Origin of the sequence: Paraburkholderia sp. BL9I2N2, from assembly GCF_004339745.1 — a bacterium.
Lineage (GTDB): Bacteria > Pseudomonadota > Gammaproteobacteria > Burkholderiales > Burkholderiaceae > Paraburkholderia.
Genome location: NZ_SMGP01000002.1, coordinates 1,036,308 through 1,497,680 on the forward strand (window position 1 = coordinate 1,036,308; position 461,373 = coordinate 1,497,680).

At 62.0% G+C, this 461,373-nt stretch carries 390 protein-coding genes and 11 pseudogenes (2 of these 401 running past the window's edge); 145 read left to right on the forward strand and 256 right to left on the reverse strand.

All coding sequences use genetic code 11. The features are described from left to right. The 10 genes and pseudogenes from B0G74_RS26580 to B0G74_RS26625 form a co-directional block, all read right to left on the reverse strand. Positions 1–107: the 5' end (the start) of a MarR family winged helix-turn-helix transcriptional regulator gene (locus B0G74_RS26580; protein ID WP_132377900.1), read on the reverse strand. Its footprint begins 316 nt before the window's first position; 107 of the gene's 423 nt are visible here — the first part of the coding sequence; its start codon is at positions 105–107; its stop codon lies off the left edge, out of view. A gap of 81 nt (positions 108–188) precedes the next feature. After that, positions 189–611, reverse strand: coding sequence for a MarR family transcriptional regulator (locus tag B0G74_RS26585; RefSeq protein ID WP_132377902.1), 423 nt, complete (start codon positions 609–611; stop codon positions 189–191). 175 nt (positions 612–786) lie between these two features. Beyond that, positions 787–2,091, reverse strand: coding sequence for a TolC family outer membrane protein (locus B0G74_RS26590; protein ID WP_132377904.1), 1,305 nt, complete (start codon positions 2,089–2,091; stop codon positions 787–789). After that, positions 2,084–4,192: a peptidase domain-containing ABC transporter gene (locus tag B0G74_RS26595; RefSeq protein WP_132377906.1), complete on the reverse strand. Its 2,109-nt coding sequence runs from the start codon at positions 4,190–4,192 to the stop codon at positions 2,084–2,086. Before B0G74_RS26595 ends, B0G74_RS26590 begins: the two co-directional genes overlap by 8 nt. Before the next feature lie 11 nt (positions 4,193–4,203). Then, a complete protein-coding gene (locus tag B0G74_RS26600) occupies positions 4,204–5,409 on the reverse strand; it encodes an HlyD family efflux transporter periplasmic adaptor subunit (RefSeq protein ID WP_132377908.1) in 1,206 nt (401 codons plus the stop codon). A 60-nt stretch (positions 5,410–5,469) separates the two neighbouring features. Beyond that, entirely contained in the window at positions 5,470–6,423 is a 954-nt protein-coding gene (locus B0G74_RS26605; RefSeq protein WP_165923927.1) for a hypothetical protein, read from the reverse strand. 446 nt (positions 6,424–6,869) lie between these two features. Then, positions 6,870–8,972 carry a fimbria/pilus outer membrane usher protein gene (locus B0G74_RS26610; RefSeq protein ID WP_165923928.1) on the reverse strand — a complete coding sequence of 701 codons (2,103 nt, stop codon included), beginning with the start codon at positions 8,970–8,972 and terminating at the stop codon, positions 6,870–6,872. A gap of 382 nt (positions 8,973–9,354) precedes the next feature. Beyond that, positions 9,355–10,246: pseudogene (locus B0G74_RS26615) on the reverse strand (transglutaminase family protein). After that, on the reverse strand, positions 10,243–12,879 hold the full coding sequence (locus B0G74_RS26620; RefSeq protein WP_132377912.1) for a circularly permuted type 2 ATP-grasp protein: 2,637 nt from the start codon (positions 12,877–12,879) through the stop codon (positions 10,243–10,245). Before B0G74_RS26620 ends, B0G74_RS26615 begins: the two are co-directional and overlap by 4 nt. A gap of 29 nt (positions 12,880–12,908) precedes the next feature. Then, entirely contained in the window at positions 12,909–16,382 is a 3,474-nt protein-coding gene (locus B0G74_RS26625) for a transglutaminase family protein (protein WP_132377914.1), read from the reverse strand. Between the two features lie 335 nt (positions 16,383–16,717). On the opposite strand from B0G74_RS26625, the gene B0G74_RS26630 reads away from it, so the two are divergent. Continuing rightward, positions 16,718–17,992: a putative zinc-binding metallopeptidase gene (locus B0G74_RS26630; protein WP_132377916.1), complete on the forward strand. Its 1,275-nt coding sequence runs from the start codon at positions 16,718–16,720 to the stop codon at positions 17,990–17,992. Positions 17,993–18,167: 175 nt separating this feature from the next. On the opposite strand, the gene B0G74_RS26635 is transcribed toward B0G74_RS26630, so the two are convergent. The 3 genes from B0G74_RS26635 to B0G74_RS26645 form a co-directional block, all read right to left on the reverse strand. Beyond that, positions 18,168–19,445, reverse strand: coding sequence for a DUF3443 domain-containing protein (locus B0G74_RS26635; RefSeq protein WP_132377918.1), 1,278 nt, complete (start codon positions 19,443–19,445; stop codon positions 18,168–18,170). An 11-nt stretch (positions 19,446–19,456) separates the two neighbouring features. Further along, positions 19,457–19,906 carry a DUF2844 domain-containing protein gene (locus tag B0G74_RS26640; protein ID WP_132379383.1) on the reverse strand — a complete coding sequence of 150 codons (450 nt, stop codon included), beginning with the start codon at positions 19,904–19,906 and terminating at the stop codon, positions 19,457–19,459. 581 nt (positions 19,907–20,487) lie between these two features. Then, a complete protein-coding gene (locus B0G74_RS26645) occupies positions 20,488–20,913 on the reverse strand; it encodes a phasin family protein (RefSeq protein ID WP_132377920.1) in 426 nt (141 codons plus the stop codon). Between the two features lie 352 nt (positions 20,914–21,265). On the opposite strand from B0G74_RS26645, the gene B0G74_RS26650 reads away from it, so the two are divergent. Continuing rightward, positions 21,266–21,733: a hypothetical protein gene (locus B0G74_RS26650; protein ID WP_132377922.1), complete on the forward strand. Its 468-nt coding sequence runs from the start codon at positions 21,266–21,268 to the stop codon at positions 21,731–21,733. Positions 21,734–22,540: 807 nt separating this feature from the next. Continuing rightward, positions 22,541–23,308, forward strand: a complete 768-nt coding sequence (locus B0G74_RS26655; protein WP_132377924.1) for a DUF4410 domain-containing protein — start codon at positions 22,541–22,543, stop codon at positions 23,306–23,308. Positions 23,309–23,394: 86 nt separating this feature from the next. On the opposite strand, the gene B0G74_RS26660 is transcribed toward B0G74_RS26655, so the two are convergent. Both B0G74_RS26660 and B0G74_RS26665 read right to left on the reverse strand, forming a co-directional pair. Beyond that, positions 23,395–24,072, reverse strand: a complete 678-nt coding sequence (locus B0G74_RS26660) for a dihydrofolate reductase family protein (RefSeq protein ID WP_132377926.1) — start codon at positions 24,070–24,072, stop codon at positions 23,395–23,397. Positions 24,073–24,374: 302 nt separating this feature from the next. Further along, complete coding sequence (locus tag B0G74_RS26665) at positions 24,375–25,472, reverse strand: NADH:flavin oxidoreductase/NADH oxidase (RefSeq protein ID WP_132377928.1); 1,098 nt, start codon at positions 25,470–25,472, stop codon at positions 24,375–24,377. Positions 25,473–25,559: 87 nt separating this feature from the next. Between B0G74_RS26665 and B0G74_RS26670 the strand changes: the two genes are divergently transcribed. After that, positions 25,560–25,889, forward strand: a complete 330-nt coding sequence (locus B0G74_RS26670; protein ID WP_132377930.1) for a helix-turn-helix domain-containing protein — start codon at positions 25,560–25,562, stop codon at positions 25,887–25,889. A 53-nt stretch (positions 25,890–25,942) separates the two neighbouring features. Here B0G74_RS26670 and B0G74_RS26675 read toward each other — a convergent pair whose 3' ends face one another. Next, positions 25,943–26,374 (reverse strand): response regulator, encoded by a 432-nt coding sequence (locus B0G74_RS26675; RefSeq protein WP_207915701.1) that lies wholly within the window; start codon positions 26,372–26,374, stop codon positions 25,943–25,945. Positions 26,375–26,443: 69 nt separating this feature from the next. Next, positions 26,444–27,694, reverse strand: coding sequence for an MFS transporter (locus tag B0G74_RS26680; RefSeq protein WP_132377932.1), 1,251 nt, complete (start codon positions 27,692–27,694; stop codon positions 26,444–26,446). Between the two features lie 332 nt (positions 27,695–28,026). On the opposite strand from B0G74_RS26680, the gene B0G74_RS26685 reads away from it, so the two are divergent. The 4 genes from B0G74_RS26685 to B0G74_RS26700 all read left to right on the forward strand — a co-directional run bounded on the left by B0G74_RS26685 (position 28,027) and on the right by B0G74_RS26700 (position 32,411). Further along, complete coding sequence (locus tag B0G74_RS26685; RefSeq protein ID WP_132377934.1) at positions 28,027–29,574, forward strand: HAMP domain-containing sensor histidine kinase; 1,548 nt, start codon at positions 28,027–28,029, stop codon at positions 29,572–29,574. Continuing rightward, positions 29,559–30,923: a sigma-54 dependent transcriptional regulator gene (locus tag B0G74_RS26690; RefSeq protein WP_132377936.1), complete on the forward strand. Its 1,365-nt coding sequence runs from the start codon at positions 29,559–29,561 to the stop codon at positions 30,921–30,923. The genes B0G74_RS26685 and B0G74_RS26690 overlap by 16 nt, the downstream gene beginning before the upstream one ends. Positions 30,924–31,081: 158 nt before the next feature. After that, the gene (locus B0G74_RS26695; RefSeq protein ID WP_132377938.1) at positions 31,082–31,789 is read left to right on the forward strand and encodes a hypothetical protein; all 708 of its coding nucleotides are present in this window, start codon (positions 31,082–31,084) and stop codon (positions 31,787–31,789) included. Positions 31,790–31,823: 34 nt separating this feature from the next. Further along, entirely contained in the window at positions 31,824–32,411 is a 588-nt protein-coding gene (locus B0G74_RS26700; protein WP_132377940.1) for a hypothetical protein, read from the forward strand. A 190-nt stretch (positions 32,412–32,601) separates the two neighbouring features. Here B0G74_RS26700 and B0G74_RS26705 read toward each other — a convergent pair whose 3' ends face one another. Continuing rightward, on the reverse strand, positions 32,602–32,910 hold the full coding sequence (locus B0G74_RS26705; RefSeq protein WP_132377942.1) for a DUF4148 domain-containing protein: 309 nt from the start codon (positions 32,908–32,910) through the stop codon (positions 32,602–32,604). Between the two features lie 878 nt (positions 32,911–33,788). Between B0G74_RS26705 and B0G74_RS26710 the strand changes: the two genes are divergently transcribed. Beyond that, complete coding sequence (locus B0G74_RS26710) at positions 33,789–35,936, forward strand: hypothetical protein (protein ID WP_132377944.1); 2,148 nt, start codon at positions 33,789–33,791, stop codon at positions 35,934–35,936. A gap of 48 nt (positions 35,937–35,984) precedes the next feature. On the opposite strand, the gene B0G74_RS26715 is transcribed toward B0G74_RS26710, so the two are convergent. Continuing rightward, on the reverse strand, positions 35,985–36,212 hold the full coding sequence (locus tag B0G74_RS26715) for a hypothetical protein (protein WP_243658308.1): 228 nt from the start codon (positions 36,210–36,212) through the stop codon (positions 35,985–35,987). Positions 36,213–36,442: 230 nt separating this feature from the next. Between B0G74_RS26715 and B0G74_RS26720 the strand changes: the two genes are divergently transcribed. Continuing rightward, a complete protein-coding gene (locus B0G74_RS26720; RefSeq protein ID WP_132377946.1) occupies positions 36,443–36,718 on the forward strand; it encodes a DUF4148 domain-containing protein in 276 nt (91 codons plus the stop codon). A 78-nt stretch (positions 36,719–36,796) separates the two neighbouring features. Here B0G74_RS26720 and B0G74_RS26725 read toward each other — a convergent pair whose 3' ends face one another. From B0G74_RS26725 to B0G74_RS26745, 5 genes are all read right to left on the reverse strand, one after another. Then, on the reverse strand, positions 36,797–38,239 hold the full coding sequence (locus B0G74_RS26725; protein WP_132377948.1) for a heavy metal sensor histidine kinase: 1,443 nt from the start codon (positions 38,237–38,239) through the stop codon (positions 36,797–36,799). Beyond that, positions 38,236–38,916, reverse strand: a complete 681-nt coding sequence (gene irlR, locus B0G74_RS26730) for a heavy metal response regulator transcription factor IrlR (RefSeq protein WP_132377950.1) — start codon at positions 38,914–38,916, stop codon at positions 38,236–38,238. Before irlR ends, B0G74_RS26725 begins: the two co-directional genes overlap by 4 nt. Positions 38,917–38,921: 5 nt before the next feature. After that, positions 38,922–42,143, reverse strand: coding sequence for a CusA/CzcA family heavy metal efflux RND transporter (locus B0G74_RS26735; RefSeq protein ID WP_132377952.1), 3,222 nt, complete (start codon positions 42,141–42,143; stop codon positions 38,922–38,924). A gap of 89 nt (positions 42,144–42,232) precedes the next feature. Then, positions 42,233–43,708, reverse strand: a complete 1,476-nt coding sequence (locus B0G74_RS26740) for an efflux RND transporter periplasmic adaptor subunit (RefSeq protein WP_132377954.1) — start codon at positions 43,706–43,708, stop codon at positions 42,233–42,235. A gap of 9 nt (positions 43,709–43,717) precedes the next feature. Then, positions 43,718–45,025, reverse strand: coding sequence for a TolC family protein (locus B0G74_RS26745; RefSeq protein ID WP_132377956.1), 1,308 nt, complete (start codon positions 45,023–45,025; stop codon positions 43,718–43,720). A 202-nt stretch (positions 45,026–45,227) separates the two neighbouring features. Here B0G74_RS26745 and B0G74_RS26750 point away from each other — a divergent pair. Next, positions 45,228–46,144: pseudogene (locus B0G74_RS26750) on the forward strand (NAD(P)-dependent oxidoreductase). 78 nt (positions 46,145–46,222) lie between these two features. On the opposite strand, the gene B0G74_RS26755 reads toward B0G74_RS26750, so the two are convergent. The 3 genes from B0G74_RS26755 to B0G74_RS26765 all read right to left on the reverse strand — a co-directional run bounded on the left by B0G74_RS26755 (position 46,223) and on the right by B0G74_RS26765 (position 50,820). After that, positions 46,223–47,605, reverse strand: a complete 1,383-nt coding sequence (locus B0G74_RS26755; RefSeq protein WP_132377958.1) for an MFS transporter — start codon at positions 47,603–47,605, stop codon at positions 46,223–46,225. A gap of 117 nt (positions 47,606–47,722) precedes the next feature. Continuing rightward, entirely contained in the window at positions 47,723–49,378 is a 1,656-nt protein-coding gene (locus tag B0G74_RS26760) for an AMP-binding protein (RefSeq protein ID WP_132377960.1), read from the reverse strand. Then, positions 49,375–50,820 (reverse strand): aldehyde dehydrogenase family protein, encoded by a 1,446-nt coding sequence (locus B0G74_RS26765; RefSeq protein ID WP_132377962.1) that lies wholly within the window; start codon positions 50,818–50,820, stop codon positions 49,375–49,377. Before B0G74_RS26765 ends, B0G74_RS26760 begins: the two co-directional genes overlap by 4 nt. A gap of 204 nt (positions 50,821–51,024) precedes the next feature. Between B0G74_RS26765 and B0G74_RS26770 the strand changes: the two genes are divergently transcribed. Continuing rightward, a complete protein-coding gene (locus B0G74_RS26770) occupies positions 51,025–51,789 on the forward strand; it encodes an IclR family transcriptional regulator (RefSeq protein WP_132377965.1) in 765 nt (254 codons plus the stop codon). Positions 51,790–51,899: 110 nt separating this feature from the next. Here the strand turns inward: B0G74_RS26770 and B0G74_RS26775 are convergent, their stop codons facing one another. Together B0G74_RS26775 and B0G74_RS26780 are read right to left on the reverse strand one after the other, a co-directional pair. Continuing rightward, positions 51,900–53,210 (reverse strand): MFS transporter, encoded by a 1,311-nt coding sequence (locus tag B0G74_RS26775; RefSeq protein ID WP_132377967.1) that lies wholly within the window; start codon positions 53,208–53,210, stop codon positions 51,900–51,902. Positions 53,211–53,388: 178 nt separating this feature from the next. Further along, positions 53,389–55,044 carry a choline dehydrogenase gene (locus B0G74_RS26780; protein WP_132377970.1) on the reverse strand — a complete coding sequence of 552 codons (1,656 nt, stop codon included), beginning with the start codon at positions 55,042–55,044 and terminating at the stop codon, positions 53,389–53,391. Positions 55,045–55,249: 205 nt separating this feature from the next. Between B0G74_RS26780 and B0G74_RS26785 the strand changes: the two genes are divergently transcribed. Both B0G74_RS26785 and B0G74_RS26790 read left to right on the forward strand, forming a co-directional pair. Then, complete coding sequence (locus B0G74_RS26785) at positions 55,250–56,086, forward strand: IclR family transcriptional regulator (protein ID WP_132377972.1); 837 nt, start codon at positions 55,250–55,252, stop codon at positions 56,084–56,086. Between the two features lie 118 nt (positions 56,087–56,204). Further along, on the forward strand, positions 56,205–56,957 hold the full coding sequence (locus B0G74_RS26790) for an IclR family transcriptional regulator (protein WP_132379389.1): 753 nt from the start codon (positions 56,205–56,207) through the stop codon (positions 56,955–56,957). 26 nt (positions 56,958–56,983) lie between these two features. Here the strand turns inward: B0G74_RS26790 and B0G74_RS26795 are convergent, their stop codons facing one another. Next, positions 56,984–58,516: a PLP-dependent aminotransferase family protein gene (locus tag B0G74_RS26795; RefSeq protein WP_132377974.1), complete on the reverse strand. Its 1,533-nt coding sequence runs from the start codon at positions 58,514–58,516 to the stop codon at positions 56,984–56,986. 276 nt (positions 58,517–58,792) lie between these two features. On the opposite strand from B0G74_RS26795, the gene tauA reads away from it, so the two are divergent. The 7 genes from tauA (at position 58,793) to B0G74_RS26830 (ending at position 67,209) form a co-directional block, all read left to right on the forward strand. Beyond that, positions 58,793–59,851, forward strand: coding sequence for a taurine ABC transporter substrate-binding protein (gene tauA / locus B0G74_RS26800; RefSeq protein WP_132377976.1), 1,059 nt, complete (start codon positions 58,793–58,795; stop codon positions 59,849–59,851). A 32-nt stretch (positions 59,852–59,883) separates the two neighbouring features. Further along, positions 59,884–60,699, forward strand: coding sequence for a taurine ABC transporter ATP-binding protein (locus tag B0G74_RS26805; protein ID WP_132377978.1), 816 nt, complete (start codon positions 59,884–59,886; stop codon positions 60,697–60,699). Then, the gene (locus B0G74_RS26810) at positions 60,692–61,612 is read left to right on the forward strand and encodes an ABC transporter permease subunit (protein ID WP_132377980.1); all 921 of its coding nucleotides are present in this window, start codon (positions 60,692–60,694) and stop codon (positions 61,610–61,612) included. The genes B0G74_RS26805 and B0G74_RS26810 overlap by 8 nt, the downstream gene beginning before the upstream one ends. A 192-nt stretch (positions 61,613–61,804) precedes the next feature. Then, positions 61,805–63,262, forward strand: coding sequence for a phosphonoacetaldehyde dehydrogenase (gene phnY, locus B0G74_RS26815; protein ID WP_207915702.1), 1,458 nt, complete (start codon positions 61,805–61,807; stop codon positions 63,260–63,262). 167 nt (positions 63,263–63,429) lie between these two features. Then, a complete protein-coding gene (gene xsc, locus B0G74_RS26820; protein ID WP_207915703.1) occupies positions 63,430–65,262 on the forward strand; it encodes a sulfoacetaldehyde acetyltransferase in 1,833 nt (610 codons plus the stop codon). Between the two features lie 142 nt (positions 65,263–65,404). After that, positions 65,405–66,442, forward strand: coding sequence for a phosphate acetyltransferase (pta, locus tag B0G74_RS26825; RefSeq protein WP_132377982.1), 1,038 nt, complete (start codon positions 65,405–65,407; stop codon positions 66,440–66,442). Continuing rightward, the gene (locus B0G74_RS26830) at positions 66,439–67,209 is read left to right on the forward strand and encodes a sulfite exporter TauE/SafE family protein (protein ID WP_132377984.1); all 771 of its coding nucleotides are present in this window, start codon (positions 66,439–66,441) and stop codon (positions 67,207–67,209) included. Before pta ends, B0G74_RS26830 begins: the two co-directional genes overlap by 4 nt. Before the next feature lie 16 nt (positions 67,210–67,225). Here the strand turns inward: B0G74_RS26830 and B0G74_RS26835 are convergent, their stop codons facing one another. The 5 genes from B0G74_RS26835 to B0G74_RS26855 form a co-directional block, all read right to left on the reverse strand. Next, positions 67,226–68,950 (reverse strand): cobalt chelatase, encoded by a 1,725-nt coding sequence (locus B0G74_RS26835; protein WP_132377986.1) that lies wholly within the window; start codon positions 68,948–68,950, stop codon positions 67,226–67,228. Further along, the gene (locus B0G74_RS26840; RefSeq protein WP_132377988.1) at positions 68,947–69,936 is read right to left on the reverse strand and encodes an AAA family ATPase; all 990 of its coding nucleotides are present in this window, start codon (positions 69,934–69,936) and stop codon (positions 68,947–68,949) included. Before B0G74_RS26840 ends, B0G74_RS26835 begins: the two co-directional genes overlap by 4 nt. 139 nt (positions 69,937–70,075) lie before the next feature. After that, entirely contained in the window at positions 70,076–71,506 is a 1,431-nt protein-coding gene (locus B0G74_RS26845; protein WP_132377990.1) for an amino acid permease, read from the reverse strand. 238 nt (positions 71,507–71,744) lie between these two features. Continuing rightward, complete coding sequence (locus tag B0G74_RS26850) at positions 71,745–73,160, reverse strand: FAD-binding oxidoreductase (RefSeq protein WP_207915704.1); 1,416 nt, start codon at positions 73,158–73,160, stop codon at positions 71,745–71,747. A gap of 13 nt (positions 73,161–73,173) precedes the next feature. After that, positions 73,174–73,584, reverse strand: coding sequence for a nuclear transport factor 2 family protein (locus tag B0G74_RS26855; protein ID WP_132377992.1), 411 nt, complete (start codon positions 73,582–73,584; stop codon positions 73,174–73,176). Between the two features lie 343 nt (positions 73,585–73,927). Between B0G74_RS26855 and B0G74_RS26860 the strand changes: the two genes are divergently transcribed. The 4 genes from B0G74_RS26860 to B0G74_RS26875 are packed head-to-tail and all read left to right on the forward strand — an operon-like array spanning position 73,928 to position 78,152. After that, positions 73,928–74,137 (forward strand): DUF3311 domain-containing protein, encoded by a 210-nt coding sequence (locus tag B0G74_RS26860; RefSeq protein ID WP_106300676.1) that lies wholly within the window; start codon positions 73,928–73,930, stop codon positions 74,135–74,137. 12 nt (positions 74,138–74,149) lie between these two features. Beyond that, positions 74,150–75,535: a sodium:solute symporter family protein gene (locus B0G74_RS26865; RefSeq protein ID WP_132377994.1), complete on the forward strand. Its 1,386-nt coding sequence runs from the start codon at positions 74,150–74,152 to the stop codon at positions 75,533–75,535. Between the two features lie 32 nt (positions 75,536–75,567). Further along, positions 75,568–77,226 (forward strand): amidohydrolase, encoded by a 1,659-nt coding sequence (locus B0G74_RS26870; protein WP_132377996.1) that lies wholly within the window; start codon positions 75,568–75,570, stop codon positions 77,224–77,226. Next, complete coding sequence (locus B0G74_RS26875) at positions 77,223–78,152, forward strand: GTP-binding protein (RefSeq protein ID WP_132377998.1); 930 nt, start codon at positions 77,223–77,225, stop codon at positions 78,150–78,152. The genes B0G74_RS26870 and B0G74_RS26875 overlap by 4 nt, the downstream gene beginning before the upstream one ends. Before the next feature lie 30 nt (positions 78,153–78,182). On the opposite strand, the gene B0G74_RS26880 is transcribed toward B0G74_RS26875, so the two are convergent. Beyond that, entirely contained in the window at positions 78,183–79,004 is an 822-nt protein-coding gene (locus B0G74_RS26880) for a LysR substrate-binding domain-containing protein (protein ID WP_207915731.1), read from the reverse strand. Positions 79,005–79,130: 126 nt separating this feature from the next. On the opposite strand from B0G74_RS26880, the gene B0G74_RS26885 reads away from it, so the two are divergent. Then, entirely contained in the window at positions 79,131–79,982 is an 852-nt protein-coding gene (locus B0G74_RS26885; protein ID WP_132378000.1) for an alpha/beta hydrolase, read from the forward strand. Positions 79,983–80,040: 58 nt separating this feature from the next. On the opposite strand, the gene B0G74_RS26890 is transcribed toward B0G74_RS26885, so the two are convergent. Next, positions 80,041–80,442 (reverse strand): VOC family protein, encoded by a 402-nt coding sequence (locus B0G74_RS26890; protein ID WP_207915705.1) that lies wholly within the window; start codon positions 80,440–80,442, stop codon positions 80,041–80,043. 453 nt (positions 80,443–80,895) lie between these two features. Between B0G74_RS26890 and B0G74_RS26895 the strand changes: the two genes are divergently transcribed. Then, a complete protein-coding gene (locus B0G74_RS26895) occupies positions 80,896–81,321 on the forward strand; it encodes an organic hydroperoxide resistance protein (protein WP_132378002.1) in 426 nt (141 codons plus the stop codon). Between the two features lie 124 nt (positions 81,322–81,445). Here the strand turns inward: B0G74_RS26895 and B0G74_RS26900 are convergent, their stop codons facing one another. From B0G74_RS26900 to B0G74_RS26915, 4 genes are all read right to left on the reverse strand, one after another. Continuing rightward, the gene (locus B0G74_RS26900) at positions 81,446–82,468 is read right to left on the reverse strand and encodes an aldo/keto reductase (RefSeq protein ID WP_132378004.1); all 1,023 of its coding nucleotides are present in this window, start codon (positions 82,466–82,468) and stop codon (positions 81,446–81,448) included. A gap of 92 nt (positions 82,469–82,560) precedes the next feature. Then, the gene (locus B0G74_RS26905; RefSeq protein WP_132378006.1) at positions 82,561–83,427 is read right to left on the reverse strand and encodes an NmrA family NAD(P)-binding protein; all 867 of its coding nucleotides are present in this window, start codon (positions 83,425–83,427) and stop codon (positions 82,561–82,563) included. 49 nt (positions 83,428–83,476) lie between these two features. After that, positions 83,477–84,790 carry a serine hydrolase domain-containing protein gene (locus B0G74_RS26910; protein WP_132378008.1) on the reverse strand — a complete coding sequence of 438 codons (1,314 nt, stop codon included), beginning with the start codon at positions 84,788–84,790 and terminating at the stop codon, positions 83,477–83,479. A 50-nt stretch (positions 84,791–84,840) separates the two neighbouring features. Further along, positions 84,841–85,182 (reverse strand): DUF4148 domain-containing protein, encoded by a 342-nt coding sequence (locus tag B0G74_RS26915; protein ID WP_132378010.1) that lies wholly within the window; start codon positions 85,180–85,182, stop codon positions 84,841–84,843. A 221-nt stretch (positions 85,183–85,403) separates the two neighbouring features. On the opposite strand from B0G74_RS26915, the gene B0G74_RS26920 reads away from it, so the two are divergent. Then, a complete protein-coding gene (locus tag B0G74_RS26920) occupies positions 85,404–86,318 on the forward strand; it encodes a LysR family transcriptional regulator (protein ID WP_132378012.1) in 915 nt (304 codons plus the stop codon). Between the two features lie 169 nt (positions 86,319–86,487). Then, entirely contained in the window at positions 86,488–86,901 is a 414-nt protein-coding gene (locus B0G74_RS26925) for a DoxX family protein (RefSeq protein WP_132378014.1), read from the forward strand. Positions 86,902–86,946: 45 nt separating this feature from the next. Here the strand turns inward: B0G74_RS26925 and B0G74_RS26930 are convergent, their stop codons facing one another. Further along, a complete protein-coding gene (locus B0G74_RS26930) occupies positions 86,947–88,557 on the reverse strand; it encodes a Na+/H+ antiporter (protein ID WP_132378016.1) in 1,611 nt (536 codons plus the stop codon). A 194-nt stretch (positions 88,558–88,751) separates the two neighbouring features. Then, positions 88,752–89,990, reverse strand: coding sequence for a LysR family transcriptional regulator (locus B0G74_RS26935; protein WP_132378018.1), 1,239 nt, complete (start codon positions 89,988–89,990; stop codon positions 88,752–88,754). 143 nt (positions 89,991–90,133) lie between these two features. On the opposite strand from B0G74_RS26935, the gene B0G74_RS26940 reads away from it, so the two are divergent. The 6 genes from B0G74_RS26940 (at position 90,134) to ligK (B0G74_RS26965) (ending at position 96,355) form a co-directional block, all read left to right on the forward strand. Next, complete coding sequence (locus tag B0G74_RS26940; protein WP_132378020.1) at positions 90,134–90,985, forward strand: amidohydrolase family protein; 852 nt, start codon at positions 90,134–90,136, stop codon at positions 90,983–90,985. Between the two features lie 35 nt (positions 90,986–91,020). Next, entirely contained in the window at positions 91,021–91,944 is a 924-nt protein-coding gene (locus B0G74_RS26945; protein WP_132378022.1) for a hypothetical protein, read from the forward strand. Positions 91,945–92,012: 68 nt separating this feature from the next. After that, positions 92,013–93,371 (forward strand): C4-dicarboxylate transporter DctA, encoded by a 1,359-nt coding sequence (gene dctA, locus B0G74_RS26950; protein WP_132378024.1) that lies wholly within the window; start codon positions 92,013–92,015, stop codon positions 93,369–93,371. 167 nt (positions 93,372–93,538) lie between these two features. Continuing rightward, on the forward strand, positions 93,539–94,579 hold the full coding sequence (locus B0G74_RS26955) for a porin (RefSeq protein ID WP_132378026.1): 1,041 nt from the start codon (positions 93,539–93,541) through the stop codon (positions 94,577–94,579). Positions 94,580–94,643: 64 nt separating this feature from the next. Beyond that, a complete protein-coding gene (locus tag B0G74_RS26960; protein WP_132378028.1) occupies positions 94,644–95,669 on the forward strand; it encodes an amidohydrolase family protein in 1,026 nt (341 codons plus the stop codon). 2 nt (positions 95,670–95,671) lie between these two features. Continuing rightward, positions 95,672–96,355, forward strand: a complete 684-nt coding sequence (gene ligK / locus B0G74_RS26965) for a 4-carboxy-4-hydroxy-2-oxoadipate aldolase/oxaloacetate decarboxylase (protein ID WP_132378030.1) — start codon at positions 95,672–95,674, stop codon at positions 96,353–96,355. A gap of 311 nt (positions 96,356–96,666) precedes the next feature. Here the strand turns inward: ligK (B0G74_RS26965) and B0G74_RS26970 are convergent, their stop codons facing one another. After that, positions 96,667–97,329: a hypothetical protein gene (locus tag B0G74_RS26970; RefSeq protein ID WP_132378032.1), complete on the reverse strand. Its 663-nt coding sequence runs from the start codon at positions 97,327–97,329 to the stop codon at positions 96,667–96,669. Positions 97,330–97,554: 225 nt separating this feature from the next. After that, entirely contained in the window at positions 97,555–97,941 is a 387-nt protein-coding gene (locus B0G74_RS26975; protein WP_132378034.1) for a response regulator, read from the reverse strand. 226 nt (positions 97,942–98,167) lie between these two features. Between B0G74_RS26975 and B0G74_RS26980 the strand changes: the two genes are divergently transcribed. Beyond that, positions 98,168–98,410 carry a hypothetical protein gene (locus B0G74_RS26980; protein ID WP_132378036.1) on the forward strand — a complete coding sequence of 81 codons (243 nt, stop codon included), beginning with the start codon at positions 98,168–98,170 and terminating at the stop codon, positions 98,408–98,410. Between the two features lie 277 nt (positions 98,411–98,687). Here the strand turns inward: B0G74_RS26980 and B0G74_RS26985 are convergent, their stop codons facing one another. Then, positions 98,688–99,881 carry a GGDEF domain-containing protein gene (locus B0G74_RS26985; protein ID WP_132378038.1) on the reverse strand — a complete coding sequence of 398 codons (1,194 nt, stop codon included), beginning with the start codon at positions 99,879–99,881 and terminating at the stop codon, positions 98,688–98,690. A gap of 423 nt (positions 99,882–100,304) precedes the next feature. Here B0G74_RS26985 and B0G74_RS26990 point away from each other — a divergent pair, with 423 nt between their 5' ends. Both B0G74_RS26990 and chrA read left to right on the forward strand, forming a co-directional pair. Continuing rightward, positions 100,305–100,676, forward strand: a complete 372-nt coding sequence (locus B0G74_RS26990) for a YciI family protein (RefSeq protein WP_132378040.1) — start codon at positions 100,305–100,307, stop codon at positions 100,674–100,676. Between the two features lie 417 nt (positions 100,677–101,093). Continuing rightward, on the forward strand, positions 101,094–102,290 hold the full coding sequence (gene chrA / locus B0G74_RS26995) for a chromate efflux transporter (protein ID WP_243658309.1): 1,197 nt from the start codon (positions 101,094–101,096) through the stop codon (positions 102,288–102,290). A gap of 857 nt (positions 102,291–103,147) precedes the next feature. On the opposite strand, the gene B0G74_RS27000 is transcribed toward chrA, so the two are convergent. Then, positions 103,148–104,356 (reverse strand): acetyl-CoA C-acyltransferase, encoded by a 1,209-nt coding sequence (locus B0G74_RS27000; RefSeq protein WP_132378044.1) that lies wholly within the window; start codon positions 104,354–104,356, stop codon positions 103,148–103,150. Positions 104,357–104,508: 152 nt separating this feature from the next. Further along, positions 104,509–105,276: an SDR family NAD(P)-dependent oxidoreductase gene (locus B0G74_RS27005; RefSeq protein ID WP_132378046.1), complete on the reverse strand. Its 768-nt coding sequence runs from the start codon at positions 105,274–105,276 to the stop codon at positions 104,509–104,511. Positions 105,277–105,643: 367 nt separating this feature from the next. On the opposite strand from B0G74_RS27005, the gene B0G74_RS27010 reads away from it, so the two are divergent. The 6 genes from B0G74_RS27010 (at position 105,644) to B0G74_RS27045 (ending at position 114,055) form a co-directional block, all read left to right on the forward strand. Next, entirely contained in the window at positions 105,644–106,660 is a 1,017-nt protein-coding gene (locus B0G74_RS27010) for an AraC family transcriptional regulator (RefSeq protein ID WP_132378048.1), read from the forward strand. Positions 106,661–107,212: 552 nt separating this feature from the next. Then, positions 107,213–108,901, forward strand: a complete 1,689-nt coding sequence (locus B0G74_RS27015; RefSeq protein WP_132378050.1) for a tannase/feruloyl esterase family alpha/beta hydrolase — start codon at positions 107,213–107,215, stop codon at positions 108,899–108,901. 621 nt (positions 108,902–109,522) lie between these two features. Next, a complete protein-coding gene (locus B0G74_RS27020) occupies positions 109,523–110,881 on the forward strand; it encodes an aromatic acid/H+ symport family MFS transporter (protein WP_132378052.1) in 1,359 nt (452 codons plus the stop codon). Between the two features lie 120 nt (positions 110,882–111,001). After that, on the forward strand, positions 111,002–111,727 hold the full coding sequence (locus B0G74_RS27025) for a nitroreductase (RefSeq protein WP_243658310.1): 726 nt from the start codon (positions 111,002–111,004) through the stop codon (positions 111,725–111,727). A 14-nt stretch (positions 111,728–111,741) separates the two neighbouring features. Continuing rightward, positions 111,742–113,394 (forward strand): AMP-binding protein, encoded by a 1,653-nt coding sequence (locus B0G74_RS27030; protein WP_132378056.1) that lies wholly within the window; start codon positions 111,742–111,744, stop codon positions 113,392–113,394. 448 nt (positions 113,395–113,842) lie between these two features. Next, complete coding sequence (locus tag B0G74_RS27045; protein WP_132378058.1) at positions 113,843–114,055, forward strand: hypothetical protein; 213 nt, start codon at positions 113,843–113,845, stop codon at positions 114,053–114,055. A 16-nt stretch (positions 114,056–114,071) separates the two neighbouring features. Here B0G74_RS27045 and B0G74_RS27050 read toward each other — a convergent pair whose 3' ends face one another. From B0G74_RS27050 to B0G74_RS27090, 9 genes are all read right to left on the reverse strand, one after another. Continuing rightward, positions 114,072–114,338, reverse strand: a complete 267-nt coding sequence (locus B0G74_RS27050) for a transposase (RefSeq protein WP_132378060.1) — start codon at positions 114,336–114,338, stop codon at positions 114,072–114,074. 343 nt (positions 114,339–114,681) lie between these two features. Then, positions 114,682–116,124, reverse strand: coding sequence for an aldehyde dehydrogenase family protein (locus B0G74_RS27055; RefSeq protein WP_132378062.1), 1,443 nt, complete (start codon positions 116,122–116,124; stop codon positions 114,682–114,684). A 33-nt stretch (positions 116,125–116,157) separates the two neighbouring features. After that, positions 116,158–117,342: a fumarylacetoacetate hydrolase family protein gene (locus tag B0G74_RS27060; RefSeq protein WP_132379405.1), complete on the reverse strand. Its 1,185-nt coding sequence runs from the start codon at positions 117,340–117,342 to the stop codon at positions 116,158–116,160. Positions 117,343–117,404: 62 nt separating this feature from the next. After that, entirely contained in the window at positions 117,405–118,640 is a 1,236-nt protein-coding gene (locus B0G74_RS27065) for a porin (protein WP_132378064.1), read from the reverse strand. Between the two features lie 329 nt (positions 118,641–118,969). Then, positions 118,970–119,986 carry a Gfo/Idh/MocA family oxidoreductase gene (locus B0G74_RS27070; RefSeq protein WP_132378066.1) on the reverse strand — a complete coding sequence of 339 codons (1,017 nt, stop codon included), beginning with the start codon at positions 119,984–119,986 and terminating at the stop codon, positions 118,970–118,972. Between the two features lie 26 nt (positions 119,987–120,012). Continuing rightward, positions 120,013–120,933, reverse strand: coding sequence for a shikimate dehydrogenase (locus B0G74_RS27075; protein WP_243658311.1), 921 nt, complete (start codon positions 120,931–120,933; stop codon positions 120,013–120,015). A gap of 143 nt (positions 120,934–121,076) precedes the next feature. Then, positions 121,077–121,529 carry a cupin domain-containing protein gene (locus B0G74_RS27080; RefSeq protein WP_132378068.1) on the reverse strand — a complete coding sequence of 151 codons (453 nt, stop codon included), beginning with the start codon at positions 121,527–121,529 and terminating at the stop codon, positions 121,077–121,079. Positions 121,530–121,649: 120 nt separating this feature from the next. Then, positions 121,650–122,012 carry a hypothetical protein gene (locus B0G74_RS46780; RefSeq protein ID WP_279388621.1) on the reverse strand — a complete coding sequence of 121 codons (363 nt, stop codon included), beginning with the start codon at positions 122,010–122,012 and terminating at the stop codon, positions 121,650–121,652. A gap of 137 nt (positions 122,013–122,149) precedes the next feature. Then, complete coding sequence (locus B0G74_RS27090; protein ID WP_132378070.1) at positions 122,150–123,583, reverse strand: MFS transporter; 1,434 nt, start codon at positions 123,581–123,583, stop codon at positions 122,150–122,152. Positions 123,584–123,667: 84 nt separating this feature from the next. On the opposite strand from B0G74_RS27090, the gene B0G74_RS27095 reads away from it, so the two are divergent. From B0G74_RS27095 to B0G74_RS27115, 5 genes are all read left to right on the forward strand, one after another. Further along, a complete protein-coding gene (locus B0G74_RS27095) occupies positions 123,668–124,477 on the forward strand; it encodes an IclR family transcriptional regulator (protein ID WP_132378072.1) in 810 nt (269 codons plus the stop codon). Then, the gene (locus B0G74_RS27100; RefSeq protein ID WP_132378074.1) at positions 124,474–125,283 is read left to right on the forward strand and encodes a 2-keto-4-pentenoate hydratase; all 810 of its coding nucleotides are present in this window, start codon (positions 124,474–124,476) and stop codon (positions 125,281–125,283) included. The genes B0G74_RS27095 and B0G74_RS27100 overlap by 4 nt, the downstream gene beginning before the upstream one ends. 12 nt (positions 125,284–125,295) lie before the next feature. After that, positions 125,296–126,189 (forward strand): fumarylacetoacetate hydrolase family protein, encoded by an 894-nt coding sequence (locus tag B0G74_RS27105; protein ID WP_132378076.1) that lies wholly within the window; start codon positions 125,296–125,298, stop codon positions 126,187–126,189. 28 nt (positions 126,190–126,217) lie between these two features. Continuing rightward, positions 126,218–126,913, forward strand: a complete 696-nt coding sequence (locus B0G74_RS27110) for a hypothetical protein (RefSeq protein ID WP_132378078.1) — start codon at positions 126,218–126,220, stop codon at positions 126,911–126,913. A 79-nt stretch (positions 126,914–126,992) separates the two neighbouring features. Next, positions 126,993–128,564, forward strand: a complete 1,572-nt coding sequence (locus B0G74_RS27115; protein WP_132378080.1) for an altronate dehydratase family protein — start codon at positions 126,993–126,995, stop codon at positions 128,562–128,564. Positions 128,565–128,928: 364 nt separating this feature from the next. Here B0G74_RS27115 and B0G74_RS27120 read toward each other — a convergent pair whose 3' ends face one another. Beyond that, positions 128,929–129,840, reverse strand: a complete 912-nt coding sequence (locus B0G74_RS27120) for a LysR family transcriptional regulator (RefSeq protein ID WP_132378082.1) — start codon at positions 129,838–129,840, stop codon at positions 128,929–128,931. 164 nt (positions 129,841–130,004) lie between these two features. Here B0G74_RS27120 and B0G74_RS27125 point away from each other — a divergent pair, with 164 nt between their 5' ends. From B0G74_RS27125 to B0G74_RS27155, 7 genes are all read left to right on the forward strand, one after another. Next, positions 130,005–130,670 carry a glutathione S-transferase C-terminal domain-containing protein gene (locus B0G74_RS27125; protein ID WP_243658314.1) on the forward strand — a complete coding sequence of 222 codons (666 nt, stop codon included), beginning with the start codon at positions 130,005–130,007 and terminating at the stop codon, positions 130,668–130,670. A 35-nt stretch (positions 130,671–130,705) separates the two neighbouring features. After that, entirely contained in the window at positions 130,706–131,737 is a 1,032-nt protein-coding gene (locus B0G74_RS27130; RefSeq protein ID WP_243658315.1) for a helix-turn-helix transcriptional regulator, read from the forward strand. Positions 131,738–131,840: 103 nt separating this feature from the next. Further along, positions 131,841–132,158, forward strand: a complete 318-nt coding sequence (locus B0G74_RS27135; protein WP_207915707.1) for a DUF4148 domain-containing protein — start codon at positions 131,841–131,843, stop codon at positions 132,156–132,158. Positions 132,159–132,642: 484 nt separating this feature from the next. Further along, positions 132,643–134,058, forward strand: a complete 1,416-nt coding sequence (locus B0G74_RS27140; RefSeq protein WP_132378086.1) for an NAD-dependent succinate-semialdehyde dehydrogenase — start codon at positions 132,643–132,645, stop codon at positions 134,056–134,058. 51 nt (positions 134,059–134,109) lie between these two features. Then, positions 134,110–135,225: an alkene reductase gene (locus B0G74_RS27145; protein ID WP_132378088.1), complete on the forward strand. Its 1,116-nt coding sequence runs from the start codon at positions 134,110–134,112 to the stop codon at positions 135,223–135,225. A gap of 412 nt (positions 135,226–135,637) precedes the next feature. Then, entirely contained in the window at positions 135,638–135,913 is a 276-nt protein-coding gene (locus B0G74_RS27150) for a DUF883 family protein (protein ID WP_165923929.1), read from the forward strand. 895 nt (positions 135,914–136,808) lie between these two features. Continuing rightward, positions 136,809–137,357, forward strand: coding sequence for a hypothetical protein (locus B0G74_RS27155; RefSeq protein WP_132378092.1), 549 nt, complete (start codon positions 136,809–136,811; stop codon positions 137,355–137,357). A 423-nt stretch (positions 137,358–137,780) separates the two neighbouring features. On the opposite strand, the gene B0G74_RS27160 is transcribed toward B0G74_RS27155, so the two are convergent. The 5 genes from B0G74_RS27160 to B0G74_RS27190 all read right to left on the reverse strand — a co-directional run bounded on the left by B0G74_RS27160 (position 137,781) and on the right by B0G74_RS27190 (position 145,057). After that, a complete protein-coding gene (locus B0G74_RS27160; RefSeq protein WP_132379411.1) occupies positions 137,781–138,782 on the reverse strand; it encodes an NADP-dependent oxidoreductase in 1,002 nt (333 codons plus the stop codon). A 49-nt stretch (positions 138,783–138,831) separates the two neighbouring features. Next, the gene (locus tag B0G74_RS27165; protein ID WP_132378094.1) at positions 138,832–139,641 is read right to left on the reverse strand and encodes an oxidoreductase; all 810 of its coding nucleotides are present in this window, start codon (positions 139,639–139,641) and stop codon (positions 138,832–138,834) included. 116 nt (positions 139,642–139,757) lie between these two features. Continuing rightward, positions 139,758–140,369 carry a TetR/AcrR family transcriptional regulator gene (locus tag B0G74_RS27170; RefSeq protein ID WP_132378096.1) on the reverse strand — a complete coding sequence of 204 codons (612 nt, stop codon included), beginning with the start codon at positions 140,367–140,369 and terminating at the stop codon, positions 139,758–139,760. Between the two features lie 1,079 nt (positions 140,370–141,448). Then, a complete protein-coding gene (gene lpxA / locus B0G74_RS27180) occupies positions 141,449–142,234 on the reverse strand; it encodes an acyl-ACP--UDP-N-acetylglucosamine O-acyltransferase (RefSeq protein ID WP_207915733.1) in 786 nt (261 codons plus the stop codon). 966 nt (positions 142,235–143,200) lie between these two features. After that, positions 143,201–145,057, reverse strand: a complete 1,857-nt coding sequence (locus tag B0G74_RS27190) for a SagB/ThcOx family dehydrogenase (protein WP_165923930.1) — start codon at positions 145,055–145,057, stop codon at positions 143,201–143,203. A gap of 774 nt (positions 145,058–145,831) precedes the next feature. On the opposite strand from B0G74_RS27190, the gene B0G74_RS27195 reads away from it, so the two are divergent. After that, entirely contained in the window at positions 145,832–146,524 is a 693-nt protein-coding gene (locus tag B0G74_RS27195; RefSeq protein WP_132378106.1) for an alpha/beta family hydrolase, read from the forward strand. Positions 146,525–146,889: 365 nt separating this feature from the next. Here the strand turns inward: B0G74_RS27195 and B0G74_RS27200 are convergent, their stop codons facing one another. Together B0G74_RS27200 and B0G74_RS27210 are read right to left on the reverse strand one after the other, a co-directional pair. Next, on the reverse strand, positions 146,890–148,050 hold the full coding sequence (locus tag B0G74_RS27200) for an IS30 family transposase (protein WP_132377191.1): 1,161 nt from the start codon (positions 148,048–148,050) through the stop codon (positions 146,890–146,892). Between the two features lie 651 nt (positions 148,051–148,701). After that, positions 148,702–149,361, reverse strand: coding sequence for a DUF4397 domain-containing protein (locus B0G74_RS27210; protein WP_132378110.1), 660 nt, complete (start codon positions 149,359–149,361; stop codon positions 148,702–148,704). 346 nt (positions 149,362–149,707) lie between these two features. On the opposite strand from B0G74_RS27210, the gene B0G74_RS27215 reads away from it, so the two are divergent. From B0G74_RS27215 to B0G74_RS27230, 3 genes are all read left to right on the forward strand, one after another. After that, complete coding sequence (locus B0G74_RS27215) at positions 149,708–150,691, forward strand: MerR family transcriptional regulator (protein WP_132378112.1); 984 nt, start codon at positions 149,708–149,710, stop codon at positions 150,689–150,691. A gap of 1,134 nt (positions 150,692–151,825) precedes the next feature. After that, positions 151,826–153,898 (forward strand): carbon starvation CstA family protein, encoded by a 2,073-nt coding sequence (locus B0G74_RS27225; RefSeq protein WP_132378114.1) that lies wholly within the window; start codon positions 151,826–151,828, stop codon positions 153,896–153,898. 2 nt (positions 153,899–153,900) lie between these two features. Continuing rightward, positions 153,901–154,170, forward strand: a complete 270-nt coding sequence (locus tag B0G74_RS27230) for a YbdD/YjiX family protein (RefSeq protein WP_132378116.1) — start codon at positions 153,901–153,903, stop codon at positions 154,168–154,170. A 437-nt stretch (positions 154,171–154,607) separates the two neighbouring features. On the opposite strand, the pseudogene B0G74_RS27235 reads toward B0G74_RS27230, so the two are convergent. Then, positions 154,608–155,003, reverse strand: a pseudogene (locus B0G74_RS27235) (site-specific integrase); the annotation flags it as partial. A 1,487-nt stretch (positions 155,004–156,490) separates the two neighbouring features. Next, positions 156,491–156,826, reverse strand: a complete 336-nt coding sequence (locus tag B0G74_RS27245) for a YbjQ family protein (RefSeq protein WP_132379413.1) — start codon at positions 156,824–156,826, stop codon at positions 156,491–156,493. 1,350 nt (positions 156,827–158,176) lie between these two features. Here B0G74_RS27245 and B0G74_RS27255 point away from each other — a divergent pair. Beyond that, a complete protein-coding gene (locus tag B0G74_RS27255) occupies positions 158,177–160,618 on the forward strand; it encodes a PAS domain S-box protein (protein WP_132378120.1) in 2,442 nt (813 codons plus the stop codon). Positions 160,619–161,406: 788 nt separating this feature from the next. On the opposite strand, the gene B0G74_RS27265 is transcribed toward B0G74_RS27255, so the two are convergent. From B0G74_RS27265 to B0G74_RS27285, 5 genes are all read right to left on the reverse strand, one after another. Further along, on the reverse strand, positions 161,407–161,940 hold the full coding sequence (locus B0G74_RS27265; protein WP_132378122.1) for a MarR family transcriptional regulator: 534 nt from the start codon (positions 161,938–161,940) through the stop codon (positions 161,407–161,409). 169 nt (positions 161,941–162,109) lie between these two features. Then, positions 162,110–162,916 (reverse strand): oxidoreductase, encoded by an 807-nt coding sequence (locus B0G74_RS27270; protein WP_132378124.1) that lies wholly within the window; start codon positions 162,914–162,916, stop codon positions 162,110–162,112. 31 nt (positions 162,917–162,947) lie between these two features. Then, complete coding sequence (locus tag B0G74_RS27275) at positions 162,948–166,085, reverse strand: efflux RND transporter permease subunit (RefSeq protein WP_132378126.1); 3,138 nt, start codon at positions 166,083–166,085, stop codon at positions 162,948–162,950. After that, complete coding sequence (locus B0G74_RS27280; protein WP_132378127.1) at positions 166,082–167,197, reverse strand: efflux RND transporter periplasmic adaptor subunit; 1,116 nt, start codon at positions 167,195–167,197, stop codon at positions 166,082–166,084. Before B0G74_RS27280 ends, B0G74_RS27275 begins: the two co-directional genes overlap by 4 nt. A gap of 81 nt (positions 167,198–167,278) precedes the next feature. Next, positions 167,279–167,896: a TetR/AcrR family transcriptional regulator gene (locus B0G74_RS27285; protein ID WP_132378129.1), complete on the reverse strand. Its 618-nt coding sequence runs from the start codon at positions 167,894–167,896 to the stop codon at positions 167,279–167,281. 76 nt (positions 167,897–167,972) lie between these two features. Between B0G74_RS27285 and B0G74_RS27290 the strand changes: the two genes are divergently transcribed. Beyond that, entirely contained in the window at positions 167,973–169,433 is a 1,461-nt protein-coding gene (locus B0G74_RS27290; protein ID WP_132378131.1) for a TolC family protein, read from the forward strand. Positions 169,434–169,894: 461 nt separating this feature from the next. Here the strand turns inward: B0G74_RS27290 and B0G74_RS27295 are convergent, their stop codons facing one another. Both B0G74_RS27295 and B0G74_RS27300 read right to left on the reverse strand, forming a co-directional pair. Then, positions 169,895–170,665, reverse strand: a complete 771-nt coding sequence (locus B0G74_RS27295; RefSeq protein WP_132378133.1) for a 3-oxoacyl-ACP reductase family protein — start codon at positions 170,663–170,665, stop codon at positions 169,895–169,897. Positions 170,666–170,872: 207 nt separating this feature from the next. Further along, the gene (locus B0G74_RS27300; RefSeq protein ID WP_132378135.1) at positions 170,873–171,751 is read right to left on the reverse strand and encodes a LysR substrate-binding domain-containing protein; all 879 of its coding nucleotides are present in this window, start codon (positions 171,749–171,751) and stop codon (positions 170,873–170,875) included. Positions 171,752–171,953: 202 nt separating this feature from the next. On the opposite strand from B0G74_RS27300, the gene B0G74_RS27305 reads away from it, so the two are divergent. The 4 genes from B0G74_RS27305 to B0G74_RS27320 all read left to right on the forward strand — a co-directional run bounded on the left by B0G74_RS27305 (position 171,954) and on the right by B0G74_RS27320 (position 176,954). Then, positions 171,954–173,231, forward strand: a complete 1,278-nt coding sequence (locus tag B0G74_RS27305) for a ribulose-bisphosphate carboxylase large subunit family protein (protein WP_132378137.1) — start codon at positions 171,954–171,956, stop codon at positions 173,229–173,231. Between the two features lie 6 nt (positions 173,232–173,237). Beyond that, positions 173,238–174,647: a four-carbon acid sugar kinase family protein gene (locus B0G74_RS27310; protein ID WP_132378139.1), complete on the forward strand. Its 1,410-nt coding sequence runs from the start codon at positions 173,238–173,240 to the stop codon at positions 174,645–174,647. A gap of 330 nt (positions 174,648–174,977) precedes the next feature. Then, on the forward strand, positions 174,978–176,390 hold the full coding sequence (gene pyk, locus B0G74_RS27315; protein ID WP_132378141.1) for a pyruvate kinase: 1,413 nt from the start codon (positions 174,978–174,980) through the stop codon (positions 176,388–176,390). 48 nt (positions 176,391–176,438) lie between these two features. Beyond that, positions 176,439–176,954, forward strand: a complete 516-nt coding sequence (locus B0G74_RS27320) for a hypothetical protein (RefSeq protein ID WP_132378143.1) — start codon at positions 176,439–176,441, stop codon at positions 176,952–176,954. A gap of 305 nt (positions 176,955–177,259) precedes the next feature. Here B0G74_RS27320 and B0G74_RS27325 read toward each other — a convergent pair whose 3' ends face one another. The 3 genes from B0G74_RS27325 to B0G74_RS27340 all read right to left on the reverse strand — a co-directional run bounded on the left by B0G74_RS27325 (position 177,260) and on the right by B0G74_RS27340 (position 180,695). Then, positions 177,260–177,418 carry a hypothetical protein gene (locus B0G74_RS27325; protein WP_165923931.1) on the reverse strand — a complete coding sequence of 53 codons (159 nt, stop codon included), beginning with the start codon at positions 177,416–177,418 and terminating at the stop codon, positions 177,260–177,262. Positions 177,419–177,756: 338 nt separating this feature from the next. Further along, positions 177,757–179,586, reverse strand: a complete 1,830-nt coding sequence (locus tag B0G74_RS27335; protein WP_243658370.1) for a TRAP transporter large permease subunit — start codon at positions 179,584–179,586, stop codon at positions 177,757–177,759. A 77-nt stretch (positions 179,587–179,663) separates the two neighbouring features. Next, positions 179,664–180,695 carry a TRAP transporter substrate-binding protein gene (locus tag B0G74_RS27340; RefSeq protein ID WP_132378147.1) on the reverse strand — a complete coding sequence of 344 codons (1,032 nt, stop codon included), beginning with the start codon at positions 180,693–180,695 and terminating at the stop codon, positions 179,664–179,666. Between the two features lie 703 nt (positions 180,696–181,398). On the opposite strand from B0G74_RS27340, the pseudogene B0G74_RS27345 reads away from it, so the two are divergent. Next, a pseudogene (locus B0G74_RS27345) lies at positions 181,399–182,469 on the forward strand (IS1182 family transposase); the annotation flags it as partial. A 457-nt stretch (positions 182,470–182,926) separates the two neighbouring features. On the opposite strand, the gene B0G74_RS27350 reads toward B0G74_RS27345, so the two are convergent. Both B0G74_RS27350 and B0G74_RS46790 read right to left on the reverse strand, forming a co-directional pair. Then, on the reverse strand, positions 182,927–183,673 hold the full coding sequence (locus B0G74_RS27350) for a hypothetical protein (protein ID WP_132378149.1): 747 nt from the start codon (positions 183,671–183,673) through the stop codon (positions 182,927–182,929). Positions 183,674–184,251: 578 nt separating this feature from the next. Further along, a pseudogene (locus B0G74_RS46790) lies at positions 184,252–184,423 on the reverse strand (FAD-dependent oxidoreductase); the annotation flags it as partial. A gap of 451 nt (positions 184,424–184,874) precedes the next feature. On the opposite strand from B0G74_RS46790, the gene B0G74_RS27360 reads away from it, so the two are divergent. Together B0G74_RS27360 and B0G74_RS27365 are read left to right on the forward strand one after the other, a co-directional pair. Beyond that, complete coding sequence (locus B0G74_RS27360) at positions 184,875–185,897, forward strand: IS110 family transposase (protein ID WP_132378151.1); 1,023 nt, start codon at positions 184,875–184,877, stop codon at positions 185,895–185,897. Positions 185,898–186,640: 743 nt separating this feature from the next. After that, positions 186,641–187,264 (forward strand): LysE family translocator, encoded by a 624-nt coding sequence (locus B0G74_RS27365; protein ID WP_132378153.1) that lies wholly within the window; start codon positions 186,641–186,643, stop codon positions 187,262–187,264. 9 nt (positions 187,265–187,273) lie between these two features. On the opposite strand, the gene B0G74_RS27370 is transcribed toward B0G74_RS27365, so the two are convergent. Further along, complete coding sequence (locus B0G74_RS27370) at positions 187,274–188,689, reverse strand: PLP-dependent aminotransferase family protein (protein ID WP_132378155.1); 1,416 nt, start codon at positions 188,687–188,689, stop codon at positions 187,274–187,276. Positions 188,690–188,924: 235 nt separating this feature from the next. Here B0G74_RS27370 and B0G74_RS27375 point away from each other — a divergent pair, with 235 nt between their 5' ends. After that, positions 188,925–190,253 (forward strand): aspartate aminotransferase family protein, encoded by a 1,329-nt coding sequence (locus B0G74_RS27375; protein WP_132378157.1) that lies wholly within the window; start codon positions 188,925–188,927, stop codon positions 190,251–190,253. 215 nt (positions 190,254–190,468) lie between these two features. Here B0G74_RS27375 and B0G74_RS27380 read toward each other — a convergent pair whose 3' ends face one another. From B0G74_RS27380 to B0G74_RS27400, 5 genes are all read right to left on the reverse strand, one after another. Next, positions 190,469–190,987: a DUF6496 domain-containing protein gene (locus tag B0G74_RS27380; protein ID WP_132378159.1), complete on the reverse strand. Its 519-nt coding sequence runs from the start codon at positions 190,985–190,987 to the stop codon at positions 190,469–190,471. A 245-nt stretch (positions 190,988–191,232) separates the two neighbouring features. Beyond that, positions 191,233–191,949, reverse strand: coding sequence for a class I SAM-dependent methyltransferase (locus tag B0G74_RS27385; protein ID WP_132378161.1), 717 nt, complete (start codon positions 191,947–191,949; stop codon positions 191,233–191,235). A gap of 104 nt (positions 191,950–192,053) precedes the next feature. Then, positions 192,054–192,350, reverse strand: a complete 297-nt coding sequence (locus tag B0G74_RS27390; RefSeq protein WP_132378163.1) for a ferredoxin family protein — start codon at positions 192,348–192,350, stop codon at positions 192,054–192,056. A gap of 2 nt (positions 192,351–192,352) precedes the next feature. After that, positions 192,353–192,661: a hypothetical protein gene (locus tag B0G74_RS27395; RefSeq protein WP_132378165.1), complete on the reverse strand. Its 309-nt coding sequence runs from the start codon at positions 192,659–192,661 to the stop codon at positions 192,353–192,355. A gap of 12 nt (positions 192,662–192,673) precedes the next feature. Continuing rightward, complete coding sequence (locus B0G74_RS27400) at positions 192,674–193,255, reverse strand: sigma-70 family RNA polymerase sigma factor (protein ID WP_207915708.1); 582 nt, start codon at positions 193,253–193,255, stop codon at positions 192,674–192,676. 151 nt (positions 193,256–193,406) lie between these two features. Between B0G74_RS27400 and B0G74_RS27405 the strand changes: the two genes are divergently transcribed. Next, the gene (locus B0G74_RS27405) at positions 193,407–193,658 is read left to right on the forward strand and encodes a hypothetical protein (protein ID WP_007178046.1); all 252 of its coding nucleotides are present in this window, start codon (positions 193,407–193,409) and stop codon (positions 193,656–193,658) included. A 101-nt stretch (positions 193,659–193,759) separates the two neighbouring features. On the opposite strand, the gene B0G74_RS27410 is transcribed toward B0G74_RS27405, so the two are convergent. The 11 genes and pseudogenes from B0G74_RS27410 to B0G74_RS27460 all read right to left on the reverse strand — a co-directional run bounded on the left by B0G74_RS27410 (position 193,760) and on the right by B0G74_RS27460 (position 207,913). Further along, complete coding sequence (locus tag B0G74_RS27410; protein WP_132378167.1) at positions 193,760–194,968, reverse strand: ABC transporter substrate-binding protein; 1,209 nt, start codon at positions 194,966–194,968, stop codon at positions 193,760–193,762. A gap of 70 nt (positions 194,969–195,038) precedes the next feature. Then, on the reverse strand, positions 195,039–198,647 hold the full coding sequence (locus tag B0G74_RS27415; RefSeq protein ID WP_132378169.1) for a molybdopterin cofactor-binding domain-containing protein: 3,609 nt from the start codon (positions 198,645–198,647) through the stop codon (positions 195,039–195,041). Beyond that, positions 198,644–199,162 (reverse strand): (2Fe-2S)-binding protein, encoded by a 519-nt coding sequence (locus B0G74_RS27420; RefSeq protein ID WP_132378171.1) that lies wholly within the window; start codon positions 199,160–199,162, stop codon positions 198,644–198,646. The genes B0G74_RS27415 and B0G74_RS27420 overlap by 4 nt, the downstream gene beginning before the upstream one ends. Positions 199,163–199,193: 31 nt before the next feature. Then, complete coding sequence (locus B0G74_RS27425) at positions 199,194–200,393, reverse strand: amidohydrolase family protein (RefSeq protein WP_132378173.1); 1,200 nt, start codon at positions 200,391–200,393, stop codon at positions 199,194–199,196. 88 nt (positions 200,394–200,481) lie between these two features. Continuing rightward, positions 200,482–201,195, reverse strand: coding sequence for an ABC transporter ATP-binding protein (locus B0G74_RS27430; protein ID WP_132378175.1), 714 nt, complete (start codon positions 201,193–201,195; stop codon positions 200,482–200,484). After that, complete coding sequence (locus tag B0G74_RS27435; RefSeq protein WP_132378177.1) at positions 201,192–202,001, reverse strand: ABC transporter ATP-binding protein; 810 nt, start codon at positions 201,999–202,001, stop codon at positions 201,192–201,194. Before B0G74_RS27435 ends, B0G74_RS27430 begins: the two co-directional genes overlap by 4 nt. Beyond that, positions 201,998–203,939, reverse strand: a pseudogene (locus B0G74_RS27440) (ABC transporter permease). The gene B0G74_RS27435 and the pseudogene B0G74_RS27440 overlap by 4 nt, the downstream one beginning before the upstream one ends. Before the next feature lie 181 nt (positions 203,940–204,120). Further along, the gene (locus B0G74_RS27445) at positions 204,121–204,705 is read right to left on the reverse strand and encodes an amino acid synthesis family protein (protein WP_106276889.1); all 585 of its coding nucleotides are present in this window, start codon (positions 204,703–204,705) and stop codon (positions 204,121–204,123) included. A gap of 60 nt (positions 204,706–204,765) precedes the next feature. Continuing rightward, positions 204,766–205,357, reverse strand: a pseudogene (locus B0G74_RS27450) (amino acid synthesis family protein). Then, on the reverse strand, positions 205,333–206,271 hold the full coding sequence (locus tag B0G74_RS27455; RefSeq protein WP_132378179.1) for a UPF0280 family protein: 939 nt from the start codon (positions 206,269–206,271) through the stop codon (positions 205,333–205,335). The pseudogene B0G74_RS27450 and the gene B0G74_RS27455 overlap by 25 nt, the downstream one beginning before the upstream one ends. Positions 206,272–206,320: 49 nt before the next feature. Beyond that, a complete protein-coding gene (locus B0G74_RS27460) occupies positions 206,321–207,913 on the reverse strand; it encodes a 6-hydroxynicotinate reductase (protein ID WP_132378181.1) in 1,593 nt (530 codons plus the stop codon). Between the two features lie 375 nt (positions 207,914–208,288). Between B0G74_RS27460 and B0G74_RS27465 the strand changes: the two genes are divergently transcribed. Continuing rightward, on the forward strand, positions 208,289–209,011 hold the full coding sequence (locus B0G74_RS27465) for a TetR family transcriptional regulator (protein ID WP_132378183.1): 723 nt from the start codon (positions 208,289–208,291) through the stop codon (positions 209,009–209,011). A gap of 20 nt (positions 209,012–209,031) precedes the next feature. On the opposite strand, the gene wecB is transcribed toward B0G74_RS27465, so the two are convergent. The 10 genes from wecB to B0G74_RS27515 form a co-directional block, all read right to left on the reverse strand. After that, a complete protein-coding gene (gene wecB / locus B0G74_RS27470) occupies positions 209,032–210,135 on the reverse strand; it encodes a UDP-N-acetylglucosamine 2-epimerase (non-hydrolyzing) (RefSeq protein WP_132378185.1) in 1,104 nt (367 codons plus the stop codon). 55 nt (positions 210,136–210,190) lie between these two features. Beyond that, positions 210,191–211,504, reverse strand: coding sequence for a methyltransferase domain-containing protein (locus B0G74_RS27475; protein ID WP_243658317.1), 1,314 nt, complete (start codon positions 211,502–211,504; stop codon positions 210,191–210,193). Then, positions 211,453–214,155 (reverse strand): glycosyltransferase, encoded by a 2,703-nt coding sequence (locus B0G74_RS27480; protein ID WP_243658318.1) that lies wholly within the window; start codon positions 214,153–214,155, stop codon positions 211,453–211,455. The genes B0G74_RS27475 and B0G74_RS27480 overlap by 52 nt, the downstream gene beginning before the upstream one ends. A gap of 67 nt (positions 214,156–214,222) precedes the next feature. Next, positions 214,223–215,593 carry an ABC transporter ATP-binding protein gene (locus B0G74_RS27485; protein ID WP_132378189.1) on the reverse strand — a complete coding sequence of 457 codons (1,371 nt, stop codon included), beginning with the start codon at positions 215,591–215,593 and terminating at the stop codon, positions 214,223–214,225. Beyond that, the gene (locus B0G74_RS27490; protein WP_132378190.1) at positions 215,594–216,442 is read right to left on the reverse strand and encodes an ABC transporter permease; all 849 of its coding nucleotides are present in this window, start codon (positions 216,440–216,442) and stop codon (positions 215,594–215,596) included. Positions 216,443–216,984: 542 nt separating this feature from the next. Further along, positions 216,985–217,380, reverse strand: coding sequence for a 4-carboxymuconolactone decarboxylase (gene pcaC / locus B0G74_RS27495; RefSeq protein WP_132378192.1), 396 nt, complete (start codon positions 217,378–217,380; stop codon positions 216,985–216,987). After that, positions 217,377–218,168, reverse strand: a complete 792-nt coding sequence (gene pcaD, locus B0G74_RS27500; RefSeq protein ID WP_132378194.1) for a 3-oxoadipate enol-lactonase — start codon at positions 218,166–218,168, stop codon at positions 217,377–217,379. The genes pcaC and pcaD overlap by 4 nt, the downstream gene beginning before the upstream one ends. Before the next feature lie 5 nt (positions 218,169–218,173). Next, a complete protein-coding gene (locus tag B0G74_RS27505; protein ID WP_132378196.1) occupies positions 218,174–219,553 on the reverse strand; it encodes a 3-carboxy-cis,cis-muconate cycloisomerase in 1,380 nt (459 codons plus the stop codon). Positions 219,554–219,664: 111 nt separating this feature from the next. Beyond that, positions 219,665–220,324 (reverse strand): 3-oxoacid CoA-transferase subunit B, encoded by a 660-nt coding sequence (locus B0G74_RS27510; protein WP_132378198.1) that lies wholly within the window; start codon positions 220,322–220,324, stop codon positions 219,665–219,667. A gap of 13 nt (positions 220,325–220,337) precedes the next feature. After that, positions 220,338–221,045, reverse strand: coding sequence for a 3-oxoacid CoA-transferase subunit A (locus tag B0G74_RS27515; protein WP_132378200.1), 708 nt, complete (start codon positions 221,043–221,045; stop codon positions 220,338–220,340). A gap of 382 nt (positions 221,046–221,427) precedes the next feature. Between B0G74_RS27515 and B0G74_RS27520 the strand changes: the two genes are divergently transcribed. Both B0G74_RS27520 and folE read left to right on the forward strand, forming a co-directional pair. Continuing rightward, positions 221,428–222,357, forward strand: a complete 930-nt coding sequence (locus B0G74_RS27520) for a LysR family transcriptional regulator (RefSeq protein ID WP_132378202.1) — start codon at positions 221,428–221,430, stop codon at positions 222,355–222,357. 136 nt (positions 222,358–222,493) lie between these two features. After that, complete coding sequence (gene folE / locus B0G74_RS27525) at positions 222,494–223,132, forward strand: GTP cyclohydrolase I FolE (protein WP_132378204.1); 639 nt, start codon at positions 222,494–222,496, stop codon at positions 223,130–223,132. Positions 223,133–223,164: 32 nt separating this feature from the next. Here folE and B0G74_RS27530 read toward each other — a convergent pair whose 3' ends face one another. Further along, positions 223,165–224,070 (reverse strand): DMT family transporter, encoded by a 906-nt coding sequence (locus B0G74_RS27530; protein ID WP_132378206.1) that lies wholly within the window; start codon positions 224,068–224,070, stop codon positions 223,165–223,167. 283 nt (positions 224,071–224,353) lie between these two features. On the opposite strand from B0G74_RS27530, the gene B0G74_RS27535 reads away from it, so the two are divergent. Then, complete coding sequence (locus B0G74_RS27535) at positions 224,354–225,397, forward strand: VTT domain-containing protein (protein ID WP_132378208.1); 1,044 nt, start codon at positions 224,354–224,356, stop codon at positions 225,395–225,397. Between the two features lie 33 nt (positions 225,398–225,430). Here B0G74_RS27535 and B0G74_RS27540 read toward each other — a convergent pair whose 3' ends face one another. Both B0G74_RS27540 and B0G74_RS27545 read right to left on the reverse strand, forming a co-directional pair. Next, positions 225,431–227,005, reverse strand: coding sequence for a diguanylate cyclase (locus tag B0G74_RS27540; RefSeq protein ID WP_132378210.1), 1,575 nt, complete (start codon positions 227,003–227,005; stop codon positions 225,431–225,433). 125 nt (positions 227,006–227,130) lie between these two features. Next, on the reverse strand, positions 227,131–228,012 hold the full coding sequence (locus B0G74_RS27545; protein ID WP_132378212.1) for a CHAD domain-containing protein: 882 nt from the start codon (positions 228,010–228,012) through the stop codon (positions 227,131–227,133). A gap of 272 nt (positions 228,013–228,284) precedes the next feature. On the opposite strand from B0G74_RS27545, the gene B0G74_RS27550 reads away from it, so the two are divergent. Together B0G74_RS27550 and B0G74_RS27555 are read left to right on the forward strand one after the other, a co-directional pair. Continuing rightward, positions 228,285–228,878, forward strand: coding sequence for a short chain dehydrogenase (locus B0G74_RS27550; protein ID WP_132378214.1), 594 nt, complete (start codon positions 228,285–228,287; stop codon positions 228,876–228,878). A gap of 195 nt (positions 228,879–229,073) precedes the next feature. Continuing rightward, positions 229,074–230,660: an inorganic phosphate transporter gene (locus B0G74_RS27555; protein ID WP_132378216.1), complete on the forward strand. Its 1,587-nt coding sequence runs from the start codon at positions 229,074–229,076 to the stop codon at positions 230,658–230,660. Between the two features lie 109 nt (positions 230,661–230,769). Here B0G74_RS27555 and ppk2 read toward each other — a convergent pair whose 3' ends face one another. Continuing rightward, positions 230,770–231,696 carry a polyphosphate kinase 2 gene (gene ppk2 / locus B0G74_RS27560; RefSeq protein WP_132378218.1) on the reverse strand — a complete coding sequence of 309 codons (927 nt, stop codon included), beginning with the start codon at positions 231,694–231,696 and terminating at the stop codon, positions 230,770–230,772. A 163-nt stretch (positions 231,697–231,859) separates the two neighbouring features. Next, positions 231,860–232,261 (reverse strand): VOC family protein, encoded by a 402-nt coding sequence (locus B0G74_RS27565; RefSeq protein ID WP_132378220.1) that lies wholly within the window; start codon positions 232,259–232,261, stop codon positions 231,860–231,862. A gap of 197 nt (positions 232,262–232,458) precedes the next feature. Here B0G74_RS27565 and B0G74_RS27570 point away from each other — a divergent pair, with 197 nt between their 5' ends. Continuing rightward, on the forward strand, positions 232,459–233,502 hold the full coding sequence (locus B0G74_RS27570) for a trypsin-like peptidase domain-containing protein (RefSeq protein WP_132378222.1): 1,044 nt from the start codon (positions 232,459–232,461) through the stop codon (positions 233,500–233,502). Positions 233,503–233,629: 127 nt separating this feature from the next. Here the strand turns inward: B0G74_RS27570 and ggt are convergent, their stop codons facing one another. The 6 genes from ggt to B0G74_RS27600 form a co-directional block, all read right to left on the reverse strand. After that, the gene (gene ggt, locus B0G74_RS27575; protein ID WP_132378224.1) at positions 233,630–235,363 is read right to left on the reverse strand and encodes a gamma-glutamyltransferase; all 1,734 of its coding nucleotides are present in this window, start codon (positions 235,361–235,363) and stop codon (positions 233,630–233,632) included. 221 nt (positions 235,364–235,584) lie between these two features. Next, entirely contained in the window at positions 235,585–236,988 is a 1,404-nt protein-coding gene (locus B0G74_RS27580; protein ID WP_132378226.1) for an MFS transporter, read from the reverse strand. A 220-nt stretch (positions 236,989–237,208) separates the two neighbouring features. Then, positions 237,209–237,973 (reverse strand): phosphocholine cytidylyltransferase family protein, encoded by a 765-nt coding sequence (locus B0G74_RS27585; RefSeq protein WP_132378228.1) that lies wholly within the window; start codon positions 237,971–237,973, stop codon positions 237,209–237,211. Positions 237,974–238,000: 27 nt separating this feature from the next. Beyond that, complete coding sequence (locus B0G74_RS27590; protein WP_132378230.1) at positions 238,001–239,020, reverse strand: lysylphosphatidylglycerol synthase domain-containing protein; 1,020 nt, start codon at positions 239,018–239,020, stop codon at positions 238,001–238,003. Then, positions 239,017–239,829, reverse strand: coding sequence for a 2OG-Fe(II) oxygenase (locus B0G74_RS27595; RefSeq protein ID WP_132378231.1), 813 nt, complete (start codon positions 239,827–239,829; stop codon positions 239,017–239,019). The genes B0G74_RS27590 and B0G74_RS27595 overlap by 4 nt, the downstream gene beginning before the upstream one ends. Beyond that, positions 239,826–240,527, reverse strand: coding sequence for a CDP-alcohol phosphatidyltransferase family protein (locus tag B0G74_RS27600; RefSeq protein ID WP_132378233.1), 702 nt, complete (start codon positions 240,525–240,527; stop codon positions 239,826–239,828). The genes B0G74_RS27595 and B0G74_RS27600 overlap by 4 nt, the downstream gene beginning before the upstream one ends. Positions 240,528–240,768: 241 nt before the next feature. On the opposite strand from B0G74_RS27600, the gene B0G74_RS27605 reads away from it, so the two are divergent. Beyond that, positions 240,769–241,203 carry a hypothetical protein gene (locus B0G74_RS27605; protein WP_132378235.1) on the forward strand — a complete coding sequence of 145 codons (435 nt, stop codon included), beginning with the start codon at positions 240,769–240,771 and terminating at the stop codon, positions 241,201–241,203. Positions 241,204–241,334: 131 nt separating this feature from the next. Here B0G74_RS27605 and B0G74_RS27610 read toward each other — a convergent pair whose 3' ends face one another. After that, the gene (locus tag B0G74_RS27610; RefSeq protein WP_132378237.1) at positions 241,335–243,287 is read right to left on the reverse strand and encodes an alkaline phosphatase PhoX; all 1,953 of its coding nucleotides are present in this window, start codon (positions 243,285–243,287) and stop codon (positions 241,335–241,337) included. Between the two features lie 220 nt (positions 243,288–243,507). After that, the gene (locus tag B0G74_RS27615) at positions 243,508–244,044 is read right to left on the reverse strand and encodes a hypothetical protein (protein WP_132378239.1); all 537 of its coding nucleotides are present in this window, start codon (positions 244,042–244,044) and stop codon (positions 243,508–243,510) included. Positions 244,045–244,672: 628 nt separating this feature from the next. Between B0G74_RS27615 and B0G74_RS27620 the strand changes: the two genes are divergently transcribed. The 3 genes from B0G74_RS27620 (at position 244,673) to B0G74_RS27630 (ending at position 247,133) form a co-directional block, all read left to right on the forward strand. Then, on the forward strand, positions 244,673–245,824 hold the full coding sequence (locus B0G74_RS27620; protein ID WP_132378241.1) for a porin: 1,152 nt from the start codon (positions 244,673–244,675) through the stop codon (positions 245,822–245,824). A gap of 199 nt (positions 245,825–246,023) precedes the next feature. Continuing rightward, on the forward strand, positions 246,024–246,479 hold the full coding sequence (locus tag B0G74_RS27625; RefSeq protein ID WP_132379419.1) for a hypothetical protein: 456 nt from the start codon (positions 246,024–246,026) through the stop codon (positions 246,477–246,479). A 138-nt stretch (positions 246,480–246,617) separates the two neighbouring features. Further along, positions 246,618–247,133 (forward strand): metal-dependent hydrolase, encoded by a 516-nt coding sequence (locus tag B0G74_RS27630; protein ID WP_132378243.1) that lies wholly within the window; start codon positions 246,618–246,620, stop codon positions 247,131–247,133. Between the two features lie 3 nt (positions 247,134–247,136). On the opposite strand, the gene B0G74_RS27635 is transcribed toward B0G74_RS27630, so the two are convergent. From B0G74_RS27635 to B0G74_RS27645, 3 genes are all read right to left on the reverse strand, one after another. Next, the gene (locus B0G74_RS27635; protein ID WP_132378245.1) at positions 247,137–247,958 is read right to left on the reverse strand and encodes an AraC family transcriptional regulator; all 822 of its coding nucleotides are present in this window, start codon (positions 247,956–247,958) and stop codon (positions 247,137–247,139) included. Between the two features lie 71 nt (positions 247,959–248,029). Further along, positions 248,030–248,956 carry a serine O-acetyltransferase EpsC gene (epsC, locus tag B0G74_RS27640; RefSeq protein ID WP_132378247.1) on the reverse strand — a complete coding sequence of 309 codons (927 nt, stop codon included), beginning with the start codon at positions 248,954–248,956 and terminating at the stop codon, positions 248,030–248,032. A gap of 126 nt (positions 248,957–249,082) precedes the next feature. Beyond that, positions 249,083–249,316, reverse strand: coding sequence for a hypothetical protein (locus tag B0G74_RS27645; RefSeq protein ID WP_132378249.1), 234 nt, complete (start codon positions 249,314–249,316; stop codon positions 249,083–249,085). Between the two features lie 333 nt (positions 249,317–249,649). Here B0G74_RS27645 and B0G74_RS27650 point away from each other — a divergent pair, with 333 nt between their 5' ends. Beyond that, entirely contained in the window at positions 249,650–250,102 is a 453-nt protein-coding gene (locus tag B0G74_RS27650) for a DUF3005 domain-containing protein (protein ID WP_132379421.1), read from the forward strand. Between the two features lie 214 nt (positions 250,103–250,316). Beyond that, the gene (locus tag B0G74_RS27655) at positions 250,317–250,922 is read left to right on the forward strand and encodes a short chain dehydrogenase (RefSeq protein WP_132378251.1); all 606 of its coding nucleotides are present in this window, start codon (positions 250,317–250,319) and stop codon (positions 250,920–250,922) included. Between the two features lie 101 nt (positions 250,923–251,023). Here B0G74_RS27655 and araD read toward each other — a convergent pair whose 3' ends face one another. From araD to B0G74_RS27685, 6 genes are all read right to left on the reverse strand, one after another. After that, positions 251,024–252,775, reverse strand: coding sequence for an L-arabinonate dehydratase (gene araD, locus B0G74_RS27660; protein ID WP_132378253.1), 1,752 nt, complete (start codon positions 252,773–252,775; stop codon positions 251,024–251,026). 45 nt (positions 252,776–252,820) lie between these two features. Then, positions 252,821–253,759 (reverse strand): ABC transporter permease, encoded by a 939-nt coding sequence (locus B0G74_RS27665; protein WP_132378255.1) that lies wholly within the window; start codon positions 253,757–253,759, stop codon positions 252,821–252,823. Then, positions 253,759–254,637 (reverse strand): sugar ABC transporter permease, encoded by an 879-nt coding sequence (locus B0G74_RS27670; protein WP_132378257.1) that lies wholly within the window; start codon positions 254,635–254,637, stop codon positions 253,759–253,761. Before B0G74_RS27670 ends, B0G74_RS27665 begins: the two co-directional genes overlap by 1 nt. Next, positions 254,634–255,713, reverse strand: coding sequence for an ABC transporter ATP-binding protein (locus B0G74_RS27675; protein WP_132378259.1), 1,080 nt, complete (start codon positions 255,711–255,713; stop codon positions 254,634–254,636). Before B0G74_RS27675 ends, B0G74_RS27670 begins: the two co-directional genes overlap by 4 nt. Positions 255,714–255,797: 84 nt before the next feature. Beyond that, positions 255,798–256,967 (reverse strand): extracellular solute-binding protein, encoded by a 1,170-nt coding sequence (locus tag B0G74_RS27680; RefSeq protein WP_132378261.1) that lies wholly within the window; start codon positions 256,965–256,967, stop codon positions 255,798–255,800. Between the two features lie 239 nt (positions 256,968–257,206). Then, entirely contained in the window at positions 257,207–258,145 is a 939-nt protein-coding gene (locus B0G74_RS27685) for an SMP-30/gluconolactonase/LRE family protein (protein ID WP_132378263.1), read from the reverse strand. Between the two features lie 709 nt (positions 258,146–258,854). Here B0G74_RS27685 and B0G74_RS27690 point away from each other — a divergent pair. Next, the gene (locus B0G74_RS27690) at positions 258,855–259,559 is read left to right on the forward strand and encodes a LuxR family transcriptional regulator (RefSeq protein ID WP_132378265.1); all 705 of its coding nucleotides are present in this window, start codon (positions 258,855–258,857) and stop codon (positions 259,557–259,559) included. Here B0G74_RS27690 and B0G74_RS27695 read toward each other — a convergent pair. Next, a complete protein-coding gene (locus tag B0G74_RS27695) occupies positions 259,543–259,860 on the reverse strand; it encodes an XRE family transcriptional regulator (protein WP_132378267.1) in 318 nt (105 codons plus the stop codon). The two genes, B0G74_RS27690 and B0G74_RS27695, sit on opposite strands and share 17 nt — an antisense overlap. Positions 259,861–260,014: 154 nt before the next feature. Here B0G74_RS27695 and B0G74_RS27700 point away from each other — a divergent pair, with 154 nt between their 5' ends. Then, complete coding sequence (locus B0G74_RS27700) at positions 260,015–260,608, forward strand: acyl-homoserine-lactone synthase (protein WP_132378269.1); 594 nt, start codon at positions 260,015–260,017, stop codon at positions 260,606–260,608. A gap of 123 nt (positions 260,609–260,731) precedes the next feature. Here the strand turns inward: B0G74_RS27700 and B0G74_RS27705 are convergent, their stop codons facing one another. Then, entirely contained in the window at positions 260,732–261,421 is a 690-nt protein-coding gene (locus tag B0G74_RS27705) for a FadR/GntR family transcriptional regulator (RefSeq protein ID WP_132378271.1), read from the reverse strand. A 291-nt stretch (positions 261,422–261,712) separates the two neighbouring features. Between B0G74_RS27705 and B0G74_RS27710 the strand changes: the two genes are divergently transcribed. The 3 genes from B0G74_RS27710 to B0G74_RS27720 all read left to right on the forward strand — a co-directional run bounded on the left by B0G74_RS27710 (position 261,713) and on the right by B0G74_RS27720 (position 264,675). Continuing rightward, a complete protein-coding gene (locus B0G74_RS27710; RefSeq protein WP_132378273.1) occupies positions 261,713–262,180 on the forward strand; it encodes a universal stress protein in 468 nt (155 codons plus the stop codon). 397 nt (positions 262,181–262,577) lie between these two features. After that, positions 262,578–263,234, forward strand: a complete 657-nt coding sequence (locus B0G74_RS27715) for a helix-turn-helix domain-containing protein (RefSeq protein ID WP_132378275.1) — start codon at positions 262,578–262,580, stop codon at positions 263,232–263,234. Positions 263,235–263,364: 130 nt separating this feature from the next. Continuing rightward, positions 263,365–264,675: an SUMF1/EgtB/PvdO family nonheme iron enzyme gene (locus B0G74_RS27720; protein ID WP_132378277.1), complete on the forward strand. Its 1,311-nt coding sequence runs from the start codon at positions 263,365–263,367 to the stop codon at positions 264,673–264,675. 97 nt (positions 264,676–264,772) lie between these two features. On the opposite strand, the gene B0G74_RS27725 is transcribed toward B0G74_RS27720, so the two are convergent. From B0G74_RS27725 to B0G74_RS27755, 7 genes are all read right to left on the reverse strand, one after another. Next, positions 264,773–265,135 carry a DUF4387 domain-containing protein gene (locus B0G74_RS27725; RefSeq protein WP_132378279.1) on the reverse strand — a complete coding sequence of 121 codons (363 nt, stop codon included), beginning with the start codon at positions 265,133–265,135 and terminating at the stop codon, positions 264,773–264,775. Positions 265,136–265,139: 4 nt separating this feature from the next. After that, on the reverse strand, positions 265,140–266,498 hold the full coding sequence (locus tag B0G74_RS27730) for an acyclic terpene utilization AtuA family protein (RefSeq protein WP_132378281.1): 1,359 nt from the start codon (positions 266,496–266,498) through the stop codon (positions 265,140–265,142). Positions 266,499–266,547: 49 nt separating this feature from the next. Further along, a complete protein-coding gene (locus B0G74_RS27735) occupies positions 266,548–267,363 on the reverse strand; it encodes an N-acyl homoserine lactonase family protein (RefSeq protein ID WP_132378283.1) in 816 nt (271 codons plus the stop codon). Next, positions 267,364–268,749 carry an MFS transporter gene (locus B0G74_RS27740; RefSeq protein ID WP_132378285.1) on the reverse strand — a complete coding sequence of 462 codons (1,386 nt, stop codon included), beginning with the start codon at positions 268,747–268,749 and terminating at the stop codon, positions 267,364–267,366. A 68-nt stretch (positions 268,750–268,817) separates the two neighbouring features. After that, positions 268,818–269,819 carry a LysR family transcriptional regulator gene (locus B0G74_RS27745; RefSeq protein ID WP_342960625.1) on the reverse strand — a complete coding sequence of 334 codons (1,002 nt, stop codon included), beginning with the start codon at positions 269,817–269,819 and terminating at the stop codon, positions 268,818–268,820. Further along, on the reverse strand, positions 269,812–270,636 hold the full coding sequence (locus B0G74_RS27750; RefSeq protein WP_132378287.1) for a CoA ester lyase: 825 nt from the start codon (positions 270,634–270,636) through the stop codon (positions 269,812–269,814). Before B0G74_RS27750 ends, B0G74_RS27745 begins: the two co-directional genes overlap by 8 nt. Positions 270,637–270,666: 30 nt before the next feature. Further along, positions 270,667–271,857, reverse strand: a complete 1,191-nt coding sequence (locus tag B0G74_RS27755) for a CaiB/BaiF CoA-transferase family protein (RefSeq protein WP_132378289.1) — start codon at positions 271,855–271,857, stop codon at positions 270,667–270,669. 332 nt (positions 271,858–272,189) lie between these two features. Here B0G74_RS27755 and B0G74_RS27760 point away from each other — a divergent pair, with 332 nt between their 5' ends. Both B0G74_RS27760 and B0G74_RS27765 read left to right on the forward strand, forming a co-directional pair. Beyond that, a complete protein-coding gene (locus B0G74_RS27760; protein WP_132378291.1) occupies positions 272,190–272,963 on the forward strand; it encodes a carboxymuconolactone decarboxylase family protein in 774 nt (257 codons plus the stop codon). Positions 272,964–273,051: 88 nt separating this feature from the next. Continuing rightward, complete coding sequence (locus B0G74_RS27765) at positions 273,052–274,338, forward strand: MFS transporter (RefSeq protein WP_132378293.1); 1,287 nt, start codon at positions 273,052–273,054, stop codon at positions 274,336–274,338. 90 nt (positions 274,339–274,428) lie between these two features. Here B0G74_RS27765 and B0G74_RS27770 read toward each other — a convergent pair whose 3' ends face one another. The 16 genes from B0G74_RS27770 to B0G74_RS27845 all read right to left on the reverse strand — a co-directional run bounded on the left by B0G74_RS27770 (position 274,429) and on the right by B0G74_RS27845 (position 289,242). Then, positions 274,429–275,097, reverse strand: coding sequence for a GntR family transcriptional regulator (locus B0G74_RS27770; RefSeq protein ID WP_132378295.1), 669 nt, complete (start codon positions 275,095–275,097; stop codon positions 274,429–274,431). Positions 275,098–275,206: 109 nt separating this feature from the next. Beyond that, positions 275,207–275,929, reverse strand: a complete 723-nt coding sequence (locus tag B0G74_RS27775) for a 2,3-diphosphoglycerate-dependent phosphoglycerate mutase (protein WP_132378297.1) — start codon at positions 275,927–275,929, stop codon at positions 275,207–275,209. Positions 275,930–275,942: 13 nt separating this feature from the next. After that, entirely contained in the window at positions 275,943–276,158 is a 216-nt protein-coding gene (locus tag B0G74_RS27780; RefSeq protein WP_132378299.1) for a hypothetical protein, read from the reverse strand. Further along, positions 276,151–276,936 carry a carboxymuconolactone decarboxylase family protein gene (locus B0G74_RS27785; protein WP_132378301.1) on the reverse strand — a complete coding sequence of 262 codons (786 nt, stop codon included), beginning with the start codon at positions 276,934–276,936 and terminating at the stop codon, positions 276,151–276,153. The genes B0G74_RS27780 and B0G74_RS27785 overlap by 8 nt, the downstream gene beginning before the upstream one ends. A gap of 95 nt (positions 276,937–277,031) precedes the next feature. Continuing rightward, complete coding sequence (locus tag B0G74_RS27790; protein WP_132378303.1) at positions 277,032–277,424, reverse strand: cupin domain-containing protein; 393 nt, start codon at positions 277,422–277,424, stop codon at positions 277,032–277,034. After that, entirely contained in the window at positions 277,421–278,335 is a 915-nt protein-coding gene (locus B0G74_RS27795; protein WP_132378305.1) for an NAD(P)-dependent oxidoreductase, read from the reverse strand. The genes B0G74_RS27790 and B0G74_RS27795 overlap by 4 nt, the downstream gene beginning before the upstream one ends. 24 nt (positions 278,336–278,359) lie before the next feature. After that, complete coding sequence (locus tag B0G74_RS27800; RefSeq protein WP_132378306.1) at positions 278,360–279,709, reverse strand: MFS transporter; 1,350 nt, start codon at positions 279,707–279,709, stop codon at positions 278,360–278,362. A 92-nt stretch (positions 279,710–279,801) separates the two neighbouring features. Next, on the reverse strand, positions 279,802–280,197 hold the full coding sequence (locus tag B0G74_RS27805) for a carboxymuconolactone decarboxylase family protein (RefSeq protein ID WP_132378308.1): 396 nt from the start codon (positions 280,195–280,197) through the stop codon (positions 279,802–279,804). 157 nt (positions 280,198–280,354) lie between these two features. After that, positions 280,355–281,785 (reverse strand): aldehyde dehydrogenase family protein, encoded by a 1,431-nt coding sequence (locus B0G74_RS27810; RefSeq protein WP_132378310.1) that lies wholly within the window; start codon positions 281,783–281,785, stop codon positions 280,355–280,357. A 34-nt stretch (positions 281,786–281,819) separates the two neighbouring features. Further along, on the reverse strand, positions 281,820–282,719 hold the full coding sequence (locus B0G74_RS27815) for an NAD(P)-dependent oxidoreductase (protein WP_132378312.1): 900 nt from the start codon (positions 282,717–282,719) through the stop codon (positions 281,820–281,822). Positions 282,720–282,731: 12 nt separating this feature from the next. Next, positions 282,732–283,058: an NIPSNAP family protein gene (locus B0G74_RS27820; RefSeq protein WP_132378314.1), complete on the reverse strand. Its 327-nt coding sequence runs from the start codon at positions 283,056–283,058 to the stop codon at positions 282,732–282,734. A gap of 69 nt (positions 283,059–283,127) precedes the next feature. Then, the gene (locus tag B0G74_RS27825; RefSeq protein WP_132378316.1) at positions 283,128–284,051 is read right to left on the reverse strand and encodes an NAD(P)-dependent oxidoreductase; all 924 of its coding nucleotides are present in this window, start codon (positions 284,049–284,051) and stop codon (positions 283,128–283,130) included. 52 nt (positions 284,052–284,103) lie between these two features. Further along, a complete protein-coding gene (locus tag B0G74_RS27830; protein ID WP_132378318.1) occupies positions 284,104–285,519 on the reverse strand; it encodes an MmgE/PrpD family protein in 1,416 nt (471 codons plus the stop codon). A gap of 55 nt (positions 285,520–285,574) precedes the next feature. After that, positions 285,575–286,990 carry an MFS transporter gene (locus tag B0G74_RS27835; protein WP_132378320.1) on the reverse strand — a complete coding sequence of 472 codons (1,416 nt, stop codon included), beginning with the start codon at positions 286,988–286,990 and terminating at the stop codon, positions 285,575–285,577. 222 nt (positions 286,991–287,212) lie between these two features. Next, positions 287,213–287,992 (reverse strand): SDR family NAD(P)-dependent oxidoreductase, encoded by a 780-nt coding sequence (locus tag B0G74_RS27840; protein ID WP_132378322.1) that lies wholly within the window; start codon positions 287,990–287,992, stop codon positions 287,213–287,215. 227 nt (positions 287,993–288,219) lie between these two features. Continuing rightward, positions 288,220–289,242 (reverse strand): LacI family DNA-binding transcriptional regulator, encoded by a 1,023-nt coding sequence (locus B0G74_RS27845; RefSeq protein ID WP_243658319.1) that lies wholly within the window; start codon positions 289,240–289,242, stop codon positions 288,220–288,222. A 279-nt stretch (positions 289,243–289,521) separates the two neighbouring features. Here B0G74_RS27845 and B0G74_RS27850 point away from each other — a divergent pair, with 279 nt between their 5' ends. Continuing rightward, positions 289,522–290,322 carry an N-acyl homoserine lactonase family protein gene (locus B0G74_RS27850; protein ID WP_132378326.1) on the forward strand — a complete coding sequence of 267 codons (801 nt, stop codon included), beginning with the start codon at positions 289,522–289,524 and terminating at the stop codon, positions 290,320–290,322. Positions 290,323–290,660: 338 nt separating this feature from the next. On the opposite strand, the gene B0G74_RS27860 is transcribed toward B0G74_RS27850, so the two are convergent. Then, positions 290,661–291,584, reverse strand: a complete 924-nt coding sequence (locus B0G74_RS27860; RefSeq protein WP_132378328.1) for a LysR substrate-binding domain-containing protein — start codon at positions 291,582–291,584, stop codon at positions 290,661–290,663. Positions 291,585–291,692: 108 nt separating this feature from the next. On the opposite strand from B0G74_RS27860, the gene B0G74_RS27865 reads away from it, so the two are divergent. The 4 genes from B0G74_RS27865 to B0G74_RS27880 all read left to right on the forward strand — a co-directional run bounded on the left by B0G74_RS27865 (position 291,693) and on the right by B0G74_RS27880 (position 297,159). Then, on the forward strand, positions 291,693–292,787 hold the full coding sequence (locus tag B0G74_RS27865; RefSeq protein ID WP_132378330.1) for a tartrate dehydrogenase: 1,095 nt from the start codon (positions 291,693–291,695) through the stop codon (positions 292,785–292,787). Between the two features lie 233 nt (positions 292,788–293,020). Then, positions 293,021–294,280, forward strand: a complete 1,260-nt coding sequence (locus B0G74_RS27870; RefSeq protein ID WP_243658372.1) for a glycerate kinase — start codon at positions 293,021–293,023, stop codon at positions 294,278–294,280. 2 nt (positions 294,281–294,282) lie between these two features. Continuing rightward, positions 294,283–295,701, forward strand: a complete 1,419-nt coding sequence (pyk, locus tag B0G74_RS27875) for a pyruvate kinase (RefSeq protein WP_132378335.1) — start codon at positions 294,283–294,285, stop codon at positions 295,699–295,701. Between the two features lie 147 nt (positions 295,702–295,848). Beyond that, positions 295,849–297,159 carry an MFS transporter gene (locus B0G74_RS27880; RefSeq protein ID WP_132378337.1) on the forward strand — a complete coding sequence of 437 codons (1,311 nt, stop codon included), beginning with the start codon at positions 295,849–295,851 and terminating at the stop codon, positions 297,157–297,159. A gap of 9 nt (positions 297,160–297,168) precedes the next feature. Here B0G74_RS27880 and B0G74_RS27885 read toward each other — a convergent pair. Further along, a pseudogene (locus B0G74_RS27885) lies at positions 297,169–297,376 on the reverse strand (FCD domain-containing protein); the annotation flags it as partial. A gap of 161 nt (positions 297,377–297,537) precedes the next feature. Continuing rightward, on the reverse strand, positions 297,538–298,224 hold the full coding sequence (locus tag B0G74_RS27890; RefSeq protein ID WP_132378339.1) for a GntR family transcriptional regulator: 687 nt from the start codon (positions 298,222–298,224) through the stop codon (positions 297,538–297,540). 219 nt (positions 298,225–298,443) lie between these two features. Between B0G74_RS27890 and B0G74_RS27895 the strand changes: the two genes are divergently transcribed. Beyond that, the gene (locus tag B0G74_RS27895) at positions 298,444–298,986 is read left to right on the forward strand and encodes a DUF488 domain-containing protein (protein WP_132378341.1); all 543 of its coding nucleotides are present in this window, start codon (positions 298,444–298,446) and stop codon (positions 298,984–298,986) included. 45 nt (positions 298,987–299,031) lie between these two features. Then, positions 299,032–299,646 carry a uracil-DNA glycosylase family protein gene (locus tag B0G74_RS27900; protein ID WP_132378343.1) on the forward strand — a complete coding sequence of 205 codons (615 nt, stop codon included), beginning with the start codon at positions 299,032–299,034 and terminating at the stop codon, positions 299,644–299,646. A gap of 36 nt (positions 299,647–299,682) precedes the next feature. Here B0G74_RS27900 and B0G74_RS27905 read toward each other — a convergent pair whose 3' ends face one another. The 6 genes from B0G74_RS27905 to B0G74_RS27930 form a co-directional block, all read right to left on the reverse strand. After that, complete coding sequence (locus B0G74_RS27905) at positions 299,683–300,372, reverse strand: substrate-binding domain-containing protein (RefSeq protein WP_132378345.1); 690 nt, start codon at positions 300,370–300,372, stop codon at positions 299,683–299,685. A gap of 14 nt (positions 300,373–300,386) precedes the next feature. Beyond that, positions 300,387–301,070, reverse strand: a complete 684-nt coding sequence (ligK, locus tag B0G74_RS27910; RefSeq protein ID WP_132378347.1) for a 4-carboxy-4-hydroxy-2-oxoadipate aldolase/oxaloacetate decarboxylase — start codon at positions 301,068–301,070, stop codon at positions 300,387–300,389. A gap of 2 nt (positions 301,071–301,072) precedes the next feature. After that, the gene (locus B0G74_RS27915; RefSeq protein ID WP_132378349.1) at positions 301,073–302,098 is read right to left on the reverse strand and encodes an amidohydrolase family protein; all 1,026 of its coding nucleotides are present in this window, start codon (positions 302,096–302,098) and stop codon (positions 301,073–301,075) included. A gap of 107 nt (positions 302,099–302,205) precedes the next feature. Next, on the reverse strand, positions 302,206–303,294 hold the full coding sequence (locus B0G74_RS27920; protein WP_132378351.1) for a porin: 1,089 nt from the start codon (positions 303,292–303,294) through the stop codon (positions 302,206–302,208). Between the two features lie 115 nt (positions 303,295–303,409). Then, a complete protein-coding gene (locus tag B0G74_RS27925) occupies positions 303,410–304,711 on the reverse strand; it encodes a dicarboxylate/amino acid:cation symporter (RefSeq protein ID WP_132378353.1) in 1,302 nt (433 codons plus the stop codon). A 171-nt stretch (positions 304,712–304,882) separates the two neighbouring features. Continuing rightward, positions 304,883–305,746 carry an amidohydrolase family protein gene (locus tag B0G74_RS27930; RefSeq protein ID WP_132378355.1) on the reverse strand — a complete coding sequence of 288 codons (864 nt, stop codon included), beginning with the start codon at positions 305,744–305,746 and terminating at the stop codon, positions 304,883–304,885. Positions 305,747–305,878: 132 nt separating this feature from the next. On the opposite strand from B0G74_RS27930, the gene B0G74_RS27935 reads away from it, so the two are divergent. Then, the gene (locus B0G74_RS27935) at positions 305,879–306,802 is read left to right on the forward strand and encodes a LysR family transcriptional regulator (RefSeq protein ID WP_132378357.1); all 924 of its coding nucleotides are present in this window, start codon (positions 305,879–305,881) and stop codon (positions 306,800–306,802) included. 44 nt (positions 306,803–306,846) lie between these two features. Here B0G74_RS27935 and B0G74_RS27940 read toward each other — a convergent pair whose 3' ends face one another. Both B0G74_RS27940 and B0G74_RS27945 read right to left on the reverse strand, forming a co-directional pair. Continuing rightward, positions 306,847–308,358: a GMC family oxidoreductase gene (locus B0G74_RS27940; RefSeq protein WP_132378359.1), complete on the reverse strand. Its 1,512-nt coding sequence runs from the start codon at positions 308,356–308,358 to the stop codon at positions 306,847–306,849. Positions 308,359–308,413: 55 nt separating this feature from the next. Beyond that, the gene (locus B0G74_RS27945; protein WP_132378361.1) at positions 308,414–309,433 is read right to left on the reverse strand and encodes a Gfo/Idh/MocA family oxidoreductase; all 1,020 of its coding nucleotides are present in this window, start codon (positions 309,431–309,433) and stop codon (positions 308,414–308,416) included. Between the two features lie 175 nt (positions 309,434–309,608). Between B0G74_RS27945 and B0G74_RS27950 the strand changes: the two genes are divergently transcribed. The 3 genes from B0G74_RS27950 (at position 309,609) to B0G74_RS27960 (ending at position 312,164) form a co-directional block, all read left to right on the forward strand. Then, entirely contained in the window at positions 309,609–310,472 is an 864-nt protein-coding gene (locus B0G74_RS27950; RefSeq protein ID WP_132378363.1) for an AraC family transcriptional regulator, read from the forward strand. A 457-nt stretch (positions 310,473–310,929) separates the two neighbouring features. Next, complete coding sequence (locus B0G74_RS27955; RefSeq protein ID WP_132378365.1) at positions 310,930–311,670, forward strand: 3-oxoacyl-ACP reductase family protein; 741 nt, start codon at positions 310,930–310,932, stop codon at positions 311,668–311,670. Positions 311,671–311,978: 308 nt separating this feature from the next. Beyond that, positions 311,979–312,164 (forward strand): hypothetical protein, encoded by a 186-nt coding sequence (locus B0G74_RS27960; RefSeq protein ID WP_115101509.1) that lies wholly within the window; start codon positions 311,979–311,981, stop codon positions 312,162–312,164. 41 nt (positions 312,165–312,205) lie between these two features. Here the strand turns inward: B0G74_RS27960 and B0G74_RS27965 are convergent, their stop codons facing one another. Next, positions 312,206–313,237 (reverse strand): NAD(P)H-quinone oxidoreductase, encoded by a 1,032-nt coding sequence (locus B0G74_RS27965; protein WP_165923932.1) that lies wholly within the window; start codon positions 313,235–313,237, stop codon positions 312,206–312,208. Between the two features lie 151 nt (positions 313,238–313,388). Here B0G74_RS27965 and B0G74_RS27970 point away from each other — a divergent pair, with 151 nt between their 5' ends. After that, entirely contained in the window at positions 313,389–314,273 is an 885-nt protein-coding gene (locus B0G74_RS27970; RefSeq protein WP_132378367.1) for a LysR family transcriptional regulator, read from the forward strand. A gap of 1,084 nt (positions 314,274–315,357) precedes the next feature. Here B0G74_RS27970 and B0G74_RS27985 read toward each other — a convergent pair. Next, on the reverse strand, positions 315,358–316,242 hold the full coding sequence (locus tag B0G74_RS27985; RefSeq protein ID WP_132378369.1) for a bifunctional helix-turn-helix transcriptional regulator/GNAT family N-acetyltransferase: 885 nt from the start codon (positions 316,240–316,242) through the stop codon (positions 315,358–315,360). A 309-nt stretch (positions 316,243–316,551) separates the two neighbouring features. On the opposite strand from B0G74_RS27985, the gene B0G74_RS27990 reads away from it, so the two are divergent. Both B0G74_RS27990 and B0G74_RS27995 read left to right on the forward strand, forming a co-directional pair. Continuing rightward, positions 316,552–317,805: a D-amino acid dehydrogenase gene (locus B0G74_RS27990; protein ID WP_132378371.1), complete on the forward strand. Its 1,254-nt coding sequence runs from the start codon at positions 316,552–316,554 to the stop codon at positions 317,803–317,805. Positions 317,806–317,902: 97 nt separating this feature from the next. Continuing rightward, on the forward strand, positions 317,903–319,063 hold the full coding sequence (locus tag B0G74_RS27995; RefSeq protein ID WP_132377191.1) for an IS30 family transposase: 1,161 nt from the start codon (positions 317,903–317,905) through the stop codon (positions 319,061–319,063). 131 nt (positions 319,064–319,194) lie between these two features. Here the strand turns inward: B0G74_RS27995 and B0G74_RS28000 are convergent, their stop codons facing one another. The 12 genes and pseudogenes from B0G74_RS28000 to B0G74_RS28055 all read right to left on the reverse strand — a co-directional run bounded on the left by B0G74_RS28000 (position 319,195) and on the right by B0G74_RS28055 (position 331,694). Then, complete coding sequence (locus B0G74_RS28000; RefSeq protein WP_132378373.1) at positions 319,195–320,061, reverse strand: isocitrate lyase/phosphoenolpyruvate mutase family protein; 867 nt, start codon at positions 320,059–320,061, stop codon at positions 319,195–319,197. 73 nt (positions 320,062–320,134) lie between these two features. Then, positions 320,135–320,752 (reverse strand): isochorismatase family cysteine hydrolase, encoded by a 618-nt coding sequence (locus B0G74_RS28005; protein ID WP_132378375.1) that lies wholly within the window; start codon positions 320,750–320,752, stop codon positions 320,135–320,137. 10 nt (positions 320,753–320,762) lie between these two features. Further along, entirely contained in the window at positions 320,763–322,841 is a 2,079-nt protein-coding gene (locus B0G74_RS28010; protein WP_132378377.1) for a hydantoinase/oxoprolinase family protein, read from the reverse strand. Next, positions 322,838–324,508: a hydantoinase B/oxoprolinase family protein gene (locus B0G74_RS28015; protein ID WP_132378379.1), complete on the reverse strand. Its 1,671-nt coding sequence runs from the start codon at positions 324,506–324,508 to the stop codon at positions 322,838–322,840. Before B0G74_RS28015 ends, B0G74_RS28010 begins: the two co-directional genes overlap by 4 nt. Next, entirely contained in the window at positions 324,502–325,053 is a 552-nt protein-coding gene (locus B0G74_RS28020) for a 3-isopropylmalate dehydratase (protein ID WP_132378381.1), read from the reverse strand. Before B0G74_RS28020 ends, B0G74_RS28015 begins: the two co-directional genes overlap by 7 nt. After that, positions 325,050–326,318 (reverse strand): 3-isopropylmalate dehydratase large subunit, encoded by a 1,269-nt coding sequence (locus tag B0G74_RS28025; RefSeq protein ID WP_132378382.1) that lies wholly within the window; start codon positions 326,316–326,318, stop codon positions 325,050–325,052. The genes B0G74_RS28020 and B0G74_RS28025 overlap by 4 nt, the downstream gene beginning before the upstream one ends. A gap of 3 nt (positions 326,319–326,321) precedes the next feature. Continuing rightward, positions 326,322–327,032 carry an ABC transporter ATP-binding protein gene (locus B0G74_RS28030; protein WP_132378384.1) on the reverse strand — a complete coding sequence of 237 codons (711 nt, stop codon included), beginning with the start codon at positions 327,030–327,032 and terminating at the stop codon, positions 326,322–326,324. Further along, positions 327,029–327,784, reverse strand: a complete 756-nt coding sequence (locus tag B0G74_RS28035; protein WP_132378386.1) for an ABC transporter ATP-binding protein — start codon at positions 327,782–327,784, stop codon at positions 327,029–327,031. Before B0G74_RS28035 ends, B0G74_RS28030 begins: the two co-directional genes overlap by 4 nt. Beyond that, positions 327,777–328,775, reverse strand: a complete 999-nt coding sequence (locus tag B0G74_RS28040) for a branched-chain amino acid ABC transporter permease (protein ID WP_132378388.1) — start codon at positions 328,773–328,775, stop codon at positions 327,777–327,779. The genes B0G74_RS28035 and B0G74_RS28040 overlap by 8 nt, the downstream gene beginning before the upstream one ends. Before the next feature lie 3 nt (positions 328,776–328,778). Further along, positions 328,779–329,651 carry a branched-chain amino acid ABC transporter permease gene (locus B0G74_RS28045; protein WP_132378390.1) on the reverse strand — a complete coding sequence of 291 codons (873 nt, stop codon included), beginning with the start codon at positions 329,649–329,651 and terminating at the stop codon, positions 328,779–328,781. A gap of 8 nt (positions 329,652–329,659) precedes the next feature. Continuing rightward, positions 329,660–330,867, reverse strand: a pseudogene (locus B0G74_RS28050) (ABC transporter substrate-binding protein). A 20-nt stretch (positions 330,868–330,887) separates the two neighbouring features. Further along, complete coding sequence (locus B0G74_RS28055) at positions 330,888–331,694, reverse strand: GntR family transcriptional regulator (protein WP_132378392.1); 807 nt, start codon at positions 331,692–331,694, stop codon at positions 330,888–330,890. A 531-nt stretch (positions 331,695–332,225) separates the two neighbouring features. Here B0G74_RS28055 and B0G74_RS28060 point away from each other — a divergent pair. Continuing rightward, the gene (locus B0G74_RS28060) at positions 332,226–333,416 is read left to right on the forward strand and encodes a porin (RefSeq protein WP_132378394.1); all 1,191 of its coding nucleotides are present in this window, start codon (positions 332,226–332,228) and stop codon (positions 333,414–333,416) included. A 135-nt stretch (positions 333,417–333,551) separates the two neighbouring features. On the opposite strand, the gene B0G74_RS28065 is transcribed toward B0G74_RS28060, so the two are convergent. From B0G74_RS28065 to B0G74_RS28110, 10 genes are all read right to left on the reverse strand, one after another. Next, positions 333,552–334,571, reverse strand: coding sequence for an alpha/beta fold hydrolase (locus B0G74_RS28065; protein ID WP_132378396.1), 1,020 nt, complete (start codon positions 334,569–334,571; stop codon positions 333,552–333,554). A gap of 122 nt (positions 334,572–334,693) precedes the next feature. Continuing rightward, the gene (locus B0G74_RS28070) at positions 334,694–335,416 is read right to left on the reverse strand and encodes a substrate-binding domain-containing protein (RefSeq protein ID WP_132378398.1); all 723 of its coding nucleotides are present in this window, start codon (positions 335,414–335,416) and stop codon (positions 334,694–334,696) included. A 314-nt stretch (positions 335,417–335,730) separates the two neighbouring features. Then, the gene (locus B0G74_RS28075) at positions 335,731–336,900 is read right to left on the reverse strand and encodes a porin (protein ID WP_132378400.1); all 1,170 of its coding nucleotides are present in this window, start codon (positions 336,898–336,900) and stop codon (positions 335,731–335,733) included. 202 nt (positions 336,901–337,102) lie between these two features. Then, complete coding sequence (locus tag B0G74_RS28080; protein WP_132378402.1) at positions 337,103–337,798, reverse strand: substrate-binding domain-containing protein; 696 nt, start codon at positions 337,796–337,798, stop codon at positions 337,103–337,105. Between the two features lie 27 nt (positions 337,799–337,825). Beyond that, entirely contained in the window at positions 337,826–339,985 is a 2,160-nt protein-coding gene (locus B0G74_RS28085) for a molybdopterin cofactor-binding domain-containing protein (protein WP_207915710.1), read from the reverse strand. Next, complete coding sequence (locus B0G74_RS28090; protein ID WP_132378404.1) at positions 339,982–340,452, reverse strand: (2Fe-2S)-binding protein; 471 nt, start codon at positions 340,450–340,452, stop codon at positions 339,982–339,984. The genes B0G74_RS28085 and B0G74_RS28090 overlap by 4 nt, the downstream gene beginning before the upstream one ends. Before the next feature lie 2 nt (positions 340,453–340,454). Further along, positions 340,455–341,456 carry a tripartite tricarboxylate transporter substrate binding protein gene (locus B0G74_RS28095; protein ID WP_243658320.1) on the reverse strand — a complete coding sequence of 334 codons (1,002 nt, stop codon included), beginning with the start codon at positions 341,454–341,456 and terminating at the stop codon, positions 340,455–340,457. A gap of 116 nt (positions 341,457–341,572) precedes the next feature. Continuing rightward, positions 341,573–342,460 carry a fumarylacetoacetate hydrolase family protein gene (locus B0G74_RS28100; protein WP_132378406.1) on the reverse strand — a complete coding sequence of 296 codons (888 nt, stop codon included), beginning with the start codon at positions 342,458–342,460 and terminating at the stop codon, positions 341,573–341,575. 159 nt (positions 342,461–342,619) lie between these two features. Then, entirely contained in the window at positions 342,620–344,179 is a 1,560-nt protein-coding gene (locus B0G74_RS28105) for a tripartite tricarboxylate transporter permease (RefSeq protein WP_132378408.1), read from the reverse strand. 3 nt (positions 344,180–344,182) lie between these two features. Next, positions 344,183–344,599: a tripartite tricarboxylate transporter TctB family protein gene (locus B0G74_RS28110; RefSeq protein ID WP_132379432.1), complete on the reverse strand. Its 417-nt coding sequence runs from the start codon at positions 344,597–344,599 to the stop codon at positions 344,183–344,185. 638 nt (positions 344,600–345,237) lie between these two features. Here B0G74_RS28110 and B0G74_RS28115 point away from each other — a divergent pair. Beyond that, a complete protein-coding gene (locus B0G74_RS28115) occupies positions 345,238–345,963 on the forward strand; it encodes an FCD domain-containing protein (protein WP_243658321.1) in 726 nt (241 codons plus the stop codon). 83 nt (positions 345,964–346,046) lie between these two features. Beyond that, positions 346,047–346,253, forward strand: a complete 207-nt coding sequence (locus B0G74_RS28120) for a hypothetical protein (RefSeq protein ID WP_132378410.1) — start codon at positions 346,047–346,049, stop codon at positions 346,251–346,253. A gap of 268 nt (positions 346,254–346,521) precedes the next feature. Here B0G74_RS28120 and B0G74_RS28125 read toward each other — a convergent pair whose 3' ends face one another. From B0G74_RS28125 to B0G74_RS28155, 7 genes are all read right to left on the reverse strand, one after another. Then, positions 346,522–347,655, reverse strand: a complete 1,134-nt coding sequence (locus tag B0G74_RS28125; protein ID WP_132379436.1) for a porin — start codon at positions 347,653–347,655, stop codon at positions 346,522–346,524. Between the two features lie 391 nt (positions 347,656–348,046). Continuing rightward, positions 348,047–348,538, reverse strand: coding sequence for a hypothetical protein (locus B0G74_RS28130; protein WP_132378412.1), 492 nt, complete (start codon positions 348,536–348,538; stop codon positions 348,047–348,049). Positions 348,539–348,802: 264 nt separating this feature from the next. Next, the gene (gene bamA / locus B0G74_RS28135) at positions 348,803–351,115 is read right to left on the reverse strand and encodes an outer membrane protein assembly factor BamA (RefSeq protein WP_207915711.1); all 2,313 of its coding nucleotides are present in this window, start codon (positions 351,113–351,115) and stop codon (positions 348,803–348,805) included. Between the two features lie 92 nt (positions 351,116–351,207). Beyond that, on the reverse strand, positions 351,208–351,603 hold the full coding sequence (locus tag B0G74_RS28140) for a hypothetical protein (protein WP_132378416.1): 396 nt from the start codon (positions 351,601–351,603) through the stop codon (positions 351,208–351,210). A gap of 695 nt (positions 351,604–352,298) precedes the next feature. After that, positions 352,299–353,810, reverse strand: coding sequence for an aldehyde dehydrogenase (locus tag B0G74_RS28145; RefSeq protein ID WP_132378418.1), 1,512 nt, complete (start codon positions 353,808–353,810; stop codon positions 352,299–352,301). 17 nt (positions 353,811–353,827) lie between these two features. Further along, on the reverse strand, positions 353,828–355,228 hold the full coding sequence (locus B0G74_RS28150; protein ID WP_132378420.1) for an MFS transporter: 1,401 nt from the start codon (positions 355,226–355,228) through the stop codon (positions 353,828–353,830). Positions 355,229–355,404: 176 nt separating this feature from the next. Further along, positions 355,405–356,136 carry an enoyl-CoA hydratase/isomerase family protein gene (locus B0G74_RS28155; RefSeq protein WP_132378422.1) on the reverse strand — a complete coding sequence of 244 codons (732 nt, stop codon included), beginning with the start codon at positions 356,134–356,136 and terminating at the stop codon, positions 355,405–355,407. Positions 356,137–356,192: 56 nt separating this feature from the next. Between B0G74_RS28155 and B0G74_RS28160 the strand changes: the two genes are divergently transcribed. After that, a complete protein-coding gene (locus tag B0G74_RS28160) occupies positions 356,193–356,981 on the forward strand; it encodes a GntR family transcriptional regulator (protein WP_132378424.1) in 789 nt (262 codons plus the stop codon). A gap of 115 nt (positions 356,982–357,096) precedes the next feature. Here B0G74_RS28160 and B0G74_RS28165 read toward each other — a convergent pair whose 3' ends face one another. Then, a complete protein-coding gene (locus B0G74_RS28165) occupies positions 357,097–357,534 on the reverse strand; it encodes an SRPBCC family protein (protein ID WP_132378426.1) in 438 nt (145 codons plus the stop codon). Between the two features lies 1 nt (position 357,535). Then, a complete protein-coding gene (locus tag B0G74_RS28170) occupies positions 357,536–358,558 on the reverse strand; it encodes an aldo/keto reductase (protein WP_132378428.1) in 1,023 nt (340 codons plus the stop codon). Between the two features lie 98 nt (positions 358,559–358,656). Here B0G74_RS28170 and B0G74_RS28175 point away from each other — a divergent pair, with 98 nt between their 5' ends. The 3 genes from B0G74_RS28175 to B0G74_RS28185 all read left to right on the forward strand — a co-directional run bounded on the left by B0G74_RS28175 (position 358,657) and on the right by B0G74_RS28185 (position 361,110). Continuing rightward, the gene (locus tag B0G74_RS28175) at positions 358,657–359,577 is read left to right on the forward strand and encodes a LysR substrate-binding domain-containing protein (protein ID WP_132378430.1); all 921 of its coding nucleotides are present in this window, start codon (positions 358,657–358,659) and stop codon (positions 359,575–359,577) included. A gap of 334 nt (positions 359,578–359,911) precedes the next feature. Beyond that, positions 359,912–360,433, forward strand: a complete 522-nt coding sequence (locus tag B0G74_RS28180) for a phasin family protein (protein WP_243658322.1) — start codon at positions 359,912–359,914, stop codon at positions 360,431–360,433. 155 nt (positions 360,434–360,588) lie between these two features. After that, positions 360,589–361,110 carry a hypothetical protein gene (locus B0G74_RS28185; protein WP_132378432.1) on the forward strand — a complete coding sequence of 174 codons (522 nt, stop codon included), beginning with the start codon at positions 360,589–360,591 and terminating at the stop codon, positions 361,108–361,110. Positions 361,111–361,363: 253 nt separating this feature from the next. Here the strand turns inward: B0G74_RS28185 and B0G74_RS28190 are convergent, their stop codons facing one another. Further along, on the reverse strand, positions 361,364–361,615 hold the full coding sequence (locus B0G74_RS28190; RefSeq protein ID WP_132378434.1) for a hypothetical protein: 252 nt from the start codon (positions 361,613–361,615) through the stop codon (positions 361,364–361,366). 664 nt (positions 361,616–362,279) lie between these two features. Here B0G74_RS28190 and B0G74_RS28195 point away from each other — a divergent pair. Continuing rightward, positions 362,280–362,606 (forward strand): H-NS family nucleoid-associated regulatory protein, encoded by a 327-nt coding sequence (locus B0G74_RS28195; RefSeq protein ID WP_132378436.1) that lies wholly within the window; start codon positions 362,280–362,282, stop codon positions 362,604–362,606. A 248-nt stretch (positions 362,607–362,854) separates the two neighbouring features. Here B0G74_RS28195 and B0G74_RS28200 read toward each other — a convergent pair whose 3' ends face one another. Further along, complete coding sequence (locus B0G74_RS28200) at positions 362,855–363,403, reverse strand: hypothetical protein (protein WP_132378438.1); 549 nt, start codon at positions 363,401–363,403, stop codon at positions 362,855–362,857. Positions 363,404–363,675: 272 nt separating this feature from the next. On the opposite strand from B0G74_RS28200, the gene B0G74_RS28205 reads away from it, so the two are divergent. Beyond that, positions 363,676–364,404 (forward strand): haloacid dehalogenase type II, encoded by a 729-nt coding sequence (locus B0G74_RS28205; RefSeq protein WP_132378440.1) that lies wholly within the window; start codon positions 363,676–363,678, stop codon positions 364,402–364,404. 201 nt (positions 364,405–364,605) lie between these two features. After that, positions 364,606–365,079 carry a PRC-barrel domain-containing protein gene (locus tag B0G74_RS28210; RefSeq protein WP_132378442.1) on the forward strand — a complete coding sequence of 158 codons (474 nt, stop codon included), beginning with the start codon at positions 364,606–364,608 and terminating at the stop codon, positions 365,077–365,079. 112 nt (positions 365,080–365,191) lie between these two features. Here the strand turns inward: B0G74_RS28210 and B0G74_RS28215 are convergent. Further along, positions 365,192–365,398 (reverse strand): annotated as a pseudogene (locus tag B0G74_RS28215) (NAD(P)-dependent oxidoreductase); the annotation flags it as partial. Positions 365,399–365,587: 189 nt separating this feature from the next. On the opposite strand from B0G74_RS28215, the gene B0G74_RS28220 reads away from it, so the two are divergent. After that, positions 365,588–366,022: a YciI family protein gene (locus B0G74_RS28220; RefSeq protein ID WP_132378444.1), complete on the forward strand. Its 435-nt coding sequence runs from the start codon at positions 365,588–365,590 to the stop codon at positions 366,020–366,022. Positions 366,023–366,059: 37 nt separating this feature from the next. Here B0G74_RS28220 and B0G74_RS28225 read toward each other — a convergent pair whose 3' ends face one another. Continuing rightward, positions 366,060–366,347: a DUF1330 domain-containing protein gene (locus B0G74_RS28225; RefSeq protein WP_132378446.1), complete on the reverse strand. Its 288-nt coding sequence runs from the start codon at positions 366,345–366,347 to the stop codon at positions 366,060–366,062. 120 nt (positions 366,348–366,467) lie between these two features. Then, the gene (locus B0G74_RS28230; RefSeq protein WP_132378448.1) at positions 366,468–367,034 is read right to left on the reverse strand and encodes a VOC family protein; all 567 of its coding nucleotides are present in this window, start codon (positions 367,032–367,034) and stop codon (positions 366,468–366,470) included. A 69-nt stretch (positions 367,035–367,103) separates the two neighbouring features. Between B0G74_RS28230 and B0G74_RS45870 the strand changes: the two genes are divergently transcribed. From B0G74_RS45870 to B0G74_RS46800, 9 genes are all read left to right on the forward strand, one after another. After that, complete coding sequence (locus B0G74_RS45870; RefSeq protein WP_165923934.1) at positions 367,104–367,265, forward strand: hypothetical protein; 162 nt, start codon at positions 367,104–367,106, stop codon at positions 367,263–367,265. Positions 367,266–367,504: 239 nt separating this feature from the next. Next, positions 367,505–368,182 carry a type 1 glutamine amidotransferase domain-containing protein gene (locus B0G74_RS28235; protein ID WP_132378450.1) on the forward strand — a complete coding sequence of 226 codons (678 nt, stop codon included), beginning with the start codon at positions 367,505–367,507 and terminating at the stop codon, positions 368,180–368,182. A gap of 56 nt (positions 368,183–368,238) precedes the next feature. Then, entirely contained in the window at positions 368,239–369,075 is an 837-nt protein-coding gene (locus tag B0G74_RS28240; protein ID WP_132378452.1) for an enoyl-CoA hydratase/isomerase family protein, read from the forward strand. 259 nt (positions 369,076–369,334) lie between these two features. Beyond that, positions 369,335–370,282, forward strand: coding sequence for a phosphodiester glycosidase family protein (locus B0G74_RS28245; protein WP_165923935.1), 948 nt, complete (start codon positions 369,335–369,337; stop codon positions 370,280–370,282). Between the two features lie 421 nt (positions 370,283–370,703). Continuing rightward, on the forward strand, positions 370,704–371,162 hold the full coding sequence (locus tag B0G74_RS28250) for a 2Fe-2S iron-sulfur cluster-binding protein (protein WP_243658373.1): 459 nt from the start codon (positions 370,704–370,706) through the stop codon (positions 371,160–371,162). Between the two features lie 11 nt (positions 371,163–371,173). Beyond that, complete coding sequence (locus B0G74_RS28255) at positions 371,174–372,178, forward strand: xanthine dehydrogenase family protein subunit M (protein ID WP_132378458.1); 1,005 nt, start codon at positions 371,174–371,176, stop codon at positions 372,176–372,178. 24 nt (positions 372,179–372,202) lie between these two features. Further along, positions 372,203–374,440: a xanthine dehydrogenase family protein molybdopterin-binding subunit gene (locus B0G74_RS28260; protein ID WP_132378460.1), complete on the forward strand. Its 2,238-nt coding sequence runs from the start codon at positions 372,203–372,205 to the stop codon at positions 374,438–374,440. A 310-nt stretch (positions 374,441–374,750) separates the two neighbouring features. Continuing rightward, the gene (locus tag B0G74_RS28265) at positions 374,751–375,254 is read left to right on the forward strand and encodes a lipocalin-like domain-containing protein (RefSeq protein WP_243658323.1); all 504 of its coding nucleotides are present in this window, start codon (positions 374,751–374,753) and stop codon (positions 375,252–375,254) included. A 358-nt stretch (positions 375,255–375,612) separates the two neighbouring features. Further along, positions 375,613–378,660: an MFS transporter gene (locus tag B0G74_RS46800; protein ID WP_243658324.1), complete on the forward strand. Its 3,048-nt coding sequence runs from the start codon at positions 375,613–375,615 to the stop codon at positions 378,658–378,660. A 133-nt stretch (positions 378,661–378,793) separates the two neighbouring features. On the opposite strand, the gene B0G74_RS28280 is transcribed toward B0G74_RS46800, so the two are convergent. Both B0G74_RS28280 and B0G74_RS28285 read right to left on the reverse strand, forming a co-directional pair. Continuing rightward, the gene (locus B0G74_RS28280; protein ID WP_132378464.1) at positions 378,794–379,039 is read right to left on the reverse strand and encodes a hypothetical protein; all 246 of its coding nucleotides are present in this window, start codon (positions 379,037–379,039) and stop codon (positions 378,794–378,796) included. 161 nt (positions 379,040–379,200) lie between these two features. Then, on the reverse strand, positions 379,201–380,415 hold the full coding sequence (locus B0G74_RS28285; protein ID WP_132378466.1) for a phytanoyl-CoA dioxygenase family protein: 1,215 nt from the start codon (positions 380,413–380,415) through the stop codon (positions 379,201–379,203). Between the two features lie 95 nt (positions 380,416–380,510). On the opposite strand from B0G74_RS28285, the gene B0G74_RS28290 reads away from it, so the two are divergent. Continuing rightward, positions 380,511–380,678, forward strand: coding sequence for a LacI family DNA-binding transcriptional regulator (locus B0G74_RS28290; RefSeq protein ID WP_132378468.1), 168 nt, complete (start codon positions 380,511–380,513; stop codon positions 380,676–380,678). Positions 380,679–380,763: 85 nt separating this feature from the next. Here B0G74_RS28290 and B0G74_RS28295 read toward each other — a convergent pair whose 3' ends face one another. Continuing rightward, entirely contained in the window at positions 380,764–382,242 is a 1,479-nt protein-coding gene (locus B0G74_RS28295; RefSeq protein ID WP_132378470.1) for a catalase, read from the reverse strand. Positions 382,243–382,658: 416 nt separating this feature from the next. On the opposite strand from B0G74_RS28295, the gene hemH reads away from it, so the two are divergent. Continuing rightward, positions 382,659–383,729 carry a ferrochelatase gene (gene hemH, locus B0G74_RS28300; RefSeq protein ID WP_132378472.1) on the forward strand — a complete coding sequence of 357 codons (1,071 nt, stop codon included), beginning with the start codon at positions 382,659–382,661 and terminating at the stop codon, positions 383,727–383,729. Between the two features lie 48 nt (positions 383,730–383,777). Here the strand turns inward: hemH and B0G74_RS28305 are convergent, their stop codons facing one another. The 7 genes from B0G74_RS28305 to B0G74_RS28335 all read right to left on the reverse strand — a co-directional run bounded on the left by B0G74_RS28305 (position 383,778) and on the right by B0G74_RS28335 (position 393,686). After that, the gene (locus B0G74_RS28305) at positions 383,778–384,881 is read right to left on the reverse strand and encodes an ornithine cyclodeaminase family protein (RefSeq protein ID WP_132378474.1); all 1,104 of its coding nucleotides are present in this window, start codon (positions 384,879–384,881) and stop codon (positions 383,778–383,780) included. A gap of 37 nt (positions 384,882–384,918) precedes the next feature. After that, a complete protein-coding gene (gene tcuA, locus B0G74_RS28310) occupies positions 384,919–386,418 on the reverse strand; it encodes an FAD-dependent tricarballylate dehydrogenase TcuA (RefSeq protein WP_132378476.1) in 1,500 nt (499 codons plus the stop codon). Positions 386,419–386,445: 27 nt separating this feature from the next. Beyond that, the gene (locus B0G74_RS28315) at positions 386,446–387,837 is read right to left on the reverse strand and encodes an MFS transporter (protein ID WP_132378478.1); all 1,392 of its coding nucleotides are present in this window, start codon (positions 387,835–387,837) and stop codon (positions 386,446–386,448) included. A gap of 231 nt (positions 387,838–388,068) precedes the next feature. Further along, positions 388,069–389,436 (reverse strand): MmgE/PrpD family protein, encoded by a 1,368-nt coding sequence (locus B0G74_RS28320; RefSeq protein WP_132378480.1) that lies wholly within the window; start codon positions 389,434–389,436, stop codon positions 388,069–388,071. Beyond that, on the reverse strand, positions 389,436–390,896 hold the full coding sequence (locus B0G74_RS28325; RefSeq protein ID WP_132378482.1) for an MmgE/PrpD family protein: 1,461 nt from the start codon (positions 390,894–390,896) through the stop codon (positions 389,436–389,438). Before B0G74_RS28325 ends, B0G74_RS28320 begins: the two co-directional genes overlap by 1 nt. A gap of 25 nt (positions 390,897–390,921) precedes the next feature. Continuing rightward, positions 390,922–392,160: an MFS transporter gene (locus B0G74_RS28330; RefSeq protein WP_347814521.1), complete on the reverse strand. Its 1,239-nt coding sequence runs from the start codon at positions 392,158–392,160 to the stop codon at positions 390,922–390,924. A gap of 110 nt (positions 392,161–392,270) precedes the next feature. Next, entirely contained in the window at positions 392,271–393,686 is a 1,416-nt protein-coding gene (locus B0G74_RS28335; protein ID WP_132378484.1) for an MmgE/PrpD family protein, read from the reverse strand. Positions 393,687–393,831: 145 nt separating this feature from the next. Here B0G74_RS28335 and B0G74_RS28340 point away from each other — a divergent pair, with 145 nt between their 5' ends. Then, positions 393,832–394,761 carry a LysR family transcriptional regulator gene (locus B0G74_RS28340; protein WP_132378486.1) on the forward strand — a complete coding sequence of 310 codons (930 nt, stop codon included), beginning with the start codon at positions 393,832–393,834 and terminating at the stop codon, positions 394,759–394,761. A 27-nt stretch (positions 394,762–394,788) separates the two neighbouring features. On the opposite strand, the gene dctA (B0G74_RS28345) is transcribed toward B0G74_RS28340, so the two are convergent. Together dctA (B0G74_RS28345) and B0G74_RS28350 are read right to left on the reverse strand one after the other, a co-directional pair. Then, positions 394,789–396,147 (reverse strand): C4-dicarboxylate transporter DctA, encoded by a 1,359-nt coding sequence (gene dctA / locus B0G74_RS28345; RefSeq protein ID WP_132378488.1) that lies wholly within the window; start codon positions 396,145–396,147, stop codon positions 394,789–394,791. Positions 396,148–396,312: 165 nt separating this feature from the next. After that, entirely contained in the window at positions 396,313–397,479 is a 1,167-nt protein-coding gene (locus B0G74_RS28350; RefSeq protein ID WP_132378490.1) for a mandelate racemase/muconate lactonizing enzyme family protein, read from the reverse strand. 130 nt (positions 397,480–397,609) lie between these two features. On the opposite strand from B0G74_RS28350, the gene B0G74_RS28355 reads away from it, so the two are divergent. Continuing rightward, entirely contained in the window at positions 397,610–398,569 is a 960-nt protein-coding gene (locus B0G74_RS28355; RefSeq protein WP_132378492.1) for a LysR family transcriptional regulator, read from the forward strand. A gap of 122 nt (positions 398,570–398,691) precedes the next feature. Here B0G74_RS28355 and B0G74_RS28360 read toward each other — a convergent pair whose 3' ends face one another. The 9 genes from B0G74_RS28360 to B0G74_RS28400 form a co-directional block, all read right to left on the reverse strand. Then, complete coding sequence (locus B0G74_RS28360) at positions 398,692–400,512, reverse strand: ABC transporter transmembrane domain-containing protein (protein WP_132378494.1); 1,821 nt, start codon at positions 400,510–400,512, stop codon at positions 398,692–398,694. Between the two features lie 162 nt (positions 400,513–400,674). Beyond that, positions 400,675–401,115, reverse strand: coding sequence for an SET domain-containing protein-lysine N-methyltransferase (locus tag B0G74_RS28365; protein WP_132378496.1), 441 nt, complete (start codon positions 401,113–401,115; stop codon positions 400,675–400,677). Positions 401,116–401,235: 120 nt separating this feature from the next. After that, positions 401,236–402,357, reverse strand: a complete 1,122-nt coding sequence (locus tag B0G74_RS28370; protein WP_243658326.1) for a porin — start codon at positions 402,355–402,357, stop codon at positions 401,236–401,238. 137 nt (positions 402,358–402,494) lie between these two features. Further along, positions 402,495–403,733, reverse strand: a complete 1,239-nt coding sequence (locus B0G74_RS28375) for a dienelactone hydrolase family protein (RefSeq protein ID WP_132378498.1) — start codon at positions 403,731–403,733, stop codon at positions 402,495–402,497. A gap of 49 nt (positions 403,734–403,782) precedes the next feature. Then, the gene (locus B0G74_RS28380) at positions 403,783–404,532 is read right to left on the reverse strand and encodes an SDR family oxidoreductase (RefSeq protein WP_243658327.1); all 750 of its coding nucleotides are present in this window, start codon (positions 404,530–404,532) and stop codon (positions 403,783–403,785) included. A 28-nt stretch (positions 404,533–404,560) separates the two neighbouring features. Next, on the reverse strand, positions 404,561–404,863 hold the full coding sequence (locus B0G74_RS28385) for a zinc ribbon domain-containing protein (protein WP_132378500.1): 303 nt from the start codon (positions 404,861–404,863) through the stop codon (positions 404,561–404,563). Next, positions 404,860–406,026, reverse strand: a complete 1,167-nt coding sequence (locus B0G74_RS28390) for a thiolase family protein (protein ID WP_132378502.1) — start codon at positions 406,024–406,026, stop codon at positions 404,860–404,862. The genes B0G74_RS28385 and B0G74_RS28390 overlap by 4 nt, the downstream gene beginning before the upstream one ends. Positions 406,027–406,049: 23 nt before the next feature. Then, positions 406,050–407,393, reverse strand: a complete 1,344-nt coding sequence (locus B0G74_RS28395; protein WP_132378504.1) for an MFS transporter — start codon at positions 407,391–407,393, stop codon at positions 406,050–406,052. A 113-nt stretch (positions 407,394–407,506) separates the two neighbouring features. Further along, complete coding sequence (locus B0G74_RS28400) at positions 407,507–409,129, reverse strand: ATP-dependent acyl-CoA ligase (protein ID WP_132378506.1); 1,623 nt, start codon at positions 409,127–409,129, stop codon at positions 407,507–407,509. A gap of 87 nt (positions 409,130–409,216) precedes the next feature. Between B0G74_RS28400 and B0G74_RS28405 the strand changes: the two genes are divergently transcribed. Continuing rightward, positions 409,217–410,173 carry a LysR family transcriptional regulator gene (locus B0G74_RS28405; protein WP_132378508.1) on the forward strand — a complete coding sequence of 319 codons (957 nt, stop codon included), beginning with the start codon at positions 409,217–409,219 and terminating at the stop codon, positions 410,171–410,173. Between the two features lie 38 nt (positions 410,174–410,211). Here B0G74_RS28405 and B0G74_RS28410 read toward each other — a convergent pair whose 3' ends face one another. Then, a complete protein-coding gene (locus B0G74_RS28410; RefSeq protein WP_132378510.1) occupies positions 410,212–410,757 on the reverse strand; it encodes an SRPBCC family protein in 546 nt (181 codons plus the stop codon). A 458-nt stretch (positions 410,758–411,215) separates the two neighbouring features. Here B0G74_RS28410 and B0G74_RS28415 point away from each other — a divergent pair, with 458 nt between their 5' ends. The 5 genes from B0G74_RS28415 to B0G74_RS28440 all read left to right on the forward strand — a co-directional run bounded on the left by B0G74_RS28415 (position 411,216) and on the right by B0G74_RS28440 (position 418,156). Next, a complete protein-coding gene (locus B0G74_RS28415; RefSeq protein WP_132378512.1) occupies positions 411,216–412,337 on the forward strand; it encodes a hypothetical protein in 1,122 nt (373 codons plus the stop codon). 349 nt (positions 412,338–412,686) lie between these two features. Next, positions 412,687–414,354, forward strand: coding sequence for an alkaline phosphatase family protein (locus tag B0G74_RS28420; protein ID WP_132378514.1), 1,668 nt, complete (start codon positions 412,687–412,689; stop codon positions 414,352–414,354). A 1,142-nt stretch (positions 414,355–415,496) separates the two neighbouring features. Further along, positions 415,497–416,123, forward strand: a complete 627-nt coding sequence (locus B0G74_RS28430; protein WP_132378518.1) for a dihydrofolate reductase family protein — start codon at positions 415,497–415,499, stop codon at positions 416,121–416,123. Positions 416,124–416,400: 277 nt separating this feature from the next. Continuing rightward, positions 416,401–417,246 carry a DUF3667 domain-containing protein gene (locus B0G74_RS28435; RefSeq protein WP_132378520.1) on the forward strand — a complete coding sequence of 282 codons (846 nt, stop codon included), beginning with the start codon at positions 416,401–416,403 and terminating at the stop codon, positions 417,244–417,246. Between the two features lie 307 nt (positions 417,247–417,553). Then, positions 417,554–418,156, forward strand: a complete 603-nt coding sequence (locus B0G74_RS28440; protein WP_132379445.1) for an isochorismatase family cysteine hydrolase — start codon at positions 417,554–417,556, stop codon at positions 418,154–418,156. Positions 418,157–418,707: 551 nt separating this feature from the next. Here the strand turns inward: B0G74_RS28440 and B0G74_RS28445 are convergent. From B0G74_RS28445 to B0G74_RS28465, 5 genes are all read right to left on the reverse strand, one after another. Then, entirely contained in the window at positions 418,708–419,574 is an 867-nt protein-coding gene (locus B0G74_RS28445; RefSeq protein WP_243658328.1) for an SDR family oxidoreductase, read from the reverse strand. Positions 419,575–419,589: 15 nt separating this feature from the next. Beyond that, positions 419,590–420,231 carry an OmpW family outer membrane protein gene (locus tag B0G74_RS28450; protein WP_243658329.1) on the reverse strand — a complete coding sequence of 214 codons (642 nt, stop codon included), beginning with the start codon at positions 420,229–420,231 and terminating at the stop codon, positions 419,590–419,592. A 189-nt stretch (positions 420,232–420,420) separates the two neighbouring features. Next, complete coding sequence (locus B0G74_RS28455; RefSeq protein ID WP_132378524.1) at positions 420,421–422,211, reverse strand: acyl-CoA dehydrogenase C-terminal domain-containing protein; 1,791 nt, start codon at positions 422,209–422,211, stop codon at positions 420,421–420,423. A gap of 15 nt (positions 422,212–422,226) precedes the next feature. After that, a complete protein-coding gene (locus B0G74_RS28460; protein WP_132378526.1) occupies positions 422,227–423,174 on the reverse strand; it encodes an FAD-binding protein in 948 nt (315 codons plus the stop codon). Between the two features lie 18 nt (positions 423,175–423,192). Next, positions 423,193–423,942, reverse strand: a complete 750-nt coding sequence (locus B0G74_RS28465) for an electron transfer flavoprotein subunit beta/FixA family protein (RefSeq protein WP_132378528.1) — start codon at positions 423,940–423,942, stop codon at positions 423,193–423,195. A gap of 451 nt (positions 423,943–424,393) precedes the next feature. On the opposite strand from B0G74_RS28465, the gene B0G74_RS28470 reads away from it, so the two are divergent. Then, positions 424,394–427,123: a LuxR C-terminal-related transcriptional regulator gene (locus B0G74_RS28470; protein ID WP_132378530.1), complete on the forward strand. Its 2,730-nt coding sequence runs from the start codon at positions 424,394–424,396 to the stop codon at positions 427,121–427,123. Between the two features lie 43 nt (positions 427,124–427,166). Here the strand turns inward: B0G74_RS28470 and B0G74_RS28475 are convergent, their stop codons facing one another. The 6 genes from B0G74_RS28475 to B0G74_RS28500 form a co-directional block, all read right to left on the reverse strand. After that, on the reverse strand, positions 427,167–428,456 hold the full coding sequence (locus B0G74_RS28475) for a DUF445 domain-containing protein (protein ID WP_243658330.1): 1,290 nt from the start codon (positions 428,454–428,456) through the stop codon (positions 427,167–427,169). Next, complete coding sequence (gene phaZ, locus B0G74_RS28480; protein ID WP_132378532.1) at positions 428,453–429,286, reverse strand: poly(3-hydroxyalkanoate) depolymerase; 834 nt, start codon at positions 429,284–429,286, stop codon at positions 428,453–428,455. The genes B0G74_RS28475 and phaZ overlap by 4 nt, the downstream gene beginning before the upstream one ends. Positions 429,287–429,357: 71 nt before the next feature. Continuing rightward, entirely contained in the window at positions 429,358–429,777 is a 420-nt protein-coding gene (locus B0G74_RS28485) for a phasin family protein (RefSeq protein ID WP_132378534.1), read from the reverse strand. A gap of 67 nt (positions 429,778–429,844) precedes the next feature. Further along, a complete protein-coding gene (locus tag B0G74_RS28490) occupies positions 429,845–431,560 on the reverse strand; it encodes an alpha/beta fold hydrolase (RefSeq protein WP_132378536.1) in 1,716 nt (571 codons plus the stop codon). A 47-nt stretch (positions 431,561–431,607) separates the two neighbouring features. Then, positions 431,608–432,072 (reverse strand): MaoC family dehydratase, encoded by a 465-nt coding sequence (locus B0G74_RS28495; RefSeq protein WP_132378538.1) that lies wholly within the window; start codon positions 432,070–432,072, stop codon positions 431,608–431,610. Positions 432,073–432,094: 22 nt separating this feature from the next. Continuing rightward, positions 432,095–433,738, reverse strand: a complete 1,644-nt coding sequence (locus B0G74_RS28500; protein ID WP_132378540.1) for a fatty acid--CoA ligase — start codon at positions 433,736–433,738, stop codon at positions 432,095–432,097. A gap of 144 nt (positions 433,739–433,882) precedes the next feature. Here B0G74_RS28500 and B0G74_RS28505 point away from each other — a divergent pair, with 144 nt between their 5' ends. After that, positions 433,883–434,212: a hypothetical protein gene (locus tag B0G74_RS28505; protein WP_132378542.1), complete on the forward strand. Its 330-nt coding sequence runs from the start codon at positions 433,883–433,885 to the stop codon at positions 434,210–434,212. A 98-nt stretch (positions 434,213–434,310) separates the two neighbouring features. Here the strand turns inward: B0G74_RS28505 and B0G74_RS28510 are convergent, their stop codons facing one another. From B0G74_RS28510 to B0G74_RS28535, 6 genes are all read right to left on the reverse strand, one after another. Further along, positions 434,311–435,555 (reverse strand): acyl-CoA dehydrogenase family protein, encoded by a 1,245-nt coding sequence (locus B0G74_RS28510; protein WP_132378544.1) that lies wholly within the window; start codon positions 435,553–435,555, stop codon positions 434,311–434,313. Between the two features lie 67 nt (positions 435,556–435,622). Continuing rightward, entirely contained in the window at positions 435,623–436,387 is a 765-nt protein-coding gene (locus tag B0G74_RS28515) for an SDR family oxidoreductase (RefSeq protein ID WP_132379451.1), read from the reverse strand. Positions 436,388–436,433: 46 nt separating this feature from the next. Next, positions 436,434–437,450, reverse strand: a complete 1,017-nt coding sequence (locus B0G74_RS28520) for a phosphotransferase (protein WP_132378546.1) — start codon at positions 437,448–437,450, stop codon at positions 436,434–436,436. Between the two features lie 25 nt (positions 437,451–437,475). Further along, on the reverse strand, positions 437,476–438,150 hold the full coding sequence (locus B0G74_RS28525) for a histidine phosphatase family protein (RefSeq protein WP_132378548.1): 675 nt from the start codon (positions 438,148–438,150) through the stop codon (positions 437,476–437,478). A 136-nt stretch (positions 438,151–438,286) separates the two neighbouring features. Then, positions 438,287–439,186 (reverse strand): LysR family transcriptional regulator, encoded by a 900-nt coding sequence (locus B0G74_RS28530; RefSeq protein ID WP_132378550.1) that lies wholly within the window; start codon positions 439,184–439,186, stop codon positions 438,287–438,289. 78 nt (positions 439,187–439,264) lie between these two features. Next, positions 439,265–439,894 carry a TetR/AcrR family transcriptional regulator gene (locus B0G74_RS28535; protein ID WP_132378552.1) on the reverse strand — a complete coding sequence of 210 codons (630 nt, stop codon included), beginning with the start codon at positions 439,892–439,894 and terminating at the stop codon, positions 439,265–439,267. 56 nt (positions 439,895–439,950) lie between these two features. Between B0G74_RS28535 and B0G74_RS28540 the strand changes: the two genes are divergently transcribed. From B0G74_RS28540 to B0G74_RS28550, 3 genes are all read left to right on the forward strand, one after another. Beyond that, a complete protein-coding gene (locus B0G74_RS28540; protein ID WP_243658331.1) occupies positions 439,951–441,168 on the forward strand; it encodes an alkene reductase in 1,218 nt (405 codons plus the stop codon). A 37-nt stretch (positions 441,169–441,205) separates the two neighbouring features. Further along, positions 441,206–441,607: a nuclear transport factor 2 family protein gene (locus B0G74_RS28545; RefSeq protein WP_132378554.1), complete on the forward strand. Its 402-nt coding sequence runs from the start codon at positions 441,206–441,208 to the stop codon at positions 441,605–441,607. Positions 441,608–441,798: 191 nt separating this feature from the next. After that, a complete protein-coding gene (locus tag B0G74_RS28550) occupies positions 441,799–442,473 on the forward strand; it encodes a peroxiredoxin-like family protein (RefSeq protein ID WP_132378556.1) in 675 nt (224 codons plus the stop codon). Positions 442,474–442,542: 69 nt separating this feature from the next. On the opposite strand, the gene B0G74_RS28555 is transcribed toward B0G74_RS28550, so the two are convergent. The 5 genes from B0G74_RS28555 to B0G74_RS28575 all read right to left on the reverse strand — a co-directional run bounded on the left by B0G74_RS28555 (position 442,543) and on the right by B0G74_RS28575 (position 447,764). Beyond that, positions 442,543–443,442: a LysR family transcriptional regulator gene (locus B0G74_RS28555; RefSeq protein WP_132378558.1), complete on the reverse strand. Its 900-nt coding sequence runs from the start codon at positions 443,440–443,442 to the stop codon at positions 442,543–442,545. Between the two features lie 211 nt (positions 443,443–443,653). After that, the gene (locus B0G74_RS28560; protein ID WP_132378560.1) at positions 443,654–444,769 is read right to left on the reverse strand and encodes an alkene reductase; all 1,116 of its coding nucleotides are present in this window, start codon (positions 444,767–444,769) and stop codon (positions 443,654–443,656) included. Positions 444,770–444,946: 177 nt separating this feature from the next. Beyond that, a complete protein-coding gene (locus tag B0G74_RS28565; RefSeq protein WP_132378562.1) occupies positions 444,947–446,350 on the reverse strand; it encodes a mercuric reductase in 1,404 nt (467 codons plus the stop codon). An 83-nt stretch (positions 446,351–446,433) separates the two neighbouring features. Then, positions 446,434–446,973 (reverse strand): carboxymuconolactone decarboxylase family protein, encoded by a 540-nt coding sequence (locus B0G74_RS28570; RefSeq protein ID WP_132378564.1) that lies wholly within the window; start codon positions 446,971–446,973, stop codon positions 446,434–446,436. 41 nt (positions 446,974–447,014) lie between these two features. Continuing rightward, positions 447,015–447,764 carry a glucose 1-dehydrogenase gene (locus B0G74_RS28575; protein ID WP_132378566.1) on the reverse strand — a complete coding sequence of 250 codons (750 nt, stop codon included), beginning with the start codon at positions 447,762–447,764 and terminating at the stop codon, positions 447,015–447,017. 147 nt (positions 447,765–447,911) lie between these two features. On the opposite strand from B0G74_RS28575, the pseudogene B0G74_RS47510 reads away from it, so the two are divergent. Both B0G74_RS47510 and B0G74_RS47515 read left to right on the forward strand, forming a co-directional pair. Further along, positions 447,912–448,427: pseudogene (locus B0G74_RS47510) on the forward strand (LysR family transcriptional regulator); the annotation flags it as partial. 173 nt (positions 448,428–448,600) lie between these two features. Further along, a complete protein-coding gene (locus tag B0G74_RS47515) occupies positions 448,601–448,813 on the forward strand; it encodes a LysR substrate-binding domain-containing protein (protein ID WP_279388622.1) in 213 nt (70 codons plus the stop codon). An 89-nt stretch (positions 448,814–448,902) separates the two neighbouring features. Here the strand turns inward: B0G74_RS47515 and B0G74_RS28585 are convergent, their stop codons facing one another. Then, positions 448,903–449,652, reverse strand: coding sequence for an Asp/Glu racemase (locus B0G74_RS28585; protein ID WP_132378568.1), 750 nt, complete (start codon positions 449,650–449,652; stop codon positions 448,903–448,905). A gap of 85 nt (positions 449,653–449,737) precedes the next feature. Next, a complete protein-coding gene (locus B0G74_RS28590) occupies positions 449,738–451,090 on the reverse strand; it encodes an MFS transporter (protein WP_132378570.1) in 1,353 nt (450 codons plus the stop codon). A gap of 222 nt (positions 451,091–451,312) precedes the next feature. Between B0G74_RS28590 and B0G74_RS28595 the strand changes: the two genes are divergently transcribed. Next, a complete protein-coding gene (locus tag B0G74_RS28595; protein ID WP_243658332.1) occupies positions 451,313–452,341 on the forward strand; it encodes a LysR family transcriptional regulator in 1,029 nt (342 codons plus the stop codon). Between the two features lie 186 nt (positions 452,342–452,527). Then, a complete protein-coding gene (locus tag B0G74_RS28600) occupies positions 452,528–453,493 on the forward strand; it encodes a D-2-hydroxyacid dehydrogenase family protein (protein WP_132378572.1) in 966 nt (321 codons plus the stop codon). Between the two features lie 18 nt (positions 453,494–453,511). Here B0G74_RS28600 and B0G74_RS28605 read toward each other — a convergent pair whose 3' ends face one another. The 8 genes from B0G74_RS28605 to gcvA all read right to left on the reverse strand — a co-directional run bounded on the left by B0G74_RS28605 (position 453,512) and on the right by gcvA (position 461,114). After that, a complete protein-coding gene (locus B0G74_RS28605) occupies positions 453,512–453,928 on the reverse strand; it encodes a universal stress protein (protein ID WP_132378574.1) in 417 nt (138 codons plus the stop codon). A 119-nt stretch (positions 453,929–454,047) separates the two neighbouring features. Then, positions 454,048–454,392, reverse strand: coding sequence for a hypothetical protein (locus B0G74_RS28610; RefSeq protein ID WP_243658333.1), 345 nt, complete (start codon positions 454,390–454,392; stop codon positions 454,048–454,050). Positions 454,393–454,566: 174 nt separating this feature from the next. After that, positions 454,567–455,265 carry a response regulator gene (locus B0G74_RS28615; protein WP_132379459.1) on the reverse strand — a complete coding sequence of 233 codons (699 nt, stop codon included), beginning with the start codon at positions 455,263–455,265 and terminating at the stop codon, positions 454,567–454,569. Positions 455,266–455,285: 20 nt separating this feature from the next. Continuing rightward, entirely contained in the window at positions 455,286–455,867 is a 582-nt protein-coding gene (kdpC, locus tag B0G74_RS28620; RefSeq protein ID WP_132378576.1) for a potassium-transporting ATPase subunit KdpC, read from the reverse strand. Between the two features lie 19 nt (positions 455,868–455,886). Beyond that, on the reverse strand, positions 455,887–457,950 hold the full coding sequence (kdpB, locus tag B0G74_RS28625; RefSeq protein ID WP_132379460.1) for a potassium-transporting ATPase subunit KdpB: 2,064 nt from the start codon (positions 457,948–457,950) through the stop codon (positions 455,887–455,889). An 85-nt stretch (positions 457,951–458,035) separates the two neighbouring features. Beyond that, positions 458,036–459,844 (reverse strand): potassium-transporting ATPase subunit KdpA, encoded by a 1,809-nt coding sequence (gene kdpA / locus B0G74_RS28630; protein WP_132378577.1) that lies wholly within the window; start codon positions 459,842–459,844, stop codon positions 458,036–458,038. After that, the gene (gene kdpF, locus B0G74_RS28635; protein WP_028193906.1) at positions 459,841–459,936 is read right to left on the reverse strand and encodes a K(+)-transporting ATPase subunit F; all 96 of its coding nucleotides are present in this window, start codon (positions 459,934–459,936) and stop codon (positions 459,841–459,843) included. The genes kdpA and kdpF overlap by 4 nt, the downstream gene beginning before the upstream one ends. 287 nt (positions 459,937–460,223) lie before the next feature. Next, positions 460,224–461,114 (reverse strand): transcriptional regulator GcvA, encoded by an 891-nt coding sequence (gcvA, locus tag B0G74_RS28640; protein ID WP_132378578.1) that lies wholly within the window; start codon positions 461,112–461,114, stop codon positions 460,224–460,226. Positions 461,115–461,318: 204 nt separating this feature from the next. On the opposite strand from gcvA, the gene B0G74_RS28645 reads away from it, so the two are divergent. Continuing rightward, a protein-coding gene (locus B0G74_RS28645; RefSeq protein ID WP_132378580.1) for a DMT family transporter crosses the window boundary here: on the forward strand, positions 461,319–461,373 show its 5' portion. It continues 788 nt past the right edge of the window; 55 of the gene's 843 nt are visible here — the first part of the coding sequence; the start codon lies at positions 461,319–461,321; the stop codon falls past the right edge of the window.

Consider the following 461,373-nt stretch of genomic DNA (forward strand, 5'->3'; position numbering starts at 1 on the left):
TGCGTAATGGTCAGCCCGACATTCGCCAGGTGCCGGTCGTATATCTGCGAGACATAACGCGCGGCCTGGCGGATGGCAAAGCAGTCGTCGTCGAAGAGCCCTTCCATTGCTGCACTTCCTCGTTTGTGAGTGCGTATGCACATAAGCAGACGAACCGATGCTCGTCGGAACGAGCAGGTGCGCCTCAACTAGCCGGTGATGCTGAAGAGTTCGGCGCGCAGCGTTTTGGCGCGCGCATGGCCGAACTTCTTTTCAAACTCGTCCTGTGCGGCGCGCCACGCAATGGCCGCCTGATCGAACGTGGCTTCGCCCTTGTCCGTCAAGCTGAACAGAAGCGTGCGGCCGTCATGTTCCGCCGATTCGGCCACCACCAGCCCGTCGCGCTGCAGGGGCTTCATAGCGCGGACCAGCGTGGTGCGTTCCATCACCATGGCGTCGGCCAGATCCACCATGGGCAGATTCGGCATGCGCGCGAGCTTGGCGAGAATCGTGAACTGCGCAGCCGTCAAGCCTACTTCGCCGAGGTGGCGTTCGTAGATTTGCGTGACGTGCCGGGCCGCCTGGCGCAGCGCGAAGCAGTTGCATTCGTCGTAAGAGATGGGACGGTTCATGAGGTGGAGTCTATATGTGCATACGCACAGAGTCAAGTTTGGCTATTTTGAACACAGTGTTGCTGAATTTGGGCAACGGCCTCATCCATGTTGCTTCCCGCTACATGGGGTTACCCACGCGAAAGTGTTATTTTTTAGCACGTCTGCCATATCAACGGGCCAAATCACTGTCCCTTCAGTGCACCAGCACATTGTTGATCTGGACCACGTCGGCAATGCTCAGGGCGGCTGTGTCGCCCTTGAGTTGCATCAACGCGACGATGGCGTCATAACGAGCCGCCAGCAAATCGCGTTGCGCAGAATAGAGTGCGTCGATCGCTCTGAGCACGTCGCTGGCCGTCCGGCTGCCCACGCGGAAGCCGACTCGGGTGGCCGCCAGCACTTCTCGCGATGACGCCACCAGATGCGTGAGCAGGTCGATTCGCGTGCGCCCGTACTGATAGCGGCTGTAATCGTCGCGTGCCGCGGCTTCGGCGTCCCGCGTGGCGCCCGTGAAGCCCTCTTGCGCCTTGTCTTCCAGCGCCGATGACGCCTCCACCTTTGCCTGTGTCTCACCGCCGGAAAAAATCGGTATCGACACGGCGAGCATGCCCGTCGTGGTGGTTGTCGGACGCGAATAGCCGGATGCCGCGCCGGCCGGGGTATAGCTTCCGGTCAGGTAAACCGAGGGCAAGTGCGCCGATTGCGCCTTGCTCACTTCCATCCGGGCAATCTGCCAGTCCAGTTGTTTCAGTTGTACGTCAAACGCGTGATTCTTTGCCTGGGCGGCCCATGCCTCGACGTCCTCAGGTTGCAGGCGCGGCATGGGCAGCGAGTCAGGCAATCGCGCGAGCGTCTCGAACGGCACGCCAGTGGCTTGCTCGAACGCCCGGCGCTTTGCAAGCAAGGTGTTTTCAGCATCCATCCGCTCGAGCGCAACCTTTTCACGCGCGGTCTGGGCGTCGCGCAGATCGATCAGCGTTGCTTCACCCGCCGCTTTGCCCCGATTGATCAACTGCAGGTGCTGATCGACCGCGGCCGCGTATTCGCTCACGCGCCTCAATTCATCCTCGGCGACAAGCGCTTCGAAATAGACACGCACGGCGCGCAGAATCGCCGCCTGTTGCGCGGCATTCAGTTCGACAGCGCCGCGCGCTTCGACAAAATCCGCCTGCTTGTAATTGCTCCATTTCGTCCAGTCGAACAACGGCTGCGCGATATTGACGGTCCAGCCCGATTGCCAGTAGGTCGTGGTCGGAAAACCATCTGTCGCGAGGCGATTGTAGGTGCGCCCCCAGCCTGCGGAAATCTGCGGCAGTAATCCCGCACGCGCCAGCGGAACGGCCTGCTGCGCGGCCGCGTAGCCCGCACGTGTCTGCGCGAGGCTGGAGTCGCGGCCGAGCGTCTGCTGCGTGACGGTGAGGAGGTCAGCCGCAAATGCGGGACTCGCCATGGCGCAAAACAGGTGCACCGCAACGCGCGCGACACGGAACTTAAGCATGGATCGGCTCCGGCAGAGGATGTAAGTGCTCGGGCACCAGTGCACCGTCTACAAGGCGATACCGAACGTCGAACGCGGCTGCCAGTGACCGGTCGTGGGTGATCACGACAACCGTGCAGTTCAGCCGGCGCAGCAAGGCAGCCACGTGTTGCACCGAAGCCGGATCCAGATTGGACGTGGGCTCGTCGAGCAGCAGCAGACTTCGGCCCTGATAGAGCGCACGCGCCAACAGCAGGCGTTGCCGCTGGCCAGCGGAGATGTTCGCAATCGTGTCGCTAATCACGGTTCGGGTGCGCATCGGCAGACGCATGACGTCCTGCATCAATCCGACGTCTTCGAGCAGCGTGTGTACGCGGTCTTCGTCGATACTGGCTGCAAATAAGGTGACGTTTTCGGCAATCGAGCCGTGCAGAATCAGATCGCCCTGACGCATGTGGGCCGCATGCCGGCGGATTTCGTCGATAGTCAGATTGGGCCATGCGATGCCGTTGAGCATGATCTGACCTTCCTGAAGCGGTTCGGCAGCCGACAGCAGTTTGAATAACGTCGATTTCCCCGCGCCCGACGGACCCGTAATGGCGATCTTGTCGCCATGCCGGATATCGATGCTCACGTCCCGCAGAACCGGCTGGTCGGACACGCCGTAGCGAAACGTGACGTTGCGCACCTCGATACGCTCGAACATACGTATCTCCGTCACACGGTTGCGCTCGGCAAGCGGCGTATATCGCTCTTCCTCGCACTCGACGATATCCGCCACGCGCGCGGTCGGCACGCTCAGCATGAAATACGCGAACGCGCCATTGACGGCATGGGCAAAGCGCTCGGACATCAACGACTTGTAGATCAGAAACGAATAGAACACGCCCACGGAAACGCTGCCGGCCAGCATCAGCCGCGCGGCGAACCAGGTGATCGCAATCGTGTCCGCGTACTGGACCAGTTTGAGGATCGCGTCGCGCGCGCTGTTCAACCTGTTACTCGCCAGCAGTGCGCCCACATATTCCTTGTACTTGATCATGTAGAGCGCCGTACGGCGCGTCTCGCCCTGCGCGAGCTTGATCAGGCTCGCAGCCCGGATCGTTTCGATCAATGCGTCGTCGCATCGCGCCGACGTTTCCAGCACAAGCGCGTGGTTGTCCCGCATGCGCGCGAACATGCCCAGCGCGACGGCAAGATAGAGGATGAACATGGCCACGGCGACGGCCGTCAGCATGCGGCTCTGCACCAGCATCAGACCCAGCGCCAGAGATCCCACCGCGATGTCGATGCACATCGACGTGACGGTTCGGGTCGCATAGACGCTGATCTCGTCCTGCGCCTTGACGCGTGCGAAGACATCGCCGACATGACGCTTTTCGAACCACGACATCGGGTTGCGCAGGAGATGGCCGAGCAATCCCTCGGTCATGTTGACCTGCGTAAGCTGATGCAGCAGTTCGACAAGGCGCGACTCCACATACTGGCTCAGCGCCCCGACCGCGAAAATGCCGGCAAATGTCAGCACTAACACGCCCAGCAAATTCAGGTTGTCCGCGGAGACCACGTAGTCGAGCACGAGGTTGCCGAGATAAGGCATGGCGAGAATCGCAAACTGGCTTCCCAGTGCGACGAACATGACTTTCGCCAGTTGTCTGCGCAGTGCGGGATTCAATCCCCGCACGCGTGCAAGCGCACCGGGCACCGGCGATTTCGCGCGAATACGCGGCATGGAAGGCGTTGCCGAACATTCCAGCAGATAACCGGACACGCTCGCCATAAATGTACCCATCGAGACCCGCCGCCGCCCGTTGGCCGGATCGAGGACTTGAACGTAGCCATGCCCGCACTTCTCGAACACCACGAAATGCGCGCCGCCGAAGTGAAGAATCGAGCCTCGCTTGACCGAATGAAGATCCGCCATGTCGAACCGGTAGGCCTGTACGGCCAGGCCGAAGTCGGTCGCCACGTCGTAGAGATCCATCAAAGTCAGGCCATTTGCCGAGATTGGCCTGAACGCGGACAACTCGCGCACTTCAGTCGCGCGGCCGAGATGTGAAAGCACCATTGCCAGGCAGGCATAGCCGCATTCCGCGACTTCGTTCTGATAGATCGTTCGCACCGGGTCTCCTGTTAGCCTCTGATCATGCGGAAAAGCGGCGCCAGCACCCATTCGGCGATCGTCCTGCGCTCGACGACGATGCTCGCCGTTGCGCGCATCCCCGGCAAGATGTCGAAATGTTGCTTGCCGTAGTCGAACGTCTTGCCCCGCAGCGTTGCCCACGCCAGATAGTCGCCGTCTCCACCGCCTTGAGCGGCCAGCGAGGCTGGAACGCCAGGAGGCGCTGCGGAGGCCTGCATCGTCGTGTCGGAAATAGCGTCGATGCGGGCTTCGTAGCTGCCGAATTTCGCGTACGGAAACGCATCGAATTTAAGCCGCACGGTCTGACCTTTTTCGACGAACCCGCGACGCCGCGACGGAATGCGCAGCGCGGCCCGCAACGCGCCCTTCTCGTCCGTCGCGATGACGAGCGCGACGTCGGATGCCTCCAGCGTGTGACCCGGCACGAGTTTCGAAAACGTAACGACTCCCGCCCGCGGTGCCGAGATCGTTGCGTCGAGGCGCGATCGCTCGAAGCGCATCTGGATTTCCTGAATGCTTTGTTCGTGCCTGGCGTCGTTCTCTTTCAGTTGCGCATCAAGGTCGATCAGCGTGCCGCTTAACGTCGATATCTCGCCGCGCAACTGTTCGCGGCGCGCCCTGCCTTGAGCAAGGGAAACCTTGACCTGATGCTCGTCCGCGCTGGCCTGCTCGATCCGATCGGCTGGCACGTAGTCCGACACCGACTTGAGGCGCACGAGCTTCTGCTGCGATTCGTCCGCAAGCTGGCGGTTCTGGGCGATCTGTTCATCCAGCGCGCTGAGTTCCGCTCTCCGGCTCGCGCCGGTCAGCGATGAAGCATCGCGCTGCGCGGTGAGTTGCGCCTTGCGCTGCGTGTACTGCTCGTCTGCGACACGAATCTGCTCGTCGCGCATTTGCGAGTCGAACACATTGCGCTGGCGGCCGTCGCTCGATAACGATAGATCGCGCTGCAGTGTGAACAAGGGCGCACCCGACGCCACACGTTCCGACGGGTGCACGTACACCGACGTCACGAGTCCGCTCAAACCCCGCACCTTCACTTCAGACGGCGACACGATTTCGCACTGCACGTCCTGCTTGAGCTCGACTTCATGCAGAAAGCCGAAGCCAATCGCCACCACCACGATTGCCGACGCGGCATAGGCGATCCAGCGCCAGGAAATGTCCTTGAACTGCGGAATACTGGTTGGTTCCATTACCGTCCTGCCGCCTCTCTTCTGAGACGAGATGTGTCTTTCCAACGCTGCTCGTGTGGCTTATCTGGCCGGCGCAAATGCGTACATTGAAGGATGTCCGGCGGCCAGTGAGCGCGCATAGTTCTCTCTCAGCGCTTTCTCGATGCAGTCGGCGACACGTTGAGGTGCGTCGCTTTGCGCGAGCTCGATCGGCTCCAGCACGACGGCACTGAAACGCCCACGTTCGAAGCGCAGATAGAACGGCAGCAGTAGCGCGTCGAGCGGCGCGCCCATACGGAATACGCCGTTATGAATACGCGCCGAACGGCCGAACATGGACACGCCGACCGTCTCCATCGGATAGCCGCTCAACGCGAATGGCGGCGCGTCGGAAAACAGCACGACGACGCCGTTGCGTCTGAGCGAGCGCGCCGCGCGCAATCCCAATCCGCCGCGGTTCGTTTCGCTATAGGTGTGAAGGATGTCGATGTGCGGAATCATCGCCTCATCGCTTCCGTAGATGTCTTGCGGCACGCCCGATACGACACCGATGGACGCGAGACCGAGTTGCTTGCGCAGTTCGTCGATCAAATAAATGTTTGCGTATTGCGAGAGGTAGTGGAACGGCGAAACGATGACCGCCCGCTCCGGCGTCGCTGTTTTCACTTTCCTGATGATCTGCGCGAGGACGCCAGCCGCGCGTTGCAAATCCGGCCAGGCTTCCGCGCGATTGCGCTGGCGGCCGAAATGAAGCCGCTGATCGATCAGTTTCTCGAGCACCCTGCCCGACAGGACGCGATGGTCGTCAATCTGTTCGAGCTTCAACACGTCGCGCCCGACATCCCGCCGCTCAATACCGCTCCAGCGTAGCCGAGCGTTGAAACGACTCCCCACGTACCACGCGAAAATTGCAAGCGGTTCGATCGCACGCAGAGGTATGCGCGCGAGACAGGCGCCTTGCACCCAGGCGCGGCCGCGCCTCGCACCGCGCCTGACGGCAACGGGCAACGCGCGCAACGCTTTTAACAACCCCATGCTGGCTCCTTCGTCACGGTGACATAGCCGTTCCGCGGGAACGCCATCATTCGTCATCTGAACGCGAAGGCCGATCGCGAACGATCGGGCTTCGCGAGACTGCGGGCGGGTAATCAGCCCGCCCTTACACCCTTAACGCTGCTTAGTTACGCCCCCCGTGGCAATTCGGTGCCGGTGCCGGAGCCGGCTTCGCCGGTGCACAGTAGCCCTTGCAGCAGCCACCGGCGATTTTCGATTGAGCCAGCGCGTTACGATCGATCTTTTGCATTTTCTTGCCTTTTTTGTGAAATAAAGTTAGTACAGCTATAACTACAGACTACGACCTACAAAACATGGCTTTGCCTCCAGGGAGACTCGGCCAATTCTCGAATCTTTATCCATCTGGGCCACGCAGATTTTCGGACAGCCCCGAGTCGGGACATCGCGCGTGAGCGCCCCCGGCTATTTCAGTGATGCCCGTTCCCGCGCTCGACGTCCGACCACAAAACAACCGAATTACGTGCATACACTTTCATCGGCATGATGTTCGTGAACAGCATCAGACGCTCGGCGCCTTCCGTCTGGTCCGCAGTGGCGACATTCGCAGCGACGTTGTCGCCAACCGTCTCCTGCTTGATGACCCACTCATTCCATCGCGACGCAGTCTCCGGATCCGTCGGCTCGGCGCTGCCGTTGGCCAAGTCGCGCCGGACGCCGATGTCAATCGGATCCGTGCCGGCCGGCCCCAGATGCGGCACCGGCACATAACCGGGACTGCTCGCGTTCGGGCCAACAGAGTCCGGCGCGCTGACACTCATGCCGTTCTTCGGCAAAACAATGTCCGCTGCGACTCCAGGTTCGTTGCTCAGCGCGATGCCTCGCTGACGAACAAACACCGAACCCCGAATATTCGCCGACGCCTGCGAGTAGCCCGAACCGCCGCTCGCACTCCCACCGAAAGTCGCGTAGGCACTCTGGTACTGCGCATTGCCACCACCTATAGTCGACCGTTCCGAATGCGTTCCGTATATGCCGTAACGCAGTTCATCCGCGGTGCCGGCGGAGCCCGCGAGCATGGCCTGCTCGGACCAGCCGGCACGACTGTCATGCATCAGGCCCGCCGACAGCGACGAAGCGCGCTCTACCTTGCCTAGCGGCACCGAGACGCTTGCGAACACCTGATTGCTCATTGGCCCTGCCAACCCGTTTCGCTGACGGGAAACCGATACGGTGTAGTTCAGATTCGCTTCGGCCACACGTAATGCGCCGGTGTAGCCGATCTGAAACTGCGTATCGGAGCCCGAACGGTTCCAGGCATTCGATGTCGAGCCGACCACATAAAGCGAACCGTCACCGGCGCCGACGCGCTGGTTCAGGGTGATCTGCAACTGGTTGCGCCGGCGTTTGATGCCGTCTGCGCCAGAACCCGCTTGCATTGCGTCCCGCCCCAGCATCGCGTCGCGCAGCGTGAAGAAGCCACCGGATGAGTAGCCGTACGCCGCGACGGACACGTTCGTATCCGTCTGCTCGATGAACTCGCTATAGCCGATGCGCAGGCTTGTGCCGCGCATACTCCGTGCATGCGATACATCGGCCTGAGCCTCCGAGACATCGGCCGACAGTGCGCCGATCGGCGTACGGAGCGCTGCGCCGATCAGGCCGGACAGATAGCCGTCGGCGACGATCGCCCCGCCATAGCCCGTCATCACGCTGTTGATACCGTGCTGAACCGCGCCTTGCAGCAAAGCGCCGTGATGCCTGATCTGCGCGTCACGGGTCGCGCCACCGACGATGCTGAAGCGCGTCGAGCCTGGCCGCACAAGCGGTACGACAGATGTATACGGCACGGTGAAACTGTGCCGACTTCCATCCGCCTCCGTCACGGTAACGAGCAGATTGCCGCCGTACCCTGTTGGTGCAACGTCATCAATCTCAAACGGCCCTGGCGCAACTGTCGCTTCGTATAAACGGTTGCCGTTCTGCGTAACGGTGACCAGCGCATTGGACATCGCCACGCCGCGCACCACAGGTGCGTAACCGGGCAGCGACCCAGACACCGCGCTATCGACACTCTCCATCTTTACGCCACGCACGCCGATGCTGTCGAACACAGCGCCGTCCGTGAACTGGTCCCCCAGCACGAGCTGGCTCTTCAACGAGGGGATGTCACGCTGCAAATAAGCCGCGACATTCTGGTAGGACGTGCCCCGCCCCGTATTGGACTGCAACACACCCCGCTCGCGCACTCGCCAGTTGCCGATATTGACGCCGGCAGTTAAGCCAAGATAACTCTGTGTGTCCGCTGCTCCTTCGCTGGACGTATGGAACGTATTGAACGCGTAGCCGAGCGCCGCCGACGGACTCTCAGCGTACGGATTCACGACAGGTTCGCTTGTGGGCACAGGCACTTCAGGCACTGTTACCGAAGCATCGACGCGATCGTCGTTGCGCTGGCCGCTGAACACGCTACCAACGCCGGCAAGCGCCTGCGCGTGCCCGGACGCCGGCACGCAAGCGCCGAGCGCGCCGAACATCAGCGCATGGGTATGCCTGAACGCACGCCTATTCAATCCCCGCGCGAATTCGGACTGTCTTTTCCCCGCCATTTCAACCGTCAGTGTTCGTTATGCGTGTAGCGATGTGCACGTTGCTCTGCGTGGCCGCGTTTCTAACAAAAGTATCGGCGTTGGCGCTCGCGCCCGCTAGACGATTTCACTGAGAGAAGGCCGGAACTTTCCCAAACGGGCCGCAAGTTTTACGCGCGGCAAAAGCGTTGAGCGGCATTGCTGCATTGTCGAGTGCAGACGTCTGTCAGGGAGAGATCCGCGCATGCGGGAAAGGAAAAGGGAGGGTAACCGTGATCGTGGCAGCCTCGACACACGGGTCGCGGTCTGAACCTTATCCAGGCCGGGAAAGCAATGTGAAATAGATCGGGAATGCGCGGCGCGGCCCCTACAGCGCCAGCACCGTCACACCCACTTCCACCCGATGCGCGCCGCCGCCGAGAATCATCCCGCGCAGCAAGGACACGTCGCTGTAATCGCGGCCGATGGCGAGCGTCACGTGATCCATATCGGCCAGCACGTCATTGGTCGGATCGAGATCGATCCAGCCGCTGCCGGGGCAATACACCGACACCCACGCGTGCGACGCATCCGCACCGATCAGTCTCGGCTGTCCCGGCGGCGGATCGTTGCGCAGATAGCCGCTCACGTAACGCGCCGGCAAACCCAGCGAGCGCAAGCAGCCGATCATCACCTGCGCGAAGTCCTGGCACACGCCGCTCTTCAATTCGAAGGCGCGTTCGGCCGGCGTATCGAACATCGTCGCGGAAGGCTTATAGGCGAAGTCTTCGTGAATGCGGTGCATCAGATCGATCGCACCCGCGGCGATGGGCATGCCGGGCGGAAAACTCGGCAACGCATAGTCGCGCAAGGACGGACGCGGCACGATATTCGGCGACGCGAAACAGAACTCCACCTCGGGCCGGAACTGGCCGCCGACGCGAAAGCGCAGCGCATCGGCCACGTCGTCCCATTCGGGCGTCGCTTCCGGATCGAGATCGGTCCAACGCGGCATGAGCGCCACGGTCGTTTCGCTGACGAGTTGCAAAGCGCTCATGCGGCGCATCCAGCGCGAAATACAGCACGTCGTTGCCGAATGCGTCGATCCGGCTATTCAGATACGACGGTTCGGGTTCGATCTTTTCGCTGTGCGAGACCACCCGTTGCCACGAACAGGCAATCGGCCGGATTGTCGCGAGATGCTGCGCGGTCTCCACATACGTGGAGTAGCGATAGGTCGTGCGATGCGAGACGGACAGCACGGTCGGCGTGTGCTTCATGACCACACCTGCGAGGCGACCGTGCTGGCATGACTGAAATAGCGCGCGCTGATTTCATGCGCGGCCGCGCCGACGAAGCCGCCGATCTGATCGCACACCGCAATCAGATTGACGTACGTGCCGTTTTCGTCCACCTCGCACAGCGATTCGAGCGTCGGCAACAGATCGGTCGGCGCCATCATTTCAGCGAACGGACGATGCCGCGTGCTGCCCGCCGCCACGGCGATCTCGTCGAGCTTTTTGCGCAGGCGCTCGTACACGCCGTAGATGCCGCGCGGATTGGTCGGCTCGATGACCAGCAGGTCGAGCAAGGCCGGCACTTCGAAGCGGCCCGGATAGAGCGAGCGGTACGTCAGCGTGCTGTCGAACAACTGCAGCAGCAGATCGAAACCGGCGGGCGTAGAAAGCTGGCCTTTGTCGGCGACCACGCGCAGAAACGAGGTCATCGCCGATACGCGTTCGATGTGGCGGCCCACGAACAGCAAACGCCATGCTTCGTCGCGTGTCATGCGATCGCCCTGTGCGCCGCTGATCGCCGACAACTGCACCGACAGGTGTTCGAGCGCGTTCATCAGCGTCACGCGGTCGTACCGGTCGTAGCGTTCGCCGCGGCCGTTACCGTTACCTTGTGATGAAGATGAACCATTACCGTAACCCGGTGCAGGCATCAACATCTGCAACGCGTCGCGGAAGTCGTTGCGCGCCGCGAGAATCGTGCGCCAGTGATCGTTCGACAGACGCCCGCGCACTTCCCCGTTCGAGCGCGCCTGCGAGGTCAGGTTCTGGCCGATGCTCGCGGCGCCGGTGCTCTCGCTCAGATTGGCGACCAGCGCACGCTCGAAAGCTGGCGGCGAATGCGGCGCGAACATGTCGCCGGATTGCACGAGCCCGCAGTGCATGGCGAGTTCGACCAGAGTCGGAAACATCGCGTCGGCATCATTGCCTTCCAGCGAGCCGAGGATAAGACGCAACAGCCGCACGTTGTTTTCAGCGCGTTCGCCATAACGGCCTGCCCAGAACAGGTTTTCCGCCGCGCGGCTCGACACGGTGCGATGCTTGCGCGCGAGGTCGGCGGGCTGCATCGGCGAAGGCAGCAGCGTGAAGGTCGAGGTCGGCTGGCTCGACAGCACCCACGTATCGACGCTGCTGCCGCCGTACTGCATCGACACGGTGGCCTGGCGTTCGGCGGCCATGCGGGTGAAGCCGCCCGGCATCACATGCCAGCCGCCGTTGACGTCCGCAATCGCATAGACGCGCAGCACCGACGGACGGCGGCCAACGGTGCCTTCCTCGTAACGCGGCGTGCAGGAAAAGCGCTGCGCCTGCTGGATCGTGTAGGTGTCGGGCATGGCCTCGATCCGCTCGCGCCACGTCGATAAGCGCTGCCGGCCTTGCTCCACGCCGGGCGGCGCATCGCGTCCGGTGACCGGCCACGTCGGCACGACGAACGCTTCGTCGAGACGCGCGAACGCATGGTCGCGCGCCGCTTCTTCGCCGCACCACCACGTCGCCACGCTCGGCAACACGAGGTCTTCATCGAGCAGCACTTCGGCAATGCCGGGCAGAAAACCATGCAACGCCGGCGATTCGACGAAGCCCGAGCCCGGCACGTTCGAGACGATCACGTTGCCCGCGCGCATCACCTGCAACAAGCCGGGCACGCCGATGCTCGAATCGGCGCGCAGTTCGACCGGGTCGCAGAACGCATCGTCCAGACGCCGCAGCACCACATGCACGCGTTCGAGACCGGCGAGGGTCTTCAGATAGAGCTTGTCGTCGCGCACGGTCAGGTCCTTGCCCTCGACCAGCGTCACGCCGAGATAGCGCGCCAGAAACACGTGCTCGAAGTAGGTTTCGCTGAACGGCCCCGGCGTGAGCAAGGCAATATGCGGCGAATGCTCGGCGTCTTCGCTGTCGTGCCGCATCGTGGCCTGCGCCGCCTGCACGAGTGTCGCGATCAGTTGCGAGTAGGTCGGCGCGAGCCGGCTCACATGCATGGCGCGAAACGGATCGGCGAACAGCGTCGACACGATCAGGCGGTTTTCCAGCGCGTAACCGAGGCCGGAGGGCGCCTCGGTGCGATGCGCCATCACGGTCCAGTCGCCGTTGGGCGTGCGCGCCAGGTCGACCGCGACCACTTGCAGAAACTGGCCGCCCGGCGGCGCGTAGCCCTTCACCGAGCGCAGATAGCCCGGGTGGCCGAAGACCAGCGCGGGCGGCAATTGTCCGCGCTCCAGCAAGGTTTGCGGCCCGTAAATGTCCGCGACGATCGCGTTGAGCAGATGCGCGCGCTGCGTCACGCCATGCTCGATATGCGCCCACTCGTCCTCGCTGATCAGGAACGGCAGCAGGTCGAGCGCCCACGGCCTCGGCTCGCCGTTATCCGCGTAGACGTTGTAGCTGATGTCGTTGTCGCGAATCTGCTGCGCGACCGAGGCGAGGTGATCGTCGAGCCGCGCAATGCCGTCTTCGCCGAGCCGCTCGAAGAATTGCCGCCACGGTTCGCGCAACGCGCCCGAGGTGTCGCGTAACTCGTCCCAATGTCCCTCGTGGGCCGGCAGCAGGCGCAACAGGGACGAAGCGTCCGCGCGCGCCGCGGACGTTTCGAAGGGAAAAGTCGATTGAAAGGCCAAGGTCGTGTCGTTTTAAGAGTGTGCTGGTTTCACCAGTAGCGCAGATCCAGTGTGAACGGAAACTCCAGACTGCGATGCGGCGCATCGACCGTGAGCGGCCCCGGCGTATGTCCCGACGCGAAGAAGCGCGCGCGCCGCCGGCTTTCCGCCTCATAGGCGTTGACCGGAAAGGTCTGGTAATTGCGCCCGCCCGGATGAGCGACATGATACTGGCATCCGCCCACCGAGCGGCCAGCCCATGTGTCGACCAGATCGAAAGTCAGCGGCGCATCCACGCCGATGGTCGGATGCAACGCCGACGGCTGCGCCCACGCGCGAAAGCGCACGCCGGCCACATATTCGCTGACGCGGCCGGTCGGTTGCAAGGGCACCGGCACGCCGTTGACGGTCAGGACATGGCGGTTGTCGTTCAGACCGAGCGCGCGCACTTCGAGCCGCTCCACCGACGAATCCACGTAGCGCACCGTGCCGCCCGGCGAGCCCTCCTCGCCCATCACGTGCCACGGTTCGAGCGCGTTGCGGATGGTCAGCGAGACGCCGTTCACCGTGGTCTCGCCGACCAGCGGGAAGCGGAATTCGAAGTGCGGCGCGAACCAGCTGCTGTCGAAGGCGAAGCCCGCGCGGTTCAGTTCGCCGAGCACGTCGTCGAAATCCATCTTCACGAAGGTGCCGAGCAGGAAGCGGTCGTGCAGTTCGGTGCCCCAGCGCGTGAGCCGCTGTGTGTACGGCGTGTGCCAGAAACGCGCCACCAACGCACGCAGCAGCAGTTGCTGCACGAGACTCATGCGCGCGTGCGGCGGCATTTCAAAACCGCGCAATTCGAGCAGGCCGAGACGGCCGGTCGGACCATCGGGCGAATAGAGTTTGTCGATGCAGAACTCGGCGCGGTGCGTGTTGCCCGTCACGTCGATCAGGATATTGCGCAGCGAGCGGTCGATCATCCACGCCGGCAGGCTCGCGCTGTCGCGGCCGCCGAGCATGTCGATCTGCCGTTGCAATTCGCGGAACGCCACTTCGAGCTCGTAGACCTGATCGTTGCGCGCTTCGTCGATGCGTGGCGCCTGGCTGGTCGGCCCGATGAACAGCCCGGAAAACAGATACGACAGCGACGGGTGGTTGTGCCAGTACGCGATCAGGCTCGCCAGCAGATCGGGACGGCGCAGGAACGGACTGTCGGCGGGCGTCGCGCCGCCGAGCACGAAGTGATTGCCGCCGCCGGTGCCGGTGTGCCGGCCGTCCGTCATGAACTTTTCGCTGCTCAGATAGCTCTCAGCCGCCGACTGATACAGATACTCCGTGTGATCGACCAGTTGATCCCAGTTCGCCGCGGGATGAATGTTCACCTCGATCACGCCGGGGTCCGGCGTGACCTGCAGCACTTTCAGACGCGCGTCGCGTGGCGGCGGATAGCCTTCGAGCACCACCTGCATACGCAACTCGGCGGCCGTCGCTTCGACGGCGGCGAGCAGGTCGAGATAGTCGTCGAGTTCGGTGAGCGGCGGCATGAACACATGCAGCAGCGTGCGGCCGCTGCCGAACGCGTCCGTTTCGGCCTTCGGACCGGCCGCGCGTTTCGGGTCGCGCGCTTCGACGCAAATCGCCGTACGAATCGTTTCTTTCGACGACTGGCCGCGCGCCGGCGCCGCCTGGTCGCCGGGCTGACGCGCATAGGCCAGCACGCCGCCGGCTGGCATGCCGCTCAGCAACTCCGCCGCCGAGGACGACAACGCCGCCGCGCGCCGCGCGTCGGCGGGACTCATGGTGCGCTGCTCGCCGTCGTATTGCATGCGTAACTGCGCGGCTGAACGCAACGGCACGGGCGGCGCAAACGGATCGTGCGCGTGCTGGTACGGATAGTCGGTCTTCGACACCCACGGCAGCGAATCGAGCGGCAAGCGATAACCCATCGGCGAATCGCCCGGAATCAGGAACATGCGCTCGTCGCGGAAAAACCAGCGGCCGCTGACCCATTGCGGCGCCTCGCCGGGCACCTCGCGTTCGCGCGCGAGCGGCAGCACAAAGCCGGTCGCGCCGCCCAGCCCCGCGTCGAACACTCGGCGCAGGCGCACGCGCTCCAGTTCGTCGTCCAGCCGTGCGTCGAAGGGATCGACGTTGACCGGCAGACGGCGCTCGCGCCACAGGTAGTACCAGACGTCCTCGAAACCGGGCTGGATGCAGTCCGTGTCGAGCGAAAGCCTGGTCGCCAGATGCGCGAGGAAGCGTTGCGCGTCCGCGGCGGTGTAGGTGCCGGGCTCGCGTTCGTCCGCGAACAGCGCCGGGTCGTGCCAGCAAGGCTCGCCGTCGGCGCGCCAGTACAGCGACATCGCCCAGCGCGGCAATTGCTCGCCCGGATACCACTTGCCCTGGCCGATATGCAGGAAGCCGTTCGCGCCGTACCGCGAGCGCAGCTTGTCCATCAGCGCGACCGCGTAGCCGCGTTTGGTCGGGCCGAGCGCGTCGGTGTTCCATTCGGCGGCGTCGCGATCGCGCACCGAGACGAAGGTCGGCTCGCCGCCCATCGTCAGACGCACGTCCATGTCGGCGAGCTGCCCGTCGACCTGCGCGCCCATTTTCAGCACATCGGCCCATACCGCTTCGCTGAACGGCTTGGTGACGCGCGGCGTCTCCAAGACCCGTTCGATCGACATGGTGTGGTCGAACTCGACCTCGGACTCGTCGACGGCGCCGGAGATCGGCGCCGCGCTGCCCGGCTCGGGCGTGCAGGCGACGGGGATATGCCCTTCGCCCGCCAGCAGCCCGGAGGTCGGATCGAGGCCGATCCAGCCGGCACCCGGCAGATAGACCTCGCACCACGCGTGCAGGTCGGTGAAGTCGACTTCGGTGCCGCTCGGGCCGTCGATGGATTTGACGTCGGGCGCGAGTTGCAGCAGGTAGCCGGACACGAAGCGCGCCGCCAGCCCCAATTGCCGCAAGGTCTCCACCAGCAGCCAGCCTGAATCGCGGCACGAGCCGGCGGCGCTCACGAGCGTTTCCTCGGGCGTCTGCACGCCCGGCTCCATGCGGATCAGGTAGCGAATCTCGCGTTGCAGCCGCTGATTCAGGGCGACGAGGAAGTCGGCGGTGCCGGCCGGCGTGCGGTCGATACTCGCGACGAACTCGGCGAAGCGCGGCGTCATCGGCCGCTTGACGCGGTACGGCGCGAGTTCCAGCGCGAGGCCGGGCGAATAGTCGAAGGGAAACTGCTCGGCCGATGGCTCGAGAAAGAAGTCGAACGGGTTGTAGACGGCCATCTCGGCGACCAGATCGACGGTCACCTTGAATTCGCGCGTCTTCTCGGGGAAAACGAGCCGGGCCTGATAGTTGGCGAACGCGTCCTGCTGCCAGTTGATGAAGTGCTCGGCCGGCTCGACCCGCATCGAATACGACAGGATGGGGGTCCGGCAATGCGGCGCAGGCCTAAGACGCACGACCTGGGGCGACAGTGAAACCAGCCTGTCGTAACGGTAATGTGTGACATGATGCAACGCGACGCGTATGGACACACCGGACTCCTGGACGAAGGATGGCAGCCCGCCAAAAAGCAAGCTTCATGCCGTTTACTGAACGCTTGTTGAACAAGTGCGAAAAACTGCGTGAACTGCCTGTACTGCCCGGATCACCGCCTCTCGTGAAGTATGCCGCGCCTCGCCGACCGTCCGCTCGATCGAACCAAGCGCCCTTCCACCGCCGTTTTCAAGGCCGCGCACCAAAGCGGCGCAGCGCTCATGCACGATCATGCACGTAATGTGCGTTAAACCAGTGACGTCTGGCAAATGCGGCATGAAGATTGCGGCAGGTGTTCGCTTATGACTGCCCTCCTACCTCCCAAACTCGACCGATGAAAACCTTCCACTGCAATCACTGCTCGCACCTCGTGTTCTACGAAAACGTTCGTTGCGAACGTTGCGAGTCATTGCTCGGCTATGTGCCTGAACTGGCGGAAATCAGCGCGTTCGAAGATGCCGGCGAAGGCCGCTGGCGCAGCCTGCATCCGGGCGCCGAAGGCGCGCTGTTCCGTCAATGCCACAACTATGCCGTCGAAAACGTCTGCAACTGGATGATTCCCGCCGACTCGCCGGACGTGCTGTGCCGCGCCTGCCAGTTGACCCTCACGATTCCGAATCTGAGCGCGCCGGACAACCGGCTCTACTGGTACCGGCTGGAGATGGCCAAACGCCGTCTGCTGTACACGCTGGCCGAACTCGGCCTCGACGTGAAGTCGCGCCAGGCCGATCCCGAGCACGGCCTCGCCTTCGAATTCCTCGAGGACGGCGGCGACGGTTCGCGCGTCATGACTGGCCATGATAACGGGCTCATCACGCTGAACATCGCCGAGGCCGACGACGCGTATCGCGAGAAAGTCCGTACCGCGATGGGCGAGCCCTACCGCACCTTGCTCGGCCATTTCCGGCACGAGACCGGGCACTACTACTTCAGCCAACTGGTGGAGAACAACCCGCGCTGGCTCGAGCCGTTCCGCAAACTGTTCGGCGACGAGAGCGTCGATTATGGCGAGGCGCTGAAGGCTTACTATCGCGACGGCGCGCCGGCCGAGTGGCAGGCGTCGTATATCAGCGCGTATGCCACGATGCATCCCTGGGAAGATTGGGCCGAGACGTGGGCGCATTACATGCTGATCGTCGACGTGCTGGACACGTCGACCTCGTACGGTGTGGCGCTCCTTCCCGACGACCCGAGCGAGCCGACGCTGACCGACCGCACGCCGGTGGAAGACGCGAGCTTCGAGAATCTCATGAAGCGCTGGTTTCCGCTCACCTATGCGCTGAACAGCCTGAATCGCAGTCTCGGCATGCCGGACGGGTATCCGTTCACGCTGGCGGCGCCGGTGGTGGAGAAGCTGCGCTTCGTGCATCGCGTGATCGAAGGGGCTGGCGACAAGTCGCAGCCGAGAGAAGCGGCGACGCCGCCGGGTCAGGGTGCGGCGCAAACCGGCGCGCAGCCGGCGGCGCCGATCGAGGCTTCACCCGCGCCGCTGCAATCGGTGGACGTGACACCTGCGCCGCAGCAGCCCGTGGCGTCCGAGCCGCCGTTACAGCCCGCGCCTGTCGCCGCTCAGGCAGCCCCGGCGAAGCGGGCTACGAGGCGGCGCTAGCCGGGTGAGCTCGAAGCCATCGTGACGTGCAAGGCGATCGCTCATACCGCGCGCGTGCCGGTCAAATTCCATTTCATGACATGCTGGAGCGAAAGCATCGATCTTGCGTAAGTCAGAAAGTCGATTTACGCGACGCTGCCGGAATCGAATGTGGACGTCTATGGCTTCAACCGATTCAATACGCGACGTAAGGCCCCGTGCCGCCGGGCGTCGGCTGCTGCTCGACGGCGGCGTACACATTGCGGCCATAAAAAAACGGCAGCCCCCAATCGAAGATCGCGGACGTGACGAAAGCCGGTCCCGCCAGCAGCGGCAGCGCCGAATTGCCGCTATACATCTGCGCAATCGTCGTGGCATTGCCGACGCTGAAATTCACCGTGCTCGTGGCGCCGTTCACGCCCTGGATCAGCGCGCTCAGTTGCTCGGTCGACACCGGGCAGTAGTACGCACTGTTCGGGCTCGCGCAGACCGGCAACGCGCTGGTCTGGAAGAACAGGCCCGTCGAGCCGCTGTCCAGGATACTGCGCGAATACGTGGTGCCATTCTGCACGGTCGTGAAGGTGCCATTCGACGGATTCACGCCGATCACCAGCGCGCCGCCCAGCGAATTGTTGGTCTGCGTGCCGATGCCGAACACCAGTTGCCCGGTGACCGACTGCGCGGCGCCCGATACCGTCGGCAGGCTCAGCATCGAACCATTGTTGTCGGCGGCGAAGTACGGAATCGGATTAGCCACCTGCAGCTCTTCGGCGAGGGGAATCGACGTGCATGTCGTGCCGCTGCAGCCGTAGTACGTGCCTGCCAGCGCCTGCTGCACGCAGTTCGCGCCGCAATCGTGCTTGAACACGCCTATGCCGAGAATGCCGTTGGCCTGCAACGTGTCCGGCGTGTTGCGCGATGCGCCGAAGTTCGCGCAATCGGCGGGTAGCGTTGCGTAGTTCGGGTCGATGACCTGGATCGGCAGGGAGGCAGCTTTTTCATCGGCAATCTGCAGATCGGCGAGCTTGACCGGGCCCCACGTGTAGCCGTCGAAGAACTGCATGCATTCGGCAACCAGATGGCCCGATGCGTCTTTCTGTTGCGGCAGCGTCATCGAAGCGGGCAACTGGGATGCGAACAGGCGCAGGCCCCACGACCCGGTATCGACCAGCACGTGGTCGATGGTTTGACATTGCGTCGTGCCCGGCGTGCAGATCGTGAGGCTGACGAACGGCATGTTCGGCACATCGCTCACGCCGGAATCGACCGTCACGCTCACCGCGTTCGCGGCCAGCGTCTGCGACGACGGCGAGGTGCTGGCCACGGAGGGACCGGACGAAGTGCCGGTCGAACCATTGGTGCCGGCCGCGCTGCCCGAGCCGCTGGAGCTGCCGCCCCCGCCGCCGCACGCACTGACGAGCAACGCGAGCAGCGCTGCGCACAGCAAAGTCTTGAACGAAGACCTATGTCGCATGATCCGCTCCATTATTGAATGACGCCGACATCGACGCCCGCGGGCACCGCTCGTGGCAAATAGGCATAGCCGGAGAAAGCGCGTAGATGCCCGCCGGAGTACACGACCAGGTCGCTGCTGGAAACCGCGAGTGGCGTGCCGCGGCGCTTCGCGGTGGCGGCGACATACACGTCGAATGAAGACCCCAGTATGGATTTCAAGTTCGGCAGCGTCGGCCCTTCCCACGCGACGCCGAACACGATGCCGTTGCGCGCGACGTACTCGCGCACCAGCGTGCCGGACGGCAGCGTCATCAGGTGTACCGAATACGCGCTTTGCGTAGTGGACGTGTGAGCCACCGCGCGCAAGCGGGATTGATCGCCGTCGACGGTGCTGACGTTCTGGCCGAGCGTCGCGTGCGCGGCGAACGACAGCGCACAGCTTGCTCCGAGCATCGCGCTGGCAATGCTGGAATAGAGCATCGGTTTCAAGTGACTTCCTTCGAGGTGAAACGCTCGTGACCAGGCGCCGAGCCGATCACGGACGGAAACAAGGGGCGCACGCTTCGCCGGTGCTGCCGTGTCGTATTCACACTGGTTGAGCAGCGTGAATGCGTCTACGGAGTGGCGGCGTGAAACTTTAACCATCGCGGCGAGACGCTGCAATCGTTTGCAAAAGGATTTAAACCTTTCCGTCGCGCGGCGCCGTTTTAACGTATTCGATATTTCGGAATCAGATCACCAAGGGGCGGCGCTTTGACCCGGCATTTCCGCTTCACGGCTCGTTAAAAGCCAACAGCGAAGCAAACTGTCCAAGGTCCATGCAGAAAAAAATTAACGCGCGCAGCATTGCGCAGCCAATGTAAGTGGGTGCTGAAAAAGTCGAGCAAAATGCCTGTTTTCCTCTGACAATACGACGCCCCAAAAGGCTTTTCATGTGAAGAGAAAATCGATTCCGTGAGCCTGATTCGCGGAACAAAAAAATGCCACGGAGGACTGGAAAGTCATCCGCGGCATCGGTCATTCGAACGTAACGCGTCAGCGATTCGACGCGTCAGCGTCCGTTACTTTTTTTGCTGCTGCAAAAGCGACTTGAGCTCCTGCACGTTTTCTTCTACGCGTTTTGCGATCACCGCATACGACTCGGCTTGCGTTTGATACGCTGCTTGAGCCAGTTGCTGCATATCGGCAAGCGACTTGTGCAGACTCTGCTGGATCAACTCGGCAGCTTTGCCCGAAGGCGCGGCGCCACCGGCCGACAACTGGCCCGTCAGCGACTGCAATTCGCTCAGGGTCGAGCGCAACATGTCGGCCTGTTTCTGCGCAAGCGACTGCATCCCCTGGAAGGCCGTCTGATTCGCCTGAACCAGTGCTTCCATGTCCTTGCGTCGCGCTTCCATGATGGCGGGTACGTCGAAGCCGGGGAGCTTGAACTGCTCCAGCATTTTGGTGAAATCGCCAAACGGATTGGCGGCGTCAGGTCGGTCCATGCGAAATCCTCCTTAACGGTTGAATACTCGCCGGCGGTGCATCGCCGCGTGGTGTTTCCGTGACGCATGCACTGGCGGCGTCGCGTGCGCCGAGCGTCCGCTGGAACGAGCGGGTTCTGGGGTCGGACGGCACATCGCTCAATCATGCGCCATCCGGAAACAATCCGCCAGCGGGCACACCCTGGCTCGCGCGCCACCTGTCGACGGGACCAGGCGGCCATTGGCCGCGCGGCATGGAAGGCCCGGTAAGTTACAAGGCGGCTTCAGTAACCCTACGAACCGGCATGTCGACTATCGTTGCTCATGTGCCGGCGCGCTGTAGCGCCGGCCCTGTCTCGATGGGAGCGAGTTCATGAAAAAAGCAATCTTGAGCACGGCGCTGAGCGCCGTTCTGACTCTGGCCGCGACGGCCGCGTTTGCCCAGGAAGCGCCGCCGCCCGCGGCCTCTCAGGCGCATGGCGAGCCGCAGCGCGGCGACGGGCCACCGCCGCATTGCCGGATGGGTCCGATGGGTCCAATGGGTCCGATGGGTCCCGGCTTCGCGGTGATCAACGATCTGGAACAGTTGCGCCGCCTGTATGCGATGAGCGGACATCAAGGCGAAATCATCGCCGTGTATCACGACGTGCTGAACAAGACGCAAGATCCGATGCTGCGCCACTACGTGTATGACTCGCTGGCTCGCGAGCAGTTGAGGCCCGCCAATCCCGATCAGGCGATCGCGACGCTGCGCACCAGTCTGTCGGAAGACCTCGCCGCCGCGAACAAGGCGCCGCACGGCGCGCCGGGCGGGATGCCGCCGCCGGCTCTGGCGCAGTAAATTCTTGCCGTGGCGTCACGACGTCAGCTTCGCCGTGACGCCGCACATGAACCACGTGATCAGTCCATGCCGCGCTTCATCGCCAGGTGCCTCGCTAGCTGAGTGACCGTTCGACACGCACGCTAGTGCCCTGCGCACGCGGGCATTTTTCCTTCGATAAACAGCCGCACGGCAACTCAAGCGGTCGAAGCGCCCGCTTGGAAGCGCTCCCGCCTGTAGGCCGTCTAACCATTCAGCATGCTGCGTTAGCTTTCCCACATTGCCGCTTCACTGACCCCTTCTCATCTTCCGTCAGGTGATTAGGATATGAGCACTGCAACACTGGTGCCCTGGTGAAGAATGCGCTACCCGCTGAACTTGGCCGTCGCCGCCGTCCTACTGGTTTTTGTCCTTGGCTGCATCATCAAGCTCGCCTTGAACTGATGGCCGATACGCATGGCGCCGCACGCACGGTTGCACGCGTAGTTGTACAACTTCACGCCGCTTGCCGGCGCGGTCGATCCACATCCGCACAGCCTCTCTTTTCCCGCTGCGTCCGCTGACTTTCGTGACACGCGAAAGCCCCGCGCGACGCCTTCGGCGTGTCTGTCCGCGCCGTGACATAGGACGAAATAATTGTTGAATGGAGTTCGGGAAGTGACGCGACCATACTTCGTTTCGCTGCCGGTGCGTACGAAACAGAACGCATGAGATCAAGGGTGCTTCAAGAGCGAGACGTTTCGCCGACGATCAACGATCCTACGGTTGCCCGATCATCGAGAGAACCGTTCGAACATTCCGGCACCGCGTGCCGACGACAGGATCAACATGTTGACTTCAGTGAATTTCCTCAGAAAAAATGCCGCCCGTTTGGCCTGCGTGACGATGGTTTGCTGCAGCGCGCTGCTGACCGGTTGCGCCGGCAGCAGCATCAAGGATGCAAGCACGGCGAGCACGCCGGTCCAGGTGCGCCCGGACAACATCTATGTCTACACCTTCGACGCCAATTCGGATCAGGTCAAACTGGATGGCGGCATGATGCAGAAAGTGAAGACGCAACTCGAAGGTTCGTCCACTGCGCAAAAGCAAGCCGCCGAGTCCGCCGAAGTCCGCGAGCAGGTCGCCAACGAAATCGTGCATCAATTGCAGTCGATGGGTCTGCATGCGATCCGCTCGGACGTCCCCGCACCGGCCGATCAGAATGTGCTGCTCGTGCAAGGCAGCTTCGATACGATCGACTCGGGCAATCGCCGTCGCCGCATGTTGATCGGCCTCGGTGCGGGCAAGAGTCAGGTCAGCAGCTCGGTACAGATTCTGTATAAGCCCGCGGGCGGCACACCGCGTCTGGTGCAAACCTTCACCGCCAACGCCGACAGCGGCAAAGCGCCTGGCATGGTCGAGACCGCGGGCGTGGGCGCGGCGGCCGGCAGCATCGCGACTTCGGCGGCCGTGGGCGGAGGCTTGCACGCTGTATCCGAAACCAAACGTGCCGGCGTGTCAGCGGACGCGAAACGCCTCGCCGACGCGGTGGCCAAGCAGATTGGCGAGATCGGCGTAAGCGGTGGCTGGCTGTCGACGGAGCACACCAAAGGCTGATAACGCTTGGCCGATTTGTTGAACCGGAGTGATCGTGAACAGCGCTCGGCAGAGTCGGATTTCGGTCCCACTCTGCCGTTCACGTTTCAGGCCTTCGTATAGCGCAGCCACACCGAATCGTGGTCCTTCTTTTCGACGGATGTGAGCTTCAGATACGCGGGCGCTTGCCACTTCTCCATCGCCACTTCGAACGAGGAAGGATGTTCGCTGCGGCCATCCACCAGCGGCAAAATCAGCACGCTCACTTCGTCGACGAGACCGGCGTTCACGAACGCTCCGCTCACATGCGAACCACCCTCCACGATCAGCTTCTTCACGCCGAGCTCACGTGCCAATGTCTGCACGACCTTGCCGAGATCGATCTCGGTCTTGCCGCCGAACACGTATGACACGCCGATCGACTGCAGATACGCGAGGTAGTCGTCGGCAACCTGTTCGGTCAGCACTTCGATCACGTGCGACTTGAGCGCAGTGTTGGTCTTCCACGCCACGCGGCCCTGCGGATCGATCGAAATCGCGTATTGGTCCGCTTTGCGTTCGACGAAATGATCGGTGCGAGGCACCGCGCCCTTGGCGAGCCCTTTCGGATAATCCGTGCCGTGCGAAATCTCCTGCATGGTGACGCGCCCGCAGATCCAGCCGTCGGCTTCGAAAGTGGCAGCCGTGTCTTCATACAGGTCCGACGCGTAGTCGAGGTGCCAGCCGTCCGTCAGGCTGCGGCCGTCGAGCGAGGACATCATGTGAGCGACGATATAAGGGGTCATGCGTCAAGCCTCCGTGTCAGGTCAATGAAAAGACCTTGAAGCAAGGGCCGTTCCGCAAGCGCGTCGATTCCTTTTCCGCTAGTACACATGAGGTTGGTCGCGCGGCACGCGGGCAATTCATCCGTGACTGGCAGAGCGCTCGGACATGAGATGCTCCGGACGCTGCAGTCGGTCTAGCGCGTGGCAAGGCGCGGCGCCGGCCGCTCGCGTGGAGACAGAATGAGATGTGCCGCCTGCCCCGGCGCATGAATTGGCGCGACAAGCGGCACGATCAATCGATACAGGAAACTCGGGGCGGAAGCTTAGGCGACCTTATAGCGTTCCAGCCAATGCGCGTACGGCGCCGGCAACGTCCACGACGGACGCTCGATGCCGAGCTTCTTCGCCGCATGGTACGGCCAGTGCGGATCGGCCAGATGCGCGCGGCCGACCATCACCAGATCCAGTTGCCCGTCCTTCACCGAACGATCCGCCAGTTCCGGCGTATCGATGCCCCAGGCCGACGAAACCGGGATGCCGGCCTCGCGCCGCACGCGCTCGGCGATCGGCGCGAGAAACGCCGGCGCCCACGGAATCGCCGCCGTCGGCGTGGAGAAGCCGACGCTGACGCTCAGCATATCCAGCCCCTCGCGCTTAAAGTTCTTCGCCAGTTCGATCGATTCGAGCAAGGTTTCCTCGTCGCGTCCGTCGTACTCGATCACACCGAAACGCGCCGTCAACGGCAGATGCTCCGGCCACACCTTGCGCACCGCCGCCAGCGTTTCGAGCATGAAGCGGCTGCGGTTCTCGAGGCTGCCGCCGTAAGCGTCGTCGCGCTGGTTGGAGTGCGTCGAGAAGAAGCTCTGGCCGAGATAGCCATGCGCGAAATGCAGTTCGAGCCATTCGAAGCCCGCGTCACGCGCACGCCTCGCGGCGGCGACGAAATCTTCGCGGACGCGCGCTATGTCGTCGAGCGTCATGGCTTTCGGCACCTTCGGCAGATTGCCGCCGAACGCGATCGCCGACGGCGCGATGGTTTGCCAGCCGCGGCTGTCGTCGGCGGCGATGTGGTCGTCGCCTTCCCACGGACGGTTCGCGCTGGCTTTGCGGCCCGCGTGACCGATCTGGATGCCCGGCACCGAGCCGGCGGCCTTGATCGACGCCACGACCGGCGCGAAAGCCTGCGCCTGCTCGTCCGTCCAGATGCCCGCACAGCCCGGCGTAATACGGCCGTCAGGCGACACGGCCGTCGCCTCGACGATCACCAGCCCCGCGCCGCCGCGCGCCAGACCGGCCAGGTGGACACGATGCCAGTCGTTGATCACGCCGTCTTCGGCGGTGTACTGGCACATCGGCGGAATGGCGATCCGGTTGCGCAGGGAAACGTCTTTGAGCTTGTAGGGCTGGAACAATGCGGACATCAGGCTAAACTCCTCTGGACTTGCTTGTACGGTAGTTCGATAAACATCGAATAACGAAGTATCGCAGAAACCTTTATCATTTGCAGAATGCGTACTTATAACCACCCCGCCGCCGAGGATTTCGCGCTCGGGCGGCTCTTTCATGCCCTGAGCGACCCGGTCCGCCTGGAGATTGTCCGGCGCCTGGCGTCGGTCGACGAGGCCACCTGCGGCGAACTCGACGGCGGCCGCCCGAAGTCGAGCGTGTCCCATCACTTCCGGATCCTGCGTGAGGCGGGCCTCGTGCGCACGCGCGTGGCCGGCACCGTGCATCAGAATTCGCTACGGCGCGCGGAACTGGACGCCCGGTTTCCGGGGTTGATGGAGGCGATTCTCAAGCAGATCGTCGAGGAGCCGGTGGAGAGCGAATTGGCTTGAGCTTGGCGCCCGCTGCTGCGCCAACGTGACGCATGCAGCGCGATCTCACGCAGCTATTCCCGCCAAAGCTTGCGCATCAGCGCGAGCAGCGCCGTCGGGGCCGTGCCTTTTTGACAATAGCCGTCGAAATTGTGACGTGCTTTGCCGGTTTCCTTCACGTGATCCTCATCGAGCGACGTGAACGCGACAATGCCCAGACTCTGCGTCGGCAGATAGCTGCGCAGCGCGCTCGCGGTTTCATAGCCGTCGCGCTCCGGCATCATGATGTCGAGCACCACGACGTCCGGCACCCAGTCCCGCACGCAGCGCAGCGCCTGCTCGCAGCCATTGGCGGCACGGGCTTCCACGCCTTCGTAGGAGAGATAAGTGGCGAGTGCCTCGGCGGCGCCGGCGTTGTCGTCGACGACCAGCACGCGCGGCATTTCGTGCAGGACCCGGATCTCACGGGCACTCCACCTTTGGCAAGTAGCGGGGGTTCGGGGCATGTGTGACAGCTTGCGATAAAAACATCAGCGGGCAGCAAGCGGCGTACCAAGCGGCAGCGAAAACGGGTGTCACGACACTGGGAATGGCGCCTCGACCGCATCGCGGCCCGCTACGTCGCGTGCCGCGCACGCATGTCTGAGCGACGCCCCGAAGCCCAGCCACAACACCAGCGAACCCGTCGACACCGCGCCGAGCGCGATGAACGCGGCGGGATAACCGAAACGGTGCGCGAGGATTCCGCCCAACGCGGGGCTCAACGCCGCGCCAGCGCCCTGCACCGTCATCACGACGCCCTGCCCCACGTTCACCCGCCCACTGCCTTCCAGCAGCCGCACCACCAGTGCCGGCACCGCGACGCTTTGCAATCCCGCGCCGATGCCGTCGAGCGCTTGCACCGGCCACACACCCCACGCGTGAATCACCGACGCGGCGATCAGCCCGCGCATCGGCAGCGCGAGGAAAGTCAGCAGGATCACCCACCAGTAGCCGCGCCAGCGGATCAGCCGGGTCGCCAGCATCGCGGCCGCAACCATCACGAGTTGCGCAATGACGATGGTCTGCGCGGTGAACGCGCTCGGCTCGCCCTGATGGGCCGCGACGATCGCGAGCCCGTAGAGCGGCAGCATGGCCGCGTTGCCCAGATGAAACAGGCCAAGCGCCGCGGCGAGCAGTAGCAACGGACGGGATTGCAACAGCACCCGCAAGCCGCTCGCGGGTGCTTTGCCGCCTTCATCTGACGTGTCGGCGCCGGCGCCTCGCGCGGCATCGTGATCGATGGCGTCGCGCGGAATCGACGCCACGGCGGCAATCGACAACAAGCCGAACAGCGCGCTCAGGACGAACACCGCGCCGAACCCGTAACGCCAGCCCAGCCAACCCGACAGCGCCGCCGCAACCACATTGCCGCCATGATTGGCCACCTGATTGCGGCCGAACTGCCGGTCGAAACCCTGCTGCCTGACCATGCCCAGCGTCATGCCGGCCAAGGCCGGGCCGATTGCCGCGCCGGTGATCGCGGTCGCCACCTGGGACGCCGCCACCATCCAGTAGCTGTGCGAGATCCACAGCAAACCGGACGCGAGCATGGTCATCAGACCGGCGCACACGACGAGGCTGCGCTTATGGCGCGTCGCGTCGACCAGCGCGCCGGCCGGCGAAGTCGCGAGCATGCCGGCGATGCCGCCGATCGTCATGACCGTGCCGATCTGATCGGCACCCCAACCGCGCGCCTGCAGGAACACGCCGAGAAACGGTCCGATACCGGCTTGCACATCGGCCACGAAGAAATTCAGCGCCTCCAGCGCGCGTTGGGCTTTCACGATGCCCCCGGCGCGGCACAGCGGTCCCGCGTGCCGCGTGGCGAACAATTCGAGCGTATCGGCTTCAACATGCGGACGACCTCACTGGCGACGAGTGCCGGGACGGTGGCCAGCCTGACGCAACTCGTATGCCATTGGCGCGTGAACGCCGCGAGGGGAAGCGGCCAGCGGTGACGCGGAGCGCTGTCCGGTTCGTGGACAACGGTTGTCCAGCGGCGCAACAGCGAGCCGGCGCCTGTCCGCTTGCAGCGTCGTCGAACGCCTGGCGGTGACTCGCGCACCACGGGCCGGAATTTTGCTACTGTCTAGCTCCAAACCTTCCCCGCGCACTCATGGCCGCTGCTCCCCGACGTTTATCGTTCGCCAGTCAGTTGATCGTTTTCTGGCTGCTGGTCGCGGTGATGTGCGCGGTCCTGATCGGGCTCGTGTGGTTCATGGCGCAAGCGAATCTCGGACGGCAGATCAGCGTCGCGCGTCAGCAGGGGCTGGCCGGCTGCGAGACGATCGGGTCGCGCTACGACCTGTCGATCGACCGGACGGCGGAGCCGATCGCCGCGCCACGCGCCGGTCAACCCGCGGCCGCCGCGCCCGCCGCGCAACCGGCGTCGCCCAATGGACCGAACACGGATCTGATGCACGCGATCCTCGACGTCGTGCTCGCGCAAATGGACGGCGTGGAAGGCGGCTTCTGGCGGCCGGAAGGCGCGCCGCGCGGCAGTTTCGATGCGTACGCGTTTCCGACCTATCAGGGCAGCGGCATCAAGCGCGACATCCCCGATGCCGAGACGCCGCTGATTCTGCGCACCTTGCGCGCGACGTCCGCGACACGTGCGGCGGCATCCGAATTCGTCGAAGGCCAGCAGGATGCCGTGATCGTCACCGCCTGTCCGGTGCCGCATCGGGACGGCCTCTTTGCGTGGACACTGTCGCGCGTGCATCCGCCGCTCGGGCCGTCGGGCAAAGCGCTCGTGACCACCCTCGCGGTGTTGCTTGCAGTAATCGTCGGTATCGCCATCGCGCTCGGCGTGCTGCTGCGACGCTGGCGCGCCAATCTCGCGCGCGTCGAGGCCAGCCTGAGCCGGCCCGCCGACCTGTTCACGCCGATTGCGCCGACCGGCGAGCCCGACCTCGACAAGATCGTCCACGCGTTCAACGTCTACGGCGCGCGCGCCACGTCCTTGCAGCAGCAAGCCGGCGATCTGCATACGCAGCTCGCGGCCGCGGAACGCTTCGCGGCAATCGGCCGGTTCTCCGCGCAGATGGCGCACGAGATCCGCAACCCGATCGGCGCGATGCGGCTCAAGGCGGAAAATGCCCTGAACGGCGACACCGAACGCAAGCAGCGCGCACTCGGCGCGATCCTCGAACAGATTCAGCGGGTGGAACGGCAACTGTCGGGTCTGCTCGCGCTGACCCAGCCCGTGCGTATCGACGCCCATGCCGTCGATTTGCGCAGCTGGCTCGCCGAGCGCATGGAATGGCATCAGGACGCGGCCGCGCGGGCCGGCATCGCACTCGCATTGGAGTGCGCCGAAGGGCTTCCCGCGCAGGCGTGTTTCGACGCGGAGCAACTGGCGCGCGCCATCGATAATCTGATCCTCAACGCGCTGCGTCATACGCCATCCGGCGGCCACGTCACGCTGCGCGCGGCGCGCCCCGCCGCGGCACTGCGGATCGAAGTGACCGACGACGGTCCCGGCGTGCCGCACGCCGAGCGTGAGAGCATTTTCGAACCGTTCGTGACCGGCCACGCTGCCGGTTCGGGGCTTGGCCTCGCCGTGGTACGCGAGATCGCTGCCGCGCACGGCGGCCGTGCCTTTTATGAAGCGCGCGAGCGCGGTGCCTGTTTTGTGATCGAGATCCCATGGCGCACATCCTGATCGTCGACGACGACGACGCCTTCCGCGAAAGCCTAGCCGAAACGCTCGGCGACCTTGGCCATGTCATCGAGCAGGCAGGCAGCGGCCACGATGCGCTTGCGATGCTTGCCAGCGACACGCGCATCGACTGCATGTTTCTCGACATCAGGATGCCGGACCTGAGCGGCATCGACGTGCTCGAGCGTCTGCGCGCGATGCCGTCGCGCGCCGCGCTGCCGGTGGTCGTGCTGACCGCCTTCGCCACCAGCGACAACACCATTCACGCGATGCGGCTCGGCGCCTTCGAGCACCTGACCAAGCCGGTCGGGCGCGACGCGATCGCGTCCCTGCTGCGCAAGATCGAAGCGTCCAATGGCGGGGCGTCGAGCCCGCCGCTGCCGGCGTCGAACGAAGACGTCACCGACGGCACGCCTCGCCTGCTCGGCAACAGCGAAGCGCTGCGCGACGCGCAAAAGCAGATCGGCCGCGCCGCCGCCACGGATTCGACCGTGCTGATCACGGGCGAAACGGGCACCGGCAAAGAAGTTGCGGCGCGCGTCCTGCACGACGCGTCACGGCGCCGGCACGCGCCGTTCGTCGCGATCAACTGCGCGGCGATTCCCGCCGAACTTCTGGAGAGCGAACTATTCGGCCACACGCGCGGCGCCTTCACCGGCGCGGTGACGCAGCGCGCCGGCCGCATCGTCGAAGCGAACGGCGGCACGCTGTTTCTCGATGAAATCGGCGACCTGCCGTTGCCGATGCAAGCCAAGCTGCTGCGCGTGATTCAGGAGCGCACGCTGACGCCGGTCGGCAGCAACACGAGCATCGCCATCGACGTGCGCATCGTGGCCGCGACGCACCGCGACCTCACGGCGGAAGTCGCGGCACGCACGTTCCGCGAGGATCTGTTCTACCGGCTCAACGTGATTCCGGTTCATCTGCCGCCGTTGCGCGATCGTCCCGACGATATTCTTCCGCTGGCCGCGCACTTTCTCATCGCCGCCGCGAATCTGGCCGGACCCGCGCGGACCTTGAGCGGCGATGCCGAGCGGCGCCTGCTCGCGCACGCATGGCCCGGCAACGTCCGCGAGTTGAAGAACGCGATGGAGCGTGTCGCCGCGCTCGCACGCGGCCCGCTCGTGACCGCCGACGATCTGGCTTTTCTCACCGCGCCGCGCGCCGGCGTGAGCGAGATTCCCGCCGCGCTGCTCGATCTGCCGCTGCCGCAGGCGATCGAATGGCTGGAGCGCGCCGCAATCGAACGCGCGCTGCAGCAGAGCGCGGGCAATCGCGCGGAAGCGGCGCGCCGCCTCGGCATCAGCCGTCAATCGCTCTATACGAAGATCGCCGCGTACAAGCTCGGTTGATGCGCTTGCCGGTGTCCAACTGGGCGACACCCGCCGTCCAGCCAGACGACATCATCAACCGGACGCTACGGCGGAAAGCGTTACGCGACAACCCATAGCGGCATGGCATAGCGGTTGCGAAGACTTCTGCACGACATTGCAGTCGAAGGAGTCCGACAATGAACCGTTTCAACCCGATCGCACGCGCGGCGGCCGCGCTCGCCGTCATCGCCGCGACGGCAGCTTGCGCGGCGCAAACCATGCCGCCGCCCGCGCCGAGCGCCGGCGCACCGATGCCACCGCCGCCTTTCATCGCGGCTCCTCGTGATGGCGCTCCCGCAAGTGTGAGCGGCGTGGTCCAGCGCTATGTGATCAACCCGGAAGGCGATGTCGACGGCATGCTGCTCGCCGACAACACGTTAGTCCGGTTCCCGCCGCATATCGGCACTCAGGTGGCCGCCACCTTCGCGCCAGGCGCCACGGTCAACGTCAACGGCGTCGCGCAGCCCGGCGGGACGCTGCGCGCCAGCCAGATCGCCGACGCGAACAACGGGCGCAGCATCGTCGATCAACCGCCGCCGGCCGATGCCCAGCGTCTGCCGAAGTCGCTCGCCGGCGTCGGGCTCGTCAAGCTGGATGCCACGGGCCGCGTGCTGCGGGTCACCAGCGCACCGCGCGGCGAACCCGACGGCGTACTCCTCACTGACGGCACCGTGATCAAGCTGACGCCGCCCGCGGCCGCGCGCTTCGCGAACCTGTTGCAGCCAGGCGCGACGATCGCGGCGCAAGGCTACGGCACGCGTAATCGCTATGGCGAATCACTGCAAGCCACCGCCTTCGGTACACCCGGCAATCTCACGGTGCTCTACGACACCCCGCCCAGGTAGTCACGACTCATCACTCGAACAAAGGAGTTTCATCATGCATTGGATCGACCCCGCCTGCCTGCCGGAAACGCGCGGCAAAGTCGTGCTGTTCCTGCTCAATCCGCACGGCGACGCGGACGGCTTCATTCTTCAGCACGCCGACGGCACGCAGCAGCAGGTGCATTTCCCGCCGCATCTGGGCAAACAGATCGCGCGTCACATCGCGCCGGGCGATACGGTGCGCGTACGCGGCGTGAAACCGCGCGGCGCCGATCTGATCGCCGCCATTTCGCTGACGAGCCGGCAAGGCATCGAGATCGTCGACGAAGGCCCGCGGCCTCACGAACACGGCCCGAAGCATGAACACGGCCACGGCCATGAACACGACGGCAAGCCGATGGATGTGCAAGGCGAAGTCGTCATGCCGCTCTACGGTCCGAAGGGCGAATTGCGCGGCGCGTTGCTGGAAGACGGCACGTCGCTGCGCATGCCGCCGCATGCCGCGGCCGAACTCGTCGCGTATCTGACGCCAGGCGCGCATGTGCAGGCGTGGGGCCGCGGCGTGAGAAACCGGGTGGGTTGCACGGTGGACGTACATGACATCGCCGAACTGGTCGATGAGGAGGCCGGGTCGGAGGCTTGAACGCGTAGCGCCCGGCATTCGCGGTGCCGGGCGCGGCTATCGTCGAACGACGGACGAAGCGCTCACGCGCATGATGGCGTTGATCCGCAGCGGCTTGCTGAACCTCGATCACATCGACGTCACCACATGCCCGCTCGATAATGCCAATGACGCCGTCACGCACGCCGCTGAAAACGGCGTGCACCACTCATCACGGATGGTTGTACATCGCATTCCAATCCGCGCTGGAAACCGGCGCACGTCCCGCGTCCGATGAACCGCTCGCGGTGCCGCCAAAACCTGTCGCCGCGTGCCGTGCCGCGACCCGTGCTTCGGCGGCCTGAATATCAGCCGGATAGTTCGGATCTTCGCCGCGGGCCGGGTTATAGCCGGCCTGTTCGAGTTCGATCAACTCAGCACGCACTTGCGCACGGGTCACAGGCGAGTTCGATTGAGCGAACACGGCAACCGGCGCTGCAAGGGCAGCGGCAACCACAACGGCTTGAATAAGGGACTTCATGATGACGACCTCCAGACTTCGCTTTGCTCTGCTACGAACAGCCCTGTTCGTAATTCAGTGACGACAGTCTAGAAAGGTGGCCGCTTGAGAATAAGGGCCTTGTGTGGAGAGGATTGTTCTCGAATGTGCATAGACCGCGGATAGGCCCGCCATATCTCGACGCGGACCGGCAAGTTCGGCGAAGCACCGCGTCCGCGTGCAACGGCAAAGAACTTCAATGCACTCGCGAAGACACTCGCGTTCGCGTCGCCGACCTTGAATCGCGCATTCAACGACCAGCGAATCCGCGCAGATTTCTATTCCCCGCGCTATTGCCCTAGCCTTCAACCCGATGTCTATCGCCATTGCGCGCGGACGTGAAAAGGACACTTGGCGGCCAGCTATCTGCACGGCCTTCAGCGGCAAGGTCGGCACCGTCCCTTGCGGCCGTTTCACATGACACTTGCCATCTTGCTAGAGATATGATCTCCTACCACTTACCAAATATTTCAATGCTAGGTTGTTCATTGCCGCGCTCGGCGCGGCATGCTTCACTGTTGTCCGATTCGGCTGATATTCCACCCGCATACGTTTGCTAATGAGCGATAGCGGCATGCGACGGTGACCGCGTGGCGCAGGTGTCAGGTTGGCAGTGCTCGTTTGATTCACGTTGTCTGACGACCTATGACTGTTGTTTACGGTTGTCGCCGAAGTCAGCACCAGTCGTAGTGTCGCGTCAGATGCCAGGAAGAGTCACCACGGCCTTACCCGCAGGTGAATTGCGTCGAATCCGGCAATGAAAAATGCATTTGTTTTTACTTATCAAAGGAGAAGAAAAGGCAAGTAATAGGTAATCAAAAATGTGAATCACGCATCGATCAAATAAATCCGGAGACAACATGCTTTCACCAGGAAAAACCTCGTTTGCGTTTGCACTCAGTACGCTCACCGCTCTTCTCGTCACCGCTTGCGGTGGCAGCGTGAGCGACACCCCGAGCGATCCGTCGAAAGGCGCAGCCGTCTCTCTTCACGGCATTGTCTACGGCGCGTCGGACACCAGCGTGCCGTCGGGCGCCGGCGTTCCCATCACCATGATGGGACAGATGAGAGCGCTCTTCGACCTCATCAAGAAAGCGCCTGATTTCACCCAAGTGGTGATGGATCTTGGCGATGGCAGCCCCGTTCATGTGCTGGATACCAACACGGGGGATAAATTCCTGCCGGGTAAGCTGGCGCTCGGCCTGTCGTACATATTGATCGATATGAAAACGAAGGGCGATCCGAAATACGCGGACTATCTTGCGACGTACCAGAAAATAACGACCGCGATGATGACGCAGATGCACGGCGCCGATTACGTGTATGCGAATACCTCCTGGGGCGAGTACTACTATCTCGTTGCGCTGAACAATTTCAAGGCGCACGGCATGCTCAATGAAGTTTTCAGCGACGCCATGCTGACCACGCTGCAAAATCGGCTGAACTTCTGCGACATGTTCGGCGCGGACGCAAGCGGCAAAACGAATACGTGCCCGGCGGCAGGCGTGCCGATCGACGTTGCATCGCTCAATACCGCTCAAAACTACTACGCGGTTTCCTACGGCATTGCGGGCTTGCGGCAAAAACTCGGCTGGAGCAATCCGAGCTTCTCGTCCAAGACCGATCCAACCGTGGCAACGATGGGCGCGCGCGACGCGCTTCTGTACACGCTCACCAATCACATTCGAAACGATTCCTCCGGCGGCTTTTCCGACGAAGCGTCGAATACGCACACCACCTACTACGACCAGGCGCGCTTCGACCGATACAGCACGCTGCTGATCGGCGAAGTGACGGAGCGAACGCTGGAAATGGGTAACGAGGCCAATCTGACGCCGGAACTGAAATCGTATCTGCGCAAATCGGTCGATCTGATTCTTCCGCAACTCAATGCCGACGGCCAGGGTTTCAACTACGGCCGATCCATCGGGCCATACGGCGATTCGGCCTTCATGGAAGTCCTCACGGCTGCGGCCAATGCAGGCGTACTGACCGCGCAGGAAATGCAGGTCGCCTATTCGTTCATCTACAAGGCGGCCTATCGCTACGACACGTTCTGGTACGACCCGACGCTGCCCACGCCGTCCGTAAATATGTGGGTGAAAGGCCGCGGGACCGATACGTATCGTGGAAAACCGCGCGTCATGGGTGAGAATTTCAGCCTGCTGCATCAGTTTATGTACGTGAATGCGTGGTGGGACAAGCTGGGTTTCGGCAGCAAGGCGCCCATGTCCGACACTGATCTGCAAGCGTGGCTGGATGCAAGACCGCATTACACGTTGACCTGGTACAACTTGCCGGGCGATACGGCTCATCCGTACAGCGCGGCGCTCGTTACGGTGCGCGATGGCAAACGCGTCATCAATCTCAACCTGAGCCAGGCACCCGATTACAATTCGTACACGCCGTATTACCCGACACCGTTCTCCGACAAGCTGATCTACGGAACCACGGATCTGGGCTACGCGTTGTTGATTCCGCAGGTTACGTATAACGGGAAGACTTACATCCCGGTCACGTACTACAAGAATCTGAGTGTCCAGGAAAACAACGGCCAGGTTGTCGTATCGTTCGACACGGCCAAATTCCGGCAAGCCGCCAAGAATGCAACGTACGCCACCGACATCGACTTGCAAGTGCATACGGTGTTGACGTTCGATCATGGCTCGATGACCCGGACCGATACGCTGAGCTCCGCCACGCTGACCGGCAACATGGCGGTCGAGACGGATTTCACGTCGTTTGCGGACTTCCAGAACACCACGGCGAATAGCGACGGGTTTTCGGTCAAATACGCGAATAGCAATGCGACCAGCTATGGCACCACGGGTTTCGACAGCTGCGCGCTGTCCAACTTCGAGATGGCGGCCGGCGTCACCAATCCGTTGTCCACCACGCCAATTGGGCAGTTGCATTCAAAGTTCGCTTGTACGACGCTTCCGTTTGCGCTGACAGCGGGTAGTCAACGCACGTTGGGCTGGACGCTGAAGTACTCCGATCCGAGCTGATCTCGCGGACGTGCCGGCCTTCTTACGAGGGCCGGCAAATAGGCCACGCTATCGGCGCGGAAAGACACACAGATGCATCTTCACATACAGATTCGGATTGCCGCAGCGATGGCCGGCGTAGTCGATCTGCTCGCCTGGCGCGAGGTCCGTCGACGCCTTTTGCGTGGAAGCCGACGTATTAGCGGAAGCCGCTGCCTTGCCGCCGCTGCTTGCACATCCTGCGAGGCCGGCGGCCAGCATCATCAGCAAGGCAGATTTCTGCAGTAACGCGCGCATTCGCCGCCTCGTCATTCGTGGAAGAAGATGAGTCATCCTGCTCCGCGAAAGTCGCCGCCAGCATCACGCCAAGATGACAAAAATCTCATGCAAGCGGCGCTCGATGCCGTTTTGTCGATACCGCCTGTCCTGACATTTTTCTCATGTTGCGGTCACGATGGCACACCGCCTGCGATTCATACTGGACTCACGAATCGCCGACCGGCGGTCGCCACAAAGGAGATCTCGACATGAATGCTGCAAGACTCTTCACCCTGTCCGTCGTTGCCATAACGATGATCGGCGCACTCTCACCAGCCGCTCAGGCGCAAGGCAAGTCTCGCGAGCAGGTGAATCACGAACTCGTTCAAGCCCAGCATGACGGCGTGACGCCAACCAGCAAGACACAATACCCCCCGGATGCCAACACGATTGCCCGGAACAAGCAGACGCACGCGGTTACGCGGCATGCCGGTGAGAAGGCACCGTCAATGGATCAGCATGACAAACTCGTCGCGAACAAATAGCGGCGCATGCCGCCGGAAGCGAGCCTCTCCGGCGGCATACCTTTGCCCGTTGCGCGCGGACGCGCGCTCGCTCAATCTTTATGGGCGAGCGGCGTCGTCCGTCATGGACATGGTCAGGCCGTTGTTCGAACATTCGCGCCGGGGAAATTGCAGCCAGAAACGGGTGCTGACATGAGGCCGGCTTTCGCACCCGCACTGTCCTGCGTGGCCGTTCATGATCGACTTCACGATTGCAAGACCCAGCCCCGTGCCCGAGGCCGAACCGTGCCGCGACGGGTCGACACGATAGAACCGCTCGAATATGCGCTCGATATGTCGAGCGTCGATTCCCGCTCCCGAGTCCGACACGCTCAGCGTGGTCGAACCCGGCTCCTGCTTGCAGTCGATGGTAATGGCGCTGCCTTGCGGCGCCTGCACGAGCGCGTTCGACAGCAGATTGCTGAGCGCGCGTTGAAAGAGCAGCAGATCGGCCTGCACGGTACCCTCGCCCGTCACCTCGATCGTGACCTGCGCATCTTCGGCCATGGTCTCGTAGTAGCCGGCGACGCGTTCGGCCTCCGCAACCGCGTCGAGCGAACGCAAGGACAGCGGCGCGTCAGCCTGATCGGAGCGCGCGAGGAAAAGCATGTCTTCGATCATGCGCGACAGTCGCTGATACTCGTCCACGCTCGATTCGATCACGTCCCGATAGTCTTCCGCGCTCCGGCGCTGTGACAGCGCCACTTGAGCCGCGGCGAGCAGATTGGTGAGCGGCGTGCGCATGTCGTGGGCAAGATTGGAGGAGAACTGGCTCAGCCTGGTGAACGATTCGTCGAGCCGCGCCAGCATGCCGTTAAAGGCGTGCTCCAGTTCCTTCAACTCGCCCGACGCTTCCAGTTCTGGCAGAGGCAGCGCCAGGCGGCTTGTCGACATCTCCTCTGCCCGCGCCACCAGCCTGCGCAGCGGAAGCAGGCCCAGCATGGCGATACCGTACGCAAACGCGGCGGCGAGCACCACGCCTAATACTTCAATGACCACCGCGGTGTACGCATACGCGCGCAACAGAGCCTGATCACTGGTTCCATCGTACTGAACGGCGACGCGCACCAACGGCCCGATTCCGTCATTGAGCGGCACGCTTTCCACCAGGTATCGAAGATTCGAACCGGTGGGCGCGAGATTCACGGCCGCACCGCTCGCCCCGGTTGCGGGAATCGGCGCGTAGGGCCGAAACCCCAAGGTGCTCGACAGGCGCTGCCCCGTCGTATCGTAGATGGCGAGCGCCAGGTTCGGGTGCCCATGCAACAGGTCGATCCACGTCTCCGCATTGCCGGCAATGCCATCGGCATTCTGGATCCCCGCCAGATGCGTGCGCAACGCCGCCATCGTGCCGGCCATATGCTCGATCGAGGTCGACTCGAGGCGGCTGCGCAGCGCCTCATATAGCGCGAAGCCGCTCAACGCGAGGATCGCCGACGTCGACAGAATGATGAGAGCAGTGAGCCTCGCCCGCAGCGTTCGCGGCACCACGCGCCTGATCAATTGCCGCTGTCCCGGTTTTCCAGCACGTAGCCCATGCCTCTCACGGTGTGAATGAGCTTGGGTTCGTAGGCGTCGTCGACCTTGGAGCGCAACCGCCTGATTGCCGAATCCACCACGTTCGTGTCGCTATTGAAGTTCATGTCCCACACCTGCGAAGCGATCGTGGCGCGGGGCAGGATTTCGCCTTCCTTGCGCATGAGCAGCCACAGCAGCGTGAACTCCTTGGCCGTCAGCAGGATCACGTCGCCCTGACGGGTTGCCTTGCGCCGCGTCAGATCCAGCTCGAGATCCGCGACCTTCAGCGAGGTGGATTCACGTGGCTTGCCGCGCCGCAGGATCGACCGCACGCGCGCGATCAGCTCGACGAAGTCGAACGGTTTCGCGAGGTAGTCGTCGGCGCCGAGCTCCAGTCCCTTGACGCGATCCCCAACGTCGTCGCGCGCGGTGAGAAAGAGCACGGGCGTGAGCCGCGTGCGGCGAAGGTTTTGCAGCAACGTCCAACCGTCCTGTCCCGGCAGCATGACGTCGAGGATCAGCAGGTCGTAGTCTTCCGTCTCCGCCTGATGCTGGCCCGTGACGCCGTCTTCCGCCCAATCGACAACATATCCCGCCTCCGATAGCCCCTTGCGAAGATAGGCGCCGGTCTTCGGCTCGTCTTCCACTAACAAAATCCGCATTCACACTACCTCGAAAAAATGCCGAACCGGCGCAGTAGCTGGCCGGGCGAAGTTCTCGCCAGCCGGCTCAGGGCAGCAGCGCGCCATGACGACGAATGAGCGGCCCGGTACAGCACGGGCAAAACCAGCAGCGTCAGCGCCGTGGACGACAGGATGCCACCAATGACCACCGTTGCCAGCGGCCGCTGCACTTCCGAGCCCGTGCCGGTGGCGAATGCCATCGGCAAAAAGCCGAGCGACGCGACGAGCGCCGTCATCAGGACCGGCCGCAGCCGCGTCAGGGCGCCCTCACGGACAGCCGCGTCCAGTTCGGTGCCCTCATCGCGCAGATTTCGAATAAAGGAAATCATGACGAGCCCGTTCAGCACCGCGACACCCGACAGCGCAATGAAACCGATCGCCGCCGTAATGGAAAGCGGGATGTCCCTCAACCACAACGACAGCACGCCGCCGCTCAATGCGAACGGAATGCCCGTGAACACCAGCAAGCCATCCTTAGCATTATTAAACATGATGAACAGCAGGACAAACACCATGAAGAGCGACAGCGGCACGACCAGCTTCAGGCGCTCGGTCGCGCTTTGCAACTGCTCGAACTGTCCGCCCCACGACAACCAGTAACCCGAGGGCACCTGAACGTCCTGACGGATCTGCTCGCGCGCGTCCGCCACGAAAGAGCCGACATCGCGTCCGCGCACATTCGCGCTCACCACGACGCGCCGCTTGCCGTCTTCGCGGCTGATCTGGTTGGGACCAGGGGCGACGTCGACGGTGGCCAGTTCGGCGAGCGGCACATAAGGCGCCTGCGCGAGCGGCGCGCCGCCGCTCACCGGCGCGGGGAATGGCAACGCAATCGGCAGGCGCTTGATCGCTTCGATATCCGAGCGAAGTTCGTCCGGCAAGCGCACGACGATATCGAAGCGCCGGTCGCCCTGAAACAGCGTGCCGGTTTTCTGCCCGCCGACCGCCGCCGCGACCGTGTCCTGAATGTCACCGACCGTGACGCCGTAGCGCGCCAGCTTGTCCCGGTCCACGTTGATGGTGAGAACCGGCAAACCGCTGGTTTGTTCCATCTTCACTTCCGAAGCGCCCGGCACTTTCTGCAATGCCGCCGCGATCTTCTCGCCCGTGCCGCTGAGCACCGCCATGTCGTCGCCGAAGAGCTTCACCGCCACGTCGCTGCGTACGCCGGAGATCAATTCGTTGAAGCGCAGTTGAATCGGCTGGGAGAACTCGTAGCTATTGCCAGGCAGTTCAGCGAGCACCGCTTCGATTTCCTCGACGAGTTTCGCGCGCGACTTGTTCGGGTCCGGCCACGTGTCCGTCGGCTTGAGCATGATGTAGCCGTCGGACAGATTGGGCGGCATCGGGTCCGCGGCGATTTCCGCCGTCCCCGTGCGGGCAAACACGCGCTCGATCTCCGCGAACCGTTGCTTCAACGTTTTCTCAATAGACTTTTGCATGCTGACCGATTGGGACAGACTCGTGCCCGGAATACGCAATGCGGCCACCGCCAGGTCGCCCTCGTTCAGACTCGGGACGAACTCGCTGCCGAGTCGCGCCGCCAGACCGATGCTCAGCGTGACGATCAGCGCCGCGCCGGCGAACACGCGTTTCGGGCGCGTCATGAAAGCGGTGAGCAGCGGCTCATAGGCTTGCCTCGCCCAGCCCATCAAGCGGTTTTCCTTTTCCTCGACGCGCTTGCCGATGAACAGCGCCACCGCGGCGGGAATGAAGGTGACCGTCAACACCATCGCGGCAGCCAGCGCCATCACGACCGTGACCGCCATCGGGTGAAACATTTTTGCCTCGACGCCGGTGAGCGCGAGGATCGGCAGATAGACCACCATGATGATCAATTGACCGAATATCAGGGCGCGGCGCGCTTCCTGCGACGCGCCGAAGACTTCGGCGAAACGCTCCTCGCGGGTCAACGGCCGCCCGGCGAGCGTCTGTGCGTGAGCAAGGCGCCTCACGCAGTTTTCGACGATCACCACCGCGCCGTCGACGATGATCCCGAAGTCGAGTGCGCCCAGACTCATGAGGTTGGCGCTCACCTTCGCATTGACCATGCCGGTGAAGGTCATCAGCATCGACAGCGGAATGACGAGCGCCGTGATCAGCGCCGCGCGCATGTTGCCGAGAAAGAGGAACAGCACGACGATCACGAGCACCGCGCCTTCGAGCAGGTTCTTCTTCACTGTCTGCACGGCTTTCTCGACCAGCACGGTGCGGTCGTACACGGGAATCGCGCGCACACCTGGTGGCAAGGTACGGTTGACGTCTTCCATCTTGACGGAGACCGCCTTGGCGACCGTGCGGCTGTTCTCTCCGATCAGCATGAACACGGTGCCGAGCACGACCTCTTCGCCGTTCGACGTCGCGGCGCCCGTGCGCAATTCACGGCCCATGTCCACCTGTCCGACGTCCTTGATGCGAACCGGCACGCCGCCCACGTTGGTGAGCACGACATTGGCGATGTCTTCGACCGAGCGGGCCTGGCCTGGCACGCGCACGAGATACTGCTCGCCGCGTTTTTCGATGTAGCCCGCGCCGACATTCGCATTGTTGCGGTCGATCGCGCGCACCACGTCCGCGAGCGTCAGGCCGTATGACATGAGCTTGGCGGGATTCGGCGCGACCCGGAACTCCTTCACGAAGCCGCCGATGGAATTCACCTCAGTGACGCCCGGCACGTTGCGAAGCTGCGGCTTCACGACCCAGTCCTGGAGCTCGCGCAAATCCGCGGGCGTGTAGCGGGCTCCGTCCGGCTTGACGGCAGACGCGTCGGCCTCCACCGTCCACAGATAAATCTCGCCGAGCCCCGTGGAGGTCGGCCCCATCGCCGGCGTCGCGCCGGGCGGCAGCTTGTCCTTGGCTTCCTGAATCCGCTCGTTGACGAGCTGACGCGCGAAGTAGATGTCGGTGCCGTCCTTGAAGATCACCGTGACCTGAGAGAGCCCGTAGCGGGAGATGGAGCGCGTCTGCGCCAGATTGGGAAGACCGGCCATTGCGGTCTCCACCGGATAGGTGATGCGCTGCTCGGCTTCGAGCGGCGAATAACCCGGCGCCGAAGTGTTGATTTGCACCTGAACGTTGGTGATGTCGGGCACGGCGTCGATGGGCAGCTTCTGATAGCTGTACACGCCCCATCCCGCGACCGCGGCAACGGCCAGCATGACCAGCCAGCGGTGCGCGATGGCGAAGCGAATCAGTCTTTCAAACATGCGGAGGGTCCTTGGAAACCGAGGCTCGGGAAAGCGGTCTGCTTAGGGCAAGTCATCGCAGGTCATGACGCGTTCATGGCGTCGGGGCGTCAGTGTTCCTCGACACTGCCCTTCCCGAGTTCAGCCTTGAGGACGAAACTGTTCGCGGTGACATACTTCTGGCCCGGCAAAAGTCCTTTCACCACTTCGACGACCTTGTCGTCACGGCGCCCCGTCTCGACCGCCTGAGCGACAAAGCCTTTGGGCGACTGCACGAAGACGGCGGGTGCGCCGTCTATCTCCTGCAGCGCGTCGCTCGCCACCGCGAGCGGCACGCTTTGTTTGCCGACATCCACCGACACATTGACGAACATGCCCGGCCGCCACGCGCCATCGGGATTCGGCAGCACCACCCGCGCCGGCGCGGTGCGGGTTTGCTCGCCGAGCAGCGCGCCGACGTAGGCAATCGGACCGCTCGACTTCGAGTCGAACGCGGTGGCGCTGACCGTGGCTTCGCGGCCGACACGCACATCGTTCAGGCGGTGCGCCGGCACCGCCATTTCGGCCCACACAGACGAGAGGTCCGAGAGAATAAAGACCTTGGCATCCGCCGCGATCGCCTCGCCGGGTGTCGCGTGCTTCTCGACCAGCGTTCCGGCAAACGGCGCGCGCAATTCGTAACGGTTCAACGCGCCGGCCGATAGCGGGGCATTCAGCGCGGCGAGCTTCGCGCGGGCGTTCTGCGTGGAGATCTCGGCTTCGCGTACCTGCACCTGCGCCTGGAGATAGTCCTGCTCGGCCGAGATGCGCTCCCGCCAGAGCGTCTTTTCGCGTTCGTACGATGTTCGTGCGGCCGCGAGCCGGCGCTCCGCGCTCAGCAATTCGCTTCTGCGATCGGCTAGATCGGTGCTGGCGATGACCGCCAGCACTTGCCCCTTCGCGACTTTCTCGCCGATCGAAACATTGACTCGCTCGACGATGCCCGCTACACGCGGCACGACATGGGCCGTGCGATCCTCATTGAATCTGATCTCGCCAGGAAGCTGGAATGTCGTGAGAATCTGCGCGGGACCGACGCGATCGAGGCGAATCTGCGCCGCCTCGATTTGCGCCGCACTGAGCGCGATTGCACCATCGGCCCGCGAGAACACGAACGATGCGGATTGTCCGCGCCACTTGAGATGGATGAATGCGTCGAAGACGTGAGGCTTCGCGATGGGTTCGGCGGACATCAGCTTCTGACCTGCCGACGCGAATTGCAATGGCTGCATCGAACCGTCGTAACGCGTAATGGAACCCGACACGGTCAGGTCCTTGTCCGCGGGTTTGCCGTCGACGAAAGGATAGACGACGAGCCGCGCGTCCCCCGGCTTCTCGGACAGGACGACTTCGACCGTCAGCGCACCGTCTCTGAACACGGTGCCGCCGTGCTGGCCGGACGAATCCTGCGCGCTTGCCGATGCTTCGACGCCGCCTGAGGTATCTCCAGTATTCGACGACACCCGCGTCAGCGCGAACACGGCGAGCGCGACGCTCACGCCGCTGAGGGTCACCGCAGTGGCGACGATGAGTTTTCTGCGCAGCATGAAAATCCTTCAAGGTAGACGGGACGCACTGTTGCGAAGCGGGACACCGACAAGCCGGCCGATTTCGGCGTAGGCCAGGTGCGCATCGGTCAATGCCTGGACGTATTGCGACTGGCCCTGAAACAGCGTGCGCTGCGCATCCAGGACATCGAGAAAGCCAAACTTGCCGAGCTCATAACCGCGCGACATTGCGTCGAGCGCCTCGCGCGCGGCCGGCAGGACATCGGTTTTCAGGCGCCGCGCCTCCAGGCTCGATCGCTCGTAATTGGCGTACGCCTGAGTCAGCTCCAGTTGCAGGCGCGCCTTTTCACTGTCGAAGTCGGCGCTTGCCTTCTCGGCTTTGTGAACCGATTCGAGCAGCGCGCCTTTGTTGGTGTCGAAAAGCGGAAGCGGAATGGAGATGCCGACCACGGCCTGGTTGTCGGGCACCGCGCCGGTCACGACCCGCTTCAAGCCCGCGCTGAACGTGATGTCCGGAATGCGCTTCGCGCGCTCGACGGCAATGGCGGCGTTGCTCCGCAACCTCTCGGCCTTCGCGGCGCGCGCAAGCGGCGCGTCGATCAGTTGAGGCAATAGTTCGGCAAGCGGTTCGATCGCCGGCACGCTTTCGATATCGCCGGTCGCGGGGCGTCCTCGCACGAGCGGACTGCCCGTCACGTTGGCGAGTTTTTCCGCGGCAATGGTCAGCCGCGAGGCGGCGTTGGCCTGCTCGATCTGAACGCCGGTGGCGGCGACCCGCGCTTTGGTCGCCTCGACCGGCGACACCTTGCCCGCGCGCGCGCGTTTCTCCGCCAGTTCCGCGGACCTCGCCGCGATGTCGGCTGATTCCCGCGCGACCTGCAACTGGCGCTGAGCCGCGAGCATTCCGTAAAACGCGGCAATGACGTCTGAGCGCAAGGCCGCGCCGCGCGCATCGAGCGATGCGAGCGCCACCTCGCGTCCATACGAAGCGACGTCGAGGCGCGCCTGACGCTTGCCGCCGAGTTCGACGGTCTGATTGACGAGTGCCGTCGACGTGCGTTCCGTGCGGCCGAACCCCTCCTGCAGCAGCGAGATCTGCGGATTGGGTCGGGCGCCCGCCTGCATGAACGTGCCGCGCGATGCATCGGCGTCGGCGCGCGCGCCGCGCAGCAGCGGGTTGTTCTCGGCGGCGATGCCGAGCGCTTCATCGAGCGGCAAGGCGGCGCCGTCGGACGGCGCGGCCAGCGCGGTCGATGGCGAAGGCCGATTGCCTTCCACGAGCGCCGCGTCGGCTTGCGCAAAGGCCGGATTCACCGCAGCGATCGCAAGTACGGCAGCAAGGTTGCGGGTAAGCATGGATGCGTAATGTGTTGACGAGGTGCGACCGATGCTACGGCGCTGCCGCAGTGCCAACATGGCGGAAAAATGAGATTTTTGTCATCTTCGGCAAGCGGCGCGGGCGGCAGCGGCGGCACAACGGCGCGTCACGGCTAAAAAAACGCCAGCCTTGTCATAATGATTGCCCCAACCCCAAACCCAGCCCACTCCACGGAGCCCAATGAATCATCCAACCGCGCAGCCCTCCACCGCCACCGTCCGCCGCGTCGCCTTTCTCGGCCTCGGCGTGATGGGCTATCCCATGGCCGGCCATCTCGCGAAAGCGGGCCTCGACGTGACCGTGTACAACCGCACGGCGTCGAAGGCGCAGCAATGGGTATCCGAGTACGGCGGCCGGGCCGCGAACACGCCGCGTGAAGCGGCGAACGGCGCCGACCTGATCCTCGCGTGCGTCGGCAACGACGACGATCTGCGCAGCATCACGCTCGGCGATACCGGTGCGTTCGCGGCATGGCGCCCAATACCGCGTTCGTCGATCACACGGCGGCGTCGGCGAACGTCGCGCGCGAGCTAGCGGAAGTCGCGCGCCAGAAAGGTCTGCATTTCATCGACGCGCCCGTGTCGGGCGGCGAATCCGGCGCGCAGAACGGCAAGCTGACGATCATGTGCGGCGGCGAGGCCGCCGTCTTCGAGCAGGCATCACCGGTCCTTGCGCACTACGCCGCGGCCGTCACGCTGATCGGGGCCGTCGGCGCCGGGCAACTGGCGAAGATGGTCAACCAGATCTGCATCGCCGGCATGGTGCAAGGACTGTCTGAGGCGATCAACTTCGGCCAGCTCGCGGGCCTCGACATGCCGCTGGTGCTACAAGTGATCGGCAAGGGCGCGGCGGCCAGCTGGCAGATGGACAATCGCGGCAAGACCATGCTCGACGGCAAGTTCGATTACGGCTTTGCCGTCGACTGGATGCGCAAGGACCTCGGCTTCTGTCTCGACGAAGCGAAGCGCAATGGCGCGTCGTTGCCGGTGACGGCGCTCGTCGATCAGTTTTATGCGGACGTGCAGGCGCTCGGCGGCAATCGGTTCGATACGTCGAGCCTGATCTGGCGCTTGCGGGCCCTCAAGGCGGCGCAATAACAGCGGCGGGCGCTGCATACGCGCCCGCCTTGCATGACTCGCGTCACTTACGCATTTGTGCCGCTTGCGTCACTCGTATCACTTGCGCCACCGCAACGGCCGGCGCAAGTGATGGCGCTCCAGCCGCACCGCCGCTCCGGCGTGCAGGAAAGACGGCATGCCGCCCAACTCGACGCCGGCGGCGCGCTCGCGTTCTTCATCGGCCTCGACTGTCTTGCTGGTGTCGATGAAGAGCGCCGCCAGCATACCGACCGCGAGCAGCCCCGCGGAGATATTGAACGGCACGTTGTAGCTGCCGGTCTTCTCGATCAGATAGCCGAACACCACCGGCGACACCATCCCCGCCACGCCGAAGCCCGTGTTCATCATGCCGCCGGCCGTGCCCGCATACTTGCCGGCGATGTCGAGCGGCAACGTCCACAGCACAGGGTTGGTGATTTCGAGGAAGAAGAACGAAGCCGACAGGAACCACACGGCCGTGAGCGGATCGGTGGCGGACACCATCGGCAGCAGAAACACCAGCGAGCCGCCCATGCCCACCACCAGCACCGCACAGCGCGCGAAGCGCAGGCGGCCCGTGATCTTGAAGAGCTTGTCCGACACGACACCGCCGAGCGTGTCGCCGACCACGCCCGCGAGCAACGGCAGCGCGGTGAAGAGCGCCAGTTGCTTGAGATCGAATCCGCGCGACTCGCGCAGATAGGACGGCAACCAGGTTAGATACACCCACAGCAACCAGCCATAGCAGAAGTCGACGAACGTGACGAGCCACATGCGGCGCACCAGTTTGCGCCACGGCGTGGCCGCATGTTTGGCGCGGTCGCAATCGCCGGCGCGGTAGCCGATCTCCGCGGTTTCCTCGGCCGTGATGCGTCGGTTCTGTTCCGGCGAATTCGTGAATACGAAGAGGTAGAGCACGGTCCACGCGAGGCTCCCGATGCCGAGCAGGATGAACGCGTCGCGCCAGCCGCCGGTCGCCACCACGGCCAGCACGAGCGGCGGCGTGATCGCGCCGCCCAGGCGCGCGAAACTGTGCGTGATGCCTTGCGCGAAGCCGCGCTCGGCTACAGGCATCCAGTAAGTGAAGGCGCGCGTCGCGGTAGGAAACGCGCCGCCTTCGCCAATGCCGAGCGCGAAGCGCATCACGACCAGCATGGTGACGCTGCCCGCGAAACCGGTGGCGAGCGTCGCCACGCCCCAGATCAGCGATAGCACCGTGAGCACCAGTTTCGGCCCGTACTTGTCGGCGAGCCAGCCGCCGATAATCTGCATCGCCGCATACGGATAAGCAAAGGCCGAGAACACCAGGCCGAGCTGAACGGTCGTGAGGCCCATCTCGTGACGAATCAACGGGCCGGCCACGGCAATGTTCACGCGATCGATGTACGAAATGAAGTACATCAGGCACATGACCGCCAGGATGATATGGCGTGTCTTGACACGCCGGATACGCGTTTCCATGCTGTCTCCTATCTCTTTTATGTATCGACGACGGCCGCGAGCGGCCGCCCGATTTACCGGACTGCGACTGCCTGCCTGTCTCCGCCCGCGCCTTGCCCGCTCGCGAGCGGCACCGCGTCAGGTGGGCACCAGCTTGAGCCGCTGCACCTTGCCGGAAGGTCCGCGCGGCAGTTCATCGACGAAACGGAATTCTTTCGGCGTCTTGTAGCGCCCGAGTTCGCGCACGCAGTGCTCGCGCAGATCCGCCGGGTCGGGCGCGCTGCGTCCCTCGCTCGTGCGCGCCACCACGAAAGCGACGATCTCCTGGCCGTATGCCGCATCGGGCACGCCGACCGCCGCCGCGTCCAGCACATCGGGATGACGCAACAACGCTTCGTCGATTTCGCGCGGCGCAATGTTCTCGCCGCCCTTGATGATCAGTTCCTTGGCGCGGCCGTTGATGTAGAAGTAGCCGTCCTGGTCGCGATAACCGAGGTCGCCAGTGCGCAGCCAGCCGTCCGGCGTGAAGGCGGCGGCCGTTTCCTCGGGCCGCTTGTAATAGCCGCCCATCACCTGCTCGCCGCGCAACACCAGTTCGCCGCATTCGTTGGCGGCGCATTCGCGCCCTTCACGGTCGATCACGCGGGCCTCGCCGCCCGAAGGCAGACCGATGCTGCCGACGCGCCGCCGGTTCATCTCATACGGATTGCTAAAAACCGGCGCGGCGGTTTCCGTCATGCCCATGGTTTCGATCACGCCGATTCCGAAACGCGCTTCGAACGCGCGATGATGATCGGCGGGCAATGCGGCCGACGCGCTGCGGCAAAACTTCAGCGCCGACAGATCGTAGGTGCAGGCTTCGTCGGCATTGAGCAGATAGGCGACGATCGTCGGCACCACGTTGATCCACGTGCAGGCATGAAGCGCGACGTCGCGCCAGAACGTGCGGGCGGAGAAGCGCGATGTCATCACCGCCGAGCCGCCATGGAACAGCGGCGCGAGCAGCGTCACCACCAGACCGTTGATGTGATAGAGCGGCAACGACGCGAGCACGCGATCGTCCGACGTCAGCCGGTGCTCGGCGCTGATGTTGCGCGCGTTCGCCATTAGATTGCGATGCGTCAGCAGGACGCCTTTGGGCGTGCCCGTCGTGCCCGAGGTGTACATCAGCAATGCGACGTCGTCTGCTGTGGGCCCGTGCGCCGTTGCGGCATCCGCTGTGTGCCGCGGCGCGCGGCCGCGCTTCGCGAGCGCTGGCGCGGCGGCAGCGTTCGCGCCATGTGCCGCGGTTTCGGCCAAAGCAGGTTCACGCTTTGCGAGCGAAGGCGGTTCGGCATCGTCCGGTTCGGTCTGGATCAGCGCGATCTCGCGCGTCAAGCCTGCAGCTCGCAATTCGGCCACGGCCGTGCCGATCACCGCCTGCGTGTCGCGCGCGGTGAAGATCATCCGCGTATCGGAATGGTCGACGATATAGCGCACCTGCGAGGGCTGACACAAAAGATTGAGCGGATTGGCGACCAGCCCGCTGTACATGGCCGCAAGCAACAGACGGGCCGTCTGGATTCCATTGCCCATGAACACGGAAATCACATCGCCCGGCCGCAGGCCGGCTTCCCTGAAGCGTGTCTCGATCACTCGGCAGTCGTCGCGCAGTTCGCGAAACGTCAGCACGGTCGCGCGCCGGTCAGGGACCGCCGTTTCATCGTCGTCGAGTGCGGCCAGCAGGAAGGGCTTGTCAGGATGCTGCGCGGCGCGCTCGTCGATCAGCGCGCGAAGGGTGGTGGGCGTGTTCATCGACCGTACCTCGCGAAGAAATCGCCGAGCAATTCGTCCGTTTCCGGCACGCGCTCTTCGATTGGGTACGCGACCCGCGTGGTGTTCAGATAGTGGCGGAAGCCCAGATTGCCCGAGAAGTTGTTGCGGCCCCACGTGCCACAGCCCATCGACAGCGAAAACGGCAGGCCGTTGTCGAAGTTGCCGCCGGTCGCGAGGCAATGCGCCTGATTCACGATCACACGCGCGACCGGCAATGTCACGCCAAGCTGAACCGCTTGCGCGGTATCCGTCGAATGCAGTCCGACCGAATGGCCCGCGCCCATGTACGCGTAGATGCCGCGCACCACGTCGGCCGCGGCAGCGAAATCGGCGGCACGATACACGGCGAGCACCGGCGCGAGTTTCTCTCCGGAAAACGGATAGTCGCTGCCCGCGCCGCTCTCTTCCACCATCAGGAAAGCGGGGTGGCGCGCGGCGACCTCATCCAGACCCGCCACGCGTGCGATCACCTCGGCGGACTTCGCCGTGCACTGCTCCGAGAGCTTGCCATTGACCCACATCACCTGTTGCAAGCGGGCCTTCTGCGCGGCGTCGAGGAGTACGCCGCCGCACGCGGTCAGTTCGGCCAGCATCGGCTGATAGACAGCGCCTTCGATCACGACGCTGTTTTCTGACGAGCAGCTCGTCGCGTTGTCGAAAGTTTTTGAGCGCAGGATCTTGCGCGCCGCATCATGCAGATCGGCGGACGCCGTGACGATCGAAGCGACATTGCCCGCGCCCACGCCGAACGCGGGCGTGCCGCTCGCATACGCCATGCGCACGTTCGCCTGCGAGCCGGTGGCGACGACCAGATCGCACTGCCGCATCAATGCGGCGGTCGCCGCCTTGCTGATCGGCGCAGGCAGCATCTGCACGAGGTCCGGATCGATACCGGCTTTGGCGAATTGCGCGTGAATGAACTCGACCAACAACGCGCAAGACGAGTAACCTTTGGGGGACGGCGCGACGATTACTGCATTGCCGCATTTGAGCGCGTTGATGATCTTGTTGGCCGGTGTCGCCGCCGGATTGGTCGACGGCGTGATCGCCGCCACCACGCCCACTGCGCGCGCGATCTCGACGATGCCGCTCGCCCTGTCTTCCGCGATTACGCCGGTGGTCTTCTGTCCGTGCAGGTCGCGCAGCAAGCCGAGCGTTTTGCGATAGTTCTTGCGGAACTTGTCGTCGGCGTTGCCGAGACCCGTATCGTGCACGGCGCGTTCCGCCAGTTGCCGGTTGCGCTCCGGCTCCATGATGGCCCACGCGGCGGCGTCGGCGGCGGTATCGAGCGCCTGTTGTCCCGCATTCTCGAAAGCGCGCTGCGCCGCGCGCGCTTTCGCAACGAGCGTGGCGACGATGCGCTCGGCTTCGCCGTCCGCATGGTGGCCCGCGATTTCGGCTCCTGTGGCCCTGACGTTCATATGGATTCGCTCCGCGTGAATGAATTGATTGCAGTGCTATCAATCTAGCCAGCCGCGCTTAGGGCGAAGTCCCGTTTTTCGAGCTATCCATTGCAGTGCGTTTGCCAGCATCGGAAAACGCAAAATTCGGTACTTTCCATAGTCCCGAAAAGCAATGAAGTCGATGCAAAATCAACGCTGTGAATACGCTGGCGAGGGAGTGGGATGTCGACGTCAAACCAGTCGAATGCAGCTGCAGTGCGCGCGTTTCGCGTACTCGAAACGCTTGCCGAAGCGGGCGGCCCGCTTTCGATGACGGAGCTCGTCAATGCGCTCGGCCTGCCCAAGCAGACCGTCCACCGGATCCTCGTGCAACTGATGGACGCGTGGCTCGTCACGCGCGGCGCGGGCGATCGTCTTTACGAATGTTCGCCACGTGTGCGCATGCTCGCGGTCAATGTGCTGATGCATGCGGGGCCGGCCGCCGCGCGCCACGTGCTGCTCGAACAGCTGGTGGCGAAAATCGGCGAGACCTGCAATCTGACCATGCTCTCCGGCAACGATGTCGTCTACGTGGACCGCGTCGAAACCGAATGGCCGCTGCGCATGCATTTGCAACCGGGTTCGCATGTGCCGCTGCATTGCTCGGCGAGCGGCAAGCTCCTGCTGAGCTTTCTGCCGAAGGACAGACGCGAACGCGTGATCGAGACGCTGCCGCTGCGCGGTTATTCGGAACGGACAATCACCGATCGCGACGCGTTGCGCAAGGAACTGACCACCACGCGGCGGCGGCTTCTCGCGATCAACAACCAGGAACATCTGCAAGGGCTGATCGCGATTGCGGTGCCTGTCATGCTGGATCGCAATCGCGCCTGCGCGGCGATTGCCGTGCAGGCGCCGGTGGGCAGAGTCACGCTCGACGATCTGCTCGCCTTCGTGCCTGACTTGCGCCACGCGGCGGAAGAGACAGCGAAGACGTTTCGGGAATGACGCGGCGCGAGGCCGCGCGAGCCTGGCCGTGGCGAGAAACGCGCTTTAATGAGCGGCGCGCTGCATCACGCCGCGCACCGCGCTTCTGCGATCCAAAGCAAACTGCAGACTCAGGACTGCGCATGCGCAACCGCATCGAACGCACCCGCCCGCTTCCTCTCGATCGCGCGCACCGACAGCGCCGATATCAATGCCGAGAACAGCACGTACGCGCACACCGTCCACGGTTTGCCGCCGTTCAGCCGCATCAGGATCGTCGCAATGATCGGCGTGAGTCCGCTCGCGAAGATGCCGGAGAACTGATACACGAACGAGATACCCGTATAGCGCACTTTGGCGTCGAACAGTTCGGCAAACAATGCCGCCTCAGGACCGTACACCATCGCGTAGAAAATGCCGAATGGCACCACGATGGCCGCCCAGATCAACAACGTGTTGGCCGGCTGCATTTCGATCAGCCAGAAAGCCGGAAACACCGACACGCCGCAAATCAGCGAGCCCCAGAAATACACGCGCGCGCGGCCGAGCTTATCTGACATGCTGCCGAACAGCGGGATGAAAAAGCACATCACGCCCGCCGCGATCATCACGCCGAGCAAGGCGTCGGTGCGGCTCATCGAGACATGTTGCGTAAGGTAGCCGATCGAAAACACGGCGAAGATGTTGAAGAACACGCCATCGATATAACGCGCGCCCATGCCGAGCATCACGGCGCCGCGATAGCGCGTGATCATGTCGACGAACGGAATCTTCGCTTCGCGCCGATTGCGTTTGAGCGCGAGGAATTCGGGCGTCTCCATCACTTTGGCGCGAATATACAGGCCGATCAGAACGAGACCGAGCGATGCGCCGAATGCGATCCGCCAGCCCCACGACAGAAAGGCCGCTTCGGGCAATAAGCGGGACAAGCCCGCGACCATCCCCGATGCGAGACATAGTCCGATCGACAAACCGATCTGCGGCAAACTCGCGTACAGGCCGCGCTGTTCAGGCGGCGCATATTCATACGCCATCAACACCGCGCCGCCCCATTCGCCGCCGAGCCCAATGCCCTGCAATACGCGCAGCGACAACAACAGGATCGGCGCCCAGATACCGATCTGGGCGTAGGTGGGAATGAACGCGACGCCAGCCGTCGAAATCCCCATGATGACGAGCGTCAGAATCAGCGCGGACTTGCGGCCGATCCGATCGCCGAAATGGCCGAATATCACGCCGCCGAGCGGCCGGGTCACGAAGCCCACCGCAAAGGTCGAATAGGCGAGCAGCGTCGACACGAGCGGATCGTTGGCGGGGAAATAGAGCTTGTTGAACACGATGCCGGCGACCACGCCGTAAAGAAAAAAGTCATACCATTCGACGGTTGCGCCGATCACACTGGCGAACGCAACGCGACGGATAGCGCGGGGATCGATTGCCATAGCAGCAGCTCCTCAATGGACGGCCATGCCGTGCGTGTCGATACGCACGGCCGGCCGGGAACCCCAGTTGTCTCCTCCGGGGCGGTTTATGTGCAGCCTCCAGGGCATCCATTCGCTGGCCGTCCCGTGACTGCGTATTGCGGCGGATAGTGCCCGCCGTTGTTTTGCACCTGCTACGTTATGCGGCCACTTTCGCCGCGGGCGTCGTCGCCACACCTCGATCGACGCCGCTTGCGTCGTGCAGAATCATGTCCGACGCTTTTTCAGCCACCATCACGATCGGCACATTGGTATTGCCCGACACGAGCGTCGGCATGATCGAGCAGTCGACCACGCGCAGCCCCTGGGTGCCGTACACGCGCAAACGTTCATCGACCACCGCGAGCGGATCGCCTGCCGCGCCCATCTTCGCTGTACCAGACGGGTGGAAAATTGTCTGTCCGTACTCCCGGCAGAAATCGAGCAGTTCGTCGTCGGTTTGCGCGTCCGCGCCTGGCCGCACCTCGCGTTTCATCAGCCCGTTCATCGGCTCAGCCGCCGCGACGCGACGCGCGAAACGCACGCCGGCGATGGTCGTGCGCCGGTCCAGATCCGTGTCCAGATAGTTCGGCTGGATGGACGGCGCCTCACGCGGATCGGCGCTGCGAATGCGCACCACGCCGCGCGATTCGGGGCGCAACTGACAGATCGAATACGTGCAGCCGGGAAAGTCGTGGACGTTGCCGCCCGCGGAGTCCGCCGACAAGGTCGAAAAATGGAACTGGATATCCGGTGTCGCCGACTCCTCCGGCAAGGCCCGGCAGAACATGCCGCCCTGGTTGATGCCGACCGCAAGCGGGCCGCTGCGCATCAGCGCCCATTGCAGGCCCATCTTCGCGCGCCCGGTCCATGAACGCAGTTGATCGTTGGTCGTGATCGGCTTCGTCACTTCATAGATCAGACGGATTTGCAGATGGTCCTGCAAGTTCTCGCCGACTCCCGCGCGGTTGGCCACCACGGGAATGCCGAACTCGCGCAGCAGCGCGGCCGGTCCCACGCCGGACAGTTGCAGCAACTGCGGAGACTGCAGCGCCCCGGCGGTCAGGATCACTTCACGATTGGCGCGCACTTCCCGCAGCTCGCCGTGTTGCCGGTACTGCACGCCGCAAGCGCGGGTGCCTTCGAACAGAATCTTCGAAGCCATCGCATCCGTTTCCACATGCAGGTTCTGGCGTTGCCGCGCGGGCTTCAGATAAGCGACGGCCGTCGAGCAGCGAAAGCCGCGGCGGGTAGTCAACTGGTAGTAGCCGACGCCCTCCTGATCGCCCGTGTTGAAGTCGTCGATGCTTGCCACGCCTAACGAGTTCGAAGCCGCGATAAACGCGTCGACCAGTTCATGGCGCTGCTTGATCGTCGAGGCCCACAGCGGTCCGTCGACACCGCGCGTCGGACCTTCGCCCAGTTCGTTGTGTTCCAGCCGCCTGAAGTACGGCAGGCAGTCTTTCCAGCCCCAGCCGCGATTGCCAAGGCGGGCCCAGTGGTCGTAATCGTCCTTCTGTCCGCGCACATAGATCAGACCGTTGATCGAACTGCTGCCACCCAGCGTGCGGCCGCGCGGCCAATAGAGCCGGCGATTGTGCATGTTCGGATCGGGATCGGTATAGAAACCCCAGTTGTAGACCGGGTGAAACATCGTCTTGCCATAGCCGATGGGGATATGAATCCACATGAAGCGATCGGCGGGGCCGGCTTCGAGTAGACATACCGAGTAGCGGCCGCCTTCGGAAAGCCGGTTCGCCAGCACGCAACCCGCCGATCCCGCGCCGACGACGACAAAGTCGAATCGGTCTGCCATGTGACCTGTCTCCTGCATGTTTTATAAAAAACGGTATGTTTCGTTGAAATTTATGTTCAGCCCGTTTCCTGTTCAAGAAATTCCCGCTACTATCGGCTCATCTGAAACAGAAACTGCGGTTTTTGTTTCACTTTTAGAAATGACCCGCCGGCCCGCGCGGCGTACGCGGACGCTGGACAGCCATTGATCGACAGCAAGGAAGCGTATGCAAGCACTCTGCTCGTCCCCACGCGGTGAACCTCTCGCCGAGGATTCACGGGCGCTGCGCGCATTGGCCGTGCTCGAACAACTCGCAGCCGCGGGTCAGCCGTTTTCGCTTTCGCAACTCTCGCTGCGCCTGCACATTCCCAAAGCGACGCTGATGCGGCTGATCGAATCGCTCGAAGCGCAGGGCTACGTGACGCATCTGCCCGATTCGCGCGGCACGGACCGCGGCATCACGCTGGGCCCGAAAGCGGCGCAGCTCGCACTTACCACGCTGTCCAACAACACCTTCGGCCGCGCCTGCCGTTCGCTGCTCCGCTCGCTGGTGGACACGCTCGGCGAAACCTGCAACCTCACCGCGCTGGATCACGACACTGTTCTCTATCTCGAGCGCGTGGAGACCACTGAACCGCTGCGCCTGCATCTGCAACCCGGTACGCGCGTGCCGTTGCATTGCACCGCGAGCGGCAAGCTGTTCCTGTCGCAGATGCCGCCGGCCGAGCGCCGTCCCGTGCTCGCGCGGCTGACGCTGGAGCGCAGAACGCAAGGCACGCTGACGGAACTGAATCTCCTCGAAGCCGAACTCGACCGGCTCGCCGTGCGCGGCATCGGCATCGACAACGAGGAGTTGGTGCGCGGCATGGTGGCGGTCGCGGTGCCGGTGCGCGATGCCAGCGACGGGCACGTGCTGGCCGCGCTGGCGATTCATGCGCCGACCGCGCGCGCGAGTCTGAACGACCTGCTGAAGGCCGTGCCGAAACTCAAGGACGCGGCGCTGAAGCTGGCTCCGCTGTTATCCGCCGGCCCTTCCACGGAGCATCCGTACCATGAGCGCTGAGGCCTTTCCCATGAGCGATCCGTTAGACACGGTGGAGTCCCCAGCCGGCGGCGCCAAGGGCGGGCGGCGTAAAACGGAGTTGTACAATGACGCCGATCCATTTTCCGGAACGGCAGGCATGACCAAAGCGGATACTCCGACGCTGCGCGCATTTGCGCTGCTCGAACACCTCGTCAACGCGGACGGCCCGGTGTCGCTTGCCGACATCGCGCAGGACGTCGCGTTGCCCAAGGCGTCGCTGCATCGCATGCTTGCTTCGCTGGAGGCGGGCGGGCTCGTGATCCGCGAGCCGGGCCAGAAGAACGCGTACGTGATCGGGCCGCGGCTCGCGCAACTCGCGTTAGGCGTGGTGATGCATTCCGGCGCGCGGCGCCTGCGTCATGCGATCCTCGCGCGTCTGGTGGCCGATCTCGGCGAGACCTGCAATCTCACCATGCTGCATGAAACCGAGGTGCTGTATCTCGATCGCATGGAAGCGCCGTGGCCGTTGCGCCTCGATCTCAAACCCGGTTCGCATGTTCCCGCGTATTGCAGCGCGAGCGGCAAACTGCTGCTGGCCATGCTGCCGCGCGAACAGCGCTCGGCGCTCGTACGCGCGCTGAAACTCGAACGCTTCACGCAGAACACCATCACCGATCCGGAACTGCTCGAGGCGGAACTCGACCGGACCGCGCACAAGCGCATTGCGATCGATAACGAGGAGTTTCTGGCCGGCATCGTGTGCGTGGCGGCGCCGATTATCGATGAGAGCGGCGCGTGCATCGCGGCGATCGCCGTGCATGCGCCGGTTTCGCGTGCGCCGCTGTCGCGCGCGCTCGAATTCGTGCCGCGTCTTCAGGAAGCTGCCAGGGAACTCGCGGCCACGTTCTGACGCGGGCGCCATAACGGGCGCAAGCGTTACGTCGCGGGCTTCTGCTTGCGCACGAGTTCGGCCAGCAGGCGTACGCCGGCGTCGATCTTGTCGAGTTTGATCGCCGAGAAGCCCATCCGGAAGCAGTGCTTCTGCTCCAGACCGTCCATGAAGAACACGCCGCCCAGTTCGATCAGAATGCCGTGCTGTTCGGCGTCGGCGGCAAGACGCACGGCGTCGAGCCAGGGCGGGCCTTCCACCCAGCACGAAGCCCCGCCCGTGATCGGGATGTGACGCGCTTCGGGTAGGTATTTATCGAGCGCCGCCATCAGCACCAGCGCGCGCTCGCGATAAGCGTGGGCCAGCCTGCGCAGCAGCGCGTCGTGATGGCCGAGCGCGAGAAACGTCGCGAACGCACGCTGAATGTACGCCGCCGGATGCCGCACCATGAGCCGGCGCAGCGCGCGCAATTCGTGCACCAGTTCGCGTGGACCGACGATATACCCGAGCCGCAAGCCGGGCGCGAACGTCTTCGACAAGCTGCCGATGTAAATCACGCGGTCGGCCTTGTCCAGACTCTTGAGCGCCGGATGCGGCAGGCCCGAGAAGTTGTTCTCGCTTTCGTAGTCGTCTTCGATCAGCACGAAGTCGTGCTTCTGCGCGAGTTCGAGCAACGCATGCCGGCGTTCGATCGGCATGGTGGCCGTGGTCGGGCATTGATGGCTCGGCGTCACGTAGACGTAGTCGCACTGGGCGAACAGGTGCGCATCCTCGACGGGGCGCACGCCGCCTTCATCCACCGGCAGCGGCACCAGTTGCGCATTGCGGTTCTCGAAGATATTGCGCGCGTCCGGATAGCCGGGGTTCTCGAAACCCACCGTGGTGCGCTGGCGCGCGAGCAGATCGGCGACCAGATATAACGCCTGCTGACAGCCGATCGTGATGACGATCTCCTCCGGCATCGCAAACACGCCGCGCCGCGGCAGCACGCGCGTGCGGATCTGCTGGATCAGTGTGTCGTCGTCGCGGCCTATAAGATCGGGCGCCCAGTTGCGGATCTCCATCACCGAAAGCGCCTTCATACAGCATTCGCGCCAGTCGTTGGTCGGAAAGAGCGATTGGTCGAACTGCCCGTAGATAAACGGATATTCGTAGTCCTGCCAGTTGCCCGGCTTGACGATATTGCGCTGCGCGGAGGGCCGGCGTTGCACACGCTGGCCCCAATCGGGCCGCGCGGGCGCCTGGTCGTGCTCGCTGCTGGTGGGGACCGTCTGCGCGGGCGCCTTGAAGCCGTGGCGTCCCTCCAGCATCGCCGGATTGACGAAGTGCCCGCTGCGCTCGCGCGAAATCAGATAGCCCTCCTCCACGAGCTGCTGGTACGCCAGCACGACCGTATTTCTCGCGACGCTCAGTTGATCGGCCAGTTCCCGGCTGGACGGCAACGCGGTCTGCGGCGGCAGCTGGCCGTCCAGAATCGCGGCCACCAGCATCTGGCGGATCTGCCCCTGCAGGCTCATGTTCGAGTCGCCCGGACGCTGAAAACGCTGCGTCCAAAGGGCCGTCGCTGTACGGCTGGACATGCTTCCTCCTGAAAGTGAAAGAGCCGCGCCAGTCACGACGATGCTGCGCGTGACAGCCCCTGCCGCCTTGGCGGTGTTGGGCGCGGGCCGGCCAGAGCGCTTCGGCGCGCCGATGTGGACTCAACGATCGGCGCCGTCTGGCACTAACTTGCTCTATTTTTTTACTGACGATACTCGACTCACCCCGTCCAAGGCGATTGGGACAAGCACCCGTCGTGGCCACACGACTTCCGTGCTCCATAAACAGCCGCTGTTCAGACCTTTGTGAGACCTATTATGAAACGCCATAAAAACCCGACATCGAAGCCGTGGTTCCAGTGGACGGCACGCTGCGTCCTGTCGCTGGTTTTCGCCGCGACGGCGAGCCTTGCGGCGACACCGAGCCACGCGGAGGAAAAGGAAATCACGATCGCCTATCAGCAGATCGTCGATCCGTGGGTGGTCGGCATCGCGAACGGGTCGATCGAAAAGGCCACCGGCTACAAGATCAACTGGCGGCAGTTCGAGTCCGGCGCAAAAGTCGCGACCGCGCTGGCATCCGGCGACGTCAAGGTCGGCGTGATCGGCTCCAGCCCGCTCGCCGCCGCCGTGAGCCAGGGCCTCGATCTGCAGCTCTTCTGGATTCTCGACAACATCAACCAGGCCGAAGCGATGGTGGTGCGCAACGGCTCCGGCATCACGAAGCCGGCGGACCTGAAGGGCAAGACCATCGGCGTGCCGTTCGTTTCGACGACCCACTATCACACCATGTTCGCGCTGCAGCACTGGGGCATCAATCCGTCTGACCTGAAGATTCTCAACATGCAGCCCAATCAGATCGTCGCCGCTTGGTCGCGCGGCGACATCGACGCTGCCTACGTGTGGGATCCCGCGCTCGCCGAGCTGAAGAAGAGCGGCAAGGTGCTGATCACGTCCGGCGACCTCTCGAAGCTCGGCAAGCCGACCTTCGACGGCATTGCGGTCGATCGCAATTGGGGCGAGGAACACAAGGACTTCATGGCGAAACTCGTCAAGGCAATCGCCGACGCGGACCAGCAATACCGCAGCAATCCGTCGCAATGGAATGCGGGCTCGCCGCAAGCCGCGGCCATCGCGAAGATGATCGGCGGCTCGCCGGCGGACGTGCCGGCATCGCTGTCGCTCTACGCGTTCCCCACGCTCGGCGAGCAGGCCTCCGCGCAATGGCTGGGCGGCGGCACGACGAGCCGCGCCGCGCTCGCGCTGAAAGACACCTCGGAATTCCTGAAGAGCCAGAAGCAGATCAGCGCCGTCCTGCCCGACTACTCGAAATTCGTGACGCCGGCTTATGCCGACGCCGCTGCGAAGCTCAAATGACGTAACCGTGATCCTTGGGATCGGGAGGCAACATGGAAAACATGACTGTCAAGAACGTGAGCGTGGTGTTTCCGGGGCGGCGTCCCGGTCAGACCGTGCAGGCGCTCGACGATATCAACCTGACTATCCGCTCGGGTGACTTCGTGGTCGCGCTGGGCGCGTCCGGCTGCGGCAAGACTACGCTGTTATCGCTGATGGCCGGCTTCATCGCGCCGAGCCGGGGCGAGTTGCTGCTCGGTGGCGAACCCATTGCGGGGCCGGGCGCGGACCGCGGCGTGGTGTTCCAGAAGCATGCGCTCTTGCCGTGGCTCAACGTGATCGACAACGCGGAATTCGGCCTCAAGCTGCAAGGCGTGCCGCGCGCGCAGCGGCGCGAAATCGCCGTGCGCAACCTCGCGCTGGTCGGCTTGCAGGATTTCCACAAGCACATGATCTATCAGCTCTCCGGCGGCATGCAGCAGCGCGTCGGCATTGCCCGCGCGCTCACCTGCGATCCCGCCATGCTGCTGATGGACGAGCCGATGGCCGCGCTCGACGCGCTCACTCGCGAGACCATTCAGGAGCTGCTGCTCGACGTCTGGAAGAAGACCAACAAGATGTTCTTCTTCATCACGCACAGCGTGGAGGAAGCACTGTTCCTCGCGAGTCGGCTGATCGTGATGTCGCCGCGTCCCGGCCGCATCACGCATACCTACGAACTGGACTTCAATCGCCGTTTTCTCGAAACGCGCGACGCACGGGCGATCAAATCGAGTCCCGATTTCATCCAAATGCGCGAGCGTGTCCTCAACATCATTTACGGCGACGAGAAGCTGCACGGCGCCGAGGCCGGAGTCGCTCATGTTTAGTTCTAAATCCGCTCATGCCGTGTTGCACGGCGAGGCCGCGCCCATGGAGACGAACACGCCGGTCCGGCCGCCCCGCCGGCCGGGGCGCGGACCTCGTATGCTCGCGAAGAAACCCGCCCGGCCCGGCGACACGTTCGGCGTGCCGGGGCAAGGCAGCAGTGTCGCCACCAGCCTGATCACCGTCGCCGCGTTCATCGCACTCTGGTTCGCGGCGACCAATCTGCACTGGATCAAGCCGCTGTTCCTGCCGTCGCCACAGGCCGTCTACGCGAAGTTCATCTTTGTCGCGACGGAAGGCTTTGCCAACTCGACACTCGCGCAGCACACCGGCATCAGCCTGCTGCGGGTGTTCGGCGCATTCGCGCTCGCCTGTCTGACGGCGATACCCGTCGGCGTGATGATGGGCGTGTCGCGCTTCGCGCGCGGCGCCTTCGATCCGCCCATCGAGTTCTACCGGCCGTTGCCGCCGCTCGCCTATCTGCCGCTCATCATCATCTGGTTCGGCATCGGCGAATTCTCGAAGGTGCTGTTGATCTACCTGGCGATCTTCGCGCCGCTCGCCATTGCCGCGCGTGCCGGCGTGCGGTCGGTGTCGATCGAACAGATTCACGCCGCGTATTCGATGGGCGCCTCGCGTGCGCAAGTGGTGCTGTACGTGATCCTGAAGTCGGCGATGCCGGAGATCTTTACCGGCATGCGAATCGGCATCGGCGTGGGCTGGACCACGCTGGTGGCCGCCGAAATGGTCGCCTCGACCAGCGGTCTCGGCTTCATGGTGCTCAACGCGGCGGAATTCCTCGCGAGCGACGTGGTGATCATGGGGATCATCGTGATCGGCTTCTTTGCGCTCTGCTTCGATTTGCTGATGCGCTATATCGAACGCGTGCTGGTGCCCTGGAAAGGCAAAGTCTGAGAAAGCGTCGCGGTACTTCGCTGACATGGGCCCTTCTTCGGGCCCTTTCTTTTTTGCGTCACGTAGCGACCCGGCGCTGGACTCAGCGACTCCCCCAAGCTGGCTCTACCCCGTTGCCGTGCCCAACGGCAATATCAACCTCAACGGTAAGACATTTATCTGCCGCGATCGTCAATCCAGTCAGGGGGCCGCTTGAACGCCATCGTCAAACCCAGGATGCCTTGTGCAGTTCGGCACGAGGCCATGCGTATCGGTGGTGAAAAGATCACGCGCGCCGAAATCATCGAGGTGTTCAACCCCTATACGCGCGAACTGGTCGGCACCGTTCCGAAAGCCACCGTGGACGACGTGCGGCACGCCTTCGAGTATGCGCACGCCTATCGCGCGCGGCTCACGCGCTATGAGCGCGCGCAGATCCTGCAGCGCGCGGCGGATATCGTGCGCGAGCGGACCGCCGAAATCGCCGATCTGATTACAGCGGAATCGGGGCTCTGCAAAAAGGATTCGCTATACGAAGCCGGCCGCGTCAGCGACGTATTGGTCTTCGGCGCCAATGAAGCGCTGAAGGACGACGGCCAGGTCTTCTCCTGCGATCTGACGCCGCACGGCAAACAGCGCCGCGTCTACACGCAGCGCGAGCCGCTGCTCGGCGTGATCTGCGCGATCACGCCGTTCAATCATCCGATGAACCAGGTGGCGCACAAGATCGTGCCGTCCATCGCCACCAACAACCGGATCGTCGTCAAGCCGTCCGAAAAAGTGCCGCTGTCCACGTGTCTGCTTGCCGACATTCTCTACAGCGCCGGCCTGCCGCCACAAATGCTCCAGGTGGTGACGGGCGACCCGAAAGACATCGCCGACGAACTCATTACGAACCGGCACGTCGATCTGATCACGTTCACGGGCGGGGTAGCCATCGGCAAATACATCGCGAGCAAGATGGGTTACCGCCGAGCAGTTTTGGAACTGGGCGGCAACGATCCGATCATCGTAATGGAAGACGCGGACCTCGACGAAGCGAGCACGCTGGCCGTTTCCGGTTCGTACAAAAACTCGGGGCAGCGCTGCACCGCCATCAAGCGGATGCTCGTGCATGAAGCGGTGGCCGACCGCTTCGTCGAATTGCTGGTGGAGAAGACCCGCGCGATACGCTACGGCGACCCGGCCGACCCTGCAACCGACATGGGCACCGTGATCGACGAGGACGCCGCGAAGTTCTTCGAAGCGCAAGTCAACGACGCCGTGAGCCGCGGCGCGAAGCTGCTGGTCGGCAACGTGCGCCGCGGTGCGCTCTATTCGCCGACCGTAGTCGATCGCGTCACGCCGGATATGCCGCTCGTCCGCTATGAAACCTTTGGACCGGTTTCGCCGGTCATCCGTTTCCGCGATATCGACGAAGCGATCCGTATTTCCAACTCCACCGATTACGGCCTGTCCTCTTCCGTCTGCACCAACCGGCTCGACTACATCACGCGGTTTATCGCGGAGCTGGAGGTGGGCAGCGTGAACGTGCGCGAGGTGCCGGGCTACCGGCTCGAACTGACGCCGTTCGGCGGCATCAAGGATTCGGGGCTCGGCTACAAGGAAGGCGTTCAGGAAGCGATCAAGAGCTTTACCAACGTGAAGACGTACTCGTTGCCGTGGCAGTGAGGGGTGTGACGCCGTTTGTCACCACGGCACAGACACTTTTTTTGATACAAAACGTTCCATTTATTTGAATTTAGGTTGACGCACAGGAACCGCTGACCTACATTTCAGACACCAAGCATTTTTCGGTATTTTTTGTTCCACTTATCTCAAAGAGCTGGAGACACCCCATGAGCGAGCAGAATCCTTCCCCGCGTGACGCTACCGCCGACAACCGTGCCAGCGGCCCGCAGGCCATGACGCCGTCGGAAGCGTTTGTCGAAACCCTGGCGGCCAACGGCGTGACCGATATGTTCGGCATCATGGGCTCCGCCTTCATGGACGCCATGGATATCTTCGCGCCCGCCGGCATCCGCCTGATTCCGGTGGTGCACGAGCAAGGCGCCGGCCACATGGCCGACGGTTATTCGCGCGTCTCGGGACGTCACGGCGTGGTGATCGGCCAGAACGGCCCGGGCATCAGCAACTGCGTCACCGCCATTGCGGCGGCCTACTGGGCGCACAGCCCGGTCGTGATCGTCACGCCGGAGGCCGGCACCATGGGCATCGGTCTGGGCGGCTTCCAGGAAGCCAAACAACTGCCGATGTTCCAGGAGTTCACCAAGTATCAAGGCCACGTCACCCATCCGGCGCGCATGGCGGAATTCACGGGCCGCTGCTTCGACCGCGCGATGGCGGAGATGGGGCCGACGCAGTTGAATATCCCGCGCGATTACTTCTACGGTCAGGTCAAGGTGGAGATCCCCCAGCCGCAGCGTCTCGATCGCGGCGCGGGTGGTGAGCAAAGCCTGAACGAAGCGGCCGAACTGCTCGCGCAAGCCAAATTCCCGGTGATCATTTCCGGCGGCGGCGTGGTGATGGCCGATGCGATCGAAGAGTGCAAGGCGCTCGCCGAGCGCCTGAACGCGCCGGTGGTCAACAGCTATCTGCACAACGACTCCTTCCCCGCCAACCATCCGCTGTGGTGCGGTCCGCTCGGCTATCAGGGCTCGAAGGCGGCGATGAAGCTGCTGTCGCGCGCCGACGTCGTGATCGCGCTCGGCTCGCGCCTCGGACCGTTCGGCACGCTGCCGCAGCATGGCATGGACTACTGGCCGACCAACGCCAAGATCATCCAGATCGATGCCGACCACAAGATGCTCGGCCTGGTGAAGAAGATCTCGGTGGGCATCTGCGGCGACGCGAAAGCTGCTGCCGTCGCGCTGACCGAACGCCTTGCCGGCCGCAAGATTGCCTGCGACGCCACGCGCGAGGAACGTGGCGGCCAGATCGCATCGGAGAAAGCGGCGTGGGAGAAAGAGCTCGACGACTGGACGCACGAACGCGACGCCTACAGCCTCGACATGATCGAGGAGCAGAAGCAGGAACGCACGCCCGGCGGCGGCACCTATCTGCATCCGCGCCAGGTGCTGCGCGAGTTGGAAAAGGCCATGCCCGAGGACGTGATGGTCTCGACCGACATCGGCAACATCAACTCGGTGGCCAACAGTTATCTGCGCTTTAACAAGCCGCGCAGCTTCTTCGCGGCGATGAGCTGGGGCAATTGCGGCTACGCGTTTCCGACCATCATCGGCGCCAAGGTCGCCGCGCCGCATCGCCCGGCCGTTTCGTATGCGGGCGATGGCGCATGGGGCATGAGCCTGATGGAGACCATGACCTGCGTGCGCCACAACATTCCGGTGACGGCGGTGGTGTTCCATAACCGTCAGTGGGGCGCCGAGAAGAAGAACCAGGTGGACTTCTACAATCGCCGCTTCGTGGCGGGTGAACTCGACAACCAGAGCTTCGCCGCCATTGCCCGCGCGATGGGCGCCGAGGGCATCGTGGTGGACCGTCTCGAAGATGTCGGCCCGGCGCTCAAGCGCGCGATCGACGCGCAGATGAACCACGGCAAGACCACCATCATCGAGATCATGTGTACGCGTGAACTGGGTGATCCGTTCCGCCGCGACGCGCTCTCCAAGCCGGTGCGCATGCTCGACAAGTATAAGGACTACGTCTGAGCGTTTTGGGCGCCGGCGGGCTTCGTGCTCAGACGGACGGAGCCCGCCGCGCACACAGGCCGGAAACAGTTGCGCCCGCGCGGGCGCTCTGTCTCCGGCTTCTTCGTTGTACGTCTCGCTGCCTTTCCAAACGGCCACTCCTATGAAAGCCATCAACCGCATCATTGAACAAGCGCGCCATTCGCCGATGCGCATCGTGCTGAGCGAGGCCGAGGATCCGCGCGTGTTGCAGGCGGCGCGGCGCGCGTGCAGCGAAGGCATTGCGCGCATTCTGCTGGTCGGTGACGCCACGCGCATCCGGGAAGCCGCCGCCCGCTTCGACGTCGATCTAAACGGTATGGAACTGGTGGACCCCGCCACTTCGGCGCTGGCACCGTTATATGCCGACGAACTGTTCGCTCTGCGCAGCAAGAAAGGCATGACGCTCCAACAAGCGCAGAGCGAAATCCTCAACCCGCTATGCTTCGCGAACCTGATGGTGCGCCTCGGCCACGCCGACGGTTCCGTGTCCGGCGCGGTCAACACCACCGCCGACGTGGTGCGTAACGCTATCCAGATCATCGGCATCGCGCCTTCATTCAAGCTCGTGTCGAGCTTCTTCCTGATGATGCTGTGCGAGCCGTTCCACACGCTCAAGGGCGGCCTGATCTTTTCCGACTGCGCGCTCGTGGTGGAACCCGATGCCGCCCAACTCGCCGAGATTGCGATGGCCGCGGCGGACAGCGCAAAAAGCCTGCTGATGGACGAGCCGCGCGTGGCGATGCTGTCGTTTTCGACGAGCGGCAGCGCTCATCATGCGGCGGTCGACAAAGTGGTCAACGCCACCCATATCGTGCAGGAACGCCGCCCGCATCTCGCGATCGACGGCGACGTGCAACTCGACGCGGCTATCGTCTCCGAAATCGCGCTGCGCAAGGTCAAGCACTCGCAGGTGGAGGGCCACGCCAACGTGCTGGTGTTTCCGAGCCTCGAGGCGGGCAACATCGGCTACAAGCTGGCCGAGCGGATCGGCGGCGCGAAGGCGATCGGCCCCTTGCTGCAAGGCCTGCGCAAGCCCGCCAATGACCTGTCGCGCGGCTGCAGCGCGGACGACATCTACTACGTCACCGCCGTCACCGCGGTTCAGGCTCAAGCCGCGCTCACGCATCCCGACGCCCTCCTCACACCGTCTCATTCATGATCGTTCAGAAGTTGCTGCCGCTCCTCGCACTGATGGGCGTCGCGAGCTATTTTCAAACCATTACCGGCTTCGGTCTGAGCATGATCGTCATCGGCGCCGCCAGCGGCCTCGACCTGGCGCCGGTCACGAGTCTCGCCGCTTTGCTCAGCCTCGTGACCCTCGCCAACAGCGCGACCGCCCTGCCCGGCAAACTTCATCACATCGACTGGCGCGCGGTGGGCGCCGCTACGCTGGGCATTCTGCCGTCGGTGGTGGCCGGCGTGCTGGTGCTGGATCTGTTGAGCAATGCGGCTTCCGGCGTGTTGCAACTGCTGCTGGGCGCCGTGGTGCTGTATGGCGGCCTGAGCGCGGCGCTGCGGCCGGCTCCGCTCGCTTGCCGCTCAGGCAATCGGAGTTTCTTCGTCAGCGGGGTGTTCGGTGGGCTGCTGAGCGGCATGTTCGGTGTATCCGGGCCGCCGTTGATTTTTCAGTTCTATCGCCAGCCGCTCTCGCTCGCGCAGATCCGCTATGCGTTGATTCTGATCTTTACGGTGACCTCGATCACTCGCACGCTGTTCAGCGCGTACGAGGGTCAACTCGACGCCGATCTCTGGATGCAGGCCGCGTTCGCGGTCCCGGTCGTCGCGCTGATGACGATCGTGGCGCGGCAGTATCCGCCGCCGCTGTCGGGTGTGATGACGCGCCGTATCGCGTATGCGATTCTGGTGGTGATCGGCGGCTCGCTGGTTCTGCATGCGTTGCAGCAGTTGATCCGCCAAGGCGCCTGATAACGCCACGGTCCACCTACCGCCGTGCGCCGATCCATCCGACGAGTTCGGCGAACAGCGGCATGTCCGGCGGTGTGGACAGATCGACCGCAAGACAACGGCGGTAATACGGACTGAGATCGAGTCCGACGCCAAGGCCCAGCAATTCGACGTCGCGCGCGGCTTCGTTGCGCGCGACTACTTGCTTCAGGTGATTGTCCAGGTAGTAGGTGTCGTTCACCTGAGCGGTGGCGCTGTCCATCGGACTGCCGTCCGAGATCACGACAAGAATCCGCCGCGCCTCGGCACGCGCGCGCAGGCGCGTACAAGCCCAGTCGACCGCCTCGCCGTCCACGCCTTCGCGGAACAGATCGGCCTTGAACAACGCGGCGATGTCGGCGCGAGCGCGCCGCCAACTCGTCGCGGCATCCTTGAAGACGAGGTGGGCGAGCTCATTGAGCCGCCCCGGATGATGCGGCCGGCCGCCGGCCAGCCAGTCGAGCCGCGCGCGGCCGCCGTTCCAGGCGCCGGTCGAGAAACCCAGCACCTCGCTGGCGACACCGGCCTGATCGAGCGCGCGCGTGAGCACGTCCACCAGCAGCGCCACCGGCTCGATATAGGTTCGCATGGACCCCGAACAATCGATCAGAAAACTGACCACGCAATCGGCGATCGGCTTGTGCCGTTCAAGCAGAAACAAACGCCGCTCCGCCGGCGAGCTGACCAGTTGCGCGAGACGCCGGCCGTCGATGCGGCCGTGCTCTTCACCGAACGACCAACCATCGCGTTGCGGCACCGCGAGCGCGGCCTTGAGCGCACACGCGAGCCGCGGCACGTTGATGCGCTGCGCGGCGATGCGCTTGTCGAGCTGGTCGCGGTATTCCGCCAGCAACTCGCTGCGTATGCGCGAGCCCGGCACGAACTCGCGGTCGTAGCGCGTGGTGTACGCGAGGTAACGATGCTCGGCGTCTCTGAGAACGCGGCTCTCGCCGGTGGCGGCGAGGCCCATGTCGACCTGCTCGCCTTCGTCGGTGTCGAACCAGAGCGTGAACATGGCGCGCACGGCTTCGTCGTCTTCCGGTGCCTGCTCGTCTTCTTCGAGGGACTGCGCGCGCGCTTCACGCATCATCACGCCAACGAGACGGGCGAACTCGAGCGCATGAATCGCAAACTCGCCCTGCTCCATTCGATGCCGCCGCAGTGCCGCGAGCGGCACGCCCAAGGTCGGTGTGATCGCGGCACGCGTGGCTTCGATCAGACCTTCGGTCTCTTCCAGTACGGGCCAGCCCGACAGACGCGACCAGACGATCTGGGCCACGGTGTACAGCAGAATGCCCAGGTGCCCGTCGATCAGTCCAGTGCGATAGAAAGCGCGCGACCATGTCTCGAAGCGATGGCGCAGATTCTGCGCGAGCCCCGGCATGCTGGCCGGTGCGAGCGCTTCGCAGCGCAACTGTTCGAACAGTTCGAACAGGAGCCGCTCGATCGGCTCGGCGGGACACAACCTCGCGTGGAGCTGCGCATCGGAATGCGTCAGGCGTAATGCAGCACCGTCCGCTGCGCCGCGCAGGGACATCAGATCGTCGACTTGCGGGTCCGTACGCAGATGCGGCGCGTGCAGCGGCAGCGCGCGCAGGCCACGGTACAGACGGCCGGCGCGGTAATGCAGCTCGGCGTCTCCGGTCAGTGCGCGCACCGCCGCCGCGCACAGGTTCTGACGCTGTTCGGCGCGGCGTGTTGCTTGCCGCTCGGCAGGCGTCATTGCGGCACCGTCGAGCGCGCCTCGCGCTCCGCCGCGCTTTCCATCTCCCTATCGAAGCAGCGTTGGAAATACTCGGCCACGATGGGCCGTTCCGCCTCGTCGCACTTGTTGACGAAGGTCAGGCGAAACGCCATCGCCGGATCGCGGAAGATCTGGCAATTCTCCGCCCAGTCGATCACCGTGCGCGGCGACATCAGCGTGGAGAGATCGCCGGTGGCGAAGCCTTTGCGCGTCAATTCCGCCACGCTGATCATCGACTCGATCAGCGCGCGGCCGGTCTCGTCGGCGAGTTCCGGCACGCGCGCCAGCACGATGCTGGCCTCTTCGGCGCGCGGCAGATAGTTGAGCGTGGCCACCACGTTCCACCGGTCCATCTGCGCGTGATTCAACAACTGCGTGCCGTGGTAAAGGCCGTTCAGATTGCCGAGGCCGACCGTATTGGTCGTGGCGAACAGCCGGAAGTACGGATGTGGATGAATCACGCGGTTCTGATCGAGCAGCGTGAATTTGCCGTCGCGCTCGAGAATGCGCTGGATCACGAACATCACGTCGGGACGGCCGGCGTCGTATTCGTCGAAGATCAACGCCATGGGCCGTTGCAGCGCCCACGGCACGATGCCTTCCTGGAATTCGGTGACCTGCACGTCGTCGCGCACGATGATCGCGTCTTTGCCCACCAGATCGAGACGGCTGATATGCCCGTCGAGATTCACGCGCACACAGGGCCAGTTCAGACGTGCCGCAACCTGCTCGATGTGCGTGGATTTGCCCGTGCCGTGCAAGCCCTGCACCATTACGCGGCGCTCGCGCATGAAGCCGGCGAGAATCGCCAGCGTCACTTCAGGATTGAAGCGGTACACCTCGTCGATCTCCGGAACGTGGTCGTCGCGTTCGCTGAAGGCCGGCACCATCAAGCCTGAGTCGATGCCAAACAACGTGCGCACCGAGACCATCCGGTCCGGCTTGCCTGTCACGATATCGGTCACTACGGTCTCCTCCGCACTTCGTCACGACGGGGGCCGGCGCCCAGCAAACAGGCGGCGCGGCCTCGCCGGTCCATCATACGCACTTTCTTTTTTCGATACAAATCATCTCGTTTTTTACAGCCCACGCGCCATTCTCATATCAGTGATGGTGGTGCCGGTATTCCAGCGTGTCCGGTTCGCTGAACCCGGCGCCCGTCTTGCGGACGCGCAGCAGATAAGCGAGAAGCAGCACGCCGAGGCTCGCGACCCCGAACCACAACGGCTGACGCTGCTCGGGAATGAACGCCATCGCCACCAGAATGCCGACCATGCCGATGATCGCGACCCACGTGAGATACGGGTAGCACCACATCCTGACGCGCAGTTTCTCTGGCGCATCCCGCTCGATGCGAGCTCGCAGTTTCAGTTGCGAGATCGCGATCAGCACGTAGACGAAAATCGCCACCGTGCCGTACGAATTCACGAGGAAGGCGAACACCGTATCCGGCGACACATACGACATCACCACCGACGCGTAGCCAAACACGGTGCCGATCAGAATCGCGCGCACCGGCACGCCGCGGCGATTGACCTTGGCGAGCGCGGCAGGCGCGTCGCCATGGCGCGTCAGCGCGAAGATCATCCGCGACGCGGCGTAGAGCCCCGAATTGAGCGCCGACAGCACCGCGGTGAGCACGATCGCGTTCATGACGCTGGCGGCGGCCGGAATACCCATGGCATCGAGCGCGCTGACGTACGGCGTCGCCATCTTCGGAGAGTTCCAGGGCACCAGCGCGACGACGAGCAGGATCGAGCCGACATAAAAAACCAGCACGCGCGTGATCACCGAGTTCGTCGCTTTGGCGACGGCCTTGGCGGGCTCCTGCGCTTCAGCCGCCGCGATCGTGACGATCTCCGCGCCGAAGTAAAAGCCCGTGGCCGCAACCGCTCCGCTCAGCACGGGTCCGATGCCCTTCGGCATCAAGCCGCCGTGCGAGAGCAGCGTCGGCAGCACGGCGGTGACGTGCTTCGCCGCGGGCCACAGTCCCAGCACATACATGCCGCCGAGAAACAGAAACACCATGATCGCCGCGACCTTGATCGACGCGAACCAGAACTCGAATTCGCCGTAACTGCCGACCGAGACCAGGTTGGTCGCCGTGAGCGTCACCAGCAATACGAGACTGATCGCCCACGCGGGAACATCTGGCAACCAGAACTGCACGAGCTTCGCGCCCGCCACGGCCTCCACCGCGACGACGATGACCCAGAAATACCAGTACATCCAGCCGGTCAGAAAGCCCGCGAGATTGCCGGAGGCGCGCTTGCCGCCGAACGCCAGCCGCGCGTATTCGTAGAACGAGCCGACGGCCGGCATCGCGCAGGCCATTTCGCCGAGCATCCGCATGACCAGCACGACCAGCGCGCCGGTGATCAGAAACGACAGCACCGCCGCGGGGCCGGCCTGTTGCACGACCACGCCGCTGCCGACGAAGAGCCCCGCGCCGATCACGCCGCCGAGCGCGATCATCGTCATGTGGCGCTGTTTGAGGCCCGCCTTCAATTCCGTTGTATCTGTAGATCGCTGCATGTCACCTCCACGTTCCGTTATCCGATCGCGGACCGGGCCGGCCTGCCATGCAGCCGCCCAGGTCCTGCCGTCTTCAAGACTGGATGAGGCGAGGACGCCCATGCGTCTCGCCCTATGATTTTTTATGAAGCACCGCGTAGCCTGGGCGCATGGTGCAAGTGTGCGCCGTTTGCGCCGTGCGCGCGGCAAGTTGCGAGTTCAGCGCCGCATGCGCGCGGGCGAATCTTCGCCCGCCACATCAGGGCTTTTCGTCGCGGCGGAAGTAAAGCTGATACAGCATCCGCTGGCCGATTCGCCGGAATGGCGCAAACGGGTGCCCCGGCAAGGGCGACGTGAAGATCGGCAGCGTCTGTTTCGCGCCCTTTCCCGCGATGCGTTCGGCGAGCCGCCGCCCGGCCTGCTGCGAATACGACACGCCGTTGCCGCCGTAGCCGAGCGCGTAGTACACCGTCTGCATCGGATCCGGTTGATACACGCGCGGCATCATGTCGTGGCTGACGTCCACCCAGCCCCACCATGAATAATCGATCGCGACGCCGCGCAAGGCCGGAAATTTGCGCAACATGCCTTCCACCAGCAGATCGTAGTGGCGCGAATTGGGCGCGTCGGCGCCGGTGATCGCGGAACGGCTGCCGATCTGCAAGCGGTTGTCAGGCAGGAAGCGATAGTAGAAGCGCAGCGTGCGTGTATCGGTGAGCACCTGGGTCGTGCGAAAGTTGCATGCGTCGATTTCCTGCTTCGTGAGCGGTCGCGTGACCATTGAATTCGACAGGATCGGCATGATGCGGCTGCGCAGCGAGTTGTGCAGCGTTTGCGCCGTATACGCGCCCGTTGCAATGCCGACCGCGCGCGCCCGCACGATACCGCCAGGTGTGCGCAAATGATGCACGCCATTGATCGTCTCCCAACCGAGCACGGGGCTCGCCGGATGCACCTTGGCGCCCGCTTCGCGGGCCAGCCGCAGATAGCCGAAGGCGAGCTTCAATGCATGAATGCCGATGCCTTCCGGCTCGTGCAGCGCGCCGGCCGCTTCGTGATCGTTGACGTACTCGCGCTGGAAGGTCTGCTTGTCGATCAGCTCGGACGGATAGCCGAACACGTCTTTCCAGACCTTGGCCTCGGCCGCCAGCTTCTGCATGATGCGCGGACGGTGCGCGATCAGAAAGTGGCCGCCGGGTTGCGGATCGCAATCGATCTCCGCGATCAACGACTTGAAGTTATCGAAACCTTCCTGAATCTCGTCGTGCATTTTCAACGCGACGTCTTTACCCCAACGTTCGATCCATTGGGAACGCGACAACCGGCCCGAGGCGTTCTGACCTTGCCCGCCGTTGCGGCTGCTGCAGCCCCAGCTCGTCTTGTTGGCTTCCAGCACGACCGCCTTGATGCCGTGCTCCCGCGCGAGACAAAGCGCCGTGGCGAGCCCGGTATAGCCGCCGCCGATGATCGCCACATCCACGTCGACATCCGCCGTGATCGGACCATCGTCTTCGGGCGGTGTGCCCGCGGTCGCGACCCAGTAGGTCGGCGCGTATTGCTTGCCCCAGCCCGGTCCCGGCGAGACCAGCGGGTCGTACGCCGGATCGTAGCGCGTGTCGTCTTCGCGGCCGGACGGCATGCCTTGCGCGACGCGTTCGATTTCACTGTGCTCCATGTGAAGCTCCCGATCAGCGTGCGAGGTTCTGCTTCGGACGTTCCTTGCGGAAGGCCCGCTTGACCGCGATGAGACCATCGCGGAACTCGAACAGGTCACAACCTTCCGCCTCGATACGCCAGCCTTCCGCGTGCGTTCCCGTGAACACCCACTCGGACACACCGCGTTCGCCGCTCACGTAGTGGCGGCCCTTGCCCCAATGCGCGTCGGGAAAGGTCTTGAAGACCGCTTCAAACGCCGCGCGGGTCGCGTCGCGGCCCACGAAGCGCGTGCCGAAGACTTCCGGACCGCCTGCTGCATCGAACACGCAATCGTCGGTCATGAAGGTCATCAACGCATCCGCGTCATGACGATTGAATGCATCGGAAAACGCGGCCAGCGTCTCGGCCGTGACGTGCTGCAGCGGGGTCTGTGTTTGAGCCATTGCTTTCTCCTCCTGGATGACTTTCGCTTTCGTTTCGATAAGGCATGAGACGCAGCCGGCGGCTGGCGATCCGTGAGGAAATTGTAGGCAGGGGGTCTGTCCGACGGGTAGGTCCAGTGAGGTGCTTTCGCCTGGTGCAGCGAGTACGGACGCGGGTTTCGCCGTATCCACGGCATTTGCTGAATTGGACTCATAGACTCCCGGCAACTGGCTCTATGGTTCTATTTTTTTGTTCGGCAACACTGAGGGTACTGGCCGTTATCTTCACCGATTGCCTGTCCTTGCGCGACTGCCAGAGCTGTTGGCCGCGCCTGTCCATGACTTCACGCTGCGAGGAGTTAAGGTGCTCAAACTGTTTATCGGACTCGGCATTCCCTATCTGGGCGTGGTCGGCCTGCTGCCGTGGGTGGCGTCCGTCGACCGCTTCGTATTGGGCGTGCCGTTCATCTACGCCTGGATCTTCGCGTGGTTCATCCTCACCTCCGGGTGCCTGATGATCTGCTGGCGCGTGTTCGACTGCCGCCACGACGAGTCTCACCCGCAAAACCGCTAAAGGAGTGTCCGGATGGCCACCGCAGTCTTTCTCGGCTTTCTCGCTTTCTCGCTCTACCTGGCGATCCGTTCGAAAAAGGGACGTGGTCCGCAAAGCGTGCATGACTTCTTCGTGGCGTCGCGGCAATTCGGCGCCTACCTCGTGTTCTTCCTCGCGGCCGGCGAGATCTACAGCATCGGCACGATGGTCGGCTTTCCGGGCGGCATCTATGCCAAAGGACCGACGTACGGCGTCTGGTTTCTCGGCTACATTCTGCTGGCCTATCCCGTCGGCTATTTCATCGGTCCGAAGATCTGGCAAGCCGGCAAGCGCTATAACGCGATCACCCTGCCCGATCTGTTCAAGGGACATTTTCAGAGCCGCTCGCTCGAACTGATCGTCGCGGGCTCGGCGATCGTCTTTCTGCTTCCGTGGGGGCAGTTGCAGTTCACCGGACTCGTGGCCGCATTGAACGGTCTCGGCTGGAACTTCAAACCGCTGTATCTGATCCTGTTTGCGGCGTTGCTCGCGTTCACCTATATCGCGATCGCCGGCGTGCGCGCATCGGCGTACATCGCCGTGCTGAAGGATATCCTGATGGTCGTCGCGATCGTCGTCACCGGTGTCGCTGTCTCGATGGAAGTCGGCGTGACCGACGTGTTTCATGCGGCCAGCCTGCATGTGAGCAACCGGATGAATTCGCACCAGTTGACCTTCTCGATGAGCACCATGCTGTTCCAGTCGCTCGGCTTCTACGTCATGCCGTTCGCGGTGCAGAACTTCTTTACCGCGAAAAGCGCGAACACCATTCGCCGCACGCAGGTCGCCATGCCGCTGTACATGCTGATGTATCCGTTTCTCGTGGTCGCGTCGTACTATGCGATCAGTCAGAACCTGCATCTCGCGTCGCCCAATGAAGCATTCTTCGCTGCCGCGATCCGGCTGTTGCCGGGCTGGCTGCTCGGGCTCGTCGCCGCCGGCGCGTCGCTCTCCGGCTTGCTCGTGCTGGCCGGCATCTGTCTCGCGATCGGCCCGATCGTCACACGCAATCTCCTGCCGGGCATGCCGGAAGCCCGCCAGAAGACGAGCGCGAAAGTGGTGATCGTGCTGTACCTGCTGGTGTCGATCGTGATGACGCTGCTCACGCCGAATCTGATGCTCACGCTGATCAACACCACGTATTACGGCGTGACGCAGTTCTTCCCCGGCGTGATGGTCGTGCTGTTCGGATTGCGCGTGCGGCCGTCCGCTATCGCGTCCGGCATGTTGACCGGGCAGGTTCTCGCGATCATCCTGTACGTATTGCAGATCGACCTGGGCGGATTCAATCTGGGACTGGTATGCCTCGGCGTGAATCTGCTGGTGCTGACGGCGGTGAACCTCACCGCGAAACCGAGCCGCGCGCACGCGCTCGGTTGAAACCGAGCTGAACGAACTTCAATCACTGCACTATGACTCGACGAGAAGAGCAGCACCCGACACAAGTGTTCGTTGCGAAGAAGATCGTGACGATGAATCCCATGCAACCCTATGCGACGCACGTCGCGATTCGCGACGGCAAGATCCTCTCGGTAGGCGGCGCTGACGACGTGAAGCAATGTGGCGACGCGGAAATCGTCGATACGTTCAGCGACAAAGTGCTGTTGCCCGGGTTTGTCGAAGGCCATTGCCATCTGATGGAAGGCGCGATGTGGGACGCAGTCTATGTCGGCTACTACGACCGCCGCGGCCCCGACGGCCGGCGCTGGCCCGGCCTGACGACGCTGGACGCCGTGATCGAGCGGCTGAAGGCGGCCCAGGCGGAGATGACCTCGGCCGATGCTCCGCTGCTCGCGTGGGGCTTCGATCCGATCTTCTTCGGCACCCAACGCCTGAGCGTGCGCGAACTCGACACGGTGTCGGCCAGGCGGCCCATCGTGATCCTGCATGCGAGCGTGCACCTGATGAACGTCAATTCGGCGATGCTGTCTCTCGCGGGCATCGACGAGGAAACGGATATCGACGGCATCGACAAGGACGAGAGCGGACAGCCGACCGGCGAGTTGCAGGAGTTCGCCGCGATGTTCCCGGTCTACCGCGTGATCGGCGCCGGCCTCTCGATCGCCGCGAGCGAAAGCACGAAGGCCATCTGGAATTTCGGCCGGGTCGCGCAACTCGCCGGCGTGACGACCGCGACCGACCTGGTCAATGACTTCTCCGAACTGGGCAACCGCAACCTGCGCGAAGTCACCGCCAACGAGGATTTTCCGGTGCGCATCGTGCCCGCCTTCGCACCGCAACGCAGTCCCGAAGGCGGCGCGCAACAGGTGCTCTCCGCGATGGAAACCGCGACGCCGAAGCTGCACTTCGGGCCCGTCAAGTTCATCGTCGACGGATCGATTCAGGGCTTCACCGCGCGCCTGAAATGGCCCGGCTATCTGAACGGCAAACCCAATGGCTTGTGGCTGATTCCGCCGAGCCAGTTCGTCGACGTGTTCACGCCGTTTCACGAAGCCGGCCTGCAACTGCACGTGCACACCAACGGCAACGAGGCGACCGAACTCGTGCTCGATGCCTTCGAGCGGCTTCTCACGCTCCATCCGCGACGCGATCATCGGCATACGCTGCAGCACTGCCAGATGGCGGACGCCAGCCAGCTCGCGCGGGCGGCGAGCCTCGGGCTGTGCATCAATTTCTTCTCGAACCACATCTACTACTGGGGCGACGCGCACTATACGCAAACCATGGGCGCGGATCGCGCGAATCGCATGAACGCGGCGGAGTCGGCGCGCCGCCTGGGCATTCCGTTCGCCTTTCATTCCGATGCGCCCATCACGCCGCTCAATCCGCTCTTCACCGCATGGTGCGCGTCGCAGCGCGAAACCGCGTCGGGCCGCGTGCTCGGCGCCAATGAACGCGTGCCGGTTGCCGACGCGTTGCGCGCGATCACACTCGGCGCAGCCTACACGCTCAAGATGGACCATCTGGTGGGCAGTATCGAAGTCGGTAAATTCGCGGACTTCGCGGTGCTTGCAGAAGACCCAGCCGAGGTCGCGCCGCAGCGTCTCAAGGATCTGGAAGTGTGGGGCACGGTACTCGGCGGACGCATCTTCCAGGCGCCAGTGGGATGAGTGCGATTCCGCTCGTCGTCATCGGCGGCTATCTCGGCGCGGGAAAGACGACACTGCTCAACCATATTCTGAGCAACGCCGGATCGCGGCGCATCACCGTGCTCGTCAACGACTTCGGTTCGATCAATATCGATGCTTCGCTGATTCGCCAGCGCACCGACGACGTAATCAATCTTGAGAATGGCTGCGTGTGCTGCTCGATCGGCGGCCGGCTGGTCGAAGCGCTGCTTGACGTGAGTTCGCGCAGCGACGCGCCCGATCTGCTGATCATCGAGGCGAGCGGTGTGTCCGACCCGGTGCGTATTGCGCAGATCGGCTTGCTCGATCGCGCGTTTCGTCTGGACGGCATCGTCGTGCTGGTGGACGCGGAACGCGTCGAAGAGACGCTGGCCGATCCTTATGTCGGCGACATCGCGCAGCGGCAGATTGCGGGTGCCACGGCCATCGTGCTGAACAAGATGGATCTGCTCAGCAAGCCTTCGCGCGAGGCGGTCAAAGCGCGCGTCGAAGCGCTTGCGAATAGCCGTGTCATCGTGCAAGCGACGCACGCAGCCGTGCCGCTCGGTCTGATCTTCGACCGGCATGTGCTGCCCGCGCGCAACACCGGCGCACTGCCGCTCTGCGCCTCTCCCACGCCGCGCGATTTGTGCAGCTTTTCGTTTACCACCGACGCGTGCCTGAGCCGCAAGAAGCTGAAGGAAGCGCTGCGGAGTTTTTCGGCGAAGCTGCTGCGCGCGAAAGGCTTCGTGCGCCTGGAAAGCGACGGCGCGTTGCATGAGTTGCATGTGGTCGGCAATCGCGTCGTGCTCAGCGCGTCGTCGGCCCGCGCTTGCGCGGAATCGCAGATCGTTCTGATCGGCATGTTCGATCGCGAAGACGAGTTGCACGCGCGAGCGGCGCTCAAGGCCGCTGAAATCGGGCAATGATCTCGGGCCACTGACCCGAATGCCGGAAAGCTAACGCCGCAACTCCGAAACAATCTTCTCCGCCAGAAAATCGCACGGCGGACGATTCGAAGCCGAGCTGCGCGCGAGCACCATTTCCAGCGCGGTGATCTCGGGCAAGCCGTGCGCACGTCCAAGCAGCGTGAAGTGTGCCGGCACCGCGCATCTCGCGAGCGGAACAATCGCCAACCCCGCTTCGGCCATCGACAGCAGGCCCAGCAGACTCGGACTTTCATACGAGGTGCGGTAGGGAATCTTCGCCCGCTCCAGGCTGCGAATCGCGTTCTCCCGCGCGACGCTGCCCGGCAGGAACACGGCGATCGGCAATGGCCGCTCGCGCCATATTTCATCTGCACTCGGCGCCGCCGCCCATTCCATCGGCTCGAGCCGGATGAATTCGCCTGACAAGCCCTTGACCCGCGTTGCGCATACGAGATCGACCGAGCCGTCCTTCACCATCGGCGCGAGTGCGACGCTCGGCAAACCGACGACCTGAATCTCCACCTTCGGATAGGTCGCGGAAAACTTCTTGAGGATCGGCGGCAGCAGCGACGACGCGTAGTCGTCCGGCACGCCGATGCTCACGCGCCCGGTCACGTCCGGCCGGACCACCGCCGCCCACGCCTCGTCGCGCAATGCGAGCATGCGGCGAGCGTACGTCAGCAGCACTTCGCCGTCCTGCGTCGGGACCACGTTTCTCGGCTTGCGCACGAACAGCGGCTTGCCCAGCGCGGTCTCGAGCGTCTTGATCTGCATGCTCACCGCCGATTGCGAACGATGCACGACTTCCGCCGCCCGGCTGATGTTGCCGGTGTCGGCGACGGCGACGATCATGGTCATCACGTCCAGGTCGAGGGCTTTCAATGGGTCTGGTATCAGAAAAGTAGATAGATTCGATCAATATTACGCGATTTTCTAAAGTAACGACATGGGGCATAGTGGCCGCAAAGGAGCCAGTCCATGAACGCTCGTACCGACCTCTCAGTGCTTGCCGTACCCGAACTGTCGTTTGCGACCATTGCATCGGGCATCTGCGTGCCGTACGTCGAGTGCGGAGAAGGCGAGCCGCTCGTGTTCGTGCACGGCTCGCTGTGCGACTATCGCTACTGGAATGCCCAGACCGCCGCGCTCTCGCAGCATTTCCGCTGCATCTCCGTGAGCCTGAGCCACTACTGGCCGGCGAGCGAGGCGTGCATCCAGGGCGAGTTCGGCTGGCAGACGCACGTCGCCGAGCTGGCCGAGTTCATCGAGGCGATCGACCTCGGGGCCGTCCATCTGGTCGGCCATTCGCGTGGCGGCTGCGTGGCGTTTCATGTCGCGCGCGACTATCCGCGGCTCGTGAAGACGCTGACGCTCGCGGACCCGGGCGGTCCGCTGCAGATCGACGGCATGCCGGACGCGACGCTGCCGGCCACGACCAATGTGCTGCGTGCGCGCGTCGCTGAACTCATCGAGAGCCAGCAGATCGACGCGGGTCTGGAGCTTTTCGTCGATTCGGTGAGCGTGCCCGGATCGTGGCGCAAGAGCCCGGTTGCATTCCGCACCATGGCGATCGACAACGCAGGCACGCTGCCCAAGCAGCTCCGCGATCCGTTGCCCGCTTATTCCCGCGAAACCGCGCGCGGCGTGCAGTGCCGGACGCTGCTGATCGACGGGCAGCGCAGCCCGCGCATGTTCCGCAACAACGTCGAAAAGCTCGCGGAATGGATCGACTATGCGGAGCGTCAAACCATCGCCGGCGCGTCGCACGGCATGAATGTGTCGAACGCCGGCGCTTTCAACCGGCTCGTGCAGGCATTCGTCAGCTTCTGATTCCGGCGTTTCGGTTCAGCATTCGGCATTCAGCATTCGCGGCAGATCGCCGGGAAGGTCAGAGGTCGAAGGTGCCGCGATATTGCTCGTCGGCATCCGAACGCGTATTGATTTCGACGAGCACGCCGCCGGGTACCTCGCAGAAAAATCGCGAGCCGCGTTCATGCTTGAAGACGCCGGTTTTCATCACGACACCCGCGGCGGCCATCCGCTCGTAAAGCCCGCGAACCTCGTCGAGGGACGCCAGTTCGAAGCCGATGTGAAAGTTGTGAGGCCATTGCACCGGATGGTCGGCGGCATCGATCACGATGTCGAATCCGGGGCGTTTCAGAAACCAGCTCGTCCCTCGCGCGGCAACCGTACAGCCTAGATGGTCCTCGAAGAAGGTGGCGGTGGCACGCACATCGGATGAAGGGAAGCTCACGTGATTGAGCTTCATGGCGGTCGTGATATCGGTCATGTCGATCTCCGTTGAATCGGATCGCTCGTTGCGTTCCGTACGGAGGATATTACGAGTAAAAGCTCACATTCAATACTCGCATCACCGTGCTCGTGCCATGGGTCGCGCAGGCCCGCGCCACGGGCGTTTCCGGCTGTGCGATGCTAGCGTGTGCGTGGCTTGCCCGCGTTTCGTGCCGGTTGCTGCGACTACCTCGCTTCCAGGAGATGCTTGCGCTGTCGGGGTAGACGACCGGTTGGGATTGCTTCGTGATTGTCCGGTCGACACGACTGTTGCGTTGGTACTATCGTCTTGATCAAGCATGCACACGTCGCTTGATCGAGCGGCCCGGCTCGCACCGAGCGCGTTCGCGTCGCTTTGAGTATGCTTGTGCATGACGCTTCACGGCGCGGCCTTCAACTTGCTGACGCACCGGGAAGTCTTCGACCACCCTGACACGTAAAGGAGTCTCGAATGTCGATTGAAAAAGTCTTGTACCGTGCTCATGCGCACGTCACCGGCGGGCGCGACGGGCGTGCGACGGTTCCCGAGAGCAACCTCGATCTCAAGCTGACCACGCCGAAGGAGCTCGGCGGCGGAGGCGGCGACGGAACCAACCCCGAGCAGCTCTTCGCGGCGGGATATAGCGCGTGCTTCATCGGCGCGTTGAGGGCGGTCAGCGCGCGCGAGAAGATCACGTTGCCAAAGGACGTCGCCATTGACGGCAGCGTCGGCATCGGACAGATTCCCAATGGCTTCGGCATCGAAGTCGAACTGAAAATCTCGCTGCCGGGCATGGACCGCGCAGAGGCGCAAGCGCTGATCGACAAGGCGCATGTGGTCTGTCCTTATTCGAACGCGACGCGCAACAACATCGACGTCAAGCTGACGCTGGTCTAAACGGCACGTCAACACGCGCTTTTTTGTGCAAGCAGCGGATGCCGTGTCGCGTAGAGCGGCACGGCATCCGCTGCATTCTTTCGTCGTCCTCGATCGGGTGACAGAATTGTCACTTGCCAAGCAATCAGACCACCACCCGATCCTTGTCGTGGAACTGCTGCATCCAGTAAGGATAAGGCAGGTGCGGCTGCGAAACCTGATTCAGACGTTCGGTCTGCGCCGCGTTCAACGCGATCTGCTGAGCGTCGAGGTTAGCGGCGAGTTGCTCTGGCGTGCGCGCGCCCACAATGACAGAACAGACTTCACGGCGTGCCAGAATCCACGCCAATGCCACCTGAGCGGGCGACGCGTTCAACTCCGCAGCGATGTCGCACACTACGCGAACGATAGGATCCGCCTTTGCGGGATCGATCGGCGGAAAATTCAGCCTGGTCCGACGCCCGGTTTCGCCGCTGCTTCCCTGCGTGTACTTACCGCTCAGGTATCCTCCCGCGAGCGGACTCCACACCATAAGCGCAACATCGTTCGCCTTTGCCACGGGCGCGATCTCATGCTCGACGTCGCGGCTCGTCAGCGCATAGTGAACCTGATTGCTGACAATGCGAGCCCAGTGCGTGCGGGCGGTAATGCCCTGTGCACGCTCCAGGTCGCCCGCGCTGAAGTTGCAGACCCCGAGGTGGCGCACCTTGCCCTGCCTCACCAGGTCGTCGAGAGCACGCAGCGTTTCTTCCAGCGGAACGAGTTCATCGCGGTCGTGCAACTGAAACAGGTCGATATGATCCCGGCCGATACGCCGAAGACTCGTTTCCACCGACCGCATGATGTGCGAGCGGCCGAGCCCGACGTCGTTGTGGCCGGCTCCTGTGCGCAGCCGGACTTTGGTCGCGACCAGCATGCGCGATTCGTCGAGTCCAAGATCGGCCAGCGCCTGACCGACGACCGCTTCAGATTGCCCTTGCGAATAGGCGTCAGCGGTATCGATCAGATTGATACCGCGCTCGACGGCCATCGCGACAAGCCGCGTGGCCTGGGCACGGTCGAGGCCGGCAATTTCGCCCCAGATGCCGGTACCGGCGCCAAAGGTCATGGCGCCAAGACAAAGACGCGAAATGCGCAGCCCAGACCTGCCGAGTGTGCTGTATTCCATAGCGAATCCCTTGATATGAATCCCTCGATGAACGATGAGCGCGGAGCACCCGGCGACGCGGCATCCTGCACGCGTCACCGGATGCGCCCGCGTTAGCCCGCCTGCGAGACGAGGTCGCGCAGAACGGTTTCCAGTTCCACCTCGCCCTTGACGACGTCGGCTGGATCACCCTCGAAGGCGATCCAGCCTTCATTGAACCCGTCGAGCATGCGCATACGCGGCAATGGGTCCTTCGTACCTTGGGAGCGGAACAGCTCGCCCCATGTTTTGCGCGGCACCACCTCCGCCCGAACCGGACGACCCAGCACCCGGGCAAACGCCTCGGCCAGATCGTTCGGGCTCACACGCTGCGGCCCTTCCAATTCGACGACACGCGCGCCTCGCCACGCTTGCTGAAGCAGTTGCGCGGCAACGCGACCAACGTCCGCGGTCGCGACCATCGGCACGGCCTTGTCGAGCGGCTGCAAAAAGCTGGAGATGATCCCGTTGTCGCGGGCCGGCGCGACGTCCCATGCGGCGTTTTCCATGAACCAGCCGGGACGCAGGAATGTCACGGGCATCGGTAAATCGCGCAGCGCCTGCTCCATCAGCGTACGTTGCGTAAGCAGATTGGTCTCGGTGGCCTGCGCGCCGATCGTCGACAGGCAGACCACCTTGCCCGGTGCCGCCGACTGAAGCGCTTCGCGCACGGCGTCAATGACAGCACGTGCCTCGGGAAAGCCCGGCAACGGATCGAACTCGGACGGCGGCAGAATGAACACGCCTTGCGTGCCCTCGAAAGCGGCGGCAAGGGACGCCGCGTCGTCCATCTCGGCTGTCACCACTTCACACCCGCGCTCAGCCCACGAACGTGCCCGGGCGGCATCGCGTACCACCGCGCGTACCGGCTGGCCCGCGGCGAGCAACGTGCGCGCCACCGCGCCGCCGACCTTTCCTGTTATCCCTGTGATTGCATACATTGCAGCTTCTCCTTGCATAGATAGATGTGTGCCGCTCCGTGAGCGGGGCTCACGCGCGTTGCAAACCGTGATACAGCCCCTGCTCGAACTGACCGTACAGATCCACCACACGAGGGTCGTAGAACGGCAGAATCTGCGTGAACAGCGTGCCGGCTACCTTCCTGACCGGATCGACCCAGAAATAGCTGTTCAGCAGGCCCGCCCAGCTGATGCTGCCCGCGCTGCGGCCATGCGGACCCGGCTGTGTGTTGATGTCGAAGGAGAGCCCCCACTTGTGAGGCGTCCCGGGAAACTGATCGAAGCTGTTAGACCACGCCGGCTGCGCCGTTTTCATTTCGGTTACCTGAAGATCTCCGATCTGATTCTGGAACATCGTCGCCACGGTGTCGGCACGCAGGATTCGCTCGCCGCGGTACGTCCCACCGTTCATCAGCATCTGGAGAAGCGCCATGTAATCGCGCGGCGTGCTGAATGCACCGCCGCCGCCCATGAAGAACTCGGGCCGCTGGTTGATCTCGAACGGCGCGGGCTTGAGCGATCCGTCGGGTTGCCGGTTGTGCATTGTCGCGACGCGCTGCTTCTGTGCGCCGCTGATCAGAAATCCCGAATTGCTCATGCCGAGCGGCGCGAAAATGTGCTCCCGGAAGTAGACCTCCAGCGACTGGTCCGTCACTGCCTCGACCAGCTTGCCCACCCAATCCATGCCGATGCCGTATTGCCAGCGCTCGCCGGGTTCGAACTCCAGCGGTGCCTTGAACGCGCCGTTCATCGAGTAGCCGATATCCGGCATGCCGGTCACCTTTTCGTACCGGCTGATGTTTTCGCTCCAGATGCTGTACGTGAAGCCAGACGTGTGAGTCAGCAGATGACGCACGGTTATCGCGTTTCGTGCAGGACGCAGTTTCGGCTGTCCGGATGCATCGAAGCCGTCCAGCACCTGCGGCGACTTCAGTTCCGGAAGGATCTCGCCTGCGGGCTGGTCGAGCCGAAGCCGGCCCTGCTCGATGAGTTGCATGCAGGCCGTGGCGGTGATCGCCTTGGTCATCGATAGCAGCCAGAACACCGTGTCGGGCGTCATTGCCGTACCGGCCTGGGGATTGGCATGGCCTGATGCGCCTTCGTAGACGAGGCCGCGCTGCGTGGCGCCCATCGCCACCACACCGGCTACGGTGCCATTGTCGACAGCCTCCCGCAAGGAAAGGTCGATCGAGGCAAAGGCAGGGTTGCGCACCAGAATGCGATTACGCGCCTGACGCACCTGCGCGGCCTCGGTTTCGATGCTGGTCAATCCGCCCACTGCGGCGACGGCCAGCAGGCCGGATGCTCGCTTCAACAGATCGCGGCGGGTGAGTTGAACGGTCATCTCCTACTCCCTGGAAATTGGAATGAACAATGATGGGTGTGATGTGCCGATCAGCGATGTGCGTAAAGCGAGTCGAACGGTGCATTCGCGGGGGCCGCCGCTGCGGTGACGCGGTTGCCCGAAGCGGACGAGCCGCTGCGCACACCGCCCACACTGCTGCCGATGATCGACTCGGCGCCCTTCTGCGAGGCCACAGCCGCTTCGGCTGCCTGAATGTCGGCGGGGTAATGCGGATCATTGGCGCGGCCGGGCCGGTAGCCCACGCTTTCCAGTTGCGCAAGCTCTGCGCGCACCTGCGCACGAGTGACAATCGAGCTGGATTCCTGCGCGTATCCAGCCACAGGGAAGGCGATGGCGGCCGCGATGGCAAGCGTGAGATGACGGGTATTCATGGCAATGCTCCTTTGAATCGCTGAGGTTGAAACGACCTGTTGGGATGCATTGTGGGCAAACGCGATGAGAAACTAAATGACACGAATGACACTTGTGAAGTGACTGCTGGTTACTAATGAGTCATAGTGCGGTTTTTGACGCACGGTGCAGGGCCGGCCGATAACGGCTTGGCATTCGACTGAACGTCTTCCGACCATTAAATGACCAGGATGCAGCGCCCATGAGATCGTCCAGCGAGAATCTCTCCAGCGGTATCAGCGTATTTGCCGCCGTCGTCGATGCGGGAACGTTCGCAGCCGCGTCCGAATTGATGGGTATGTCGCCTCCCGGGGTTAGCCGGGCAATCGCTCGACTCGAAAGGCGGTTGAAAACACGGCTCTTCAATCGGACGACCCGCGCCGTGTCCCTGACTGAAGCGGGCCGGCGGTTCTACGAGCAGGTCATGCCGCACTTGAGGGGCATGGAGGAAGCCGCCGCGGCCGCGGCGGGAGGCGCCGCGACCGTGCGCGGGAAGCTGCGAATCAATCTTGACCCGGTCTTTTCGCGGATCATTCTGGGTCCGAAGCTCGACGAATTCATGGATGCGCATCCTGAACTCGAACTCGAGTTCATTGCGAGAGATCAACTCGGCGACCTCGTCATGGACGGCTTCGATCTGGCCTTGCGCTTCGGCGAACCTCGCTCATCCAGTCTGATCGCGCGAAAGCTCCTCGACACCGCGGTTGTCACCGTCGCATCTCCCTCGTACCTCGCTCGCCGGGGGCGGCCGGTGGAGCCTCAAGAGCTGAGTCGCGGGGAGCACAGGTGTTTGGAATTCCGGAACCCGGATACCGGAAAGCCGTATCCGTGGGAGTTTCATCGCAAGCGCAAAAAGCTCGTTGTCGAAACGAATGGTCGGCTTACGGTGAATGATCCGAGCGCACTCCTCAACGCGTGTCTGGCTGGCGCCGGCGTCGCGCAGATGCTGCTGCTTGGAGCCGAGCCCCTGATCCGGGAGGGCCGGCTCGTCATCCTGTTTCCAGACTGGCCGGATGAGCGCTTCCCGCTCTATGCGTACCATCCGTCGCGGCACCACATGCCGGCCAAGGCAAGGGTATTTCTTGACTTTATCGTCGCTTTGACGAGTACGAGTTAGCAAGTCGAAATAGTCCCATTCGTTCAGATTTTTTCAGCCGACGCTCGACGTTAGCGGTCAAAGCGAATACCTTTTACCTCACGCTTAAGAACACTTAAGGAATCTGGAAGGACGTTCAGTCCGCGCTAGCCTATGATCGCTCGATCCAGGCGAGAACAAGGAGGCGCGTGTGAAATTAAGGGCAACGACCGCGGATTTTGGACTGCTGTATTTACGAGTGACCGCGAGCCTGCTCGTCCTCGTAGTTCACGGCTTGCCGAAAGCCATGCACTACGCGAGCCAGGCAGCGGCGATCGAAGATCCGTTTCACCTGGGTCGAACCGTGTCGATTACATTCGCGATCTTCGCGGAAGTCATCTGTCCGCCGCTGATGATCCTCGGGATCGCGACGCGACTCGCTGCGTTGCCGATCCTCATCGTCACGGTGGTCGCGCTGGCCTTCGTCCATCGCGACTGGTCGCTGGCGGAAGGACAGTTCGCGTGGATGCTGCTCATTCTGTTCGGCACGATCGCGCTTGCCGGGCCGGGCCAGATCCGTTTTGGCGGCCGAGCGGAGCAGCGCGACGGAACAGCCCGGCAGTAAGCATCGCGTTTTCCACTTGTGCCGTTTTCCTCGCGCATCGCCGCTTCACGGCCCCAACAATTTTTTCAGCCGTGCCTCTTCGAAATCGAGTTCCGATTCGATCCGGTGCAAGGTCTTGTCCTTGATCCGGTTCTCGTCGTGCAACTGAAGCAGCGCCGCGCGGCCCGCCTGGACCGCTCGCAGCCCGAGGTTCAGGCGCGTCAGCCGCAAGTGCACGAGCGTTTCGCCGCCCGTGTGCGCACGCACGTTGCTGTCGATACGGTAGCTGTATTCGTCGATCAGCCGCAGCACCACGTCTTCGTTGCCTTTGCATTGCGCGAGGTCGATCTGCTTCAGCGCGTCCAGCGACGCCTGAAACGTGAGGGATCGGGCCTGATATTGCGTGAGATATTTCGATTCGGCGGACGCGCGAGCATCGTTGAAACCGACCAGGCGCGCGAGCGGCGCCAGCGTCAGACCTTGCACGAGGACCGTCACGAAGATCACCGCGAATGTCGAGAAAATTAGCAGATCGCGGTCGGCCAGCGACTCGGGCAGCGCCAGTGCAGCGGCGAGACTCACAACGCCGCGCATTCCGGCCCAACCGAGGATAGTCGCCTGCTTGAGGTCCGTTCTGGGCTGGGTGTCACGCGCGCGCGAGAGGAGATATTCGGGCAACGCGATCGCCGCCATCACCCAGACGAACCGCGCGACGATCACAACCGCGACCGTGACGCCGGCCACCACCCACACACGCTCGGGCAGCCACCACGAGAACGTTCGTCCCGCATCGAGCTTTGCCAGCGTACCGGGCAGCGACACGCCGATCAGGATGAACACGAGCGCTTCCAGCACGAAGACGACGACGTCCCACGTGCCCGTGGTTTTCAGCCGCGTGGTCGCGTCGAGTGTCATGTGCTGGCACAGTCCAACGATCAGGCCGCACACCACCACCGACAGCACACCAGAGCCATGCAGGCGTTCACCGAGCAGATACGCGGCCCACGCAGCGAGGAAGGTCAGCACGACGGCCAGATGCGTGTCTTCGAGCCAGCCGAGCAGCTTGATCGTTGCCCAGCCGATGAGCGCGCCCGTTGCGATGCCGACGAGCGAAAGCGTCGAAAAGGTGAGGACGGCGCCGCTCGCGCTGAAGGTGCCCGCCGCCAGCGCAACCAGCGCGAAGCGATAGATCACGAGCCCTGACGCGTCGTTGACGAGGCTTTCGCCCTCGAGCACGGTGACCAGCCGCTCCGGCAACGGCAACTCGCCGAGCAGGGCTTTGGCCGCCACCGCATCGGGCGGCGACACGATCGCGCCGAGGGCGACGCACGCGGCCCACGGCAACTGTGGATCGACCCAATGGACGGCGCACCCGACGCACGCAGTCGTGAAAATCACCGACCCGAGCGCCAGCGACGCGATTGGTGCCGTCTCGCGGCGAAACTCTCGCCAGGCGGTATAGAACGCACTGGACATCAGCAGCGGCGGAATCAGCACGACCATGATGACGTCGGGGTCGAACGCAACGACGGGCGCATCGGTTGCGAAGCCGATCGCCGCACCGCCGACCAGCAACACGGCAGCCGAAGGCAGATTGAAACGGCTGGCAATGAACGATAGCACGCACGCGCCGAGCAGTACGAGAAGCAGGCCTTCGAAGAATACGATGTGGTTCATCAGTGGGCGCTCAAGGGTGCGGTGGCGGCCGGCTGTTGCCGAAACCGTTATGCTTGCATATCGTAATGTACAAACATTTTCAGCCGCCCATGAAGCCCGCCTTTGCAAGCCGGCTAGACTTCGGCGTTATTCCCTCAGCGCCGCGATCATAATCGTCCATGCAGGAAAGTCGGAACCGCCTAGCGCACCGGCCGTCACGGCTCGTAGTTGGATTCGGCCGCGCATTCTCCGCGCAAAACCTCGACGAAGGCCTGCTGCACCGCCGTGCCCAGCCAGTCGGTGCGCACGGTATAGCCGACCGCCCGGCTTGCCTCGGGCGTCTCCAGTTCCAGCGCCACCAGCTCGCGTCCCGGATAGGCGTCGCGGATCTGCGCACGGGATAGCAGTGTGATGCAATCGCTCTCCATCAGCATCGCGAGCATCATTGCGAGCGAACTGGTCTCGAGCACCAGAGGCGGCTTGACGGGCAACTGCCCGAAAATCGAATCGATCACCGCGCGTCGCGGCACGTTGCGCTGAGGCATGACCCAGTCGTAGTCGGCGAGATCGAGGAGCCCGACGGTTTTCCGTTTGGCCAGTCGATGCCCCTTGCGCACAGCCACGACGTAAGGATCGGCAAACAGTTCGGTCTCCTGCACGGAGCCCGTGAGGCGAGGCTCGCGCAAACCACCGACAATGATGTCGATCATGCCGCTGCGCAATTCGTGCAGCAAAAGCGCATGGGAACCCTCTTCGACCGTGACGCGCGCGGCGGGATAGCGCTCGCGCAGCCGTTGAATGGCGCGCGCGACGAGCCGCGACGGCAGCAACGGCAAGACGCCGATCGCCACCTTCCCGGTGAGCTGCCCGCGGGCGTATGCCAGATCCTCCCCTGCCTGCGCGATCTCGTAGAGCGCGAGACTCAGACAGCGCGCGAATTCGATCCCCGCGGCGTTCGCCGACACGCTGTGCACGCGCCGCCGGTAAAGCGACACGCCGACGTTCTGCTCGATTTGCCGCGCGGCCCGATGCACCGCCGGCTGTGAAATGCCCAACGACAACGCGGCCTCCGCCGCGGACCCCGCGTTGGCGATGGCGATATGACAGCGCACCTGCGCGTCGGTCAGACGGCGGCAAATCTTGGCCGCGTTTGCCGCCGATTGGCCGCTCAGGCTCGTCACGGCACGCTCCATCTGATCGAGCATGCGGCGCACGCGCCGCTGCAGGATCGCGCCCTCTCCCGTCAATTCGCTGCCGCCGAAACCGCGCTCGAACAGTTGGCCGCCAAAGCTCGCTTCCAGCTTGCTAATGGCGACGCTCACCGCCGGCTGCGTGCGCCCCGCGCGGACCGCCGCCTGCCCGATTCCGCCGGCTTCGCACACCGCGTCGAACAGGAAGAGACGCCTCAATCGCGCCAGATCGTCGTCCGCCGATGCATGTTCGACAGCCTTCATCGCCCCTCCAAACCGGCTATGTGAAAACCCTTAGCTTAACGTAAATTTATGGGCTGGGCCTCACTTCGTATTGAGGGCTCCGGCCACATCGCGCTTACAGTAACGCTCATTCCATTAGAAAGTTTTCAGTCAGGAGCGCCTTCATGTCCGTCGTCATCGACACGCACACTCACGCAATTTCCCCAGATAAACAACGTTATCCACTCGCGCCGGTCGGCGGCCATCAATCGGAGTGGTCGGCGAAACGTCCGGTCAGTTTCGAAGGTCTGCTCGCCTCGATGGACGAAGCCGGCATCGACCGCGCGGTGGTGGTGCAAGCTTCGACGGTATACGGCAACGACAATAGTTATGTGGTCGAAGCGGTGCGCAGCCATGCGGATCGTTTCGCGGGCGTATTTTCGATCGACGTGCTGGCAAGCGACGCCGTCACGCAAATGCAGCGCTGGCTCGACGCGGGCCTCTCGGGCCTGCGCCTTTTCACCACCGGCAGCACGATGCCCGGCCAGGCAGGCTGGCTCGACGACGAGCGCTCGTTCCCGGTATGGGACTACGCGCAGCGCCACAACGTGTCGATCTGCCTGCAGATGACCGCGCAAGGCATTCCCGCGCTCGTGAACATGCTCTCGCGCTTTCCGGACATCCGCGTCCTGCTCGATCACCTCGCACGTCCCGAACTCGCTGGCGGCCCGCCGTACGAAGCAGCGGCACCGCTCTTCAGCCTCGCGTCGCATCAGGGGGTGTTCCTGAAGCTCACGAATCGCACGATCGTCGAAGCCTCGCGTGGCGCGTCGACGCCCGCCGCATTCTTCCCGCGCGTGCTCGACGCATTCGGCGCTAATCGCATTGCGTGGGGCTCGAACTTTCCCGCTGCCGAAGGCGCGCTGCCGCAACTGCTCGCCGAGGCCCGCGAGAGCCTGTCGATGCTGCCCGCCGACGCGCGCGAAGCGATTTTCGGCGGCACCGCGCGTGCGGTTTATCCGGCACTCGCCGCTTGATATCTTCACCTCGAACGAAACAGGAAAACCCGATTGTGAGCACCTCCACACAACCGCTGCGCCTGAAGACCGCGCTGAAAACCTATCCGCACACGCGGGCGCTGAAAGCCGGCGAGCTGACTGACCCGGCCGTCGAGTTGCTGTTCGAGGACGTCGAGCCGATTCATCGTGCGTTCGCGCCGATGGCGCGCCGTCAGGCGTACGACGTCAGCGAACTGGCGATCGTCACGTATCTGCAGGCGAAGGCCTATGGCAAGCCGGTGGTGCTCGTGCCCACTGTCGTGGCCGCGCGCTTTCAGCAAGGCTGCATTATTTATAATGCGGAGCGGGGCAAACTCGATGTCGGCAGTCTCGCAGGCAAGAAGGTGGGCGTGCGCGCCTACTCGCAGACCACCGGCATGTGGGTACGCGCCATTCTCGGGCAAACCTATGGCGTGCCGCTCGAACAGATCGAATGGGTGACAATCGAAGGCGCGCATCTGGAAGAGTATGCCGACCCCGTTTTCGCGCAGCGCGCCGCCCCCGGCAAGCAACTGCTGCCGATGCTTCGCGCGGGCGAGATCGATGCCGCCATTCTCGGCAACGATCTGCCGGACGAGCCTGAATTCAAACCGCTGATCGGCAATGCGGCCGCCGCCGACCGCGAGTGGTACACGCTTCATCGTTACGTGCCGATCAATCACGTCGTGGTGGTGACGCAAGCGCTGGCCGATTCGAATCCGCAAGCCGTGCGTGCCGTGTACGACCTGCTGAGCCGCGGCAAGGCATTGGCCGCCGCAGAGAACGCCGCGGAAAACGCCAACAAGCCGGACAAACTGCTATTCGGCTACGACGCACTGCGCGGGCCGCTTGAAGAAACCCTTGCGTTCTGCGAGCAGCAACAGCTGTTGCCACGCAAGCTGACCGTCGACGAGATCTTCGCCGACAGCCTCGACATTCTGGGCGACGCCGCACGCTGACACAGCATTCGTCCGTTTCACGATTTTTGAGCGAACCCAAGTTCGCCGCAGTTTGTTAAGGAGACACCATGAGCTTGCCCGGCAAGTCCACCGCCGCGAAACCCAGGGAACGTCAGCCGTTCTATCTCGACCTGTCGTTCCAGGTGTTGGCTGGCATGGCGCTAGGTATCGCCACGGGTTACTTCTTTCCGAAGTTCGGCATCGATCTGCAACCCGTGGGCGACGCCTTTATCCGCGTCATCCAGATGCTGATCGGTCCGATCATTTTTTGCACCGTATGCAGCGGCATCGCGGGCGTCAACGACTTCAAGAAAGTTGGCCGCGTGGCGATCAAGGCGCTCTTCTACTTTGAAGTGGTGACCTCGCTCGCCCTGGTGCTGGGCCTCGTGGTCATCAATGTGCTCAAGCCCGGTGTCGGCATGAACGTGGACATGCATAGCGTGCACTCCGCCGCCGTCGATACGTACGTCGCCAACGCGCATCACGTCGTCACGACGAGCGAATTCCTGCTGAACGTGATTCCGCACACGGCGATCAGCGCGTTCGCCGGCGGCGACGTGCTGCAGGTGCTGTTCTTCTCGGTACTGTTCGCATTCGGCCTCGCCGCAATCGGCGAGCGTGCGCAGCCGGCGTTGAATCTGATCGACTCGGTGTCGGGCTCGCTCTTCTGGATCATCGGCTTGACGATGAAAATCGCGCCGCTCGCCGCGTTCGGCGCGATCGCCTTCACGGTCAGCAAGTTCGGTTTCGGCACGCTGATCTCGCTCGGCAAACTCGTGCTCGAGTTCTATCTGACCTGCGCGCTGTTCTTCTTGCTGATTCTCTGGCCGATCGCGAAAGTCAACGGCTTCAGCCTGCTGCGTTTGATGCGCTATATCGGCGCGGAGTTGCTGCTGGTGATCGGTACGAGTTCGTCGGAGACGGTCTTCCCGCAATTGATCGACAAGCTCGAACGGCTCGGCTGCGAAAAATCGGTGGTCGGTCTGGTGCTGCCGACGGCGTACTCGTTCAATCACGACGGCACGTGCCTGTATTTCGCCGCAGCCGCCGTGTTCCTCGCCCAAGCCACCAACACGCCGATGAACTGGCACGATCAACTGGTACTGCTCGCCGTCTTGCTGCTCACGTCGAAGGGCGCGGCAGGCGTATCCGGTGCGGCGATTGCCGTGCTGGCGGCGACCCTCGCCGCATCGAACACGATTCCGGTCGAATCGATCGCCCTGATTCTCGGCATTCACAAGGCCATGTCCAGCGGATTCGTGTTCACCAACATCGTCGGCAATAGCGTGGCGACCATCGTGGTGGCGAACTGGGAGAAGGCGCTCGACCGCGGCGCGCTGCGCCGTGAACTGAAAACCGGCTTCAAGCCGGCTCCGCCTTCGCCGGGGCGCCTCAATCGGACGAGCAGCGGCCACGCAGGCAATTAGCCACGAATGTCCGCAAGGCCGGCGGCACCGATGAGTGAGCTCCGCCGGTCCGATGAAATCGAAAACCGGATCTGAAAGCATAACTTTTATTTAGTCATACGAATCGTATGGCGTGGCCCTGCCATTGCCAACGGTTCCACACAACGACATTAGATCGGAGACGTACTATGAAAACAAAGGTTTGGAGAACCATTGGGGCTGGACTGTCGGCAGCGGCCGGCACGCTGGGCGCCATGTCCGCACACGCGCAATCGAGCGTCCAGCTATACGGCACGGTAGACGGTGGCGTGCGTTACCAGACGAATGCGGCAAAAGGCGGCGGCACGGTGGTGACCATGAATTCGAACGGCTACTACAGTTCGAACAAACTCGGCTTCCTGGGAAAGGAAGACCTGGGTGACGGCTGGAACGCGCACTTCCAGTTGGAGAGCGGCTTCAACCTCGGCAACGGGCAGTTCGACAATACCACCGGCGTCGAATTCAACCGGCAGGCATTCGTCGGCATTGGCAATTCGAAGTACGGGTCGATCGACCTCGGCCGCCAGTACACGATTTCGCACGACATCATCAGTATCTACGATCCGTTCGGTTTTCACTTCACGCCGATTCTGCCGTTGACCACGGCCTCGGACGGCACGCGCAACAACAACGCCGTCAAGTACAAGAATGTCTTCGGGCCATTGCTGTTCGAAGTAGACAACTCGTTCGGCGGTGTGCCGGGAAATTTCAGCAGTGGAGCGACGCGTTCAGTCGGCATGAGCTATAGCGCCGGTCCGGCGAGCCTCGGCGGCGTGTACGGGCATCGCAACATACTGACCGGGACGACCTACATCGGCGACAGCTATTACATGGCCGGTGCCGCCTACAAAATCGGCCCGGTGCGGGTGTCGGGCGGCTTCATGTCCGAAGACCTGCAGAATCCGGCCGCACCGCACCAGGTGACCAACAACGCCTTCGGCGGCATTTCATGGACCATCAGCCCGGACATGATTTTCGACGGCGGCTACTACCAGACCACCGTGTCGAACGACAAGGCCAGCCGCCGCGGCCTGTCGATCGTTTCGCTCGCCTATCTGCTGTCCAAGCGCACCACGCTCTACGGCGAAGTCGATTACACCTCGTACAAGCACGCGGTGGTCAGCACGCTGAACCCAGCCGGCGCGTCGAGTCAGACGGCCGTCACCGTCGGCATCGACGTGCTGTTCTAGTACGTCGAACTCACATCCCGATGCGCGTGATCGATGCACGCGCCGAATTTCCCAGGAGCCAACCATGATCATCGACATCCACGGGCACTACACGACCGCGCCCAAAGCGCTGGAGACATGGCGCAACCGCCAGATCGCGGCGGTCGGCCAGCCGGCGAGCCGCCCCAAGCCGTCCGAACTGAACATCAGCGACGACGAACTGCGCGACTCGATCGAGACCAACCAGTTGCGACTGATGCGCGAACGCGGGCTCGATCTCACCGTGTTCAGTCCACGTGCGAGCTTCATGGCGCACCACATCGGCGACTTCGAGGTGTCGAGCACCTGGGCGGCGATCTGCAATGAGTTGTGCTACCGCGTGAGCCAGTTGTTTCCGCAGCATTTCATTCCCGCGGCGATGCTGCCGCAGAGTCCGGGCGTCGATACGGCGAGCTGCATTCCCGAACTGGTGAAATGCGTCGAAGAGTACGGCAACGTCGCGATCAATCTGAATCCTGATCCGTCCGGCGGCCACTGGACGAGCCCGCCGCTCTCCGACCGCTACTGGTATCCGATCTACGAGAAGATGGTCGAGTACGACATTCCGGCAATGATTCATGTGAGCACGAGCTGCAACGCGTGTTTCCATACGACCGGCGCGCACTACCTGAACGCGGATACGACTGCCTTCATGCAGTGCCTGACGTCGGACCTGTTTCACGATTTCCCCACGCTGCGCTTCGTGATTCCGCATGGCGGCGGCGCGGTGCCGTATCACTGGGGGCGTTTCCGCGGTCTCGCGCAGGAGATGAAAAAGCCGCCACTGGAAGAGCACCTCCTCGACAACATCTTCTTCGACACCTGCGTGTATCACCAGCCCGGCATCAATCTGCTGACCGAAGTGATTCCCGTCGACAACATTCTGTTCGCGAGCGAGATGATCGGCGCGGTGCGCGGTATCGATCCGTACACGCAGCACTATTTCGACGATACGAAACGCTACATCGACGCCGCCGACATGCACCCCGAACAGCGCTTCAAGATTTACGAAGGTAATGCACGCCGCGTCTATCCGCGTCTGGATGCCGCCCTCACCGCGCAAGGACGTTGATCATGTACGAACTCGGAGTCGTTTATCGCAACATCACGCGCGCGGACAGCGGCGTCGCGGACGCACTCGGCGTGCTCGGCAGCGCTACCGTGCATGAAGCAATGGGCCGCACCGGTCTGCTCAAGCCGTATATGCGGCCGATCTATGCCGGTGCGAACGCATCGGGCACGGCCGTCACCGTGCTATTGCATCCCGGCGACAACTGGATGCTGCACGTGGCCGCCGAACAGATTCAACCCGGCGACCTGGTGGTTGCCGCCATCACCGCCGATTGCACGGATGGCTATTTCGGCGATCTGCTCGCCACCAGCTTCAAGGCGCGCGGCGCGCGCGGACTGGTCATCGATGCGGGCGTACGCGACGTCAGCGTGCTCGCCGAAATGAACTTCCCCGTGTGGAGCAAGGCGATCTCGTCGAAAGGCACGATCAAGGCGACCTTAGGCTCGGTCAACGTGCCGGTGGTATGCGCGGGCGCGCTCGTCACGCCGGGCGACGTCATCGTCGCGGATCAGGATGGCGTGGTCGTCGTACCGCAAGCAATGGCGGCGCAAACGATCGAGAACGCGAGCGCACGCGAGGCGAACGAAGCGCAGAAGCGCGCGAAACTCGCCTCGGGCGTGTTGGGGCTCGATATGTACCAGATGCGTGAGCCGCTCGCGAAGCTGGGGCTGCGTTATATCGACTGACAGGCGTCGGTGTTGGACGCAGCGTGGGTGGCGCCACGTGCGCTGCGCCGCCGGTCTTTTGGAACGATTGGCCAGTTCTCCGGCGACACCTTCAGTGCGATATCAATCTCAGTACTACAGTCGTCTTATATCCATCCGCCATAGGACGACACAGATATTGAGATTCGTCGCACGAAGAATCAAGCCCTCAGCGGCGAACGCGCCACCTTATATGAGATCGCCGTGGGCCTTTCGTTGAGATTTTGGGTCTATCGACGCGTTGACGATGAGATTTTGGGTGATCTACCGGACTTAGCGCCACTGCTATGGTTTTAAACCATATCTTTAGCCGGGTAGATAGACACGGCGCTCGCCACACCGTTACTGCTGGCGGGATCGATCAGTCGAAGCGTCGAGATGCCGTAACTAAAATCGAAACGCGGCTGCAATGCCATATCCCGCAAAGCGTGGAGAACGAGTCGCGCCAAGCCCGATGAGGTTGCACGAACAAGCTCTGAACGGCCATTGGAATCGTAAGGTGTCGAAGCAGCGCCAGACAACCGCCATAGGAGAGCGTTAACGCTTTCCCGCGTGAACGCGTGCTGCCGCTTGCCGGTTACGCCTCGTTTCAGGCAAATTTTCCAGATAGCATGCAACTCCCCGTCGGAGGCGAGCCCGAGCACTTCTTTTGTTTCACACCACGACATTTCCCCATCCAAGGGTAATGCTGGTGGTCCCGTCGACGGTCGCACTTGGACCGCGGAAAGCGCTCTCTTCGCGACCTCGCACACATGGCCCTTTATTGAAAGGAAATCTGCCAACATGATCCGTGGATGCTCACGCCCCGATCCACGATGAACCAGATCGATCAGAAGTTGAACCGCCCGATCATCGTTGCGGTATAGAGCAAAGGCCGCGTCACTCCATTCAGCATCCTCGAGTTGACGAGTAATATCCGCCTCCTCTAGATAACCGAAGAGAGTCGCTATATTCATGAATTTTTTGTCATGCCCCAAACGCAGAGCGCGCACTATTTCGGAACAGCCACGTACACGTGGCATTTCCTGACGCTTGCTGCGTTGCGATCAACGTAGTCTGTCTCGATTCGGATACCGTGTGTGATTCGAATGCCTGGGGATATTGGTGCCGAAACCAATCCTTCACCTGATCAGGGTTGAGCGCAAAGAATCGGACCTTCAGCCGCAGCTGGGCGAAGCGCTTTATGGCAGTACGGGTAGCTCTAGCGCTTTTTCCACAGCCCTAATCAATGCGGGGCCGTCCAACGGCTTTTTCAGGTAGCCTGCCGCACCTCTCGCGAAAGCCTTCTTGCGGACGGCCGGATCGTCGTGCCCGGTCATGAGGATGATGGGCACGCCAGTCGGAGCCAGGCGGCGCTGCAATTCCAGCCCGTCGATCCCTGGCATCTGGAAGTCCACGATCACGCAGGCGAGGTGGCACGAAGGTCCCGACGACGGCGTGCTCAGAAATGCCTCGCCACTGGGAAAAGTCTCCGCCTCTAGCCCGAAAGAGTGCAGCAAACGCTTGAGGGCGCGGCGAACTGATTCGTCATCGTCGACCACCGCTACGATTCGATTGAAGTTGACCATTTAACGTCGCGATAGCCGTTTGTAGCTGAAGCATGACTGGGGATCAGTCGATGCACTCTAGGGCTTTGATGCACCGCCAGCACACCCGGTAGCGCAACTCAATCGACTATATTCCAAAGGTCTGACAGACGCCTTACGGGCCACGGGTAGACTGTTGTGCGAGTTAAACCCGTCTGCGAATGACGCTTCGTCCGATAAGTTTGTTTATACGTTTTGCGAGGACGCAATGACATCAGACTTCGAGGCAACAGTCGTCCCAGGCGGAGAATCGGCCGGGCAATTCGACGCCGCGTGCGACTACGTGCGTAACATGGCGCAAGCGCGCTGCGCAGCCGTGATCGTTATCGACGGCGAGTTGGGATCGAGCTATCCCGTGATGAGCCCGCTTGAAGCGCAGGTACTCTTGCCAGACACATTGCAGAAGATGGCAGATACCTTACGCGGCCAGGTCGCGAAAAATTTGCAGTAACTAGCGGGTCTCCCCGCCTCGCGAGCAGTTCAAGCGGCCAATCGCGATGGGCCGGCAGTGCTAACGTAGCGGCCTTTCGGGTTAGGCCAGCGACGGTCGCCTCATGGCCAGTCTCAGTCTGACGCGGTCGGCTCAGATCGACCCACAAGGGACGATCGCGGTTAGCGGAAGCGGACACTGGCGAGCAGCGTCGACGACGCCCGATGCTCCTATCCGAATTCCTACCCCAAGCCCATCCGCGACGGTACGGTTTGAGTGCTTGCCGGCCTTCGGGCGATCACACGATATCAAGCTCGGGGGCATCCCGCGTCTGACCTAATGGCTCCGTGACCACCCGGTTCCTCCCCGCGCGCTTCGCCGCATAGAGCAGGTGATCGGCGCGCGCCAGCAACGCCCCGACCGCCTCGCCAGGCCGATACCGGGCAATGCCGGCACTCGTCGTAACGCACAGCGTAGCCTCGATTTCATTGAAGCGTGAAGACTCCAGCACGGTGCGCAAGCGCTCGGCGATCTGATACGCGAATTTGTCGTCAGCGCCCGGCAGCAGAAGCACGAACTCCTCGCCGCCAATGCGCGCCACCACGTCTTTCTCGCGCACCGCAGCGCGCAGGATTGCGGCGAACTGGCGCAGCACCGCGTCGCCGGCCGCATGCCCATAACGGTCGTTGATGGATTTGAAGTTGTCGATGTCGAAAACGATCAGCGCGAGCGGATAGCTTCGCTTGTCCGCCACGCGGCGGCCCGCCATGCGTTCAAACGCGCGCCGGTTCAACGTTTCGGTGAGCGAGTCGAGATCGCGTTCGAGAGTCAGCCGGTCGATCACGTCCGACATCGCGGCGGCCAGCAGCACGAGCCCCAACACAGCGCCCATCAGGGCGAGCGACAACTGCAGCAAGACCCAGAAAATGGTTCTCGCGAACGGCGCAGCGCTATGCGGCAAGGGTTGGATCGTAGTGAGCGGCGTCCTGATGAAAAAACTGGCGCCGAAGATCAGCAGCACCCAGAGAAGAACGTGGTTGACGGTGCGGCCATTGCAGCGTTTCCTGAAACGGACCGCGGTAAACACCATCAACAGCCCGGCGCTGAGATTCAGAATGTAGACGCGCACGAGCAGGTTTGACGTCACGAAGGAGAAGTAATACATGCCGCCCAGCACCAGCGCGAACATCGACGCATGCGTCGCTAGCCGCAAGTGAAGCCCTGCCCTGCGCAAAACACCTTCCGCCAACAGTTGAATGCTTAACACATAAAACGTTGCCGATATAAGCGCGTTCAATCGCCATTCATCCGGTAGGTGACAGATCTGCACTGCCGAGCCGAGTGCGAAAGCAACAAATGAAGCGGAGAGAAAGCGCAGATAGCGCAGTCGTCTATCGTAGAGCCATGCACAGGCAAAACCGAGCGAAAAGACGGCCGTGATACCTGGGATGATCAATTGAACGAGTTGATTGGGCGTTATCTGAGCGGGCATGTGGCTCGTTCTCCGCTGCCGGCCACGAAATCGCCGGGCCTATGGGTTGGCGGTTCTCAGGGCGTGCATCGTCAGCCGCCATTGACGACTCTCCCAAAAATGGACGTGGCACCCGATATGGTCAGAGGATTGTACGCCTGGTGAGTGGGAGCCCTCGGGCAAGGTGATAGTGTCGCATCCGGTCTCGAGATCGGAATTTGATGCGCGCAGGATTGTCAGCGATTCTTCTGACGTCGGCTAAGGTCCCTTATTGGCCCGACCTCTGCCTCAAGCGATCCTCATGTGCAGCACGAGCCCGGCGGTCGGCACCGCGCGACCCCAAAAGCGGACAGTCTGGCGAGACCCGCTACAAACTTTTCAGAAGATTGTCGATTTTCGATCGTCAGCTTCGTCGTCAGGTTATTCACACCCAAAGGATCTCCCATGAAATACCTCGGCTTGGCCTACTTCACCCCCGATAAATTCGCCGCGATGGCGCCAGACGACGTCAAGAAATTGGTGAGCCAATGCCCCGCATTGGACGACAAGATGCGGGCTACCGGCAAGGTACTGATTTCCGCATCGCTTGGCGATCTGGACAACTGGAGGACGCTCCGCCCGCACAGTGGCAAGACGCACGTCACCGATGGGCCCTATACGGAGGCGAAGGAAGTCGTGGGCGGCCTGTTCATCATCGAGGCGGAGACCCATGACGAGGCGATGCGCATCGCCTCCATGCACCCGGCGGCCACGCTGGGCGAAGAAGGTGGATGGGTCGTCGAGCTTATCCCCGTGGATTTCTACTGGTCCCGCTGAGGGCTTGGACGCGTGTCTCAAATATGCGTTGGCGCTCTGTTCTCCTCAAACACCTTCACGGCTTCGTGAGTCATCGCGGCGATGCTACTTCTGGGCCGAGCGGCGACGCCTGTGATCGACGCCCATCGGCCACTCGACCTTCTACTTAAGAGACGCCCATTCGCGTGCTTCGTACGCCAACCGTCGAACCCATTTGAAAGCTTCGAAACAGGCCCCGTCCACTGCGACTATGCCCATCGAAAAACTGAATTGGGCGGGCGGCAGCGCGGTGCATCGATGTCCCTACCAGCACGCAGTGCGTTCGAGTCGCACGATCCGCGATGCCAGAGGTCGCCACTGTATGATGCGCGGACAAGTCTCCACGGATAAAGCTTTATGGATCATCAGCCAGTTATAGTGCCGCGCTCCAGCCGATTAATGGACGTGTTCGATGTTCTCAAGGTCTTCCTGAAATTGGGTCTGACGTCATTTGGCGGGCCGATCGCTCATCTCGGCTATTTCCGTCGTGAGTTCGTCGACAGCCGGCGTTGGCTCGATGATGAGGCCTACACCGACCTGGTTGCGCTGTGCCAGTTTCTCCCCGGCCCTGCCAGCAGCCAGGTGGGGTTTTCGATCGGCCTTATGCGGGCTGGATGGCTCGGCGGTTCGGCTGCGTGGTGTGGTTTCACAGTGCCATCCGTTCTCTTGCTTATCGGTTTCGCTACGGTCGCCCCTGACCTGGGAAGTGTCGCGGGGCAAGGCCTGATCCACGGCCTAAAATTGGTAGCAGTCGCAGTGGTTGCGCAAGCAGTGTGGGATATGGCGCGGCGCCTGTGCCCAGATCGTCAGCGAGCTGCCATCGCCCTTATTGCCATCGCGATGCTTGCCTTCTTGACGACGGTGTACGCCCAATTGCTGGTGATCGCACTCGGAGCGCTGCTCGGCGTCGTCTTTTGTAGGACGGAGGGTGCGCAAAGAGGCAGTGAACTGCACCCGGCGGTTGCCGCGTTGCGCGTTTCACCCGTGGTCGGATGGGTTGCGCTAGCGCTTTTCTTCGTCCTTCTCCTCGGACTCCCAACCTTACTGACTCTGCATAACACGCGCGGCATTCAGATGTTCGACGCTTTCTATCGTTCCGGAGCACTGGTGTTCGGCGGCGGCCACGTCGTCTTGCCATTGCTGCAACAACAGACCGTCGCGACAGGCTGGATCCCGCCGAGTGATTTTCTGGCCGGCTACGGTGCGGCTCAAGCCGCGCCGGGACCACTGTTCACCTTCGCAGCCTTTCTCGGCTGGATGATGCCCGAGGCACCGCGTCACTGGGCTGGCGCCGCGCTGGCCACTGCCGGTATCTTTCTGCCCGGTCTGCTGCTGGTGATAGCCGCACTGCCTCACTGGCAATCGCTGCGCTCGCGCCCTGCCACGGCGGCGATGTTGAGCGGCGTGAACGCGGCGGTCGTCGGCTTGCTGGCTGCAGCGCTTTATTCGCCAGTATGGATCAGTGCGGTTCTTTCGAACGTCGACTTCGCTGTCGCGGCAGTCTGCTTCCTATTGCTTACCCGCTGGAAGGTACCGCCGCTCGCGGTCGTCGTGGTGTGTGCGTTCGCTGGAATCGCCGAGTTCGCTTTACGCTGATCCGACGTCCGGACAAGATCCGGGCGCGCCCGCCTAACTCTGCGCCTCTCCGGACAAACGGTAACCGCAGATCGCAAACTCCCTGGCACGGTTCATCCGACTGGCAACGGCACGATATTAACCGGCTGCTTCGATAGCAACGATTGTCGACAGTCTGAGTGAGTAGATCGAATGACCGAAGGTGGCGGCGGATTCAACCGGTCGCTGTTTCATTTGCAACACCTCCGCTGCTCACGCAGATTCTAGGTGTTGCATCGACCGGTTGAATCCGCCACCCACTCCGGTCAGTGGACCTTCTCCAAACCGGCCAGTCAGCCGAATCGAGGTTTTGCGCACTCGAGCACCACTAAGCGGCCGTTGGCGACCTCACCCAATCGGCCAGAAGGCGCCATTCGTGAGTTAAATTGATTGGCCGCTCGAACGGCGGCTCCTATCGCGGAAGCTGCCGATCCGTGGCAACCGGGCGCCACGCATCTATTCGAGGTGCCCGCCCACCGCAGGGGTTCAGCGCATACTGTATCGACGCCCGGCTATCTGTTCGGCTGGCTTTGCCACAACATCACAATAACCTTGATGGCGAGGCAATCGCGGTCGGCCCATGCCGCGAGCAAATCTCCTACCAAAGATTTCACCCGGACACGCAAGCACCGCCCGGCGATGGCACCCGACGCTGGCCCCGCGTGAGCATTAGAAGTCGATGCGTTCCGGCCGGAACAACCGGTGCTTCCGCGCATCGCCCAAGCGTGCGAGCCACCTTCGCCGGCGATCAGACAGTCAGTATTTTGAGAGCGAATTCAAGCCCGATATGCTGGGCGAGCGGTGGGTTTCCGGAGTTCCCTAAGCGCCGATCATGTTGCTTAGACGATCTCAATTGCCAGCGCCGTGGCCTCGCCGCCACCGATGCACAGACTCGCGACGCCTCGCGTCTCTCCGCGCTGGCGGAGTGCGCTCAGGAGCGCCACGACGAGGCGCGCTCCCGTTGCGCCGATCGGGTGACCCAGCGCGCAAGCACCTCCATGCACGTTCACGCGCTCGTGCGGAAGCGATAGTTCGCGCATGGCGGCCATGACGACCACGGCAAATGCCTCGTTAATTTCCCACAGGTCTACATCGGTCGCCTGCCATCCCACCTTGGCTAGCAACTTCTGGATCGCACCCACGGGCGCAGTGGTGAACCAGGCCGGCTCCTGAGACTGTGTGGCGTGCCCACGGATAACGGCCAGCGGTGTTAAACCACGCTCGTTCGCGGTGGACTGGCGCATCAGCACCACGGCCGCTGCACCATCGGCGATCGAGGCTGAACTCGCCGCCGTGACTGTGCCGTCCTTTCCAAAGGCGGGTTTGAGGCTGGGGATCTTGGCCAGTTGTGCCTTCGCTGGCGCCTCGTCCTCGTCGACGAGTTTCTCGCCGCTGTGGCCCGGCACGGCCACCGGCGTGATCTCCCACCGCAACAAGCCGTCACGCTGCGCCTGTTGCGCGCGCAGCGTGGAGGTGCAAGCAAAGGCGTCCTGTGCATCGCGCGTGAAACCGAAGTGGCGCGCGCAGTCCTCGGCGAAGGTGCCCATAAGGCGGCCGCGGGAGGCGGGGCTGTAGTGATCCTCCAGGCCGTCGAAGAACATGTGGTCCAGTACCTGGCCGTGTCCCAGGCGCTGGCCCGAGCGGGCCTTGGGCAACAGGTAGGGCGCGTTGCTCATGGATTCCATGCCGCCGGCCACGATCACCTGTTGACTCCCAGTCAGCAGCAGATCGTGCGCAAGCATCGTTGCCTTCATACCCGAGCCGCAGACCTTATTGATCGTGGTGCACCCCGCCGAAAGCGGCAAACCGGCTCTCAGCGCCGCCTGGCGTGCGGGTGCCTGCCCCAGGCCGGCGGGCAGCACGCAGCCCATGAGTATCTCGTCTACCGCCTCTGGCTGCAGCCCTGCGCGATCGAATGCGGCACGGATGGCGCTGGCGCCGAGTTGCGGAGCCGTCAGCGACGCAAAGTCGCCCTGGAAGCCGCCTAGCGCCGTGCGTGCGGCACCGACGATAACGACGGGATCATCTGACGTCGAAGAGATAGGCATGCGAGTCTCCATCCGCCGCTGCGCGGCGGCGTTGCAAGGGGTGGGGAAAGTTTCGCAGTTCACGGGTCATCTGAGCCCTTCCGGGTTCGGCGACTCGACGAATTCAAGCAAGGCAGTAGCCGGAACAATGACGTGCGCTCAAGGCGCCGAGTTCACCTTGCCGCCATACGGATGGCGCCATCAAGGCGGATCACCTCGCCGTTCAGGTAGGTGTTTTCGAGAATGTGCAGCACAAGGCCCGCGAATTCTTCTGGCCGACCAAGGCGCGCGGGGAAGGGGACCATCTTCCCAAGAGCGTCTTGTACCTCGGTGGGCATGCCTTTGACCATTGGCGTCTCCATGATTCCGGGCGCGACCGCAAGCACGCGAATGCCATCGCGGGCCAATTCCCGCGCGATAGGCAGCGTCATCGCGACGACACCGCCCTTGGACGCAGCATAGCCTGCTTGCCCAATCTGGCCATCGAAGGCGGCGACTGAAGCAGTATTGATGATCACCCCTCGCTCGCCATCGGTCTCGGGCGTGTTTCTGGCCATGCAGGCTGCGGCCAGCCGTACCATGTTGAAAGCGCCGATCAGGTTGACCTGAACGGTGCGCGCGAAACTCTCTAGCCGGTGCGGCCCTTCGCGTCCAAGCACTTTCTCGGCGGGGGCGACGCCTGCGCAATTGATCAGCCCATGCAACGCGCCGACGGTGTCGCAAAACGCGTTCAACGCACGCTCGGCGCTCGCTGCGTCGGATATGTCAGCCTTGGCGAAGTGGGCATCGCGGCCGAGTTCTGCCGCCAGCGCAGTGCCGGCGTCCTGGTCCAGGTCTACAAGCAGCACCGAGGCGCCCCCCTCCACCAGACGGCGCGCCGTCGCGGCGCCCAGCCCTGAGCCGCCACCCGAGATGACGAATCCTTTGTGTTGAATCTGCACCGCTGTCTCCCAAAAGCAAGTATCCGGAGGCGCAACGGCCAGGCCCGTGCTTCGCCGGAAGCTCTGGATTCCGAAGCCATGGATGCCGCTTGCATGGTTCATGTGATATGGCCGCCATGCTGTATGACCTCGTCCAACAGTGCCACACTCGCGACGACGAACTGAGCGGCCATGGTAAGCGGCAGGCGAGCGTACGCACATGCCCATAGACCTCTTCATGTGTGTGCCCGTCGGACATATTGGGCGCGGCATGGGTCGCCCGCCGGCGTTCTTCGGCCGATGACTGCCCGCGTTCAGTCGGGTAGCAGGTTTGACTTGCGCCCGGCAGCGATTAACATCACCACACTTTCTGTGGGTACGCCTGACTATGAATGACACTCAAGATAAGGGCACAACCTCTATCAGCCTGGTGCGCGAGGCAATCCTCGCGGCGACACAACGGAATCTCGATGTGTCGGCCGTCCTCCAGCACGCTGGAATCGCGGCGGAATTGTTGAATGCGCCGAGAGCCCGTGTGCCGGCGTTGGCCTTTTCGCGACTGTGGGCGGCTCTGGCCGACTTGATGGACGACGAGTTCTTTGGCCTCGACAGCCACGCACTGCGCCGGGGTAGCTACGCTCTGATGTGTCACGCGGTGCTGCATGCGGACAATTTGGAACACGCGCTGCGTCGCATGCTGAAGTTCCTGCGAGCGGTTCTCGACGACATTCACGGGGAGTTGCGCTGTGAAGGCGAGCATGCAGTGATCATCCTGCATGACGATGGGCGGACACGCCGGCTCTTTGCCTACGGGACGTGGTTCATCCTCGTGCACGGTCTTGCCTGCTGGCTCGCACGCAGACGGATCCCACTGATCGAGATGCGGTTTCGCGCCTCCCCACCAATCGATGACAGCGACTACCGTATGCGCTTCTGCGAGGATGTGACGTTCTCCGCAGAGGAGACCCTGATCCGCTTCGATCGCAGTTTCCTCGGCCTCAAACTGTCCGGCACGGAAGCGAGCCTGCGTGTGTTCCTGGAGAATGCACCAGCCAATATCCTGGTCAAGTATCGCAATGAATCGAGCACTACGGCCCAGGTCAGACGCCGACTAAGAAACCAGGCCCCCGACGACTGGCCGGACCTCGACGCGCTATCGCGATTACTGAATCTATCCGCGGCCACGCTGCAACGCCGCCTGCTGGCCGAAGGCATGAACTACCGGCAACTGAAAGACGAACTGCGCCGTGACATCGCAATCGAGTTGTTTTCCAGCAGTTCTCTCACAGTCGCCGAAGTCGCTGCGCGGACTGGCTTTCAGGAAACCAGTGCTTTTCACAGGGCTTTCAGGAAGTGGACCGGGGCCAGCCCGGGAATGTACCGCCACGGCAAGGCCAACTCTTAACGTTAGAACTCGTACCGTTGTCATAGCGGAATTCGAGCGTTCCGACCTGCTTGTACGTCTAGCTATCGAACGGCTCGATCCTCGTTCCCGAACGAGCGTTGCGCAAAATCATGGCTGCCGAGGCAAGGCAAAGTAAAGCCGGGCAACCGATGAATCGCATACAGGCGGGCAGCGCCCCAGCGGCATTCCACTCATCCTCACTTGGATTCTCGGGGTGATGGGCGGCCAACGCATGAAGCACAACGAAAGCCCAACGTGTCCACAGACCTCATGCAAACTGAAGTCGGCGGACATGGATTGGCGTCCCAGCCAGGCTGACACTACAGTCGCGTCCGGCAAATCAGAACAAGCCTCGCACCCGGTTGCGCAGAGTATTCATAGCTGGCTCCGCAAGAGCCCCGCACTTGATCGCCGCCGCAATATAAGTGAAGCGTCATCGCTTATTGGGCAGCAGTTTTCTCGCCAGCACGTCACCGAATCGGCGGCGGCAAATAAAAAATTGCCCTCGATGAGCAGCGCATTGCGGTAGCAAAAAAATATATGGAGACGAGAATGAGAACCCGGTTCAGAATTCGCCGAAGCCCGGCTATTGTGGGTGTTCTATTCGCAGCATTAGCCGTTGCCGTATCTGGCTGCGGCGGCAATGACGCCGCACCGGCAAACGTCGCGGCCGTGACGCCAGCCGCGAAGTGCAGTGCGTTGGCTGGTATGACTGTTCCTGCCAGCTCTATTGGGTTGCCGACAACCGGTGCCACTGTCGTGTCAGCGACGCTCGTTTCTGATACTGATTCTGCTAACAGAAATGGTGAGTACTGCAAAGTGCTCGGAACTATCCATCCGGTCGATTTCAATGCGCCCGATATCCGGGTGAAGGTGGACCTTCCGACTAACTTTAACGGAAAAGCTGTTCACTTCGGTGGCGGGGGATTTGACGGCACCATCGCCAATACCGAGGGCTCACCATTTGACGGGTTCTTATCCGGGGCAGAGCCCGCAGGCGTCAGTACGCCGTTGCGCAGGGGTTATGTGACTGTCGGGAGCGACAGTGGGCATGAGGGAACCATCCTAGACGGTTCCTTCGCAACAAACGATGAGGCACTCGCCAACTATGCTGGCGACCACATCAAGAAGACGCATGACTTCGCAGCCTACATCGCAAAGGCAAGATATGGCTCGGACTTCGCGCACAGCTATTTTATTGGTGGTTCGAGTGGCGGACGACAAGGTTTGATTGCGGCACAACGGTTCCCGCAAGACTACGACGGTATCATTTCGACATATCCAGCTTCGGGAATAACAGGACTATGGCTCCAGATGGGCAGGATCTCGCAATCCCTGCTGGCACCCGGAGGATACGTCACGCCTGCTAAAGGCAAGGCCCTTCTTGCCGCCATCATGAAGCAATGCGACGCTCTGGATGGTGTCGCCGACGGCATTATTGGTAACCCTGCAGCATGCGCGTTCGATCCAGCCGTGATTCGGTGCCCCGGCGGGGGCGACACCGGAGACACTTGCCTGTCGGACGCGCAAATCGATACGATGAAAACCGCTGGCTCACCGCTTGACCTTAATTTTAGTCTGGCAAGCGGAATACAGACATTCCCAGCATATAACGCATTCACCGGGGCGGATTTTTGGTCCAGTAGCTTGGCCTGGGGCACTTCCGCTGCCGATGCGATGGTCGAGCCTGGGGTGATCGGCAAGAGCGCATTTTATTACACGTTTTCAAATGACATGCTCCGGTTTGCGGTCGCTCGCGACGCTGGATCAAGCATTCTGAATTTTAATTCTGCCAACCCGGGATCATTAACTTCGCGCGTCCAGGCGGTGAGCGCACTCATGGACAGCACCAGCACTGACTTGAGTCAATTCCAGAGCCGTGGCGGCAAGATCATTCTCCAGCACGGGCAATCAGACCAGTTCATTCCGGCGCAATTGTCGATTGATTACTATAACCGGCTGGTATCCCGATTCGGGCAGGGGCCACTTAGTCAATTTCTGAAGTTCTACCTGGTTCCGGGCGCGGCCCACGGCTCCGGCGGACAATTCAATGGTTCATATGACGGTCTGACGGCATTGGACAACTGGGTGACGAAAGGAAGTGAGCCCAAAGATCTGACTATCACCGACCTGACTCCGACAACAGCGGGACGTACCAGGCCCATGTGCGAATACCCACAGTGGCCCAAATACATCGGTGGCGACCAGAATCTGGCGGCGAGCTTCTTGTGCTCGAATTAGTCCGGTTCGCCGTGCGCACCCATTGGCCGTGCCGGACGGCCACCTTCCATCCGGAATTTCCAGCTCTGACGCGACTGGGTGCGCACGTTCCGGCCCGATGCAAAGCCCCACCCCGTCAACGACCTGCAACGGCATCCGGCTTGCGGCCACACTGAGCGGGCTCACCGCATTTCGTTGCGCAGGAACTTTGCGTCGATCCGCCGCTCGCGGATCCTGCGCTATATAGGCGCGGCTCGACTATCCCGCCGAGCTGATCCGCAGCGTCCATCTTTACGCCCGTACTCAGACGAATAACCAGTGCGCTGCGGACAGGCGCAACGGGGGCATGGTTTGTCCGAGGGACTGCGTCAATCCGTCGTCACGAGAAGCGATTTCTCCAACTGGAAATCGGGGCCCTCGCCTAACAGAGATTGGGCTACCGCCGGCGGCTCAACGCCGGAAACGCTGGTGTTCGATGACCTCATTCAGGTTGAAGTTGATGGACATGGACTGCCACCTGCGTCCGCCTGACACTGGTTGCAGCACGACGGCAGCGGTCGATCGGGGCGCGATAAGGCCGCCCCATCGATGGCGCCCCTAATTCGCGCGGATTTCATGCACGACATTAAACAAGGAGACGACATGAATCAGATAGACGTGCACTCACTGGCCGGTCAGGCCAGATTCAATAGCTTTCATACCCTTGTCCTGTTCTGGTGTGTCTTGATGTTGATACTCGATGGCTACGATCTTGCCGTCGTCGGCGCGGCGCTGCCATCGATCATGAGAGACATGCACATCGGCGCGACCAGCGCGGGCATCATGGCTGGTTCGACACTTGTTGGGGTCATGCTCGGGGCCATTTTCCTTGGCACGCTGGCGGACCGTTTCGGACGACCAACGATGATGTGCGTTTGCGTGGCCCTTTTCAGTCTTTTCACGGCGGCCGCCGGTTTGACGAGCGATCCAATCAGTTTCAGCGTGACGCGCTTCGTCGCCGGCCTGGGCATCGGCGGAGTCTTGCCGATTGTCACCGCGCAGATGGCGGAGTTTTCGCCCAATGCGTTGCGAACCCGATTGGTCACGCTGGTGTTCGCGGGCTATTCGATTGGCGGGATTCTGGTGGCGCTCACCGCAAAGCAGCTTATCGACAGCTATGGCTGGCAATCGGTCTTTTTTGCCGCGGGCCTGCCTGTGCTGTTGATCCCATTCATCATCAAAACGATACCCCATTCAATGATTTTCCTGCTCAAAAGCGGGCGGCACGACGAACTGCGCACGGTGATGAAACGGTTGGTGCCCGACTATCCGCTGAGCGGTCGACAGGAGTTTGCAGGTTCCCTGTCAGACAAAGCCAGCGACGCTTCGGTGCGGCGACTCTTCCAGGATGGCCGCGGCTTCAGTACCACAATGATCTGGGTCGCGTTCATGACGGGCCTCTTCATGGTCTACGCGCTCAGTTCGTGGTTGACCAAGCTGATGGCCATGGCCGGATATAGCCTGGGTTCAGCTTTGAATTTCGTCATTGTCTTTAACGTCGGCGCCATCGTCGGTGCGATCCTCGGTGGATGGCTCAGCGACAAGGTCAACATCAAGCGGGTGCTGATCGCGTTTTACGTCGTCGGGGCGGTTGCGCTGTCGCTGATGGGCTACACGAAGTCGACCGTATCGTTGTTTGTCGTCGTATTCGTTGTCGGCGCATCGACGCTCGGTACGCAATTGCTTGCCTACGCTTATGCGGGTGACTTCTATCCTCATGCGATCCGCTCTACCGGTGTTGGCTTTGCTTCTGGCGTGGGCCGGATCGGCGCGATTGTCGCTCCGGTGCTCATTGGTTGGCTCGTGTCCCTGAAGCTGCCGCTAGAACAGAATTTTATGGCAATCGGCCTCGCCGGCCTCATCGGTGCGGCGGCGGTAACGCTGATCAACCAGACTCGTGCCGACTCGCATCGCTCAAACAATGCGCCTGCTATCGCGGTGCAGGGTAGCGCGGGGCGCTGACGCTCCTGCCATAGCAGCTTAATCGCCAAGAATCTTACGAACATCACGGCTCGTACGGGCTTTACACTCAACAAACGCCACATGACTCCGTGCAAAGCAACTATCAACGCCGGCATCGAAATGGACCGTCTATCTCCCCCTCCCTTGAACTCGTTTGCCGACGTGGCCCGAGCCGTCGATTGGGCGCTCGTCACGCGGCGCAGCGTCCGTGCTTTCCTGCCCACGCCGGTTCCTCACGAGCAGATCGAGTCCATCCTCGACGTGGCTCGCTTCAGCGCAACTGGCGTCAACATCCAGCCCTGGCATGTGCATGTCGTGACAGGCGCGATGAAGTCCCGCCTATCTGCGGCCATCAACGAAATCAATGACGATCCTGGCCGCAGCTCCGGCCTGGACGAGCCCTACGATTACTACCCGCGCGAATGGATCGCACCATATGTGGATCGCCGGCGTGCGGTTGGTTGGAACCTGTATGGCCTGCTAGGCATCGAGAAGGGTGACAAGGAGCGGATGCATGTCCAGCACGGTCGCAACTACAGCTTCTTTGATGCACCCGTGGGCCTGTTCTTCACGGTTGACCGGGTCATGCGTGAAGGAAGTCTGCTCGACACGGGGATGTTCCTGCAAAGCGTCATGATCGCCGCCCGAGCGCGGGGCCTCGACACCTGCCCGCAGGCGGCTTTCAATAAGTTCCACCGTGTCATCGCCAACGAACTGTCCATTCCCGACAACCAGATGTTGGTGTGCGGAATGAGTCTGGGTTATGCGGATCACAGCTGCATCGAGAACGCGCTGGTCACGGAGCGCAGTCCGGTTGGCGATTTCACTACTTTTTATAATGAATGAATGGAGACAAAGCCATGAGTGCAACGGCCTATTCTCGAGGACTTGAGAAGAACGCGGCAAACCACGTTCCATTGACGCCCTTGACCTTCCTTGATCGAACCGCCGACGTCTATCCGAATCGAACCGCGATCATTCATGGCGACTTCCGGCAGACATGGGCGAAGACGCGCGAGCGTTGCTATCGCTTCGCGTCGGCGCTCGTTCAGCTGGGGATCGAACCGGGCGACACGGTGTCGATCATTGCGCCGAACACCCCGGCCATGCTTGAGGCCCACTTCGGCGTGCCGCTCTCGGGGGCGGTTCTCAATGCCATCAATTGCCGACTCGATGCTGACGGTGTCGCCTTCATTCTGCGCCACGGCGAATGCAAGCTCCTGCTAGTAGACCGCGAATTTGCACCGCTCGTTGAGAAAGCATTGCAGTCAGTTCCCAATCCGCCGCGTGTGATCGACATCAACGATCACGAAGCGCCCGATGGCCCCACCATCGGGGAAACTGATTATGAGTCGCTGCTGGCAAGTGGTGATCCGGCATTTGCGGGCCGCCGCCCGCTCGACGAGTGGACGCCCATTGCATTGAACTACACGTCCGGGACGACCGGGGATCCGAAGGGCGTCGTTCCGAGCCACCGTGGCACCTATGTGATGAGCCTGGTGCAGATGACGAACTGGCCGCTCCCGCGTGCACCGGTTTACCTGTGGACGCTTCCCATGTTTCACGCGAACGGCTGGTGCTTCACATGGGCGATTACTGCCGCGGCGGGAACGCACGTCTGTTTGCGCAAGGTGAATGCCGCGAATATTCTCTCCGCCATCGTCGAGTACGGTGTCGATCATTTTTGTGCGGCGCCGATCGTCCTCGCCGGTATCGCGAGCGTGCCCCAGTCGGAACGGCAGTCGCTGCCGCGCCGTGTGCGGGTTCTTACCGCCGGCTCACCGGCGCCGGCAGCGGTTCTGGAGGCTGTCGACGCAATGGGTTTCGACGTCGACCACGTCTTTGGCATTACCGAGATCTCCGGCACGCCCATCAGCTGTGCCTGGCACGACGAGTGGGATACATTGTCGCCGGAGCATCAAGGGAAACTGAAAGCGCGACAAGGTGTACGTGCGGCAGCATTCGAGAAAATGTCGGTCGCCGATCTCGCGACGCTTGAGCCGGTGCCCGCCAATAGCACGTCTTGCGGCGAGGTTCTGGTCCGGGGAAATACGATAATGATGGGATACTTCAAGAACCCCGAAGCAACGGCAAAAGCTTTCGCCGGTGGTTGGTTCCATACCGGAGATCTTGCGGTCGTTCACCCCGATGGCTACATCCAGATCACGGACCGCTCCAAGGACGTCATCATCTCTGGTGGAGAAAACATTTCGTCCGTGGAGGTGGAGGAGGTCATTTATCGCATGTCCGGCGTGCTCAACGCGGCCGTGGTCGCTCAGCCGGATGACAAATGGGGCGAGACTCCTTGTGCGTTCATCGAACTGAGACCGGATGCCTCCAACATTACGGAGCAGGATGTCATCTCGTTCTGCCGGGAGCGACTGGCGCATTTCAAATGCCCCCGTCGTGTGATTTTCGGCGAATTGCCCAAGACCGCTACCGGGAAGATCCAGAAGTTTCGTCTGCGCGAGCAAGCGGGCAGCCGGGTAGCGATTACCAGATTGGCCGGATGAAGCTGTTGGTCCGCTAAGCGCACCATGTCGTAGTGCTGCTTCCGTGCGATCGACGATGTGTTGTTGTGCCTGAACTTCCGTCATCAATTCCAGGGCGAGCGCACGCAGTTCGTCTGCGCTCATGTCCTGGAGTTGTGTCCTGTCGATCATGACCGATAGTGTGCCAAAGCCCGTGCGACAAGGGTATTGGCACACGCACCGATTGCCGCGGGCCGGCTCACACCACGCGAATCACGCCGTCCTGGCCGATGCGCTGCCACGGCAATCCGAGCACGAGTCCGGCCAACTGCTCCTGCGTGATCGCCCGACGCGTGTCGGTTCCGGGCTGCGGCCAGACGAATTGTCCCTGGTTCAGCCGTCGTGTTGCCAGTCAGATTCCGATTCCGTCGTGCACGAGCACCTTCATGCGGTTGGCCCGACGGTTGGTGAAGAGATAGGCGTGGTTGGGATGAGCCGCGTCAAACACAGCGACCACGCGCGCGAGTATTGTATCGAAACCCGCTCGCATGTCCAGCGGGTCAACAGCGAGTCACGCCTCGTCGATGCGGATCACTTCAGCCACTCGCGTAACCACGCTGCGCACTGGGCCGCGTCTGATGTCGGCCAACTGACCGTGATCGATTGTTGGCCGCGCCGTACCTCGACGCGGATTTCCCTTTGATGATCATTCGCGTCGCTCAGTTGAAAGGGACGAAAGCAGGTGGTATGGGTGCCGCCTCTGACGGCTTCATTGCCACGACGTCACTGCCCGTCGTCGTTGCGCCGCTCTCGGCTTTCTCCAACCACCGCCGAAGCAAGTTGGCATTCAGTTTATGCATCAACGCGATCGCGGCAACCGAAACGCCTGGTCCCTGGCAGGCGGCCACTACTTCCGCTTTGAATTCATCCGTGTATCGCCGCCGTTTGCGGCGCCCTGAAGCGGCATCTTGGTCAATAGTGTTCACTTGTCCACCTATTCGTTAGTGAACACGATGCTCCCAAGGCTGCTGCGTTGATCAAGATGCCATCACCGGGCGCTTACAGCCTTTCGCAGTTGCGCAAAGATGGTCATTCGAGCGGCTGCTACAAACCGATCAGCGGACCTTCGAACGTGGCCATCCTCTCGGTGATCTCCGGCCGTCGAATGTTTCCTCGCTACAGCTGACATGTATAAGCATGTCAACTGCCGTGTAACCGGCTGCCGGGTAGCCGGTTACGGTTCACGCCGCCCGTGCGGTCGTGTCGAGCTTAGCGAGCACTCGCGCATGTCATAGGGATGTGCGATTTATCGCGGTTTTTATCGCTTGGTCAAACGTTCCCGGGAGCCATGTAAGCGGTTTTCACGATTGTATAGAACTCGCGCGCATAGGTGCCTTGTTCACGGGGACCCAGGCTCGAGCCTTTGCGCCCGCCGAACGGAACGTGGTAATCGACGCCCGCGGTCGCCGTATTGATCATTACCATACCGGCCTGTACGTGACGCTTGAAATGGCTCGCATGAGCCAGCGACATGGTGCAGATGCCAGCGGAAAGGCCGAATGGCGTGTCGTTGGCTACGGCAAGCGCTTCCTCGTAATCCGCGACCTCGATGACGGAAGCGACAGGACCGAACACTTCCTCCCTGTTGATCGTCATCGCCGGGGTCGTGTTGGTCACGAGGGCGGGCGCCAGGAAAAATCCTTCAGTCGCCGAGGAAACACGGCCACCGCCAAACACCGAGCCACCTTCGGTGCGTGCGAGTTCGATATAACGCTCGTCCTGTTCTAGCTGTTTGGCGTCGACAACGGGACCGATCTGCGTCGACGCATCCAGCGCGTTACCGATCTTGAGACTGCGCATGCGCGCCTGCATGGCCTCGACAAAACGGTCGTGGATTCCGTTCGTCACGATCAGGCGGCTAGAGGCGGTACAACGCTGGCCGGTGGAGTAGAAGGCGCCGTTGATGCACGCCTCGACCGCGACGTCCAGATCGGCATCGTCGAGTACGACCATCGGGTTCTTGCCACCCATCTCGAGCTGGAACTTCTTCCCAGTGGCGACGCATTTCGCGGCGATCGCCTGGCCGGTCCCAACCGAGCCGGTGAAGCTGATGGCATCTACGTCAGCTGATTTGACGAGTGTTTCGCCGACGATCGAACCCGTGCCCATGACGAGATTGATTACGCCCGCCGGTGCACCGCCTTCGGCGATGATCCTGACGAGCTCCCATACGCTGCCCGGCACGAGTTCCGCCGGCTTGATGACGACGCAGTTTCCATGCGCGAGCGCAGGCGCGATCTTCCAGGCGGGAATAGCGATCGGGAAGTTCCACGGCGTAATCAGACCGATGACGCCCAGCGGTTCGCGTGTGACTTCGACCGTCAGTCCCGGGCGAACGGACGGCACAATCTCGCCGCCGACCCGCAATGCCTCGCCCGCAAAAAATTTGAAAATCTGTCCAGCGCGTCCCACTTCGCCGACTGCTTCGGCGAGCGTTTTCCCTTCCTCGCGTGCCAGAAGCTTACCGAGTTCGTTTTTGCGCGCAAGGATGGTGCTGCCGACCTGGTCGAGCAAGTCAAAACGCTGTTGTGGAGTGCTGAGCGACCATGTGCGAAAGGCTGAGCGTGCAGCCGCGATCGCTTTCTGTGTCTGATCTGCGCTGGCCTGTGCGAATTGGCCGATCACGTCGCTTGTGTCCGAGGGGTTCACATTGGCAGCGAAGTCGTTGCCATCGACCCATTCGCCGCCAATGAAGTTCTTGAATTGTGTCATCGTAAATCCGTCAATGATTAAATACTTGCTTGATCAGCTGGGGTTCAGCAGCGAGCGCTCGGCGAGGTTGGCGTACAGCGCACGCACGCCGAATGTCCACGGAGCGATTTGGGTCGACAGCCGCACGGTGTTGACGAGCGCGCCAAGCGGAGGGGCGCTGATCGTCACGCGGTCGCCGAGGTGATGCGTAAAGCCGCCACCCGGCGCATCGCGATCCTTGATCGGAGAGAACATCGTGCCGAGGAACAACATGAAGCCGTCGGGATACTGATGGTGCTTGCCCCAGGTCTGACTCACCAGGTCAAGAGGGTCACAGCTGATCTCCCGCATATGGCTGATGCCTTCAAGCACGAAGCCGTCGTCGGTACCTTCGACGCGCAGCGAAACACTCGTTTCTCGAATCGTGTCCAGCGTGAACCATCCGTCGAACAGGCGGATAAACGGGCCGATCGCGCATGAGCCGTTGTTGTCCTTGCATTTGCCCAGCAGCAGCGCCGAGCGGCCTTCGATGTCGCGCAGGTTGACGTCGTTACCCAGTGTGGCGCCCACCACCTCGCCCTTGCTGTTGACTGCGAGGACGATCTCCGGCTCTGGGTTGTTCCACTTCGAAGCAGGCAGCAAGCCGATATCGGCACCGAGTCCCACTGAAGACATAGGCTGCGACTTCGAAAATACCTCTGCATCGGGACCGATTCCGACTTCCATGTACTGCGACCATGCACCGCGTCGCTGCAGCTCTTCCTTGAGCTTGGCGGCAGCTTCTGAGCCGGGCTTGATTTTGGATAGATCGGTGCCGATCAGACGCGTGATCGCAGCGCGCACTTCCTCAGCCTTCGCAGGTTCGCCGCCTGCCTGCTCTTCAATGACGCGCTCAAGAAGGCTAACGGCGAACGTTACGCCACAGGCTTTGATGGCTTGCAGATCGCAGGGAGCCAGGAGGTAGGTTTGATCGTCATTCCGTTGTGCGGCGACGGTGGCTTCGATCAGATTGCCGACATGACCCAGAGATTCGCCGGAAGCGTGCCGGACGAGTTCGACCAGATCCTGGCGATCGAAAAGATCGGACACTGTTGGTGCGATGCGGGAGATATCGAATACTTCCCCGCCGCGAACGGCAACGACGCACGGTCCCGCGCCGTTTTTCGTTTGACGCCACACGCGGCCAACGAGCAGGGCACCGTCGAAGTCGTCAGGCAGATAGCTGGAATATGAGGTCATGAACTGATCCAATGTGCATTGAAAGTGCTGGCAATCGTAGTGCCATAAAATTAAACTCAGTGCTAGAAGCGGTGGACGATACCCACGCCTGCTGCGAACATGCTGCGCGAGGACGAGGGAGTCGACTGGAAGCCGTCGCCGATTGATGCGGTTGCATCGATCTGACGGTTCGTCGCGCCTGCCGCCGTGAACGTCGGCGTGCCGAGCGTGCGGCCGTTCGCGCGCTGGAACGCTTGAAGTGCGTAGAACCCGGTACGTTTGGACAACGCGTAGTACTGGGACAGGTTGAACTGGTGGTACGACGCTGCGTCGTCGATTCCGTTCGCCTTGCTCGCCCACGTGTAGCTGTAGCCTGCAGCAAAGTCCCATGCCGTCGCGGGCTTCCAGTGCAGCACGGTGCCCGCGGTATTAAAGACTTGCTCGTCGGTAAACTTCGACAGCACGCCCGGGATGTACTGAACGTTCGTGTAGGTCGCCGAGATGTCCCACGCGCTGTTGAACACGTAGCCGAGGCCGACCGCGAAGCGATTCTGCGCCTGCGCGCCCTGATAGCCATTCGTCACCGCCGACACGCCCGACTGGCCAGCCGTGTTCATCGTCGAATCCGCACCGTAGACGCCGCCGCCGACGGTCGAGTTGTTGACGCGCGAGAACGCAACCGTACCGCCGATCGGGCCTTGCTGATACTGGATCGCCGCCGACCACGTCGAACCGCGATAGACGCTGTCCGGCACGCCCGCGAGCGAGTACGAGCCGCTGACCGTCACGCCATAGAGGTTCGGAGACGTATAGACGATCGAGTTGTTCGCGCGGTAGATCGTGTCCAATGCGTCCAGATCGCCCGGGTGCGCGCCGAAGTAGCCGGTCAGCCAGTTCGTCGGGCTGTACGGCGCCATCAGTGTGTAGTAAGACGTGTATTGGCGACCCAATGTCAGCGTACCGAAGTTCTGGTTCGTCAGACCGATCCAGGCTTGACGGCCGAACATCGCGTTGGCGTACTGCTGCGCGCCGTTGTTGATGTTGAAGCCCGACTCCAACTGGAAGATGGCCCTGGTGCCGCCGCCCAGATCTTCTGCGCCCTTCAGGCCGAAGCGGCTGCCCGCCCAGATGCCCGATGCCATCTTGACGTTCGACCGACCACCGCTCGTCGAACCGAGCGACGTCTGGCTGCTCTGATAGACAATCGAGTCATCGACAATACCGTAGAGCGTCACGCTGCTCTGAGCGAACGCCGGCGCGACTGCCGCGAGTGCCGTTGCTGCGGCGACGGCGACCTTCGTCAAGTTGAAACCTTTCATTAAATTCTCCTCTATGTCCAAGTGGATTGCTTTTGCTATATCGGACCGGTACGAACGCATTGGGCATGCTCAGATCGACCGTTGGTGTCGTCGGAATACATAAAACTAAATTCGTCGGCTCGCGCGTCATATCAAGTACGGACAACTAACGTAGTGCCGCGGCGTCACTTCCAGGCGAATCTGAACAACTAGACTTGCAGGGAAATTCCTGGTTAATGCGATAGATTCATCAGATTGCGAGCAGCTACCCATGCTGCGGCGATTGACAACGATCCTTCGGCGCATGTATGTCGGCTGTCTCGCATTTTTCGTACGCTACAGATTTGTCGCTACGAAACGGGATCCAGTTCAATAGACACTCCGCCCTGTCGGGCCGAGGCGTAGGCCGCGTCCATGACTTGCATCATGAGCTCTGCGTCGCGCAACGACGCGATCGGCCTTGCTCCAGTACGGCATTCCGTTAGCACGCGCTTGACGAACAACGGGTAGTAAATGTCAGTCTCGAGCTGGAGGCGGCGGCTTCGCGTGCCGGCAGACAGGTTGTTTCTTTCCCGAATCTCGATCCGGTCGGGCCCGGATTTCGCGTATATACGATCGGATGAAAGAGTGAACGAAAATTCGCGCTGCTCGTCGGGTGTACTGGGGAAGCTGTATCCCGTTTCCACCAGGCCGATTACGCCGTCTTCGGTTTGCATGGTCAGCAGCGAATAGTCTTCAACGGCTCCTCGATGCGTTCTTGAGTTCATCGTGGCGGAGACTCGGGCGATCTGCTTGCCAGTGAGCAATCTAAAAAGGTCGATGAAGTGAGTCGCCACATTGATGGTCGATCCGCCTCCGGAATAAACCGGATCGAGCGCCCAGCCGGCACCGGCCGCTTCGTATCGACTGGGCGGTCCCACAATGAAACGGAACGACATGTAATTGAAGTCTGACGGTATGCGCCCCTCGGCATCTTCGAGCGAGCGGAGCAACTCGCTCATACGGAAGATCAATGGCACTGCGCAATAAAGGTTGGCTTCCTCGGTCAGTTTGCGAAGTCGGGTGACCTGCGACATGTTGACGCCGCACGGTTTCTCCAGCGCGAAGGGTATGTGTCGTGCGATTACGGCCTCGGCGAGCGCCGGCATTTCAGAATGCCGCCCGAACACGAAGGCAAAATCGACTTCCTCACGCTCGAGCAATTCATAGGCCGACGAGTACAGCTTGCTTCCGAATCGTGCGGCGATTGCTTCACCCTTGACCTTCTCCGCATCCGACACCGCGACCACTTCAATCCCGGGCGCTTCCAGCGCATCCAGATAGAGCGGGACATGCCAATGGCTGACCTCCAGCAAAGCAACTTTCATGTGTATTCTCCTTTGAAATTCCCGACTCATCGAAGGCCGTGATCCGTCGCTGATCGTCCATCGGGGAGGTAATCGAATCCCAGAAATTTAAGCGCGTAGACAGCCTGCCCTTGATGCATCGGTCCCCCGTCCTGGGTACGGCACCCGCGCGCATGCGCGGCGCGTCGAAGCGGCGTCGGCTCGGGCGCGTTGATGATATCGACGACGATGGCGCCGGGCGCGAGCCGCTCCGGATCGACCGGCATGGCATCGTTCACTTTCATGCCAAGCGGCGTGGCATTGATGACGACGTCGAAGCCTTGCGGGTCAGGAGGCCCCGAACATACGTCGCAGCCGGTTTCAGCAGCAACGGATGCCGCAAGGTCTCCAGCCCGACGTGCGTCGACATCGGATATGGTCAGCTTGCTAGCGCCTGCGTAGGCGACCGCAAATGCGATGGCGCTCCCTGCGCCTCCGGCGCCGACGAGAAGCACGGACTTATTCGCCGGGTGGTTGCCTTCCCATTGCATCCCAAGAACGCAACCAACGCCATCAAATATCGCTCCGACCCAACGTCCATCCGCCTCACAACGGATGACGTTGAGCGCGCCGACCTGACGGGCCGTTGGATCCAGTTCATCGACGTATTCCAACATTCGTTGCTTATGAGGCATGGTGACGAGCATGCCGGAGAGATTGCCCATCGCTCGCGCACCGCTGACGAACTCGGAGAGGCTTTCCGCCTTGACCCAGAACGGGACGCAAGCCGCGTCAACACGCTGGTCCGCAAAAAGCTGGTTCAATAATTGTGGCGACTTGGCGGCCGTCAGAGGATCGCCCACTAATCCATAGAGTCGCGTTTTACCTGTGATATGTGGATTCATTGCTGGGTGGTGTTCGATGTTGGCTAAAGATGCAGTCTTACCTGACTGCTCCGGGATTTGGCGTACCAAGCGCGTGTCGGACACTTACATTCTCCGACCGAACCGCTTTGAAGCGAATGCCGCAGCTCTTTGACGCAGCGCATTCATTGCGTTTTAAGCTGTCTGCGACTGTCGTGTGCGCCGAGAGCAAGCGATGTCATGACGCTCGAAATGCCAGGTGTAGACGATTACTTCCATGGCGCCGGCGGTACCTCCAGATCCCAGGTCCCGTAGACAGCGGGCTCGTTAATCTCAATGACCTCGAGATCGTCGGAGCGCCACATGACGTTGTGCGGGATGCCGGCCGGCTGTGACAGTCCGTCACCCGCGTTAAGCGTCACGTCGCCCTCGACACCGGCGAAACGGAACGTCACGGATCCGCGCAGCACATACAGGTAGTGCCCGGTCATGTCGTGCCAATGCCAGCCAGTAGGCTCGGTGAACGGCTTCAGCGCGCGAATGTGCTTTGCGCCGATGCGCCCGTTGGTCACCGCGGCGAGTCCGAGGTCGCGGTACTCGGAATCGGCGCGCAAGCCTTCCTGGTTCCAGGGCGCTTCGGCCGCGCTGATGCGCGCAAACGCGCTTAGAGATTGCGCGAGCTCACGTGGGCCGTCGTAGCGGGGTATGTCTTCGTTGTGCATTTGCATTTCCTTTGTGCGGCGTCAAGATATTCGCTAGTGCCGCGGTTACCTGATTCCTGTTCGGCTCAAGCCGAGTGGCACCGACGCACTACTAGCGAGCAGTGGGACCGGCCAAAGCAGTTATTTGTGAGCCTGGTTTGCAACGTTTTGCGCATCGGCTGTTCCGATTCGTCCGGCCACAGCCTCGGCGCGCACCCGTTGAGCGCGCCGACGTGACGAGCATGTCGAATCCAGCTCGTCGACAAACGCGAGCATCCGTTGCTTATGCGGCATTGTGACGAGCATCCCGGAGAGATTGCCCATCGCTCGTGCACCGGCGGCGAAGGCCGGCAGGCTATCTGGTTTGACCCAGAAAGGAACGCAAACTGCGTCGGTGCACTGTTCGACAAACTGCCTGTTCAGCAACTGTGGCGACTTCGCCGCGCTCAGCGGGTCGGCTACCAAACCGTAGAGCCGCGTTGTGCCTGAGATATGTGGTCGCATTGCGTCTCAATTTAAAACGAGGGTCAATTGGTGCACATTCGAATCGGCGTACGGCTCTGAAGTGCACGTTTGCATGCGATGTCCTATTTGCGTCGTGCCCACGCGGGGATCACGCCCGGCAGGCAGCCGGCGGCAGCTCAAGGCCGCATGTTGTGGGCGAATCCCGACTCGGCGGCATCCTTGCTCGTCGTGGCCATCGCTTCACTGCGCAGGCGTTCATATTCGGCCGTAGGTACAGGCGTAGCGTTGCGGTCGCCGAGATCGTCGAGGCGAATACGGTACGTTTCCCGGGTGGTGAACGCGGCAAACGCAGCAACCAGACAAATGCCGAACGTGAGAAAGCCAATTTTCAACGGGATGTTGGTGGACCCAGGGGGCGCGACTGCGACGAAAAGCGACGGCAGCAAGGCACACAAGGTCGTCCCTACGTTTTGTCCGATCGCCATGCCGGTGACACGCACGCGCGTGCGGAACAGTTCGGGGAACAGACTCGGGAACACGCCGTTGAAGCCCTGGTAAGCGACGCCCCACATGAGCAACGAGAAGAGCAGTGAGAGCCAGATACTGTGAATGCTGATGGCGTACAGGTAGCCGAAAGCGAAGATTCCGGAGCTCACAACGCCGACGATAACGGGGGGCCTGCGACCGATCTTGTCCGAGAGGTTGCCCACGAGGGGGATCAGTATGACGGAGCAAAGGTTGCCGAGGACAGGCACCCACAGAAAGACGGCGGCAGGAAAGCCAATACCGTACGCCGGCTGGACCGCATAGGTCGCGCCGAAAACGGTCGCCAGAAGCGCGGTGACCGCGGCAAGCGCCATACCGACGACACGCAGGACATCACCCCAGCTATCACGCAGGACCTCGATCACCGGGGAAGAAGGAATTTCTCCGTGGGCCTTTTCTTCCGAAAAAGCAGGGGTCTCATCAACCTCGCGGCGAATGATGTAACCCACAATGACCACGACGATGCTCAGCAGGAACGGAATGCGCCAGCCCCACGAAGCAAATTGTTCCTTTGGCATGAAGTGCGCGAGCGGCAAGAAGATGCCCGCTGCAAGGAGTTGCCCTGCCTGAACTCCCTGGAAGGTAAAGCTGGCAAAAAATCCACGCCGTCCGAAGGGCGCATGTTCGAGAATCATGGAACTTGCTCCGGACATTTCTCCCGCGACCGCGAATCCCTGAATGAGCCGCAGGACGACGAGCAGCACTGGTGCCCAGATGCCGATCTGCTGATAGGTGGGCAATAGGCCAACACACAGCGTCGCGAAGCCCATCAGGAACATGCAGAAGATCAGCACGGTCTTTCGCCCGTGACGATCGCCAAGGTGCCCCAGCACCATAGCCCCTATTGGCCTTGCGACATAGCCGACGCCGAACGTCGCCAGTGACGCGACGATGCCTACCGTTGGATTGTGTGATGGAAAGAAGAGCTGCGGGAACAACAATGTCGCAGCCGTCGCGTAGATGAAAAAGTCGTAGTACTCGAGCGCTGAGCCGACCCAACCACTGGCTGCTGCGATCTTCGACTGGCGCTTGCCGTGGGGCTTAGCCTGTGTTTGTGCGTTCATGCCTGTCTCCATCGTAATTGACTTTCCGGTGCTGTTGGTTTATTGTTGTAACACCGTTCCAATAGGAAGGATGTTACTCACATTATGAGAGTTGTCAAGGGAGCAGTTGACCGATCGCTTCAGGCGATCGAGTTGCTCGCACGTGAGGCGCGCTGGATGCGTATGTCCGATATCGCCGCTGAACTCGAGCTCGAGAAAGGACCGGCCCATCGAGTACTTGCGCAGCTGTGCGAGCAGGGCTGGGCCGAACAGGACGAACACACTTCTCAATACCGTCTGACTTTGAAGCTTTCCTTGCTTGGTCAGCGGTACTTGCATGGGCTTGGCTTGCCGGGCCTGGTGCAGCCGATCATCGATGAGGTCGCGGTTCAGTGCCGCGAACTGGTCCGGCTGACGGTCGTGAGCGAGGGAAAACTCGCGTGGCTGGCGTCCTCGCAAGGCGCGGCACCGGGTCTCATGTATTCGCCGTCAATGGATAGCCCGATTACCTTGCATGCAACGGCGAACGGGAAGGTGTGGCTTGCGTCGATGTCAAACGACCAGGCGGTCGAATGTGCGTTGCGTGGCGGACTCGGAAAAGCTGTCGCCAGCGCATGCGGGCCCAAGGCAATCACAAGCATCGAGCAGTTGATTCCGGAGTTGGAAGTGACCAGGCAGCGCGGCTATGGGCTTGTCGTAGAAGAAGCCGAACCGGGTGTCGCTGCTTTGGCGGTGCCTGTGAGGTCGCTGAGCGACGGTACGGTGGTCGGCACGATGAGCATTGCTGGACCGGTAATGCGAGTTCAGCCCGAGCGTTACGACGCCTTCTACGCGTTATTAAACGAAGCGGCTTCGAAGCTAGGCGCGGTATGGCCGCGCCAAGGCGTTGGTGCCAACGTAAGTGAGGCGGCATGAACGTGCCATCAGCAACACAGGCCGCCGAGGTTATCGCCAGTCCGCGAGAACAGGCTGCACGCATTCTTGTGACAGCGCGCCGAAAAGGCGAGCTCGTCGGGCGGCTGCCTGTCGAACTGTTGCCTGCGAATGTGGACGACGGTTTTGCAATCCAGCAGGAGGTCAGCCATCAGCTAGGTGGGCGGATCGCCGCATGGAAATGCGCGCTTCCGCAGCCGGGGAAAATCATCGCCGCGCCGATCTATGACGCTTATATCCATCGAGGCGATGTATGTCGCATGAGTGGGCCTCCGCGTGCCTTTGTGAGGGCAGAGCCCGAACTGGCCCTTCTGCTGAACCGCGACCTTCCCACACGGCGCGACGCCTATAGCGAGGCTGAAGTACTCGCCGCTCTTGGGCACACGCACCTCGCACTTGAATTGCTAGGCAGTCGTTACTCGCATCCCGAAACGCTGACTTTCCCTGAACTACTGGCAGACGGCCTGTTCAATGCCGGCCTTGTCATTGGACCCCGCGTTAATCCGGTCGCGGGCGCGACGCTGGCCGATCTCCCCGTCGAATTGGATATCAGTCTGGCCAGCGTCGGGGAAGAAGCAGTCACGTTCGCAGGCCGCCACCCTGATCGCAGCATACTGGCGCCGATCGTGTGGCTCACCAATTTCCTTCGTGTCCGCGGCATCGGACTGCATGCCGGCCAGGCTGTTATCACCGGCTCTTACGCGGGTGTGCTGGAGTTGCCAATCGGCTGCGAGTTGCGTGTTGGCTTCGGCAACCTCGGCACATTGCCGATTACTTTTTTGTCTTGATAGGAGCATCAGATGCGTCTCGTCCGTTTCGGCCAGCCTGGCCAGGAGCACCCCGGTATCATCGATTCGAGCGGCGCGATCCGCGATCTGAGCGGCATCGTGAGCGACATTGATGGAACGACTGTCTCGCCGGCCGCCCTTGCAAAGCTGAGCGAACTCGATTTAGATCGTTTACCCGTCGTTGAAGCGGGCACGCGTCTCGGCGCCTGCGTCGGCAACGTCCGTAATCTCGTGTGCATTGGTCTGAACTACTCCGATCATGCTGCTGAAACCGACACGCCGATACCACGCGAACCTGTGGTGTTCAACAAGCATACGGGCTCCATCAGCGGCCCGAACGACCCGGTCATCTTGCCCGCAGACGCGCAAAAGCTGGATTGGGAGGTCGAACTCGGCGTGGTGATCGGCAAACCCGCCTGGCAGATCGACGAAGCAGACGCGCTTGACCATGTGGCGGGCTACTGCCTTGCGAATGATGTTTCCGAACGCGCGTATCAGCTCGAACGCGAAGGGCAGTGGACCAAGGGTAAAAGCGGATTCTCGTTCGCTCCGCTCGGACCGTGGCTTGTCACGCGGGATGAAATTCCCGACCCGCAGGTTCTGGACCTGTGGCTCGACGTCAACGGCACGCGTCGTCAGACCGGCAACACACGGACCATGATCTTCAATGTCGCGCATATCGTGGCGTATCTCAGCCGCTTCATGCCGTTGATGTCTGGCGACGTCATCATTACGGGCACGCCTCCCGGCGTGGGCCTCGGTCAGAAGCCACCGGTCTTCCTGAAAGCAGGCGACACGATGACGCTTGGCGGCAACGGACTCGGCGCGCAGACACAAAACGTTGTGCAGTATGCGGACACGCTCGGCGCGGCATGGGGCCGCGGCGAGTATCCATTGGCACTGTAAGACGATTCAATTTGACAAAGGAGGAGATATGAGCCTTGCTGGAACGGGCGTGGTCGCAATCTGGCATGACCTGCTGCCGGAAGCGAAGGACGAATTTTACGAGTGGCACAACCGCGAGCACATGCCCGAACGCGCCGGGATTCCAGGATTCAGGCGCGGTCGGCGCTTTATAGCACTGGATTCAGGTCCGGAGTACTTCAATCTTTACGAGGCCGACACCGTCGAGGTGCTTGGCGCGCAAGACTACCTTTCCCGGCTGAATACGCCGACGCCGTGGACCAAACAGGTAGTCGCCTCTTTCCGGGGCGTCGCACGCTCAATCTGTCACGTGGCCTATTCGGACGGTGTTGGGCAAGGTGCCAATCTCATGACTGTGCGATTTGACGTGCCATCGGCTGCGCGGGCAGAGGTCATGATGGCTTTGCGTCAGCGAGTCCTGCCGCCCCTTGTGGACCTACCGGGTATCACGGGCGTGCACCTGTGCCTTGCCGACGAAGCGATCAGCAAGGTGGAAACGGCGGAGAAGAAGGCGCGTTCAGAAGGCACCCAGGTACCGACATGGATCGTGTTAGTCGAAGGGTGCCGGGCAGACTATGTCCGTTCAGCGGTGGACCGTTTCGTTTCGGGACTCGCGGCATTGCCCCAGGCCGGCGTGACAGCACCGGACACGACCCTTTATCAACTTGAGTACACGCGCTGCAAAACGCCCTGGAGCGCCGGCTAAGCGGCGCATGGTCCTTCGCGCGAATCCCATATGGACAGGCGCGACCGGCCTTTACCCTGAGAAACGTAGGAGTAGTGCCATGCCGTTGAATATTGCCGACGCGTCCGTCCCCTCCATCGCGCCGATGTCGGCTCGTGCCATACGGCTCAATCCGGCCGACGATGTTGTTATCGCGCTCGAACAGCTTGTGTCCGGCACGGTGATCGAGAAAGAAGCGTTGACAGTTTCGGGACTGATTCCGCCCGGTCACAAAGTGGCGACACGTGACATCGGTCAGGGTGAGGCGGTGCTCCGCTACGGCCAGGTCATCGGCTTTGCAAGCCAGCCCATTCGCGCGGGGCAGCATGTACACACCCATAATCTCGCGATGGGCGACTTCACGCGCGACTACGCGTTTGGTCAGGCCGCGCGTCCGACTGTTCTGTCGGATGAGCCGGCAACATTTCAGGGCATTGTCCGGGAAGACGGCCGTGTCGCCACGCGTAACTACGTCGGAATTCTCACCTCTGTTAATTGCTCGGCCACCGTTGCACGAGCCATTGCTGACCATTTTCGGCGCGACGTTCGTCCGGAAGCACTAGCCGCGTTTCCGAACGTTGATGGCGTCGTCGCACTAACACATAGTTCAGGTTGCGCAATCGACTCGGAGGGCGACGGTCTCGCGATTTTGCAGCGCACGCTCGGCGGCTATGCATGCCATCCCAACTTCGCGAGCGTGCTGATCATAGGTCTCGGCTGTGAAACGAACCAGATTTCGCGACTACTTGAGACACAGGGGCTCCGCGAACACGATCGATTGCGAACGTTCACGATCCAGGACAGCGGTGGTACGACATTGACAATTGCGAAGGGTGTTGAACTGGTTCAGCGCATGTTGCCTGAAGCGAACAACGTGAGGCGAGAGACGGTCAGCGCGAGTCATCTCACGATCGGTCTGCAATGCGGAGGATCGGACGGCTATTCTGGCATCACAGCCAATCCGGTACTGGGCGCAGCCGTTGATTTGCTGGTGCAGCACGGCGGCACCGCGATTCTCTCGGAGACGCCCGAGATCTATGGCGCGGAGCACCTACTAACGCGCCGCGCCGCAACGCCCGAGGTGGGTCGAAAGCTGCTCGATCGCATCAGGTGGTGGGAAGCGTACGCGCAGCGGCAGGGGGCCCAGATCAACAACAATCCGTCGGCCGGAAATAAGGCCGGCGGCTTGACGACCGTCCTCGAGAAATCACTGGGCGGTATCGCAAAGGCAGGCTCGACAAACCTCACCGAGGTGTACGAATACGCACAGCCCGTTAAGGCACGCGGTCTGGTGTTCATGGACACGCCCGGCTACGACCCCGTGTCGGCTACGGGCCAGGTAGCCGGCGGTGCGAATCTGATCTGCTTCACGACGGGACGTGGTTCAGCTTACGGCTGCGCGCCTACGCCGTCTGTCAAACTTGCAACTAACACAGCACTTTGGCAACGGCAATCCGACGATATGGACCTGAACTGCGGAGAAGTGTTGGAAGGCAAAACTTCAATTGAGCAACTTGGCGCAGTGCTTTTCAAATTGCTGTTAGATGTCGCTTCGGGGACCCGTTCACGCAGTGAGCGGCACGGTTACGGACAGAACGAATTCGTACCTTGGCAGATTAGCGCAATTATGTGAACGCAGATCGATATCAGTCGACGGTCTCAATGCTGCTAAGCAGGCAGTGTTTTCCCCCGCAGCCCTTTCCTAAGCAGGCGCGTCTATGCGAGTAAGCGGAATTAAAGGGCCGCTATGCAGCCGATAGCCGCCTGTAGACCTACGGTAATTTGGGCGGCTGCTTGGGGTCGGGTTGAGCCGACCGCATCGGGCGGGAGTCGGCCATCTGCGGACGTCCGTTAGGTGCTCACATTGAGGTCCGTGAGTCGGCTCCGCCGCTAAAAGCGGACTATCACGCGTAGCTGATACTGGCGAGTCATACCCGAAGCGTCCACGGAACGATAAATTTTGGAAGATCCTGAAACGACTGTGTTTGCTGCGCTGACTACGCGCTTACGGCTGACCGTAGAAAGTCGACAAACGCACGCACCTTCGCTGATAAGTGGCGATTCTGCGGATAGAGGATGGAGAACGGCCGGGAGCGTCCACCATATTTCTGAAGGATCTCCACGAGATCGCCACGCTTTAAAGCTTCGGCCGCCGCGAAACGGTAGGTCTGGTAAAGGCCGCCGCTCGCATTGACCCAGGCGACGCACCCTAGCGCATCATTGAGTACCCGCATTCGGCTCTTTATCGGTTGTTCAATCTCAGCCCCTTTTTCATCAGTAAACAACCACTGCATCGGTCGCCCAGTATTAGGGGACACGTATTGAATGCAGTCATGCTTCTCAAGATCATTGAGCGATAGCGGCGTGCCTCTTCTACGTAAGTAATCTGGTGTACTGAAAACGCATAAAGACGCATCCTCCAGCTTATATGCCACCAGTCGCGAATCACGCTGGATGCCTAATCGGATAGCAAGATCAAACCCCTCTTCAACAAAATCAATGATCTTGTCCGAGATACTTATCTCGATGTCGATCTGTGGATAGGCCTCGGTGAACTTGGGCATCAAAGGCAGTAAGCGATATGTCCCGTAAGCGGCACTGACGCTGATGCGCAGCAGCCCACTCGGCACTGTCTGTGCGCCGGTGATCGCGCGCTCTGCCTCGGCGATTTGCTCGAGCGCTATCTGACACTCCTTCCAATAAAGCTCCCCTTCATTTGTGACCTTGACGCTGCGCGTTGTCCGCGAAAACAGGCGCACACCAAGGCGCTGTTCGAGCCGACTGATCGATCGACTGATCGCTGCCGGGGTTACGCCAAAAACCTCGGCCGCGCCTGTGAAACTTCCCAACTCCGCGGCTTTACAAAATTGCTCGATGCTGCCGAGCTGGATCGATTCGATGGCGGCCATTGTTTGTTCCAAAATGTAATAGATGAATTGATGTTTACACCATTTATGTATGGTCAACAAGCTAATAAAGTGCATTCACTGCTCGCGCAGACAAGGAATTGTGACCAGCTCCTATACGCATACGGGTTGGCGCCATCTTCAACTTACAATTAGGAACGACGCAAATGACTACCAAACTGCACGTTTTCACCTCTCCCTCGGCTTTCCCTAACCCACAGCGCCTGCGTCTGTTCATGCACGAAAAGGGGATCGCAGATCAGTTTGACGAAACCATCTATGACATGACGCCGGTCGGCGAACAGCGTGGCTGGCGTCACTTGAAAATGAATCCATGGGGCGAAACGCCGACGCTTGAACTTGCTGACGGTAGCTTCCTTTCCGAGACAGCCGCCGTTGTCAGATATCTCGACCAGTCCTATCCCGGTCGAAAGATTATGGGCGACACGCCCTTGGAGCAGGGCTTGGACAATATGTGGGACAACCGCATCTGGGTTCACATCCTGTATCGGATTGTCACGGCCTTCCACGTTTTGCACACGGGTCTCGGGTTCAAGCTTGAACTGACGAAGAACGAGGCGTGGGGTGAGCACTGCCGCAAGGAAGCATTGGCCCATGCCGCGCTGGTCAACAAGCATCTGTCGGACGGCCGGCAGTGGCTGCTGGGCGGTAATGAACCGACCTTCTCAGACATCACGCTGGCGACCGCAATCGCGTTCTCGAAGTTCCCGGTGAACGCCACTCCGCTCGACGAGCGTTTCGAATTTTTGGATGCCTACTGGCAACGTTGGCAACAACGTCCGAGCTTCAAGGTGGCCTATTGCCGACGGTAACAGCGGCATACCGGAGCTGGATAATCGGGCATAAAATGGGCTGGGCATCGCGCGACGCTCAGGAAAATGATCCCGCGCGATCCGGCGACGTCATACCTCACGACGCGTCGGGGCACTTTATACTCAGCAGCTTACACAGGCGGCGGTACTGGCCGCCCCAACCATCGCAGGCGCACTATCCATTGCTGTGTTCAATGGCATTACGAATGTCGGCGCTTGTTCGGCCCAATATTTTCGGCATAGGAACATTGCGCGATATGGTCAAGAAAACCTCTCCCGAACAACGCCGTGAGCTAGGTACCTTCCTCTCCAGTCGACGGGCGCGTCTGCAGCCTAAGGAATTTGGTCTGCCTGAGGGCCCGCGGCGCACACCGGGCTTGCGGCGCGAAGAAGTCGCCGTGCTCGCAGGCGTCAGCGTCAGTTGGTACACGTGGCTCGAACAGGGACGCGACATCCAGCCCTCCGCAGACGCACTGCGGCGCATCTCGAAGATTCTCAAACTCGATCGGGTCGAATCCTCTCATCTCTTTGCGCTTTCGGCCCGTGAGGAACCGGCCGTCGTGACCACCGGCGGAGTTACCGAAGGTCTGGAAAGGCTGGTTCGCGCGATCAACCCCATCCCTGCCTACGTGCGCAACACGCGATTAGACATACTCGCCTGGAATGATGCGATTGCGGACCTTTTCGTCGATTACGGCTCGCTGCAGCCGCACGAGCGCAATACGTTACGCCTGCTGTTTCTCTATCCCCCCTATCGCACGCTGATCCTCGATTGGGAGCAGATGGCGCGCGGCATGATCTCCACGTTCCGCGCCTCGCGCGCGCATGCGCAGGACAAAGTTCCGTTCGACGATCTGATTAATGAACTCTCGCAACAGAGCGCTGAGTTCCGTGACTGGTGGCAGGACACGGACGTGAAAGGTTTTGATGAGGGCAGCAAACGTCTGCGGCATCCGACTTCCGGACATATCGATTTCACGTATGTTGCGTTGACGCCGGAGGGCCGGCCCTACCTTTCGCTGGTGACGTATATCCCGCGCCATACTGCCTATGACACGCAGTCATAGGATTACAAGACGCCTTCTTCACTCGAATCGCTTTGTCTAGACTGGCATCACTGAATCGCAAACGGGTGTTTGCGAACAAAACCCAAGTCTGGAGGTAAGTATCATGAAACTCATTCAATCACTCATCGTCGCCGCTGCTTTTGCTATTCCGGCTGTATCGTCGTTCGCCCAGTCAGATGCACCTGTTAGCCGTGCGCAAGTGCGTGCTGAATTGGCTCAACTTGAACAGGCAGGCTACCAGCCGGGTGCTGGCGACCAAGCAACTTATCCGGTGCAGATTCAAGCCGCCGAAGCACGTGTCACCGCGCAAAATAACGCCGCTACGGGTTACGGTGGAGTCTCGGGCGGATCATCCTCGTCAGGCGCCTCGCTTAAGCCAACCGCCAATATCGCTACGAAGTCGATCTATTCCGGTCACTAAGCTGATCTAGAGCATCGGCAAAATACGGCCTAAGGCTGGTTGCTGTCTTGATCGATAGCAAGCCAGCCATCTTGTTTTAGTACCTCCTCCTACGGCATATTTGCCGGTGGATCCCGCCCAGCTACGGCTGGCTTTTTTTTGCGTACGCCGAGCTACCGCTAGATAAGAAATCAAAATGCGTTTGCTCAATTTCTTTGCCATTCGATAGCGGCACCTAGCGGCTTATCTTGATCGGAACTGGATGGTCCGCGTCCGACCCGCATTTCTGCACATGTGCGCATCACGCGTATCGATCTCACGTATGTCGCAATGACGCCAAGGGTCGGCCCGACCTTTCCCTGGTGACGTATATCTCACACCATGCTGCCTATGACCCGCAGTCATAGGATTACGAGACGCCTTCTTCACCCAGATCGCTTTGCCTAAACTGACCATCAGAGCAGCACCTCATTCGCTGATTTCATCTGTCAAGGAGGCAATAACGATGTCGAATCACAACGCTCAGCCAAACACTAACGCGGTCAACGTCGCGACCTCGCGTAACCCTGCGACCAACGAACTGATCGCAACCTATACATTCCAGACTGCCAACGAAGTGGAGCGCCTGCTTGTTGATAGTGCTGCAGCTTTCCGGCTGTGGCGGGCGACGCCGATGCGAGAACGCGTCGCTGCCTATCATCGCCTCTCGGCAACCTTGCGCGAAAGATCAGATAGTCTGGCTTCCCTCATCACGGCCGAGATGGGCAAGACCATCGGCGCAGCGCGCGCAGAGGTTGAGAAATGCGCCGCTACCATAGAGTGGATCGCAGAAAACGGCCCTGCGATCGTTGCAGATGAACCGGTCTCGGTCGATAGCGATGACGAGGTCCATGTTTCGTATCTGCCAATAGGCACGGTTCTGGCCGTCATGCCATGGAACTTCCCTTTGTGGCAGGTGGTACGCGCCTCTGGTCCGGTCATGCTGTCGGGTAACGGCTTTTTACTGAAGCATGCGCCGAACGTCATGGGTTCTGCTTATGCCCTGCAGGAGGCGTATGAAGCTGCTGGGTTTCCAAAAGGGCTTTTCGCCAATCTGAATACCGACAACGAGACAGTAGCCCGGACGATCGAGGACGATCGGGTGGCGGCGATCACGCTAACAGGTAGCATGCGAGCGGGCTCGGCGGTGGCTGCGACGGCAGGAAGGGCGCTTAAAAAGAGTCTGCTGGAGTTGGGGGGCGCGGACGCCTTCATCGTGTTGGCCGATGCGAATATCGATCTAGCGGTAAAAGCGGGCATCGAAGCACGATTCCAGAACGCCGGACAGGTCTGTCTGGCCGCCAAGCGATTTATTCTTGAAAGGCCCATCGCCGAAGAATTTACTCGGAAATTCGTCGCTGCCGCAAAGCAAATAAAGGTGGGGGACCCGCTCGACCCGACGAGCACGATTGGGCCGATGGCGCGCCACGACTTGCGCGACGAACTGCACCAGCAGATCGAACGTACCATCGCGGCCGGTGCGACGCTCCTGCTCGGTGGCAAGAAGGTCGAGGGAATCGGCAACTTCTATGAACCAACGGTGTTAGCTGACGTCACGCCGGGCATGGCGGCATTCGACGAGGAAACATTCGGGCCGGTGGCAGCAATCACGGTGGCAGACAACGCAGAACAAGCGATCCTGCTCGCGAATACCAGCGATTACGGGCTGGGCGGCAGTCTTTGGACCAGCGATGTCGCACGAGCACAACGCATCGCGCGTCGCCTGGAAACCGGTGGCGTATTCATCAACGGCTATCCCGCCTCGAACGCTCGCATTCCGGTCGGTGGGGTGAAAAAGAGTGGCTACGGACGCGAACTGTCGCATTTCGGCTTACGCGAGTTCACCAACGCCCAGGCAGTCTGGGCCAAGGCCGTGGACTGATCCACAAACCATCTCATCGAAAACCAAGCGATCAATTCTCGAAGGATAACCATGTCTAACTCTAAATCCAGTCCTATTTTGCAAGAGGCTACGATCGGCGGCTTGCTCCTAAAGAACCGCGTCGTGATGGCACCAATGACGCGCAGTCGTTCGGACGATGCCGGTGTGCCGCCTGACTATGCCGCCGATTACTATGCGCAGCGCGCTGATGCAGGTCTAATCATCACGGAGGCAACAAATATCTCGGCACAAGCGCGTGGCTACCCCCGCACGCCGGGGATCTGGACTAGCGAACACATTAAGGCGTGGAAACACGTGACCGAGGCAGTGCATCGCCGAGAGGGCAAGATCTTCCTGCAGCTCTGGCATACGGGACGGATGTCACACCCCGATATACATGCCGGTGCGCTGCCTGTCGCACCGTCGTCGATCAAACCGGCGGGACAGATCCGCGTCCAGGATGGCATGAAAGATTTTGTCACGCCTCGTGCGCTCGCGACGGACGAAATCCCGTTGATCGTCGAGGAATATCGCCGTGCTGCGGAAAACGCGAAGCTTGCCGGCTTCGATGGTGTCGAAGTGCATTCGGCCAATAATTACCTACTCGAACAATTCATTCGCGACAGCACGAATCATCGTTCGGACAGGTATGGTGGTTCGGTAGAGAATCGATTGCGTTTCCCACTCGATGTCGTCAAAGCCGTTATCGATGTTTGGGGCGCAGACCGCGTCGGCATCCGCATTTCGCCAGTCACTACGACCCCGGGTGACACACCGCTCGACAGCAATACGATGGAGACATACGGTGCATATGTAGACGCGTTGTCACGCCTCGGATTGCTTTATATACACGACATCGAGGGTGTGACTCAACTGAGCCGCGAAGCGTCAGAAGGCATCAGCTTCACTGACCTGCGCAAGCGCTTTAAAGGCGCCTACATCGCCAACAATCAATACACGCTCGCCCTAGCCGAAAAAACACTGGCTGCGGGAGACGCCGATCTGTTCAGCATAGGACGGCCGTTCATTGCCAATCCGGATTTGGTCGAGCGCCTCAGGACAGGCGCTCCACTAGCCGAAGCGCCAAAGGAATATTGGTATGGCGGAGACGCGAACGGATATTCCAACTGGCCGCGGATGAACGGTCAGAGTGCAATAGATCAATGAGGAGGGTAAAACCCCGGTCATTGAGCGAGATTAACATACTGCACTCTCTATAGAGCCAAACTGACTTGGTACGTGCAACATCGTTTGGCGGCCATCAGCGGCCGTTGGCCCGCGCAGTCGTGGGAACATTCGGATGACCGATGAGCATGAAACATGCGGATATTCGGACGGGCGTCGCATTCTCGCGTATTCATCCGACCAGCGCCGGCGTGGCGAGATTGACGTTCGAACATCAGCGGACGCTGAAACTTGCGGACGTTTGATCGTCATTATTATCCGCTTGGCAGCCATCTGACCGGATGGTAGGCGGACTAGGACTAAGGTCCAATTGCAACGCCACAATTGCGTGTCAACATGCAATTAGCTTCACGTATCCGGACGTGTTCACTTGTAAACCAACATGGAGAGAATAATGTCTGATGCCAATGCCGAGTCCACCGATTTGGGGAATCAGGTCCCACAGACCGAAAGCGCTCCCAGCGAAAGGGTTTCCAAACTACATGAAAAAGCGCTGGCACGCCTGCAGGGCGCCAGGGAAAAGGCCTCGGCTGTGCAGGTCGTGGTGGTCGAAAACGGCAAAATCGCTGCCCGCGCGACCGACGACTTCGTCCACGAGTATCCGTGGGTATCCATCGGGATGGGGGCCGGTTTTGGGGTGCTGGTAGGTCTGCTGATCAATCGCGACTGACGTGCGTTGATCTCGCATATGAGCCGTTTGGGAAGCGTCTGAAAAATGTAGGACTGCGAGAGCGTTAGCGAACTGCGGTACAACAGAGACACGGCAATCGTGCAGCACAAACACCGCAACACGGACAAAGGTCAGGGGCCAACCAGGCTTGTATCGGATTTCGCAGCTTTCGAGCACGCGATCCGATGAATCTCAGGACGCTCCCTCTCCCTAGAAATGGAAATACTCTCAGCTGGCGCTATAGTGAATCACACCCGTTGGCCAACGCGCGGTGGTCATCCAGGCGCCCGGAATAAGCGCCCGCTCGACAACCAACGTGACCAGCCGAAAGACTGGTATCAACTTGAGAGCTGCCGTCGAGGCGTTGCTCAGTCGAGCGGCGTGTGGGTCAAACTGGGTCGTTCAAAGTCACTTTGCCGGGTTTCTCGGCGGCGATAGTTCAGGGGGTGGAATGACAGGCGCAAGGCCTGTCAGATATGGGTTACCACCCCTGCTGTAGCAAATCTGTAGCACATAGAACTCCGCTCCTAGAGTATCAGCCAACTGTTATGCAGTCCCGGCTCGCGCACACTCATCCAACGACAATCGGGCCCAGGTAGAGACATTTGCATTGCGCCGTTGGACGACCGGACCTCGGTGAATTGCGGACGGTCGTTTCCACGATTGTTCGCACCGCCTTGAATCCGGTGCCCCGTCGAAGGCTACGCGCCGTCTCCCCGACTTGCTGTCCTCCTTGGTACGCGACAGGAAGGGTGATGCGCCTCGGCGACCGCTGAACTGTTGCCGATGAGCGTTCCACCAGACCACCACCACCTAGCGCCCTTAGCGTGCTTGGCTTTTCTCGCCGCGTGCCGACCACACGCCGTCGTCATAGAATTGTCAATATGGGGGCAATATGAAACATGGACTGGTAGTTGGGCTGCTGTGCGGCGCGCTGCTTGCCGGTTGCATGTCGGCCGGGGTCGAAGTGAGGCCTCAACAGATGTCGAGCTTCAGGCCTGGCGTGACGACCCTGCAAGACGTGACAGCCATGCTCGGCCCGGCGTCGGTGCAGACTGCGCTGGACGACGGTTCGACGTTGCTCGTCTACACGTTCGTGACGTCGAGGCCGCATCCTGAGAGCTTTCTTCCGTTCATCGGGTCGTTGGTTGGCGGTGCCGACACGCGCTCGTCGGCGGCGGTGTTCCTGTTCGATGCGCACGGCGTGCTCAAGAGTGCAAGCACCACGACCTCGAACGTCGGCACGGGCCTGAGCAGCGGCTTGAGCACCGACCTGCACAGCGCGCCGGTGCCAGGCGTTGAGCCGCCCGTCGTGGTCAAGAGCATTCAGCCACCCGCCGTGCAGAGCATTGAGCTGCTTCCGGAAGACGAAGTCCAACCGACCCCGGAAGACAGTGCTGAACCGCCACCAGAACAAAGTGTCCAACCGGCTCCGAACAAATAGCGACGGACCTCAGCCATTTTCACTAATGAGAGTCCGCTGCAAGCCGATGCAATGGGAAGACCGTGAAGCCGAGGCTTCGCTCGACGGCCAAAGTCACTTGGATTCGCCTTCTTGGGCGGCGATAGTTCAGGTGGAATGATAGGCGCAAGGCCTGTCAGATATGGATGGCTACCCTTGTTGTAGCAGATCTGTAGCACGCGAAACTTCCCCTCTTAGCTCATTGCGCCTTCTATAGCGCAGTCCCGGCTCGCACTTGCTCATCCGACGACAATCGGCCAACAGCGGGCATTCCTGTTGATTATTCTGCGGACGTTTGAAGGTCGGCTCCGCACCGACAACGGACGGTGACCTTCCACGTTGCAAGAAATTCACGTCGACCGAGCGCCGTTGCCTCTGCGAGGAGACAAACAGATATACCTTCTTCTATATGATCTTGATGACGACCTTACCCTTTGCACGTCCCGTTTCGACGTAGACCAAAGCCTCCCGGGTTGACTCGAATGGGAAAACCCGATCGATCACGGGCCTTATTGCACCTGCCTCGATGAGCTTGGCGATGTGGCCTAGCTGGTCTCCATCGGCACGCATAAAAAGGAATGAATAGCTGACGTCATGACGTCTCGCCGCCTTTCGGATGCGATGGCTTAGAAGGTGCATCGCCGCTTTCAGGAACCAGGAGGCACCCATCTGTTTAGCAAATTCAGGATCGGGTGGACCGGCGATCCCGATGAGCTTTCCACCCGCCTTGAGCACTCGCAGTGATCTTTCGAGCGTATTTCCGCCCTGCGTATCCAGCACCAGGTCGCAGTCTTTCAGCACGGCGGCAAAGTCGTCTTTCTTGTAATCGATGACGATATCCGCGCCAAGTTGCTTCATCAATCCGGCATTCGCGGCGCTCGCTGTCGTCGCGACGGTCGCGCCCAGATGCTTGGCCAGTTGAATGGCAAAGGTGCCAACGCCGCCCGAGCCGGCATGTATCAGTACCTTTTGCCCTTTCTTCACTTGCCCTTTTTCGACCAGCGCTTGCCAAGCGGTCAAGCCCACCAGCGGGATTGAAGCCGCTTCTTCCATAGTGAGTGTTTTGGGCTTGAGGGCTACGCCGTCTTCCTTGACCGCGATGAATTCCGCGAAGGTGCCGATCCGATCTTTGTGCGGTCGCGCATAGACCTCATCGCCCGGCTTGAATCGCCGCACGCGCGATCCGACGCGGACAACAACTCCGGCCAGATCATTGCCCAAAATCAGCGGCAAACGATAGGGCAAAATGAGCTTGAACTCTCCATCCCTGATCTTTGAATCGAGAGGATTCACGCCAGCGGCGTGAATCTGGATCAATACGTCGACCTCACGCAGTTCCGGAACCGGCATATCGCCGGCCCGTACGCCATTCTTGCGTCCATATCGATCGACGACGAATGCCTTCATCATGGTTCGTTGTTCCTTGCCAGTTTCACGTTGCGTTAAGTAATTCCGTCTACGTTGTGAGCCGCAGATCTTTGCGGATGCCGGCGTCTACCACGCCCGCGGGCGCAAATCTGCGTAGCAATCGCAGACGGCTGGCGAGTCCACCGGCTGCGTAGCGGAGTTTCGGACGAGCCGCGAGAGCCGCCTGCAGTACGGTCTCGGCCACAATCTCGGGACCGTCAGCACCCTCGACCACCTCCTTGACTCGCTTATCCACGGCCGAGCGCACCTCGCGGTACTCGTCGAGGGGGGCGTCGGGCGCCATGAAGTTCGCGTCGAAAGGCGTCTTGATGTACGCAGGCTCAACAACCGATACCCGGATGCCCATTGTGCGCAATTCATGGTCGAGCGACTCTGAATACCCTGCAACCGCGTGCTTGGTGGCGGAATAGAGCGCCATATAGGGCATGGGTAAGAAACCCAGCACGGAGCCGATGTTGATGATGCGGCCGCTACCTTGTCGCCGCATATGGGGCAATACGGCGCGCGTCATACGGATAATCCCGAAGAAGTTCGTATCGAAGATCGCACGGGCCTGGTCAAGCGAACTCTCTTCCGCAGCGGCAGGGGCGACGCCGAAGCCAGCGTTGTTCACCAGCAGGTCGATGCGGCCGTCTAGGCGCAGTACTTCCTTGACGGCAGCTTCGACTGATTCTTCGCTAGTCACGTCAAGAGACAGCATCTCGAACGTCCGCTGGCCGGCTTGTGCGCTGCGTCGGCTCGTGCCATAGACCTTGTATCCGGCCTTCGCAAGACCGTTTGCCGTGGCTTCGCCGATGCCTGACGAGGCGCCCGTCACGAGCGCTATTCCGTTTTTCATAATGTCTTTCCGGAGTGAGGAATGTCTTTACATGGTTGGTCGAGCGTTTATCTTGTCGGAAATATGATGATCATCATATTTATGGTCCAGCAAAAACACACGCCGGATGCGCGCAGTTACTCCTCAACGGGTGCGAATTTTTTCAATGCGGCTTCAAGAAAACTGTCCGACAGCTTGGGGTCGTCGACGGCGCGTGCCAGCACCATGGTGCCGACCATAGTGGCAACGGTCATAAGTGCCTGTTCATGCGAGCCCGGTTGCCCCCAATCTGGCAATTGACGAGCAACGACATCGATCATCTCCTTGATGCGGCGGGTGGCCGCGCGTCGCACGACCGGCGCCTGGCGCGGCATCTCCGAGCCAAGAGCGGAGACTGGGCAGCCCGTTTCTATGGCTTCACGATGCTCCTTCGACAGATAGGCGCGCACCATCGACGGCAATGCCTGCTCCGGCGGCACAGATGCTGCGATTTGCTCCGACAGGGCCACAGCCTCCAAGCCGGCGCGATCGGCAGCTTCGGCAAGCAGCGCCTCGCGCGACGGAAAATGGGCATAAAAGCCACCATGAGTCAGGCCGGCCTCCTTCATGATGTCTGCCACGCCCGTCCCGTCATAGCCGCTGCGCCGAATCGCGCGCGCGGCAACCTCGACGATGCGCTCGTGTGTGATTTCCTTGCGGCTGGCGGGTTTCCGATTTTTAATCGATGACTTTTGCATGATGGTCATCATATACCATTTCGGCACAATTTGCAGAACGGCGTAATGTCGATGCAGATCAAGACCTCCACTAGGCAGCGTCAGCGCGCGCTAGTCGCTTCAAGACACTGAACCCGAGCTCGGTGTTTCATGTCCGTGGTCTTGGTAGGTCTTGGTAGGTCTTGCAGTCGCGCTTCCCGGCTACCACAAGCGAACTGACGATTTCTTGTTGGGCTTACACCTGGGTGACCGCCTTGCCTCGGAAGCGGACGTATAGACTACGCGGCACCGAACGGCTAATAGGGGTCGGGTTGTGTCAATTCGCTCTTCAAAATTGATCGCCGGAAAGCGGCCACTGGAATTCCGCTTGCCGGAAGCGGCCAGTCGCCAGTGCGTACTCCCGACCCACAAGAGACCTTCAGGCTACCCAGCAGCGGTCATTCAAACGCTGCGACTTTCTCGCCCTGTCGACAATAGATTCGCGGCATACTGTCGACGACGAAAGTGCTTTGGACACCAGTCAAGCCGCGTTCTCAGATCGGTTAGTTCGTATGGAAGGACTTATAGTCCGGATCATGCGTACTGTGCTCGGGGCGAACGACCAAATTGAATTTTAGTGAGACGCCTTCGGGTGGCTTTGGTAACCCGGCCTTTCTGATGATCTCCATACTGGCCGCGTCGAATTTCGGGTCGCCACTTGATGTTTTCACCGAAATCGACAGTACGTTGCCCTCAGAGTCAATGACAACGGGGAAGACGGCCTCCGTGTTCTTGTCGCCTTCTGTGACCAAGACGCCTGTTCGAGGGGCAATTCTCTTCTGGATTGCTCGGACGAAAGCGTCAACCGCACTCTTCTGCGAGCTACTTTGCTCAGGTGATGAACTCGGAGGTTCAACCGACCAGCAAGGATTACTCAGTGCCACTGCTATCGCTGCAAGGAGAAGTGACTTCATGTTCTAGTATGTACTTGGTTTGTCGACGAAATGGGCGCCGCCGTCGAATGACGGTTGTTGGCCGCGTGCTGCCGCATGCAACCCGGATAAGGTGACCCGCCAGCCTTCCGTTTCTTCGAGAATCAGCCATTCAGGCGGTGCAGATTGCCCGCCCCGTCCTCACCGAATCAAACCGCGAGTCGAGCGATCAAGAAAATCGTAAAAAGGCTTAACCTCGGCATGGGCTGTTGCAATTTCAGCAATCTCCGGTTTCGCTTCGTCAAGCGTCTTCCCGCTACGGTAAAGCAGCTTGTAGGCATTCCGGATGGCTTGTATCCCCTCCTTGCTGAAGCCACGGCGTTGTAGCCCCGTGGTATTCACTCCGACAGGTGAAGCGTGATTGCCTTGAGCAATAACAAACGGCGGCACATCTTGCGCGACATTAGAACAACCTCCCACCATAACGTGCGCTCCGATGACGCAGAATTGATGGACTGCGCACATACCGCCGATGATCACGTGATCATCGACGATGACGTGACCGCCTAGCGTTGCATTGTTTGCCAGAATGCAATGGTCACCAACAATGCAATCGTGGGCAACGTGAGCATTGACCATCAGAAGGTTGTCGCTTCCGACCTTGGTGATGCTGCCTCCTTGGACTGTGCCGCGATGGATCGTGACACTCTCCCGGATTCTGTTGCGATCGCCCACTTCCACGACAGTTGGCTCTCCGGCGTACTTCAAGTCCTGGTTGTCTTCCCCGATCGTGGCGAAAGGATAGATTGTGTTCTCTCGGCCAATGCGGGTGTGCCCACTTACGACAACGTGCGACTTAAGGACGGTGCCTTCGCCAATCTCGACGTCACCGCCTATACAGCAATAGGGACCAATGCGAACGCGAGCCCCAATGACGGCACCTTCTTCAATAACTGCGGTCGGGTGGATGACAGCCGTTTCATCAATCACAAATGTGGCCTCTGAGGAAGGTTAGGATCGGACTTTAGCTCAAATTAAATGCTTGAGCAGCAAGCTGTGATTCGCTTTCCGGGCTGACTAAATGACTCTTCGATTTCGCTCGGCGCACAGCTTTCAATTAACTATCGACAGCTGAAACCCAAGGAGATTGTTTGACGATCATGGCGCATGTCCCGACTGTCCGAAACTGGCCGAATCCGGAAGTCCGGCCACTGCAAGCGACCGCCGATCGCACCGCTTCGTCGAACCTCCGTAGCCGGGCCGCACTGGCATATTCTCCGTTCGGCGCTGCCAGCCCCAGACAGGATGGTTGGGAGCCGCTCCCAGTCCCACCGCAGCAAGTCGCTGACAGACTAGCGATAGTTAATCAAGTAGATGACGTCATTGAGGAACCAGGGCAGAATCAATTGCGTGTCGGGATAGCTGACACCGACGCTGAGCCTCGGTGGCTTTGACGCGGAGTAACCGGGCGTCGCACCGTCGGCAGTGTGCAGAATGTACGTGTCCGTGTCGGACGGCTGGGCGGTCTGATTGTTCGGGGGCGACGATCTCCAGGCGCAGCCGGCGGTGAGCACGATGAGGGCTGCTGCGAAGCATAAGGGCTTCATGATGGTGTGAAAGTCCAGCAACGTTACTTTGACAATAACGTCGATGAAGAATTCGTTCCGGCACGTGGCTGGCTTCTGTCGAACGCAGGAGGCGCAGTCCGACCCGAAGCTGCCAGCCGGGAGATTGGCGCGAACGTCGCGTGTCGGGCTCGAAAGTGACGGCCAACATCGATCACGGTCGTTCGCTGATCACCTATGAAGCGCTTTTCGGCGTGCCTCGCATGTCGGGGAGTGCGCGCCGTGTGTCGCCCAGCGCGTGTGAGCGATTCCCGTCATACCCTCGAAATGCGCTTCGCGCACCTGCGCGTGGGCCCGAGCGCGACCGTCAGCATGTGCGAGCCTCCTTCTACGTTCCCGTCGACGCGCCGAGCGCCGCGAAGTGCAACACCCATTCCCTTTGCCCATCGACATCGATCAGAGCCGCCGCTTCGTCGTCGTAAAACCCGCCCACCGGGCAGGCGGCCAAGCCGCGGGCAACCGCGCCTAGCAGCCAGCGCTCGCCCAGTATCCCCGCCTCGAGAAAGGCATGGCGATATCCACGCGCACCTTCCGCCAGCATGTGCGCGCGATCGGCGGAAAGCACCAGCACTACTGCGGCGTTGCCGATCACATCCTGCGACAATGCGGCCGCCTGAGCCGCAGCGGCGGAATCGCTGTCGCGCACGCGTACCAGCGCGTGCTGAGGCAGGTAGCGATACACGCCCGGCCGGAGCCCTGCGACACGATTGACGACCAGATTGATGTGGATGGCGCCCGATAGCTGGGGCGGCAGCGCCATGTCGGCCAGCATCGATGACATCGTCGCGAGCGGCACCGCATCGTCGAGGAAGCGCCGCTGGCTCCGCCGCTGGACTATCGTGTCGGTCACGCCTGCGGCGGCGGGCTCAGGCGCCGGTAGCGCGATGTGCCCGGCGCCCACCTCGTCGGGCAATAGCTGCAGCGACGTGGCCCGGTGCACCATGCCTGTCACGCCGATTGTCAGGCCGGAGGGTACCGGCGGCGCTGCGAAGCGCGCGCGCAAAGCTTCGCCGGTGGAGTCCACGGCGCTGGCCGCGGGCCGCAGATCCATGATGGCGAGCACGCCTTCCTCGAGGCCATCAACACCGATGGCCTTGGCGGCCAGGATCTCGTCAAAGCGCGCGACGAGCGTCGCCCGCATTCCTGCCTGATGCCCCGCGAGCCGCAGATTCTCGAGCAAGTGGCCAGCGTCCGCAACCGCATAGCGGTAGGCCCGGTCGCGGTACTTGTAGCCGGTGCGGCGGAACACCGCAGTCAGCACCACGACCGCGTCGGCGCCGTCTGCCTGAGGCGCGCCGAGCGCGGCCCGAGCAGCGCCCAGCGCGTCGAGCCGATTGTGCTCCGGGTCGTAGTGATAAAGCCCGGCCGGCAAGCCCTCGACCTTGCGTGCCAGGACATAGAGCTCACTGGGAAACAGCGCGCCGGAAGATGGCGAAGCGCGCAACGCCAGGCCGCCGCGCCGCGCCGTGATGCCGGCCGAGAGGTATAGCATCTCGCCCAACTCGGCAACGCTCAGGCTTCGCTTGCGCCACGAGGGCGCGCGCAGCGCGTCGCTCAGGCTGCGCTCGTGGGTCCTGTCGCGCGCTAGGGCGATGTACGGCACGTCGGGGTAGCGCTTGAAAGCGGGCGGCGGTGCACCCCATTCGACCCCCGGCGCGCGCTGGAACACGCGGCTGCGCGACTCGGACGAGAATTCGTGATAGCGGGCCACGGCATCGACCGGGCCAGATCCGGCTTCGGCGGCGTTGGTCCAGCGGACGGCCACTTCGCTGGCGCCGTGACGCGTGCCGAGGAAGAACGCCATGCCGAGAGCGGCGAGGACGGTCAACACCTTGCCGACCGCGACCGGGTCGTGCCAGCCACCGCGGGTGGACTGCTGCGCTGGTTGGGACGGTGCGAGCCGCAGCCAGCGGAACACGGCCGGCAAGTTGAAAATCAGGTGCACGGAGACAAGCAGCAGCGTGCAGTAGCCAAACAGGTAGTGCCAGTCGAACACCGGCAACTGCTGATTGGCCACCCAGAACACACCGAGACTTGCCGTCGTCAACAGGTAGGCGATCAACAGCAGGCTGGTTTGCACATTGAGCGCCTGACGCGACGGTGTCCGTCCGCGCCACGTCGACACGGTGACATACAGTGCGTACATCGAAAGCGGCAATAGGACCCAAATAATCTTTGAAACCATGTCCTGACACGCCTTGCTGGAATGTGGAACGCGGCGGAGCCTAAACTCTATCCTTGTCCGCCTGGCTAGGCTACAGGCTGTCAAGCCGCCGAACGAGATTGATCCCGCCAAAATTGCGTTCGACGAGCGCGTGCGGAACTGTTCACGATTACGTGGGAAATCGTTACGTCGGTTATTCGTACCGAAAAAGCGGCGCAGGGAAATGAAAAGCAAAATGAAGTCCGGTAGACCGGCGCTACTCGTGGGGTCCAGCCGCTCACTCGATTCGATACCGGCACAGCATTGTTGGTGAGCCATGTACAGAACCTACGCCAACGGTCCGACCCGCTCTCGAAACTGCCGAGCAACGCCTCGAACGGCAGGTGTTGCACGGACTCCGGCCGTTCAACGCGCAAAGTCGAAAGGCAGAAAATGGCCGAACCCAGAACTTTCTGCAGCCGGACATGCTCTTCCTAAGGGCCAGATAAATGAACTGCCCTTCGAGAACGTCCTTTGACGCTGATTGCAGTGTCGTAACAGCTCGCTGACAATGATGCAGGCGTGCTATTACGCAGATGTCTCAACGCGGATGACGTTGCGGCCCACAGATCGGGCTTGCGGTCGTCAACCGGCACATCGCGACTGCGGCGCCGTTCACGATGGGCGCGCGCTCCATGGATATCGGCCGGCAAACTCCGCTTTCGCAATGCCCTGCTGGAGGCCGCCCCAAACGCTCCCCGATGCCTCATTGATGCAGAATCGGCGCAAAGGCCACAACGACACGACCTGAATACGATGGACGACCCAGAATCGCTTTCCCTGGCACTCCCCGACGGCACCAAGGTCTCTGCGCTCCTCCGAGCGCCGGAGGACGCGCGAGCCCTGTATGTCTTCGCGCACGGTGCCGGGGCGGGCATGCAGCACGCCGGCATGTCGTCATTGGCCGACGCGCTTGCGGCGGCAAATGTCGCCACATTGCGCTACCAGTTTCCGTACATGGAGCGGGGCTCTAGGCGGGTGGACTCGCCGGCCGTGGCACATGCTGCCGTGCAGACAGCCGTCGCAGAGGCCCGCCGGCGGTTGCCTGCACTGCCGCTCTTCGCGGGCGGTAGGTCGTTCGGCGGCCGCATGACGTCCCAGGCCCAAGCCATCTCCCCGCTGGACGGCGTGCGTGGCCTCGCTTTCGTCGCGTTCCCGCTGCACCCGGCGGGCGCGCCCGGCGTGGAGCGGGCACGGCACCTGGCGGACGTCACGGTGCCGATTCTCTTCCTGCAGGGCACGCGCGACAAGCTGGCCGAGCTTCACCTGCTGAGGTCGGTTGTCGGGACGCTGGGGTCACGCGCCACGCTGCATGTGGTGGACGACGCAGATCATTCGTTCCACGTGCGCGCGTCCTCCGGCCGGACCGACGCGCAGGTTGTGCTCGAACTGGCACGGACGATGTCGGCGTGGTTCTTCGCCGAAGGAGAGTTCGTGCCCGTTACCTGAGCAAGCGCAGGAATGCTTGTAGCAGAGTCGGGACGGCGAGCCGGCGAATTCGCCGTGCTGCACTCGCCCGCTCAATCCCTTTGCTATCCGGAGTTGGTCTCTGGCATAGCAACGATAAGCGACACCTGTCGCGTCAGCGACGTGTTCCCAGTGCCGAATGAGTGAATTTGTCAGATCCACTTGCGGTGATCCGCCCCGGAAATCGCGTAGGGCATGTGCTTTGATTTGGCCGACAGGCCTCCGGCGGCGGTGTCGATCCGTGAGTGACCGCTTAGGGGTGCGGGCGGCGCCAGACTGGCGGAGCGTCGAACGACACGCATTGGCCGGTCACTGGCCGACGCGGTCGCCTGAAATCGACGGCGGATTCAACCGGTCGATGCAACGATTTGGTTAAATCGTTCAGCCGGGGTGTCGAAGTCTAGTGTTTTTCGGGGACGTTCGTTGAGCCGCCTTGCTACGGCATCCAGTCTGGCCTGCGAGTAGACGGAGAGATCGGTACCCTTAGGAAAATATTGCCTCAGAAGCCCATTTGTGTTTTCGTTCGAACCGCGTTGCCAAGGGTGTTGAGGATCGCAGAAATAGACCTCAATGTCTGTAGCGACGGTAAAGCGGTTGTGGTCGGCCATTTCCGAGCCCCTATCCCAGGTCAGCGATTTATATAGTTCCCTGGGTAACTTGCTGACGTGTCGTATCAGAGCGTCAACCACAGCCTCAGAATTCTTGCTGGCTACTTTCACCAGCATCACGAATCGACTTTGACGTTCGACGAGAGTCGCAATCTGGCTGGTAGCATTGCCATAAATCAAGTCACCTTCCCAGTGCCCGGGTATTGCCCGATCCTCCGCCGTAGCGGGACGTTCACTGATCGACACGGCGTCGCGAATGTTCGTGCGGTCCTCGGTTTTCAGTGTGTGATGACGGGATCGGCGCATGGTTCGGGAGCGTCGCAAGTGCTCGAGCAATTCCTTTTTCAGGGCGCCACGAGCTTGAATATAGAGGCTCCGATAGATTGTCTCGTGCGACACCAGATAGTCCTTGTTGACCGCGTACGCATGTCTGAGCCAACCAGCAATCTGCTCAGGGGACCACTGCAGCTTCAGCTTCGCAGCGACAACTCGTGCCAGCGTCTGGTTTTGCACCAATTTGCAGACCTTCGGCCGACGTGCCCGCTCCCAGGCAATCGCGTCCGCCTGGCTTGCCCGATAGCCTTGGCTGCCCCCGTTGCGTTGCAACTCGCGACTTATAGTGGAAGGAGCGCGTCCCAGCCTGGCCGCTATCGACCGGATCGATAATCCCGACACCAGAGAACGGGAAATCTCCTCGCGCTCTGCCAGCGTCAATGCCTGTGGCGCGCGGTGCCTTTGCGGCGGCTGGATTCCGCCGGTCTCCGATAGTATCCGCTGAATCGAAGAATGGCCTCGATCGAACAGTTTGGCAATCTGATGAATCGTGTCGCCCTTGCGCCATCGGTCCCACATCAGCGCTTTCTGAGTCTCGGAGTAATGAATTCTCGGTCGCTGTTTCATTTGCAACACCTCCGCTGCTCACGCAGATTCTAGGTGTTGCATCGACCGGTTGAATCCGCCACCCACTCCGGCCAGACGACTTTCTCGAAACCGGTCACTCGGCCACACTCAGCATTCGCGAAATGGAGTGCCCCTAAGCAGTCGTTGGCGATCTCACCGAATCGGCCAAGAAGCGCCGTTCATTATGGCGACCCGTCGCGCATCCCAACGGCGGCTCAGGGTCTATTAGCGGCTCTCCGGCGATGCGCAAACGTGACTGAATGGATTTCTGGAAGCGTTGACTCATCGACCAGGCTATCACTTCGCACCCGGCGTCTTCGTACTGTCATCAGGGGACATACTGGGTGCGCTGCCTTTGGATGCATCCCTGTAGCCTTCCATTTGTCCGCTCCACATCGCCGCGCCCCACGGGCTAGACACGGGCTCGCTGTGATAGGTCATCCCCGACGTTGCAGCGCCATGAGCGCCGCCACCACCGCTTCCACCGTTTCCATTTCCCGCCTGCGCGAACGTCGCGCACGGCGCGCAAAGCGCGATTGAAGCAATGCACGACAATAAAGTCTTCAGCATTCGAGGTTTCATGTCACTACTCTCCGGAATTCCGCGCGACATCGCGTAAAAAGCTTTTACAGACCCGACAGCAAATCGAATTTAACCATCCGCAAGTACTTTTAAAGTCAAAGGATTAGTCGGCGAGGTCTTCACGGACCCGATCGCAACGGCGGAGTAATTCATGCCGCCTGATACAGTGAGACTTGCCTGTATCGCCGTGGTCGATGTGCCCGCGGCATTCACCTGAACATTGTATGTGCCGACTGGCAGCGTCAGATAGCTGCTGATTGTTCCAAAAGGCACATTGGAAAGCACTACCTGGCCATTCACCAGTATGTCGACAGGTCCAGCGTCAGGCGATGCGTGGATCACACGAACCCGAGCCTGTCCCGCGGGCGCAGCGGACGTTTCGTCCGTGGCAAGCAACGCCTGAATATTGGCGACGAAAGTCGCCGCCATCGCGGTGTATGCCGCTCCGCTGGAGAGATTGGGCTTCACGTCGATAACCGTTGTCGTAGTACCCGCAGCGTTCACCTTGATCTCGCGCATGCCGGCAGCGACGTTCAGGTATGAAGAGACGGTCGGGTAGGGAACGTTGTTCAGAACCTTGGTGCCATCGACGTACACGTCCACGTTGGGCGCATCGGGAGACGCGTGCAGGACACGCAGGCGCGCCGGTGAAGAATCGTCGCCGCCTCCACATGCGGTGATAAGTACACTCAGTAGAACCATACCTAGCAAACTCAGAACGCGTCGCATCGCAGCCTCCCTGTGTGTCGCGAATGGTCCCGGCCCCGCCGAACACGGCAGGGTTTCAAAGACGATGATTCGGCATTGCAACTTTTCTGATTAGCCTAGAGTTCACAGGGGCAAACGGAAAGAGCGAATCTGCGTCAAAAGCGAGACAACTGCAGGAACGTTCGAAGGGGAAGTCTACGTCAGCCCGCGCCGTCGCCAACTGGCGCGGCCATTCGACCCGGGCAGATTCCTGGAAAATACGGCGTTGCGATTAATCGGAATCAGCTGACGCAAAAAGATGCTTCGTTTCTGCTACAGCATTGCCTAAACTTCGGATTCGGGGAATCCCCTCTTGTCAGCAGCGCCAATGGAAACGTCTCGCGTATCCGAGCCTATGCCACGCTACCGCATCGGAGCGGTTGCGCAATTAGCGAATTTGCCCGTCGGGACATTGCGTGTGTGGGAACGCCGCTATGGGGTGGTGTCACCAGCAAGGTCCGCCTCGGGGCATCGGTTTTACAGCGAAGCGGATATTCATCGTGTCGCACTTCTGAAAAACCTCGTCGATCGAGGTCATGCAATCGGGTCGATTGCTAGGCTCGATGCGCAGCAACTCGAGCGACTCGCGTTCATGCACATTGACCGGGTTCCCGCCCTGCCTACACGGGAAGCGTGCAGCGAAGTCCAGATTGTGTTCGTCGGCACGACAATGGCAAGAAGGATTCAGAAGAGTCTTTCAACTTCACCGCAAGCGCCCCCGATCGTCCCGACGGTGTTCGACAACATGACACAGGCGTTCGCCAATCCTCCTGTGCGCCGCGCCGATCTGCTCGTGTTGCATCTGCCATCGCTTCATCCTGACGACGTTGGCCGTGTGCTTACTTTGAGCGCTTCCTGTCATGCAACCAGGGTCGCGGTCGTTTACGCTTTTGCCGCCGAGCACACTGTCAAACATCTCAAACAGGTTGGAGTGCACACTCTACGAGAGCCGCTTAGTTGGTCCGACACCTCGCGCACAATTCTGGAACTACTAGGTAAGCAAGTTGATGATCTGTCGGTCGATGCCCTGAATTACGGTCCACCGGCGCCGCGACGTTATGGGGACGACGTCCTGACAGGCATGGCGAACGCATCGACGACTATTGCCTGTGAATGTCCCCGGCATCTGGCCGACCTCATCATGCAGCTTTCTGCATTCGAGCGCTATAGCAATGAATGCATGGCGCGCACACCCGCCGACGCATACCTCCATAGCTATCTCGCAAACGTGTCCGGTCGGGCCCGAGAGATGTTCGAGGTTGCGCTTGGTCGCCTCGAGCGGGAAGAGCGATGGATTGCGGACAGGGCATAGTCGCATCCAAGGTACGTTTGTCTAGCCGAAGGATTGACTGCGATAGAAAGCTCAGACTGGCAGGGACTGCTTCACTGTCGAAAGCCGCCGTTCCCGTCCGCTGCATTGAATGTCGGACATGGGTCGTGAGGCAAAGAGCGGCCAGTCTGAGTCATTCAACACCGGCGGGGGAATCGTTGACAATCCGCTTCTATGGGGCTGCGGTCCGCGTCTGTGCCGCGGCGTATAGGGCACAATGATCAACCCACGGGTGCCGGCACCGCGGGTGTGAAGGTACGCATCACTCGCCAGCGTATGGTCGGAAAATCGCCCGACACAGTGGCGCGAACATGGCAGCCGAAGTAACGCCCGGCCGCCCGTGGCATTGCGCTCCACGACCATTGGGGACCAAGTGGCCATCGCTCCCGGCAGTGGCTCCCGTGCAGGTTCTCAATACGTGCTCTCGGCCAACTACGGACGTTCGCCGATGCTTTCGCGCGGACGTTCGAACGACAGATAGCACCCCAAAAACATTGACCAATGCTCGGCGCCCATCCGAGCTAACCGGGCTCCGATACGCGTCGGGTGAACGTAGCATGCCGTTCCAGTCCACGTGAAAAGTGAAGCCGCGCCAGGTAACCCGGGTCGAACTGTAGCTCGCGAGGAATACGAGGAATAACGCAATATCCCATATCGGCAGCAGCCACAGCCCCACGATGGGCGTGGCGCAACGCCTCGTCCGCGCGAAGCTTCAGCCAGAGGCGACAGCTTCACCGACCAGCACCCTTGGCGTTCCTGATCAGCCCTCGTCTGCGTGTACTGCTGACGACGCGCTTTGTCTGGATGCCCGTTTGGCGTCCTTGATTTCTTTGAGCTTTGAGTCCGTTGCTGCTTGGCGGCTTTTCAGCAGGGTCGTGTTGAGTGTCCTTGGTGCAACGTCGCAGCAACCTCTTGTACTTTTTCCCGCTTCCACCCCCGTATCCAGGAGGCGTCACGTCAATGGCCGGAGCGGGCTGTCGCCCACGCCCTGTCGCGAGCCGCACACCGTAGTGCCGCGGAGCGGGCGGGCTGCTCGGCGGCGGAACAAGGAAGAACGCCGGCACATAAATTGCGCGGCAATCGTTCTGCCATGCGTTATTCGACAGGGGAGACGTCATGAACAAGCTTGCGTCCATGCTCGTGTGGGGGGTGCTGGCCGCTGTCGGCGCTTTCGCCTTTGCGGCGCTCGCGGTCGGGCGCGGCGAAAGTGTGAATGCCGTGTGGCTCGTGACTGCGGCCCTCATCGTTTATTTCATCGCATACCGCTTCTATAGCAAGTTCATTGCCGAGCGCGTGCTGCGGCTCGACGATACTCGCCAGACGCCGGCCGAGCGCCACGACGACGGTATGGATTACGTACCGACTAACAGGTGGGTGCTGTTCGGCCATCATTTCGCCGCAATTGCCGGCGCGGGTCCGCTAGTCGGTCCCGTGCTGGCAGCGCAGATGGGCTACCTGCCCGGCACGCTGTGGATCCTCGCGGGCGTCGTGGTGGCCGGTGCGGTGCAGGACTTCATCGTGCTTTTCGCGTCAGTGCGCCGTGACGGCAAATCGCTTGGCGAGATGGTCAAGATGGAACTGGGCCCGGTTCCCGGCTCGCTGGCTCTCGTCGGCGTACTCGCAATCATGATCATCATTCTCGCGGTCCTGAGCCTCGTGGTGGTCAAGGCGCTTACCTCCAGCCCCTGGGGGCTCTTCACGATCGCGGCGACGATACCGATCGCGCTGCTGATGGGCGTCTACATGCGGTTTATCCGCCCAGGGCGCGTGGGAGAAGCCTCCCTGTTCGGTGTCGTACTTCTGCTCATTTCGATCGTCCTCGGTAAGACGGTCGCCAACGATCCCACCTGGGGACCGATCTTTACCCTGACCGGTCCGCAACTGGCATGGGCCCTCATCCTGTACGGCGCCATCGCCTCCAGCCTGCCGGTCTGGCTGATGCTCGCGCCGCGTGACTACTTGAGTACGTTCCTGAAGATCGGCACGATCATAGCGCTCGCGGTCGGCATTTATGTAGTCGCGCCCTCGCTTTCGATGCCACGGACCACGCGCTTTATTGACGGCACCGGGCCCGTGTTCTCCGGCACGCTCTTTCCTTTTCTGTTCATTACCATCGCCTGCGGTGCGGTCTCCGGTTTTCATGCGCTGATTTCCTCCGGCACCACACCGAAGATGATCGAGCGTGAATCGCATATGCGTCTGATCGGCTTCGGCGGCATGCTCGCCGAGTCGTTCGTCGCGATCATGGCGCTGACGGCAGCCTGCGTACTGCATCCGGGCATCTACTTCGCCATGAACGCACCGGCTGCAATCATCGGCACGACCGCCGCGCAGGCGGCGCAAGTCGTGTCGAACTGGGGATTCGTCATCACGCCAGACCTGATCAACCAGACGGCCGCGAACATTGGCGAAACCAGCATCCTGTCGCGCGCCGGCGGCGCCCCGACGCTTGCCGTAGGCATGGCGCAGATTCTCGGTCAGGCCCTGGGTGGTCAGACCATGGAGGCCTTCTGGTATCACTTCGCCATCCTGTTCGAGGCGCTGTTCATCCTGACAGCCGTAGACGCCGGCACGCGGGTCGGCCGCTTCATGATCCAGGACATGCTAGGCCATGTCTATCGACCGCTCGGCGACACCCAGCTCCTGCCCGCGAACCTGCTGGGCACCGGCCTCTGCGTGGCAGCCTGGGGCTACTTTCTCTATCAGGGCGTGGTCGATCCGCTCGGTGGCATCAACACACTCTGGCAGCTTTTCGGCGTGGGTAACCAGATGCTCGCCGGCATCGCCCTGCTGCTCTGCACGAGCGTCCTTGTGAAGATGAAGCGGGAGCGCTACGTCTGGGTGACGTTGGTGCCGACAGCGTGGCTCCTCGTTACCACGCTCACTGCGGGGATCCAGAAGATCTTCCATAGCGACCCGCGTATCGGCTTCCTCGCGCTGGCGAACAAGTTCAGTGACGCCGCCGAGCAGGGGACCGTACTCGCTCCCGCCAAATCGATTGCGGAAATGCAGCGGGTCGCCTTCAACAACTATCTGGATGCGGTGGTCTGCGGCTTCTTTGTCGTGCTGGTGCTGGCGATGTGCGTCTTCGCCGTCACGATCTGCTTGCGGGCGCTGCGGCAGGCACAGCCCTCCGTCAACGAGACGCCTGTTGTTGTGCGCGTCAATGTGCCCGCTAAGGGGACTTGATCATGAAAACGATCTTCAATGGCAAACTCGCGGCGGTGCCAGTTCCGGGCGCGAACGCCGGGGCCGTAAGCAACGCACTTGGGACACGGCTATCGGAGCTTGCGCGCACCATGCGCGGAGCCTGCGCGCAGATGTTCGGTATCCCGGACTATGAACGCTATATTGAGCACATGGCCTCGCGCCACCCGTGCGATCCGCTGCTGTCGCGACGCGAGTTCTTCATCTGGTCCATCGATCGGAAATACAATCGCAATGGGCCCAGGTGCTGTTAGCGCTGCTCGTGAGATCCATAATCTTGTCTTTCGGCAGAAATCGCACAAGTTGATCGCCGGGCACCACGGGACCGAATTGTTTCGGTCGGCGCATCCCGTTATCGGCTTTTGCAGGGGCTGGGTCGGATCGCCGATCGCCAACGTCGCTGTCCGGCAATCTACGGCCGTTCGTCCATTCTTGGACCGGGCGGTTGAAATAAGGATGGTCGCCGCAGTGATGAAGCGGTGCAGTGGCGCAATTGTGGCGGTGAAGCGGACGTCCGGGGGACTGCGCGAGGCGACAGGCGCAGACGTCCGCTCGTGGGCCGCGTTGCCGCAAAGCCGACGGTCGGGTTGCACGTCCGGGAAGCGTTACGTTCATGTCTCGGCTCGTCGCATGGGTGGTGCGCGAATGGGCGCAGTGCGTTCCAGTATCTCAATGACGATCATCGGCGTACCACCGACAGCGCGGTCTGGTGTTTGGGGTTGCCGGCCGCCTCGATGAGACGGCGCACTTCATCGGGGCTGAGCACCACGGGCAGTGTGCGGGGCACGCGCACCGGGTGCATCCTGACCATCAGGTCGGGCCGGTCGAGCGTATCCTCGAAGAAGAACTTCAGGCCGGTAATGGCGTGGTTCAAGGACACGGGCGAGGTGCCGTGATCGACCAGATGCAGCTGGTAGCGCCGCAGGTCCTCGACGGTGGCCGTGTCCGGTGAGCGCCCGAGAAACCGGGCAAATTCGCGCACGATGCGCAGATTGGTGTCCTGCGTCTTCGGCGCAAGCTGGCGCATGCGCATGTCGTCGGTCATGCGCTGGCGCAGTGGACTGGCGTTTGCCTGTGGGGAGGTCATGATTGGGCTCCTGCTGGAGAACGAGGCGGGTTGCCTCATTCGCCAACATACGGAACCGCGCGGCGGACCTCCCATGAACCGCACGCGCTGGCCGGAGCCCCCTACCGCGCGAGCGGTTTCGTTCTGCGACCCGAAGCGGTCCATAGAAGCATCTTATCGGGAAGGGCGCCGGCGTTTCGCCACACGCGGATGACCGTTTGACGCCGAGACCCGGGCGATGGGTCCAACCGGCGCGGGTACGCTTCACAGGGGGCTGCGCTTCTCCACGTTCAGATAACCGTGACGGTGGGGCCCTTGGCACCCCTGCGCAACGCGGGCCGCACTCACGTTCCAACAAGTCCAACAAATTCGCGTCACAAACCCGGCAAGTCCAATTTATTCGGTTTCGCGGAATCTCGCGCGTGACCGAATTCGTTGGCAGGTCTTTGATTTTCTAACGACGCGCAGCCTAACAAATTCCGCTCCCTTGCACCTCGTGGCAGGGAAAATCAACCGCCAACGGGTTCTTCTTTCGCCACTCTCTGCATGAACTATGCTTATTGCTTAGGTCGGTTGTGTCCGAGAGGGAGGGCGAAATGGAACGGTGCCTTGCTTGCGAGACGTTGATCGGAAGAGCTTCAACCGTGCCCCCACACGAAAAACTCCAGTGCACTGGAGCGGGTGTTTTTGGCACGCCAAAATCGCCGATAACACGCTACGTCCTTTACCGATGCACCTCTTGCGGTTGCTGGATGAAGCAAAACACATCCCATGGATTACCGGCCGGCCTTTGGTGGGAATGCGAGTCGAGCGTTCCTGTCCCGCAGGTCCCTGAGCGCAAGCCTCCCGACCTTGCCTGGAGAAAGGCGGTACTTGCCTCAGTGCTGGGGCGACCCCGATAGCCCCACAAAGTGAGTGGTGCATCGCTCCGCGGTGTCGTCCGCCTGCGGCCACTGCCATGCTTCCGCTGCCCATGATGGGAATGCGTCGACGTGGTCGAACCCATAGGTGCCTGGTCGCTGAAGAAGTCGCGGTACGTTTCGTCAAGAATCTGCTGCATGTATCCAGGGTCTTCGACGCTTGTGGCGGTCCAACGATGATGAGCGCAGTCTTGGCCGGCGACCACCGCCCAGAGCTCCATGTCGACCAGAACGCGGTGCCTCATATACGGCTCACTCGGCCAGAGCGACTCCCAATAGCCGACTACGTACCGATGAGATGCTGTAGTCATCGTGCGCGATTCGGCCGAGTCACGTAGCGCGTTTATTGCAGCCCGGAGCGCAAGGGCGGTGGTTAATTTAGACATGTTTTTGGCGTCTCCTATGTCTTGCGCAACAGAACTAAAGCCACCGCAGTCACCGCAAACACTGCGATCTCGATTTCCGGCCTCTCAGACCGAAGCCTGTAGACCTGGCTGATTCAATCCAGTTATGTTCGTCTTCCGAGCAGCAAGGAAAACAACAAGTTAGCAACGTGGTTGTGCCGTCGGATTCGTTCAGTACCGCTTTTTAGTGTAGCGACGTCGCGTGGACCGCCGTCCCGTAACACAGTACTTCTGTGATTCCTCTTGCTATTTCTGTTGCGTCGTAGCGCATTCCGATAATGCCGTTTGCTCCGAGCCCTTCAGCTTGGGCAAGCATGCGTTCGCATGCATCTTGTCGCGCTCGCTCATATAGCGATGTATACAGTGAAAGTTTTCCACCGAATATTGTCTGGAGGGATGCTCCGAGCACCCCGACGATGGATCGCGATCGAACGATGATCCCGCGAGCTACTTCGACCGATCGCTCTATCCTGTAACCCGGAAGCTCATACGCCGTTGCAATCATATTTCGTTCTATCATCGTAGCCTGATCGATGGCGACCGGATTGCTGCATTCTTCTGCCCTGATTCCGCAGAATGCGAGATGCGTGTGGCGTTTGAGGATCAGCGCGAACGTGGATTGCAATGGACGTCATCGTCGATTGCGGCCAAGTTGCGACCGGTTGCAGATAATTGGAAACTCCGGGACTCGCCTCATCGATCGTGAACAAGAAAACGGTCGTAATGCCCTCAGAAAGAACGCTCACGCTCACAACAACCCGTCGGGTTGAGGCGGAACGGTCAGTATCGAGGGCAGCGCAGATAAAGTCACCGTAAGCGAATTCAAGGAGGCCCCTGTGGGCGGGGCCTTGAGCTACGACATCACCGGGTTTCTGTTAGTACTGCGTAGAAATCCCACTGCCAGTGAAACTGTGCTGGACAGGAGCGTCGGTTGCATAGTCTGAAACGGCCTGGATGATGTTCACGATCTGTTGCGGCAACCTGCCGCCGCTGACGGCGGTCATGCAGTACGATCCATCTCGACGGCCACGGGGAGGTCTTTGATTACCAGGGCGTTCATTTCGATTCTCCAAGGGTAAACTAGTCACTGAGGAGTGTCAGAGCCTGTTTTGAGAGTGTCGCCACGCGTCGATAGGGATCAACGCAAAGTGCGTGCCAAAACGCTGTCGCACCGGCAAGCGACACACAACTAGTTGAAAATATTGGATTTTTAATGACGCCAGTGCAAACGAGTAGACGGACGTGCGCGCTGCGACTGGTGGCTCGGATCCAACTCTCCGCCTGGCGCTGTGGGTTAGATCGGGACACACGCGGTCCGCCTACGTATCCCGTGTTTGTACGATGTCCTCGAGGCTTGGAATCCGATCGAAGCCTGACGACAATCAGGCTGTCGCGGACAGTCTCGCTTTCCTGCTGAACTGCTATGGCCACCATGCTGCTGTGGCCTACGATTGCGAAACTGCGCTCAGGCTCCTTCGTACCGGCGCTTTTGAAATCACTTCCTTGAACCTGCACGACATAAAAGGCATGCTGTCGCATGGTCGCTGAGGGAAACGCCGATTCGCTCCGCGGCTTTCCTCGTTTCAATGACGGGAGACGCTGTCAGTCAGGAGACATTGCCCGGCTCTTCGATGTCTATTTGCAGAAGCCGTTCTCCTGCGAAGCACTAATGCAGCTCATCGAACACGCTCGCTGAAGCAGCGATGCGAATACTCGCCAAGCCAACGACGCGCCCACACCTTTGATAACGATGACACATGCAGTCGGTGAAAGTGTACGTGATCAGTAAGTCGGCGTCGGGTCCATTTATTGCGTGTCGGTAGTTTCTTCTTCACGGACGCCCGTCCGAACGCTTACACAATCCCGACAAATGGACGACATTGACTCACAACCGGCGGCATTCAGGTCTATGTGGCTCAAGCTCTGGGCTGAATCCACCCAGGACTACTCGATCTTCGCCGTCTCGCCGGAAGGCAATGTCCTGACCTGGAACCCCGGCGGCGAACGCATCCAAGGGTATCGGCGTCACGAAATCATCGGACAGCCATATTCCGTCTTCTTTTCCGAAGCGGACCGCGCTGCTGGTGCCCCCGAGGCGGCGCTACGGGCCGCGGCCGAGGCCGGACGCCATGTCATCGAGGGCTGGCGACTGCGCAAAGATGGGACGCCGTTCTGGGCAAACGTCGTCATGACGGCCCTGCGCGACAGCCGGGGGCAGCTTATTGGATTCGGCAACGTGATCTCCGACGTCAGTGACAAAAGAGCCGCCCACGACGCGGTAGTCAGAAGCGAGCGGAGCTTCCGCCTGCTGGTTCAGGGTGTCACCGACTATGCCGTCTTCATGCTCTCGCCCGATGGGCACATCACCAGCTGGAATTCGGGCGCACGGCGGATTAAGGGGTACACCGAGGGCGAGATCGTTGGTTCCCACTTTTCCCGGTTTTACACCCCCGAGGATGTGGCAGCGGGTGTGCCCTTCCGGGGACTGGAGACGGCCCGGCGGGAGGGACGTTTTGAGGCCGAAGGCTGGCGCGTACGGCGCGACGGCAGCCGATTTTTCGCGCACGTCATCATCGACGCCATCTATGAGGATGGACAGCTGGTGGGATTTGCAAAAGTCACGCGCGATATTACCGAGCGACGGCGGGCAGCCGAGCTACTTGAGCAAACGCGGAGCGAACTGTTCCAGGCGCAGAAGATGGAAGCGCTGGGCAAACTCACGGGCGGTGTGGCACACGACTTCAACAACGTTCTGCAGGTGCTGCGGGGCAACCTGGAGCTGCTCGAAAGCAGGCATGGCCGCGATCAGTGGAGCGCCGAGCGGCTTGGTAACGCGATCGACGCAGTGGACCGCGGCGCGAAGCTCGCATCGCAGCTGCTTGCCTTCGGTCGACAGCAGCCTCTCGCCCCGGTCGTTGTCAATCCTGCGCGTCAGCTCCGGTCGCTCGACGACCTCCTGCGACGGGCGCTGGGTGAGTCAATTGAGATCGAGTCCGTAGTGGCCGGGGGGTTGTGGAATACGATTGTCGACCCGAATCAGCTTGAAAACGTGATCCTCAATCTCGCGATCAATGCCCGCGACGCAATGCCCGATGGCGGCAAGCTCACTCTTGAACTATCGAATGCGACGCTCGACGACGAGTACGTGTCCTCGGTTCCCGACGTCGCCGCCGGCCAGTACGTGATGCTGGCCGTCACGGACACCGGAACCGGCATGAGCCCGGAGGTGATGGCGCGCGCTTTTGATCCATTTTTCAGCACGAAGCCCGAGGGTCGAGGTACCGGGCTGGGCCTGAGCATGGCGTACGGCTTCGTCAAGCAGAGCGGCGGGCACATCCGCCTCTACAGCGAGATCGGCGAAGGAACGACCGTCAGGATCTATCTGCCGCGTTCGACCGGCGTGGCAGTTGAAACCAGAGCGGCCACGCCTGCCGGTCTGAAGCACGGCAACGAGACAATTCTCGTCGTGGAGGACGACCTGAAGGTTCAGGCGACGGTCGTGGACCTGCTCTCAGGCCTCGGCTATGCGGTGCTCAAGGCCAACGACGCCGACCAGGCGCTGACCGTCGTGGCGAGCGGCGTGCACATCGACCTGCTGTTCACGGACGTGGTGATGCCCGGCGTCCTGCGCAGTCCCGAAATGGCTCGGAGGGCAGTTGCGATGTTGCCGGGGCTGAAGGTTCTTTTTACTTCCGGGTACACACAGAACGCCATCGTGCACGGCGGCCGACTGGACCCGGGTGTGGAGCTGCTGAGCAAGCCATACAGCCGTCAGCAACTCGCCGCCAAAGTGCGGCAGGTGCTCGGCACCAGCGATAAAAAGGCGGGCGAAGCGGGAGCGGCCGGCAACCGTGCGGGCAGCGGGCCTGGGGCAGATGGAAACGGGGACGGCCTGCGTATCCTGGTCGTGGAAGACGACGCCGCGTCGCTCGAGGCAACCTGCGAACTGCTGGCGCTGGTCGGGATGCGTCCGCAGCGCGCGGCAAGCGCAGCCCAGGCGCTCAACGCGCTTGACGGAAACGACTTCGACGTCCTGCTCACGGACGTCATCATGCCAGATATGTCGGGCACCGAGCTGGCGCGACGCGCGTTTGCCATCCGTCCGGAACTTCGGATCATTTTCGCTTCGGGAAACGCTGTCCCGGACCACGAGAGCTTCGGGTTCGAATGGTCGGCGCTGCGTAAGCCCTTTACGCTTGATCAGTTGCGTGTCGCCCTGCAACCGGCCGACAGGCGACAGGCCAGCCGTTCTGCCGGTGATGCGCAGTCCGCGACGGCCGACAAGGCGAGCGAAAGTACTGGTTCCCAATAGCACGCACGGTTGAGGTCGCAACGCATCGCTGGACGTCCGTCATGACCAGCGCGACGAACTGGCCGGGGACCAGCGCTTGTGCATGTAACCTTTGAATCACATGGCCAGTCAGATACCGTTCCTGGTCGCGAGTGAAAGTGGATGACCCAAGCTGTACCAGCATCGGGCACAGCCTGGGATCGGGCACAGCCTCGGTGCCTGTCCGCTCTCGTCAAGAGACGTTCGCGATGCAGCCGCAAGGGACCGCTTATGGCCGAAAGCACCTGTTCGGCGAACGCTCTCCGGAGCGGACGTCGAAGTCATCAACGGCACCTTTCCGGCGGATTGACTGGATGCGTACTTCCGGCCACCAAGAGTCATTCGCCGGCAGCGTCGATTGGACATCAAGGCGACCGCTGCACACCGGCAACCGGCCGTTCGACAGGTGTTGCTGAAAGACTGGGGCCGACAATGCGCGCTTCCATCGGCTCGCACCCGCTGGACAATATCCCAGGTTCCTCCGAAGTTCGAATACACGCTGAGCAAAATGGGAATTGCGCTCGGACCGTCATCGAGGCGCTCATCGACTGGGCAGAATGGGCCGAAATGCGGCGGCAAATACTGGGAGATGCCTCAACCCGGTAACGGTGCAGGTAGCTCCGCAAGCCCGGTAGGTCGCTTCGAGCTGATGGCCACGCGATTGCCCCTTCGCACCGATTCCCCCGTGCTCCGAACTGGATCGACGCGGCCGACGTATGTCAGGTCACGATGATCCTCCAGGCTCTCAGGCCGTCTTGTGGCTCACCGGGCTAGTCATTGCGTCGCAGCAGTCGAGATTCCGGGCGAGCAGAAGCGCCGCTGGCGCCGTTCAGGTCGTCGAGCCTTTTCATATCCCGAATCACGTGGAAAAGATCGCGCATTGAATCAAGATCAATCAGTCTCACAAACGCAAAGGTATCCTGACAGGCTCGCATCCAGGGGCTCATTGCGGAAGCCACAGCTTTTCGTCCCTCGGTCGTCACGGCGAGCTGACGTTTCCGCCGATCTGCCTTGTGGGCGATCGATGAGATGAGCTTGCGACGGAACAATGGTGCCAGATTGGCCGACAGGTTCGATCGGTCCATTGCCAGTTCTGCTGCCATGTCGCCGAAAACCATTGGTTCGCGTAGATGTAGCAAGGCGAGCATACAAAACTGGGATGCGTTGACGTCCGTATGCCGCAGCGCTTCGTCGAAATGAGCCCAGAAAGCGCGCATTGCGCGCTGGGCGAAAAAATGGTTGAGCGCGAGAGCGGAGATTTCTCCGATTGCGAGCATCGACGACTCACAATTCTGACTTTCCATATGTGCGGTTCCGGGTGCGTACGGGCTCGGTTGCAAAGAGTTCCGTGCTGCTGCGGGCCGTCGTTGCAAGGCGCCGAAGTTGTCATGACCATGGACGCCTGAAGCTAATCACTCGTCGGCGCAGGGCGGGCCCGCGAACGTGATGCACGTTGGGGCGGGAGAGAGGACTTCACGCGAGCCCGAATGTTTTCCTCAAGCTTGCATCCACGGGGCCGGAGGGCATGAAGCGCCGCAATTTGCGCAACAGGGACGCTTCGCCGGCCGGTGTGCGACGCATACGCCAGGTGCCAAGCGCCGCTTCAACTATTGTTTTCGCCACGCCGTCGGGCGCGGGGGCACCTTTGACACTTTTGACGACTGCGCTCGATGCAAGGGCCCGCTCGCGATCATAGTCGGCAATTTTCGAGCTTGCCAGAGGGGCGTTGATGTCCAGATTGGTCCTGGTAAAGGATGGTTCAACCAACGTTAACCGGATGCCGAGCTGGCGCACCTCATGGTCCAGGGTCTCGGTCAGCCCTTCAACGGCATGCTTGGACGCCGAATAGAGTCCCATATAGGGGGCGGGCAAGAACCCGAGCACCGAACTGACATTGATGATCCTTCCGCCATGTTGTGCACGCATATGGGGAAGTACTGCCTGCGTCGTGCGCAGAATGCTGAAGACGTTGGTATCGAACAGCGACAAGGCCTCGGCAGCCGAAGTTTCCTCCACGGCACCGATCAGGCTCGTTCCAGCACTATTGACGAGGACGTCGATTCGCCCGGTGCATTCGATGACGGACTGGATTCCGGCCTGGACCGAAGCATCGTCGCGAACATCCATCTCGACAAGCTCGACTCCGGAGATAGGCACCGCTTTTGCAATGCTGCGCACTGTGCCAAACACGCGGCAATCTCGCCTCGTAAACCTCTCGGCGGTGGCGCGTCCGATACCCGATGACACGCCGGTCACAACGACAACCGTGGAATGCGACATGAAAAGCTCCGTTTGGTGATTTGATGGTGTTTCAACGCGCGTCGAGCGCATCCTGGGTCATCGGTTCGGAGCGCGAAGACTGGTGGTTCCGGCTCTTGTGCGAACCCGCAGGGCTGCCGGGGCGGATCCTGAACCAGATCGCGAACATGGCCGGTAGGAACACCAGCGTGAGAATCGTTCCGGCTAACGTGCCGCCGATCAGCGTGTAGGCGAGGGTTCCCCAGAACACCGAATGCGTAAGCGGGATGAAGGCCAGGATCGCCGCCATAGCCGTGAGGATCACCGGGCGCGCCCGCTGCACAGTGGCTTCGACGACCGCATCGAATGGATCCAGCCCGGCATGTTCGTTCTGGTGAATCTGCCCGATCAGGATCAGCGTGTTGCGCATCAGGATCCCCGACAGCGCGATGAGGCCGACCAGCGCATTGATGCCGAACGGCTGCCTGAACAGGATCAGCGTCGGCACCACGCCGATCAGGCCAAGCGGGCTGGTCAGGAACACCATCACCATCGCGGAGATCGACCGAACCTGGAGAATGATGATGATCAGCGTGATTGCCAGCATGATCGGGAACAGCGGCAACATGGCAGTCGTCGCCTTGGCCGATTCCTCGATGGAGCCCGCCTGCTCGATGCGATAGCCACTGGGCAGCTTCGCGATGATCGGCTGAAGCTGCCTGGTGATTGCCGTTGATACGTCTGGCGGCTGCAGGTTCTCGGCAATGTCGCCGCGTACCGTGATCGTCGGCACGCGGTCGCGCCAGCGCATGATCGGCTCCTCCAGCCGCACGTCGACCTTGCCGACCTGCGACAGCGGAATGCGCTGCCCGTTGGCGCCGGCTAGCGTGAAGTCGCCGAGCCGGGCAGGGTCGAGACGCACATCGCCGGCCGAGCGCGCGATCACCTGCACCGTTCGGATATCCTCACGCACGGCGGTGACAGGCACGCCGGTGAGCAGGAACTGCAGCTGTTGCGCGACGGCGCTGGACGTCAAGCCCACCGCCTGCAAGCGATCCTGCTGCAACGTGAAGTGCAGCGTCGGTGAGCGCGTGCCCCAGTCCGTGTTGACCGTGCGCATCATCGGACTCGCCTCCATCTCCTGCTGGACTTGAGCCGCGATTCCACGCAGTTTGTCCGGGTCCGGACCGGTGACGCGATAAGCGACCGGGAACGGCGAATATGGCCCGAACACGAGTTGCGTGACGCGCACGCGCGCTTCGGGCACAAGACCGTCGGCGATGGCTCGCCTCAGTCGCGCCTTCAATGCATCGCGTTCCTCCTGACTGTCCGTGCGGATCACGATCTTCGCGAACGACGGATCGGGCAGTTCCGGTCCCATCGCCAGGAAAAAGCGCGGTGCACCTTGCCCGACGTACGCGGTGACGATCCTGGCGTCCTTCTGTTCAGACAACCATGCCTCCACCTTTCGCGTGGCGACGCTGGTCTGCGAAATCGACGTGCCGTAGGGCATCTGCACTTCGACCAGCACTTCGGGGCGATCGGAGATCGGGAAGAACTGCTTCTTGACCACGCCCATACCGAGGATGGCCAGGGCAAAGAGGCCAACGACCGAACCGGCGACCAGCCATTTGCGCGCGATCACGCGCGTCAGCAACTGGCGGAAGCGGTTGTAGCGCGGCGTGTCATAGATCGCGTCATGCCCGCCTTCGACCTTTTTGAAATCGGGCAGCATCTTCACGCCGAGGTAGGGCGTGAAGAACACGGCAACGACCCAGGATGCGATCAGTGCAATGCCGACAACCCAGAACATGTTGCTGGTGTATTCGCCCGCGGTGGACCGCGCGAAGCCGTTGGGCATGAAGCCCACGGCCGTCACCAGCGTGCCGGACAGCATGGGGGCGGCAGTGTGGCTCCAGGCATAGGCAGAGGCGGCCACACGGCTGTAGCCTTCCTCCATTTTCACCACCATCATTTCAATGGCGATGATCGCGTCGTCCACCAGCAGGCCCAGCGCCAGGATCAGCGATCCCAGCGTGATGCGATCGAAGTTCTTGCCTGTCGCGGCCATCACCACGAACACGATGGCCAGCGTCAACGGGACAGCGGCGGCAACCACCAGGCCTGCGCGCCAGCCCATGCTCACGAAGCTCACGAGCATGACCACCAGCAGGGCGACAAAAAACTTGAGCATGAACTCGTCGACCGCCGAATGAATGTTGACGGCCTGATCGGTGACCTTTGTCAGGCTCATGCCCAGCGGCAGCCCGGCGTTGATTGCGCCGACCTCGCTGTCCAGTGCCTTGCCGAGATCGAGCCCGTTCCAGCCGTCACGCATCACAATGCCCAGCAGCAGCGCCGGCTCGCCGTTGTTGTGGATCATGAATGTCGCCGGATCTTCATAACCGCGCTCGACGGTGGCAATGTCCGACAGCTTCAGCGTGCGGCCCTGCACGACGACCGGCGTGTCGCGAATCTTCTGCAGGTTGTCAAAGGCGCCGTCCAGGCGAATGAACACTTCCGGACCTTTGGTCTCCACGGAGCCGGCTGGCGTCAGGACGTTCTGGCCATTGAGCGCGGCGAACACGTCCTGCGGACTGACACCGAGCGTTGCCAGCCGGTCATGCGAGAATTGGACGTAGATGCGCTCGGCCTGCTCGCCGATGATACTGACCTTCTTCACGCCCGGCACGTGCAGCAACCGTTGGCGCAGCGTCTCGGCATCGCGCACGAGCAGCCGTTGCGGTTCGCCCTGGGCTTTCAGTGCGAAGAGCGCAAACGTGACATCCGCGTATTCGTCGTTGACCATCGGCCCGATCACGCCAGCCGGAAGGTTGGCCGTTTCGTCGCCGATTTTTTTCCGGGCCTGGTAGAACTCCTCCTGCACTTCCGAGGGCGGCGTGCTGTCGAGCAACGTCAGCGTTGTGAATGCCAGGCCAGGTCGCGTGTAGGTTTCGGTCCGGTCGTACCAGCGCAGCTCCTGCATGCGCTTTTCGATCTTTTCGGCGACCTGGTCGTGCATTTCCTGCGCAGTGGCCCCCGGCCATACGGTGACGATGGTCATCACCTTGATTGTGAACGCCGGATCTTCGGCGCGCCCGAGCTTGAAGAACGACAGCAGCCCGGCCAGCGAGATCAGGCAGATCAGAAACAGGGTGATGGAGCGCTCGCGCACGGCGAGCGCCGACAGATTGAATCGGCCTTCGCTCACGGACGTGCTCCTTCGTTCGCCATCGCGACGGCCTGACCGGACACGCGGACCTGCTCGCCTTCGCGCAGCAACTGGGCACCGAGCGCAATGACGCGATCGCCTTGCTTCAACGCACCGGACACGCGCGCGCTGTCGTCGTCCAGGTGAAGGACCGTCACCGGCTGCCATGCGACCCTAGCCGGCTGGCCGTTGACGACCCACACGCCGGGCCCTTTGCCCGCATCGAGCACCGCGCCGATCGGCACCTGCACGCCGCCCTGGAGCGCCACGCGTGCGTCCGGTATCTCGATCGTGACGGTTGCGCCTAGCGGCGCGTCGGCCAGCGCACCCTGCAACACATAACGCGCTTCGAAGGTGCGGGAACGCGGATCCGCCGTATCCGAGAGCTGGCGCAGCGTGGCTGGCACGCTGACGCCGCTGTTGCCGAACAGGGTTGCCTGGGCGACCGAACCGATGGCGGGGCGCAGGGTTTCCGGTAGCTGGATCACAGCCTCGCGGCGCCCGGCGTGGGCCAGGCGCAGCACGGGCTGTCCGGCGCTGACGACCAGGCCCGGTTCGGCCAGTGTTTCCATCACGACGCCATCGCCGTCCGCCACCAGATCGGCGTAGCCGGTCGCATTGCGCGCCACGTCGGCGTCAGCCTCGGCCGCGCTGAGCTGCGCCCTGGCTGCATCGGCGGCCGCCTTGGCCTGGTCGTAGGCCGAAGCCGAAATCGCACCCGTGCCGCGCAGGTCGCGAAACCGCTCCTCATCCTGCGCGGTCTGGTGCGCTCGCGCCCGCGCAGCGGTGACCGCTTCCTGCCGGGCCTGCGCGGCAAGCTTGAGATCGATGGGATCGAGGCGCATCAGCAGCTGGCCGCGTTTGACGGTTTGGCCGGTATCCACAAGCCGTTCCAGCACCTTGCCGGAAACGCGGAAACCCAGGTCGCTCTGCACGCGAGCCGCGACAGTCCCCGTAAACGAACGGGCTGCGGGGACGGTGCTCTGAACGATGGCCGTGCGCACCAGCGGCACCTCGGTGCGCGGATCGGGCGGTGCTTTTTCGCCGCAGGCCGCTAGCGCAAGCGCTAGTGCACAGGCGAGTGCGGAGGTGGCGAGGCGACGCGAGAACATGAAAGTCCCATCGATAAAGTGATGACGGTTTTCATTATGGTTCTAGTGACCATTTCAGTCAAGCGTCACTATCGAGGCGCATCAGGGCGACAGACTTCGGAGTACTAGGCTGGATAGCTGTGCAGGCGCGACGTCGGTGGTGTCGCGGTTGTACTGCAGGAGTAGCGGATTGAGATAGGGGCGCAGCACCAGGTAGATTGCCATCGCGGTTTCGTCCAGCGGCGTCTTGCGTTCGAAGTCTCCGCTTTGGCGACCTTCCTGCAGAATTTCCTGGAGCAGCTTCTGAACACGTGCCTCATAGGCTTGCACCGCCTGCCAGTTTTCCGTGGCGGCCGATGCTGCGATTTCGTATAGCTTGCGGTCCCGGAAAAACAGCCTGAGGCTCGCTTCGGTAAAGACCTTGAAGATCCGTCGCAGCTTCTCCGGCGGCAGATCGGTCTCTGCGACGGCTGTCCGGACTTCGCTTTCGATTTCCCGCAGGCAATTGACGCAGATCATTTCGCCAATGGCCTGCTTGGATTCGAAGAACTTGTAGATGTACGCCTTGGAAAACCCGATTGCCCTGGCCAGGTCAGAGACCGTCGTTTTGTCGTAGCCATACCGGCTGAAGTGCTCGGTGGCGGCGGCAACGATCTGGTCCCGCACCTCGTGATCAGCCGGGCCACGCGCGGGCACGGTGGGAATGGTGGTGTTTTTCATAGGCATAGCATACAGGAATGGACAACGAGTGACTATTTGGTATTATAGTCACATCCGGAACCTCGCTAAGACGCTCATGCTACCCAAACACCTCCTTGCTGCGGTAATTGTCGCCAGCTTCTCGGCGGGTTGCGCTGTCGGCCCCGACTATGTCCGGCCCGATGTAGCCATGCCGGACCATTTCCATGGCCAGGCCGCGGTAGATCACCGGCAGGCGGCGGCGAGCGCAGACCTGGTCACGTGGTGGACGGGTTTCGGCGATCCGCAACTGACGCGATTCGTCGCGCTTGCGCTGGAGCAGAACCTCGACCTCGCGCAGGCATCCGCGCGCGTCTTGCAGGCGCGCGCGGGACTTGGGGCGGCGAATGCCGCGCTGCTGCCTTCTGGCAATGTCAGTGGACAGGCTGCCCGGGTCTACCAGTCGGTTGAAACTCCGCTGGGACGCGTCCTGGACTCAACACCTGGTTTCGATCGCTACGGCAACGACTACGAGGCCAATTTCAACGCGAGCTGGGAACTGGATGTGTTTGGTGGCCTGCGTCGCGGGCGGGAAGCGGCAGTTGCCGATTATCAGGCTTCAGAGGCCGGCGAGATGGCCGCGCGCCTGGCTGTGGCAGCACAGACGGCCGACATCTACATCACCATTCGTGGATTGCAGGCTCGTTTGCAGGTGGCCCGCAAGCAGTTGCAGACGCAGCAGGATCTGCTCTCGACCATCGAGCTTTTGTATGGGAAAGGCCTGGCGGCCGATCTTCAGGTAAGCCAGGCTGAAGGCGCGCTGGCGCAGGTGCAGGCATCCATCCCGGTCTTGGAGGCCGGCCTGGATGCGGCGATGAACTCGCTGGATGTGATGCTAGGCTCACAGCCCGGCACGCATCGGGCGGAACTGCTCGAGGGTGCTGATATCCCAGCCGCCCCGCGAATTGCAGGCACCGGCTCGCCTCGCGAGTTGCTCAGGCGTCGGCCCGATCTGATAGTGGCTGAGCGTCGCCTTGCTGCATCCAACGCGCGTATTGGCGTGGCAGTCGCTGAGTATTATCCCAAGCTGTCGCTTAGTGGCCTGATCGGGAGCGCTACTTCAGTAGCTAGCGGCAATCTGTTCAGTAGCGGCGCCGCTCAGGCCTCTGGCGTGTTGGGGCTGCGCTGGCGTCTGTTCGATTTCGGCCGCATCAATGCCCAGATCAATGAGGCCAAAGGCCAGGACGCCGAGATGCTCGCCGCGTACCGGCTTGCTGCATTGCACGCAACGGAGGACGTCGAGAATTCTTTCTCTGCGCTCGAGAAGCGCGAGGAGCAGGCTGCCGTTCTCGCGCAGGGTGTGAACTCGCTGGGCCGGGCGCGAGCCGCCTCGTTTGCGGCCTACCAGAAAGGTGTCGTCAGCCTGATCGAGGTCCTGCAGGCCGATCAAAGCTTGCTGCGCGCATCCGACGAGCGGGTGCAGGCGCAAACGGAATCGGCGCGCGCAGCGGTCGCTGCATTCAAGGCACTCGGCGGAGGGTGGCAACCCGCCGATCCTCAGGCCGTTGCAAGCCGATAGCACCACCGCCCTGGGCCGGCTGCAGCCGGCACGCTCGTTTGCAGAGGCTTCCTCCGACAGTCGGGACGCTGTTTCCGGCGCCTGCCGATGCGCAGTGCGCACGACAGGCAAGTGACCGTTGGTAATTCGAGAACGGCCACAACTAGTGCAATGACCTGACTGACGGAAACGGGTCGTGCTGCGTCCGTCCGCTCTTTAAACTCATCGCTGGAAAGCGGCTAGTCGGCAGTGCCTACTCCCCACCCTAACTCGCCGTTCAGCCTTTCCGTGACCTGAACAGCCGCTCCCGAGCGGTATAACGGGCTCTCAGGGATGCCGCCCTGCCTGCTAATGCTCAGGACGCGCTGAAAGGCTGCTGCCGGTCAAGCCGGCGCTCACCGACCGCGCACGGGTTTTGAAGCCAATCGGCTGCCACTATCCTTTGCTCCCAGCGGTGGGTGTCCCGAGCCCTCGAATGCCGTTCAAACCGCGCCTGCCCCCCATGCGAGGAATCCACCGTCCACCGGAAGCACGATCCCGTTCGTATATCCAGCTTCCTCCGACGCCAGGTAGCAGACGGCTGCGGCGATTTCCGACGTTGTGCCGTATCGCTTCATCGGAATCGCATTTGAGTATTCGGCACGGAAGTCTTCGCTGTGGAGCGCCTTAGTCATCGGTGTATCAACTGGACCCGGGGCGATTGCGTTAGCGGTGATGCCGTAGTCACAGAGTTCCACCGCCATCTGGCGCGTTAAAGCGATGACAGCGCCTTTCGACGTGCCGTAGGCCGTGCGTCCCCTACCGACCGCTCGCATGCCGGCCACCGATGCTATATTGATAATGCGGCCCCAGCGGTTCTTAACCATCAGACGCGCGGCATGTTGGGAGCATAGAAACGCGCCAGTTACATTGACCTGCATGGTTTTGAGAAACGTGTCGAGGGGATAGTCTATGAATGGCACCAGCTTGGCAATGCCGGCGCCGTTCACCAACACGTCACAACGCCCGTGCGTCTTGTCGATCGCATCGAACGCAGCGGCAATCGATTCGGCGCTTGAGACATCCATCTCCGTAGCCGAAACTGACAGGCCCGCGCGCCGCAAGTTTGACGCCGCTTCCTCTGCGGCGTTCTTATTGATATCGGCGAGAACGACGTGATAACCCCGTTTTGCAAGCTGTTCTGCTGAATCTACACCGATGCCCATTGCGCCGCCCGTGACTACTGCAACGCGGCTTGCGTCTTTTTGCTCCATCTGCTCCACCTTGTCCCTTTTGATGTCAGTCCGCTAGCGGCATCGACAGGATGCCCGTAAGCGTAGAACGACGGCGCTGCGCGCCATCCCGTGTGGAGATTATTGGAGCCTAAGCGGACACGGTCAAAGGATAATAAGGCCGCACATCGTGAAAAAAAGTCACACTAAGTTATGCAGATCGCTGCGAGAAAACAGGCCGATGAGGCTTCATCCTTCCATTTGCTGTAGCTCGTTCCTTAGCCATTCCACCAAGGCGACGGTTTTCGACTGACTCGCCGCGTGAGGAGCAACCCACAGCACAATACTTACAGGTCCTGGGACGAAGCCGAACGGCGCGACAAGACCAGCGGAGTCCAGTTCGTCTCGGACAAGCATTCTCGGCACTGCAGCGACTCCCAATCCGCATTTAGCGGCTTGGATCTGAAGATAAAAATGATCGAACGATTCAGCGATCTCGGGTGGGTTTTCGAGCACAGTCGAGGTCGCCTTAAACCAGTCGACCCACGCGGACGGTCGCGTATTGGTTGCTAGAAGCCGCGCCCGCTCAAGGTCGCTCGGTTTTTCGATCCGGTTTGTTTGCATGTACTCCGGGGCGCACACTGCGCCGATCCATTCCTCAATCAACGGTATCGGGGTGACGCCTTTTGGCACCGGGATGGATGAGAGCCGAATTGCCACCGTTATCTTGTCTCGGGTGAAGTCGATTTCGCCATGACTGGTGTTGAAACTCAGCTCAAGCGATGGGATCGCATTTTTCAGCTTTGAGAGGCGCGGCAGCAGCCAGTACATCATGATCGAGGCCGAGCATGAGAGCGTCAACGGCCCGGGCTTCAGCTGATCGACGGTCCTTTGTATAAGGTTGAACGCCACGCTCAGGCCTTCGGCCAACTGCGCCCCTTCAGGCGTCGGCTCAGTCGCGTGCGCATTTCGTGACAGCAGTAGCAGGCCCAGCTGGTCTTCAAGCGCGCGGATATGTCTGCTGACCGCACCATGAGTGACGCTGAGCTCGTCGGCAGCGGCACCGAAGCTCCGAAGGCGAGCTGTGGCTTCAAAGGCGCGCAGCGCATTCAACGATAGACGAGGCACGTGGGCTCCTGTGGGCCCGAGGCCCAGTGCTGATGGAAGTGGCCTATTGTGAGTTTTTCGCTCCGCGTCGAGAAATCATATCGTTTGATGTCGCGAGTCGTCAAACCTATATTCTGGACATCCCCCGGTTTAAGCGCATGCGTCACACGATACGTCCATGCGCCCGGTTTCAGGTCTAATACCCCAGGACGCAGAGTCGAACATGGTCGAAACCTCCAGTCAAAGAGCGGAATTCACTGCGCGCTATTTTGTTGAAAGCTCAGTACCGATTGCAAAAGCCGCCGAGGTCATTGCCGGCGAACAGTCGAGCGGAACGTTTCTCGCGCTCCCGGGAGAAACTGATGCGCTAAAAAATCGTGCCCGGGCTCGTGTGGTGAAGGTCGATTCGCACCCCCCCGTTCTCGAGCCGTCGCTGCGCAGCGCTCACGTCGAACGCAAGGGTCCGCCGAGCGTCTATTACCGAGGCGAGATCGAGATCGCCTTCCCGGTGGACAACATTGGCGCGAATCTGCCCACCCTTTTATCGACTGTTGCAGGCAACCTGTTTGAGTTAGGTGAAGTGACAGGGCTGCGCCTGCTTGACGTCGATCTACCAGCAACGTACGCGGCACAATTCCCCGGCCCTCAATTCGGTATTGGCGGAACCCGTGACTTCGCCAAGGTCTACGACAGACCAATGATCGGGACGATCATCAAGCCGAGCATCGGCTTGCTTCCGGAGCAGACGGCGGAAATCGTCGATAGCCTTTGCGCCGCCGACATTGACTTCATCAAGGATGACGAACTGCTCGCCGATCCCGCATACGCGAGCTTTGATGAGCGGCTCGCAGCCGTCATGCCGGTCTTGCATCGACACGCCGACCGCATGGGTCGCATGCCGATGTACGCGATCAACATCTCCGGCACAATCGACGAGATGCTCCACCGACACGATGCGGTTCTGCGGGCCGGCGGTACGTGCGTGATGGTTTCCATTAATTGGGTCGGTTTTGCTGGCGTCGAGCATCTTCGCAAGCATGCCCAAGTACCTATCCACGGCCATCGCAACGGCTGGGGGGCGTTCACACGCTGTCCGGAACTCGGGTTCTCCTTTCAGGCGTTTCAGAAGTTGTGGCGACTTGCCGGAGTAGATCATCTGCACGTCAACGGCATTCGCAGCAAATTCTGGGAGCCAGATACATCCGTCATCGATTCGGCCCGTGCCTGCCTGGTACCGTTCGCGGGTGTGCAGCCGCTAATGCCGGTTTTTTCGTCGGGCCAGTGGGCGTCTCAAGCTCCTGACCTTTACGCTCAACTGGGCTCCGTGGACCTGATGCATCTGGCCGGTGGCGGAATCATCGGACATCCGCACGGAATCGCCGCGGGTGTTGCCAGTATGCGGGAAGGGTGGGAAGCGGCAGTCGAAGGAGTAGATCTGAAAACCTTCGCGGAGTCCCGGCCTGCACTGCGTGCTGCCCTGTCTCACTTCCAATCGGCGTGATCCGAGATGAGTGCAAAATCCGAACAAACGGACGCAGCATTGCGTCTGGCTTTCTACGGCGACGACTTTACCGGATCGACTGACGCTCTGGAAGTCCTGGCTTTCGCGGGGCTGCGGTGCGCCCTTTTCCTGAAAGCGCCTTCGTCCGAAAAACTATCGCAACTCGGCGGATTTGATGCGATCGGTGTCGCAGGTGACAGTCGAGGGATGAGTCCGTCCGAAATGGAAGCATCCCTTCCATCGGTATTCGAGGCTCTGCGCGACCTGAATGCCCCGATCCTTCACTACAAAGTGTGTTCAACTTTCGATAGCGGACCGACGATAGGAAGCATCGGAAAAGCTCTGGAGATAGCCCGCGCTGGAATCATCAGTACGCCAGTTCCGATTGTTGCCGGTACTCCAGCATTAAAACGCTACTGCGCGTTTGGCAACCTGTTTGCCCGATCCGGTACCGACAACAAGACTTATCGAATCGATCGCCATCCGATCATGAGCGTCCATCCGGTCACACCGATGATGGAAGGAGATCTTCTGCGCCATCTGGCGCTGCAGACAGACCTGCCTCTCTCCGGAATCTTCCTGCCCAGTCTGGAAGGCGCTCGAGAAGAAATAGACCGGGCGTGGTCGGAAGCAACTTCAACCGGCGACTCGGGAATCTTGCTCGATTCAGTCACGGAACGTCATCTGACCGAAGTCGGTCGCATCCTTGACGGCTATGCTTCAACGGTCGGTCCCATATTTACCATTGGCTCGTCCGGGGTCGAGTATGCGCTGACCCAATGGTGGCGTGAACTCGGGAAGCTTCCCAATACGCAGCGATATTACGACCATATCGCGCCCACGAGTCAAATTCTTGCCATCTCCGGCAGTGCGTCACCACTGTCTTCCGCACAGATTGACACGGCGATCGCGGCAGGCTTCGCCGAGATTGCCATCGACGCAAAAGCGCTTGTTCGAGAAGACTCCTGGCAGCAAACAGCTCAAGATATCGTCGGCCGCACGATTGCGCTGCTCAGCGACGGGCGCAGTGTCATCATGCACACCGCCCGCGGGCCGCGCGATACACGCATCGCCGAAATGCTTGAGTACTTCACCGCCGACGGACTGACCCAGGACGACGCTCGGCATCAAGGCGGTCGATTGCTAGGCCAACGGCTTGGCGCAGTCGCGAATGCTGTTCTTGAGGCCACTCATTTGCGCCGCCTGGTTCTCTCAGGCGGTGATACGTCGAGTCAAGTGACACAAGTTCTTGGGCCCGACGCGCTTGAGATTGATGGCCGCCTCGCCGCAGGCGCGCCATTGTGCCGTGTGCTTTCCGATAAGTCTCATTTGCGAAACCTTCAGCTTGCCCTCAAGGGCGGCCAGATGGGCGACGAAAACTTCTTCGTCCTCGCACGGGATGGCACCACAAGATAATCGCCACGCCCCGCGGCGAGGACACACTTTTTTCACGCCGAAAAGTAGATGCTAACGGCGACGGCGACCTAAAGCGCGTTCCCGTTGGTCAATCAAGAACGTCGGACAACGGTCCGACGCTTCGGCGATTGCGAACAGGAGGACCTTGGCACGGAGTCACGCGCAGCAAGTCTCGATCGCATAGGTTCCCTGTACAGATCGAGACCGACTGCAATGTCGTCACATCGGAAGGCGGTGGTTGCTCGCTTACCCGAGCGGCCTCATCTCCGGCCCGCTTCGATTCCTCGTCCCTTCCGCACCAAATCTTCCGCAACCTGAGAATCTTCATCGATGAATAGAAACCGTTCCACGAAAATCCTTGCGACGCTCGGACCATCAAGCTCCGCCGAAAGCCTGATTGAGAGCCTGTATGTGTCCGGCGCCGATGTTTTCAGATTGAACATGAGCCATGGCAGCCATGCGGAACAGGCTCAGCGACTGCAAGCAATTCGCCGTATCGAGGCCCGGCATGGTCGTCCGATCGGCGTGCTGCTCGATCTGCAAGGGCCGAAGCTGCGTGTGGCGCGGTTCAAAGATGGGAAAGTCGATCTGCGGCCAGGACAGACCTTCAGCTTTGACCTTGATAGCGCGCCCGGTGACGAGTCGAGGGTCTGTCTCCCGCACCCGGAAATCTTCGCAGTCGCGGCGATCGGCGATACTTTGCTTGCCAACGACGGCCTGCTGAGGTTCAAGATTGTCGATACGTCGCTTACCCGTATGACCACGGAAGTTGTCATCGGCGGCATCCTTTCGGACCGAAAAGGCGTCAACGTCCCGAGCGTGGTCCTCCCCATTCCGGCACTGACCGAAAAGGACAGGCAAGACCTCCAATTCGGTTTGGAACAAGGAGTAGAGTGGATCGCACTGTCTTTTGTGCAGCGGGCAGACGACGTGCGCGAAGCGCGTAATCTGATCAAAGGCCGGGCTGCGATTATAGCCAAGATCGAGAAGCCATCCGCCGTGGATTCGATCGAGGAGATTATTGAGGCTTCCGACGCAATCATGATTGCGCGTGGCGATATGGGTGTTGAATTGCCGCCCGAGGAAGTCCCGGTAATCCAGAAGCGGATCGTGGGTTTATGCCGGGAGGCCGGAAAGCCTGTCGTTGTAGCAACGCAGATGCTGGAGTCGATGGTGAACTCTGCCGTGCCCACGCGAGCAGAGACGTCCGACGTAGCGACGGCCGTTTTTGACGGTGCCGATGCCGTTATGTTGTCCGCGGAGTCCGCGTCAGGTGCCTTTCCAGTCCAAGCCGTTTCGATGATGAATCGTATTATCGAGCACACAGAGAATGCGCCGTCGTATCGCCAACTGCTGAAAGCAGTCAGGCCGCCCGCCTCTGCTGACGCACCGGGTGCGATCAGCGCAGCGATCTTTACCGTCACGTCAATGTTGCCGGTCGCAGCAATCATCGCCTACACCACTTCCGGCGCGACTGCCGCGCGGATTGCTCGCGAACGGCCAGCCGCCCGCATCCTGTCGCTCACTCCTGATGAAGCCGTTGCGCGTCAACTTACGTTGACTTGGGGTGCCTGTCCTTTACATGTCGACGATGCGGAGAACGTGGAAGATATGGTCACGAAAGCCACGGCGGCAGCGCATCGGATCGGTGTCGACCGCCGCAAACCGCTCCTGATCGCAGCAGGTGTCCCGTTTGGCACGCCCGGCATCAGTAATCTGCTGAGAATCGTCTACCCTTCCTGATCTTTCATTCATACGTCAGGGCATGGGGGCGCGCTGCGCCGGGCCCCCATGAGTTTCGGCAAGGCGCAGGTATCCGCCATGGTAACGAAAGCACGGAATCTCAAAAAACCACGACGCGGACCGGCGCTGTCCAAACAGATGCTGCTTCCGCTTCCCTTGCCGCTTGTCAAAGACCTGTCTCTAGTCTCGCACCTTGCCCTCGCTTCATTTCAATCCGGCCACGGCAGCCAGCGTCTCCTATATCAACTCATCCGAACAACATACCTCTCACATTTGATGTGGAACGAGGGGCTGGGTGCCGGCGACTATCAGCTTTACTGCGACGCTGAGCGCGAGATGGAGGCCATCGCGGCTGTTCACGCAGGCGGCGGGCCGTGGACACTCAGTGAGGACGCTAGCTCTATACTCGAGAAGATCGTATGTATCTACGACGTCCAGCTTGGCGGCATATCCGGGGGGCTTTTCACACGATGCCAGGCTAGGTTGGAACAACTCCTTGGCATGTTGGTAGTCAGCTCCGGTGAAGCCTTGCTGCAGCATGAGCGAATCCAGGAGCGCCGATAAAACTACGAGGGACTGATCTGCCATCCGGCATATCGTATCGGCCGGCGCAGGCGAGCTTGTTGAAGGCACCGTTCTGTTCTCTTGTTCCGCAACTTGATACTGGCGGGAACGCACTGACGCCGTGTCCAGTCCGCGCTGACGATAGTTGCTTCCCACCATCTCATGGCCTTATCAGCTTATCAACATCGCCACGATCGCCTGATGCCCCGAAGCGACGTCATCGGCATAGGGGACGGCCATGAGGCCGTACCCCTGCCACACCACCCGGCATGCAGGTCCGCACCGGGCGGTTCGAGAAGTTAAGGTTATAAGAGTCGAGGCACGCCCAGCCGATCGAAGTATGCGATGGTCAGCACGCTGTTGAGCAGCCGGTCGCTATTCGCCACCATCGACGACTGTTCGCCGCCACGGGGCGCAACGTCAGCCGATGCCCCCACCGCACGCAGTTCCCGGTAGATGGTCATGCCACGGCGCTAGTGTTTGAGCTGAATGGCACGCAACCGGTGACGCAGATTCCGCCGGATCTACGCTGCCTCCCCTTGATCACGAGAGCTTTGCGGTTTTTGGCCCGCTCGCCCTGGTCGGCACCGCCTTCTGTCCGGTTCTTGTTCATCGGCTCGCAGTTTCGCTACACGCTTCCTCCCCACACTCGGTCACCCTTATGCAGTTGCGCTTTGCTTCGCTCGCTGTGATCAATTTGCGGTGGGACTTGCACCCACAAGAGCGCGCCCATGCTGAGCGCACCAAACAAAAAAGGCTGGACGTGCGTCCAGCCTCTTCGATTTCTGCGTGTACCCGCCTCCTAGCTTTTCAGAAAGCCGGTCGAAATCCACGGTACCGCCGCGATGACCACGATGCCAATGAACAGTGCAGCCATATAACCCATGATCGGACGGATGCCCAGGTTCGGCGAGATCTTGCTGACCGCGCACGCGCCGTAATAGCCGACCCCGAACGGCGGTGAGAACAGCCCCAAACCCATCGAAAGAATGACGACCATCGCGTATTGAACTTCATGGATGCCAACCGCTCGGGCAATGGGGAAAAGTAACGGCCCGAAGAGCACGATGGCTGGTATTCCCTCGAGGACGCTGCCCAGGATGATGAACATGAAGATTGACACAACCATGAAGGTGAACGCGCCCCCTGGCAGATGCTGCATAAAATCCGCCAGTCCATGAGAGAAGCCGGACTGTGTGAGCGCCCACGCCATCGCTGTAGCCGTACCAATGATGATGAGGATCGCACCGGAAAGAGCGGCCGTCTCCACGAGCATGGGGCCAACACGCTTCCAGTCAAAGCATCGATACACTATGAGCCCGGCGACAACAGAATACGCGATGCCGACTGTCGAAACTTCCGTTGCCGTGGCTACGCCTTCCACCACAGCCACGCGGATGACAACCGGAAGGGCCAAGGCCGGGATCGATACCACAAAAGCCTTTCCGACCAGGGACCACGCGGCCCTCGTGGAGGACGTGGGCTCGAATTTTCGGGCCCGCCACCAGACGAGCATGCACAACATGAACGCCAGTACGAGCCCCGGCAACAGACCACCGGTAAAAAGCGCAGAGATTGACACGCCAGTAACCGATCCGATCGTGATGAGCACGATGCTTGGCGGAACCGTTTCGGTCTGTGCGCCGGTTGCGGATAGCAGTGCGACGAGCTCGCCAGGATTCTCGCCACGCTTCTTCATCTCAGGGAACAGAATCGGAGCAACAGCCGCCATATCGGCCGCCTTTGACCCCGAAATCCCGGAAATCAGATACATCGCGCCAACCAGAACATATGAGAGGCCACCCCGAACGTGACCCAGCAACGATGCCAGGAAGTTGATCATCGCCCGTGCCATCCCTGTCATCTCTATGAGAAGCCCGAGGAAAATAAACATCGGCACAGCCAACAGAAGGATTTGAGACATTCCTTCGTCCATGCGGCTGACGACAATTTCCAACGGCATGGACGTTGACATTGAAAGATAAGCAAACACGGAAAGGCCGAAGGAGAATGCGATAGGCATTCCGCTCAGGACGGTAAAACCGACCACACCCACGAAGAAAATCACCAGGTTCAGGTTTCCGAGCGATTGCAAAACCGGCCCTGCATGTTCCAGCACAAACACAGTCACTAGCGACACCGCAATCCCAGCGATAGCGGTCTTCCAGCCGATTGCTAACAGCTTGACCACGCAGATCAGCAGCATCGACACAACCCCGAAGATGATAGCCGCAACGCGTACGCCGTCATTGATCTCCATTGTCGGGGTCAGAATGTCCCACTGCTGCTTGATGTAAGCGATCGATGGAACAAGTATGAGCCCGAGAAAAAGCATGCTCGCCACCATCGAAATGGTGTCCCAGAACGGATCCCAGTGCTCGCCCATGCGGTTGACCAGTGCCGTCATGCGCATGTGGCTTCCTCGGTGCAACGCCGTAGCGGCACCTGTCATGGCGAGCCAGAGAAACAGGATGGCAGCGAGTTCGTCGCTCCAGATTAACGGGTGGTGCAGGACATAACGGGCCACAACGCCGCTGAAAAGCAGGACAATTTCTGCTAGCACCAGCAGTGCCGCCGGCACAGAGACGATTACGCCGAGTGCGAAGTCCACGCGGGACAGCCAGCGGGGCATCGTCTTCGTCGTGTGGTGGACGGTTGCGCTGGTCTGTTGTTCGAGCGCGTCATCCACGTCTTTCAGCATTTGCGTTCTCATGCCAGCTTCCCCGTGTATTTCTCCATGAGACTCCATTCTTCGTCGCCGAAGAATTGCTTCTGCTCCGTGTAGAAGTTCGCAGATTTCAGGGTTTGGCGGAACGCGTTCGCGTCAGCGGTGTTAAACGCAAGCCCTCTGCCCGCGAGCGTCTTTTGCAGCGAGGCGTTTAACTGGATCACGTCTTGTCGTTGCTTCAGTGCCCCCGCATTGAGGTGCTTTGAGACGATGTCACGGACGGTGGGCGGCATTTTTTCCCACGCTGGCTTGTTGCCCAGCAACCAGTAGCCGTCCCACATGTGGTTCGTCATCGAGCAGTATTTCTGGACTTCATAGAGCTTCGCGGCGTCTACCACAGCCAGCGCGTTCTCCTGGCCGTCAACGACCTTTGTCTGCAACGAAGAATAGACCTCGTTGAAGCTGATCGACGCGGGGGCTGCGGACAGCGACTTGAACAGCGAGATCCAGAGACGACCACCCGGCACCCGGATTTTCATCCCCTGGAGGTCGGCAGGAGTCTTGACGGGCTTTGTACTGGTCGTGATCTGCCGGAACCCGTTGTTCCAGATCTTGTCCTGCACGATCAGATTCGCCTTTCCAATCAGCCCGCGAATATGGGCGCCAAGGTCGCCATCGAATGCCGCGAATACCTGGTCATAGTCTTTATATGCAAAGCCGACTCCGGAGATGGATGCCTTGGGAACCAGAGTCGAAAGGGTATTAGCGCCCGAGACCGTATAAAACTCCAGTGCGCCAGCCCGTAACTGCGAGAACATGTCGGGGTCGCCGCCGAGCTGATTATTTGGAAACACCCGAAGGTCGACCCGACCGTCTGTCTCCTTTTTGATCGCATCCGCTGCCTCCTGAATGCGAACATTCAGCGGATGATTTGCCGGCAGGTTCGTGCCGACCTTATAGGAGAATTCTGCCGCGTTGGCGCGCCGAACCCACGGACCATCCAGGAGGCCTGTCGCACCGACAAAGGCGGCTCCGGTTCCGGTGATGAGAAAGTTTCTACGATTGAATCCCATGTTTGTCTCCAACAATTTGAATAATCGTCCGTCAAGGACTCGCGCTTTATATGCTTAGCCGCATTCCGTGACGCAATGGTCGAAGGAGCGTGTTCGTGCGCTTGATTTGACGCGCCCGCTGAGACTGGTGCGTGCATTTAGAGTAGCGGACGTGCCGCTCGTCAACAAACGACTTTATCTCGGCTCACGGTGAGAAAAACTCGCTGACAGGAAATCGAGACGCGACGGCCTCGGCAGACGCTCCCCGGCGCAGCGCAGCGGCTGCGGACTGTCAAGAATGCCGCGTGCAGTGTTGGCGACTGCGCACTTTGAGGATCGCCTTTAGCTTCTACGCACCGGGGCGACGGGGAAGAGCGATATTTATGACGCGCGTGGACCGATTTAACAGCCGGTCGCGCTCGCAAAAAAGATCAACATTGCGGGAGAATTCGAGAACTTGAAAGCCTTCCACGGTGAAAAAAACTCATCGATCGGACCGCGGGCTTCTAAACGCCGTCGCCCCGATCACAATGAGAGGTCCCATGGCCTTCGGCTTCTTGATCTTGCGTTCTCCGTCGAAAGTACGCATTCGTTGATGTCACAGCGGTCGTTCGCGACGACTTCTATCGAACGACCGCTGTACCGCAGATTGTGTTGAAAAAGTCGCCCGCTGTGGAGATTGTTGGGTATCCTGGACGACATCGATCGACGGGAGTGATTCGTCATGATGGGTCAACTGGGCAGCGGACAGGACAAACTCTTCTACTCGTTCAACCTCGATAATCGCGTCCCTCGCGAGCACCTGTTGAGAGGCATCGATCACTTCCTGGATCTGAGTGATCTACGCCGGCATCTCGCGCCGTACTACAGTCCGATGGGACGGCCATCGATTGATCCGGAGCTCATGATCCGCATGTTGATCGTCGGCTACTGTTTCGGCATTCGGTCAGAGCGCAGGCTATGCGAAGAGGTGCATCTGGATCGGGCGTATCGATGGTTCTGCCGCCTGGGCCTGGAGGACGCCGTACCCGAACACTCGACATTCTCCAAGAACCGCCACGGTCGCTTCCGCGATAGCGATGTGCTACGCCATGTGTTCGAGTCGGTAGTGGGCCGATGCATGTCCGAAGGTCTCGTAAAGGGTGAAGGATTCGCGATTGACGCGAGCATCATCAGAGCCGATGCGAGCTCTGTACGCGGTGTTCCGGGTTCTGAGCCCATCGACTGGGGTTGCGTCAACGGCCAAAGCCGTGCAGTGCGGGAGTATCTGGAAGCATTGGAAGAAGCTAATCCGGCAAGCACCGAAGTGGCGGAGAAGGTAGAGACATCGAGGCCTCCAAAGAAGGTATCTTTGACGGATCCCGCCGCGAGCTGGACAGCCGCGAGGGGCGGCTTGCCGTTCTTCGCCTACTCGACTAATTATCTTATTGACCTGCGGGCAGGGATCATCGTGGACGTCGAGGCGACGCCCGCGAACCGGTCGCACGAAGTGGAATCGACCAGGACGATGATTGACCGCGTTGAGCGGCGGCATGATCTCAAACCTCGACGTCTTGCAGGCGACACCGCGTATGGCTCAGCGGCGATGCTTGCCTGGCTGATCGAAGAGAAGGAAATTGCACCACATGTTCCGGTCTGGGATAAAACCGCACGCAAGGACGATACATTGTCCAGCAGCGAGTTCAAATGGGATGAACTGGCCAATGAATATCGCTGCCCCACCGGGCACGCACTACGCAGTGATCGGCGCAAGTTCAGAAATCCGCGCTCGCGAGTCACGAAGGCTGACACGATCTGGGCGATGCTGTTGAAAGTCGCTGCTCTGCTTTCTCAAATCGCCGGTGAGAAAAACGACCCCTTAGATCGGCCTACAAACCGCTGGCGAACGCAGGTTAAGGGTAGGAAGACCCCTAAAAACCTTTTGAGAGAGACGGTCAGCGACTTTTTCAACAGCATCGGCCGACTCCTGTCTTTTATGTTTTCAGCATAAACCCACGCAGGGCCGTGGCATAGCCGAGCGCAATCAGGAGCGGGAGAAGCAGACTCGCGATGATCTGCACCAAGCCGCTGGTTTCGGCGTAACCGAGGAGATCGAAAAGCTTGACCGTCTGAAATCGGCAGGGGCCATTTTGGAAGCGGAATATTCGCGCCTGCGAGCCCGGCTCGTGCAGTAGTCAGGGTTTACGGGTCGACCCGAAGATCCTCTGCCTCGCGGGCGCGGGCCTGGAACCGACCCTGGCCCGCGCCCTCCGCTATTGCGAGACCTGGTAGATCATGGGCCCTTGGCGGTACGGACGGGGAAATGACCCGGCCCAGTATCCCGCCCGGTAGACCGGATAGGCAATGGGACTGGCAACGGCGACGACCGGCTGCACCACGGCCTGAACCGGGTATTCCTGCACCTCCTCCTGGGGATAGACCGGAACGTACTGGACAGCCGGTGGAGGGGGCGCTGCATAGGCCTGTTGCACGTACACCGGCTGCGGATAGTTCGACGGACCGCTTTCAAAAACCGGCGCTTGCGCATAGACGGGCGCCTGCTGGTAACGCGTCGGCGGTGGCGCGTACTGCGGCTGCTGCGCAACCATCTGATACCCGGGCTGGGCCGGCAATGCGCGCTGGGCGACGTGCGGTTGGGGGACGGGGACGGGTGCCTGCAAGGCCTCGTCGTCTGGCATGGCGGGCGGGAGCGGCGGCACATCGTGCGACTGGACCTGCTTAGCCGGACTCTTCAACTGATCCCGCAAAGAAGCGTACGTCTCGGCGTCCTCCTTCGCCCGAGCAACGTATCCACTATGGTAGGCATTGCTCAGGTCTTTCTGACGTGCCTGGTTTTCCTCATCGGCGGTCATACGTTCGTCACCGGGGTCGAGCGATGCATCCGTCCCGCCGTTGTCATAAGCGGACTTCGGACCATCGGCCCATGCTGGAATGGATTGCAGCGATGGCGCAAAAGCCACCGAAGCAACTGCAATGCCTAACAACGATTTAATTTTCATGATTCACCTCGCAGCTAGAGAGAAATGGAAGCGCTCCAGCCACCTCCCGGTGGGCCTCGTGCCGATACGCAACGTCGTGCGGCGCACCAGAAGGCGACTTCCTCGTGCCTGCACAGCGCTGGCTGGTAGTCCTGACTTTTGAGCATTTCCCGGCCTCTTTCAGAACGGTGCAGTCTGGCTAACTAATGGATTAGCGGTCGCAAACCGTCCGTAAATGGCGCTTAACAGGGCCGCGGCGCTAACATTCACATTTCGCCAATCGCAACACGGCTATCCATTTCTCATTTGCAGCTGCTTCCTTGCTGAAACAATCGTGCGGGTGGCAGGCGTCCAGCGGCGCACCCGCCCGGAACCACGCCAGAAACCACATGGTGTTCGCTCGAAAGGGGAAACTCCGTGCGGGAATACTCATATCCAGTCGACAGGCATACTTTGGAAAAGCAGGGATCGCAGACGATGACGGTGGCGTGACGCATCACCCGCCCGGGCGGACTCAACGGCCGGTCCGGACGGTCAGGAAGCGAGGTCTGTTGTCGCTTCTGGTGCAAAGGGAAACGTGCTGGTCGTCGCGCTTCGTTTCAGAACAGTTCTCGAATCTGCTGATCCAGCATGCCGAGATCAAGCGCCGGGACGCGAAATGACGGGCCGCCAGGATAGCGCGCATGCCTTGGTTTCGCGAACAGCTCGAAGGGCGGCCTCGCCCGCCATTGCCTGTGCGAGCACGCGACCCGCGATGCCCGTCAGCGCCACGACGCGACCGATATGATCCGCGCACGAACGTCCGGTGTCTGGTAGTGGAGCCGACGTTCGAATGTCCGTGTGAAAGCGCGGGCGAATGGCCGTAGATCGGCCGCGTGCCGCCTCATGCAATCGGCATTCGCAGTTTTATCGTCGCCGCCCCTCGATCGGCATTGATACGAACTTATGCTCGGCCGCTATAGCGTATGCGAGCCCGCGACCGGGTTAAGCGCGGCAGCCGTAGTCGATGTGCTTTTCACGGCTGGACCTCTGCCAAGGTCCGCTCTCGAGTGTTAAGCCGACACCTCCCAGTGCTGATCCGAGTGTCCCTTTCGGGTCGAGATGGAATGGACACCGCCCTCCCTCCGGGGAATTGGGCACGATTGAGGGCCCCCAGGACCGAACGGCATCAATGTGCCAGAGTGGAGTTGCGACACAACCACTTATGGAACGGAGGCCCCAGATGAATGCTACGACATACGGACTCGACATTGCAAAGCGGGTGTTCCAGATGTACTGGGTCGACGCCCAAACTGGCGAGATCGCGAATCGGAAGTTCGGACGTGACGATCTAATTGCATTTCTGGCGCAGCGCCCCGCCGGTCGCGTCGCCCTCGAGGCTTGCGGAAGTGCTCACTGGTGGGCGCGTAAGATCCGCGCGCTCGGACACGAGGTGGTGCTGTTACACGCTCAATTCATTCGACCTTTCGTGCAAACGAACAAGACCGACGCGGCGGACGCGCGGGCAATCTGGACTGCAGTGCAGCAACCCGGCATGCGCACGGTTGCCGCCAAGACAGAGGATCAGCAAGTGATGCTAAGCCTTCATCGTATGCGCTCGTTGCTCGTCAAGTTTCGAACGATGCAGATAAATCAGCTGCGTGGGTTGCTGTATGAGTTCGGCGTTACGTTTCGTGCAGGACGCGTAGCAGGACTCGACGAGATCAGAAAGCGCATGGCAGAACTCGAAGACACGCTGCCACGATCGATACTTCTTAACCTTCTCGAACAGTTGCGTCGGATCACCCTGTTTGAAGAGGACATCGATCAACTCGAGAAGCGGATTGGCGCCTGGCAGAAACAGGAAGCTGCATGTCGTGCGATCTCCGAAGTGCCGGGTATCGGTCGCCTAACTGCAACGGCCCTGGTAGCAACAATTGGAGATGCGAAGACATTCAGGTCGGGGCGCGAGTTCGCCGCGTTTCTGGGACTTGTTCCTCGTCAGAATGGTACCGGCGGAAAGATACGGCTGGGCTCGATCTCCAGACGTGGCGACCCATACCTGCGTACGTTGCTGATACATGGGGCGCGCTCTGTTCTGTGTCACGCCAAAGTACCAACCGGATGGCAAAAGGCAATACAGGAGCGACGTCCAGCAAATGTAGCAACAGTGGCCATGGCGAACAAAATGGCGCGAATCGCCTGGGCGATCCTCGCTCACGGAACTCCGTACGAAGCGCATCATGTGAGCAACAGACCTGCATAGCAGGATGAGCACTTTGAAGCGTTGAGAAACTGGTAGGTTGCTAGGGTTGATTTCAATGTGATGGCAAGACAGGTCGGACCGCAGGAACGCAAACCTGAACACACTCTTGTGCCTCAAGCACGTGGCCGAGATGAGGACGTTCCTGGCGAATTCCATCAGGGCCCGCAGCTTCGGCTTGCAAAAGGCCGCATATAAGACCGCAGCCGATACCTTGTTCACGCATCACACAAGATCAACCTGGCAAACCGGGCGGTGTCCATGTAAGAGTGTGAGTCCGTCGATAAGGAAAGCTGCCGCTGGATTGATCTAGGCCGCCAACGTCAGCAATCCGCGACATTGCCGACGAAGAACCCAACTGTCCCAATGGCGGCTCCGGCCGAAGTTGAGACGGTCGCTTGTTGCCACTGAAGAATGAGCATGCTCCCAGGCCTTTGACACCAAACATCCAAGCTTACGGACACCTGAAGGCGCGTAGCGAACCGGACTCCAGCAAAGTGTGCCCGCCGGACAATACCGGAAGAGCCCGCCGGCGCCCGCCACTTTCAGTCTCATTAATACTGTCGTAAGTCTCACTAATAGTGGCGCGAATCTCACTATTACTGTCGTCCGAAGCCGCGGACCGCCGCACGCAGGCAATCCACCGCCACCCGTACCGGACACCATCTCACAAACCGTACCGGTACTGTACCGGCAACGCTCGCTAGAATGCTCCAATGTTCTTCCGCCCGACACCGGAGCTTGCCATGTCATTTCTCAGTCTCAGCGCGCTGCCCGCCGGCATCCTGTTCGCGCTCGTCACCACCATCACGCCCGGTCCGAACAACACGATGCTGCTGGCCTCGGGCGTCAATTTCGGGTTCCGCCGCACGTTGCCGCATCTGTCCGGCATTAGCGCCGGTGTCGTGCTGTTGATGCTGTCGGTCGGGATCGGTCTGGGCGAAGCCTTCGTGCATTTCCCCGTGCTCTACACGGTGCTCGAGGTCGCGAGCGTCGCGTATCTGCTGTATCTCGCGTGGAAGATCGGCACTTCGGGCGAGTTGAAGGTAAAAAAAGGCGAGCGCCGGCCCATGAAGTTCTACGAAGCGATCGCCTTCCAGTGGGTCAATCCGAAGGCATGGATGATGGTGCTGACCGCCGCCACCACGATCCACCTCAGCGAGAGCTACAGCATGAACGCCATTGCGATGGCGGTGATCTTCTACGTGATCGGCTTTCCGTGCATCTGCCTGTGGGCGGGTTTCGGCACCGCCATGCGGCAGGTGCTGTCGGACCCGAAGCGGTTGCGCGTTTTCAATGTGGCGATGGCGCTGCTGCTGGTGCTGTCGCTGTATCCGATCGCGCTGAAGCTGATCGGACAGTCGGCCTGAACCCGGCCGCTATAACGCGCCCTGCCCGACTCGCTCGATAAACCGCCACAACGCATCGTCCGTCGAATACGGTGCGTTGAAGCGGAACCAGGCGCTCGGGGCATCGTCGGGACGGAAGTAGGAGCCCGGCGCGAGCCAGATACCGTGAGTGAGGGCGGCCGTCGCCACTTCGCCGGCCCGCTCTGCTTCGATCGGCAAGCGCGCCCACAGGAACAGCCCGGCGCGCGGCCGGTGAAACAGTTCGAGGCCGAGCGAATCGAGCCGCTCTTCGACGGTCGCGTGCGCGAGCTTGAGACGCTCGTTGACCGCTTCCACATGGCGCGCATAGCGCCCCTCCAGCAGCACCTTGTCGACGATCCGCTCGATCGCCTCCGACGACGTCAATCCCACCGCCATCTTCGTGCGCGCCAATTCGCGCAGCACCGCGCGCTCGGCGACCACGTAGCCGCAACGCAGCCCCGGCGTCACCGTCTTCGAAAAACCGCCGACGTAAAGCACCCGCTGCAAACCTTCCATCGCCGCGAAGAGCGGCGCGCCGGACGGCGCGAGTTCGCGGCTCACATCGTCTTCGATCACCCACATGCGCTGACGCTCGGCGATCTGCAGCAAGCGGAACGCCGCCGACATGCCGAAGGTCGCGCCGGTCGGATTCTGCAGCGTCGTGTTGACGAAGATCGCCTTCGGCTTGTGCTCGGCGACCAGCGCTTCGAGCACGTCCGTATCGACGCCCGCCGGCGTGCGCGGCACGCCATGCACCACCAGTCCGGCCAGCTTGAGAATCTGCAGCAGATTGCAATAGCCGGGATCTTCGACGATCACGGCGTCGCCCGCGCGCAGCAGCGTGCGCACGATCAGATCCAGCCCTTGCGTCGCGCCTTGCGTGAGCAGGATGTTCGAGACATCCACCGGCAGGCCGCGCCGGTCGAGTTGCTCGGCGATTCGCTCGCGCAGCGGCGCGAATCCATATGGATGCCCGTAATCGCCGAGGCGCGCCGCCGGCACCCGGCTCATGGCGCGCAGCGCATGTTGCAAACCCGGCTCGTTGATCCACTCGTTCGGCAGCCAGCCGCCGCCCGCCTTGATCGGCACCGAATGATCGGCGAACACGTCGGACAGGAGCCAGGTCGCGGTGAGGCTCGGCGGCTGCCAGTCGGTGGCGGCGACCCGCGCGGACTGCGAGCGCGCCGCCACGCGATAGCCGGAACCGCGCCGCGCGACCACGAGACCCATCGACACCAGCCGGTTGTACGCCTCCGTGACCGTGAAGGTGCTCAGGTCGTGGCTCTGCGCCAGTTGCCGCACCGACGGCAGCAGCGCGCCCGCGCGCAGCGATTGCCCTTCGATGGCGCGCGCAAAGCCTTGCACCACCTGCTCGACGAGCGTGGGAGCGGCGCGCCGGTCGCGCTCGAGTTGTAGTTCGATCATGATCAGGACGAAAAAGCGGGCCGCGCAAGGCGGCTGAGCATATGAGTACGTTCGAAATGCGGCGCCGGCGAGCTTGCCGGCCTGCCACGGCAAGCATCGACACAGTTGCCGCGAATCCACCAACACAGTTAGCGCCACACTGCGTCAACTGTTTATGCCGCCATTAAACCGCGAACGCTACAGTTTCGCCATGCCCCAATGGAAACCCTTGGGCGACCACTTCGAGGAGATACCCATGACTTCGCGCCCCGTCATCGACGATCTGTCGTCTTTCTGGATGCCCTTTACCGCCAACCGCCAGTTCAAGGCCGCGCCGCGCCTGCTGGAATCGGCCAAGGGCATGTACTACCGCAGCACGGACGGGCGTGAAGTGCTCGACGGTTGCGCGGGTCTGTGGTGCGTGAACGCCGGTCACGGCCGCGAAGAAATTGTTGCGGCGATCACCCAGCAACTCTCGAAGCTCGACTTCGCGCCGACCTTCCAGATGGGCCACCCGCTCGCCTTCGAAGCGGCCACCAAAGTCGCCGAACTGATGCCGGAAGGCCTCGACCGCATCTTCTTCACGAACTCGGGTTCGGAATCGGTCGACACCGCGCTGAAAATCGCGCTCGCGTACCACCGTTCGCGCGGCGAAGGCCAACGCACACGCCTGATCGGGCGCGAGCGCGGCTACCACGGCGTGGGCTTCGGCGGCATCTCGGTCGGCGGCATCGCGCCGAACCGCAAGACCTTCTCGGGCGCGCTGCTGCCGGCGGTCGATCATCTGCCGCACACGCATAACCTCGAACACAACGCGTTCTCGAAAGGCCAGCCGGCCTGGGGCGCGCATCTCGCCGAGGATCTGGAACGCATCGTCACGCTGCACGATGCGTCGACCATCGCCGCGGTGATCGTCGAACCGGTGGCCGGCTCGACGGGCGTGCTGATTCCGCCGCAAGGCTATCTGCAAAAGCTGCGCGAAATCTGCACGAAGCACGGCATCCTGCTGATTTTCGACGAAGTGATCACCGCTTTCGGCCGCGTCGGCAAGGCCACGGCGAGCGAATACTTCGGCGTGACGCCGGACCTGATCACGATGGCGAAGGCGATCAACAACGCCGCGATTCCGATGGGCGCGGTGGCCGCGAGCCGCACGATCCACGACACGATCGTGAACAGCGGCGCGCAAGGTGCGATCGAGCTGTTCCACGGCTACACGTATTCGGCCCACCCGGTCGCGACAGCAGCCGCGGTCGCCACGCTCGATCTGTATAAGCGCGAAGGTCTGTTCGAACGGGCCGCGACGCTTGCGCCGACGTTCGAAGCGGCGGCTCACTCGCTGCGTGGCGCGAAGCACGTGAAGGACGTGCGCAACCTCGGCATGATCGCCGGCGTGGAACTCGAATCGCGCGACGGCGCGCCGGGCGCGCGGGCTTACGAAGCGTTCGTCAAATGCTTCGAAGCGGGCGTGCTGGTGCGCTTTACGGGCGATATTCTCGCGTTCTCGCCGCCGCTCATCATCAACGAAGAGCAGATCGCGCACATCTTCAAGACCGTGGGCGACGTGTTGGCTACGGTGCAGTAATCAGCTCGCGATAGGCAGCAGAAAGAAGGCGGCGCGTAATTTGCGCCGCCTTCTTTTCGAATGCGCTATGTGCGTCACACGCTCAAGCAACGCACGCCGAGGACGGCGGCATCGCGCAACGCGGCGCGGCCGCCGCCGGGCGCGGCGGGCGGCGAGCCGCCGGCCCGGCCCGGCTCAGCTCAGCTGACCGTCGCGCCGCGCGACTGCCGCGAAGCTCAATGGTGCGTACGCGAAGCCCGCGTATGAGCGGCTTTCTTCGCAGCCGCCGAACGGCCTGCAGCACCCTTAGTCGCAGCAGCCTTCTTCGCCGCCGCGGAACGGCTGGCGGCGGGGCGTTTGGCTGCCGCCGTCTTCGTCTGCTTCGACAGCGCTGCCGGCGATGCACCCGCGCTGCCCTCGCGCTTCAACGCATTAGTGGCGGCACGCGAACGCTTCGCAGTCGACTCGGTGGTCTTCTTCGTAGTGCTCTTGTGCTGGCCCGCGGCGTTATCCGTAGCGGCCTTCTTGCGGGTGGCCTCACTTGCCGTGCCCTTCTTCGGCGACTTTACGGCGACGCCCGCGCGGCGCGCTTCCGAGAGGCCGATCGCAATCGCCTGCTTGGCCGACCTGACGCCGTGCTTGCCGGCACGCACCTTATCGACCTGTTCCTTGACGAATTCACCTGCTTGGGTGCTCGATGCTTTGCCGGCGCGTTTGTCGGTCTTAGCACGCTCGATCGTTTTCTTTTCAGGCATGACAGTTCTCCAGTTGGATGTGGCCTGTGTCATGCAGCAACGCGTGTGCCGCGCGGCGTCTGGCAGGCGAATCGCGCTGAAAAACGCCGTCTGAAGCCAGCCGACTTCGACAATTGCCCGTGACGTCTCGTCAAGTTCGCCGCCCGCAGTCCCGATGGGTGGCGGCTCATTCTCCCGTACTCATGTGATGGAAGTGCCTGTCCTGACGGCTCTTCGCCCGTACGGCGGCACCGCTCTTCGTTAGCTTAAGAGACGACAACCGTAAATTCGAGCCCCGATTCAAAGTCCAGCGTCGTTGTCGAGAAGCGCGGATTGCCGTCAAGATAGTGCTTGTATGGCCGAACGGCGTCCTCGGCTGTGTACATGTTGTCGGCGAGAACGATAGATCCGGGACGTAGCAGCCGTTCAATTTGCTTGAATAGATTGAGATAGGTGCTGGCCCATACGTCGATAAAGACCATGTCGAAAGTGCCGTCCAGTTCGGAAATGGTCTGGAATACATCACCCTCCCGCAGGTCGACATACGCTTGCACGCCCGCCGTTCTGACGTGGGCCCGAAGATGTGCGCATTTAACAGCGTCGAGTTCGGTCGCTACAACCATGCCACTGCCTAGCGTGCGAAGGGCCTCGGCGAAATACAGCGTGGACACGCCGCAGGAACTGCCCAGTTCGAGGATTCGGGCCGGTTTGTGCGAGAGCACCATATTGCTCAAAAACCTTCCCGTCTCCGCCGACACGGCTAACGATAGCGGTGTGCCTTGCGAGGATTCGAAGTCTTCGCTAGATAGCCCGAGCGTTTCGAGAAACCGTCCACGCAGACGTGGCGCGAGCATGTCGTATTCCTCTGCAAGATCCTGAAACTCCTGGCTCGATCCCTGGAACTGCGCCCGTGCGCGGGCTATGACTTCTGTCTGGCTCTGTTCATCAAGCCGTTGCAGAAGACCTGTGGTTGATGAAGCCATGTGCGCTCCTCGACGAGACCGAAAATGCTGTTGACGTATCAAACGACAGACCACTGCCTCAGGCAGGCGCACTGTCTTTTCGCCATCAGCTAAAACGTGTGGCGCTATGCCGTTCTGGCCAGCTTGATCGCGCGTTCCGGGCATGCCGTCACGCACAGACCGCATGACCGGCAGGCGTGCGCGTTGGGCGTGTAGGCGACTTTCATTCCGTGCACGCGCAGCTTGAGGCGATGCATCAAATCGAGGCTGCGATAGTCGACCTCATCGATGCGCCGGATCTCAAACACCTTCTCGGGGCAGACCTCGAGGCAATCGCCCTTTCCCTCGCAACGTGTCAGGTCAACCACGGGTGCAATCACGCCCGGCTTCTGTTTGCACTCGGCCGGTGATGTCTCGCGCATGTTCAATCTCCCGTGCGCCGAGCGCGACCCGATCGCCACGCCGTCTGGAAATGCTCGCGTTCTTCGGGCGTCATCGCTTCCCATTTGCGCCAGCGACGCCGTTCCCGCCAGCCGCCGTGTCCACGGAATCCGCCAAACAGGATGCGGCTCAAAACCAGCAAGCCCAACGCATGCGCGAAGTCGATCGCACGAGCGCCGACGAATAGCGCCGGAATCACCCAATTCCATAGAGTCATGACCACCCAGCCGAGCACGCCGATAGCGACTACCACAAGCAGTGCCTTACCCGCACATCTGATTCGAAAATTCATCCTTCGACTCCTCTAGATACCCAGTTCGTCATAAATGGCCTGCAGCCGGGCGCGCAGATGCAAGACCGCGTAGCGTTTGCGCGCGAGCAACGTATTGAGCGTGACACCGCTTTCCGCCACCATGTCCTTGAAGGACCGGCCCTCCAGTTCGTGTGCGATAAATACCTCACGTTGATTCGCCGGCAGCTCATCGAGCGCATCCTGTAAGGCCTTGAGCAATAGAGCACGCGCGTAGAGGGCTTCGGGACCCGCATCGTGCGCCGGCAGGTCGAGGTCGAGGCGATACTCACTGTCGGCGTCGTCGCCCGCCGCGGACAGATCTGCCAGCGGCTGCTCTTTCCTCTTGCGAAAACGATCGACGATGCGATTGCGCGCGGCACGGAACAGCCACGCGCTCGCTTGTTCGATCGGAGCGGGAAGCCGGTAAGCCTGCACGAATTCGTGGAACACATCCTGCAGGATGTCCTCGGCATCGTCCGGGTCGCGTATTCGACGCCGGATAAAATTGACGAGCCTCGTGCGCTCACGCACCACGGTCGCGGTGATGTCGGTATCTCGTTCGGTCATCGTGTGCGAAGTGAGTGGCGGTTCCATGCGCCTGAAGACGTTTCAGGAGCGTGAATATTGTGGCGCGCGCGAAAAATCTTTCCTCGAGCAACTGTGCAACAGGACTCGCGCCGCACATCTGGACGGCGTATGGTATTGGTAAGGGTTGGCGTGTGGTCCGGCCCGACGGGAGACGTCCATGAAGATACCTACCGTACGTGCCGGCGCGCATATCGAAGGCGTGCACTGGATCGCCGAGTACGCCGAAGACGTTCATGAGATTCGCGTCTTTCGCGAAGGCCAGGAAGTGGATGTGCACAACGCACCGTCCACTCTGTTCGGCGACGAGGAGAATGCGGGCTCCAAAAGCACCGCGGATCATCGCGCGGTCGAAGCCGCCGTGCTGGCTTATCTGAAACGATTCGTGATCGAGCACGACGCGGAGGAGTAGTTCTCCGCCTATCGCCATGCGTTGCCGTGGGTTGCCGTGCAGCGGCGGCGTATGTTGCTCTCCACATGCCTGCGGCGGCGCGCGCCGCAGGCGTCAAGACCTTACTCGGCAGGCCGCAGCTTCTTGACCTCGGCATCCGACGGCTGAACATTCGCGCCATCGATATACCGGTACGACGTCATCACGCCCTTGCCGTCCTTCAAACCCGTCACGCCGACATATGCGCCCATGGTCGACTGATTGTCCTGCGCGCGATAGCTGATCGGCCCAAACGGTGTATCCACACCAAGGCCCTTGAACGCGGCGGCGAGCTTGTCCGGATCGACCGACCCGGCCTTCTTGATCCCCGCCGCAATCGACATCAACGCCGAATAGCCCACCACCGACCCGAGCCGCGGATAGTCGTGATACTTGGCCTGATACGCATCGACGAACTTCTTGTTGGCCGCCGTATCGATCGAATACCACGGATAGCCCGTCACGATCCAGCCGGTCGGCGCTTCAGCGCCCAGCGGGTCGAGATAATCCGGCTCGCCCGTCAGCAGCGACACCACGCTGCGATCCTTGAAGAGCCCGCGCGTATTGCCCTCACGCACGAACTTGCCGAGGTCCGCGCCGAACAGCACGTTGAAGATCGCATCCGGCTTGGCGTCGGCGATTGCCTGCGTCACGGCGCCCGCATCGACGTTGCCGAGCGGTGTGGCCTGTTCGGCGACGAACTGCACGTCGGGCTGCGCCGCCGTCAGCAGCTTCTTGAAGGTCGCCACGGCCGATTGCCCGTACTCGTAGTTCGGATACACCAGCGCCCAGCGCTTCTTATGCAGCTTGGCCGCTTCCGGCACCAGCATCGCCACCTGCATATACGTGGAAGGCCGCAGACGGTACGTGTATTTGTTGCCATCGGCCCACACGATCTTGTCGGTCAGCGGTTCAGCGGCGAGGAAGAAAATCTTCTTCTGCTTCGCGAAGTCGGTCAGCGCGAGGCCAGTGTTCGAGAGGAAGCCGCCGAACAGCAACTGCACCTGTTCGCGCGCAATCAGTTCCTGCGCGACGCGGATCGTGTCGCCAGGATTGCCGTTGTCGTCGCGCGACACCACTTCGAGCTGTTTGCCGAGCACGCCGCCCGCGGCGTTCACCTGCTCGAGCGCGAGATTCCAGCCGTTCTTGTAAGGCCCGAGAAAGGCGGGCTGCGCCTTGTAGCTGTTGATCTCGCCGATCTTGATGGTCTGCTGTGCGCTCGCGCTCAAGGCGGCGAGCGAGAACAGCGTCGGCACCATGAGGCGAGAGATCCATCCTGCGCGCGTGGTCATGCGTTTCTCCGTTATCAAAAGGATTGCGGGAATGCGGTGATTGTTATCGAGCGTTCAAGCGGTTCGCGATTCAGTCGGCCCGCGGCGTTGCGCGAATCCGCGCGACGCTCGCCGTGACGTCCTGCCATGCCGGCTTGCCACCGGCGAATTGCTGACGCAGGTACGACACGAGTTCGGCGACCTGAGCGTCGTTGAAACTGTCGCGGTAAGCCGGCATCGTACCGAGTTCGGGCCGCGCAGGCGAGCCGATGCCGTCGAGAATCACGCGAATCAGGTTATCGGGCGTCGCGCTGTGCAGATTCGTGATAAGCGCCAGCGAAGGATGCGCGCCGAACAATTGCGGCCCGCTGCCCGTGTGATGACAAGCAGCGCACGCGCCGTCGAAGAGCCGCGCGCCGAGGCCCGCAGGCGCGCCCGAGATCGCGCTGGCCTGTTCGTACTGACGTGCCACCGCGGCCGGATCGGCGTTCGGCTCCAACGGATTGAGCGACGCGAGATACGTGGCCATCGCCCGAATATCGCTGTCGGGCAGCGCCGCCAGATCGCCGACTACCGGCGCCATCGGCCCCGCCGCGACGCCGTGCAGCGGCGCGTGGCCGTTGCGCAGATAGCTGAAGAGTTCGTCCTCGCTCCAGGGCACGGGCGCGTTCGAGAGCGTCGACAACGCGGGCGCTTCCCAGCCGTCCGCCGTGCCGCCGCCCATGAACGCCGTGCCGGTTTTCTCGGCGCCGAAGGCGTTGCGCGGCGTGTGGCACGCGCTGCAGTGGCCGAGTCCGTTCACCAGGTACGCGCCGCGATTCCATTGCGCGCTTTGCGTCGCGCTGGCAGTGAAGGTTGTGCGCCCGAGAAACAAAGCGTTCCAGGCAGACATCAACGGACGCACGCTGAACGGATAGGCCAGCTTCGTTTCCGGCGGACGCGCGCGCACCGGCGTTTGCGCCATCAGGTAGGCGTAGAGCGCCTTCAGATCGTCGTCGGAGGTGTTCTGAAACGATGTGTACGGAAAGGCCGGATAGAGACGATGGCCATCGCGGCTGATGCCTTGCCGCATCGCCCGCACGAAGGCTTCGAGCGACCAGTTGCCGATGCCGGTCTGGCCGTCCGGCGTGATGTTGGTGCTGTACACGGTGCCGAAAGGCGTGTCGAGCGGTTTGCCGCCGGCGTTCGGCACGCCATTGTGCGCGGTATGGCAAACCGCGCAATTGCCGAGCGACGCCAGCAATTTGCCGCGCGCCACGAGATCCGGCGCAAACGCGCTCGCGAGCGGCGGCGTGATCGGTGCGATAGCGTGCGGCGCGAGCGACAACGCGCCGACCCAACCCGCCGCGCCCGCTGCCAAAGCGCCGAGAAAACCAAACCGCCAGCGCTTTTTCTTGCGAGCCGCCGCCTCTTCGGCTTGAGCATCGGCAAGCGCGGCGCGGATCGTTTCCGGCGTGAACGGCGGCCGCCGAAACCGCACGCCCGTGGCATCGAAGAGCGCATTGGCAATCGCCGCCGCGCCGGGCAGCGACGCGGATTCGCCCGCGCCCATCGGCGGCTCGCCGTGGCGCGGCATCATCACCACGTCGATCACCGGCACTTCACGGAAAGTCAGGATCGGATACGCGCCCCACTCCTGGCTCGTCACCGCGTTCTCGCCGAACGTCACGCGCTCTTTCAGCGCACGGCTGGTCGTCTGGATCACGTTGCCGTGGATCTGATGACGCACGCCGTCGGGATTCACCATCGTGCCGGTATCCTGGCCGACCACCACGCGCGTCACCGCGAGTTCGCCGCTCCTGCGGTTGACTTCGACATCGGCCACCCACGCGGACCATGCCGCGCCGAAGCCGGGGAATTTGCTATGCACGTAGCGGGCATATGCGATGCCGCGCCCGCGTGCGATGTCGCCTTCTTCATCGTTACGCTCGGCGTTGCGCGGTTCCCAGCCGGCCTTTTCCGCCACCGCTTTCACGAGTTCGATCGCGCGTGGATCGGTCAAATGCTTTAGCCGAAACTCGACCGGATCGACGCCCGCTTCCACCGCGAGTTCGTCGATGAAGGACTCGTGCGCGAACGTGTTCGGCAACGCGGACACCCCGCGCAACCACGACGCCCGCACGATCGGCGGTGTGTCGTCGCAGACGATGCGCATGGTGCGGTAGTCGTACGGCGGCACGGCGGTGCGGTCGCCCATTTCGAACACTTGTGGCTGCGCGGAGATCGTGCCGGTCAGGAGCAGCGCCAGCGTCGGCGCATCGTTCGACGGATAGCGCGTCGCAAAGTCGTACGCGGCCAGTTCGCCCTCGGCGTTCAACGCGCCGCGCACGTCCATCAATTGCGCGGCGCCTTTCGGCTCCCACGCGTGCTCGTCCTCGCGCGAGAGTTGCGCACGCACCGGACTGCCGGCGGCGCGCGAGAGCAACGCGGCGTCGGCGGCGACATCGTCCGCGCAATTGCGGCCGTAGCAGCCCGCCGCCTCCATCCGCACGATGTCGATGTTCGCTTCGTCCATGCCCATCAGCAGCGCGAGATCGGCGCGCAGCGAATGCGGATTCTGCGTGCCCGACCAGACCTTCAACGCGCCCTCGCGATAATCGGCCACCGCGCACGAAGGTCCAATCGACGCATGCATCTGAAACGGCCATACGTAGGTGCGTTCCAATGTGCGAGCGGGATCTTGCGCCAGTGCTGCATCCACATCGCCGTCGATCACCAGATCGCGTCGCTTCGCGGGATTCGCGCGCAGCGCCGCTTCCACTTCTTCGCTGGTTTCGAGCGACGGCAAACCGTCGACCGCTTTCCATTGCACGCGAAGCCGCTTCACGGCCTGCTGCGCGACTTCCTCACGTTCCGCCACGAGGCCGACGAAATCGCGAATCACCACCACCTTGACGATGCCGGGCAAATCGCTGACGGAGTCTTCATCCACCCGCAGCAGACTGTTGCCCATGAAGTCGCCCTGCGCAACGCCGGCGTACGGCGGCCGCACCACGCGGCCATGCAACATGCCCGGCACGCGCACGTCGTGTACGAAACTCAATTCGCCGGTGGCCTTCGCGGGAATATCGACGCGCGGCGCGCTCTTGCCGACGATCTTGTACGCGTCCGGTGATTTCAAAGGCGCGTCCGTGGCGAGCTGCAATTCGACACGTTTTCCGCTGATCAGCTCGCCGTAGCCAATGCCTTTCGTCGCCGTGCTGCTGTCGCTTTGATAGACGACACCATCACGCACGTCGAGTTGCTCGATGCTCACCTTGAAGCGCGCCGCCGCTTCCTTGAGCAGAAACTGCCGCGCCTGCGCCGCAGCGTGCCTTAATGGCACCGCCGATATCTGAATCGTCGCGCTGGCGATCGTCGGCCCCTGATTCGGCGCTTCACGCGTATGGCCGAGCACGATCGACACGCGCGTCAACGGCACATCCAGTTCTTCCGCGACGATCTGCGCGAGCGCCGTGCCGATGCCGGTGCCGAGGTCGACGTGACCATTGAACGCGACCACGCTGCCGTCATCGCGCACCACGAGGAACATGTCCGCTTCGGTCGGCACGAACGATGAACGCGAGCCCGGCTGACCGATTGCCGGCTTCACCGGCGCTTGCGGCGGCCGCGTGACGATCAGCACGCTCTGCGCGTCGTAGAGTTGCTGACGCGACGGCGGCGCGTTGCGTCGATCGACGCTGAAATCCGGTCCGGTCATGCGCGCACTCCTTCGTGCACGGCTGATTGCGCCGCCGCTTGAGCGGCGAGCAATTCAGCGGCGCGCTGCACCGCGCGCACGATCTCGACATGCGTGCCGCAGCGGCACAGATTGCGCGACAGCTCGCGCCGGATAGTCTCGACGCTCGGATGCGGATCGCGATCGAGCAGCGCCTTGGCTGTCATGATCATGCCGTTCAGGCAATAGCCGCATTGCGCGGCCTGTTCTTCGATGAACGCCTGCTGCACCGGATGCAACGCCGCCCGCGTGCCCAGTCCTTCGAGTGTGGTGATTTCGCGGCCTAACGCGACCTTCGCGGTCGTGACGCACGCGCGCGTCGGCATGCCGTCGAGCAGGACCGTGCATGCGCCGCATTCGCCGAGGCCGCAGCCGAATTTCGGACCGTTCAGCGCGAGGTCGTTGCGCAGCAGGTAGAGCAAGGGCGTGTCGGCGGCGGCGCTGACGAGGTGCGTCGCGCCGTTCACGTTCAGCGTAAGAGGCGCCGGGCGGTTCATATTCGTGCCGGCCTCGCTGTGCGATACGTGTTCACAACACCACCGGCACTTCCGTGGCCGGTGGCGTATTGCGGCTGCGTCGGCAGCGGATCAAGCCGTCGATCATCACCATGCCCACGCCCGGAATATCGCCGAGCTGCACGCTTTCGAGCAACGTATCGGCCGCCGTGTGCTGCGCGCGGTCCATGAACACGAGGTCGGCGGGACGGCCCACTTCGATCAGCCCCTGGCGCAGATTGCGCTGACGCGCGGTGTTGCCGGTCGCGAAACAGAAAGCGATTTCCGCGGGCACGTCGGCGAGGCTCGAAATCAGCGCGATCATCCGCAAAATGCCGAGCGGTTGCACGCCGGAACCCGCAGGACTATCGGTGCCGAGAATGATCCGGTGCGGACACTTCAATTCGATCGCGTGACGCGCGGTCAGCAAGGCGATCCGTTCGTTGCCGTTGTGGACGATTTCCAGCGCGCGGCTCGACTGCTCGCACAGGTCGCAAACATGCCGGTAGGAGAGCGACGTGTGCCCGCCGTTGATGTGGCCGATCACGTCGGCGTCGGCGGCGAGCACCACGTCGCGATCGATCAGGCCCGAGCCGGGAATCGACGGACCGCCCGTGTGAATCGTGCTCTGAATGCCGTATTTGCGCGCCCACGCGACCATCTGCGCCGCTTCCTCGCCGCCCTTCACGCTGCCGAGGCCGACTTCGCCGAGCAGCTTCACGCCCGCTTCCGAGAGTTCCTTGAAGTCCTCTTCGACCATGCCCTTTTCGATCACCGGCGCGCCCGCCATCACCTTGACGCCGCCGCCGACGCCCGCGCCGCGCATCCCTTCGAACGAGCGTTGCGCGGTTATCGCCAGCGCCTTCACACCGAGCACGTCTTTTGGGCGGCCGGGCAAATGCACTTCGCCGGCGGAAATCATCGTGGTGACGCCGCCGTTCAGATTGGATTCGATCCAGCCCATCTGATTCTGGCGCGGCGTCCAGTCGCCGAACACGGGATGCACATGTGAGTCGATCAAACCGGGCGCGACCGTCGTGCCCTTGCAATCGACCGTCGTGCGCACGCCTTCGAGGTCGCAGCCCTTTTCGCGGCCGACCGCGACGATCACGCCGTCGTCGATCACAAGCGTGTCCGCGTCGAGAATCGGCTGATCGATGTCGCCCGATAACAGCAGCCCGATGTTCGTTATTGCGACCTTGCCCGACAAGCCTGTCAACGTCTCTGCTGCCATCTGCCTCTCCTTTCACAACGCGAGTTTGGAACGACTACCCGGCGCCGCGCAGCGCGCCACTCAGTGCGCGCTGCGCTGTCCGGTGGAATCACACGCTCAGATAAGCGCGCCTCACTGTTTCGTTCTGTGCGAGTTCGCCGATCGTGCCGCTAAAGCGGATCTGCCCTTTTTCGAGCACATACGCGCGGTCGCTGACCAGCTCGGCGAAGTGCAGGTTTTGTTCGGACAACAGAATCGACAGCCCTTCGCGCTTGAGTTCGAGAATCATGTTCGCCATCTGTTCGACGATCACCGGCGCCACGCCTTCGGACGGTTCGTCGAGCAGCACCAGATACGGATTGCCCATCAGCGTGCGCGACACGGTGAGCATCTGCTGCTCGCCGCCGCTCATCTGGCCGCCCGGACGTTGCGGCATTTCGCCGAGATTGGGAAAGAGGCGAAACAATTTTTCCGGCGTCCATTGCGGCGCGCCGTCGCGCGGCGGCTGGCGGCCCGTGTCGAGATTTTCCATCACGGTCAGATCCGCGAACACGCGCCGATCTTCGGGCACGAAACCCATGCCCATGCGTGCGATCCTGTACGGCGGCAACGCCGTAATGTTCTGCCCACGAAAATTCACTTCGCCCTGACGGCGCGGCAGCAAACCCATCACCGCTTTCATCGTGGTGGATTTGCCTGCACCGTTGCGGCCCATCAACGCCACGACTTCGCCTCGCCCCACTTCGAGGCCGACGTCGAACAGAATGTGCGCACGGCCGTAGAACGCGTTGAGGCCGGAGACTTTCAGCATCGGCTCGCTCATTGCAGCGCTCCTTGACCTTGATGGCCGCCCGCCGCCTCGTGCAGCGGCGCGTGCGGCTGGAACGTCTTGCCGGTGCCGAAATAGACTTCCTGTACACGCGGGTCGTTGCGGATCGTGTCGGCGTCGCCCTCGGCGATCAGCTTGCCGCGCGCGAGCACGATCAGGCGATCGGCGTACGCGAATACGACGTCCATGCTGTGCTCGGTAAACAGCACGCCGATCTTGTGTTCGGTGACAAGACGCTTGGTCAGCGCCATCAATTCATTGCGCTCCTTCGGCGCCATGCCGGCGGTGGGTTCATCCATCAGCAGCAGCTTCGGGCGGTTGGCGAGCGCGATCGCGAGTTCGACGCGCTTCACGTCGCCGTACGCGAGCACGCCGCAAGCGCGGTTCGCATCCGCGGCCATGCCGACCTGGTCGAGCAGCGCGAGGGCTTCATCGGCATAGCGCGAGCCCGCGGATTGCCATAGACCAAAGGTTTTGCGTTCGCGCGAGACCAACGCCATCTGCACGTTCTCGATCACGGTCATGGAATTGAAGGTCGCGGCGATCTGAAACGTGCGGCCCACGCCCAGCCGCCAGATGTCGCGCGGACGCATGCCGACCAGCTCTTGACCGTCGAGACGAATCGATCCGGACGAAGGCGGCAACTGCCCGTTGACCATGTTGAAACAGGTCGATTTGCCCGCGCCGTTCGGTCCGAGCAAGGCCAGCAATTGACCGGCTTCGAGATCGAACGAGACATCGTCGACCGCCTTGAGGCCGCCGAACGATTTGGAGAGACCGGCGACGCGCAGCAAGCTCATAGCCCCTCCTTGATCGCGGTACGTTGGGAAGGCGAGACGGCGGTCTGTTCCGCCTGGTCGGCGCTGTCGTCGCCGAAACGCTCGCGAATGAAGCCGACGATTCCCTGCGGAAACGCGATCACCAGCAACAAAATCGCGAAGCCCAGCAGCGCCTGCCAATAATCGGTTTGCCGCGCGACCGTGTCTTGCAGCCACGTGAACACGGCCGCGCCCACAATCGGCCCGGTGAGTGTCTGCAAGCCGCCGAGCAGCACCATGACGAGGCCGTCCACGGAACGGCTCACGCTGATCACTTCCGGCGAGATCGTGCCCTTGGAAAACGCATACAGAGATCCGGCGAGCCCGCAGAACAGCGATGCGATCACGAACGCGGCCCATTGCACGCGCTTCACGTCGATGCCGATCGCTTCGGCGCGCAGCACCGAGTCACGCGACGCGCGCATCGCGTAGCCGAGCGGCGAAAATAGCATCTTGCGCAACAACCACACGCCGATCACGGCGCAGACGAGCGTCACGTAATAGAAGGCCACCGGCGAGGACAACCAGTTCGACGGCCACAACCCGAGAATGCCGTTGCTGCCGCCCGTCACGTCGTCCCACTGGAACACGACCGACCAGACGATCTGCGCGAAACGCGAGCGTCAGCATCGCGAGATAGACGCCGGAGAGCCGCACGCAGAACCAGCCGAACACCAGCGCGCCGGCCACCGCCAATAGCGGTCCGAGCAGCAAGGCGGCTTCCATCGGCAGATTCAGCACTTTGAGGAACAGCGCGGCGCCGTATGCGCCCAATCCGAAGTACGCGGCGTGGCCGAACGAATGCATGCCGCCCGGTCCCATGATGAAATGCAGGCTCGTTGCAAACAGCACGGCGATCAGGATTTCGACCAGCAGCACGGGCATGTACGGAAACGCGTTGGCCGCCAATGGCGCAAGCACGAGAACGAGCAAGGCGATGGCGGCCAGCCCCTTGAGCCGTTTGCCCGCCGGCCGCAAAGGCGTTTCCGGCGCCGCCATGCCGCGCACCGCGGCGCTCGCGCGGCCGAGCAAACCCCAAGGACGCACCACCAGCACGACCGCCATCACGACAAACTCCGCGACGAGCGTAAACCGGCTCAGCGACAACCCGACGCCGAAGATCGTCACATGCCCGATGCCGATGCACAGCGCCTTGATCTCCGCGATGATCAGCGCGGCAATGAACGCACCCGGGATCGAGCCCATGCCGCCGACCACCACCACCACGAACGCGTTGCCGATCGTCTCCAGGTCCAGCGACAGATTCGCCGACATGCGCGGCCCTTGCAGCGCGCCGCCTAACCCAGCGAGAAACGCGCCGACGAAAAACACACCGGTAAACAGCCACGCCTGATTGATGCCGAGCGCGCCGAGCATCTCGCGATCCTGCGTCGCGGCGCGCACCAGCGTGCCCCAACGCGTGCGTGTCAGCGCATACCAGAGCAGCAGCAACACCACCGGCCCGATCACGATCAACGCGATGTCGTAGGTGGGCAGCGGATGGCCGAGGAAATCGACCGCGCCCGCCAGATGCGGCGCACGCGGTCCGAACAGGTCTTCCGGGCCCCACAGCCACAGCGCGGCATCGCGAAAGATCAGCACCAGCGCAAATGTGGCGAGCAGATGAAACAGCTCGGGCGCCTGGTAGATGCGCCGCAGGACGACCATCTCGACCAGCGCGCCCAGTACCGCGACCACCAGCGCCGCTGCCAGCACCGACAACCAGAAGCCGCCCGCCGTATGTCCGAAACGGCTCGCTATGCTGTACGCGACATAGATGCCGAACATATAGAAGGAGCCGTGCGCAAAGTTGACGATGCGCGTCACGCCGAAGATCAGCGACAAACCGGCGGCGACGAGAAACAGCGTCGACGCGTCGGCGAGTCCGTTGACCAGCTGTACCAGCAAATTCGAAAGCATCGCGACCCTTGGCAGCTTGCTGAACGGCGAAGGCGCGGCTTTGGCGCCTTCAACGCGATCGGCAGACATTGCAGCGCGTGCGGCACCATGCGCGCACGCGTCAACGGCAGGACAATACAATACGCCCCGAAGAAAGTCCCTTAGCTCATTCGGAGCGCCGGCGAAATCGCCTCACGCAAACTCAGCGCAAACCGTCTTCGCCTTTGATCTCGCTCACCTGCAAGCCGCCGATGCGCGGCAGCGGCCGCCCCGACGCCGTCACCGCGACGGCCACGACGATTTCGTTCGCACGCGGCGCGTCCGACACGCGCGCTTCGATCGCATCGAAATGGCTGCGCACGAAGGCGGCGTCTTTATGGCCGAGCGGCACGTCGATCGCGGTGCCGAGCGTGCCCATCTTCTTCGCCGACGGGACCAGCGCCGCGCCCTTTTCGACCGCCACCCGCAGCGGCGCGCCGAGCTTGGGATGCAGGATCGCCGCGGCATGTTCCAGTTCGCCCGCCTCGCCGACGATGGCGGCCTTGCCGTAGCTTTGCGCCTCGCCCGGCGCGATGCCCAGCGCTTGAACACACTTGTTGCCGAGCAGCGCGCCCAACTCTTCGCCCGCTTCGATCAGCGCGTCGAGTTTGGCCTCGTAACGGCCGGCATAGGGATTGTCGATCACCGCGATCGCGACCGCGCGGCGCGCCGGCGGCTCGACGGCCTGGCCCATTTCAATGCGTGTTTCATCCACTTGCACGACCAGCTTGCGAAGCTTGATTGCCATTTCGCTCTCCGAGTTTCGATGCCTGCTCTGCGTGATCTCACTGCGCCAACCAGGCGCCGCTCAGCGCAATCCGTCCTTACCCACGATCGCCTCTTTCGCGAGGCCGCCGACGCGCGCATGCACGCGCTGCCCCGTGCTCATCACGAGGATATACACCAGTTCATCGGCGGCGGGCGCGCCGGGCACGCGTACTTCGATCGCGTCGAAATGGCTGCGCACGTAGCTCGCGTTGACGTGCGTGAGCGGCACGTCGAGCGCGGTGGACGGCGCGCCGACCTTCTTGGTGGACGGCACGATGGCGTTGGTGGGCACGCCATTCTTCTCCAGCAACTCACGCATCGCGTAGCCGCCGGGAACATGCCACAACGCACCATGTTCAAGTTCGCCGCGCGCGCCGACAATCGCGCCCTTGCCGTAACTCTCGATCGACGCATGCTGCACCGCCATCGCCGCCAGCAACCGTTGCGCCATATCGAAGCCGATCGGCTTGAGCGCTTCCAGCGCGTGCTCGATTTTCGCTTCGTAGCGGCCAGCGAACGGGTTCGTCATCACCGCGGCAATCGCGCCGCGTCTGAGCGGCTGCGCGGGCGCGGGGGCCGAACTCGTGGAAGATATCTTCGACGTGCGTCAGCACGCGGCGTATTTCGAACACGGAGCCTCCGTTGTGATCTGCGCGCGCTGCGTGTGCAGCCCGCCTGTGTCGTGAATACCGGCCACGCGCACCCGCCCTTGCAGGAATAGCGCGGCGCCTTCGATCAAGCCTCGTTCGAGCAGACGCTGCGCGGCTTCGACTCCACGCGACAGCGCAAAGTCGATCAGCGGCTGCGGCAAGGACGGCACGTCGACGGTGACGAGCATATCGCCAAGGTCGCTATCGTCTTTCAACGACGAAGCCGGACGCCGCAGAATACCGGCATGTTCCAGATCGACGGCGTTGGCGATCATGGTCGCGGCGGCGTCGGCGGCGGCGGCGTTGCGCGCGAGCACGGTGACGCTGTCGGCGATGCCGAGGCTGAAGCTGCGGCCGCGCCAGCCGCTCGTCGCAATGCCGCGAATGGGCAGGCTGGCGTCGAGCGTCAGATTGGCGTCGAGCGCCTGATCACGCGATAGCCGCACCGGTGAAAACGACGCGAGGTCTGCGAACACGCCGACGCGGTATTGCTGCCCTTCCGTCAGATAGAGCGCGATATCGCCGCCGTTGTTGATGAAGGCGCGCGCGATGCCTTCGCGTGCGAACGCCGTGATCAGTTCATCGGCAACGCTTCCCGCGACCGCGGCCATCGGCGTGATGTAGCGCGCGCGGTGAGGATGGCAGGCCGACCACATACGGCGGGCCACCGCGCCTTGCAATTCACTGTCGTCCAACGCGGCTTCGGCCGGTACCGGTTGACGCAGGCGCTTGAGCTCGCCGACCAACTCCGGCAACACGTCGACAAAGCGCGCCCAGCACGCCTCATACGCGGCCTGCACCGACTGGGGCGTGCCGTCCGCGCTGAGGATCAGATCGATCGGCCCATGCTGCCAATGCCAGCGGGTCGCATCGAGTCGGGTGCGAGTGGGGTTCATTGTTTCGGTCGCGTTCGTTGCGGTCGTTACATTAGCGCGGTCGGCGCGGTCAGCCAGGCATCGGCGGCATGGCGGGCGGCCACGGGTTGTCGGGATTGCGCGGCAGCGTACGTCGCGCGAGCGGCGCGCCCTCCGTATGTTCCGGCCCGTTCGCGAGCACGCTCTCCAATGACCGCACCGCGTCGAGATGACCGCCGAGATCGCGATAGGTGTCGTACGTCATGGTGAATTCGATCGGCGCGACGATCGCGGGCGTCGGCACCGTGCCGAACGAACGGTCGGGCATGCGTGAGACATCTACCATCACGGTGATCCCGCCGCCCGGCCACACATAAGCCGGCGCGCCGCCGCAGGTCACGTTGACCAGCTTCTGTTTGATCGCGCGCGTGAGCAGCACCGGATTCTCCGTGGCGCCCGCGCGCAGACTGCCGCCCGCGCCGCCGAGAAACAGCACCGTAGCGAGCGAAGGCTCGCAATTCTCGCCGATCCGCTCGACGGTGTGGCGCACCGCGTCCGGCATCGCCGTGATGCGCGGCACAAGATCCTGATCCAGTTCGTACCACTGCGCGTGCTCGCCGGTGGTCGACACCATCAGGAGGCGCATGCCGGGTTTGGCGACGGCGGGATCGAAGCCTTCGACGATCGCGAGCGGGTCCTGAATGTCGGTGCCGCCCCAGCCGGTGCCCGGATTCGCCACCTGAAAATAACGGCCCGGCGTCGACTTGCGTCCGCGAATCTTCACACCTGAACGCGTCATGCCGAGACAGCGTCCGGCCTGATGTTCGGTGAGCACACCGGTAATGTGATCGTCGACGACCACCACTTCGTCGGCATGGCCGAACCATTGCTTCGCGAAGATGCCGATGGTGGCCGACCCGCAGCCCACGCGCATGCGCTGTTCCTCGACGCCGTCGACGATCGGCGCCGCGCCCGCGCGAATCACCAGACTCGCGCCGCCGTCGATGCTCAACTCCACCGCTTCCTTGTTGCCGAGCGCGAGCATCATGTCGCACGTCACGCGGCCTTCTTTCTTGCTGCCGCCGGTCAGATGATGCACGCCACCGAGACTCAACATCTGCGAGCCATATTCCGCCGTCGTCACATGGCCGACAATCTCGCCGTGACAACGCACGTTCGATTGCTCCGGCCCGAGGAAGCGGTCGGTGTCGATCTTCACCTTGAAACTGCAATAGCTGAAGATGCCTTCCGTGACGACCGTGATCATGTCGACGTCGTCGAGTTTCGAGGCGACGATAAAAGGCGCGGGCTTGTAGTCGGGATAGGTGGAGGAAGCGCCGACGCCGGTCACGAACAACGCCTGTTCGGCCGCGGGGTCATGCACTTCGGAAGAGGCGCCGAATTCGATAGCGGCGTTCGCTTCGGACGTTGACGGCGCGCGCGACAGGAACACCACCGGGTCGACACGAATCAACCGCCCATCCGCGTTCGCATAACGATCGCACGCTCCGGTGCGCCCTTCGGATATCTGGCACAGCACCGGGCAGGCATTGCATTCGATCTTGTTCGACGCCATCCGCTCACTGCGCGGCGCCGCCTTCTCGAGCACGGTCGGACCCGGCGTCGAGGCGGTTTCGCCGTCGACGCTGTCCGCACCGAAATCGACCTTCGTATGTTCTGTCATGGTGGGGTTCCCATACGACGACATTACAATCGGTCCCGCTCCGGCTGACGAATAGTGCCTGTTTACCGGCACTTTCGCGTGATCCGCCGACTTCCATGTTGCGGTCACTCACCGTTCGTGTAGTATCCGCTACACCAAACTCGTTAGAAATCTACTCGATCAATTTAGTCTGCGCAACGTATTTACCGGCGTGCGCGTGATTGGTGCAATGCCACATTGCCGTGTGGGTCACGCTTCAATCTACGCCGAAGTGAATGATCGCGCTGCGCATGCCGCAGCAGTCCATGCGGGCTGTATGATGAAGACGCGTCCGTGCCTTGGCCGGCTGCGGCGCATGCCGTTCAACCTGACGCTAACAAGAGATTCGAGACCGCCATGAGTCCCACCGCCGCCCGCAAGCCGGGCGCTACCGGCATCCGTGCGAAACAGGCGCAGGACACGCGCGCCAAGATTCTGAAAGCGGCCATCAAGGTCTTTGCCAAGCAGGGCTATGCGAGCGGACGCGTGGAAAGTATTTCGAAGGCGGCGCGCTCGCACGATCGCATGATTTACTACTACTTCGGCAGCAAGGAACAACTGTTCGTCGAAGTTCTCGAAACCATCTATACGCAATTCAACGAAGCGGAAAGCAAGCTCGATCTCGATCTGGCGGATCCCGTGCATGGGCTCGAACAGATGGTCGAATTCGTCTGGCAGTATTACCTCGATCATCCGGAGTTCGTCACGCTGCTCTCCAGCGAGAATCTGCACCAGGGCAAGCACGCGAAGAAATCATTGAAGCTGAAGGAGATTTCCGGCTACGCGATTTCGGTGGTGCAAAAGTTACTGGACGCGGGTCAGGCGCAGCACGTCTTTCGTGCGGATGTCAAAGCGCGCGATGTCTATCTGATGATCGCGTCGCTCGGCTATTTCTATAACGCCAACCAGTACACGTTGGGCGCGTTTCTCGGCGAGCCGATGATGGACAAGGCGGCGCTCGCGCATTGGCGCGAGGTCATCAAGGATACGGTGTTGCGCGCGGTGCGGTCGAGCTCGCCGGTGGCAGGAGAAGCGGCGGCGCTTGCTGTGAATGAGGCGAGCCAGAATAGCGAGGCGTAGCGCGCCACCGCAAAACGGCGTTACACCTGAAAATGGTCTCTCAACACGCTTACGATTCTCCCGGACGCCAGGCCGTCACCGTAAGGCGACACGCCGCGCGCCATACGCTTGTATTCGGACGGGTCGTCGAGCAGCCGTTGCGTGTTCGAGACAATGCCGGCATAGTCGGTGCCCACGAGCTTCACGACATCATGCGCCACCGCTTCAGGGCGCTCTGTCTCGCGCCGCAGGACGAGCACCGGTTTGCCGAGCGCGGGCGCCTCTTCCTGCACGCCGCCGGAGTCGGTCAGGATCAGATAGGCCCGCTTCATCGCGGCAACGAACGGCAAATAATCCAGAGGTTCGCAGAGCGTGATTCGCGAATGGTTGTCGAGATGGGCGTATGCCGTCTCACGCACGTTCGGATTCGGATGAACGGGATAGAGGATATGGATGTCGGGATTGTCGTCGGCGATCGTCTTGATCGCTCGCAGGATGTTCTGAAACGCCGCGCCGAAATTCTCGCGACGGTGCGACGTCACCAGAATCAGCCGGCTGTCCCCCTTGAACGGCGCCGCGCCGTCGCACCGACCGGCCACATCCAGCAAGGCGTCAATGACCGTGTTGCCGGTGACGAACACGCTCGCCGCATCAATGCCTTCTGTGAGAAGGTTCTGTTTCGCGGTCTCCGTCGGTGCGAAATGCCAGCGCGCGAGCCGGCTTGCAACCACACGATTCATTTCTTCCGGAAACGGATTTGAAAGATCGCCCGTTCTCAGCCCGGCTTCGACATGTCCGACCGGCACGCGCCGGTAAAAGGAGGCGAGCGCCGCCGTCAGTACGGTGGTCGTGTCGCCCTGCGCGAGCAGCACATCGGGCTGTTCGGCGGCAAGCACTTCATCCAGCCGAACCATGAGCCGCGAAGTCAGCATGGGTAGAGACTGGTTGGGCTGCATGATGTCGAGGTCGATATCGGCTTTGATCTCGAACAGACGCAACACCTGATCGAGCATGCCGCGATGCTGCGCCGTTGCGAGAACGCGGCAGTCCGCCCATTCCTCGCGCTGTAACTGTTTGACGAGCGGCGCCATTTTCACCGCTTCAGGACGAGTTCCGATAGTGACGATGATCTTACGTTTTTTCACAGCGTGTTCCGAAATTGGACTTGGTAAAGGGTAGGCAACTGCTTTCTATCGGGCCTTAACGCAGCCGTGTCCTACAGAGGAACCGGCGGATCGCACTTGTGAACCGCCACGTCTTCGAGCGCAGCATCGTGTCCATTTGCCGCTCGACGTCGTCCGCGCGTGCTCGGACTTCGGTTAGGAGCCTCGCGTAACGCTCGCCTTCGATCTGCAACCTTTCGATGCGCGCATGAAGCGAAGCAGTCTCGGCAGACAGGGCGCCACATTCCTGCTTCACTGCCTCGATTGTGTGCTCGCGCTCGGTGATTGCCTGCTTCAATTCGCCGACTGTCTGGTCCCGCTCGGTGATTGCCCGGTTCAATTCGGCGAGCGCTTGATCCCGCTCGGCGAGTGTCTCTTGCGACCGCGTCAGTTTCTCCTTCGCTGCGTCGCGTTCCGCGCATACATCCCGCAGCGCCCTTTCTGTCGACTGGAGAAGCGCGTTCATCGCAGCTTGTTCGCTATGAGTTTGAGCGAGCTGGGACGCAAACTGCTGCCTGTCCGAGGCGTGCTGTAGGGCAATACTTTGACTACGCTCTTGCGCGAACGCTTCGTAGGTGTCGTCGCCTATAAAGAAATTGCGCAGATCGGGCTGGGTGTCTCCGAGCGCCGAGAGCCGCGCGTAGACGACCAATATCTGCTTCCCATTCCAATAGTTGATATTGATTTTCGCCGCATCGACGACGCGGCAAGCGACGGCAGCGAAACCGGGCACCGGGCAGACGGGAATGTTGTCCAGGTCAAACGTGAAGAAATGCTCGGGAATCCGGTCATATTCCTGAAACGGCAGAAGCAGAACCAGAAAGCGCTTCGTATGCTCCGCGAGGAGTGCGACGACTTCGAACGGGTTATCGAAATGTTCCAGCGTGTTCGACGAAAAAATAACGTCGTAGTCGTCCAGCTCGTCGAGCGACTGTGCTTTGAAACGGCCATGCGGAAACGAGGCTTGAGCCTTCTCGATCGCCACTTCCGAAATATCAACTCCGGTGATGGAGTTCACGCCGAGCCATTTGCTCAGTTCATCGACCCCCTGCCCTTCCGCGCAACCCCAGTCGCAGATAGTCCATTGCTCCCGCAACACCAGGTACTTGAACCAGTCCGGCATCAGCTTGGCCGCAACCGTCGCGAAGAATCGCGTTTGCCCGTGTCCACCGGCAGAGACCCAGTCAGTCGAGAAACGATGGTCCCAGTATTGCTTTGAGTTGATGTCTGTCATAAGAAGGCTTGTCGGTCTGTCCATTCCATCGGATGCGTGAGCGTTCGCGATAGGCACATAGATACCTAGTCGACAGCGAGCGTGCTTTCGATGACTTCGCGCCAGCGGTTTTCCCATTCCTTCTTTGCAAACGCGGCCGAGGACTCGAGTCCGTGCGCAGCAAGTCTGGCGAGCCTGGTTCGATCACCGGCCAGTTCCTCGATAGCGGCAGCAAGCTCGATATAGTCCGCACGGATGAGCTTGCCGTTATAGCCGTCGACGATCAGATTCGGCAGTCCGCCGACGTTGGTCGCGATGACTGCGTTATTGGTCGCCAGAGCCTCGATGCAGGAGAGCGATGTTCCTTCCGAATACATGGTCGGCACCAGCACGATATGGCTATCGACATAGGCTTTGTACATGTCCTCCATGTCATATTCGATCCACGTCACTTTGTGTGGATGACGCGCCATGAACGCTTTCACCGCTTCCGCATCGCGGTCGATTGCCTGACCGCACAGGACCAGGCGGATATCCGAGCGCCGCGAAAACAAAACATCGAACGCGTTGATCGTCAGATAGAGACCTCGCGCTTCATAAAGCCGGCGCGGCAGGAGAACGCATAACTCCTCTGTTTCGAAGTTCTTCGGATTGCTCCTGAAACACTCGAGATCGACGTAGTTCGGGACGTACTTCAGCGTATTGGCGAGAGCCCAGTCATAGGTTCGGAGCCAGTTGATAAAGTTCGTATCGACACAGACGCATTGGTCACTGTTGCGAAGTGCGCGGAACAGCGTTTCGTAGCGTCCCCGGTCAAACGTCGCCAGGTTATTGGACGCCCCGTCCCAATGGATGCCGTGGTTGATCGAGATGACGCGCTTGTTTTTTCCAAGCGACGCGGCAAGTTCGGTCGGCGACGCGATAATGAGATCGACGTCCGCGCAGAACTCAGCGTATTTGCTCGACATCCTCTCGAAATCAAAGTTGTCCACGGCGTGAATCCCCACGACCTTGACGCCCCGAAATTCGCGCTCGAAAGGCACCAGCGCATTTTGCAGGAGGCGAACCTCGCAGCCCATGCCACGGAGCACGACTGCGAGGTCGTAGACGTAGCGTTCCGCCCCGCCCTTATAGACGGTTTCGCCGTTCCAGTCGAAGAAGTTGACATTGACGATGTCTACTTTCACTGTGCGCTGCGCAGACGTGGCCATCAGCTTCGCAACGTTCCTGGCGTTGACCTGTCTGAGCAACGGCGCGTGAAGCACCGGCCAGGCATGCGCACGCGCGACCTTCACGGAGGTCTCGGTATACGCGGTCGACCACTGCCCGCTGGCAACCGCATCCACAAAGTCGATTCCCGAGGCGACGATGATGGCGTGTTCGTATTCCCGGATGGTCCGGGTCGGCGTTCCGATCGCCGGCTTCCCCGCGGCCAGATACTCGAACAGCTTCAGCGGCGAAACGGGGTCGGTTTTCTCGCTGACTATGAACGGCACGATGCCGACATCGATCCAGGCGAGATAGTGCTTCAGTTCGGCATACGGTTTCGGGCCGAGGTGAATGAAATTGTCGAACGTATTCAGACGCGCCATGCGCTCCTGAACCTCGTTGCCGTATTGCGGTTCGAAAGCGACGACGGGACCGACGAACAGCAGCACGACATCGTTGAGTCGCACGATTTCGTCGAGCAAATCGAAATCGAGCAGTTCGGAAATTGCGCCGTGGTAGCCGACAACCCGCCGGTTCGCCGCCATCTCGTACAGCTTCGCGGGCACGTCGCATCGCTCGCGCTCGCCGTGAATGAAGTCTTCCGGATAGACGCCGTTTTCCAGCAGCAGCGCATTCGTGACCTTCGCGCGGTTCGCTTCGTACAGTGGATTCGACGAGAACAAGCAGACATTCGCTATCTGCAGCAAGACCTCATGATCGCAGCGCATGACGTCGGAATAGTTCGCGAAGACGGTCAGGTCATCGAGAACATCGTAGATCGTCAATGCAGAGCGGCAAATATCAGCGACGTACTTGAAGCCCGGCCAATGGAGATAGAGCGTGACCGGTTCGTCCTGGAAATAGCCGAGGAAATCCTCGACCATATTGGAAACGTACAGGTTTTTTGCCTTGGGCTGGACAACGGGATATAGGCCGCCGAACTCCAGCATCACGCACAGGTAGCCCGCTTTTGCGAACTCGGCCATGATGTGGTCGGGACGCTGTTTGAGCGAAAGATCATAGGCGACCGGGCACAGTACGACGCCCCGACGGTCGGGATGGGTCGCGAGCAGGCGGCTGATCTGGTGCCTTCTTTGTTTCGACGGGTCCTTGGCGTAGTTCCCAAAGTACGCCGCCTGGGCGCGCGTGTGGGCTTCGTAGCCTCCGCTGGTTATGGGCACAACGTCCGTCGTGGCAATCTGTTGCATGGGAACGCCAGCACCGGTCGGCATCCTGCAGCGCGCCGCCAACGCGTAAGCCGCGTTGGCGATCCGTCGCATTGGCGCGGTCAACTTCCACGAACTGCTTTCGAAGACTTCGCTGAGGCTGCCCTGTACCCGCTCGCGCTCTCGAACCTCGAGCAACAGTTCGCTCGACACCTCGTTCAGCGAGCGCTTGAGACTGTGGATTTCCGACAACGCGTCCGACAACCGCTTCGCAAGCGTATAGCGATCTCTGCGCGCGAGACGCTGCTCCTCGGCAATCTGATTGTGTTGCCTGATATGAGCATCCGCGTCGGAGATCGAAGCGCTCAGCTTCGCGACCGATGCGTGGGTTTGTCTGCGCACTACGTCTAGCATTGTTTCTTGTCCGTCCATGGCCAACCTCTCGAGTCGCCGTTATGGCCAATTTCTCTTTCCGATGCCGTCATTGCCTGTCTAGAGGCATTTCTTCCACGCGTATTTTTTCTGTGATGTCCGGCAGGAACAGCCCGTATCGATCGCTTTCAACATAGGAAGAGAAATAACAGGCGCCCTCGATGTACTCGTAGTACTGCGGCACGGCCGCAGACCGGTCTTCAAGCGCCGCCACGAGCAGATATCGGCCGGTGTTGAGCTGGTTTCTCAAGCAAAACTCGATTTCGAACTCGCTGCCGTCGAAATCGAAGTCAATGCCTTTCTCGTCGTGGGTGGTTCGGACGATCAGATCCGTGCCTTTTGTATCCTTGATGGAGAAGGCCACACTCAGGGCACGTCGATCGACGCCTTCGGGGAGTTGGATCGCCAAACGGACGATCATCGGCTCGAATGCCGTGAACACGCTCTGGCGACGGCAGGCCGAGTCCAGGACCTGGGCCGACACGATCGATCCGATATGCGTCCCCCAGTGATTGATGGGCTCCTCATTGGCGCTCGAGGCGAGCGGCCTCGCGCTTTCCGTGATCTGATCGCTTTGCTTCGCTTCTTCATCATGACCGGCCGCGCTGTCTGCCGACTGACTGGAAATTCCGATCGCCTCGCTTTCGCCGAGTCCTTCGGACATGAACTGCGTGTATTGCGCGGTAACGGCGAACGCGTTGCCCTCCATCCGAACCCGTCCACCATCGAGCCAGACGGCGCGCTCGCACAAGGTTCGCACCGAGCCGACGTCATGCGACACGAAAAGAATCGTGACGCCCGATTCCTTAAGCTCCCTGATCTTGTTGAAGCATTTCGCCTGGAAGCGCGCGTCGCCCACGGCAAGGGCTTCGTCGATGATCAAGACCGCGGGGTCGACGTGAATGGCCACGGCAAACGCGAGCCGCACATACATGCCGCTCGAATAGGTTTTGACCGGCTGATCGATGAAATCGCCGATTTCCGCGAACTGCTCGATGCTGGCGAATTTTCGTTCGATCTGTTCCGCCGTCATTCCCAGCATGGCGGCGTTCAGATAGACGTTTTCCCGACCGGAAAACTCCAGGTTGAAACCGGCTCCCAATTCGAGCAATGCGGCCACGCGGCCGTTGATCGCGATATCGCCCGCGGTGGGTCGCAGTGTTCCGCAAATGATCTGCAAAAGTGTGGACTTGCCGGAGCCATTGCGCCCGATGATGCCGACCGTCTCGCCACGAGTCATCGAAAGCGATACGTCCCGAAGCGCCCAGAATTCCCTGGAATACCTGGTGCGTTTGGGGAAGACGATATGCTTGAGACGGTCGAGCGGCGTTTCGTATATGTCGAAGCGCTTCGAGGCATGTGTCACCCGAATCGTGGTTTCAGGCTTGCCAACTTGATTCAATTCCATGAGCACCGGCATTTACAGAACGTCCGCGAATCCTTCGCGCGTCTTCTGGAACCAGGCCAGACAGATCCACGCGAAACCGATGCTGCATAGCAGATAGATCGCTATCCCGGCGAAGTCGGGCAACTGGCCCGCGATCATGACGGCCCGCGCCTGCTCGATAATGAAAGTCAATGGGTTGGCCAGAATGAGCGCCCTGAAAGTGGGCGTCAAAGTATTGAGGGCGTAAAAAACCGGCGACAGGAACATCAACATGGATGAAAGCAGCGCCGTGACATACGTCAGGTCACGCACGTAGACGCCGGTGGCGGCGAACAGCCAGCCCACCCCCACGCCGACTAAAGCGAGTGGAATGAAGAGGGCCGGTAAAAACACGATCGTCCACTGAAGCTTTCCGTAGACGCACAGTGCGAAGACAATCCAGACGGCAAAACTCGTCAGGAAGTGAAACGCCGCCGAGGCCACCGCAATCCACGGCAGGATCTCGAGCGGAAAGACGACCTTCGTCACGTAGTTGGCATGGGTCGTGATAATGTTCGGCGCTCTATTCAGGCACTCAGCGAAGAAATTGAAAAGAATGAGCCCTGCGAACAGGATCACGGCGAACTGAAAACTGTTGTCGGTTCCAGGCCAGCGCGATTTCAAAAGTGTGCCGAAAACAACCGTATACATTGCGAGCATGATTAACGGCTGAGCAATGGACCACGTCAGTCCCATCACCGACCCGCGATATCGGCTCAGTATGTCCCGTTTGGTCAGCGCGACAATCAGATGGCGTTGCTGCCAGGGAAGTAAAACGAGAGAACTAAAATGGGCACGAGGATGGGATTCCTCGCGGCCATCATGTTTATAGGTAAAGCTCATATTGGCAGATCGCCTTGAACAGCGCCGGCTGGATTTACGGTCAATGAAGCGGTCAACGAAGCGGCGAAACATGCGGCGTCAAATGGAACCCACCAGGATTCCGCCAGTCGCCCGCCGGAGCCTGCCCCATTGCTCTTAATAAGTCCTACGGACCAGCCAAACCCGCGCGAAGGAGTATCACTATCTGAAAGTGATTAAATCCACATCTAAAATATGCAAAAGATTAATAACCTCGAATTGACCAACATTCATATTATTATCGAATTTGGTCGGCAAAATTCTGGAAAATGCTGGTATGCAAACAAGAAAGGCTGAAATGTCTGCAAGAAAATTCAGCCTCAATGTAGGAATTTTCTGCAAAAATCAAGAGGAGTGGAATTCGCGGGTGAGTCACGCAGTGCGCAGCGTCCAGGTCGAACGCCGCCGGATACCAGGTATCCGTATCACAGCCCGTTGCGGGCCGGATGGAAACTAAACATCGTCAATGCTGAAAGGCAGCGCGCATTCGCACGCTGCCTGGCACGTCGTCTCTATGGCATTGCTTACGGCTGCGCTGCCGCCGCGTCATCTTCGCGGAACAGCTTATCCGCGAGGTGAAACGCCGAATTCGCCGCCGGCACGCCGCAATAGATCGCGGTTTGCAACAGCACTTCCTTGATCTGCTCGCGCGTCACGCCGTTGTTCTTCGCGGCGCGCAGATGCAGTGCGAGTTCTTCGCTGCGATTGAGCGCGACCATCATCGCGATGGTCAGCAGGCTGCGCGTGTGGCGCGGCAAGCCATCACGCGTCCAGATTTCGCCCCACGCATAACGGGTGATGAAATTCTGAAACTCTTCCGTCAACTCGGTACGGTTCGCAAGCGACCGGTCGACGTGCGCACTGCCCAGCACCGCGCGTCGCACATCGAGTCCGGCTTCATAGCGATCTTCGTCGTTCATTTCTGCTCCGTCAGGAAATCGATCACAGTCTTCGTGAAAGCGTCGGCTTTCTCGATGTTGGAAATGTGCGAGGCGTCCAGTTCCACGTAACGCGCGCCCGCAATCGACTGCGCCAGTTCGCGGCCTTGCGCCGGTGTCGCGGCCAGATCGTGCGTGCCGCTGATCACCAGCGCCGGCAGCTTGATGCCGGGCGCTTCAGGACGCAGATCGGTGGCGTCGATGGCATCGCAATTCGAGGCGTAGCCTTCCTTGTCGGTATGCACGAACACGTCGCGAATCATGGCCAGCACCACCGGCTCACGCTCGATATAGTCAGCCGTGAACCAACGCGGCAGGACGGCACTGGCCAGCGCGAGCATGCCTTCGCTGCGCGCTTTCGCGGCGCGCGGCACCCATACTTCCGGCGAACCGATGCGCGCCGCCGTATTGCACAGCACGACGCGTTCGAAACGGTTGCCGTGGCGCGCCGCCAATCCGACGCCGGTCAGGCCGCCCATCGACAGTCCGCAGAAATGCGCGCGGGCGATCTTCAGCGTATCCATCAGGCCGATCACGTCGCCGGTCAGTTGTTCGATCGTGTACGGGCCTTTCGGCGCTTCCGAATGGCCGTGGCCGCGTGTGTCGTAGCGCAGCACGCGAAAGTGTTTCGACAGCGCCGCGACTTGCGGCGCCCACATGGACAGATCGGTGCCGAGCGAATTCGACAAGACGATCCACGGCGCGTTGCCGTGACGGTCGCCGTCGATTCGATAGTGAAGCTCGGTGCCGTTGACTGCGGCGTAAGGCATACCGGTTACTCCCTTGAATGGTCGCGCTGCGAGCGCGTGGTGTGAAGTGCCAGCGCGGCGTCTACATAAGCGTGCGCCTGGCCGACGTATTGAGCGGGATCGAGCAGTTGCTTCAGGCGCTCGAGCGGAAGATGTGCGGTGACGGCCGGGTCCGCGGCGAGCACGTCGAACAGCGTTTGACCGTCGCGGATCGCGGCTTTCGATGCGCGCTCCACCAGATGATGCGCGTCGAGCCGGCCGATGCTGTCGCCGAGCGCGAGCATCACCGCTTCGCCGAGAATCAGGCCATGCGTGACGTCGAGATTGGCGGCAAGGCGCGGCACGTTCACGTTCAAGCCGGCGGCGATCTGTTCGATGTTGGCAAGCGCGCCGCCCGCGAGGCGCGCGAGGTCCGGCAGCGCATCCCACTCGGCTTGCCAGCCGCCGAGCGCGCGTTCGTGCTCCTGCACCATGCCGGCGAACACCGTGGCGACCAGCCCCGGTGCACGCACGGCGGCCGTCAGCACAGCCGCGCAGCCCACCGGATTGCGCTTGTGCGGCATCGTCGACGAACCGCCCTTGCCGGCCGCTGCCGGTTCGGCGAGTTCGTCGATTTCGGTTTGCATCTGCAGCGAGATGTCGCGCGCGATCTTGCCGAGCGTGCCGATCAGCATGCCGAACAGCGACGCCGTTTCGGCAATGCGATCGCGCTGTGTGTGCCACGGCAGCGTCGGCACGGCAAGGCCAAGTTCTTTTGCGAGCGACTGGGTGACTTGCGGCGCGGCATCGCGCAGACTCGCCAGCGTGCCCGCCGCGCCGCCGAATTGCAGCACCAGCACGCGAGCGCGCAACGCATCGAGCCGCTCGCGATGACGCAGCAGCGCGTCGAGCCATTGCGCGAATTTCAGGCCGAGCGTGATGGGCAGTGCCTGCTGCAACCAGGTGCGGCCGATCATCGGCGTGGCGCGATGCGCGGCCGCGAGTTTCGCCACGGCGTCGCAGGTGGATTGCAGGCCGCTGTCGAGCAGATCGAAGGTGTCGCGCAGCTGCAGCACCGTCGCCGTGTCGATGATGTCCTGGCTCGTGGCGCCCCAATGCACGTATTTCGACGCTTCGGCGTCGGCTGCCTTGACGCGCGCGGTGAGTTGCTTGACGAGCGGAATCGCCAGGTTGCCGCCGAGCGCGGCGTCGCGTGCGAGCGCGTCGGCGTCGAGTTGGTCGGCCTGACAGGCGGCTTCGATCGCGGCCACCGCCGTCTGCGGAATCACGCTATGTGCGGCCGAAGCGCGCGCGAGCGCCGCTTCCACATCGAGCATCCGTTGCAGCGTGGCACGCGGCGCCCAGATGTCGTTCATCGGCTGCGTGCCGCAAAGAAGGCCGGTCAGACGGGCGCTGGATTCGAGCATGATGACGTCGATGATCGAGGATATCGGAAGTGAAGTGTGCGCCGCGCGGCGCCGGCACGCTAGCCGGCGCCTTCACCGCGTCTCGCGGGCTCTCGGTCTCGCTCAGCCTGGTTAAGCCGCGCGCGCCGCTTGCGTGCCGTCGATCAGCGGCACGCCGGTCAGCTTGTGCAATGCGTCGAAATCGATGTCCGAGAAAATCTCGCGCACCACGAGGCCCTGGTCGGTCACATCGATCATCGCCAGATCCGTATAGATGCGGTCGACGCAACCTACGCCCGTCACCGGGTACGTGCATTCGGCGGCGATCTTGCTTTCGCCCTGCTTGGTCAGATGTTCCATCATCACATAGACCTGCTTCGCGCCGATCGCCAGATCCATCGCACCGCCCACTGCCGGAATCGCATCGGGCGCGCCGGTGTGCCAGTTTGCCAGATCGCCCTTGGCCGACACCTGGAAGGCGCCGAGCACGCAGAAGTCCAGATGGCCGCCGCGCATCATCGCAAACGAATCCGCGTGGTGGAAGTACGCGCCGCCCGTGAGCAGCGTGACGTGCTGCTTGCCGGCGTTGATCAGTTCGTCGTCTTCCTCGCCTTTGGCGGGCGCCGGGCCCATGCCGAGCAGGCCGTTTTCGCTGTGCAGGAAGATTTCCTTGTCGGCGGCGAGGTGGTTCGCCACCAGCGTCGGCACGCCGATGCCGAGGTTCACGTAGGCGCCTTCGGGGATGTCCTGCGCAACGCGCTTGGCCATTTCATCGCGGGTCAGTTTTTTCATGTCGGTCTCCGAATCAGGCGGCAGCGTCGTGAGGATTGGGCATCGGGGCGTGGGCCGCTTGCGGCACTTCGATCACGCGCTGCACGAAAATGCCGGGCGTCACGATGTTTTCCGGATCGAGCGCGCCGAGCGGCACGACTTGCGACACCTGCACGATCGCGGTTTTCGCCGCACTTGCCATGATCGGTCCAAAATTGCGCGCCGTCTTGCGATAGGTGAGATTGCCCCAGCGATCGCCCTTGTACGCCTTGATCAGCGCGAAGTCCGCGTGCAGCGGCGCCTCCAGCACGTAATGCCGGCCGTCGATCAAACGGGTTTCCTTGCCTTCGGCGAGCCTCGTGCCGTAGCCGGTCGGCGTGAAGAAGCCGCCGATACCCGCGCCCGCCGCGCGAATGCGCTCCGCCAGATTGCCCTGCGGCACCAGTTCGAGTTCGATCTCTCCGGCGCGATACAACGCGTCGAACACATACGAATCGGTTTGGCGCGGGAACGAGCAGATGATCTTGCGCACGCGCTTGGCTTTGAGCAGCGCAGCGAGCCCGATGTCGCCGTTACCGGCATTGTTGTTGACGATGGTGAGCTCGCGCGCGCCCTGTTCGATGAGCGCGTCGATCAACTCCGACGGCATGCCGGCCGTGCCGAAGCCTCCGATCATGACGGTCGCGCCGTCGTTGACATCGGCGACCGCCGATTGAAGTGACTCGAAAATCTTGTTGATCATGTCGAATTTCCTTTTGGGGCGCTGCGTGCCGCCAGGCTGGCTGCCTTGCGGGCAGGGTTCGAGCGGGACGGTCTCCGGGCCAATGCCGGCGGCGGCTCGCCAAGTGCGATGCGAAGCTGGCGCCGTTAGTTTGCTCGCTTCAAATTTGTTCGATACATGAACATGGATTCGTTTAGCGAACGCTGAGGCGATTATGGTTGTCCTTCGTGCGCGTTGTCAAGGCAGGGAATTCCCCCTAATCATAGGTTCTCGCTGCTTGCCATGCCGTTAGTTGTTCGGGTTGGCCGGCCAAAGCGGAGAATCGCACTATCCTAACGGGAGATTATTGGGCTAACCTTTATCTACATATCAAATACGCGGCCCGCGCCGCAGGTTACCGAGCATGTCCGAAACAAACCTGGATCTGAACCTCATCCCCTACCTGGTTGCGATGGAAGACACGCGCAATGTCAGCCGCGCCGCCGAGCAGCTCGGCGTGAGCCAGCCACGCGTGAGCACCGCGCTGGGAAAATTGCGGGAGTACTTCGACGATCCGCTCTTCGTGCGCACGTCCAAAGGCATGGAGCCCACGCCGCGCGCGCTCGCCATCCTGCCCGCCGCGCGCGACGCGCTCTTGCGCATCGAGAAAGGCATGCTCGATGTGCAGGAATTCGACCCGGCCACCAGCACTCACACTTTCTCGATCGCGCTTTCCGACGTCGGCGAGATCGTGTTTCTGCCGCGGCTTCTGCAACTCTTCGCTGAACGTGCGCCGTTCGCGAATCTGCGCTCGGTGTCGGTCTCGCCGTCACAGGTGGAACGCGGGCTCGAATCGGGCGACGTCGATCTGGCCATCGGCTATTTCCCCGATCTGGCGGGCAATAACTTCTTCCAGCAACGGCTCTTCACACATCGCTTCATCTGCCTGATGCGCACGGGCCATCCACTGGCGAAGGCGCCGCTCACGCTGGCGCAGTTTGTGGCGTCGGGTCATGCGGTCGTGCGCGCCGAAGGACGCAGCCAGGAAGTCCTCGAGCAATACCTGGAAAAGAAGCGCATCAAACGCCGAGCCGTGCTCGAAACGCCCCACTTCATGAGCCTGCCGTTCATCCTTGCGCGCACCGATCTGCTGGCGACCGTGCCGCACGCGATCGGCTTCGCGTACGTGTCGGAGCATGCGTCGATCACGCTGGTCGAGCCGCCGCTGCCGTTGCCGCATTTCGATCTGCGGCAGCATTGGCATCGCAAGTTTCATAACGATCCGCGTGGCAGTTGGCTGCGCGGCGTGGTTGCCGAACTGTTCAACGACGCAATGGACGAATGGCCGAAATGAGCGGCGGCCGAGCGGCGCGCCCTGACAGCGAAAAGGGACATCGGCACGACGCGGCACAAAACATGGAACAATGGCCGCACTCATTGAACCCGCGCGCTCCGTACAGCGCCGACGCGCGATCCCGGAGGAGCGACGGATGACCAGCAGCAAGGCGAAGAAAACCAAACCCATAGCCGCCACTGAGCGCCCGAGCCGCGAGGAAGCTGAAGCAGCGGTTCGTGTGTTGCTGCGTTGGGCCGGCGACGATCCGGCGCGTGAAGGCCTGATCGACACGCCAGCGCGGGTGGTGCGCTCATACGAGGAGTTTTACGCGGGCTACCAGGTCGACCCGCGTGAGATCCTTGCCCGCACCTTCTCCGAAGTGGACGGCTACGACGAAATGATCGTGCTGAAGGACATCCGCTTCGAAAGCTATTGCGAACATCACATGGTGCCGATCATCGGCCGCGCGCACGTGGCGTATTTGCCGCAGCATCGCGTGGTCGGCATCTCCAAGCTGGCGCGTCTCGTCGATGCGTTCGCCAAACGCCTGCAGATCCAGGAGAAGATGACAGTGCAGATCGCTGACACCTTGAACGACGTGCTGCAACCAGCGGGCGTCGGCGTGATTCTCGAAGCCGCGCATCAATGCATGTCGACACGCGGCGTGCACAAGGCCGGCGTGACGATGGTCACCTCGCGCATGATCGGCACGTTCCGCACGGATCCGTCGACACGCCGCGAATTTCTGTCGATCGTCGGCAATCCGGGCGTGGTGGCGGTCGCCAATACTTAGCTTAGGCGCAGTCGCAGCGCGACATCAGCGCCTCATGCCGCGCTGCGCCTCGTGCGCATCTGCCCAAAAGTGGCCAGCAATACCGCGCCCAGCACGCACGCGACGCCGGCCAGTTGCGCCGCGCTGACGGGTTCGCCCAACACCAGCGCGGCCAACGCGACCGCGCTCACCGGCACGAGCGCGGTCATCAACCCCGCTTCCGCGCCGCTGATTCGCGCGGCCCCCGCATACCAGAGCACGAAGCCCGCCACGGTCGGCACCAGCGCGTAATACAGCACGCCGCCGAGTGCGCTCGCATCGACAGGCAAGGTCCATGGTTTTTCGAAGCAGGCCGGCACGATCGCCACCGCGAAGCCGATGCCGCACATCAACGCCGACAGCGGCAACGGCGCCACCGCGGTGCGCAGCTTGCGATTGAGCAGAATGAACAGCGCCTCGCAGACGATCGCGAGGAACACGAGCGCGTTGCCCGCCAGAGAACTTGCCGCATGCGGCGCGGTGAACTCGCCGGGATGCACGGTGCATACCAGCACGCCCGCCGTCGCCAGCAGGATCGCGCCGATCAACGCGGGTGCGGGGCGCTCGCTGAGCGCGAGCATGGCGACGCCGGCCGATACGGCGGGCAAGGTGCCGGCAATCACGCCGGCATCGGCAGCCGAGGCGAGCTTCATCCCGCTGATCAGCAACACCGTATAGCCGACACTGCCCGCGCCCGCCTGGGCGATGACGAGCAAGGTATCGCGCCGGTCCAGACGCGGCCAGCGCACGCCTCGCCAACGCATTACCAGCACGAACAACGGAAAGGCAATCGCGAAGCGCAGCGCGGTCGCGCTGAACGGCGGCAGTCCGGCCGCGATCGCTTTGCTGACCACCACCGTGCTGCCGACGCCGAGCATCGCCAGCGCGCAAAACAGATATCCGGCATACCGCGAGTTCATGGTGCTGTCCTCTTCGTTGGATCGAGCACGCAGAGTAGAGGCATGGCGAGCGGCGGTCTTGAACGAAATTGCAGAGAGAAAGCGAGTCAATGAACCAGGTCAGCCGGATCGCGATGACGCCGTCAATGCTCGCCCAGCGCCAAATCCATCGAGTATCCTGAGCGAACGGAACCCCGCTCGAATGAAAGCCGACCAGTAGGCCGCCCGGGTACACGCTTTGCAACCGCGTGAAAAAAGCCCCCGAAGCACGTCGGCTCAACCGCAAAAAACAGGAGCGCCTCAATTGGTAGAATTTCCGTCTTCGGCGGTGTCAACCTGGGGTGGCGCGGTCGTGTTCCTCAACGTCCTGTTGACGCGCCTCGGCGTGCCGATCCCCGCGGTGCCCGTGCTGCTCTTCGCGGGCTCCGCGATCGCCGCCGGCACCCTGTCCTTCTGGCCGGTCCTCGGCGCGGCCGTGCTCGGCGCGCTGATGGGCGACGGCGCATGGTTCACGGCGGGCCGCCTGTATGGCCGCAAGCTGATTGCCGCGCTCGGCCGGATCTCGCCTGCCGTCGATTCCAAGGTGGACCAGGCGCGCGCGCTGTTCGAGCGCTTCGGTGTGCCGCTCGTCTCGATCTCGAAGTTCGTCCCCGGGCTCGCGCTCATCACCCCGCCGCTGATGGGCACGACCGCCGTCGACGCCCGCATCTATGCGGCCTACGATTTCGCCGGCGCCCTCGCGTGGGCCGCCTTCTGGCTGGTCGGCGGCGCCGCCGCGGAACGGCAGCTGCATATGCTGCTCGACTTCGTCAAAGCCCGCGGCGGCACCGTCATCGACGTTTTGCTGGCCACGGCTCTCGTGTTTCTCGCTTTCCGGCTGCAGCAACGACGCCGCGCACGCCGCCGTTTCGCCGATGCCGCCTCGGCTACGGCGGAACGGGCAGCCGCCGGCGGCTGGCGCCGCATCGCGCCGCCCAAGGTGCTCGACGCCCGTCCGCAAGCGCCCGCGCTCGAAGCGCCGTGCCGCATTCCCGGCGCGCTCGCGCTCGATCCGCATTCGCAGGAGCAGATCGACGGCGCACTGCGGACGTACGACATGGTGATCTACTGCATTTGCCCGGACAGCGCGACCGCCTTCGAGATCACGCAACGCATGCGTCACAACGGCTACACGCGGATTCGCGCACTGCGGGGCGGCCTCGATGCCTGGCAGCGGCGCGGCTTTCCGGTCGAACCGCTTGCACCGGCCGGCGAGCTGACCGGCAACCGAGCGCCCGAAGCGCACGGCGAGGCGCGCGGGGCAATCACGTTGCGCGGCTTCGCCCCGCGCAGCACCCAAGGCACCTGAGCCGCGCCGGTCGCGGTTCAGCCTTGGCGCCGCTTACATCGAGGAATGCTGGGTCATTGGACGTTCAGCCCACGTGGCCGAACTGACGCGATTGCGGCCGGCCGCCTTGGCGGCATAAAGCTGCCGGTCGGCGGCGGCCAGCAGATCGAGTGCATGGGCGCCCTCGGCCGGCACACAGGTCGCGCAACCCACGCTCACGGTGACCGCGACGATTGCACCGTCGCTGCGGATCACATCCTGGCTCTGCACCTTGCGACGAATCTTCTCCGCCACATTGAGCGCGCCCTCGGCCGGCGTGTCCGGCAAGATCACGGCGAACTCCTCGCCGCCGTACCGCGCCACCACGTCGACCGCGCGGCGCACCGTCGCCGCGATGCATTCGGCCACCGCGCTCAAAGCCTCGTCACCGCTCGCATGGCCGTAGGTGTCGTTGAATTGCTTGAAGTGATCGATGTCGATGAACAGCGCCGAGAGCGGTTGGCCCATGCGCCGCGCGCGCCGCCACTCTTCGTCGAGCCGGTTATCGAGCACGCGGCGGTTGCTCAGTCCGGTGAGCGGATCGGTTGCGGCAAGACGAACCAGCGCCGCCTGCGCGCGCAGCTTGTCGCGCAACGCGAACGACAGCAGCCACGAGACCATCACGAAGACCACACCGAACGTGAGCGTCAGCCCACCGACGATCCGGCTGCGACGCCACCACGGCGCCAGCACTTCGTCCACGGCGGGCGCGACCACCGCGATCAGCGGCGTGCCGGGCACGCGCGCGTACGTGTACATACGCCGCACGCCGTCCACGGCCGAAATCGCCGCATACGTGCCCGCGTTATGCGCGGCCATCACCTGGAACGTCGGCGACTTCGCGATGCTCGAGCCGATATCGCGCGACGAGAGCGGCTTGCGCGCGAGCAAGGTGCCGTCGTCCATCACGACGAACACCGAGCCCAGCCGGCCGGTATCGATCCGGTCCAGCAGGTGTTGAAAATATTCGATGCGAATGGCCAGCAGCGCGACGCCGGCGAACGTGCCATCGGCTTGGTCGATGCGCCGCGTGAGACCGATGGAGAGTTTGCCGTCGCGCAGCCGGGAGCGGAACGGGTGCGAGAAATACAGGCCCACGGCGGGGCTGCGTTGATGGGCCAGAAAATAGTCGCGGTCGGCAAGGCGCACCGCGGCGTTGACCTCGCCGCTTTGCGAGGCGATCACCTGCCCGTCCCGGCCGATCACATAGGCGCCGCCCAGGTAGGCCGCGGTTGTCGCCCGGTCGAACATCACCGCGCGCTGTACGCCGGCGGGCAGCGTCCAGGCGGCCTGGTTGCGCGCCCCGTCCACCATCGCCTGCAATGACAGATCGTAGATTTCGACGTTGCGTTCGAGGTCGGTGGAAATGATCGCGACGAGGTTTTGCGACGTGTCGCGCGCGTGATCGAGCGCATCGGCGCGGCCGGTGCTGAGCGTCAGCAGCGTCAAGCCCGCCATGGACACGGCCACCAGCGTACCGGCCATCCCCGCAAAAAACGGGTGATTACCCACGTATCGCGATACGCCCGTGCCATAGGCGCGCAACCTCTTGCGCCAGCGCCGACGCAGCGAAAGCGTTTGACGTGCCACGTGCGCATCACCTCCTTCGCAGACGATCCGCATGGCACAACCCACGCGGACGCGCAGCCAATGTTGTTATTCGGATGCGATTCGTGCCGTTTCGTACGCGGCCGCGCGCAACGATGCGCCCAGCATCATAGTTTGCGCAGCAGTCCGGCCGCCGAGCGCATCCGGCGTTTGCGCTCCTTGCCAAGCCAGTGGAGCGCCGCATCCGTATCGCCGGAGCCCGCGAGCAGAGCAGCATTGTCGCGCAGCAACATCTCGCTCGCGACCACATCGTTCAGCGCACCGAAACGTTTCTGGATCTGCTTCAGACGTTTGAGGGTACGTTTGTGGCCACTGCTCAGGACGGGTTCGAAAAACTCCAGCAGATACCGCAGCTTCTTTCCTGCCTTCCTCACATTGTGAAAGGCGATGTAGTTGGAGCGCTTCGCCCGACGCGCGCGTTTCATCCGTTTGTTTAACGAACGCTCTGAAGCGGCCACACGTTGCCTCGCGAATTTCCGCAGCGGCATGCGTTCATGCGCGGTATTCAATTCTTTGGACGCACTGGACAAGGCTTCGCGCAGCAGATGTTTGACGTCGGCGTTCGAGAGCGTTTCGCGGCTTGTCGACAACGCGGCGCCGCGAGCGTCCTGGAGTTTGGGCGCGATTTCACTCGTGCCGGTGCGTGCACCGTTGTCGTCGTGTATCAGCAATTCAATCAGAATGTCCCAGTCGCGCGTTTTGCCGGCAGCTGTGGCCAGAAACTTATACAGCGCACGTTGCCGCGTGTTCTCGCCTTTTTCGAGCAACGGCTCGAAGGCCCACCATAAGGAGCGCAAACGGCGCAGCGAGACACGCAATTTGTGCAGCGCTTCCGGCGACGCGTCTTCGCGCACCGCGTTGGCGTATTCGATCGCATGATCGACGAGAGGCGCCGCATACGACGCGAAGGCCTCTTGCGCAGAGTGCGCGCCGGCGGCTGGATCACTGTCAGCGGGTCGTTTATCGACTTTCAGGCTGTCGCGCGTCATTGAAGCCCCTTGGGAACACCTTATCCACAGACTAGCAAAAAAAGGTCCTGGCGGATATTCGCGCGTTTATTTCGTCGCGATCCATAGCGCCCACGCACGATCCGATGCGCGAGTCATGCACCTCACGGCAGGCTTGTTCCTTTTTCTCCCTTCGACGGCAGGGCGCCCTGGAGCGACTATCTTTAACAGACGCGATGGCGCTCAGCGGCGAGCTGGCGCCGCGGTCCATATGAATGCATGTCGAGACGCGTGGCCTACTCTTAGGAGGTTCTATGCGAATACTGATTGTCGGTGCAACGGGCCTGATCGGCGGCGAAGTGGTCAAGCTGCTCGGTGCCGAACACGACATCGTCACCGCGAGTCGCAAGGGTTCCGATCTGCACGTGGACCTGTCGAACAAACCCAGCATCCAGTCGATGTATCAGCAAGCCGGCACACTCGACGCGGTCATCTGCACCGCCGGCGCAGCGAAGTTCGCTCCACTCGCCTCGCTCTCCGACGAGGATTTCTCGTTCAGTCTTGCCAACAAATTGATGGGCCAGGTCAACCTGGTGCGGTGTGGCGCGGCGCATGTGTCGCAAGGCGCGTGCTTCACGCTGACGAGCGGCGTACTCGCGCAGCAGCCGATGGAAGGCAGCGCGGCGGTCAGCATCGTGAACGCCGGCGTGGAAGCGTTCGTGCGCTCGGCGGCGCTCGAGTTGCGTGGCAAAGCCCGCGTTAATGTGGTCAGCCCGGGCTGGGTCGCCGAGACGCTCCAGTCGATGGGCCGCGATCCGTCGCAAGGCGTGCCGGCCGCCGTGGTCGCGCAAGCCTACAAGCGAAGTCTGGGCGGCAGCGCAAGCGGCGAAGTGTTCTCCGCTTCTTAGCTGGACCGCTCGCCCGAGTTCTTTTCGGACATCTGAGCGTCAGGATCCGACACCAGGAAACCGTACATCGAAGCGGCGCGCAGCCAGTGGCCGCGCGCCGCCGCATCCCGCATGTGCGTCACGCAACTGTCATCATTGCGACACACACGCCCCGCAGGATCGGAAACTCCGCGACAAACTTTTGGGGCTCACGTCATGCCGGAACTTTCGTATCCACAGCCGGGCACTGCTAGCGGAAAGGGGCGCAACATCAGCCTCGTCATTTTCCTTGCCGTGATACTGGTCGGTGCGGTTTATTGCGCCGTGCACTTAATGGACGATCTGCAACCCGTTCGCGAAAGCTCGGTAATGCCTTACCTGCTGCTCGGCATTGCGCTTTTAATCGCGCTGGGTTTTGAGTTCGTCAACGGCTTTCACGACACGGCGAACGCGGTCGCAACCGTGATCTACACCCATTCGCTCGCGCCGAACCTGGCTGTGGTGTGGTCAGGCGGCTGGAATTTTCTCGGCGTGCTGACGTCGAGCGGCGCGGTCGCCTTCGGCATTCTGCAACTGCTGCCCGTCGAACTGATCTTGCAGGTCGGCAGCAGCGCCGGTTTCGCGATGGTCTTCGCCTTGCTGATCGCCGCGATCATCTGGAATCTCGGCACGTGGTGGTTCGGACTGCCGTCGTCGAGCTCGCATACGCTGATCGGCTCGATCATCGGCGTCGGCCTGATGAACCAACTGATGCACGGCACCGACGGCACGAGCGGCGTGGACTGGAATCAGGCGCTCGGCGTGGGCAAGTCCTTGCTGTTCTCGCCGCTGGTCGGCTTTCTCGCGGCAGGTTTGCTGCTGCTGATCCTGAAAGCCGTGGTGCGCATTCCCGCGCTGTATGCCGAACCGAAGGGCAAGGAGCCGCCGCCGTTCTGGATCCGCAGCCTGCTGATCCTGACCTGCACGGGCGTCTCGTTCGCGCACGGCTCGAACGACGGCCAGAAAGGCATGGGCCTCATCATGCTGATCCTGATCGGCACGGTGCCGACGGCGTACGCACTGAACAAGGCGGTGACGCCGGCAGAAACGCAAACCTTCCTCGCCGTCGCGCATGAAACCTCGGCGACGCTCGCCAAATACACCCAGGGCGCCACGCCTTCGGCCAATCCGCGCGCCGATGTCGAAGCCTACGTGCGCACGCATCAATTGACGCCCGCCACGTTGCCGGCGCTGCAACAACTGACCGACATCATTGCCGGCCAGGTCAGCTCGTCGGGCTCGATGGCTGCGGTGCCGCAAAATATCGTCGACAACGTGCGCAACAACATGTACGTGGTCTCGGAAGCGATCCGCCTGATGGCCAAAAACAAGCAGCCGGCCTTCTCGCCGGAGGACGCCAAGGTGATCGGCAACTTCAAGGCTCAAACCGATCACGCCACCAAGTTCATTCCGACGTGGGTCAAGGTCGCGGTGGCGATCGCCCTCGGTCTCGGCACGATGGTGGGATGGAAGCGCATCGTCGTGACGGTCGGCGAGAAGATCGGCAAACAGCATTTGACGTACGGACAAGGTGCATCGGCTGAACTGGTGGCGATGCTGACGATCGGCGCCGCCGACATGTACGGCCTGCCGGTTTCCACGACGCATGTGCTCTCTTCGGGCGTGGCGGGCACGATGGCGGCTAACGGTTCCGGCCTGCAATGGGGCACGGTGCGCAGCCTGATTCTCGCCTGGGTGCTGACGCTGCCGGTTTCCATCGCGCTGGCGGCTGGCTTGTACTGGGTGTTCCGGGCGGTGTTTTAAGCCCTCACGGCGGCCAGTTCCTCAACCGGTCGCCGCCTCCGGGAACGGCAAAAAAAAGCGCGGCTCGCGGCCGCGCTTTTTTTATTTCATCGACCGGTACGCTGATCGGTCAATACAGCTCAGGCACGATCATCGACGCCGGCACCGGCTGGCGGCTGTATTCGTCGTGATAGACACGCGCGGGCAATTCGATAGTCGAATGCTCGATCTCGTGATACGGCACCTGGCTCAGCAGATGGTGAATGCAGTTCAGGCGCGCGCGCTTCTTGTCGACCGCCTGCACGACCCACCACGGCGCTTCGGGAATGTGCGAGCGCTGCAGCATCACTTCCTTGGCCTGCGTATAGGCTTCCCAGCGGCGCCGGCTTTCCAGATCCATGGGACTCAGCTTCCACTGCTTCAGCGGGTCGTGAATGCGGTTCTGAAAGCGGATTTCCTGTTCTTCGTCGGTAATCGAAAACCAGTACTTGAGAATCTGCACGCCGCTGCGCGCCAGCATCTTTTCGAATTCCGGCACCGAACGGAAGAACTCTTCGTATTCTTCGTCGCTGCAAAAATTCATCACGCGCTCGACGCCCGCGCGGTTGTACCAGCTGCGATCGAACAGCACCATTTCGCCGCCGGCCGGAAGATGCGACACGTAGCGCTGGAAATACCATTGCGTGCGTTCGCGGTTATTCGGCGCCGGCAGCGCCGCCACGCGGCACACGCGCGGATTGAGCCGCTGCGTGATGCGTTTGATCGCGCCACCCTTGCCGGCCGCATCGCGCCCTTCGAAAATCACCACGAGGCGATGGCCGGTCTGCACGATCCAGTCCTGCAATTTGACGAGTTCGCCCTGCAACCGGAACAGCTCGCGGAAGTACATCTTGCGCGCCTCGCGATGCTCGGGCGTGAAGCCGTCCGCGCCGTCGATGATGCGGTCGTCGACCTCCATCTCGAGTTCCTCGTCGTACGCGTCGATCAGGTCCTCTTCGAAACGGCGCTGCCGCTCGGCCATCAATTCGGCCTCGGGTCTCGAATCCAGCTCTTTCATTGCGGCTCTCCTGGCAACGGAAATGGTTAGGCGCGCGGCGGCAAACGCGACGCGGACGCGTTCGATTATCGAAGCGGCAGGTGTCAGCCGTGTTACCAGTGCGGCGCGCGCGCCCGGTCGATGTCCATGATAGCGAGTTTTGCCGGGCCGCCCGGCGCTGACGTCACGCGTTCAGCGGTTTCGCGAAGCTGATTTCGTGGCCGTCAGGATCGGTGATGTGGAAATAGCGCTCGCCCCACGGCGCATCGGACGGCTCGAGCGACGGCTTCAGCCCCGCCGCCAGCGCTTTGCGGTAGATCGCGTCGACGTCGGACACATAGATGATCACGCGGCCCCACCAGGCGACCGGCGCGCGCGTATCGACGATCAGGTTCAGATACGAGCCGCCGAACGCAAACGATGTAAATGCCTCCTGCGGACCGCCGAATTTCATCGGAAAGCCGAGAGCTTCGTAAAACAGCACGGCGCGCGGCATATCGCGGGTGGCAAGCGTGATGGCGCTGATCGATTCGATTTGCGGTTCGGCGGCCCCGGTCGGCGAGGCTGACGTGGCGGGTGAGTTCATGGCGGCTGCCTCCTTGGCATGGCGGGAGTCTCACGTGCCCAGCACGGTGCATGCCGTGCCGTTGGCCGCGGTGCTCGCATCGGCTGGCTTCATCCGGAAAGTGTCTCACAGGCCGCGCCGCCGCGGCGCGCCTCGCAGGCACTTGAAAACCTACGCGACGCCCCGCATCTGCCATTCCGTTTATCCGGAGCATCGCCATGGGAAGCCGCCCACGCTTCGTCGATGACCTGTCGCGCGCCGCATCCGACGCCCCCGGGCCCGAGACACTCAATCCTTTATCCGACGACGCCCTGCTCGACGCCTACTCCCGCACCGTGATCGGCGCACTGGAACGCGTTCAGCAAGCCGTCGCTTTCATTGCCGTCGAACGCCGCCTGCCCGGCGAGCCGTCCGGCCGCGCAAGCGGCTCGCGCGGCGGCACCGGCTCGGGCTTTCTGTTCACGCCCGACGGTTATCTGCTCACCAATAGCCATGTCGTGCACGGCGCCACCCACATCACCGTGACGCTCGCCGACGGCGCGAAATTCGACGCCGATCTGGTCGGCGACGATCCCGGCAGCGATCTGGCCGTTTTGCGGATCGGCTCGCCGGAACCCTTGCCGCATGTCGAACTCGGCGAGTCGTCGAAGCTGCGCGTCGGGCAGATCGCGATCGCGGTCGGCAATCCGCTCGGCCTCGCGCAAACCGTCACGACGGGCGTGGTGTCGGCGCTCGGCCGCTCGCTGCGCTCGAACTCGGGCCGCATGATCTACGACGTGATCCAGACCGACGCCGCGCTCAATCCCGGCAATTCGGGTGGTCCGCTGATCAATTCGGCGGGCCAGGTGATCGGCGTGAATACCGCGATCATTCCCGGCGCGCAGGCCATCTGCTTTGCCACGGCCATCGACACCGCCAAGTGGGTCATCATGCAGATCTTCGCGCATGGCCGCGTGCGGCGCGCGTATATCGGCGTGGCGGGCACCACCAGGCCGCTGTCGCGCCGTGTGCAGCGCTACTTCGGCTTGAACTCGGAAAGCGGCGTGCATGTCATGGAGATCGTCAAAGGCAGCCCGGCCGCGCTCGGCGGTCTGCGCACCGACGATACGATCATCGCGATCGATACGCAGGCCGTGCAGGACGTGGACAGTTTGCAGCGCACGCTCGACGCATCGCGGATCGAAAGACCCGTCGACGTGACGGTGTTGCGCGGCGCGCAGCGGCTCGAATTGACGTTGACGCCGGTCGAGCAGGCTAGCTGAAGCAACGTTAGCCAGCACGCCCTCGCCCACAAATAAAAAGCCTCGCGTTCAGTCGAACGCGAGGCTTTTTATTAACCAGCGGCGCATCTCATCTCAAGACGCGCCGCCCAATTCCCTGCAAAAACGCTTACTGGATCACGCGCGTCACACCACGGCCGCGCGGATCGGCCGCGGCTTCCGGTGTATCGCCGTTGACCTTGATCGCCTGGATATCGCCGCTGAAATCCTGCCCCTTCAGCGTGTAGCCCTTGGCTTCGATCTGCTTGGCGAGTTCACCCTCGATCGGCTTGTACGGCTCCCAGAAGATCGTGTTCGGCGGCAACAGCTGATGATGGAAGCGCATCTCGGCGACAGCCTGCTGCAGCGGCATGTTGTAGTCGTAGACGTTGTTGATCACCTGGAAGATCGACGTGAAGATGCGCGAGCCGCCCGGCGTGCCGATCACGAGCGACACCTTGCCGTCCTTCGTCAGGATCGTCGGGCTCATCGAGGAGAGCGGCCGCTTCTTTGGTTCGATCGAGTTCGCGTCGCTGCCCACCACGCCGAACATGTTCGCGACGCCCGGCTTCGCGGAGAAGTCGTCCATCTCGTCGTTCAGCACGATGCCCGTGCGATCCGCCACCACGCCCGAACCGAAATAGCCGTTGATGGTGTACGTGTTCGACACGGCGTTACCCCACTTGTCGATCACCGAGAAGTGCGTGGTTTCCGCTTTCTCCGGCATCGACGTGCCGAGGCCAGGCTGCACGCTCTTCGTGTCGGACGGCGTGTTCGGATTCACTTCGGCGGCGCGCTTGGCGATATATGCGTCGTCGGTCAATTGAGCGACCGGCACCTTGTAGAAGTCAGGATCGCCGAGGTACTGCGCGCGGTCGGCGAACACGCGCTTTTCGATTTCCGCGATCAGATGCACGTACTGCGCGGAATTGAGCGTGACGTCCTTGAAGTCGGGCGCAATGTCGGCCTTCATTTTCAGCAGTTGCACGAGACCGATACCGCCCGAGCTCGGAGGCGGCGCGGTGTAGACGCGATAGCCGTTCCAGTCGGCCTGGATCGGCTGGCGCCACACTGCTTTGTACTGTTGCAGATCGGCCTTGGTGATCAGGCCGTGACCGCGCATGGACGCCGCGATCAGGTCAGCCGTCTTGCCCTGATAGAAATCTTTGGCGCCTTGATCCGAAATGCGCTGCAACACAGCAGCCAGATCCGGCTGCTTGAAGTTGACGCCTTGCTTCAGATTGCCGAAGTAAGTATCGAAGTTGGTCTTGCCGGCGAAGTCTTTCGCGGCATCGTCGCGGCGTTCCTGCAATTGCTGGCTGACCTCGAAACCATCGCGCGCGTAATGGATGGCCGGTGCGAGCACCTGCTTCCACTTGAGCTTGCCGAAGCGGCGCTGCGCCTGCCACATGCCGTCGACGGTGCCCGGCACGCCCACTGCACGGTAGCCGAACAGGCTCATGCCTTTGATGACCTCGCCCTTGTCGTCGAGATACATGTTCTTGGTCGCGGCCAGCGGAGCGCGCTCGCGGTAGTCGAGAAAGTACGGCTTGCCGTCGACATAGAGCGTCATGAAACCACCGCCGCCGATGTTGCCCGCTTCCGGATACGTGACGGCAAGCGTGAAGGCGATCGCGACGGCCGCGTCGACGGCGTTGCCGCCTTCCTTGAAGATCTGCTCGGCGGCGTCGGCGCTGAACTTGTCCGCGACCGCTATCGCTGAGGCGGTGAGTACAGCCGGTTGAGCTTTCGCGGGCGGTTTCGCGAGTGCGGGCGTGGCCTCGAGAAACCCGGTTGAGACAGCGACGAGTGCGACCAGCGCGAATCCGCTTGCCGACGATTTAACGTTGCGGAACAACTTCATTGCCTATCCCCCAAGAAGACTTTTATCCGATGAATACAGATGTCTTGGAGGTTTATAACATGTGAACTGCTCGCTTGCGAAGCCGCTAGATGTCGTAGGGTCTATGTTGCGGCACACAAAAACACCGGTTCGACGGCATGCAAAAACGCTGGTCAAAACGCCCGGGACAGAGGCATTCGGCAAGCCACATGCCGCGGAACATGGCGCACCGCGTATTGCGCTTACGCCCGCCCGCGACTGCCGCGCGCAATCTCATCGCCGGCGCCGTGCGGCAGTCGCGCGGTGATGGGAATCGACATGAACGAGAACAGACCGACCACGAGAAAAGCCGGCCAGAAATCGGAGAACACAATGGTCGAATGACCCTGCACGTTGTGCGAAATCTGCAGCACGATACCCGCGATCGTCACACCGAGCCCCAACGAAATCTGCTGGATCACGCTCGCGACGCTCGTCGCGCGGCCCACGTCGCGGCTCGGGATGTCCGCATATGCCAAGGTATTCAACGAGGTGAACTGCAGCGACGGAAAGAAGCCGCCGAACAGCACGACACACCAGATCAGCCAATGCGGCGTGCCGGGAAAGAACAGACCGTAGACCGCGATGGCGAGGCCCGCACAGCCCGCGTTGAACATCAGCACGGTGCGGAAACCGAAGCGCTCGAGAATGCGCGACGCGGCCGCCTTCATGAAGATCGAGCCGAACGCGGACGCGCACGTGATCGAGCCCGACTTGAACGCCGTCATGCCGAGCCCTTCCTGCAATGCGAGCGGCAACAAAAACGGCACGGCGCCGAGACCGACACGAAACAGCGAACCGCCCACCACGCTCGCGTGAAAACTCGGAATGCGCAGCAGTCGCAGATCGAGCACAGGCAGTTCGACGCGACTCGCGTACAGCATGTACAACGTCAGCAACATCACGCCGATCACGCACATGCCGACCGACACCGTGTTCGACACCAACTCGCCGCCCACCAGCGAAAGCCCCAGCATGAACAGCGACGCCCCGCTCGCGGACAAAAAGAAACCAGTCCAGTCGAGCCGGCCCGGATGCGCTTCGCGCACGTTGGCAATGTGTTTGTTCGCGAGCCAGATGCCGAGCAGGCCAATTGGAATGTTGATGAAAAAGATCAGACGCCAATGCAAATAGGTCGTGATGAAGCCGCCCAGCGGCGGCCCGACCACCGGTCCAAGCAAAGCCGGCACCGTCAGATAGTTGACCGCGCGAATGAAGTCGGACTTCGGCACCGAACGGAAAATGATGATGCGGCCCACCGGCACCATCATCGCGCCGCCAATGCCTTGCACGAAGCGCGCAACCACGAACGTGCCGAGCGACGTGGAAGCCGCGCACATCAGCGAGCCGGCCATGAAGACGCCGATGGCCGTGCGAAACGCCGTGCGCGAGCCGAAGCGGTCAGCGACCCAGCCACAGATGGGAATGAAGACGCCGAGGCCGATGACATACGCCGTCACGGCGAGCTTGAGGGTGATGGGATCCTGGCCGAGATCGCGCGCCAGAACCGGCAGCGACGTCACGATGACCGTGCCGTCCACGTTTTCCATGAACATCGCACACGCGACGATCAGCGGAACAATGAAAGTGCCTAAAGCGAGAGGCATTGGCAAGGCGACGGGTTGCAAGGCCGTCGGTGTAAAGCGTCGATTATGGCATCGCATCGGCAACAGATGTTGTTGCGCGAGGTCTTTTCGTACGCGCGATGGTTGAGCGTGCAACGAAGCACCGGGCGATGCAAAGGTTCGAGGGATAAGCACAAAAAGGTTGAGCCGGCATTCAGCCGGCTCAACCTTCGATACGTCAGCGAAGAGGCAGACGAACTGCTTAGCGCGATGCGCTGACCAGCGGCTGCAACTGCGGCAGGATCTCGGTGCTCGCGCGAGCCACGTCGTTCGGGAAGTCGATTTCGATCCAGGGTGAGCCGGTCACGTCGGCGGTATCGAACACCTGGCTGCGCTCAAGCAGCAGATCGCGCACCGCTTCTTCGTGCGGCATGTTGGCCCGGTCGCTGTCCACGTAGCCGGCCACGATCTGCGCAAAGCGCTGCGCGGTTTCCTGACGGAAGCGGAAGAACCCGACCGATTCGCCGATGGTGTCGTACTCGAGATTGACGGCGAGCTGCTTGCGCAACTCGACCGGCACGCCGTCTTTCAGACACAGCTTGACGGGTTCGTCGCCGGCTTCGAAATCACGGTCGATCAACAGGCGGTTGACCGTCTCGCCCGCCACCAAAGCGGCCAGAATGCGCTCGTCGTAGAGCACGTCGGCGTCCATCAACAGCACGTCGCCGCCGCGCGTCAGCGCCTCGGCCACCGTGTGCACCGTCAGCACGCTGCCCAGGTCGTAACGCGTGTTCAGCACCGTTTCCACCTTGTGCGGCCAGTTGATGCGCTCCAGTTCCGCCTGCACCGATTCCGGCTGAAAGCCGAGCGCCAGCACGACTTCAGTCACGCCAGCGGTTTCGAGCATTTGCAGATGCCGTTCGAGCAGGCTCATGCCGTCGAATTGCAACAGACACTTCGGGAACTGAGCTTCCGGCGGTTGCTGGAGACGCAGGCCGAGGCCCGCTGCGAGGATGATGGCACGCATGCGCGGTCCTTTGAAAAAATACGGAGTTTAATCGACAACCGGCACGCGCCCTGTCGCGCGGCGCCGTTGCCAGCTTCGTTCGCTGAAGTGCAAAACCAGCAGACCCGGCAAGCCTAGCAGGATTTCGCGGGCGCGCTTGGCGAGCGACAACGCCAAGGCCGCGTCCGGCGGCAAACCCACCAGCGGCGCGAGCAGCAGATAGCCGCCTTCCTGCACGCCGAGCGAACCGGGAATCATGAACGCCGCGCCGCGAATCGCTTGCCCCAGGCTTTCGAGCAACAGGGCGTCGACCCAATCGACCGGATGACCGAGAAAGCGCAGCGCGAGCCACACCTCCACCGTGCCGACGATCCAGCCCAGCAGGCTCATCAGGAAGCTCGCCGCCACGCGGCCGCGCTCGCGGTACATGGCCTGCACGGCGGCATCGACGGCTTCGGCACGCGTCATCAACGAAGACCAGTCGCGCTTGCCGAAAAGCTTCGAGACCACACCGAGCAAGCGGCCGAACAGACCGCGCCGCTGTGCATAGTAGAACCCGACGATCATCGCGCCCAGCACGCCGGTGGCGATCAACGTCGCGGTCTGCAAATCGTGCAGCGCGCCGTGCGCGGCATAAGCGCCGAACAGCAACAGCCCGCCCAATGCGAAGAGAATTTGCGCGAGCGCCTGCGCGGTCGTGCTGACCGTGATCGCAGCAGCCGCATCGCGCATGCGCATGCCACGCTGGGACAGTTGCCGCACCATCACGACCGGGCCGCCGATCTGGCCGGCCGGCAACAGGCTATTCACCGACTCGCCGATCCAACGCGCGAACAGCGCGTCGCGCAAGGTCAGATCATGATGCACGCCGTCACGACGAGGATGAAACAGCACCGAGATCGCGCCGGCATCGAGAATCAGCGGCACGAGGTGAAACGCCGCGACGAGCGCGAGTCCCCAGCCGGCCGCGAGCAGCGTCGAGGCGACCGTGCCGAAACCCTGCCACGCGAGCAGGCCGACAAACAGCGCCGTCCCGATCGACAGCAGAATCAGGGCCGCGCGGCTCATGCGCGGTCCTTCCCGCGTCGGGTCATCTGACGAAACACCTGGCGGAAGCCGAAGTACGCAATCGCGTCCTTCATGTTCGAGATGAAACGACGCCACGGCCGCATGTTCGGATCCGTCACGTACTCGAAAGTGAGCGAGACGCGCATTTCGTTCGCGCCAGCGGGCGTGATGCGATGGCGCAGCTTGTCGCCGTCGAAAAACACGAGGCCGCCCGGCGGAATCTGCACCGAGCCCGGCTGATCCGCGATATCCGGATTGCGCGTGTGGAGCTCGTAGTCGAGCCGGCAAGACGATTCGTCGATCACGCCGAGCAGCAGCGTGTAACGGCGGCCGTCATAGTACGAAGTATCGTAGTGCCAGCCGATATGGTCGCCCGGCCGCGTGTAGTAATACAGCGCGTACGCATGCGGATCGTCGGCGGGCGAAAGCTGCAGCTTGTCGCCGCTCAGTTGCTCCAGCCAGCCGATCAATTCCTTCGAGCGGTACAGCTCGGCGATGAACGGCGCAAGGCGGTCGATCGTATGACGGCTCACGCTGCCGCCCTGCTTGTGACCCGGCAGATAGTTGCGGTTCACCTCGTCGAGCAGCGAACGTGCGCTGTGGACGAGCTGCGCCGTGACTTCGGGCGCGAGAAAGTCTTCCAGATAAAGAAACGCGCCCTGCTCCGCGAAATCCTTGCGCAGACGCGGATTGTCGAACTCGCGCGTGCGGCTCGCGATGGCGCGGTCGGCATTCGGTGCGGGCGAGGCAGCCGGCGTACGTCCGACCGGAGCGGACGCGATCACGTCGTTTTCGGCCTGCGTACTCATTTGCTGGCCCACATCTGGCTAGTTTCGGTCTTGCCGGCGGCAGCGGCCGCCGGGGTAGCGGCACGGCGCGCAACGCGCCAGTAGTCAATCACCACCCAAACAGCGAAAAGCGGCGCGCCGATGGACGCCACCACGACGAAGGGCAGCACGACGCTCGTCAACGTAACGATCGGCAGCAGATACAAGACGTCTTCAGTTTCGAAACCGCCGACGGATGCCTGCTTCGTGCCCGCCTTGCCGGCCATTTCCTCGATGCGCATGCGCAGGAAGAAAATCAGCGCGATCGCCACGCCGGCCAAGCCGCCGAGCACACCCGGCGCGACTCTCAATCCGGCGATGTGCGTGGCGCCCGCTCCCATGCCCATGCCGACGAACAACATGACGGTGACAAGGGCATCGCAAGCGAGGTCGTAAAAATGACCGATCCGGCTCGACTTTCCGCCGATGCGCGCGAGTTCGCCGTCCGTATGGTCGACAAAATTCGACAGCACGATCAGGAAGGCGCCGGTGTTGACCCACGCGAATTCGCCGTGAGCAAGGCAGAGCGCGCCTGCCAGCCCGATCAGCAGGCGCAGCGTGGTCAGATGGTTCGGCGTGACCCACGTGTTCACGAGCGGAGTCACGAGCCGGCGGGCGAGCCGCGCGTCCCATGTTCTGGGCGGCGGAACGTTAATTGGAGGTTGGGGTCGCGAATTCATAACCCGGAAATATATACGGGATCGCAAAAGATTGCTTTCTTACCGTACGTTTCTTTACCCTCCGCGCGTTGCCGATCTGTGCTGGCTGTAAAGCAAGATTTGCCGAATCGCGATAAAGTGCAAACCAGTTGCGCCTGCCCTCAAGGGGATCACGTCGATGCGCAACGTCTTTTCGGGTCTCGAGATCACGCCACCGCCCGTTGCGAACACACTACATCGAATCGGGTGGCCGTCCACGCTTATGAAACGCTTTCTTTCGTCTGTACTCCTTGCTCTGGTGGCCGCCGCGCTGCCGCTCGCCAGTTACGCCACCGCGCTCGACGCGCCGCTTGCCTGCAATGAAAGCGGCCATCAGTTCATTGCCGACCTTGCGGAGCAACAGATGATCGACCCGAAGCCCACGCGCGTGGAGAGCAATTCGATCAATGCCTTCTCGCCGACCTCCGGCGCGAATCTGACCGCATACGGCTTTCGCGTGTTCGCGGTGGTCGGCTACGAAAAAGACGATCCCATGTTCCGTGTCGGCGACGGCGAGCCGGTCGCGCGTTCGGCCTACGGCGTCGTGGTGTTCGGCAGCGAAGCCAAGGTTCGGAACGCGATTGCCGGCACCGGCAGCACGGCGATCGTGCACCGCGTAGCGCCGCTTATTACGGCGATTTTTTGTAAACGGAGTTGAGGCGGCGCGCGGTCACCATGCTTGCGGGAATGTGCCGGCCGAAGAGCGGGACGCCGGGTTTCGGCGTTCCCGTGCGCGGCCTGACCGACACGCCATCACGCGCGCGGCAGGCCGATCCCACTCACACCTTTTTACAACTTGATCCCCGCCGGATCCGCCGTCAGATACCCCACCGTCGCCCCGAACCGGTCCTTGTAGTTGGCCCGCACGAGCGGATCGAGCGTCGATTTGATCTTGTCGTGCAACGGACTTTCCCAATCGCCGACGTGCTGAAAGTTGCTCATCACGTAAGTCCAGCCATTGATTTCGTCGACGGCGTGCAGGCCCGTCGACTCGGCGCCCGCCGGACAAGAGAGCACGCGCGCGAGCGTCTTCGTGTCGACGTTGTACGCCCACAGGAAGTTGTTCACGTGCATGCCGCTGTCTTCGCCGATAAAGAGCGTGCGCAGCTTCTCCGAGAACTTCAGGTTGTCCGGGTTCGCAATCCGCTCGGGGTTAGCGGTGTTGCCGAGCGCATCGGCCGCTGACAGATCCTCGCCGACCAGCGCCGCCGGCGCGGCCATGTCGACCGGCACCCATTCGCTGTTGATCGCGGCGCCGCTGCGATCGCGCTGGCCGCCCTTCATGTTCAGCGCGTAGACCGCGCCGGCGTTAATGGTCTTGTCGACGGCCACGTCGGTGGATGCCGCATTGCCCCGCACCATCGACTTCTCGATGCGCGACATCGCCGAATACAGCACCTTGTCCTTGATATTGACCGTCGTGCCTTCGAGTTTCGTGAAGCCCATGCTGCCGCCGGCCAGCGCCGCGTAGCGATGCGTCTCGAGGAACGTGGCCGCCTGGGTCATGCCGGGCTTGATACGCACCCAGTTGAAGGTGCCGTTGTAGTTGATCTTCGTGTAGGCCGGATCGAGCGGGTCTTTGGTCGCGACGTCCATGATGTCGCTCGCGCGCAACTGGTTGGCGAGCGCCTCGATTTCGTCGCTGGTCGCGTGGCCCAGGTTGATCCACGACAGCGTCGCCGCGCCCGCGCCGCTCGCGGACACTTGCGTCCACTTCGCGACGTACAGCGTGCCCGCCGACAGATCGGCTTCGCGATCCGCGATGAACATGAACAGGCCGCCGTTGGTCGCGTCGTCGCCCATCAGCACGGTGCGCTTGTCCGGCATCACCTGAATCAGCTCGTGCGAAATGCGGCCGAGGCAGTAGTGCTTTTTGATCGTGCCTGTACCGTCCGGATTGACGGTGACTTCCGGCAGATGCCCGTAGTGATACGGGTTCGCGGCGGTTTCATCGCCATACAGGCTGCGGCTGAAGCCCTTGAACTGGCTGTTGCCGGCAATCGTGGTGGCGTCCGGCTCGTACTCTTCGCTCGACAGATGCGTATTCCACGGCGACAGGCTCGCGCCGCAGGTGATCCACAAACCATGCGCCTTCGATGTATCGACGTTCGAATACCCCGCCAGCGTGAGCTTGCCGGTGGCCGGATCCTGATCGAGCGTGAGCACGGCGATCGGCGACGGCAGTTGGCCGTACATCGACACCAGACTCTGATCGCGGGTCGCGTATTCAAACTGCACGACGGCGAACACCGCGTTGCCCTTGAGGCCCTTCACCGCCGGATTGTCGAGGCGGATCAGCGAGCTGCCGTCCGGGCAATCCGAGTAGAACTGGCGCTCTTTGCCCGCCACCGATTTGTCGACGATCGGCTGATTGTTGATGTCGAAATAGCCGCCCGCGAGGATCGTGCCGCCCTTCACGTTCGGCACGTTGTCGCCGGTGACGAAGAACGGCTGATACGCCAGCTTGAACGCGCGGCTGCTGCCGTCGCTCAGTTGCACCGCCAAAGTCGAGGCGACCGTGGTCTTCGCCATGGCGGCGGGGTCGGCCAGCGTCGGCGCGGCCATGCTCGCGAATGCCGCGGAGACGAAGTTCGCGACCGGTTTGACCGGCGTCGCCAGTTCGTCGCTGCCCCCGCAAGCGGTCAGCATCGAAGCCGTGGCGAGCCCGCCGAGCGGCAGCATCGGCGCGCCCACGAGGAGTTTCAGGGCCTTGCGGCGGGAAAGGTCGAGCGGCTCTGCCATGTTGTCGTGATCCAGTGTTTGGGTAGCGTGGGCGAATGCACAGCCGGCACGCACTCAGACCCAAAACCACATGGTTCACGCTCGCGCCGCTATGACGCGAGGATTCTATGAAGCGAATGTGAAAGTATATTGACAGGTTTTAGTAATATTTTGTTCAGGCCGTTGGGAGACGACCTGGCCAGCCCCGGAGCCTGTCGCAGGCCGCGAGCGGAACCGATCTTTAACCTGGACGGCGAAACTCGTTCTCGACCCACGCCGCGGCGCTCGCCTTGCTGAGCTTGAAGTTGGGCGCGACCTGCACTTGCGCGAGCTGCTCGCCGAACGTGTCGAGCGCGGTCAACAACGCATACGGTTCGTCTTCGTCGGGAACGATGTCGAGCGTGATGTCGAGTTCGTCGTTGCCGTCCGCGCTCGCCACTCGCACTTCCTTATGGAGTTGCGCGCGCAGTTGCTGCTCGTGGCGCCGCAGCACTTCAGACGCGGTCTTCACCAGCGTGTTGAACGCCGAGGTGTCCAGCGGCTTCGGATCCTTCTTGTTGCGGCCCATCGTCCACGGACCGACGAGCGCGGGTTCCGCTTCGCCGTCCTTGATCATTTCGACGGCCCAGCCTTCGTCGTCTTCATTCTTGATGACGCGCGCGGTCCAGCCATCGTCGCGCCACAGGCGTGCTTCGTGCACGGTCTCGCCCAGTTCGGACGAGCCTTCCGTCGTGAGATCTTCAGCGGTGGCGGACGATGGAAGGGGTATATCGGTCATTACAGGTTCACTCACGTTCGCGGGGGCGGAAACACATCTCAAGCGCGCAATTCTACCCGCCTCGCACTCGGCGGATGCGGCCCTCTGACGAACGGACAAGCCACGGCGAGCGCATCGCCAATCGAAATAATCTATTTCCTTATTCGCGGGAACTTATAAACCGATTATAAAAAATCATAAAAAAACGCGGCCCGAAGGCCGCGTATAAAGACGAAAAAGATACCCTTGGTCAAGGGGCAAGACGAATTGTAGAACCGTAATTCATCGTAATAGATCCCGCGAATTGGAAGAGTGCATTGCGGGAACTAGAATAAATCGACAAAATATCTCGAAATAGACGCTATTCCTTACTGCTCATGGCTTGCGGCGATTCGTCGCGATCAGGCAACAACACGCCATTGACACGGCATCCATGAATTCACAGCCGAACAGATTTTTTCTTTATTTACCCGCACTTACACAATTCCGTATTCACCATTACGGATTCGAGAATTCATTGTTGTGCCATATGCGATTAAAGATAGGAATAGCAGGAATACACTTCGCAGCGGATCGTCAGCCCGCCGGCGCAATCGGCGGTGAGCACTGGAATGCGATTCCCCATGCACTGTTTCGGAGTTATCTAACCATGAAAAAAACCCTCATCGCAGCAGGCCTCCTGGGCGCGGTTGCCATCAGCGCCCATGCACAGAGCAGCGTGACCTTGTACGGCACGCTGGACGCCGGTCTCGTTTACTCGAACAACCAGGGCGGCCATAGCAACTGGCAACAAGGCAGCGGCTCGGTGTCGAACACCTACTTCGGCCTGCGCGGCAGTGAAGACCTCGGCGGCGGCCTGCATGCGATCTTCACGTTGGAGAACGGCTTCAACCTGAATAACGGTCAGGACACGGAAAGCAACACGATGTTCAACCGTCAGGCTTTCGTCGGTCTGAAGAGCGATCAGTACGGTGCGCTGACGCTCGGCCGTCAATACGATTCCGTGGTCGACTACCTGGCGCCGCTGTCCGAAGCCGGCGCGGGCTACGGCAACAACCTCGCGGCTCACCCGTTCGACAACGACAACCTCGATAACTCGTTCTCGATCAAGAACGCCGTCAAGTACACGAGCGCGAACTACGCGGGCCTGAAGTTCGGCGGCTTGTATGGGTTCAGCAATTCGGCCGGTGATTTCTCCAACAACCGTGCATGGAGCGTTGGCGCTTCGTATGACAACGGTCCGTTGAGCGTTGCCGCCGCTTACCTGCAACTGAACAAGTCGGGCAGCTCGAACCTGAGCGGCGCCGTGTCGCAAGGCGACGGCACCGCGGCGATCGCAGCCGATCTGCAGCGCACGTATGGCGCGGGCATCAACTACACGTATGGCCCGGCAACGGTCGGCTTCGTCTATACGCACACACAACTCGACGGCATTACCGGCGTGGATGTCGGCGGCACGACGTTGCCCGGCGTCGCCGGCACCAACCTGCACCTGGACAACTACGAGGTGAACGGCCGCTATGCACTGACGCCGGCACTGAGCCTCGCGGCGTCGTACACGTTCACGGACGGCAAGATGTCCGGCTCGAACGGTTCGGGCGATCCGAAGTGGCACACGGTGTCGCTGCAAGGCGACTACTCGCTGAGCAAGCGTACCGACGTGTACGTGGAAGGCGTGTATCAGCATGCGTCGGGCGAGCTCGGCAACTTCGGCTCGAACGTCGCGGCGATCAACACCCTCGCACCGTCGTCGAACGGCAATCAGCTGGCAGCGGCAGTCGGCCTGCGTCATCGCTTCTAAGTATTTTCAGGTGGTACGTGCGCAGCGAATGTATCGATTCGCTTCGTGAGCAACCCGCGCGTGACACGATCACGTCGCGGGTTTTTTATAGCCCTTACGTTTGGACACAATGCCGAGGGCCGTGGATAGTGACGACGCGCACACCCGGTGGGTATACTGACCGCAGTTGCCTTCCTTGCCGCAACGTTGCGATGTCGCGATGCCGTTGCGGTTGAACGGCGGCTTCGTCGCGAAGCATGACGTTGCGCTTCGCCCGCGCCCGAAGTTCCCGCGTACGACCGGGGACGCCGACGACCAGACCATGAAAAGACTTCTCCTGCTTGCCCCCGCTGCTGCCGCGCTCGCCGCGCTTGCCGGTTGCGGTTCTTCCAGCGGCCCAGCGCGCGACGCGTCCCTGCCGATGATGTACGTGTCGTCGCAACGCGCGCCTGCCTATATCGCCGATTGCCTCGAAAGCCGGTTGTCACGCGTGCGTATGTCGCGCGTCGGCGGCGCGACGGAGATCGCCGTCGGCTCGGATTCGAACAACTCGTATTTCGTGACGCTGACGCCGTCGAACACCGGCTCGGTCATCAAGGTGATGCATCCCGCGAACGCGCCGGACGATCCGCCGGAACCGGAAATGCGCTTCGATATTGCACGCTGCGCGACCTGAGCTTCGGTCGCACGCTGCGTTTTGAAGGCTACGCCGACGCGCGATTTTTTTAACTCGCGTGTCGGCTATTTTTTTATCCGCTCATCTGCGAACATAGCCGCCCTTTGTTCTTGATGCGGCGCTCTGCCGCGAGTTTCGATGGCATCCAGCAAAGCACATCACGCTACCGGTTTTGCAGCCGGCGTCATCGCGGCGGCGATCGTCGCGCGCATCGGCGGCGGCGGTTCGTTTCATCTCGGCGTGGTGTTGAGTTTCATCACCGGTGTGATTGGCAGCACGGCGCCGGACTGGCTCGAAGTCGCGTGGTGGTCGCACGCGCGGCGTCTGTGGATCACGCATCGCACGCTCACGCATTGGGGCGTGGGATGGCTCGCGTTGCTCGCGGTGTCGTACCACTGGCTCGGGCATTCCGTGTATGCCGCGCCGACGTTCGGATTTGCCTGCGGCGGTCTGATGCATCTGTTCGCTGACTGGCCGAATCCATTAGGCGTACCGTGGATTGCCGGCCGGCATTCGTTGAATCTCTGGAATAGCGGGCACTGCGATCTGATCGTCGTGGCGGCTTCGTGGGCGGCGGCGTGGTTTATCGGGCAACACGTCTGGTTGCATGGCATGCATGGCACAGCTTTGCTGCAGCATTTGCGAATCGGATAAACATCACCGCAGCGCGGCCGCGTAGTTCGCGGGCGTCACACCGAGTAAGCGCACGAACGCGCGCGTCATGTGACTCTGATCGGCAAAGCCCGCTGCGGCGGCTGCATCGGCAAGCGTCGCGCCCCGCGCGATCCATTGCCTCGCGAGCACCACGCGACGCTGCATTCTGTACGCGTGCGGCGGCAGACCCATTTCATGCGCGAAGCCACGCAGCAACTGAAAACGGCTCATGCCGGCATCGGCGGCGAGATTCGCCAGTGTGAGCGCAGAGGAAGGATCGTCGTCGATGCGTGCTTTCGCTCGCGCAATCGGACCCAACGCATCAGTCGACGATGAGCGTATCGGCCGCGTCGCATGCACGCGCACGAGATGCCCGAGCAGTTCGAGCAACGCCTCCTCGCGCGCCAGATCGTCCGTCACGAAAGGCACTTCCACCGCGACGCTGAAGAGCCGCTCGAACAAACGCTTCAGCAAAGGATCGTGCGCCACCGGCTGCGTGAGTTCGAGCTCGCGCGCCGCCGCGCCGGTCAGTTCACTCGCGGCGGTGACGAACATCGACGGTTCGAAATACAACATGCGCCACGTGCGCCCGCGCTCATCGAGCGGACTGCCGTCGTGGACTTCGCCGGGATTGACCATGATCGCGTCGTTGGCGCGCGCTTCGACGAGTCCGCGTCCGCTCGCCGACCGGTGCCCGCCGCTGAGGATCACACCGATGCCGAAGCGGTCGTGCGAATGGCGCGGAAACGCATGCGCAGTTTCGGCCACCGTCGCTTCGACGCCGGCAATCGCGCAGCGAGGCATGTGAACGCGGCCGCGCGGCATGGTCATCGCTCAGCAACTGATGGGAGGTTTGCGCATCGAAACACGCGAGCACGCGCGAACGAAGCCGCGCATCACTGCCGCCCCTCGTCGGACCGCTCGCCTTCGCGGATCTTGCCTTGCGACACGCTGCTGCCCGGCGGCACGCTGTGCGTGAGCCACACGTTGCCGCCGATCACCGAGCCGCGCCCAATCGTCACGCGCCCGAGAATCGTCGCGCCGGCATAGATCACGACGTCGTCCTCGACGATCGGATGGCGTGCGTTGCCTTTGACGAGCGTACCGTCGAGATCCGCGGCGAAACTCTTCGCGCCGAGCGTCACGGCCTGATACACGCGCACGCGCTCGCCGATGATCGCGGTCTCGCCGATCACGACGCCCGTGCCGTGGTCGATAAAGAAGCTCGGCCCAATCGTCGCGCCGGGGTGAATGTCGATGCCGGTTGCCGAGTGCGCGATCTCGTTGATGAAACGCGCCAGCAACGGCACGCCCAGGCGATGTAGCGCGTGCGCGAGCCGATGATGCGTCATCGCCCACACGCCCGGATAGCAAAGCAGAATTTCGGTGATGTGCTGCGCAGCCGGATCACCGGTGAAAGCCGCCTGAATGTCGCTGACCAGCAGCGCGCGAATGCCCGGCAATTGCGTGCCGAATTCACGCGCGACGTCAAACGCGCGCGCTTGCAAATCCGCATCGGGTGTTTCACCGAACTCCGGCAAAAAACGCAGCGCGCGGCGAATCTGTTCCGCCAGCAGCCGCAACGTGCTTTCAAGCGTATGGCCGACGTAATAGTCGACGGTTTCGTCAGTCAGATCGGGCGCGCCGTAGTGCGTGGGAAACAGCGCCGCGCGCAAGCCGGCGACGATGTTGATCACTGCTTCGCGCGACGGCAGTTCGCGAATGCCGAGCGGATGCCGCGTGCGATGCAATTCTTCACGCGACGCGCGCAAGTCGGCGACGATCTGTTCGAGGCCCCAGTTATGGGAAGGCACGTTAGGCATAAAAGGACAGCGCCGTGCGGTGAGCAGGCTTCGAAGTGATTATGCCGAGAGATTACCGCGTTTTGCCGCGGCTCGCGCAGCACCGCGCGACGGCGTGCCATACGCGGCATGGCACGCCGGAGGCGCTCAGATGGTTACGCTGCTCGCGTCGATCCAGCGCACGGCCCAATCGCGGGCATGAGCAATGGCGGCCGCTTCGTCACGAAAGCGCAAGTCGGTGGGGAAAAAACGGTTGGCGACCAGTTCGCCGTCGCTCGAGCGGGAGATGACTACGTAAGGTTGCCAAGTGCCATCGACCGCGCGCGCCGGCGCGCAATTTAACAAATAGCCGCGATGTGTGAATGCAGCATCGAAGTGCATGTGTCACCCGCCCTGACGGCCCCGTAAAATGTTTTGAGTGGCGCGCAGACGGTGCTGCCGGCCATGAAGAAATAGCCGGACCGAATGTCTTCAATTTAACCGCGCTTCGCTCGTCGGAGTAAGATCATACTCTGTAGAAAATACGCGTCCATTAAAAAAAACGAAAAGAATCCCGGACGCAATCGCCAGCCGAATACCTCACTTGCAACTGCGCATACAACTACGCATGCAACTGCGGACAAAGCGCAGTGAAAACAGGTGAATCAGGGTTTGTGCGAGGCGGAACGGGTTTTGCTGCATGTCACACCATGTCCTCTTCAAGGAGAACGCATGATGAACAGCGATATCAACAAGCCAGCAGACGCGAACCAGCCGGCGGCCACTCACGGCCCGAGTTCGACGGAACTGCACAACGACCGCACCCACGACAGCACCGTCGACACCGACGGCAAGAATCTGGAAGCCGCGCGCATAGCGGGCCACAGCCCGATCTCGCCCGACGAGATCACCACGAGCAATGCGACCCTCACGAACAGCGTGCCCGAGGCGCACGACGGCATGGCCGGCTTCGACAGCCGGGTTGGCGGCAATCATCTGCTGCTGGCGCTCGAGCCGGGCTGCACGGTGATCGACAAAGGCATGGTCGCGCCGCAGGGCGCATATTCGGCGGATCATCAATACGACGATCCGCGACCGGTTGGCAGCCGTCAGGAGCGCGGCCGTATCCATTACGCCCTTAATCATTTACGCCCTACCCGGCTGATCGAATTACATCGGGTGAAATAAACATTTGCGCTGGTCCTGATTTGGTCCGTGTTTGAATTCAGACGCAGGCCCCGATTAATCAGTGTATTGCGAAGCGCGCACCGTTTGATTCGCGGTGCGCGCTTTTTCTTCGATTAGAAACTCAGGGTTGCAGGACCTACGCGCCGCGCAGACTGTTTCCTTCTGACGAACGCGGGCAGAATCGACTGCACATCAACCCTCAACGGAGCAGTAGATGAAAAAGATCGTCGTGATCGGCGCCACCGGCACGCTGGGCCAGGCGGTGAGCGCGGAACTGAAGGCGCGCCATGAAGTGATCGAAGTCGGCGCGACGCGTGGGCAGTACCACGTCGACAGCACCGACCCGGCGAGCGTCGAGCGGCTCTTTCGCGAGATCGGCAAAGTGGACGGCGTCGTCACGACGACCGGCAAGGTGCATTTCGGTCCGCTGCCCGACATGAGCATCGAGCAGTTCTGGGTCGGCCTGCGCGACAAGCTGATGGGCCAGATCAACGTGGTGCTCGCGGCTCAGCAATACGTGAACGACGGCGGCTCGTTCACGCTGACGAGCGGCATCATCGGCGACGAGCCGATCCTGCAAGGCGCGAGCGCGACCACCGTCAATCTGGCACTCGAAGGTTTCGTGCGCGGCGCGGCGATCGAGTTGCCGCGCGGCATTCGCATCAACGTGGTGAGCCCGACCGTGCTCACCGAAGCAATGGACGCTTATGCGCCCTACTTCCGAGGCTTCGAGCCGGTGACGGGGCAGCGCGCGGCGATGGCCTATCTGCGCAGCGTGGAAGGCGCGCAGACCGGCCGCGTGTATCGCGTGGGATATTGAAGTGAAGGATTCACGCGATGCGGTCGAGCCGCATCGCGCCCTCTCCCAGTGATTCGCCACTCTGCGGCGGCTGCGTTACGCTCTCGACGCCCCTCGTTGACTCAGTGAATCTCCGGCTCGCCCGCGGCGTGCGCATCCGGGGCCGCATGCGCGCCGCCGCGTTGCAGGAAATCGAAATCGCAACCTTGATTCGCCTGCATCACGTGCACCTGATGCATCGCGCCGTAGCCGCGCGTGAAACGCGGCGCCGGCTTGACCCACGCTGCCTTGCGGCGCGCGAGTTCCTCGTCGCTCACCAGCAGGTTGAGTTTGCGCCGCGGCACGTCGAGCTCGATCATGTCGCCGCTCTCGACCAGCGCAAACGGTCCGCCGATGAACGACTCGGGCGCGACATGCAACACGCACGCGCCGTAACTCGTCCCGCTCATCCGCGCATCCGATATGCGCACCATGTCGCGCACCCCTTTTTGCAGCAACTTCCGCGGTATGGGTAATTGGCCCCATTCAGGCATACCCGGAGCGCCGACCGGCCCGGCATGCTGAAGCACGATCACACAGTTTTCGTCGATGTCGAGCGCTTCGTCGTCGATGCGCGCGGCCATGTCGTTGTAATCCTTGAACACCACTGCGCGACCCGTATGCACGAGCAGATGCGGCTCAGCGGCGCCGGGTTTGATCACGGCACCGTCCGGCGCGATATTGCCGCGTAGCACCGCGAGCCCGCTATTGGGCAACAGCGGCTTGTCACGCCGGCGGATCACGTCGTCGTTGAAAATCTCCGCGCCTTCGAGATTCTCACCGAGCGTGTGGCCGTTGACGGTTTTCTGCGAACGGTCGATCAACTCGCCGAGTTCAGCGAGCAAGGCCCGCAAACCGCCCGCATAGAAAAAGTCCTCCATCAGATACGCGCCGGTCGGGCGAACGTTGGCCAGCACCGGCGTGTGGCGCGAGATGTCGTCGTAGCGATCGAGCGTCAGTTCGATGCCGGCGCGGCGCGCGAGCGCGATCATGTGCACGATCGCGTTGGTCGAACCGGACAGCGCGAGGCAGGTGGTCACGGCGTTGTCGACGGAACCGGCGGTGAGCAGATCGGAGGGCTTGAGATCCTCCCACACCATCTCGACGATACGCATGCCGGTTTTCGCCGCCATCTGCGCATGACGCGAATCCGCTGCGGGAATCGACGCGAAACCGGGCAGCGTGAAGCCGAGCGCTTCGGCCGCGCTCGTCATGGTCGACGCGGTGCCCATGGTCATGCAGTGCCCGGGCGAGCGCGCAATGCCGCCTTCGATGCCTTGCCAGTCGTCTTGCGTGATCGTGCCCGCGCGCAGCTCCGCCCAGTACTTCCAGGCGTCGGAACCGGAACCGAGCGTCACGCCGTTCCAGTTTCCGCGCAGCATCGGGCCGGCGGGCAGAAAGATCGCCGGCAAATCCATCGAGATCGCGCCCATCAGCAAAGCCGGCGTGGTCTTGTCGCAACCGCCCATCAGCACGACACCGTCGGCCGGATAGGAGCGCAGCGTTTCTTCGGCTTCCATGGCGAGGAAATTGCGGTAAAGCATCGTGGTGGGCTTCTGGAACGGCTCGGAGAGCGTCTGCACCGGCAGTTCGACCGGAAAGCCGCCGGCCTGCCAGATGCCGCGTTTCACTTCCTCGACGCGCTGCTTGAAGTGCGTGTGGCACGCGTTGATCTCGCTCCATGTGTTGAGAATCGCGATGACCGGCTTGCCGGCGTATTCCTCGCGGTCATAGCCCATTTGCGCGGTGCGCGAGCGATGGCCGAACGACCGCAGATCGTTCACGCCGTACCAGCGGTGGCTGCGCAATTCCTCGGGTTTCTTTCTCTTCGTCAACGTCTGCTCCACGATGTCTTTCGCCGTGCCCCGCAGGGGTTTCCTTCAGCGCTTTTGCTCCTTCACTCGCGACACGATCTGCGTCGGGCTCACGAATTGCAGTGCGATCAGCACCCAGATCAGCGTGATTGCCATATAGATCATCGCCATCGCATCGATCGATTGCGGCGCGCGCACGCCGGTTGAAAATACAGCGTAGTACAGGGCGACCACGAGCGTTTGCGTCGCCGGGCCCGCGGTGAAAAAAGTCAGCTCGAACATGCCGATGGTGCGCACGAGCACCAGCAAGCCCGCCGCCAGCATGCCGGGCACAAGCAGCGGCAGCAGCACGTAGCGGAAATAGCGGAACGTGTTGGCGCCGAAAATGCGCGCCGCCGCTTCGAGATTCGGATCTATCTGTTCGATGAACGGCGTCATCACGAGAATCACGAATGGCAGTGCCGGCACGAGATTGGCCAGGATCACGCCGCTCAGCGTGCCGGCGAGGCCGACCTTGTACATGACCGTCGCCATGGGAATGCCGTAGGTGACGGGCGGCACCATCAGCGGCAACAGGAAGATCAGCATGGCGACGCGCTTGCCTGGAAACTGCACTCGGGCGAGCGCATACGCCGCCGGCACGCCGAGCAGGACCGACAGCAGCACGACTGCGCCGACCACTTCGACGGTCACCCACAACACGCTCGCCAACTGGAAGTCGCTCCATGCCTGCGCATACCAATGCAGCGTGAAGCCTTGCGGCAACAAGGTGCCGAACCAGCGCGTCGCCACCGAATTGACCGCGACGGTCGCGATCAGCAGCACCACGTTGACGAGGAAGAACACCATGGCGCCCCACACCAGCACGCGCCAGATTCGGCCCGGCACGCTGGTGCGTTGCCGGGTTTGGCCCGCGCTCTTATCCGGCTCGCGCGCGCCGTCACCGTGATCTTTCGATGTCGACGCCGACCACGAAGGCTGCGCCGCGCGATGATCGGTCGTCATCAGCCTTTGCCTCCGGTTGCCGGACCGCTGTAGAAGAAGCGGCGCGCGCCGAGCAGCGCGGCGACCACCAGCAACTGCACGAAGCCCATCACCATCGCGATTGCGGAGGCCAGCGAGTAGTCGTAGCTTTCGAATGCGGCTTCGGCGGCGGCAATCGACATCACACGCGTCGGCCCGGCGGGCGCGCCGAGCAACACTGCCGACGGAAACACCGAAAACGCCTGCACGAACGACAGACACGCCGCCATCGTCAAGCCCGGCACCAGCAGCGGCAGATAAATGCGGCGAAACTGCTGCCACGGACTCGCGCCGAGCGTCGCCGCCGCGGCCGCGAGCGTCGGGTCGATGCCGGTCACATACGACAGCGTCAACAGAAACGCAAACGGAAAACCCGACACGATCAGCGAGATCAGCACGCCCCAGAAGTTATGCGTGAGTCGCACTTCGCGCGCATAGAGATGCAGACCGTGCAGCGCTTGCGGAAACCAGCCGTTCGGGCCGAAGTACGTGAGCATGCCGTCGGCGATCAACACGGTGCCGAGCGTCACAGGAATCACCAGCAGCGTCGTGACGACCTTCTGATAGCGCGAGTACCGGCGCAATGCGAAGGCCACCGGCACCGAGACGCCCACGTTGATCAGCGTGGCGGGCACCGCGAGCTTGAGCGTGACGAGAATCGTCGGCCACATCGACGTGTCGGTGAAGAACGTCAGATAGTTGGCCCAGAGGCCGCCGCCGTTCATCGGCCGGAACGACAGCACCAGACCGTACGCAAACGGATAGATGAACAACGCGACGATGAAGAGCAAAGCCGGCGCGACGAGCCACGCCTTGGCGTCACGCGGAACGAGCGGCGGCGACAGCGTGGGCAGGCTCATGCCGCCTCGGCATCGTAGACGAGCGTGCGCGACGGCGGCACGCGCAAGCTGATTCGCTCGCCCTCTTCGAATTCTCCGGCGACGCGCGCCCAGATATCGCCGAACGCTGTCTTGACGCGCAGCAACGAATCGCGGCCGCCGTATTCGACGGTCGTCACCAACGCGTCGAAGGCATTCTCCGCACCGGGCACGGCGCGCTCCATATCCTCGGGGCGCAACGCGACGCTCACGCGTTTGCTGTTGAAGCCGGCCATCGGCGTGCCGAGCAGACGCACACCGTTTGCGCTCACCAGCACGCCTTCGCCTTGCGTGCCTTCGAGTTCGAATTCGGCCACGTTGCGATAACCCATGAAGCGCGCGACGTGCAGATTCTGCGGCCGCGTGTAGACCTCTTTCGGCGTGGCAACCTGTTGCACCACACCCTCCCTCATCACGACGATGCGGTCGGCCATGGAAAGCGCTTCGTCCTGATCGTGCGTCACGTAGAGCGTCGCACGCTCGAGCTGGTTGTGGATGCGGCGAATTTCCGCGCGCATTTCGATCCGTAGCTTGGTATCGAGATTCGACAGCGGTTCGTCCATCAGAATCAGCGGCGGCTCGATCACGATCGCGCGCGCAATCGCCACGCGCTGCTGCTGGCCGCCGGACAGTTGTCCGGGCAGCTTGCGTTCGTGCCCGACCAGTTGCACGAGCTGCAACGCTTCACGCACCCGGCGCACGGCTTCGCTCCTGCCGACGCCGCGCATCTTCAAACCGAAGCCGACGTTGTCGAGCACGCTCATATGCGGAAACAGCGCGTAGTTCTGAAACACCATGCCGAAGCCGCGCTTCTCTGGCGGCAGCACGTCGATGCGCTTGTCGTCGAGCCAGATGCCGCCGGCGCTCAACGGCTGCAACCCGGCAATGCAATTGAGCGCCGTCGATTTGCCGCAACCGGAAGGCCCCAGCAACGCGATGAACTCGCCCCGTTGGATGGTCAGATCGAGGCCGCGCAGCGCCGCGATCGCCTGGCCTTCCGCATTCGTAAAACTGCGGCTCACCGAGTCGAGCCGCAACTGCTCAAAGTGATGCTTCATGGCGGTTTCCTGATACGCGTGATGCGCCGTGTCACGTATCACGCGTGGATCGCAACATCATGCATGCACGGCCAGACGAGGAGACTATTTGGTCTTCTGCGCGCCGACCTCGGTGTCCCATTTCTTGAAAGCCGCGACCATCGCCGCGGCGTTCAGCGGCAAGACGTGCGGGCGCTCGGCTAACAGCTTCGCATACTCCGGCCGGCCGTATTTCTTCAGCACGTCCTGGCTGTGCGCGGGCGCCTGCTCGACGCTCACACCCTTGATCGCCGGACCGGGGTAGAAGTAACCGTCGTCATAGGTCATGGCCTGCTGCGCCGGTTCGAGCATGAAGTTCATCAGCTTGTAGAGCACGTCGAGCTTTTCCTTCGGCACGCCTTTCGGAATCACCATGTAGTGCGCGTCGTTCACCCACGTCATGTTGTCGAACGCCTGCACGCGGAATTCCGCCGGCACGATACCGAGCGCGCGCGGATTGATGTCCCAGCCCGTCACGGTCACGGTCATATCGCGGGTGCCTTCGCCAAGCTCCTTCATCACCGCCGACGTGCCGCCCGGATAGTAAGGAATGCAATCGTTCAGTTGCGTGAGAAAGGCCCACGTCTTGTCCCAGCCGTGAATCGGGTCCTGCGGATCCTTGTCGCCGAGTATGTAGGGCAAGCCCATCAGGAACGTGCGGCCCGGACCGGAATTCGCCGGGCGTGCGTAGATCAGCTTGTCCGGATGCGCCTTGCACCATTGCAGCAATTGCTCGGGCGTCTTCGGCGGGTCGCTGACTTTGGCGGGGTTGTATTCGAGCAGCGGGCCGGCCGGCATATACGCGACTTCGAGCCCGTAGCCTTGGGCGAGATCCTGCATCTTGCGCGGACCCGGCGCGTACTTATCGAGCACGCCAGGGAACGCCGCCGCGTTCTCGGGCAGCAGCTTCATCCAGAGACTCTGTTCGATGCCGGCGGCAAGCGCGTCGGTGCCGGTCAGCACGAGATCGATATCGGAGCGGCCCGCGGCCTGCATCGCCTTGATCTTGCCGGGCAACTGCGGCGCCGGCGCGTTCGTGAAGGTGAGATTGGCGACGAGGTTCGGGTACTTCGCCTTGAAGGCCTCGAAGCCCTTTTGCGTGAGTTGAAGGTCGCCGGCCACGTCGACGATATTGAGTGTGACCGGATCGGCCGCATGCGCGGCGGATGCGAAAGCGGCGCTCGCCGCGAGACATACGGACACCAGCCTGAGCGCCAACCTGTGTGAAACAGTCATTGCGTCTCCTCGCTTCTTGGTATGGAAATCCGCCAGTCGAATGCGCTGCGGGCGGTGTCTTTCTACCAAAGGAACATAGCGAAGCGGAACAGCTGATGTCAAGCAAATACTCGTGGCGGCTCCGGGCTCATGAAAGCCGCCATTTTCGCGGTGAATCCTTGCCGCTCAACGGCTTGCGCGCTGCATCCAAGGGCAAACCCGGAGCCGCTCATGACCTCTGATGACGACTTGTCTGGCAACTAGCCGCCTTGCACGCCTTGCGTATTCACGTAGAGCGAATAGAGGCCGTGGCTTGCCGCCATGAAGAGTCGGTTGCGATGCCGTCCGCCGAAGCATACGTTCGCGCAACGCTCCGGCAATGCTATGTGGCCGAGCGGCTCGCCTTGCGACGTGAAGACGCGCACGCCGTCGAGTTCGTCGGTGCCCATGCCCCAGCCGCACCACAGATTGCCGTGGACATCGACGCGAAAGCCGTCCGGCGTGCCCAGGCCGGCGTCGATCAGCACGCGGTTGTTCGACAGCGCGCCGCCGTCGCCGTCGACATCGAACGCACGGATCTTGCGCGGCTCACCGCGCGATTCGACGATGTACAGCACCGACTCGTCCGGAGAAAACGCCAGACCGTTGGGGCCTAGCACGTCATCGGCGACGACGGTGACTTCGCCGGATTGGCCGTCGACGCGGTACACGCACGCCGTCAGTTCCGACTCCTGCCGCTCGCCCTCATAGAATCCGTCGATGCCGAAGGTCGGATCGCTGAACCAGATCGAGCCGTCCGATTTCACGACCACGTCGTTCGGCGAATTGAAGCGCTTGCCGCGGTAGCGGTCGGCGAGCACGGTGATCGATCCGTCGTATTCGGTGCGCGTGACGCGCCTCGTCAGATGCTCGCAGCTGACGAGGCGCCCCTGACGGTCGCGCGTATGGCCGTTCGCATTGTTCGACGACTGGCGAAACGCCGACACCGTGCCGCTCGGTTCGTCCCAGCGCAGGATGCGGTCGTTCGGAATGTCGCTCCACAGCAGATAGCGGCCGTCGCCGAACCAGACCGGGCCCTCGGACCAGCGGGCGCCCTGATACAGACACTCGACGGACGCGGAAGCCAGGATCAGTGCTTTGAAGCGCGGATCGAACACGCGGATGGAGGGATCGGGATAGCGTCGGTTGTTGTCGGTCATACTGGTGGCTTCGGGCTCAAGGTTCAGTGGCATGGGTTGGCTTGCGCGAATTCGTGCTCCAACGCGAGCAGCGCCCGCGCGGCGTGCTCGATCTTCGCATGATGCTCCGGCGGCGTCGCGAATCGGGGATTCGTTCACGTGGCCTCACACCGGGAGCGGGACAGAATGGCGCGCTCAGGTAGCAAGGGGCTTGGAATGTTGTCAAACAACTTGGCGACAAGCCCGGCTTCGCGAATTCTTCGCGCGGATCGCGAACCTCGCAAACTACGCGGTGTTGCTTTTGTATGACAATAGAGCGTGGACGATGACGTTTGTGTCGCGGCAACCGTGCAGCCCGCAAACATTCAATATCGGCAATCAGTGCGATTTTGACTGAAATTTTGGCAGCGGCCGCTAATTAGAATGCTTTCACAATAATGTTGCCAACGAATGGCATCAAAACGGCTACTACGAGAAAATTACCCACATTAACCATCGGTGAATGTTAACTCGGTCAAAAAATCGGATACAAAGAGCGATTCATTCGCATTCTCGCTAAACCATCACCGTCGCCATTTTGTTAGAAATCACTTCTGGCTTTGCGAAATAAATTTTGGTGATAGATTGTGAAGATAAAAACCAACGGACGGAATGCCGTACCGCAATTTACCGCAACGGGATGTTTGCGAGCCTGAGAGAGTAAAAATTGTCGCTACATTTTATCGAGCAGATGGCACCGCTACTGGACGCCGCCGACGAAGCGGAATGGTTCGGTGCAATCGCGGGCCTCGCCGAGACGTGGGGCTTCGACAGACTTTTGATCGCCATGCTGCCGCGCCCGACCATTCGCCTCGAAGACGCTTATGTGCGTAGCACGTACTCCCCCACCTGGCGCCGAACTTATGACGAGCAGGGACTGGTTCACATCGATCCGACCGTCGCGCATTGCGCGACGCGCGCCACGCCGCTGATCTGGTCGCCGGATATTTTCACTACCGCGGCGCAGCTTTCCATGTACGAGGAAGCCCGCGCGCATGGGTTGCGCGCCGGCGTGACATTGCCGATTCATGGACCGAACCAGGAAGCCGGCATGATGTGCTTCGTCAATGACAACAATCCCAACGACGAATTCTGGCGCCATATCAACGTGGCATTGCCGAATCTGGTGTTATTGCGCGATCTTGTAATCGATACCAGCCAGCGGCATTTGAATACGCACGCTCAAACCTTATTGCCCAAGCTCACGCCGCGTGAACGCGAATGCCTGAAATGGACCGCACGCGGCAAATCCACCTGGGAAATCTCCCACATCCTGAACTGTTCGGAAGCCGTGGTGAACTTCCACATGAAGAACATCAGGACGAAATTCGGTGTGAATTCGCGGCGTGCGGCGGCCGTGATTGCAGCCCAGCTCGGGCTTATTGACCCGGGTTGAGAAAGGCCGCGGCGTCGCGGCTGTAGAGCACGCGCTCGGCGCGGCCCAGATCGGCGTCGGACACGGTTTTGGTGAAGTACAGACCGAGCAGGATCGACACCGGCGCCGGAATTTCAGCACCCGACTCGAACCGGCTGCCGCGCGACTGCGTGACGCCGAAGCGGGCCCAGAAACGGCGTTGGCTCTCTTTTTTCTTCTTGCGGTAAGCAATGATCAGAACGCGGTCCACCGCCGTGGAAGGCTCCGCCGGGCGGGTTTGAAGACCGGTTTGCGGTTGCCAATGATTTTCGAGGAGTTCCATTTTTTCGGTCCTGTCGGTTGAGTGCAGTGCTTGTCTCGAATTTTGCGTTACCCGATAAGCATGCGCACCTATCCAGGTAGGTAGGTGGCAGAAACATTCAAAATGCATAAGTTTTCTTGCGTATTGGGTACCCCAACACGTTCAGGAGAACGTCATGCAAACAGCAATCCGGATTGGAATGCGTCAGGAATTCGACAACGCGGACATTAACGAGATGTACCGCCTGCGGGCGCGGGTGTTTCACGGCCGGCTCGGGTGGGATATCCCGACGATCGCGGGCATGGAGATCGACGGCTACGACGCGCTCGGGCCGCATTACATGCTGATCCAGGCGGACGACGGGCAAGTGCGCGGCTGTTGGCGCCTGATGCCGACCGAGGGCCCCAACATGCTGAAGGACACCTTCCCGCAGTTGCTGCACGGCGCGGCGGCGCCGGTTGGGCGGCACATCTGGGAATTGAGCCGGTTCGCGATCGAAACCGGCGGCGAGGAGCAATCGTTTGGCTTTGCGGACCTGACCATGCAGGCGATTCACGAACTCGTGACGTTCGCCGACCAGATGGGCATCACGCGGTATGTCACGGTGACCACCACGCCGATCGAGCGGCTGCTGCGCAAGACCGGGATCGAGATCAGCCGGCTCGGGTCGCCATTGCAGATCGGCGTGGAGCGGGCGGTGGCGCTGGATATCGCCGTGAGTTCCAAGACTCGAACCGCGCTGTTCGGACCGATGGCCGCCGCTGCTTAGCTGCTTTACTCCGCTGCCGCGAGAGCGGCAGGTTCTACGCCCTGTCGCACCGTGCGGGAATTACCGCGGCACGGTGGCCCGATGGCGCTGCAACGCCGCCGCGCGACGACAGCGCGCGGACACTCAGGAGCCGAACATGCGCTCGAGCGCGTTCTCGAGATGCACTCGCATGGCGCTTGCAGCGCCCGGCGCGTCCTTGCGCCGGATCGCCTCGAGCACCGCCATATGCTCCGCCTGCACGAGCCGCTGCCGCGCCACCGTCTTCACCAGCGAAAGATTGCGCGACAGGTTCATGCTGAAGAGGATTTGCTCCTCGATAAACGACATGACCGTGATGAAAAACGGATTCTTCGACGCGCGCGCCACCGCCAGGTGAAACATGAAGTCGTCTTTCGCGCCGATACCCTGCGTCTCGATGATCCGCTCCAGCTGATCCCATGCGTGCTGGATGGCGGCGATGTCGTCGGCGTCGGCTTTGAGCGCCGCCTGCTCCGCCGCACCCGCTTCTGTCACGATGCGAAATTCGTAGCAGCGGCGGATGTCGGACAGCGTTTCGAGCGGCGCGAAGCGGCGCACGTCCGGATCCGGCCGCCGCGCGACCGTCGTGCCCGATCCGTGCCGCGTCATGATGATGCCGTCCGCCCGCAAGCGCGCCAGCGCTTCGCGCACCGTCGGCCTGGACGTCGCGAAACGCTCCGCCAGCGCATGCTCGGTCGGCAAGCGCTCACCTTCCTTGTACTCGCCCTCGACAATGCGGTTGAGAATGTCGCCGTAGATCTTGTCGGGCAAGCCCGTCGTTTTGCGCTCGTTCATCAGCGGACTGAAGCAGCTTGTCTGAGTAGGCTGTAATTGTAAGGCAAACCCGGCCTTATTTTGGCCACCGATATGCATTGCAAATTGGAGCGAAGTCCCGCCGACGCTTGCCTGGCAGCGCTTGCCGAACAGGACGGCCTCGCGGCAAAATTTGACAAGAGTTTGATTTACATCCAGGTCGAATGCATGTTTTTCAGCGATCATTTAAGCTCGCATCAGCAATGAATCTTCATTGCGCCCAGCCGGTTGGAAACAGCTGCGGCATCCGGATCCTTCAGACGCGGAGTCGATATGTACACACGCATTCTTGTAGCGGTCGACGGCAGCAACACCTCCCGCCGTGCATTCGAAGCAGCGCTCGCGCTCGCCAAATCCAGCGGCGCGGTCTTGCAGCCGTTCTATGTCGTCGAAAACACGCCGATGTATTTCGAAGCGCCCGGCTACGACCCATCCGTCTTGCGCAACCGGCTCGTCGAAGAGGGCAAGGAACTCGGCGCCGAGTTCGCCAAGGCCATGACCGAGCAAGGCGTGAAGGGCGAGCTCGTGGTGGGCGAGGCATCCACGATCGACGATGTTTCGGTGGTCGTGCTCAAGGCCGCGGCTGACTTCAACGCCGATTTGCTGGTCATGGGCACACACGGACGGCGCGGTTTTCAGCGGCTGATTCTTGGCAGTGTCGCCGAGCGCTGCGTACGGCAAGCCACTTTGCCCGTGCTGTTGATCCCATCCGCCGCGGGCAAGTCCGCCGACGCGAATTGATGAACGCGGCGCGAGTGAGCAACGCGCGCTTTACATCGGCGGCAGGTGTTCCAGGTTGCCGATCTCCTTTTCGCCAAAGTGTGAGCAGGGTCTGCCTGCTCGCACTCCCTAGCAGTCCATAAACAAATTCACCGACGCCGGTGTGACACTGCTCAACGTGCCTGACTGCCTGAACGCGTCATTTTGCCGCGAAACGGGCAACGTGGCCGATGGGACAATCTGTCATTACCCTGACCACCGGCTGCTGAACATGCTCACTCCTATCGCTGTTACGCACTCCGCCGGCACTGCCGATTCCGTGGCCTCTGCCGCAAGTTCGTCGCCGGCGCGCGGCAGCCGTCGTGCGGCACCGCCACGGGCAAACGCGCGCTCCGCCGCGCGCTGTTCGAGCTGCGCAATGCGGCAGCTTTGCATGCCCCAAGGTTTGTCGCCCGACGAACTGATGAAACTCGAAACGCTCATCTGTTCCGCGCGCTCCGTTCAGCGCGGTGAAGCCCTGTATCGCAGCGGCGACCGCTTCGACAGTATTTACGCCGTGCGCTCCGGTTCGATGAAAACCGTCATGGCGCATCGTGACGGCCGCGAACAGGTCACCGGTTTGCGGCTCGCCGGCGAGGCGCTCGGCCTCGACGGCATCAGCGACGACGTGCATGCCTGCAGCGCGCTCGCCCTCGAAGACAGCACGGTTTGCATCGTCCCCTACACCGCGCTCAAGTCGCTGTGCCGCGAAATCAGTTCGATGCAGGAGCGCATGCACAAACTGCTGGGCGAGCAGATCGTCCGCGAAGCCGCGCAGATGATGGTGCTTGGGTCGCTCTCGGCGGACGAACGGGTCGCGGCATTCCTGCTCGACGTCTCCGAGCGCAACGCGCGGCGAGGTTATTCGTCGGCGGAATTCAATCTGCGCATGACGCGCGAGGACATGGGCAGCTACCTCGGCATGACCCTCGAAACCGTGAGCCGCACCCTGTCAAGATTTCAAAAGCGCGGCCTGATCGACACACACGGCAAGCACATCCGGATCGTCGATCTGGACGGCCTGCGGCAAGTCTAGGCCACTGACGGGAGCCCGGCCCACGCCGCCGCGCCTCCGCCCACTTCCTTTTTTACGCGCTTTCGTCTTGGCATGGCTCCTGCGAGCAGGTACAGTCTTTAGTCCCTCCCCCGCAAGGAGACCCGGCGAAATGAATCGCGACCCCGCCCCGCATCACCCGCTCGTCCAGCGGCTGATCGAAGCGCGTCAAGTGACTGACGCACTGTTTTCCATCGTCAAGCCCGAGTTTCTGTATGAACGGCCGATCCGTGAACGCCACCGGATCGTGTTTTACATCGGCCATCTGGAAGCTTTCGATCGTAATCTTTTCGATCAACGCCTGTGCGACCTGCCGGCGTTCGATCCGCACCTCGACCAGCTTTTTGCCTTCGGTATCGATCCCGTCGACGGCGGTTTTCCGACCGATCAACCCAGTGACTGGCCGTCGCTCGACGTCGTTCGCGACTACGGCTCGCGTGCTCGCGAGCAGATCGACCGCGAGCTCGACGCGCTGACGCACACCGCGCAACTCGGCCGCAACGGTGCGCAAGCCGATGCCTCCGAGCAGTTGCTGAACGTCGCGATCGAGCATCGGTTGATGCATGCCGAAACGCTGGCATACATGCTTCACCAGTTGCCGCTTGCGCAGAAGGTCACCGAATTGCGCGAGCCTGTCGTGACGCGTGCGGAACCGCGCGACGCGTTGTCGTCGATGGTCAGCGTACCGGCCGGCACAGCCGTGCTCGGCATGCCGCGCGACGGCGGCCGCTTCGGCTGGGACAATGAGTTCGGCGAATTGCATGTCGATGTGCCCGCCTTCGAGATCGATCGCCATATGGTGACGAACGGTGCATTCCGCCAGTTCATCGAGGCAGGCGGCTATCGCGAAGCGAAGTGGTGGTCGGAGAAGGATTGGGCGTGGAAGGAAGCCGAGCATATCGAGCATCCCGCGTGCTGGTCGCGGCACGATGCAGGCGGCGAACATGGCGCATGGACGTTGCGCACCATGTTCGACGAAGTCCCGCTGCCGCTCGACTGGCCCGTGTACGTGAGCCACGCCGAAGCCAGCGCCTACGCGCGCTGGGCAGGCAAAGTATTACCCACCGAGGCGCAGTGGCAACGTGCGGCACACGGCGCGCCGCACGCCGCGTCGGGTAATTTCGATTTTCGCAGCTGGGATCCGAAACCGGTCGACGTGCATCCGGATAACGTCAGCGCGTTCGGCGTGGAAGGACAATTCGGCAATGGCTGGGAGTGGACTTCGACGGTATTCGACGCGCTGCCCGGCTTCGAAGCCTTTCCGTTTTATCTCGGCTATTCAGCCAACTTTTTTGACGGCCAGCACTACGTGATCAAAGGCGGCTCGGCACGCACCGCGCAGTGCATGCTGCGGCCGGCTTTTCGCAATTGGTTTCAGCCGCATTATCAGTATGTGTATGCAGGGATTCGGTGTGTGAGGTGACGACGAATAAAGCATAAGTTCGATGCGCTTGTGATTCATCTCGCCGAGTGACACCGAGGCGATCTTCCCAACGCGCGCGCCGCGTGCGCAAAGAGTGTCAGTCCGCCTGCGCTGCCGGTGGAATGCGCACCCCAATCAACGGTTCATGCTGTTGAGCACCATACACGTCGCGATCGCCAGGCGCACCGGATGTGGGTCCGGTGCGGGGAATGGTGATCTTGATCGCGTTGGCGGCATCGAATGAAACGATGCTGACATCGCCCGCATCCACCTGATAGAGCGCGCTCACCAACTCAGGCGTCAGCACGTCGCTGTCGCGCACGCGGCGATATACGGCGGCATCTGGAAAGATCATGTCGAAGGTCAGGTACAGCGGGCCAGCGTTCTTGCTGCGCATCACTTCGGCGAGGTCGTAAACGGTGTCGCCGCGGGAAGGATCGAATACGTCGGTCAAATTCATCGCATCACCCGATCTGGGTCGTGGTTACGGGAAAGAGCGCGGCCGGGTCGGCAACCTGCATCACGTGATAAATCGTAAATTCGTACACGGGTCCGCCAACCAGATCCGATGGTGAAAACGGAAAGGCAAGGTTGCCGGCGGTCGCCTTGCGCCCCTTGAAATAGCCATGCAGGAACGAACTGCGCGCGAGCGAAAGCGCCATGTTCGCGAGTTCCTGCGTGGGTGCAATCGCCTCGATCACCATGCCGATTTCATGAGCGAGACGCGGCTCGCGCTGATCGACGCGTACGCCATTGCGGCCGTAGTAGATGAAGTTGAGCTCGTACTCGCCCGGCTTCATGTCGAGCGCGGTCAGACGCGCAACGTCGTCGCGCACCCGCGCTTCGACCTGATCGACCGCCGCGAGCAGGCGTGGATCGGTCATGCCCGCGATGGTGATCGTCCGGTAGCCGCGCAGCTTCACGCCTTCGAGCTTGATGCTCGGTGGCATCTCGACCAGCTTGCTGCCGGTCACCCGCACGCGGCGGTCGTCGAGCTTTTCGCTGTGCGTATGTTCGAGATCGACCAAACCTTCCGGCTCGTAAAAATGGTGCGGATCGGGCTGTTCGTACATCATGTGCGCGGCAACGGAAACAGGCGTCACGCCCCGCTCCGGGTTCATCGGCTCCAGTTCGAAGTGATCGCGGCGCAGCGTGCCGAGCAGGCAGTCGTTCGCGGCGAGCGGCACGGCGCATTGCGCGCCGCATTCGAGCAGCTTCGCCATATGAAACGCGAGGCCCATGTCGAAACCACGCCAGGCGGCAAGACTCGCGTAAATCGCGGTATCGCACGCTCGGCCGGCGATGACCACGTCGGCACCCGCCTCGAACGCGTTGACGAACGGATCGGTGCCCATCTGCGCGACGATGCGTGTGGCGTCGTCCACGGCCTGTTCGGTCAGTTCGGGCAGCACGCCCATCGATTTCACGCGGCCTTCGCGAATCGCCTGCTTGATGACGTTCTTGTCGATCTCCGCCGGAATCGTCGCCAGCTTGTAGCGCAAGCCGTCGCGTCGCGTGACTTCGTCGAGTACATCGAGAAACTCTTCCATATGCGGCTTGCCGCCCGCTGTGCCCGCTGTGCCGATCACGTAGGGCACGCCAGCGTCGCGCGCCGCTTTCAGCGACAACCCCAGATCGCGGCGCAACTGCTCGCGCTTGATGAGCGACTTGCCGCTCCCGAGATAGTACGGTCCCGGATCGGACGAGCCGTTGTCGGCGCCGATCACGTGCGGCTTGCGGGCGATGCCGTTACGCAGCGATGCTTCGGGAAAGCCATAGCCGAGATTGCCGGCCACGGCCATGATGCGCAGTTCGTCTTCCATAGTCGTTCTCTTGATGAGCGTTCGCGTGTTCAGGCGGCTTTATCGGTCGTTACCGGGCGATCTCGTTCGGCGCCACGTCGAGTCGCGCGACAATCCCTTCCAGTTCGCGCGTCGGCGCCGGATAGCGTTCAAGCACCTGCGGGTCGTGGCCAGGAATCACGTGCTGCTTCGAATCGGCGAGTCGATAGACGGTGTCGTACGCTTCGAGCATCGTGCAAACATCGCAAGCGTTCGAAAATGGCCGGCGATTTTCGATGTTGTCGTAGAAGTGCGAAGCATCGGACGCGACCACGACCCAACCGCGAGCGGTCTTCACGCGCACGACCTGCAAACCCGGCGTATGACCGCCGACCGGTTGCAACTGGATACCCGGCGCGAGATCGACTGGACCGTCGTGCATCACCACGCGTTGCGCAAAATTCATCTTCACCATCGCGGCGACATCGTCGGGCTCGTAGTGGTGGGCAAAATGCCGGTATTTCATATGACGCCCGGTGGCGAAATGCATCTCCGTTTCCTGAAGATGGAAACGCGCCGCCGGCAGCAGCGTGAAATTGCCGACATGGTCGTAGTGCAAATGCGTGATGACCACGTCGCTGACCGCATCGGGATCGACGCCGACGAGTCTGAGCGAATCGATCGGACAGCGCAGCACGCCACGCCCGCGCTTCGCGGCAACCTCGGCGTTGAAGCCGGTGTCGATCAGCACGGCGCGCTCACTGTTTCTCGCGACCCACACGTAGTAGTCGAGCGGCATCGCGCTCTGGTGATCGTCGTCGCCGCCAATGAAGTTGTCGCAGCGCCAGCCGTCCCGCCGTGCGTACTTGATCGCGAATAGTTCGTACGTATCCGATGCGTTGCTCATTTACATGCCTCCGATGTTGATGGGTTTTTCCACGCCGATGACGGTCTCCGGCGCGGTACTCGCCTGCACCTCCTCGAGCGTGCGCTTCCTTGTTTCGATGCCGAATATAGAGAGAATTACCACCAGCAGCGCGAACAGCGCGGCAATGAAGGTCACGACGCCGAGCAGTCCGGCCAGCGCATAGACGCTCGCCACCACGTACGGCACGCCAACGTTTACCGCACGTCCCGCCGCATTCGCGAGCCCCACGCCGCGCAGTCTCAGCCGTGTCGGGAAAAGCTCGGTGACGTAGCACGCAACACCCAGCGCGGACGTCACGTAGATGCATGTCGTCACACCGAAACCGACCAGCGCAATCGTCGCCGCGTGAGTGACATACGGGTACGCCATGCCGATCGCGGCGCCCAATGCCGAAAAGATCACGAGTCCCCACTTGCGGCCGATCCTGTCCGCGATCGCCATGCTGATCAACGAACCCGCGGGACCGCCCGCGAACATGGCCGACGTGATCAGCAGCGAGTGCGAAATATCGAAGCCCTGCTTGACGAGGAAGGTCGGCACCCACGCGACGAACGCGTACATCGCCGTGAACGAAATGCAGACCACCGCGATGCCGACCAGCGTGCGCGACATCTGTCGCGCCGCGAACAGATCGCGCAGCCGTCCCGGTTCTTCCTCCTGCGGCGCATTCGGAATCGGCGCATCGCGACGCACGCTTTGCGCCTCGATCCGCTCGACCACTTCGCGAGCCTCCTGATGCCGCCCGACCGCCGCGAGCCAACGCGGCGATTCCGGCATCGACTTGCGCAGATACCAGATCACGAGCGCGCCGATGCCCGGTATCGCGAACATCCAGCGCCAGCCGAAGTGCGGAATGATCAGGAACGCGCATGCGGACGAGACCAGCACCGACGAGTTCGTAATCAGATTCAGCAACGACGAGAAGCGGCCCCGCGCATGCGCCGGTGTGAATTCGTTCAGCGTGCTGTAGCCGACGACGATTTCCGCGCCCAGCCCGATACCCATGATGAAACGGAGCACGATCAGCCACGTCATCGAAGGCGCGAGCGCCGCGGCAATCGACGTCACGCCGAAGATGAGCAGATTGAACTGGTAGGAGAAGCGCCGCCCGAAGCGATCGCCGATCACGCCCGCGCCCCACGCGCCGAGTGTGAGTCCCGCAAAGCTCATCGAAATGAACAGCGCGTTCATATGCATGTCCGACAGGCCCTGTTGCACCAGCGCGCCGAGCACGCTGCCCGCGAGGAAATTGTCGAATGCATCGAAGAACATGCCGCCGCCGATCAGGCCCAGCAGACGCCAGTGAAACGGTCCGGTCTCGAGCGCGTCGAGCCGTTGTGCCACGTTTGCTCCATAAGCCGGCATGGTCTGTCTCCTATGTTGTCGGTCGCTGCGAGCGCCTTTGAAACTGCCTTTCCCGCACTCTCCCGCGTTCAGGCGAACGCCATCTGCGCGGCGTAGAACATTGCTTCGATCAACGGCTCCTCGCGCCGCCGCGCGAGGCTGATGAACGACAGCGGAATCTCGATCGGCACTTCGCGCGAGATCGCCGCTCCGTACTTCTGCGCTTCGTCGATTGCGACGGACTCGCGCGCGAGCGAGAGCCCGACGCCCGCACGCACCAGTTCGATCATCGACGCTTCGAGATCGACCTCCGCCACCACCTGCGGCTTCGCGCCGACCGAGTCGAATGCGCTCGTGAGCAGCCGGTTATGCATCGACGACGACGGCGTCCAGATCCACGGCAGTTCGGCAAGTCCGGCCCAGCCGAGTCCGTTGATGCGCTCCTGCCAGCCTTTCGGCGCAATGACGCAATAAGTGATCGGCATCAGCGCCACTGCGTGCAGCTCGACGCCGTCGCTTTCAGCCGGCGTGCCGAGGTAGAAGCCGACGTCGAGCGCGCCGTTGGCGAGCCGTTCGATCACGTGCCCCGTCATCGAATGACGTAGACGGGTGCGCACTTCCGGATAGCGATTCGCCATGTATTGCAGGATCGCGCCCAGACGAATCGTCTGTGGATTGAGAATCGTGCCGATCGACACGGTGCCCGACAGGATGCTGACGAGGTTGTCCGCGGCCACTTCGAAGCTGCCGATCGATTCGAGAATCTGCTCGGCGTACGGCAGCAGCTTGAGGCCGTCAGGGGTGAGCGCCAGGCCGCGCGGCGAGCGCACCAGCAGACGCAGCTTCAACTGGTCCTGCAGGCTCTTCAGTTGCAGGCTGACGGCAGGCTGCGTCAGATTGAGCAGCTTCGCCGCCTTGGTCAGACTGCCTTCGTGCGCCACAGTGACGAACGCGCGGATATGCTGCAGATCGTTGATGCTCCGGCTCGACGGCTTACCGGGAAATAGCTTCGAGAGGTTCATCGGCAGGCCAACAATAGGCCGCAAATGCGGCACGGTCAGCGCGCCTGAGTTCAGTGCCTGCTCACGCATGGCCGGCCGCCTCCAGAATGCGGCGCGCTTGCGCGAGCACCGGCGCATCGACGAGCTTGCCGTCGACCGCCACCGCTGCGCCGCTCTGAGCGACTTCGCAGACCCGCGTCGCCCATTGCACCTCGCGCGGCGCCGGACCGAGCCCGGCGGTGACCGGCGCGATCTGCTTCGGATGCACGCACAGCTTGGCCCCGAAACCGAAGGCGCGAGCGCGTTGCACTTCAGCGACGAGCGCGGTGGAATCGTCGAGATTCGTGCAGACGCCGTCCACGGCCGGCAGCAATCCTGCCAGGCGCGTAAACAGCAGGATCTGCGAGCGATAGTAATGCAATGGCTCACCAATTTCATTCGCGCCAAGGTCGAGCGCCAGATCGACGGTGCCGAGCATGAGGCGGGCGACGTTGGGCGCACGCGCCAGTTCGGCGAGACGGTCGAAGCCCGCCGCGGTTTCCATCAGCAGATGCAGCGCCCAGCGCGGCTCCATCGATGCGATGCGGGCGATCTCGTCCGCGTGCTCCGCTTTCGGAATCACGATGCCGTCGAGGTCAAGCCCGGCACATGCGGCCAGATCGGCGTCGTACCACGGCGTACCGTGGCTATTGATGCGGACCAGCAACTGCACCTTCAACGCACGCGCGGTGTCCGCCAACGCCGGCAACGTGTTCGCGAGCGAGGTCCGCGCGTCGCCCTTGCGCGCGGGTGCGACCGCGTCCTCGAGATCGACGATCACGGCGCCGGCGCCCGCGCGCGCGGCTTTGTCAAAGCGCTCGGAACGCGTCGCGGGTGCGAACAGATAGGTGCGAAGGAAGCGGGACATGAGAGCCGTCGGTAATGGTGAGTTCGATCGCTAGATCACGCCGGCCGCGCGCAACGCGGCAAGGTCCGAGCCGGTGCAACCAAGCAACTCGCCGAATACGTCCTCGTTATGGCTACCGAGCGCCGTTCCGAGCCATTCGATGTCGCCGGGCGTTTCCGATAAACGCGGAATCACATTCGGCACCGCCACGTCGCCTGCCCGCGACGGCATCGTCCGGATATTGCCGCGCGCCTGATATTGCGGATCGTCGAAAATGTCGGCGACGCTATATAGGAGGCTCGCCGGCACCGAGCCCTCGTCGCACAAACGCAGCACTTCGTCGTGGTCGCGCGCGCCGACCCATTCCTGCACAGTTGCATTGACTTCATCGATCGCGGCGATGCGCGCCGACGCGCGGCCCCAGCGGTCGTCGTCCGCGAGTTCAGGTTGCTGAAGCACGTGCGCGAAGCGGCGGAAAATCTTGTCGTTGGTGCATGCAATGGCGACCCAGCGCTCGTTGCGTGTGCGGTAATGCGCATGCGGCGCGACGTTCACTGCGTTCGCCCCCATCCGCTCGCGCACCTTGCCGAACATCTGGTACGCAGGGACCATCTCGTCGAGAACACGGAACATCGGCTCGTAGAGCGCAAGATCGACACATTGACCGCAACCGGTGCGCTCGCGTGCCTGCAACGCGATCAACGCGCCCACCGCCGCATACATGCCCGAGCCGTAGTCGGCGAGCGACGTCGAGCCGGGCGTGACTGGAATCCGGCCCGGCTCGCCGGCCAGATAGGCGAGCCCCGAAAACGCATGCGCGACCCGTGCGAACCCTGGTTTGCCGCGACTCGGCCCATCCTGTCCGTAGGCGGAGATCCGCACGAGAATCGTGCGCGGATTGCGCTTGTGCAGCGATTCGAAGTCGAGGCCCCACTTCTCGATCACGCCCGGCCGGAAATTCTCCACGACGATGTCGCAACTCGCCGCCAGATCGCGAAGCATCTGCTGGCCGCGCTGGTCGGCAAGATTGAGCGTCACGCACTTCTTGTTGCGGCTCTCGGTGAGCCACATCAGCGTGTCGCCGCAATCCGTCCCGGTGCCGAACCGGCGCAGCGAATCGCCGGTTTCAGGCGGCTCAACCTTGATCACTTCCGCGCCGAACTCGGCAAGGATCGTCGCACAGAACGGCCCGGCCACGAAGGTTCCCAGATCGAGCACTCGCAAGCCTTCCAGCGCTTTCATGCGGATTCCCATTGCAGTTGTCGTGAGTGAATGCTCGGCGCGGCGACCGTCAGCGTCCATTGAAATGTGCAAAAGGGATGTATAAGCAGCGCTTAATAATGCGTCGCGTCATAACCGCGAGAACCGGGGAGTCGGCTCGTGGTAAAGGCGTTGGGAGGCTTTGGCCATGGCGGCTGCGCTGCAAAGCAACAACTCATTCCAGGGCATGCATCGGTTTGCGGTTCCGCCGGGCCGCTCATAAGATAAGCAGCACCTCCTGCGCGTTTCTGCTTGATTGCCGTCATGGCCAGAGATCTCGCGCGGAGCCGTTCACACATCATTTCGGATACCCAATGACTTCGTCGTCACTCAGGAAACAGATCGCATCGTTCGTCGCCGATGGCGGCACATGGCCCGCGTCGCTCGATCCGCTGATCGAAATCAGTCCCGCCTTCGTCGACGCGTATCTCGCGTTTGCGGGCTGCGCCTATCGCAATGGTCCGCTCGAGCCGAAAGTGAAGGCGCTGGTAAGTTTCGCTCTCGAAGCATCGGTCACGCATCTGAACGCCAGCGGCGTGCGGCGCTTTTGCCGCGAAGCGCTGCGCCTCGGCGCGACTCGCGACGAACTGCTGGAGACGCTGGAACTCATCAGCGTAATCGGCGTTCATGCATGCGTGATCGGCATGCCGGTGCTGGAAGAAAAAGTCGCCGGCGATCCGCGCAATGCAATCGATGCGCGTCACGCCGATCCGCGGCGCCAGGCGATCAAGCGCGAGTTCACGGAGAAACGTGGCTACTGGAGCGCGATCTGGGACGGCACGCTCGCGCTCGATCCGGATTTCTTCGAAGCGTTCACGACGTTCTCGTCGGTTCCCTGGGTACACGGCAAGCTTGCGCCAAAGGTGAAGGAGTTCATGTACATCGCCGTCGACGTGTCGGTGACGCACCAATACGTGCCCGGCACGCATGTGCACATCGAGAACGCGCTGAAGTATGGCGCTACGCCAGCCGAGATTCTCGAAGTCATGCAACTGGCGAGCACGATGGGCATGGCGAGCTTCGAACTGGCGCTACCCATCGTGCTGGACGAAATCGCGGCGCTGGAGAAGCAGGCGGCCGTTTCCTGACCGGCAGTTTCCTGACCGGCAGTTTCCTGATATCACACAGCCGGATCGCCAACTACTACTACGACGTCACAGACGGAGGAGACACACGATGGACACCGCACTCGACACGGCACGAATCGGCAAGTCACGCTGGCTGCGTGTGGGCCTGATCGTATTCATCAGTTACCTGGTTGCGTTCGCGGATCGCACCAACATCGGCGTGGCCGCGCCGCAGATGGCGCGCGACCTGCAACTCGGCACCACGATTACCGGCGCGCTGCTGGGGGCGTTTTTCTGGGGCTACCTCGTCACGCAGATTCCCGGCGGCTGGCTCTCGACGCGTATTGGGCCACGCCGCGTGATCGCCGTATCGATGCTCATCACGGGCGTGATGGCGTGCCTGACCGGGATGGTGCACACGCTGCCCGCGTTGATCACTGTTCGCGTCATCATGGGGCTCGCCGAAGGCGTGATATGGCCGTCGTTTTCGGTCATCTTCGTGCGCTGGTTCCCGGCGCGCGAACGGGCGCGCGGCATCGCATTCGCGCAATATGCGCTGCCGCTGTCGTCAGTGGTCATGGCACCGCTCGCGGGCTGGATGATCGACGTGTTTCACTGGAAGACGATGTTCATCCTGCAAGGTTTGCCGGCCATCGGGATGGCGGTGCTCGTGTGGCTATTCGTCTCGGACGACCCTGCCACAGACCGCTGGCTGTCCACGTCCGAGCGCGATTTCATCACGCAGCAGCGTCTTGCCGGCACCGGCGCCGACGACAGTTTTGGCAGTGTGCTGAAGCAGTCCACCGTCTGGTTGCTGGCAGTCGTCGCGCTCTCCTGGATCATGGTGATCTTCAGTTTCGGCCTGTGGATGCCCAGTCTCATCAAGCAGTACTTCGCCCACGGCTATGCCGCAGTTGGCTGGCTCACCGCGCTGCCGTCGCTATTCGGAGCGTTTTCGATGTTCATCAACTCGTGGTTATCCGACCGGCCGTCATCTCTCTCGCGAGGTTGGTTCGTCGCCGTACCGCTGGTGGTCGCGGGCGCGGCGCTGCTGGCGCAGCACTATATCGACGGCGGCCTGGTGTTCACGATGATCATGTTCTGCATCGCCGGCGCGGGGCTGTTCTCGCCGAGCGGCACATGGTGGGCCTGGGTGATCAGCAAAGTGCCGCGTAATCAGGCCGCGCCTTCGATCGCCCTGATCAACATGTTCGCGAGTTTCGGTGGCGTGGTCGGGCCGCTTGTCGTCGGCTTCTATGCACGCGGCGGCAATCTGTCCAGCAGCTTCTATATTCTCGGATATTTTCTGTTTGCGGCGGCGATCGTCGTTACGTATCTGATCCGGCGCACGCCTTTGCGCGACGTGACGTCCGCGGAGACGGTCCTGCTACATTGAAGACTCCGGAGTCGAGATGGCTTGCGTGTTCGCCTCCCGTCGTCAATGTGAGATGGCGCCCTTGCCGGAGAAGGCATGGTCGCCCACCGACTACTCCGCCTTATCCAGCATCCGTAGCGCCGCCTTCTCGGCATTGGCGACATGCAAGCGTGCAAGGTTCTGCGCGGCCTCGCCGTCTCTTGCCTTCAAGGCCTTATAAAGACGGTCGATTTCGCGCAAGCTGTTCGGCAGCCGCTCCGGATGCATCAGCGAAGTGGAGCGCAACAGATTGATGCGCGAATAGAGACTATTGAGGATTTCCTGGATTAGCGCGTTGCCGCAGTTCTCCAGCAGCAAATCATAGAGCGCGGTTTTCGCGCGTAGCACGCCTTTCTGGTTTTGCGCCGTTGCCTCGGCGCGCAGTTCCTTCGCGACCTCGCCAAAGCGAGCAACGGCGTCGTCGCTGGCAAGGCGGGCGAACTCATGGGCGGCAAAACCTTCGAGTAGCCCTCGCAACGCATACAACTCGACGGCCTCTTCTTTTGACATCACCGCGACGACGGGGCCTTTGTGCGGGACGCTGCGTACCAGCTTTTCTGCCTCGAGCTTGCGCAGCGCTTCGCGCACGGACGTCCGGCTTACACCGAGCGTCTCGCACAACTCGCGCTCGATCAGGCGCGCACCCGGCGCGAAACGCCCGCTTACGATAGCCTGGCGCAGCACGTTTTCCACCTGATGCCGCAGCGTCTCAGGTCTGATCACGTCCATGTCTGTTGACATTATTGTATTCCCGTCCGACAAGATCCAGCCTCCATGATACGTGAGCGGGCATCGTTGCAGGCAGCTTTTGACTCGCACCGCGCGTAAAAATGGCGAGCCAGCGCGGGTTTCAGCGGCGGGCCGGCAGAGCTGCTAGCGGCACGCGGGAAGTGACGCGAAGCGTTGCGTCGAAAGTCATGACCAACGGTTCCGCATGCGCGACTTCAACCGAGGCGATTGCGTCGTCGCCGATGCCGTCGAGTTGCTTGAAGAGCGCGCGCAACGAGTTGCCATGCCCCACCATCAGTACCGACTGTCCGCGCGTCAGTGCAGGAGCAACGCAGTCGTCCCACAGCGGCAGCACACGCCGCAATGTGTCGCGCAAGCTTTCGGTGCGCGGCAGCGCATCGACGCTGGGCATGGCATCGTCATGTAACGCGTGCACCAATGCCGCGTGCAGGTCCGCATCGAGCGCCGGCGGCGCAAGGTCGAAGCCGCGCCGCCATTGCCGCACACGGTCCGCACCGTAGGCGAGCGCGGCCACGTCTTTTTCCATGCCCGTCAACGCGCCATAGTGGCGATCGTTCAGCCGCCACGAGCGCACGGTTTCAGGCTGTGACTGGTCGAGGGTGCGCAGCACGTGCGCGAGGGTATCGGTGGCACGCGACAACGCCGACGTCACCGCCAGATCGAAACGGAAACCCGCTTCACGCAAACGCTCGCCGACGCGCCGGGCATCGGCCTCCCCTTGATCCGATAGACCGACATCGCTCCAGCCGGTGAAGCGATTGGCACGATTCCAGACCGACTGCCCGTGACGCAGCACGACAAGCGTGGCCGATTGTGAGGTCATATCGACGGACACGCTAGTTGTAGCCAAGAATCGCGACAGCGAGCACGTGCGCATGCTCGCTTTCGTTCGACGCGAGTACCGAAAGCGGCGCCGACTGCATCGCGCGCCACGCCGAATGTGGCGCACCGGTCCGCGCGTTGCGCTGCACAGACCAGGCGTTTGACGCAGCCTGCTCGCGCGCCGCCGGATAGACAGAAAACACAGACGCGCGTCTCGCTGGATTATGCATGCGCGTTCCCCGCCGCCGCGTTGCGCGCGAGAGCGGCTTCCAGCAGCGGCGCGCCCAATTCCGCGCCGTGAATCCCCGTCACGCTGACGATTTCCAACAACTCCATCAGTTCCTCGGCGCTCGCGCCGTAGCGCAGCGCGTTGCGCATGTGCAGCTTCAGGCCCGGCACGTAGAGATGCGTAGCGGACGCGTCGAATGCGCAGTACATGAACTCCTTGATTTTCGGGCTCAGCACGCCGGTGCGCCACGGCACCGAAGAAAACTCGACATACGCTTCGAAAAGATCCGGATCCAGTTCGAGGAGACCTTCCCATGTCGGATGCCAGTAGCCGCGGTTTGTCTCGAACTCGGCTTTCAGTTTTTGCCTGCGCTCATCGGGTTGAGGCGCGCCGTGACGCAAACCTTCTTCTTCGAGTACTTCGAGCAGTACCGGCACGCCGACATTACTGGTGTGAATGCCGATCGTGCTGATCAACTCCAGCACTTCGATCAACTCGTCGCGGGTCGCACCGAACGACAACGCCCGTTCGATATGGCGCGCGACGCCCGGCGCATACAGTTGCGTCGCGCATGCGTCGGCGGCGAGCGCGATGAACGCGCGCGTCTTGTCGTCGAGATGATTCCTGCGCCGCGGCACGCCCGCGAACTTCAGGTAGGCGTCGACGAAACGCGGGTCGAGGCGCACGAGGCTGTCCCATTCGGGACTCGCCTTGCCGTGCAGGTCGACGAGTTCGTCGCGAAGGCGCGACAGATCCGGCTGCGGCATAGTCTGGGTCATGACGTGATTCCATCGATGGAAATACGGTGGATGTTGTTTGCGCGTGCGGGGCCAACCTGCGCACCGCACGCGCATCCAGTGCGCTCGTGATCGCGCTAGCGGGCCGCGGCAGCCGGATAATCTTGCGCTGCCACCTCTTCCTGCCACGTGCCCTTGCCGATCGACGTCGCGATATGGACCATGTAGCTGTTTTCGCTCGCGCCGTGCCAGTGCCGCTCGTTCGGTCCGATGAACACGATGTCGCCCTGGCGGATCGGCTGCGGTTCTTCGCCGTCCAGACAGATCCAGCCCTGACCGGCCGTCACCTGCAAGACCTGACCGAACTCGTGCGTGTGCCAGTAAGTGCGGCCGCCCGGTTCGAACAGCACGGTATTGATGGTGACGCCATTGGTTGCCGGCATGACCGGGTCGGCCCAGACGGTGCCGGTGAACGTGTCGCTGCGGCGCTCGGATATCGCGCCGGCCGCTCTGCCGTGAAAGACCTTCATGCGTTTTTCTCCTTGTGTGCTCCGTCGAACAGCCGCACGCCGCCCGACACGTCGCCGATCGCATCGACGACACGGTTGCTGATCACGTCGCCGTAACCCAGCGCAGTGCCCAGGCCGAAGCTCGCGAGCGGGCCGGCCGAATTCAGCGACATCACGCCGAGTTCGCGCGCGCGGTCCACGTACAGCACCACGTCCTTGGTCATCAGCTTGCCGGTCAGGCCGCCTTCCAGATAGTCACCATCGACGATCTTCGGGAAACGGTTGAGCGTGGCGAAATTGACACCGCTGCTGCTGTTCAGCACATCGAGCAGCAGATGCAGGTCGAGCCCCGCCTTCTTGCCCGCCACCATCACTTCGGCACTGGCGGCGAGGCTCACCGCGTTCAGAAAATTGTTCAGCAGCTTGGTGGTGTGGCCCGCGCCGCTCTCGCCCATGTGCGCGACCTTCGAACTGATCGGCGCGAAGGCCCATTGCAGCGCGGCGACGGCGTCGGCATCGCCGCCCACCATCAACGTGAGCGAGCCCTTCTCCGCCGCCGCCGCGCCGCCCGAAATGCCGGCGTCGACGTAATGCACGCCGCGCTCGGCAAAGCGTTTGGCGAGGCGAATCGTCGAACTGGCGGCGGCCGTACTCAGATCGACGACGATCTGCCCCGCGCGACAATGCGCGAGCACGCCGTCCTCGCCTTCCACGACCGCCTCGACGACCTTGCTGTCCGGCAGCGACATCATCACGACGTCCGCATAGGCGATCACTTCACCCACGGTGCCGGCTGCTTTCGCGCCGGCGGTGTCGATGCGTTCACGCACGGTGTCGTAGCCCAACACGGCGATGCCCGCGTCGACGAGACGCCGTGTCATGCGTCCACCCATGTTGCCGAGACCGATGAAGCCGATCCGATTCTTGTTCATGAGTTGTGTTCCTCTGCTTCGAAATTAGAAATCCACGTCTTTCGTTTCCGGGCCCATCAGCGCGCCGACCATGCCGATCAAACCACCCACGCACAGCAGCACGACCGAGGTCAGCCGCAGCGGCATGAAGGCGCCGAGCCAGTTCATATAGAACGCGTAGAACGAGGGGATGATCACCGACAGACTGAAGCCGACGCCGAAGCCCGTTGCACGCACATCGGTCACGAAACGCTCGTTGATGTACGTGACGATCACGCCCCACGGCGACGTGACGAGCACCGCGAGCACGCACACCAGCAGCATGATGGTCGACAGCGAGAGCCCGTCGACATTCGCCAGCACGTACAGCAGCGCCGCGCCGACCGTCGCGATCAGCGGACCGACGATCACGAAGAAACGGCGCCGTCCGATGCGCTGCGCGATCATCCCCGAACCGATATAGCTGAAAAACAGCACGAAATAAGTGAGCATGAGCGTCGCGGTCATCTGGAAGCCGCTCAGATGCAGCGTCTTCACCAGCAGGCCCGTCGGCAGGAAAATCGTGATGATGTTCTGCGTGAGCCAAAAGCCCGTCATCATCACCAGCACCTGCAACAGATTGCGACCGCTCTTGCCGCGCAGCAGATCGGAGAGCGGCAGCTTTTCGGTGACGGCGGCCTTGTCGGCGGCTTCGCTCTTCCAGATTTCCGATTCGGAAACCTTGCGCACGTAGTACATCGTCAGCAAACCTGCCAATGCCGCGCCGAGTACGAACGGAATGCGCCAGCCCCATTGCGCGTACGGCGAGTGCATGCCGTTGAGCGGAAACAGCACGAACATCAGCATCGCGACGAGGTTGATGGTCACGTATGCGGCCGGAAATCCGGAGATGATGAAGCCGCCTACGAAACCGCGCTGCTCTTTCTTCGAATACTCGATCGCGAGCGGCATGGCGCCCGTGTAGCCGCCACCTAGGAAAATCCCGTCGACGAAACGCAGCAGCACCAGCAGCCAGTACGACACGATGCCGAGCGTTTCATAGCCGGGCAGCAACGCGATGAGCAGCGTCACCACGCCGAAGCCGGACACTGACCAGATCGACGCCTTGCGACGGCCGACGCGGTCCGCGATCATGCCGAACAGCAACGCGCCGACCGGCCGGCCGAGCAGCGTCGTGATAAAGACCAGCGACGCGAGAATGGTCTCCATGCCGGCCGAAAGATGCGGCGGCTGGAAGAATCCCAGCACCGGCGACAACACCACTACCGGCAGATAGATATCGAACATGTCGATGAACTCGGAGAAGAACGCGCCCTTGATGGCGTTGCGCCTCCTCGTTTCGATCGACTGATCGTTCTCCGCCGTTACGACGTCATTCGCAGTCAACGCTTTCATACCTGTCTCCGTTCGTTATCCGCACCGCTTTGCGATGCGAGTTCTCCTTGCGCTGCCCCGTTTGCCGTTGGCCGTCCGCGCTGCGTGCCGCGTCAGGCGGCGGCCGTTTCCGCTTCGTAAGCCTTGATCGCCTCGCTCGCGACACGGAATGCCGCGAGCGCGAGCGGTGCACCGCAGTAGACGGCGGCCTGCATCAGCACCGCGCGGATTTCTTCCTTGCTCACGCCATTGCGCAGCGCGCCCTTCACGTGCACCGACAATTCGTGGTGCTGGCTCATCGCCGTCAACATGCCGAGATTGAGCATGCTGCGCGTCTTGAAGGACAACGTCGGGTCGCCCCAGATGTCGCCCCAACAGCATTCGGTGACGAACTTCTGCATCGGCCGGTTGAAGTCGTCGGCATTCGCCCACGATTTTTCGACGTGCCCGGCGCCCAGCACCTCCTTGCGATTTTCGAAGCCTTTGTTGAAGCGGTCATTGGTGTCCATCGTGCTTCCTCTGTGGTTCAAACTGATTGCGGACAGGGTTGGCTCGTGCGTCCGACCTCGGGAACGGCATTGCCTGCCTGAATGATTGTCGGACAATGCATACGGCCAAATTTTTTTGGCGTGGCTAGCCAATCGTCATGCGCCACGCCGCCATCGTTCAATCCGCGCCGTAACCCACCAGCGCCTTTGTCTCCAGATACTCACGCAGCCCGGCTTCGCCCCATTCGCGACCGTTGCCCGAGCGTTTATAGCCGCCGAACGGTGCACCGAAATCGGCGGGCGGATAGTTCAGGTGCACGCCACCCGCGCGCAGTGCGCGGCCGACCCTGCGCGCCCGCGCGACATCCGCCGATTGCACGTATGCGGCGAGACCGTAGTCGGTGCCGTTCGCAATCTCGATTGCCTGCTCTTCGGTGTCGTACGGAATCATCGACAGCACCGGTCCGAAAATTTCCTCGCGAGCGATGGTCATGTCGGGGGCAACGTCGGCGAAGACGGTCGGGCGCGCGTAATAGCCCTTGTCGATGCCTTCCGGCCGGCCCGTGCCGCCTGCGACGAGGCGCGCGCCTTCGTCGATGCCGGTCTGGATCAGCGACTGCACGCGCTTGAACTGGTTGGCGTTGACGAGCGGCCCGAGTTGCGTCGACGGGTCGTCGGTCGGTCCGAGCCGATACGCCTGCGCCGCGCGCTTCGCGATCTGCGCGGCGTCGTTCATGAGATGACGCGGCACCAGCATGCGTGTCGGAATCGAGCACGATTGCCCGGAGTTCGTGAAGCAGGCGGCGACGCCGCGCGCGACCGCCTGATCCAGATCGACGTCGTCGAGCAGAATGTTGGCCGACTTGCCGCCGAGTTCCTGCGCGACCCGTTTGACGGTTTCCGCCGCCGACTGCGCGACCAGCACGCCGGCGCGAGTCGAGCCGGTGAACGACACCATGTCGATATCCGCATGACTCGCGATCGCCGAGCCGACACCCGGACCATCGCCGTTGACGAGATTGAACACGCCCGCCGGCACGCCGGCTTCATGCAGGACGTCCGCAAACAGCAGCGCACTGAGCGGCGAATATTCGCTCGGCTTGAGCACCATCGTGCAGCCCGCCGCGAGCGCGGGCGCGATCTTGACGACGATCTGATTGACCGGCCAGTTCCACGGCGTGATCAGGCCGCACACGCCGATCGGTTCGAGCACCACGCGCGTGCTGCCCCGCTGCTCTTCGAATTCGAAGCGTTCGAGCACCTCGATCAGCGCATTCAGATGCGCGGGACCGCGCACCGCCTGGCCGTTGCGGGCGAACGTGATGGGCGCGCCCATTTCGCGACGCATGGCCTCGGCGAATTCGTCGTAGCGGCGTTCGTAGATCGCGACGATGCGCTTGAGCAGCGCGACACGTTCGGGGACACTCGTCGCCGACCAGGCGGGAAACGCGCGGCGCGCGGCCGCAACTGCGCGATCGACATCTTCGGCGTTGCCCATCGCGAGTTTGTCGAACGCCATTTCCGTCGACGGATCGACGACGCCAAACCAGACCGCGGACGTAGGTTCGACCCAACGTCCGTCGATATAAAACTGGGCTGCATGTGACATGACAGGCTCCGGAATCAATGAATCAGAGGCACGCTCAGGATGCCGCACCGGGCAGGAGGCGGTACATCTCGGTGTGGTCGGTGGCGGGAGTGGCGTGTTGCGCCGCCTCGTCCCATACCTGCGTACACGTCGCGCCGAACGTCATGGGATGACCGACCGCCTGCGCGAGCGCGCGGGCGATCTTGAGGTCCTTGTTCATCAACTGCAGCGCGAAGCCGGAAGCGAAAGTGCCGCTCAGCATGAACTGCTTGACCTTGTTTTCGGACGTATTGCTGCGGCCCGTCGACGCGTTCAGCACGTCCGTCATCACCGCCGGTTCGATGCCGAAGCGGCTCGCGATCTGCAACGCCTCGACCGTGGCCGCGAGGCCTGCCGCCGACACGTAGTTGTTGAGCGCCTTGGCCGCGTGACCCGCGCCCGCCGCGCCGATATGCAGCACGCTCTTGCCCATCGCGTCGAGCACCGGCTTGCAGCGCGTCAACACCTCGGCCTTGCCGCCGACGAGAATCGCCAGCGTGCCGTCCTTCGCGCGCTTGACGCCGCCCGACACCGGTGCGTCCAGATACGCGAGACCCTGCGCTTCCAGCGTCTTGCCGAGCTCACGCGAGCGCTCCGGTTCCGACGAACTCATGTCGATCACCACCGCGCCCTTCGTGAGCCGCGCGGCCCAGCCCCGATCGTTGCCCGGGTTGCCATCACCGAGCAGCACCTTCTCGACGATCGCCGAATTCGGCAGCATCGTGATCAAAGCGTCGAGCGACGCGGCATGATCCGCGTTCAGCCGCTGCGCGCCCGTTTGATCGGCGAGCGCATCGGCACGGGCCGCGTCGGCGTCGTCGATGAACAGCTCGAAACCGGCGTTGCGCAGGCACTGCACCATCGGTGCGCCCATCATGCCGAGACCGATGAATCCGATCCGTTTGGGTTGTGTCATGAAATATCGCTCCTAGCGCAGCGCCGAAAATGCCGTTGGCGTGAGGAAATGATTTTCGATGCGCTCGACGATCGGCTTGTCGGCTTCCGTCGCCGCGCGTTTCGCGATCCATTCGGGATCGGCCTGGAACGCGTTCCACTTCTGCTCGCGCTCGGCCAGACTTTCCCACTTCACCATATATGTCAGCGCGTGATTGCTTGGACCGATCAGCGTCGTCCAGAAGCCGATCTGCTGGATGCCGTACTTTTCGAAAAAGCCGAGCGTGGTCGACGTGAAGCGGTCGAGCAGCGCCGGCAGACGCGTCGGCGCACAGTGGTAGATACGCATTTCAACGATCATTCAGGTCTCCGTTACCGATGTGAGATGGCCGCAGCCAATGAGTGTTTCTGGATACGCCTGGTAGCGGATTCAGTCCGCGAGACCTTCGCCCGACGACCAGCGTTCGACGTATTTGACGAGTTCGGTCATGTCGCGCTTCGAGCCGTCCTGCATCGCGGCGTAATTCCAGACCTGACGCGCGACACTGCCAACCCACGTCGGCACGCCGAGCGCCTGGCATTCGTCGACCGCGAGTCCGATGTCCTTGCAGACACTGCCGACCGGAAAGCCGAAATCGAAAGTTCCCGGCAGCACGTGTTTCGGGAATTTGTCCATCGTCGCGCCGTTCTTGCCGCTACCCGAGTTGATCACCGCCATCATCACTTCCGGGTCCAGTCCGCCGCGCATGCCGGCGACAAATGCTTCCGACGTGATGGCAAAGGCGGTCGACGAGAGCATGTTGTTCAGCAGCTTGAGCAATTGCCCCTGGCCCGGCTGATCGCCGACCACAAAAACCTTGCCGAGCACTTCGAACAGGCTGCGCACCTGATCCAGCGCAGCCGGCTTGCCGGCCATCATGATGGCAAGCGTGCCCTTTTGCGCGCCGGCGGCGCCGCCGCTCACGGGCGCATCCACGGTGTCGATGCCCTTCGCGAGCAGACCGTTCGCCACTTCTTTTTCCATTCGCGAACCAACCGTCGACAGGTCGACGAGAATCTTGATAAAGCTACCCTCGATCAACCCTCCGTCGCCCAGCGCGACCTGCCTGAAAACCGCCGGCGTGGGCAGACTCGTGAACACGATGCGCGCGCTGTCGGCCACGTCCCGCACCGATTTCGCCGCGCGCGCACCGATTGCCGCGAGTTCCGCGACCGCCTGCTCGTCGCGATCGAACACGACGAGCGAATGGCCCGCCTCGATGAGACGACGCGCCATAGGCCGTCCCATCACGCCCACGCCGACAAAACCGATAGTGCTGTTTCCTTGACCACTGCTCGACATGACTGTCCTCATTCGTTAGGAATCTGTTTCGATGCGCTGTTCGATGCACCGTTTCGTATGCGGTTCAAGTCGCGCGCGCGAGCCGCATGAGCGCGGCGGCGTCCGTTGCGCTGTCGAAGCGCCACAGCGCGTCGATGAGCGGTTGCGGTGCGACGCCCGAGCCACCATAGTCCGCCAGTTCGCGCAACTTTGTCGCGAGTTCGACATCGGCAAGCGGCGCCGCAAGACTGCCGCGCGCCGCGTGAATGCGTCGCGACAACGTCTCGCCCGAGCGCAACACGACAACGACCTGCGCGGACTCGACCGGCCACGACGCGTCGTCGATGAAACGCAAACGCGTGTCGAATGCGCGCAGCGCTGGGTTCGTCACGGCGCTATCGCTGAATTCCGCCAGGCTCGCTTTGCCCGTCGCCAGCGTGACCGCCACCGCATGTTGCGCGCTGACCTGCGACTCACGACCGGTACGCACGTTGGGCCGGTCGGTGCGTTCACGCAGCAAAGGGTGTCCGGTCAATTCGACGCGCTCGACGTCATTTAGCGTCCACCGCGCGTCGCGGCGCAGATCGAGACATGCGTCGATCACGGGGTTCAGCACCACGCCGCACGGATAGGGCTTATAGGTGTTCGACAGCAACGCCCATTCGTGGCCGAGCTCGCGCGTCAGCGCATCGGCATCCGGCTTCGACGCGGTGACACGCAGGAAACCGCGCTCGCCTTCGAGCGGCGAATCGGGACCGGAGAAATCGTCGGCGGCGAGCAGTGCGGACAGCAAACCGTTGCGCGCGGCATTGCCGACGCTGATGCTCTTCGACATCGTACCGAGCGTTTCCACCAGACCGCCGGCCTGCGCCGACGCGTTGCCCAACGCCCATACGATCTGCTGTGCGCTCAAACCCAGCACCTTCGCAATCGCCGCCGCCGCGCCGAATACGCCGCAGGTCGACGTGATATGCCAGCCGCGCTGGTAGTGCTCGGGCGAAACCGCGTTGCCGATCCGGCACTCCACTTCGACGCCGATTACGAACGCAAGCAGCAAGGCCTCACCCGTCATTGCACTTGCATGAGGGCCGCTGTCCGCGAGCGACTCGGCAAACGCGAATAGCGCGGCGGCAACGGGCGCGGTGGGATGAATGATCGTCGGGATATGCGTGTCGTCGAAGTCGAACACGTTCGCGCTCATCGCATTGAGCGCCGCCGCGTTCAGCATATCGACGCGCTCGCTACGACCAATCACGCTCGAACTCTGCCCTGCGCTGAAACGCCGATAGTTGCGCACGGCCTTGTCGAGCGTTGGGTCGGTGCAGGCGGCGAGCGCGACGGCTACGTAGTTGACGAGCGCGCGCTTCGCCTCGTGACGCACGGCGGCCGGCACGTCGCGCCACGTCGTGTCGCCGATCCATTGCGCGAGCCGCCGCGTCGCGTGTCCCGCTTCGCTGTTCGTGTCCGTCTGGCTGATGCTTCTGTCTGCCTGCGCTGCCATGTGCTGGATTTCCCTTTACCGGATTACGCTTTCGATTCAGTGCATGCGGCCGCGATTACGGCCTGGTCACCGAAGCCGTGCGTGCATTCACGGCGTTATCTGACGCGTCCACCGTACCGCTCACTTCCGCGGCGATCGACTCGAGCGAACGTTTGCGGGTCTCGGTGCCGAGCACGCCGACGATCAACGCCTGGACTAGCAACGTACCGACGATCAACGTCAACACACCCGCGATGCCGAAACCCGTGAATGCCCACGCGACGGCGTACGGCACAGCGATGCTGACCGCTCGCCCCACCGTATTCGACACGCCCGATCCGCGCAGACGCAGTTCGGTCGGGAACAATTCCGGCACATAGGTTGCCACGCTAAACGACGACAGTACGTAGATACAGCAGGTGATCGCAAAGCCAAGCGCGGCGATCGCCACTTCTGTTTGTGCAAACGGATAGGCCGTGCCGAACGCGGCGCAGATCAGGGAGAACAGTACGATGCCCCACTTGCGGCCGACGCGTTCGGCCAGCACGAAAGCAATCAGCGAGCCGATCGGACCGCCGGCAAACATGATCGCCGTCAGTCCGAGCGAGTTCGACACGCTGTGCCCCTGCTTCACCAGGAAAGTCGGAATCCAGCTGACGAACGCGTAGTTGACGATGAAGAGTCCAACCAGCACGGTGATGCCCGTCACCGTGCGCGCCAGCAGACGGCGCGTGAAGAGGTCGCCGAGACGGCCGCTATCCGGCGCATCGGCGCGATACGGCTGCTGCGCAGCAGCCGAGATAGCCGTTGCTGGATCGATGCCGCACGCCGTTTCGATGTTCGACACGATCGCGTTTGCTTCAGGCAAGCGATTGCGCGAGGCCAGCCAGCGAGGCGACTCCGGCATCGACTTACGCAGAAACCACACGAACAGCGCACCGCAACCGGCGATGGCGAACATCCAGCGCCAGCCGTATTGCGGCACGATCAGCCAGCCGAGGAACGTCGACAGGAATAGCGACGTGTTGATGATCAGATTGAGGATGGTGCCGAACCGCCCGCGCCACGCCGCCGGAATGAACTCGCTCAGCGTGCCGTAGCCGACCACGATTTCGGCGCCCATGCCGACGCCCATCACCAGCCGGAAGAAAATCAGCCAGTACATGGATGGCGCGAACGCCGCTGCGATCGACGCGAAGCCGTAAATCCCGAGATTGAACTGATAGCAGAAGCGCCGCCCGAAACGATCGCCGAGAAGACCCGACAGCCACGCGCCCGACATCATGCCGATAAAGGTGACGGACACGAACATCGCATTGAGTTTCAGCGTGGATTCGCCGCTGTGGATCATGGCGGCGAGCACGGTCCCCGCGATGTAGATATCGAACGAATCGAAGTACATGCCCGCGGCAATCAGCCCGAGCAACCGCCAGTGATAGCCGGACAGCGGCAGGCTGTCCAGTCTGTATCCGATACTCGCTTGGTTGTGCATGGATGCTATCTCCGTCGACTTCGTTGTTGTAGTTTTACTGGTTGGCGGCGCTCGTCGCCGCCGGTCTATGTGAGCGCTAACAGCAGGGTCAATTATATTCCTGTCATACAATCAGTCAAGGATGAATTGCAGCTTCGGAGTGTGGAGTTCATGATGCAGCGCATGAATACCGGGGGTGGCGTCGGCCTCGCGGCACTCTCGTCAGTGACCGCCTGACGAACGTCAAACTGCCAGCCAACCGCCTTCGACCGGCAGCATCGCACCGGTCATTTGCGCTGCTGCGTCGCCGCATAGAAACACCACCAGGTCGGCGATATGCGACGCCTGGACGAAGTGACCGGTCGGCTGCTTGCCCGTCAGAAAGCGTTCGATTGCAGTTTCCCGATCCAGACCCTCGTTCTCCATCAGCGCCTGAATGCGATTTTCGCTCGTCGGCGTGTGCACCGCCCCCGGGCAGATGGCATTGCAGGTAATGCCCTGCCCCATCGTTTCCGCGGCGACCGCGCGCGTCAAACCAAGCAGCGCGGATTTGGTCGTCACGTAGTCCACGCGATTCACCGTGCCGCGCATGCCATACACCGACGTCATATTGAAGATTCGGCCCCAGCCGCGCTCGCGCATGCCCGGCAGCGCGAGGCGGATTGCATGGAAGGCCGCGCTCAGATTGACCGATAGCGCCTGCTCCCATTTGTCGACTGGGAACGCTTCGATCGGCGCGAAGTGGCGCACCACGGCATTGTTAATCAGCACATCGATTGGGCCGGCGCGCTCGATCGTTTCGAACATCATCCGTTCGACGGCTCGTGCATCGCCAAGGTCCGCCTGAAGATAGTCGGCACGGTAACCCTGCGTCCGCTCGAATTCCGCACGCATCGGCTCGACCTGTTCGAGCGTTTCGATCCCATGCAGCACGACCCGACAGCCAGCGGCCGCGAGCGCGTTGGCCATCGCAAGACCCAGCCCATGCGACGAGCCCGTTACGAGTGCGATTCTCCCTTTCATTTTGTATTGTCCTTGTCAGCAAGCACGTCCGTTGCAAGGCCGCGGCGAAGTGCGAAGCGCTCGCGGCCAAATAAATGATAGCGCTAACTTAACTGAAAAGACCGAGGGGCGCAATACGGGACGCTGGGCATGCCGTGCGTCCAGCTCACAGGGAAATCAGATTGGCGGACGCAAAAAAGGGGCGCAGTATGCGCCCCTTCTTGTTTCCCGGTCTTAAAGCCGCTGCCTCAGGTGCTTTCCCGCTGGATGATTTCGAATCCAAGATCGAGCTTCGTCGGCACGGCGGGTTCATTGCTGCGCATTCTTTGCAGCAGCGCCTCGGCGCTACGTCGGCCGATCTCGAGACGCGGCAGATTCAGACACGTCAGCCGCGGCACCGTGTGCCGCAGAATGTCGAGATCGTCGAATCCGGCGATGGCGATGCGCTCGGGCACCTTCCAGTTGCGCCGCTGCGCCTCGAAAAGCGCGCCGACAGCAAGTACGTCGCCGGCGAAGAAGATCGCGTCTACTTCGGGCGCACGCTGCATCATGTCGACCATCGCATGCGCGCCAGAGGTCAAACCGCCCTCCACTTCGCGCACGAGGCCCGGGTTGCGCTCGCGGCCAAGGGCGGTGAGCGCGGCGTGATAGCCCTTCAGACGCTCGCGGGCGCGCATGTTGTTTTTGGTAGTCAGGCAGACAAAGCCGATCGACTTATACCCACGTCCGGCCAGGTACAGGGTCATCTCCTTCGCCGCGTTGAAGTTCGAATAGCTGACCGCCATGTCGATCGGCGTACGCGCCAGGTCGCCCGTTTCAACGATAGGTATGCCGGCGGCGCGGATCATCTGGGCGGCACGCGGCGTATGAACGGTGTTGTGCAACACGAGGCCGCACACGCGCTGCGCAAGAAACGCGTCGATCAGTGCCTCTTCATCTTCGAGCGAATAGCCGCTGTCGGCCAGCAGAAGTTGCACGCCTGCTGTGCGAAGGACGTCCGCGCAACCTTTGATGCTATGGGAATACAGAGAGTTCTGGATGCTCGGCACAATCTGGCCGACCACATTCGAACGAGCCGATGCGAGGTTCGACGCGATGTGATTCGGAACGTAGCCGACCCGGCGCACCGTATCGAGCACCAGCTTGCGGGTTTCCTCCGACAACAGTGCGGGTTCCTTGAGCGCGCGCGACACGGTCATCAAGGACACATTGGCTGCTCTCGCGACGTCGATCATGCGAACGGCGTGGCCGCCCGGACGAGTCTTGCCCATGCTTGCGCCGGTTTTCGACGCTGTCCTCCCTCCGGCTGCCGGCCTGCCGGCCGTCCCTATCTTGCCGTCGTCGACGGCCGCCACACGCTTTTTCACTCGCCCATCCAGCTCTTCAGTTCGATGGCGAATTGTAGCGTATGCCAGGCGGCGTTCCGCACGCTTTGGCGGTGTCCGGCGACACCGGATATCGCCCAACTCGTGCCCGCAACAACACAACACGAGTCGCCATCAGCTTGTTATGATAGCGCTCTCATACGTTGAGGACAGGAGACTGCAGTCATGACAGCCACGCCCGAAAACTACAAGATCTTCGCGATCAAGTACGCGCATCACGACCGGCCCGCGCGCGACAATTTCATCGGCGGCGACCCGCACGATGTCAACATGCCGCTCGACTATTTCGTGTGGGCGGTGGTCGGCGAAAGCCGCACCTTCCTCGTCGATACCGGATTCGACGCCGAAGTGGGTGCGCAGCGCGGGCGCATCATCACACATTCCGTCGAAGAGGGCCTCGGCGCAATCGGCATCCGGCCGGAGACGGTCGAAGACGTGATCGTCACGCACATGCACTACGATCACGCGGGCAACCGCTCGCTATTTCCGAAAGCGCGCTATCACGTGCAGGATCGCGAAATGGCGTACTGCACGGGTCGCTGCATGTGCCACGGCGCACTGAATCATCCGTTCAATCCCGAAGATGTGAAGTCGATGGTCGGCCGCGTTTTCGACGGTCGCGTGGCGTTTCACGACGGGGCATCGAACCTTGCGCCGGGCTTGAGCGTGCATCGGGTCGGCGGTCATACCGACGGTCTGCAGGTCGTGCGTGTGCACACGGAGCGCGGCTGGGTCGTGCTCGCGTCCGACGCCTCGCATCTTTACGCGAACATGGAACAGAGCCGCCCATTCCCGGCTGTGTACAACGTCGGCGACATGATCGAAGGCTACCGCCGCGTGCACGAACTGGCGGATTCCGCGCAGCACGTCGTGCCTGGCCACGACCCGGCGGTATTGACGCGTTATCCGGCGGAGAACAGGGAGACCGAAGGCTGGATCGTTCGGCTCGACGCGACGCCACGGTAAAGGACGTGCTTTTGGCATAGCACGCTGAAGTCCTCGAATCAGCATGGAAGGCCATTCGTAGCTCGGGCCTGCATTCTGAAAGAAGACGGTGAATCTGCCTCATCGGGTGACCTGGGTCAGTTCGCAAGCCGGAACTGCGCATATGAGTTCGCCGTGCGCTGTGCACGCGCTTTTGTAGATGGCGTGCCCATGCCCCGGTCGCCTTTCAGCCGATCATCGGAACTGGAGGAAGCGGCAATAGCGGCATCCGCAAAACGCGCGCGACAGGGTTGACGAGTGCCTCCGAGTAAATTGCACCTCAATGCGAAAGGCGATCGAATCTCGTCCCCCCAACAAGACTACAACGCGCCCGCCTCGCTCCTAAGATCTTGCGCGACAAAATCGACGAACGCGCGAATCCGATTGGACATCTGGTGCCGCTGCGAATAGACGGCAAAAATATCGGCGTTCGGCGTGTCATGCTCGGGCAATACCTGAACCAGCGAACCATCGGCGAGGTACTGCTTGATGTCCCACTCGGCCCGCATCAAGATGCCGTGCCCTTCGAGCGCCCACTTCACCGCGATCTCGCCATCGTTCGTGGTCAGCGACCCGTTGATACGCACGGCCTCCGTTTTACGCGACGCGCCCCTGCCCGAAGTCAGACGCCACACGCCGTAGGCTTCGTCACCCTGGCGGATGCCGATGCAGTTGTGCCGCGTCAGGTCGTGCGCGGTCACCGGCACCCCATGTGACGCGAGGTACGAAGGCGCGGCGCACAGCAAGCGCCGGTTCGTCGCCAACCGGCGCGCGACCACCCGCGTATCGGGCGGCTCGCCGAAGCGGATGCAGACGTCGAACGTATCGTCGGTCAGCGGCGGAGGCGTGACCGACAACTGAAGCTGAACCGATACCTGCGGATACTTCGCGACAAAGCGCGAGATCGCAGGCGCGACATGGCTGCGCCCAAAGCCGAGCGTCGCGTTCACGCGCAGCAATCCCTTCGGGCTTTGCTTCGCGGCCCCCAGCAACTCGGCCAGTTCATCGATCTCGTCGAGAATCCGGCGCGCGTGTTCGAGGTACAGCTCGCCCTCCGGCGTAAGCATCATTCGCCGCGTGGTCCGGTTGACGAGCGGAACGCCGGCGCGGCTCTCCATCTGCGTCAAATGCTTGCTGACGGCCGCTGCCGTCAAACCCAGCTCCCGCGCGGCGGCGCTCAGGCTACCGGATGCGGCGAGCGTCGAAAAGAAACTCAGATCAGACGGTTCGACGGTGTCGCGCATGGCTTTCACTTGTGAATCAAAGTTAAAGATGCTTTGAGTTTAGCACCGGTTTTTGCGTCCGGAGATAGGTAAAGTTCGCTCACACCCCAACACATGAAGGACGGAGACATGAAGACCTATCGCATCGCAACCATCCCCGGCGACGGCATCGGCAAGGAAGTCGTACCGGCCGGCGCGCAAGTTCTCGAAGCACTCGCAAAGACGACCCGGTCGTTCGCATTCGAATTCGAAAACTTCGACTGGGGCGGCGACTACTATCGCGAGCACGGCGTCATGATGCCGGCCGACGGGCTCGACGCCATCCGCGACAAGGACGCGATCCTGTTCGGCTCGGCCGGCGATCCGGACATTGCCGATCACATCACGCTGTGGGGTCTGCGTCTGAAGATCTGCCAGGGCTTCGACCAGTACGCGAACGTCCGTCCGACCCGCATCCTGCCGGGCATCGACGGGCCGCTGAAGCGTTGCAAGCCGGAAGACCTGAACTGGGTCATCGTCCGCGAAAACTCGGAAGGCGAATATTCCGGCGTGGGCGGCCGAGTCCATCAGGGCCATCCGATCGAAGCCGCGACCGACGTGTCGATCCTGACGCGCGCCGGTGTCGAGCGGATCATGCGATTCGCGTTCCGTCTCGCGCAATCCCGTCCGCGCAAACTGCTGACCGTGATCACGAAGAGCAACGCCCAGCGTCATGCGATGGTGATGTGGGACGAGATCGCACTCGAAGTCTCGAAGGAGTTCCCGGACGTCACATGGGACAAGGAACTGGTGGATGCATCGACCGCGCGCATGATCAATCGCCCCGCGAGTCTCGACACGATCGTCGCCACCAATCTGCACGCCGACATTCTCAGCGACCTCGCCGCCGCTCTCGCCGGCAGCCTGGGCATCGCGCCGACGGGCAACATCGATCCGGAACACCGCTTTCCGTCGATGTTCGAGCCGATCCACGGTTCCGCATTCGACATCATGGGCAAGGGACTCGCCAATCCGGTCGGCACCTTCTGGTCGGTCGTCATGCTGCTCGAACACCTGGGCGAAGCCGACGCGGCAAAGCGCGTGATGCAAGCCGTCGAAGCGGTAACTGCGGACACCTCCCTTCACACCCGCGACCTCGGCGGCACGGCAACCACGGCGCAAGTGACGGCCGCTGTTTGCGCGTTCATCGAGAAAGCCGCAGCGCCCGCAGCGAACGCGGCCTAAGCCTCATCAGCGGCTCCGCTGGAGCCTGGTCTGCACGGCCCGCCACTCGGCGGCCGTGACCCGGCTCGTCCCGCGCACGGCAAATACGAGGTATCCGACACCATGTCCACTTCCTTCAAGCAAGGGCGGTCCCTTTCTGTGCGAGCACGCAAATGAAAACCGCCGCCCAACTCAAGCAGCCGGCCAGCCGCGATGCCACCAGCGAACTCGACGTCGACCGCCTGCTGCAGGACATGTTCGACGCCGCGATAGCAACGGCACAACCCGCGCTGCGTGTTCCCGATTTCCTTCCCGAGGCGCCGCGCGGCCGCACGATCGTCGTGGGCGCGGGCAAGGCGTCGGCGGCGATGGCAAGAGCGGTCGAAGATCACTGGACCGGCCGCCTCGAAGGTCTCGTCGTCACACGCTACGGATACGCGGTGCCGTGCGAACACATCGAAATCGTCGAGGCCGCGCATCCCGTGCCGGACGAGAACGGCCTCGCGGCGGCCACACGCATGCTGGAACTCGTCTCGGACCTGACCGCCGACGACCTCGTCATCTGCCTGATCTCAGGCGGCGGCTCCGCCCTGCTCCCGCTTCCCGCCGAAGGCCTGACGCTGCAGGACAAACAGGAAATCAACCAGGCACTGCTCGCGAGCGGTGCGACGATTTCCGAAATGAATTGCGTGCGCCGGCATCTCTCGGCGATCAAGGGCGGCCGGCTCGCGGCGGCCTGCCATCCGGCGCGCGTGGTCAACCTGATCATCTCAGACGTGCCCGCCGACGCCGCCAGCGACATCGCCTCCGGCCCGACCGTACCCGACACGACGACGTGCGCGGATGCGCTCGCGGTCTTGCGGCGCTATGAGATCTGCGCGTCGCCCGCGGCAATCGCATTGCTCGAAAACGGCAGTACGGAAACGCTGAAGCCTGACGATCCACATCTGCCCTGCATCGAGACGCATCTGATCGCGACGCCCCAACTCGCGCTCGAAGCCGCGGCGAGCCAGTCGCGCGCAGCCGGCATCGACGTCCACATTCTCAGCGACGCCATCGAAGGCGAAGCCCGCGACGTCGGCGCGGTCATGGCCGGCATTGCCAGACAGGTGAGCCGCCGCGGCCAGCCCTTCCAGGCGCCCTGCATTCTCCTCTCCGGCGGCGAAACGACCGTCACGATTCGCGGCGACGGCCGCGGCGGCCGTAATGTCGAATTCCTGCTGTCGCTCGGCGTCGCGCTGAATGGCGAGCCCGGCGTGTTCGCCATCGCGGGCGACACCGACGGCGTGGACGGCCAGGAAGAAATCGCCGGCGCACTGCTGCGGCCGGACACGTTGAAGCGGGCGCGCGAGCGCGGCATCCGTCCCGCCGAGCGACTCGAAAACAACGACGCGCACGGCTTTTTCCAGGCACTGGGCGACTCGGTCATCACCGGGCCGACGCTGACCAACGTCAACGATTTTCGCGCCATTTTCATTGCCGCTCAGCACGGCGATCTTTCAGGGAGTCGATAAAGATGCGCCGCAACCGTAATGCCAAAATCGTCGCGACGCTGGGGCCGGCGAGCACCAGTCGCGACACCATCGAAGCGCTGTTCAACGCGGGGGCCGATGTGTTTCGACTGAACTTCAGCCACGGCACACATGACGATCACCAACGACGTCTGAACATCATCCGCTCGATAGAAAAGGACGCGGGCCGCCCGGTCGGCGTACTGCTCGACCTGCAAGGTCCGAAGCTGCGGATCGGCACATTCGCGAACGGCCCGATCGTGCTGGAGAAAGGCGCCGCGTTTCGACTCGATCTCGACGCGCAAACGCCCGGCGGCAACACCCGTGTCTCGCTGCCGCATCCGGAAATCTTCGCGGCGCTCAAGCCACACACGAATCTGCTGCTCGACGATGGCCGGGTCCAGTTGCGGGTCGAACGCTGCGGTCCCGATTTCGCCGAAACGACGGTCGTCGTGGGCGGTCCACTGTCCGAGCGCAAGGGCGTCAACGTTCCGGACGTCGTCTTGCCGCTGTCCGCGATGACGGAAAAGGACCAGCGCGATCTCGAGTTCGGCATGACGCTGGGCATCGACTGGCTCGCGCTCTCTTTCGTGCAACGCGTCGAAGACATCATCGAGGTTCGCAAAATCGTCGGCGCTCGCGTCGGCATCGTGGCGAAGCTCGAAAAGCCGGCGGCGATCCAGAGCCTCGACGCGATCGTCGAGGAAGCGGATGCCGTGATGGTCGCGCGTGGCGATCTCGGCGTCGAGATGCCGGCCGAACAGGTGCCGGCGATCCAGAAGCGCATCGTCCGCGCATGCCGCAAGGCGGGCAAGCCCGTCATCGTGGCGACGCAGATGCTCGAATCGATGGTCGCCGCGCCGGTGCCGACGCGCGCCGAAGCGTCGGATGTCGCCACCGCCATCTACGACGGCGCCGACGCCGTGATGCTGTCAGCGGAATCGGCAAGCGGCAAATACCCCGTGGAAGCCGTGCGAATGATGGACTCGATCATCTCGCAGACCGAACGCGATCCGTACTACCGCGAAGTCATCGCGGCATCGCACGCGGCACCCCGCGCGAATACGTCGGACGCGATCGGCTACGCGATGCGGCACGTCACCGGATTGCTCGACGCGGTCGCAACCGTTGCCTACACGAGTTCAGGCTATTCCGCGCTGCGCATGGCGCGCGAACGGCCCTGCGCGCCGATCGTCGGCATGACGCCGCAACAGGGCACGGCGCGCCGCCTCGCGCTGGTGTGGGGCGTCCATCCCGTGCTGTGCAAGGAGGTCGTCGACGCACTCGAAGTGAGCGACCTTGCCTGCGAGACCGTGCGCACCGAAGGGTTCGGCGGACCGGGACAAACGATCGTCATCTCGGCCGGCATGCCGTTCGGCACGCCAGGCACCACCAACCTGCTGCGCATCGCGCAGATTCCCTGAGGCATCGCATGTGACTTTAGCCCACCACGTTTTGAACGTGTAGACGCGCCGGACAAGACAAGAGCCGCACTCGACGGCCGCGGCGCGCACCGCACTCCCACTCCGTTTCTGAATAGAGCACTGCTCGATACCTCCCAGGAGGAGACAATGATTTCCGAACTCGAAAGCCGGGTTTCCCGCAAGCTCATGCTGCGGATCATCCCGTTTGTGATGCTGCTGTATTTCGTGAGCTTTCTCGACCGCGTCAACGTGGGTTTCGCCGCGCTCTCGATGAACAAGGCCATCGGCCTTTCGCCGACCGCGTTCGGTCTCGGCGGCGGCTTGTTCTTCATCGGCTACTTCCTGTTCGAAGTGCCGTCGAACCTGATTCTTCACAGGGTCGGCGCGCGCCGCTGGATTGCCCGCGTGATGGTGTCGTGGGGGATCGTCTCGTTCGCGTCGGCGTTCGTGGTCGGGCCGAACAGCTTCTACGCGCTGCGCTTTATTCTGGGCATCGCCGAAGCGGGCTTCTTCCCCGGCATCATCCTGTATCTGAGCCTGTGGTTCCCGTCGCGGCAACGCGCGGTCGCGGCGGCATGGTTCATGGCGGCCGCGCCGATCTCCACCGCAATCGGCTCGCCGCTGTCCGGCGCGATCATGAAGCTGCCTCCGATCGCCGGACTTGCCGACTGGCAGATGCTCTACATCCTCGAAGCGGTGCCCGCGATCATTCTCGGCTTCTTCGTGTTGAAGTATCTGACGGACACACCGGCGAAAGCGCAATGGCTTCAACCGGAAGAACGCGAATGGCTGATCGCGAAGATGAAGATGGAAGCGGAGGCGAAGCAGTCCCATGCGGGCCACACCGCCGGCGCGCTGAGCGCCCTGCGCGACCCGCGTGTGCTAGCGCTCGCACTCATCTACTTCGGCACCTCGGCGGGACTGTATACGCTCGGCTTGTGGGCGCCATTGATCATTCGCCAGTATGGCTTCGGGTCGTTCGAAACCGGTCTGCTAGCCGGCGTGCCGAGTGTCCTCGCGGTGGTGGCCATGATCCTGTGGGCGAAACACTCGGATCGTACCGAAGAGCGCACGTGGCACGTCGTCATTCCGTGCGTCGTCGCATGCCTCGGCTTCGTCTTCGCCGGTGGTGCGACGACGGCGCTGATGATCATTCTGGCGCTCGTGATCGTGAACATCGGCATCAGTGCGGCCAAGGCGCCGTTGTGGGCGATGCCCAGCATGTTCCTGTCAGGCGCCGGCGCGGCCGCGGGAATCGCGATGATCAACTCGGTCGGCAATCTGGGCGGCTTTGTGGGTCCGTTCGTGATCGGCTGGCTCAAGAACGTGACGGGGGGATACTCAGCGGGCCTGTACGTAGTGGGCGCCACGCTGGCCGTGTCCGCCGTCGTCACGCTGATGCTGAGCCGGCAATCGAAACAGACGGCGGTCGCGGTCGAAGAGCGGCACGGGCACTGAGGTCATCCATCAAACCGACGCCTCGCCAACCGCCTGCTGCAGTAATTCCGCCGCAATATCAGCGACCCGGGCCACATGAGCGGTGGCCGCATCGCGCGCTCGCTGCGCGTCGCGGGCGCGGATCGCATCGAGAATGCGGTTCATCCTCCACGGCCTGGCGGCCGCGGTCGTCGGAGGCGATTGTCATCGCGCGCAAACGGTTGATTCGCGCATTGAGCTTCAGGCATGTTTTCGGCAATGGAGGGACAAGCGCGTTCGCTTGTGCGGCGCAACATGCCTACGCGGGATTTGTCAGGGGAGAACGCTTTGCCGGCGGAATCTGCAAAGCAAAAGGCCCGCCGATTGGCGGGCCTTGGTGTGAACGGCGTGGAATGTGGCTCAGGCGTCGCCCGTGGGCTCGCCTGGCTGCGCGAGCGTGCTCAGCGCCAGTTCGGCGGTCCGCTTGATGTGCGCGGCCGACGCGGCCGACGCCGCGTCGCCGTCACGCCGCTCGATCGCGTCGAGCAGCTTGTTCATCTCGCGATTGGACTCGCCGCCGCGCCCCGGCGTGGCAATGGTCAGCGCGCGCAAGCGGTTGATGCGCGCGTTCAGCGTTTTGACGACAGCGAGCGATACGCGCTTTTGCGCGCCCTCGAACATCGCTTCGTAGAAACGCTCCGTGTAGTCGAGCACGCGCGGCAGGTCCTGCTTCGCGAACGCGTCTTCGATCACCGCGCGAATCTCTCGCAACTGCCGAACGAGTTCGGGCGTCGATTGCTCGGCGCACGCGCGCGCGGCATTGGCTTCGAGCAACCCGCGCAGCTCGTAGATTTCGCCCACCTGTTCAGGGTCGAGCCGCGCAACGATCGGCCCTTGCCGCGCGACGATCTCGACCAGCCCTTCCGTCTCCAGATGTCGCAGCACTTCGCGCACGACGGTGCGGCTCACCCCGAGTTCGTCGCACAGCGTGCGTTCGACGAGCCGCGCGCCTGGCCGGAAATACCCTTGCACTATCGCGCCGCGTAGCTTGTCCAGCGTGAGTTCGCGCAGTGTCTTGGCATTGCGGTCGATTCTGAGGTCTGACATGGGCGGCAAAAGAGAAATGGACGATGGCTGTGCCGCGTACTCGATACGCCGAGGCACGCGGACTGGAATGCCATATTATCGTTCATCTCGTCTTCATGCCTGTCGGGCAGGCTTTGCCGCCGCGGATTGCAAAACCTCCGAGCGCGGCGGATGGTTGACCTTTAGAAACCCAGGCTGTACACATCACAAAATGGACGCCACGGTTTCGGAGAGGTATCGATGAGCCGCCCTTTTTTCACGATTGGTCATTCCAACCGTCCACTGCCCGAATTCGTGGGTCTGCTGAGAGAGGCGGAGATCGCGACGCTGATCGATGTGCGCAGCATTCCGCGCTCGCGAACCAATCCACAGTTCAATCGAGATACGCTACCGGATGCACTCGCGCCGGAGCACATCGATTACGTGCATCTTGCCGAACTGGGTGGACGCCGCAGCAGGCGCAAAGACGAAGCGCCGTCGCTCAATGCGTACTGGACCCATCCAGCGTTCCGCAATTATGCGGACTATGCGATGAGCGACGTTTTCCGCGCGGGTCTGACGCAGCTTCTCGCGCTCGGCCATCGGCACCGCTGCGCGATCATGTGCGCGGAGGCGGTCTGGTGGCGCTGCCACAGGCGTATCATTACGGACTACCTGCTGCTGCACGACGAAACCGTGCTGCACATCATGGACGCGCGTCACACAACCATTGCGACGATGACACCGGGCGCGCAACCTCAACCCGACGGCACGTTGATCTATCCGGCTCAAACCACGACCTGAGCCGGCACACGACTCGGCTGCCCGTCAGCTGTACTGCCCGACTGCATGACTGTCTCTACGAAACCCACATCGCTCGATATCCTGCTGCGCGAGATTCGCGCCTGCACACTCTGCTCGTCCGTGCTGCCGCACGCCCCGCGGCCGGTGCTGGCGGCATCCGAGCAGGCGCGCATTCTGATCATCGGCCAGGCGCCGGGCGCGCGGGTGCATGCGTCCGGCGTTCCATGGAGCGACGCGAGCGGTGCGCGGTTGCGCACGTGGCTCGGCGTCGACGACACCACGTTCTACGACGGTTCGAAATTCGCCGTCGTGCCCATCGGCTTCTGTTTTCCGGGCCGGGGCCCGAGCGGAGATTTGCCGCCACGGCCCGAGTGTGCCGAGCGCTGGCACAAGGAGTTGCTCGGGCACATGTCGTCGGTCCAGCTCACGCTGCTGGTCGGGCAATACGCGCAGCGATTCGGACTGGGCAAGGCGTTTGGGCCGACCTTGACGGACACGCTCGTCCGGTGGCGCGAATTCGGCCCACAGGTCATGCCGCTGCCGCACCCGTCGCCGCGCAACATTGCCTGGTTCAAACGCAATCCGTGGTTCGACGCGAGCGTTTTGCCGACGTTGCGCGAGCGTGTCGCGGCGGCATTGGCGACTCCTCGCGCGGCCTGACATCCGAGGGCCGTCGGATGGTGTTGGTTACCCCTTTCATGCCGGCTCCATGCCGTGACGAAGCTTGGCGAAGCGTGCCTCAGAGGATGCCAGAAACGAGAGCACTGTCTTAGCGGCATCTCTCTGTCTGGATGCGGTGCATATGGCAGCCGCAAAGACCGTGACGATCTGGACTTCGTGAGGCAACGAGCCGATGACATCGATTCCCGGCAGGTGCATTAACTCGCTCAACTGCTGAAAACCCAGCTCGACTTCCCCGCGTGCGACGAGCGTACCCACCGGCACGCCGGGCGGTGCCTGCACGACGCGCGGCGCGATCGTTTCCGCAATGCCCCAGCGCTCGAACAAACGGCTCAGGTGCGAACCGCTCGGGCCCGTTGAATAGCCGATACTGCGCGCCGCCAGAATCGTTTCTCGCAGCGCGGCTTCAGTGCCGACATCGGGCCGCGGTGCGCCGGCTGCCACTGCGATTGCGACGCCCGAACGAGCTAGATCGACCCGACTGGCCGGCTCGATCCGGCCGGCTGCTGCAAGCCGCTCGATCGCGTCGGCCGCGAGCACGACGATATCGAACGACTCGCCTTGCTGGACGCGCTGGGCCGCGGCCACGCCGCCGACCGACTCGACGGCCACCCGCCGCCCCGATACCCGTTCACATTCTTCGACCAACTCGGCGAGCACCTGGCGTGTGGCCATCGACGAGATGCAGGTGAGCTGCTCACTCATGGTTTCTCTGCCTCTCAATCGATGTAACGCAGCCCAGCCTGTTTTAGCGGCTCGCGCATGCTGTACATATCGAGGCCGAGCACACCCGAAGCCAGCTTCGCACGCTTCTCGCCTTCGTTGGCTTCGCGCGCCGCCGCCTTGTCGAGCATCTTCCGCGCCGACGCAGCGGGGACCACCACCACGCCGTCTTCATCCGCGACGACGACATCGCCCGGATTCACCAGCGCCCCGGCGCATACCACCGGAATGTTCACCGAACCGAGCGTCGCCTTGACCGTCCCTTTGGCCGAGATCGCCTTGCTCCACACCGGGAATTTCATCTCCGTCAGCACGCTCACGTCGCGTACACCGGCGTCGATGATCAAACCCTGCGCGCCGCGCGCCTTGAAGCTCGTCGCCAGCAGGTCGCCGAAATAACCGTCCGTGCAGTCCGCCGTGACACCGGCGATGACGATATCGCCCGGCTGGATCTGTTCCGCCGCGACGTGCAGCATCCAGTTGTCGCCCGGTTGCAGCAGCACCGTGACGGCCGTGCCGTGGGCGCGCGCGCCGGCATGGATCGGGCGCATATATGGCTTCAGCAGACCGACACGACCCATTGCCTCGTGCACGGTGGCGGTTCCGAGCGCCCCGAGCTTCGCGGCGACGTCGCCATCTGCCCGCTGGATGTTGCGATACACCACACCTAGTTCATACATGATCAATGTCCCTTCGTCTTCAATGCCGCATCGAGGCGCGGATAGACGCGGCGTGCATTACCTTCGTAGATCCTGTAGCGCTCGTCCGCATCGATATGCGCGGCCTCGATGTAGCGTTTCGTGTCGTCGAAATAGTTACCCGTCTCCGGATCGATGCCGCGCACGGCGCCGATCATCTCGCTCGCAAACAGGATGTTGTCCACCGGTATCACGCGCGTGAGCAGGTCTATGCCCGGCTGGTGATACACACAGGTGTCGAAGAACACGTTGTTGAGCAGTTGGTCTTTCAGCAAGGGCTTCTTCAGTTCCTGCGCGAGTCCGCGAAAGCGTCCCCAGTGATAGGGCACCGCGCCGCCGCCGTGCGGAATCACGAACCGCAGCGTGGGGAAATCGCGGAACAGGTCAGACGTGAGGCACTGCATGAACGCGGTCGTGTCGGCGTTCAGGTAATGCGCACCGGTCGTGTGGAAGCACGCATTGCAGCTCGTGCTCACGTGGACCATCGCGGGAATGTCGTATTCGACCATCTTCTCGTAGATCGGGTACCAGTAGCGATCGGACAGCGGCGGGCTGGTCCAGTGACCGCCCGATGGATCCGGGTTGAGATTGATCGCCACGTTGCCGAACTGCTCGACGCATTTGACGAGTTCGGGAATGCAGGTGGCGACATCCACGCCGGGGCTTTGCGGAAGCATCGCGGCCGGGATGAAATGATCGGGGAACAGCTGGCTCACACGGAAGCACAACTCGTTGCAGATCGCTGCCCACGTACTGGAAACCTGAAAATCGCCGATGTGATGCGCCATGAAACTCGCGCGCGGACTGAAGATGGTGAGGTCGAGCCCGCGCTCGCGCATCAACCGCAACTGGTTGCTCTCGATCGATTCGCGCAACTCATCGTCGCTGATCTGCAACTCGGAGACCCTGGGCATTTCCGAAGGATTGTTGATGCCCGCGATCTGGCGGTTGCGCCACTGCTCCAGCGCCTTGGGCGCCGTCGTATAGTGGCCATGAATATCGATGATCATCGTAGCTCCGAACAACTAAGTAAATTACCAGCGCAATGGCTCAGTTCAACTGCCATGCGCCGCTGACTTCGCTAACGAGCCTTATTCGGCCGCGCAGTCGCCTCGCTTCAAAACGTATGCTGCATGCCGACACCGTATGTACTTCCGGACGGATTGGCGGTCAGCTTGTCGTAGGAATACACCGCATACACATACGTGCGCTTGGACAAAATATGGTCATAGGCAATGGAGCCCGTATTGCGCACGTTGCTATGGTTCGACGGCGCGCTGTGTTTCGTGCGCGCCCATTCGGCAAGGATCAGGTTCGACGGAGTCAACGGTACGGAAACCCCCAGCTCATACGTATGTGAGCCGGTCTCGACGTCGTTGTTGCTTGTCATCTGCGCGGCCCCGTAGAGCTTGACGAGCTTTGCATCGTACGCAGCGCCTGCGAGATAGAGATATTGACCGCTCGACGGCGCGACCGCCGCCGTTCGTACGCGCTGCGCCGAGAACACCGCCGTGAGCGGCCCGTTCGCATAGGTCAGATGCAAACCGATGTTGTCCTTCCCCTGTTGACCCGTGGTGCTGCTCACGCCGTAGATCACGGTGCCCGTGAGACCGCCGTAGTTGGGCGAAACGTACTCGACGGCGTTTTGCCAGACCGTGTCGCCGATCTGCGTATTGTTGTAGCTCGCGGTGTACGACTGCACGATCAACGGCGAAAACACCACGGACGAACCGAACGGGTTGACGAGTTGCTGGTTGTAATACGTCGGATTGGTCTGCTCCCCCACTTTGAACGAGCCATAGGCGCCAGTCAGGCCGACATAGGCATTGCGCGAAAACAAACCATCCGTGGTGTTGCGTCCCATCTGCCCGGTGTTCGGTCTGAAAAAACTCTCGAGAACGAAGATCACCGCATTGCCGCCACCGAGGTCTTCGCGACCGCGCATGCCCCAGAACGATGTCGTCATCCCTCCGCCGCCTAGCTGCACCGTGCTCGCACGCGTCGTGCTCAGTTTTGAACTGTCGATATACATGCCGATGAGTCCATATAGCTGAACGGAAGACGATGGAGTCGCCGCTGCACCCGCTGTCGCCGATGAATCGTCTGCGTGCGCGACACCGACACCGCCTGCCGCGAACAATGCCGTTGCCACGCACGCAGCGTTGAAATCCGCTCGCCCGAGCAATCCTTTTTTATTCACTGACATCTTGCTTTCGCCTCCAAACCAGTTTGTTTTTTTCGCGCGAACGCCTCCCGCTGCGTGCGCGAGTAGCGCACGCAGACAGCGAAACACACGAGGGATTTTGTTTGCGGCTAACCGGTCATTCGGTGTAGCGGCGCGACATTTCGGCGCTCAGTTTCGAGCGGTCGAGCTCGTGCTCCCATGCCGAAACCACCAGCGTGGCGACACCGTTGCCGATGGTGTTGGCGATTGCGAGCCCCGTTCCCATGAAGCGGTGAATGCCGAGGATCAGAACCATCCCCGACACCGGGATGATCGGGAAGACCAGCAGCGTCGAGGTCAGCATCACGAAGGCCGCGCCGGCCACGCCGCTCGCGCCTTTCGACGTGAGCATCGCCACGCCCACGAGCGTGAGTTCCTGCGTCAGGCTGAGCTCGATGTTGAATGCCTGCGCGATGAACAACACGGCCATCGTCAGATAGATGTTGGTGCCGTCGAGATTGAACGAATAGCCGGCCGGAATCACGAGACCCACCACCGACTTCGAACAGCCGAGCCGTTCGAGTTTTTCGAGCATCTGCGGCAACGCGGCCTCGGACGAACTCGTGCCGAGCACGATCAGGATTTCCTCGCGGATATAGCTCAGAAAACGCAAGATGCTGAAACCGAGCAAGCGCGAAATCACGCCGAGCACCACCAGCACGAAGAAGGCGAGTGTCACGTAGAACGCGCCGATCAGCTTGAGCAAAGGCACGACCGCGCCAATGCCATAGGTGCCGATCGTGAACGCGATCGATCCGAACGCGCCGATCGCCGCGACCTTCATGATGATATGAACGATGCCGAAGAACGTCTGCGCAAACCGGTCGATCATGCGAACCAGCGGCCGGCCGTATTCGCCCGTAGCCGCGAGCGCGGCGCCGAACAGCACGGAGACAAGCAGAATCTGCAGCACATTGCCGCTCGAGAATGCGCTGAACACGGTGTCGGGAATGATATGCATCAGAAAGTCGACCGTATTCTGTTCGTGCGCGGCAGTCGTGTATCCGGCGAGCGCCTTGGTATCGATCGTCGCGGGATTCAGATTGAAGCCGCTGCCGGGACGAAACAGATGTCCGGCCACGAGGCCGATCACGAGCGACAGCGTCGATACGACTTCGAAGTACAGCAGCGCCTTGCCGCCCACGCGCCCGACTTTCTTGATATCGCCCATGCCCGCAATGCCGGTGACGACCGTGCAGAAGATGATCGGGCCGATCACCATCTTGACCAGCTTGATGAATGCGTCGCCGAGCGGCTTCATCTGCACGGCGAGCGACGGTGCGAAATGACCCAGCAGCACGCCGAGAAAGATTGCGAGTAGCACGTGAAAATACAGCGCGCGATAGAAAGGCTTCTTCGCGCTGCGCGCGGGCGATGTCATGACGGCGCTATCGTTCATGACGCCGCTCGCAGATGAGCCGCAAGGGCCGGGTGGCAATGCATATCGATCATGGTTGTCTCCTGATTGGAATGGTGGGCGGAAAGCCGGTCATTGCCGGACTTCCGCCTGGCTGCCATTCTGGATGTGGCAGTTCAAACGTGAGGGCAGCGGGTCAAGCGAACCGATCGCTCAGAATCCGTAAAGCCGTGCCGGGTTCGTGACGAGCAATTGTTCGCGCAGCGCCGCGTCCGGACAGAAGCGGAACAGCAGATCGACCAGTTCGCCGTCGTTCGGCATGTCCTTGCTGATGTTCGGATGCGGCCAGTCGGTACCCCACAGCACGCGGTCGGGGGCCGCTTCGATCAGCGCGTGCGCGAACGGAATCGCATCGTCGAACGGACGGCGGCCCGCGGACACGCGCTCGGCGCCGCACACTTTGACCCATGCGAGCGGATTGCGCATCAGTTCCAGAAGCTGGCGGAACGGTTGCTGATCGACGCCGGCTTCGGCGCGTACGCGGCCCATGTGATCGATCACGAACGGCACCTTGATGCGCGCGATCCGCTCGACGTATTGCAGGATGTCCTGCGCATCCAGATGCAGCACGACGTGCCAGCCAAGGCCCTCGATACGCTCGAGCACCCGGTCGAATACGTCGAGATCGGGCGCGCCGCCCAGATGCGCGACGAAGTTGAAGCGCACGCCGCGCACGCCGCGCGCGTCGAGATCGGCCAATTGTTGGTCAGTCACGTCGCCGTCGACGATCGCGACGCCGCGATAGCGTCCATTGCCGCGCGCAATGGCGTCCAGCATCGCCGTATTGTCGGTGCCGTGGCAGCTCGCCTGCACGATCACGCCGCGGCTCGCGCCGAGAAAATCATGCAGCGCGACGAGGCGCTCGAACGGGGCGTCGGGCGGCGTATAGCTGCGGTCCGGCGCATAGGGAAATCGATCGGCGGGGCCGAACACGTGGCAGTGCGCGTCGCACGCGCCGGCCGGAAGGTGCTGAGCGGGTCGAACGGGATGGGGATCGGGAGGCAAGCAGGATTTCATGGAGCGTCGTCTCGATGTCATGCCGCGTGGCGCGGCTTTGTACGGGTTGGATGCATTGTGGCGGCGATGATGGATGGGTACAATCGCCATATTGAACTAGCTGATATGTGAATTTCACATGACTGGCCGACAATGGACCTGAAGCAGCTCGAGGCATTCGTTCACGTCGCTGAACTCGGCAGCTTTACACGTGCCGCGATTACGCTGGACACGAACCAGCCCGCCTTGAGCCGGCTCGTGCGGCATCTGGAAGTGGAATTGCGCCATACGCTGCTCGAGCGCACCGGTCGCGGCGTGACCTTGACGCCGGCCGGCCAGCGCATGCTCGCGCATGCGAAAGGTATCCTGCAGCAGGTGCAGCGCGCCTCACAGGATCTGGACGAGTTGCACGGCGCAGTCGGCGGTCATTTCGGCATCGGCATTACCCCCAGCTTCGCCAGGGTCGCCACGCCTGAACTCGTGCGTGACTTTCGTTCGTCGTTTCCCGGCGCGACGATCTCGGTGGCTCAAGGCTTGTCCACCTATCTGATCGAATGGCTGATGATGGGCCGCATCGACGTCGCGGTCCTGTACGACACCTTCGATACGCCGTTGATCGACAAGCGAACCATCTTTACTGAAGAGCTGTTTCTGATCGGCCCGGACACCGGCGATGCACTCACGGAGGCAGCGCGCGAGCCCACGACAACGATTACGCTGCGCGAAATCGTGCGCTATCCGCTGGTCATCCCCGGCCGCATGCACGCGATCAGACGGATGGTCGAGGCGGCCGCCGCGGAACAGGGCGTCAGATTGCGGATCGAACTGGAAGTGGATGCGGTGACTTCGATTCTCGATCTGGTCAGCGAGGGCATCGGGTATGCGGTGCTGTCGCTCAATGCGACCACGAGCGATGTTCTCAAGCGGCGCTTCCAGGTGATCCGCATTACCGAGCCGACGCTTTTCAGTCGGCTTGCGATCGCGACCAGCAGCAAGCACACGCTGTCACAACTTGCCGTCCAGTCGATCGCCATGCTCGAATCGAAAATTTTGCCTCTCTACGGGAATGCGGCCTGACTGGGCGTTTGTGTCTGCATCGCCATCAATTTGTTTGTGCACGCCTAGAACGTTCCCAGCCGCTCGCGCAGATACTGACCGGTCCGCAGCGCCTGCGCGGCGATAGTTAGCGCCGGATTGAGCGCCGCCGACGACGGAAAGAACGAAGCGTCGACGACCAACAGATTCGGGTGATCGAATGCGCGACACCAGGGATCGAGCGGCGCGAGGGCGGGATCGTCGCCGAAGCGCACGGTTCCGCACTGATGCGACGGCGTATCGATCCCGAACGGCCGGCTCAGCACCGCGCGCATACCGATCCGCCGCAGCAACCGCTTGCTGCGCTCGACAAAGCGCGCGTGCGGGGCCATGTTGGTGCGTTTCCAGTGCAACTCGACGCGCCCGTCGGCCAGTGGCCGCACGAAGCTGTCGGGATGCGGCAGATCCTCCGACATCGCGAGCCAGTCGACGCTGTGACGCGCGAGCCACGCGGCGCCCCAGCGCGGCAGCGACGGCCGCGCGGCGCGGATCATCGGTTCGCTGACGTTGCCGAGCATCTGCAGATTGCCGAGCGGCGCACGATCGTCGTCGCAACCGAAGTAGAAGTCGTTGAGCGAGAGCGTCTTCGTGAAGCGCGTGTCGTTGACGGTCCACGGCAAGAGGCCCATCAATGCGGTTGTGTTGTGGTTCATGTAATTGCGCCCCACCATGCCCGACGAATTCGCAAGGCCGTTCGGATGCCACGCGTTCGCCGAGCGCAGCAGCAGCAAAGCCGAATTGATCGCGCCAGCGCTGAGTATGAAGAGCGGTGCGCGCACGACGCGCGGCTCGCCGCCGGCGTCGAGCTCGATGCCGACGATCCGCTTGCCCGCGCCGTCCGTGACGAGACGCGTCGCACGTGCGCCGGTCAGCAGTGTGACGTTCGGATCGCGTAACGCCGGATCGATCAGGCAACGCTCCGCATCGCCCTTCGCATCGACACGGCACGGAAACGCGTCACAGGTGCCGCAGCGCACGCACGCGCCGCCTGGCCGCAGGTCGATCGCCGAGGGCATGTGGAACGGCCGCAGCCCGGCCTGCGTCAGCCGCTCGGCGAACTGGCCGATCAGTGGCTCGTGCGGGACCGGCGGAAACGGATACGCGGACGAGCGCGCCGGCTCGGTCGGATCGTCGCCGTGGCGGCCGTGCACACCGAAGAGGCGCTCGGCCTCGGCGTAATACGGCTCAAGATCGGCATAGCGGATCGGCCAGGCGGGCGAGATACCGTCCTCGTGCTCGGCCGCCTCGAAATCGCGTTCGCGGAAGCGGAACATCGCCGTGCCGTAGAACTTCGTGTGCCCGCCGACGAAGTAGTACTGGCCCGGGCTGAACGGCCGGCCCATCCCGTCGACCCACGTTTCGCGCGCACGATAACGGCGTTCGACGAACACGGCCTCCGGATCCGTATTCTGCGGCTCGCGCGCCAGCCGTTCGCCGCGCTCGACGATCAGCACGCGCGCGCCCGTGCCCGCGAGGCTCAGCGCGACCGCCCCGCCGCCGACACCCGAGCCGACGATCACCACGTCGTAGTCCCTCATCGCGCGTTGCCCTCACACCCGGTGTTCGAATCCGCTCCGGTCATCGACGCCCCCTTCAGAGCCCGGCCTGCACACGCGTGCGCTCACCGCTTCGCACCGCTTGCCGCACCGCGAGCGCGGCGGCGAGCGAGCGCACACCATCCTCGCCGGTCGCAGCCGGCTGCTCCACGCCGCGGCTCATCACCGCCGCATTGAACCGCGCGAGCGAGCGTTCGTAGAGATTGTGATGAACGACGGGCACGGTGCGCTCACCGGTCGCGTCGCGCACGATCACTTCGCCGACCGGGCGTTGCGTCATCACGTCGCGGCCGATCAGTGAGCCGGCGGTGCCGTGGATCTCGATGCCGGTGCCCGCGTATGCGACCGTGAACGCGTCGTGCAGTTGAACGAGCACGTCGTTGTCGAAGCGCAGCACGGCCATCACGCCGTCGTCGACGCCTTCGGACGCAAGCGATGGCGGCGGCGTCATCGCGACCGCCTCGACCGGCTCCGCGTCGAGGATGAACCGCAGCGTATCGACGTCGTGCACGGTGATGTCGAGAATCACGCCCGCGCCCGCGGACGGCTGCGCGATCCGCCAGCCCTGCAGATGCTCGGGCAGATGCACCGCATGGAACACGCGCGCGTAGAGCGGCCGGCCGATCGCGCCGTCGCGCACGAGTTGCCGAAGCGCGAGATGCGTCGCGGCGTTGCGCAGATGATGGTTCGTGCCGAGCACGACGCCAGCGCGCCGGCAGGCGTCGACGATTGCGTGCGCGTCGTCGAGCGTCATCGCGAGCGGCTTCTCGCAGAGCACGTGCTTGCCCGCGTTGGCCGCCGCGATTGCCTGCGTCGCATGAAGCTCGTTGGTCGTGCTGATATACACGGCGTCGATGCCGGGATCGGCGAGCAGCGCGTCGAGCGACGTGCAGCTCTTCGCGATCCCGTGCGTCGCCGCGTAGGCTTCGCCGCGTGCACGATCGCCGCTCAGCACCGCCGCCACCGCGTTACCCGGCTGCGCGCGGATCGCGTCGATCATCCATTCGTGCGCGATCGTGCTCGCGCCGATCAGTCCCCACCGCAGTTCGTGTCCCATCGTGACTCCCGGTCCGTGCGGCCCACCGTGGGCCCGCATCGCATGCTGGACAGAGATTAGCGACGTAACGCGCGCAGCGGTATTGCAGAGACCGCTAGTTTTGGCACAATTGCCGCATCGCGACCGCGTCAGGCCGCACGATTGGCATCATCGCCACGTTCCGAGGGCTTCGGTCATGCGTCCCTTATTCGAACAGGTCAACATTCCGCTCGATCAGTCATGGACGCTATTCGACCGCCGGTTGCCCGCGTTTCCGTTCAACTGGCACTACCACCCCGAGTTCGAACTGACGCTGACGCTCAATAGCGTCGGCGAGCGCTTCGTCGGCGATCACATCGAGCATTACGGCGACGGCGATCTCGTGCTCGTCGGCCCGAACCTGCCGCACGCGTGGCAGTCGCGCGAGCGCCTGCGCGACGACGCGCCGCATCGCGCGCTCGTCGCGTGGTTCACGCAGGCATGGGTCGACACGCTGCACACCCACTATGTCGAGTTCGCGCCGCTGCGCGCGTTGCTCGCCGAATCCGTGCGCGGGCTCGCGTTTTCAGCCGACGTCCGCGCGCAGGCCGCGCAGCGCCTTCTCGCGCTCTGCGACGCGCCGCCGGCCGCGCGCTGGCTCGGACTCGTCGAGGTGCTGCTGCAGCTCGCCTCGGATACGCAGCGCCGCTCGCTCGCGCTGCAGGGTTTCCTGCCCGTCGACAATCCGCGCGACCGCGCGCGGCTCGAGCGCGTGATGTCGTTTCTGAACGCACACTATGCGGAGCCGATCCGGCTCGCGACGCTCGCCGAACTCGCGGCGATGAGCGAAAGCCAGCTGCAACGCTTCTTCAAGCGCTGCACGCGGATGACGATCAGCGACTACCTGAACCAGTTGCGAATCGGGCGCGCATGCGCGCTGCTGATGCAGCCCGATCGGCCGATCGGACAGATCGCGGCCGAACTCGGCTACGGACAGGCCAGCTACTTCACGCGGCAGTTCCGCGCGACGAAGGGCATGACGCCGATGGCGTTCCGGCGCAAGTACGAAACGCGGGAGTGATGCGCAAGCAGACAACCGTCGCTGATGCGGACGGGAATGCCGCGACATAGGAACGCCGCGAGTCCGGTCGAATTTCCGTCAGCCGCCACTATCGAGTTCGCCTCCGGTTCACGCGCCTAAACCCGCTCCCCATAGACTTCTGAAATCAACTGCGTCACGTGCGTCACCTGCGTCCAGCACCATTGCACGCCGGGGTTATAGCGGCCGTTCATTTCGCCGTTTGGCCCTCCCGCTATGCCCGAGAGGCATGCCCCTCTGCATACAAGGTCTTTGCCGCACCTTCCACGGAAACTTATAGTCGTTGCACCACCATGGATCAAAAGTGGCGCTACGAAGAAGTTCGTCGGTTTGGAGCAGGGCAGGCTCCGCTTCTAAAAACGGTCCGGGCAAACACAAGGGTCAATCATCAACTGGATTAGCGACGCGGTGAATCGCGCACAAAACCTTAGGAAAAAACATGTCTAAGTTAGCTCAAAAAGTGGCACTCGTTACCGGTGGTTCACGCGGCATCGGTGCGGCAATCGCGAAACGTCTGGCGGCGGATGGAGCGAGCGTGGCCTTTACCTACGCGAAGGACGCCAGCGCGGCCTCGGCCGTGGTCAAAGAGATTGAACTCAAAGGCGGAAAGGCGATTGCGATCCAGGCGGACGCTACTGACGTCGAAGCTGTCGAGGCTGCTGTCGAGAAAGCTTTTGCGACATTCGGCCGGCTGGATGTGCTGGTGAACAATGCCGGCACGGCCATTCCGAAACCGTTCGAAGACACGACGCTGGAGGAGATGGATAGAGTGATCGACATCAACGTGCGCGGCGTATTCGCTACGACCAAGGCTGCGCTCAAGCACCTGAGTGATGGAGGCCGGATCATCATGATCGGTTCGGCGGTCGGCGAGCGTGCCATTGCGCCCGGACTGGTGCCCTACGCAGCCACGAAAGCAGCGGTCAGGATGTTCACACAGGCGCTTTCCAGAGAGGTGGGAGGCCGGGGCATCACGGTCAACAACGTCCAGCCGGGGCCGATCGATACAGACCTGAATCCCGCCTCAGGCGATTGGGCGGTGCCGCAGAAGGCCGCCACAGCACTCGGCCGCTACGGACGCGCCGAGGAGATCGCCGCAATGGTAGCGTTCGTCGCCGGCCCGGAGGCCTCATACATTACCGGGGCGAATCTTACGGTGGATGGCGGTATGAACGCGTGAGCCTGGGCACATATTCAGCCTGCGGATTTGAAGAAGGGCGACGTCCGTACGGACACTACGGGGAGTCCATCAGCTAGCGGAGCCGGCGCTCCATTGAAGACCCGCCATACATCCATCGTCCTTCAACGACGCGCAGAGAGTCGTAGAATATTGTTATGGGTCGTTTTCCGGCGCCCTCCTCGACGCCGGACCGAAAAGGCTGACCTCGCCCGACGTGATCGACGATGCGAACCGGTGCTTGGCCGTCAGGAACTGGCGAGCCGCGTCTACGAGATCGAGCCGGTCGACCTTTAGTTCAAGGAGACGACATGAACGCAGTGTGCCCGCTGCACGGGCCAACGAAAATCATCCGCACGAATGCGTACGGGTTTCCGGTCTACGCGTGCTGCTGCGACGACGTGACCTACGTAACGCCGCCGGACGCGTGTACGAGAGCGCCGACGCAACGCGGGCGTGACCCGCAACCCGAACAACCGAAGACGAGGAAAGAATGATCTGCCGGGCACCTGCCGCCGAGGTGGCGGCAGGCCAGACTTCAGCCAATAAGATCGGCACCTGTCGTTAGGACGATCTTCCCAAAGTGTGTGCCGGAATCAATCAGCTCGTGAGCGCCGCGAGCGTCGGCAAGCGCAAAGGTCTTGTAGACAACCGGCTTGATCTTGCCGCTCTCGATGTGCGGCCAAACCTGCCGCTCCAATTCGTTGATGATCGTCGCCTTGTCCGCGGATGTGCGCGACCGCAATGTCGAACCCATATGCGTGAGACGTTTCGTCATCATCGGCACGACGTTGAGATCCTTCGCCGGCCCCTTGATCACGCCCACCTGGAGGATCCGTCCGTCCATGGCCGCGGCGTCATAATTTCTGGCCACGTAGTCGCCGGCAATGATGTCGAGGATCACGTCAACGCCTTTTCCATCGGTAAATCGCTTTGTTTCGGCGACGAAATCGTCGTCGCGGTAATTTATCGCGAGATCCGCGCCTAGCGCCAGGCTGGCCTCCCGATGCGCCTGCGAGCCAACTGTCGTGATGATTTTCGCAGCGCCGAATACCTTCGCCAGCATGGTCGCCGTGGTACCGATGCCTGACGCGCCGCCGTGGATCAACACCGATTCGCCGGCAACCAGCTTGCCGCGCTGGAACAGGTTCAGCCATACCGTCATCAACGTTTCGGGCATCGCCCCCGCTTCCACCAACGTCAGGCCTTTGGGGATAGGCATTGTGTTGCAGGCGTGCGCGACGGCATATTCCGCGTAGCCGCCGCCGGGAATCAATGCACACACCAGTTCGCCGACCCGGAATTGGGACACGTCGGCGCCGACGGCAACCACCTGACCTGCCACTTCCAGCCCCGGGATATCAGAAGCGCCGGGGGGCGGATCATACAGCCCTTTGCGCTGGAAAACGTCTGGGCCGTTCACGGCAGCCGCGTGGATGCGGATCAGAACCTGATCGGCGGCCGGCATCGGCACCGGGCGTGTGGTCGGCACCAGGACCTCAGGACCGCCGGGCTGTTTGATCTCAATGGCCGTCATGGACGACGGCACGCGATAAGTTGAAGCAGACATGGATACCACTCCTTCTATGGGTGAGGCTCGACTGATCCGGGCGGATCGTTGAACGAGGAACTCTTGCGTTCAGTATAGGGCTCGACATTGATGAATATGCGCAGCATTATTCACACTGTGAGATGCAAATTTGCATCAGGAGGGCAGCACGATGAACTGGGATGACGCGCGTGTGTTTCTCGCGGTGGAGCGCGAAAAAACGCTCCGTGGAGCGGCTAGGACCCTGAATCTCGATCAGGCGACGGTCGGCAGACGGATTGCGGCACTGGAGCATGCCCTACGCGCCACGCTCTTCCTGCGCACCTCCGAGGGTTACGCGTTGACCGCCGCAGGCGAGGCCGCGCTGAGATCAGCGGAGAAAATGGAACAGTCCGCACACGAACTCGTCAGACGAACTCAAGGCACGGATACACGGCTTGCGGGGGACGTAAGAGTCACCAGCACCGACTCGATCGCGCTCGACTTCCTGCTTCCCGCCATCGAACGCCTGCATGCTGCGCATCCCGAAGTGCGCGTGCTGCTGGACACGTCGACGCGCATGCTGAATCTGGCAAAGCGTGAAGCGGATATCGCGGTCCGGTCGGTCAAGCCGGAAAATCCCGATCTTGTCGCGCGGCGCCTGGCTCGCTGGCCCATGGCGCTCTTTGCATCGAATGCTTATCTCGAACAGCACGGCAAGCCCGCAACTGGCTCCGCATTCGCGGGCCACGATCTCGTCGTCTATCAGGGAAACTGGACCGGCAATCGCTCACCGACTCTTGCTGGCGAGCCGATACACGCGGGGCGCATCGTATCGACCTTCAATTCCAGCCTCATGTTGCGTACCGCGGTAAAGGCGGGCATCGGCATCGGTGAGCTTCCGATACATCTGGCTGAGCACGACGGCCTCGTGCAGATATGGCCGGAACCCCCACGTGGAGCGGTCTACGAAATCTGGCTCGTCACGCATCAAGACCTTCGGCATACCGCGCGCATCGCAGCAATGATCGACGGCATCGTCTCCGCGTTCGAAGAGCACACAACCCACAAAAAATAGTCACGCACGACCCGTGCAGCGGCGATTGTGTGTCGCCCGCTATCGCGCGATCTGAATGCGCCTGCCTTTTGTCCGGTATTCTTCTGCGTCTGCGAATATCCTGGATTACGCTATTTTTGCTACGCGACTTAAAGCGTGACTGACTCACGAAGTCACAATTGCGCGGACTTTCGTGCACCTCTTCTGCACGTGCCTGCCGACACCAAGCTAAAAATAACCGCTTGGTGAAGCGTTTCCCCATTTAATTACTTTGGCCAACGCCGAGGCTTTTTCGCATCTCACGCGGGAATAGCCGACCGCATCGAGGGCCCCTCTTTCATTTATCGCTCGTTTCCGCAAACGGCGGAAGCCGGGAATCACTGCGGCGATTTTCAATTTCATTTGTTTGAATTGGGCACCTCATTCCGCGAGGCAACAGGCAGCGGCGCGCTGTGATGTTACGCGCCTGACTGGGTGACAAGGAGATGACCATGAAGATCAGGCATCTAAGCATTCTGTCTGCAACCGCCGTTGCACTTCTCTTGCTCAGTGGCGCCGCGCAGGCCGACGACCACGGCGGCCACGGCGGCCCCCGCAGCCTTTGCTAGAACGCAACCCTCAGGGGACCGTATGGGTTCACCGGTCACGGAGAAATTCTTGGCTTGATAGGACCGGATAACGCGGTTCATCCGTACGCCGCTACGTCGATCCTCGATGACGTCGCTTTGGTGACGTTCGACGGCACAGGCGGTTTTACGCGCACCGAGGTCTACGGCTTCCGCTAATCGCTTTCCGGATGATGGGTTCACGCTGGCTCGCTATGGCGCTTTTCATGATGGGCGCCAAGCCCGAGCCTGGGCGCAGGTTTTTCATCTTTAAAGCGTGCGCTTTCTCGGGATGATCCTGTTGCTTTCCCGAGCGATTTCAATGGCGGGTGGGATTGCCCATACACGCGACAGGAAAATCACGCCCGGTCTGCGTGTCTTTCTCGACTACTTCCGAACCCTCAATTTGCCCTTATGTCAATCGCGCACGGCGGCACGCTAAGCCTCGCTCCTGAACACAGATCTCTGACACCTGCTCCGAGAATGGCGTGCAAAATTTTTCAGACCAGTCGCTTTTCAAACCAGTGATGGGCATACGGTTCCGCGCTGAATGCATCGACCTCGACGTATCCGGATTGCCGGTATAGCGAGATCGCCTCGCGCAGCGTTCGATTTGTCTCCAGGCGAATAATGCGCACTTTGGCCTGCCGAGCCCGTTTCTCCGCCTCGACGATCAACCGGCGGCCTACGCCCATGCCGCGAGCGGAAGGACTCACCCACATTCTTTTAAGTTCGGCCGGGGACTTCTTATGAAACTTCAGCGCGACGCAGCCGATCGGGCTTCCATGGAGTCTCGCGACGATCAACGCGCCTTTCGGCGCCGTCAGTTCACGGGCATCCGCCGACAGGCTCATGGACGGGTCGAATCCTGCGTCAAAGCGCTCATCGAGTTCGCCGAAATATTGTTCGAAGCACCACCGTGCGTCATCGCTATCGGGCTCCTCAAGCGCAAAATTCACGAGAGATGCTTGTAGCAAACGCTCGACCTCAGACATGGCCGCGACCAGTCTGCGACGTTGCTCATCGCCGAGCGGTTCGAGCGCGCGTAAAGCGACCGCGTCAGAGAGGCGTTCGAGTTCAGCCCTCTCCGTGAGGCCCTCCTGAGTCAGGCAAGCACGGCGCACCCGGCGGTCGCCTGGATGAGTGAGGACAGTGACAAGTTTTTGCCGTTCGAGAGAGGCCAACGTGCGGCTGACATAGCCTGAATCAAGATTGAGCCGCGCGCGAAGAGCACGAATGTCCGCACCTTCGACACCGATCTCCCATAGCAGGCGTGATTCACCCATCGGGCGGCCCCGTCCCAGGAAATGGTCATCGATAGCGCCAATGCTTTCGGCGACTATGCGGTTAAAGCTGCGGATCTGGAGAATGTCGGATGCGTCCATATCTCTGACTTTAGTCAGAGATATGGAATCCGTCAACATCAAGTTACCTGCAAAAGCGTCCCGCTAGCCATGCGGGTTCCAGACGGTCCGAACCCAAACAGAAATCGCATACTATTCAAATGATCACGCTCTGAGTGCCGCGCCACTGTCCGATCTCCGCCCGTTCATTCAGCGCCCGCAAAACAGGAGAACGCCGACAATTGCAACAACGGCGCATCATTCATACTCTGCACCTGCACCTGCACCTGCACCTGCACCTGCACCAGAATCAGAATCAGAAATGAACAGTCTTTCGTCAAGGAGGCGTCGATGCGAATCTTGATTCTCGGAGCAGGCGTGGTCGGTGTCACGAGCGCCTGGTATCTGGCGCGTGCCGGTCATGAGGTGGTGGTCGTCGATCGCCAACCCGCTGTTGCGCTCGAAACAAGCTTCGGCAACGCCGGCCAGATTTCACCGGGCTACGCGTCGCCGTGGGCCGGGCCGGGCGTACCCGCCAAGGCCGTCAAATGGCTGCTGCAGAAGCATCCACCTCTGTCGCTCCAACCGGACGGCACCCTGTTTCAGATGCAATGGCTGACACAGATGCTGGCTAACTGTACAAAAAAGCGCTATGCCGTCAACAAGGCGCGCATGGTGCGGCTTGCCGAATATAGTCGCGACTGCTTCATGGCGCTGCGCAACGATACCCATATCACGTACGAAGGTCGCCAGCAGGGCACGCTGCAAGTCTTTCGCACGCAAAAACAAATGGACGGTACCGCCAAGGACATCGACGTTCTGAAGGAAATGGGGGTGTCTTATGAGTTGCTGTCGCGCGACGAACTGGCTCGCGCCGAACCGGCGCTGGAGGGCTCAAAGAATAGACTCGTCGGAGGCCTGCGTTTGCCAGGCGATGAAACCGGCGACTGTCATGTGTTCACCACCAAACTGGCCGAGATGGCGCAAGCGCGCAACGTGCAGTTCCTGTTCCAGCGCGGCATCGATGGCCTGGTCGTCGAGGGCGGCACGCTAAAGGGCGTACATTCCAACGGCGAAACATTGACTGCGGACGCTTGTGTCGTGGCACTCGGCAGCTATTCCACTGCACTGCTGCGCGACCTGGTTAGCATTCCGGTCTATCCCGTCAAGGGCTATTCAATCACTGTGCCAATTACCAACGCTGCCCAGGCACCGGTCTCGACCATTCTCGACGAAACCTACAAAGTCGCGATCACCCGCTTCGAGGATCGAATTCGCGTGGGGGGCATGGCTAATCTGGTGGGCTTCGATAAGGAACTGCACGGCACCCGGCGCGAGACGCTGGAATATGTTGTCACCGACCTGTTCCCGCATGCAGGCGACGTGACGCAAGCCAGCTTCTGGACTGGCCTGCGGCCGATGACGCCAGACGGCACGCCGATTATCGGCCCGACCGCGATCAAGGGCTTATGGCTCAATACCGGCCACGGCACGCTGGGCTGGACCATGTCCTGCGGTTCGGGACAACTGCTGGCGGATTTGATGTCGGGCGCAACGCCGGCCATCAAATCCGACGATTTTGCGGTCAGTCGCTACAGCAGCTAACCGGACGCTCGCACTAAAACCACGGGCCGGAGTCGCCGGCGGATTCAACCGGTCGATGCAACACCTAGAATCTGCGTGAGCAGCGGAGGTGTTGCAAATGAAACAGCGACCGAGAATTCATTACTCCGAGACTCAGAAAGCGCTGATGTGGGACCGATGGCGCAAGGGCGACACGATTCATCAGATTGCCAAACTGTTCGATCGAGGCCATTCTTCGATTCAGCGGATACTATCGGAGACCGGCGGAATCCAGCCGCCGCAAAGGCACCGCGCGCCACAGGCATTGACGCTGGCAGAGCGCGAGGAGATTTCCCGTTCTCTGGTGTCGGGATTATCGATCCGGTCGATAGCGGCCAGGCTGGGACGCGCTCCTTCCACTATAAGTCGCGAGTTGCAACGCAACGGGGGCAGCCAAGGCTATCGGGCAAGCCAGGCGGACGCGATTGCCTGGGAGCGGGCACGTCGGCCGAAGGTCTGCAAATTGGTGCAAAACCAGACGCTGGCACGAGTTGTCGCTGCGAAGCTGAAGCTGCAGTGGTCCCCTGAGCAGATTGCTGGTTGGCTCAGACATGCGTACGCGGTCAACAAGGACTATCTGGTGTCGCACGAGACAATCTATCGGAGCCTCTATATTCAAGCTCGTGGCGCCCTGAAAAAGGAATTGCTCGAGCACTTGCGACGCTCCCGAACCATGCGCCGATCCCGTCATCACACACTGAAAACCGAGGACCGCACGAACATTCGCGACGCCGTGTCGATCAGTGAACGTCCCGCTACGGCGGAGGATCGGGCAATACCCGGGCACTGGGAAGGTGACTTGATTTATGGCAATGCTACCAGCCAGATTGCGACTCTCGTCGAACGTCAAAGTCGATTCGTGATGCTGGTGAAAGTAGCCAGCAAGAATTCTGAGGCTGTGGTTGACGCTCTGATACGACACGTCAGCAAGTTACCCAGGGAACTATATAAATCGCTGACCTGGGATAGGGGCTCGGAAATGGCCGACCACAACCGCTTTACCGTCGCTACAGACATTGAGGTCTATTTCTGCGATCCTCAACACCCTTGGCAACGCGGTTCGAACGAAAACACAAATGGGCTTCTGAGGCAATATTTTCCTAAGGGTACCGATCTCTCCGTCTACTCGCAGGCCAGACTGGATGCCGTAGCAAGGCGGCTCAACGAACGTCCCCGAAAAACACTAGACTTCGACACCCCGGCTGAACGATTTAACCAAATCGTTGCATCGACCGGTTGAATCCGCCCCCCACTTCTGCGGTTCGGCCCGGATTCACCCCAAGGGCCGCTTCCAAAGCTCAACGTCATTCCTGTGCCCGTCTCAGTTGACGGGTGTCACTCGCAATGGTTTTCCGCGTTGCGCAACAGCGGCTACTTGTACAACTCCGACTCCGCCATCAGGGCCGGCGTACCAATAACCTCATTGATGCCATCGAAATCGAGCATCCGGTCTCGCCACGGCGCGGTCGTCCCGTGGGCATGCAGGCAGCCATAATAGCCCTGTAACGTATGCGTCACCGCGCGCGCCGTGCCGCCAGGAAAGATCACGATACGAAAGCCCAGTTGCGTGAGCGTCCGTGCATTCTGTATCGGTGTCTTGCCGCCCTCGACCATATTCGCAAGCAGCGGCACGCGGCCAGCGAAGCGCTCGCACACGGTCTCCATCTGCTCGAGTGAGCGCAACGCCTCAATGAACAACGCGTCCGCGCCCGCTTCCAGATAACGCTCGGCACGCTCGAGCGCAGCGTCCAGCCCTTCGACAGCCGCCGCGTCGGTGCGCGCGAGAATCAGCGTATTGGCGCTCACCCTTGCATCCACGGCCGCCCGCAGTTTGCCGCACATTTCGCCGGCGGGAATCACCGATTTGCCATCGAGATGCCCGCAGCGCTTCGGGAATGTCTGATCTTCGAGCTGGATCATCGCAGCGCCGGCGCGCTCGAAGCCGCGCACCGTGCGCTTGACGTTGAGCGCGTTGCCGAAGCCAGTATCGGCATCGACGATCACCGGCAACGCGACACGCTCGGTGATGCGCGCGAGCGTATCTTCGACTTCGGGAAACGTCGTCAAGCCGACATCGGAACGCCCTAACCGCGTGTACGCAATCGACGCCCCAGACAGATACAACCCTTCGAAACCAGCCTGTTGCGCGACCAGCGCGCTCAACGCATCGAAGACGCCAGGCGCGAGCAAGGCGCCTTGGGCGAGAAGTGTCTTCAGTGGTTTGATTTCGGTCGCCATGATTTTTATTCCTGCAGTTCAAAAAGGCAAAAAGGCCGATTGCGCGCGACCACGCACGCGCAACGTGGCGCGCTTACGTTGCGAGGCGATCCGCGAAGGCGTCGCAGGTCGTCAATTCGCCGATCGTCCGCAGATCGGCGAGCGCCGTGTCGTGCGCGGCTTGCGTCGATGCCGCGCAGCCATCGCCCAGCACCAGCACGCGATAGTCGCGCATGTGCGCGTCGCGCGCGGTGCTCGCCACGCCGCCATTAGTGACGATGCCGCAAATCGCCACGGTGTCGATACGCGCGCGGCGCAGCACCCAGTCGAGCTGCGTGTTGAAGAAGGCCGAATAGGCGACCTTCCAGACCGACACGTCGATGAAAGGCTCAAGTGCGGACACCGTCGCATGACCGCGCGAACCGGCGACAAAATCCCCACGACGCAAGAATGGACGCAGTTGCTTCAGATGCGGCGAAATCATCGGCTCGCCGTCGGCGTCCGGCCACAATGTAAACTGGCTGGCCGCGATAAAACCGCCTCGCTGCTTCAACGTGCGCGCCACGGGCGCAATGCGCGGCGGTAACGCGCGCGCAGCATCCGAAGCCGCGCCGCCGCGATCGTAGGCACCGCCTTCGCTCAGAAAGTCGTTCTGCAGATCGACGATGATGAGCGCGGTATGACGCGCGTCCAGGGTCGTGTCGGTCGACATGTGCGGCTCCTTAGTCCGGCTTGCGTGTGATCAACAGATTGCCGAGCGCATCGACGCGCCCGCTGAATCCGGGTTCGAGCCAGATCGTCGTATCCCCCTGCTCGAGAATCGCGGGACCGTCGACCGTTGCATCCACCGGCAGATCGAGGCGTGCAAAGCGCGTTGCGTCCCACCATTTCCCCGCGTGGAAAACGGCTTGCGTACCAAGCGATGGCGGCATCGCCGTGGCTTTCGGCGCGAGCACCGCCAGATCGAACTTGGGCCGCACACCGATACGCGCATAGCGCAGGTTCAGGATGCGCACCGCGATGCCGCCCAGCGCGCGCCCATAGGCCGCGCGATAGGCCGCTTCGAAAGCCGCGCCGATGTCGGCGCGTTCCAGCGCATCGCGCGGCACTTCCACGCGCACCGTATGGCTTTGCCCGACGTAGAGCATGTCGAGTTCGATACTTTCGCGCACCGCTTCGAACGCGACACCGGCGGAGTCGAGCCGCGCCTGGCACGCGTCGGCCATGCCGGCGACGCGCGCGCGCAAGTCTTCGACATCGAGATCGGCGAGCGCGCGATTGAGCGTCTGCACCGCGTCGTGCCGCATGTCGGCGATCACGCAGCCGATGGCCGACGTCACGCCGGGGAAGCGCGGCACGATGCCCGTCGTGGTGCCGACTTCGCGCATCATCGCGCACACATGCAACGCGCCACCGCCGCCGAACGGCATGTACGCGAACTCGCGTGGATCGTGGCCACGCTCGATCGACACCAGCCGGATCGCGCCCGCCATCTTCGCATTGGCGACCGTCAGGATCGCCTCGGCCGCCGCGTGGGCATTCAGCCCGAGCGGCGCGCCGACGTGTTCGCTGATCGCCTCGTGCGCCTTGCCGACGTCCATCTGTGCCAGCAGGCCGCCGCCCAAAGGACGATCCGCCGCGATGCGTCCGAGCAGCACGTTGGCATCGGTCACCGTTGGGCGCAGATTGCCGCGTCCGTAGCACGCCGGCCCCGGCACGCTACCCGCCGATTCGGGACCGACCTGCAGCAGGCCGCCCGCATCGACCGACGCGATCGAGCCGCCGCCCGCGCCGATCGTCTCGATCTGGATCATCGGCGCGCGCACCACCATGCCGAAGTCGATCGACGTCTGCGCGGACAACGATGCTTCGCCGTTCGCCACCAGCGACACATCGAACGACGTGCCGCCCATGTCGCCCGTCACGAGGTTCGGATAGCCCGCCGCACGCCCGATTGCGGCGCACGCGATCACACCCGCAGCCGGACCCGACAGCGCCGTGCGCACCGGCACGTCGCACGCGGTCTGGCGCGACATGATGCCGCCGTTGCTCTGCACGACCAGCAGTTCGCCGCGAAAACCATGCGCCTTCAGATCGCCTTCGAGGCGCGTCAGATAGCCGCCGACCACCGGCTGCAACGCGGCGTTCAACGTGGCTGTCGAGCATCGTTCGAATTCGCGGATTTCGGGCAGCACCTCGGTTGCCGCCGTCACGTTCGCGTTCGGCCAGATCGCGCGCACCGCCTCGACGGCTTGCGCTTCGTTGAGCGGATTCGCGTAGGCATTGATAAAGAAGACGCACACCGCTTCGCAGCCGCGTTCGAGCAGATCACGCGCCGCCGCCCGCACCTGCGCGAGATCCACCGGCGTGTGCAAGGTGCCGTCGGCCAGCACGCGTTCGTTCACTTCGAGGCGAAGATCGCGCGGCACCACAGGCTCGAAGCTGCCGCGCAAGCCCCAGGTGCGCGGGCGGTCGCGGCGGCGCATTTCGAGCACGTCGCGAAAGCCTGCCGTCGTAATGATGCCCGTGCGCGCCACCTTGCGTTCGAGCAAGGCGTTCGTGCCGACCGTGGTGCCGTGCACGATCGTCGCGATCGCGCCGGCGCCGTGTTCGCCTGCGTCGTCGCCGGGCGCGCCGATGCGTTCGATGCCGTTCATGAAGCCGCGCGCTTCCTCGCCTCGCGTGGACGGCACCTTGACGACGCGCGCCGTGCCCGCTTTTTCGTCGAGCACGAACAGATCGGTGAACGTGCCCCCCACGTCGACACCGACGACGATTGAACCGTGTGCAGCCGCCTTCATACCTGTTGCTCCTTCCGAGCTGTCGTCACATAACCCATTGCCGAATCGCGCTTGCGGGCGGCATCGTCACGCCCGGACGGCGCGCCGTAACCGCCGCCGCCTGGCGTTTCGAGGCGCACCCGTTCGCCGCGCTTCAGGCGAATGCCGAGCATCTTCGACGCCATCGGCGGCGTGTGCCATGCACCGTCCTGCTGATAGCGGAACACGTTGGGCACGGACGCCTCGCCGCCCGCGATACCTTGTGGAGCCGAGCGTCCGCGTTCACCGAAAATGAACGCTTCGGCCTCATGTTCGAGCAGTTCGATTTCGTAGATCGCGCCGAGACCGCCGCGATAGGTGCCGTCGCCGCCCGAGTCAGGACGCAACGCCCACTGCGTGAAACGCACCGGATACGCGGCTTCGAGAATCTCGAGCGGCGGAATGGTCGCCGTCGAGATCGGCGCATTGCCGTGACTCAGACCGTCGCCTTGCGAATGGCCGCCATGGCCGCCACCGAAGAAACTGAACATCACCCAGCGCTGGCCCTTGCGCGCGCCCTCGCTGCGATGCCCGGCGATCGACAGCGCGTTGATGGTGCCGTACGCCTGGGCCATCGCCAGTTCCGGCGCGGCCTGCGCCATCGCGCAGAAGATCACGTCGATCATGCGCAGGATCGTTTCGGTGTAGCCGCCGACGGGGCGCGGCCGGTCCGCCGAGATCAGCAGTCCGTCCGGCAGCACGAACGACACGGCGTCCAGTACGCCGGCATTGGCGGGCACGTCGGGAAAGAGATGCTTGAGCGCGACATAGCACGCGGCAATCGCCGTGGCGCGCGAAATGTTCACCGGCCCGGCGCAGGCGGGCGACGTGCCGGTGAAATCGAGCGTCAACGTGTCGCCCGCCACGCGCATGCGCAACGCGATCTTCAGCGGCTCGTCGCGCACGCCGTCGTTGTCGAGCATGTCGTCGAACGCGTAGTCGCCGTCCGGCAGCGCCGCCACGTGCGAGCGCATCAGCTTGACGGCGCGCTCGCGCAGCAGTGCGAGCGCTTCGAGCACGGTAGCGTCGCTGTAGTCGTCGAGCAAGCTGCCCAGGCGACGCGCGCCCAGTTCGAGCGCCGCGAGCTGGCCGTTGAGGTCGCCCCACAGGCTGTCGGGCAGGCGCGTGTTGGCCTGCAGGATGGCGAGCACGTCGGCATCGAGTTCGCCGCGCCGCACGATACGCACGGGCGGAATCTGCACGGCTTCCTGCCAGCATTCGGTGGCGGCGGGATTGTAATTGCCGGGCACCGCGCCGCCGACATCGTGCCAGTGCGCGGCCGACGCCAGGAAGCAAAACAGCTTGCCATCGCGAAACACGGGCCGCACCAGCTTGAAGTCGTTGGCGTGCGTGCCGCCTTCATACGGGTCGTTGAACAGCCAGACGTCGCCATCGACCATGCCGCCGCGCTCGCCCGCGACGCGGATCGCCGCCCGCACCGCGAACGCCATCGCGCCGACGAACACGGGCAGGCCGGACTTGCCCTGCACCAGCGTCGCGCCCGACAGCGCGTCGTAGATGCCGTGACAGGCGTCGTGCGCTTCCGCGATGATCGGATTGAACGCGCTGCGGTAGAGCGTCGCGTCCATTTCGTCGGCGATCTGTTCCAGTCGCCCTTTGAGGACCGCCAGCGTGACGGGATCTAGCATGAGGTGACTCCGTTGGATGTGGGGTAACGCTGCTTGAGCAGGTTGAGCAGACCTCCCGCCTCCACCACGTCGAGCAGAAACGCGGGCACCGGCTCGCACGTCAGTTCGACGCCATCGGCGCGGCGGATGCGGCCCGCGCGCGGGTCGATCGCGATGTGCTCGCCTTCGTCGATGGATCCGGCGTCAGCACATGTGAGCAGCAACAGGCCGACGTTGAACGCGTTGCGGAAATAGAGGCCGTTGAATGCCGGCGCGATCACGGCCCGCACGCCGAGGTGCACCAGCGCGGCCGCCGCCTGTTCGCGCGACGAGCCGATGCCGAAGTTCGGCCCGGCCACGAGCACGTCGCCCGGCTGCACGCCCGCCGCGAAGTCGGGGCGCGCAATCTCCAGACAGTGTCGCGCGATTTCGTCGATACCGAATTTCATGTACGCGCCGGGCGCGAGCGCATCGGTATCGATATCCGCGCCGACGCGCCAGACGCGATGCGCAGCGGACGTCTCTCCATGCACGGCTTGCGGCGGGTTGGTCGGACGTTCGCTCATGCCAGCACCTCGCGCGGATCGGTAATGCGCCCGCGCAATGCAGACGCCGCGACGGTATAAGGCGAGCCCAGATAAACCCGCGCCGACGCCGCGCCCATGCGTCCCTTGAAGTTGCGCGCGGTACTCGAAATCACCGTGCTGTTTTCGGGGATCGAACCGCCGTAACCGGCGCACGCGCCGCACGTGGTCGCCAGCAGTTGGGCGCCCGCCTGTTCCAGCACGGCCATCACGCCTTCGCGCGCGGCCTGCTCCCGATCGCGCACGCTCGCGGGAGCGACGACGAGTTGCACGCCGCTCGCGATGCGATGACCACGCAGCACGCTCGCCGCCGCCCGCAAGTCCTCCAGCTTCGCGCCCGTGCAAGCGCCGATATAGGCGACGTCGATAGCCACATCGCCGTATGCGCCAACGTCACGCGTATTCGCCGGGCTGTGCGGCGCGGCCACCTGAGGCGCGAGCCGCGCGGCATCGAAATCGTGCGTCTCGGCCTCCGCTTGCGGATCGCCTTGCCAGCGGGCGAGGTCGATGTCGTCCTGCACGCCGGCAGCGCGCAAATAGTCGGCCGTCACCGAATCCGGCGCAATCAGGCCGACTTGCGCACCGAGTTCCGCACTCATGTTCGACAACGTCATGCGCTCCTGCATCGACAGCGCCGTCACGGCCTCGCCGCAAAATTCGACGGCCTGGTAGCGGCCGCCATTCATGCCGAAGCGGCCGATCATATGCAGCATCATGTCTTTCGCCGTGACGCCCTGCGCGAGGCGCTGCCGCCAGTTCATCCGCAACGTGCGCGGCACCTTGACCCAGATTTGCCCCGACACCGCGACGCCGAGCATCTCGGTGCTGCCGATGCCGAACATGTACGCGCCGAATGCGCCGCCCGTCGGCGAATGCGAGTCGCCGCCGACGCAGAACATGCCCGGCCGCAGGTGGCCGCGTTCCGGCAAGACGACGTGGCAGATGCCGACGCCGTCGTAGACGTTCGGCAGCTGCTGCGCCACCGCCCAATCGCGCGCGATGTGCACGATGCGGCGCGATTCGTCGTCGGTCTCGGGTACATAGTGGTCGATCACGAGCACGACTTTCGACTTGTCCCACAACGACGCGCCGAGTTGTTCGAGCATGGGCTTCAGGCGCCGCGGACCGCTCGAATCATGAAACATGGCGAGATCCACGTTGCAGGTGACGATTTCCCCGACTTCCACTTCCGGCCGCCCGCAGGCCGCCGCAATCAGTTTTTGTGCAAGCGTTTGTGCTACTGGCATTGACTACATCCCCAGATACGCGCGACGCAATTCGTCGCTGGCCATCAATTCCGCGCACGTGCCGGAGTAACGGACGAGCCCGTTCTCCAGCACATACCCGCGCTGCCCGGTTTCGAGCGACTGCACGACGTTCTGCTCGACCAGCAGGATCGCGAGCCCTTCGCCCTGCAAGCGCGCGATCAGCGCAAACATCTCTTCGACCATCAACGGCGACAGACCGAGCGACGGTTCGTCCAGAATCAGCAGGCGCGGCTCGGCCATCAGGCCGCGCCCGATCGCCAGCATCTGCTGCTCGCCGCCCGACATCGTGCCCGCCGGCTGATCGATGCGTTCGCCGAGACGCGGAAAGGTCTCCAGCATGCGCGCGAGGTTGCGGGCGCGATTCGGCTTGCCGCGTAAAAACGCGCCAAGCTCCAGGTTTTCGCGCACGCTCAGATTCGGGAAAATCCGCCGGCCTTCGGGCACCTGAATCAGGCCGGCTTTCACGACGGCGCGATAGTGCCGGCCCGTCAACTCGTGCCCGTCGAAGCGCACGGCACCCTGCCAAACGGCATTGATTCCGCACACCGTGTTGTTCAGCGTCGTCTTGCCGACGCCATTGCTGCCGAGCAGCACGACGATCTCGCCTTCGCCGACACGAAGATCGACGCCGCGCAACACTTCGGTTCGGCCGTATCCCGTATGAAGCCCATCCACTTCGAGCAATGCGCTCATGAATGCCCTCCTTCGCGCGCCAGCCGTTCGGCTGTGCCCTGACCGAGATACGCCTCGATCACGGCGCTATCGGATGTCACCTCGCGCGGCGTGCCTCCAGCGATCAGGCGGCCTTGCGCGAGCACCCACACATGTTCGGCAAGGCTCATCACGGCGCGCATGACGTGTTCGATCATCAGCACCGTCACGCCGCTATCGACGAGACCGCGAATCACCGGAATCATTTCGTCGATTTCGCTTGGATTCAGGCCCGCGAGCACTTCATCCAGCAACAGCAAACGCGGTTTGGTGGCGAGCGCGCGTGCCAGTTCGAGACGTTTGCGGCCACCGACGGTCAGGTCCGCCGCGGGCTGGTCGAGCCGGTCGTGCAGGTTCACGCGCGCGGCGACTTCCTGTGCCGCCGCCAGGGCCTCGCGCCGCCCAGGCAGATGCAGATGCGCGCCGACCGCGATATTCTCGCGGACCGTCTGCGCGCCGAACGGCTGCACGATCTGGAACGTGCGCGTCAAACCGAGCCGCGCGGACTCGTGCGGTGCCATGCCGGTAATGTCGCGGCCCAGGTACTGCACGCGGCCCGCGCCGGGTCGCAGAAAGCCCGACAGCAACGCGAACAGCGTGGTCTTGCCCGCGCCGTTCGGTCCGACGAGCGCCGTGAGTGTATTGGGCAGGACATCGAGGCTGACGTCCTGCACGGCCTTCAGACCGCCGAACGTGATCGACAGACCACGGGCTTGCAACAGCGCTTCAGACATGGGCTTCCTCCTTGCGCTTGCCGCTGCGCTTCGACGTCGCGGGCAGGCCGGTCATGCGCCGCACCGACGCGCCCGCGCCCGTGATTCCGCGCGGGAGGAACATCACGATCACGACCAGCACCACGCCATAGATCACCATGCTGATGCCGGGCAACTCGCCGAACAGGTTGCGGGTCAACTCGCCCAATACATAGAGCAGCGCCGCGCCGAGCACCGGTCCCCACAATGTGCCCACGCCGCCGACGATCACGCCGACCAGCGCTTCGATCGATCTCGCCGGGCCGAACGCGATATCGGCGTCGATATACTGGAACATCTGCACATAGCACACGCCCGCTGCGCTCATGAATGCCGCGGACAGCGCAATGGCGCCCAGCTTCACGCGCACGGGATTGACGCCGATTGCCCGCGCGGCGCTCTCGTTGTCGCGCACCGCCTGCAGATAGGCGCCGAAGCGCGAATGCCGCAACCATGCGGTGACGGCCAGCGCCATCATGACGAATGCCAGCAGCAGGAACACATAGCCGCGCCGCGTGCCGAACTGCAGGTTCGCGGCGCTCGCATGCAGCGGCACCATCAGTCCGACGCCGCCGCCCGTGAACGGCACCGACACCGCGACAATGCGCGCGACCTCGGCGAAGGCCAGCGTCACGAGCGCGAAGTACGAACCCTTGAGGCCGCCGCGAAACGCGAGCGCGCCGACCACCAGCCCGGCGATCACGCCGAAGGCGATGGCGAGCGGCAACGCGAGCCACGGATTCCAGCCCCAACTCAATTGCGCGATCGCCTGCGTGTATGCGCCGACGCCGAAGAACAACGCATGTCCGAATGACAATTGACCGCCGTAGCCGCCGAGGATGTTCCATGATTGCGCCAGCAACACGGCGTACAGCGACATCATCAGGAAGGTGAGCCATACGCCCGACTGCAGCAAGCTCGCAAGCGCGGCCGCCAGGACGCCGAAAACAAGGATCGAACGAACGTCGCGCATCACTTAGGTCCTCACTCCGAACAGCCCTTGCGGACGCATCAGCAGCACGACAATGAAAATCGCGAAGATGCCCATCTGACCCAGCGAATCACCGAACCACAGGCCGCCAAGCGACTCGACCACGCCGATGAGCAGACCGCCGATCAATGCGCCCGCGAAGCTGCCCATGCCGCCCAGCACGACGATCGTGAACGCGACCAGCACGAAGCCGTTGCCGACCTGCGGATTGACGTAATAGCTTGGCAACAGAAAACAGGCCGCCGCGCCGACACACGCCATGCCGATGCCGAACGACAGCGCATAGACCTTGTCGACATCGATACCCATCAGCTTCGCACCGTGCTTCTCGCGCGACACGGCGCGAATCGCGCGGCCCAGATCGGTCATGCGGATCACGAGAAAGAGCGCGGCCGCCACCACCAGCGCGCCGAAAAAACCGATGACCTTTGGCAACGCGATCATTGCGGGACCGATAGCGACCGTCGCGAGCGTATAGGACGTCTCGATGTTGCGCGTATCGGAGTGGAACCACACGAGCGCCAGATTCTCCAACACGATCGACAGACCGAGCGTGACCAGCAAAATGTTTTCGTCCTTGCCGTGACTCGCGCGATTGATCACGCAGCGCTGCAGTGCGTAGCCGAATGCGAACATGCCGAGTGTCACCACCGGCAGCGCCAGATACGGATCGATGCCGAGCCGTTCCTTCAGCAGATAGACCGCATACAGCGCGATCATCAACGCCGCGCCGTGCGCGAAGTTGATGATGTGCAGCACGCCGTAAATCAGTGTGAGACCGAGCGCGATGAGCGCATAGACCGCACCCGTTGTCAGTCCGTCGAGCAGCGCGGAGAAGAGAATCACCGGATCGAACATGCGCTGCCTCAGCTCTTGAGCGGAAACTGCGGCGCCACTTCGCGATAGGCCGGCGGCAGCACGACCTTGATATCGTTGCCGACCACCTGAGTGAGAAGCGGTTGCGCGCCGGTGTTCTGACCGTTGACGAAATGCGTCGGACCATACGGCATCATGTGATCCTTGAAAGCGCTCGAGGCAAGCGCCGCATTGACGGCGGCGCGGTCGGCGGATTTCGCGCGCTCCAGTGCGTCGGCGAGCAGCATCATTGCGGTGTAGGTCATGAACACTTCATATGAGAAGTACGCGCCCTTCGCTTCGACCCGTTTTGCGCAACGGCGCAACACGCGCATCCTTCGGATTGAACCAGTGATTGCAATCGATGATGCCGTCCGCGATATCCGGAAACTCCTTCAGAAACTTATAGCTCGATGCGGCCCCGCCCAATACCGAATAGATCGCTTTGGGGCGCACGTTCTGCTGTTTCATCGCGCGCAGCAACAGCGCGTATTCGTTGTAATAGTTGGCGGGAATCACGATGTCGGGATTGACCGCGCGCATGCGTAGCACGATGTTGTTGAAGTCGCGCGTCGGATTCGGATGCTTGATGACTTCCTTGATTTCGAAAACCGTACTTGGGCAACTCGCTGCTGAGCAGCGCAGCCGTGCCGGCGCCGAACAGCGATTCTTCGTGCACGATCATTACCGTTCTGGCCGGTTTGCCCGCGTCGGTATTCAACGTATTGAGGTTGTCGACCGCGCGCTGGCTGCACATCCGATAGCCGGGACCGAAGCGAAACGTATTCGTGAGTCCGCGCTCGACGATCTGATCGGCGACGCCGACATCGACCACATGCGGCAAGCCGTACTTCGCGGCCGTCTGGGTCGTGGTGAGACAGATCGCCGATGCATAGGCGCCGACGATCGCCGTCACGCCCGCCTCGTTCATTCTCTCGACCTCGGCGGCGCCCGCCTCGGGCCGCGATTGCGCGTCGCCCAGCACCGCCTCGATGAGCGCGCCGCCTTGCGACTTGATGCCGCCGGCGTTGTTGATGTCCTCGATGGCCAGCAAAGCGCCCAGCCGGCATTGCTGCCCCGAATAGGCCAACGCTCCCGTGACGGGATGCAGCACGCCGATCCTGATGCTCTTCGCGCTCGCGGCACGAGCGACCCAAGGTGCTGCAACCAGTGCCGCGGCGGCGGTGGACCGACGCAGGAAAGTGCGACGCGAACTCATGCGATCTCCGTAGGATTGCGTTAGTTGAAGGTGGCGGACAGTTCCTCGCTGACCCAGACCTTGGCGTCGATGTCGCCAATCCGAGAGAGCTGCAACTGATACTGATAGCGATCGGGCCGGTACAGACCCTGGAGCAATTGCACCGGCCGTTCGTCGGTGTCGCGCACGAGACGCGTCACGGCGAGCAACGCCGAGCCGACCGCGACGTCGAGATGGCGCGCAACCACGGCGTCGGCGAGGCGCGCCGAAATGGTTTGCGTCGCGCCGCCGAGCTGCACGCCCGCTTCCTCCAGCAGCATCAGCAAGGGCTTGCGCTTGAGGTCGCGGCGGTTGATTTCGGCGACGGCTTTGGGCACGTGTGTCGTGATGAACGACACCGGTCCCGCCGACGTGCTGCGAACCCGGATACTCTTGTAGACAGCATCGCCGACAGACAGATGCAGCGCCTCCGCGATCGCGTCCGAAGCGAGCACTTCCGTGCTGTCTATCACTTCGACCGTGGTACGCAACCCCATATTCACGATGTTCTCGAGCAGGCCGGTGAGGTGCGCTTTCTCGCGCGAAACCGGTGCGGCTTTCGCATTGCCCTGCTTTTTCCCCGTATCGATACGCTGCGGCCACGTCCCCACGCCCGGCCGGCGTGTGACCAGTCCGTCCGCCACCAGCATCTCCATTGCCTTGCGAATCGTAATGCGCGCGACTGCGAACTGTTCAGCGAGCAGATGTTCGCCGGGCACGCCTTCTTCGTCGAAGCGTCCTTCCTGAAGTTGCTCGCGCAGCACCAGGTAGATCTGGTGATATTTCGGCAGGGGTAAGGTGGTTTCCATGAGGCTCACTCTAGAAGTGTCGTAATGTCGGGTCAATAGAACAAACTGGAAAATAAAGATTGTTCTACCTCGTAAACACCGACGGAAGCAACTGGCTTGCAGTAAGGAACGTGCAAGCTCGATGATCCGCTCCCTCCATCAGAGCGGACAGTTTGCTGGACGAGACTGAATGAACGATAGAACAAGTTGCGCGGTGGCTTGTTCCATGGGGAAAACACCCAACTGACGAACTTCGCAGAAGCTTCAACGCTTTACGCGCCAATAGGACATTTACCGCGTCAAATGTTCCATTGACAAGACAAAATAGGCTGCTTAATTTTCGTCGCAACCGGAAATCGATCTGGACGCGAAGGCGCTATCGAAGGCCGGTGTAAAGAAAGCGAAACGGATTCATGTGGCTATGCGCTCGATTTCGTTTCTTTAGGATGCCTGCTTTGTAGCATGCCTCGCGGCCGGCAAATCATGACCGTGAAATCCACCCCTGGTTTCGCACCGAGGGACTCGACGTCAACGATACAGTCTGGAAACAGGATGAAAAAGTCACTTTGCATTGCGGGAGTAATTGGTGCGCTTGGAACGCACGCGGCTATCGCACAGGCGCAGAGCAGCGTTACGCTTTACGGGATCGTCGACGAAGGGCTGACCTTCAATAACAACTCACACGGCGCGCGCCAGTACAGCATGGTGAGCGGCGAGATTCAGGCGAGCCGCTGGGGATTGCGCGGTAGCGAGGATCTGGGCGGCGGCATGAAAGCGGTTTTCCTGCTTGAAGGCGGCATGGATCTGAGCAGCGGCAAACTCGGCCAGGGTGGGCTTGAATTCGGTCGTCAGTTATACGTCGGACTGGCCACGCGTTATGGGACGGTGACGCTTGGGCGTCAATATGATTCCGTGGTGGACTATGTTGGCCTGTTCGAAGTGGGCGATCAATGGGGCGGCTTTTACACCGCGCACCCAGGCGACCTGGATAACATCAACAACTCGAACCGGGTCAACAACGCGATCAAATATACGAGCAACAACTACGGCGGCTTCACGTTCGGCGGCGTCTACAGTCCTGGCGGCGTAGCGGGTAATTTCAGTCAGAATCAGATCTGGTCGCTCGGCGGCTCTTACTACAACGGGCCGCTCGGGCTTGGCGTCGGCTATCTGAACATCCGCAATCCGAACACCTCGTTCTACGGCACCAGCGTGCTCGCGAACACGACCGGCTCGGCGCCGCTCGCGACGTTGAACAACATTGCATCGCCCGTGTTCTCCGGCTTTGCCGATGCGCGCACGCAGGAAGTCTATGCGGCGGGCGGTGCGTACACGTTTGGCGCGGCCACGTTCGGCGGCACCTATTCGAATACGCGTTTCGACAATCTCGATGGCGGCGGCTCGGGACCTAATCCATTCGGCAATCGCGGCACGGCGATCTTCAACAACGTCGAAGCGAACTTCAAATATCAGATCACGCCTGCATTCCTCGTGGGTGCCGCCTACGATTACACGAAGGGCAGCTCGGTAAACGGCCGGGATGGCGCGACCTATCATCAGGCCCAACTCGGCGCTGACTATTTCCTTTCGAGGCGCACGGATGTCTATTTCGTCGGAATCTACCAGAAGGCTTCCGGTACGGACTCGACGGGAAGTGCGGCGGTTGCAGCGATCAACGGCGTGACGCCATCGAGCGACAATCATCAGGTCGTGCTTCGTGTGGGCATGCGGCACAAGTTCTGACGGACAGCCACCGCCCGCGACGACAGTCGGCGCTCACGAGAACGTGGCCCGACTGATCTGCGTACCGCACACGAAGTGGTGCGGCATCCAGATAGTCGAGCGGTCCTCCCCAACTTTTGCACGCTCTCGTTTACGTCAGGCTGAACGCTGCGGAGGCATCGTGTAGAAGGCATGCATCGCATGCCAGATACGATGCCGATTGATGCCCAGCACCGCGATGTGAGCCACTCCCTTGATCTCGCAGAACTGCTTGTCCTTGTTCGGCAACTGCGAAAAGAAATCGAGCAGTTCCGCATCGGTCGCATTGCCGTCGTGCTCGGCTCTCGTCATGCAGACGGGACACTGCAGCCGTTTCGGATCGACCATCGGCATATGAATCGCCATATCGATGTAGGTGCCGTTCGGCGTCCGATTGGTGAGCTTGAGTTCATAGTCGCCCAATGCCTTCGGTACTTTGGGATCGACCGTCGACGGGTCGTCGCGGGCGAAGATGGCATCGAAGCTCGCTTGCGAGGTTGGACGGGAATCGCTGGCCTCGAGTGCCGCGATGTTCGCGCGCCGCCTCATGATTTCCGGCGCGCCCTCGCCCGTATAGGTGATTGCATCCAGGACCATGCGCTCCACGCGGTCCGGCTCTTCCATCGCAAAGACGCCCAGCCGGAGGGCGCCGGACGACTGACCATAGAACATGAACGTTTTTTGGCCAGTCACCTTTTCGACCACCGGCATTGCGGCTTTCAGGTCCTCGACACCGGAGCGGACATCGGAGTTCGAATCCGTCTGCGACGAGCGGCCGTAGTTTTCATGGTCCATGGTCCAGACGTCGAAGCCGTAGCGAGCAAACTCGTCCATGAACGAGTAGTTCTCCGTGCCCGGCACTTGCAGATCGAAGCCCCCGCGGCCCGAAAACGACGACCCGTGCACGAGGAATAACACAGGCTTCGGGCCGGAACTTGCGTTGCGGTCGTCCGCGAGTCGCTTGCGATACAGATACAGTTTCACCGCACCTTTCTGCGCCCAGTGATCTTCGGCAATGATCCGCGGCGCCGCCGCGTTAGCGGAGAGCGGCACTGCCGTGGCCATCAATGTTAGCGCCGCGCCTTGCAGCAAACGGCGTCGCTGGACCCTCTGCTGCGTGTCTTTCGTGTTGCTCATTGTTTTTTCCCGATTATGAGAATTGAGACGTTACTAGTCCTTGTGCTCGTACCGTCGAGCCTGGGCAACACTCCCGTTTGTCTCGACTCCATGGGCGTGTGCCGTGGTACGGAATGAGTCAATTAGTAGGTGCGACGAGGTCGAATCCGTTCGCCTTCAAAGACGTTTGCACTGCCGGTCCGGTGAGATAGGAAAGCAGCTTTTTGCGCTGCATCCGGATGCTCGCTCTTTGTACCTATGCCCGCTGCGTAGGTCGTCACGAGTTGCAAATCTTCCGGGATCGGCCCGACGAGGGTGACTCCATGCACGGGCTTGATTTCGCTGGTCTGGCCCAATCCGAGGGACACCTCGCCTCGTGCCATCGCTTCCATCGCGGTTTGCCCTTCCGGATAATATTTGACCTTGGGAGCCACTGTGCCGCCAATTCCGAGGCGGTCAATCAACCGGGCCAGATAAATGCCCGAGGTAGCGCCGGTGGCGGGGTCGGCCATGCCGATCGAAGGGGCATCGAGCAAGGCCCTCGTGAACGCCGGGTCGTCGTTGATCGCGGGCAACGCGGCACCGGCTTTGACCGCGACTCCGAGCCGCACGCGCGCGACATCGACCTGTGAACCCTTCCTGACAAGATCTTGCTCGGTCAGTTTGGCGAGAGGCTCGGGTGGGACGATGACGAGGTCGAACGCCTGCCCCGATATTGCCCGGTCACGCACCTGTCCCGCGGTGCCGTAAATGAGGCGCACGTGATCGCCCGTTGCAGCCAGATAGTGTTCGGGCAGGTTCTCCAGTGCGCCTTTCATCGCAGCCGCGGAGAAAATCACCAGATCCGCCGCGTGAGCGGACTGCATCGTAAACCAACACAATCGCAAGCAGAAGTCCTGCTTTCGTCTTCATAAGAAAGTGCTCCGGTGAGCATCGCCGAGTACGGCATTGTCAGGTTATCGAACGGCATACGCTCGAACGCACACAGTGTATCGGGATAACTAATTTTATGCGGCGAGTCGCCCCGGCATCGGAGTGCCCGATTCTGCTGTGCGTCGGTGTGGCAACGACACTCATGACAATGACCGCCACAATCGCGGCGGCCATGCGCCTTTGACGCACACCCTGCGATGCTCCACGGGTGTCGCTGCCGAGGCTTGCGCGCCGCCACGCTACGACGTCAGAACCTGTGGCGCATCCCGACCCGGGCGACGAGCTGATGGTTGTTCGACGAATCGCCGAGAGAGCCGATGTCCGCCACCGCCGCCGCGCCCGTCGAACTCGTGCCGCTTGCCGTTTGGAACGTGCCTTCCATGTAGACGTCCGTGCGCTTCGACAGAAGGTAGTCCAGCAACAGCGAGAACTGATTGTACTTCTGGTCGCCAATGTCTCCGCGCACTGCATTGCCCTTCGTGTAGTTGTACTCACCCGCCAGAAGCAGCGCCGGCGTGAACCGATAGGACGCGTTCAATTCGAAGTCGTTGAAGGTCGCCGTCGCGCCGCCGAACGCACCGATATTCTGGTATTTCGTGTTCGAATACACCGCGCCGATCAACGCCGGCCCGATCTGATAGTTGCCGGCCGCGGCGATGATCTGCAACGAATTCGCGGGTCTCGCCCCGAGATAGCCGGAATTCAACGAGTTGAAAGTCGTCGCGTTCACGTTGCCGTTCAAAATGGCGCCCGCTGCGGACGGGTTCTTGAAGTACTCGTACGCGACGCCTAAGCCGATGCCGCCGTGGTTATAGTTCGCACCCAATGTATAGCCGCTCGACTGCGATATTTCACCGGCGATGCCGCCCAACGAGACCGTGCCGCCGAACTGCAAGCCGCGGAAATTGGGGCTCGCGTATTTGATCGTGTTGTTCGCGCGTGAGGAGTGGTTGACGTTGTCGATGTCGCCCGGGTGTTCGGTGCTCGACCCGCCATACGAGAGCGCGAAGCCATAGCTGCCGATGTAATCATTGACGCTGTCGTACTGCCGGCCCAACGTGACCGTGCCGTAGCTCGCGCTGGAAATGCCCACAAACGCCTGGCGGCCGAAAGCCGTGTTGCCCTGGCCAAACGCGCCGTTGCTGACGTTGATACCGGATTCCAGCGTGAAGATCGCCTTCAGCCCGCCGCCCAGATCCTCGGAACCTTTCAAGCCCCACCGGCTACCTTGCAGACCCGAGTTGGAATCTACCTGAAACTGACGGCCGCCGACATTCTTTCCGTTGACTACGTTCTTGGCGTTGGTGTTGAGCATCAAGCCTTCATCAAGAAGCCCGTACAGCGTGACACTGCTCTGCGCGTTCGCGTGCGTCGCACAAACAGCCAGTATCGGCAATGCTAGTAGCGATTTTTTCACTATCACCTCCATTCTCTTTGGTATGTGGTTGTCAATTTTTTTACTGCATATGCACTACTAATTAATATGTTGAATTACATATAATTCTTTTCTGAATTTTTCCTCCGTATCGACTGCCGCTTGAATCAATCTCAGTCTCAGCGGCACGCCATGATGAGCGGCACGTCGTTACCGGGTGCCTGGAACGCTCATGCGCAGCAAACTAAACATTGAATCCGCTAGATGCGCGAAGCGTCCGGGTCTCGCCGCCGGTGAGGAACTGGACGAAGGCGCGTGCCAATTCCGGGTTCGCGGCCTTGCTGCTGACGGCTGCCGAATAGAGCGTCGACAGTTCGAATTCCTTGGGCAACAGCCCGACCAGCGAAACGCCCTGGGTATACAAGATCTCGGTCACCTGCGTACAGCCGATCAGTCCCGGTTCGCCGCTTTGCGCCAGGTTCGCCATAGCCACTGCGCCGCTCGGAAAAGACCGGAAGAACGGCTCGACATTCTCGTAAATACCCATCTTCCGCAACACAGTAACGAAATGAATGCCGGCGGTGGCACGTAGCGGGTCGGGAAAGTAGACCCCTTTCGAGCGTTTCAAACTGGCGCTCAATTGCTCACCGTCGGCGATGGCCGGAAGCGGTTCGCCGGTGCGCACTGCAATGCCGGTTTCGACACGTCCTAACTCGGCGCGCGAAGCGGATTCCACGCGTCCCGTCTGGTCCAGGTCCGCGATCATTTTCCCGGTCAGGATGATGACGTCGCAAGGCTCGTCGGCGTCCAGTTTTTCCCGGATCGCGTGGACCGCGCCGAAGGTGCCGTTGAGACTGGCACCCGTGCTCGAGCGGAATTCTTCCGCCAGGGCCTGGACAATACCTTTGGCCGCGCCGGCGCTCAATATTTTCAATTCCATGGTTATAGCGACTCCTGTCTGATTGGATTACTGGTCGAATGCCGCGATGATTCGCTCGGCGCTCAAAGGCAGGCTGGTTACTCTTACGCCAAGGGCATCGCGTACCGCATTACCGATGGCCGCCGCGGTCGGACCCAACGATGCCTCGCCCGCCCCACAAGCAGGTGCGTTCGACGGCACGATATCGACCTCGACAGCGGGCACTTCCGTGAACCGCAAGATCGGATAGGTTTCCCAACTATCGCTGGTGACGCGTTGCCGGTCGAATCGCACTTCTTCTTTCAAGGTCCAGCTCACAGCCTGTATGGCACCGCCCTCGATCTGGTTGGCGACGCCGTCGGGGTTGATGACGGTGCCCACGTCCACGGCGATGTTCAGTCTGGTGACCACGATCTGCGCGCCTGCTTCGATGCGCGCCACCACCGCGCAGTACGCACCGGAATTTTTGTACCGTGCCACGGCAATGCCATAGCCGATGCCTTCCTGCTTATCCCGTTCGTGCCAGCCGGCTCGCAGCGCCGCGCGCTGCAGCACGGCCCGGGCGCGGGGGTCGGACAAATGCCGCAGGCGCCATTCGAGCGGTTCGCTGGCGGTGGCTTCGGCCAGGTCGTCGACAAACGACTCAAGCGCGAACACGTTGGCAAATGCCCCTAACGAACGCAACGACGAGGTTCGCAGCGGCATGCCCAGCACCCGGTGATTCACGATGTTCCACGCGGGAAAGTCGTAGAGCGGCACCGCATTACGCTCGGCACCCCCACCCGCGTGCAGCGGGGGATTGACTGCCGCGGGCGCTTCGAACGGCGTCTCGAGATGCCAGGCGCCCAGCAGCGCGGGGGTGTTGCCGCGACCCGGCCGCGTGCCATGGCCGTTGCTCCAGACACTATGACGCCAACCGACCACGCGGTCGCTCGCATCGAGATCAGCTTCGAGTTCGATCACCATGGCCGGGCCGTACGGCGCCCATGCCAGCTCGTCGGCCCTGCTCCACTGGACTCGGACAGGCTGGCCGCGTGCGGCGCGCGCCAGCCACGCGGCATCGTATGCGACGTCGTCGGCCGCGTTGTGCCCATAACAGCCGGCGCCTTCCGCGTGCTGCACCACCACGGCCGATACCGCCATGCCGAAGCTCAACGCCAGGTCGGCGCGCAGATTGAAGATGCCCTGACTATGACTCCACACCTCCAGGCGTTCGCCGTCGAATCGAGCCAATGCGCACGAGGGGCCAATCGAAGCATGCGCCAGGAACGGCTTTTCGCAGCTCATCTTCAAAGTGCGTGCCACATCGGGGGCGGCGCTTTGCCGCTCAGCCACTACGGTGGTTTCCACTGGTTGCTGCTTCAACCAGACGCTCAGCTTCTGTTGTTCCGGAAGGGGCTCGCTACGCTGCCAGCGGGCGTGCCGGCGCAGCTTGTCAATGGCTTCGACAGCGGCGCGCTGCGATGTGGCCAGCACGCCCACCAGCGAGCCGTCGCGTATCACTTGCACCACGCCCGACACCGCGCGTGCTGGGCCATCGTCGAGCGAGAGCAGGGTCGTCGCACGCGAGCCCGGACGCAGCATGCGTCCATGCAGCATGCCCGGCAGTTCGATATCCTGGATGAAGCGCGGAACCGCCAGGAATTTATCCGCGAGATCGTCGCGCGGCACCGGCGCGCCCGCGATGGTATAGGCGGCGGCTGCTTTCACGGCAATCGTGCAGTCGATATCAACGTCGAATTGAACCTCGCCGGCGATGGCCCAATAACTCGCGAGACCGCCGTGAGGCGCCTTGATTTCACCGCGCTTCACCACGAATTGGTGCACCAGGTCCGTCGACACTTGCAGCACGCGCGCAGCACGTTCGAGCAGCAAGGCGCGCGCGTGCGCGCAGGCGTGTCGCAACGCGGTGCCGGAGTGTTGTATCGAAAGACTCCCGGAGGTGACAGCCTCGTCAGGGCTCGCCGCTGTGTTGGCCGGGCGCATGCGAATCTGGTCGATCCCGACGTCCAGTTCTTCGGCAACGATCTGCGCGAGCGCCGTGACGATACCCTGGCCGATCTCGACCTTGCCCGACAGCACTTCGACGTATCCTGCACTGGAGAATCGCAGCCACGCGCCAAGGCAAGGATTGGCGCGCAGACTCTGCGGCCGCTCGCTGACCGGTACGCCTGTCGCTTCGGTGGACACGACGGTGAGAGGGTTCACGATGACGACGCGGCACGCAGCACTGCGCGCACGATGCGATTGTGGCTGCCGCACCGGCACAGATTGCGGTCAAGTGCCTCTCGAATCTGGGCGTCTGTCGGGTGCGGACAGCGTTCGAGCAGGGCCGCCGCTGCGATCAGCATGCCCGAGCTGCAGTAGCCGCATTGCCCGGCTTGCTCGGCAATGAACGCCCGCTGCAAGCGATGCGGTGCCGCCCGGCTGCCCAAACCTTCGACCGTGGTCACCTGCTTGCCCGCCAGCGCCCACAGCGGCGTGTCGCATGACGCCACAGCAAAACCGTCGACCAGGACGAGACACGCGCCGCACTGGTTTTCCCCGCAGCCGAAACGCGTGCCTTTGAGCTTCAGCTCATCGCGAAGCACATCGAGCAGGCGTGTGTCGCCGTCCAGCTCGAACCCGTGCCCGGTCCCATTGACCGTAATCGGAATGCGCGTAGTCGTGGCCATGGTCACTGGTCGACCTTCGCACCCGAAACCTTGACTACCTGCGCCCATTTTTTTATGTCGTCGTTCATGAATTGCGTGAACTGGGCCGGATTCATCGACATCGTGTCGGCGCCCTGTTTCTGCCACGACGCCTTGATCTGCGGAGTGGCGACGATCCGGGTCAGCGTGGCGTTGAGCTTGTCGACCACTGCGGGCGGCGTGCCTTTGGGCGCCATCAGGCCGAGCCAGATCACGGCGTTGTACTTCGGCACCCCGGATTGATCGACGGTTGGGAGATTGGGCAGCAGGTCCGAACGCACCGTGCCGGTGGTGGCCAGCGCCTTGGCCTTGCCGCTGCTGATAAAGCCCGCCATGGTGGTGGTGGCATCGAACATCATGTCGACCTGGCCGCCGATTACGTCGGTACGCGCATTCGAGCTGCCCTTATAGGGCACATGCAGGATCGAGACGCCGGCCATTTGTTTGAACAGCTCGCCGGCCATGTGATAAGGCGTGCCGTAACCGGACGAGGCATATGACAGTTTGCCTGGTTCGCTCCTCGCCAGCTTGATCAGGTCGGCGACGTTATTGACCCCCAACCCCGGCCGTGTCACCAGCACCAGGTCGGAAGAATTGATCGGCGCCACCGGCACGAAATCGCTCATCAGCTTGAACGGCTTCCTCGTGTAGAGCGTTTCGTTGACGGTGTGCGTGTTGGAGATCAGCAGCAGCGTATAACCATCGGGCTTCGACTGCGCCACATACTCGGTGCCGATGATAGCGCCCGCGCCGGGCCGGTCGTCGACGATGAACGACTGCTTCAATTGAGCGCTGAGTTGTTGCGCGACGATGCGTGCATATACGTCGGCGGAACCACCCGCCGCGAATGGCACGATGATGGTGACCGGCCGGCTCGGATAGTCGTCGGCGGCAAAGCTCGCGATCGATGTCGACGCCAGTACGCCAAGCGTCAGGGCATGGCCCATACGCCGGCGAAAGGAGCGAGTGCTCCAACGAATGTTCATTACGTGCCTCCTGGTATTTATAGTCCGCATCCGCACTGCATGCCGCAGTACAGGGGCGCTCGCCCGACGTGGTCCACGCGAGCGCCTTGGTCATTGAAAAAGATGCCGGGTGCTATTTATCCAATGGTATTGACGAGGGAGCCGAGGTGATCGATCTCGAGCTTCATGACATCGCCCTTCTTGAGGAACCTGGGGGGCTTGAAGCCGATGCCGACGCCGGCGGGGGTGCCGGTGGCGATGACGTCGCCGGGCAGCAAAGTCATGCCGGCCGAAAGGGTTTCGATGATAGTTGGGATATCGAAGATGAGGTCTTTGGTGTTGGCGTTCTGGCGCAGTTCGTCGTTGATCCAGCAACGCACGTTCAGGTTGGCGCTATCGATACCGTGGGCGGAAACCAGGTACGGGCCCATCGGACAGAACGTATCCAATGACTTGCCGATGAACCACTGACGATGCTTTTGCTGGAGGTCGCGCGCTGTGAAGTCGTTGACGATGGTGTAGCCCCACACGTGCTGAAGGGCATCGGCCTTGGAAATGCCTCTGCCGGGCTTGCCGATGACGACGGCGAGTTCGACTTCGTAGTCGAGTTGGGACGTGAGGTGCTCGAAGGCTTTGACGGTGGCGCGATGCGCGACCACGGTAGAAGCGGGCTTGGTGAACACGACGGGCGCGGGCGGAGCGAGCTCGCCTTGCTGGGCGGATGTGTCAAACCCGGATTGGCTGAACTCTCTTGCATGTTCGTGATAGTTCTTGCCGACGCAGAAGATGTTACGGCGCACCTCGAGCGGGGCGAGCAGTTCGTGGGTATCGACGGCTTGCCAGCGATCAGTGCGTTGCACGGCGGCGGCGAACTGCTGGTCCGGCAGCGGAACCTGGGCAATGAGATCGATCATGTCGCCGTCAAAGCCGGGCAGAAGGTGACGAACCTCGACGAAGCGTTGCAGGTCGTCGGCGATGACGACCGGGGCGGGACGCCGGTCGATAACCAGGGAAGCAAAGCGCATCAAATCTCCTATTGGTTACATTTGGTTTTAATATATCCCAAAATAAACCACGTTACAAGCGCTACCCGCCTCGCTTAGCTGACTCATTCTGCATTTTTTAGGGAAGCAAACGGCGTAAATCAATAATTCGATGAACCAATTACAACCAATTTACGAAACTCACACCAGATTGCTGTCGGTGACGGTGGCTGGTTTCGTCGCGTGTAATGAGCGGCGCTGGGCCGCGCGTTTTTTCATGCCGCGCACCCAAAAATACAGTTGCACCAGTATGAGCAGAGCACTGCACGCGATGAAAAAAGCGCTGATCGGGCGGTCGATGAAGACAGCCAGGTCTCCGCGCGACAACAGCATCGCGCGCCGGAAATACTCTTCGACCATAGGTCCGAGCACATAACCGAGCAGGATCGGCGCGACCTGAAAATCAAGCGCGGCGAAGATGGCGCCGACTACTCCGAACACCAGTACTTCGCCAACCTCGAACAGACTGTTGTTGGTGCTGTACACGCCCACCGCAATGAAAAACAGTGCCGACGGATACAGATAGCGATAAGGCACCCGCAGCAGCTTCACCCAGACGCCGATCAGCGGCACGTTCAGAATCACCAGCAGGACATTGCCGATCCAGAAGCTGGCGATGAGCCCCCAGAACAGGTCGGCGTGCTCGGTGATCAGTTGCGGACCTGGCTGGATACCCTGGATCAACAGCGCGCCGAGGATCAGCGCCATCACGGCGTCGCCCGGAATGCCCAGACTCATGGTTGGAATGAAGTCCACCTGGGTCTTGGAATGCGATGCGGCCTCCGGCGCAGCGACGCCCTCGAGAGCGCCGCGGCCGAACCGTTCAGGTGACCTGGAGAGCTTTTTCTCGGCCGCATAAGCGAGGAATGTGGTGATGGTAGGGCCGGTGCCCGGCATCGCGCCGAACAACGTACCGATGAACGTACCGCGCACCATCGGCAAGAACGCTTGCCTGAGTTCGGCCATGCTGGGTCGCATGTCGCGCAAGCGTACCTTCGTGCCGCTACCCACCGACTCCATGCGATTGACGTTGCGCAAGAATTCCGCCACACCGAACAGGCCGAGCGCCAGCGCCACCAGCTCGACCTTGTCGGAAAGCTGTGGCAGACCGAAGGTCAGGCGCATCACGCCGCTGTTCACGTCGGTACCGGCAATGCCGATCAACAGTCCCACCGCCGTCATCGCCACTCCCTTGAGCGCCGAGCCCCGGGACATGGTGCCGCCGGCCAGCAAGCCCAGCAGCATGATCGAAAACAGTTCGGCCGGCCCGAACTTGAAAGCCACGCTGACCAGTAGCGGCGAGGCGAAAACCATCACAACGATGCCGAACGACGCCGCGAAAAAAGAAGCCAGCATGGCGATGCCCAGTGCCGTGCCGCCTTTGTTCTGTCTGGTCATGGGATAACCGTCCAGGCAGGTCACGGCGTGCGGCGGATGACATGGCAGATTGAGCAGGATCGCACCGATCGCGCCGCCGTATTGAGAACCGTAGAAGATGCCCGCCAGCATCAGGATTGCGGGAATCGGATGCATCGTATAGGTCAGCGGCAGCAACATGGAAATGGCCGACAACGCGCCCATGCCCGGCAGCACACCGATCAGGTTGCCGATCAACACGCCGACGAACGACCACATCAGATTGTGGGGCTGAAGCGCCACGCCGAAACCCTGCATCAAGTCCAACAGAGATTGCCCCATCATGATTCAACCCCAGGACAGCAATGGAAACTGCAGTTTCAAAGCCCACCAGAACACGACGGTGCAGATCGCACACATCGCGGCGGCGAGAATGAGCGCGCTCACCCAGGTGTTGTCCCGGTCGCCGAGTGCCGAGATGAACACGATCGCGAAGGTGGCGGGTAACAGGCCGCCGTATCGGCCCAGCACGACGAAGGCGGCGATGCCCATCACGATGCAGCACCAGGCGCGCCATTCGGGCCGAAGCGCTGGTTGCGCAGTGGCATGGGGGTCCGGGGCTTTGGCAGAAAATGCGATCGCGATGCCGCACAGGACGAGAACGGTCCCCACTGCCACAGGGAAGAATCCCGAGCCCATGTGACTCAGGCTGCCCACGTTATAGCCAAGTCCGGCATAGATCGAGCCGAGACCGAGGACGAGCATCAGGGCGCCCGCATAGAGATCTTTGTTATAGCGATGCAGAAAGCCGAATGCATGCGCCGTCTTGGTACTCACGTGACTTGTCTCCTGTAATTTGCCCTCGCGCCGGTTCTTGCCGAAGTTTGGGTGCTGATAAAACGCTATCTTTTTCGGCGTAGCGATTCACCCTCATTTTTTTAGGGTTGCCGCGAGGTGGTTTGTCCGGTGCCCATGCAACGGGTTAAAGCGAGGGTATTGACAGCGGCTCAGGCGTCCGGTGTCGGGCATGACATCGGATGCATAGAGGGATGACGGGACCTGAGGTGAGGCAGCAGGCGGCGAACCTCGACGACGCTGGGGGCGGCGACAAAAACAAAGACGTGACGGTGGTCGATGAGCAGAGAAGCAACGCGCACGAGATTTCCTATTGGTTCAATTTGGTTTAAAATCAACCCAAGTGGAGCCATGCTAGCAATCGATTGTTTTCTCGTCAATCCAGGCAATGCCCATGACCTGCTGCCATGATCACACTGGCGCTGTTGCTGACACGTCTCCGTGTATCTGGGTCGCATTCCATTGGGAACGGCGCTGCTGAGGCGGAGAACACCGGAATACGTGACGGCGCGCGCGAGTGAAACCAATTTGTACCAACCTTGCGGCCATTGCCTTATGATTCGTGGAACCCGTCACAGCTTTTTTACCCAATGCCAGACCATCCCGTTTCAGACCCGGTTTACACGCTCAAGGAAGCCCTGCTGTCCAACCTCCGCGATGGCCGTTGGCATCCGGGCGAACGCTTGCCAACCGAGCGGCAGATGAGCGAGACCTACGCGGTCGGCCGCTCGACGGTGCGACGCGCACTGGCGCAGATGAAAGAAATGGGCCTCATCACCCAGACCGTGGGCAGCGGCACTTACGTGGCCCAGGATGTTGAGCAAAAAATACCCAAGGCAGCGGAACCCCAAGCTGTAGTGAGTCCCGCCGAGCTGATGGACGCGCGGCTGATTTTCGAGCCGGGCCTGATCGACCTGGTGGTGCGCAATGGCACGCCGGCCGATTTTGCAGCGATGGAAGCATGTTGCGTAAGCGCGGAGCAGTCGAAGACGCTCGAGGAATTTGAACGTTGGGACGCCGAGTTTCATCACAAGATCGCGGAAGCCGCACACAACAATTTCATGGTCAGCGTGTTCAATCTGATTCTCAAAGTCCGCGAACATGGCGAATGGGGCTTGTTGAAAAAACGCAGCCTTACGCCTGAGCGACGACTCGCTTATCAGCGCGAGCACCGGCAATTGCTGGCTGCGCTCAAAGAACGCGATGCGGCTAGTGCACGCGATTTCATGGTCACGCACCTGGTGAACGTACGGCGCAATCTTTTCGACTTTTGACACGTGCTGAACAGCCTCGATCCGGCGAGCTTCTAGCCACCGGCGAGCTCAAGTTCCGCGCGACTTTAATAGGAAGTGAGAGCATGGATATCGAAAGTTTCAAGGCTGACTTGACCAATACCGGCTACCAGGAAGTGCTGGAAAAAACCTACGCACCGAACCAGTTCATTGAAACGCACAAGCATCCGTTCAGGGCGCGCGCGGTGATCACCGCCGGAGAAATGACCATCTCGTGGGGCGGTTTCGCGCGAATACCGCGTCGGCGATATCTTCGAAATCGAAGCCGGTGATGAGCATTCGGAGCAATACGGTCCCACCGGCGCAACCTACCTGGTGGGCCGCAAGTTCCCCGCCTGATTTCGGAACCGGATTTCCCGTGGTCAAAGCAATGGCTAAGATGCTGTGGTCACCCGACGCTGTTGAGAAAGGGCAACGCGCATTTCTTCGCGCAGCAGAAGCTGACTGACGCTGAATCAACACGTCGGCACATCGATCCCGGCGTACGGGCGATGTGCCGACGTTCCAGCGCGTGTTCAAGCTGAACAGACGTTGCGTCCGTTAGAAGCGCGTACGCAAGCCTACCGTCGCCGCCACCTGATTGCCTGTTGACGCCTGCGCGAGGCCATTGATAAACGCACCCTCGAACGCAGAGCCAGCAGCACCGTATGCGTGTTGGTAGACACCCTCGACATAAACGTCAGTGCGTTTGCTGAACGAGTAGTCTGCCATCAGCGTGACTTGATGCCACTTCGGGTCCGCCGAACCGGTGTTTCCGGCAAAGGCGCCTTGAGTAAAGGTGTAGGCACCTGCGAACGAAATCGAAGGTGTCAGCGTATAGTGCACGTTGGCTTCGTAGTTGTCGAAATGCAGCGTGTCGAACGACTGCCCGATCACGGAGTTCGCACCCGGCTGCGTATTGTCGAGCAGGGTATGTGTCCACAGTAAGCCGATAGTCGCCGGACCGATCGTGTAGTTGCCGCCAACCCCCATCACTCGCTGGCGCGCGGCGGGGAAATTGACGAAGTCGTTGTTCGACACTGCCCCGGTACCCGAAAGCGAACCGTTATTCAGCTGAAGGTAAGCCGCCGCAAGATTAATCGGGCCATTGTTGTACGTCACACCGAAGCTATAGGCGCGATTGTCCGAAAAGCCGCCGGCCGCATTACTGAAGCCGTACAGCGCCTCTGCCTGCAGCCCCCGATACGTCGGGCTCGCATACTTGACCGAGTTGTTAATGTAGAACGAGTCGTCTACGTTGTCGTTGTCGAACGGATGTGCGGCCAGGTTGTTTCCGTCGCCGTTGTTCGCCAATGCGATGGGGCCCAGATCATCGACTACGGAATCGTACTGTCGGCCGAATGTCAGCGTTCCATATTGGTCGCTTTGCAGACCGACGAAAGCCTGACGGCCGAACATCGTACCCGAGTACGTGGTCTTGCCGTTTTGTATATTAAAGCCGTTCTCGAGACGGAAGATCGCGTGCAGACCGCCACCGAGATCTTCACTTCCCCGCAGACCCCATACTTCGTTCGACAGCATGCTGCTTTGTTCCTGCCAAGCGCTGCCGCCACCCTGGTTATTCGTATAGACGATACCCGTGTCGATCAATCCATAAAGGGTGACGCTGCTTTGCGCATGAGCCGCCGCCGCAAAGACGGACAAAGCTGCTGCGCCGATAATCTTCTTCTTCACTTGTCTTACACTCCAGGCAATGCCCAAGAAGGAATCATGATGTGTGCATGATCCCGGCTCAATAAAAAACGGATAACGCGCCGTTCACGCAACAGGGGTTTAACGAAAGCCCCCGGCACCATTAGGTAGGCTGTCCGGTGAATGTGATCCGCTTTCCAACCGCGCACCCGCAGCTTGACGATTCTATGGGGATTGCCATTGCGATTCACCGAAAGAGTTCGCTCCTTCTTGCAAAGATTCTATAAACGAGGATCGAATGGAATCCATACACGAGTCGCTCGGCCGCTCAATCTCGTGTGTCAGCGACGATCGCGTGTTGCAACATGCGTACGATCGTCGACTAGTGCGGCTGCGCGTGATTCGACTCCATCCTCATCGATCAAGCCATACGTTAACGGCGTCCCCCGCCACCTCCGTGAAAACCGCCGCCTCCATGGAAGTCGCCCCCTCCATGAAAGCCACCATGGAAGCCACCGTGGAAGCCGCCATGCGGTCCGAAGTGGCCATGATGGAAGTGATGAAAACGATTAATGAAGAGGAACGACGCGCCGAAGCCGAACGCCACCGGCGGCCCATAAAACCACGGATCGTAATAGGGATAGTATGCATATAGGGGCGGCGGATAAACGTCGCCCATCTCAGCGTCCGTGCCTTGCTGCTGGATCTGCCAGGTGCCGTCGGGCTGCTTGCATGCAAGGCCTGATATGTTCTGGGTGGCGCCATCGATATCCGCTGTGCCGTTGACCATGCGGCACGTGGGCGACACGGACGATGTAGTCGTCGTCTCGTCCAGCGGAGCAGCCGGGGCAAGTTGCGACGCCACCGGCGTCGTACACGCGACACAGCTGCAAAGCACCATTCCGATTCCAATGAATTTGCGCATAAATCCGTCCTGCTCGACGGTCCGGCGCCACGACGCGGACCGCCGCGTCGACACCGTGAAGACCCATCGGTTCGCCTCGCAGAGCGCATTGCCGGAGCATGTGGATTCGCATGTGAAGATGTACACGACGATGCGGACCTGCTGCATGTAGAACGCGTCGCCGGCTGACGCTATTCCGCTTGCTGGCCCCAGTTGCGGCATGGGTGTGTTACGTCGTGTTTCCTGCCGGATCATGCAACATCGACTCCCGTGCCGCTGCGCGAGCTAGAACGACGTCCCGATCTGGAACTGGAACTTCTGGTATTGATCGCCGGTGTGTTTGACGACTGGCAAGCCGAGGCTGAGCTTCAGCGGTCCGATCGGCGAGATCCATGCAAGGCCAACGCCGTAGCCGTAGCGCAAGCCGTTGGCGCCGATGCTGTTGCCTTCGGAACCCCATACGTTGCCGCCGTCAAGGAACGTGAACACGCGCAGCGTCCGGTCGTATCCAGTGCCCGGCAACGGGAACGTCACTTCGACGTTGCCGACGATCATCTTCGAACCGCCGATGGGGTCGCCCGTCGTCGCGTCGCGCGGGCCCAGTGAACTCGTTTCATAACCCCGCACCGAGCCGATACCGCCCGCGTAATAGTTCTTGAAGATCGGATACGGGTTGCCGATGCCATTGCCGTAGCCACCCTGGAAGTTCAGTCCGAGGACAAAGCCGCGTGAGAACGAGTAGTAGTACTGCGCCTGCACGTCCGTCTTGTAGTACTGCGTGCCGCCGATCGGTGTGCCGTACTCGGCATTCGCCTGCGCGTAATAGCCGCGGCTCGGCACGAGCGCGCTGTCACGGGCGTCTCGCGACCAGCCGATCGTGACGGGCACGTTGTTAGACACACGGCCGAAGTCTTTCACGTAGTCGATATAGCTCTGCGGCGTGGTGGAGTCCACGTCGAGCCGGTTTTGTTCGACACCCAGACCGAAATACACCATGTCGGCTTCCGAGAATGGAACACCGAACTTCAGATCGGCACCTAGCGTGATAATCCGAAAACTCGAATCGGTCGTGCTCGAGAATGTGAGCGGCTCGCTGGTGCGGTAATAGACGTCAGTGATGCGCTTGATGCCGTCGACCGTGAAGTACGGGTCAACCTGGCTGACGGTCAGCGTACGGAACGTCGACGACGTGTTGACGTTGAGCGCAAGGCTCGTCCCTGAGCCGAACACGTTGTCCTGCGAAACACCCGCTGAAATGATCGGCCCTTCGCCCGAGCCATAACCCAGGCCCAACGTGATCGCGCCGGTCGGCTTCTCGGTCACCTTGACGTCCACGTCGACCTGGTCCGGCGTTCCCTCCACCGGCACCGTGGTTACGTCGACATCCGTGAAGTAGCCGAGACGGTTGATCCGGTCTTTCGACAAGGCGAGACGGTTCGAATCGAACCACGAGCTTTCGAGCTGCCGCATTTCGCGGCGCACTACTTCGTCACGCGTACGCGTGTTGCCGACCACGTTGATGCGACGCACGTACACACGGCGGCTCGGGTCTACTTGCAGCGTCAGGTCGACCGTATGGTGTTCCTGATCGATCTGCGGCTGCGCGTTGACGCTGGCGAATGCATAACCGTATTCGCCGAGCTTGTTGACGACCGCCTTGGTGGCGGCTTGCAGCTTTTCAGCCGAGAAGCGCTCGCCCGGTTTGATCTTGACAAGCTTGCTCAGTTCCGCCTCGCGGTCGAGCAGATTTCCCGCAAGCTTGATGCTTTTGATCGTGTACGGTTCGCCTTCGTGCAGCGTGACCGTCAAATACATGTTCTTTTTATCGGGCGTGAGCGACACCTGGGTCGACTCAATGTTGAACTCCAGATAGCCGCGATTCAGGTAATACGAGCGGACGTTTTCGAGGTCGCCGGTGAGCTTGTCTTTCGAGTACAGATCGTTCTTCGTATACCACGAGAACCAGTTCGGCGTGGACAGCTGCATTTCGTCGTGCAGCGTGCTTTCGCTGAACACCCTGTTGCCGATGAAGTTGATCTCGCGGATCTTCGCGCTCGGACCTTCGACGACCGAGAACAGTATTCCCACACGGTTGCGGTCGATCGGCGTGACCGTCGTCGTGACTTCAGCCGCGTAGTAGCCACGGGTCAGGTACTGGCGCTTCAGTTCCTGTTCGGATTTGTCGACGAGTGCCTTGTCGTAATAGCTACCCAATGACAGCCCGACGGAATTCAGCGCCTTGATCAGATTGTCCTTATCGAACTCGTGAATACCCGCAAAATCGATCGTGCCGATCGCGGGGCGCTCGACCAACTGCACGATCACGGCATCACCTTCGGTGGTGATCTTCACGTCGTTGAAGAAGCCCGTCGCGTACAGCGCGCGGATTGCTTCCGAAGCCTTGTCGTCGCTAAAGGTGTCGCCTTGCTTGATCGGCAGATACGAGAATACAGTACCGGGTTCGATGCGTTGCAGTCCTTCGAGCCGGATATCGCGAACCACAAACGAGTCTGCTGCGTTCGCGGATATGGCCGTCACACCCAGGCCAACGAGGGCCAATACCTTGGTACAGCGGGACAATAGAATCTTTGCATTCATACAGGACACGAGAGTAAAAAGTCGGCTCGCACCGCAACCTCCTTTTGACGAATAGATAACCCGCTATGTGCGGATGAGAGAGGACTCGTGCCTTACTGCAGCCTGAAGCCGGAGACGTCTGGCCTCGCGAACCCGGTGGCTAGCGCAAGGACTTCCGTCAAGTGCGCTGCCTGGGAGCGATGCAACTGAAAGGACAATTCCGCTCCTCCAGGCAAGCGGAACGTAAAAATCAGATAAGGTGCACCGCCCGCATCCTTGCCTAGTGCCCATGCTTCGCAAGGCATCGCGAACTTCACGTTTTTCTTCTTGTGGCGGATACGCTCCGACGAGCCGATGGCATTTGAAAGCGCCGCAAGCAGCTCGTGCATGACTGAACAGTGCAAGTCGATGCGATCAGACCCGTTACATTTCAGCGTCAGATATTGACCGTCTTCCGTCAGTTCGAAATCACGGACCGAATTGATCGCGAACGCGAGCGGTGATGACATGGAGGCACTCCTTTGAGACAGATGTCGAGCGTAGTACGACTTCACTCGTATGACGTTACATACGGATTACTAACTATTTCTTCCAGACCAGTAAACTTCGAAAACTGTTTCCATCTGAGACCGCAGTTCGCGATCAGCGCTCGGAAAGCGGGGTTTGAACCCTCTTCCCGTCACGTGATACTTATTTGCGCGGGACGTACCTGTCTGCTTATGGTCAGGTCTCGTTCAGCAAGTTGCAGGGAGAACGGAAAAGGGGCGGCTGCCGCCCTGGCACCGCGACTTCTACCGGAACTGGGAACTGCGCCTCTGGCAGCGCGCTGCGGCGCCGCCAGAGGCGCCTCGCTCGCGTGCTCGTGGACGCCCGCACCTGATGGGGATATTTGGATTTAACGGCCAGACACTGCAACTTATTCCATCTTCTCGTGCAAGCGTCATTGCGGCGCATGCATCGAGGCAGTGGCGCGCCAGCCTATGAGGACGCGCGGCGTTACAAAAATATGGCAGTGGTTTCTGAAACGCGTGGCTGCGTTCGCGGCGCTGATTGCCCGAGAGAATCGATTTTGGAGAAATCGTCCCGTGCGGATGGACGCGCGGCACATTCGCCCCGCGTAACCCCAGCGACGATTTCCGGTAGTTGCGTCTACGTGCCCTACGTGCGGCGGAATACCGACGCTATGATCCGCAGGGACACATGCTCAGTTCAGGCGCTTCAACTCGCCGTCGTCCGCATACCAGTCGACAGTCCTGCCGCTCGTATTGACAGTTACCGCGCGTGGCTCGGTGAACTGGTCGAACGATTCGATACCCGTCTCGCGCCCGACGCCGCTGTTCTTGAAACCGCCCCACGGTGAAGCCGGGTCGAGCCGGTGGTGATCGTTGACCCACACCATGCCGAATTCGAGCTTGCTCGCGACGCGGTGCGCACGCGCGACATCCTGCGTCCACACTGATGCGGCGAGTCCGAACTGTGTGTCGTTCGCGATGCGGATCGCGTCCGCTTCGTCGTCGAACGGCATGACTACGGTCACAGGGCCGAACACTTCGTCCTGACCGATTTCCGATTTCGGATCGACGTCGTACAGCACAGTCGGCTCGATAAAGAAGCCCTCTTTCAGGCCGGCTGGCACACCACCGCCGGTCAGCACTTTGGCGCCCGCGGCCTTCGCGCGTTCGAGCATCGCGAGAATACGCTGGCGCGAGCGAGCGGAGATGACTGGACCCAGTTGCGTCTTCACATCGGCCGGATCGCCGACGCGAATCCCCGCCACCTTCGTTTTGAAACGTTCGAGAAACTGCGCATAAATCGACTTCTGCACGAGAATGCGCGCGCCGCATACGCAGGTCTGCCCTGCACCGATGAACGCGGCAAATGCCGCGCCGTTCACCGCGCGTTCCATGTCGAAGTCGTCGAACAGCATCACCGCGCCCTTGCCGCCGAGTTCGAGTGTCGTCAACGCGAAGTTGCGAGCAGCGGCTTCGCCGATGGACCGCCCAACATCCGTGCCGCCCGTGAACACGATCTTGCGGACCAGCGGATGTTTCGCCAACGCAGCGCCCGCCTCACGTCCTTCGCCGTTGACGACATTGATGACGCCCTTCGGCACGCCTGCTTCATTCAGCAGACGCACGAGCCGCACCGTGGTGAGCGGCGTCTGTTCCGATGCCTTGATTACGACGCTGTTGCCCGTAGCGAGCGCCGGCGCGAGACTTTTCGACAGGATCATCAACGGATGATTGAATGACGTCATCAGCGCGACGACACCGAGCGGCACGCGCTGCGTGTAGCACAGGTAAGGACCCTCTACTGGAATCACGTCGCTGCGCCTGGTCAGCGCGAGCGCTGCGAAATAGCGGTAAAACTGTGGCAAACGTGAAATCTGTGCCCGCGTTTCCGAGATCGGTCGACCGTTGTTCAGCGTTTCGAGCTTGTAAAACTGCTCGAGGTCCGCTTCGAAAAGATCGGCGAACCGGTTCAGCACTCGAGCGCGCTGCTGGATCGACAGGTCACGCCATGCCCCGCCTTCGAACGCGCGATGACCCGCGCGCACCGCGCGGTCCACATCCTGTTCGGATGCCGCCGCCAGCGCGCCGATCACTTCGCCCGTCGCCGGGTCGACGATGTCGAGCGTGTGGCCGTGCTCGGCGTCCGTCCATTCACCGTCGATGAAAAGCTGTGCGTCCAGATATTGTGGGTTGACTGTATCCATAGAGGGATTCTCCGTGATTACTTGAGCGGCGAAGCGTGCGGGTCGGTACGCATCGCTTCGCTACCAGGGGTGTCGGTTGGTTGAAGGTCTTCGAGACGCCGGCCGGTTGGCTCGACGCCAAGCCACGCGACCACCACGATCTGGATCGCGAGCAGGCCGACCATCAGCGCCAGCACACCAACAATGCCGTGCTGCGCGAACAATGCGACGACGATAAACGGTGTGACGATCGTCGCACCGCGCCCGAGCGTGTTGCAGATACCCGACGCGCGCAGACGCACTTCCGTCGGAAAGAGCTCCGGCACATAGATGGCGAACAGCAGCGCGACCAGCACGTAGATTGGAATCGTCAGCAGGAGGCCGACGACGGGCAACAGCAGCGGATGACTGACGAACGGATAGATCACGCCGAACACGATTGCGACGAGCGACGCACCGATGATGGTCGGCTTGCGGCCCCACGCGTCCGCTGTGAGCGCGCCGATGGCCGAGCCGATCGGCGCGCCGAGCGACATCACGAGCGCAAAGCTGAACGACCTCGCGATGCTGAAGCCCTGACGCACGAAGAACGTCGGCAGCCAGGTCACGAAGCCGTACAGCAGCGTGTTGACGACAACGAGGGTCACGCAGCCGACGATCATCCGTTGCAGCATGGTGCCGCTGAACAGTGAGCCGAATGAAAGCGCCGCAGCCGGCGCTGCCGATGGCTTGGCGATGACGGCGGGCGGCAATGGCTCGCCTGCACGCGTCGCGACAACTTCGGCTTCGATGCGTTTCAGGATCGCGTCAGCTTCCTCGTGCCGGCCAACCGAATCGAGCCAGCGCGGCGATTCCGGCAGCGACTTGCGCATGTACCACACACCCAACGCGCCGAAGCCACCTAGCACAAACATCGCCCGCCATCCGAACGCCGGAATCAGCAGCAAGCCAATCAAGCCCGCGACAGGCAGCCCTGACACGACGAAGACGGCCATCAGCCCTTGCAGCTTGCCGCGCTTTTGCGGCGGCACGAATTCGGCCAGCGTCGAGTAGCCGACCACGTTTTCCGCGCCGAGCCCGAGACCCATCACGAAGCGGCACGCGATCAGCACGCTCATGCTCGGCGCAAGCGCCGCACCGAGCGAGGCGAGTCCGAACACCGCGAGATTGGCCTGATACGTGAAGCGGCGGCCGAAGCGGTCGCCGAGAAAACCGGTGCCGAGCGAACCCAGCATCATGCCGAGAAAGGTCATCGACACGAATAGCGCGTTCTGCCCGAGTGTCGAGAAGCCGGTCTTCAGCGTCGCGCCGAGGACGGTCGACGCGACGTAGATGTCGAAGCCATCGAAGAACATGCCGATGCCGATCAGCCACATGATGCGCCGATGGAATGCTGACATCGGCAAACGATCCAGCCTCGGCCCTGCGTTGACATTCATGTCTGCCTCCTGTCGACCCGAGTTGGCGTGTCGACCGGCGTTGGCGCTTTCGCGCTTACTCCGGTTTCCATCCCTTACTCGGGTTTCATGCAAGATGCTTGCTGCCGGCGAGCCCTGGATCGCGAGCCGTGCCGCGATGACTTCGCGCGCGCCGACGTGTGACTACTAGGCTGCCCTCAGCGATCCTGCATCAGACGCAGGCTGGTGACGGTCAGCATGTCGGTCGCGCCGCGGAAGTTCTGTTCGATCGGACTTTCCTCGGCTGCCTGAAAGAACATCTTGCATTGACGCGCGCCGGCGTCGTCGAGTGCAAGAATGCGTTCGGCCAACGCGTCGGCGTCGGCGCGCAATGCATCGGGTTCGCAGACACGCGTGATCAAGCCGGCCTCCAAAGCGATGGCGGGCGTCAACGGATCGCCGAACAGCACCATCGGAAACAGCGCCTTCGGCAATGCGTAGCGGCCCACATAGGCCATGATCGCGGCCGGCGGCAGCCCTTTGCGCATCTCGGGAAACGCCAGCGAAGCGCGCGACGAAACCAGCGTGAAATCGCACAGGATCGCAAGACCGAAGCCGAAGCCGAGCGCGTCACCCTGTACCTGCGCAATCGAGATCATCGACGTGGCACGCACGAGGCGCTTCAACTCGATCAGCCGCGCGACTTCCGCGCGGATCGATACGGCGTCGCGACCTGCGCGCTCGCGCCCCGTGCAAAAGCTGTCACCATTCGCGCTTATGCGCAGCACGCGGGCGCTCGGAGCGGCGACTTCGCTGCGCAACGCGGCCGTCATCGCGTCGAACATCGGACCGGATATCTCGTTACCCGCGTCCGGACGATTCAGCGTGAAGCTCAATACGTCGCCGGCGCGCTCGATCAAAACGGGCTGCAATAGTGGACCGCGATCCATGGCATCTCCTGTTGTATAATCTGTATACAGCGTATTCACTGAATGACGAGGTGTCAATGCCTTCCAGCAAAACCGCGGTCAAGACGACCACTGCGGCCGCCGTTTCAAAGCATGCAAAAAGCGCGCATTCGCTCGACAAAATTGCGAGCAAATACCACTCGCGGATGCGCACGGTCGACGCGTCGAGCGATTCGTTGAGCGAAGGCGTAGTCGTGCCGGCGTTGCGCGAGGCGATTGTCGAGGGCGTGCTGGCACCGGGCAGCCGCCTCTCCGAAGTGCAGGTCGCGAAACAGTTGAACGTTAGCCGCACGCCAATGCGTGAGGCATTCGCGCAGCTCGAACGTGAGGGATTGGTGACGGTGCTGCCGCGCGTTGGCGCGTATGTGCGCGCGGTCACGCTGCGCGATGTCGAGGAGATTTACACCGTGCGCGCAGCGCTCGAATGTCTCGCGGTGCAACTCGCGTCGGAGCGCATCACCGCGCTTGGCTCCGCGCAACTTGACGACGTGATCGAAGCGATGCGAATGAGCGTCGATGCCGACGATCCCGCCGGTTATGTCGATGCGCTAGACCGCTTCTACGCGATTGTCATGACGATCGCCGACAACCGCACCTTGCAGGAAAGCCACGCAGGACTGATCGGTCCGGTGCGCCGATTGCGGCGCATCGCCATGGCGCGCGGCGGCCGTATGCAGGCGTCTTTCAGTCAGACAGTCAGAATTCGCGACGCGATCGTGAATCAACTGCCGAACGTGCAGGACCTGATGCGCGAACAGCTTGACGGCGCTTGTCGCGCAGCCCTGGATGTGTTGAACGACGCTGGTGACTCTTCGGACAAGAATTGATCTGACCGCGCCTTTTGGCCAGTGGGGAATCTGTGTGGGCTTGCGCGCAAGCCCACACAACCATCAATGCGACTCAAACGGCGTGCGAGCAGAGGCCATCTAAAAGCTGTCGTGGTTACCGTAGGCGTTCTTTGTCGCCTGACTCAAGCGATTCCTTCAACGCCATCAACCCGTCCTCGTAGATGCCGTGAAAAAGCTGGGCGACCTCTTCATCACTGACGCCAACCGGCGAAAAACTTCCGGACCATGTCACCAGTGATGAAGCGCTACCCGCGACTTCCTTCACGCTGATAGTGGCCAGGTAGTCGCTTGCCGGAAACGGTGCTTCCACAATCGAATAGCTGTACGAGCGCGCCTTCTCGTCGAACGCTTCGAGGCGTTCAATGATCACCTGCCCGTCAGCGGTCTTCAGGTGCCGAACCCGCCCGCCTTCACTCAACTCGCTGCCAGGGATGAACGGCAACCAGTCAGGCAGGGAGTTGAAGCCGCCAATCAGTTGCCAAACGCGGGCGGCGGTTGCCGGGACTTCGAGCGATGCAGAGGTTTGTGCCATTTCAAGCTCCTGTACGTGTGGATGGCAACGGAGCGTCGGCGGCGACGAGCTGCTGCTCGCGCATCTCCTGCCAGAAAGCGGCAGGGATTTTCTCCGACAAGGCAGCAAAGTCCTCGGCGATGCGCTCAGGCTTGCTGGCGCCAGGAATGACCGCGGCGGCGGCAGGATTGGCCAGCGAAAACTGCAGTGCCGCAGCCTTGATGCTCACTTGATGGCGTTGCGCGAGGGTCCTGATGCGCTCGACCTTCGCGAGAATTTCCGGCGATGCCTTCTGGTATTCGAAGTGCGTGCCGCCGGCGAGCACCCCAGAGCTGTACGGGCCGCCGACGACAATATCCACATTCCTCCGGGCGGCCGCCGGCATCAGGCGCTGCAGCGCGCGTTCATGGTCGAGCAGCGTGTACCGGCCGGCGAGCAGGAAGCCGTCGGGCTGCGCTTCAGTGAGGTCGAGCGTCAGTTCGCACGGCTCCACGCGGTTCACACCCAGCCCCCACGCCTTGATGACACCTTCTTCGCGAAGCCGGCTCAGTACGCGGAACGCACCCTTGCGCGCGGTTTCAAACTGCGCGAGCCATTCGTCGCCGTAAAAATCCTGGGCAATATCGTGTACCCAGACAATGTCGAGACGGTCGGTGTTCAGGCGCTTGAGGCTATCTTCTATCGAGCGGAGCGTAGCGTCCGCCGTATAGTCGTTGACGAGTTTGTTCGGACGGCCGAACTCGAAAAGCCCTCCTTTCTCGCCGAGGTCGCGCGCAGCGGGCTCTTCGATTTCGTCGAGAACAAGCCGCCCCACCTTCGTGCTCAGCACGTAGTCGTCACGGTTGTGCTTCTGCAGAGCGGCGCCTAGACGGATTTCGGCGAGCCCCGCGCCATAAAACGGCGCCGTGTCGAAGTAGCGCACGCCCTGTTCCCAGGCTGCGTCGACGGTCGCCTGTGCTTGCGCCTCGGGGATGTTGCGATACATGTTGCCTAACAGAGCTGTGCCGAATCCCAGCACGCCTTGCAGCTTCTCTCTGATGCTCATCTCGGACCTCTTGTTCATGAAAGTGAAGCCAGTTTAGGTTGCGGCGGCGAGTCCGTCCAAGACATAATTGGACAATCTTGCGTCCTATGAGGTCTTAAGTGCTGGATATCCGTCAACTTCAATATTTCGTCGCGGTCGCCGAGGAGGAACACGTCGGCCGAGCGGCCGAGCGGCTGCATATCTCGCAGTCGCCGCTCAGCCGGCAAATCGCTCAGTTGGAGGAACGCCTTGGCCTGACGCTCTTCGAGCGTAGCCAGCAGCGCATTCGGCTCACATCCGACGGCCGCACGTTTCTTCAGGAGACACGTGCGCTGCTGACGCATGCGAACCGCCTGGAGTCGCTTGCGCGTCGATTGGGCCGCGGTGATGAGGGAGGGCTGTGCATCGGCTATCTGGAAAACGCGATGCATTCGGGTGTGTTGTCCGACGCCCTTCGCACCTTGCGAAAAGACCGGCCTGCAGTGCATATCGCGCTCTACAACCTGCCGTCGTCCGAGCAGTTGGAGGGGCTGCGCCAACGCAGTCTCGATGTCGCGCTGGTCTGTGAGCCGCCGCTCAAGGACGACCCGGACCTCGACTGCGCGCAACTCCTGAGCGACCCAATGCTGCTTGCGGTTCCCGATTCGCATCCGCTGGCCACAACGCCGAAGCTCACTCCTGCCGCACTTGGGAAGCTCGACTGGATTGCCGTGCTGCATAAGGAGAACGTGCTCAACCACGACACCTTTGTCGCGGCCTGCGCGCGCGCCGGATTTACGCCGGCTATCTCGATGGAGGCAACGGAGCCTTTGACGGCATTAGGGCTGGTGGCGGCCGGTCTCGGGGCCGCGATGATTCAACGGAGCCTTCGTCACCAAGCCCCCGCGGGCGTCGTGTTACGAGAAGTGCCCTGGTTCACCTACCGCACTCCGTTATGGGCGGCATGGCACAGGATAAATTTGCGCCCGCTCGTCGAGATTTTCAGAATGACTCTGGTCACGAACGTGAGAGCGCTGAGTGAACAGGATTCCGGGCGATAGCGCTTCCTGTCTCTGCAACGTTGACACGGGAGCGCCCGCCAGACAGCTACAAGCAATCCACAACCGCCTTTCACGCACGCTACGCGGTCGCGGCGAAGCCCGGCAAGAGGCGCCCCGCGACAATCCGCATTCATCTGTCGAAACGTTTTTCTGCCCGATAGCAGAACCGGCGCGCGGCAGAGTGGATAGGCAAAAGAGTCACGTCGCAGAATCGCGCGACGAAACTGATTGACTTCCCGGCATTCCCCCGTACAATGGGTTTTGTTGCAGCGCAGCAATTTGCCTTGACACTTTCGGCGCGCGGTTTTGTTTTCACTCAGAGCCCCTCGCACTCTTGCCGCCTTACCCTTACGGAGCAGTGATGAGCACTCTTATTCCCCAACAATTGGTTGCCGCCCAGCAGTCCAGCCTGGAAACCCTTTTTGGCCTGACGAACAAGGCATTTGAAGGCTTCGAAAAGCTGGTCGCGTTGAATTTGCAAGTTGGCAAAGCGACGCTCGCCGAAAATCAGGAAATCGTCGCCAAAGCCCTCTCGGCCGGCAATCCGGGTGCGCTGTTCGCACTGCAAGCAAGCCTCTCGCAGCCGGTGGCGGAAAAGGTAGTCGCATACGGCCGCCAGGTTCATGAAATCGTGTCCGGCGTTCAGAGCGAAATCTCCGCCGCCGCGACAGCGCATGGCCAACAGGTCCAACGAGACGCACAAGGTTTCGTCGAGAGCCTCCAGAAGAACGCGCCGGCAGGAAGCGAATCCGCCGTTGCCGCGTGGAACTCGGTTCTCTCGGCAGCGAACGCGACCTATGAATCGGCCAACAAGGCAGCCAAGCAGTTCGTGTCGACGGTGTCTGCCGTTCAGTAAGACAGCTCGTCTCTCTGAGACTTTTTGCGTCTACAAATGCGAACTTCGGTTCGCATTTCTTCTTCTGGAACCGGATGTATTGAGAAGCGTCGAACCAAGACGTCGCGCCGAGACAAAGCACTTCAAGCAAGGACGAAATGAACCGACACACTGCAATGGACGACCGATTTGATCGACGAGAACTGCTGCTTCACCTGGGCGACATTCTCGCCGCTTTGAACTGTTTGTCCGGCACGAATGAACCGGACGCGTCGGTGGCGCATCTTGTGCAGAAACATGCTTCATTGCGGGACTTCGCGTTCCTTACGGCCTTGGCGCCGAAAATGACGGTGGCCGAATTCAGCACACGCGCCGCCCGCTCGTTTTTCCCGTGGCCGACGGAGTTGCTCGAGGCAGAACTCAACCGTGACGCATTGGCGTCAACCGTTCAGCAGAACCTTTTTGACGGCAACCCCGACGGCTGGAACGCGTATATCGGCTACGTCCAGAAGAAAGTAAAGTGGTTCGGCACCGGACTTTCGAATAGTAATAAAGATGCTCTGGCTGAACCGTCGCACGATGCCGCCAATGCGGTGGGTTCGGTCGAGGCTCCGGTTAGGGCCGTGCCGGCCGCGGAAGCAGAAGTGCCCAACGATAAGAGAGGTTGGCCCTGGCCCGAACCGAGATCGACGTCGTGACGCGGCCAGTTCGTGGCGAATACTTTCGGGTCAAGATTCCCGAGCATACAAACTCGGGTTGCAAAGTCCATTCGGCTCGCTCCTAAAGCCTGCCGACGCTTCGCCTATCCAAAGAAAGATCTCCCCTACTAGGACACGCCCGTTCCTTGAAGGATGAAGGGGACCCGGCCAGCCCGACCAAGGCCGCCGGTCCCTATCTCGCCGCGAGCAAACAGTACCGTCAGTTGGTGACTCGCGCGCCGTCAGCTGGTTTTTAGCTGCCCCCGAAAAAGACGTTGCATTGCGGGTCCACCCTGCACGGCCTGGCATGTTTCGCACCGCTTTGGACTCTGGTATCAGGCGTGCCGCCATAGGCCTCCATCCCCGCACCGGGCGAAGAATCAGTCTGAGTCGCGACGTTCTGCTGTGGTGCAGGTTGTGCCGCATCGGGCGTGTTTTGCGCATGCGCAAAACCGACCATGGCAAGCAACCCGAAAGCAGAAGCAACCATCAATCGTAATTTCATGTTGGCTCCTTAATCCAGTTTAAGTTTTCCATCCATTGATTCGTTATTCGCGTGTCCCGCGGTTTAAATCCATACAGGATGTGCGGATGCGAAGCTATCTTCGAATCCGCGGGCCAATCGCCCGATGCAAAAGTTTCGGGTAATTGGGAAAAGGATACGAGGCGCAGTGCGCCGAGCCAAGGTCTGTGGGCGCAAGAAGGCGTGCGAACAGGCAACGTCAATGGATTTCATGGACCCATCGACACCTAATAGTCGCCCCTGCAAATAAGTTATAGGGCGCAGAAAGTCGAAACGAAAGCGAATGTTTAAACCGATGCCCGCGCACAACGCGGAAACGGCTTTTCGTGGCGGATTAAGAAAGCAGACCGCTTCGTTGGAGAGCGGCAAGCGCTTCAGCGGCAATCCCTGCTTGCAGTCGTTAGGATGCCAGACGCATGCGAAATGTCAGCACTGCGGTTGCGCAAAATAAGATCGATGCCCGTCATCAAGGGTCGTGAAAGTTTTGCCACTCTGCCTGCAACAGTGTTTTCAGAAATCGCACATCGACGCCAGATTTCCTCGACGGGATACTTGCCACATCCGAATTGTCTGGTAGCGGGGCGCGTCGGCGAGGCAAGACGACACGAGACCGCTGCGAGGCTGGAACATCGAAGGGGAAACCGACATGGATGAGCAAAAACGCCAAAGCATGATTGCATACCTGCGTCGCAAGATGACGAAGGTTGGTATCAAGGTGGGTGACCTCGCGGCGGCAATTGCCGAAGACAGGGCGCGGCAAAAGTCGGCACGATACCGTAGCGCTTTCGGCGACACCTGGGATGGCAAAGGCGAGATGCCGCAGTGGTTGAAGCAAGCCACGAGTGCTGGGCAGTCATTGGCGCACTTTGCCGTTGAAAAAACGTCGACTTCGGCTAGCCGTTTACGTCCTGCCATCGACTGGAGTCGGGACCCGTTCGCCGGCACGAGGCTGGCCACAGTTCGGCCGTCGTAAGCTGATATCTAGTTGCTGTGCCACGCGCGCTGTTCGACCACGTGACCTCGTAGTCAAGGGGCTGTCGCGGCCGAGTTAGCTTACCAAGCGTATTAACTCATGCCGCTTCGACAAAGCAGACGATCGTTCAGTTGGGCAGTTCTGTCTTTAATCGGCCGCTGTCGCGTGCCGGCGACGTGCTTCGAGTTCAGCCACTGTGGTTCAAGCTGTCGCGGACCTGTCGAACACGGATGCGTCGCTCCTGGCGTTCAATGCGAATGTCCGTGGCCTCCGCCACCGCCCCAGTAGCGGCCGCCGCCCATACCTTGCCCGTGGTATCCGTGGCCACCCCAGCTGCCATGACCGCCCCAACTGCCATGACCGCCCCAACCGCCTCGATATCCGTGCCCCCAGTAGCCGTGGTGGCCCCAGTAGCCATATCGGCCGCCTCCATAGCAGCAACCGCCCCAATAGCCGAAGCTCAGTGACACCGATGGTCCCCACCACGCGGGCGAGCCGTAGTACGGATACGGATACGGGTACGGATACGCGACCGGGTAATACGCAGGCGCGACGAAGACGGGCACGGCTGGCGCGGCATAGGTATTCGTCGATGCAATCGCATCCGACGTAACCGCGCCAGTTGCCGCTGCGTCGGCCACCGAGAACGGATATTGCTGCTGGTCGGCCGGCGCCGGCACAGTGCCGTACGGAACGTAGCCATAGGGCACGTAATAGTAGCAACCGGACAAGGCTGCGGACAGGACCGCCAACGCAACGGCGCCGCCCGCGCGCGACGTTGCATCCAGCGTTTTCATGACGTGCTCCAAGGTCTGACGCGACGCAGCACGCTGCGTCACGCCTTTAATACAGTCAGCTTACTCCAGAATACGGGATGCCTCTGCGCCTCAGGGTTCAAGGAGACCACGCATCGGATCCGGGGCGGTGCGCCCCGTCGCGAAGGGTCGGCGATTCATCGGTGGTCGCGGCGGACCGGACCCACGCGAGGCGAACGATGCTCGCTCCTCGATTCATGAGCGCGTCTATCCGGTTAGACTTGTTTCACCTCAACGCTCGAAAGGTCCACGACATGCCGAATAGCTCGGAAATCAAGGCTCTCTTATTCGACGTCTTCGGGACGGTTGTCGATTGGAGAAGTGGTGTCGCTCGCGATGCCGGTCAGTTTCTCAGCCGCCATGCTGTGCCGATTGACGCATTTGAGTTTGCGGACGCGTGGCGACGCCAATACGCGCCCGCAATGGAGGAGATACGGAGCGGGCGGCGGCAGTTCGTCCGGCTTGACGTATTGCACAGGGAAAACCTGGTCAAAGTCATGACCGACTATGGCGTCGACATCCGTTCAATTTCCACCGAAGAACTCGATGAACTGAATCACGCCTGGCATCGCCTCGACCCGTGGCCTGATTCCGTCGAAGGGTTGCTGAGACTCAAGCGCCGCTTCATGATCGCCCCGCTCTCGAACGGAAACATCAGGCTGATGATGGATATGGCGAAACGGGCCGCGCTTCCGTGGGACGCCATTCTCGGAGCGGAAGTCGTTCGGGCGTACAAGCCGTCGCCACAGGTCTACGTCGACACCGTCGAAATCCTTGGTTTGAAGCCTGCGGAAGTTTGCATGGTTGCGGCTCATAACGGCGACCTGGCGGCGGCACGTCAATGTGGCTTGAAGACGGCCTTCGTCGTGCGGCCCGTCGAACACGGTCCCGGCCAACGGAGCGACCTGCATGCCGAACAGACCTGGGACTTCGTAGCAGCGGATATGAACGACCTGGCTACGAAGCTCGGCTGCCCCACGTAGCACCTCGGATGCCCGCGATGGCATCGTCCTTCTCTTCGCATCCAAAACTCCGGTCCCTAAGCTCGTCGCCGATATTGGCAACCGAGCCGCCCGACCTTTGCGTCCGCGCCTTGAGGGACAGGTTGGGGTCATCCTGCGGCTGACGGCTCGGGAACACCGCTTGCGCGCATCTGGAGTACCTTTTTTTGAAGGAGGTGAATCATGGGCTCAATCAACCCGCAAGGTGACACCCGGCGCGGCGCCGACATCGTCGGCAGCGGTATGGGCGAGGGTCCGGGGCCGGACATCATGGCCGCAGCAACGCTCGACGGGAACAAGGTCATGTCCTCTGATGGCGAACACGTTGGAAAAATTTCAGACATCATGCTCGACGTCAGGAACGGACGCATCGCCTACGCAGTACTTTCAGAAGGCGGCTTCCTCGGAATGGGTTCAAACCTGCATGCCATCCCGTGGAGTGCATTGACTCTGGATACGGACGAGAAGTGCTTCGTCGTCGACATCTCCGCACAGCGCCTGAAGGACGAGCCGGGTTTCGACAAGGATCACTGGCCGTCGATGGCAGACGCGAAGTGGGGAGAGTCGACGTACAGCTACTACAATCGGCAGCCGTACTGGGCCGCGACCCATGAAGTGGTGGAAAACGATCCTGCCATCAGACCGAGCGAGCACTGAACAACAACGGGTAAGCCGTGTCAGGCGGACGGCTAATCTGTCGCTCTAGCTGGCGCTTACGCCACCGCGTCTCACTGCGGTGCGCGTAAGCGCATCGAATAAAGCATCGACGTCAGACCGGATTCAATGCAGGCCGCTCATCGAGCACCGCGGCGACATTGTCGAGTGCCGTGAAGCCCATCTGGTCACGGGTCTCGATCGTGGCGCTGGCCATATGGGGCGTCAGGAACACGTTGTCGAGTCCTGCGAACCGCCTGTCGACATTGGGCTCGTTCCGGTACACGTCCAACCCCGCGCCGAACAGATGCCCCGAAGTCAGCCACGCTCGACAAGAATCGGGTGTTCAAGGTGGTGGAGCGCTGAGGAGTCATACAGCCCGATCTCCGCTGAAACGGAAAAGTTTCGACGCCATCTGTCGATTTTGCGCGCACTCATTCGTCGTAGTGTTGAAGGCGCCGAATGCCTTCCGACATAAACCGGGACTCATCGTTTGGACAGGAGAATCGAAATGCGCGTAATGGTCATGGTCAAAGCGACCGCCGAATCCGAAGCAGGTCAAATGCCCAGCACGGAACTCATCGCGGCGATGGGCCGATATAACGAAGAACTGGTCAAGGCCGGGATCATGCTCGGCGGCGACGGACTCAAACCGAGTTCGAAGGGCGTGCGCGTGAGATTTTCCGGCAAGGACCGGACCGTCGTCGACGGCCCGTTTGCCGAAACCAAGGAGCTGATCGCGGGCTACTGGATCTGGCAGGTGCAATCAATGGACGAAGCGATCGAATGGGTACGCCGCTGCCCGAACCCGATGCCAAGCGAGTCGGAAATCGAAATTCGCCCGTTCTTCGAGGCCGCGGACTTTGGCGAGGCGTTCACGCCCGAGCTTCAGGAAAACGAAGAGCGCCTGCGCCAGCAAATTGAATCCAATCAAGGCAAAAAATAAGGAAACACTCCGCGCGCCCAATCGTTGCCGCCTTCCGTCACACGCCTTCGACGAGAACGGCGCGGTAACGCGCGCCCTTGAACCGGTGCTGCACGACCTCCTGATAGGCCGGGCTGTCGTACCACGCACGCGCGGCCGCCGTCGACGGAAATTCAGCGATTACGACGCCCTCTGGCGCGTCGCCCTCAAGAACCTGCTGAGGTCCGTATGCGGCGAGCAGCTTGACGGGATGACCCTTGAAGGTCTCGCCCACCTTGCTTTGATAGATGTCGAGCTCACTCTGATCCTGCGTGCTTTCTTTCGTGAAGACGATATAAGTCGCCATAAGGTACGCTCCTGAGGTGATGTGAAGATGCGCACGATGATCCTTGCGAGCGTATTGGACCTCGATACGCAGCGTCGGCGCATAGTCGAACTTGCATCCTCCATTCTAACGCCGCGATCGCTATCCCACTGTCGTAGCATGAATCGCCTTGACGACCTCATCGGTGAAGCGGGTGTCGCCCTCTTCGATGTCTGCGGACAAGCGCACGGTGATCTCCTGCAAGAGCCAACCGTTGCCATCCGGATCGCTGAACGAAGCGTACGAGGCATAACTTTGCCGTTGCGGATTCAGGCCGCTAACCACGCATTTCGCGTCGGCATGGTGGAACACGCCGCCCGTGTCGTGGAATGGCTTGCTGATCTCGATGCCACGACGGAGCAGTTCATTGCGCGCGGCCACGATGTCGGAGACGACGAGGTGAAGCGCCTGGACTGAGCCCGGCGCCGCGGCGGTAACGTTCGTGCCGAACATGACTGAACATGCGGAGCCGGGCGGCGTGTACTGGATCACGCGGTAGTCGTCCCCTGCCTTGAAGTCGAGATCGAGCCGCCAACCCAACTCGCCATAAAAGCGCTTGGCGCGATCGACGTCCGAGACAGGGATCACGACGATCTCGAGCTTCATGTCGAACGCGCCGGCGTCCAGGGTCCCCACTGCGCGTTCGCTCCGCATTGGAATGTTGCTCATGTCTGGCTCCTGAGAGGCGTTGACTACCGGTTCCCCGTTCACGGCTTCGGGTATGTGGAACCACAATATGTGAAAACGCAACGTGAAAACACGGCGCGTGACGACACAATCTTTTGCATTGATGCCAGCGTGAAAACAGCAGCGTCGCGGGCATTGCGCCACGGCGTCGCCCGGTCGAACAGCGAAGCGCTGCGCATACCATTGCATGGTCCAGGCAATACCTTCGTGTGATGGCGCGGCGCGGGAGCCGGACCAGAATACAAGCGTTCCTCGCATGCGGCGGCAATGGGAGGCCGCGATGACAGCGTCCTCTTCACCGCGCCCGGCGGCCCCATCTTCCAGGCCCGCGCGCGCCAATTTCCCCGCAAGGCGAGGACCACGTACACCTACTCCGAGCAACGACTTTCATCTCAAGCTTGCCCTGCGGCGAAGCCGCGTTTAGACACTGGCCTCAATGAACGGAGACTGCAATGAAAATCCTGTTGGTTTTGACTTCGCACAACGTGCTTGGAGATACCGGCAAGCCGACCGGCTTCTGGCTCGAAGAATTCACGGCTCCCTACTATGCGTTCACGGATGCCGATGCAGAGGTCACCGTGACCTCACCCAAGGGTGGCCATCCACCGATCGATCCCAGAAGCGACGACCCCGACAATCAGACCGACTCGATGCTCCGCTTCAAGAAAGATCCTGCGACCCAGAAGGTGTTGGCCAACAGCGTCAAGCTCGCCGATGTCAAAGCGGCCGACTACGATACGATTTTCTACGCCGGTGGTCATGGCCCGATGTGGGATCTGACCAATGACAAAAACTCGATCGCCTTGATCGAGGATTTCTACAACGCCGGCAAGCCGGTCGCCGCCGTCTGTCATGGCCCTTGTGTTCTGCTCAAGGCGACCTACGAGGGGCAGCCTCTCGTCAAGGGAAAGCGCGTCACCTGCTTTACCAATGATGAGGAAGAAGCCGTCGGCCTCACCAAGGTCATGCCCTTCCTCGTCGAAGATGAACTCAAGCGTCTGGGCGGCCACTTTGAAAAGGTGGCCAACTGGGCCGTGCTCACCATTGTCGACGGACGGCTGATCACCGGCCAGAACCCGGCCTCATCTGGTCCGACTGCCAGGGAACTGCTGAAGGTTCTGCAGGCCTAGTCCCAATCGGGCGCGGGCCGCGAAGCCCGCGCATATGTCGGCGATAGGAGTCCCCAATGAACGCAACCACGAACCCCGTTCAGATTAGCGTGGCCCGGCGATCCGCGGCCTATTGGCGTGTCACGATCGACAACCCGCCGATCAACGTCATGGGGCCGCCAATGGTCCAGCAGTTTCAGGAACTCATCAACGCGCTCGAAACCGACGAGCATGTGAAGGTCGTGGTCTTCGATAGCGCGGTGGACGGCTACTTCCTGAATCACTCCGATTTCCTGGCCAGGCTCGAGGATCTGACCGCCATGCCGCCCGGCCCCACAGGCTTACCGCAGTGGCCGGACTTCCTCGTGCGCCTGACGCGCGCGCCCGTCGTCTCCATCGCCCTGATCCGCGGCCGGGCGACGGGCAATGGCAGCGAGATCACGCTCGCCTGCGACATGAGTTTCGCCAGTCGGGAAAAGGCGCTGCTCTCGCAATGGGAGGTGGGCGTCGGGATGGTCGCCGGCGGCGGCCCCATGGCCCGACTGCCCCAGCTCATTGGCCGTAACCGCGCACTGGAGGTGCTTCTGGGTTCTGAAGACCTCCGTGCCGACCAGGCAGAGGCCTATGGCTATGTGAACCGGGCACTGCCCGATGCCGACCTCGACGCATTCGTGGATGCGTTGGCAACCCGGATCGCCGGGTTTGACAAGTGGGCCATCGCCAACACCAAGCGCCTCGTCAACACTTCTCTGCCGCCGGACGTGGAGCTCGGCGCCGGGTGGGACGCGTGCATCGCGTCATTGGGGCGGCCCGCCGCGCAGGAAAATATCAAGGCGCTACTGGCGCGTGGCTTTCACAAGCCGGGCGATGTCGAAGATCGGCTCGGATACTACGTCGGCCAGCTCGCGCACTAAGCCGGCGCGCGAGACGCTCTCTCGCTGCTTTGGAAAAAGCTCGCACGTGGTAGCTGAGAAATCTATCGCGGCGGCGGCATCAGCGTCGCTCGCCCGGATGAATTTCTTTTTCGATAAATGTTTTTTTCGGCGCACATGCCGCCCTTCATCGAAAGCCGAATGAAAAAAAGAAATCACGTGGTGGTCATATCGCGTCTCTAACGTCTGCGGCACGGTAAGAGTGACAACTTTGTCGCCGCCGTCCATGGAGACTAAAGAGATGACGCGTGCCCTGTTCCCCGTCACAGCAACTCTGAAAGCGCTCGCCGCCGCGGCGATCATCGGCCTCGCTTCGGCCAGCGTGCAAGCCGACGTGCCCGATCCCACCACGCAGATCACGCAAAGCGGCTACTCGCCCGTGTATGTCGGCGTCGATGCCGAAATGGCGACCGTGCCGTCGAATGCCGTGACTACGGGCGGCAAGCCGACCGTGAGCCGCGCATACGTGATGCGCATCGATTTGCGCGCGCCGGGCGTGAGCGTCGAAACGACCGGGCATAGCGGCCCGCTGATGACGACGTCGGAAACGATTTCGCAATTCGCCGCGCGCACCGGTGTGCGGCTCGCAGTCAACGCGAACTTTTTCGCGCCGTGCTGCGCGACGACGCCGGAGCCGAAGTCGATCATCGGCTTGCTGGTGTCGCACGGCCAGATCGTGAGCCCGCTGACCAGCGACCCGACGCAAAGTGAAGCGGTACTTGCGATCACGCGGCAGGGCCGCGCGTATATCGCCGAAGCGCCGCAGATTTCAGCGCAGGATCTGAAGCTGATCGATACGGCGGTCGCCGGCTCGGCGATTCTGCTGAAAAACGGCCAGGACGTCAGCGCGCAAAGCCCGAACGAAGGCGATCCGCTTAATCCGAATCCGCGCACACTGGTCGGCCTGTCGCAACAGGGGCGCTTTCTCTATCTCGTCGTGATCGACGGACGCGTCGCGGGTTATTCGACGGGCACGACCAACGCGCAATCGGCGCAACTGATGAAGGCGATCGGCGCGGACGACGCGATCAATCTCGACGGCGGCGGCTCGACCGAACTCGTGCGCGCCGACCAGATCGGCGTGCCGTTTATCGTCGATACACCGAGTGGCGGTGCGGAACGGCTCGACGCGTCGGCGATCGGCGTGCATGCGTTGAAGCTGCCGGACTTGCCGGGCCTGCCGTTTTGAGGCATTGAATAGTCGAAGCCGCATCAGCTTCAAAATGGCCGGGCGCTCACGCGTCCGGCTTTTTTCTTCTACATTTGGGGTAGATTGATCCCGACACTCGCGATCAGTCGAGCCGGTCGGTCGCAAATGATTTTCAGGCACGACACGTCTGGGCATCAGATTTGCTGCTGACTCATCCGGGCGTGCGTAACGTGTCTTCCGACGCTCGCTAACCTGAATGTCCGACACCCCGGCGAATCGATCGCCAATGGTTCCAAATCCTGCTTCAGCCTGCCGCCCGGCCGCGCCGATTGTCGCCGGATGGGGGCCTCTCTCGCCATGAGGAGAACGCATGATGCAACAGACCGCCTCCAACACCACGCAACAGAGCGCCGACCCCGACGCAGCCCGAACCGGCCGCCAGCCTTCCGCGAACGCGACGATGCCAGTCGAGTTGACCGTCAACGGCAATCTCTACACGCTGTCGCTCGATCCGCGCACCACGCTGCTGGACGCGCTGCGCGAGCATCTGCACCTCACCGGCACGAAAAAGGGTTGCGACCACGGCCAATGCGGCGCGTGCACGGTGCACGTGAACGGACGGCGCGTGAATGCGTGCCTGTCGCTCGCCGGCACGCACGCCGGCGACGAAATCACCACCATCGAAGGCATTGGTCAGCCCGAAGCGCTGCATCCGATGCAGGCCGCGTTTGTAGAATGCGACGGCTATCAGTGCGGCTACTGCACGTCGGGCCAGATCATGTCCGCCGTCGCGCTGCTCGATGAAGCGGTCGGGCCGGGCGACGCCGAAGTGCGCGAAGCGATGAGCGGCAATCTGTGCCGCTGCGGCGCCTACCAGAACATCGTCGCGGCAATCCAGCGCGTGCGCGGCCAGTCCTGAGGAGCGCCATCATGGAAATCTTCCAGTTGTCGCGCGCCAACGGCGTGCGTGAGGCGATCGCGGCGGGCGCGGCTTCGGCAACGGCCCAGCAGGGCGCACAAGTGCGCTTTCTCGCGGGCGGCACGACATTGCTCGACCTCATGAAGCTCAACGTCGAGCGGCCGACGCGGGTCATCGACATCAGCCGGCTGCCGCTAGACCGTATCGAAGCACTGCCCGATGGCGGCGTGAAGATCGGCTCGATGGCGCGCAATGCGGACCTGGCACTGCATCCGCTGATCCGCACACCGTATGCGGTGCTGTCGCAGGCGCTGCTCGCGGGAGCCTCGGCGCAATTGCGAAACATGGCGACGACCGGCGGCAACCTGCTGCAACGCACGCGCTGTGTGTACTTTCGCGACACCGCGATGCCATGCAACAAGCGCGAGCCGGGCTCGGGCTGTCCGGCGATCCAGGGATTCAATCGCACGCTCGCGATTCTCGGTGCCAGCGACGCCTGCATCGCGACCAACCCGTCGGATATGAACGTCGCCCTGACCGCGCTCGACGCGACCATTCACGTCGAAGGAACGGACGGCGCGCGCAGCATCGCGATCGACGACTTCTTCGTGTTGCCAGGCGCGACGCCGCAGCGCGAGAACGTGCTCGACGCAGGCGACCTTATCACGCACGTGACCCTGCCGCCTCTACCAGCGGGCGCGCGCTCGGTTTACCTGAAGCTGCGCGATCGCGCGTCGTACGAGTTCGCACTGGCGTCGGCCGCCGTGGTCATGACGCTCGACGGTGGACACATCGGACATGTGCGCGTCGCACTCGGCGGCGTCGGCACGCGGCCTTGGCACGCGCTCGAAGCGGAAGCCGTGCTGCGCGGCGCAACGCCCGATGCCGCGACCTTCCGCAAGGCCGCGGACGCCGCGCTAGCGAACGCGAAGCCGCAAAGTCAGAACGGCTTCAAAGTCGAGTTGGCGCGCCGCTGCATCGTCCATGCGCTGACCCAGGCTACGGCCACGCCCTGAACCGCCGATCGAGAGGAACGCCCCATGTCTACCTTATCCGACTCCGTGCTGTCCGTGATCGGACGGCCTCAAGCGCGTATCGACGGACCGCTGAAGGTCAGCGGCAGCGCAGCCTATACCTCCGATATCGATTTGCCCGATCTGCTGGTTGCCGTGCCGGTGTGCAGCACGATCGCAAGCGGCCGGCTCGTGTCGCTCGACATCGCGGACGCCGAGGCGATGCCCGGCGTACACGCGGTGCTGCATCGAGACAATATCGGCCGCTTCTACCGGCTTTCCGGCAACTCGATGGAGACCGGCTTCGTGGACGAAGCACGGCCGCCCTTCGAGGACGACATCATCCGCTACTACGGCCAGTACATCGCTGTCGTGATCGCGGATACCTTCGAGGCGGCGAGCGCGGCGTCGGCTGCGATCGGGGCTCGCTACGAAATCACGCCGCACGACGTGCGCGACGAACTGGAGGCCGACGACAAGCCGAAGGTCGAGAGCGAGCGTGGCGACCCGGATCGTGCGTTCGACGCCGCGCCGGCGACGCTCGACGCAACCTACGTCACGCCCACGGAAACGCACAACCCGATCGAACTGCACGCGTCGATCGCGGACTGGGACGGTGAGAACTACACATTTTACGAGACCACGCAGGCCATTTCGGTCCACCTGGGCACGCTCTCGCAGATGCTCGGCGTGCCGAAGGAAAAGATCCGCGTGATCTCCCGCTATCTCGGATCAGGCTTTGGGAGCAAGCTGTGGATGTGGCCGCACACGCTGCTCGCGGCAGCGGCGACGCGTCAGACCGGCCGTCCCGTGAAGCTGGTCGTGAGCCGCAAGATGATGTTCCAGAACGTCGGCCACCGCCCCGTGACTCAGCAGCGCATGCGGCTGTCGGCTGAACGCGACGGCAAACTCACCTCCGTGCAGCACGACTACGTCAACCACACCTCGATCGCCGACGAATACCAGGAAAGTTGCGGCGAAGTCACGCCGCTCATCTATAGCACGCCGAACCTGCGCGTGACCTCCGGCCTCGCGCGCCGGAACGTCGGCTCGCCGACGTCGATGCGCGGCCCAGGCGCCGTGCCCGGCCTGTACGCAGTCGAATCGGCGATCAATGAACTGGCGCATGTGCTGAACCTCGATCCCGTCGAATTGAGGCTGCGCAACGAACCGCGCGTCGACGAAAGCACGGGTTTGCCGTTCTCGTCACGGCATCTCGTCGAATGTTTGCGCACGGGCGCTGAGCGCTTCGGATGGTCGCAGCGGACGCCGGGCGTGGGATCGATGCAGCGCGACGGCCTGACTTTGGGCTGGGGCGTCGGCGCTTGTGTCTGGCCAGGCTTGCGCTTTTCCGCGGCTGCGAACGTCGATCTTCGAGCGGACGGCAGCGCCCGTGTTGTATGCGGCACACAGGACATCGGCACCGGCACCTACACGGTGCTCGCGCAACTGGTCGCCGAGGAGACCGGCATTCCCCTCACTCGCATCGAAGTCGGTCTCGGCGATTCGGTGTTACCGCTTGGACCCGTTTCGGGGGGCAGCGCGGCAACTGCATCGGTGATTCCGGCAGTGCTCGACGCGGTGCGTTCGGCCATCAAGCTGTTGCTGTCGCGTGCGGCGGCCGTCGATGGTTCACCGTTCAAAGGCGCCGCCGAAGATGCGCTCGCGTTCAGCGCGGGGCACGTGCATCGCAAGGGCGACGCGCCGGAGCGCGGCGTGCCGTTCGGCCAGATTCTCGAAGCAGCGAAGATGAGCGCGGCATCAGGCAGCGGCAGCGCCCAGGGCGGCTTCGACGATCCGCTCAAGAAACGCTTCTCCATCTATTCCTACGGCGCGCACTTCGCCGAAGTCACGTGGCAGCCGGAGATCGCGCGGTTGCGCGTGAGCCGCGTCGTCACGGTGATCGATGGCGGACGTATCATCAACCCGCGCGCCGCCCGCAACCAGATAGAAGGCGCAGTCGTGATGGGCGTCGGCATGGCGCTGTTCGAGCATACGACGTACGACAGGCAGACGGGCGCACCGATCAACAGCAACCTGGCCGATTACATCATCGCGTCGAATGCGGATACTCCCGAACTTGACGTGACCTTTCTCGATCATCCGGATACCGTGTTCAACGAACTCGGTGCTCGCGGGATTGCGGAAATTGGCCTCGCGGGCGTCGCGGCGGCGATTACCGATGCTACCTATCATGCAACCGGCGTGCGCGTGCGGAAGTTGCCGATCATGATCGAAGATCTGCTGGCTGCGGAAATGGCTTGAGGGCAGATGTCGTTGTAACGAGTGGCATGCTTCGACGTAAAGTTCTTCGCGTTGGAAACGCGTGGGATACGCTTGCGGCAATTAAAGGAAGTTTCGGCGCGGCGGCAAGAACCAGGCAAACGGCGAAGGAGGCACCGAGCCGTCGCAGCCATTTCCTAGAAGGATCAACTGCCGCTTCCAATGTTCATTGGAAGTCGTAGCCAGGAAAGCTATCCTAATAGCTTGTCTTCTGATGATCGAAGACGAACCAGGCATCGCACGCCGGGAATCGAAGGGAATGGTTCTGCCCTCCCGTGTGCTGGAGAACGCCATGAAGCCCATGCTCCAAACCCTGCGGGCCGCCGCACTGGTGGCCCTTGCATTGTGTCTCGCCGTCCCAAAGACCTTTGCCCAGGCGGCGCCTGGCGTGGTGGGTTCGTGGTCCTTGGTTTCGTTGACCGCCTCGAGAAGTGGTAGCGAAGTCGAAGTGCTCGGTCCGCACCCGGACGGCCAACTCATCTTCGGCACCGACGGCCGTTATGTTCTGCTCGGAGTTCGCGCAGACTTGCCGAAGTTCGCATCGGGTAACCGCTTATTGGGCACCACCGAAGAAAACCTACTCATCGTCCAAGGCAACTTCGCGCACTTCGGCACCTATACCGTCGATCCGGCCGGACAGGTGATCGTTTTCCACATTCAGAAAAGTACCTTTCCGAACTGGGACGGGGATGTTCAACGACGCCCATTCACCCTCGATGGCGACCGGCTGACCTACATCACGCCTGGGAGCTTCGGATATGGCGCATCGAAAGTCGTGTGGCAACGAATGAAGTAAGCAGCAGAACGCGAGGTTCATAACCTGAACCTCCAGCGGCGAGACCGGACAACGTAATCGCGTTCAGGTCGCCGTATCCCTCGCTATCGCGGACCTGGCGCCAAGCGCCGAGTCCGAGTGCGGCGCGCGTCAATCCGTCGTCAGGAATCACGAGGCGAATCTAAAGACCTTTCGTGTAAGCGAATTGTCGTCCATCATATTTAAGCCAGAACGATCATGCACCGTCATCGGAGTCGGCTTGACACGGTGGTGGCTGAACACGTCCCTCCGCAGCGGCGTCCGCTTAAAACGGTAGTTATGCCTGGCGACATCAGGGATTACCATGCTCGACGATTCGCCCCTAATCCGAAAAGAGTCGATGACGGCACACCAACGCTGGACCATTCTGGTCGCCAGTACCGGTGGAGCGCTCGAGGTATTCGATTTCGTTATCTTCGGATTCTTTGCAAGAAGCATCGGCAGCGAGTTCTTTCCGACAGGAACTGGCGTGCCGGCGGAGACGTTGTCGTTCACGGTGCTGGCCATTGGCTACCTTTCCAGGCCGGTGGGCGGCATCCTGCTTGGGCGGTTCGGCGACACGCACGGCCGGCGCCTTGTCTTCGTGTCGTCGGCGATGATCGCCTCCGTTTCTACGCTTCTCATCGGAATACTTCCTTCATACGCGGCATGGGGCGCGCTTGCCCCAGCGCTTCTTCTCATGCTGCGGCTCATCCAAGGTCTCTGCCTGGGCGGCGAGTTGCCAGGCGCAATCGTCTACGCGGTCGAAACCGCGCGCGGCAGGCCTGGTCTTCTGTGCGGCATCGTGTTCGTCGCGGTCAACCTGGCGTTGCTTCTGGCGACGAGCATTAACTTTGCTCTGCAATGGGCGCTCACACCCGCGCAGGTCAATGCATTCGGATGGCGGAGTGGCTTCCTGCTTGGTGGAATGGTCGGGCTGTTGAGCTTTGTCCTGCGCCGGACGCTTGCGGAGACCAACGAGTACGCGCAAGCGATCGGCGCCCGGCATCGCGAGCCTCTTGCCGTCCTGTTCCGCAACCATTTCGCTCCCCTGACGACAGGAACCGGCGCGTCTCTGTTGGCGGGTGCGTCGGGTGGCATCTTTATCGGCTTCGCACCAAGTTATCTGCAAAGGCTTCAATACGACACACACCAGATCGCGAGTGCCCAGATGTGGTATCTGGTCGTCGTGGCTGCCTGCATTCTCGTGACATCGCACGTTGGCGACCTGTTGCCGCGCCGTTATGTGTTCAGGTCGGGAACCGTTTTGTCCGCGCTTTTCGCGCCCTTCTTCTTCATTGCGGCCACCCGTCACTACGTGAGCCTGCCTGCGCTGTTCCTGATGGCCGGCGTCGTCAGCTCGTTTGCGAACGGAACCTTCGCGTGCGCGATCGCGGAAATGTTCCCCGTCGACGTCCGCTTCAGCGGTGTTGCCCACGTCCATGAATCTCGGACTGTCCGCGTCGCTGGGACTGACACCGCTCGCAGCGAATTTCCTCGTTTCGGGCCTGCACTGGATGCCTGCGCCCGCGCTCGTCATTGTGTTGTGCTCGGCGCTCGCGTTCGCGGCTTCATTCGGCATGAAGCGCGAGCGGCGGCGCTTCGACGTCGTCGCTGTGAACCGGAACTCGCGGTGGCAGGAGCGCAGATGAACACGCCAGAATCCGTCCGGATTGCGGATGTCGAACTGAACATCCAGCGCTACGAATTGCGCCGCGCAGGCGAGAAGGTCAGCCTCGAGCGCCTGCCGATGGAGTTGCTGATCCTGATGGCATCGCGCAACGGGGAACTCGTCACGCGTGCGGATATCGTGAGAGCCCTGTGGGGCGCGAACGCGTATCGGGAAACGGACAACTGCATCAATACGGCGATCCGGAAAATCCGCGTCGCGCTGCACGACGATCCGGTCAACCCGCAGCACATCATCACCGTGAAGGGCAAAGGCTATCGTCTGAACAACGTACGGCCCGCGCCGGCTGAATTGGCGCCCGCCCCGCAGGAAGCCGTGCGGATACTGGTACTGCCGTTCGAAAACCAGACCGGCGATTCCGGCCAGAACAGCTTCTGCGACGCGCTGGCCGACGAAACCTCCGCCAGTATCGGCATGCTCGATCCGGAGCACATCCTTGTCATTTCGAGGACGACCGCCGCTCACTGCAGACGGGTGAGCAAGAGTATTGCGGAGATCGCGCGCGAATTGTCGATCGATTACGTGCTGGAAGGCGCGCTCAAGCGGGACGGCACGAGGATTCGTATTCTGGCGCAACTGATCCGTTGCTTCGACCAGGTGCAGATCTGGAGTCGCGCGTATGAGCCGATGACGAGCGGAGCGCTGGAAATCCAGAAAGAGGTTGCAACGGCGCTCGCTCAGGAAGTATCGCCCGCGCTCGCGGAACAGCAACGGCACAGGCTGGCGCGACGTTTGCCGGTCGATCCGGCGGCGCACGACGCGTATCTGCGCGGCCGTTACTACTGGACCCGCCGCGTGCACTTCGATGCGGGGTTCGCCGCGCATCACGCGCTAAGTGACGAGGACTTCGTTCGCGCGCGCGGCTACTTCGAGCTCGCGATCGAACGGGATCCGACTTACGCGCTCGGATATGTGGGGATGTCGAACGTTTTAGGCGCCGCTGCGACGCACGGAGTGTGCGCACCGTCGGAGGGCCACCCGCGAGCGCGGCAGGCGGCGCTGCAAGCACTGGAACTGGATGCCAATCTTCCTGAGGCTCACCAGGCGCTGGCTGGCGTGCACTACTTCTATGACTGGGACTGGCGCCGGGCCGAGGAGGAGTTCCTCGAGGCATTACGGTTGAACCCGAGCCACGCCGAAACGAGCCGCCTGTATGCGCGGCTCCTGCTGGTGCTTGGGCGAGAAGCGGAAGGCAGAGCACAGTTCGAGCGTGCCGAGAAAGTCGACCCGCTCGGATTCGAAGGATCACGCGTATTCGGACTCGTGCAGGCGGGCAAATACGACGAAGTGATTCGGGAGTGCCTGAATGCGGGGCATGGCAATCGCTCCCCACTCGTCTATCAGCTACTGGCGACCGCATATGAAGGGCAGGGTCAATACGAGGAGGCCGTCGAAGCGACCGTTGATGCACTAACGCGGTGCGGCGAATTCGCCCGCGCGGAGACTATTCGCACGGTCTGGGACACCGGGGGTTATAAAAAAGTCCTTCAGTGGTATTTGCAGGACCTGATGACGAGACGTCAAAGGCGCTACACGTCGCCGCTTCTGTTCGCGGAAATTTATGCGAGGCTCGACCAGCCGGACGAGATGTTTCACTGGCTCGATGTTGCGCTTGTCGAACATTCGCCGCGCCTGTGCGAACTGCGTACCAATGCATGGTTCAATCGCTACCGGTCGACGGGGCGATTCCGGAACGTCGAGAAGCGTATCGGCTACTGAGCCCGGAGCATAGCCCCATCATTCGACGGACGGGCCCCGGTCGGCGCCGTAGCCTGCCCCGTTACGCGCGATGAGTGTATTCGCGGGCACTCATCGTGCGGGACGGCAGCCGCGCGAAGCTGTTGTGCGGCGCTCAGTGGTGGCGGAACGTACTAGTCCCGAAACGGCTTTGGTCCCCGGATTGCAGGGCGTTCAGGTCCGGATAGGTCTGCCGCGCCGGACTCATTGCCATTCCTGTTTCACCCCTCGACGCGTCGGTGACGCCACCGACATCCTGAACGGCCGGTGCGGTTCCCGATGGTACTGGTTTGTCTTGCGCCCACGCTTGTCCCAGGAACATGCCGATCGCGCAGAGGGCAACGATTCGAAGCGTTTTCATGTCAATTTCTCCTATCCACAAGTGCGGAAACGGTCAGTGCATTACCGGCCTTAGGGCGATCCCGGACGGTGCCCGCGAGGATGCGGCGTCGGGTTGCTATCGCTGTGTCAATCCTGCGATCAGAGCGTTCTTTGCGCCATCGACCCAGTCTAAAGAAATTGTTAACACGGGCCAGATTGCGGATCAGCGGAGCGTTGCCGCGCAGCATGCTCGTTTAAGGCGAGCGTGAATCTGGCGGGATCCCAGTCCTCGTCAAGTGCGCGGTGCATGAGTTCCTGTTGGCTCTCCGGCGCCAACCCGCCGACCGGCGGGTCGCGGTCGAGGTTGGTAGGGAACGGGTATCCCTCGGCGCAGGATGCGATTGCCGCGGCGGCTTCCGTGTCACTTATCCGCCCCGACGCGCGGCGCTCGCGCAGTACCGGATAAACCGCCTCGCACATTCTCCTGCGGTCGAGCACTTCCATCGCCCGGCCATAAGCCGACGAGACCTGCAAGAGATTCGCCATGCGTTGAATGTCCGTGGTGCGATTTTCGCCGGCCGCATGGAACAACGCGGGATTGAAAAACACGGCATCGCCCTTGGAGAGCGGCAGTTGGACGAAATGGGCTTCGAAATATTCCCGAAAATCGGCTCGGCGCCATGCCAGATATCCCTCGTCGTATCGCTGCGAATACGGCAGGAGCTTCGTCGGACCGCTCTCAACCGGCATGTCGCTATGCGCCACCGCGCCCTGCAGGGTGAGGAAGGCGGACATCCGATGCACGTGCGCAGGATAGCGTTCGGCCTTTTCAACCGTCTGGAAGCCGAGGTGGTAATCGCGATGCGCTTGTTGAGCAGCGCCGCCGGGGCGCACTACATTGACCTGTGACGTCATCTGGTAGGACGGTCCAAGCCACGCTTCCGACGCGATCATCAACATCGGATTTGAGAAATACTGCGCGAATACTTCGGGCGCTCGCAGGCAGAGCTTTTCCTGGGCGTTCCAGATCCGGTCATTCGCGCCCGCCTTTGCGAAATGGTCTGCCACACGCGATCCTTGCTCGCGCTCACTGCGAATAATCGATTCGAAGACGGCCGTCGCGTCGTCGACAGGCCCGGTATCGGCATATGCCCGCCGAAGCACCAGCACCCCTGCGCCCTCGTGAAGGACGCGAGCCCATTCCGCCTGCAACTGGGCTCTCTCGGACGCATCGTGTGTCATGCCATCGAGTTGCTGACAGTCGTAAACGGGAATGCGCTGTGTGATTTCCGCCGCATAGCGCGTCGAGCCGTTGTCATCGCCTTCCAGCAGAGCGACGAATTCATTCAGAGCGCAGTCGCGTTCGCGGTACCAACTCTGCCCTCGCTCTTCGATGCGATCCTCGCTGTGGCCCATGTCTCTCTCCCTCTGTACGTCACAGCATAGCGCCATGGACTGCCAACGGGGTATCATTAATCCATCAAAAACACCTCAAATCCGAGGGATCCGCCGTGGTTCACCACTTTCTTATCACGGACATAGCTCTACAGGCCGGGGGCGGGGTGGCAACAGTCGACCACGTACTCAATGGCCGCGCACACGCTCGTGAACATGCGCGCAAGCGCGTCGAGCAAGCAATCAAGGAGATCGAGAAGCAGGAACTACAGTTGTTTATCTGATCGAAGCTGTACATCGCAGGGCCGGCAATGCATGAAAGCGTTTGCCGTCCCGCGATAGCGTCGTGAAACATTTGATTCCACTCGACTAGCTTATGTTGCCGCCGCTCGATTTTGCGTTCGCAAGCTTCCTGACCGCCGCAGAGACACCTGCACCATAGGCCGGATCCGCAAGCCGGCAATGTTCGATATGCAACTGAACGACCGGGTCCGACACACCCTGCAGTGCACGCGCGGTGTTCTCGAACAACACTTGCTGTTGCCCGGGTGACATGTTGCGGAACAGAACGCCCGTTTGCGAGAAGTAGTCGTCGTCGACCCGATGATTCCAGTGATCCGCAGCGCCTTCCAGGCTCAGCGGCGGTTCGCGGTAGTCCGGCTGCTCGACCCACTCGCCACGCGTATTCGGTTCGTAGGAGATCGTGCCACCCTGGTTACCGTCAGTACGTCCTTGACCATCACGGTGATAGCTGTTGACGTAGCTCGCTCCCCTCGGCGCATTCACCGGAATCTGCGCATAGTTGACGCCCAGACGATAACGCTGCGTATCCCCGTAAGAGAAGAGTCGCCCTTGCAGCATCCGGTCCGGCGAGAAGCCGATTCCCGGTACGATGTTCGACGGCGCGAATGCAGCCTGCTCGACATCCGCAAAATGGTTGTCGGCGTTTCGATTGAGTTCCATCTCGCCAACTTCGATCAACGGATAATCAGACTTCGGCCATACCTTCGTGAGGTCGAACGGATTGATGCGGTACGAACCCGCTTGCTTCTCGGGCATGATCTGCACGAACAGCGTCCAGCGCGGGAAATCTTTGCGCTCGATGCTCTCATACAGATCGCGCTGATGTGATTCGCGATCCCGGCCAACCAAGGTCTCGGCCTCAGCGTCCGTCAGATTCTTGATACCTTGCTGCGTGCGGAAATGAAACTTGACCCAGAAGCGTTCATTTGCCGCGTTGATAAAGCTATACGTGTGGCTCCCAAAGCCGTGCATATGACGGAAAGAACTCGGCAGGCCGCGATCGCTCATGATGATCGTGATCTGATGCAACGCCTCGGGAAGCTGGGTCCAGAAATCCCATTGGTTCTGTGCGCTACGCATGCCAGTGCGAGGATCGCGCTTGATCGCATGGTTCAGGTCCGGGAACTTCAACGGGTCGCGAAAGAAGAACACCGGCGTGTTATTGCCGACGATGTCCCAGTTGCCTTCTTCGGTATAGAACTTCAATGCAAAGCCGCGAATGTCGCGTTCGGCGTCGGCCGCACCGCGTTCGCCGGCAACCGTCGAGAAGCGCGCGAACATTTCCGTGCTCTTGCCGATCTTCGAGAAAATCTTTGCGCGCGTATATTTCGTGATGTCGTGCGTCACAGTGAACGTGCCGAATGCGCCTGAACCCTTCGCGTGCATCCGCCGCTCCGGAATGACTTCACGATCGAAGTGCGCCAGTTTTTCGAGGAGCCACACATCTTGCAACAACGCCGGGCCGTTCGGACCCGCGGTCTGGATGTTCTGATTGTCGGCAACAGGTGCGCCAAATACCGTAGTCAACTTCCTCTTCATATTCATGTTCCTATCCTCGCATTGGGGTGATGAAAACCGATGCAAACAGTTGCGAATCGCAACCATCGTTTGACGATTCAAGAATAGCAGCGCTGTGCATCTGCCATGTTTGGAATTATTTACTGATTGGATAACAGAATACTAAGTCCCCGATGCCAGCTCATACGTCGAATAAGGACAATCTACGTGGGAAAACTGCCAGCACGCCTGCAGACCGTCTCACGTAGCCGATAGTCGCGACTTATGGAAGCGCTAGAAAATACGACTTGGACCCAAAGCGCGGAATTGGCGATGATTGGTCCACAGGGTGAATCGCAAATCGATGACATCGCCCAACCCTCAAATAGATCCGAGGGCCAACCTTTAGGTGACGCGAAATGTATGCTGACATCTCTATTCAGAAAACGTCCCAGGCCGTTTCAATGCCTCGCGCGGCAGTTTTGCTGATCAACCTCGGTACACCAGACGCACCCACTGCGCGTGAAGTGCATCGTTATCTTGCGGAGTTCCTCTCCGACCCGCGCGTGATCGAAATGCCGCAATGGCTTTGGCAGCCCATTCTTCGCGGCCTCGTGCTTCCATTCAGAAGTCACGCGGCGGCGCGCCGATATGAATCCATCTGGATGCCCGACGGATCGCCGCTCCGCGTGCATACCGAACAGCAGGCCACCGCACTTCGAAGATGGCTGGCCGAACGTGGACAGCAGGTGCGCGTCGCTTACGCGATGCGTTACGGCACGCCGAGCATCGCGGGAGAACTCGATCGTCTGATCCGGCAGGGCTGCGATCGCATTGTGATCTTGCCGATGTATCCGCAGTACGCGGCATCGACCACCGCCACGGCCTTCGACAAGGTGGCCTCCGCGTTCGCACAGATCCGCAATCAACCGGAGGTGCGTTTCATCAAACAGTACTTTGCAGATTCACGCTATATTTCCGCGCTCGCCGACACCGTACGGCGGCACTGGTATGTGCACGGACGCCCCGACTTCAACCGCGGCGATCAAATGCTTCTGAGCTTTCACGGCTTACCGCAACGCGCTATCGAGCGTGGCGACCCTTACCACGCGCAATGCCTCGAGACGGGCGCACTGCTTGCCGAGGCGTTGAGCCTTGACGCACACCACTGCAGAGTGACGTTCCAGTCGGAGTTCGGAAGACAGGAGTGGATCGGACCACATACCGCGGAAACACTGGCTGAACTCGGCGCGTCCGGCACGCATCGCGTAGATGTCTTTTGCCCGGGCTTTACTGCCGACTGTATCGAAACCGTCGATGAAATCGGCGTCGAAGGGCGGGACACGTTCCTCAAATGGGGCGGCAGGGAGTTCCATCGGATCGATTGCGTGAACGCGTCAGCGCCGTTCATCGATGCACTCGGGGAGCTTGCACTCGATCAGTTGAAGCACTGGAGCGGCGTCGTCACACAATCCTGCCGGAAGGAAGAAGTCACGATCTCTGACATGGGCGCCGCATCATGTCTTACGCTTTGATTCGTGCAGGTTGCGCGCGGTCCACGTGCAGGCCCACGCACCCTGTATTCAATTTCTAATAGACTGCAGGAAATAGTGCTCCGGCAACGCAATGCCAAGGCCCAGCCGCGCCGCTTCCCGATACACATGCCCGCCCACCGCCGCAAACTGGACGCCCCAATTGCCCACTGTGTAATAGAAGGTGATCTGCCGGGCATCCGTGCGGCCCGGCGCGCGGCCGGTTATCACGTCGGTGTAAACCGGCCAGCCGGTCGTATCCACTCTTTCTCCGCGTGACACGGGCAAACGCGCCCGCTCCTCGCCGCTTCCGCCGATAAACGCATTCGGGCTGCCCGACACGCGCTGGCTGAAGCGTTCACTCTCCTCCATCGGCAAGCGTTCACGGCCTTGCGCGATGCACACGTCGAAGCGGTTTGCGACACTGGTGTCGAATTCACGCGGCGTGAGCGCCACCACGTGCATGCCCGGTTCCAGCCAGTCGGCGTCGATGACGGGCGTCATGCTGTCGGTGCAGGTGGCGACGATGTCGGCGCCGCGCACCGCCTCTTCGGCCGAGCCGACAGCTTCGACCTCGATCCCAAGTTTCGCCGCCATGTCCCGCGCAAATCGCAAACGGTTCGCCTCGCGACGGCTGAAAACGCGCACGCGCCGAATCTCGCGTACCGCCACCAGCGCCTCGAGAAACGTTTCGGCCATGCCGCCCGAGCCGATCATGCCGACGGTGTGCGCGTCCTCACGCGCAAGCAGCCGCGTGCCGAGTCCCGCCGCGCCGCCCACGCGCATGTGTTGCAGGTGGCCGTCGTTGAGCATCGCGAGCGGCTTGCCGTTCTCGGTACTGAACAGCATCACCAGCCCGCAATACGTGCCCGGCTCGACGCAGTACTTCTGCTCGCTGCCCGCGCGGCCGTCGGCGTCACGCGGCCACACCATCACGTCCGATTTCAGACGCACCGCCAGAATGCCGTCGGTCGCGCCATCCACCGAGCCGAAACGGTAATAGCTGTCGTCGCGCTGCGTCGGCACATAGGTGTCGATACGTGGACGCCCAATCGACGCGCCACCCGGCAATCCGGCAAACGCGCGTTCCTGCACGTCGATGCAATCGCGCATCGTCAGCACGCGCGCGACACAGTCGTTATCGATAAGCAGCATCGTAATGAGTCCCCGAGCGTTCCCGTTAGCGTCCGAATCAGCGTGCAACCAGCCGCGCCGCGCCTGCCCCGGCGCGCCGCCCGAACACCACGCCGGCGACGAGCCCCGTGCCGCTGCCGTAGTTGTGATAGTAAAGACCGCCGACAATCTCGCCCGCCGCGAACAGCCCTCGAATCGGCGTACCCGACGTGTCGAGCACCTCGGCCTCCGTCGACACCTTCAGTCCACCGAACGTAAAGGTCACGCCCGTGGTCACGCCATAGGCTTCAAAAGGCGGCGTGTCGAGCCGATTGGCCCAGTTGGTTTTGTCGATGCCGAGTCCACTCGTGCGCAGGCCGTCGTGGATGTTCGGATTGAACGACACATCGGGCCGCGGCGCCTCGTTATACGCGCGCACGGTACGCAGAAAACCTTCTGGATCGACGCCCGTGAGTTTCGGCGCCAGTTCTTCGAGCGTGTTCGCCGTCTCTTTGGTGATGCGCGCAATCCTGTACTCGTCGCGCAGCAGCTTGACGACTTTCTGATCGAAGATCTGCCACGCGAAAAGGCCTGGCTGGCGCAAGACTTCATGCCCATACTTCGCGTAGGTGAAACTGTGAAAGTCGAGCCCCTCGTCGAGAAAACGCTCGCCCTTCGCGTTCACCAGAATCCCGAACGGGTAGTTGTGTTTCTGGAAGCGATCGCCAATCGTCAGATCGCCGTACTCGGGTGCATTCATGTCCCATTGCACCGCATGCGCGCCGGACCAGTGCCCCGTTACCGCCGCGCCGATTTCCATCGCCATCTTGTGGCCCCAGCCGGTGTTGTAGCGTGTGCCACGCACTTTTGCCAGGTCCCAGTTCGGCCCGAGATAGCGCGCACGCATCTCCGCGCTCGACTCGAAACCGCCGCATGCGAGCACCACCGCTTTCGCGCGGATGTCGACCTGCCGCCCCTCATGCATGGCGCGCACGCCTTCGATGCGCCCGTCGCCATGCAGCAGGCCCATTGCCTGAGTGCGATAGAGCACGCCGATTCCCGCGTCCTTCAGCGCATGATGCAGCGTTTCGACCAGATGCGTGCCGCCACCCAGAATGTGGCAGGCGAGACCGCCCCAGAAACGGAATTTGCCTTCGACACGAAACGCCTGCCGCCCCAGCGCCGGCTGGAATCGCACGCCATGCCGCTTGAGCCACAGCGCGGCGTCGTAGCTGTTGCCGATCAGTACGTCGGTCAGATCCGGGTCGGCGCGGAACTCGGTTAGCCGGCCGATATCGTCGAAGTACTGCTCGCGCGTGTAGGTGCCGAAATCGATATTCGGCAGGTCCAGTTCCGCGATATCCGGCGCGAGCTTCAACAGGTCGTCGACGGAATCGTAGACGAAGCGGAACGCGCCGCCCGTGAATGCAGAGTTGCCGCCGCGGGCTTCCTCCGGTGCGCTTTCGAGCAGTGCGATGCGCTTCGCGCCACCTTCGCGTGCGGCGAGTGCCGCATTGGCCGCGGCGTTTCCCGCGCCGATTACTAGCACGTCGATATCGTTGAGTTCGTCGAGGGTCATCAGTTGGCTCTCCAGTTCCAGTGTGATCTAGCGTCGTGGGTATTCAGCAAGCGGTGTCAGCGACGCCGCGTCCACTTCATCCACGACCGGGTTCAGTGTTTCGAGGCTGCGGCCGGTGGTCCGCGGGCCGAAGACGAGTGTGATCAACGCAGTCAGGAACCATGCGCCCGCGATATACATGAACACGGTCACATAGCCGTAGTTCGTGTAGATCGCCGCGATCACGAAGGCATTCGCGACATTCGCGATCCGGCCCGCGCCATACGTGAGACCCGTTGCGCTATTGCGCACGCCGGTCGGAAACTGTTCGGGCGTGTACGAATAGAGTAGCGTCGCGAAGGTCTGCGTCAGCATGCCGACCGCGAATCCGAACGTCACGATCAGTACCGGCGTGAAGCTCAGCCCGTATAGCAGGCCGAATCCCGCGATCAGGAGCGCAACGAGCGCGATCAGATGCTTGCGTTCGAAACGGTCGGCGGGATAGACCGCGAGCAATGCGCCAAGCGGCGCGCCCACGTTGATCAGCGTGAAATACGTGAGGCTGCGTGCAATCGTGATGCCGTGATGCACCAGCAAGGTCGGCACCCATGCCTCAAAGCCGTAGAAGCCGATCGTCTGCAGCAGCCAGATCGCGCAGAGCGTGAGCGTGCGCCGGCGGTAGACGCTGTTGAACATCGTCATCCATGGCTCGCGCGCTTCGGGCGGCCGCACGACGACCTCGGGCGAGCTCAGCACGTTACCTTCGGCGACGCTCCTTGCCTCCATCGCCGAGAGCGCGGCTTCGGCCTCGTCGAAGCGTCCTGCTCGCGCGCTCCAGCGTGGCGACTCGGGAAGCCGCTTTGCGATCAGCGGAAACGCAATGCCAAGCGCGCCCCACACGAAGACCCAGCGCCAGCCGTCTGGACCGAACGGCACGAGCAGGCGCGCGACGAAGTTGGTCAGCGGAATCGCGCACAGGTTGATGACCATGGCCCACGACTGCCAGGTGCCGCGCGAGCGCGCCGGGAAGAGTTCGGCGATATAGGTCATCACCGTCACCATGCCCGCGGAAATGCCGAACCCGGTGACGACCCGCGCGGCGAACAGATACGGGACGCTCGGTACGACCGCCGTTGCCAGCGAACCGAGCGACGAGATCAGCACGAACAGCATCAGCGAGCGTTTGCGCCCGAGCCGGTCGGACAGCAAACCGCCGAGCGTCGCGCCGAAGAACATGCCGATGAAACTCGCGGACGTGATCAGCGCGATTTCATTGATCGCGATATGCCAATGCCGGATCAGCGCGGGCGCCGCCGACGCGAACGTGTTGATATCGCAGCTATCGAAAAAGAGCGGAATCGCGAACAGAAACATCCATTCGCGATGCATCCGCGAGTTCGGCAAACGGTCGACGCGCGCGGCGACGAGTGAGTCGTTCATGCCTGTCTCCTTTGTCGACCGGAGTTAGTGCTTTAGCACTTACTCCGGTCCCATGCAAAGCTGTCGACCGGAGTTAGTGCTTTAGCACTTACTCCGATCCCATGCAAAGCTGTCGACCAGAGTTGGCGCTTTAGCGCCAGCTCTGGTTCCATGCAAGGCTGTCGGCGGTCATAGCCGCGCGATTGTTTTGCTCGTTCGTATGAATCTATCCAACGCGGCCCGACAACTGCGTCAGTGCCGCAAACCTGCTTCGAATAAACCAGTCACCGTGCTGATGTCTTCAATACCGTCGATGCGCCACAGCATGCCCAACGCGTCGCGGCTCGCATCGGGCGTCAATACGTGATTCGCGCAGTCGAGAAACTTGGCTTCGATCCGTGCATCCGGCAACGGATTGGCCGACGTGCGGCCCGCCGCGCGCGCGACGCGTTTCGACACACGTCGGCCGTCGCGCAACTGAACGACAACTTCTGCCCCGAAATGATCCGCTTGCTGGTCCGCCAAAGGATCCGGCTCAGCGACGATCTTCGACATGAGCGCGCGAATCGCGGGGTCGGCGTATGCGTCGCCTTCGAAATCGGACAACACCACGCGCCCTTGCGCCAGCGCGCGCGCCACGCAGTACTGCACGCTGAATTTTGCATCGAGCGCACTGGCCGGTTGCGGGCGATTCGTATGCTGAAGGCGGCGCGGATGCGTCCACGACACAACCGATTCGACATCGTCCGGCTTCAGTCCGTATTCGCCGACGAGCATCAACATCGCGTCGATCGCCGGGTGCGTGCTGCCGCAGCATGGGTACTGCTTGATCGCAATACCGGGTTCGACGATGTCGAGTGGATCGGCCCAATGCGTCAGCGCCGCTTCGGCGTCGTAATGGCCCACACCGTTGTAGACGTTGAAAAAGCCCTGTCGATGTTCGAAGGTTTCGTCGCCAGCGCTGAAGCCCTCGCGCGCCAGCAGCGTCGCGATCAAGCCATTGCGCGACGCATGACCGACGTGCAACGGCTTCGTCATGGTGCCGAAATTGGCCTTGATGCCGGAAGCGAACGACGCGGCAATCGACAACGCGGTCGCCGTGTGCGCCGCATCCAGTTCGAGCAGATGCGCCGACGCGGCACACGCGCCGAATACGCCGAGCGTCGCCGTTGGATGCCAGCCCTTGTCGTAGTGATGAAAATTGACGGCATGCGCAATGCGCGCCTGCGCTTCAAAACCCGCCACGTAAGCGGTGACGAGGCATCGCCCGCTCGCGTGCACCTCTTCGGCGAGCGCGAAGAGCGCCGGCAGGATCGGCGCGGATGGATGGCCGCCGAGTGTATTGCTGCAATCGTCGAAGTCGAGCGCATGCGCGGCCGTGCCATTGACGAGCGCGGCGTCGCTGGGCTTCATCCGCTCGCGCGTGCCGACCACGAGCGCGGCTCCGTTGGAAGGCGCCGCCACGGTCCGCGCAATCCGCGCGCAGGGTTCCGCCGAACCCGCCAGCGTCACGCCGACCGTGTCGATGATGCCGATGCGCGCCCAGCGCAACGCTTCGTCGGGCACGTCGGCGGAAGTGAACGCGGCGATGCGTCCGCCCAGCGTCTTCGCGATGCTCATCAGCGGTCTCCTTGTACAAGCGAAAGATCTGGCGGCGATCTGTGCAATGGATCGGTCGATGAAGCAGACATCGCGTCGAGCCAGTGCAGATCCGCTTCGTCTTCCACCCGGTCCAACTGCTCGAACAACGCGTGCGCCGCTGCGCCCAGCCGCTTCGTCATCCGCATGAACTTGGCGCGCAATTGGGCCGGTGTGAACGGCGTCGACGGACAGCCCGGGAAGTCCGTCTGCGCCAATTCGTAGGTCGTGCCGTTATCGAGCGTGATGCGTGTGACGGTGGCGAGGCCGGTGGCGTCGGTCGCGACGAGCGTCACGCGCTGCGCGAGTTCGCGGATGGCTTCGTCTTGCAACAGGTGGTCGCCGAAGGTCGACGGATCGTCGGCATCGTGCAGCAGCGCCGCCGCCACGCACACCGGCACGCTGTATTGCGCGAGCACCTGATTGGCGGGCAGCTTGATATCGTGATTCGCGGCAAGACGCGGCGCGCCCTCGATCCGGATCGCGATGATACGGCGCGCGTCGATATCGTACGCGGCGCGCAGTTGCTGCGCGGCGTAGACCGGTGTGTGCGCCACGATGTGACACGCGTAGCGCTTCAGGCACAGCGTCGGCGTTTCATAGTGCGCGCCTAAACCAGCGGTCAGACGCGCCGCGTCCGAGGCCTCGCAATACGCCTCCAGAAAACCGTAGCGCCCTTCGAGCACCGTCGACGGCCCGTCGAACCCCGCTTGAGCCAGTTGCACGGCGACGATGCCCGATTGCGCCGCGCGCCCCAGGTGGATGCGTTTGACGAGACCACCATCGCCGGACTTGGCGAATTCGAGCAATCCGCCGCTCAACGAGCCCGCAATGCCCAACGCGCGACTCAATGTATCCGCATCGACGCCGGCCAGCTTGCCCGCTACGATCGCGGCGCCGAACGGTCCCGTCAAACCCGGCGCATGAAAGCCGCGTGCTTCGGCCGAGTGTTTGGTCGCCGTGCCGATCCGGAATAGCACCTCGATACCGGCGACGAGCGCCGCCAGCACTTCGCGTCCCGATGCGCCATAAACCTGCGCGGCGGCAAGCGCAACCGGCACCAGCGTCGCGCCGGGATGAACGCCGGCGCCAGGCTGCCGCAAGCTATCGAGTTCCGCCGCGTGGACCAGCACGCCGCCCGCGAACGCCGCCGCCTCCGGCGCGACGCGCCGGCTCGTGCCGGGGATTGCACACGGGCCCGCGGCCGCATGGCTGGCATAGCGCAGCGCGGCCTTGCCGGCTTCCACTTCCTGTCCGTACAACGCCGCGCCGATCGCGTCGATCAGGCAGTCTTTGGCAAGCCGCACGATGTCGGCGGGCAACTGCTCGAAGCGCACGCTGAGCGCGTACTCCGACAACAACTGCGCAGCGGTGCGTCCAGCGGATGAAGCCGGCTGCATGAAAGCGTCTCCATTGATCTTGGTGATCAGCTTGGTGGTCACTGAGGTGACCACCTCAGTGACCACATTACTGGCGCGCTTCTTCGTCGATCACCGACCGGTGGCGCGTCTCGGGCATCAGCACGTACGTGAGCAGCGACACCGCCGCGCACGCGCTGACGTAATAGAAGAACCATGATTCGTGGCCCGCGTGCTTGAAGCGCAACGCGAGATATTCGGTGGTGCCGCCCATCACCGACGACACGATCGCAAACGGCAGGCCAACGCCGAGCGCGCGAACCCTCGCGGGAAAAAGCTCCGACTTGACGAGCCAATGAATCGACGAGAAGCCGCTGAGAATGCCGAGCGCAGCAAGGTTCAATGCAAAAGCGGTGAGCGCGCTATGAGTCGCGCCCAAAGCATGCATCAGAGGCACCGTCAGGAACGTGCCGCCGACACCGAAGATCATCATGACCGGACGCCGTCCGATCAGATCGGACAACAGGCCGAAAAGCGGCTGAAAACCCATGTAAATGACGAGCGCCACGGTTGCGATCAGCGTTGCCGTGTCGCGGCTGAAGCCCGTCGTGTTGACCATGAACTTCTGCAGATAGATCGTGAACGTGTAGAACGCAACGGTGCCGCCGATGCTGATGCCGATCGTCCACAGCGTCTGACGCCGATGCTGGATCAGCAGCACCAGCAGACTGCCCCGCTCCGTCTGCTTCCGCAGGCCGGCACCGCCTTCTCGCTCGAATGCGTCGGTCTCCGCAATGCCGCGCCGCAGATACAGAGCGAAGACGGCCAGCGCGCCGCCGATCGCAAATGGAATGCGCCATCCCCACTGTTCGAGTTGCGTGGGCGTCAACACGAACCGTTGCAGCACGAGCATCAGCGCGAGCGCCACCAGTTGCCCCATCACCACCGTCACCTGGACGAAGCCGACAAAGAAGCCGCGCCGGCCCGTCGGCGCCATTTCGCTCAGATACGTCGCGCTCGTGCCCGCTTCCCCGCCCATGCTGAAGCCTTGCAGCAGACGCGCGCAGACCAGCACGGCGGGCGCGGCCACGCCGATCGACGCATACGTCGGCGTCAACGCAATGATCAGCGAGCCGACGCTCATCATCGCCACCGATACGCTCAACGCCACGCGCCGCCCGCGCCGGTCGGCGAGCGCGCCGATGGCCCAGCTGCCGAGCGGCCGCACGACATAACCGATCGCCGCGACAGCCGCCGCATTCAGGAGTTGCGCGGTCTGATTGCCGCCCGGGAAAAAGCCTTGCTGAAATAGATCGAGAAAATCGAGTACGCCAGAAAGTCGTACCATTCGATAACGTTGCCGGCACTGCCGCCGATAATCGAGCGCAACCGTTCGCGCCGCGCGGCGGGCGTGGCGGACAACGGGAGTGTGTGCGCAGTCGCGGCCACGATGGCTCCTCAGGGGGCGCTCGCGAGAAGCCGCGCGAGTTCTCTGGCGTCCGGCTGATCTTCGGCGTGCATCACCCAGTCGACGATGCGCGCGATCTGCCGCGCGTCGATCCGATGCGCGGCGAGCTTTCTCATCTTGCCGACGATATCCGCTTCGCTCGCGAACGCATGTTCGCTGCCGCGCTGCGCCTCGACCGTTTCTTCGAGCCGCGTGCCGTCGCGCAACAGCACTTCGACGCGCACCATATGCCGCAGCATGGAACCGCGCGCCGTAATCGACGGATCCTCGACCACCTGCACGCGATCGGCCAGCGCCATGCGCTGCGGGTCCGCGACCTTGTCCTCGCTGAACTGGTCGACGAAGACGTCGCCTTCGAGCAGCAGCGTTGCGACGCAATACGGCAGGTTGAGCTGCGCGGAGGTCAGCCCCTGCGGCACGTATTTCCAACCCACATGATCGACCGTCACACGCGAACCGTGCACGACGATCCGCTCGATATCGTCCGGACCGAATGGATGACGGGCCTGCATCGCGCGGATCGCATCGAGCGTGGTGTGATTGCTGCCCACGCACGAGTAGAACTTCAGTGCGATGCGCATGGTCTCGAAGCGCTCGCCGAGGCCGTCCACGAGTTGCGTGAGATCGAAGCGGTCGGACGAACGCGAGAATGTGCTGCAAAAGCCGCCGTACGGGTTCTCAAACACGTCGACGATACCCGTGAAACCGTTTTGCGCGAGCAACGCGCCGTACAGGCCGCTTTGCGCCGCCCGGCCCGCGTGCATGCGCTTGACCATCGCGCCGAACTGCGCGGCCATCAGCCCCGCTGCCTGCGTGCCGCCGATGCCGAGCGCGTGCACCGTCTGTTCCACATCGAGCCGCAATGCGGCTGCCGCCCCCGCCGCAGCCGAGAATACGCCGACCGTCGCGCCCGAATGCCAGCCTTGCGCGATGTGCTCCGGTCCCATGCACATGCCCACGCGTGGGCCGACCTCATAGCCCGCCACGCAGGCACGCAGGAAATCGCGGCCTGACATCGGCGCGCCGACGGATAGCAGTTCGGCGACGGCGAGCACGGCCGGCAAGGTCACCGCCCCGACATGCAGCACGCCGACGCGATGCACGTCGTCGAGTTCGAAACTCTGGATCAAGGTGCCGTTGACGAGCGCCGCGTGCGGCGCGGACAAACGCAACGGCATGCCCCACACGCGGCAACCCGGCGTGCTATCGACGCGCTGCAAGGTATCCGCAAGAATGCGGCTCCACGGCAACCCGGCGCCGAAAAGGGCGCAGCCGAGCGAATCGAGAATCAGCAGTTTGATGCGCGCGCGCACCTCGTCCGGTATCGCCTCATAGCGCAAGCCCGCGACGAATGCGGCCACGCCGCCGGTATAAGGGTTTGCGCCTACGTCGTTGTGCTGGTTCATCGTTTCGGGTGCCGTTCTGGGTGCAATCGCGCGGATTGGGTTGCACGGAAATGTCGTGCCTTCAGTATCCGCAGCCCGAACGCGTTTGTGAATTGCACGCGACGTGATTATTATTGCGTCACATGCAAGAGTCAGCGGGGTGCAGATGAACCGTTTTCCGGGTGTCGATCTCGACGCATTGCGGGCTTTCGTCGCGGTCGCGTCGCACGCGTCGTTCAACGACGCGGCGATCGAACTGAACCTGTCCGCGTCCGCTTTGACGCGGCGCATCAAACGGCTCGAGGAAGCGCTCGACGCCATGCTGTTCGAACGCACCACACGTACCGTCGCGCTCACCAGTTCCGGCGAATTGCTGTTGCCGCGCGCGCAGGGCGTGTTGCGTGAGCTCGATGCATCGCTCGAACTCGTGAGCGAAGCGACGCGTATCCGTACCGGTCAGCTGACCATCGCGTGCATTCCGACGGTAGCCAAATTCATGCTGCCGAAAATCGTCAGCAGTTATCACAAGCGGCGCCCTGAAGTGCGGCTCAGGCTCATCGAGGCCAACCTCGCCACGGTCGTGCAGCGTGTCGCGAACGGCGAGGCGGAATTCGGCATTGCGTTTCTGGTGAACGAATCGCCGGAGCTTGAAATCGACGAACTGCTTGTGGATCCGTACGTGCTGGCCTGTCCCGCGGATCATCCGCTCGCCGCGAGCGAGCACGTGACGTGGCCTGAGTTGCGGCCGTGGCCGCTGATCGTTTCCGGCACCTCGAGCGGCAACCGGCGCATGCTCGACGCCGCGCTCAGGGATATCGACTGGCGCCCCGACCGGCTGATCGAGATCGAGCATCTGACCACTTCATTGGGGCTCGTCGAAGCGGGACTCGGCATCTCCATCATTCCGCGTTGCGCGGCACCGCGCGACGCGCACGCGCGCATCGCGATCCGGCCTCTGGTTGATCCGACGGTCGCGCGAACCATCGGTCTGATTCGCCGGCGCGATGCCGCGCTCTCGTCGATCGCGCGCGACTTTCGTCTCGCGCTGCGCAGGATGGCGCCATTCGATCCGTCGATTCTGCACGAGCCCGCTTGAACCTGTCGGCAAGTTGACTGAATGGGCTCAGTGGATGTGAGACCGGATCATGGCGTCTTTCGAAGGCGTCCGATCTGGCGGCGCCACGCTGTCGGCGGACTCCAATACATCGATGCTCGTGTCGGTACGGTCGAGCATCGCGCGGGCCTTGTTCATATCCAGCGCCCCTTCCCATCGAGCTACCACAATGGTCGCCACCCCGTTGCCGATCAGATTCGTGACCGCACGAGCCTCGTTGAGAAAGCGATCGACACCTAGCAGCAGCACCAGTCCAGACACGGGGATTTTGTGCATCGAGGCCAGCGTGGCAGCCAGCGCGACGAATCCGGCTCCGGCCACACCCGCGGACCCCTTGGATGTCAGCAACAGCACGCCGAGCAGCAGCAACTGGTCCCAGATCGTCAGGTGGATATTCATCGCTTGCGCGACGAACATCGAGGCCATGGTCAGGTAAATCGCCGTACCGTCGGCATTGAAGGTATAGCCTGTGGGCAACACCATCCCGACCACGGGCCGTGAGCACCCCAGCTTCTCCATTTTGATGAGCATCTGCGGGAGTACTGCTTCAGTCGAAGCGGTGCCGAGGGTAATGAAGATTTCGTCCTTGATGTAGCGGAGATACTTCCACAGCGACAGCCCGCTCATCCGCATCACCAGACCCAGCACCACGACGACGAAGAAAATCGAGGTCAGGTAGAGGCACAGCATCAGTTGGCCGAACGATGCCAGCGTGCCGATTCCGTACTTCGCGATGGTGAATGCCATGCCGCCAAAGGCACCGATGGGCGCGACATACATGACGATTCGCACAACGCCGAACATGCCCTGGAGGAACATGTCGAGCATATCGACGAACGGCGCGGTGCGAGGCCCCAGCCTGGCGAGCGCGATGGCAAACAGAAGCGAGAAGAAGATGATCGGCAGGATATCCCCATTCGCGAACGCTCCGACAATGCTGTTCGGAACGATGCTCATGAAGAAGTCGAGCATCCCGTGCTGTTGCGCTGCGTGCGTATAGGTGGAGATCGCTGAACTGTCGATATGCGCGGGGTCGATGTTCATACCGCTGCCCGGCTTGATGACGTTCACGATGACAAGCCCGACAGCGAGCGCGATCGTCGATGCAATTTCGAAGTAGACGACCGCCTTGACGCCGACGCGGCCGGCCTCATGAAGGTCTGTCATGCGGGCAATGCCGACCACAACGGATGCAAAAATGATCGGAGCGAGCAGCATCCGGATCAGTTTGATGAACAGGTCTCCGAGTGGTTTGAGTTGAGAACCGAAGTCAGGGTAGAAATGCCCGACGAGGACACCGGCAATAATGCCGATCAGAACCTGTACGTAGAGCTTGGAAAGAGATTTTCCGATCTTTGAAACCCGCATGACTGTCTCCTATGCGTGGCATCTTCTAATGAAAGTCAGATTCGTACTCCCGGCAGCGGGATTTACCGTTGGGGAGAGTACGAACCGATTTCGCCAGCGTTCTTTGTCTATTTTTATCAACGCTACGCCGACGCTTTTTGTCGGCGCGTTTTGTCGGACTACGGCTTATGCGGACAGCTTTTGCATCTCGACGAAGAGATCGGCTTTTCCTTCGAAGCCGATGCCCGGCAGATCAGGCATCGTGATGATGCCGTTTTCCACCTTCACGCCGTCGGGGAAGCCGCCGTAAGGCTGGAACAGGTCGGGATAGGATTCGTTGCCGCCGAGGCCAAGTCCGGCCGCGATGTTCAACGACATCTGATGGCCGCCGTGCGGAATGCAGCGGCTCGGTGACCAGCCGTGCTGACGCAGCATGTCCAGCGTGCGCAGATACTCGACGAGGCCGTAGCTCAGCGCGCAGTCGAATTGCAACCAGTCGCGATCCGGGCGCATGCCGCCGTAACGGATCAGGTTGCGGGCATCCTGCATCGAGAACAGGTCTTCGCCGGTCGCCATCGGCTTGTCGTAGTAGTTGCGCAGCGTGGCCTGCAATTCGTAATCGAGCGGGTCGCCCGGCTCTTCGTACCAGAACAGGTCGTATTGCGAGAGTGCCTTCGCGTACTGGATCGCCGTGTCGAGGTCGAAACGGCCGTTGGCGTCGACAGCGAGTTTTTGTCCGTCGCCCAGTACGCTCAGAATCGAGTCGATGCGGCGCAGATCTTCGTCGAGCGAAGCGCCGCCGATCTTCTTCTTGACGACCGTATAGCCGCGGTCGATATAGCTGCGCATTTCGTCTTTCAGCTTCCCGTGGTCCTGGCCTGGGTAGTAGTAGCCACCGGCCGCGTACACGAAAATCTTGCGATCGGGCTGACCATTACCGTAGCGGTCGGCCAGCAACTGGAACAGCGGCTTGCCTTCGATCTTCGCCACCGCATCCCAGATCGCCATGTCGATGGTGCCGATCGCGACCGACCGCTCGCCGTGGCCGCCCGGCTTTTCGTTCATGAACATGGTCGCCCAGATCTTGTGCGGATCGAGGTTGTCGCCGGTGTCGTTGACGAGCGTGGCGGGGTCGGCTTCGAGAACGCGCGGAATGAAGCGCTCGCGCATCAGCTTGCCCTGGCCGTAGCGGCCGTTCGAATTGAAGCCGTAACCCACCACCGGCTTGCCGTCGCGGATGACGTCCGTCACCACGGCGACGAGACTCAGCGTCATCTTGCTGAAGTCAATGTAGGCATTGCGGATCGGGGAACTGATCGGAACGGTCTTTTCGCGGATTTCAACGATTCTCATGACGGTGTCTCCTGAGTTTTGGGCACGTATCGCATGCGTCTGGCTGCAATGGAAACTAGGTTATCCGCGAAATGAGGCGTTAGAATTCGCTTAGATTCATTTCATTTTTTACTTTAGGTGAACAGCCAAAGTGACAACTGACTCGGCATCCGACTTCGAGTTTTTCATCCTCCTCGCCAAACTCAAAAGCTTGTCGGGGGCGGCGCGCGCGCTCGATCTCACGCCACCGGCCGCGACCAAACGCCTTGGGCTGATGGAACAGAAACTGGGGGCGCGGTTGGTCAACAGGACAACGCGCAGTGTCAGCCTGACGCCGGAGGGCGAGACCTACCTGCGCTACGCAACACAGATCGTCGGGCAAGTCCGGCAGATGGAGGACGAGATATCGGGGGCGCGATCCGATCCCCATGGACTGTTACGCGTCAATGCGACGCTCGGTTTCGGGCGCACGGCCATCGCGCCGCTGGTGTCCGAATTCGCGAAGCGCTTTCCCAACGTTGAGATCCAGTTTGAAGTGACGGACCGGCCCATCGATCTGGTCGAGGAAGCGTTCGACATGGCGATCCGTTTTGGAACGCTTCCTGACAGCCGGCTTAGCGCCCGGCGCATCATGAGCAATCGTCGCTTTCTTTGCGCCTCCCCGAAATACCTCGAACGATTTGGGACGCCGGAGCGCATAGAGGATCTGGTTCGGCACCGTTGCATCATTCATCGCCAGAACGACGATGCTTATGGCGTGTGGCGGTATATGCAGGGGGACCACACCGAAGCGTTGAAGGTCAAAGGCGCGCTTTCGAGCAACGATGGCGATATCGTGCTGCGGTGGGCGCTTGACGGACATGGGATATTGATTCGTTCCGAATGGGATCTGGCGAAGTACGTTCAAAGCGGCCGGCTAAAACTGGTTTTACCCAATACGGTACTGCCGTCGGCCGATCTGTTTGTCTACTATCCCAGCCAGCGAAACCAGACAGCGCGCGCCCGGGCATTCATCGATTTTCTGATCGATCATTTTCAGGCCCCGTTCATTCCGGTTGAAACCGGCGCTTTGCTGTACGACCAGAAAAAGAAAGCGGGCCGCAAGCTGTGAGTCGCGCGCTGTCATTGCACGGACGCTGTCGCGGACGGCGCGCATTCGATCATTAGCCGTAGTCGTTGATCCTGGCCGCCCGTGCGGCCGGCTTTGCGCCCTTTGCCAAGCTTGCGTCGACCTTACGTCGAACCAATAGGATCGCTCACGGCGCCGCGCTGCGCCGTTTGCTCCAACTGCTCGCCGAATTGCAACGCAGCGAGCTGAGCATAGAGCGGCGAGCTCAACAGGAGCTCCGCGTGACGACCCTGCGCGACGATACGCCCCTGTTCAAGCACGACAATGCGATCGGCCTGTTGGACGGTCGCGAGGCGGTGTGCAATGACGAGCGTGGTGCGATTCTGCGCGGCATTGTCCAGCGCCTTTTGCACCAGCCGTTCGCTGGCGGCATCGAGTGCACTGGTCGCTTCGTCCAGCAGCAGGATGGGCGGATTCTTCAGGATCGCGCGAGCGATCGCAATGCGCTGGCGTTGTCCGCCGGACAGGCGCACGCCGCGCTCGCCGAGAAAGGTGTCGTAGCCCTGCGGTAGTTCTTCGATAAAGCCGGCCGCAGCGGCCATATCGGCAGCCCGCTGGACCTGCGCGAGCGTGGCTTCCGGCGCGCCATAGCGGATATTGTCGAGTACGCTCCCGGAAAAGATCACTGATTCCTGCAGCACCACGCCAATTTCCTTGCGCAATTCAGCGAGCGGCACGTCACGGTTCGGGACGCCGTTGATCAGAATGCGGCCGGCTTGTGGATCGTAAAAGCGCAGCAGCAACTGGAACAACGTGGTCTTGCCCGCGCCGGACGGGCCGACCAGTGCGACATGTTCGCCCGGACGGACGTCGAGCGAGACCGCGGAAAGCGCCGCGATGCCCGGGCGCGACGGATACGAGAAGCTGACCTCGTCGAAGCGGATGCCCTCGCCTCGCGCAGGCAGCGTGACCGTCGTCTCGGCCTCCACCACCGGCGAGCGCGCCGCCAGCAATTGCAGCAAACGTTCGGTGGCGCCGGCAGCGCGCTGCAGATCGCCCCACACCTCGGCGACCGCTCCCACGGCGCCCGCCGTGAACACCGCGTAGAGGATGAACTGGGACAATTGGCCCGCTGTCATGCGCCCGGCCAGCACTGCCTGCGCTCCGAGCCACAGCACGAATACGATGGCGGTGAACACCAGCACGATCACCACGGCGGTCAACCAGGCGCGCGCGCGAATGCGCGTGAGCGCGGTCTCGAAGGCCGCCGCCACCGCGCCGGCAAACCGGCGTGTTTCAAAGGGTTCCTGCGTGTACGACTGCACGGTCGGCATGGCATTGAGCACCTCGCCCGCCAGCGCGCTAGTGTTCGCGATCTTGTCCTGGCTCGCGCGCGAGAGCCGCCGCACGCGCCGGCCGAAGATCACGATAGGCGCGACCACCACGACCAGCGTCGCGATGATGTAGCCGGACAGCACCGGGCTCGTCACCGCGAGCATGGCCACGCCGCCGGTCAACAGGAAGAAGTTGCGCAATCCCAGCGACAGGCTGGTGCCCACCACCGTCTGGATCAAGGTAGTGTCGGCGGTGAGCCGTGACAGCACCTCGCCGGTTTGCGTGGTCTCGAAGAACTGCGGGCTCATCTGCAGCACGTGATCGTAGACCGCACGCCGCAAGTCGGCCGTGACCCGCTCGCCCAGCCATGACACGAGGTAGAAGCGCAGCGCCGTGGCGCCGGCCAGTACCAGCGAAACGACCAATAGCGCGAGGAAATAGCGATCGATGTGCCCCCGGTCGCCGGCGGCGAAGCCACGATCGATCAGGTATTTGAACGCCACCGGCAACACCAGTGTGGCGCCTGCCGAGGTCACCAGCGCGAGGAACGCGAGCGCCCAGCGGCCGGCATAGGGGCGCAGGAAGGGAAATAAGGCAAAGAGGGGGCCGATGCGGGGTGAAGGCGGCGACGACGTCATAGCGTCTGGCATGAGGATTCCCAAGCGGATCGAATATCCTCCCGATTGTGCCAGTCTTGCGGATTGGAAGGCGGCCCGTTTAGGTCCTTCAATCGGGCGTCGCAGTATGGACGATGTGCGCGTTGCCGAATTCGACGACGCTCTCGGGTTATGAGTCGAGGCGGACCGGCTGAATCACGCGACAGCCGCCAGCATCGACTGACGACACCCCACTGCGGCACACCGGCAAGTGTATTGGGCTCGAACGTCCTCGTCCGAGGGATCGTCGGTTGTCAGCAGGTACTCGATAAACAGTTCTTCACCCGCTTCAATCGGCCGGATCGTGTGAATGAAGATGCGGCCGGCATCTTCGATGGTCTCGCAGTTCGGCGCACATGCATGGTTCAGCCATCGCGCACTATTGCCACCACGGCTTCCGTCGATCACGCGCCCGTCCGACAGGCCAAACAGAAACGTGTGCCCGGCGACACCTTCGCGCCGGTGCCGGCGCACGGCTTCCCGCCAGCTCGTCAATTCGCCCCGGTATTCAAGCACGCACTCACCCGCCGCGAGCGGCCGCATCGCGAACACACCCTTCCCGTGAACCGACGACCGCCGTACGATCACTCGCCGCATACTGTTTCCTTGACTGATATAGGCGCCAGTATACGAGTGCAAATTTACGCTTGCATCATTTTGTGGTGGTTATTCGCGCTTGGCCGGTCCGTGGAAAACGATCCAAAGCCCCCGCGAAAACTAGAACTTCTTGCGAATTCCCACCCGCAGCGCGATCTGATTCGCCGAACTCGACGCTTGCAAAACGGGCGCAAGATCGGCGACCGCGCCGCCTCCGGCGCGCATATACGTTGCCGATCCGTACACGTCGGTGCTCTTCGACAGAAAATAGTCCGCACTCGCATCCACCTCGTGATAGTGCGGTTCCTGCCCGGTTGCGGAGACGTTGCCTTCGGTGTAGCTGTACGCCACGCCAAGCTGCAGCGCCGGCGTCACCATGTAACTGGCCACGACCTCGCCGATATTGAAGGTCACATGTCCGTTGATTTTCGCGCCCAGGCTCGGGTCGAGGTCGCCGAACTGTGTGTGAGTCCAGTCGGCGCTGATCTTTGCCGCACCGAACGCGTAGGCGGCGCCGAGGCCAAACACTTTGTAGCTGCCGGCAGCAAGACCATAGTTGCCGTCGACCGTGTTGGTGGCCGTCCACACCCCTTCCGATACGGCGGTGGCCGGATGGTCGATCGATGTGTAGGCGCCCACCAACTGCAGATTTCCATTTGCGTACTGAAGCGCGAAAGATTTTGCGCCGAAACGCGCAAAATCGCCCGCGACGCCGCCGAAGCTATAGGTGGCGACACCCGTGAAACCGGCAATGGTCGGCGACACGTACTTGACGGCGTTTTGCAGGTGAAAATCGACACCGTTGTTGTCCAGATCGCCAGGATGCGGAAACAGAATGCCGCCTGGCAAGATGCCGTTGGCGGACAGCGGGCCGATATAGTCGCCCACTTCTTCGCCCTGCCGCCCGAGCGTCAGCGTGCCGTAGCGGTTGTCGGACAGACCCACATAGGCCAGCCGGCCGAACAGCCGGCCGCCTTGACTCAACGCGCCGGTGTTGACGTTAAAGCCGCTCTCGAGCCTGAAGATTGCCGTCGTGCCGCCTCCCAGGTCTTCCACGCCTCTGAGCCCCCACCGATTGCCTTGCGAGATGCTGCCCTGCATCTGCCAGGCGCTCTTGCCGCCCTGATTGCTCGACCAGGTCAGCCCGTCGTCTATGATGCCGTAGATCGTCACGCTGCTCTGGGCATATGCCCCGAGACTGATGAATAGCATTGCGGGAAAAGCAACGAGCAGCTTCTTCACGATTTTTCCTTGGTTAGTTATCTTGCGTTTTTGTTTGCATACCGAAGTAAATATAAAGCGCGTAGAAAGATGAATTGCTCAGCCTTCCAACTATTGCTGCCTGCTTTCACCCGGAGCAGGCAGCACATGATCGTGAGTCAGATCGGCTTGCCCTCGCTGGACGCCCAATTGCGCATCAGCGTGTTGCCTGGCAAGTTTTCATCAACCATCTTCCTGGCGGTTTCAATCCCGGCAATGGGCAACCCCGTCGGATCAAGCACACCGATCTGCACGAGCACCGAGGCCTGATCCCAATAGATATGCTCGTTGTACAGCTTGTCGCCCCGAAAGCACACGACAGCCAGCATCGGAATCTCGATGTACCTTCCGGTAGGCGCCAGCCCCGGCAGCAGCCAGTCGATCTCACGATCGTGGGTTGCGCAGAACACGAACTCGTCGACGATCCGGTCCGACCCGATGGTGCGGGACAGCGGAATGAGCCGCGTGTCGTCGGGATTCGCGTCAACAAAGTGGTATTTATAAAAACGCTTGAGCTCATCATGGCCGACTCCACCCGTCATGGTCGGCACGTGGTTGACGTACGGCTCGGCGACCATGGTGGGCATGATCGCGTTGACGTCGCGTGTGGCGAATTCATAGTGGCAGTGCAAATCCCACAGCGCATTCAGGTCGTAGATCGGCCCCAACACTTTGCGCAGCATCGCAAGCGAGCGCGAATACGCCATCATGGCGGCCGGTTTGTCGAAGTGCTCGCGCTCCGGGGTCGCGAATGCGTGATCGCAATCCTGGTACACGTACTGCTCAATCCGCGGATTCTCGCTGAATGCCGTCTGGATCTTCTCGCGCATCGCGGGCGGGCACAGCGCATCCCGGCCGGCAAAATGGAACACCATCGGGCATCGGATCGAGGGCACCTCATCCAGAAACGCGTCGAGGCCGACACCGTAATAACTCACCGCGCAATCGATCTCCGTCCGCGCAGCGGCAAGCATCGCCAATTTCCCGCCGAGACAGTATCCAAGCGCACCAACCTTGCCTGCCTGTTGCGGCAACGCGCGCAGCGCCGTGAGGGTCGAGGCGATGTCTTCGACCGCGAGTCCAAGATCGAGTCGCGCGTTGTAGTCGAGCGCGGCGGCAAAGTCCGCTTCGCCGTACCCAAGCTCGACGCGCGGTTGCATGCGCCAGAACAGATCCGGCACCAGCACCACGTAGCCTTCCTCCGCGAAGCGATCGGCCATCGCCTTCATGTATCCGTTGATACCGAAAATCTCCTGCAACAGAATCAGGCCGGGCCCCGAGCCTTGCCTGGGTTTTGCCATGTATGCAGAAAACGCCTGTCCATTGCCTGCATCGATCTGGATGAACTCACCGCTCATGATCCGTTCCTTTCCTTCTGAAAGTGTTGGTGCATCACCTACCGTTCTTTCATGCGCCGCGTGCGAGACTCACCTGCACCGCCTGCCGGTCCGTCGCCAGGCCGGCGGCGATCTGTTGGGCCATGGCGCCGACATAGACCTCGTCGTTGCCGTCCCTCAGCGCCGCAAAAGCCGCATCGACGACCTCGGCAACTGGAATCTTCGGCGGGGGAAAATCGCGGCTCATGTCGGTGTCGACCGCGCCCGGGAGAATCGACAGCACGCTCACCCCATGCGGTGCAAGCTCGGCGCGCACGGCTTCGGTCATCCGAAGCGCAGCCGCCTTCGACGCGCAGAGCGACGCCATGGCCGGCAACGCGACACGCGCGAGAATCGACGACATATTGACGATCGCTCCGCCACTCAGTCGCAGCGACGGCGCGAACGCCCGGATCATGTTCAGCGTGCCGAAGTAGTTGACCTCCATCTCGGCGCGCGCCGCGTTCAGATCGGTTGCGGCAAGCGCAGGCTCGAGACGGTTGATGCCGGCATTGTTCACGAGGAGGTTGACATCGCTCGCCAGGGCGGCCGCGCGCGCCACCTGCTCCGCATTCGTAATGTCGAGTGCGACCGGCACGACACGCGGATCACGGTCGTCCAGCACGCTGATGTCGCGTGCGCCCGCGTACACCTTTCGCGCGCCCTGCTCCAACAGCATCTTCACGAAACACGCACCGACCCCGCGATTGGCTCCGCTCACAAACGCTACACAGCCTTCGACCTGCATCACGACCTCCGAACGTTTTACTTTGCTTTTCACCTGCGTCCGCACTCGACGCCGCGCGGCCTCAAACCGCGCGGCCGACGATACGACCGGTATCGTCCACGTCGAGGCTCACCGAATCGCCGGGCTGCATGCTAGCCGCGAGCCGTGCGATGACAATGGGCCCGGCGCTCGTTGTCACGCTTGCGAGATGCACATCGCCGCCGCCCTGCGCGCCGACGCGATGCCGCACGACCGTCGATTCGGCGACGCTGCCGTGTTCCACCGCACATTCACTCCACTGGCCGCCGCCGCATGCGGGGCAGAAATACCGAGCCGGAAATAGCGTCATCCCGCACTGGGTGCATTGAAATACCTTGAGTGTCATTGCGCACCTCGCCGGTCGCTTTCGAGTACGACAGCATTCGCGCACATTCCGTAGCGATACTCGACCATGCCGTACCCGCTCACGACCGCCAGGCGCGCGTCGGCCACCTGCCGCTCGCCCGCCGCGCCACGCAATTGCGTGATCGCCTCGACGAGGCCATGCATGCCGCCGGCGGCGCCGGCCTGTCCCGCGGATAGTTGCCCACCCGATGTGTTGACGGCGAGCGCGCGCGAGCCGATACGAGAGATCAACTCGCGCAGGTCGCCGTCACGGGCGAAGCCGAGATCCGCGAGCTGCACCAGCGTCATAACGGGGTAGTCGTCGTAGACGGACACCATATCCATGTCCTCCGGCGTCGCGCCAGCCTGCCGCCACAAATCACTGGCGATCGCCGCCAACGAAGTCTGCAAACCATCGCCCGCCTGGTGGTCCAGGTTGTAGCGGCATTGCAGCGCGCGCACACGCACGTTCATCGCGTTGCGCACGAGATCGGCGCGAGCGACGATCACCGCGTTCGCGCCGCACACTACCGGCACGCAGTCGAAGCGTCCCAGCGGTTCGGCGACGATCGGCGCTTCGAGATAGTCGTCGATCGTCAACGGCGTGCGGTAGACGGCATGCGGGTTCAACGCGGCCCATGCGCGTTGCGCGACACAGAGCGCGCCATAATCGCGGCGCGTCAGACCGTATCGCTTCGCGTGACGCTGCGTGAGCATGGCGAACAGGCTGTTCGGGCCACCGTTCTCCAGCGGACGCAACCACGTGCGTGTCGTCAGGTTGTAATGCTCGACCAGTTGTTTGAAGTCAGCCGGCTCGAAGCGGTCTCCGGATACGAGGGCGATGACATTCGCGTCGCCGTGCTGAATCGCGCGTATTGCATGCTGCAGCAGGTTGATGGCGCTCGCGCCGCCGTGACAATCGTCCATGCACCAGCGCGGGCTCAGGCCGAGTCGCCACGCAAGGTCGATCGCGTGATCGGGTGCGAGCGTGAACGACGCCACACCGAGCCCGTCTATGTCCTTCGCCGAGAAACCCGACTGAACGAGAGCCGCGCCGAATGCCTGCGCGAGCAGATCTCCCGTTGACGCAGCGCTCGCATGGCGCTGGTACGGCACTTCCACGCCGGCCGTCAGCACGACGTTATCGAATGAGTGGGCTTGCATATCAGGAATCCTCAGATCGAGCGTCAACGCACGCGCCGAGCCACCGTCTCGTGCGTGAACAGCAGCGAGATCACCGTGATCATGCCCATTGCGATCAGCAACAACGCCACCGGCCAGGCTGCGTGATAATGCGCGAGCAGCGCGGTCGCAATCAGCGGCGACAGACCGCCCGCGAACACCGACGCGATTTCATGCCCCAAGGCCATGCCCGAATAACGCACTTCGGTACTGAACAGTTCGCCCATCAGGCTCGGCTGCGTGCCGATCATCGCGCCGTGGCAAACCGCGTTACCCAGCAGAAACGCGAGCCAGATCAGCGCCGGCACCTTGGTGCCGATCAGCCAGAAGAACGGAAAAGCGATCAAGACGAAACCCGCCGCGCCGATCATGTACACGGGCTTGCGGCCGATGCGATCGGACAAGCGCCCCCACAGCAGCATCGTGCCGAGTTCCAGGGTCATCGACACGATCACACCGGCCAGCATGATCTGATTGGGCACACCGATGAACTTGCCGTACACCAGCGAAAAGGCGAGCACGATGTACGAGCCGCCGTTCTCCGCGACGCGCAGGCCCATCGCCATCAGGATCTCCTTCGGGTGTTTGCGGATCACTTCGAGCACCGGCATGCGCGCTTTCTTGCCGGCCGCTTCGGCCTTCGCAAACTCGGTGCTCTCCGGCAGCTTCGAGCGGACGTAGACGCCGACACCGAAAATGACGATCGACAACAGGAACGGGATGCGCCATCCCCAGATCATGAATGCGTCCTTTGGCAGCATCTGCACGAGAAAGAACACCGCCGCAGACAGCACGAAGCCGCCGCCCACGCCGATCTGGCTCCATGCCGCGTAATAGCCACGCTTCTCGGGCGGCGCCGACTCGCTGATCATCAGCACGCCTCCGCCCCATTCGCCGCCGGCGGCGATGCCTTGCAGCAGGCGTAGAACCAGCAGCAACGCCGGCGCCCACAGGCCGACTTGCGCGTAGGTCGGCAGGAAGCCGATCAGGAAAGTCGCCGCACCCATGATCGACAGCGTCCACACCAGTGCGCCCTTGCGGCCGTAGCGATCGCCGATATGGCCGAACAGCACGCCGCCGAACGGCCGCGCCGCGAAGCCGACGGCGAAGCCCGCGAACGCGGCAAGAGTGCCGACGAGCGGATCCGTGCCTTTTGGGAAAAACAGTGCGCCGAACACGAGTGCCGCCGCCGTGCTGTAGAGAAAAAAGTCATACCACTCGAGCGCATTGCCCACGACCGATGCGAAGACAATGCGCCGCAGCGACTTTTTGTCGACCGAACCGGCTGGCGCGGCGGCCGCGTCATCGTCGTGGGTGCTTGCGGCAGAAAACGTTCGCGTGCTTGCCATCTATGCCTCCAGCTGTGCATCTGTCGACGCACTCAATGTTGCGGATGTTTCTGCCGTGCCGTGCCACGCTCGCGCCGCGCGCGTCCATAGACCGACGGGGTGATTTGATATCGTCAGCGCTTGAGCCGGTATCCCGAAGCGTCGAGATCCCAGGTCGTCGCGGTGACACCGGTCTCGCGCAACTTGAACTTCTGGATCTTGCCGTTCTCCGTCTTCGGCAGGTCTCGCGCGAAGTCGAGATAACGTGGCACGGCGAAATACGGCAGGCGCGGCTCGCAGTAGCGAATCAGGTCGAGCGGTTCGAGCGTCTCGCCGTCACGCAGCACAATGGTGGCCATCACTTCATCTTCAGCGAGTGCGGACTTCACCGCGAAGACGGCCGCCGTCTCGACTGACCGGTGACTCAGCAGCACTTGTTCGACCTCAAAAGAGGAAACGTTCTCGCCGCGACGGCGGATCGTGTCCTTCAGGCGGTCGACGAAGCGGTAATAACCATCGGCGTCGCGCACCACGCGATCGCCCGTATGAAACCAGAGGTTGCGCCAGGCCTCTACCGTCTTCTCGGGCATCCCCAGATAGCCGCTCGCGAATGCGAACGGCGTGTCGGCACGCAGGATTAGTTCGCCCGCTTCGCCATCCGGAACCGGCTGGTCGTGTTCGTCGACGACACGGGCATCGAAACCCGCCACGAGCTTGCCCATGTGGCCGGGACGTTGGGCGTCGATCGCGCCGCTGATCACACAGTTGGTCTCCGTCGAGCCGTAGCCGTCGACCAGCGCAATGCCGCAGCGCGCCGTGAATTCCTGCTGGAAATGGCCCGGTACGCCCGGCGCCAGCGCCACGCGCACCCGATGCTCGCGCTCGCTCGCCGTGACCGGTCGGCTGAGCAGAATCGGTACCATCGCGCCGAGCACGTAGGTCACGGTGGCGCGCGTTTCGACCAACGCGTCAAAAAAACCGCTCGCCGAAAAACGCCGGTCGGCGACGAGTTCGGCATCGTGAATCAACGCCTGAAAAAAGCTGTTGAGCGCATTGGTATGAAACAGCGGCAGGCATGTGTAGAGCACGTCGCCCGCCGCGACGCCGAGGTCACGCGCGGTGTAGTGGCCCCACCAATAGAACTGCGCGTGCGGGCAGATCACGCCTTTCGACAAGCCCGAAGTCCCGGATGTGTAAAGCACCGCGAACGGATCGCCATCGGTGAGTGCGGCTGGTGTGACCGGCTCGTCTGCCGGCGGCATCGCAGTCGTAATGTACGTAGGCTTCAGCGCATCCGCTGCGGGTTCACCAATGAGCCAGATCGTTTCCAGCGGCAGATCCTGGGCGTCGAGTGCGTGAACGACGTCGACGAGATGCGCTTCCGCCACGAGCAGCCGCGCGCCGCAGTTGCGCAGAATATGTTCCAGTTGCAGCCCGCGCGATGCGGTATTGATCGGCACGACCACCGCGCCGAGCCAGCCACAGCCGAGCACGATCTCCATGAATTCGACGCGGTTCCCGCACAGCAGCGCGACGCGGTCGCCGCGCCCGACTCCTTGCGCGGCGAGTGCGCCTGCGCGGCGTGCAGCGATTGCAAGAGCGTCGGAAGCCGTCCACGTGGTCGCACGGTCCGAGAACAGCGGCGCAGTGCCGTTGCGAGCAGCGCGAGCCGCCAGCAGCGCCGGCAATGTGCGATGTGCAGCACGCCCCTGGTCCGGACTGATACGCGGTTCGACGAGGGTTTCGATAAGTCCCATGTGCTCGTGCCTCTCCTATGTATGAGGCCGAGTCTAGGTTCGGCTAGTATATCCGTCAAATTAATCAATTATGGGTAGTCCATAAATATGACTGATTTCAATAAGGTCGACCTGAACCTGCTGCGCGTGTTCCAGGTGATCCTCGAGGAACGCAGCCTCACGCGTGCCGGGCAACAGCTCGGGCTGTCCCAGCCGGCGGTCAGTTATGCCCTTGGGCGCTTGCGTGCATTGTTCGACGATCCCCTGTTCGCACGAACACCGGAGGGCATGCTGCCGACGCCGAGGGCCGAACAATTGGCCGCACCGCTCAGCCGCGCGATTGCATCGATACGCGAGACGTTGCGTCACGGGGAACGTTTCGATCCCGCCACAAGCACGCGGGAATTTCGTCTGTCGATGTCCGATATCGGGGAACAGGTATTTCTGCCGCCCATCTGCGAGAAGTTGCAACGCGTGGCGCCGCTGGTGCGGATAGCGGCTGAGCAGGTGTCATTTGCGGATATCGAAGAGAAGCTGCGTCTGGGGCAGCTGGACTTTGCGATTGGCAATCTATCGGCACTCAAACCGGTGACGAAGTCGGCCCTTCTGTTTCACGAGCAGTATGCGTGCATGACTCGCAAGCGGCCCGGGTTGCCTGCGCGTCAATTGTCGCGGCAGAAGTTTCTGGAGTTGGCGCACGTGGCCGTCGCGTCGAGTGACAGTAGCCACCTGGAGATCGACGAAGCGTTGCGGGCGCGTGGCCTGCATCGGCACATTGCGCTGCGCGTGCCGCATTTCACAGTCATTCCGCAGATCCTTCAGCGCACTGACTGGATGGTTACGTTGCCGCGCGGCGTCGCACGCGTTTTCAATGAAACGGGTCAGTTCTCGATTTATCCGCTGCCGGTGGAATTTCCAGCCATCGAGTCCTCCGTGCATTGGCATGCCACTTTCGACAACGACGAGGGCAACCGCTGGCTTCGCGAACTGGTCGTGGAGACGCTGCGCAGATCAAGTGCTGCGACCAGGGCCGAGCAAGCCGGCGATGGCGGAAGCGGAACTTGAGGATTACTCGGCCGATTGCGCTGGAATGAACGAAGTGGCTATTGCTGCGGTGTTGCTTCCAGAAGGCTCTTCAGTCGCGAAACCGCCGTATCGGATTCCGATTGAATCCGCCCGCGCAGCACAGACCAGTTGAATATCGCGAACCATATCGACGGCGCGCGATAAGTGAATTCACGTTCGAAGCGTGTCCCGCTCGTAGTCGACATCAGCGAGTAAGTGACCGTACCAGCCGGTCTGCCATCAATCGTTCCTTCTATCGTCCACCTGACCGGAGGCTCCCGTGCAGCGACTGTCCACACAACGTGGCCGCGCCTGCCGGCTACACGGAATTCCTCTGTCACCTGCTCGCCCAGATCGAGTGGATGATCCACCGAGCCGCTGACCGCGAGCGATGACGGATGCCAGGCGGGCCAGTGAGCCGGGGTCGTGACATAGTCGAATACGACTGTGGGAGGGCGTTGAATCGACGCAACCGTCACGATGTGCGTGTCGAGCCCGATCCGCTGCGGCAATGGGATAAGGAGCAACGCGATGGTGACGAGCACGGCCAATATTGCGGTGACGAACCGTGTACGGTTTTTCATACGCTTTGTACTCCACGCGCTCCAGGCGAAGTTATTTTACTGCGGAGTCGTGGGTCAAGCGGATCGGATGCGAGCGCTGTCGTCTTGCGTCAATAAGTGACGTGCGGTCCGGCCATGCGGCGATCGAACGGCAGGAACTTCCCGCTCACCGTCTCGTGCATTCGGCGCAAGTCGGCGGCCGGCATGTCACCACCACCTCTATGGAAGCTTCAGATTCATTACAGGTATAGCGTCCACGTAATGTAGACCATAAATAAGTTTTACTTTCCGATTTTCCGTCGCGCCGCCATTGTGTGAGCCGGACAGCCAGTCCTGCCTATTTCTTCAGATAGCCATTTCTTAAGATTCCTTAAGAAATGGTTTGTTGCTCGTCGTCACTCGGGAGCGGGAGAAATTTTAGCACTCGGGCCGATCCCTGGACTGACGGTCAAACCAATAAACGGAAAGGAGATGACTTGATGGAGAATCGCCTGATAGCCTTGATGTTGCTCGCTGCGGCTGCAGTGGCCGGCTGCGGAGGTGGAGACAATGTCAGCGCACCGACACCGCCAAAGCTACTGACGAACATCGCCGTGCCCAATGCTTCGAGCCCACCATTCAGTTTCGATATCGGCTACGTCGAGGCCGGCAAGTACTTTCTTACCGACCGCAACAACAAAGCAGTCGATGTCGTGGACACCCAATCGAACACGTTGATCGCACAGATCCCTGGACCATTCATCGGTGCCGGCGCCACAACCAATGAGTCCGGTCCCGACGGAATTGTCGGGATCACCGGCACGAACACGATCTATGTCGGCGACGTCGACTCAGTCAAGGTGATCGATACGGCTGCGCAAAAGACCGTCAACACAATCGCCATCAGCAATTCCGGATCGCGCGTCGATGAGGGTTGCTACGATCCTGACGATCATCTCGTGATGTACGCGAGCCCCGGAGACTCGCCGCCGTTCGTGACATTCATTTCCACGCTGACACAAAAGGCGGTGGTAAAGCTTCCTTTCAACGGCTCGTCGGGGCTCGAAGCATGCACCTATGATCCTGTCTCGAAGAGCTTTTTGATCAACAATGACGGGACTTCTGCCAATCCCGACGGCGAGCTCGATGTCATCACCGCCAGTTCCGCAGTGACGGGCAGCCCCTCTGTCAGCAAGTCGTTCCCACTAGGGAAATGCGCACCGGCGGGAATCGTGCTTGGCCCGAATAACGACGTGCTCATTGGCTGCGATCCGCCGGCTGGCGACCCGCTCATCACGCTGATCCTCGATCGTGCGAGTGGCGCAATTCAAGCCAGCTTGCCATTTGGCGGGGTGGACCAGGTCAATTACGATCCGGCTTCCAACCGCTATTTCCTGCCGGCCCGGCACTACGTCACGAACGGCACCGCTGCAGCGTCAGGTTTTAGCCCGCAGTTGGGCGTGATCGATGGCGCATCACGGCAGTTGCTCTTCAAGATTCCAGTGGGCACGGGGGCGCATTCTGTCGCCATCGACAGCATGCGCGGGCAAGTGTATGTGCCATTTCAGCCCGGCGCGGCAGGATTTCCTAACGGCGGCATCTCGGTGTTCTCGACCCTCTAGTTCTCCGATGTGGGTCATTGTCTAGCGGGCCGGATTGGATGACGATTACCGCAGACTCGGTTTCAACACGAGTGAATAGGCGCTCCCACCAACGCTCCACGATCCGGTGGGTTACGGGTCTGGTGCGCCGGTGGTGGCCGTCTTTCATCGTAGCTCAACATTTCACTAGACCATCTATTCCTTAAGGAAACCTTAAGGAAGACGCTTATGGCGCAGTTTGTTTTGCCCATCGCACAAGTCGCTCATGAGTTATGAAATCGAAAGCGTCGATTCATCCGGACGACTCAATTCCACTGCACATTCTTTCCCGCATTACCAAATATTTCGTGGCAACCTAAAAGGACGGGAAATGAAGACGATCAGGATTGGGACGCGTACGCAAATCGCCGTTGGCGTGGGAGTTGTCTTGCTTGCCGGACTGTATTCCGCAGGCGCGACGGCGGGAGATGAACACGATCGTGGGCATGAGTCGGTGAAGCATGTGCTGCTGATTAGCTTCGATGGTTTGCATGAGCAGGACGTCGCACGCTGCGTCGGATCGAATGCGTGCCCGAACCTTGCGTTGCTGGCCAAGTCGGGGACGACCTACACCAACGCGCACACGCCTGGCCTTTCGGATTCGTTCCCGGGCCTCGCGGCGCTCGTCACCGGGGGCTCGCCCAAATCCGCGGGCCTGTTCTACGACGTATCCTATGACCGCACGCTCTATGCGCCGTCCGATACCAGTTGTACAGGCAAGCAAGGCTGGAATGTCGTATTCGACGAGACTACTGGCATCGACGGCGAGAACGGCGGCGCACTGACGCACCTCGACGGCGGTGGCGCGTTCAATCCGCAGGCCATCCCGCATGCTTTGCTCAATGGTGTCTGTACGCCCGTCTATCCGCACAATTATGTGAAGACCAATACGATCTTCGAAGTGGTCAAACACAACGTGAAGGGCGCTCGCACTGCCTGGGCAGACAAACATGCTTGGGGCTACGACTGGCTCAATGGCCCGTCTGGCAAAGGCGTCGACGATCTTTCGCGCACCGAGATCAATTCGATTGATCCGGCCACCAACACGAACTACACGGACGTCTACACGCACACGGAACAGTTCGACAATTTCCACGTGCAGTCGCTGATCAATGAAATTGACGGCAAGGATTCGACAGGCCAATCCAGTGCCGACGTACCCACGGTGTTTGGGACCAACTTCCAGACTTTGAGCGTCGCCCAGAAGGCAACGGTCGCGACTGGCGGCGGCTATCTGGATGCGAGTTTCACGCCGGGTCCGCAGGTCACCAACGCGATTGCTTATCTGGACAACGCGTTGGGTCGCATCGTATCCGAACTGAAGCAGCGCAACCTCTATTCGTCGACGGCAATCATCGTCACGGCGAAGCACGGGCAGTCCCCGAGCGACCATTCGAAGCTCGTGAAGAACGGCGATACGCTCTCGAAACTGCTTGAAGCAAACAACTATCTGGACCCGAACGGCAACTTCGGGCAGAACAGTACGAAGAGCGGCAACCTCAATGACGGAACGGGGCTCGTGGGTACGGGTTTCGTGCAGACCGATGACGTCGGTCTGATCTGGTTGCGCGATCAAAGCCAACTGCCTGTTGTCGTGAAGACCTTGAAAGACAACCTGAGCTGCAACGCACCCGGCATTTGTGCGGACGGCCCGCAGGCGTACGTTTTGTATGGCCCGCAACTGGCAGGCCGGTTCGGCGATCCGGCACGCGGACGCACACCTGACATCATCGTCCAGCCGAATCCGGGGGTCATCTATACATCGAGTACGGCCAAGGACGAAGAGCACGGCGGCAACGCTCCCGACGACAGCCATCTCGGTCTCGTGATCTACGTGCCTCACGGCCATCACGCTGGACGGACGAACGACGAGCGTGTGCTGACCACGCAGGTTGCGCCGACGATCCTGCGTCTGCTCGATCTGGAGCCTGACCTGCTGCACTCGGTCACTATTGAAGGAACGCGTGCGCTGCCGGAGTTCGATCGCGAGCGCTTTTAGGCGAACAGCTGTGCTGTGCCGCTAGTGGATCGCGGCACTTGGGCGATGCGATTCTTTGGAACGTACAGCGGTCCCGTATCGTGTCGTCGGTAAATTGTGGCCGGCCTGGAGACCTCCCTGGCCGGCCGTTCAATTGGGCGGGCAACAATGACCAGGACGAAGCGCCGATCGGCGTAGAAGCAACGGTTCAGTCGCGGAGTACCAGCGAACTGGCGCTCCGCGAACAAGTTGATCAACCACCGCGATACATCGGGTTGATGCTATCACCCGGGGCACGCCGACCGGATTGCGACTTGCCCGATTCGCTACCGCCGACGCCACCGTGGCTCCCGTCAACCACGCTGCCATGGCCTTCTGCCGTCGCCTTCGTGTGAGCGGTTTGACTGCGGTGCGATACTGACGCGCCGACATCGCTTCGATAGGAGGAAGTCTGATCGTCACCGCCCGCGAAGGCGGGTGCAACCAGCAATGCGGAGCTCGCGACTAACAGAGCGGCGATAGGTCTCGTTTTCATGACGACTCCAATGAGCTTGTTGAACCGTCGAACGCACCCGGATCAGGTCCATAGCGGCGCGCTATGGTCAACACGGATGGGTCGACGTGGCGGACTTTGCCGCGCGCCAACAAAGTGGCTCAAACGAACAACAGGTTCTCGGAATCTGCGCTATCCATGTTGATGCCGTGGCGGTAGCACCAAACTGTCCGTCGTTGTGCCCACCGCTATAAATGCATGGGTTGTGCCAAGCGTGATTCGCTCATCTTCCGAGCGTCCCTAACTGCCTGAAAACAAACAATGTTGACCTCGACCACTCGGGCGTTTACAGCTGAATCGAGCGGCGACGACGTCTGGCTATAGACAACGTTTTTCGAGCGTCTGTGTGCGGTCACCCAACACAAAGTCCATGCACTCAAGCGACGATCTCGACGGGTGACTCTGGACGAACCAAGCGGAGATCGCGTAGGAGGTCCGCTCAGGTGAGGGTTAACATTGATTCAAGCCGACGCCGCTTCGCGGCACTGCTCAATTCAGCGTTCGGCTTGGCGCGGCCAGCGCGTGTTGACCGCTGGGCGGGTTGTCGATCCACATGCGATTCGTTCGTCGTATCTACGGACCGAGCGGGTCCGTCGACTTGGAGGACATTATGCGCAAGCTCACTGTTTCCGCTTTCATCAGTCTGGATGGTGTAATTCAAGCCCCTGGCGGGCCTGCAGAAGACCCCAGCGGCGATTTCCGCCTTGGTGGCTGGATCGTTCCTTATGCTGACGAAGCCATCGGCCAAAACTTGCAAGACCTGCTCTCGCAGCCGTTCGAGTTGCTGTTGGGGCGTTGCACCTACGACATATTTGCGGCGTACTGGCCGCGCGTGCCGGCCGATTCAAGCAGCCGCACCATCGCTGATCCGTTCAACCGCGTACCTAAGCACGTGGCCACACATCGATCCGGCACCCTTGACTGGCAGAACAGTCATGCGCTGGAGGGCGACCTTGCCGACGCGATACGCGCGCTTAAACTTCAGGACGGCGCCAATCTATTGACGTTTGGCAGCGGCGACATGGTGCGCCAACTGCTCGTAGCCGGCTTGGTGGACGAGCTTTGGCTTGTGATTTACCCCATCATACTTGGGCGCGGCAAGCGCTTGTTCGGCGACGACGCACTAGCGTCTGCCTTCACTCTGGCGCACTCGGCCAGCACGCCCGGCGGCGCGCTGATTACCCGCTACGTGCGCGACGGCGAGGTGCGCACAGGAACGTTCGAAGAAGTCAATTGACACTCCCTGCAGTAAGAACATGCAATCTTGCACACTCTCCGGCTGCACGAATTGCAGCCTGACAAATCCCTCAAGCCGAACCCGTTTCACGGGTCGGCTTTATTCGGGCGTTCGCGCCTTGATGCCCGCTTCTGAGCCGGGCATTGACGCGCATGAGTGTGATCCGGGTCTCGAAAGGCGCAAACTCTGGTGAGGTGCGCAGCTTTGCGCAGATGATAGGCCGCCGCGCTTGCAACCAACTGTATCTGTATGTGCGGGCGGTCCAACGGAGAAAGTCATGTCTTCGATCGAACCCTGGACATGTCCGACGTGTGCCAATCACGTCACCACGCCTTTCTGTCCGCAGTGCGGCGAGAGCCCACTTAGGCCGCCCGACCTCACGCTGCGCGCGATCGGCGCAAAGGTCCTGCACGCGGCGACAAGCATCGATGGGCGCCTGATTAGCACGATGTGGGTCCTGCTACGCCACCCAGGCGAGTTGACCGTCGCGCATCTGAATGGAAAGCGGATGCCTTATGTGCCCCCGTTCCAGCTGTTTCTCATCGCGAACGCCTTCTTCTTTGCGATGCAGTCGCTTACCGATACCCAGATCTTCGGCTCGACTCTGGAGTCGCACCTCCATCACCAGGACTGGAGTTCGCTCGCGCAGTCGTTGGTGGCGGAACGCGTCGCAAAACTGGGAACGAGCCTGCGCCAGTACACGACCACTTTCGACCGTGCGGCAGTGCTCAATGCCAAGTCACTGATCATTCTCATGGTCGTTCCGTTCACTTTGTTGTTGTGGATGACCTCTCTGCGGGCACGCAAGCCGTTTGTTGCCTTCGTCTATTTCTCACTCCATCTCTATACGTTCTTGTTATTGCTGTTCTCGCTCGCGCTAGCCATCGCGGCCATTGAGGTCCGTCTGGGTGGTCTCGGGCTCGATTCACCCAATGTCGACAACATTCTTTCGATCATCAATCTTGGACTCTGCGGCGGCTATTTGTTTTTCGCGTTGAAACCCGTCTTCGGTTCTCACGGTATAACGCGCCTCGTCAAGGCGGCGACGATGACGCTGGCGGCTGGCCTGATCGTTCTTGGCTATCGATTCGCGATCTTTCTGATCACGTTATATACGGCATGACGGTTGAACATTTTTGCACGCTGCGTTTTCCAGACAACGCCGTATACACCACCGCAAGGAGCCAACCGGTCCTCGACACTGGACAGTGGTCGGAAAACTTTCTCAGCCAAGCCAGGATGGATAAGGTGCAACCAGACGCTCGAACGATTCGCCATTGGCTGAATCGGCCAAGTCCACCACGCTTCGTTTCTCGAAACTTCGCTTCAAGGTGCTCGTGGTAGAGTCGAGCATCTCTCTTTATCGCGTAGCCCTTATGTCGCCACGCATTGAATCCGGACCCGTCGATCCGGCGGATCATCAACAGGACATGGGAAGCGCCGCCGCGGCGCAAAGCTTGAACATGCAGATTCCAGCGATCGTTCCAGCGCAAACCGCTCTAGTGGTCATGCATTACCAGACCGACATCCTGGGGTTGTTTCCATCGGTCGCACCCGCGCTGCTCGCCAATACACGCAAACTGTGTGACGCCGCGCGGGCCAAAAGTGTCAGCGTCTATTTCGCCAACATCCACTTTAGTCCAGGCTATCCGGAAGTCAGTCCGTTGAACAAAAACGGACAGGGAATCAAGCAACTGGGTCTTTTCATCGACGACGAGATCGCGCCGGAACTCGGCCAGCAAGCCACTGAACCGCTCATCATCGCGCATCGCGCAAGCGTGTTCTTTGGTACCGACCTGCAGGCGCGGCTTTCCGCGCGGGGGATCGATACGCTGCTCATGGTGGGCATAGCGTCGACCGGTGTCGTACTGTCGTCGGTTGCGTACGCGAGCGATGCGGACTTCCGCTTATTCACGGTCAAGGATTGCTGCTACGACCCGGATCAGGTCGTGCACGATCATCTTTTTTCAACGGCGTTCGATTCGCGCACGACGGTGCTCTCGCTCGCTGATGCTTTGTCGTTGCTTGCCTAGCAGTGCCGGCTTCAAGAAAACAGCGGTAAAGATTCAACTGCCGTTTGCCGCCGACGCCGCGAGGCCGTGGATCGACTGCTTCGAGAAGGAGTTTGCTCGCCGACCGAGCCGAGTCGTTTGTTGAGATCCGACAGGGCTTTGCAGACAGACGTGCGATCGGGCATTCCGGCCAATGCCAGTTCAAGCCGGTTCAGTAATTCCGGCAGACTCGATTCCCCAGTCATCTTTCCTGCGAACTTCCGCTTCCGCATAAGACCACTCCCTGATTCGGCAGACGCTGCACGCTAACGTCACCATACATCGTCAAGATCCAGCGACATCTGTTGCTTCGTGTTTACGCCAGCAGATCCGTCGGATGCCTCTCCCTTTGGCAATGCCGGTTTTAACACATCAAGATGAAAAATCACGTCGGCTGATCGCAATGCATGCCAGTGACGGCGAACGGCACCTCATGCTACCAGGTCGGCAGGCACGCGTCCAGGCAGGTCCGGGAAGCTCGACGTCCAGAAAGGCGTCATCATCCGCCGGGGTTTTCGAAGTCCAGCCTCATTTCATCTCGCTTGCGTGCGCAGCATCTGTTCCGCGCCTATGTTGAACAACGCCGAACCGGCCAGGTTCTGGCCCCCATCGCAAACCATCACGCAGCCCGAAATATAGGAAGCAAGCGGCGAAGCGAGGAAAACCGCGCTCTGGCCGATGTCATCCACCGTGCCCATGCGCCGCAGCGGAATGGCGTTCACGAACTCTTCGTATCGCTCCGCGCTCAACAGCCGCTTCATGCCTTCGGTCCCCTCGATGGGTCCGGGGACGATGCTGTTCGTGCGAATACCATAGCGCCCCCACTCCAGCGCCAGGTTTCTCATCAACATATCGATGCCCGCCTTGGCGGCACCCACATGCACCTGGAAGGCGTGCGGCATGTACGCCATGCCTGCGGAAATGTAGATGATGGCGCCCTGTGTCTCCTTCAACTGCTCGAAGGCCGCCCGTGAGGCGTTGAAGGCTCCAAGCAGATCAATATCGATGACCGTCTTGAAGCCGTTGGCGGAGAGCTTCTCCGCCGGGGCCGGGAAATTGCCGGCCGCGCCGCAGACCAGCACGTCCATGGGACCCAAGTCCGCCCTGCTCCTCGCGAAGGCCGCTTCCAGCGCGCCGAAATCACGCACGTCGGCAACGATAGGGCAAACCGTGGCGCCGAGTGCGCGCAGTTCCGTCGCAGCCGTATCCAGCTTTTCCTGAGTGCGGCCGCAGATGGCCACCTGGGCGCCCAAGGCGGCGAAGTTCTTCGCCACGCCGAGATTGATGCCGCTGCTGCCACCGGTGATGAAAACGGTTTTGCCTGCGAACAGGTCGTTCGACAGGTATCGAGTGACTAGCATGCTTCCCTCCTGGTTATACGCCCTCGTACCGAGGGGCATCACTGAACGATTCGGCTAGAACCGGTAGCCGATCCCCACGAAACCGATCCACGGATTCGCCGTAATGCGCGTCCTGTTGGTCAGCACGGTTTGCCCGTTGGCCGCGACGGCAGTGATCGTCGCATTCGTCTTGAGCGGCATATACGTCACCGATGCGGTGGCGTACCAGTTCTTGCTTAAGTTATAGGAGACGCCCGCATTGAATGCCGGATTCCATGACGGACTGAGCGATGCCTTAACGTCTCCCCCAGGCCCGGCGACCGTGTGCAACGCACCATTGAATGTCGGATTGAGCTGGACCGCCGTGTACCAGGTGTAGTTGACACCCACACCGAGGAAAGGACGCACCTTCGCCTGCGCCGCGCCAAAGTAGTACTTGAGGAAAAGAATCGGCGGCCACGCTCTGGTTGTCGCGAGCGGTTGCAGATTGCCCAGTCCGAGGGAGGGACCGCCGGGGCCGAACGGCGTCACCGTACCCTGCGCGTAGAGTTTGAGCTTCGGCGGCACGCCGGTCGCCAGATCGATCGCGATGTTGTCCGTGATGAAATACGTGAACGCCGTCTCGACCGTCCAGGTATTGTGTATCTGGCCAGTCGTCCCCGACGAGGTGAAGGTGCCTGCCGCCGAAGTGCTTTGCAATGGCGTTGCCGACGACATGCCATAGTCAATCCATGTGCCCCCGCCAGTCGCGATGAAACTACCCGCACTTTGGGCCAGTGCGCCGGCGCACACTACCCCTGTCAATAAGGGCAGATACCTGACTTTCCTCACCTTTTCCTCCATTTTATATTTTGCATGACGAATTAATATCGTCTTATGACTTCCTAACTCGTTTGAAAATCGGGATCAGAATTGTTCGATGGCGATATCCGACGCGCCGGATGCGCCTGAGCGGATCATCTCCACATGCGAATTCGCTTTGGGCAGTATCTTGTCCGCGTAAAACCGTACCGTCGCGATCTTCGCTTCGTGGAACGCCGGATCTTCGCCCGCAGCGCATTTTCTCGACGCGGCCAGCGCGGCGCGCGCCATCTGCCATCCGCCGCACACATAGCCGGTAAGCATCAGATAGTCGAATGAACTGGCCAATGCTTCGTCCACGTCTTTCGCCAGGGCTCGAAGCATCCACCCGGTCGCGTCCTCCAACGCCTGCACGCCGGTGGCCACCGCCGCGCCGACCGGGAAAAGGCGCCTATCCGTGCTGCGCTCCAGTTCAAGCGCGAGCTCGCGCATCTCCGCAATCAGTTCAGCCATTGCCGCCCCCTGGTCCGTGGCGAGCTTGCGGCCCACAAGGTCGGCTGCCTGGATGCCCGTCGTACCTTCGTAGATGGTCGAAATGCGAGCGTCGCGCAGGTACTGGCACGCGCCGGTCTCTTCGATGTAGCCCATCCCGCCGTGCACCTGTACGCCGAGTGATGCGATCTCCTGACCCAGTTCAGTGCACCAACCCTTCAGGACCGGAATCAGCAGATCGACACGGGTCTGATAGCGGTTGCGTTCGCCGGCGTCCGGGTGCCGGTGCGCGTAATCCGCATTGGCCGCCATCACATAGGCGAAGCCTCGCATCGCTTCCACCTGAGCTTTCATCGTCAGCAACATGCGCCGCACGTCCGGATGCTGAATGATCGCCACTGCAGTGCTCGACTTGCTTGCGGCCGGCTTGCCCTGAATGCGCTCTTTCGCGTATTCACGCGCCTGTTGATATGCACGCTCGGCCATCGCGAGCCCTTGAATGCCGACCTTCTGGCGGGCCTCGTTCATCATCGTGAACATATGTGCGAGGCCCTTGTTTTCCTGCCCGACCAGATAGCCGATCGCGCCATTCTGATCGCCGAAACTCATCACGCAGGTCGGACTCGCGTGAATGCCGAGCTTATGTTCGAGGGACACGCAATGCACATCGTTGCGTTGTCCCAGCGAGCCGTCGGCGTTCACGAGAAACTTGGGCACCAGGAAAAGCGAAATGCCGCGCACGCCTTCGGGCGCATCGGGCGTGCGCGCCAGCACGAGATGGATGACATTGCCGGTCATGTCATGATCGCCCCACGTGATGAAGATCTTCTGGCCATACAGGCGATAGTGATCTCCCTCAGGAACGGCTTTCGTACGAACGGCCGCAAGGTCCGAACCGGCTTGCGACTCGGTCAGATTCATCGTGCCGGTCCACTCGCCGCCAATCAGGTTCGGCAAGTAGCGGGCCTTGAGTTCCTGTGAGCCGTGCAGTCGCAATGCCTCAGTGGCACCCGCCGTCAACAGCGGGCACAGGGCGAAAGACATGTTGGCGGAGTTCCACATCTCCACGGTCGCCGCATGCAGCAGTTCGGGCAGGCCTTGACCGCCGTAATCAGGATCCCCACTGAGCCCGTTCCAGCCTCCTTCGACGAATTGCTGGTAGGCCGCCCCGAATCCGTCTGCCGCAATGACGCCATCGCGGGTCAGGCGCGCACCCTGCTCGTCGCCGGTCTTGTTGAGCGGCGCAAGCACTTCGGTGGCGAACTTTGCCGCCTCCTCGAGCACTGCGCCGGCGAGTTCCGGCGTCGCGTCCTCAAGGGCCGGTAGCGACGATAAAGCGTCGAGGCCGGCCAACTCGTTCATTACGAAATGCATGTCGCGCAACGGCGCAATATAGGTGGTCATCATTTACTCCTGGAATCAGTTCTGTTGCTGCTTGTCCAGTTCACGCGACAACTCCGGCAGCACCTTGAAGAGGTCGCCGACGAGGCCGTAGTCCGCAATCTGGAAGATGGGTGCTTCTTCGTCCTTGTTGATCGCCACGATCACCTTCGAGTCCTTCATGCCGGCCAGATGCTGGATCGCACCCGATATGCCCACCGCGATATAAAGCTGCGGAGCGATGACCTTGCCGGTCTGTCCCACCTGATAGTCATTGGGCACGAAACCGGCATCCACCGCGGCACGGGATGCGCCGACCGCCGCGCCGAGCCGCTCGGCGATCTCGTCGAGGAGCGCGAAGCTCTCGCTGGAACCCATGCCTCTGCCGCCCGAGATGACGCGTTGCGCGGCGGTGAGTTCAGGACGTTCGGAGCGGGTCAGTTGCTGACTCACGAAGCGGGAAGCCGAAACCTCCGCGGCCGGCGCGAGCGATTCGATCACCGCGACGCCCCCGTCGGCCGGCGCCGCGGCGAAGGCCGTGGTCCGAACCGTCAGGACCTTGATGCGATCCACGCTTCGCACCGTAGCCAGCACGTTCCCCGCGTAGATGGGACGCACGAACGTATCCGCCGACTCCACCGCCACGATCTCCGAGACCTGCGCGACGTCGAGCAGCGCCGCGACGCGCGGCATCACGTTCTTCGCCGAAGTGGTGGCGGGCGCGAACAGGTGGCTGTAGCCCGGAGCCAGTCCGACAATGAGCGCGGCCAGGTTCTCCGCCAACGCGTGCTCGTAGTGCGCGGCGTCGGCCACGCGCACGCGGGCCACGCCTGCGATGCTGGCCGCCTGCTCCGCGACTCTCCCGCATTGAGATCCCGCCACGAGCATATGAATTTCGTCGCCGAGGCGGGCGGCAGCGGTGATGGCGCTCAAGGTTGCTGCCTTGAGCGTTTGATTGTCGTGTTCTGCAACAACGAGTACGGACATGTTTGTCTCCTCTTTTCTCTAGATCACACGCGCAACGTTCTTCAGCTTTTCCACCAACTCGGCGGCGTCGGTGACGCGAATGCCCGCCTCGCGTTTCGCGGGCTCGGCCAGCTTGAGCGTCGTCAGCCTCGGCGTGACGTCGACACCGAGGGCATCGGGCGTCACGACATCGAGCGGCTTTTTCTTCGCCTTCATGATGTTGGGCAGCGTTGCGTAACGCGGCGTGTTGAGCCGGAGATCGGCGGTGATCACAGCAGGCAGATCGACCTCGATCGTTTCCAGCCCGCCGTCGATCTCGCGCGTCACTGTCGCCTTCCCGGCTTCCACGACCACCTTCGATGCGAACGTGGCCTGCGGCAAGCCGAGCAGCGCAGCGAGCATCTGGCCGACCTGGTTGGCGTCGTCGTCGATGGCCTGTTTGCCGAGCATCACCAGTTGCGGCTGCTCCTTGTCGACCAGCGCCTTCAGCAGCTTGGCCACGGCGAGCGGCTGCAGTTCCGCCTCGGTCTCGACCAGAATGGCGCGGTCGGCGCCGATCGCCATCGCAGTGCGCAGCGTTTCCTGGCACGCCTGCACGCCGCAAGAGACCACGACCACCTCCGTGGCTGCACCGGCTTCTTTGAGCCGCACGGCCTCCTCCACGGCGATCTCGTCGAACGGGTTCATCGACAGCTTCACGTTGGCGATGTCGACGGCACTACCGTCGGCCTTCACACGAACCCTCACATTGGCGTCGACGACGCGCTTGACGGGAACAAGTACTTTCATTGGCTACTCCGTTTGACAAAAACGCTCCGCCCGGCCGGCCAGGAGCCGGTCGATTCAGGTGCATGGAGGCACGGTCCGTCGATTCGATTTCGACTACGCGTGCGTGGTATTCGGTAAGCTGCCCAGATTGCGTTCATGCGCATGGGACGGAGACGGACCACGTTTGTGCGTTGCAACGTGGTTCGATGCGGTCGACATGTCTCCTCCCTGTAGGTGGTTGGGCGTATCATTTCCTCGGCGACGCACCGGTCCCGGGCGTGCTCGGCGACCCTGTCACGCGATAGCCGATCGGCGCGCCGCAGGATGATCCCGGTTGCACTTCGATGTCCTCCATGGAAACCATGGTGCACTCGCGAAGCGCTGCGCAATATCCCCCGTACAGGGGAGCGCGATCGCATGGACAGGGGGAGCTCACCAGGGAGAACCCAAATACCCGGAGCAGTTCGTGCGTATGACCAAGGAACCCATGCACTCCGAGACGCTGCCCCTCCTGCTCGCTACGAAGGTTCTGCCGCCGCGCCTGTCGCCGGGGTTGATCGATCGTCCGCGCCTGTTCGATCTGGCGGCTCAGGCAGAGAACAGACGGCTCACCGTGATCAAGGCGCCCGCCGGCTTCGGCAAGACCTCGCTCGCGATCACGTGGCTTAATCGGCTGCGCGCCAGCGGTGCGCGCGTCGCATGGCTGTCGCTCGGTGACGAAGACGACGAACCCGCGCGCTTCCTCCACCATCTCGCGCAGGCATTGCAGCATGCCTGCAGCAATGTCGGCGCGTCGGCGATCGGCCTGACGGCGGCCACTTCTCTGGTTCCGGCCCATGCCGTCGTCTCGACGCTGATCAACGACCTCGTGGAAGTCGAAGACGAGGTGTGTCTGTTCCTCGACGACTACCATCTGATCAGCCTCCCTGCGATTCACGACGCCATGTCGTTCTTCATCGCGAACGCACCGTCGCATGTGCATGTAATCGTTTGCACCCGTGTGGATTCCGCGCTGCCGCTCGCCAGGCTGAGAGCGCAAAACGAACTGCTGGAGGTCGACGCGTCGACACTGCGTTTCAATTTCGACGAGACGCGCTGCTTTGTGGAGCGCGAATGCCCGGGCAGACTGGGCACGTTCGGCGTGAAATCGCTGCACGCAACAACGGAAGGCTGGGCGGCGGCGTTGCGCATTTCAGCGTCGGTGCTGTCGCGGGAAGAACCCAGGCCGGGTTGGGAGTCGAGTGCGCCATCCGGCACTTCACGGCCGTTCGCCGCCTACCTCGAAGACATGCTCACGCGCTTGCCCGACGAGATGGTCTCCTTCATGCTGCGCACGGCGATACTCGAACGGTTGACGGCCCCGCTGTGCCAGGCGGTAACCGGCGTCAAGGCCAGTCAGAGCATGCTGGAAGCGATCGCCGCGCGCCAGTTGCTGCTGGAGCCGATGGATCTTGAAGGGCACTGGTTCCGCTATCACCCTCTGCTGAGCGACTATCTGCGCCAAAGGCTGGACGCGCAGTCGGGCGACGAACTGGCGGATCTGCATCGCCGCGCGTGCCGGTGGTATGCATCGCGGGAACTCTGGACAGACGCGGTCAGGCACGCGATCGCCGCGGGCGACACGGACGACGCGATCAGCCTGATCGGCAACTGCGCGATGGCGCTCGTCAAGAAAGGCGATCTGCTGACACTGCTCGGCTGGCAGCGCCGTTTCCCGGCGCATCTCATGCAAGGACAGATCGAGGTCACGCTGGCGATCGCCTGGGGCATGGCGCTCTCGATACGTTCGGACGATGCGCTCGCCATGCTGGATGCGATCGAGCGCGATGCGCACGTGAGCGCCGACCCCGACAGCATCCGCTGGGAATGCCGGGTGATCCGCTCGGTCGTGGTGGCGCTGCAGGACAATCCGCAAGCAGCGCTTGCGATTGCGCAGCCGTGCCTCGACCGGCCGTCGACCGATATCTGGAGCACCAATGTCGCCTCCAACGTCGTGCGTTTCGCGCACTGGAAGGCGGGCAATCTCGAAGCGCTCTACGCAACGCCGTGGATCCCCTATTCGATCGAAGAGGACCAGCGCAATGTGTTCGCTTCGACGTACCGGCTGTGCCTGCTCGGGCATGCGGAAATGCAGCAGATGCACTTCGGCGTGGCCGAGCGGTATTTCACCGAGGCGATGCAGTTGGCCGAGCGTCATTCCGGCCCGCAATCCGTCGCCGCGGCGCTGTGCGCACCGATGATCGCGCAGATCCGCTACGAGCAGGGCCGGCTCGACGAAGCCGAAGCATTGCTCGTCGATCTCATGCCGGTGATCGATCTGGCAGTCCTGCTCGATAGCGCATTGATCGCATATCGCATGCTCATCCGGATCGCGGCCGCACGTTCCAATACCGTGCAGGCCTATGCGCTGCTCAATCAGGGCGAGGCGCTCGGTCACGCGCGCCACTGGAACCGGCTGATCGCGGGCGGCCTCGTCGAGCGCACGCGGCTTTATCTGCTGGAAGGACGCATTGCGGAAGCCGCGGGATGTGTCGCGCAACTGGAACATCTCGCCGCTCCCGGCCCCGCTGGCTCGCCTGCCGTCTCGCCGGAGATCCGCACCTACCGCTCGCTCGCGGCAGCGTATCTCGCGATGGCTCAGAAGCGCAAGCAGGACGGCGTTGAAATCGTAACCGCCGCGTTGGAAGTCGTCGACGCACGCCACGAGCACTATCTCGCGCTACGCCTGCGGAGCGTGCTCGCCCTGATCTGCCTGGGTGCCGACGAACGCGACCGCGCCGTCGAGATCTTTCGCGACGTCCTCAAGGATGCCGCGGCGGCGGGCATCTACCAGTCGATCATCGACTTGTTTCCGGAAGTCGGCGCGCTGCTGCAGGCCGTTCGCGACGACACGCGCGCGACCGCGCAGACGAAGGCGCTGCTGTGCTATGTGGATCGCCTGCTCGACGGCTGGCGGGCGCTGTACCAGCCCGGCAGCAAATCCGCGCGGGACACCGAACGGGAAGCGCTCAGCGCGCGCGAACGCAACATCGTCGACCTGATCGCCGACGGGCAGTCGAACAAGGAAATCGCGCGCACTCTCGGCATCGCGCCGGAAACCGTCAAGTCTCATGTGAAGAGCATCTTCATGAAGCTCTCGGTCGACAAGCGCGCGCAAGCCGTTGCGCGCGCGCAGGCGCTGGGACTCGTGAAGCAAGCCTAACAGGCGGTTCACGCATTTTCGACGAGCCACTCGCTCACACGTGTCACCGCGTAACCACGAGTGCGGCCGCATGGAGCAGCACACCGACCGTGCCGCCCACGAACGTGCCGTTGATCCGGATGTATTGCAGATCGCGGCCAATTTCCGCTTCGATCTTCCCGCTCACTTCATCCGCGTTCCAGCTTTTTACGACGTCGGTGATCAGCGCCGACAGCTCGCGCCGATAGCGCACGACCAGCTCGTGGGCCAGCGCAAGCCACCAGGCGTTCAGCTTGTACTGAATCGCCGGCTCGCTGCCCACACCTCCCGCGAGCGACACCAGCATGCCCGCCAGCGCGCCGCGCAGCGCCGAATGTTCGTGTGCGAGATCGGCGCTCACGCGTGTGCACACATAGTCGAGCAGCACGCGATACGAGTCTTCATTTCTGAAGTAGCGAATGCAGTCGCGCATCAATGATTTGCCGACGCGGCGATGCACCGCCGAGGTCTGCAACTGGACAATCAGGTCCTGCACCGCGTCGTCGAACTGATGGCGAAGCTCATGATCGGGATTCGCCGCCACGTCATGAAGCAGCGCGATGATGCCTTCGACGAATTTCCTGACGATGTACGTGTCGAGCGGCACGGGCGTGTATCTCGAGGCCGCGCTGAATCTGGCCTTGATCATGTCCACGTTGGCCGTCAGCCACTTCTCCAGCGCCAGCAGCCCGTGGTCCAGCAGCGGCTGATGGCGGCCGCCGTCCGTCAGCACTTTCAGCACGCCGCCGGCCGCACGTGAGACATCGAGCGCACGCAATTGCGGTATCACCATACGCCCGAAGAAGCGTTCCACGTCCGCTTCGTCTATCCCGTTCAGCAATCCCGGCAGCGAATCCGCGACGACGTTGGCGATTGCCCGGCTGTTGGCCGGCATGGCAAGCCACTGCGCCAGCGCCTGCGCGGCGTTATGGCCGCTCAGTTTGCCGATGATGAGCTCGGGCGTCAGGAAATTCTCTTCGACGAAGTTGCCGAGACTCTCGGCGATCCGCTGCTGGTTCTGCGGAATGATCGCCGTATGCGGGACCGGCAGACCGAACGGCCGCCGGAACAGCGCGACGACCGCATACCAGTCCGCGATCGCGCCGACCGTGCCCGCTTCCGCAAACGCTCGCAGCCATGCCAGCCACGGATACTCACTCTGCCAAACCAGGGACATGAGCAGCAGCGCGATCAGCACCGCGAGCAAACACGTCGCGGTTCGCCGCATCCGCTTCAGGCGCTGCATTTTCAGGTACTCCGGCGCGTCGGCCGCGGCACGCCGCGTACCTTCGTCGCCATCCGCGACGGCACTCAACCCGCCTCCTGCCGCAGAAACCGGCGCACCACGGGAGCGACCTCCCTAGCGCGCGTGATGAGGAACAGGTGGCCGTCGTCGATTACATAGAGCGTCGCGTGGGGGATGCGGGCGGCGAGAATCTTCGCGTTGGTGAGCGGGACGATGGGATCGTCGTTGCCGTGCATCACGAGCGTCGTCTGACGCAACGCGCCGAGCCAGGGCAGGCTGCTCCAGCCCGAAGCGGCCAGCAGCTGGTAGAGGTAACCACGCCCGCGGGGCGCCTGAATGTGCCGCGCGTGATCGCGCAGCAACGACGGATTCCGCCGGTACGCACCACCGTAGATTTCCGCGCCCACCTCCTGAAGATAGGCCGGGTCGGTATAGCGGCGCGGTCCGATCAGCTTCGACAGCACCGACAATTTCGCCGGCACCATGATGACGCCCGGCGAGGTTGCCGCGAGAATCAGCCGGCGGCAACGCGCCGGATAGAGACGCGCGAACTGTTGCGCAAGCGCGCCGCCCCACGACACGCCGAGCACGTCGACGGGTCCGTCGTAGCCGAGCCGCGATAGCAGCCGCGCGCTCAGCACGGACAGTGTCGAGAAACGATACGGCACGACGGGCGCGGGCGAGCCGCCCACGCCGGGGACGTCGAAGATGATCACGCTCACGTCCTCGAGCGCGGCGACGAACGGTTCCACCAGCTCGAGGTTGGCGCCGATGCCGTTGAAAATGAGCAGCGGCGGCGACGCGTCGCTGCCCTGCCGCGTCGCGATACGCAACAACTGGCCGTTGAGATCGACCATCTGGATTTGCATGCCGCCGACAGACGCGGGGTTGGGTTCCATATCTATCATCCGCAGGACCCTCTGGTGGAGCGTGACATCGGGGATTGAGCGCGCCGCATCGCGAGCTCGCCTTACTTCTTCGGCTGCAGCAGCGTCTTCAATTCCTCGACGTGTTCCGCGACGCGCTTCGTGACCACCGCAACGCTGTCCGACTGCGCGCGATACGCCGTGTCGGCGAGTTCCTGCATGTCGGTCAGCGCCTTGTGCAATGCCTGCTGAACCACTTCGCCGGCGTTCGCGGGCTGGCCGCCCGACGCGCTCAGGCGACCGACCAACGACTGCAGTTCGGTGAGCGTCGTTCGCAGAATGTCCGCCTGCTTGATGGCCAGCGACTGGACGCCCGCGAGTGCGGTGGTGTTGGCCTCGGCGAGCGCCTCGATGTCCTTGCGGCGCGATTCGAGGATCGCGCCGGCGTCGATACCCGGCAGCTTGAACTGACTGATGAGCTTCGTGTACTCGGTGAAAATGCTGTTGGCGTTGGTTGAATCCATGATCGTCTCTCCAAAAAAATTTGCATCGGGAAAAGGCTGGCCGTCACCCGGCCAAAAGGGGTGTGCGTCATGCTTCCATCACATAGGTGCCCGGCGCCTTGACGCCTGCCGGGTGCCGCTCGTTGCCGGGCGTGGCCGGCGCCGCGCGCCGTTCGCCGGACCGCTCGCGCAGCCAGTCCGTCCAATTGCCCCACCATGAATCTTTCTGCGCCTGCGCGCCGGCCAGCCATGCATCGGCATTCGCCGGCAAGCCGGAATTGACGAAGAACTTCGCCTTCGGATTGCCGGGCGGGTTGATCAGGCTCTGGATGTGCCCGCTCGAACTCAGCACGAACCGCGTGTCGCCGCCGAACGTGCGCGCCGTGTTGTACACGCCTTTCCACGGCGTGATGTGATCCGTCATGCCCGCCACCACGTACTTGTCGCAGGTGACGCCGGACAAGTCGATCGGCGTGCCCAGCACCGACAGCGCGCGCGGCTTGCTGAACAGGTTGCCCACGAAGATGTCGAGCAACTGGCCATGCATGCGCGCCGGCAACCGGGTCGCGTCGTTGTTCCAGTAGAGAATGTCGAACGCGGGCGGCGTCTTGCCCAGCAGATAGTTGTTCACCCAGTAGTTCCACACCAGATCGTTGGGCCGCATCCATGCGAACACGCGCCCCATCTCCTCGCCGGCGAGCACACCCTTCGACAGACTGTTCTGTTTCGCCGCCGCAATGGCTTCGGGCGTGGCGAAGAGGCCGAGCTGCGAGTCCGCCTTGTTGTCCAGCACGGCCACCATCAACGTCGCGGCGTTGACGGCCGTTTCGCCGCGGGCCGCGAGGTGACCGAGCAGCGCGGAGATCGTCATGGCACCGGAACACGCGCCGTGCAGATTGACATCGTCGCTGCCGGTGATGTCGCGCACCGCCGCGATCGCTTCGAGGAGCGCGCCGACGTACGTGTCGAGATCCCAGTGGCTCTGCGCCGCGGTCGGATTGCGCCAGCTCACCATGAACACCTGAAACTCGCTCTTGACGAGGTAGTCCACGATGCTCTTACCCTCGGACAGATCGAACACATAAAACTTGTTGATCTGCGGCGGCACGATCAATTGCGGGCGGCTGTAGACCTGCGCGGTCGCCGGCGCATACTGGATCAGTTCGAGCACCTCGTTGCGAAACACCACCGCTCCCGGCGTCGTGCCGAGATTCTTGCCCACCTCGAACGCGGTCTTGTCGACCTGCGCGGGCATGCCCTGGTTCTGCAACAAGTCGGCCATGAGGTTCTTCACGCCGCCAATGAGGCTCGCGCCTCCCGAATCGACGATCTTCTTCAACGCCTCAGGATTGCCGAACAGCGTGTTCGTCGGCGACAGCGCCTCGGTGAACAGCGACATGACGAACTGCGCGCGCTCCTTCGATTTCGGGTCCAGCGCGGAGCGCTCGATAAATCCGGAGAGCGCGTTGCGCCATGCCAGGTAGCTCTGCAGCGTGACGCGGTAGAGCGAGTTGTCGCGCCAGGCGGGGTCGGCAAAACGCTTGTCGCGCTGCGGCGACGCGTCCGCGCCGTCGCGGGCGCCACCGTACAGCACGGCGATCAGTTCACGCACGAGCGCCGCTTCCTGCTCGAGAACCAGCGCGGGTTGCCGCAGCGCCTGCGCGCCGATCTGCTGCGCGGTCGCCAGAATGTCGCTCGGGCGCAGCCCGACGAACGGGTTGGGACCGAGCATGCCTTCGGCGGCCGATGCCGCGAGATCGTCCGTCTGATCGTTTCGCGACGCGTTGTCAGTTGTCTCCGCCATCTTGATGCTCCTCGAACGACGCTTTACTTTGTCAACAGTAGTAGAGGTCATGCCACCAGCATCGCCAGTGACTCGGCGATCAGCGCCGGCTTGTCCTCGCCCTCGATCTGCAGCTCGTTCATCGTCTTCACGATGATCCGGCCGCCGCCCTTCATCTCCACGGACACGAGGGTCACGCGGTTGCGCACCCGCGCGCCGGCCTTCACCGGCGTCATGAAGCGCACCTTGTCCAGCCCGTAGTTGAGGCCGGCCGACGCGTCCTCGGGAATGAGGCCGATTTCGATGGCCAGTGCGGCAAGTAGCGAGAGCGTCAGATAGCCGTGTGCGATCGTGCCGCCGAACGGGCTTTCGCGTTTCGCGCGCTCCACGTCCACGTGAATCCACTGCCGGTCGCCCGTGCATTGCGCGAACGCGTCGATGCGTGCCTGATCGACCGTGACCCAGTCCGACACGCCCAGCTCGCGGCCGACGAATTCGTCGATCGTCGCGATGCGATATTCGTTGATGCTCATCGTGCCTGCTCCTCGTGACCGGTTAGGCGAACTGCGCGCGCAGCCACTTCTTGTTCATCTTGCCGACGCTCGTCTTCTCCAGCGAGTCGATGAATTTGACGACCTGCGGCACCGCGTACTTCGAGATCTTCCCGGTGTGGGTGAACTTGAGAACGTGCTGCTTGATGTCGTCCTCGGTGAGCGTGGCGCCCGCCTTGAGCACCACCAGCGCCACGGGCCTTTCGCCCCACTTCTCGTCCTTGATGCCGATCACGGCGACTTCCGAGACAGCCGGATGCAGCGAGATCAGGCTTTCGATTTCGAGCGACGAGACCCATTCGCCGCCGGACTTGATCACGTCCTTGATGCGGTCGGTGATCTGCAGATTGCCGGTCGTGTCGATGTTCGCGATGTCCTGCGTGTGCAGGTAGCCGCCTGCCCAGAGCTGTTCCGACGCTTCCGCGTTGCCGAAGTATCCCTGGGTCAGCCACGGGGCGCGCACGACGATCTCGCCATAGGCCTTGCCGTCGTGAACGATGTCCTGCATCGATTCGTCGACGATCCGCAGATCGACGAGCGGAACTGCCAGGCCAGTTTTGCAGCGCAGGCGCACCTGCTCTTCGGTGTCGAGTTGCTCATACCCCGGCGGAAGCTGCGCGAGACTCAGGACGGGACCAGTCTCGGACATGCCATAGCCGGTGAACACGTCAATGCCACGCTCCAATGCGGCATGGGCGATGCCGTGCGGCAGCGCGCTTCCGCCGATCACGATCTTCCATTTGCTGAAATCGGCGGACTTCGACTCCGGGCAGTTCAGCACCATGTGGAGGATCGTGCTCACGCAATGCGAGAACGTGACGCCCTCGTCGCGCAACAGCTTTACCAGTCGCTCGGGCACATAGCGGCCCGGATAGACCTGCTTCACGCCCAGCACCGTCGCGATGTACGGCATGCCCCATGCATGCACATGGAACATCGGCGTCAGCGGCATATAGACGTCGCCGCGATGAAAGCGCTGCCCCGACACCGGGCTTGCGAGCGCCGCCATCAGCGTGATGGTGTGCAGCACCAGTTGACGATGCGAGAAATACACGCCCTTGGGCAGGCCGGTCGTGCCAGTCGTATAGAACGTGGTGGCCCGGGTGTTTTCGTCGAAGTCTGGAAAGTCGTAGCTCGTGGCACTCGCCGCCAGCATCGCTTCGTATTCCGTCGCGAACGGAATGGTGTGCTCGAACGCCTCGCTGTCCGGCTCTTCGATTCGCACGAATGCGCGCACCGTTTCGAGCTGATCCTTGATCGCTTCCACCACGGGCAGAAAATCGGCGTGAACGAACAGCACTTCGGCACGCGCGTGATTGATCGTGTAGACGATCTCAGCCGGCGAGAGCCGCACGTTGACCGTCTGCAACACGGCGCCCATCATCGGCACGGCGAAGTAGCTTTCCAGATAACGATGACTGTCCCAGTCCATCACCGCGACCGTGCTGCCGTGGCGCACGCCCAACCCGGCGAGACCATTGGCGAGCCGCGCGATCCGTTCCTGCAACTGGCTGTAGGTCATGCGCAGCTGGTTGCGGTAGACGATTTCCTGATTCGGCGCCTGAGCGAACGGCGTGTGCAGCAGATTCTTGATCAGCAACGGATAGGCGTAGGCGGATGGCGTCGCGTTCTGTACGGTGTCCTGCATCTGTGTCTCCTCGCATCTATGAATGGATAGCGGGCCGGCACCGGCTTGCCGTTGCATCTCGCATACGGTGGCGTCCCCGAGTAGTGCCATGATCGCGGCGATCGGGCATCCGGGACCATCCCCTGAACGGGGGAGATCGATGGGGTGCGGCCGGTTCAAGCCCCAGTCACGGAGCGCGATCGTGCCGTTCGAGGCGATCTGGAGGGCCGCGCCCGCCTGCGCCAACTGCCGCGCGAATGGGTCGTCGACGGCGCGCAACGCGGCGACGGGGACCGTCAGGAGCGGCTCGGCAGATTGGAGGCAGAGGGTGAGATGACCGTGGGAGCGGTTTTGGACGCACCGGTCTTTCCGATGCTTGATTTGGCGGATCGCACAGGTCAGGCGATCTTTGAAAACGTACTCGCCACCGATCCTTCAGAAGAGACGCGGTCTCTGCTGAGTGGGTCGGAGGACGACGGCCAGATGCCGTGCTAACACGTTGGCGTATTCATTGCCCGAAGCGTCACATGCGCGGTGACTGGGGCGACGTTGCATCGCCCCGCAAGGGATGTTTGAAAGACCCGACCTATGCCCTACACCGGCTTCATCAAGTAGGGGTTTTCGCTTCCCGGCTCGTATCGCTGGGCCTTGATTTCCATGCGAGCGATGCTCTGCAGGTGAACCTCATCCGGGCCATCGGCAAAGCGCAGCGCACGCCCCCAGGTCCAGCTATCCGCCAGCGGCGTGTCAGGACTCAGCCCCATGGCGCCGAACACCTGCATCGCCCGGTCGCAAACGGCGGTATGAACGCCCGGCACGAGCGCCTTGATCATCGAAATTTCCTTGCGTGCTTCCTTCGCGCCCACGTTATCGATCATCCACGCGGCTTTCAGAACAAGCAGCCTCGCCTGATCGATTTCGATTCGCGACTTCGCGATCCATTCGCCGACCGTACCTTGCTCATGCAGCATCTTGCCAAATGCCGTGCGCGCTTGAGCCCGTTCCACCATCAACTCGAGCGCCAGTTCGGCGGCGCCGATCGAACGCATACAGTGGTGAATCCGTCCCGGTCCAAGGCGCGCCTGGGCGAGTGCAAAGCCGCTCCCCTCTTCGCCGAGCAGATTCGACCGAGGTACGCGCACGCCTTTGAACTCGATCTCGCAGTGTCCTTCCGGCGCCACGTGATTGACCACCGTGATATTGCGGATCATCTTGACGCCCGGCGTATCGCGAGGCACGAGAATCATGCTTTGCTGACGGTGGGCCGGTGCGTCAGGATCCGTTTTCCCCATCACGATGAAGAGCTTGCAATTCGGGTGCGCCGCGTTCGTGATGAACCACTTTCGGCCATCGATGACATAGTCGTCTCCGTCACGACGAATCGACGTGGTGATATTGGTCGCGTCCGAGGAAGCCACCGCCGGCTCCGTCATCGCAAACGCCGAGCGGATCTTGCCGTCGAGTAGAGGCTTGAGCCACTCTTCGCGCTGAGCCGGCGTGGCAAACATATGGAGCAGTTCCATATTGCCCGTGTCCGGAGCATTGCAGTTGAATACCTCGGACGCCCACGACACGCGCCCCATGATCTCGGCCAACGGGGCGTACTCGAGATTGGTCAGCCGGGTGCCTGGCTCGTCATCCCGCAGATGCGGAAGGAAAAGATTCCAGAGGCCTTCCGCACGCGCCTGTTCCTTCAAGCTCTCCATGAAGGAAACCGGATATTGCCCCGCGCTCACTTCTTCGTGCCATTGCCGGATGCGCGGAACGATATGCGTGTCCATGAACGCGCGCACCTGCGTGCGCAGCGCTTCCATTTTCGGGTTATATGAAAAATCCATTTTGATCTTCCTGATTCCTGGTAAATGTCATCGATGCATCGTCCAATACCGCGCATCGACCTGGTGACTAAATCGTCAATCCACCGTCGACGACAATGCACTCCCCATTGGTGTAGCTCGCGGCGTCGGAGACCAGATAAAGCACGGTACCGGCCATCTCGCGAGGCTCCGCGTGACGGCGCAGCGGAATTTTGGACATCCAGCTTTCATAGATGGCCTGATCGTCGAACAGCGCGCCGGCAAATCGAGTCTTGGTCAAGCCTGGGAGCAGCGCATTCACCCGAATCCCCAACGGCCCGCACTCCTTCGCGAATGCCCGTGTCATGTTGACGACGGCGGCTTTCGTGATCGAGTAGATCCCTTGCTTGTCGCCCGGCTGTAACGCGTTGACGGAAGCCGTGTTGACGATCGCGCCGCCGCCGTTCTCCCGCATCAACTTGCCAGCCTCTACGGACATGAAGAAGTAACCGCGCAAGTTGACTTCCACGGTCTTTTCAAATGACGCCAGATCGGTATCGAGAATGTGGCCGAAATAGGGATTCGTCGCCGCGTTGTTGACCAGGATATCCAGACGACCATGCCGCGCACGAATATGCTGGAAGATCGCGAGAATGTCCTCGACACGACCAACGTGGCAGGGTTTTGCCTCCGCACTCCCGCCTGCGTTGTTGATCTCGCTCGCCACCGCCTCGCAATCTTCGAGCTTGCGGCTCGACACGATCACGTGGGCGCCTTGCTCGGCGAGCAACCTGGCAATCTCCTCCCCGATACCTCGGCTGGCGCCAGTCACCAGTGCAATCTTTCCTTCCAGACTAAATAAATTAGTAGTCACATCTGCCTCCATGTGTTTTTTCAAGTTTCCAGTCTTGCGTGTGCCGTCAGATCAGGTCAACGCCCATCTTCGCAAGCGCCCCCGCCATCTCCCCGACCTGGCGCGCCTTGTCATTCGACGCATTGCCGCCCAGAGCCCGCTTCTTTACGCCCTGCGCGATGGCGGCAAGTCGGAAGAAACTGAACGCAAGATAGAAGTTCCAGTTCTCAATCGATGCAATGCTCCGCAGCCGGCAATATTGTTCGATGATCGCCGCCTCATCCGGCACGCCCAACTCCGCTCTGTTCAATCCCTCAAGCCCGGCGATATGACCGTTGGGAGGCAGTCGCAAGCACATGCAGAAGTAAGCGAGGTCGGCTAGAGGATTACCGAGCGTGGAGAGTTCCCAGTCGAGAACGGCGCGAACCTGCGACGAGCCGCGCGTGAAGATAAGGTTGTCGATACGAAAATCGCCGTGCACGAGCGAAGGCTTGCCGGCTTCGACGGGACAGTGCGCCGGCAACCACGCGATCAGTGCCTCGACCGATTCCAGCACGTCGGTCTGCGCGGCTCGATACTGTTTGGTCCATACGTCGATCTGGCGCGCGAAATAATTTCCGGGGCGACCATAGTCGGCTAAACCGACAGCCTCGACATCCACGTCGTGGAGGGCCGCCATCGTCCCGAGCAGAGCATCGTAGATGGCGCCGCGCTCTCCGACGGGCACTTCCGGCAACGCCGGATTCCAGAAGATGTGCCCGTCCTCGAAACTCATGACGTAAAACATGCTGCCGATAACGTCACGATCCTCGCAAAGATGAAATGCGCGCGCGACAGGGACCGGCGTTTGACCGAGCGCCGTTAGCACGCGGAATTCACGGTCGACCGCATGCGCGGACTTGAGCAGCATTCCGGGCGGCTGACGCCGCAAAACATAGCTGCCGCTGCGCGCTTTCAGGAGAAACGTTGGATTGGATTGTCCGCCAACAAATTTCTCGACGGACAACGGCCCTTGAAATCCGGGCACGTGCGCCGTCAAATAAAGCGTGAGCTTTTCGATGTCGAATTGAAGGCCAGTATTCATAGTGTTGCGGGAGTCCCGATTCGAATCAACCGTAGGTGACGAATTCGTGCCTCTCGATAGGGTCGAGATGAGGCAGCGAGTTGAAACTGACTAGCGACATTGCGGTGTCGTTAAAGACATATTGGCAAACGCTGCTATTTCGAATCTGCAGGTTGAGTGCAATGGCGGCCGCCGCCGGCGCCTGCAGAATCTGCTGGACAAAGACGGCAATCGGACCACCGGAACTCACCACCAGGACCCGTCTGCCGCCCGCTCGCTGGATTGCGAGACGCGCGCGCTCGACGCGCGCCTGGAACTGTTGCCACGTTTCGGGAACCGGCCCGGGCAGGAGATCGTCGGACCAAAGTTGCAGCGCCTTCTTGAGGCGTTTGTAGAAGTTCTTCTTCGAACTTTCCGCAGAGGAGCCCTGCGGAAACTCGTCTTCGCCAAGAGCCGCAAACAAGCCCTGGAAATCGTATTCGTTCAAACCCGCGTCTTGCACGACCTCGACTTGCAAACCTGGCATCGCTGCGAGAATTGCGTCAGCGGTTTGCTCATGCCGTCGCATCGCGCCGATGACAACCCGATCGAACTCCAATGCGCTCTGCGCGAAGTGCTCTCCGAGCCATCGTGATTGCGTATAACCGGTAGGTGATAGTTCGTCATAGTTGTCCGTGCCGAACGACGCCTGACCATGCCGCACAAGGTAGAGTTCCGCCATGCCATCCTCGTCTAAACATGACTAGAACAATACCGAGCCCCGCCTCATTCAGGAAATTTATTGTTGTGATAGCTGGCGATAAGTTTTGGTGACACCTAATGTCCACGCTTCGATAGCCTCGACTCGGGTCGTCCGGCTAGGCGTTCGCTTCCCGCATGAGACCGCCGATCTGCTCGCGTAGCCAACGGTGTGCGGGATCGCCCGTGACGCTTCGGTGCCAGTAGCAATGTGACTCGAGATTGGGGAGGTCGAACGGCAGCTCCAGGATGCGCGCGTCATAACGCTGAAGGAGCGTGAGAGGTGCGGTAAGGACGAGATCGGTCCGCATCGCGATCAAGGGCGCGACCAGATAGTGCTGGACCCGAGTCCGGATCGAGCGCCTGAGACCCAGTTTGTTGAGTTCCGCGTCGACAAGACCGGGCCCCTGCCGCCGGCTGGACACGTGAATGTGACCGAACCCGAGGTAATCATCGATGGTCAGCTTCTTCTTCGAAAACGGGTGGTCCTGACGCAGCATGCAGGCATACCGGTCCCGGCTCAACGGCTCCTGCTCGAGGTATGGGTCGTCAAGCAGAGGCGCATCGATCGCGAGATTGACCGCGCCACTCGCCAATGCTTCGGGCACCTCTCTGCGCGTCGTGAAATAGCTCTCGATGCGTATGCCGGGTGCGAGGCGCTGCAGAACTTCCTCCAGCGCAGGAAGCAGCAACGCCTCGGTCAGGTCGTTCATGCTAAGCCGGAACGTCCGTTCCGACGACGCCGGATCGAATAGTTCGCCGGCATGGGTACTCGAATCGAGCAGCAGCAGTGCCTCGCGGACGCGCTCAATGATGTTTTCGGAAACCGGCGTCGGTACCATGCCGGCCGACGTGCTCACAAAGAGTTGATCGTCGAACGTCTTGCGCATCCGCGCCAATGCATTGCTGACAGCAGGCTGCGTGATGAATAGCATCTCCGCTGCACGCGTCAGGTTTCGCGTTTTATAGACTGCTTCGAAAACAACGAACAGATTCAGGTCGATCTTTGATAGACGCATTGTCGGGTTCCCTGACGCCACCTGGAGTGGTAGTCCCTCTTTCGCACGCGAGTACGCCGTTCAAACGCGGCCAGAAAATCAGCGCTTGCCCCGCCCCTCTTCCAGCGCGAATTTGTCGAGCAGCATCTGACGATTCGCGTTCAGTATTTCCTCTCCGAGTTGGGGATTGGCGTCGGCTACCGCCCGCGACAGGATGAGCGCACCGACCATCTCGCTGTAGAACGCGATTGCCTCGCGGCGCGCTTCATCCATATCTCCGCTTTCGGCGCGCTGTTCCGCGACGAGCGCTGTCAACGTTTCAAGCATCGTTTGCAAGCCGCTTGCAAAGTGCGCCTGTGCCTCATGCCCAAGCCGGCGCACATCAGCGGTGAGGCCGGCTATCGCGCAACCCTGCTCGATATCGCTGCAATGCGTGCCGGACAGGTAAAAGTCCACCTGTCGCTTCAGGCGATTCCCGCCTGGCTCGAGCGGCGTGGCAATGGCTTCTGTCAGGTCGCGGTTGGATTTGTCCATCGCAGTCGCCACGACTTCAGCGGCCAGCGCCTCCTTCGATTCGAAGTGGTTGTAGAACCCGCCCTGGGTAAAGCCCGCGGCCTTCATCAGCGCGCTCAGGCCCACACCATCGATTCCATGCGCACGGAACAACTTCTCCGAAGCCGCAATGATGGTCTTCCGGTTCTCCACCGCCTGCTGTTTTGAAACGCCCATCGCTCAATGCTCCCACGCCGTTGTCAGCTCAATTATAACCGCCTTCGAAAAATACAATGGTGATCGACATTGACTTTTCTCGATCGGCCCATCAAACTCGATGTCAATCACCATTGTGTTTGGGTGAATCTTCAAACGTCGTAGGAAAGTTCATGAACATCGAAAGCAACCAGCCCCTGCACAAGCCGATTCGGCTGGGGGACCTCGATCTGCCCAACCGCATCGTCATGGCGCCGCTGACGCGCATGCGCTCGGCGAATCCCGAGCTTGTCCCGACGGCCTTGCACGCCGAGTACTATGCGCAGCGCGCCGCGGCGGGGCTGATTGTCAGCGAAGGCATTTTCGTGAGCCCCGAGGCAGTTGGCTGGGCAGACGTGCCCGGACTCTGGAGCGAAGCCCAGGTCCGCGGCTGGAGCGTGGTGACGGATGCCGTGCATTGCGCGGGCGGCCGGATCGTCGCGCAACTCTGGCATACCGGCTCGTTGGGGCATCCGGATTTCCAGGCCGGCAAGGCGCCGCGCTCCGCGTCAGCGGTCAACCCGGAGCAGCAAAGCGTGACCGCGGCCGGCCGCAAGGAGACCGTGGTCCCGCGCGCCATGGAGAAGGACGAGATCCGCCGCACGGTCGCCGACTTCGGCCGGGCCGCATGCAACGCGATCGCAGCCGGCTTTGACGGCGTGCAGATCCAGGGCGGCTATCACTACCTGTTCAATCAGTTCCTCAACGTTCGCACCAATCTGCGTACGGACGCATACGGTAGTTCGACGCAGAACCGGGCGCGCTTTCTGTTCGAGGTCGTGGAAACGGTGGTCGAGGCCGTCGGGGCGCAGCGCACCGGCATCAAGACGGGACCCGCAACGTCGGAGACGGGCGCCTTCGTTTCCAATGACGAAACGCTTGCCACCTCCGAATATGTGATCGGCCGGCTCAACGAATTCGATCTCTCTCATCTGCTGCTGATGGGCGCAATGGCCGACCTGTCTGCGACGCCGCTGGCCACGCTGGCCGGAGACGGCATGTTCCGCCACTTCCGCGAGCTCTACCGCGGCAACATTATCGCCAACGTCGATATGGATCGTGCGCGCGGCAATCGGCTGATCGAAGCCGGGCTCGTCGATATGGTCGCCTTTGGCCGACCGTTCATCGCCAATCCGGATCTGCCGGCGCGCTTCGCCGCCGATGCACCGCTTGCCGAAGTTGACTGGCCAAAGGTCTACGGCGCGACCGCCGAGGGCTACACCGACTATCCGTCCTTTCAGGCCGTGGCGGCATGACGCGCCGCAACGTCACCCATCTATCAGGAGAACATTCATGACCACCATGACCGAAGCAGCCAACAAGGCCTTTGTACTCGAAGCGTTCGACACGCTTTTCAACCAACGCGACTACGCCGCAGCCGAGCGTTTCTGGTCGCCCGGCTATATCCAGCACAGCGCGCATATCGCACCGGGGCGCGACGGCCTTTTCAACCTGATCAAGACCCAGCCGCCGACCTTGCGATACGAACCCGGCGTGATCGTGGCGGATGGCGATTACGTAATCGTGCATGGGCGCTTTTCAGGTCACGGGCGTCCCGCCGCATGGATCGCGGCCGATATCCTGCGCTTTGCGGACGGCGTGCTCGCCGAGCATTGGGACGTGCTGCAGGACGAGGCGACCGAGGCCGAATCGAATAGCGGCCTGCCCATGTTCGGGAATAGTTTTCCGAGCTGACTCGGCCGCCATTGGCATTAACTCGTCATTTCGGCGTGCGTAGCGGGGTGCCGCCTCCCCGGTTGCGCCATGCCTCGCCGGAATGACTGTTATGCGGCCGACGTGTCTTCTTCATTCGTTTGCATTGACCGACTATCTCTCCACCGCAGCACAACTTCAACACATCACCCTGTCTGAAGAAGGAGATTGTCATGTCACTTCAAGCGAAACTCGACGCTTTCAAAGCGGATTTCAAAGGCGGTAAAGCACCGTACTTCGCGCCGCCTGAAATTCATCCGATCATGGAACGCGCTACCGCCGAACTCGTGGCGTCCGGTCAGGCTGAACGCGCGCTCAAAGCAGGCGACGCAGCGCCGGAATTTATTCTCAACGACCCGGACGGAAAACCCGTCTCGTCTACCGAACTGCTGAAGCGCGGAGCGCTCGTCATCAGTTTTTATCGTGGCGTGTGGTGCCCATATTGCAATCTTGAACTGAAGGCTCTCGAGGAAGCACTGCCGTCGTTCAAGGCCGAAGGTGCCGACCTGGTCGCGATCTCGCCGCAAAATGCCGCGAATAGCCGCAAGTCGCTGCGCACCAACAAGCTGAGCTTCCCGATCCTCAGCGATACGCACAACGATGTGGCGGCGGCGTTCGGCATCCGCTTTGCCCTGCCCGACTATCTGGTCGAGTTGTACAAGAACCTCAAGAACGACTTGCCGGCGTTCAACGGCGACAATAGCTGGACTCTGCCGATGCCCGCGCGTTACGTGATCGGGCAAGACGGCACGATCCTGTATGCCGAAGTGAATCCGGACTACACGCACCGGCCTGAACCGCAGGACATGTTGCCCGTTCTTCGCCGGAAGACTGCCTCGGCCTCTTAAGCCGGGCCTGCTTCGCTCCCGGCACGTCACGTGCCGGGAGCGAGCGCATCAAAGATCATCCGCGTTCAGTCAGGCCGTCGAATCCGATGCGCCGAATATCTCCTCGACCCAGGCAACAAAAGCACGCGCCTTTGCCGTCACCATCCGCCCACTCGGAAACACGGCCCAAAGATCGATGCTGGGCAATTCCCAATCGGCAAGCACCTGTTTTACCGCGCCGCTTGCGATTTCGGGCGCGAACATCCACTCGGACGTGATCGCGACGCCCATGTCGGCTAGCACCGCGGCGCGCACACCCTCCGCCGCGTTCACGCGAATGCGCCCCGCGACAGCAATGGACGTCTCCGTATTGCCCCGCTTGAAGGACCATGCGTTCCCACCGCCGGCCTGCTCGTACACGATCGCCTGATGCGAAACCAGATCGGCAGGCGTGCGCGGTTCACCGGCTTTCGCGAACCACGCCGGCGAGCCGACGACACAACGCCTGCCACGCGTGAGTCTGCGCGCCGTCATGGTCGAGTCGCCCAGCACACCCATTCGCAACGCGACATCGATGCCGTGTTCCAGCAGATCAATGTTCTCATCATCGAGGATGATGTCGATGTTCAGATCAGGATGTCGTTCGAGGAAGGACGGCAGTCGCGGGATGATATGAAGCCGCGCAAAAGTCACGGCCGCCGACACCCTGAGACGGCCCGAGAGTGCGCCGGCCGATCCCCGCGCCGCCAGTTCTGCTTCGTCCGCTTCTTCGATCGCCCGTTTCGCGCGTTCGTAAAACGCCTGACCCGCTTCGGTCGGCGTCAGCCCACGGGTAGAGCGGAGAAGCAATCGGACCGCGAGCCGCTCTTCGAGTTGTGCAATCGACTTTGAAACGGCTGGCTGCCCGACATCGAGCAGGCGGGCTGCGGCCGAGAAGGAACCCGACTCGATCACGCATACAAACGTTTCCATCGCTGTCAGCCGGTCCACTTGCTTTTCTCCTGGAACGAATCATCGTGGTTCGCGTGTCGTACGACTGCGGCGCAATCCAATCCCGAGGGCCGACAACCGCACGGTCTTGTTCCATCGCTCCCCACCCGCGACGTGTATCGCCGGATCGTGATGTTCTGGGGGGACGGCCGTCGGTCCGACGGCCGTCCCCCTGTCAGCGCCTTGAAGTCGCGTCGATGAATGCCTGTGTTCAGGCCGTGGCCACTGCGCGGTGCGTGCTGTAGTCGATGTAGCCTCGTCCGTCGCCGCCATAGAACGTGGCACGGTCGTAAGCATTCAGAGGCGCACCCGTACGCAAACGCTCCGGCAGGTCCGGATTGGAGACGAACATCCGGCCGAAGGCGACCAGATCGGCATCGCCGGTGTGAAGAATCTGCTCTGCGCTTTCAGCGTTGAATCCGCCGGCGGCCACAATCGTGCCGGTGAACAGCCGGCCCAGATCCTTCGATGAGACAGCTGACTCGCTCGCCTCAGTGTCCTCGTTGCCGCGAATGCGCGGCTCGATCACGTGCAGGTAAGCGAGGTCGTAGTTGTTGAGCCGGCTCGCCACATAGCCGTAAGTCGCGTGTGGATCGCTGTCTGACATGGTCCCGTACACACCGCTTGGCGACAGACGTGCGGCAACGCGCCCCGCACCCCACACCGACACGACTGCCTCCACGACCTCGAACAGAAAACGCGCGCGATTCTCAATCGAACCGCCGTAAGCGTCCGTCCGGTGGTTCGAGCCATCCAGCAGGAATTGATCGATCAGATAGCCGTTCGCCGCATGCAGCTCGACGCCGTCGAAACCAGCTGCTTTCGCACGCGCAGCGCCCTGTCGAAACTGTTCGACGACGTCTGCAATCTCATGCGTGTCCAACGCGCGCGGAACGAGTTGCTCGACTTCGACGATATTGCCTTGTGCGTCGCGGATTGCAGCATGCTCATACGCGCGTATCGCCGACGGCGCGATCGGCGTCTGCCCGTTGGTGTTGGCGGGATGCGCCTGCCGGCCGGCATGCCATAGTTGCAGGAAGATGCGGGCGCCTTTGGCGTGCACGGCGTGAGTGACGCGCTTCCAGCCGTCGACCTGCGCCTGCGTGTAAATGCCGGGAGCGTCGACATACGCGATGCCCAGTGGCGAGACAGCGGTAGCGTCGGTGATCAGCAAGCCACCGTCGGACGCGCGCTGTGAATAGTATTCGACCATCAGATCGCCGGGAACGTTGCCCGCTTCAGTGCGCATGCGCGTCAGCGGCGCCAGTACGACGCGGTGCTTCAGTTCGAAGGGGCCAACGGAGATGGGTGTAAAGAGTTGGTTCATTGCTTCATCCTTGAGATATCCAGATTGGGACGGAGGAATGATCGCGCGAGTCGAGGTGACGCAGAAGGGACCTCGGGGCAATAGCTGTCATTCCCGTCGGGAATACGCCGTCAAGCAGTATCGATCACGTCGCGCAACGCGGGCCCCGGCGAATAGCCGGTGCCCGCGCCGGCTGGCTCACTGCGCCGTCGCTCGCGGCGGCACGTTGGCCAACAGCGGGCCGAAGCCTTCAGCGAAAGTCAGGTGCGTGATCACCGCATCGCGCAGCTTCGGATAGGGCAGTTCCGCCAGTATCGCCGTCTGCATCGCGGCCATCACCTCGCCGGCTTCCGAGCCGATCATCGTGAAGCCGAGAATGCGGTCGTCGGCGGCGGACACGAGCACTTTCATGAAGCCTTGTGTCTCGTCCGTGGCTTCGGTGCGCAACACGTTGCTCATCGGCAGCTTCGCGACCCGCACGGCGATGCCCTGCTTCTGTGCTTCGCGTTCGCTGAGCCCGACGTGCGCGAGCGGCGGATCGCTGAACATCGTGTACGGCACAAGACGATCACGCGTGCTGCGATGGCCACCCGCCAGGTTATCCCGCACGATGCGGAAATCGTCGACGGAAACATGCGTGAACTGCGGACTCCCGGCCACTTCACCGATCGCCCACACACCGGGCGCACTCGCTTGCAGGCGGTCATTGACGCGAATGTAGCCACGTTCGTCCAGTGCAATGCCGGCTTTGTCCAAGCCGATACCGGCGGTATTCGGAATGCGGCCCGTGGCGACCAGAATGTCGCTGCCTTCAATCGTCTGCTCACCGGCGGCCGTGCGCACGGTGATGCCAACGTGCTTGCCGGATTGGCCGTCCACCTTGAGCGTCTCGGCGCCGAGCACGAGGTCGATGCCCTCGCCGCTCAGCACACGCGACATCTCATCGGCGACGTCGGCGTCTTCGCGTCCCATCAATTGCTGCCCGTGTTCGACGATCGTCACCCGGCTGCCGAAGCGCCGATATGCCTGAGCCATTTCGATACCGGTATAGCCGCCGCCGAACACGATCAGATGAGCCGGCGTGTAGTCGAGGTCCAGTGCGCCGATATGCGTGAGCGGTTGCGCCGCACTCAGACCCGGAACGTCCGGAATAGCCGCATGCGATCCGACATTGACGACAATCTGGTCGCCGCTCAGCGTGCGCGTTTCGCCATTGTTCAGTTGCACCTCGAGAGTTTTCGGCGCAATGAAACGTCCACTGCCCATGATCAGCTCCGCGCCGCTCGCCGCATACGCCTGCAGGTGAAACGCAACCTCACGTTCGATCATGCCGCGCTTGCGCTCGCGGACCTTCGCCATATCGACCGTGACTGGGCCGGTGATCGTGCCGAAGTCCCCGGCGTGCTGCGCAAGATGTGCAACACGTGCGCTCCAGATTTCGTTCTTGCTGGGAAGACACGCAACGGCCGGGCACGATCCGCCCACCCATTGACGCTCGACGACGGCGACGCGCTGGCCCGATCGCCCCAGGTGCCACGCCAGCAGCTTGCCACCCTGGCCGCTGCCGAGAATAACGGTGTCGAAATGTTCAGTTTGAGACATCACATCCTCCGATTCAGGACAACTTCAATCAGCCGGACGACGCGGACCTCGCACGAACTCCACGCCCTGCCCGGCTGCAACCATCACGCGGCGAGCTGCGGCGCGGCGGGGAAGTCCACCGGTACGCGCGTCGTTGCGTGCAGATAGTTAGTGACGGTCTTGTCGCCGATCACGACGATCGTGTCGACCAGATTGGCCTTGGTCCAGCCCGCGGCGAAGAACGCATCGACGAGCGCCTGATCGGCGTGCCCGCGGTTGACCGCGATGCTCTTCACCAACCGTGCGAGTGCGTCGAACTTCGCATCGAAACTTGCCTTGCCACTGCGGATTTCGAGAATCTGTTCGTCGGTGAAGCCGCTCATCTTGCCGATCACGGTGTGCGCAGCCAGGCAGTATTCGCAGCCGTTGACCTGGCTCACGACGAGGTTCACGATTTCGCGCGCCTTGCCGGTGATGCTGCTCTTCGCGTTCTGGAACGCAAGATAGTTGCCGAGCGCGTGCTCCGAATGGGCGAACGTGGCGTACAGGTTGGGCACAGTGCCGAGACTGCTCTTGAGCTTGTCGAAGATCGCCTGGTTAGCCGGGGACACTTCGTCGCGCGTCGGGACATTGATGGTGGTCATGGTGAGGCTCCTGAGTAGAAAAGATAGGAAAAAATCGCGTGTTATTGCGCCGTGTAGGCGCCGTCGACTGCAATGTTCTGTCCGGTGAGGTAGCGCGCCTTATCGCTCGCAAGAAAGACGATGGTCTGAGCGATCTCGTCCGGCGTCGCGGCGCGGCGCGCCGGTATCGTCGCGAGGAAACCGGCCTTGCCCTCCTCGGTGCCGCCGGCAAAGCGGTCAAGCATTTCAGTGGCGACCGGGCCCGGCGCCACGGCGTTGACACGCACACCCGCGGTAGCGCCTTCGAGGGCCGCGCTCTTCGTGAGGCCTTCGACCGCATGCTTGCTGGCCACGTACACCGACCCACCCGCGAAGCCGACCTGGCCCGCGATCGACGAGAGGTTGATGATCGAGCCCGCGCCCTGCGCAAGCATCACGCGCATCTCGTGCTTGAGCGACAGCAGCGTGCCGAGCACGTTGACCGAGAAGGTGTCTTCGTAGTTGGTCGCTGTCTGCTCGACGATCGGCGCCAATTGGCCTTCGGTGCCTGCGTTGTTGACCGCCACGTCGATGCGCCCGAAACGCTCGACGGTCCGCTCGACGACGCTGCGCACTTCGGCCTCGAAGCGCACGTCGGCGCGCAGGAATTCGGCTTCGGCGCCAAGCGCGCGCAGTTCGGCGGCGAGCGCCTGGCCTGCCTCTTCGCGACGGCCGCTGACGACCACGCGGTTTCCTTCGCGAGCGAAGGCAAGTGCGGTGGCACGGCCGATACCGGTCAGCGCGCCAGTGATAAGGACGACGGGTGAGTTCATGTCAGTGCTCCTAGTGTTGGGTTGCTTCCAATCGCGTTTGCGATGAGTCAACTTTGAATGATTCCCGGCGGGCGATATAGACGGTGTATGCTCATATAACTGATTCCACGCAGGAATATATTGAGCAAAATGGACAAGCTGCAGGCAATGAAGACTTTCGTGCGCGTGGTGGAAGCGGGCAGTTTTTCCGCGGTCGCACACGAGGCCGACACGACGCAAAGCGCAGTGAGCAAACAGGTCGCGGCTCTCGAGCGCGAGCTGGGCGCGCGGCTGCTGACGCGAACCACGCGTTCGCTGGCACTGACGGAAGAAGGTGAACATTATTTCGAACAGGCGCGGCGCCTGGTCGCGGAAATCGCGGAGGCCGAGGGCGCGCTGCGGCGCGGCGAGCAGCAACTCACGGGCTGGCTGCGAATCGCGGCGTCGGTCGGCTTCGGTCGCCTCAAGCTCATGCCGCTGGTGCAATCGTTTCTGGCGGAGCATCCGGCCGTGAAGATCGACCTACGCCTTAGCGACAGTTTTATCGATCTCGTGGAACAGGGGATCGACGTCGCGGTGCGCATCGGCGACCTGCCGGACAGCAGCCTGATCGCGCGTCGCGTGGGAACTTCCTACCGGATGTTGATGGCGCATCGCAACTACGTGCGTTCGCTGCCGAAAGGCAAGAGGGCGCCGCGCGTTCCCGACGACCTGGTCGATCACAACTGCATCGTCTACACCGAACTGGCAATGCGCAACGCGTGGAGTTTCACAGCAGGCCCCGGCGCGGCGGAGCCGGTGGGACCACCCGCATCGTGCGGGTCGAAGGCAATCTGCAAACCAACAGCAGTGAAGTCATGCGAGCGTCGGTCCTCGCGGGCATGGGGATTGGATACTCGCCGAACTGGCTGTTCGACGACGAACTGGCCAGCGGCGAAGTGCAACGGATATTGCCGGATTGGGAAGCGATCGCTATTCCGATCCACCTGGTGAGCCCACAGGAGCGACGGCATTCCGCCAAGGTCAGAGCGTTCGTCGACCATGTCGGAAAGGCGATGGCTCCTGGCTGAAAGGGCTGTGGAGCAGAGTCCTTCGCCCCACAGTTGCCGTTGGAACAATGTCCAACGCGTCATTCGATGAACTTTAACTGCGCACCCGATCACGCGCCGGAAAGCAAGGCTCCGGCGCCAGGCACGATCGGCTCGAGCTTCAGATGATCCAGCATGCGCCGCACGGTGCATACCGCAGTCGAGACGGTGCGGATTCCCAACATGTCTTCGATGCGCTGAATCGCCGGCAAGGAAGGCATCTGGACGCAGGCGGATGCCACCACCACGTCCGCGCCTTCCGTGTTCAGGCGCCGAACGTCGTCGACCAGTTGCATCGGATCGCGCAGCCCGACTTCGAGGTTGTCAGGAATTTCAAAGCAGATGGAATCGATAACCTCGATTCCTTCGTTTTCGATGTAAGCGACAACCAGGTCAGTCAACGGGCGCATATACGGCGCCATCAGCGAAATCCGACGAGCGCCCATGATCTTCAGGCCCTCTACCAAAGCGCCCGCGGAGGTCATGACTGGCGCGAGGCAATGATTGGCGCGCGCGACCTCCAACAGATCGCGTTCAGTTTCGCGATGATAGCCGGGCCCCATCGCCATGATCGCGACCAGGCACGCCGTGCTCATCACATCGACACGAGCGTCGGCAAGTTCCGCCGCGCAGCGCAAGCCTTCCTTGTTCATCGCGACCAGTTCCTCCTTCGTGACCTTGTGCATTCTCATCCGGCTCGAATGGAACGTGAAGCGCTCGGGGCGGATGGCTTCACGGGCGCGAAACATGGCCGGAATCTCGGTTTCCATGGTCGTATTCGAGCTTGGAACGATCTGTCCAATACGAAAGTTTTGAGGCATTTTTCAAATCTCCGAAATAGATTTAGGCATCCAGAATACTGATGGGATTTTCATGGCGTCCTGATCCGCGCGAAAAATCGCGGTCTCAGTCCGGCATGCCTGCGCCACGCGTCTCAGGCAAGAACCAGGGCAGCACGATGCCGATCAGATACACGGAGCCGAGCGCCAACGCCGCCTGCGACACGCCACCAAACGATTTGATCATGCTGCCCGCGATGATCGGGAAGACCCACGCAATCAGGCGCGCCGCATTGAACACGAAGCTGATCGCAGTGGAACGCACGCTGGAACCGAAGAGTTCACACGGGTAGATCGCCATCCAGACATACGCGCAGCCCAGGGTGAAGAAGCCATTGATCGGCGCCACGATCATCATCGCTTCGACGCTGGTGGTCAGCTTGTACGTGACGAACGTCGTGATCAGCGAACCGACGAACGTGAGTGACAGGAAGGCCCGCCGTCCGATGGCATCCACCACGAAACCGGCGATCATGTAGGCCGCAATCGCGCCGACGGTGTACGCGATCGATATCTTCGAGCCCCACGACAACGCGTCGGGAATCCCCTCGGCTTTGGCGAGCGACACGGTGAAGGTCGGCAGCCAGCTTGAAATGGCCCACCAGCCGACGGTCGTGACGATCGACAGCACGAGCAGCAGCAGCGTGCGGCGCAGCGCTTCGGGTTCATTGAAGAGTTGCGTGAGGGTGAAGGGACGCTTTTCGGATGCGGGCGCGTCGCCCGCGGCCTGCTCGTTGCTCGTCGCGCTCCAGCGCTTCTCGCGCACCGCGCGTTGCCATTTCTCCGACTCGCTGACTCCGCGGCGAATGTACAGCACAAAGAGCGCCGGGACTGCGCCAAGCACGAACATCAGCCGCCAGGTTTCGGCGCCGAATGGGTGCGTCGACGAAAGCGCATACCACACGACCGCCGCGATCAGCGTGCCCCAGCCAAAGCCCGATTGCAGAAAGCCGGCCCCTTTCGCGCGAGCCCGCTCCGGCCAGGTTTCCGACAGCAGCGCGACGCCCGTGCTCCATTCGCTGCCCATTGCGAGGCCCGTGAGGAAACGCAGCCCGCACAACACCCAGAAGGTTTGCGAGAACGCGGTCAACCCCGAGAACAACGCGTAGAGAAATACGGACCAGAGCATCATCCGCTTGCGTCCGACATAGTCCGCGAGAATCCCGCCGATCAGACCGCCCGCTCCCCAGCCGAGCAACGTGATGCCGATAACCAGACCGGCGTAAGTCGTGGGGGACGCGGCTTGCTCAGGTGACAGCACCGAATGCAGCATCGGCCCAAGAACAACCACGAGCGCCAGTGCTTCGTAGCCGTCGAAAATCCAGCCGAGGAAGCTCGCTTTCAGTACACGCCAGTGCATCGCCGTGAGACCGTCGTACCAGTGAGTTCGCGAACTCATCGCCAGCTCTTTGTGTTCCATCTCTCGTCTCCTTCATATTTTCAACAGAATTTTCAGGCGTTCCGGTCTTACAGCGCCGGCACACGCGGCGCTGCAACAAATCGTGCGTTTGGGCGCCGGTGTACCATGTTCCACCGGCGGCGGCCAGGACAACGCCGCCTCCTTCGACATAAAATCGCGCTGCGCGCTGCCGGCCCGCGTCTTGATCTGGTCCTGCGAGGATCGATCTCTATGGCACATAGGATGCCGGCTGCCGCGCGGATTGAAAACTTCTCAATGTTCAATACAGGCATCGCCAAACGCGATGGGTGCCAACCGACTGGATATTCCCCCGAAGGAGTGAGGATGCGCGTTTCAGCAGATCGGCCGTTGCGACTCGACATGGAGTCCCTGCGCATTTTCGTGGCAGTCGTCGAGGAGGGCAGCATCGCCGCGGCGGCGGCCCGCACGCACATCGTGGCATCGGCCGTCAGCAAGCGCGTATCGGATCTCGAAGACGACGCCGGCACGCCGCTGCTATATCGGCACAGCCGCGGCGTTCAAGCGACGCCTGCGGGCGAGGCGCTCTATCATCACGCGAAGCGGCTGAGCGAGCACCTGCAGCAAATTTCGGATGAACTGTCTGAATATTCGGCGGGATTGAGGGGCCATACCCGGATTTACGTGAACTTTACCGCCATGGTTCAGTATCTGCCCGGCGTGCTGCGTTCCTTTCTACGCGCCAATCCAAACGTGCGGATCGACATGGTCGAGAAGTCGAGCGATGAAGTGGTGCAGGCGATCGCAAGCGGCGTCGCCGATCTCGGCATCTGCTCGGCGACCGAGGACTCCCTCGGCGATCTGCAGTGGCGCCCGTACAGCGTGGATAAGCTGGTCGTGATCGTGCCGTCGGATCATCGGCTCGCCGGTCGCGCAAGCGTGAGCTTCGCGGAAGCTCTGGAGGACGACTTTGTCAGCATGCCCTACGGGACGTCCATTTCCAAATTGTGCCGCGCCGCCGCCGAGCGTGACGGCAGCCGGCTACGCGTGCGCATCGAGGTGACAAGCTTCGAGGGCGTGCGCAACATGGTCAGCGCGGGACTCGGCATCGGCGTGCTCCCCAAGGGAAGCGTGACACCGTATGTGCATTCGGCGTCGTTTCGCGCTGTCGAGCTTGACGACCCATGGTCGCTGCGGCCGCTGTCAATCATTGCGCGCAATTTTGACACCCTGCCGCTTCCCGCGCGCATGCTGGTCGATCACCTCGAAGCGCATCATGAGAACGACGCGTGAGGAGCGCCGCCGCTCAACGTTTCCTCCCACACCGCGCGTGGCCTGATAGCGCACCGACTGCGCCATCGCGGTTCGCGATGGGTGGCGTCGCGAGTTAATGATTTACGTCGTCGGCCGCGTTACCTAGCATTCAGTGCGGAAATTCAGATCACGGTACCAAGCGGTTCAACTCCCGGAGTGCGCAATATGAACGCCAAATCCCCCATCAAGGTAGCGATCCTCGACGACTATCAGAACGTCGCGCTGAGCATGGCAGACTGGTCGCCCCTCGAGAATCGCGCGGACGTGACGGTGTTCAACGACCACGTCGCTGATATCGGGAAACTGATTCAACGCCTGCAGCCATTCGATGTCGTCTGCGTAATGCGCGAACGCACCCCGCTGCCCCGCGAGGTCATCGAAAGCCTGCCGAACCTGAAGCTGATTGCCTCGACCGGCGCAGGGAATACGTCGATCGATCACGATGCGGCTGCGGAACGCGGCATCGAAATTCGTCATACGGGCTATTCGTCCACACCGACGATCGAGTTGACGTGGGGGCTGATTCTCGCAATGGCCCGCAATATTCCGCTCGAAAATCAGTCGCTGCGTCAGGGAGGCTGGCAGCTTTCGCTTGGCGATGAACTCGCGGGCAAGACGCTCGGATTGCTCGGCCTTGGCCGCGTCGGCTCGGCGGTCGGCATTATCGGGCGGGCATTCAGAATGAACGTCATCGCGTGGAGCCAGAACCTGACCGAGGAGCGCGCCGTGGAAAAGGGCGTGCAGCGAGTCAGCAGGGATGTGCTGTTCTCCACGGCGGATTTCCTGTCGATCCACGTGCGGCTGAGCGAGCGCACCCAAGGTTTGGTCGGCGCGACGGAATTTGCGCAGATGAAACCCACGAGCCGGCTGATCAATACGTCGAGAGGTCCGATCGTCGACCAGGTCGCGCTGCTGACGGCACTCACGACCGGCCAGATCGCCGGCGCCGCACTGGACGTATACGACGTGGAACCGCTCGACAATCCGCACCCTCTACGCGAATTGCCCAACGTGCTCGCGACACCTCATATCGGCTATGTATCGAAGGAGTTATATCGCACCTTCTATGGCGATACGGTGCGTAACATCGTTCAGTGGCTTGATGAAAGCGGAGGTTCTGCGCAAGGCTAGCCGAGCAGACGATCCTTCTCAGTGAACCATTGTCACCGGCGTAACCGTTCGCCTCGATAAAGACGCGAGCATGGCGAGCCTGCGGAAGAAACCCATACGACTGGCGTCGATCACCATCACGTCGGGCCGGGTCGTGGCTATATAGTCGGCAATCGCTTTGGCAGGGTGACCGAAGACGCGCTTCCAGTGGTAGGGCACCCCTGCTTCTTCGAGAATGGTTCGAGCGTCGATCAGAGCCTTCAGCATCGCATGCTTCTCGTGGCGCAACAGTGAGCTTCGAGTGTGGAAAGCGGCTGCGCGTCCTTGTGCGACGGGCTCGAGAACTTCCAGCAGTTCGACCTCCGTTACGCCGTGCTCGAGAAACATGAACGCGGCATAGCGGGCTGCTTCGACTGCACCGCCGTGGTCGAGGACGGGGATCAGCATTCGTATCATCCAGAACTCCTGGAAACCGGTATCGCTTTCAGCTTAGTTAAAGCCACGTTAATACGGTGTAAAAGTACCAGGTTTTGGGCGCCATTACACGGATACGGCCAACCCGACGTGCCGCCCGGCTAGGCCTGTATCGCTGCGGGGTTCAATTCGATATGCAGGATGACGAGCCACCGCTTCGGACAGTCGTCCGCGATCTGCACGTCCTGCATGCCTTCGCCGCCCTGCTTCACGAATCCCTTCTCGCGCGCGAAGCCGAATGCGCGCCGCGCGTCGGCCTGCAGCCATAACGTCACCATCCCGCATGTCACACAGCTGAAAAGCCAGACGGCTTGATGCGGTGGCGCGGAATCGAGTTGCTGCACGAAATACGTGAAAATAGTCGTGAGAATCTGGTTTGTGACAAAGGCGATGGCGACCACCTTGCACAGCCCCCTGAATACCATCGCGGGTCTTGAGGGTGTCATGAAAGACGGACGCCGAACCCGACGCTCACGCGGCCCTTCGCTTGTTTGAATGCCATATCGACTCCAATAGATCTCTTCATCTCTTCACAGCGCAAAGCCAGTCACCCACTATACGAAGCCCGCAGTAAAGACCGCGCAACGATTGCCCGCAATGCCGTAAATATTGTGTGAAATTCACCTCACGCCGACCAGCCGGTACCCCACCCCCGACTCGGTGATGATGTGCTCGGGGCGCGCCGGATCGCTTTCGAGCTTGTGGCGCAGATGTCCCATGTAGATCCGCAGGTAATGGTGGTTATCGGTTTGCAACGGCCCCCATACCTCGCCGAGCAGTTGCGCATGCGTCAATACCCGCCCCGGATGACGCACCAGCGCGGAGAGAAGCCGGTATTCGATTGGACTGAGATGGACGATACGGCTATCGCGCAGCACTTGCCGCTCGCCGAGATCAACGGTGACCAGGCCGAACCGGACCTGCGGCGAGCCGGCCCGCCCGCATGCGGCCTGCCTGCGCAAATGGGCACGCATCCGCGCGCCTAGCTCGGGCAAGCCAAACGGCTTGGTCAGATAATCGTCGGCGCCGGCATCGAGCGCGGCGACCTTGTCTTCCTCGCGGCTGCGCGCCGACAAAACGATCACCGGCATCGCCGACCAGGCGCGCAACTGACGGATCACGTCGATGCCGTCCATGTCAGGCAAGGCCAGATCGATGATGACGAGATCCGCCCGCCGCGTCGCGGCCTGCGCAAGACCTTGTGCGCCGGTCTGCGCTCCGAACACGTTCATCCCGTCCGCTTCGAGGTGCGCGCGAATGAAGCGGCTTATGGTTGTGTCATCGTCTATCACAACGACTGTTATGGTGGGGTCCCTCATAGAAGCCGCGAGCGTCGACATCAATGCATTGGCTTGAGGTCGTCCAGCGCAAGGTTGAGCTGAAGCACGTTCACGCGCGCCTCGCCGAAAATGCCGAACTGCCGCCCCTGTGTATTGCTGGCGACAAGATCGCGAACCTGATCGACCGGCAGACTCCGCGCTTTCGCCACGCGTTCGACCTGATAGGCTGCGGCCGCCGGGCTGATTTGCGGGTCGAGTCCGCTGCCCGAGGACGTCACCAGATCCACCGGCACCGGTTGCGACATGTCGTTACCCGCGGCTTTCAAGGCATCGAGACGACCCTTGATTTCGTCCGCGAGCGCGGGGTTGGTCGGCCCGAGGTTCGAGCCGCCCGAACTCTGCGCGTTGTACGGCATGGGGCTGGTGGCCGACAGGCGTCCCCAGAAATAGTACGGCGCGTCGAACTGCTGACCGATCAGTTTCGAGCCGACCGGCTTGCCGTTCTTCTCGATCAGACTGCCGCCGGCCTGTGCCGCGAAGGCGCCGCGGCCAAGGGCCGTGACGACGACCGGATAGAGCACGCCGGTGATCACGGTCATCAGGATGAAGAGGACGAGTACCGGGCGAATCAGCGTTTTCATGATCTCCACTCCGTTGCGTTCAAACCCAGCCGAACACGTTCAGCACCATATCGATCAGCTTGATGAACGGGAACGGCAGCAGAATCCCGCCCAGCCCGTAGATCAGAAGATTGCGGCGCAGCAGCGACGCGGCGCCCAGCGGCCGGTATTTCACGCCCTTGAGCGCAAGCGGAATCAGCGCGACGATGATCAGCGCGTTGAAAATCACCGCCGACAGAATCGCCGACGAAGGCGAACTCAGATGCATCACGTCGAGCACGCGCAACTGCGGATAAGTGGTCGCAAACGCCGCCGGGATAATGGCGAAGTACTTGGCGACGTCGTTGGCAATCGAGAACGTGGTGAGCGAGCCGCGTGTCATCAGCATCTGCTTGCCGATTTCGACGATCTCGATCAGCTTGGTCGGATTGGAATCGAGGTCGACCATGTTGCCGGCTTCCTTCGCGGCCTGCGTGCCGGTGTTCATCGCCACCGCGACGTCGGCTTGCGCGAGCGCCGGCGCGTCGTTGGTGCCGTCGCCGGTCATCGCGACGAGGCGCCCTTCGGCCTGGTGCGTGCGAATCGTCGTCAGCTTGGCTTCGGGCGTGACTTCCGCGAGAAAATCGTCCACCCCCGCTTCGGCGGCGATAGCCGCCGCGGTCAGGCGGTTGTCACCCGTCACCATGATGGTCTTGATGCCCATCTTGCGCAGTTCGGCGAAGCGCTCCTTGATACCGCCCTTGACGATGTCCTTCAACTCGATCACGCCCATGCAACGCGCGACGTTTTCGCCCTGGCCTAGCTGCGCGACCACCAGCGGCGTGCTGCCGCGCCGCGCGATTTCCGTGACCGCGGCCGTCAGTTCGGCCGGAAAGCGGCCGCCATGAGCTTCGACGAAATGCTTGATCGCATCGGCCGCGCCCTTGCGAATCTGGCGGTCGGGCAAATCGACACCGCTCATGCGCGACTGCGCGCTGAACGAAAGGAACGTCGCCTGCAGCGCGTGCATATCGCGTTCGCGGATATTGAAGCGCTGCTTCGCGAGCACGACGATGCTGCGCCCTTCCGGCGTTTCGTCCGCAAGCGACGACAGTTGCGCGGCATCGGCGAGCATTTCCTCAGTGACGCCCGGCGCCGGCGTGAAAGCCGACGCCTGGCGATTGCCGAGCGTGATGGTGCCGGTCTTGTCGAGCAGGAGTACGTCGACGTCGCCGGCCGCTTCCACCGCGCGCCCTGAAGTGGCAATCACATTCGCCTGCATCATGCGGCTCATGCCCGCCACGCCGATTGCCGACAGCAGCCCGCCGATCGTGGTCGGAATCAGGCACACCAGCAGCGCGACCAGTGCGGTAATCGTGACGACATGCCCCGCTTTCGCCGCTTCGACCGAAAACATCGAGAACGGCAGCAGCGTGGCGGTGGCGAACAGCAGCACGAGCGTCAACGCGACGAGCAGAATCGTCAGGGCGATTTCGTTCGGCGTCTTCTGACGCTTTGCGCCTTCCACCATCGCGATCATCCGGTCCAGAAACGCCTCGCCCGGATTCACGGTGACCCGCACGACAATCCAGTCCGACAGCACGCGCGTGCCGCCCGTCACCGATGAAAAGTCGCCGCCCGACTCGCGGATCACCGGCGCGGATTCGCCCGTGATCGCCGATTCGTCGACCGATGCCACGCCTTCGATCACCTCGCCGTCCGCCGGGATCACGTCGCCGGTTTCGACCAGCACGACGTCGCCTTTACGCAGATCGGTCGCCGTCGTGATGCGGATCGGCGACTTGGGGTGGGAGTCTTGCAGCTTCTTCGCCATGACGTCGCGCTTCGCGCCGCGCAAGGACGCGGCCTGGGCTTTCGAGCGTCCCTCGGCAAGCGCCTCCGCGAAGTTGGCGAACAGCACCGTGAACCACAGCCACAACGCAATCGCGAGGATGAATCCGGCGGGCGCCTCGGCCTGGCCGCCGAGCGCGGCGATCCAGAGAATGGTCGTGAGAATGCTGCCCACGTACACGCAGAACATCACCGGATTGCGCAACTGGTGGCGCGGCGCGAGTTTCTTGAACGAGTCGACGAGGGCCGGCCGGGCAATGGCCGGGTCGAACATCGAGCGCGCGGCATTGCGCGCCTGGCCGATGTTGCCAGGCTGATGAACCGGGGGTTGAAATCCGTTGCTCATGCTGTCCTCTCAATCAATGACCCGCGACCATGATCAGATGCTCGACGACCGGGCCGAGCGCGAGCGCCGGCACATACGTCAGCGCGCCGACCAGCACCACCGTGCCGAGCAGCAGCACGACGAACAGCGGGCCGTGCGTCGGCAAAGTTCCGGCGGTCGCGGAGATACGCTTCTTGGCTGCAAGCGACCCGGCGATCGCCAGCACCGGCACAATCGAGCCGAAGCGGCCAAACCACATGGCGATGGCCAGCGTGGAGTTATAGAACGGCGTATTCACCGACAAGCCGGCAAACGCACTGCCGTTGTTATTGGCCGCGGAACTGTAGGCGTAGAGAACCTCGGAGAAGCCGTGCGGCCCCGGATTGGAGATACCCGCCGTGCCGGCAGCCGCCAGCACGCCGATCGACGCACCGACCAGCACGAGCAGCGGCGTCAGCAGCACGGCGATCGACACCATCTTCATCTCGTACGATTCGATTTTTTTGCCGATGTATTCCGGCGTTCGCCCGATCATCAACCCGGCCACGAACACTGCGAGCAATGCGAACACGAGCATGCCGTAGAGGCCCGAGCCGACACCGCCGAAGATCACCTCGCCGAGTTCGATCAGCAGCAGCGGCACGAAGCCGCCCATCGGCGTGAGCGAATCGTGCGTATTGAGGACAGCGCCGCACGAAGCCGCCGTGGTCGCGACCGTGAAGATGCCCGATTGCGCGATGCCGAAGCGGGTTTCCTTGCCTTCCATGTTGCCGCCGGACTGCGTGACCGACGCGCTTTGGTCGACATGCAGCGTCGAATACAGCGGATTGCCGCTCTGCTCCGATGCGATCTCACCCCCGCAGGCCACCGCGAAAGCAATCGTCATCGCGGCAAGTACCGCATAGCCTTGACGCCGGTCGCCGACCATCCTGCCGAACACGAGGCACAACGCAGCCGGAATCAGCAGCATCGCGATCATCTGCACGAAGTTGGCGAACGGCGTCGGGTTCTCGTACGGGTGCGCGGAATTGCCGTTGAAAAAGCCGCCGCCGTTGGTGCCGAGCATCTTGATCGCTTCCTGCGACGCAACCGGACCCATCGCGATAGTCTGCTTGTCGGCCTTGTTGTCCACCATCACGGGATTGCCCTTCGCGTCCTTGACGGCGTTGCCCTGGGCATCGGTCTTCGGCGTCTGGTACGTCGTGGCCTGCAGTGTCGGCACGTCCTGGTACGATTCGAAGTTCTGAATCACGCCCTGACTGACGAAGACGAGCGCGATAACAGTCGCGAGCGGCGCGAGAATATACAGCGTGATACGCGTCAGATCGACCCAGAAGTTACCGATCGTTGCTGTCGTGTGGCGTGCAAAACCGCGAATCAGGGCGACCACGACGGCAATACCCGTGGCGGCCGACAAGAAGTTTTGCACCGTCAGAGCCGCCATCTGCGTCAGGTAGCTGACCGTGGATTCCGGCGTGTAGTCCTGCCAGTTCGTGTTGGTCACGAAGCTGATTGCCGTGTTGAAGGCGGCGTCCGGCGTCATGGGGCCGAAGCCTTGCGGATTGACGGGCAGCCATTGCTGAATGCGCAAAAAAGCATAGACCGCGAACACACCGAGCGTGTTGAACACCAGCACGGCTAGCGCGTAATACTTCCACGACATCTCAGCCTCGGGATCCACACCCGCCAGCTTGTACACCGCCGCTTCGAGCGGCCGTCCAATGCGGCGAACGACGACCGACGACCCGTCGAGCACCGCCGTCATGTAGCGGCTGAGCGGAATCGCGAGCGCGATCAGCACGACGATGAAAACGCCGGGCTGAAACAGGTTATTGAAGTTCATTCGAGTGCCTCCGCGCGCAGCAAAGCGTAGACGAGGTAGGCGAACAGAATCAGCGTCGAGGCCGCCGCAAGCCAGGTCATCCAGGTAGTCATGGACGGCCTCCCGGCGCGCGGCGAAGCTTGTCGCAGCCAACCACGAACGCGGCGACGAGGCCGCTGAATGCAACGATTGCAATGACGTAAAGCAGATCCATGGCGTGGCCTCCCGCATCGGACTTCCGCACCATCGAATTTAGGCAACTCCGCGTAAACGCACTGTTAAGAGAGCGCGCAGATTCGTAAAAAACGTGGACTTGGTTTGGGGGGAAGGTTGTGCGTGGATGGCCAGATTGGACATCGCGAGGTTTGCGGTGGGCCCGCCTTTAAGGGGCCGTCTCCGTTTATGAACGCGCCCCCTCGCGTTCGAGCCACGAACGGAACAGCGCGACCAGCTCATCCGCCGACTTCCCGTCCGGAACGTAAGTGCAATAGCTCCGCGACGGCAGACGTGGGCCGGCAAATGGCGCGACGAGCCGGCCGGCCGCGAGATCGCCGGCGACCAGCGCGGTCGGTCCCATCGCGATGCCTATCCCGTCGATGGCCGCTTGCAACGTCAGATAGAAGTGGTCGAAAGTCAGCGCGGCAGCCGGCCTGAGGGCGGGAATCCTGGCGCTCGCCAGCCAGTCCGGCCAAACCCGCGGAAGACTCGACGTATGCAGCAACGTGTGCTGCCGCAAATCGTCCGGCGTTCGAAGCGGCAGTCGCTGCAACAGCGCCGGACTACAGACCGGGACTCGCTCCTCGGACAGGAAAGGCCGCATCGAGTAGCCATAGAACGTGTCCGGGCCGCCCCGCACGACGACGTCGTAGATTTCTCTCAGACTCTCCAACGACTCGTTCGACGTCTCCACCTTGACGTCCACGTCGGGATGCGCGGCGCGGAATGTCGCCAGTCTCGGCACCAGCCAGCGCAAGGTGAATGTCGCGGGCGCATTCACGGACAGTGTCCGGGAGACCGTTTCGGGGAAACCATATCTGGCCGTTGCCTGCGAGAGCTGCTCGAACAAAGGGCCGATTTCCGCCAGATAGGCCTTCGCCGCCGGCGTCAACGCGACGCGCCGGTTGTGCCGTTCGAACAACGATGCGCCGAGCCACTCTTCGAGCGCGCGCACGTGCTGGCTCACCGCACCGTGAGTCACGTGCAGTTCCGCGGCGGCTTCCTTGAAGCTGCCGAGACGGCCTGCGGCCTCGAAGGCGCGCAATGCATTGAGCGGAGGCAGGGTTCGCTTCATTCGCAAGAGTTTATCTAACGCGAATCCTCAATTTATCTGGTTTGTCGGGCTGCAACAAGATAGATATTCTTCTTACTGCGCCGCTGATTCAGGCGGCGCGCGGACCTGGAAGGCATTTTGTTGTCCGCCGACATCTCGCGCCCACAGGCGACGCTTGCACGCCAGGAGCGTGATCTCCCTCACTCTTTCCGGCCTTGAACCCGCATGCTCAGTTATACCGGCGGTCTCGTCCTCTTTGCCGCCCTGCTCCACGCAAGCT

Bases quoted from the DNA above. Each gene is read 5' to 3' on its own strand.
- B0G74_RS26585 (WP_132377902.1), bottom strand. From the start codon at position 611: ATGAACCGTCCCATCTCTTACGACGAATGCAACTGCTTCGCGCTGCGC.
- B0G74_RS26590 (WP_132377904.1), bottom strand. From the start codon at position 2,091: ATGCTTAAGTTCCGTGTCGCGCGCGTTGCGGTGCACCTGTTTTGCGCC.
- B0G74_RS26600 (WP_132377908.1), bottom strand. From the start codon at position 5,409: ATGGAACCAACCAGTATTCCGCAGTTCAAGGACATTTCCTGGCGCTGG.
- B0G74_RS26605 (WP_165923927.1), bottom strand. From the start codon at position 6,423: ATGGGGTTGTTAAAAGCGTTGCGCGCGTTGCCCGTTGCCGTCAGGCGC.
- B0G74_RS26630 (WP_132377916.1), top strand. From the start codon at position 16,718: ATGAAAACCTTCCACTGCAATCACTGCTCGCACCTCGTGTTCTACGAA.
- B0G74_RS26635 (WP_132377918.1), bottom strand. From the start codon at position 19,445: ATGCGACATAGGTCTTCGTTCAAGACTTTGCTGTGCGCAGCGCTGCTC.
- B0G74_RS26640 (WP_132379383.1), bottom strand. From the start codon at position 19,906: ATGCTCTATTCCAGCATTGCCAGCGCGATGCTCGGAGCAAGCTGTGCG.
- B0G74_RS26645 (WP_132377920.1), bottom strand. From the start codon at position 20,913: ATGGACCGACCTGACGCCGCCAATCCGTTTGGCGATTTCACCAAAATG.
- B0G74_RS26650 (WP_132377922.1), top strand. From the start codon at position 21,266: ATGAAAAAAGCAATCTTGAGCACGGCGCTGAGCGCCGTTCTGACTCTG.
- B0G74_RS26655 (WP_132377924.1), top strand. From the start codon at position 22,541: ATGTTGACTTCAGTGAATTTCCTCAGAAAAAATGCCGCCCGTTTGGCC.
- B0G74_RS26660 (WP_132377926.1), bottom strand. From the start codon at position 24,072: ATGACCCCTTATATCGTCGCTCACATGATGTCCTCGCTCGACGGCCGC.
- B0G74_RS26665 (WP_132377928.1), bottom strand. From the start codon at position 25,472: ATGTCCGCATTGTTCCAGCCCTACAAGCTCAAAGACGTTTCCCTGCGC.
- B0G74_RS26670 (WP_132377930.1), top strand. From the start codon at position 25,560: ATGCGTACTTATAACCACCCCGCCGCCGAGGATTTCGCGCTCGGGCGG.
- B0G74_RS26675 (WP_207915701.1), bottom strand. From the start codon at position 26,374: ATGCCCCGAACCCCCGCTACTTGCCAAAGGTGGAGTGCCCGTGAGATC.
- B0G74_RS26685 (WP_132377934.1), top strand. From the start codon at position 28,027: ATGGCCGCTGCTCCCCGACGTTTATCGTTCGCCAGTCAGTTGATCGTT.
- B0G74_RS26690 (WP_132377936.1), top strand. From the start codon at position 29,559: ATGGCGCACATCCTGATCGTCGACGACGACGACGCCTTCCGCGAAAGC.
- B0G74_RS26695 (WP_132377938.1), top strand. From the start codon at position 31,082: ATGAACCGTTTCAACCCGATCGCACGCGCGGCGGCCGCGCTCGCCGTC.
- B0G74_RS26700 (WP_132377940.1), top strand. From the start codon at position 31,824: ATGCATTGGATCGACCCCGCCTGCCTGCCGGAAACGCGCGGCAAAGTC.
- B0G74_RS26705 (WP_132377942.1), bottom strand. From the start codon at position 32,910: ATGAAGTCCCTTATTCAAGCCGTTGTGGTTGCCGCTGCCCTTGCAGCG.
- B0G74_RS26710 (WP_132377944.1), top strand. From the start codon at position 33,789: ATGCTTTCACCAGGAAAAACCTCGTTTGCGTTTGCACTCAGTACGCTC.
- B0G74_RS26715 (WP_243658308.1), bottom strand. From the start codon at position 36,212: ATGCGCGCGTTACTGCAGAAATCTGCCTTGCTGATGATGCTGGCCGCC.
- B0G74_RS26720 (WP_132377946.1), top strand. From the start codon at position 36,443: ATGAATGCTGCAAGACTCTTCACCCTGTCCGTCGTTGCCATAACGATG.
- irlR (WP_132377950.1), bottom strand. From the start codon at position 38,916: ATGCGGATTTTGTTAGTGGAAGACGAGCCGAAGACCGGCGCCTATCTT.
- B0G74_RS26735 (WP_132377952.1), bottom strand. From the start codon at position 42,143: ATGTTTGAAAGACTGATTCGCTTCGCCATCGCGCACCGCTGGCTGGTC.
- B0G74_RS26740 (WP_132377954.1), bottom strand. From the start codon at position 43,708: ATGCTGCGCAGAAAACTCATCGTCGCCACTGCGGTGACCCTCAGCGGC.
- B0G74_RS26745 (WP_132377956.1), bottom strand. From the start codon at position 45,025: ATGCTTACCCGCAACCTTGCTGCCGTACTTGCGATCGCTGCGGTGAAT.
- B0G74_RS26755 (WP_132377958.1), bottom strand. From the start codon at position 47,605: ATGGAAACGCGTATCCGGCGTGTCAAGACACGCCATATCATCCTGGCG.
- B0G74_RS26760 (WP_132377960.1), bottom strand. From the start codon at position 49,378: ATGAACACGCCCACCACCCTTCGCGCGCTGATCGACGAGCGCGCCGCG.
- B0G74_RS26765 (WP_132377962.1), bottom strand. From the start codon at position 50,820: ATGAACGTCAGGGCCACAGGAGCCGAAATCGCGGGCCACCATGCGGAC.
- B0G74_RS26770 (WP_132377965.1), top strand. From the start codon at position 51,025: ATGTCGACGTCAAACCAGTCGAATGCAGCTGCAGTGCGCGCGTTTCGC.
- B0G74_RS26775 (WP_132377967.1), bottom strand. From the start codon at position 53,210: ATGGCAATCGATCCCCGCGCTATCCGTCGCGTTGCGTTCGCCAGTGTG.
- B0G74_RS26780 (WP_132377970.1), bottom strand. From the start codon at position 55,044: ATGGCAGACCGATTCGACTTTGTCGTCGTCGGCGCGGGATCGGCGGGT.
- B0G74_RS26785 (WP_132377972.1), top strand. From the start codon at position 55,250: ATGCAAGCACTCTGCTCGTCCCCACGCGGTGAACCTCTCGCCGAGGAT.
- B0G74_RS26790 (WP_132379389.1), top strand. From the start codon at position 56,205: ATGACCAAAGCGGATACTCCGACGCTGCGCGCATTTGCGCTGCTCGAA.
- B0G74_RS26795 (WP_132377974.1), bottom strand. From the start codon at position 58,516: ATGTCCAGCCGTACAGCGACGGCCCTTTGGACGCAGCGTTTTCAGCGT.
- tauA (WP_132377976.1), top strand. From the start codon at position 58,793: ATGAAACGCCATAAAAACCCGACATCGAAGCCGTGGTTCCAGTGGACG.
- B0G74_RS26805 (WP_132377978.1), top strand. From the start codon at position 59,884: ATGGAAAACATGACTGTCAAGAACGTGAGCGTGGTGTTTCCGGGGCGG.
- B0G74_RS26810 (WP_132377980.1), top strand. From the start codon at position 60,692: ATGTTTAGTTCTAAATCCGCTCATGCCGTGTTGCACGGCGAGGCCGCG.
- xsc (WP_207915703.1), top strand. From the start codon at position 63,430: ATGAGCGAGCAGAATCCTTCCCCGCGTGACGCTACCGCCGACAACCGT.
- pta (WP_132377982.1), top strand. From the start codon at position 65,405: ATGAAAGCCATCAACCGCATCATTGAACAAGCGCGCCATTCGCCGATG.
- B0G74_RS26830 (WP_132377984.1), top strand. From the start codon at position 66,439: ATGATCGTTCAGAAGTTGCTGCCGCTCCTCGCACTGATGGGCGTCGCG.
- B0G74_RS26835 (WP_132377986.1), bottom strand. From the start codon at position 68,950: ATGACGCCTGCCGAGCGGCAAGCAACACGCCGCGCCGAACAGCGTCAG.
- B0G74_RS26845 (WP_132377990.1), bottom strand. From the start codon at position 71,506: ATGCAGCGATCTACAGATACAACGGAATTGAAGGCGGGCCTCAAACAG.
- B0G74_RS26850 (WP_207915704.1), bottom strand. From the start codon at position 73,160: ATGGAGCACAGTGAAATCGAACGCGTCGCGCAAGGCATGCCGTCCGGC.
- B0G74_RS26855 (WP_132377992.1), bottom strand. From the start codon at position 73,584: ATGGCTCAAACACAGACCCCGCTGCAGCACGTCACGGCCGAGACGCTG.
- B0G74_RS26865 (WP_132377994.1), top strand. From the start codon at position 74,150: ATGGCCACCGCAGTCTTTCTCGGCTTTCTCGCTTTCTCGCTCTACCTG.
- B0G74_RS26870 (WP_132377996.1), top strand. From the start codon at position 75,568: ATGACTCGACGAGAAGAGCAGCACCCGACACAAGTGTTCGTTGCGAAG.
- B0G74_RS26875 (WP_132377998.1), top strand. From the start codon at position 77,223: ATGAGTGCGATTCCGCTCGTCGTCATCGGCGGCTATCTCGGCGCGGGA.
- B0G74_RS26880 (WP_207915731.1), bottom strand. From the start codon at position 79,004: ATGATCGTCGCCGTCGCCGACACCGGCAACATCAGCCGGGCGGCGGAA.
- B0G74_RS26885 (WP_132378000.1), top strand. From the start codon at position 79,131: ATGAACGCTCGTACCGACCTCTCAGTGCTTGCCGTACCCGAACTGTCG.
- B0G74_RS26890 (WP_207915705.1), bottom strand. From the start codon at position 80,442: ATGACCGATATCACGACCGCCATGAAGCTCAATCACGTGAGCTTCCCT.
- B0G74_RS26895 (WP_132378002.1), top strand. From the start codon at position 80,896: ATGTCGATTGAAAAAGTCTTGTACCGTGCTCATGCGCACGTCACCGGC.
- B0G74_RS26900 (WP_132378004.1), bottom strand. From the start codon at position 82,468: ATGGAATACAGCACACTCGGCAGGTCTGGGCTGCGCATTTCGCGTCTT.
- B0G74_RS26905 (WP_132378006.1), bottom strand. From the start codon at position 83,427: ATGTATGCAATCACAGGGATAACAGGAAAGGTCGGCGGCGCGGTGGCG.
- B0G74_RS26910 (WP_132378008.1), bottom strand. From the start codon at position 84,790: ATGACCGTTCAACTCACCCGCCGCGATCTGTTGAAGCGAGCATCCGGC.
- B0G74_RS26915 (WP_132378010.1), bottom strand. From the start codon at position 85,182: ATGAATACCCGTCATCTCACGCTTGCCATCGCGGCCGCCATCGCCTTC.
- B0G74_RS26920 (WP_132378012.1), top strand. From the start codon at position 85,404: ATGAGATCGTCCAGCGAGAATCTCTCCAGCGGTATCAGCGTATTTGCC.
- B0G74_RS26930 (WP_132378016.1), bottom strand. From the start codon at position 88,557: ATGAACCACATCGTATTCTTCGAAGGCCTGCTTCTCGTACTGCTCGGC.
- B0G74_RS26935 (WP_132378018.1), bottom strand. From the start codon at position 89,990: ATGAAGGCTGTCGAACATGCATCGGCGGACGACGATCTGGCGCGATTG.
- B0G74_RS26940 (WP_132378020.1), top strand. From the start codon at position 90,134: ATGTCCGTCGTCATCGACACGCACACTCACGCAATTTCCCCAGATAAA.
- dctA (WP_132378024.1), top strand. From the start codon at position 92,013: ATGAGCTTGCCCGGCAAGTCCACCGCCGCGAAACCCAGGGAACGTCAG.
- B0G74_RS26955 (WP_132378026.1), top strand. From the start codon at position 93,539: ATGAAAACAAAGGTTTGGAGAACCATTGGGGCTGGACTGTCGGCAGCG.
- B0G74_RS26960 (WP_132378028.1), top strand. From the start codon at position 94,644: ATGATCATCGACATCCACGGGCACTACACGACCGCGCCCAAAGCGCTG.
- ligK (WP_132378030.1), top strand. From the start codon at position 95,672: ATGTACGAACTCGGAGTCGTTTATCGCAACATCACGCGCGCGGACAGC.
- B0G74_RS26970 (WP_132378032.1), bottom strand. From the start codon at position 97,329: ATGAATATAGCGACTCTCTTCGGTTATCTAGAGGAGGCGGATATTACT.
- B0G74_RS26975 (WP_132378034.1), bottom strand. From the start codon at position 97,941: ATGGTCAACTTCAATCGAATCGTAGCGGTGGTCGACGATGACGAATCA.
- B0G74_RS26980 (WP_132378036.1), top strand. From the start codon at position 98,168: ATGACATCAGACTTCGAGGCAACAGTCGTCCCAGGCGGAGAATCGGCC.
- B0G74_RS26985 (WP_132378038.1), bottom strand. From the start codon at position 99,881: ATGCCCGCTCAGATAACGCCCAATCAACTCGTTCAATTGATCATCCCA.
- B0G74_RS26990 (WP_132378040.1), top strand. From the start codon at position 100,305: ATGAAATACCTCGGCTTGGCCTACTTCACCCCCGATAAATTCGCCGCG.
- chrA (WP_243658309.1), top strand. From the start codon at position 101,094: ATGGACGTGTTCGATGTTCTCAAGGTCTTCCTGAAATTGGGTCTGACG.
- B0G74_RS27000 (WP_132378044.1), bottom strand. From the start codon at position 104,356: ATGCCTATCTCTTCGACGTCAGATGATCCCGTCGTTATCGTCGGTGCC.
- B0G74_RS27010 (WP_132378048.1), top strand. From the start codon at position 105,644: ATGAATGACACTCAAGATAAGGGCACAACCTCTATCAGCCTGGTGCGC.
- B0G74_RS27015 (WP_132378050.1), top strand. From the start codon at position 107,213: ATGAGAACCCGGTTCAGAATTCGCCGAAGCCCGGCTATTGTGGGTGTT.
- B0G74_RS27020 (WP_132378052.1), top strand. From the start codon at position 109,523: ATGAATCAGATAGACGTGCACTCACTGGCCGGTCAGGCCAGATTCAAT.
- B0G74_RS27025 (WP_243658310.1), top strand. From the start codon at position 111,002: ATGGACCGTCTATCTCCCCCTCCCTTGAACTCGTTTGCCGACGTGGCC.
- B0G74_RS27030 (WP_132378056.1), top strand. From the start codon at position 111,742: ATGAGTGCAACGGCCTATTCTCGAGGACTTGAGAAGAACGCGGCAAAC.
- B0G74_RS27045 (WP_132378058.1), top strand. From the start codon at position 113,843: ATGAGCCGCGTCAAACACAGCGACCACGCGCGCGAGTATTGTATCGAA.
- B0G74_RS27055 (WP_132378062.1), bottom strand. From the start codon at position 116,124: ATGACACAATTCAAGAACTTCATTGGCGGCGAATGGGTCGATGGCAAC.
- B0G74_RS27060 (WP_132379405.1), bottom strand. From the start codon at position 117,342: ATGACCTCATATTCCAGCTATCTGCCTGACGACTTCGACGGTGCCCTG.
- B0G74_RS27065 (WP_132378064.1), bottom strand. From the start codon at position 118,640: ATGAAAGGTTTCAACTTGACGAAGGTCGCCGTCGCCGCAGCAACGGCA.
- B0G74_RS27070 (WP_132378066.1), bottom strand. From the start codon at position 119,986: ATGAAAGTTGCTTTGCTGGAGGTCAGCCATTGGCATGTCCCGCTCTAT.
- B0G74_RS27080 (WP_132378068.1), bottom strand. From the start codon at position 121,529: ATGCACAACGAAGACATACCCCGCTACGACGGCCCACGTGAGCTCGCG.
- B0G74_RS46780 (WP_279388621.1), bottom strand. From the start codon at position 122,012: ATGCGACCACATATCTCAGGCACAACGCGGCTCTACGGTTTGGTAGCC.
- B0G74_RS27090 (WP_132378070.1), bottom strand. From the start codon at position 123,583: ATGAACGCACAAACACAGGCTAAGCCCCACGGCAAGCGCCAGTCGAAG.
- B0G74_RS27095 (WP_132378072.1), top strand. From the start codon at position 123,668: ATGAGAGTTGTCAAGGGAGCAGTTGACCGATCGCTTCAGGCGATCGAG.
- B0G74_RS27100 (WP_132378074.1), top strand. From the start codon at position 124,474: ATGAACGTGCCATCAGCAACACAGGCCGCCGAGGTTATCGCCAGTCCG.
- B0G74_RS27105 (WP_132378076.1), top strand. From the start codon at position 125,296: ATGCGTCTCGTCCGTTTCGGCCAGCCTGGCCAGGAGCACCCCGGTATC.
- B0G74_RS27110 (WP_132378078.1), top strand. From the start codon at position 126,218: ATGAGCCTTGCTGGAACGGGCGTGGTCGCAATCTGGCATGACCTGCTG.
- B0G74_RS27115 (WP_132378080.1), top strand. From the start codon at position 126,993: ATGCCGTTGAATATTGCCGACGCGTCCGTCCCCTCCATCGCGCCGATG.
- B0G74_RS27120 (WP_132378082.1), bottom strand. From the start codon at position 129,840: ATGGCCGCCATCGAATCGATCCAGCTCGGCAGCATCGAGCAATTTTGT.
- B0G74_RS27125 (WP_243658314.1), top strand. From the start codon at position 130,005: ATGACTACCAAACTGCACGTTTTCACCTCTCCCTCGGCTTTCCCTAAC.
- B0G74_RS27130 (WP_243658315.1), top strand. From the start codon at position 130,706: ATGGGCTGGGCATCGCGCGACGCTCAGGAAAATGATCCCGCGCGATCC.
- B0G74_RS27135 (WP_207915707.1), top strand. From the start codon at position 131,841: ATGAAACTCATTCAATCACTCATCGTCGCCGCTGCTTTTGCTATTCCG.
- B0G74_RS27140 (WP_132378086.1), top strand. From the start codon at position 132,643: ATGTCGAATCACAACGCTCAGCCAAACACTAACGCGGTCAACGTCGCG.
- B0G74_RS27145 (WP_132378088.1), top strand. From the start codon at position 134,110: ATGTCTAACTCTAAATCCAGTCCTATTTTGCAAGAGGCTACGATCGGC.
- B0G74_RS27150 (WP_165923929.1), top strand. From the start codon at position 135,638: ATGTCTGATGCCAATGCCGAGTCCACCGATTTGGGGAATCAGGTCCCA.
- B0G74_RS27155 (WP_132378092.1), top strand. From the start codon at position 136,809: ATGAAACATGGACTGGTAGTTGGGCTGCTGTGCGGCGCGCTGCTTGCC.
- B0G74_RS27160 (WP_132379411.1), bottom strand. From the start codon at position 138,782: ATGAAGGCATTCGTCGTCGATCGATATGGACGCAAGAATGGCGTACGG.
- B0G74_RS27165 (WP_132378094.1), bottom strand. From the start codon at position 139,641: ATGAAAAACGGAATAGCGCTCGTGACGGGCGCCTCGTCAGGCATCGGC.
- B0G74_RS27170 (WP_132378096.1), bottom strand. From the start codon at position 140,369: ATGATGACCATCATGCAAAAGTCATCGATTAAAAATCGGAAACCCGCC.
- B0G74_RS27190 (WP_165923930.1), bottom strand. From the start codon at position 145,057: ATGGTTTCAAAGATTATTTGGGTCCTATTGCCGCTTTCGATGTACGCA.
- B0G74_RS27195 (WP_132378106.1), top strand. From the start codon at position 145,832: ATGGACGACCCAGAATCGCTTTCCCTGGCACTCCCCGACGGCACCAAG.
- B0G74_RS27200 (WP_132377191.1), bottom strand. From the start codon at position 148,050: ATGAAACAGCGACCGAGAATTCATTACTCCGAGACTCAGAAAGCGCTG.
- B0G74_RS27210 (WP_132378110.1), bottom strand. From the start codon at position 149,361: ATGCGACGCGTTCTGAGTTTGCTAGGTATGGTTCTACTGAGTGTACTT.
- B0G74_RS27215 (WP_132378112.1), top strand. From the start codon at position 149,708: ATGGAAACGTCTCGCGTATCCGAGCCTATGCCACGCTACCGCATCGGA.
- B0G74_RS27225 (WP_132378114.1), top strand. From the start codon at position 151,826: ATGAACAAGCTTGCGTCCATGCTCGTGTGGGGGGTGCTGGCCGCTGTC.
- B0G74_RS27230 (WP_132378116.1), top strand. From the start codon at position 153,901: ATGAAAACGATCTTCAATGGCAAACTCGCGGCGGTGCCAGTTCCGGGC.
- B0G74_RS27245 (WP_132379413.1), bottom strand. From the start codon at position 156,826: ATGATAGAACGAAATATGATTGCAACGGCGTATGAGCTTCCGGGTTAC.
- B0G74_RS27255 (WP_132378120.1), top strand. From the start codon at position 158,177: ATGGACGACATTGACTCACAACCGGCGGCATTCAGGTCTATGTGGCTC.
- B0G74_RS27265 (WP_132378122.1), bottom strand. From the start codon at position 161,940: ATGGAAAGTCAGAATTGTGAGTCGTCGATGCTCGCAATCGGAGAAATC.
- B0G74_RS27270 (WP_132378124.1), bottom strand. From the start codon at position 162,916: ATGTCGCATTCCACGGTTGTCGTTGTGACCGGCGTGTCATCGGGTATC.
- B0G74_RS27280 (WP_132378127.1), bottom strand. From the start codon at position 167,197: ATGTTCTCGCGTCGCCTCGCCACCTCCGCACTCGCCTGTGCACTAGCG.
- B0G74_RS27285 (WP_132378129.1), bottom strand. From the start codon at position 167,896: ATGAAAAACACCACCATTCCCACCGTGCCCGCGCGTGGCCCGGCTGAT.
- B0G74_RS27290 (WP_132378131.1), top strand. From the start codon at position 167,973: ATGCTACCCAAACACCTCCTTGCTGCGGTAATTGTCGCCAGCTTCTCG.
- B0G74_RS27295 (WP_132378133.1), bottom strand. From the start codon at position 170,665: ATGGAGCAAAAAGACGCAAGCCGCGTTGCAGTAGTCACGGGCGGCGCA.
- B0G74_RS27305 (WP_132378137.1), top strand. From the start codon at position 171,954: ATGGTCGAAACCTCCAGTCAAAGAGCGGAATTCACTGCGCGCTATTTT.
- B0G74_RS27310 (WP_132378139.1), top strand. From the start codon at position 173,238: ATGAGTGCAAAATCCGAACAAACGGACGCAGCATTGCGTCTGGCTTTC.
- pyk (WP_132378141.1), top strand. From the start codon at position 174,978: ATGAATAGAAACCGTTCCACGAAAATCCTTGCGACGCTCGGACCATCA.
- B0G74_RS27320 (WP_132378143.1), top strand. From the start codon at position 176,439: ATGAGTTTCGGCAAGGCGCAGGTATCCGCCATGGTAACGAAAGCACGG.
- B0G74_RS27325 (WP_165923931.1), bottom strand. From the start codon at position 177,418: ATGACCATCTACCGGGAACTGCGTGCGGTGGGGGCATCGGCTGACGTT.
- B0G74_RS27335 (WP_243658370.1), bottom strand. From the start codon at position 179,586: ATGCCCCGCTGGCTGTCCCGCGTGGACTTCGCACTCGGCGTAATCGTC.
- B0G74_RS27340 (WP_132378147.1), bottom strand. From the start codon at position 180,695: ATGGGATTCAATCGTAGAAACTTTCTCATCACCGGAACCGGAGCCGCC.
- B0G74_RS27350 (WP_132378149.1), bottom strand. From the start codon at position 183,673: ATGAAAATTAAATCGTTGTTAGGCATTGCAGTTGCTTCGGTGGCTTTT.
- B0G74_RS27360 (WP_132378151.1), top strand. From the start codon at position 184,875: ATGAATGCTACGACATACGGACTCGACATTGCAAAGCGGGTGTTCCAG.
- B0G74_RS27365 (WP_132378153.1), top strand. From the start codon at position 186,641: ATGTCATTTCTCAGTCTCAGCGCGCTGCCCGCCGGCATCCTGTTCGCG.
- B0G74_RS27370 (WP_132378155.1), bottom strand. From the start codon at position 188,689: ATGATCGAACTACAACTCGAGCGCGACCGGCGCGCCGCTCCCACGCTC.
- B0G74_RS27375 (WP_132378157.1), top strand. From the start codon at position 188,925: ATGACTTCGCGCCCCGTCATCGACGATCTGTCGTCTTTCTGGATGCCC.
- B0G74_RS27380 (WP_132378159.1), bottom strand. From the start codon at position 190,987: ATGCCTGAAAAGAAAACGATCGAGCGTGCTAAGACCGACAAACGCGCC.
- B0G74_RS27385 (WP_132378161.1), bottom strand. From the start codon at position 191,949: ATGGCTTCATCAACCACAGGTCTTCTGCAACGGCTTGATGAACAGAGC.
- B0G74_RS27390 (WP_132378163.1), bottom strand. From the start codon at position 192,350: ATGCGCGAGACATCACCGGCCGAGTGCAAACAGAAGCCGGGCGTGATT.
- B0G74_RS27395 (WP_132378165.1), bottom strand. From the start codon at position 192,661: ATGAATTTTCGAATCAGATGTGCGGGTAAGGCACTGCTTGTGGTAGTC.
- B0G74_RS27400 (WP_207915708.1), bottom strand. From the start codon at position 193,255: ATGGAACCGCCACTCACTTCGCACACGATGACCGAACGAGATACCGAC.
- B0G74_RS27405 (WP_007178046.1), top strand. From the start codon at position 193,407: ATGAAGATACCTACCGTACGTGCCGGCGCGCATATCGAAGGCGTGCAC.
- B0G74_RS27410 (WP_132378167.1), bottom strand. From the start codon at position 194,968: ATGACCACGCGCGCAGGATGGATCTCTCGCCTCATGGTGCCGACGCTG.
- B0G74_RS27415 (WP_132378169.1), bottom strand. From the start codon at position 198,647: ATGACCGGACCGGATTTCAGCGTCGATCGACGCAACGCGCCGCCGTCG.
- B0G74_RS27420 (WP_132378171.1), bottom strand. From the start codon at position 199,162: ATGAACCGCCCGGCGCCTCTTACGCTGAACGTGAACGGCGCGACGCAC.
- B0G74_RS27425 (WP_132378173.1), bottom strand. From the start codon at position 200,393: ATGGCAGCAGAGACGTTGACAGGCTTGTCGGGCAAGGTCGCAATAACG.
- B0G74_RS27430 (WP_132378175.1), bottom strand. From the start codon at position 201,195: ATGAGCGAGCCGATGCTGAAAGTCTCCGGCCTCAACGCGTTCTACGGC.
- B0G74_RS27435 (WP_132378177.1), bottom strand. From the start codon at position 202,001: ATGAGCTTGCTGCGCGTCGCCGGTCTCTCCAAATCGTTCGGCGGCCTC.
- B0G74_RS27445 (WP_106276889.1), bottom strand. From the start codon at position 204,705: ATGGCAATCAAGCTTCGCAAGCTGGTCGTGCAAGTGGATGAAACACGC.
- B0G74_RS27455 (WP_132378179.1), bottom strand. From the start codon at position 206,271: ATGAACCCCACTCGCACCCGACTCGATGCGACCCGCTGGCATTGGCAG.
- B0G74_RS27460 (WP_132378181.1), bottom strand. From the start codon at position 207,913: ATGACAGAACATACGAAGGTCGATTTCGGTGCGGACAGCGTCGACGGC.
- B0G74_RS27465 (WP_132378183.1), top strand. From the start codon at position 208,289: ATGAGTCCCACCGCCGCCCGCAAGCCGGGCGCTACCGGCATCCGTGCG.
- B0G74_RS27475 (WP_243658317.1), bottom strand. From the start codon at position 211,504: ATGGGAAAACCGCTGGCGCGAAGTCATCGAAAGCACGCTCGCTGTCGA.
- B0G74_RS27480 (WP_243658318.1), bottom strand. From the start codon at position 214,155: ATGCTAGACGTAGTGCGCAGACAAACCCACGCATCGGTCGCGAAGCTG.
- B0G74_RS27485 (WP_132378189.1), bottom strand. From the start codon at position 215,593: ATGCCGGTGCTCATGGAATTGAATCAAGTTGGCAAGCCTGAAACCACG.
- B0G74_RS27490 (WP_132378190.1), bottom strand. From the start codon at position 216,442: ATGAGCTTTACCTATAAACATGATGGCCGCGAGGAATCCCATCCTCGT.
- pcaC (WP_132378192.1), bottom strand. From the start codon at position 217,380: ATGAACGACGAAGATCGCTATGAAGCCGGACTCGATGTGCGACGCGCG.
- pcaD (WP_132378194.1), bottom strand. From the start codon at position 218,168: ATGCCTTACGCCGCAGTCAACGGCACCGAGCTTCACTATCGAATCGAC.
- B0G74_RS27505 (WP_132378196.1), bottom strand. From the start codon at position 219,553: ATGCTCGAATCCAGCGCCCGTCTGACCGGCCTTCTTTGCGGCACGCAG.
- B0G74_RS27510 (WP_132378198.1), bottom strand. From the start codon at position 220,324: ATGAAAAAACTGACCCGCGATGAAATGGCCAAGCGCGTTGCGCAGGAC.
- B0G74_RS27515 (WP_132378200.1), bottom strand. From the start codon at position 221,045: ATGATCAACAAGATTTTCGAGTCACTTCAATCGGCGGTCGCCGATGTC.
- B0G74_RS27520 (WP_132378202.1), top strand. From the start codon at position 221,428: ATGTCCGAAACAAACCTGGATCTGAACCTCATCCCCTACCTGGTTGCG.
- folE (WP_132378204.1), top strand. From the start codon at position 222,494: ATGACCAGCAGCAAGGCGAAGAAAACCAAACCCATAGCCGCCACTGAG.
- B0G74_RS27530 (WP_132378206.1), bottom strand. From the start codon at position 224,070: ATGAACTCGCGGTATGCCGGATATCTGTTTTGCGCGCTGGCGATGCTC.
- B0G74_RS27545 (WP_132378212.1), bottom strand. From the start codon at position 228,012: ATGACGCGCGACAGCCTGAAAGTCGATAAACGACCCGCTGACAGTGAT.
- B0G74_RS27550 (WP_132378214.1), top strand. From the start codon at position 228,285: ATGCGAATACTGATTGTCGGTGCAACGGGCCTGATCGGCGGCGAAGTG.
- B0G74_RS27555 (WP_132378216.1), top strand. From the start codon at position 229,074: ATGCCGGAACTTTCGTATCCACAGCCGGGCACTGCTAGCGGAAAGGGG.
- ppk2 (WP_132378218.1), bottom strand. From the start codon at position 231,696: ATGAAAGAGCTGGATTCGAGACCCGAGGCCGAATTGATGGCCGAGCGG.
- B0G74_RS27565 (WP_132378220.1), bottom strand. From the start codon at position 232,261: ATGAACTCACCCGCCACGTCAGCCTCGCCGACCGGGGCCGCCGAACCG.
- B0G74_RS27570 (WP_132378222.1), top strand. From the start codon at position 232,459: ATGGGAAGCCGCCCACGCTTCGTCGATGACCTGTCGCGCGCCGCATCC.
- ggt (WP_132378224.1), bottom strand. From the start codon at position 235,363: ATGAAGTTGTTCCGCAACGTTAAATCGTCGGCAAGCGGATTCGCGCTG.
- B0G74_RS27580 (WP_132378226.1), bottom strand. From the start codon at position 236,988: ATGCCTCTCGCTTTAGGCACTTTCATTGTTCCGCTGATCGTCGCGTGT.
- B0G74_RS27585 (WP_132378228.1), bottom strand. From the start codon at position 237,973: ATGCGTGCCATCATCCTCGCAGCGGGCCTCGGCCTGCGTCTCCAGCAA.
- B0G74_RS27590 (WP_132378230.1), bottom strand. From the start codon at position 239,020: ATGAGCCGCGCGGCCCTGATTCTGCTGTCGATCGGGACGGCGCTGTTT.
- B0G74_RS27595 (WP_132378231.1), bottom strand. From the start codon at position 239,829: ATGAGTACGCAGGCCGAAAACGACGTGATCGCGTCCGCTCCGGTCGGA.
- B0G74_RS27600 (WP_132378233.1), bottom strand. From the start codon at position 240,527: ATGAATTCGCGACCCCAACCTCCAATTAACGTTCCGCCGCCCAGAACA.
- B0G74_RS27605 (WP_132378235.1), top strand. From the start codon at position 240,769: ATGAAACGCTTTCTTTCGTCTGTACTCCTTGCTCTGGTGGCCGCCGCG.
- B0G74_RS27610 (WP_132378237.1), bottom strand. From the start codon at position 243,287: ATGGCAGAGCCGCTCGACCTTTCCCGCCGCAAGGCCCTGAAACTCCTC.
- B0G74_RS27615 (WP_132378239.1), bottom strand. From the start codon at position 244,044: ATGACCGATATACCCCTTCCATCGTCCGCCACCGCTGAAGATCTCACG.
- B0G74_RS27620 (WP_132378241.1), top strand. From the start codon at position 244,673: ATGAAAAAAACCCTCATCGCAGCAGGCCTCCTGGGCGCGGTTGCCATC.
- B0G74_RS27625 (WP_132379419.1), top strand. From the start codon at position 246,024: ATGCCGTTGCGGTTGAACGGCGGCTTCGTCGCGAAGCATGACGTTGCG.
- B0G74_RS27630 (WP_132378243.1), top strand. From the start codon at position 246,618: ATGGCATCCAGCAAAGCACATCACGCTACCGGTTTTGCAGCCGGCGTC.
- B0G74_RS27635 (WP_132378245.1), bottom strand. From the start codon at position 247,958: ATGCCGCGCGGCCGCGTTCACATGCCTCGCTGCGCGATTGCCGGCGTC.
- epsC (WP_132378247.1), bottom strand. From the start codon at position 248,956: ATGCCTAACGTGCCTTCCCATAACTGGGGCCTCGAACAGATCGTCGCC.
- B0G74_RS27645 (WP_132378249.1), bottom strand. From the start codon at position 249,316: ATGCACTTCGATGCTGCATTCACACATCGCGGCTATTTGTTAAATTGC.
- B0G74_RS27650 (WP_132379421.1), top strand. From the start codon at position 249,650: ATGAACAGCGATATCAACAAGCCAGCAGACGCGAACCAGCCGGCGGCC.
- B0G74_RS27655 (WP_132378251.1), top strand. From the start codon at position 250,317: ATGAAAAAGATCGTCGTGATCGGCGCCACCGGCACGCTGGGCCAGGCG.
- B0G74_RS27665 (WP_132378255.1), bottom strand. From the start codon at position 253,759: ATGACGACCGATCATCGCGCGGCGCAGCCTTCGTGGTCGGCGTCGACA.
- B0G74_RS27670 (WP_132378257.1), bottom strand. From the start codon at position 254,637: ATGAGCCTGCCCACGCTGTCGCCGCCGCTCGTTCCGCGTGACGCCAAG.
- B0G74_RS27675 (WP_132378259.1), bottom strand. From the start codon at position 255,713: ATGAAGCATCACTTTGAGCAGTTGCGGCTCGACTCGGTGAGCCGCAGT.
- B0G74_RS27680 (WP_132378261.1), bottom strand. From the start codon at position 256,967: ATGACTGTTTCACACAGGTTGGCGCTCAGGCTGGTGTCCGTATGTCTC.
- B0G74_RS27685 (WP_132378263.1), bottom strand. From the start codon at position 258,145: ATGACCGACAACAACCGACGCTATCCCGATCCCTCCATCCGCGTGTTC.
- B0G74_RS27690 (WP_132378265.1), top strand. From the start codon at position 258,855: ATGGCACCGCTACTGGACGCCGCCGACGAAGCGGAATGGTTCGGTGCA.
- B0G74_RS27695 (WP_132378267.1), bottom strand. From the start codon at position 259,860: ATGGAACTCCTCGAAAATCATTGGCAACCGCAAACCGGTCTTCAAACC.
- B0G74_RS27700 (WP_132378269.1), top strand. From the start codon at position 260,015: ATGCAAACAGCAATCCGGATTGGAATGCGTCAGGAATTCGACAACGCG.
- B0G74_RS27705 (WP_132378271.1), bottom strand. From the start codon at position 261,421: ATGAACGAGCGCAAAACGACGGGCTTGCCCGACAAGATCTACGGCGAC.
- B0G74_RS27710 (WP_132378273.1), top strand. From the start codon at position 261,713: ATGTACACACGCATTCTTGTAGCGGTCGACGGCAGCAACACCTCCCGC.
- B0G74_RS27715 (WP_132378275.1), top strand. From the start codon at position 262,578: ATGCGGCAGCTTTGCATGCCCCAAGGTTTGTCGCCCGACGAACTGATG.
- B0G74_RS27720 (WP_132378277.1), top strand. From the start codon at position 263,365: ATGAATCGCGACCCCGCCCCGCATCACCCGCTCGTCCAGCGGCTGATC.
- B0G74_RS27725 (WP_132378279.1), bottom strand. From the start codon at position 265,135: ATGAATTTGACCGACGTATTCGATCCTTCCCGCGGCGACACCGTTTAC.
- B0G74_RS27730 (WP_132378281.1), bottom strand. From the start codon at position 266,498: ATGGAAGACGAACTGCGCATCATGGCCGTGGCCGGCAATCTCGGCTAT.
- B0G74_RS27735 (WP_132378283.1), bottom strand. From the start codon at position 267,363: ATGAGCAACGCATCGGATACGTACGAACTATTCGCGATCAAGTACGCA.
- B0G74_RS27740 (WP_132378285.1), bottom strand. From the start codon at position 268,749: ATGCCGGCTTATGGAGCAAACGTGGCACAACGGCTCGACGCGCTCGAG.
- B0G74_RS27745 (WP_342960625.1), bottom strand. From the start codon at position 269,819: ATGCGTGAGCAGGCACTGAACTCAGGCGCGCTGACCGTGCCGCATTTG.
- B0G74_RS27750 (WP_132378287.1), bottom strand. From the start codon at position 270,636: ATGTCCCGCTTCCTTCGCACCTATCTGTTCGCACCCGCGACGCGTTCC.
- B0G74_RS27755 (WP_132378289.1), bottom strand. From the start codon at position 271,857: ATGAAAGCGCTGGAAGGCTTGCGAGTGCTCGATCTGGGAACCTTCGTG.
- B0G74_RS27760 (WP_132378291.1), top strand. From the start codon at position 272,190: ATGACTTCGTCGTCACTCAGGAAACAGATCGCATCGTTCGTCGCCGAT.
- B0G74_RS27765 (WP_132378293.1), top strand. From the start codon at position 273,052: ATGGACACCGCACTCGACACGGCACGAATCGGCAAGTCACGCTGGCTG.
- B0G74_RS27770 (WP_132378295.1), bottom strand. From the start codon at position 275,097: ATGTCAACAGACATGGACGTGATCAGACCTGAGACGCTGCGGCATCAG.
- B0G74_RS27775 (WP_132378297.1), bottom strand. From the start codon at position 275,929: ATGACCTCACAATCGGCCACGCTTGTCGTGCTGCGTCACGGGCAGTCG.
- B0G74_RS27780 (WP_132378299.1), bottom strand. From the start codon at position 276,158: ATGCATAATCCAGCGAGACGCGCGTCTGTGTTTTCTGTCTATCCGGCG.
- B0G74_RS27785 (WP_132378301.1), bottom strand. From the start codon at position 276,936: ATGACCCAGACTATGCCGCAGCCGGATCTGTCGCGCCTTCGCGACGAA.
- B0G74_RS27790 (WP_132378303.1), bottom strand. From the start codon at position 277,424: ATGAAGGTCTTTCACGGCAGAGCGGCCGGCGCGATATCCGAGCGCCGC.
- B0G74_RS27795 (WP_132378305.1), bottom strand. From the start codon at position 278,335: ATGAACAAGAATCGGATCGGCTTCATCGGTCTCGGCAACATGGGTGGA.
- B0G74_RS27800 (WP_132378306.1), bottom strand. From the start codon at position 279,709: ATGAAAGCGTTGACTGCGAATGACGTCGTAACGGCGGAGAACGATCAG.
- B0G74_RS27805 (WP_132378308.1), bottom strand. From the start codon at position 280,197: ATGGACACCAATGACCGCTTCAACAAAGGCTTCGAAAATCGCAAGGAG.
- B0G74_RS27810 (WP_132378310.1), bottom strand. From the start codon at position 281,785: ATGTCACATGCAGCCCAGTTTTATATCGACGGACGTTGGGTCGAACCT.
- B0G74_RS27815 (WP_132378312.1), bottom strand. From the start codon at position 282,719: ATGACACAACCCAAACGGATCGGATTCATCGGTCTCGGCATGATGGGC.
- B0G74_RS27820 (WP_132378314.1), bottom strand. From the start codon at position 283,058: ATGATCGTTGAAATGCGTATCTACCACTGTGCGCCGACGCGTCTGCCG.
- B0G74_RS27825 (WP_132378316.1), bottom strand. From the start codon at position 284,051: ATGAGGACAGTCATGTCGAGCAGTGGTCAAGGAAACAGCACTATCGGT.
- B0G74_RS27830 (WP_132378318.1), bottom strand. From the start codon at position 285,519: ATGGCAGCGCAGGCAGACAGAAGCATCAGCCAGACGGACACGAACAGC.
- B0G74_RS27835 (WP_132378320.1), bottom strand. From the start codon at position 286,990: ATGCACAACCAAGCGAGTATCGGATACAGACTGGACAGCCTGCCGCTG.
- B0G74_RS27840 (WP_132378322.1), bottom strand. From the start codon at position 287,992: ATGAAAGGGAGAATCGCACTCGTAACGGGCTCGTCGCATGGGCTGGGT.
- B0G74_RS27845 (WP_243658319.1), bottom strand. From the start codon at position 289,242: ATGGGCAAGACTCGTCCGGGCGGCCACGCCGTTCGCATGATCGACGTC.
- B0G74_RS27850 (WP_132378326.1), top strand. From the start codon at position 289,522: ATGACAGCCACGCCCGAAAACTACAAGATCTTCGCGATCAAGTACGCG.
- B0G74_RS27860 (WP_132378328.1), bottom strand. From the start codon at position 291,584: ATGCGCGACACCGTCGAACCGTCTGATCTGAGTTTCTTTTCGACGCTC.
- B0G74_RS27865 (WP_132378330.1), top strand. From the start codon at position 291,693: ATGAAGACCTATCGCATCGCAACCATCCCCGGCGACGGCATCGGCAAG.
- B0G74_RS27870 (WP_243658372.1), top strand. From the start codon at position 293,021: ATGTTCGACGCCGCGATAGCAACGGCACAACCCGCGCTGCGTGTTCCC.
- pyk (WP_132378335.1), top strand. From the start codon at position 294,283: ATGCGCCGCAACCGTAATGCCAAAATCGTCGCGACGCTGGGGCCGGCG.
- B0G74_RS27880 (WP_132378337.1), top strand. From the start codon at position 295,849: ATGATTTCCGAACTCGAAAGCCGGGTTTCCCGCAAGCTCATGCTGCGG.
- B0G74_RS27890 (WP_132378339.1), bottom strand. From the start codon at position 298,224: ATGTCAGACCTCAGAATCGACCGCAATGCCAAGACACTGCGCGAACTC.
- B0G74_RS27895 (WP_132378341.1), top strand. From the start codon at position 298,444: ATGAGCCGCCCTTTTTTCACGATTGGTCATTCCAACCGTCCACTGCCC.
- B0G74_RS27900 (WP_132378343.1), top strand. From the start codon at position 299,032: ATGACTGTCTCTACGAAACCCACATCGCTCGATATCCTGCTGCGCGAG.
- B0G74_RS27905 (WP_132378345.1), bottom strand. From the start codon at position 300,372: ATGAGTGAGCAGCTCACCTGCATCTCGTCGATGGCCACACGCCAGGTG.
- ligK (WP_132378347.1), bottom strand. From the start codon at position 301,070: ATGTATGAACTAGGTGTGGTGTATCGCAACATCCAGCGGGCAGATGGC.
- B0G74_RS27915 (WP_132378349.1), bottom strand. From the start codon at position 302,098: ATGATCATCGATATTCATGGCCACTATACGACGGCGCCCAAGGCGCTG.
- B0G74_RS27920 (WP_132378351.1), bottom strand. From the start codon at position 303,294: ATGTCAGTGAATAAAAAAGGATTGCTCGGGCGAGCGGATTTCAACGCT.
- B0G74_RS27925 (WP_132378353.1), bottom strand. From the start codon at position 304,711: ATGAACGATAGCGCCGTCATGACATCGCCCGCGCGCAGCGCGAAGAAG.
- B0G74_RS27930 (WP_132378355.1), bottom strand. From the start codon at position 305,746: ATGAAATCCTGCTTGCCTCCCGATCCCCATCCCGTTCGACCCGCTCAG.
- B0G74_RS27935 (WP_132378357.1), top strand. From the start codon at position 305,879: ATGGACCTGAAGCAGCTCGAGGCATTCGTTCACGTCGCTGAACTCGGC.
- B0G74_RS27940 (WP_132378359.1), bottom strand. From the start codon at position 308,358: ATGAGGGACTACGACGTGGTGATCGTCGGCTCGGGTGTCGGCGGCGGG.
- B0G74_RS27945 (WP_132378361.1), bottom strand. From the start codon at position 309,433: ATGGGACACGAACTGCGGTGGGGACTGATCGGCGCGAGCACGATCGCG.
- B0G74_RS27950 (WP_132378363.1), top strand. From the start codon at position 309,609: ATGCGTCCCTTATTCGAACAGGTCAACATTCCGCTCGATCAGTCATGG.
- B0G74_RS27955 (WP_132378365.1), top strand. From the start codon at position 310,930: ATGTCTAAGTTAGCTCAAAAAGTGGCACTCGTTACCGGTGGTTCACGC.
- B0G74_RS27960 (WP_115101509.1), top strand. From the start codon at position 311,979: ATGAACGCAGTGTGCCCGCTGCACGGGCCAACGAAAATCATCCGCACG.
- B0G74_RS27965 (WP_165923932.1), bottom strand. From the start codon at position 313,237: ATGTCTGCTTCAACTTATCGCGTGCCGTCGTCCATGACGGCCATTGAG.
- B0G74_RS27970 (WP_132378367.1), top strand. From the start codon at position 313,389: ATGAACTGGGATGACGCGCGTGTGTTTCTCGCGGTGGAGCGCGAAAAA.
- B0G74_RS27985 (WP_132378369.1), bottom strand. From the start codon at position 316,242: ATGGACGCATCCGACATTCTCCAGATCCGCAGCTTTAACCGCATAGTC.
- B0G74_RS27990 (WP_132378371.1), top strand. From the start codon at position 316,552: ATGCGAATCTTGATTCTCGGAGCAGGCGTGGTCGGTGTCACGAGCGCC.
- B0G74_RS27995 (WP_132377191.1), top strand. From the start codon at position 317,903: ATGAAACAGCGACCGAGAATTCATTACTCCGAGACTCAGAAAGCGCTG.
- B0G74_RS28000 (WP_132378373.1), bottom strand. From the start codon at position 320,061: ATGGCGACCGAAATCAAACCACTGAAGACACTTCTCGCCCAAGGCGCC.
- B0G74_RS28005 (WP_132378375.1), bottom strand. From the start codon at position 320,752: ATGTCGACCGACACGACCCTGGACGCGCGTCATACCGCGCTCATCATC.
- B0G74_RS28010 (WP_132378377.1), bottom strand. From the start codon at position 322,841: ATGAAGGCGGCTGCACACGGTTCAATCGTCGTCGGTGTCGACGTGGGG.
- B0G74_RS28015 (WP_132378379.1), bottom strand. From the start codon at position 324,508: ATGCTAGATCCCGTCACGCTGGCGGTCCTCAAAGGGCGACTGGAACAG.
- B0G74_RS28020 (WP_132378381.1), bottom strand. From the start codon at position 325,053: ATGAGCGAACGTCCGACCAACCCGCCGCAAGCCGTGCATGGAGAGACG.
- B0G74_RS28025 (WP_132378382.1), bottom strand. From the start codon at position 326,318: ATGCCAGTAGCACAAACGCTTGCACAAAAACTGATTGCGGCGGCCTGC.
- B0G74_RS28030 (WP_132378384.1), bottom strand. From the start codon at position 327,032: ATGAGCGCATTGCTCGAAGTGGATGGGCTTCATACGGGATACGGCCGA.
- B0G74_RS28035 (WP_132378386.1), bottom strand. From the start codon at position 327,784: ATGTCTGAAGCGCTGTTGCAAGCCCGTGGTCTGTCGATCACGTTCGGC.
- B0G74_RS28040 (WP_132378388.1), bottom strand. From the start codon at position 328,775: ATGCGCGACGTTCGTTCGATCCTTGTTTTCGGCGTCCTGGCGGCCGCG.
- B0G74_RS28045 (WP_132378390.1), bottom strand. From the start codon at position 329,651: ATGTTCGATCCGGTGATTCTCTTCTCCGCGCTGCTCGACGGACTGACA.
- B0G74_RS28055 (WP_132378392.1), bottom strand. From the start codon at position 331,694: ATGGAAACCACCTTACCCCTGCCGAAATATCACCAGATCTACCTGGTG.
- B0G74_RS28060 (WP_132378394.1), top strand. From the start codon at position 332,226: ATGAAAAAGTCACTTTGCATTGCGGGAGTAATTGGTGCGCTTGGAACG.
- B0G74_RS28065 (WP_132378396.1), bottom strand. From the start codon at position 334,571: ATGAGCAACACGAAAGACACGCAGCAGAGGGTCCAGCGACGCCGTTTG.
- B0G74_RS28070 (WP_132378398.1), bottom strand. From the start codon at position 335,416: ATGCAGTCCGCTCACGCGGCGGATCTGGTGATTTTCTCCGCGGCTGCG.
- B0G74_RS28080 (WP_132378402.1), bottom strand. From the start codon at position 337,798: ATGGAATTGAAAATATTGAGCGCCGGCGCGGCCAAAGGTATTGTCCAG.
- B0G74_RS28090 (WP_132378404.1), bottom strand. From the start codon at position 340,452: ATGGCCACGACTACGCGCATTCCGATTACGGTCAATGGGACCGGGCAC.
- B0G74_RS28095 (WP_243658320.1), bottom strand. From the start codon at position 341,456: ATGAACATTCGTTGGAGCACTCGCTCCTTTCGCCGGCGTATGGGCCAT.
- B0G74_RS28100 (WP_132378406.1), bottom strand. From the start codon at position 342,460: ATGCGCTTTGCTTCCCTGGTTATCGACCGGCGTCCCGCCCCGGTCGTC.
- B0G74_RS28105 (WP_132378408.1), bottom strand. From the start codon at position 344,179: ATGATGGGGCAATCTCTGTTGGACTTGATGCAGGGTTTCGGCGTGGCG.
- B0G74_RS28110 (WP_132379432.1), bottom strand. From the start codon at position 344,599: ATGCTCGTCCTCGGTCTCGGCTCGATCTATGCCGGACTTGGCTATAAC.
- B0G74_RS28120 (WP_132378410.1), top strand. From the start codon at position 346,047: ATGGATATCGAAAGTTTCAAGGCTGACTTGACCAATACCGGCTACCAG.
- B0G74_RS28130 (WP_132378412.1), bottom strand. From the start codon at position 348,538: ATGCGCAAATTCATTGGAATCGGAATGGTGCTTTGCAGCTGTGTCGCG.
- bamA (WP_207915711.1), bottom strand. From the start codon at position 351,115: ATGAATGCAAAGATTCTATTGTCCCGCTGTACCAAGGTATTGGCCCTC.
- B0G74_RS28140 (WP_132378416.1), bottom strand. From the start codon at position 351,603: ATGTCATCACCGCTCGCGTTCGCGATCAATTCGGTCCGTGATTTCGAA.
- B0G74_RS28145 (WP_132378418.1), bottom strand. From the start codon at position 353,810: ATGGATACAGTCAACCCACAATATCTGGACGCACAGCTTTTCATCGAC.
- B0G74_RS28150 (WP_132378420.1), bottom strand. From the start codon at position 355,228: ATGAATGTCAACGCAGGGCCGAGGCTGGATCGTTTGCCGATGTCAGCA.
- B0G74_RS28155 (WP_132378422.1), bottom strand. From the start codon at position 356,136: ATGGATCGCGGTCCACTATTGCAGCCCGTTTTGATCGAGCGCGCCGGC.
- B0G74_RS28160 (WP_132378424.1), top strand. From the start codon at position 356,193: ATGCCTTCCAGCAAAACCGCGGTCAAGACGACCACTGCGGCCGCCGTT.
- B0G74_RS28165 (WP_132378426.1), bottom strand. From the start codon at position 357,534: ATGGCACAAACCTCTGCATCGCTCGAAGTCCCGGCAACCGCCGCCCGC.
- B0G74_RS28170 (WP_132378428.1), bottom strand. From the start codon at position 358,558: ATGAGCATCAGAGAGAAGCTGCAAGGCGTGCTGGGATTCGGCACAGCT.
- B0G74_RS28185 (WP_132378432.1), top strand. From the start codon at position 360,589: ATGGACGACCGATTTGATCGACGAGAACTGCTGCTTCACCTGGGCGAC.
- B0G74_RS28190 (WP_132378434.1), bottom strand. From the start codon at position 361,615: ATGAAATTACGATTGATGGTTGCTTCTGCTTTCGGGTTGCTTGCCATG.
- B0G74_RS28195 (WP_132378436.1), top strand. From the start codon at position 362,280: ATGGATGAGCAAAAACGCCAAAGCATGATTGCATACCTGCGTCGCAAG.
- B0G74_RS28200 (WP_132378438.1), bottom strand. From the start codon at position 363,403: ATGAAAACGCTGGATGCAACGTCGCGCGCGGGCGGCGCCGTTGCGTTG.
- B0G74_RS28205 (WP_132378440.1), top strand. From the start codon at position 363,676: ATGCCGAATAGCTCGGAAATCAAGGCTCTCTTATTCGACGTCTTCGGG.
- B0G74_RS28210 (WP_132378442.1), top strand. From the start codon at position 364,606: ATGGGCTCAATCAACCCGCAAGGTGACACCCGGCGCGGCGCCGACATC.
- B0G74_RS28220 (WP_132378444.1), top strand. From the start codon at position 365,588: ATGCGCGTAATGGTCATGGTCAAAGCGACCGCCGAATCCGAAGCAGGT.
- B0G74_RS28225 (WP_132378446.1), bottom strand. From the start codon at position 366,347: ATGGCGACTTATATCGTCTTCACGAAAGAAAGCACGCAGGATCAGAGT.
- B0G74_RS28230 (WP_132378448.1), bottom strand. From the start codon at position 367,034: ATGAGCAACATTCCAATGCGGAGCGAACGCGCAGTGGGGACCCTGGAC.
- B0G74_RS28235 (WP_132378450.1), top strand. From the start codon at position 367,505: ATGAAAATCCTGTTGGTTTTGACTTCGCACAACGTGCTTGGAGATACC.
- B0G74_RS28240 (WP_132378452.1), top strand. From the start codon at position 368,239: ATGAACGCAACCACGAACCCCGTTCAGATTAGCGTGGCCCGGCGATCC.
- B0G74_RS28245 (WP_165923935.1), top strand. From the start codon at position 369,335: ATGACGCGTGCCCTGTTCCCCGTCACAGCAACTCTGAAAGCGCTCGCC.
- B0G74_RS28250 (WP_243658373.1), top strand. From the start codon at position 370,704: ATGCCAGTCGAGTTGACCGTCAACGGCAATCTCTACACGCTGTCGCTC.
- B0G74_RS28255 (WP_132378458.1), top strand. From the start codon at position 371,174: ATGGAAATCTTCCAGTTGTCGCGCGCCAACGGCGTGCGTGAGGCGATC.
- B0G74_RS28260 (WP_132378460.1), top strand. From the start codon at position 372,203: ATGTCTACCTTATCCGACTCCGTGCTGTCCGTGATCGGACGGCCTCAA.
- B0G74_RS28265 (WP_243658323.1), top strand. From the start codon at position 374,751: ATGAAGCCCATGCTCCAAACCCTGCGGGCCGCCGCACTGGTGGCCCTT.
- B0G74_RS46800 (WP_243658324.1), top strand. From the start codon at position 375,613: ATGACGGCACACCAACGCTGGACCATTCTGGTCGCCAGTACCGGTGGA.
- B0G74_RS28280 (WP_132378464.1), bottom strand. From the start codon at position 379,039: ATGAAAACGCTTCGAATCGTTGCCCTCTGCGCGATCGGCATGTTCCTG.
- B0G74_RS28285 (WP_132378466.1), bottom strand. From the start codon at position 380,415: ATGGGCCACAGCGAGGATCGCATCGAAGAGCGAGGGCAGAGTTGGTAC.
- B0G74_RS28295 (WP_132378470.1), bottom strand. From the start codon at position 382,242: ATGAATATGAAGAGGAAGTTGACTACGGTATTTGGCGCACCTGTTGCC.
- hemH (WP_132378472.1), top strand. From the start codon at position 382,659: ATGCCTCGCGCGGCAGTTTTGCTGATCAACCTCGGTACACCAGACGCA.
- B0G74_RS28305 (WP_132378474.1), bottom strand. From the start codon at position 384,881: ATGCTGCTTATCGATAACGACTGTGTCGCGCGCGTGCTGACGATGCGC.
- tcuA (WP_132378476.1), bottom strand. From the start codon at position 386,418: ATGACCCTCGACGAACTCAACGATATCGACGTGCTAGTAATCGGCGCG.
- B0G74_RS28315 (WP_132378478.1), bottom strand. From the start codon at position 387,837: ATGAACGACTCACTCGTCGCCGCGCGCGTCGACCGTTTGCCGAACTCG.
- B0G74_RS28320 (WP_132378480.1), bottom strand. From the start codon at position 389,436: ATGAGCATCGCGAAGACGCTGGGCGGACGCATCGCCGCGTTCACTTCC.
- B0G74_RS28330 (WP_347814521.1), bottom strand. From the start codon at position 392,160: ATGGTACGACTTTCTGGCGTACTCGATTTTCTCGATCTATTTCAGCAA.
- B0G74_RS28335 (WP_132378484.1), bottom strand. From the start codon at position 393,686: ATGAACCAGCACAACGACGTAGGCGCAAACCCTTATACCGGCGGCGTG.
- B0G74_RS28340 (WP_132378486.1), top strand. From the start codon at position 393,832: ATGAACCGTTTTCCGGGTGTCGATCTCGACGCATTGCGGGCTTTCGTC.
- dctA (WP_132378488.1), bottom strand. From the start codon at position 396,147: ATGCGGGTTTCAAAGATCGGAAAATCTCTTTCCAAGCTCTACGTACAG.
- B0G74_RS28350 (WP_132378490.1), bottom strand. From the start codon at position 397,479: ATGAGAATCGTTGAAATCCGCGAAAAGACCGTTCCGATCAGTTCCCCG.
- B0G74_RS28360 (WP_132378494.1), bottom strand. From the start codon at position 400,512: ATGCCAGACGCTATGACGTCGTCGCCGCCTTCACCCCGCATCGGCCCC.
- B0G74_RS28365 (WP_132378496.1), bottom strand. From the start codon at position 401,115: ATGCGGCGAGTGATCGTACGGCGGTCGTCGGTTCACGGGAAGGGTGTG.
- B0G74_RS28375 (WP_132378498.1), bottom strand. From the start codon at position 403,733: ATGAGCGGTGAGTTCATCCAGATCGATGCAGGCAATGGACAGGCGTTT.
- B0G74_RS28385 (WP_132378500.1), bottom strand. From the start codon at position 404,863: ATGACACTCAAGGTATTTCAATGCACCCAGTGCGGGATGACGCTATTT.
- B0G74_RS28390 (WP_132378502.1), bottom strand. From the start codon at position 406,026: ATGCAAGCCCACTCATTCGATAACGTCGTGCTGACGGCCGGCGTGGAA.
- B0G74_RS28395 (WP_132378504.1), bottom strand. From the start codon at position 407,393: ATGGCAAGCACGCGAACGTTTTCTGCCGCAAGCACCCACGACGATGAC.
- B0G74_RS28400 (WP_132378506.1), bottom strand. From the start codon at position 409,129: ATGGGACTTATCGAAACCCTCGTCGAACCGCGTATCAGTCCGGACCAG.
- B0G74_RS28405 (WP_132378508.1), top strand. From the start codon at position 409,217: ATGACTGATTTCAATAAGGTCGACCTGAACCTGCTGCGCGTGTTCCAG.
- B0G74_RS28410 (WP_132378510.1), bottom strand. From the start codon at position 410,757: ATGAAAAACCGTACACGGTTCGTCACCGCAATATTGGCCGTGCTCGTC.
- B0G74_RS28415 (WP_132378512.1), top strand. From the start codon at position 411,216: ATGGAGAATCGCCTGATAGCCTTGATGTTGCTCGCTGCGGCTGCAGTG.
- B0G74_RS28420 (WP_132378514.1), top strand. From the start codon at position 412,687: ATGAAGACGATCAGGATTGGGACGCGTACGCAAATCGCCGTTGGCGTG.
- B0G74_RS28430 (WP_132378518.1), top strand. From the start codon at position 415,497: ATGCGCAAGCTCACTGTTTCCGCTTTCATCAGTCTGGATGGTGTAATT.
- B0G74_RS28435 (WP_132378520.1), top strand. From the start codon at position 416,401: ATGTCTTCGATCGAACCCTGGACATGTCCGACGTGTGCCAATCACGTC.
- B0G74_RS28440 (WP_132379445.1), top strand. From the start codon at position 417,554: ATGGGAAGCGCCGCCGCGGCGCAAAGCTTGAACATGCAGATTCCAGCG.
- B0G74_RS28445 (WP_243658328.1), bottom strand. From the start codon at position 419,574: ATGCCCCTCGGTACGAGGGCGTATAACCAGGAGGGAAGCATGCTAGTC.
- B0G74_RS28450 (WP_243658329.1), bottom strand. From the start codon at position 420,231: ATGTCGTCGGCAACGCCATTGCAAAGCACTTCGGCGGCAGGCACCTTC.
- B0G74_RS28455 (WP_132378524.1), bottom strand. From the start codon at position 422,211: ATGACCACCTATATTGCGCCGTTGCGCGACATGCATTTCGTAATGAAC.
- B0G74_RS28460 (WP_132378526.1), bottom strand. From the start codon at position 423,174: ATGTCCGTACTCGTTGTTGCAGAACACGACAATCAAACGCTCAAGGCA.
- B0G74_RS28465 (WP_132378528.1), bottom strand. From the start codon at position 423,942: ATGAAAGTACTTGTTCCCGTCAAGCGCGTCGTCGACGCCAATGTGAGG.
- B0G74_RS28470 (WP_132378530.1), top strand. From the start codon at position 424,394: ATGACCAAGGAACCCATGCACTCCGAGACGCTGCCCCTCCTGCTCGCT.
- phaZ (WP_132378532.1), bottom strand. From the start codon at position 429,286: ATGGAACCCAACCCCGCGTCTGTCGGCGGCATGCAAATCCAGATGGTC.
- B0G74_RS28485 (WP_132378534.1), bottom strand. From the start codon at position 429,777: ATGGATTCAACCAACGCCAACAGCATTTTCACCGAGTACACGAAGCTC.
- B0G74_RS28490 (WP_132378536.1), bottom strand. From the start codon at position 431,560: ATGGCGGAGACAACTGACAACGCGTCGCGAAACGATCAGACGGACGAT.
- B0G74_RS28495 (WP_132378538.1), bottom strand. From the start codon at position 432,072: ATGAGCATCAACGAATATCGCATCGCGACGATCGACGAATTCGTCGGC.
- B0G74_RS28500 (WP_132378540.1), bottom strand. From the start codon at position 433,738: ATGCAGGACACCGTACAGAACGCGACGCCATCCGCCTACGCCTATCCG.
- B0G74_RS28510 (WP_132378544.1), bottom strand. From the start codon at position 435,555: ATGGATTTTTCATATAACCCGAAAATGGAAGCGCTGCGCACGCAGGTG.
- B0G74_RS28520 (WP_132378546.1), bottom strand. From the start codon at position 437,450: ATGAATACTGGCCTTCAATTCGACATCGAAAAGCTCACGCTTTATTTG.
- B0G74_RS28525 (WP_132378548.1), bottom strand. From the start codon at position 438,150: ATGGCGGAACTCTACCTTGTGCGGCATGGTCAGGCGTCGTTCGGCACG.
- B0G74_RS28530 (WP_132378550.1), bottom strand. From the start codon at position 439,186: ATGCGTCTATCAAAGATCGACCTGAATCTGTTCGTTGTTTTCGAAGCA.
- B0G74_RS28535 (WP_132378552.1), bottom strand. From the start codon at position 439,894: ATGGGCGTTTCAAAACAGCAGGCGGTGGAGAACCGGAAGACCATCATT.
- B0G74_RS28540 (WP_243658331.1), top strand. From the start codon at position 439,951: ATGGTGATCGACATTGACTTTTCTCGATCGGCCCATCAAACTCGATGT.
- B0G74_RS28545 (WP_132378554.1), top strand. From the start codon at position 441,206: ATGACCACCATGACCGAAGCAGCCAACAAGGCCTTTGTACTCGAAGCG.
- B0G74_RS28550 (WP_132378556.1), top strand. From the start codon at position 441,799: ATGTCACTTCAAGCGAAACTCGACGCTTTCAAAGCGGATTTCAAAGGC.
- B0G74_RS28560 (WP_132378560.1), bottom strand. From the start codon at position 444,769: ATGAACCAACTCTTTACACCCATCTCCGTTGGCCCCTTCGAACTGAAG.
- B0G74_RS28565 (WP_132378562.1), bottom strand. From the start codon at position 446,350: ATGTCTCAAACTGAACATTTCGACACCGTTATTCTCGGCAGCGGCCAG.
- B0G74_RS28570 (WP_132378564.1), bottom strand. From the start codon at position 446,973: ATGACCACCATCAATGTCCCGACGCGCGACGAAGTGTCCCCGGCTAAC.
- B0G74_RS28575 (WP_132378566.1), bottom strand. From the start codon at position 447,764: ATGAACTCACCCGTCGTCCTTATCACTGGCGCGCTGACCGGTATCGGC.
- B0G74_RS47515 (WP_279388622.1), top strand. From the start codon at position 448,601: ATGCGAGCGTCGGTCCTCGCGGGCATGGGGATTGGATACTCGCCGAAC.
- B0G74_RS28585 (WP_132378568.1), bottom strand. From the start codon at position 449,652: ATGCCTCAAAACTTTCGTATTGGACAGATCGTTCCAAGCTCGAATACG.
- B0G74_RS28590 (WP_132378570.1), bottom strand. From the start codon at position 451,090: ATGGAACACAAAGAGCTGGCGATGAGTTCGCGAACTCACTGGTACGAC.
- B0G74_RS28595 (WP_243658332.1), top strand. From the start codon at position 451,313: ATGCCGGCTGCCGCGCGGATTGAAAACTTCTCAATGTTCAATACAGGC.
- B0G74_RS28600 (WP_132378572.1), top strand. From the start codon at position 452,528: ATGAACGCCAAATCCCCCATCAAGGTAGCGATCCTCGACGACTATCAG.
- B0G74_RS28605 (WP_132378574.1), bottom strand. From the start codon at position 453,928: ATGATACGAATGCTGATCCCCGTCCTCGACCACGGCGGTGCAGTCGAA.
- B0G74_RS28610 (WP_243658333.1), bottom strand. From the start codon at position 454,392: ATGACACCCTCAAGACCCGCGATGGTATTCAGGGGGCTGTGCAAGGTG.
- B0G74_RS28615 (WP_132379459.1), bottom strand. From the start codon at position 455,265: ATGAGGGACCCCACCATAACAGTCGTTGTGATAGACGATGACACAACC.
- kdpC (WP_132378576.1), bottom strand. From the start codon at position 455,867: ATGAAAACGCTGATTCGCCCGGTACTCGTCCTCTTCATCCTGATGACC.
- kdpB (WP_132379460.1), bottom strand. From the start codon at position 457,950: ATGTTCGACCCGGCCATTGCCCGGCCGGCCCTCGTCGACTCGTTCAAG.
- kdpA (WP_132378577.1), bottom strand. From the start codon at position 459,844: ATGAACTTCAATAACCTGTTTCAGCCCGGCGTTTTCATCGTCGTGCTG.
- kdpF (WP_028193906.1), bottom strand. From the start codon at position 459,936: ATGACTACCTGGATGACCTGGCTTGCGGCGGCCTCGACGCTGATTCTG.
- gcvA (WP_132378578.1), bottom strand. From the start codon at position 461,114: ATGAAGCGAACCCTGCCTCCGCTCAATGCATTGCGCGCCTTCGAGGCC.